This is a genomic window from Sphingobacterium arenae (assembly GCF_014692505.1).
Lineage (GTDB): Bacteria > Bacteroidota > Bacteroidia > Sphingobacteriales > Sphingobacteriaceae > Sphingobacterium > Sphingobacterium arenae.
Map to the genome: position 1 here is coordinate 1 of NZ_JACNYK010000001.1, position 461,373 is coordinate 461,373.

Below are 461,373 nucleotides of genomic sequence, written 5' to 3' on the forward strand. Positions count from 1 at the left end.
TTGTACTGTACGGCCCGGACCGGAATAATTGTAACTTCTTGTTACAGCATTCCCCTATAAAGGGTATCTGCTGCGCTACATGATCATCTATTTAAAGAACTTCTATACCTCCGCTTCGCGCTTTGGCTTCTATATCTGGACCGAATGAACGGCCGGATTATCTTTTTTTAAAACCCCTCGTTCCCGAAGGGACTGCAAAGGTAAGGGAAATTTCCAACAAAACAAAATAAAATTTTCTTTTTTATCGGACCGGAACCTATCTACCGGTATCCCCCGTACCATACCCCCTCGCGGAGTGGTGCAAAGGTAGAAACTTTAACCTTATACTCCAAGGCCCAAAGCAACCTTTTACACCAAAAATATCCTAAAGCACTGAAAGGTTGGAGAATAATTTCACATCGTTTCACATAACTATCCTCCAGTTTTCTGAGCGGCACGATGGAACATGGCAAAAAATGTTAAAAATATATTTTTTATTTGGAATATACGAAACACTTCGTACATTAGCCTACGAAAACATTCGTAGTTACAAAATGAAGCCGACAGAAAGTGAAATGGAGATATTGCAAGTCCTCTGGGAAAAAGGGGAGAGCAGCGTACGACAAGTGCATGAAGAACTGAACAAAAAAGATGTCGGGTACACCGCTACTTTAAAGCTTATGCAAATTATGCTAGACAAGGGGATTGTTTCGCGAGACACTTCAGCAAAGACGCACTTGTATAAAGCTATATTAAGCAAAGAACACACCCAACACACGTTTTTAGATAAAATGATTAATACGGTTTACAATGGGTCTACTGCCCGTTTAGTTATGCAGGCACTTGGTAACAAACGTACAAGCAAGGAAGAAATCGAATTAATCAAAGAATACTTGAATACTCTTTAAATTCTATAAGGCATGGACAGCTTACACCAAAATATCACACAGGCACTCGGATGGAGCATGCTACATTCCCTTTGGCAAGGGGCATTGACATATGGAGCGCTGTGTTTTATTTATCTTCTGTTTCCAAAACTCACCTCTAAAAGTAAATATGCACTTGCTTTAGGGGGACAATTCATGCTCTCTCTAGCATTCGTAATTACGTTTGGTCACTATTTGGATACTGCGTCAACACTTAACGAAGCACCTGTACACTATAAAGGCGCATTAAGCATATCTCTCGAGGCGCCCTCTTCGATCCTAAACGTATTGGATCCCTTGTTGCCTTGGATGAGCTCTATATATGTTTTAGGCCTTTCCTTTCAGCTCGTCATTTTCAGCAGTGGTTTATCGAAACTTCATTATTTGAAAACAAGAGGTTTATCTGTTGTTCCAACGACATGGAATGAATCTCTCCTCGCGATTTGCTCCAAACTACAGATTAAACAAAGAGTCCGATTTCATTTATCCGAAAAAGTATCCGTCCCTATGGTACTAGGGCATTTGAAACCAATCATTCTATTTCCCGTTGCACTTGTGAGTAATCTTGAATTAGCCCAAGTAGAAGCCATATTAACACATGAGCTAGCGCATATCAAAAGACGGGATTATCTATTAAACTTATTGAAGGTCGCTATCGAAACTATACTATTTTTTAATCCTTTTGTCTGGCTTCTTTCACGTCATATAGAAACAGAACGGGAACATGCTTGCGACGATATCGTCATGATGTGGACTCCTTCGCCCATTGCCTACGCTCAAGCACTTATGTCTGTTGAGCTTCTTAAAACCACACCTGTTCCTATGCATGCCATGGCAGCTGTCGGTAAAAAATATCATTTATTACATCGTATGCAAAGAATCACCAATATGGAAAAGAAACGCATTCATGCACGACAACACTTTATAGCTGTCTTGCTTTGTTCATTCGCCCTAACGGCTGTTGCTTGGATCACTCCCAAAGAACAGCCCATTATTGCTGTGGAAAACGCAAATAATCTTCTAATTGTAGAGGCCCCGGTAACAACACATCAGATCCCGCCACCTGTAACTGCACCGGATTACCCTCCTCTTATCCAAGACTCGATAAAATTACGCCGTAAGTCCGAAAAGATGCTAACCGACAACATGAAGAACATGGAGGTCGAAGCGAAAAAGATTGAAGCACACTATAACTCGCCTGAATGGAAAGAAAAGGTCGCTGATATAGAAACACAAGCGAAAAGGGCAGGAGAGTATTTCAACTCGCCCGAGTGGAAAGCGAAAATAGCCGACATCGAAGCAAACGCTCGCAAAATTGAAACATACTACAATTCGTCCGAGTGGAAAGAAAAGGTCGCTGATATAGAAACACAAGCGAAAAGGGCAGGAGAGTATTTCAACTCGCCCGCGTGGAAAGCGAAAATAGCCGACATCGAAGCAAACGCTCGCAAAATTGAAACATACTACAATTCGCCCGAGTGGAAAGAAAAGGTCGCTGATATAGAAATACAAGCGAAAAGGGCAGGAGAATATTTCAACTCGCCTGAGTGGAAAGCGAAAATAGCCGACATCGAAGCAAATGCCAAAGAAATAGCAGAACACTACGTCTCCCCTTGAATAAAAACTGTCGTCATCCTCCGATAATGCACTATCTTTGTACATTACTACATCATTGTCGAGGGATGAACATTATTTATTGCATAGACCTATTAGGCACAACGGTTTTTGCCATATCGGGCGCCATGGCTGCCAACCGTTCGGGTATTGATATCTTTGGAGCGACCTTTACAGGTTTTGTAACAGCCATCGGAGGCGGATCATTACGTGACATTTTTTTGAATCTACGTCCGATATGGGTAGACGACAGTAATTATCTTATCGCCATCTTGGTAGGGGTAATCATTTCTATCATTGCGAACAAGCAACTGTACCGATTGGCGAGAACGTTAACGTTCTTCGATGCTTTGGGAATAGGCTTTTTCTGCGTGGTTGGTGTGCAAAAATCTCTTACATACGAAAGTTCTCAGACTGCTGCAGTCATCCTCGGCGTATTCTCCGCAGTCATGGGAGGGGTGATTCGCGATACGTTGATGAACGAAACACCGTTGATTTTCCGAAAAGAAATATATGCTACTGCTTGCCTTTCAGGCGCAATTATTTATCTGATCTTAGGTGCGCAGGGTGTTGATACCCTTATCAATGCCTTTATATCTACATTAACTGTTTCTACCATCCGTCTCGTGGCTGTGAAATATAAATTATCGCTACCGGGGATAGGTGGTTAGCAAAAGGTAGCGATAGCGTTATCTTCTTTTTTTCGGGTTTGGAAATTTCATTTTGTATCCCACTTCTACCATGCCTTTAGCTATGGTATCTAATTTGCCTTTTAACATCGCTTTTTTGAGCGGACTCAATTTGTCGATAAAAAGTTTGCCTTCAATATGATCGTACTCATGCTGAACAACACGAGCTGCAAGCCCGGAGAGTTCTACCTCATGTTCTTCAAAATTTTCGTCTAGATAATTAATCGTCACATGGGTGGGTCGTAAAACCTCTTCATTGATATCCGGAATACTTAAACAGCCCTCATTAAACCCCCATTTTTCTCCTTTCTCCTCTATAATAATGGGATTTATCAAGACTTTTTTAAAATTCTTCACGGAGGGGTCGCCTTCACCATCTTCATCGTCTTCTGCAAACGGAGAAGCGTCAATCACAAACAAACGAATAGGTAATCCCACTTGTGGTGCAGCAAGCCCCACTCCTCGAGCGGCGTACATAGTCTCAAACATATCGCTGATTAACCCCTTTAAATTAGGGTAATCCTCATCAATTTCTTCTGCTTTTTTTCTCAATATAGGATCGCCGTATGCGACTATCGGTAATTTCATCTAATTAACTTAATATCACACAAAGATATCAATAATAATTTATTCCGCTTTAGATTGTGCTAACTTTGTATACTATGGTGATACCCCCTGAAATAGCAAACTTTATTTCTACACTGCAGAAGGATCTGGGCATCTTCTTTTCTCGAGAAGACTTCGAGCGCGCAATCGTCCTACAAGCGCTTACGCACGATATTGCTTTGGTTATCTATTTCGAAGAAAACGCAGCACGCATCAACATGGGTGAGCGGCGCACTTTTCATATTGATTTAGATCAAATTTTAAACGATCCGTATAAAATCCGCGCCCGCATATGTTCGCTATTGGGGAGAGGTCAAGTGATCTATGGCCGTCAAACGATCGTCGCGCGTATAGATAAAGGTGTCGCCTTAGCTTTTTTAAAAGAGAATCACCTGCAGCCTGCCATTCCCGGAAAATATCGCTACGGGCTATTCGACAAGGGAGAACTCGTGTCCGTTGCTATTTTCAGCGGTGGCCGACGAATGCGGGAGCAGACGACGTCTAATTATAGATCTTTCGAGCTTATACGTTTTTGCCACAAGGCAGGATACCGTGTAGTAGGCGGCTTGTCCAAGCTCCTTAAAGCATTCATAAAAGATTTTCACCCAAATGATATCATGACCTATGTGGACAGGGATTGGGCACAGGTTTCTAACCTCCACACATTGGGTTTTGAAGTACAGGGAAACACTTCGCCCCAAGCGTTCTGGATTGTAGACAAGGAACGACATCATGTAACGGGTGTGGAACATCTCGTTCAACTCCAACAAACTTATTCTACAGGGTATCTTTCCCACAACAGCGGAAGTACAAAATTGGTGCTGCGGCTATGAAATCGATCCCAATTTGTCGAGACAGGCTATCATCGGCCATTTAAAGAAAAATAATTGGACGGAAACTAGTTTGGGTTGTGTATATTTAACACTTAGAAATTTAACTAAACAAAATAATTACATATGAAACGTAAACTACGGATGGGCATGGTTGGTGGCGGAAAAGATGCATTCATTGGTGCCGTACACCGAATCGCTGCCTTTATGGACGGAAAAATCGAGTTAGTATGCGGTGCCTTCAGCATTAATCCTGAAATTTCCCGTCAGTCTGCGGAGGAACTTTTTGTCGCTCCGGACCGCGTATATGCGGATTACGAAGAGATGATAACGAAAGAATCTCAGCTACCAGAAGGGGAGCGTATGGACTTTCTTACGGTAGTTACTCCCAATTTTCTACATTTTGCACCAGCTAAGATGGCTTTAGAAAATGGTTTTGACGTCGTCATAGAAAAACCGATGACAGTTACGCTAGAAGAGGCAAAAGAACTGAAAGCTGTTGTGGAAAAAACAGGAAGAACCCTTTGCCTCACGCATACCTATTCGGGTTATCCCATGGTAAAACAGGCAAAAGCCATGGTAAAGGAGGGACATTTCGGAAAAATCCGGAAGATTGTGGTGGAATACCCGCAAGGCTGGTTAAGCCGTCTATCAGAACGTGAAGGAAATGCCGGTGCTGCTTGGCGTGCTGATCCGAAAAAATCGGGTCTATCGCTTGTAATGGGCGATATTGGAACACATGCTGCGCATTTGGCAGAGTATGTTTCTGGACTAAAAATCACGGAACTTTGTGCCGATCTCAGCACCTTAGTAGAAGGGCGTGTATTAGATGATGACGGATCCGTATTATTACGCTTCGATAATGGCGCTAAAGGTGTTTTGATGGCGTCACAAATTTCTGCTGGCGAGGAAAATGCGGTAAGAATCCGTATTTATGGCGAAAATGGTGGGTTAGAATGGGCCAATGAAGACCCGAATAACCTGATCGTTAAAATGCTGGATCAACCTCGACAACTCTACCGGACAGGCAATGCCTACACTGCTCCTTATACGCTAAGTTCATTTGCTACACACAATACGCGTATACCTGCTGGACATCCGGAGGGATTACTGGAAGCATTTGCAAATATTTACCGCAATTTTGCCGCTACAGCAAGCGCGAAACGCGAGGGAAGGACACCTTCTCCTGAGGAATTGGATTTCCCAACCGTAGACGATGGTGTTCGGGGAATGGCTTTTGTTCAAAATGTTGTTGCCAGCAATGCCAGCAATGAGAAATGGACTAAATTTGAAATGTGAGCACGCCCACAAGCATAAACGAGATCATTCATCAGGCGAAAGAAAAACTTTCGCCTGATTTATTAATCATCATACTCGGACCTACTGCTTCTGGCAAGACCAAACTTGCTATAGAATTAGCCAGACAAACTGACGGTGAAATTATATCGGCGGATTCTCGTCAGGTATATAGAAATATGGATATCGGAACAGGCAAAGATCTGGAAGAATATCGAGGTATACCTTACCATCTTATCAATATCAAAAACCCGGGAGATAAATACAACGTCGATCTTTTTAGGCAGGACTTCTTTAAAGCTTATGATCATATTATAAATGTGCAGAAGCAACCTATACTCTGTGGTGGCTCTGGTTCCTATATACAATCTGTTTTGCAATACCGGCCCTATGCACAAATTCCCAAGGACAGCCGCCTTCAAAAAGAGTTATCTTTGCTGTCTGAAAAAGAACTTCTTACGCAGATTCATACCATTGGCATTCCTCCAGACCTCCAGATAGATTTTCAAAACCATAAACGACTGGTAAGGGCGCTCGAAATCCTTTTATATCTGCAACACCATCCGCAAGCACCGCAGCCACCGCGCATCGTTAAGAATTATCGCATTTTTGGAATTTGTCCCCCATTGGAGAAAAGAAGGGCGTCGATTACGCAAAGGTTACACACGCGTCTAAGACAAGGTCTCCTTGACGAGGTAAAGTTTCTTATTGATAATGGAACTGCCCAAGAGGATTTGATCTATTACGGCCTAGAGTATAAATATGCCACGTGGTACCTGCAAGGTTTGTTGACGTATACTGAATTTATGGAAAAATTGAACACAGAGATACACCGATATGCTAAACGGCAAATGACTTACTTTCGGAAAATGGAAAAAGACGGAATTAAAATACAGTGGTTATAGTATCGCTTTTCGCAAAATTAAAAAGGACGATTCTTGAAGGAATCGTCCTTTTTATAATTTCTTCCAGACTTACAGTTTAATTTCCTCGTCTTTGGAATTGAAGAATCTAAACTGTGTCAAATGATAAGATGATACGGTATTTAATTTAATCCATTTACCGTATTTAAAAAACCATTTGAGTCTAATGGAGAACAAACCAGACTTAATGTAGGCGCCTATATAGGGATGCACACAAAGTGTAACTCCCTTTTCGTTTTGCTCTTGTAAGATGTAACTCAAATTACTTTCGATATCGTCCAGCAATACAATGCTTGAACGAATCTCGCCAGTTCCTCCGCAGGCCGGACATTTCTCATTGGTCACGACACTCATTTCAGGTCTGACGCGTTGTCGCGTTATTTGTACCAATCCAAATTTACTTGGTGGAAGAATGGTATGCTTGGCACGATCGTTTGCCATGCACTCTTTCAAAAACCCGTACAACTCTTTGCGATTGGTTGGTTTATGCATATCGATAAAATCAATAACCACAATTCCACCCATATCACGCAATCGCAATTGCCTTGCGATCTCCTTTGCTGCTTCTTTATTAACCAGCAGCGCATTTTCTTCTTGGTTTTCTTTACTGGCAATCCGGTTACCGCTGTTGACATCCACAACGTGGAGCGCTTCTGTGTGCTCGATAACGAGGTAAGCACCGCCCTGCAGGTTTACCGTTTTGCCGAAAGCCGCCTTAATTTGTTTTTCTACGCCAAAATGGTCGAAAATAGGCTCCTTATGCTTATAAAGCTTGACTATTTTTTCCAGGTCGGGTGAAATTTCCTGCACATACGATTTTACTTCCTCGTATAACGCATAATCATTGACATGAATATGTGCGAATTCATCCGTTAAGATATCGCGCAAAATGGTAGAAGCTCTATCCATCTCGCCCAATACTTTTTGGGCTGGTTCCACACTTTTAAGGCGTCTGGTAAAAAGTTCCCATTTCGAGATTAAATCTAAAAGGTCTTTCTCTAATTCGTCAACACCTTTTCCTTCTGAAACTGTACGGATGATAACGCCAAAGTTCGGTGGTTTGATACTTTCCACGATCTTCTTCAGTCTATTCCGCTCAGCATTGCCTTTTATTCTCTTGGAGATGGAAACTGCGCTCGAAAATGGAACCAATACAACAAATCTACCTGCGATGGATAGGTCCGAACTTAATCGAGGACCTTTAGTCGAGATAGGTTCTTTGGCAATCTGCACTGGTAAAAGTAGGTTCCGACTTAATATGTCCGAAATCTTTCCCGCTTTATCAATGTCCTTTTCAAGCTTCAAACTATTGAGCAGCTTCTCTTGATAGCTGCCATTCTTTACTATTCGTGTTAGCTTGAGCAAAGACTGAACCTGAGGTCCTAAATCCAAATAATGTAAGAACGCATCTTTTTCGTAGCCCACATCTACGAAAGCAGCATTGAGGCCTGGCATGATCTTTTTAATCCGCCCTAGATAAATATCGCCTACGGCAAAATTATTATCGGCCTGCTCCTTGTTCAGCTCAACAAGCTGTTTGTCCTGTAGTAAAGCAATAGTCACTCCCTTGTCGGGAGTTGAATCAATAATTAATTCCTTTACCAACAGCTACTCATTTACGGCTCTATACACATGGTATATAACCTGATGAAACATAAAAACGTATTAATGAAAAAATACAATCTATAGTTTCATCTAAAAAACTATAGATTGTATGACATCTTAAAGGTTTTTACCTAAAAGACCAACAAGTTTTATTTCTTCTTGTGTCTATTCTTTCTTAAACGTTTTTTACGCTTGTGCGTAGCCATTTTGTGTCTTTTTCTTTTTTTTCCGCTTGGCATAGCTTTAATGTTTTTAATGAATAAATTAATATGTTAATTACTTGCTGAGTTCTTCGACACGTCTGTCGATGAACTGAGATAGGGTTGGATCTGCCGCCATCTCCTTACTTTTCTGAAAAGCAGCGATGGCTTCGTTCTTCAATCCAATATTTTCATAACCCGTTGCTAAATAAAAATATGATTCCGCATCGGGGCTTAACTCGACAACCGTTTTGAATCGCTCAATCGCTTTGTCGAATTGTCGAGACTGTAGAGAGAACAGTCCCAATGTCTTATTCGCATTGATGTTTTTTGGTTCCTTCGCAACAACCTCCTGTAACAAGGCAATTCCAGCCATTGGGTTTCCTCCACCTGTTACCATCGCCGCGCCTAATCCTGTTTTTGCGTCCAAATTGTTTTCGTCTAGAGCGGTTGCTTTTTCATACGACCGAATGGCTAATCTGTTCAGTTCTGCTGACATTGCTGTATCTTGCAGATTTGTGTATGCCGTCCGGTAGGCGTCACCAGCTTTCAACAAATACTCAAACTTGGGTGAAATCTCGGCCATCTCCTCGTAGATAAACCCTTGCGGAGCAAACTTTGCTACATCATCCCATTTTTGTACTAATTGTTCCAATAACGCCAGTTTCTCGTCGCCATTGGCTTGAGCAATTTTTTCTTCCAGTGCCGTAATTTCCTGTGCAATACTGGTATTTATCGACTGCTTGGTAATTTCTGAGACACTTTTAAGGTTAAAAGCTGACGAAGCTGCTGCATCCGCCGAATCATTTGCTCCTTTGTTTTCGTCTACCAAACCTTTTATAGGGCGCGCCAAAAGTCCTCCCATTAAGGCGACTATAATAACGATCACTACAATTTGTTTGGTATTCATCTTTGTTCAGTTTTACTTGTTGCCTTGTTTTACTTTCTCCACAAAAACTTTTGCCGGTTTAAAGCTTGGCACATAGTGTGCCGGAATAATAATCGCTGTGTTTTTTGAAATATTACGAGCTGTTTTCTCCGCTCTTTTCTTCACAACAAAACTTCCGAAACCTCTAACGTACACATTCTCTCCGCTAATCATTGCATTTTTTACTACTTTAAAAAACGCTTCTACTGTTTCTTGAACATCCACTTTCTCTAAGCCTGTTTTATTAGAGATTTCCGCAATAATTTCTGCTTTAGTCATATCTGTTTTTACTGTAATTATTTATTTCTCAACCCTTAACGCAACAGCAGTTTGGGGATGCAAAAGTATCTTTTTTTTATGACGATTAAAAATTTATTTTGTTTTTTTACCAAACTCTACCTATTCAAAAACTTTTCTGTATCAACCATTTACTATATTTCAGTTGGGCTAAGCCTAAATATAGGGACACCGTCCTTATCCGCTTCGTCCGTTCTAATACAATTTTAGTGGGATATTCAAGGCTATGGAACCGGTTAGTCCCTTTAGCGACTTAAAATTTTCTTTCGTCCTTATATCGAATCCGTAACCTATTCCCAAATCGATAATGGACAGGACACTAATGCCCACCTTTGGGGTAAGTGTATAGGGCGTGGCCTCTGCTTGTACAAAGGGAAAGATTAAACGATTGCTCAAGTAATAGGTCATACCAAGTTCCGGGATAACGGTTGTTTTGTTTTGCATCCACGTAAAGTTAGCTCCAGCATTAAGCTTTATATATTGATAATTATTCGGTGCAAACAGCCCCCAACCTGATGCTTTCAAGAAGTTTCCACTTTGGTATTGCCACCCGACTGATGGCCCCCATATCCAGCCTAATTTTTGTGGATTTTGTGCTTGTAATATTCCTGTCCAACAACAATAAATGATTATCAATCCCAGTATTATCTTCATATCTCCGAATTTCCGCCTAAATTTAACCATTTTTTTCTATTTCATAGGCTGCGTATTCCCTGGAATAAATTCATCAACAACCAAATTCTTTGATCAACCACGATAAACTTTCTATTGTCTAGTAATAGTGGTTCACAAAAAATTATCATTCGTCTTAACTTTTAAACAGCATGTACTTAAAAAAGCATCCTCACGCTAGAAACCTGCTCTCTTTTACATTTAAAAACAGGGGCTACAAGCGTTTTCCGTTTCATCCGGTTAACTGGTCTTTTTATAGTTATAAATCGCCCATCCGTTAAGGACTACTGCAAAAACCACCATGATCAGAAAATGGGTCTTTATATTCGCGAATTCACTTCCTTTCAAAACAATCATTCGCATCACTTCGATAAAGTAGGTTACAGGGCTAAATTGTGTTATTACATAGGCCCATTTAGGCATACCGTCAATAGGTGTAAATAACCCACTCATCAAAATAAACACCATCATAAAGAAAAATGCTATCGACATTGCCTGCTGTTGAGTTTCTGTATAGGTGGAAATCAATAATCCCAAACCTAATACAGCAATCAAATACACCCCGAGGTAGGCATATAATAAGAATAAATTCCCTAACGGAATAATGCCATAAACGAGCCAGCCGACACCAAATAACCCCATAGTGAATACAACAATACCGATAAACCAAAAAGGCAGGAGTTTTCCCAATATAAATTGATATTTTTTGATAGGCGTAACGTTGATTTGCTCTATCGTTCCCACTTCTTTTTCTTTGACAATATTGAGCGCACACATATATGCCCCTATCATCGTAACCAGCAATGCTAAAATCCCCGGGACCATATAAAACCGATAATTCATCGTCGGGTTAAACCAATTGGACGACGTTATTTCGATCGTTGGGAAGAGGTTGAATCTCGGCATCTGCGCCCATTCCATACGAACATCCGCGTTATAATCGGCAATGATGCGATTTAGATATGCACTTCCCAGATTGGCTTTCACACCATTAATAGCGTTGACGGCTACATAAAGCTGTTCCCCATCAGTCTGTCCGGCAGCCCCATCTTCACGAATAAGATTACGTTCAAAACCTTGTGGTATTTCCAATATTAAGTCGGCGCGGTCTTTTTCGATATCATCAAATGCCTCATTAAATCCTATTACGTAATTCGCCAGCTTGAAATATCCCGAGGCCGTTATTTTTGAAATCAATTTATGCGAATAGGGGGAATGGTCGTGATCAACAATCGTGATGTTGATATTCTTGATTTCGTAGTCGGCAGCCAGAGGGAGAATAAGCAGCTGCATGATGGGCACGACAAATAGCAGGGGTAATAAAGCTTTATTTCGGAATATCTGCTTAAATTCTTTCTGTAATAAAAATTTCAGCGTTCTCATGTCAAACGGATTTTAAATGTTTTGATATTAACGACCAGTAGTAGCATCGTCATTGTCAATAGGACGAGCGTTTCTTTCCATATTGCCGAAAAACCTAATCCTTTGACCATAACGGATTTTACAATAATATAATACCATTTAGCTGGAATAATATGCGACACCAGTTGTAAGGGATACGGCATATTTTCCAGTGGAAACATAAAACCGGTAAATAGAATGGAAGGCACTAACATGCCCATCAGCGAAATCAACATGGCCGACTGCTGCGAGGCGGTACGGTTAGAAATTAATAAGCCTAGTGAGAGAGCGGTGATAATAAACAGTGTACTTACGGCATACAAAAGCAAGATACTGCCGTTAATCGGCATGCCTAGCACCAAAACACTCAGCAACAAAATGATGGTTAAATTAATCAGCGATAAAGCAAGATAGGGCATCGCTTTCGACACAATAATTAAAAAGGGGCTGAACGGCGAAACCAACAATACTTCCATTGTTCCGGTTTCTTTTTCTTTCACGATGGCAACGGAAGTCATCAGCACGCAAACGAGCAATAAAATCAACGACATCACTCCCGGAACAAAATTTACGGCTGCTTTCAGCTCCGGATTATAAAGCATCCTTACTTCGGTATTGATTTGATAGGGCACGCGTTGTAATTGCATCAACTCGTTCTGATAATCCATCACGATTTGATTGGCATACCCGCTGATCGCCGTTGCGGTATTGGGATCGGACGCATCGGTAATCAACTGCACCTGTGCCTTATGCTGATGCAATAAATCACTATTGAAATTAGCAGGAAAGACAACCGCCATTTTTATTTCCCCATCTTTAAACGCTGTTTCAATCTGTTTATGGTTTAATAATATACGTTGGATATCAAATTGTTGGCTTGCTTGCAGCTTTCCTATAATTTGTTGCGAAGCATCATCTTTTGCATAATCACAGACGACGATTTTTGCATTTGTGATTTCGTTGGTCAGCGCAAAACCAAAAAGGATGATCTGCACTATGGGCAACCCAAACAGCATCAACAGTGTCTTTCTGTCTCGAAAAACGTGCAAAAATTCTTTCTTTATGAAGGTCGAAATATTATCCATCATTCACTCCTTTTCGCTCCTCTTGCTAATCTATAAAAAACTTCATCCATAGACGTCACAGCGTATTCTTGTTTCAATTTCGCTGGTGTATCAAGTGCTTTTATTTCACCGTCTACCATCATCGAGATCCGGTTACAATATTCCGCCTCATCCATATAATGTGTGGTCACGAAAACCGTGATACCACTATCCGCTGCTTCGTATATCAGATCCCAAAACTGACGCCTGGTTACGGGATCAACACCACCTGTCGGTTCATCAAGAAAAACAATTTTGGGTTCATGAAGAATGGCTACCGAGAAGGATAGCTTTTGCTTCCAGCCCAAGGGCAATGCACCGACCATCTTTTTAGCTTCACATTCCATACCTAATGTTCCTATCAGCTGCTCACTTTTTTCTTTCAATTGCTTATCCGACAGACCGTATATACCACCAAAAAAACGAATATTTTCTAGGATGGTTAAATCCTCATACAGCGAAAACTTCTGGCTCATATAGCCGATGTTCTTTTTGATTTCTTCGGTTTGCTTATAAATATCGAATCCGGCAATAGTCGCCGTTCCCGACGAGGGTTTAGATAAGCCGCACAACATACGCATCGCCGTTGTTTTTCCGGCACCATTCGCTCCAAGAAAACCAAATATTTCTCCTCGATACACATCAAAGGTGATTTCATTGGCGGCGATAAAATCGCCGAATCGTTTTGTAAGTTTGTCAGTATGTATTACAGTGTCCATTCTTAATCTTCCATTAATTTGATAAAACAATCTTCAATGGTTGGCGTGATTGGCCTTAGCTCTATATTGGTATGTTGTTTTTCTTCCAAAACACGGATGAGCTTCTCATTCATATTCTGATTATTATCTTTGAATGTAACATGATGGTATGCACCAAACGCGTTACAGCTTTTTATGATTCCGGTATTTTTTAAATCCTGCAACAGACTCCCCATATTATCTGACTTCACAGCAAAAAGGCTTTCCGAAAATTTCCCTATAATGTTTTCGGGTGTGTCGATAGACATGATGCGCCCGTCCTGTATCAACGCAATCCGCTCGCAAAGTGTGGCTTCATCCATATAGGGAGTAGAGACCAATATGGTAATACCTTGCTGTTTCAGGCGTTTTAGCATCTCCCAAAATTCTTTTCTAGAAACGACATCCACACCTGTGGTTGGTTCATCTAGAAAGAGAATAGTTGGGCGATGTATCAATGCGCAGCATAATGCTAACTTCTGCTTCATACCACCCGAAAGTTTACCCGCTCTCCGATCCTTAAAAGGCTCTAATTGTATGTATATATCCTTGATAAGGTCGTAGTTTTCTTTTACACTGGTATTAAATATCGACGCAAAAAAGTTCAGGTTTTCCTGTACCGATAAATCCTGATACAAAGAGAATCTACCCGGCATATAACCCACATTTTTACGAATAGTCTTATAATCTTTCACCACATCAAAACCATTTACAGAAGCTGTTCCCCCATTCGGTAAAAGCAAGGTGGTGAGGATTCGAAAAATGCTCGTTTTGCCCGCACCGTCGGGTCCAATCAATCCAAACAATTCACCCTTGTCGACATGAAATGACACAGCATTTACTGCCTGCACAATTCCTTTATTATAGGTCTTCGAAATATTATTTAAAATAACGTCTTTCATTTTCCACTGTTCATTTTTCCCTCTCCATGAAATAAAACCTCCCCATACATACCAATTTTATATGTACCATCATTCGTAACCTTTACCTTTATCGCATAAACCATATTTGCTCGCTCGTCTTTCGTTTGTATAGTTTTTGGGGTAAACTCTGCTTTGTCACTGATCCAGGCTATCATCCCCTTCACTTCCTTATACCCTCCGTTACCATCGTCCGTTCTAACGATCACCTTTTGGTTGAGTTTGATTTGTGGCAACTGATTTCCGGTAATATATGCCCGCAGAATGATATTGGACAGATCAGCGATTTTATACAATGGTTTCCCTATGGTTGCCATCTCATTGGTTTCGGTATATTTTGTTAAGACTGTTCCGGCTATCGGGTTTACAATATGGCATTTGCCCAACCGGTCTTCTAACTGTTCGATCTGTACTTCTAACGGAATAACATCTTTGTTAATGCCTTCGCTAGAAATGCTTAAAGATGATTTTTGCGCTTCAATTTGCTTCTTCAGCACGTCAATTTGTGCGTTCATATCGTCTAACTGCTTGGGTGTAGCGGCATCGCCTTTTACCAGATTGGCTATTCTGACTTTCTCTCTTTCAGACGTCCTTAGCTGTTCCTGCAAAGCAGATAACTGAATCGGAATGTTCGGTTTCTTCCCGGCTAATGCGATTACCTGCGCCTCCAATTGTTTTTTTTGTAGATACAATTGCATACTGTCAATATAACCGATACGTTGCCCGGCTTGTATGGTTTGCCCTTCCTGAATATCAAAAACTTTTAACATTCCTTGGGTTTCTGCTGATATGATCGTCTCTTCGGCTTCAAACAAACCGGAAGCATCAAAAGAATGTCGATTACTATTGCACGCCGATAAAATAACTATTACCATTATCTTAAATAAGACGTATCGATTTTCTGGGGTTGTATTCATGGTTGTCGATTTTAATTCCCTGAAGTTGTTTTAAAATTGTACTGTGCCATCAAAAGCTGAATTTTGTGAACAATCAGATTTTGCTTTGCTTGGTCTTCTGCATGGGTATATGTGAGATAATCGTTTGTGGTAATCGTTCCGTACGCCAACTGATTTTGCGCAGATAACGTTATGTTTTCCCTCAATAGAACGATATCTTGGTCTGTTTGTATCAGTTCTTCTAGTTTAGATATTTCACTATTCTGCTGTTTTAGCGTCAAGTTAGTATTGAATAAGAAGGTTTCTTTTTGCACGTCAAGGGCATTCTGATTTAGATTCAGTATTTGTTTTTCCTGTTTCTGTGTATAGAAGCTGGAAATATTCCATGTGAGACGGACGCCTCCGATATAATACAAATCGAAGTTATTGTTTAGCATATTTAACGCAGGCCTGCCATAACCTCCCTGAAAAAAAAGATTAAAACGAGGGAGCATCTTCGTGTCTATGAGCTTGTTCTGCACATCGAAAGTTTTCTTTTGTATTTCAAACAATTTTAGTTCCGGACGATTGATTTCTGGCGTCAAAGAAGTTATGTATGGTTTTTCCAGTATCGTGTTTTCATCAACGGGTTGATTAACGAATAGGGAAAGCATATCGGCATACCCTTTTCGGATTGCTTTCAACTCGATGGTACGTTGATCGGCTTTTAATAGTTCTGCTTGCAGCACATCTGCACTACTTTTCAAAGCTGTTCCATTAGCAATGGCCACGTCGTTTTTGTTCATTCCGGAACGGATGTCTTTTTTCAAGATTTCAGCTTGGATTAGCTGCGCATCAATCAGTAGGATACCAAAGTAGAATTGGTTGATACGTTCTTTTAATTTGTACAATTCCACTTCTATTTTTTGTTCTTCCACAGCTGTATTCGCATAAATGAGTTCTTTTTGATGTTTAACGGTAAATAAATCGGTGAGCGGTTGTGACACCTCTCCATATAATTTGTATTGATCTTTACTTATAGAAGGAATATCGACGTTGGGGAGAGAGATAGGCACTTGTGTTACATCCGATTGATAACTTACTTGTCCGCTAAGGTTTATTTGTGGCAGATAACCTTTTGCGGCATTAGTCAAGGAATATTCCTTTGTTTTGTCCAGGAGCGCATGTTGTTTAATTAAAGGGTAGTTGCTTTCTGCGAGTTGATAGCAGGCGTCTATGGTTAGCAATTTGGACGACTGCCCATAGATGTTGTAGGCTGTTATGAACCAACAGCTCATGATAACCAGCCCCCTCCTAAATATTATTCTAATCATGATTTTAATTGTTTTGTTTTAATCATTTGATTAACTATAGAATAAAAAAATACCTTATGTTTCTAACATTATTTTTGCCCATTTAGCAATTAGTACCTTTCTTTCTTCCATCTGCATTTTAAACGTGTTATCATCTGCAAATAGAACTTGCTTTGCTATAAAAGGGAAAACCGTCATCCCAAGCAGCGACACGATAAAGTGTACTGGCTCTACATCCGGTTTTCTCTCCCTTAGCTGGCGGACAAAAGAAGAATTTTGTAACAGCTTTCTGACCTGTAGTCTATCTTTAAAGCCCTCCGGATTCGCCTTAATCTCGCCCAGAACAAATAAGGGTAAATCCGGATTGTCAACGAGCAAATTGATATAGTTCTCCACCAGGGTTTCTATCTTTTCATCTAATGTCAAATCATCATTGTTGACTATCGGTAATATCACGCTAAACAATAATTGTAGCTTTTCTGCCATAATCAACTGGAACAACTTTTCTTTACTACGAAAATAGTAATTGAGCAATGCCAGATTAATACCCGCTTCTTCTGCTATATCGCGTGTACGAGTTGCTACATAACCTTTTTGCGTAAACACCTTACTCGCTGCCTGTATAATTTTCTCTTCTGTAGATGTATCTAAATTCTTTGTCCCTTTACTTTTCGCCATGTAATCTATGTCCTTACAGCAACAAAGATAAAGACTATTTTTTTGATTAACCAAATATTTTAATCAAATGATTAAAATATCATGATAAGACCATTTATTCCCTACTTCCGTTAAACAAAAAAGTCATTTCCCTGTAGGGAAATGACTTTTTATATGTGACCCCGGAGAGGCTCGAACTCTCGACCCACTGATTAAGAGTCTGTTGCTCTACCAGCTGAGCTACAAGGTCAAAACGTCGTTTCTGACTTACATAGGCAATATATGAACAAATTTTGGAATCGCAAAATTTTCTTCCGTTACTTATTTGTAACGGTTTTTTAGACAAAATGTCGTCGTTAACATTCAATGGTGCATCATTGTTTCACACCTTCTAAGATTGTGGCAAACCTCTATTCCTATTGGTCCTTTTTTTGTCTTCCGAATCATAACTTTGATTATGATTTTGCCTAATTTCTAAAAGACTGTGGGATGTGTCGGTTCGGAGCAATTCTTTCAATTAATTTCACGGGCGAACATCTATTATCGACAAGATCTTTTCACAACGAAGGCAAATCTTAGAAGCCAATTTGTTAATTTCGGACAATGCTTGAACAAAACAGAATAGGTCTTGGTATGGCTTCCATTGGTAGGCCACGATATATCAATATAAAACAGGATGAATCCAACGAAGTTTTTTCTTTGGAGAATTTTAAAGAAAAAGGAAAGGTAGCCATTGAAAACGCCTATAAAAATGGGATAAGGCATTTTGATACATCGCCGGGTTATGGCATAGCCGAATCATTACTCATCGATTGGCTAAAAGAAAAAAATGATCCTGCGATAACCATATCTACTAAATGGGGATATACCTATGTTGCCGACTTCGACCCCAACGCAACCGAACACGAGGTAAAAGAACATTCCATAGATAAGCTGATCGAACAGTGGATGGTTTCCCGGAAATTATTGCCCTATCTGAAAATCTATCAGATTCATTCAGCGACATTGGAAAGTGGGGTATTGGAAAATTCCGAAGTTCTAAGCCGACTACATTCGATCAAAAAATCACATAAAATCCATATTGGTTTATCAACCACGGGAGATAATCAGGTAGAAGTTTTACAAAAAGCAATGGATATATTCATTGACGGAGAACAACTCTTCCAATCATTTCAATGTACGTTCAACATTTTAGAGCAAAGCATTAAAAAAATTAAAAATAAGCTTGATCATTTAGACGGCCGATTGATAATTAAAGAAGCGATGGCAAACGGAAGATTAATCCCTAATAAACAATATCTTGGGTATAACGTCCTTTACGCTTTTATGAATACTTTGGCAGCAAAATATCATGTAGGCATTGATGCCATTGCGATGCAATATTGTATGGAAAGCTTTCCCACGGCATTGGTCTTAAGCGGGACCAACGATAATAATCATCTGGTGTCAAATTTAAAAGCCAATCAATTTCAGCTATCATCGTCTGAAACGAAGCAATTAAGCGCTTTCGGCATAGAAAGTTCAGCCTATTGGAAAGAAAGAAAGCGATTACAGTGGAACTAAAAAATGGCTTAGCTTATTGGACTATACCTCCATACCGATTCGTTCTAGCCATTTGTTTTTTAACTCGATCCTCTTTTCAATCAATTCACGAACGATAGGATCATTATTTTTGTTAATAATTACCTGTCCCATTCTGGTTTGATTATTCATATTAAATGTGTTAATGATATCGTAGACTATACGCTGACGATTTTCCTCCGTTGGTTCGAGTTTGTAAATTGAATGTTTCAGCTTGTTTAATACTTTTTTGGATGCAATTTCATAAGTTTCAGTAACCTCCGGCAAGTCAGCGCACACCAAATTATCGTTGAACGATTCAGACAAACAACCATCAACTAAAACAGAGAAACAGTCAATGCCTTCATGCCTCAATTCAGCCTGTAATCCTTCCGATAGCGCTATGATACCTATTTTTGACAGCGTTTGAGGTATTAAAAATGGCAATGAAAACAGGGCCGGTCCGCAACAGATATTTAGGATTGTTCCCGATTTATTTTTTCGCATATCCGGCAATACAGCCTGTATCATCCTTATCACATTAAATAGGCCGATGTCAAATATGCTCTTTATTGAGTGATGGAATTAGCTTCAAGCAGCCCCATACTCGCAACTTCCGCATCGTTAATCAATATATCAATTGCACCATATTTATGAATGATTTTCCCGACATTCTCTGCTATAGATTTTTCGCTGTTCAAATCTATATTTATCACCTCTATGTTGGGGGTAGAACGAAGTTCATCGGCCGCTTCCCGGCTCTTATCATCTGTAATTTCCATTGTTGCAATTACTCCATGCCCCTCTTCAGATAAAGCTTTGGCGATTAACTTGCCATAACCTGAACCACTGCCTGTTATCAAAATTGTCTTTGACATAGAATTAGATTTAGAATACCAATCGGTTGCTCGTCCTACTTTGATCCCCAACGGTAGTATGCCCCATATTATAATGGACCTTTTTGGTAGTAATAGGACTCATTTTGTTTAGAACAGCTGTCGTTTCATATTTTGTTTCCAAAGAAAAATCCGGACAAAATCTATTTTAATGACACGTCCGGTTCAAAATCCAAGGAAATAGAGTTCATGCAATACCTTTTATGTGTTGGAGGCGGACCATCATTGAAAATATGTCCCAAATGCGAGTTACAACGACCGCATTCTACCTCTATACGATGCATTCCGAGGGAGTTGTCGTCTTTATAAATGACGGCGTTTTCTCGATCCGGTTCGAAAAAACTTGGCCATCCACAGGTACTTGCAAATTTGGCATCAGAGCGGAACAACCGGTTACCGCACACTGCACAATAATAGGTGCCTTTAGTTTCACTGTCCCAATATTCGCCGGTAAATGCGCGTTCCGTTCCTTGTTCCCTTGCCACAATATAAAGGTCATGTGGCAGTATTTTTTTCCATTCTGCATCATTTACATGGAGGTGTGTCGTGTCCGTACGGGAGTAATAGGGATTATTTGTCTTATTCATAATTGTTTTGTTTTGTTGTGCATTTCCTTGACAACTAATGAGTACGAGAATCAGAACCCATAGGTTCTTAGCTATGTATTCCATTATAATTTATATGTGTTGTGATTGCCGTTCAATACCTATATTTGTTAGAATAGGCATATTTTTAATGCCTCTTGTCCTTGAAAAATTCACCTTATAAATTAGATGATTTCCTTTAAATGCTTATAATTCGATTTTAGCGTTTGCATAGCTTCATCCATTCGACCACTTAACATCATTTTTCCTACTGACAATGTAAAGCCTTTCAATTGCTCCCATTCAATTTTGGGGGGCATCGCCAACGCATGCGGATTTGTCTTGATATCTATGATAACAGGACCGTTATGTTCCAACGCTTCGGAAAGGTCGTCATAAAGGGATTGGTGACTATTAATGGTTACGGATTTAAAACCCATAGCGGTTCCAATTAGCGCAAAGTCAGGATTAACAAGATCAGTTTCATTATCAACGAGGCCCTGAACTTCCATTTCAAGTTTTACCATTCCCAACGACCGATTGTTAAATACAATAATCTTGATAGGCAAATTATATTGTTTGATGGTTACCAGATCACCGAGCAACATAGTCAGTCCGCCGTCACCGCAGAGCGCGATAATCTCCTTTTCCGGTTGTGCCAAAGCAGCGCCAATAGCCATGGGCATCGCATTTGCCATAGAACCATGATTGAATGATCCAAGAAATCTGCGTCCTTTGGCGCCATCAATATACCGGGCTGCCCATACGCAACACATACCCGTGTCCATCGTAAATATAGCTTCATCGGACACCAATTTATTGATTGTATGGGTAGCAAATTCGGGTTGTATGTGATCTGTTGTACCCGGATCTTCCACATAGGTATTCAGGTGTTTTTTTACTTGACCATATAGAACCAATTGTGCACGCAGAAAACTATCATCGGTTTTATCCGTTATGTAGGGCAGCAATGCTATTAATGTATCCTTAACATCTCCTGTCAACCCAAGTTCCAGTTTTGCCCTTCGCCCCAATTTCTCCGGTTTATCATCTATCTGGATCAGCTTGCTTTTGGTTGGCATGAAAGGTGTATAAGGGAAGTCTGTACCCAAGAGTAAAACCACATCCGATTCATGCATGGCATGGTAGGCAGAAGGTAGTCCCAATAGCCCGGTCATGCCAACTTCATAGGGATTGTCAGGCTGTATGCCGGGTTTTGCAGGGAATGTATAACCTACAGGCGCTTTTAAGGCTTTCGCAAGACGTATGATTTCTTCACGCGCATGGACCGCACCAATCCCGCAAAAGATGGAGACTTTTGGACACCTATTCAATAGAGCCGCTGCCTTTTGTAATTCTTCATCAATAGGACGCATTAGCGTAGCGGAGCTGTAATTGTGCATTGAGGTGACACTTTCCTGTGCAGGTTCAGCGGCGATATCACCGGGCAAGCCGATTACGGCTACACCCCGCTGGTGAATGGCATGCTGAATGGCTGCCTGTATCATGCGTGGAGCCTGAGCGGGTGTTTGAATTACCTGGTTATAGCAGCTGCAATCATCAAAAAGTTTTATCGTGTTTGTTTCCTGGTGATAGTCGGTGCCGAATTCACGAGTGTTTATTGTTGCAGCAATCGCTATCACGGAGGCTCCGGAACGATGTGCATCGTAAAGACCGTTAACAAGGTGTACGTGCCCGGGTCCTGAGCTACCGGCACAACAGGCAATTCCGTTAAGCTTTGCCTCTGCGGTTGCAGCGTAAGCACCAGCCTCTTCGTGACGCACATGAATCCATTTTATTTTCCCGTTACGTCGAACAGCATCATTCAGTTCGTTTAGGCTATCTCCGGTAACAGCATATATCCTTTTAATACCATTCTCTACCAACATGTCGACGAGCTGCTCGGCTATCTTTTTACTCATATTTTTAATGCTTTAAACATTTTGATTGAATTTCTACCGATGGTAGTATCGTACAATACAGACACCATCATGTTACTTAATTACCTCTACTCCATTCCAAAATGCGAGATGCCCCTTTATACCTTCTGCTAATGTGGAGGGGTCAGGGTAATACCATGCTGCATCAGTTGCTGTTTCTCCGTTAACCACGACATTATAATAAGATGCTACACCTTTCCAGGCACAGGTCGTATGCGTATTGGATGGTGTTAAAAACTCCTTTTTAACAGAATCTGCTGGAAAATAGTGGTTGCCCTCGACAATAACGGTCTTGTCACTTTCCGCGATCACTTGATCATTGTAAATTGCTTTCATTGATATTGGTCTTTTTAGTGAAATTATATTCTAAATGTTTATTATTCTTCAATTGCAAAGCTGGAATTCAAGGCGATAAGACAGGACGACTACATTGAAATCAATGTTGGGCTATATCCACCAAACCTAACGCTACCAAAAAAGGATACATTGGTGTAGTAAAGCCTTAATCCTGCTTAATAAAGTACTAAAGTAAAGACTCTGCTCTAAGCATACGTTGACAAATGTCACAGATACTGAAACTCTTATATAGTTTTTCAGACTACAACCTAATATTTAGGTTTGGCTTTGTATTTCCTTTGTGGAAAGACTTCTTGAGGAGTTTTAGCTTTGAAATCCGATAGCTGCCTAAAAGTTTCAGAGATCAAGCATATTACTGCGTATCCTTGTTAATGTTTCCCTTGATACCCCGAGGTAGGAAGCGATCATATATATCGGAATACGTTCATGTAGCTTAGGAAAAATTCGGATGAATTCACGGTATCTATCTTCAGCCTGAAGGCTGAGCATCATGAATATCCGGTCGCGGCAGACATCACAGTCATGCGTAATAATCCTATTGTTTAGCTCTTTAAAATTGGGTATATTTTCCAGAAGCGTTTTAAAACTATTCGTCGAGAGCTGTATTACAGTGCTATCTTCCAGCGCATCGATAAACTCATTTGAGGGAGAACCACTTAGCAGGCTAACAGGATCGTTTACCCAATGACCCGCAGTTGAAAGACCTATGATGTGCTCACAACCTTCATCGTCGATCCGATATGATCGAAAACAGCCACTGCATACCAAAGTGTGATATCTGCATACACTGCCTTGACGTAGTAAAAATTGCCTCTTTTTAAGTTGTTTTGGTATTGCCAGGGACTTAATAGTTGCGATTTCCCTGTCAGAGAATAGATCGTAAGTTCTAATATAATTTTCGAAGAAGTTGAATATGTCCTCAGGCATTAATACAAATAATTGATTGATTCAAATAAATAAACCCCGAAGTGCGGTCGCTCGTTCGCGTAAACGAAACCACACACTATATTTCGATTATTATTTAGTTTCATAGAATCTGATTTAAGACCCTAAAATTAATGCATATGGTAAGGCTCGGAAAGGGATAGAAAGGACAAAGTGTTGTAAAAAAAGACCATTGTGGTCAGGTATATCGATTAAGCTTCGAAGCCGGATCTTATCCTTTTTTTCCGGCAACAAAGGAATCAGACGGACTTCCAATTGGGACTTGCACACTTGTGCAAATCCCAATTATTCGGTGTCTTCTCTGACTGATTTACGATATGATTCAGGAGACATATCCATTCGTACTTTGAAGAAACGGCTGAAGTACGATATGTCGTGAAATCCAAGTTCGAAGGCTATTTGCTTTATTGGCTTGTCACTTAGGTATAGTTCATGTTTAGCCTGAGTTATAATACGATCAGAAATCATATCACTCACTGTTTTTCCCAATTGATGTTTGGCCGCACGATTCAATGTTTTAACCGTGATGTTTAATAATTTTGCATAATCCGCCGGACGGTGTTTACGATGAAAATGTTGCTCGATAGCGTTGGTTAATTTTCGAAACGTGTAGTAGACGGTCGATAATGCTTCCGCATATACCACACCTTTTTTCAATTTCATCCGTGAGGCGTAAACCATAAATATTTTTACCCAGGAGACCGTTATATCGTACCGACCTAAGTCATCATTGTGGAGTTCTGAAATAAGATTGTCTAATGGAAGTAGTAGCTGACCCATTTCAGCTTTAGTGATCTTTATAGAAGGTTTTTCGCCGATACCTGTAAATAACACTTGTTTACTCGTTATTTCCATGTCGTATTTGTGGTTCCAAAAAAAGTCTGGATGGAACTGTAACAATATGCCATCAACCGGACCATCGGCCTCGATTCGAAAAGGCTGGTAAATTGGAAATCTAATTAAGCAATTGTCGGAAAATTCATACATCACGTTATCAAACGCTATCTTACCTTTTCCTCTTCTGATCAGGATTACTTTATAACAGTTATAGCTTTCCAGACTTTTAAAGTAGCTGTCATCATTAAGCGTTATCAGCTTAAATGCCAAAATGTTTGTTTCGGGGTTTACTAATTCTATGATCGTTTGTTCAGTCATTGTTTCACCATAGTGTTTCAATTTCATTTGTTTAAAAAGATTTATCCTTTGAAGTTAACAATCCTGAAGATCATTTCTGTCAATAAATAAAAGAAATGGAGTATGCTGATCCCTAAATCTAAGGGTAGATACTCCATTGTTTCTGAATTATTCCAAAGAAGGATAACAATCATCGATGGGTTATTAGCTCCAGCGGATGACCTTTAAGATCGAACGCTAATTATCTTCTTTCCTTTAACCCGATTTGCCGAATTGAAGGTGGCAACAGCATCATCGAGAGCAGATATATTGCCAATGTTTGTCTTCAGACGTCCCTCACGTAACCGTTGTACAATTTCACTCAACTGGTTGGGAACCGCTTCGACCACAAAATCAATTGTCGATCCGTTAACTGGTCGGGCCTCGGTTGGACCCGCGATGGTTACCAGCGTTCCCCCGGGCCGAATCAGGCTCGCGGATTGAGTGGCGATATCTCCGCCGAATATATCAAACACCAAATCGACTTCTTTAACATCCCGTAGTTTTTCGTTCTCAAGATCCACATATTCCTGTGCACCGAAATCAAGCGCTGCCTGACGGCCGTCTGCACGTCCAGTACCGATAACATAGGCACCAGCCGCACGGGCGAGTTGGGTCGCCATTGACCCTACAATGCCAGCGGCACCGTGTACAAGGACGGTCTGTCCAGCCCGGAGATGTCCATGATCAAACAAACCCTGCCATGCCGTAAGCCCAGGCATAACAAGAGCTGCTCCAACCGTAAAGTCTACATCAGCAGGCAGCGGTGCAAGGTTGCGTGCCTCAACGGCCACATATTCTGCGAGTGTACCGTCACGATGCCAATCCGTAAGGCCAAATACGCGCTGACCTACTGACAAGCCAGTTGTTCCGTAGCCTAGCGCAGTAACTACACCGGCCAACTCGTGCCCTGGAATCGAAAACGATCGGTCGTGACCGGCACGATCGGTCCAGGTGGATGGCCACGATAGCTCGTCGCCTGTCATACTCGTTGCGTAAACCTGGACGATAACATCATTAATCGCTGGTTGCGGCTGAGGCCGTTCCATTAGTTTCATGCCAGCTATTCCTGCTGACTGATCAGTTACAATAATCGCTTTCATAATACCCTTCCTTTTTATGATTACTACAGTGTCTTTCGATATGGATATAAAATTAAAGGTAATTTTGGTTACCTTAGTGGGCCAATTTTAAAATAGATTGGGGTCCAATTATGATTAGAAAGCTTCTTCAAATTACGTTTAAAAAAGACGGGCAACACAGTCCTTTGTACCTCCAATTAGAATCAGAAATTATTCAGTTGATTTGTCGAGGCATCTTAAAACCGGGACAAGTGCTTCCGCCTTCACGCGAGCTTGCACAAAGTCTCCGTATCAATCGTAAAACCGTGGTGAAGACCTACGAAGAATTGAACGCGCAAGGTTGGGTGGAGGTCCGCGACAGAAGCGGGGTTTACGTTTCCGGCAACCTGCCCGATACTGCCGCACGTAGGATTAGTCAAAATAGCGAAAAATTGATACGAAGCCGACAACCAGTTTATCCACTGATAAGTCGATCTGCCGATATAGCTATACGGACAAGTACAGACGTGGACATCAATGTGACGGGAATTCCCGCTCCGCTGTATCGAATCGATGATGGTTTTCCTGATCCCAGAATTGCTCCTATTGAAGAATTGATTCGCGAATACAGAAGATATGGAAAGAGCCATTTAGCAAACCATTTGATGATGTATGGTCCGGAGCACGGCTCGTACCACCTTAGGGTTGAACTTGCCAATTTCTTAAACAGAACCAGGGGTATGCAGATTTCTGAAAAAGAAATACTCATCACAAAAGGGACTCAAATGGCTATCTATCTAACAGCACAGGTACTGATCCAGTCCGGAGACAGCGTATTCGTGCCGGAGCCGGGGTACCATGCAGCAAATCAAGTCTTTAATCTATTGGGAGCCCACTTAACATTTATCCCTGTCGATAAAGACGGGATGGATATCGATCGGATCGAGCAATTGTGTCAAATGAAGCAAACGCCGAAACTTGTCTATATTATTCCCCATCACCATCGGCCCACCACGGTTACGCTGTGTGCGGAGCGACGCATGCGACTTATGAACCTTGCCCATAAATATAGATTTGCGCTACTGGAAGATGATTATGATTTCGATTATCATTTTTCAAGCAACCCGTTGCTGCCTTTAGCAAGCCTGGATAGTGGAACGCATATCATTTATGTCGGATCCTTCTGCAAAAGTATCGCACCCGGAATTCGAATCGGCTTTATGGTTGCACCTGAAGTGGTCATAAATGAAGCCGCAGCAATCCGTAAATTAATAGACCGGCAGGGTGAACAGTTATTAGAAGAATCGTTAGCAGAACTTTTACGTACTGGGGATATCTCGCGGCACTTAAAAAAATCGCATAAACTTTATGAGCAGCGTTTGGAAAACTCCTGCCGATTACTTCAGGAGCAACTCGGGCCTTATTTAACGTTTGAGCGGCCCAGTGGGGGATTGGCCATTTGGGCGAAATACAGGAAAGATATTAGTGCCAAAGCGGTTGCCCAAAAAGCGTCAAAGTTAGGATTAAAGATCAGCGATGGCAGTAATTACTTTTTTCAACCAAATATAATCCAGCCCGACAACTTCATACGCATAGGCTATTGTTCTTTAGACGAAACTGAAATGGCAAGTGCTATTGATGTATGGAAACAGGCACTTGTCGCATTCGGTTTAAAATAATAATCATTATTGGATAAATTGAGGTTAAAGGCGCCGCCAGGCCTTCTGCGTGGTTATGATTCCAATATAGTCCATCTTGCCTGTAATTGGACATCGATTACGTCATTTTGGTCCAGCCAAGCTCGAAAGCTTTTCGGGTCTTCAGGATGGTGATTAATAATTTCTCCATTTTCAAGCATAATACTAAAGAAGCCTGATGCTCCACTAAAATACTTCTTTAATTCGTCCGCCGAATACTCAAAACCAGGATATTGATTTGTCAAAACTATAATTTCTTGTCGTGTAAATACTTTTTACCAGAGTAACCCAACTTAAAAAGTAGTTGGGTTACAATCTTGTGCATTTAGATTTTCTAAAAATTGGGCTACTATTTATTTCCAATTAGATAACGATTACTCTTTATCGACCAGTCGAACGACCTTCACTTGCAGTAACCGCCACAACCAGGTATACAACCACTGCGTTGATATAATAATATGCCGCATCCAGACCGACAAAGCCAAAAAGAGAAGGTACGAGCATAAATAGGGTCGCAACCAACAGGTCAAGTGTTAGATGTCCACCGAATGGAATTATTTTAAAGGCCCCATAGCGGTAATTTGTGGCCATACTTACGACAATGACAAGCGCACCTGTAACCACTGATATCCACGGCGCCAACGGATTACTGCTGCCCAGCTGTAATACAAATGGTGAGACAATTAATGCAACCGCAGCAAGGTAGTCAACAATGCCATGATTGGTGGGAGAAAGAAATCTTAACTTCATGTTTTTTAAATTATAGTGGAAGATTGATAGTGTTCAAAACATTACCTACGTCATTCACCTAAGACCTAAATTAAATGCGAACGGAGCATCCAAGCTGTCTTTTCGTGGTATTCGGTCAGGCCAGTTAAATAGTCACTGGTGCCAACGTCCTTCAATTGCTCCGCCAAGCGGTTAATTTGCGTTCTGATATTGATAGTAATACTTTCGTGGTCGCTCAACAATTCCCTTATGAAACCGGTACTGTCGTTTTTCTCCCTTGTCTGTTCTGTGAGGTGCGTTAATTGCAGAATCTGTTTTAAAGTGGCGGGAGCATAATGTCCTAAGGTCCTCATCCGTTCTGCAACGTTATCGATGATGTCAGCCAGCTCATTATATTGTGATTCGAACATGATATGCATAGCATGGAAGTTCGGTCCCTCAATATTCCAATGTGCATTACGTGTTTTGGTATACAATACAAATTCATCCGCAAGGATATGAGAAAGAACTTGACTAATTTCACCAAGATGTTCTTCACTTATTCCGATATTTGGTTTCATAAGATAAAATTAAAATTCATTACTTTCCACAAAACTATGTTCCCTCAGGCGTATACCCAATGACATTTATCACAATATCATTTCCTTATTAAACGTTATGTCGTAGAATGTCCTCGTTCTACCTTGATGTCCTGCAACATAGTGATGATTTTATCCAGTTTATCAGTTTCAATCCTACTAAGTCTTACCTGCAATTCTTCGATTTCCTCTTTTGCTTCAAGGTTGGTCTTGTAATCATCATCTGCCTGAATCCTGTCTCGAGCACTCTGACGATTTTGAGCCATCATAATGATAGGTGCAGCGTATGCTGATTGTACCGAAAAAAGTAGATTAAGAAGAACGAACGGAAAAGGGTCCCAATGTGAGAAAAATGCGATTAAATTAATTCCAGCCCATGTTAGAACGGCTGCAGTCTGAATAATAATAAACTTCCATGAGCCCAGGACGTTTGTCACTTTATCTGCGATGCGATCCCCAGGACTGCAATCGGATTCATGTTGTTCATGCCATGTTTTACTACTTTTCATTAAAGGTATTGCAAGTTTTGGTATGTGATGAAAAATTTTCTGTATTGATGTCGGAAAGCACCTGATCGCAAAAAAAATGTTCCTTGCTTAATTCGAATAAAATTATGTTCGTCTTAGAACTTGTACAATGACATTTATCACAATACATACGTAGTCTTCAACGTTATACCACGGGTTAACGGTTGTAAATTCCAAGTGATTCAACTTTATGCTGTAACACACATATCAGATTCTCCTTAAACCACTCGTTTTTCTTTTGCCATATATTGTTCCGGGGAGATGGGTGTGGCAACGGGATAAAATTTGGCAAGTATGCTTCGTAGTTCTTCACCGTTTCTGTTAAGGTCTCTTTAGCGCTGTTTTTCAAGTAGTATTTCTGGGCATATTGTCCAATTAGTAAGGTCAGTTTTATCCCTGTCATTGATTTTAAAACTTGCTGATGCCATAAGGGCGCACATTCCGGTCTTGGAGGCAGGTCACCTGATTTTCCGGTACCCGGAAAACAAAAGCCCATCGGCATAAGCGCGAAGAATTTTTCATTATAAAATGTTTGCTTATCTACTCCCAGCCATTCCCTTAAATTATTACCGCTGGCATCATCCCACGGAATGCCACTGTCCTGAACCTTTTGACCTGGAGCCTGACCTATTATTACGATTTTTGAAACACTACTCGCCTGAATAATCGGTCGAGGAAGGTTAGGTAAAAACTTTTGGCAAACCGTACAATTTCTAATTTCTGAAAGTATTTTCTCCATTTCATATTATATAAAGCATAGCCTTTAAGTGTTTTCTTTTGCCTGTATAGAAACTATGCTACATGGAACGATGATTCTTGGTCCGCTTTCTCAGGACTTCAAAATTATCAGCAGCAATTTGATCGATTTTTTTGGGCTCTAAAAAATTCAACTTTACTTGTTCTTCCATTTTCTCGCCACCTATGATTACATTAATCTGTTCCTGAATTAAAGCCGCAATAGTCGCTTTTGCTACGTCGTCAGGGCTATCCATTTTGTCTACCACTGCTGTCTTCATCATACCCGTATCAGTTGCTGACGGATAGACCGTCATTACATGTATAGGATATTGATAAAGTTCCCTTCTCATAGCATCGGAGAACTGTGCCACCGCCGCCTTAGTCGCAGCGTATACACTATAAAATGGCATAGCGATGTATCCGTATCCCGAGGATATATTGACGATTGCTCCCTCGCCGCTTTTCTGTAAAAGACTGGTTAATTTCTTTGTCAATAGTACAAGTCCTGTGAAATTGATATTTACCTGACCAATAATATCTTCATCGCTTTGCTCGGTCAACAAACCGGCGCTGACAACACCCGCACTATTAATTAATATGTCCAGCATTCCCCATTCTTGTGATATCGCTGACACCACCTTGTTTAAGTCTTCAGTAACTGAGAGATCAGCTTGTATAGTAACGACGTTAACTGATTTCAACTCAGCTTTTAACATCTCTAAGGGCTTCTTCTTTCTGCCTACAACCGCTATATCCCTTACGCCATGCCGGATAAGTTCTTTGACAATTGCTTTGCCTATTCCGGCACTGCCACCAGTAATTAATATTTTTTTGCTTTTTAGTTCCATAATATCTTTAATACAAGCCTGCTAATTGATACGCTTTGCCAATGGAAATTCATTTGGCACTTGCGTAACGGCATGCAGTATGTTACTGATCGTTCTATCGCCGATATGGACGATCAAATCGATGAGGTTCTCTTTAGTATAACCGGCTTCAAAAAACGCGGTGACCAAGGTGCCGTCGCCGGGGTTCCTTTTTTCCGAAAGTTGTTTGGCGAGCTTTACCAGTGCATCCAGTTTTTTGTCAAAACCTGCACTTCCACCTCTGATTTCAAGCGTCTGCTCTTCGGTAAAGCCGTTTAGTTTGGCAACCATCGTATGGGCACTTAGACAATACACACAATTATTTACTTCGCTCACCACTAGCGTTGCCGCCTCTGCTTCTTTCCGGGTTAGGGAAGTCTTGCTGTTTTCAAGATTCATATAGGCTTCCAGTGCGTTTTCAGAATAAGCCAATGTGGAATACAGATTGGGAACAGCCCCCATTGTTTTTTTCAGCTGGTCGAATATTTGCTGGTTTTTTGAAGAGACTTCTTCTCTTTTCAGGATTTCGAATGTTTTTTCCATTTTACTTTTTTGTCTTTAAATTTTATTTATCAGTTGAAAAATGATATCGCAAAGGTAGGCCGGGATATAGGTTGTCGAAGTGTCAGTTTTTCCCCTTATGTGGTCAAAACTTCCCGAAATACGCTATAATAAGATGCCGCGCCCTCCGAAGGAAAAATGATCGCTTATTGATTATCGATGTATTCACCTAAAGCGATCGCCAGTTTTTCAAAAATTTCATCCTCCACCTGTCCGTCCCGTTGTTCCCAAGCATCGGTACCTTCACCATTTTTTACCATCGTCGTAAAATGTTCGTTGTTTGATACGACAATAAAGACGTCATTACAGGGAATAAACAACAGGTTATAGTACTCGCCGACATCAAAAAGATCCAACTCCAAATGAAATGCTTCTTGTGGCATTTGAGGTTCGTAAAGGTCGAAATCGTCTTCGTTAATCATGATAAAAAATATGTTGGTTTAAAATTAAAATCGCTACAGTTAAAATAGCAATGGACTTATTTCCTTAAGCATGTAGGCAAAATTTATCATGAAATATCGCAGGTCGGTCCGGTGTCAAGCCGCTCCAGGATACTAATGCTCACCTGGTCGCCAACTTCCTTCTCAATTAGCTCCAGAAAATTGCCTTTAAGCGGTAGTTTATGATTGCCGTCACCCAGGGGCATGAACGAACTCTCAAATACTTCCCCTTCGGCTGACGCGCGAACTTTAACACGAGCCCGCGTACCAAAGAAGCTTGCAGACTCTGGCCAAATAACATAAGTCCAGCCACTTTTTTCAGTGCTTTTTTGAAGGATTGCTGTGAAACGGGCCAACGAGTAATTTGGATTCATGGGTACAAAATTTAAACTATTACAATTGCGTTATTCAAAATATGGTGTCTCACCCTGAGCCAGTTTTAAGCGCGTCCATACATTCATATTGATGACCACAGCCGCGATCTCTGCAATTTCCACTTCATTAAAATATTGGGTCATGACCTGGTGAAATTTCTGAAAGCCAACTTTTTTTCCGTCCGTCAGTGCATCACAATACGCCAGTGCCGCTTTTTCTTTTATGGTAAAGAGTTCGCTGTTATACCAGGATGAGATATTGTCAACCTTTTCTTCCCGAATACCGATTTCCCTCGCCGTTTTAGCATGAAGTATAACACAATAGGCGCATTCATTTTTTTGTGCGACCCTTAGGCGAATGAGTTGGGCTAACTTACTGTCTGTTTTTAGGTTTTTTGCCGTATAGCCAAAAGCTTCTGCCATTTGTTTAGCTATGTCCAAAAATGGTGTGCTTTCCGGATTAAAACGTGTGTTTTTAAATTTCACTGAACTCATGTTTTAATTTTTTTTAGACGAAGGATCTATTTTATTATCGGAATTTGACGGTTCCTTAAAATAAACTGTTTCCAGTCTTTCATCGCGTAGAATGCTGGTGACTAACCATACATATTCCTTTAGTTTAGTGTCATATCCCAGCATGGAAAAACTTTGTCCAAACGGACAGGCCGGAAAATCAGGAAAATCCTTTCTCAGTACATAGCGATGAGGATTTTCATTGAATTTTGATTTGTGAACTTTTGGCAGTATGCCGAACTTCAAGTCCGAATTACCGTCTTCATGGGTCAATAATGTGGTCTCTGCTGACCGGATTTTATGGGTGACAAAGTTATCTTCCAGTGAGGATAAGGTGTCATACGCATCGATTAAAATGCCCTTTATCCCTTTTTTCGGGATGGAAATTCCATAAACAAGGGAAGAATCTTCAGCACTATCTGAACTTTCAAGACGATAGGCATGATCTATTTCGAATTGATCGGCATTATACTTAACAGACTTCTCTACCCAAAATAATTTTTCGTCCTTGATTCTGAATTCTTCCGTGTATCCCTGCTCATCCAGTTCATATACAACTTCCACAATATTGTTTTTTCCTTTCATAGTGTCTTTTGATTTTACGTTAAATAAGAATTAAACACGGTACAACGGTAGCTAAGACCGAACATTCCGTTTAATGTGTTTTTAATTTTTGCACCATCTCCGCTGTTAATGGATCGGAATACAAACCATAGGCATCAACTAAGACACCTTGATGTCCGGATTTAGTCTTTAGCGCATAAACAATCGATTCATCTCCCGGGTCTGTATTTCCCTCGAACCGATAGAATGCTACGATTTCGAAGTCTTCGGGTTTAAAAGATTTGCCAAGGGCCTTACAATAGACACTATCACTTTGCATGTTGAAATCTATTGTATAACCTCTTTTATTTAGGCCGTCTAACGCCTCTGAAAGTGTATCGTAAGAACTCATCGTCTATTTTACCTTGTATGTTAATTTACGACCTCGATGGTGAATTTTTTATTATTGAATTCAAAGGTATCTCCTGCTTTTTTTCCCTCTAATTGCCTATAAATAGGTGCATTTACGGAAATGCCCATAAAATGTCTACCATCAATTGTAAAGGGTGATTTTGGTACTGCAATGATCATACAACGGCCATTCACGCTCACTATGGCGCCCGGTTTCACAACCGCTGTCGCTTCGAATGAAATGTTGTTAAGCGCTTCTAAGTGTTCAATATGGACATGGGCCTGATGTTCCAATTGATCCGAAACTTCAATACTTTGCCGATGGTGTGACTGATCATCTTGATCTACAATTTCCTCCCTGTCAAGAAGATTCCCCATTAAGAAATCTTCATATTTCATTTCCGCTTCATCTATATGATGTCTTTCCAATTTAATCAGTGCTTGTTTAATTGCGTTTTTATCCATTTTTCAAATTGTTTTTGTTATGTGCTTTGAGGATACATCGTTAGTCGAGCAGCCATTTAGTTCAGTGCGATACTATTGATGATCACTGCGATCAATTGGGCAGTTCTTACCTCTCTATAGAGTATGTACTTAATTTTTTGGCTTTCCTTCGGGTTCAAGGACGGCTAACAACAGGCTGGCGAAACTGACAACGAAAACCGAATAATTGAATGGTGATCGATATCCGGTAAAGAGCAGCATACTCATTGCGAATATCAAGGTAAGCCCAAAGCTACCATAAGCCGCAAACCTGATCTTATAACCGACAATAAGCAGAACGCCAAATAACGCTTCGCCGATAGTTGCGATTAAGCCAAAGAAGGATGCCATTTTCGAAGGAAGGTAGGGCATCAATGTATTTGTATAGGCCACAAAATTGGCCCAATTTCCCCATGATACATTGGCGCTGCCCGGTGCACCTAAAAAACCAATACGATCCAATACCGGAAGTATAAAGCCTACCCCTAATGCGAATCGTAATAGTATCTGTGCTGTTGGAAACATCTTCTTCATAATGAAATTTATGTTAGAAATTCAAAAGCTTCACGAGTTAAACTGAGTAAAACACCCGATTTTTTACCTATCAAAGTACGTGAGTAATATTCTTTTTATCATTGACATTTATCACAAAAGGAAAAATCGTCATAATACTAAACCAAGCGGTATTTCTTTCTCTAAAAGAGCAGACGCCGTTTCAAATGATTCGATTATGAAAGCTGTAATAGAAGTGCTGCTGGTTTGATTTTCTTCAAATCGAAGCTATTACGTGCCCATCTTCTATTTCTTTTTTTAAGAAATAAGATGAGTTCTGACACACAAAATGTGACAAATGTCCTTGAACCGGAATCTTCATTTCCTTTTTTTTGTATGGTATAAATCAGTTGTAAAAGCTTATTGTAATAAATAGTGGTTATGGCATTAAATGAAAACGATCTTATCCATGTGATTGATGAACTGCGCCTCAAAGGGTATACAGAAACCTTTATCATCAAAGGCAACCTTGTTTATTCGACAAACCTTAATAGGGGATTTAGAGAGGAAGAAGTAATTATTGATGGTGCATATCGATTTGACGTTACCGAAGACGCATTCGATACCCAATATCTATTTGCCGTTTCCTTGCCACAACACCGGATCAGGGGGATGATCATTGATCTTTTAGGGATGTATTTTTACATGGAAGAGCAGTCGGTTACCAAGATATTAAGAGATGCAGACATTGTTAACTACGTTTTTGATGACCAGGACCCTTTTGTAAAATATGGACTCAAAAAAATTACGCCGTCCGATTTTGACGCGGGTAGTAAGCGCTACGTATTGCGCATAGGATTTCCAGATTATCCGGCTTGTCCTGTTGGAACGGATTTTACCATGTTGGGCTTTGATGAACAAACCCAGGAGTATGTCTGGCTTGCCACAAGCATTCTTAAAGATAGCCGTCTTAGAAAGGTAGCGTTCACCAAATATGGTACAGAAAATATCTGGATTTAATCTCGAAATGCTTGAATAAACTCATTGTCAATTTCTTACCTGTTAATTATTCAATATACAAACGAGATGAACTGGTTCTTTAAAACATTCAAAAGCTCAATAGGTAAGAAGTTTACGATGGCATTGACAGGCTTGTTCCTGATCTCTTTCTTGATTGTACACGCAGCTATTAATGCCCTTATATTCTATAATGACGGAGGCGCTACATTTAATAAAGGAGCTCATTTTATGGGCACAAATCCTGTAATCCGGACATTGGAAATCGTTTTAATAGCCGGCTTTCTCTTGCATATTATTCAATCGTACCTTCTCTGGTATTCCAATAGGGCAGCACGGCCGGTAAAATACGCCGTGGTAACCCAACCCAAACAAGTGACCTGGAACAGCAGGAGCATGACCCTGCTCGGCACCTTGATTTTATTGTTTCTAATTATGCACACTTCCTATTTCTGGATTCCGAATCGTATGCACCAAATCCGCTATGGAGAGGAATTACCGCTATATGAAATGATGTTGAATAAATTCAGCAATCCTGTGGTGGTCATTCTATATCTATTAGGAATCTTTTCGCTTTATTGGCACTTGTTACACGGGTTTGCTACCGCTTTCCAGAGCCTGGGTTTGGCCCACAAAAAATATACCCCTATAATAAAAGCCTCCGGCAAAATCTTTTCGATAGTTATCTGTATCGTGTTTGCGCTTATGCCGTTGTCCATTTACTTCAACTGGATCAATTAATTCACGTATTCTCGTAGTATAACTTTTGTAAAAAGTTGATACTTTCCCGTTTCGCTGTCCACCTTTTCTCTTTGATGCGTGGATTTTTCCTGCAGCACTTTTTTAGAAAGAACGATTTCCGTTGGCTGAAATTATCCGCCAGTCAGTGCCGCTCTCACATGAAAGCATGCATCAAAATGTATAACAATTGTTTACTGCTGAATTTTCGGCAAGTAATCAATTTACCAATTGATGTGTGACAAATGTCAATGTTTGAAAGAAGACAAGTTTATAACTTGCCCTCTTTATCCTTTGATAAATTAAGAAATCGGGCAACGTATAGTTTATCTTTTTAAACCCTACTAAATAACATGATATCAACAGACACAGACGAGTGCAGACTTGCGACAAAAAGTAAGGATTTTTATTTGGACGTTATACAGGGTTTACGGGAAACCCCGAAACGGTTATCATCGAAATACTTTTACGATAAAAAGGGTGATAGTCTCTTTGAGGCTATTATGCATTCTCCCGATTATTACCTTACCCGGTGTGAAATGGAGATTTTTATCCGGCAAGCCGAAGAAATTGTTTGTCGCATAGCAGGTCAAAATACAGATTTTGAATTAATCGAATTGGGACCCGGTAACTGCGCCAAGTCAATCCATCTGTTACACGCGCTTACCCAAGTAAATGTAGCTTTTAATTATGTGCCGATTGACATCTCCGAGAATGTTATCAATGAACTCCGGTCATTTCTACCGGTTCATAGTCCGAATCTCCGATTCAATGGAGTGGTGGGTGATTACTTTGATGCATTATCCGTTCATAGCTTATCACCCGGAACACGGAAGGTGGTGATGTGTTTAGGAGGCAATATCGGCAATATGACGGTCGCTGAAAGCAACCGCTTCTGCGCGAAATTACGTAGTTACCTGCAACCCGGCGACCAGTGTATCATCGGGTTTGATCTGGTCAAACATCCCGCGATTATCCAGCGTGCGTATGATGACCGTGCGGGATTGACCCGGGAATTTAACCTGAATTTGCTCACGCGGATTAACCGGGAGTTGGATGCCGATTTCAGGGTTGACCAGTTTGACCATTACTGTAGCTATGATCCGTTGACGGGTGCTGCTAAAAGCTATCTCGTTAGTTTAGATGATATGGTGGTCAGCATATCCGGTGACCTGATCTCATTTGAGAAGGACGAGTGTATATGGACCGAAATATCACAGAAGTATGCTAAAGATCAGATCCACCAAATGGCAGCCGATAACGGTTTTAGCCATACCGCAGAATTTATGGACTCCAAATCATGGTTTATGGATGCGGTTTGGACAGCAGTTTAAATCAGAAAAGAAATGGAAAAATTTGATGCAATCATTATCGGTTCCGGTCAGGCAGGCAATCCCTTGGCCAAGCGGTTGTCCCGCGAGGGCATGCGTGTAGCGGTTGTCGAATCGGCTCATGTTGGTGGCACCTGCATTAACTATGGCTGTACCCCCACAAAGACATTGGTTGGTCTGGCTAAAAATGTCACTCAGGCGCGTGGAGCGTCGAAGTATGGCATCGTACTAAAAAATGAAGTTCCGGATTATAAGCTAATCAGCCAGCGTAAAGATGAGGTAGTAGGCGTTTATCGGAAAGGGCTTGAAAAGCGGCTGTCTGAGGATGCAAATATCACTGTCTTTCATGGGAAAGGCAGCTTTTCGGGATATAAAGAGATTCAGGTAAAATTAGCGGACCTGAACTTTAAGTCCATTACCGCGGATCTGATATTTATTAACACGGGTGCCCGTGCCTATATACCGAATATCGAAGGGTTACAATCCGTAAATTTTCTCACTTCGCAATCCATTCTGGAACTTGACTATCTTCCAAAGGAACTGCTCATCATTGGGGGCGGTTATGTGTCGCTTGAATTTGCACAGCTTTTCCAACGGTTGGGCAGTCAGGTTACCATTGTTGAGCAATCTGTGCGTTTATTGCCCAAGGAAGACGAAGATGTAGGATTGGAAATCACCCAAATTCTTGAAGCAGAAGGCGTGAAAATTATTACCGGGGCTACCACCAGACGCGTGTGGGCAAATTCAATGGAATCTGTTTCCGTTGAGATTTTATCGGAAGGAAAATCACAAACCGTATCGGGAAGCCATCTTTTGGTTGCTACGGGTAGAAGACCGAACACTGACGACTTGAATCTGCCAGAAACGGGAGTCCAGGTTGATGAAAAAGGGTTTATTCCTGTTAATGATTATCTGGAAACCAAGGTAGCCGGTATTTACGCACTTGGCGATGTCAAAGGTGGACCGGCTTTCACGCATGTATCGTATCACGATTATATTGTGTTGACTGAGAATCTTTTTGATAAAAAAAAATCTTCCATTCGCAATCGCCTGATTCCCTACTGTGTTTTTATTGACCCTGAATTAGGGAGAATTGGACTCACAGAAAAAGACGCAAACGAAATGGGTTTGGATTTTTCGGTGGCTAAAATGAAGACGTCTTTCATTGCCCGGGCTGTTGAGGTTGGTGAAACAAGCGGATTTATCAAGGCAATCGTGGACAATAAGACCAGGAAAATTTTGGGTGTCGCTGTGATATGCCCGAATGGCGGTGAATTGATGTCGTTACTTCAGGTTGCCATGATGGGCGGACTGACCTATGATCGGTTACGCGACACGATGTTTGCGCACCCTACCTACGCAGAAGCGGTCAATAATCTTTTCCATCCGGCACATATAAAATCAAAAAGTGAACTATGATCCATGTGGGCAGGGTATATAAGTCTTTTGGAAGCAACACGGCAATTGACAATGTAAGCCTTGATATTGCTGTGGGTGAACACGTTGTTCTGCTTGGGCCGAGCGGAAGCGGTAAGACTACCTTACTACGGATGATCAATGGTCTGATAACACCTTCATCGGGTTCTATACGAATCAACGATGTAGATATCCGCGAGCGCCCACAGAATGAACTGAGACGGCAGATCGGTTATGTATTGCAACGCAATAGCCTATTTCCGCATTATACCGTGGAAGAGAACATCGGTGTGGTGCCCAATCTATTAAAATGGGATAAACGGATGACTGGCAAGAAAATCAGGGAGCTAATGAAAAAGCTGCATTTACCTGAAACGTACTTGTCCCGCATGCCAGACGAATTAAGTGGCGGCGAGGCACAACGGGTAAACATTGCCCGTGCACTTGCGGCAGATCCACCGATATTATTAATGGATGAGCCGTTCAGCGCATTGGACACGCTTACGAGGAAATCAATACGTGAAGAATTTATGCAGCTGGATGAGTTCCGAAGAAAAACCGTCGTCATGGTTACGCATGACATCCAGGAGGCTTTCGAATTGGGCGATACCATTGCTTTGCTCCATCAGGGAAAACTGGTGCAGCACGGAAAACCATTGGAACTATTATACAATCCCGCCGATGATTTTGTAAAAGGTTTTCTCTCCAACGATTATTTAAAGCTTTCGCTGGGGGCTACATCGATTGCGGACCTGTGGAATTATCTGCCGGTAGAAAACTGCGACGAAGAAGGTTTTTTTGCAGAGCCTGTCGGGGATACCACTTTATGGAAAGCAATGGAGTCCTTTCAGGACAAAAATAGAGCAGGCCAGTTCATCGCCATGCGAGATGAACATTCCGGTGAATGGAAGCGCGTTACATGGAGTAATCTCATGCACGCATATCGTTTACTTCAAAACAATAATCGCAGATGAACGACAAAAGCAATCTCTGGGATTTTGTTGCCAGCCATTGGGAGAAGCTGCTTGGGCAAACCGGGCAGCATATCGGGCTTACTTTCATGTCGATTTCCCTCGCGATAATCGTAGGCGTTCCAATGGGCATCCTCATCAGCAGAAAGCGAAATCTGTCACCCCCGATTCTTGGATTTGCAGGAGTACTGCAAACCATCCCGAGTCTTGCATTGCTCGGTCTATTGATTCCGGTATTGGGCATTGGAGCCAAACCAGCGATTGCGGCCCTGTTCTTATACGGCCTACTTCCAATCATCCGCAATACATACACCGGTATTACCAACATTGATCCTGAAATAAAGGAGGCTGCGAGCGGATTGGGCATGAGTTACCGGCAATCATTGCTGAAAGTCGAACTACCGCTGGCAATGCCTGTGATACTTGCCGGCATCCGAATCGCTACGATTGTAAATGTCGGCGTTGCAACGCTCGCTGCTTATATTGCCGCCGGTGGATTGGGTGAATTTATTTTCGGTGGGATTTCCCTGAACAATACAACGATGATGCTTGCCGGAGCAATACCTGCGGCGATACTCGCACTTCTTTTTGACTTTGTGCTTTCCCGTCTTCAAAAGATAAGATTCAGGAAAATTGCAGGTATCTTTTCCATCATGGCGGCAATCGTTTTGCTTTCCGGTTTCTATATCATCCCGTCCTTAGATCGAAGCAAACTATTAGCCGGGTTCACACCTGAATTTATGGGGCGTGCCGACGGTTACGTCGGCCTAAAGCAGATTTATGGTTTGAACATACCGACGGTAGTAATCAACGATGCGGTCATGTACAAGGCTATCTTTGAAAAGAAGCTGGACGTGGTAAGCGGATACGGTACCGATGGACGGATTGACGCATACCAATTGGTTAGTCTGGAGGACGACCGGAAAATATTTCCACCCTACTATGCAGCACCAATTATCAAGGAGCAAACACTCCGGCGGTTCCCTGAGCTGGAACCTGTGCTGAACCTGTTGGCTGGCAGGATCAATGATTCGATAATGACCTTCCTTAATTACCAAGTAGACTATAAGCACCGGGAGCCCGCTGATGTCGCCCGCGAGTTCCTTGAAAAACAAAACCTGTACAAACCGCCCCGCCCCGTGGGGAAAAACACGATCAGGATCGGCTCCAAGGTATTTGATGAACAATATATTCTGGCCAGTCTCTATACACAGCTTATCAGGGGGTATACTGATCTTGATGTTTCGCCAAAAACCGGCCTGGGCGGGACTAAAATATGCTTTGATGCACTGATGAATGACCAGATTGATCTGTACCCCGAATATACCGGAACGGGTTTGACCGTGATGTTGCAGGCTGATAGCGCAACGGTGCGCAGGCTAGGAGCAGATAAAGAGGCGGTGTATGACTATGTACAGACCGCATTTAATGAGCAATATCAGGTTAAATGGCTAAAGCCTGTGGGATTCAATAACACCTACGCCGTCATGATGCGAAAGGAAGACGTTCAGCGGCTGGGAATCCGGACAATCAGTGATTTGTCCGGTTATTTAAACGTACAAAAATGATAGACCTTAAAGACAAATATCGTAGTGTTCGCGAGCGAAGCGAAGATATCTGTGCGACGCTGAAAACAGAAGATTATGTAGTGCAGCCTGTGGTTGATGTAAGTCCGCCCAAATGGCATTTGGGGCATACATCCTGGTTTTTTGAAACCTTTATCCTACAGCACCATCTTACTGGATATTCCATTTTTAATCCGTCTTATCCCTTTGTGTTCAACAGTTATTACGAAAGCCTGGGGGCACGCGTGATACGGACCAACCGGGGGAATTTAAGCCGGCCGACCGTTGAAGAAGTATATGAATACCGCCATCATGTAGATGCTGCAATGGACCACTTGCTCAGTCAGCCAATAAGCGAGGAAGTCCGGAAACTTGCCATTCTCGGACTTAACCATGAGGAACAGCACCAGGAACTATTGGCGACGGACATCAAATATATTTTAGGACACAATCCGCTGTTCCCAACCTATACAGAAATAGCAAATCCGCTGTCAGGGGAAATCTTCACTGAAGAATTTATCACGATAAAAGACGGCATGTACGACATTGGCTACGACAGCGAAGGATTCTGCTTTGACAATGAACTGAATCGTCACACGGTCTTTCTCCCGGCATTTAAAATTGCAAAAGGTCTCATCACGAATGGTCAGTACCTCGAATTTATGAAGGATGGCGGATACCAAAAACATGAGTATTGGCATGCAGAGGGTTTGGATTGGATCAAGACCAACCATATTAATTCGCCATTGTACTGGCATTGGATAAATGGCCGCTGGCATTACTATAGTTCGGCAGGAGTTCAGCCACTGAAATTGGATGAGCCCTTGGCGCACGTGAGTTATTACGAAGCATCCGCCTTCGCCGCATGGAAAGGAATGCGGCTGCCAACGGAATTTGAATGGGAAGTAGCTTCCAGTCGATTTACATGGGGTGAGCGATGGGAATGGACGGGCAGCGCCTATCTTCCTTATCCCGGATACGTCAGAGCAGCCGGTGCTATCGGAGAGTATAATGGCAAGTTCATGGTCAACCAAATGGTACTCCGCGGAGCCTCCATTGTCACGCCACCTGAACACAGCCGACCAAGCTACCGCAATTTCTTCCATCCCCATTTAAGATGGCAGCATACGGGCATCAGACTGGCACAAAACATTAATTAACGGCACACACATATATTGTATACATATTACTCACATTAAAAAAACAAAAAAATGGAAAGCAATCTTCAAGAACTCGTAAAGGAACTGAATGGTATGGTATCAAGTGGTCAGCTGGTTGATGCCGCTGAAAAATTTTATGCACCAAACGTCAAGACCATTGAATATGACGGCTCAGTAACGGACGGAAAACCCGCGACGATGAAAAAGCTCATCGACTTTGTGGCCTCCATTCAAACGGTCAAAAAAATTGAGCTTCTCCGATCGGTGGCCGACGGCAATGCATCCTTTTCAGAATATATTTTAGATTTAGACATGAAGGATGGAAGCAATGTCTACCTGCATGAGATCATCCGTGCACTTTGGGAAGGTGGTAAAGTTGTAGAAGAGCGGTACTTCAAAAGTTAGCGGTATTTTTTTAACCTAAAATCATGCAATGATGCTAAAATGGCTTGATGTTATAAAATTTGCCAATAACGGTAACCCTGTTCCTGACAGAAGAGTCGAAAAGACTAACGAGGAATGGAAAGCACTGCTTACCGACGAGCAATTCCGGATTACCCGGCTTAAGGGCACGGAGCGTGCATTCAGTTCTGACCTTTGTTCGTATTTCGAACCGGGAAGATACGCCTGTATCTGCTGTGGTACGGAACTTTTTGATGCAGACACCAAATTTGAAAGCGGAACCGGATGGCCGTCCTTCACACAGCCAATAAAGGAAAATGCGGTTGCCTACCATAAGGATGGCTCTTTTGGTATGGTGCGTATAGAAGCGCTCTGCAATACGTGCGATGCGCACCTTGGCCACGTCTTTCAGGACGGTCCCATGCCGAGCCGACTCCGTTATTGCATGAACGCCGTCTCTTTAAAAAAATTTGATGTACGTGAGCGAAAGATTGATTTTGGAGGAGGTTGCTTCTGGTGTACCGAGGCGCTTTTCCAACGAATCAAAGGAGTAATAAAAGTGGAGAACGGTTTTAGTGGAGGTACACTCGTGAACCCAACCTACAGGGAGGTTTGCAGCGGGGGAACCGGACATGCTGAAATAGTGGAAATCACCTACAATCCGGATGAGATATCATTCGAAGATCTGTTGCAGATACATCTGGGAACACATAATCCAACAACCGTGAATCAGCTGGATGCGGACCGGGGCTCCCAATACCGAAGTATCATTTTTTACCGAACCGAAGATGAGAAGCAAACTGCGATGAAAATTATCGATGAGGTGCAAAAATCCTATCCGGATCGGGTCGTCACCCAACTGGAAATGTTCGAGCATTTTTATAAAGCAGATGATTATCACCAGAATTATTATAACAATAACCCGGATGAAGGATATTGTCGGGCGTTTATCGATCCCAAACTGGGGAAATTCATGGAACAGTATAAGGATAAACTAAAGCAAGAATAAGACATATCAATCATCAAAAAGGAGACACCATTGAATACAGAACAGAACGAAAGAATAAAATGCCTGATTATCGGGTCAGGGCCATCCGGTTATACAGCTGCCATTTATACAGCCCGGGCAGATTTGAAACCCGTATTATATACGGGCTTGATTATCGGGGGACAGCTCACCAAAACGTCTGATGTTGAGAATTATCCAGGCTACCCAGATGGCATTATGGGGCCCCAAATGATGGAAGGCTTTCACAAACAAGCTGCCAGAATGGGTACAGATCTACGCATCGGATTCGTCAGCGAAGTGGACTTTTCCCAATCGCCTTATAAAGTGACCATCGATGAAAAGAAAGTGGTGTTGGCAGATTCGGTTATTATCGCTACGGGTGCAACGCCGAAGTGGCTGGGGCTTGAATCGGAAGAGCAATATGCCGGTCACGGTGTTTCGGCCTGTGCTACCTGTGACGGATATTTCTTTAAAGGCGAAGACGTGGCCATTGTCGGTGCGGGAGACACAGCTGCCGAAGAGGCGCTGCATCTTTCCAAACTATGCCGAAAAGTGTATATGTTGGTTCGGAAATCGACCTTCAGGGCGTCGAAAACCATGGTACACCGCGTTGAAAACACACCCAATATTGAAGTAAAATTCAACGTGGAAGTAAAGGAAATTCTTGGGGATGGCCTGAAGGTAAATAGCCTACAGTTATTCAATAATATTACCCTCGAAGAAAGCAAATTGGATGTGACAGGCATTTTTTTAGCCATCGGCCATCGTCCAAACACGGAAGTATTTAAGACGTGGATTGACACGGATGAAGTAGGTTACATTCAAACAAAAGATTGTACTACAAAAACCAATGTTCCGGGTGTTTTCTGTTGTGGTGACGCACAGGATGCCCGTTACCGGCAAGCCGTAACAGCTGCGGGAAGTGGCTGCATGGCAGCATTGGATTGCGAACGGTACTTATCCGCCATGGAACACGGCGCTATTGAGTAAACGGCTGACACACATGAATTAATAAACAAACACAAAGGGCAACAGCATGGAAGAGTCATTAAATTTTGTCGAGGAAATCGTTGAGGGAGATATCCGTAATCCGGTTTATAGTGAAGGGGTCGCCACAAGATTTCCTCCGGAACCCAACGGCTACCTGCATCTCGGCCATGCCAAATCCATCTGTTTGAACTTTGGTCTCGCATCAAAATACAACGGAAAAGTCAATCTGCGATTTGACGACACCAACCCGGAACGGGAAAACAGCAGCTATATAGAAGCGATTAAAGAAGATATTCGATGGCTGGGGTATGAATGGCACAATGAATACTATGCTTCCGACTACTTTGAAACCCTTTATGGGTTTGCGGTGGAGCTCATCAAAAGAGGCCTCGCTTACGTGGATGACAGTACTTCCGAAGAGATTGCCGAACAGAAAGGTACGCCACAGGTTCCGGGAACAACCAATCAATACAGAGAACGTTCAGTCGACGATAATTTACGGTTACTCGAAGCGATGAAACTTGGCCGGTTTGGGGATGGCGAGAAAGTATTGCGTGCCAAGATCGATATGGCGGCTTCCAATATGCACATGAGAGACCCCATTATGTACCGCGTCAAACATACTCGCCATCATCGCACCGGAAGCACCTGGTGCATTTACCCGATGTATGATTTTGCGCATGGCCAGTCTGATGCCATCGAACACATCACCCATTCAACCTGTACGCTTGAATTTGTTGCACACCGCCCCCTTTATAACTGGTTCATTCAGGAATTGGGGCTATTTCCCTCCAAACAGATTGAATTTGCGCGACTAAATCTTTCCTATACAATCATGAGTAAGCGCAAGCTGCAACAACTGGTTGACAACGGGCTTGTTGACGGGTGGGATGATCCACGCCTGCCTACGATAGCCGGTCTTCGCCGAAGGGGCTACACACCAAATGCCATCCGCGAGTTTTGTGATCGGATTGGCGTTGCAAAGCGGGATGCGATCACAGATTTCGGTTTACTGGAATTTTGTGTCCGCGAAGACCTGAACCAATCAGCCCAACGAAGGATAGCGGTATTAAAACCGTTGAAGGTTACTATAACGAATTACGATGAAGAAAAGACGGAATATATAAACATGGAAAATTTACCCGGAGACGAAACCCAAGGCACGCGTAAATTGCCGTTTGGTAAAGAACTCTGGATTGAGCAGGACGATTTTATGGAGCACCCTGCAAAGAATTATTTCAGGTTGACTTTGGGAGGGGCGGTTAGGTTAAAAGGAGCATATATTATTTCGTGTGAGCATATTGTGAAAGATGAGCATGGTAATATCATCGAACTCCAATGCAGGTATTTTCCGGAAAGCAAATCGGGTGATGATCAGAGTAACATCAAAGTAAAAAGCACGATCCACTGGTTGAGCATTCCGTTTGCCGTGCCTGTTGAAGTCAGGCTCTACGACAAACTTTTTAGCGTTGAAGATCCCGGACAGACGGGGACTGATTTCCTGAACCATTTTAACAAAGATAGTATTCAGGTAATGCAAAACGCTTATGTGGAAGCTGACTTGGCGGAACGAGATAATGCAGGGATACATTTTCAATTTGTAAGGTTGGGCTACTTTATAAGGGATACGCGTTCAAATGTAGATCACCTAATTTTTAACCGGACGGTAGACCTTAAAGAACGCTGGAAGAAAGCGTAATATTTTGTCGCAATGGCGTTCAAGATTAAACAAATGCAAAATGCCGGTACAGGTCAAAAGTGTATATGAAGCATTCTCCATTAGCGATGGATATCGTGTTTTGGTCGATCGGTTCTGGCCAGGAAGAATAAAAAAGGAAGACGCGCGGATCAATGAATGGTTAAAGGAAGTGGCTCCTTCCCAGACTTTAGGAAAGTGGTTCCGTCATCAACCTGAAAAGTGGGACTCCTTTTATGCGCGTTATCTGGATGAATTGTTCGATTCCGCACCCCTTGCACATTTAATGGATTTAATGGAAAAGCATAATACGCTGACCCTACTGTACTCGGCGAAAGATGAACAGCATAACCATGCAATAGTTATCAGGGACTTTTTGCAACTAACGCCGTGATTTCTAAATGGTAAATACAAAGGCATTTAATTCAAATTATTCAATTATTTAAAATAAAAATCAAAATGGAAAAGATTGAAATACACGAAGGTGAAAAAGGGATCTCTTTTTTTTCGCTCCATGTTGGTGACGAGGAAGTTGGAAGAATGGTGGTCAGTACCACTCCCGGCATATTGGAAGCTGGATACACCAGCGTCGGCTTTGCTCAACGTAAAAATGGATATGGGAAGAAGCTCGTAGACGCGGTAGTCGAATATGCGCGCGAAAACGAACTGAAAGTTATTGCGAAATGTGGTTTTGTGGCGATGATGTTTAACAAGTACCCGGAGACTTACGGAGATATCCGTGCCCATCTGTAAACGAAAAAAATCATCATGTTACGTAAAAAGGAAACGCTTCGTCTGTTCGCAAAGGATATTACTGGCGATATCGTTAAAGACCGTCAGGAGGTTACGGTTAACTGGCGAAAAGGTCAGCTCTTGCTCGATGAACCTGCGTTCAACGGAGGGCAAGATATCGGTCCCGATCCGTTTACAACCGTTCTGTCCGGTTTGATAGGTTGTACACTAACGACCCTTCGTATGTATATCAAACGAAAAGGTTGGGATATTACAGACATACACTGCTCCGTGAATATGGTCCAACAGGCTGAGCCGTCCAGAACGATGATTTACAGGACGCTTTCATTTGGCCAGCCGGTAAGCGATTCACAAAAGGAACGCTTGCTTTGGATTGCCGTAAACTGTCCGGTTGCAAGATTACTCCAAGGGGAGATTAAATTAGATACACATTTGTCTGAAGACCCAACTGTACCTGCGGGTGTGGGCGACTATCCTCCATCGGATGGCGCCTCAGCCGATGTTACAGAAAATTATACGCCCCAATAACGAGAGAGCTATACAGATGAAAAAAATTGGTTTTGGCGGTGGGTGCCATTGGTGTACAGAAGCAATCTTTCAGGCTTTGCATGGCGTTGAACTTGTAGAGCAGGGTTGGATTTCCTCGGTGAGTCCCTATGATACTTTCTCGGAAGCAGTAATTGTCCATTTTGATGAGGATATCGGTCTGGAAGTATTGATTGAAATCCATTTGCTTACACACAGCAGCACAAATGCACATAGCATGCGCGACAAATACCGTTCGGCAGTGTATTATTTTGACGCTAATGATAAGCTTACCATTGAATGCATAATTGGTAAGCTGGCGCTTGAAAATGCTGCCAACTATATTACACAGGTACTGCCCTTTAGGGATTTTAGATTGAATTCGGAAAACTACCTCAACTATTATAGGAAAGATAAGCAGAAGCCTTTTTGCCGGACCAATATAAATCCCAAACTAACGGCGATACGCAAAAAATTCGGACAACAAGTGCGAACTGACTTTTAAAATGGGAAGAATTGCTACTACATGGGGTGAAAACGGTAAGAGAATGGACGTACCGTCATATTACCTTTGTAGAGTAAAATGAACAATCAAAATTTTAGTCATGAGAAAAATAGAAAACACTTCGGAATTTGAAGAGGCAATCCAAAATGGGAAAATTGTTATCGCGGATTTTTATGCCGATTGGTGCGGACCCTGCCAGGTACAACTGCCGATTCTGGAAGACCTATCCAACGATCTGGAAGGACAGGTGGATATTATCAAAATCAATGTTGATCAGCAGCAGGAGCTTGCGCAACGTTTTGGTGTGCGGAGCATCCCAACGTTAGTCTTTTTCAAAAACCAGAACGCGGTGGAAACCTCGGTAGGGCTTTTGAGCAAGGTCGAACTACAAAAAAGAATCTCCGCGCTGGAAATGGTAAATACGTAATAAATTTAAAAATTGATAGCTATGTTAAACTGGAATGACGTCATTAAGTTCGCGAACCACGGTAATCCTGCCCCTCCCCGAAGGGTGGAAAAAACTGATAAGGAATGGAAGGAGCTGTTAAGTCCGGATGTCTATCTTATTACCAGAGAGAAAGGCACTGAACGAGCTCATAGCTCAGAAATGTGCGAGCTATTTGAACCGGGTAGATATGAATGTATCTGTTGTGGGACACCACTATTTGATTCAGCTGAAAAATTCCACAGCAGTTCGGGCTGGCCTTCCTTTACCCAACCCATAGCGATTGAAAATGTCGCACATCATAAGGACAATAGTTATGGCATGATAAGGGTGGAAACAACCTGCAATGTCTGTGACGCGCATCTCGGACATGTGTTCCCGGATGGTCCGGCACCGAGTGGGCTCAGGTATTGTATTAATGCCCTCGCGCTTCAAAAAGTCGATGCCTGACAGATAGTAAACGAAAAAGAATTCAAGCGATAATAAATACAAAATTTATATGGAAAATTTAAAAAAAGCGTATTTGGCTGGTGGGTGTTTCTGGGGTATGGAAGATCTTTTCAGAACACGGCCGGGGGTAATCGATACTGAAGTTGGCTACTTGGGAGGACAGAATGACAACCCGACCTATGAGTATCATCCGGGACACGCCGAGGGGATTGAAATAACTTATGACCCGAGCAAGACATCCTATAAAGAGCTATTGGATTATTTTTTCACAATACATGATCCCAGCACGGTTGATAGACAGGGCAACGACAGAGGTAAAAGTTACCGATCAGCCCTGTTCATTCAGAATGAAGAAGAAGGAAATGAGGCGACAGACATGATTAAATTGGTCGATGATTCGAAACGTTGGCCCGGTAAGGTAGTAACCACATTAGAACCATTTACCAAATTTTGGCCTGCTGAAGACTATCATCAGGACTATCTTGTAAAGAATCCGAACGGGTATACCTGCCATTTTGAGCGCTTTGGAACTTTTCTGTAAAGAAATGAACAAAATAACAGCGGAAATTTATCAGCTGCATCCCGACCGATACATATTGGTCTCCGGAAATGAGGAAGGTGCGCCACGATGCCCTTACGGAAATATCCAACATTGGGTTGGCTATGATAGCCTAAGCAAAAAATATACCCGGTTTACCAAGTCGGTATACAAAAAGCTTGTTGAAGAAATAGAAAATAAAAAACAAAGACAATGAATATAACAGTTTTCTTATCGACCGCACTCAGCTTATTTGCTATGACAGGTTGTAGCAATAGCATGAGTAATCAAGCCGAACGTAACCAGGGCTTGGAAGAAAAAGCAAACGTTACTGAAATGACAAGCAGTAGCGATAGTACAAGCATCATCTATTTTGCCGGAGGATGTTTCTGGGGAACGGAGCATTTTTTTAAACAGGTAGAGGGTGTTATCGCCACGGAGGTAGGCTTTGCCAATGGCCGTACCGACAACCCGACTTATAAGGAGGTGGTACAGAAGAACACGGGCTATGCTGAAACCGTAAAAGTTACCTACGATGCTGAAAAATTGGATTTGAACCTGTTGCTTGATTTGTATTTCCTTACCATTGATCCTACGAGTATAAATAAACAGGGCAACGATATTGGCGATCAATACCGTACAGGGATCTATTATACTTCGGAACAGCAGCTACCGCTTATAAGACAACGGATAGACAAAGAAGCCGCTAAACACACCAGGCCAATAGCAGTCGAAGTAACCCCGCTAAAAAAATATTATAAAGCCGAGGAGTATCATCAGGATTACCTGGATAAGAATCCCGGAGGATATTGCCATATCAATCCGGCACTTTTTAAAGTGGCAGAGGAAGCGAATAAGGCAAAACAATAAATAAAAGCATCATCAAAATGACTATAAAATATTATGAAAAGAGTAGCAATTAACGGATTCGGCCGAATAGGACGGGCAGCATTGAAACTGATTTCTGAAACCGACGATCTTGAAGTGGTCGGCATAAATGATCTGATGTCGATAGAAAACGCTGCATACCTTCTTAAATATGACAGCAACTACGGTAAGTATGCAAAAGATGTGAAATTTGAAGGTGACACCCTGTTTGTGGGTGAGAAAGCTATCAAATATTCCAGTCTGCGCAACATTTCAGAGCTGCCATGGAAAGCGCTGAAAGTAGACGTCGTTATTGAAAGTACCGGAATATTTACCAACAGTGCCGACGCTGAAGGTCATATTTTGGCCGGCGCTAAAGCAGCCGTAATTTCAGGCCCAACAAAAGACACCCCAACCGTGGTTTATGGGGTAAATACCACGGATGATAAGACATTGGTCTTTTCCTGTGCGAGTTGTACGACCAATAATATCAGTCCGATAATCGAAATATTGGGAAGAAGATTAGGTATTAAAAAAGCCATTCTTAATACCATACATGGCTATACGACTTCACAAAGCCTTGTTGATGCTCCTTCGAAAAGAGAGCCACGGATGGGGAGAGCTGCCGGTTTGAATTTGGCCCCCGCTGCTACGGGAGCGGCCATAGCAACTACTAAAGTATTACCTCAGTACGACGGAAAGTTCGACGGCGTCGCCGTTAGGGTTCCCGTTCCTGTTGGTTCCCTTTCGGATATTACTTTTATCGCTGAGCGGCCTACTACAGTTGAGGAAATCAATCAGATTTTGTCAGAAGAAGCGGCTACAGAACGGTATGAAAAAGTGATTGCGGTAACAGGTGAACCCCTTGTATCAACCGACATTATCGGAAGCGCTTTTGCTTCTACAATAGATTTAGAAATGACAAGGGTTGTTGATGGAGACCTGGTGAAAATAATGGCGTGGTATGACAATGAATGGGGTTTTACCAACCAAATGATCAGACAGATTCAATCAATATGGCAGCCGGAATAAGCTGATTTTAACTGCCGTGCCTACATATATTAATTCCATTCCCCTTCTCTTAAAAGGATAGGGGAATTTTTATATCATTCGTTATGGAAATTCTGAATAATCAAATACAACCCTGGCATTTGGAAAGTATCGGGCAGGAAGAGGTACCACGGTACGTTAACTTTAAAGGGAAACCCTTATTGATCCTTTTTTTCTATTTGGGTTGCCCGGGATGCGTAGGAAGGGCTATCCCATTTGCCAATAAAATGGTCTATGAGCACGGGGACAAGATTAACCTATTCGGGATTCACAGTAATTTTGAAGGACCCGAATATACAGATGATGAAATTATTGAAAATTTAGCGCTATTGCATGTTAGGTTTCCTGTCTTCAGGGATGCCGGTATGGCGACCACTTTTCACGATTACCGCGCTGGCGGAACACCTCATTGGGTTTTGGTAAATAAAAATGGGAAGGTCATCCGGTCCATATTTGGTTCAGATCCCAATCGGGCATTGCTATGGTTGGATTATGCCATCGCCGAAGAATTGCAAAATTGAGTGAAATTTTCCTTCTTACTTAAAGACAGAAACGTATTCATATTTGGCAATCCGCATCGACTTCTATACTTGCCAGATTTTTTTAATATTCAATATGCCTACATATAAAGATCATACACTTAAAATATATAACTCCCTTTCGAACCAAAAGGAAATATTCATACCCATTCAAGAAGGTCGTGTCGGGATGTATGTCTGCGGTCCGACGGTGTACAGCAACGTACACCTCGGAAATGTGAGGACGTTTCTGTCATTTGATATCATTTATCGCTATCTGCTGCATTTAGACTACAAAGTCCGTTACGTCCGAAACATCACCGATGTCGGGCACCTGGTTGACGACATGGACAACGGAGAGGATAAGATTGCCAAAAAAGCCCGTTTGGAGCAGCTTGAGCCTATGGAAATTGTTCAACGTTATACTGTTGATTTTCATAATATCCTCCAAAAATTCAATCTAATGCCGCCCAGTATCGAGCCAACCGCGACCGGTCATATGATCGAGCAGATCAATGTCATACAAAATATCATCGATAAGGGTTATGCTTATGAATCGAATGGATCGGTCTATTTCGACGTGGTAAAGTATAATGAGGATCATGATTATGGTGTGCTCAGCCATCGGGATTTAATGCATACGCTGGATAACTCCAGAGCACTTGACGGGCAGTCTGACAAACGGAATGAACAGGATTTTGCCCTCTGGAAGCGTGCCGATCCCCACCATATCATGCGCTGGCCTTCCCCATGGAGTGATGGGTTTCCAGGATGGCATACGGAGTGCACCACAATGAGCACAAAATACCTTGGACAAAGATTTGACATCCACGGCGGAGGTATGGACCTGAAGTTTCCACATCATGAATGTGAGATAGCTCAGGGAGAGGCCTGCACGGGCCATCCGCCGGTCAACTACTGGCTGCACGCAAATATGCTAACGCTGAATGGAAAGAAAATGTCCAAATCAAGTGGGAATAATATTCTGCCGGGAGAAGTTTTAAGTGGTAAAAACCCTGTTCTTAGCAAAGCTTTTTCAGCTTCGGTAACAAGATTTTTCATGCTACAGACGCACTATCGAAGTATTATGGACTTTTCGAATGATGCGATCTTGGCCGCTGAAAAAGGATACGAACGCCTGATGAATGCAATGGATATCTTATCGAAGGTTGAGCCGGGAAATAAATCGACACTTGACATCGCTGGCTGGAAAGCAAAATGCTATGATGCGATGAATGACGATTTTAATACACCAATCCTTATTTCGCATCTTTTTGAAGGCGTCACATTTATTAATCACCTTAAAGACAAGAAGGCGACCCTCTTAGCGGCCGATATAGAACGCTTCCGTAGGTCTATGTCGAGATTTGTTTTTGATGTCCTTGGATTGGAGGCGAAATCGGGCGTACACAATGGCAACGCTGAAAAGCTCGATGGCACGATCAAATTACTTATTGAAATGAGGAATCAAGCTCGGGCAGACAGAAATTTTACCTTGTCAGACCAGATACGCAACCGGCTTACCGAATTAGGTATTAAATTGAACGATAGAAAAGACGAAACTACCTTTAATTATTGATCCGATTTAAAGATTTGCTTTACATCAGATTGCCTTTTTGAAGATTATGCGTATATTTTGATACTATTTACGATTACCCTAATTGAATATTTAAATGATTTATCAAGGACAGCAAAACGAGTACTTTGAGTTGGAATACATCGATGCCAATAATTTCAGAAGCTTCAGACCGATTGTATCTGGGGCCTTACAGCTGCTTTGGTTTCAGTCCGATGGGAACAAACTGATCATTGATGGTATTCAACATACTTTTGATAATAACCAGATTGTTAGCCTTTCGCAATATCATCAGGTTGAATATAAGCAGATTAATGCGATGAAAATGCTTCGGTTCAATTCAGAGTTCTATTGCATAATCAACCACGATAGTGAAGTCGGCTGTAAAGGCGTATTGTACTATACGCCAGCCAAAATACCGGTTGTTACGGTTGACAAGTCCCAATTTGCCGTAATGAACGATGCCTGGAATCTAACCGATACGGAATTGGAAATGAAAGATGAGCTGCAGCTTGAAATGCTTCAAATCGTCCTGAAGCGTATCTTGATACTTTGCACAAGGTTATATAAAATGCAAGGCACTTTATCTTTTATCGATGATAGCCAGCATAACCTGATTAGGGAGTTCAACTTCCTCGTCGAACAAAATTTTAAGGAACAGCATAATGTCTCTTACTATGCGGGATTACTACATAAATCACCAAAGACCATCACCAATACTTTTAAAAAGATTGATGAAAAGTCACCGCTTCAGCTAATCCATGAACGTATTCTATTAGAGGCGAAAAACTTACTACATTATACAAAGCAAGATATTTCTGAAATAGCGTACGAACTCGGCTTTGAAAATGTTCAAGTGTTTAGTAGATTTTTCAAAAGATTGGCGGGAATTTCCCCTACTGAATTTCGGCTTGGTTAAGGAGAAGGAAGTTATTGCATATATTTGGGAGTGGCGGTCATTGTAAAAGACGATACAGCAAATCAAGATGGTATAAAAAAATGAAAGATAAAGCCCAAGAAATAATTGACGGTTTTACAATAAAATATCACGCTAATGGACAGACAATCTGGTCGAAAGGAAAAATTGTCGACGGAAAACCTGAAGGCTATTGGGAGTGGTATAGAATTGATGGGACCATAAAACGTTCAGGCCACTTTAATAGTGGCGAACCTGACGGAGAATGGACAACCTATGATGCCAAAGGACAGCCGTACAAAAAAACGATCAAATGAGAGGTTTTAACCAAAAATTATACAAAGCAGGATATTTCTCAAATAGCCTAAATACCTGGCCCTTCGTCTTTGAATGAATAGTACACCTCAGCTGTCGCAATCCAGTACCTTTCCTAAAAATTTCCACGAACCTTGCATACTAAAAATATTAGTATTAGTTTTGATGTCCCAATTCGGCAGCAATGGAGATGGAAAAGGAAAACAAACGCGAAACGGTGAACCGATTAAAGCAGGAGCTGCTACGGTGGCAGGGTGTAACACGGCCTGAAGTCAATACGACGGAACGAGTTGGCCTCGGGCCGGTCGAGGAAGCATTCCCGAATGCCGTGTTCCCCTCTTTCGGAGTCCACGAATTTATCAGTATGTCCAGAGAGGATAGTGCCGCTACCAGCGGGTTTATTGGCGGGTTAGTCTCCCGGCTCACCGTGGGAGATGGCGTTTGCCTCTGGATAAGTACATCCCGACTGCTGTTCCCGCCCTCGATCCAAGCGTTCGGCGTTGTGCCTGACCGGGTCGTCTTTGTAGACATCGCAAAGGAGCGTGACGTTCTATGGGCTACCGAAGAGGCACTTAAATGCACCGGCCTGACAACCGTCGTAGCCGAATTGCAGGAAATGGATTTCGTACAATCCCGTAGGTTACAACTGGCCGTAGAGAAAAGCCAGGTGACGGGATTGATTCTACGCTGCAACCCCCGCGTGATTGGATCGACGGCCTGCGTCGCACGCTGGCGCATCCGTCCACTGCCGAGCTTGTTGGATGATGGCCTGCCGGGTGTCGGCTTTCCAAGATGGGAGACGGAATTGCTGAAAGTACGCAACGGCAATCCGGGTTGTTGGCAACTGGAATGGTCGCAGGGACGTTTCGTCCCGGTTTTACCGGCCAAACAGTCAAGGGAGTGGTCTACTCAATTAAAGAGAATAAGTTAACCCAATATGGAAAAGCGTTTCGCATCGATCTGGTTTCCCTACCTTACCACAGATCGGCACACGATCCGGCAACCGGAACTGCGTAATATGCCGTTTGTGCTGGCAGCACCCATACATGGCCGAATGGTCATTACGGAAGCAAATGCGGCGGCCGAAGTGCAGGGCGTCTCCCGCGGAATGGTCGTAGCCGACGCCAAGGCCTGTTTGCCGGATTTGGGGGTCGCCGATGCAAGTGCGGGGCTCGCTGAAAGGTTGTTGAAAGTGTTGGGCCTGTGGTGTATCCGTTATACACCTGTCGTTGCCGAGGACCCACCGGACGGGCTTATTCTCGACATCAGTGGCTGCCCTCATCTGTGGCAAAGTGAAGAGCTGTACCTAAAAGAAATTGTGAACAAATTACAGAAGCGGGGATTCCATGCACGTATGGCCATCGCCGGGACGATTGGTACGGCCTGGGCGATGGCCCGTTTCGGTAACGATCTTATTGAGGATAGCGGTCGAGAAACCGACGCGTTGCTATCCCTGCCACCCGCAGCACTGCGGCTGGAGCCGGTGGTGGTGGGCCGGTTACACAAACTCGGCCTGCGCACCGTAGGCAGTTTCATACACATGCCGCCATCCGTATTGCGCCGGCGCTTTGGCGAAGACTTACCGTTGCGTTTACGCCAAGCCCTGGGTCGGGATGATGAACCCATCCTGCCGCTACGGCCAGTACCTCCCTATGTCGAACGGCTGCCGTGCCTCGAACCCGTCCGCACGGCTACGAGCATCGAGATCGCCATCGACAAGCTGCTGGAAGCGCTTTGTAAGCGGCTCTCCGGTGAGGGCAAAGGACTGCGGATTGCTACGCTGAAATGCCACCGCGTGGATGGTAAAACTGTGCAGGTGGGTATTACGACCAGTCGGGCTACAGCCAGCGTACCCCACCTCGCGAAGCTGTTCGGCCTGAAAGTGCCCTACATCGAACCGGCGTTGGGCATTGAGCTGTTCGTGCTGGAAGCAAGTAAAGTAGAGGATTCCGATCCCGTACAGGAAGCACTCTGGGGTGGCGTGCCCGGTTTGGAAGATACGGCGCTTTCTGAACTGATCGACCGGCTGAAGGGCCGCGCGGGTATCAGGGCTATCTATCGCTACCTGCCCGACGAGCATCACTGGCCGGAACGATCATTCAAGGAAGCCTCTTCGATTACCGAAAAACCTTCCACGCTTTGGAAGAGCGACCGGCCGCGGCCCACGCGGCTGCTGGCTTCACCCGAACCGATTGAAGTTACAGCACCCATACCGGACTATCCGCCCATGTTATTCCGGCATAAAGGGGAAACCCATACGATAAAAAAAGCCGACGGACCGGAGCGCATCGAACGTGAATGGTGGATGGACATAGGCGAACACCGGGATTATTATCATGTCGAGGACGACAAGGGCCGCCGGTACTGGCTCTATCGCTCTGGTCATTACGAAGACGATCGCCCACAGCGCTGGTTTTTGCACGGATTTTTCGCTTAACGATAGGTTCAGAAGGATATGGCATACGTGGAATTACAGGTCACGACAAATTTCAGCTTCCTACGTGGGGCGTCCCACCCGGAGGAAATGATGGAGCAGGCGGCAGCATTGGGCTATGAAGCCATCGCCGTCACGGATCGAAACAGCTTTGCCGGTATCGTGCGGGCTCATATGGCCGCAAAGAAGCACAACATCCGGCTCATACCTGCCTGCAGGCTCGATTTGCTCGATGGCCCCAGCCTGCTCGCGTATCCCACCGATCGCGACGCCTACGGCAGACTATCCACCCTGCTTACCGTGGGTAATATTCGCGCCGAGAAAGGCGAGTGCTATCTGAACAGAGCCGATGTGTATAAACATGCCGAGGGTATGGAATTTATCGCCGTACCACCCGATAAATTGACTGATACCTTTGAGGTAGATGCGGATTATGTCCGCCACATCACCGAATACCGCAATACCCTCGGTAGCCACCTGTGTCTGGGTGCCGTACGGACGTACTCAGGCGATGATGCGAAGAAGCTGTTCCGCATTCACCAGTTATGCCAACAGCTCGATATGCCTATGGTGGCACTCAACGACGTTCATTACCACATACCCCATCGCCGCGAATTACAGGATGTGCTGACCTGCATCCGTGAAAAATGCACCATCCAGACCGCTGGCTACCGCCTGCATCCGAATGCCGAACGTTATCTCAAGCAACCTGACGAAATGGACCGGCTGTTCCGGCAATATCCCGAGGCCATCCGCAATGCCACGGCCATTGCTGAAGCCTGTATTTTTTCTCTCGACGAGTTGGAATACGTATACCCAACGGAACTTGTCCCCGATGACCGCACCCCACAGGAAGAACTGACCCGTCTTACTTGGGAAGGTGCAAAGGATCGATTTGGAGAGAACATCCCCGAGAAAGTCCGGAAAACCATCAACATGGAATTGGCATTCATCGAAAAGAAAAACTATGCATCATATTTCCTGACGGTCCATGACTATGTGCGTTTCGCTCGGGAACGCGACATCCTGTGCCAGGGGCGTGGATCGGCAGCCAACTCAACGGTCTGCTTTTGTTTGGGAATTACTTCGGTCAATCCAGCCAAGTTCAGGCTGCTATTTGCACGATTCATGTCCGATGCAAGGGACGAACCGCCCGATATCGACGTGGACTTCGAGCACGAGCGCCGGGAGGAAGTCATCCAATATATCTACGAAAAATATGGCCGTCACCGTGCCGCCATTGTGGCCACGGTTACACAGGTGCGTTCCAAAGGCGCCGTGCGCGACGTGGGCAAGGCCATGGGGCTGTCGCTCGATGCCGTAGGCCGTCTGGCGGGTACCGTCAGCAGCCATTGGGATGATTACATCGACGAACAATTGCTGATTCAGCAGGGGTTCAACGCCGACGACCCCCACTTACGGAAGGTGCTGGAGCTGACTTACCAGTACATGGGCTTCCCCCGACAGCTCGGGCAGCACACCGGCGGCTTTGTCATCACACAGGGCAACCTGCACGAGCTTTGCCCGATCATCAATGCCCGGATGGAAGATCGCACCAATCTCGAATGGAATAAGGACGACCTTGAAGCGCTCGGCTTTTTGAAAGTGGACGTATTGGGCCTGGGCATGTTGACGTGCATCCGCAAGGGGTTCGATCTGGCCAAACAGCATTACGGCCAGGATTGGACATTGGCAAACATTCCCGAGGATGACCCGAAGGTCTATGACATGATCTGTCAGGCCGATACGCTCGGCGTATTCCAGATCGAAAGCCGCGCCCAGATGTCCATGCTGCCACGCCTACGTCCTCGCGAATTCTACGATTTGGTCATCGAGGTGGCTATTGTTCGACCGGGGCCCATTCAGGGCGACATGGTACATCCTTATCTACGGCGGCGCAACGGTGAGGAACCTGAGGACTACCCATCCGAAGAAATCAGGGACATTTTGAAGAAGACCTTAGGCGTGCCTTTGTTTCAGGAGCAGGCGATGGAAATCGCCATCGTGGCCGCGGAATTCACAGACGCGGAGGCCGACGCGCTCCGCCGGAGCATGGCCACATTCAAGGCCAAGGGGCAAGTGTCCGCCTTCCACAAAAAGATGGTGGACGGGATGGTAAAGAAAGGATATACGGAAGAATTTGCCAACCGCGTGTTCAAGCAACTCGAAGGATTCGGGAGTTACGGCTTCCCCGAGAGCCACGCTGCTTCCTTCGCTTTGTTGGTCTACATATCTTCGTGGCTGAAATGTTATTACCCCGATATATTCGCCGCGGCCTTGCTCAACAGCCAGCCTATGGGCTTTTATCAGCCCGCCCAGATTGTCATTGATGCCCGTAAGCACGGCGTAGAGGTGCGGTCCGCGGACGTGAACTGTTCACAGTGGGACCATACGCTGGAAGGCATATTTGGGATGAAACACCATGCGCTCCGGCTCGGATTCCGGCAGATCAAAGGGTTGCGTGAGGACGACATGGATGTGTTGGTCAGCGGGCGCCCTGGAGCGGGATACACTACGGTTACCGCACTGGTCGATGCCGGTGTGCCGTTGGCAGCTATGGAGCGGCTGGCCGACGCCGACGCTTTCCGTTCCATGGGGTTGGACCGCCGACAAGCACTCTGGGAAGTATCGGCTCTGGCCGATAGACCCGTTGCCCTTTTCGAGGGCCAGCCGTCCGAATGCACTAAAGAAGGCCAAATAGAATTACCGCTGATGACTCCTGGTGAACATGTTGTACAGGACTATGCCAGCACAGCGCTGTCCATCAAGGCACATCCCGTTAGCTTTTTGCGCGAAAAACTGGATTTACTGCACGTCACGCCCACGGGGTCGCTGGCAACTATGAAAGATGGCATGTTCGTCAAAGTGTGCGGCATGGTCACCGTTCGGCAACGGCCCGGCACAGCCAAGGGCGTACTGTTCGTCACTATCGAGGACGAAACCGGTTTTGCCAACCTGGTAGTCTGGGGCATGATGTTCGAGAAGTACCGTCGCGAAATTCTGCAATCCCGGCTATTATTGGTTACCGGCAAATTGCAGATCGAAAGAGAGGTCATCCACGTTATCGTACAGCACTGCACCAACCTGAATGGTTGGTTGCGGGGTCTGGCCGCTCCCCAAGCGGACGACACCGCCGGGGTATTTCATAAGGGACGGAATTTCCAGTAACAAAATGCAAAAGCCTGAGACCTTAATGAGTGAATAACAAACAGGTCAAATCACATCCAAGTACATTCTCCATTTTACGAAATCATTCAGATTTTCGGTGCATAACGAGACGTCGCTGGAAAAGCTAATCTGTTAGAAGCAAAAAAACAATATGTAAAGAAAATGTTATTGAACTTATCTGATCTTAAAAGTTAACGCACCAGTACAATATTTAAATATTTAATAACTTCGTGTTATAAATAATTACTATTGATGCAATTAAAGTCCTTCCAGATTAGAGAATTACAGGAAGCCGTTGCTCTTGAAAGGAGCGAAACTGCATATAAGGTACTATTCGTGCAGCTATATCAATCAGCAATCAGTTTTACAACTACGATTACAAAAAATGAAGAAGTAGCTGAAGAATTGTATGCCGACGCAATGATGAAATTGTGGTTTATGGAATCAAAACTAACTGATATTAAAGATCTCAAATTATACATTTTTATTCTTCTAAAAAATTCTGCGCTTAATTATCTGAAAAAAGAAAGAAAACAAAGGTTTGTCTCTATCGACGATATTGACCGAGGGGACGTTCCCCAGACCCGTTCGGTAGAAGAATCTCTCGTTTTTAACGAACTGGAAAACATGTTGGCACAGGTCATTGATAAATTACCTTCGAAATGCCAGATTGTTTATAAACTGATCAAACATGAGGGATTTAGTTATAAACACACCGCGGAAATCTTAGGCCTTTCTGTAAATACGATAGAAGGACATATGAGTAATGCGTTAAAAAAAATAGGGACTTTCCTGAAGAGTCTAAATTTAAAAGACTAACTATTCAAAAAAAAATACTTTCCGACCGGTGGTAACATCATTTTTTATTGTCCTTATAATAATGAGCAATAATACAGGATGTCGGAAGAACGTTTTTATCAACTTATAAGCAGAAAACTTGCCGGTGAGGCTTCAGTCATCGAATTGGATGAATTGGAATGCTATGTGCGTGCCTATCCGGACAAAAAAAAGCTTTACGATCTACTTATACAAGCACCAGTCGATAACGACAAGGGCATCTTGAAAGCCGAGCAGGCCTATGCACTTCATCAGTTGAAGTTACAACTTCAGCAACCTGCCCACAGTAAAATACCGGTTAGCCGCAAACGATTCTGGAATAACCATAAAACAAAAAGTTATATTTTAATTGCCGCAACCATTGTTATGGTTATTGCTGCTTTTCTGACGTTCAAAACGGAACTAATCATTCCAGCTCGTATAGAAGTTGCAGCAACCAAAGGGTCTATAACGAATATCAAACTTCCCGATGGTTCGACCGTTTGGTTGAATTCGGATTCTAAAATTACTTATCGAAATAACTTTGGATATGGTCATAGGGAATTGAGGCTGACTGGTGAGGCTTTTTTCGATGTTAAACATGATCCAAAGACTCCATTTATTATCCACACGGATAAGATTAATATAAAGGTTCTAGGCACCGCTTTCAATGTCAAAAGTTATCCAAGCGATAATTATGTTGAGACTTCGTTAATACGTGGGAAAATAGATGTGAATTTTACCGATCGGCCGAGCGAGCATATTACTCTGCGGCCACGAGAAAAACTCACGGTGAATAAAGACCAGACAAAGGGAACAATAACAAGCCTCTTGTCAGGCGACACCGGCTCCAAGATAAGGCTCGAAAATGTTACCACTCTTTCAAAAGGCGACTCAATAGTTGCAGAAACAGCTTGGCTTCAAAATAAGATTGTTTTTGATAACACTTCATTTAGTGAAATAGCGGGTGTTTTAGAGCGAAGGTTTGATATTAAGGTAAAGTTTAAGAATGAAAAATATAAGTTATACTATTACACCGGCATCTTTCAACAGGAAAGTCTCCGAGAAATTTTAGATTTAATGAAAATTACTAAACCCTTTAATTATGAAATAAACAAAAAGGTAGTAACCATCAATTAGCTGGGAGATAAAAAAGAACCGAGAAATGTTGGAAGCATTCCTCGGCAAGCAGTCAGCCTCTCAGACTAAATTTCCCCACTACGGAAAAAATAATCAATTTATCAACTAACAAAACAAATGTATGAAGAAATACAGACTCTTCAGAATAAATTATAAAGCCTTAACCGTTCGGTTAGTATTCTTACAAATGAAAATTATAGCTCTTTCCCTTTTCCTCGCTATAAATTGTTCAGCAAGCGTTTTTTCACAGGTTACTGTTAGCGTAAGTTTTGAGAAAGTCCCTTTGGCGGATGCTTTGAAGATCATTGAACAAAAAAGCGGGTACCGTTTTATCTATAGTAACAACGTTGTTCCTGTCAAAAGAGAGATAACCCTTTCAGCTCAAAATGAAGATCTTTCCGCGCTATTGACAAAAGTTTTGGAGGGCACCAACATTGAATCCAGGATCATGAGGAACAAGGTCATCACCTTGTCTGAAAAGAAAGCCGAGGAGGTTAAACAGAAGGAATCTGTTCAAAATCTTGCTTTCAGCGGTAAGGTAATAGACAAAACGAATATGCCGCTTCCTGGAGCAACAGTAAGGCTGCTTACCGAAAAAGAACTTGCTGCGGTTACCAATAGAGATGGTGAATTTAGGTTTCCAGATGTTCCCTCTGGCAGATACACGATTAAGATCAACTTTCTCGGATACGAAACTTATCAGACCGAGATCAATATAGCGAACAGTATTGGACAGCAAGTCTTTGTGTTAAAAGCCAATGAACATTCCTTGCAAGAGGTAGTGGTCGTGGGCTATGGTGAAAGTAAAAGAAAAGATCTTATAGGGTCGGTCTCTCGGGTAACAGCTAATGAAATTACAAAACAACCTGTAAACAATCTTTTATCCGCCTTGCAGGGGCTAGTTCCCGGACTCGAAATTTCAAATCAATCTGGGACACCAGGCTCGCCCGTTAGTGTAAGGATTAGAGGAATAAATTCAATCAACGCAGGCTCACCGCTTGTCCTCGTAGACAATGTACCCGCCGATCTAGCTTCAGTAGCTCCTTCGGATGTTGAATCGGTAGAAGTACTCAAAGATGCGTCGTCGACGGCAATTTACGGCGCAAGAGGCTCAAATGGGGTGATATTGGTCACCACCAAACGAGGAAAGACGGGTCGGGGCCAGGTCAGTCTACAGGCATATAGCAGCCTGACTAGCCCGACCAAACTGGCTCCGGTTCTGTCTGCTGACGAGTACCTAATGATTCGTAAGGAAGCTTATAAGAATGATAATATTACTTATACCGCACTGGACGCCCCTGATCTGTTCATGGATAATACGATAAATACGAATTGGGGCGATGAACTTTACAACACAGCGTTGGCACAAGATTATCAGTTGAATTTTTCGGGAGGAAGCAATGAAATAAACTACTTTTTCAGTGGTGGCTTCAGGGACGAAAATTCAACTATTAAAGGTGATTGGTACAATAGACGATACAATCTCAGGACAGGAGTTGATGCAAGATTGTCCAAAAGACTGAAAGCCGGAGGGGGAATCGGCTACACTTACTCCAAGAACAACACCTATAGCGGTGCTATTGCCGCAGTCATATATTACGCATTACCGATAATACCTTTTCAGTCTAGCAATGGAATGGACAACCTTACAGCCTATAGCCCCTATATCAATCCTAATAGACAATTGACAAGCTACAACCGCTCAACAGGTAATCAACTACTTGGGAATGTATATATGGATTACAATATATATGACAAGCTTAATTTCCGGACAGATGTTAGCTTCAACAACAATTCTGGCAAGAATTCGTCCTTTGCACCTTCTACTTCTTCAATTGCAGAAGATGGGAGTAATTCAGGAAGTTATGGATATTCTGATGGTTTGACGATTAATATCGAACCAAAATTAAATTATGAAAAGAACTTTGGGAACCATAATCTTAAGGCATTGCTTGGAGGAACCTATCTAAATACCTCTGGAAGTACCACGAATATCTCTACTAGTACTCCATCCAATGCAATGGATGAATTGAATACGATTGTTGCCGGTACAGTGGGCTTCAGGACCTATTCCGAGGAACCCTATAAATTCGCATCCATCTTTGGACGCATTAATTATAAATTCAATGAGCGCTATCTGTTAGAAGCGGTAGTTAGAAGGGACGGTTCATCCAGGTTTGGCCCGGAAAACAAATTTGGGACATTCTGGTCAATTGGAGGGGCTTACATCCTAACAGAGGAACCTATTTTTAGGTCATTTTTCGGCACAGATGTCTTTATCAAGATTCGGTCCAGTTACGGAACAACGGGAACTGATGGGATAGGATCTTTCAGATATATCGCCACAAGTCCTGTCGCCTTGTCACCTTATATGAACAATCCGACTATTGCCGTTGGTAATCTTGCCAATCCTGCCCTAAAATGGGAAGAAACTAAAAAATTCAATGTAGGCGCAGATATCAACCTCTTTAAGGACCGGGTCAGTATTGTGGCCGATTATTATAAGTCTCAGACAAATGGAATGCTTTATAGCGATTTTCTTTCACTTGTAACCGGTTTTAACAACATTATCAGAAATATGCCGGGCATTGTAGACAATAGCGGGTATGAGCTGAACCTCAACCTGGTACCGTTTATTGATAAAAAGGTTAAATGGACTACTTCTTTCAACATCAGTTTTATCAAAAATAAGTTGGTTAGCCTCCCCGCACTTGAAAATGCCACATTTGGAGCCAAATATTTGTATAAGGAAGGTTCTCCACTTGATCTGATCTGGGGTTTTAATTATCAAGGCGTTGACCCGCAAACGGGTCTTGCCCTATTCGAAGATGTTGACGGAAATGGTGGGATAACAAGCTATACTCCAGACTATCAAGTTATTGGAAAGCGATTACCTGATCTTTTCGGTGGCTGGAACAATACACTAAATTATGAAAATTTTGATCTTACGGTAAATTCGCAGTTCGTAAAAGGCGTACTAAAAAATTATAACATCTATGCCGGAATCGGTGATGTATACAATCTCCCAACGTCTGTACTATCAAGATGGCAGCAGACCGGTGATATTACAGATGTGCCACGTGCTGCTGCTCCGGGTACAGCAGCTGCCATCAACAATAGCAAGATTAACCAGAGTAATTTTGCATTTGATGATGCTTCATATTTCAGGGTAAAGAATATTACCTTGGGTTATACATTTTCTGTTAAAAGATTGGGGCTCAGTAATCTCCGTGCATATGCGACGGGCTACAATCTCTTTACTATCTCCAAGTTCAAGGGGGATGATCCGGAAGGAAACAGTAATGTGGTTCCCATGCTGAAGACTTACACCATGGGGCTGAATCTAACATTCTAATTTGAAAATCATGTCGATATATAAAAAAATAAAACTTCAAGATAAATTTGTCTTGTTCCTGATGTGCCTGGTATTCGTGTCATGCGAAAAATTAATCGAAACCGAGCCGGTTGGGGTCATCAGTACAGATAAAGCCTATGACAATGAAAAGAACATCGAGGCTTCGGTTAACGGCATTTATTATAAATTACAGCAAACTGGAAGTCTTTACAATGGTAATTTTTACTCGATCTATGCAGCGTTAAGCGATGAAGCTAAAGTCCTCACTCCAGCGGTAAATAGTATTGAATTTTCAACAAATCAGATATCTGTAGCCAATATGGCGGTATCAAATTTATGGAACAATGCTTATGATGTTATTTATCAGTGCAATTCACTGATTGAAAACGTGACACCTAAAACGGACCTTAATACGGTCAAGAAGAACCAATTTATAGGAGAAGCTAAATTTCTTCGCGCTTATTCTTATTTTATGCTCGCGCAATATTTTGGAGACGTTCCTCTTGCTCTCAGTTCAGACTACCGTGCGAATAACACATTGTCCAGATCGCCAGTTACGGAGATTAATGATTTTATAACCGAGGAGCTGGAGGAGGCCGAGGTGTTGCTTCCCGATGGTTTCAATATTTATGGAGGTGTCCGGACAAGAATCACAAAGCAGGCCGCACAAGCGTTAAATGCTCGGCAGTATCTATATCGCGAAAACTGGAATAAAGCTATCGAAAAATCATCACTCCTTATCGAAAATAATACTTTTTCATTACCAGAAAACTTTGATGACGTTCTTAAATCGAATTCGCCTGAAAGTATCTTTGAGCTTTGGTTCAGTTCTCAATCTGCGGGAACATATAATTATACTGCGGGATTATTTGTGCCAAATATCTCATTGCCAAATCCGGCAACCCCCGGCTTTCTGCCAAGTGATAAATTGGTTAATGCTTTTGAGACTAACCCCATAACCTTCACACCCGATAAACGTAAGGATGCTTTTATTCGCTTTCAGTCTACGCCTTCCCCTGGATATAATTATCTATTCAAATACCGAGATAGAACAACTAATTCCGATCAGCCCAAATTTTTCCGTTTAGCCGAGCAATATCTGATTAGGGCAGAAGCCCGTGCTCAGCTTAATCTTCCCGGAGCTGCCGATGACATTGATGTTATACGGTTAAGAGCCGGGCTTCCAAAAACTGTTGCGGTTACCCAGTCTCAATTGCTTGACGCTGTAGCGCAAGAACGTTTCGTTGAGCTATGTTTTGAGGGACACCGTTGGCCGGATCTGATCAGAACAGGACAGGCCGATGTGGTTCTGGGAGCTTACAAACCAACAACATGGCAGCCAACGGACAAATTGTTACCGATTCCGGCGACGGAAATAGGTCGGAACTCTAATCTTAATCCTCAAAACCCCGGATATCAAAATCAGTAAATAGATCACATAATGAAAATCAATTTTAAAGTAGTTTTGCCGCTATTAGTGGCTGTACCATGTCTTGTCTTGGGCCAGGAAAAAGATGTATCTGTAAAAAACCCAAGCGACACGGTGAAGAAAGAAACGCCAGGTCCACCTGTTAAAATAAAGCCCTACGAGGAGGTGGTTACAGATGAGGCGGTAAGTTCACCCGGACTTTTTACAGTGCATAAGGTGAAAGAGAAGTACTTTTTTGAATTGCCGGACACCATCATGAACCGTGAAATACTGGCGGTAACCAGATTTGTCAAAACACCGGGCGCAGCCACTTTTTATGGAGGTGAGTTAGCCAATCAACAGACGGTATATTGGGAAAAGGGACCGGATAACAACGTTTTTCTAAGGGCTTCCATTCTGGTGGTTCAAAGCAAAGATTCCACGCAAGCCATAACGCGAGCGGTGAAGGCTTCGAGCCTTGATCCCATAGTTGCCAGTTTTGATATCAGCGCGTTTTCAAAAAGTAAGAATGGCGTCGTTATCGACGTCACCGATTTCTTTAAAGGAGATAATCAGGTAGTTTCTTTGACACCTTATCAAAAAAAAGCAATAAAAATCACCAACATCGCCGCAGACAAATCATATATTTCAGGGATCCGTTCGTTCCCGATTAATACCGAAGTCCATTCGGTAAAAACTTTTACAGTAACACCTACCACGGGACCTTATCGGCCAACTGAAAAGCCAATAGTTGCCGGTATGGAGACAGGTTTTATAACCATGGAATTAAATACTTCTTTTCTTCTCTTACCAAAAACCCCCATGCAACGACGTTACTTCGACAAACGTGTTGGGTATTTTGCAGATGAGCTGACTCGATTTGGCGACGAACAACAGAGTGTCAAGCCGGTATCCCACATCGTAAGGTGGAGACTTGAACCCAAAGATGAAGACATAGAAAAATTCAAAAAGGGTGAACTGGTGGAACCAAAGAAGCCCATCGTCTATTATATAGACCCAGCAACGCCGAAAAAATGGCGGAAATACCTGATTGCCGGGGTAAATGATTGGCAGGTAGCCTTTGAGCAGGCAGGCTTTAAAAACGCTATTTATGCAAAAGAATGGCCTGAAAACGACACTACAATGAGTATGGAAGATGCAAGGTACTCGGTTATTCGTTACCTGGCCTCGCCGGTGAGTAATGCTTACGGCCCTAACGTCCACGATCCGAGAAGCGGAGAGATTCTGGAGAGCCACATAGGTTGGTATCACAATATTATGAAAATCCTGCGGAATTGGTATATGGTACAGGCAGGAGCCATTGATAAACGCGCCAGAAAGATGGAGTTCGATGATGAACTGATGGGGAGTTTGATCCGATTCGTATCTTCGCACGAAGTCGGACATACGCTTGGCCTGCGTCACAACATGGGAAGCAGCAGCCAGACTCCGGTAGAAAAATTAAGGGATAAATCCTGGGTAGAAGCAAACGGACACACCGTTTCAATTATGGACTATGCACGCTTTAATTATGTAGCCCAACCGGAAGATAGCATTGGACCAAAGGGAATATACCCGCGCATTGGGGAATACGATAAATGGGCTATAGAGTGGGGTTACGGTCATGTGCGCGCTAAAGATTATGATGAAGAGCGGAAACTTCTGTTTGGGATGACTACCAAGCGGCTTGCCGATAATCCGAAACTTTGGTTTGGCGGAGAAGGAAGCCTCCAGGATCCCCGTAGCCAAAGTGAAGATCTTGGCGATAATTCCATGAAGGCCAGTGAATATGGGATAAGAAATCTCAAAAGAGTGATGGCTAACTTAGAGGAATGGACCCGGGAAGAGGGAGACACCTATGATAATTTCAACGAATTGTACGGCGAGGTCACTACCCAATATCAGCGCTATATTTACCACGTAATGAAAAATATAGGTGGGGTATACTTTACCAATAAGTCTTCGATGGAGCCGGGAGATCAGGTAGAGATAGTTGAACGCAGTAAGCAAAAAGAAGCTGTGGATTTTCTGATAAAACAGGTTTTCGTTACGCCGGATTGGCTGATCTCTGAAGATGTCTTGGGCAAACTTAACGAATGGCCGGTAAAGAAGATTTCATCGCTACAAGAAGCAGCACTTCGCTGTCTTTCCCCGGGTATGCTTCTAATGATCATAGAAAGTGCGGAAAGATCATCCGACCCTTATACGCTGACCGAGTATTTGAATGATGTGACAGAAGGAATCTGGTCTGAACTTGATACGAAGGAATCAATCACACTTTACAGAAGAAATCTGCAAAAAATGTATATAACGAGCTTAAGTGCTATCATCAAGCCAGAGACCAAACCTGCAACTCCGGGAGCTATGTTTACGATCATTGAACCGACAACGGTTAATAGCGACGTACAGTCTATAGTTCGTCACCTGTTGCATAACTTGAAGAGAAGAATTGAAAAGAAAGCGTCTAAAACCAAAGATGAATTGACGAGATATCATCTTGAAGATGTAACGTTACGAATCACAAATGTTTTAAAAGATAAATAAGCTACGTGTGAAAAGTGTGTTTCTGTATCAGAAACACACTTTTTTTACACTCTCGTTTTAGAATGGAAAGTTTATTGATAAGTTTTCCCAAGTAGTGTCTAAATGCTAAAATTTGGTTCCAATCATATGGTGGAATTATCTTAAACTGACCGGTTAAATTGAGTGGCGATATTCGAGAAATACCGCCGCGAAATCCTACAATCCAGGTTATTATTGGTTACTGGCAAATTGCAGGTCGAAGGTGAGGTCATCCACGTTATCGTACAGCACTGCACCAACCTGAACGGCTGCTTGCGGGGTCTGGCCGCGCCCCAAGCGGATGACGCCGCCGTGGTACTTCATAAGGAGCGGAATTCTCAATGATAAATTTAAAATATAATCAGTTGGTGATTTTGCCCTACCGAATAAATTTTCGGGTGCCAGCTACACATTCAGAATAAATTCTTCTAAAGTCATTATTCTATTAATAACAATTTTACTTTAACAGTCCAAGTTCCCCTAAAATGTCCTTTCTTAACTTACTCAACGGCCTCCTAATCAATTGATCTTCTTCCAAATATACTCCAAATGCAAGACGATAAATTTCTTCAGGTGACAATGGTACCTTAAGAATTGAGCGTAAAGACGAAATATACCCCTCTGAATATGCTTTCTTTAAATATATCAATTCCCTAATTTCTTCGTGATGAACCTCATAAATCTCCCTCATTTTCATTGCGGAAATGCTATCCTCGCTAAATTTATTATGCGCTACGATCTTACTTTCAGCAGATAAGTGATCTTCCAGTGTGTAGGAAAAACTAAAATTCATTCTACGGGAGTCTTCAGCATGTTTAAGATATGGATGAAAAGTATTTTCTAACGCCATTGTTTTCATTCCCTTCAGGCTGCTATTGCATACGTTGCAACTTGGAATTAGATTATAGAAAGACAAGGATAATAATGGAAAAGTAGCTTTGGGGAACCAATGGTCGAATGTTGGCCGTGCGATAAATTCCCTTTTATCGGTTATAATTGTATGGGTATATAATCGATTACAATAAACACAGGTGTTTATTGGCATGTTTTCTGCCAAATGGTAACCATTATAAAATCCAAAAGTTTGGTCCTCGTCCTTAATAATAAAAGCGTCGTATCTGAATAGGTTCTTTACACTATCTTTTTGTTTTTTGGCTGTAAATTTATTTTTTATCTTATCCAGTACATCCGGTGTACCGATCAATACATCTTTAAGATTATTATCATCGTTTAAAAAAGTTCGAACACTGGAATGGATGTTTTTAACTTGGTTGATTTTTCTGCTTAGTCCCTTAGGGTGAGGTTCGGTAAACCATTTGCCTAATAGCTTTTTTTTGATAATATACCGCAAGTTCGTATAATGTTCATCTCTGGCATGGATAAAGCTAGTCGTAGTTTGGTCGATATAGAACATTATATATCCTCCTTTCTTTTTTCTAATCTGCGAATTTCTTCATCAATTAACTGCAATTCAAATTCGCGGCTACCCAAAGCTTCTGCCAACATTTCTGCAAGTTTAAATTTCAAAACTGGTTCATCAATCGCCATGATAGTCCGCTCTATTTCAATCCTTCGATCTGCTGATATTTGGCGATTACGAATATCCCGGATAACGTCGTCAATCACGTGAGCTACAAAATCACCAATCTGGCCGTCCTTGACAAAAAAAGAATCTTTTAAAAGGTCTGCTATATTTGCACCAAACGTCCGTTTTTCGGTTGAATTCCCCAAAACGGTACGGCCATCAATGCGTTCCAGATAGGCGACATTATTTTTAGGTAAATCCGAAAGGGTAAGTGGATCATGCGAAGTGATGATTACTTGTACCTTGAACCCTTGAAAAATTAATGGGAGCAACTCTCTAAGGTATCTTACATATGCCTTTTTCCATTGAGGATGAAAAGCGTTATCACCCTCATCAAGTAAAAGGAGAATATCTTCTTTTATGTCGCTAAGTGAATGAAAGTTATATTCGTCTATCTCAATTCCTGCTTTTATGTTTTCAGCGTGATAATAGAGCGTACTGAAAAGGTTAAGAAAGGATTGTTCTCCTGAACTGACTGCAATGTCCGGCAAAAAGCCAAACATCGGCTTCTCATCAAAATCAAACCATTCGTTATTGAAGGATTTATTGAATTGATCATAAAGCTCAATGATGCGGAGAGCTTCAGATTCATCTATTATAATCTTACGCCAATTGTCTGTAACCCGTTCAGACCCGAGCAAAGACACCATGTAATCGATGAGTTCAAGCATCACCATATGTTGGTTGAACTCGTATTTTTCTTTTCCCCTATAAACTCCTGTGTTTTCGAGAAACCACTTGATACAGCCTCTTACATCTAACTCCGCCAGTCGTTCCTCAAAATCTTCAGGAATAATACCTTCGTCAAGATATTTATTACCAGCACGCTCAAAAATGGAAACGAGTTTTGCGAGTGCAGCCTCATAAAGATCGTATTCAAAGCGAACTGGGAAATACATTTTTTCAATATCCGCGCCGTGTGGATCGTGACCTTCAAGTGCCATTTTTTCTTTCTCGGCCGCCTCATTTTCAATGGTTTTGAGAATACTTTTAATTGCAGGTCTCAGCTGGTATGGGGTTTGGTGAAATCGATCTGGTTGATGGACGGATAGATCAAAATGTTTCAGACTTAAAGTTAGCCTTTCAAATGTCGGAAGAACTACACGTATGTTTTCAAGTTTCCGATAAAAATGGTTAAATTTTATCCAGCGTTTCGTGTTTTCGGAAAAATGTGCTTCCAAAAAATCATTCAAAAGACCGCTGTCCCCATGATTGTCGTTTTTAATTAAACTATTTTTTGAAAGGTCTTTCCCATTTTTACGAACAGAAGAAAAGGCAACATCGTTCAGGTAAGGGGTATAATATACACGATGAAACTGCTCCGGATTTTCCGTAATGCAAAATTCGTTATTATCATTCTCAATTACATACATGCAATGCCAACTGCTGGTGATGAGTTTAAGGAGTGATGTTTTTCCACCTCCATTACTGCCTACAATACACGAAAACAATGAGATGCCATCTTTAAAAATGTCATTTAAATAATAAGGATTGGGTTTAATATCGACGATTTCGCCGTTAGTCACGGCATAGAGGTTAATTCCACCAAAATTCAGAGTTATTTCTGTGTGATTGTCTCCAAATACGTAGGGCAAAACTCCTTCAGGAATATATAAAGCTACTATACGCATAAATTTATTATTCAGGAAATTCTAAAATCGAAAGATAGTCACTTTTTATAAACACATAGGTATCGTTATACATTTCTATGTCTTTTTATTTCAGAAATAAAGAACAAGGTGATGATAAGCAAATGATTTATCTAGTTATTGTCTTAAGTATATGGATAGCAAGGACTGCACAAAGTACTTAATTTAGAAGCCATTTTCTTAACGTGAGTAAAATAATGGTGACAGCTTCCACGATTGGGAGCTTATAAGATGCGTCCACATAGTTTTGTCATGTTGGATAGACGATGACCAAAGTTTCAACAGTTTATATTTTGAGGGATAGCTTATTTGTCTTTAGAAAGTAATCTATTGTAGTGCTTCATTGTTTCTTCGATGTTCGCTTTTCTCCCATAAATAAAGCTCTCCGATTGTTCAATTTGTAATATATTCAATGATAAAGCCAAAGGCATCGAAGCCTGTTCACTGTGTTCTAATCGTAAAATTCGATAAGAATTGGGTTCAACCTCTCTATTATATGGATAGAGGCAGACAATATGACTTCTGTCAATCGGCAATCGAATTATACAATTTGGTGAATACAGGGGTTCGGTGATATGAACGGGACGGTCGCTCGATATTAATCCCAAATCTCCTTTGTACTGAACTATCATGACGTGGTATCCGGATTTCAACTCGGAGATTTGCTTTAGTCTTTTGACACTTTCAAGATTAGCTGCCTGTCTATTTGAACTATTACTTTCCTTAAAGGCTTCTTCAAGGGTTTTACCTTCAAGATCAATGACTTTTCCATCCTCTGAAACTATTTGCTTCTTTGTCCCCAATTGCTCATGTGCTAAAAAAGCATATTCCAGCACACCGTTCATTAACGAATTGAGTGCATTGGGAATTTTGGTAGTCCGTAACTCTTGGGAAATGACATAAGCCAAAATTTTCGTCTTAAATTCTGGAGTCACTATGTCGATAGAAGGATCGGTCAGTTTATCATATATATCGTGATAAACGCTCTCAATATGGTGGGAATAGTATTTTTCCAACCATCTCTTTTCTTTTTCCGGTAGACCATCAAAAGTATAAAATTGATTAATTGAGCATATCGTTGATATTTCTTTCTCGTGGATTTCAGTGCTATTCTTCTTTTTAAACAGAACATCAACATAATGTTGATCACCCCGATTTCTAATAGCAAATTTTTCGAGATAGCAGCGCGGTACGATATGGTGTTTCTTCGGCTCGCTCATTTTTTGTAATTATCCTATTTTACTGATTCTGTATCTTCTTTAAAGAGGGTAACTTTTAGCACCCCGTCTCTTATTTTTCCAGAATGCTTCGATCTTACCTCATATTTTAATTCAAAGTTATTTTCGCTTCTAAAAAACAGTAATCCAGGGAAAGCCATAGTTATATTCGGATTGATAGCTCGAAAATAATATTCCACAACCAAATGAGAATCGGTATTCTCCAACATTTCAAAATCAAGGTAATTTTCCAAACGACTTTTTACGTTTTGTTTTTTTGCGTCACGGACACTATTGCTGTTTGTCAAACTATCCATTACTTCCATATCCCTTGAAACAGGAAAAAATGGTAGAGGCATATATGGATACGCTTCTATTTTTGAATCCTTACCAAGGCAGAAAAATTTCTCAATGATCTTCTGATCGATTAAGAAGTCTAGGGCATCTTCATCTGTTGGTATATCCACTTGATCCGCGGTAATTATGCCCACACCGACAGGAAAAGCCAATTGTACAATTATTTCTTCGTCATGGTGGTTACCTTCATTGGATGCTACCAAAGGTAGGGTGTAACCACTCTCAATAGTGTTGCAAAACTGCTTCAACTGTACAAATGTGCGTAGGTTAAAATACAAATCATTTAATAGTTCCATCTTCTCCCTTTCGTCTTGGGTGCCGTGGTAAGTGTAATTGAATGTTAAATACGTACGCTTCAAATTACCCACAAAAAAGAAATCTCCATCAAGCGATATATCAAAATACAGTGTCAAATATTTCTGTATAAAAGAAGACCGAGATATGCTAAAGTCTGCATCCTCGTATTGATAAAATTGAGGAATTGAAAATCCTGTTAACTGTTTCGTTATCGTATCAGAAGAGCTGTTGTTTCTTTTTGATAACTTTATTTTTTCAGCTTTTTTATAACCGCTAATAATGCTTTCAGATAACATTTCAAAATAATGCGCAAACCCTATATCTACAGTTTGGCTTACAAATGATTTTGCTTTTGTTCTATTGAAAGCATTATAGAAATAAACTTTTATATCGCTTTCAGAATGGACGCTTTTAAGGAGTTTAGGGTAATTTGATTTCGCCCACCCTAATAGTTTTTCTCTGAATTGCTGATGAGAGACTTTTTCTTCAACAATAGAAAATTGGAAAAACTGATATATAAGGGCACCAGTCATGAGCTCAAGGTCACTATGGGTAACGGTGTAACCTTCTTGTGAGAAAAAGCTATGAAGATTGTCCCGAATTCTACTTTCCAGGGTATCTGGGTCAAATGGCCAAAGTGTGATCTTAACGGATATTGGTTCTTCTCCGATTGTTTCTTTCTTAGTGTTAATTTTATTTATATATCCATTTACACGTGAAGATGCTGTCCCTATGAGGACAAGTTCATATTGTTCAGATGACGGGACATCATTTGCCATGCTTACTATCCATTCGATAATATCCGGCTTTTCAAAATTATTTACGGATGATTTGATCTGTTGACAAAGACTTATGCCGTCATCTTTATAGAACAATATATCCACCTTGTCTTTTTCAGTGGCAGGTTCTACTTTACAATAATCCCAAAGTCCCCGATTGAAAGATGCGATGACACTGGTGATTGTTTGGAATATATATCCTCTGATACTATCTCTACCGCTCATTATTAAAAAATTGTATATTTTAAGGCTAATTGTTAGACCTATTAATCGTGAAATATACTCATAATTTTTGTTTGCAGTAGCTACATTTTTCTTCTTCTCCCGATATCATTTTGGTTGTCGTTTTGTTCAGTTTGGGCACCCTGACCCATTTTTTCTTTGACGGGTTTTACATATTGATCAGTTTTCAGTCCGGCCTCTTTCAGGACACCTTCGGGAATATTGGTGTTCAGTATAATATTCCCATCTTTCAGTTTAGGCAGGATTTTATCGGCAATCGTCTTTTTGATCGTCTCCGGCCCTTTGGGGTGGATTATTACCTGGCTGAACGGAATCGAATAAACAATGGCGGCAAAGGATCGACCAGGTATGCCATAGACGATGCCCTTTTCCATCGTCTTATTTAACTTCGCGTTGAATTTTGCCGCTTCTTTTTTCTCAACATATTTGTTCAGCAGGTCGTCGATATAGTTTTCAAGGTTCATGTCAACCGAAAAAGCCTCCATGTACTCGTCTGCCGGGTACTGTATAGGCGGCAGGGTTTTGCAATGTTCCTCCGCTTGGCGTATCAACTCTTTCCCTTTTTCGTTAGTGTGGTAGTAGTTCGTTGGACCTCCATGCCCCTCATTCTCGGCATAACCCGCATGGACACCCTGAATATAGAGCTTGGCGGTGAATGCTTCTGTTTCGCGACTTAATTGTACACTGTGATGAATATTCTTCAACTCGATTTTCATAATGATGGAAATAAATGATGAATTAATAATATTTGTTTTCTTGTGTTTAAAATTTGCGAACACCAAAAACCCCTGACCCATCAGGGATCAGGGGTGTCAAGGAGCCAATTCGGTTAGCCCTTGTCTGTAAAGAATTGATGGAAAGTCTCAAATGGTGCCTTTGGCTTGTGGGTTCTGACACCCGAACGGATGCCCGCTTCTTTCTCAAAACGGTTCAATGAAAATACACCGACCGGAATACAGTACCGCTTTCTATTACAATAGAATTCCCCTTGGTCACCAATAAGGGAGAACCGCGCATTTTTTCCTACTTTCCACATTGCCACCTTGCAGTCGGTCACACGGCCAATTATTCCCGCATCAAATACAGTATGGATTTTGGCATTCGGGAAAAGGAATTTTAGCCGAACAACCTGCTCCTTGGATGGCCGCAATGCCAATGAAGCAAACGCTGCTGAACACGGTACAGCAAGCCAACCTGGATGATAATGGCAAAAGCACAATATATCACTTGCGGAATGACCAATGAAAAGATTGGTGACGGATATGGGCAAACTATCCGCCGCCAACCATATACCGGCAGAAACCGGAACACGGACACGGTTATTGTACCAATGTTCATGATCGATCACACAACTTTCTAACGTGTAGGGAAACGCAACTTTGTCTTTGGATATATTAATATAAGGAGCAAAGAAGTCCTGTACTTCGGGTTTCAGCGAGGAAAACGACATTACCGGGAAGCGGTACGGCCGTACCCTCTACTGTGTTGGGTTTCACGGAGATTTTGTACAAGGTCATGAACGGTTTTCTCATTTCCTCTTTCTTTTTTGTCACTCAACATCATATCGGCCAACGCCTGATTGTAGCCCTTGGAAAAGCCTTCACCCTGTTGCTCAAATCTCCCTTTAAGGTTTTTGATGCCACGGAACACCAAATAAGAAATACCACCGTCCAATAACACGGACAGGATCAGCCGTTTCCGGTCTGAACGGACACCCTTGTTGTCGGTTGCCGAATGCTGGATTTTGGTCCCGTCTTCGAGCTCCACCACATCGCCGTTACGGAAAGCCTCCTGTTGCTTTTCTGAAAGCGTTTCGCCGTTCACTTTAATGGGAGCCTGTACCTGATCAGACTCATACGCAACAAACTCCCTTGTCAAGTCGTCATATTCAATGATGATTTTCTTCTTTTTATTACCGTCGATCTGCTGTTCCTTGCCCACGACTTGCTTTTCTCCGGAAATTAGGGCCTTTTCCTCGTCTTCGGTCAACAACGGGTGCCATTGTGGTTCGCGGTAAATAGGATGTATGTTAAGCTGGACGTTACCGTCCAAATCCCGGCTGATGGATAGCTTTGCATCCAATTGACGGATAGAAAAACCGTCGATGTTCAGACCGGACATACTCAACATATCCGTCCTTCTTCCGGCAAGCAAAGCATCGATGTTCTCCGGGCTGATACTGAACCCGCCGTCTTTGTAAAGCCCCAATTTCTCGAGTTCCTTTAAGGGCATTTCATTTTCTTTGATAGGATATTTCATAATTCAATGATTGTTAAGTTTCAATAATTTCATCTCTTGATACCATAGGCGCTTGTGGTCTGCTGTTCAGCCACTGGATGGTGCAGGTCTACGGCTGCCTTGACGCCATCGGGATGTTGCTTGGCCTGAAGCAGGGAATTATAGAGCCCGTCCGTTCTCGATAGGGAGAAAGTGTTGCCCGTCGAAAGGTCTTCCACACGTACACGTCCACGTTTCAAATTGCCCTGTACCTTGTATATCGTATTGTTATAGGCAATTTCATCCCCCATAGATAGGTCTGACTCTTTCGCGCTACGGGGTTTTGCTTCGGGTTGTTGTTCGACCGGAACGGTGGCAGCTTTGATTTGCCTTTTCCGCTCAAATGCCAACAGGTAGTTTCGGATTTTTTCCGCATCGGCGGCGGCGGCGTGGATTTCAAAGGGTGTGCTTTTCAGTATCCGTATCCAACTATCGACATAGGCCACGTGCTGGCCGGGATCGTGGCCGATTCGTAGTTCCTGACCGATAAGCATCGAGGCGATTTCAGCACGGAGTTCTTCCCGGGCATAGGCTTCCGTGCCGAAATGGTTTATCATACTCCTGTTGAGACGGTCTTTGTGACCTGTCCAGTGGCCGAGTTCATGGAGCAGGGTAGCATAGTATTTATCCGATGCATCAAATTGTTCACGCAAGGGCATGGTAATACTGTCACTTCTCTCGCTATAATAGGCTTGGTCCCCAGATTTGTGCGTGATATCGGCCCCCGAAGCCAGGATGATATTTTCAGCCCTTTGGACAGGATCCCATTGAAGTTCTTTCACATCCGGTTTCACCAAAGGTTTGATGCCATCAACCTGCTGGGCGTTGAACACCCAAGCGGTACTGATGATTGGTTTTTCCAACCTCTTTTCGATTTTTACAAGGTTGCCCTGCTTGTCCAATATGGGAAGGTTATTTTCGTCTTTCTTGGGTAATAGCTCGCGGGTTTTGACAAACTGGATTAGCTTCGCTTTTTCACCCTTTTTAACTTTCCATCCCTTTTCGGAAGCCTGGTTGAAGGTCAGCCAACGAGGGTCCTCCCGGTCGGCCATCAGCAATGAAAGGCTATTTATACCCTTGTAGCGATTACCCGTTACGGCATTATAGGGCAGTTCAAAGGCAGGACTGCCCGCGTTCCACGGTTTCTGCCAAGGCGCGGTACCTTCTTCGAGTTTTTTGATGATCGCCCATGCGACAGATTCGTGCAGGGCCGCTACGTTGCTATTTCTCATGGGAATCCACCTCCGGGGATTCATCTGCTGGCAATTCGTCGGCGTAATCCACGCCATAAATAGCAGCTTCTTCCGGGGTCAGGCCAATGTCTTCACCACTGGCCAGAACACTTAGTTTCTGTTGGAGTGATCTTAAATGGTAGTCCATATCATTCAATGTTTAAAGGTTTATTCGATTGTTCTTTTAGCCTGCGCAGGAATTTCAAGGGGTCAAGGTATCGTCCATTGAACTTTACCGAAAAATGCAGGTGTTCTCCGGTTACCCTGCCTGTGGCCCCGGTGATACCGATAGGTTGCCCTACCGTTACCGTGGCACCCGTGGAAACGAGCAAACGGGAAAGGTGTCCGTAAATGATTTCCACGTCTCCATGAAGGGTCCGTACGTATTTCCCAAGATTGGGGTGGTTACCGGTTTCTATAACAATTCCGTCCAAAACGCTGAAAACCGGATCGGAACGGGCGGCAAGGTCAACGCCATTGTGGTTATTAGGTCTGCCCGTCACCGGATGCACACGTGGGCCAAATGGGGACGTTACACTTAGACGTGCCAACGGTATCGAAACTGAACGTTGTGCCGTTGCTGGTAGAGGGATGGAATACGGCAACGATATAATCAGTATTTGGATAATGAATTTTTTCCTGCGGATCATCTTCCCCTCCCTGTTTCCCGGCCTCCGCTGTCGGGATTCCGTTCCATGGAGAGCCGTAACTTTTCCTGTAAAGAGACGGTACTCATTGTCAAAAGCATTTGATTGCTTACCGCAATTTCAAGTGCCCGCGCAAGCGCGTTTATCGAGCCATTTCTCAAATGGTCGTCGATGTCCATCAGCGTGACGAAATCCCTTTCATCCAGTTTCATGAAACTGCTCTTGATAAGCCCGTACAGTTCTTCCTGCGGCTTCAATACCAATAGCGCATCCGTAGCATAAAGGCTCTTTTGACCATCTCCAAAGGTGACGGTGATTTCATCTTTTTTTAGCCTTGTATCGGTAACGACTCCTATCTGACCACGCCGTAGATAAGGATCGTGTGGTAGCTCTGGATTCACCAAAACCAGTTGGCCTTGCAATTCTTGCATAGTTTTATGTTTTTGATTAAATAATAGGGTGTTTAAACCTGTCGGCTTATTTCCTGAATGTTGGCTTCATGGTGCCTTTGGGTTGGGGAGCCGGGCCTGAATCCTGATGCGGTACCAATGCATTCACCATTTCCTGTACTTCCTTGTTGATACGGAAGAAATTGGCCAATAGGATTTCCTCTTTCCGCCCTTTGAAGTCGTAATAGGTAGGCAGTTCCCGATAACCCGCTTCTTCCATTTTTATGGCTTCCATATCCAGATTGATACGGCAGTTTACCGCCGAGGTCTCGTATTTACCCGTGTAGGTTTCCGCCGTATCGCGGGCAACAATACCGACAATTTCCCCGGCCTTTAGCGATGCTATCTTTCCGGCGGGAATCAACGGTTCGAGTTTTTCATTCAGGGATCGCGAGGTTCTTGTACGGTCGATGCTTAGGCTTTCGCCCGTCTGTTTCACCTTGCCGAACAGACGCTCTAACCATTCCAAAGTTTCTTTGCTTCTGACCGAACCGGAAAGCACATTCCCCATGATGGACGTAATGACTTCCGCTGTTTCCTTGCCGTATTGTTGGCGTAACATAGGCAACTCCTGAAGCCCCAGGACCACCGCAGAAAAATTGGATCTGCTTTGTGCCACGAGTAGGTCCACTCGGTGGATATACAAGCTGGGCGCCTCATCCACCACCAATCCTATGGGCAGGTTCCCCCTTGTATTAATCAATTTGGTAACCCGATTAAGTACCACAGACAAACAGGCGGAATTGATGCTTTGGGTGCTCGGGTCATTGGCCAGTACTAAAATACCGGGATGCTTGGGGTTGCTCACCTGGAGCTCAAAATCATCGGCTCCGAAAACCCAAAATGTTTCCTTTGTGGCGAGGCGGCTGATAAAGATTTTCAGGGTGCCCACCTGACCTTCGAGTTGGTCAAATGCCTTTGCCGTGTACGCTGACATGAAGGGCGATAGCAGGGAACCAAGCTCTTGGTTTGTAAAAAGCGCGGTAAATATCTGTTCATACGGCAGGTTAAGAAATGCCAGTACGTGCGGCAGGCTGGAATAGCGGCCATCTTCGTATCTGCTGAAAAAGAAGATACAGGCGGCAAGGAAGTTCACGGCCGACTGCGTGAAAAACTGGTCGCTACCACCGCTTTTGTCTCCCTTTTTTAAGGCTTCAACGAGTGCCTCCGCCGTTTCGGAAGCATCGGCGAGCGTGTTCAGGTAAGCCCTTTTCAAGGGATTGACCCTTCTGCTTTTCTCGGGATCGTTCAGGTTGATGACGTGAAAGCGGTAATCCATGCACCGACCGTCCCGCTTGGCAAGTAGATAATGATAATAGGCTATCTTACCAAGATCGGGATATTTCAGATCATAAAGTGCCAACGTGAACGAATTGGCCAACATTTGGCGGATGATTGGCGCAATGACCCCAAACGATTTTCCGCTTCCCGGAACTCCACAGACCAAACACCCCCTGAATAAATTTTCCAGCGGGATATACCCCTTTCGGACTTTACGTTTATAATAAAACAAAGTCGGGATGTTCACCGAGTACGGGGTTATCACGGGTTTGGTAGGTTGCATAAAGGATTCTTCCTCGATGTTCCAGCGATCCTTTCCCAGATTGGAACTAATGATCTTGGACACATTGTCCATGGCCATATGCACGAGAATGGCGCCCACAAAAGCGCTCGCAACATAAGCAAGGTCGTACCAGTTGACTTTCTGCCATATTGGATCGCTTACACGCCCATGTAACCACACGCCTGAAAAAAGAATAAGCATCCCCAATGCCAAAGGATATACGATCTGGTTTTTGGGATTGAGGTCTTTTTTCTTTCGGCTTAACGTTCCGATGGAAACCAGACAGATCAGCACAAGCGTAAAGAGCTTGCTGTTTATCAGCCCGTCATAGAATGGTACCCTCGAAAGCCTTTCGGCAAATAGTACCAAGCTGCTATCGCTTGTTCCTGTCAATAGGAATCGATCGACGTAGAAAAACAGAAAGACTTCGAGCACAACGGACAGGTATATGCCAAATTGCAGGGAACGGTAAAGCCCCTGCTGCTCTTTGGTTTCTTCCATAAATTATTGGTTTTTTATCGGTTGGAACGAGGGTTTCGCCGCTCTTCCATGATGACATTTAAAAGGTGTCCGCTTTCAGGATATCCCTGTACTTTATCTTTAGGTTCACCGTCCGGCCGGAAATCTGTTTTTCGGCAAGGTTCACCCGAAGTACCTTACTGCCTGGAAAGGTTGCTTTTTTCAGCACGAACACATTTCGATGCTTTTTCTTAAACTCCCCCAAAGGCTGGTATTGCCACACGGGTTTAATTTCCACGGTCTGTACATTTGTGGCTTTGGTGATTTTTTTGTCTTCAATGAAAAACCGCAGCTCATCCACGTCGTATGATAGGTTTGAGGTATTGGTAAACGACACATCAAGAAAGATATAATCGCCCAATGCGCTGATACCGTTCAGGGTGATGCCCAATCCGTAATCTTTTGCACTTCTTACCGGATGGTGAACGGTTTTCGTCAGTAGACCCAAAGCGAGGGATTTCATCTGGCTACGGCTCAATCCGACCCCGGAAACTTCAAGGGGGCGGGTATGTTCCGGCCTGATTTCAAGCAAGGCCGGAATGTTCCGGCCATTCGTCCAGGACGGCGCGGTTAGGCGGTATTGTGCCATGAAGTTGTCGCCGACTATAGTGATCGCCCCCAGTTCATAATCGAGCTGTTCCATTTGTGTGCTGTCCCCCTTCAACTTGATGCGAAGCACATTTTCAAGGGGCAGGTCAGCCGATACATGGCTTGATGCGATGTCAACGTATTGGATCGGTTCGGGTGAAAGGATATGAACCGTATGACCGCGGTACAATGTGAGTTCGGGAAGCCCGCCCAACCGGGCATCGGGGGTTTGCTGGCAATGGGCCGAATACCCGATAAAGCAAAAAAGGGCGAGGATAAGAAAATGATGTTTCTTCATGATGAGATCTTAAATGGTTTTACTTTTCGTAATTCTGTTGGGTTTGGCGGAGCGTCTGCGGGTCTATGAGGTAGACCAGTGTATTGTATTTCAATTTCGCCCTGTTCTTCCGTATCTGCTTTGAAACGGCAGTGGTAGTGGATTGGAACATGCGCTGGATGGCACTCATGACCATCTGGCTGTTATTTTCAGCCTGTTGTTGCAGGGTAATGCCCTGTGTTGTATTTCCACCGAGCTCGCGGCTGAATTCCCTGAATGCCGAAGCTGGCACATACAGTCCGGGCGAGCCGTCATTGTCGTATATCTCCAGCCGAACGGGCAATATGTTATTTCCCTGCATGATGGAAGTGATGGTAAGCAGCACACGCTGTCCCGAAAACCCGGTGATCCTGGCAAAAACATGGGTGCCTTTTTTAACGACGTGCCGGCCGACCAAGAGGTCATCCATCAGCCGTATGCGCAGGCGTGAATCCGCATATCCCGTTATGTTTTCATCTACGATGGCCTGGATAAATGTCTCGTCCCTTTCGGGGCGAACGGTATTGAACGCATCCTGCGCCAGACCGTATTTGGAGACTGACAACCGGGGTTGGCTTTCAAGCTCCCTTTTCATCTCTTCCATGCGTTCACGTTGCTCGCGGGCTGCTCGTTCGTCCGGGTCGTTTGCCCTTGCCATACTATCCGCGAAGGCCATCTGGCGACGGAAAAGTTCCATCGGGTCGTTTTTTTCGGGTGCTTCTTCGGTGGGTTCGGGCTTTCGCCTCAACGATGAGAGAGCTTGCTCCAAAGCGTGATCTCCGCCATCGTCGACCAGGGAATCATTGCTGGAAAACGGTCGCCTGTTTTTGAGGGCGTTCTCGATGGAATCGAGCTTTCGCTTTTCTTCTTCGTTGTAGAGTTCATCAAAGCGGTACTGTTCAGCCTGTTCCTCCTGCAACTGGCCTATCGCCGTATAACCGTCTCCACGACGGTACTGTTCACGGTAGGCGGCCAGTTTGTCCGAAAGCGAGCTGTTCTTTACCTCTTCCGATACTTCGGCAATCTGTCCCTGCAAAGGATCGCCGGCCTGTTGGGGCGTCTCATCAGTTGCAAAACCTGTCCTGTACACGTAAAAGAACAGGCATAGAAAGGGTAACGCTATGATCGGGAGAACATAGCGCGGTTGTCTGAAATTGATCTTCATTTTACTGGATGGTATTAAGGTGAATTATGGTGTCCGTTGGCCTCGGCCAACTGCTTTTCGAGTATGCGTACCCTGTCAATGGCTTGCTCCATGAGCAGGCTATCCGAGCTGTCCAAGCTGTCTTTTTCCAGCAGCCCGTCAAGGATGGCATTGATTTCCAGCAGTTCCTTCAACGTGGAAACGGTGGAGACAATACCGTTCATCCCGCCAACCATAGGTTGTTGTATAGAAATGCGGGTATCGTCTTCCAGCGGTTTTTTCTTCGGGATAAAGAGAAAGCATCCAACGGAAACAAGGATGCTGATGACCATTGCAAGGAATACTGCAAGCGGCCGGGATTCCAGAAACCGTCTGATACGGACGGAAAACCCGTCGATATACTTGCCAAACTCTCTGTAAACGGCTGTCCACAATGTCGTGCCGGGCGGGCGGTTAGAAGTTATTTTTCTGAACATAGCTGATGTCTTTGTTTTCCAATGTTTTCCATCTGGTTATAAGTACACCGTGGCCATTGTTGTCCGTACGCACTTCAAGGTCCCGGAGATAGCCCTCCGTCACCAGTGTCCGCACCACCGTTGAGCTTCTGCGATCTATGGTCTGTTTGCCGTAATACCGAAAATACTTTTTGATGGGGTCAACATGGATCGAATCCGTCTGGATGGTCAGTACTGCGCTGGAAGAAAGTATGGAATTGAAAAATCCTTTCTCTCGCAGGTTGTTGTACTGCAATGCCCCTGATTCATCGATCAGGTACATGGCTTTTTTCATCTGGTATTCTATGAATTTATCGTCCGGTGCAAGTGTGAAAAACAATGAATGGAATAGGTTGACGTGGGTACGGTACTCGATGGGCCTGTTCACCTCGACATCGGTCTGTCGCGCCGATACGGGCACGTTGTTCGCGTCGAGGATGTACACGGATTTCCGCGCATTGCCGACCTGCTTATAGGCAAAAAAGGATACCGCCACTACCATGAGCAGGGCGGTGGCCAGGCTGGCCCCGGCAATAAATGTCGCCAGCCTGATCTTGGTCTCGATATTCTTTATTATCATGAAATAAGGGGTTAAAGGGTTTTAGATTTTGGCGATCAGCCTCCGCATATTCCTGCCCATGTTGGAAGCTCCGCGCCCCATTGTACTGGCGGCGGAAGTGATACCGCTTGTCGAAACAATCCATGTACTGATGCTTGGTACGGTGAGCATGGAAAGCCCGCCGATCAGGAACGCAACGATAACAATGCCGAAACTTAACAGTCCGTTGCCCGCAAACCATGCCATTTTCTCCATTGTACTGCCCGTACTGTCAAGCAACTGCTGGTAGCGGGTAATTTCGGCTTCCATCGCATATTGCTGGAACAGGCTTGCCACGTGCATGACAAGGTAGGCGACACCCGAATACAGATTAACGCTGATAAACCGGGCTATCCACGTTCCAAAGGAGTCCCTGAAAGCCGGCAGGATGCTTACCGCAACGGAAAAAGGCCCCAATATGACAAGGATGGTCGAGTAGATGATCTGGATAATGAATATGATGTAAACGCAGATGCGCAATATCCAGACCGCCAATGTTTCCAGAGCGTAGGTCGCCATTAACTGCAAACCGATCTTCATTCTGTTCCTGATTTGGGTCACGGTGTTCCAAACCGTCGAAAAGCCCTCCTTTACGCTTGATGACACGGCGTCCCAGGCCTCCCCGTACCATGTCTCCGCCTCTTTTTCGGCGATTTCGGTTTCGGCCTGTATCGTCGTCAGCTGATCGGCAACGTCGATCATAAGCTTCGCACGTTGGAGACGCAGGTTGTTCACTTCGATCTGGCCGCTGTCGAACAGGCTTTCCGTCTTGGCGGCCACGATGTCCGTGGGATAAGCGAGTACGCGGGTAAATGTACCCCACCAGATGATAACCATCACCAAGCCGAACGGACGGAGCAGTGGCATGATTTCCATTTTCTTGTCTCCGGCCATCATTTCATAGGATTTGATGGCAAAGAATATGAGCATGAAAATGGCGGCAAGTGCCTGTGCGTCGGCGATAAAGGTGTCAAAATGTGTCCATATCGTATTCTTCATGCCTTTTAAGAAGTGCATGACACCCTCTTCATAGACACCGTTTCCCTGTAGGAAATTGAATGTTTCCTTAAAGGCATCCGGCACGTCCACGGGATTGGCCTGTAATAAAAAACGGGGCATTGCCCCACTTACGTTGATAAAATCCATATAGTAGTTTTCTTGTGGTTATCGGGTTCTTTTCAGGATGTCTTCCGCTATCTCCACATCGGAACGGCCGCCTTCAAATTCCGGCAAACCGGGACTGTCGCTTTGCAAGCCGTCAAGGCTACTGGATAAGGACAGGAATTTGGCGGCATAGCTCTTTTTGGCTTCCCATGTGGCAAGCAGTTTCCGGTGTTCCATCAGCATGCGGTGGTATGCCAGTATCCGGCTGCCCCGGTCGAGGGTCGTCCGTCGGGCGGCTTCCAACCGCTCTTTTAGTTCCAGTCGCTCATTGGTGTACCATTCATAAACCCCCTTTTGTTGCAGGTAATCTTTTATTTCCGGGGCAATTCCCTGCATGGCGTCGGTTTCCGTGCTTTCAAGCAGTGGGTTAAATTCTTTTCGATAGTACAGAAACCACAGGGGGTCGGCATCTGTGAGCAGACCGGAATAATTCGCGGCCTCGGTGACGGCCACGTTCCTGAGTGTATCCGCGTGTTTTTTATATGCCTCGTCCGTCTGTTGCATGGCCAGTACCATGCCCATCCGTAGGGTCTGTGGGCCTGGACCGCTCAACGGCCGTCTGTCGGTCTTCGGATAATTGGGATGCAATGCCCAAGTGATCCAATATTGGTAGTTGAGACTAAGAAAACCTTTGGTAGGAGTGAATTTCTTGCGATCCCATTGTTTATGGACCATGCGTTCCTGCTGGTGCACGATATGTTTGTCGGTCTGGCGCTTTACGTTCTGCCCCAATGTTTCCGCGATCGGACACAGGCACAGCAGCCAAATGATAGCGTGTGTTTTCATGTTCAGTCTTCGATTAGGTAATAGTAACGTATGATTTCGTCCGCTTTGCGTTTGTCCATATTGATAAAATTGCGGTATGGGTTTGCCGTTTTGAGTGCCCCGTTTATCTTTGCCCAATACATCGACCTTTCCATGCTGAATACGAGCGCGCGTATCACTTTCAATTCCAGAATGATTTTCCGCATGAGCTGGTCCCTTTTCTCGTAGTCCATCAGAACGTTCTTTCCCTCTTGCAGAACGAAACCGGAGACATCTGCCGCAAGTTGCATCCCCCTGTTTTTAAGTTGCAGGGCAACGTCCTCGGCAAAGAGCAACAACCAGGGTTCTCCTTTGGCAGTTTCCAGCATCTTCGCGCTGTGCGAGCCGATGTCCTGGACAAGTCTTGCGATATGGAGTGCGGAACGGCCTGATTTCAATGCCTCGTCCACTTCCGTCAGTGCTCGGTGTATCATTTGCTGAACCAGCACCACGGAAGAAAGGTTGACGTTGATGTCGTCGATCCGTCCGCGGATATTGCCGAGCATATTGTTGTGCGCCTGCTCCGAAACCAGCCTTACCGCACCGTTTTCGTTCACGATGGCGAGATGCTTGGCGTCGTAGATAATGGTCACGTAGCTTTGCCCAAAGGCGAGGGTTGAAAGACAGATAAAGACCGTCGTTATGAGTTGGGTTTTCATGGCTTAAATTCCTCCAATTGCCTTAAGATGTTATCGACTATGCGCTTATCTTCGTTGATGAAATCCGCAAAGGGGTTCAGGGATTCCAGCATTTTTTTTCGCGTGGAATAATACATCGTGTTGGCAAGGCCGCGGGATGCACCGGCTATCAACCTAAGTTCCTGTAGGACGTGGCCGTACAATATCCTGCGGTCGCTGGCTTTCATCTGGTTCAGGTCTCCGATACTGATAAACAGTCCGGTAAGGTAGCGAGCCAACTGTATGGCTTTTCCCGCCATATCCCTTTCGGCATCGATGGCGAGCGGCAGAAATTCGGGATGCGCGGAAACAATATCCACGATCCTGTTCTGTTGGTTGATGATCTCGGTGACGACCGGTGCGGATTCAATCCCTATGCTAAGGCTTTGAAGGGCCATGCCCAGGGTCTGGAAACGGCTGTGCAATTGCCGGTAACGGTCTTTGAGCCTTGAGGTTTCCCCGCGGTTCACCGTCTCATTTGCCGTAGTGACGGCCTGGCGGTTCCGTGCAGTGACCTGGCGGTCGTATTCGTCTTTGCTGTGTTCCACCAATTGATGGAGCAGTTCCACGTTGAGCTGTGCATTTGCCTGGGCCAGGATGATGACCAATGGCAATAGGGTCAGGACAATATACTTCATCGTTTGACCAGTCTTGAATTGCGGATGACGTCGTCGGCAATCCGCTTATCGATGTTGATAAATCCGGCGTATGGATTGAGGGAATTGAGGATACCGCGCTGCTTTGCCCAATACATGCTTCTGTGCATGCCGTAGGCCACACCGCGCAGGATCGTTAATTCCGTATGTATACGGTTCAGCAGCTTTGCCCTTTCGCCCGAATCCATCAGGTTATCCTTTCCGCCTTTTAGCACAAAAGCGCTGACTTCGGTTGCCAGATTGGTTGCCCTCGTCTTAAATTCCCGTGCGCCCGCTTCGGCAAAAAGCAGGAGCGCGGGGTTTCCACTGGCGATATTCATCGCCTTTTCCACGTCGCTGATGATATCAAGGGAGATATCGGCTATGTCTTTTACCGTCAGCAGGGACCGGACTACCGCGGAGACTTCGCTCAACCCTTTGTAAATCTTATCCTGCAAGTCGTTTACGATCAGGAGTTGGCCGGTGACGGCCATCTGCCCACGCTGGATAAGCGTGAGGTTGTCGTTCACGTTATTGAGCTGGCTGTTCATTATCCCAGCATGTACGCCCGTGGCTGCCGCAACGGCGGGATCGACATAAATCTGCCCCCTGGCAAAGCAGGAAGTTAGGGACAGGATCGATATGATGATAATTCGTTTCATGTAAAGTCTGGTTTAAAGTATTCCTTCGATGAATTGGCGGGAGCACTGTCCTCGTTCACCCGCTGTACAAAATCGCCCAACGCAAGACCGCTTTTTTCCATGTCGGATACGAATGCGGTCAGTGCAGCCTGGTAGCCTCCGTAATGTTTGGCATAAATCTCAACAGCACTTTTTTCGGGTTTTTCAGTCGTGAAAGCCAGATGGTGGTAAATGCTGACTTCCACGCCGTACACTTCACCTCTATTTCCACGCCGGATATAGAACTCGTTGAACCGGGCGCGGCCGTCTTTGTTGTCCAGTCGGTTGATCGTGAAAATCTTCTTTTGCTCCGCTTCATCGATGGACAGCAATTCAGCAACCTTCCTAAAATCAGCTTCGTTCTGTTGCAACAGGATGATGGTATCCGAGTTGTTGATGATACTGTCCTTGATAATGGGGTTACCGATGATGTCGTTGATCTCTTGTGTCACCTCGATGATCTCACCCCAGAACTTCCGTACGGTTTTGTTCAGGTAGAGCAGGAAATTTGCCATCATGGGTGATGAAATGGCCCGCCAGGCTTCTTCCAGTATGAGCGTCTTTCTGCGGTTTTTGCGGTGGCGCATTTTTTGGATGAACAGATCCATGATGATGAGCGTCACGATGGGTAGCAGCGTTTTGTTACTCTGGATATTGTCTATTTCGTAAACTATAAAACGTTCGCTGAACAGCGATTGGTCGGCAGCCTCATTCAGAATGGCTTCATATTCGCCCCCTTTGTAAAATTTCTTTAATACAAAGCGGAACTCTTCCACATCAAAGGATATACTTTCCTCATTCCTTATATCGGGGATTTTCCGAATGGCAAATTCATAAAAGGAATTAAAGTCCAGTTTGGGAATGTGGTTTTCATCGTAAACGGTTCTGGCAGCATCAGTAGCAGCAGCGATTTCGGCCTCGTATTTTTCATGGAAAATGTCTGGATACACCTTTTTGACACCCGGTCTGTGGTATTTGGTTGTTAGATGACCATCGATAGGAACGGTGTCTTTCGATGTTTCATTTATTGTCGATAAAGAATCCGTTTCCTTTCCAAATTCATCTGCGTCGATAACGCTGATGCGCAATATTTCCCTCACCTTTCTTTCAATGGCTTGTCTTTCCTTTTCGGAAAGTCCAGTAAAACCTTTATCTGAAAAGTACTGACTGTAGTAAGCTGATATTACATTGGAAATTACATCGCGCTCCACGGTAGTAACGGTACCCTCGGAACCTTTCCAGAGCAGGGACACCAGCGTAACCAAAAAATCCTTTTTCTCGATATTGTATTCGTCTTCGCTGATGGCAAAGGGATTCATGGTGATTGGCTTTTCCTCCGAATAGGTGATGTATTTGCCTCCATAGGTACTGCAAAGGCCGGAATAGGAATGCCCTACGTCAACGATCACCACATCCATGTTATATTGCAGGTATTGCTGGACGATGGTATTGATGGCATAGCTCTTGCCCGTTCCCGATGCGCCCAACACAAACCGATTGCGATTCTTTATGCGCCCCGTACGCATAACAAGGTCCGATGGGTCAATGGCCACGGGCACCCCTTGACGGTCGGTAAATCTTAGCAGAAAGTCGGATGGTTCGTCGGTCGGCAGCCGCTCTTTGAAAAAGAAGCAAAGGGCGGCATCGGCGGTGGTCAGGAACCAGTCGTATTTTTTCAGTTCCACGCCATTTCCGGGCAGGGCGCAACGGAACAACTCCAATTGATTGTAGGCATTGCGTGAGGGTATGATGCCCTGTTGGAAAAGTGCGGCTTCGATAAAGTTGGCCGTTTTGTCTATCCTGTCCGTATCCGTGGATACGATCATGGAATAATGGGCGTTCACTAACAGCTGGTTGTCGCGGGCCACGTCCACAAGCAAGCGGTCGATGTCCTCTACGCACATCAGATTGGCAGGATCGGGTACGCTCGAATGCCTTTTGCGCTTCACTTCGAGTTTGCCCAATGTGACCTGCTGGTTCGGTATCTCCAACAGCTGGTTATAGATAATGGCACGATAACCGGGGACATGGTGCAGGAAAAACAGGTTGTCCACCGGAAAATCGCGCATACCGTTTGTTTCCGTCCGGGAAGTGAACGCGCCGACCTTTTCCGGCAGATCGACGGAATCCGTATTGACCATGCTGATGCAACGGATGGCCCTGTCGCCTATGTGCAATCCGCGGTCTACGCAACGGAGATTGTCCAGTGAAATATGGGGCTGCTCGAATTCCATTCCGAGCACCCTGTTTACAAAGCGGTTTATTTCCGCTTCCGTAAGGTATGATGGGCCCAGAGCGGCTCCCGAAAGCAGGTCATGGACTTTGGCCATGTTTTGGCCGAAAGTGACCAGCACCTTTTTGTCATACGTATAGAACGTTCCCCTTTTTACCTGACGGGTAACGGTCAGGTAGGTCCTGATCTCCGTGTATTCCCGACCTTCGAAATGTTCCTGGTATTTCTGCTGCAAAAATTCGGATGCTGGTTCGGGCCTGTATTTCCATCTGATGAATACATCCTGTTTCTGGATGATATGCCCCTCGCCGAGTATCTTTATCGCATTGAGCAGTACCTGCTGGAAAACGGTGTAGGCTTCGGGTTCGGCGCCGTACTGCAATACGGGATTGGTCAGCCGGATGACGACTGAAAAATCACCACGGTTGCCGTACAGAATCGGCATTCCCTGATAATGGTCGATGCCCGCGTACGGCATCTCAAAAGCTGTCTTTCTCTCTGTTCTCATAGCTGATCGATAAATTGGCGGGATGGATGAATGCGCCGCGGTGGCGGGTCTTGTCGTGCAGGCCGTCTTTCTGCCTCATGAATGTATAGGCAAGTCCTGCACCCATGAAGGTAATGGTCGCGAAGCTTCCGAGGAACATATTGGTCAGTGCGCCGATAAGGCCGCCAGCGGCCAGACCACCGATAAGGGAGCCTATGCCCCAATAGATAAACTTGCCCTTAAAACCGCGGTAAATAAGGGGCTTTTGCAGCCCCTTATAGATTGGATAACGCCCGCGGGTCATACGCCGAAAAACGCTTTGATGACCACCGACACGAGTACCAAGAACAGGCAGGAACCTCCCCACGACATCAGCTCTTTGTTGATATCCTGATCTCCGCTGTTCCACTTGATGTATACCCGTATTCCGCCTATGAGCCCGACCACGGCGCCGATTGCGAGAATGAGGGTGGAAATCGGATCGACATAGCTGGTGAGCGAGGATGTGGCGGCATCGATACCCACGGTACCGCCCTGTGCGAAAGTTGATTTGGCCGCGAAAAGCGATAGCGCGGCCGCAGTGAGCAGTTTTTTGGTGCTTACAGTCATAGAAATAAAGAATTAAGGGTGAATGGAAAAATGATGGGTCTGTCAATGTACCCCGTAAAGGGCTTTGAGTGCGGCACCGACAAGGGAAAGGAACAGGCATGAGAAGAACCATCCCATGACCTGCGCGTCGATGTGGTGCTTGCCGGATTGCCAATTATTGTATACCCTCAACCCGCCCAACAGCCCGCAGACAGCACCGATGACCAGGGCAAGGTCGGAGAAGCTGAAATACCAGTCGTTGACTTCTTTGGTTACCTTCTCAAACTCGTCAAGGCCGGGCTGTGCGGAAACGGAGAGGGTGAAGAACAGGAAAATTGGCACGATTAGAAATCGAATTGGTTGCATGCTGGATTCAATAAGGTATGGCTTTGGTAAATTCGATCACGTCATTCTGGGCGAGTGACAGCAGTGTTTTTAAGTTTACCCCGCCGGTGGATTGCAGGGGACCGGATGAGATAACGGGATTTTCAGTACCAGCCATAGGTTCCCTTTCGGCTATGGGTGGGTTGGGGACGACCGCTTCGGGTAGGCTGTCATCGGAAAATACCAATTCGTTCCCGTCATCGATTTTGACCGGGGCGCGGCGTCCGATAAACAGGTCAAACAATAGGTTCAGGGCATAATAGATGCCATAGATGGCGGTGATGCCGATCAGGAATTGTGTCCAGTTCATAGATCAAGTGTTTTGAGATGTTCTTTAATGTATCGGGTAAGTTCGGGGTGCTCCTTTAGGAACACGTGCAGGCTGTAGGAGATGATCTTATTCATATCGATGCCTTTGGTTACTTTTAGTTGTTTGAGCAAGAAAACGGTCTTGTCGTCCAGGCGGATCAGTAGCTTTTCCCTTCCGGTCAGTTCATGGCTCAGGATGTTTTCAAACAGGTGTTTCAGTGGTTCTTCCGTTTTTTTCTTCGCGGTACGGTTTTTATCCTGTGCGGTTGCTTTGTCCGGTGTACCCGACTGTTTGTCTTTCCTGATGGAATCGCGCAGCTCGTCGGCCAGGCTCTTTATTCCGCTCATGACGGATCCTCCTTGGTGATGTATTGCTCATAGAGCTGATCGAGCAGGGGAATCACGACAGGATACAGGATGATCGGTGTCTGGAACGTGTTGATCCGCTGGAAGTCTATGCGGTCCGGCAGGCCGTTAGCTACCGCGCCGAAGGCCCGCAATACCTTTTCGATTTCCGTGCGGGTTTCGTACTTGACGGTATTCTTTATGCGGTTCGGCACAAAGATGAGCGGGGCCCACTGGTTGATCTTGCCGAGCACCATGGCAAACAGCAGTGTCGAGTCCACGGAAAATTCATCAAATGAGAACGGGCAGAGTACCATGTCGGCAGCGGCAAACACGGGGATCAGCCCGTCGTCGTCCATCTTGCCCGGCAGGTCCACGAGTACGATTTCATTGCGTACTTTTCCTAATTTCCGTTGCATCGCCGGGAAATGACCGAGGTCGGCAGGCACGATTTCGTACAGCGGGTCATTTTCGAGAATTTTTGCTTTTTCAGCTTTTGCCGACAGCGACTGTTGGTAGTCCATGTCCAACACGGTCACCTGCCGTCCACGTTCTCCGGCAAGGTAGTTGGCAAGCAGCAGGGTGAGCGTACTCTTTCCTGCACCGCCTTTTTGGTTTCCAATAAGTATGAGCATAATGCGTTGGGTTTTGTGTAGTTGTTGGGATTGTCAACGGGTATTGGTCCGGGCCTTGCGCTTGCGCCTCCGGTTACGGCCGTGGATGGCCTCGTCATCGATGTCGTCGGAAATATCGATCTGGATACCGGGTGCCCATTGGGTTGTTGAGTACGTATGGCCGGCATCCGGGACGGTCTTTTCGGATGGATGCGTTTGCCCTTGTGTAGTAGGATCGGTCCCTTCCGTTTCGAGTGATATTTCGGGGGTGTCGTCGGGTGGTCCGATAAATTCCGCCAATGGCATGAGGTCTTTGCCTTTATAAACCATCTTTCTCGAATGGTCTATCAGGGTATAACCGTATGGTGGCTTGCCGTCCTTACCGTGGAATATGACCTGGACACCGAATTTTTCAGATAACATTTGTGCCATGCCGGAGGTGTAGCCGGAAAAAGCAACTGTTTTACCGCCTGGATGCGGGGCGGATATCGGAACGGCCGCCAGATCGTACTGGTTACGGTATTTGGCAAAGATGGCGCGGAGTTGTGCCAGCCGATTGATGTCCCTGTTGAAAAGACCGATTCGGGCATCCACTTTTTCGAGCGGAACAACGCCCTGTTGCTTGCCATAACGGCTTACAAGATAGTTGCCATCGGATAGCTTAAGGTTATACCCTTGTGCTTCAAGAATCATCATAAACTGCGCCCTGGTGTAGAAACTATAGGCGAGCGCTTTTTCAATATCCTTATCCGCCTGTTGCTTTTCGTCCAGTCCCATGATCCGGTTCAGCACTTCATAAGCACGTAGTTTCTCGTAGCTGTCGTTTATCTTTTTGCCGTTTTTGTCCACCCGTGTGGTTACCATGTGGATATGGTTGTTTGCCGTATCCTTATGGAATACCAAGAGGTAGGGCTGCCCACCGTACCCCATGCCGTCTAGCCATTTTTCGGCGATGGTGGTCAGCTCTTCCTTGCTATGTGACTGCCCCTTGCACGAAATGACGGCATGAAGCTGCGGGTATTTCGTCCGGCTACTGGCTGCTGATTGGGCCTCCAGGTAATTGACGTAATCCGCCGGGCGGAGATGTTGGAGGGCCTGCAAGGCCCCGAATCCCGACACCTTAATCAATTCGCCCTTGTCCTTGTCCACTTTGTCCGTATTGTAGCGCACCCCTCCAAAAGTTGCGGACTTTTCCAATATCTTGACGATCATGTTTGTCCCCTTATCAAGCGGATAAGCTGCCGAAAGGTCTTTTCCAACTCCCGTTGTACCCTGATGTACTCGCCGAGCAAGGGCGTGAGGTCATGGATCAGGGCAGGGGTCAGTACCCCTTGCCGCTGCAAGATGTTGGCGTGCCTTGCCAATTGGTTGATGTTGTTTCCCGATCGGCCGAGTTCCGTTCCGATGCTGTCCAGTAGTTTCATCATTTCCGTCGCGTTGAGAAGCATCCGTTTGGAATGGTGGAGCACCCGGACACGGACAATATCTGCACGGCTTATACCGAGCGCTTTTTCAAGTTCCAGAAACTGCCCACGCTCCGCTTCGCTCAACCGAAGCTCAAAGCGCCGGGTACGCTGTTCATTGGATAGCGGCTTGCTCTTCCCGATTCTGTTCCTCATGGTGCTTTTGGGTTTGGCGTAACGGATTGTATTGCCTTGAATATTTCATGGGCTACCTCTGGAACAATGGCGTTGCCGTAGGCTTTTATGCTTTCGGCGCGCCATGTCGGAAAGGTAATTCCGTCCAGTCTTTCGGGAAGCCCATCATCTCGGCCACAAAACGGGGATTCAGTTGGCCAGCCCGTCCAGCCGGGAATTTTGTACCTTTGATCTGTTCCGTTGTCGGCAATACCCGGAGCTGCCGTTTTTGGATCGGGCTTGGCATCGTTTCCTCCATCTCCTGCGGTGCCGTCGATAGCGCTAGCAAGGTATGGTAGACCAGAAAATCCGTCAGGGATACCTGTCCGCCGTTGCCGTTCTCTTTCTTCCTGTCTTTCAGCAGCCGTCCGTCCTTTACCTGCTGCACGGTCAATTTTTGATTGCTTATTTCCGTGGCGGTCGGCGTGGGCAACAAACCATACCCGATCCCGTTGGTGTGGAGCACCAACGGCAGCAGCCGGAATACACAGAATGACTGGTGTGCCATCTTCAAGTCTCGGAAGTACATATCCTGCTGCCCCGATTTCTGAAATGATGCTTCCGATAACCCGTCGCTGGAGTCTGATGATGGTGCTTGTTGCAGGCTGTTCACTGTCCTGACAAAAAAGCTCAATCGCTTTGATCTCCATTTCAGATAGACTATCGGGTTCGAGAATGGTGAACAGGCCAGTAACGTTTTCAAGAACGATCCACTCCGGCCTCGTTTCCTTAATAATTCGGCAAGTCTCCGGGAAGAGGTAGCGGTCATCTTCAGAGCCCTTTCTCCGTCCGGCCTGGCTGAATGGCTGGCAGGGAAATCCTCCGCTGATGATGTCGACGTGTCCCCGAAAGTGAGTTGCCCGAAATGCGTATATGTCTTCATAGTGTTTTGTGTTGGGCCAATAGTGGTTAAGGACGGTCTGACAGAACGGGTCTTTCTCGCACGAGAATACGTTCTGCCACCCCATCCATGAGGCGGCGATGTCAAACCCGCCAATGCCACTGAAAAGGCTGCCGTGTCTTAACATGGTGATGGTTTTTAAGGTTTATGGGTTTTTTTTACCGCTTGCGGTTGTTGTGGGCGCCATGCCGGAGAAAAAGGGAGTTGCGACCTTTTTCCTTCCCCGGTACAGACCCGCTCCACCGGAGCCGGGCTGTTTCGGGGCAAGTTGGTTTTTGTGGGTACGGCCGAGGTACGAGGTCTGTACGTACAAAAACACAACTTGCACATTACAAAACAAAAAAGCGGGGCTATACCGTAGGGCATTGAACAGGGGGTTGGCGGGCCGCAAACAGCCTGTCTGGGTCGGTATGTACAGATACCTGTTTAGGTACATAGGTGTGGATATGGTTATACGGCTATCGGTATGGCTATCTGCCTTTATAGTTATATTTCGGCATAGCCGTCTACTAGTCTGTGTGCATGTATGGATAGGTATCCATACGGATAGACCGTACCGTATATAGACCTATATGCATATAGCTATCTGCTCCGATATGTGCATATAGGTATTGACTGCTATCGGCATATAGGATTATCCATATAATCAGCGGTTTGAATAGCTGATTATGGGGATAGCTGTATATACATTTATGGGGATATGTGGTTAATCATTTAACGGTATATCCGTCAAAGGCCATCACCGTTTTGGACCCGCACGTTCATGATGGATTTCATGTTCCATCCGGTTCATCAACTTATCGTTGTAGTCCTTGTAACCGTGGTATTCATCGGACCTGTCCCTGGCATAAGGAAATGTTTCCATGAGCCGCTTGGTACAGCCACGCCCGGGTTCATCATTGTCGAAATAAACATCGATGACGGGGACGTCCTTTATCCGTTCCATGGCGGTACGCAATTGGACAATGGAATTCAGTACGATGGCTGTGGGAACCGGAACGGGGCGCTTTATTTTGAGCCAGCTGAGGTAGTCCATGTAACCCTCAAAAAGGGCTGTGTGATGGGGATTGCCGGGGATGACCGAGATTCCCTTCGCGCCGATACTGCTCTTGAACCCCTTGGCGTTGGCAAATTCCCAATTGCTAAGCTCGTTTTTCCAGCCGATGGCATAAAACGGACGTTCGTTGTCTGTTTGATGGCGGTTCCTGTAATAGATTTCATTGAGGTGTCCATCTGCTACATCAAGTATCCCCCTTGATTCAAGGTATTTGGTCAGCACAAAGTTTTTGCCGATCGGTTGTGCCCGGACGAGCTCAAAGGTATAGCCCTTGGGTTGGGATTCCGTAGGGTATTGGACGGGTTTATATGCCGGTATCATGGAAACGTGCATATCGCATGTTTCCTTTATTTTGTTCAATACCTCGACAAAGGAGAGCTGGGGCCAGTACGCAAGACCGAGCTGGACGATGCCACCACCATGTATGCCTGTAGCATTTGGCCCGCCGCGGTCAAGCCACATTCCGCCCTCATCCCAGACTGTCAGTGATGGTGTGGCACGCTTGGTCTCCCGTAACATGCTGTGGTAGAAAAGCTCCTTACCCGATTTCCTGACCGGGTGGTGGCCGAGACGGGCGAGGAAGTCCGCAATTGACAACTCGCGGAGATCGTCCACGTTTACGAATTTCGACATAACGAAGGTAGTTCACGGGTGAATGGAAATAACGGTTGTATGCGGTAACTCATCGCGGAACGTTTGCGCCAGCGCTTCGTAGCCCTCCCTGCTGTCATCAGCATAGAGCAGCACCTTTTCAAAGTAGCGCGCACGTCTCGTCGATGCGGAAAGGAAGTCGGGGTAATTCAATATCAGCACCGATGCATAAGGCAACCGATTGTCGTTACGCGTTTTGAGATAGTCTACATATTCAGGAAAAATGGCCAGCACATTCGGACTATGTGAAAGAAAGGTCATCCCTTTTGGACCGATACAGCTCTCAAAGTGTTGGGCCCGTACTTCCCATCCACCGTTTTCGTTCCGCCAGCCCGCGGCATGGAAGTCTTTGCGTTTGCCTTTTTGGTCGGTTACAAAATAATGGACCTCCTGCATGTTCAGGTCGGCCAGTTCCCACAGGCCACTTTCCATAAGGAAGTCGGTGACCTCAGTATTGTAACCTAAGGGATTCGTCCGGTCGATCTGATAATGAGGTATTTTGATCGCTTTGCGTTTGCGCCTGGGCTTGTCTTTCGGTATCGTCATCGTGGCGACCGCGGCATGGATATCCTGTAGCTTTGACCTGATTTCCTCTGGGGATAGGTCCGGCCAGTAGGCGCGGGCGAAATCCAAGAGATTTCCGCCTCCGCCAAGTGACCTGTCAAACCATAGGTTCAGCCGGTGGTTGACCTCCATCACGATGCGGTTGTTCGTTGCACTTCCGAATACATTTGGATAAAAGGATTCTTCGTCTGTAATGGAGACCGGGGCATGGCCCAGTGCCCTAAGCAGGGAAGTGATGGGCAGTGTCTCATAGGAAGACTTGTGGTCATTGTTTTTATTCGATGTCATTTGTGGTAAGTGTTGGGTGATTTGGGATAATTCATAGGTAGCGCAGGGCTTCACGGGATTTGCTCACGGCGTCGATTTCCATCCGGTCAATCCGCCAGGCGGCGGAATGGTCGCCGTCCTTTCGGGGGGTTACCATGCCGAGCGCGATCCAATGCTCCACGTTCTTCCGTCCGTAACGGCGGAACGCCTCGGATTTTTTTAAGTAAGGCCGGATGTGGCCAGTTTTTGCCAACGCCGATTTTGCGCCCATTTCGGCAGCATAGCAAAGGAGTGTCTGCAATTGCAGCGGTGTCAATAATATGTTCATTGTTTTTGGGTTTGATGGTTTATAGATAAAAGGGAGTTTGGGGATTTTCCCATTGGAACCGACAACGGGTAACGAGCCCGGAATGATCCACTCTTGTCGGTTATGTTGGTTTCGGGACTACTCACGTCGGTCCGTACAGACCGGGTCTTCACCTGCCAATGCGCTTTCGGTATGTTGGTGCTCACCGCTGGTCGGCTAACCTCACCTTCGCAGAATTTCCCGTTCTCACGGGATAATGCTTCGTCCCTAAATGTCAAAGACCGTCTTTGCATCGCCATCGCGGCGGATGCGGCTACCTGTCCGTCACGGGCAGGTAAGTGATCCGGTTGCTCGAAGCCGCGATGGTTTCGAGTTCCGGTCTGTCAAGAAAAATCTGGGAAGTATTGGTAGGTTGTAATGGGGAGATAAGCCCCTCACGGAGCCACCTGTCCACATTGCTACGACCGTACAGGCGGTAGGCTTCGGCTTTGGTCAGCCGGTCGGGAATAGGGTGTTCTTCTTCGATTGCTTTTGCTGTTCCCTGTTCGGCTGCATTTTTTAAGAGCATTGCCAGTTCCTTGTACTTCATACTTCCCGATGGGGTTATTTTCCCATCCGAGTACAAAGCACGAAAACAGCATAGGGCGAAAACAGGGAAAGGGGGTGAAACAAACCGTTCACCCCCATGTCAAAATCGGGGATTAAATAAAATAAAAGGTGTTTTTTTTAGAAATTTGGGAATGGATTTTTAGCGGAGAGATTCCGAATCCATCAAAAAGGAGAGTGTTACATCGAGCCCGTTGGCTATGGCATACAGGGTACTCAGACCGGGGTCGGTTTGGCCTAATTCAATGTAGGAAAGCTGGCGGTAGTCGATGCCGGAAAGTTCGGCCAGCTTTTCCATCGTCAGCTTTCTTTCAGACCTTAGGTTCCTAACCCGTTGTCCAAGAGCTTTAATCAAATCATCATTTCGTATATTTTTCACATAACGAAATTCCGACATAATTACGCCCTATGTTATGAAGTGTATTTCATATTTTGGATTAGGTTTACTAAGTTTGTGATCATGCCAATATTTATAGTTAATTTTCGCGCCGAAATCCAAGTCAACAGATGACATTCCAGGACATATCTCTTACAAAGCTAAAGGTCGATAAAGATTTTATTCGACGGGCCAAACACATGGGGCTGGAAACGCTCGGAGACATTATGGATACCAAACTGCCTACTTTACGCAGCAATAATTACTTTAATTATATCTGGTATTCAACCCTTTTGGAAATATTGGAAAAGCAAGGGTTGCTCGAAGAGTTCCAGCGTAGGCAACTATGATTCCCCGTGGTTGGTTGTATTATAGTGTTTGTTGAGCCAATTGACCATCCCGATCAGATGACCCTTCATTTTTTTTGCCGTGGTGAATTCGACGTCGGTTGATTTCTTTTGAAGGCTTTCTGCCGAAATAAATGATGTTTTCGGCGTACGGAAATGCTTCGCATAGTAGGCAAAGGTCTTGCCTACATCTTCTTTCTGCAATAATCCTTTTTCCATGAACAGACGTATAAAAAGCCCAAACTGCGCTACCGGAAGATTGACCTGCAGACGTTCTGCTTCCTCGCCAAGTTCCCGGTCTCGGATTTCGGACCTACGCAACCTGATCCGTTGCTGGATGTAAGATTTCTTTTCCCGATAGAATATCCTTAACTGTTTGCGGATGGACTCGTCCTCCTTCAACCATCTGGATTTCGTTCTCGCCGGAAGCCCGTTTATCCTGTCTTCCAAACCGATCAATACCTCCAATTGTTCGTGCAATCCCGATGCGTCAAGCATTGATTTATTGCAGCATTTCGCACAATAGTTGAATAATGCAGGGGTATTGAAATCGTATTGGTACAGTAGGTTCTCTATCTCAAACGTAGAGAAAGGCTCCAAGCTATTCAGTTGTTCCAATATGTCAGATGCGTATTCTGAATCCGACCTGTTTATTGCCTGCCTGCCAATTAGCAACTGAAGGCCGGAAAGTAATAGTCCGCCTAATTCGCTTTCGATATCCGACGCTTTTATTTTACTACGCAGTATAGATAACTGCTTCCTCAACCCAACCCTTATATTGGGTATGGAGTAGGTGGTTAAACTAAGTTCGGAAAGGATATTATTATCGATTTTCGCACACTCGTCCAATAGAGATTCGAGAATGGTCAGTGTTTGCCGGTAATATTGCTGAATTTCATCAGCGAGTATGTTTTCATTCCGTGACCGGGTTATCGTAGTCAAATAATCGTGGATAGTATCGCTCATCATAATTATTTGCATCAATGATGATTTAGCTTGTTTCCGCGAACGGCCTAACACATCAATGAAATAACAACGAAACGTTATCGCCTCGTCCGCAAAATTTCTTTTTAGCGTTTGGAGACCAGCGCCGGCTAAGAGCGAGCTGTTTAATTTTTGTGGATTGATCCTATCCTCAATCCAGTTCAATAGGATAACTGGTACCTCATTCATAGTCAGTTATTTAATAGAATGATCGGTTTACAAAAAATTAGAACGTAAAAATCAATACACGAAATGTTGTATAAAATACGTGAATAGGAGATTCTACTAAGTAAATTAACTTAGCGTGATTAGTTTTCGGCAGGTTTCATACTTCAAAAATGCCAAATTCCAATTTACGCAACAATTCGAGACGACTGTGGGTGTCTGTTTTGGCCATCATATTCTGGATGTGGGTGGTTACCGTTCGTTCCGCTATATGTAGCCGTTCGGCAATTTCCCCGGTATTGTAGCCTTTATGCAATAGTGTGATGACCTCGGTTTCCCTCGGCGTAAACTGAAAACGGATACAGTTTTCCATGAACTGTTCCGGCCTGATGCCATTGGTGGAAATATACCTCAACCTGCTGATCGCGTTTCGGTCCTGGCGGACGGATTTAAAGATGAACATTCCGGTAACCGCCAGGAACCCTAAGTTGGTAAAGAGCGCTTCGGTCAGCTGACTAAATTCAAAATAGGCGATAACGGTCATTAATGCCCAGGGAGCAACGGCAGCATAAACGGCGATTTCCTCTACGTAATAATTCTTCTGCCTGTTTTCTTTATAAGCAACTCGGATTGCCCGTAATATAGCCCATAACAGCACAATTGAATAAAAAAAGGGTACGATAATGCCGTATTGTATTGTGAAATTCAGATCCTCATGTATTGAGTACGAGATTACAAAGAAAAGAAGGTACGGCAACAACAGGAACAACGGCACCCCATACAGTGCATGGAAACGGAGCAGCTTCAGGTTGAATGCTGTATAGAAATAGAAAGGAAAATAAGAGGCTACAAGGAAACCACTGCCGTAAGCAATAATGTTCTGAACATACACTGGAATCGGATATTCAGTGTTAGGCAACAATCCACCCGTAACGTTGTACAGGATCAGTAACAATAAAAGGATCAGGTACCAGAAACGCGGCTTATCATCCGGCCGACTCAAATAACCTGGAAGCAGGAAAATAAACATCAATGTTTCCAGCGACGAAAACAAGAATGTTATAATGTGCATTTCCGTTCCGAACACATTCATAACCCACGTTATTTAGCTGGTTCATGTTTCAGGAAATGCAAGACATAGCTCAGTACCAGCTTATCGTATATTCTGAAACCGAAGCGCTGGTACCAAGGGAGATTCTTCTGCGTCGATGTTTCCAAGTAAACCGGCAGGCCATTCTTCGTGGCGTTCGCCAGCACTTCTTTGAGCAGGTTGCTACCTATACCCAAATGTTGATATAGGGGATTGACACCGATAAACCAGAGGTAGGCCATCTTTTCTTTAGGCTGCTTTTTCTTGATCATTGCCTCCCTTTTTATGGCTTTGCCGATGCCGGAAATACCAATAGCCGAGAGTGCCAGTTTCACGTCAAGGTATATCGTTGCGAATGTGGTCTTCTTTTTATGAGGGTAAAGGACTAAGGCGCAGGCTTTTTTATCATTGGACAGCCAGATTTCGCCAAATAGGGAACACATCTTGATAGAATATTCCATTAAGACGCGAAGGCGATGCGCTTTTTTTTCGTCTTGTCGGATAATGTAGTTAACGCTTAAATTTTTCTCAAATGATTTGGCTAATAGTTCAGTTATTAATGTTTTATCGTTAGGGTCCGCTTTTATCATTGGTAAATTGTAAATTTTATTAAATCAAGCCCCAGAAAATATCAAAAAGTCAATCGAAAATGGTCGACTTCCTTTTACAACAATCACTAATAGCATACACAGCAGCATGATAAAATACTCAATACTTTCGCCCTTCTTTTTGCCGCTCCAACTCATTGCCCATTCATCTAACCTATGAACGAAAAGATGCTCCGCGCTTATTCCAATATTTGGCTTTATGATATAAGATTGTGATTTATTTAATTTTATAAAATTATGCTTCTATTGGCGTGGGTGCAATGACATTTATCACAAAGTTTGCTTGAATTTTTACCCAATATTCTTCCATTGAATGGCGTCTTTTTCTTTATGATCTTGCGAGTGAATCGGCCATTTTCTTTAATCAATTCTCAAGCAGAAAGCTGACGGCAAAAAATTTGGCTAATATTCAGCGTTGTACATTACAGGGCAACGCAGTGTAAAAGCAAGGCTGGATCGAGTAGGAATTGCCTCGACAATCTCGGTATGGCTTTGTATGCATGGTCGGAACACATGCTCATCTTTAATGTCTTAATAACGCCTCTTGGGCTTCGTTGTCTTCCACATAAAAATCAACCACACCCCAAAAGCAACAGCAAACCCCGGCCAGGGATTTTCCATGCTCAGAGCCGCAAAAAATCCAAATGTTGCGATGATACAAGTGATAAAAAACCAGATAACAGTTTTCATAGTCAGTCAAATTTACATTTCTTATTTATAAATCAAAACGTTGCATGGGATACAACCCCATGCAACATGCCAGTATTTTTAGGCAGCAATCTTCTCGGCACCCTTTTTTATTTGCGCTTTCTTTAATACCTTGGTTTCGGTTTTTCTAAGTTGCGCGATGACTTTCCGCTGGACATCATCCACAATCTTCCAGTCCTTAGCGATATAAATATCTGTCGTGCGGTTGCCTTCATCGACGTGGTTTAGTGCAAGAGCCACGTCGTCTTTGCTTACACGGCAATCGTTGCGCGCTACAGTTGCGAAGGTATGCCTTGCCCAATAAAACGTTACGCCCGACAAATTCGTCAACCGGCATAGCTGATCCATGCCCTTGCTCAATGCTTTGTTGAAACCACCGATGCTGGAATAACGACGTTTCAGATTACCGATGTATTTTTCTAATAGCGGTTTAGCTTCATCAATTACCTTGATGCTGATAAAAGCGTTGTCCTTTCTTTTTCCTTTGGTTTTAGAGCGATTGTAGTCAACTCTGCCGTTTCGTATGTCTTGTGGGTTTAGCTGATAGAGGTCTACCGCATTCATACCACATAGAAAAAAAGAAAGCATGTATAATTCCTTGGCAAGTTCCGCGCGACTTCCGGGAGTAGTGACGCAGTTACTTATTACCAATACTTCTTCAAGTGTATTGTTCCGATTCCTGGTAGAAGGTGCGGACCCGACCTTGTATTTCTTGAACGGATAGTGTTTGATTCGGAACAAGCCCATATCTTCATTATTATAATGGTCCCTCGCCGCATTGAACAAGGTGCGTAGGTCCCGCATATAGTTATGGATTGCGGCATCACTAACACCTTTTACTGTTTTTGTTACCGGTCTTCCGAATTGATTAATGCGTGTCATCGTTCGTTCAGATCTTAGGTATCGTTCATACACCAGGAGCATGTTGACGTGAATTTCATTTATAGAGAAAGATTCCCTATTAAAAAAATCAATCAAGCTATTGCGTACAACTCTGTGGTTGTCTGCGCTTCTTGTTCTCCCTTCTTGCCTAAGTCGCGAAATGTGATTGTCGCAAAATTTAACAAAGTCGATATCCTCATCTTTGTCTCTCAAAAAATCTCTCAGTGATTCAGCCGTGAAGTAAATAAGCCGGTCATCCAGTTCGCTTATGACTTTGCGATACTCCCTTAATTGACGGTCTACTTTTTCGACAACAAAGGGATCCTTGATCTTGAAATCTTTGGTCAGCTGCTTTTTGACAACATAATGGTTGGTGTCAATAAATTTTCTCTCGCTTTTGTGATGGACACAGATTTTTACGTTGTAGGTGCCATCGGTTTTTTTGTGGTGCTCATAAACTTTTGCGCTTACGGTTGCCATAATTTTTCAGTTAGCACGCAAAAATTTCCGTTACCTATTTGTTACGGTTTTGCGTGAAGTTCAACAAAAAACTATGTAAATCCCACCGTTTCGGGGTATCCGAAACGGCTTGAGCAGATGTCTCTAATCTGCCCTTAGAAACGCAAAAAGCCCGTTTTTCGATACGAAAAAACGACTTTTTGATGTGGTGACCCCGGAGAGGCTCGAACTCTCGACCCACTGATTAAGAGTCAGTTGCTCTACCAACTGAGCTACGAAGTCCGTTGACACAAATGTAAGAGCTCTCCTATAAAATAGCAAGTATTTCTTGATTTCTTTAACCCATTTTATCCGATTTGTCTTCTTATAATCTTCCCTATGTTCCCGTTATTTAATGCGTAGAATTTAGTGTACTTTTGTTCCCATATCAGGAAGTACCATGGACTCGTCAACAACAAGCACAAAAAACACGGCAGTGTATGGAAATAAACAAAGGATACGTTTAGCCGTTTCGCTATTCTATTTCGGACAGGGACTGGCTTTTGCCAGTTGGGCAAGCCGAATTCCCGTCATCAAATCAGCATTACAACTTACAGAAGCAGAGTTGGGCACTGTTTTGCTCGCGCTTCCAATCGGCCAATTAATGACGATGCCTATTTCGGGAAAACTTGTCAGCAAATATGGGAGTCATCGTATTATGCCCATCGCCGCGATTATCTATTTGATGGTATTATGCTCCATAGCCTACGCGTCCAATGCCTGGCAACTCGGCGGGACCCTCCTACTCTTCGGGATCACCGGCAACATCTGTAACATCTCCGTCAATACCCAAGGCGTATTAGCCGAGCGCCTCTATAAGAAATCCATTATGTCTTCCTTTCATGGTTCATGGAGTATAGCCGGTTTTACCGGCGCTATCATTGGTTTAGTTTCTCTCAATATTGATCTATCTACGCAAACGCATTTCTATATCGTTATGGGATTGATGCTTATAAATATTTTTTTAAACCGGGCTTATCTCCTTCAGGACGACTCCAATCTATCAGAGAAAAAATCATTTTCTTTTAAACCCGATCGTGTGTTGATATCACTAGGTGTGATCGGTTTTTGCAGTATGGCTACCGAAGGTGCCATGTTTGATTGGAGCGGCGTATATTTTCACGATATTGTGCAAGCACCAGAAAAGTGGACCACCCTCGGATATGCCTCGTTTATGATTATGATGGCATTGGGTCGGTTTATCGGTGATGCTATCATCAGCCGTATTGGTCGCAAACGAACGTTACAGATCAGCGGAATATTAATGTTTATAGGCATGATGGGTGCCGTTATGTTCCCCCAACTTATCTTATGTACACTTGCTTTTATGCTCGTCGGATTAGGCGTTGCCTGTAATATACCTTCGGTATACTCGGTTGCGGGAAAGCACAAAACCATCTCTTCTGGGGTGGCATTAGCCATGGTTTCCAGTGTCAGCTATTTGGGTTTTTTAATGGGACCTCCACTTATTGGGTACATCGCCGAAATATTCAATTTACGTTATTCTTTTGGCGTATTCGCTTGCTTTGGTTTGTTGATGTTTGCCTTGACGAGTCGTCTTACCGTATTCAATAAAAATTAACGTGAAGTTCTTGGTGCTATTAAAGTAGTCGGAAACACAATGGTTTCAAATTCTTCTATCGGATGTTTGGATTCGATTTGTTGAATCAATAATTCTGCAGCTTTTTCTCCCATTTCAAACGCTGGTTGGCGTACGGCGGTAAGTGGAGGGGAGAAGAGATTTACGACCTTGGAGTTCGTAAAACCGGTTACTTCAATTTGCGTTAAATCGGCTTCGGGACGCTCTTTCATCGCCTGTAAATAACCCATACTCAACTTATCTCCCGAGATAAAAATCGCATCGTATTCTTCTTGAAGGAGTTCGGTGACTACCTGTTCTATTTCGTCTTGATGAAGCCCTCCATATTCACAGTGTTTTACAAGCTCAGGAATATATGGAAGTCCGTTGGCTTCGAGTCCCATTTTATAACCTTCTAGCCGTTCTCTTGTAATAGAAAGCTTTTTTGTCCCTGTAAGATGTGCAATCTTTCTTTTTCCCTTCCCTACAAGATACTGAATAGCGTCGAAGCCCCCTTGACGATTGTCTGCAATAACCTTATGGCATGCGGCAAGATTAGGCACGCGATCAAAGAATACGATCGGAAATCCCTTACCGATCAAATGCTCCAAATAGGATAGATCGGTCGTTTCGGAGGAAAGCGCAATCAACAGACCATCTGTCGAACGCGAGTAAAGGTGTTCCACATTAAGTCGTTCTCGTACAGAAGATTCGCGCATTTGAGAAATAACGACTTGATAGTTTTTGCTATAAGCTACTGACTCTATTCCATCGATCACCTGCGAGAAAAAATTATTGGCGATCTCCGTTACGATTACACCGATACTATAACTCCTTCTTTCTTTTAAGCTACGTGCAATGGGATTTGCACGGTAATTTATCTTTTCCGCATATTCTAAAACGACCTTCTTTGTATCAGCACTTATTTCATAGCTGTCACGTAAAGCTCTGGAAACAGTTGAAGTGGAAAGGTTTAAGGCCTTTGCAATATCTTTTATTGTATAGTTCTCAAACGCCATAACAGGAATTATGTTGTAATAATACCTAAAATAGCCGATATATTAAAATGGGTAGGCTTTTTGCCTACCCACTCTCTTCTAAAAAATATACTGTGTACTGAGGAAATTGGAGCTGTGGTCGCTTACTATTTCGTTCAGTATTTTTTTGTTTTTATCGGTGTTTTTCGTCGCCACAAGTGACCGAATGGAGAACGACCGAAGCGCATCCACGACAGACAATGTTCCCTCGGCGCTATCTTTCCTTCCGGTAAAAGGGAAGGTATCTGGACCTCGCTGACATTGGCAATTGATATTGACACGGCTTACCTGATTGACTAAAGGATCGATCAATGAAGAAATAACTGCGTGATTATTACTAAAGATACTAACCTGCTGTCCGTGCGAGGATTCGATTAAATACTCAATAGGTTCTTCTAAATCATCAAATGGAATGACCGGTATAACCGGGCCAAATTGTTCTTCCCTATACAGCTTCATCTGAGCATTCACCGGATAGACGATAGCTGGATAGAAGAACGATTCACATACTTCTCCCCCATGTTCGTTGATCACTTTAGCTCCTTTTGCTTTCGCATCTTCCAGACATTCCGTTAGATAAGTCGGCTTATTGACCTCCGGCAAAGGTGTCAATGCTACACCCTTTTCCCAAGGCATACCATATTTCAGCTTGCCGACTTGTGCAGCCAGTTTTTTCAAAAACTCCTGTGCAATACTGCGGTGTACATATACAATCTTCAGCGCTGTGCATCGCTGTCCATTAAAGGATAGCGAACCTAACACTGTTTCAGAAACAGCTAAATCAAGGTCTGCATCTTTAGTGACAATGGCCGCATTCTTCGCATCCAATCCCAATATAGCGCGCAACCTGTTCACGCGGGGATGCAGTTTCTTCAACTCATCCGCCACACGGCTAGAACCGATCAGTGTCAACACATTAATCTTACCTGACTGCATCAGCTGCGGCACGATTTTATTGCCGCGGCCATAGATCGTGTTTACAACACCTTTTGGAAAACTGGCACGAAATGCTTCCAATAAGGGATAATGCAATAACGTCCCATGCTTTGGCGGTTTAAATAACAACGTATTCCCCATAATTAACGCCGGAATAAGTGTTGTAAACGTTTCGTTCAATGGATAGTTGAATGGCCCCATACACAACACTACACCCAACGGCGAACGACGAATCTGGGCGATAATCCCCTGTTCTATCTGAAAACGGGAGGAATCTCTATCCACATCCTTTAGCGCGTCGATTGTGGCATAAATATATTCTACTGTACGGTCAAATTCCTTAACCGAGTCAGCGTAAGATTTTCCGATTTCCCACATAATGAGCTTCACTACGATGTCTTTCTTTTCCAACATCTTTTCAGTGAAGCGCTCTACACAGGCAATCCGGTCGGCCACGCTCATCGTTGGCCACTCGCCGCGGCCGTTATCATACGCCTTTACAGCGGCTTCCAGCGCCACCATAGATTCTTTTTCGGTACATACCGGATAACTTCCTATACGCTTTCGCTCCAGACCCTTTTCTGTTTTTACGCAAATGGGCGAAAATACCTCACTGGTTTGACCTGTCCAGGTTAGCATCTCACCATTCGACAGGAATTCTCGTTGATCAATCTGTCCCTCCAAAGCAAATTCTACAGGAATGTCTTCCTCGCTATAGAAAATGCTTTCTAAATCTAAATCCATTTTTAAAAATTTTGTCTAGGTTGATTAAAATATTTATTTTATTCTTTAATTATTTCCATTTTTGGCACCAAAGTTTTCATTACTCCCCAAGCGATTAGATAAGCTATCGCACAGAACGAGAAAACGATAAAATAACCTGCTTCTTCGCCTTGAAAGCCCATGAACACCATTTGCGTTTGCGCAGCATGATCAAACAGCTGTCCAGATCCGTAGTTGATAAACGTAGACCCTACACCTCCGGCGAGTCCGCCTATACCCGTAACGGTCGCAATCGCACTTCGTGGAAACATATCCCCCACGGTCGAGAAAATGTTCGCGGACCACGCTTGATGGGCCGCACCGGCAAATCCTATAAATATCACCGGTACCCAATATGAAAGATGGCCAAGCGGTTGCGCTAACAATACAACCAGTGGTACGAAAGCAAATAACAACATCGCCTTCATGCGCCCGTCATACGGATTTAATCCTTTTTTATCAACAAAATAGGTAGGTAACCATCCGCCGATAATAGACAACAATGTTATCAAGTATAATACGAACAAAGCCAATTGTCCTTCCGTGTCGGATGATTTAATGTCGTAAACTGAAGAGAGATAAGCCGGCATCCAGAATAAGAAGAACCACCATACCCCATCGGTCATAAATTTACCAAACGCAAAGGCCCAAGTCTGTTTGTATTTAAAGCAATCTGCGAAGGACATTTTCTTTTTCTCAGCTGGAGCCACCCCCACAACGTCTTCCGGTTCAATATGATGATCACCATCTTGCATAATGTATTCTAATTCGGCTTTGTTTATCTTCGGATGCTTATGCGGCTTCTTATACATAAAAACCCAAAAGCCCATCCAAACAAAACCTAGAGCACCGATTATGATAAAAGACATCTCCCATCCCCAATGAGCGGCAATCACCGGAATGGTAAGTGGCGCTGCCAACGCACCAATAGTAGCTCCGGCGTTGAAAATACTGGTAGAAAGGGCTCTATCCTTTTTAGGAAAGAACTCGGCCGTAGCCTTAATCGCTGCCGGAAAGTTTCCGGCTTCCCCTACGGCTAGCACAAAGCGCGCAAAAATAAAGAGTGTGACACTCACATTGACAACAAGTGCGACATCGTTTACGCGACTGATTGCTTCCTTAGCTCCCTCAAATCCAACAAACCATTCTCCCGCGACGATTCCCGACGTAGCAATACCACAAAATGCATGCAATACAGCTCCGACAGACCAGATACCAATTGCCCAAAGAAAGCCTTTTTTAGTATCCATCCAATCCACAAATCGCCCGGCAAATAGCATACTTACAGCATAAAATATAGAGAATAATGCTGTGATCAATCCGTAATCACTATTTGTCCAATGAAACTCTGGCGCAATAAAATCTTTCCATGTGAGCGACAGTACCTGTCTGTCCAAATAGTTAATCGTTGTTGCAAAAAATAGCAGGCCACATATCGTCCACCTATAATTGCTTTTCTTTTCCATGTTCATTGGTATAGTTTTTTTGTTTTTAATTCTTGTTTCTCGCTATAATAAACTTATCCCTCACTTTCCGCGCGAGCCCGCGCGATGAGTTGCAATGCTTGTTGTGTCTTTTCTGCTAGTCCATTTACCTGCTTGGGATTGATTAATTTACTACCCATTCCCACGGCGCAAACACCGGCCTTAAACCATGATTTTAAATTCTCGATCTCTATATCTACTCCCCCGGTGGGAATAAACAGTTGCCCTTTAAACAGCTCCCTAATAGCAGACACAAAACCTGGCCCTAGGACATTCGCAGGAAAAAGCTTGATCACACCAGCTTTATTTTGTTGCGCCAAAGCTATTTCTGTAGGAGTCATACAGCCCGGAATCCATAATAAATCGTGACTATGTGCTAAATCTCCTACGCTGGGCGTAACGATAGGAGCGACGATAAAGTCTGCACCCAGACTAATAAATTTTTCTGCTTCGGCATTCGTTTTTATCGTACCTATACCGAGCTGAAGCTCCGGCATTTCCTCATTTCGGGCGTTTATGAGTGCTTTGAAAACTCTTTTCGCTTCTTCTCCGCGATTGGTAAATTCAAAAACACGTATTCCCGAGGCATATAATGTCTTTACAATAGCTATACTTTCCTGCTCGTCTGTATGGAAAAACAAAGGCAGCATTCCTTGTTTTAAAATTGCATCTAAAACTTCTTTTCTCTTACTCATTATAATGTAAATTTGTTCTTTTTAAAGATTTTCCTTAACATCTTTTCGCTGACGGGTTTAGGTGTCGCTAGAATATTTCGGAAAGATAGCCATTTGCATGCAGAAATCCATAAAATGATTACTACAAGGATTTCGTTGATTACCTGTCATTTCATAGAGATGATAAATTGGTAATCAACGAAATTCTCTGCTTGCGATTAGAAATTAAAATATTCTTTCGCGTTGTGATAACTGATGTCGCCTACGATTTTTCCGATCCACTCGATATCATTCGGCAATTCGCCCTTTTCTACATCTTCTCCAAAAATATCACATACCAATCGTCTGAAATATTCGTGCCTTGGGAACGACAAGAAGCTTCGAGAATCTGTCAGCATCCCAACTAAGCGGCTCAATAATCCCATATTCGACAAAGCATTTATCTGTTTGGTCATGCCATCTTTTTGATCAAGAAACCACCAGGCCGATCCAAATTGAATTTTTCCCTTAATGGAGCCGTCGTTAAAGTTCCCGATCATCGTAGCGATCAACTCATTATCTGCCGGATTAAGGTTATATAAAATCGTTTTCGTCAACTTATCTTCGTTATCCAATCGATTGAGGAATTTGGAAAGTGCTTTCGCCTGGCTAAAATCACCGATGGAGTCCCAGCCTGTATCCGGACCGTTTACACGTAGCATACGCGCGTTATTATTACGCAACGCTCCTAAATGATACTGTTGAACCCAGCCTTTTTCGTGATCCCATTCGGCAAACTGCACCAACATGGCTGATTTAAATTTCAAATTTTCGCTATGTGTTAGCGTTTGATTTGCTCTTATTTTTTCGAAAATAGCCCCGATTTCCTGATCTGTATAATCTTCGGCATAAATCTGCTCCAATCCGTGGTCGGATACGGAACAGCCGTTGTCAGCGAAGAAATCATGTCTCGCCTTCAATGCGTCTAAGTAAGCCGAAAAACTTCCAATAGATGTATTTGTTACCGCCTCTACTTGATCAATATAAGCATTCAGTGCCTCCACATCATCACTGTTCATAGCCTTATCCGGACGAAACGCCGGAAGCATCTTAAAGCTCTCCTGTTCTTTTGCAAACTGCTGGTGAAAATTCAAGGAATCGATCGGATCATCCGTGGTACACACGACCTCTACATTCATCATCTTCAACAACCCCCGAACAGAATAGCTCGGTTCTGCTAATTTAGCTGCCGTTTCCTCGTAGATCTTTTCTGCCGTTTTGGGTGATAGCAAATCCTGGATTCCAAAATAACGCTGAAGTTCTAGATGCGTCCAGTGGTACAACGGGTTACGTAGCGTATAGGGAACAGTCTCCGCCCATTTCAAAAACTTATCTTTATCAGAGGCATCGCCCGTAATATATTTTTCGTCCACCCCATTGGCACGCATAGCCCGCCATTTATAGTGGTCACCATTCAGCCAAACTTGACTTATGTTTTGGAATTGGCTATCGTTCACAATTTGTTCCGGTATCAAATGATTGTGGTAATCGATAATCGGCAAATTCTTGGAGAATTGGTGATATAACGTTTCTGCTGTTTTACTATTTAATAAGAAATTGTCGTCTAAAAATGTTTTCATGATCATGATTGTTTATAAACTAACCCCTCTCTTCCAGGGTATAAAGTCGTCTTGGTTTAATTGAACTGCTTTTGGTATAATCTCGCCACTGGCTGCTTTGATACAATATTCGAGAATATCTTCTCCCATTTCCTCAATAGTTTTATCACCATCAATAATAGGCCCCGTATTGATATCAATAATATCTGCCATCCGTTGCGCCAGTGTATTATTCGTGGCGACCTTAATAACGGGACAAATAGGGTTCCCTGTGGGCGTGCCCAACCCCGTTGTAAACAAAATTAACGTAGCGCCCGACGCAGCTTTTCCGGTCGTTGCTTCCACATCGTTTCCAGGGGTACATACAAGATTTAATCCCGGTTTTGTGGCTTCTTCTGTATAGTCCAGTACGTCAACCACAGGCGATGTTCCTCCTTTTTTTGCAGCTCCGGTACTCTTTATTGCATCCGTAATCAAACCATCCCGAATGTTTCCGGGAGACGGATTCATGTGAAACCCCGAGCCCACATTTTCCGCTGCCTGGCTGTAAGCTCCCATTAATCGGATGAATTTATGGGCCGCCTCCGGTTCTATCGTCCTATCAATTAGGTTTTGCTCGGCTCCACACAATTCCGGAAATTCAGCCAGCAATACTTTCCCCCCCAAAGCGACGAGCAAATCAGAGGTATAACCTACCGCGGGATTTGCCGATATTCCACTGAAACCGTCGCTACCGCCACATTTCACGCCCAAGGTCAATTTGCTTAGCGGTGCGGGTTGCCGTTCTAATTTATTAATCTCGATCAGGTCGATGAAAGTCTTCTGTATAGCTTCTTTAATAAGCTGCTCTTCGCTTTTCGACTGCTGCTGTTCAAAAACGTGAATAGGCTTGTTAAAGTTCGGATTCCGTTCTTTTATATCCGTCAGTAAATCGCTTAGTTGTAAATTCTGGCAGCCAAGGCTCAAAACGGTAACACCTGCTACATTAGGGTGATCGGCATACGCCGCCAATAGTTTCCCTAAAACGGCCGCATCCTGCCGGATACCGCCACAACCTCCTTGGTGATTTAAGAACTTTATACCATCTACATTCTTAAATACCCTATTCTTTTGATGAGAAGCTACACTTAATTGTTCAGGCGACAACGCACTGATGTCCTGTCCAGCTTCATACGCGGCTAATAGTTCGTGGGTGAAAGCACGATATTTTCCGGTCACGGAATACCCCAATTCGTTGTGAAGTGCTTCTTTGATAACGTCCAGGTTTCTATTTTCACAGAATACCGTTGGTACAAATAACCAATAATTAGCTGTCCCGACTCGACCGTCCGCCCGCACATAGCCATTAAAGGTTCTCCCTTCAAAACGGGAGACATCCGGAGCCTCCCAAGTGTATTCATAAGGTCGAAATGTATAGGGATCCGCGGCATGCTTGGTATTGTCCGTATTCATAATACCACCCAGCGGCACGGTATATTGTGTTTTCCCTACCAATACCCCATACATGTATATCTCATCCCCTTGGTGCATTTCCTGCATAAAAAACTTATGCTTTGCCGGCACATCTTGTGGCAAAGTATAAACGACACCGTTAAATTCAATCTGCTCTCCCATTGACAAATCTTGCAATGCCACCAAGACGTTATCCTTCGGGTGGATTCTTAATATTCTACTTGCCATTCTGCATTTAAATTTTCATTTAATAATTATCTATGAGTGTTAAATCTCAATTGTATAGATGAGCTCGTTACACTCGGTTTTTTTCTTTAAGGCAATGAAGCTTGCATGGACCTGTTTAGTCCATGCAGGTTTCAATTGTTTTTAATACGCCATTGGCGTTTATTTCATCCAAATATTGCTTCACTGCCTGTTCAAACTCGGGATACGTCGTCAAATCTTTTCCCCATAGGCTATCATCGTGCAATACATTGTGTACGACCGTCTGCGGGTTCTTCCAATAATCGAATAACACAGGCGCGAATTCATCTTGCAATGCAATCTCTTGTCCGTTTATTTCCTGTACATATTGCCCGTTTTGCGCTTTGGTATTCATGAATTTAATATACGCTGCAAAACCTAATGCCATATGTGGCGGGGGAACTAAGTTCTTTTTATACCATTTCTCCAACAGCGCAATGTTACGCATGTTCATTTTGGACGTGTAATTTAAGGCTATACTTTCCCACCGATGTTCTAAGAACGGGTTGCTAAACCGATCAATTACACGGTTGGAAAAATCTTCGGCGTCTTGTGTTTCAATATGTTGATCTACAATTGCTTTGCTGATTTCATTTTTCATCAAGCCCTTTACAAAGGCATTAAAAACGTTGTTTTGCATCGCTTCTTTTACCGTTGTAAAACCACTCCACAAAGCCGCAGCACAACTCAATGTATGTGTCCCGTTAAGCAAACGTAATTTGATCTCTTTAAATTTATCAATAGATGGAACAAGGACGACGCCACTGTCCACCTCCGCAAAAGAAAGAATTTGCTTTACCCGCTGCGAATCGGTTTCAATAGCCCATAAGCGGAAAGGCTCAGCCATAATCATGAGTTGATCCTGGTATCCCAGTTCCTGCTCAGTCTGTTGCTGTTCTTCTTTCGGTAAACGACCAGGTACAATACGATCTACTAAAGTGTTACAAAAGTCATTCGCTTCATCAAGCCATACCAAGAAGTCTTTGTCTAAGTTGTTTTGTACCGCTAAACTGTGTAAGATTTTTTTCAGTTTAGTCGCGTTATCAGAAATCAATTCCGTCGGTAGAATAACCAGCCCCTTTGTGGTATCAGCATGGAAGTAGCGATAGCGCTCATAGAGGAAAGACAACAATTTTCCCGGAAACGACGCGGGTGGATTGTCGGTTATCTGGTCGTTACTCAATACGATCCCTACTTCGGTGGTATTCGAAAATACGACCTGCATATCAGGATTGCGTGCAGCCTCCAAAATCGCTTCCCAATCTTTCGAAGCAGATAGTACCCGTGAAATCGCATTATTGATGCTATACCTCACCACTTCCTGCCCTTCTTCTATTCCTTTTATGCATAAGGTATACAACCCACTCTGCTCTGCAAATTCATCTGTACCCGATGATGATGTCGACTTAACGACTAAAACACGACCATTAAATACACCCGCTTTATTTGCTTTATCCACAAAATAATCGGGTAACCCTCTCAACAACACACCTGTGCCAAACTGCAATACGCGTTCCGGCAATTCAAAGGAGCTACCTTCTGGTAACTCAACCTTGCTTACATCTATTTTTTCTATATTCTCTCTTGAAAGTAACATGCTTTTACTTTTTTATCACTTTATTTTCCTTCCACTTGGGGTATTCTTTTTCCAATAATTTGATTGGCCAGTTGCCAAACCAAGCATACCCATTTTTTCGTTCATCGGATATTTCCGAAAAATCGTAGGTTACGCTATTATCCCGATCGCCAAACAACGGCTTGTTATTCTCGATATCATAAAATCTCGACCATATTACAGATGTATTGTCGGGTACTAAATCCCGAACTATTTGCCCCGTTTTCGAATTTGTCGTTTTATCAAACCGATAACCTTCTAGATCATGTACTTCGAACCAACGAACAGCGGATTCTATGGCCTTTTCTATCTCCGGTGTTACGGGCTGTTTCATCAAAAAACGAACAATATTGACCGATTCTGATGTACTTAACGAAACCGGCTCAAACGCTCTTGCCTGGTCGGGTTGAAGTGTTTTCTCATCGTATTGCGCTGCCCAAATGGTCAAGGAATCTCCTTGTATAACTTGTGTTCTCAAGATGCAGTCTATGCCTCTGGTCACCGCATCCATCGCACACTCTTTTAATCGATTGTCCGCTAGAGCGACAAAATCCTTCTTCTCTTTTGCCAGGTTATCCAATACCGTCAGTACGTTGATCATCGCATTATCGTTGTACGTGATTTGTCCCCGATATAGGGATTTATTGGGATAGTATTGCGGAAAACCACCATTTTCATATTGTGCTTCCAACAGGTATTCTATTCCTCGGCGAGCCGCCTTTAGATAATTCGTATGCTGTGTTTTGGTATAGGCCTCGATCAAGATGTTAATTTCTCGCGTTGTTGCACCATTGTCTATGGTGGCGTATTTTTCGTCTGTCGCGTTGATTTTTTGAAGCAACTCTTTTGTTAACGGCAAAGCATAGTTAACCGCTTTTTTATCCACCAACTGTTTTCCCCATGCACCATTCGGAAGTTGGTACACGAGCACCTTCTCTGCTAAGCTATCCTTTTCTTGCGCGAAAGCCAAAAAAGATAATCCGAACAAACAGCACCATATGGATAATCTAATATGCCACATCTTTTTTATTTAGCTTTTTTTAGTAACCATTGCACCAGTTCATGCGCCGCATCAAAGTTCTGGTATTCTGCAGGTAGTTTACGCCCGTCTACATATTCATTATACAACCACGGATCGCCAATAGCGAAAACAGTTCCTTTACCGTATTTTGCGGTCGCAATGATAATATCCCCTTGTTCCTGCACAAGTGGTTTCGCTGGTTTTACCGCATTTATCGTCGATATTTCTTTCACATAAATCTTTTGAGTCTTTTTGAATATCCCCGTTTTGGCAGGGATAACGACCGCACCGTCCGCATAATTGCTTCCCTTCACCATATTGCGGTTATCCTCATTAAAAGTAATCCCAAATTTCTGTGACAGCGTATTAAATTTCGCTATTTCACAATTTCCCGCGTCATTCGCCAATAAAACCAACACGCCTCCTCCACGAACCCACTGGGCAATTTCATTCGCCTCGGCCTCATTCATAAAATTAGGGCTTGTCGTTTCCTTTTCGGTATCTGGATCTACAATAATATAGACATTACTATTCGCCAATTTCTGTTGTGTCGGCGCTTCCCGCAATGTATTCAAAACCCCTCCATACTGTTCAAAGATACGTCCTAACAAAAAGAAACCATTGTTATCCTGACCGTCCCAAAGGTAATGATAAGGTTTCATTTGACCGTCCGGTGCTTTCTTGTACTCGTTATTATAATAATTATCTAACGTAACATGAACTTTCTTTTTACTTTTTGCCGACCGCGCAAATTCTATCTCCGACGCAGCTGAAATAAATGGCCCTACCCCTTTGGGGTCGTTTGGTTTCACGGGTTCACTCATATAATATTCAAAACTACCGTCGCGATAGTTTTTCGATCCCCCCAAGCCAGAAACCGTGACCACATGGTTGATATTCACTCGGTCCGGTCCATCTGGGGTGATAAATTGTTTTACCAAGCCCGCATACCCTTTATCAATATGCTTTTGAAAATCCGTCTTCGGAACATATCCTTTTCGCACCGCTTTCGCCATAGCATATACAAACATGCTCGATGCCGAAGCTTCGACATAATTCCCCTTACGCGTACCTAAATCCACGATATCATACCATACCGATGTCTTTGGATCTTGATACTTCGCGACAGCCGTTAATGTCCGGTGTAGGATTTGCACCAACTTTTCCCTTCCCGGATGTTCCGTTGGAAAATAATCCAGCACATCGACTAAAGCCATCGCGTACCATCCCATACCACGTGCCCAAAAATGTTTGGAAAGACCTGTTTCTGGATTTGCCCATCTTTCGTTACGGGATTCATCCCAACCGTGGTATAACAATCCGGTCTTTTCATCACGTGCATGATTCTCCATATAGGTGAATTGATTCACGACGTCATCGTATATACTGTCAATTCCCATCAAATCGGCATATTCCGTATAAAATGGTTGAGCCATATACAAGCCATCTAGCCACATTTGATAAGGATATACTTTCTTATGCCAAAATCCTCCCTCCTTGGTCCGGGGGTGCGTCAAAAGCTGATTATAGACTTTTTCGCTAGCCTTTAGATATTTCGGTTTTCCGGTAACTTTATACAGAAACAACAACGACCGCCCATTTTTGACGTGATCTATATTGTACTCTTCTGGTCTATAGTTACGGATATCGCCATCTTCGGTTACAAACTGATCCATCCAACCCTGTACATAATCAAAATAGGTTTTATCACCTGTATTCCGCCAAACATCAACCATCCCTTCTAATACCACACCCATATCGTACGTCCACTGCGGTCCTTTTTCTTTGTTCGTAAAACGGGCATCTTTATACAGCGAATCCATCGCCGTAATAGCCATTTTTTCAGACAACGCTTTTTCTTGTCCGAAACCAAGTTGTATAAATAGCAATAAGCAACTAATTATACCTATCTGTATCCTCATCTCTTTATTATCGTTAATTTTTAATTTTTCGCTGCATTACTGTACCGTTAACGCCTTTTCCGATGCGCTATGTATAAATGCACTTACATCCCCAACCCGACATCAGCAGTATAGTAGTATTTATTATCTTGATATATTGTTTCTTTTGTCTCATTTTACCTCTTGCGTGTTTATTTTTGGTTGCTTTCTCAAGCAAGTCTACATCCTTTGGATAGAAAAAGAAAGAAAAAACTATGCAATCGTTACCGGAGAATCATACGTTGTTCGCATCTTGACGTAGATAGTTTCTCTATCCTTTTGTAAGGCATTGCCTCTTTTTGACACGACTTTGTGACAAAGCCCCGTCCAAAGGTCAATAAACAAGATCAAAATTAAATGTAGGGATTAATAATCAGTTTAACAGTGAGTTAGCCTAAAATTAAAAACGCAAACGTTATCGGTAACGTTTGCGAAAGAAATACATGTGCTCTATACCTGAAAAGCTAATCAAACTCTATGACTGTCTTGATACCCGAAAGCAAGGGTTTGTCAGGATTGTTGAATAATTCTGGTACATCCATAAAATTTACGCGTCTAGTAATAAACTGTGCCGCGTCTAATGATTTATCCCTCAGTCTTTCCATAACATATGCAAAGTCACTCGCTAGAGCGTTTCGGCTACTCATCAATGTTCCTTCCCGCTTATGAAACTCGGGATGGCTAAAATGTATCTCTTCTTTTTGCAATCCCACAAGGACATAACGTGCGCCATGCGCCATATACTGAAAAGCATTGTTGATAGCGCCGGTATTGCCGGTTGCATCAAATAGGAGTGTAGCCATATCTCCATCCGTTATGCTCGCCAATTGTGCATGCACATCTGCATCGAGCGCGGAAACCGTGTAAGAAGCGCCTAATTCCTTCGCATAAGCTAAACGGTTATCGTCAACATCTAACGCGATGACCTTTGCACCGGCAATATTTGCCAAGGCAATAATCCCTAAACCGATTGGACCTGCACCGATTACAAGTACAAATTCGTCAGAGATGATCGCTCCCCGCTGTATACCATGTGCTCCGATGGACAAGGGTTCTACAAGTACCAGATCATCATAATCCAATCCTTCTTCCTTACGCAAAGCGTGTGAGGGCACGACGACGTATTCTGCCATCGCCCCGTCGACATGAACGCCTAGTACACGCATATCATTCGTACAATTGGGTTTTCCCATCCGCGACGCAATATCTTTGCCTTCCGTGAAATAAGGAATAACCGTTACTTTATCGCCCGGCGCAAATCCTACTGCATCTCCTTCTACATAATCAGCAGCAACCTCGTGCCCCAATACGCGTGGGTAAGTAAAAAAAGGCTGTCGACCCGCAAAAGCATGGATATCTGTTCCACATATTCCAATTTTACGGATACGCAATAAGGACTCTCCTTTTGCGGGAATAGGAATATCTGCCTCTTCAAACGCAAATCTCCCTGGCTCCATGCAAACTAATTTCTTCATCTATTATCTCTTTTTTAAATCGTTCATTAAGGGTATACTTTGTTCTTTTATAGCTTGAACAACGAGATTGGCAATGGTTTCTGCGCCATGTTCGTTCAAATGTGTATTATCTACCGCTCCCTTCGGGTAGTTTGGATAGCCTTCCGGAAGATGCAAAAATAAACTTATTGATCCCTTTTCTCCTAATTCTGTCAAGAGATTGGAGGTCTGTGTCGTGAGATCGATAAGGGGTACACCTAAACTGTCCGCCACTTCTCTCACCGCGTCGGGATACTCACCATGCGTGTCAACGAGTTTTCCGCCCTCAAAAGCACGGCGGGCAATAGGTGTTAGCAAGATAGGTTCGCCTTTTTTTGAGCGTGTCTCGGTGACAAAAAATGATAGATTTGCTTTATACTCCTCTATCGTTGTTCCCGTATTCGGCTTATGCACTTTCTCATCATTGTGACCAAATTGAATAAAAACATAGTCACCCGGCTGAATGCCTTCATATACTTTTGTCCAAATACCCTCCTTTATACAAGATTTTGTGCTTCTGCCGTTTCTTGCTTCATTTTGCACTTCTGCATATGCCTTAAATTTTGTCGCAAACGCCACTCCCCAACCTGTCTCCGGAAATTTGTCTGGTGCTTTGATAGCCATCGTCGAATCCCCGATCATCCATATATTCTTTTTGCTAGGCCGCATCATAAAGCTGCAGAGAAGCCCCAAAATAAGTATACCACTTAACGGCCGCAAAATATTTTTTTTTCGCATATCTATTGGTTTATTAATTTTAACATCGCTTTATCCTTCGGGATGTCAATTTCCACATTTTTTCAGAATTAACCATAAAATTAAACGCAATCGTTGCCGGTAACGATTGCACATTTACTTGTTGTCATCTTTCAAAGAAATGTGTATTCTTGTGATTACCAATATGTAAATCAAAAACAGGACTATGAACAAATTTTCTATACTTTCACTTGCTTTTGTGCTATCATCCGGCTTAGCAGCTTTCGCACAGAGCCCTTATGTTTCATCTGTATGGGTTGCCGATTTAGGAGATGGACGATACCAAAACCCCATTTTACATGCCGATTACTCCGACCCCGATGCCATCCGTGTAGGAGACGATTTTTACATGACGGCTTCTAGCTTCAATCACGCCCCAGGACTTCCTGTTCTTCATTCCAAAGATTTGGTGAATTGGAAAATCGTATCACACGCTCTACCTCGACAAATACCGGAAGATGTTTTCCGTGCGGTACAACATGGAAATGGTGTGTGGGCACCCGCTATTCGCTATCACGAAAACGAATTCTATATCTACTGGGGTGATCCCGATTTCGGGATCTATATGGTCAAGACAGAAAACCCATCCGGAGATTGGTCAGAGCCCGTTTTGGTGTTTGAGGGCAAAGGTCTGATTGACCCCTGTCCTTTTTGGGACGAGGATGGCAACAATTATCTGTCTTTCGCTTATGCTGGGAGTCGTGCTGGACTAAAGAGTGTCGTGGCTATTGCGCGACTGAATGCAACCGGTAGCAAGGTACTGGATCGAGGCGTTATCGTATACGACGGACATGAAGATGACCCTACCATTGAAGGAACCAAGATGCATAAACGTAATGGCTATTATTATCTGTTTGCCCCCGCCGGAGGTGTTGCTACTGGATGGCAGCTCGTTTTACGTTCCAAGAATATATATGGCCCATACGAACGGCATGTTGCCATGCATCAGGGAAGCGCAGCCACCAATGGTCCACATCAAGGGGCGTGGATAGATACGCAAACAGGGGAAGACTGGTTTATACATTTCCAAGACAAGGATGCTTATGGTCGTATCGTCCATCTGCAACCGATGAAATGGGTTAACGACTGGCCTGTTATAGGTGTCGAGAATGATATCAAGGGTACTGGCGAACCTGTCTTAACATATAAAAAGCCGAATGTAGGAAAAACTCATCCTGTAGAAACACCTGCTGAATCGGATGAGTTCGATACGCCGTTACTTGGGAAGCAATGGCAATGGCAGGCCAACCCAGATGGCACCTGGCTTATGCCGAGTAAGCATGGACATTTGACCTTATATACACAGCAGGTCCCGGAAACCTACAAAAATTTGTTAGACATCTCTAATGTGTTGACACAGAAGTTTCCTGCAGAGGAATTTATGGCAACCACCAAAATGCGGCTTATCGGTAACGAAAAGGTAGAGAATGAACGCGCAGGTTTTGCGGTAGTGGGAGAAGACTACAGCCAACTTTACGTTAAACAGGGAAAAGGCAAACAGACACTACACTATGCCCGTTGTGAAAAAGGGTTAACTTCGGGCAAAGAGTCTGTCACAGATGTTATCGATTTACAAGAAGGGGACTATATATATCTCCGCGTAAAAGTAAACAAGGGGGCAATCTGCCAATGGTCTTATAGTCTGGATGGCAAAAAATATACCTCGGTAGGAGAAGCATTTACAGCACAACCCGGTAAATGGATTGGTGCTACGCTGGGCTTGTATGCCATACGGGATAATAACATCAACGATAGCGGCTACGCTGAGTTTGATTGGTTTCGGGTAGAACCGCTAAAATAAAAAGACAAACCGAGCGTAGCGAACTCGTGAAATAATTATATACATATAAAATATGAACGTACGCAGCATATTATTACTATTTTGTGCCGCCTTCATCGCGATAGCGGGTAGGGGACAAACCATCGATAATCGATTTGAGCTAACCGTGGCTCAAGATGGATCCGGTGATTTTACGACGGTACAAGCAGCCGTTAATCAGGTGAGGGATCATGCTGAAAAACGGGTAGTCATCCATATCAAGGCGGGTACCTATAACGAAAAAATCGTCATTCCCTCGTTTAAACGTAACATTACCCTGAAGGGTGAGGGGGCCGCGAAAACGATTATCCAATTTGATGATTATTCGGGCAAGCCTTTTCGCGGAATTGACGTCACAGGGGATTCCAAATTCAGCACGTATACCTCTTATACGGTATTAGTCGACGCCAACGATTGCACGCTGGAGAATTTAACGATCGCCAATGTCGCTGGACGGGTAGGGCAGGCGGTAGCCTTGCACACAGCAGGGGATCGGCTGGTTGTTCGAAATTGTCATATTTTAGGTAATCAAGACACGCTTTATTTAGCGAAAGCAGGTACCCGTAACTTTTTTGAAAACTGCTTTATCAACGGTACGACCGATTTTATCTTCGGTGCTGCGACGGCGTATTTCCTACATTGTCACATAGAGAGTTTATCAAATTCCTATATCACGGCCGCATCCACAACGACTGAAGATCGCTATGGTTTTGTCTTTGAGTCCTGCAGATTAACGGCCAAGGACGAGCAAGTGAATAAGGTTTACCTTGGCAGACCATGGCGCCCATTTGCCAAAACCGTCTTCCTGAATACGGAAATGGGTATACATATTACACCAGAAGGGTGGCATCCTTGGCCGGGCGATAAAAACTTTCCCGATAAAGAGAAAACAGCTTTTTATGCCGAATACAGTAGTCGTGGACCAGGTGCAAAAGACCTGTCAAAAAGAGTAGATTGGTCGCATCAGTTAAAGAAATCAGATCTCAAAAAATATAGTCAAGAAAAGGTTCTAAACGGATGGAATCCCTTATAAACAGAAAACTTTATGAATAGATATAAACTCGCGGTATTTACCCTGGTATTCTGTATCTTACTTACTTCTTTCTCGTATCAAAAGGTAACGACCATCTATCTCATTGGTGACTCCACAGTCGCCGACTATTCATTGGAAGACGATTACGACAGCAAGCGCTATCCGTTAGTCGGCTGGGGACAGGTTTTTCAACCTTTCTTTGTCACAGATAGTTTAAAACACGTGGAACATCTTCTTGGCAAAATAGATCGAGTAAAAATAGACGATCGCGCCAAAGGCGGACGAAGTACACGTACCTTTTTTCAGGAAGGGCGTTGGGCGGCAATATACAAAAACCTTCAAAAGGGAGATGTGGTAATGATGCAATTTGGACACAATGACGGCGCGGTGAATAAGCCTGAGCGGTACGTGAATACCCTAGGGTACAAAGAGTTCCTTCGTCTATTTATTAATCAGACTCGCGAGCGAGGAGCGCTTCCGATTTTACTTACACCGGTAGCGCGAAACTATCCATGGAAGGAGGGGAGGCTCCACAACGTACATGGTGAATATCCCCAGGCTATGAAGGACGTGGCCATCGAAATGGATGTCAAGTTAATTGATCTAAACGAACTGTCGATGGCTCATTTCTCAGAAAAAGGACAAGATTATGTCACCAAAAGTTATTTTATGAATTTTCCTGCCGGACAATTTCGGGCCTATCCCGACGGGCAGAAGGATAATACCCATTTCCAAGTGGCGGGAGGTAAAGCTGTTGCTCAGTTGGTTTTCGACGCAATGAAAGGATTATAGTTATGCAACCGATGTTACAAATAGCTCGTTCGCAAGACGAATGACAACGTTGCCGGCAACGTTTGCGTAACTTTTTTGAAACATTCGCGTTGTGTTAATTTAGTAAATACCCTATCATTGTAATAACATAATTAATAAACCAAATGCACTTTTTAGGAGAGCGTTGTGTTTCAAAGGAGTGATAATCCAACGGATAAACGTTTTAATAGGTATCATTTTAAAAAAGCAAATTTAAACTAGTCGAACGCTAGGGATAGATGGCAAATGAATCGATTTGTTTTGGTAAAAATCAAACAACCGGTTGCAATACGTTCTATCATCCGTAAAATGCCGATTTAAACAAGTAATTAAATAAACCTTATACTATTATGAAAAGAATGAATTTAATGCGAAGAAAGGGCTTTCTTCTTATCTTCATCCCGATTCTATTGCTGTGCGGAAGGAATTTGGCGCAGACTGCAACCCAGAGAGGTATAGTTGTCGACCAGTCCGGGGCACCCATTATGGGCGCGAGCGTGAAGATAAAAGGAACGACAATCGAAACCGCGACAGACAATAACGGTGTTTTTACTTTACCGGGCATATCGAATGGAAACAGCATTATCGTCAGTTATACAGGATATAATACACAAGAAACCTTAGCAAATCAAGACACGACCCTATCTATCACATTGCTCCAAGATGACGTAGCACTCGATGAAGTCGTTGTTATCGGTTATCAAACGGTCCGCCGTCGTGATCTTACCGGTTCCGTGGCGTCTGTTAGTGGAAAGGATTTAGCAACTGCTCCGGTAATTAATGTCGCGCAGGCATTGCAAGGGAAAATGCCGGGAGTGAATGTAATATCGCAAGACGGTCGTCCCGATGGTGATGTTTCGATCCGCATCCGCGGCGGTGGATCCATCTCGCAGAGCAACGAACCGTTGGTGCTTATCGACGGAATTCCGGGTAACATTTCAGATATACCGAGCGATATGGTGGAAAGTGTCGACGTGCTGAAAGATGCGTCTTCTACCGCAATCTATGGTGCACGTGGTGCCAACGGTGTTGTGCTTGTTACGACAAAAAGAGCCAAAGAAGGTCGAAGCTCGGTAACCTATACCGGTTATAGCAAATTCAACCGACCTACCGGTTATATGGAAGCGTTAAACCCCTATGATTACCTCGCGTTTAAATGGGCCATGTTAGATGCATATGAAGACATCGACTATGTAACCCCTTTTACCCAGCTATTTGCCTTGGGCGAAAACAGAGGCAGCAACACCGCGGGTATCGACGCATACCGAGATGTCCCAACCTATAATCTCCAAAAAAGCCTTTACAACAGTTCCTTCTCCCATAACCACGATCTTTCAATCGCTGGAGGAAACGATAAAACAAAAGTACTATTTGCTGCAAACTATATGGACGAGCAGGGAATGAAATTAATGTCGTATGCAAAACGAGCTTCGGCCATATTCAAAATAGACCAGAAGCTACATAAAAACCTGAATTTTAATGTGGACCTTCGTTATACCGATAGGCGATCGCTTGGTAGCGAGGGAACCACCAATGGTGCGGGTTCTATCCTCTCTTCGTCCTATCGATTTCGGCCCATCGCAATCACAGATATCAAAGGGGATCTGTCTTACCTGACGCACTCTAGTTTAGGCGAAGAAAATACCGTAATGTACGATGTAACAAACGGGGTAAACAGGACTTTGGATAACGATAACCTGGCCTTGGAACAATCTTTACTAGGTACTGCTGGCCTAAACTGGAATATTCTGAACAACTTAACGTACCGCACGGAACTAACTCTATCACGGTCCTATACGACCAATAAAAACTGGGAAGGACCCACCATAGATCCGAATTACTATATCGCTACAGGTACGATGGAAAGCATCGATAAAATCATATATGCAGGTAACGCCGACTTGAGAAAGAGAGACTCTTGGGGACTCCGTTGGACAAACACCTTAAACTATGACATCCTACAGAATGATACGCATAGACTTAACTTATTAGCTGGCCAAGAAGTCACTAACGCCGGCGGAAGTGATATGCGTATTGACGCAATGCGTTTTCCGGCCAACTTCACGAAAGACAATGCTTTCGCGATGATCAACCAGTATGATACCAGCGTTTCTACTAACCTTATCGTTTCCAGTAGTGTTACGACTCCATCGAGAATACTCTCCTATTTTGCACGGGGTAACTACGCACTATTAGACCGATACATGCTGACCGTAACCATGCGAGCAGATGGCTCGTCAAATTTCTCTCCCGAACACCGTTGGGGATACTTCCCCGCTGTGGCTGCCGCGTGGCGCCTTTCTAACGAGTCTTTCTTAAAGAATCAAAGCTGGATAGACGATCTAAAGCTCCGGGCCTCGTACGGAGAAGTTGGTAACGATGCCGTCGATCCAAACCAGTGGTCCCAATTGTGGGAAGCAGAGAGCGACGCTCGTTACCAACAAGCCTTGGGTAACATCATCCTGCCGGGTTACGACTTAGCTTCCGCGCAGATGGCCAATCGCAATTTGAAATGGGAAACTACGATTACCCGAAACCTTGGGCTTGATTTCACATTATGGAACAATAGAATCTGGGGAACGTTGGATGTATACCAGAACACGACCAAAGACTTACTAATGCTGACCGATATTCCATCCATCACAGGGTTTAATACCAGCTACGCCAATGTGGGAAAAACCAGCAATAGAGGCGTGGAGTTATCGCTATCAGGCACTGTATTCCGTAATGAAGACTGGAACATTACAGCAGGGGGTAATATAAACTTCAATAAAAATCGAATCGAGGAACTTGCAGAAGGCGTACAAAGTGCTTACGGCACCACGTTCTTGCAGTCGGGCATTCCAGGCAACGATTATATCTTGCAAGAAGGGAAACCATTGGGTATCGTCATGGGCTATCAAACCGCAGGTAAGGGGTATTACGAAACCAGCGATTTTAACTACGATGCCGCCACCCAAATGTATACCCTTAAAGACGGTGTTCCAGACCTTGCAGCAGCTTTCGTTGCACACCACAAAGGAGTTGTGCCTTCTGGTCAGCAAGCTTATCCCGGTATACCTAAATTTATTGATACCGATGGTGATGGTATAATCGACACCAAAGACTACGTAGAAATCGGAAACATGACGCCAAAACACACCGGCGGGATCAGTATAACGGCGAACTATAAAAACATCGACCTAGGGGCTTATTTCAACTGGAGTTATGGGAACCAAATTTACAACGCCAACAAATTGGCTAGCCTTTACAACGGGAACAAAGGAGGCGGATTATACGGCAACAAATTGGATATCGTAAACGATAGTTATAAAATCTACGACATCGACGCCGATGGAAACCTCCAACGGATAACGAATCCTACTGCTTTAGATGCATTAAACCAGAACGCTACGTTACCACTCACCTACCTACATCAAGGCTATGTGAGTAATATTGGTATCGAGAATGGATCATACCTGCGTCTGAACACCTTAACATTAGGTTATAGCATGACGAAATCGCTAACGAGCAAAATTGGACTTAATAAGTTACGTATTTATGGTACGATCTATAATGTAGCCACATTAACCGGATACTCCGGAATTGACCCCGAAGTGAATGCGAACCCAAATATCAATAACTCGCGCTATCCTACGCCAGGCTTCGATTGGGGCACTTATCCCCGTCCACGTCAGTTTGTGATCGGATTAAGTGCCACTTTTTAAACCGTATGATTGATTAAAAAATTAAACAAAAGAATCATGAAAAGAATAGCTTTATATATATACTTGGCGTTAACATCTACGATGTTTCTCCAATGTAAAGACTATCTAGACGTCACCAACCCAGGACAAAGTGACAACGAGTTTGTTATGTCGAGTCCAGAGGAAGCCGCAAAAACCTTATCGTGGGCTTACGGCGAATACCGCACAAACGTGGCTGCTGGTGGCAACTACAACTGGCAAGATCCATTGGGATCCGATGCCGAATACATGAGTGAATATCCCACCGGGAATAATGTGATCGCACGACTACAGCCGGAAGCCTCTGCCGTGGGCAATGCTGCCACACAGTTTAATAGTTTGAATATTATTTTGGCGCGCGCCTCTCGAATCGCAGCGATCATCCAAGACAAAGGCGTTCTGGAAACCAACGAAGCCACGGAATGGAAACAGCTCTATGGTGAAGCAAAAACGATGTGGGCGCTCTGTGGCTGGGAGTTGGTGCGTCACTTTGGAGATGTGCCATTCGGTTATGAGAACACCTATGTACAAGACTACGAATTGAAATCACGCTTTGCGATCATGGACACCCTGATTGCCGAATTAAAGTCAGTAGAAGGTTTGATGTATAAAGTAGGCGAAGGCGGTGTCACGGCAGAACGTCTCAACCGCTCCTATGCAAACGCCCTTATTGGTGAAATTGCTTTGCATGCTGGTGGTTGGCAAACTATCCGTACGGATGTACCAGGTTTATATGGTGACATACAGTTTGATTACAAGGGAACAGACGACGGGACCTGTGTCTATGCCCGACGAAAAGACTACATGGATTATATCCGGGTGGCAGAGCAATATCTTAACCTTGCTGTCAACACGCATAATGGAACCGCTAGACTTATTACCACAGATAGCAGAGCTGTAAATAACCCGTTTCAAGTACACTGGCAAGAAATCAACTCCAGACGTGTCAGTCCAGAGTCCTTATACGAAGTCGCTTGTGCGCCAGGCTTCGGAGGGGAGCATCCATATTCACAGGGACGTCCCGGTTCGAATAACGGAGCTGTTTCGGTACTCAATACTTTTGCTGCTATCCGCATCGTGCCATCCTTCTTTTACAATGGCTACGAAGATGGAGACAGACGACGCGATGTCAGCATGGTGGTAACCGGTAGCGATGCGGCAACCGGAAGAGAAACTTTGATGCCGATGGGCGCCGGAACACGTATCGGCGGCGGAGGTCCCGCTATCAATAAATGGGATCAAAACCGAGGGGACAATCCATTAATCCCAAATAATGCCTTCCGTAACTCCGGCATGAATTATACGGTCATGCGTATGGCGGATGCCATGTTGATGTTAGCCGAGGCAAAGGCCATTCTCGGCACCGATAATGGTGGTGCCGTAAACCTTGTCAATCAAATCCGCGCTCGGGCATTTGGCCATACTAGTGCCAATATTCCTGCGCTAAGTGGAGAAGCACTCCTCGACGCGGTCTACGAAGAGCGTAAATTGGAATTACTTGGTGAAGGAGATGTTCGCTGGGATATGATACGTTCGGGAAAATTCAACGAAAGAGCTATTCAAGTTCGTCAGGAAATGGAAAACATGTTGGCTGGATTGGCTAGCAACGGTTATTATACCTTTCCAAGTGGCCGAACGATTTCTAATTATATCTGGACGAAGCATGTCCAACTAACTCCGGGCAGCTCAGCGGCCGTGGTTACACAGGAAAGCACCGATCCAAACGATCCGGCACGCTTCCCAGGATGGCGAGGAATCTTCAACTGGAATGCGGCTGCTCACGCTAGCATTACTGCTAAAAACCTAGCCGTCCAAGGTCTGTACAGTTACATCAACCCGAGTGGAGCAGAAGCTATAGCACTAGAAGCTAATGGCTACGTAAAGACTGACTGGGCGGTCAAAATGTTGCAGGGGACCAACCCGGCTATGTATAGAGCCGCTATTCTAGATGGCGTTGTGGGTAGAGAAAATTTGGCTCCTCGCTACTTTCATCCTATGCCATTGACGGTAATCGATCAATCGAAAGGCAAAGTAAGAAACGGTTACGGGCTACCCAACAATTAAATTATCGGATAATTGCGTACACTTTGTATTATATTACTTTTTATCTTACCGCTTGTGGGCTCTCCACAAGCGGTCGGTCATTTAACGACATATACCAAGGAAAATGGTCCTTCCCACCGTACGGTGTCGTGTATCACGAAAGATAAAGATGGTTTTCTATGGTTAGGCACCTGGAATGGCATCAATCGCTATGACGGAACAACGTTTAAAACATTTGATGTTGTTCAAGAACACGGCAACAGCCTATCTCTACAAACGCGTAGAATTATACAAATTTTAGATGACGACGATTATCTATGGGTATTGACATACGATCACCAAGTCTATTGGTTTAACAAAAAGACAGAAAGGTTTCACGCCTTATCCTCGTTGATAAAGCAATCCCTGGGACGCACCTATCTTTTTAATAAGATATTCCTCTTAACCGATGATTATGTCTGGCTTGGCACAGAAGAACAGGGCATCGTGGCCATACCTCGTAGAGACAGGTCAGCCAACATCTTACATTTTAGCCCGAAAAGCGCAACACCTTATCGCATTTCCTCGGATACCATTAATATTGTTCATCAGGATAAAAGGGGGCATATCTGGATAGCAACCAACAAGGGGCTTGACCATCTCTCGCCGTTAGATAAAGAATACCAATCCATGGGTAGTGTATATACAGAAGGGCCGGTTGTCAAATTTGCTCATGGAAAATGGGGCTCTGCATTCATAGCTCATAATTCCGATATATTATTATTAAAAGATGGTCAACATCAAGTGGAAAAGATAAAAATCGGTGGAGATATTGTCCACGCTATCCTTTTCTCAAATTATGGGGATTTCCTATATGCCACACGTCATGACGGTTGTCTATTTAGAGTCAACCTTTCGACAAAGGCTGTGGATAAACTCCTCGAAGGACATCAATCCCTCTATGGTATGTACGAAGATAGTAAGGGAAATCTTTGGATAGAACAGGAGGGCGGTGTGCTCTATTTAGATCGGCGGAGCAGTTTGTCACGCATTTTTGAACCGTTATATGCGAAACAGAATACAAAGACACCGTTTTTTTGCTTTGAAGATGTCAACAAACGCGTATGGATCAGCATTAGAGGAGGTGGTTTCGGCTACTTTGATGAAAATGCACAGGAAGTCAGATTTTCGATGAGCGACATTGGATCGCAAGCCACGGTTTTGCCTCAATATAACTATCTTTTTTTCTATGATCATAGCGGAGCTTTATGGTTTACCTCTGAGGAGAAAGGATTTGTCAAACTTGTTTTTTCCGATGTTGCTTTTCACCATCATGATCTGTTCATCGACAAGCACGATGCTTTAAACGATGAGGTTAGAAGTTTGATGTTGGATGCAACTGCAAAATTATGGGTGGGAACAAAAGCGGGAAACCTCTACATTCGACAGGACGAAAAGGCGATTTCTCTTTTTAATCCTACCATTTTTAAAGCGTCTGATGGTATCTACAGTTTGTTGGAAGATCATTCCGGTAATATCTGGATTGGGACAAAAGCATTAGGATTGTTTAAGGCAGCGGCCAAAGGTGATGGCGGGTATACATTAAGTCGGATTACGAGCGAACAGCATGGATTGGACGCCGACCAAATATATACATTGGCCCAAGATCAGAAACAGCGTATCTGGGTAGGTACTTTCGATAATGGATTATATAAATTGGAACATGGGTTTGGAAAGGTTGACGTGAAAAAGATCACCTGGACAAGCCATGCGACACAAAACAGATTGTTTAACAAAATCCGCCACATCACTTTTGATCCGCATGGAAACTTGTGGATTGCAACGACAGAAGGACTGGTCATACATGCCCCGCATGGGGAGACCCGCTTTTTCTTTGACACCCCACATCATCCTATAAAACTGGGCGACAATGATATACAATATATTTTTTCGGACGCACAAGGGGCAATGTACTTATGTACGTCTGGCGGCGGGCTTACCAAAGTAGAAGGCAATCCTTTTAGAGAATTGACGTTCACGAATTTCGGACGGCAGCAAGGACTTTACAATAGTTTTATTTTAGGCGGCACCGCCGATTCTAAAGGCAATCTATGGCTTTCCACCGAAGGTGGGTTAATCAAGTATGACCAACATCGTAAACAATTTATGAACATGGACGCCGGAGATCGACTTAATAGTCTGTCTTTTTCGGAGAAAACAGTGTCTGGGACAGCGGAAAACTGTCTTTTCTTCGGAACGAACAAGGGCTTCCTCACGGTAAGTCCTACGAAGATGCAAGCAAAACCAAAAGCGGTCACAATGGCGCTGACAGGATTGTGGGTCAATAATGAGGAACGAAATTTAATAGGAGATAAGGAAAAAGTGAATATTCAGTATATCGATAACCTAATTCTTCCCCACGACGAAAACAATATCAGTATCGATTTTACTTTAACAGATTTCTGCACAGGCAATCCTAACTTTTCATACAGGTTATTGGGATTAGATAGTATCTGGCAGCAGAACGGCTCGTTAAATCGGGCGACATTCACGAATCTAAAACCTGGTCATTACATATTCGAAGTGAAAGGGGAATATGATCTCTATACAGCTGGACCTTTCCGAAGGCTTTCCATCGTCATATCGTCTCCTTGGTGGGCAACATGGTGGGCTTATGTCCTTTATTTATGCCTCACTATAATCATACTGGCATTCGTCCGCTATTTCGTTAAATCAATATGGCTTTTAAAGCAACGCGTCTTTATTGAGCAAAAGATGGCAGAAGTCAAAATGCGTTTTTTTACAAATATTTCGCACGAATTAAGAACACCTTTAACGCTGATTATCAGTCCGGCAGAACAACTGCTCAAGAGTAAACAGCTAAATGAAGAAAATCGTCAGTATACGCAATTAATCAACTTGAATGCAAAACGCATGCAACGTTTTGTAGATCAACTGCTAGAATTGAGGCAGATACAGGAGAACAGCTACAAATTGCATAAAATCCCCACTGATTTTATTTCGCTTGTGCATCATGTGCTGAATGGTTTTCAAGTGGTCGCAAAAGAGAAAAATATTCGTCTACGACACAACCTCCCCGACGCACCCTTATCTTTGACAATAGACCCGGATAATATGGAAATCGTCCTGTACAATTTGTTATCCAATGCCTTAAAATATACATACCCAAATACGGAAGTTACCGTAGCCTTTAACGTAAATACAGCAGAAGGTTCTGTAACTCTATCGGTAATTGATCAGGGACCTGGTGTCCATGAAGAGGCTTTGAACGAAATTTTTGAACTCTTTCATATAGAATCGACGCCCTTCCTCCAATCGGAAAAAAGTTCGGGCATAGGATTATCTCTTGCGAAAGAACTCATACAGCTACACGGTGGTAAAATATGGGCAAAAAATCGCGAAGGTGGAGGCCTAGAGGTTACTTTTTCCTTAATGTTAGATCAAGAAAAATGTGCCGAACCTAAGTTTATTCCTGTTGTACAAGAAAATATCGGCACCTATCTAGACCATGATACTGACGGGTGGCAAGAAGAAGCCGCAGCATCAAAAGAAGAACAAGTCCTTCTTGTCGAAGATAATGAAGAACTCCGTGCCTTTTTAGTTTCGCAGCTACGGAAATACTACCAAGTAATAGAAGCTGGACAGGGAGATGACGGATTATCTGCGGCCATAAAAAACCAACCAGACATTATCGTCAGCGACGTAATGATGCCTGGTATGAATGGAATAGACCTGGTGAAGCAATTAAGAAAACATACCGAAACAAGTCATATCCCTATTATTCTGCTGAGTGCGAAGCACGCCATAGAAACACAGATACAGGGTCTTCAATATGGTGCAGACTATTATATCACCAAACCTTTCCATTTGGATTTTCTATTGGCTTCTCTACAGCGTCTTTTAAAACAACGTAAGCTTCTTTTTGAACATATGGTAAATCAACGCGAGCTGTTGATATGCACGGATGATATCATTATCACAGACCATGACCGGGAGTTTCTTCGGAATGTTATTTCCATCGTGGAGGAGAGAATGGAATGTCCTACGTTAAGTATTGATCAAATAGCGGATTCGCTCAATTTGGGTCGGAATACGTTCTATAAAAAATTCAAAAGTCTGACCGATACCGCTCCGGTGGAGTTTGTGCGGGACATGCGGCTTCAAAAAGCCAAAATATTGTTGGATCAAGGATTGGATAATATTGCAGAAATCGCCTATCAAGTCGGTTTTAGTAACCCGAAGTATTTCAGTACTTGTTTTCGGGAAAAGTTTGGTATGTCGCCTAAGACATATTTCCAACAAAAAAAGTCGCCCGAGCGAAATACTTTCTAAAATTTGCCTCTCCACACAGGTGGATTTAAAATTTAAACCTTATTAATCAAAATTTGAACCTCGAAAACGGCTCTGTCTCTTATACTTGTGGTGCCTTTTGTTGCAATCGGTTGCATGCAAAGGAGGCTAAAACTATAAACCAAAGTAATATGAAACTAAATTTAATCACATCATTTTTCTTGATCAGTATGGCCTGTTATAGCTACATGGCCCATGCATCGGGATTGGATCCAGATCGGTTGTTTGAAACCGCGGCTGTCCAAAAGCTGATTGACGTCACGGGACGGGTTAATGATACCGATGGCAATCCCATAGGAGGGGTAACGGTAAGCGTCAAAGGGGGAAATAAAGTTACCTCTACCGATAACGCCGGTCAATATGCATTACGAGACATCGAAGAGAACACCATTCTTGTTTTTATGTATATGGGCAAGCAATCGCAGGAGGTCTCTATATCCGCACGCACCCGCGTTAATGTTGTTTTGGAGGGAAGTTCTTCGACTATAGAAGAGGTTGTTGCCATTGGATATGGAACAGCGAGGCGTAAAGATCTAACCGGCTCTGTCGCATCGATTAATGCAGAGCAGCTAAAAGATTTACCTACTGTCTCGGTGCTTCAAGCCATACAAGGGAGAATGCCAGGGGTCCATGTAACTATCACAGAAGGATCTCCGGATGCTGATATAAAGGTTCGTGTGCGTGGGGGAAACTCCATCACGCAAGATAACTCTCCGCTATATATCGTAGACGGCTTCCGGGTTGCCAATATCAACGATATTCCCATGACCGATATCGAGAACATCGACGTTCTGAAAGACGCCGCATCAACGGCTATCTATGGGTCAGAGGGAGCCAACGGTGTCGTTTTGATCACGACTAAGTCTGGTAAAGGCGGTTCGCCTAAAATCGCATTTAGTTCGTATTTGGGTGTCAGTAACGTCTACAACTTGACAGAAGTATTATCTCCTTATGAATACGTCTATTGGCAACGGGAGCTTGATCCGTCAACTTCCGCCAATAATAGTTTCAATTCCATGTATGGGCTGTGGGAAGACCTGGATATCTACAAATCCAAAGCAGGTATCAACTGGCAAGACCGGCTTTACGGCAATACCGGTATACAGCAGAATTACAATGTTGGACTCAGTGGGGGCGACCAAGATGGCAGCTTAACCTATAACATCAATTATACCCGGGACGATGAAGATTATATTATGCTAAACTCTGCCTATCAGCGTGATTATGTCAGCGCCAAACTTAATAAGAAAATCAGCCCTAAACTGTCTTTCGAGTTTAATTCGCGTATGTCTGCAACGGAAATACAGGGTCCCAGTATATCGGATGGACGAAAGCTCCGGGAGGCTGTTAAATATGCCCCGGTACGGAGTTTAGCCTCCTTGACCGAGGATGCCCTTGGCGGTGCAGAAGATATCACTTCACCAGAAGCGCTAAGTTCCTTGCGCGATCCTGTCGTGAATGTCGAAAATGAATATAAAGATCAAAATCGTTTTAACCTCACCTTTAATGCCGGCTTCAACTGGAAAATTATCGATGGGCTGCGCTTTAGCACCAAAGGATCCTTTGGGTATAACAAAGATTTTACGGATAATATATGGGTGCGTGGCACGGGGCAGTCAAGCTCTAATGGCGGACAGCCCGTAGCTCGTAGAGAAGATAGAAAAGGAACCTTGTATTCTATACAAAACGTCCTGACGTATGATTTCAATTTGCAAGAAGATAAACACCGCTTTACCATCGTGGGTGGGCAGGAGATCACAAACAGTCAACGGAACGATATGTTAATGGAGTCCAAGTTCTATCCCGAAGATTTCACTCCGCAGGATGTATTAGCGATGTGGAATTACGGCACGCCACAACCTACTTATACTACGATCGGCGAGCCATCCAGAACTTCGTCCTACTTTTCTCGGGTCAATTATACCCTCAGCGATCGGTATATATTGACCCTGACCGGAAGAGTAGATGGCAAGAACGTTTTTGCACCCGGCAACCGGTGGGGCTTCTTTCCTGGTGCTGCTTTCGCCTGGCGTTTCTCTGACGAAACCTTTATGGAGAATACGCGTAGTTGGCTATCTGATGCAAAATTACGCTTAAGCCGTGGAGCGGTGGGCAACGCTAGAGTAGGTTCTTATTGGCGACAGGAATATGGGTTCGTCACTGGAGGTAATCAGCTGTATTACATCGGTGAAACGCCCCAGAGTGCATTACGTACAAAAAACACACTCAAAAATGAAAACCTAACCTGGGAAAGTACAGTCTCTACCAATATAGGTCTAGACTTAAGCTTCTTGAACAGCCGGTTCAATGTCACGATCGATGCCTATAATAATATTACAAACGACCTGATTCTTCAAGTTCCTCTTCCTTCCAGTTCTGGCTATGCAAATCAATACCAGAACATCGGTAGCACCTCCAATAAGGGATTAGAGTTTTCCGCCTCGGCTGTGGTAATAGAGAAAAAAGATTTTCGGTTATCAGCTGACTTCAATATCTCGTTCAACCGAAATAAAATCCGAGCGCTTCTTGATGGATTGGACGAGATGAATACGCCTGCCTCTGCATGGTTGGATTTCGGGCGGGATGATTTCCGAGCTATAGTAGGCCAATCTGTGGGGCTGATGTACGGATTTCTTTCCGATGGCTATTATACTTTTGATGATTTCCATTTTGATGGGGATCAAAATAAGTGGATTTTAAACGATGGTGTGGTAGACGCTTCCCACGTCATGTCCCGCTCGGGTAATTATTTTGGACCAGGTCATATCAAACTAAAAAAAGTAGGAGGAGAGGGAACCGTTGTCAATCCAGACGATGACCGGGTGGTTATTGGTAGGGCACAGCCTAAACATACGGGCGGTTTTATGTTGAATAGCAGTTACAAAAATTTTGACCTGGCGGCGATGTTTAACTGGTCTTACGGAAACAACATCTATAATGCCGACAAAATTGATTTCAACGCCTATGAGGGTTCGAAACGCTACCAAAACTTGAGTGCAGATATGCGCCTATCGGAGCGTTTCACCACCATCGACCCCGCTACGGGATACAACATCATGTTTGGAAACGAAGCGAATCCCGAGATGTTCCGGGCATTAAACGAAGGAAAGACCATGTGGAATCCCATGGCAGCCAATGCGCGTATCTTGACAGATTGGGCTATCGAAGACGGTTCGTTTTTACGGCTGAGCAATCTAACCCTTGGTTACACCTTGCCTTCACATATCGCTAACCGTTTGCTCATGCAAAACCTACGGGTATACGTTGCGGGATATAACCTACATGTGTGGACAAAATACACCGGACAGGATCCCGAAGTAGATACCCAACGGAATGCATTAACCCCAGGAGTAGGGTATTCCGCATATCCGAAATCTAAAAAAGTGTTGTTTGGATTAAATGTTACATTTTAAGAGATGATGAAAATGAAAAAGATAATAGGAATAATTTCTGTCGTGTTCGTCACGTTTTTCACCGCTTGTGAAAAGTATTTAGAAACAGAGTCGCCTTCTTCGTTGAGCCCGGAGACCGTATTCAACACCAGCTCCATGGCAAAAGCGGCCGTTATGGGGCTTTATGGACGGATGACAGACGCGTATATATACGGTCAGAAGCTTGCCGTCAACTGGCAAGGCGTGTCGGATACGGAATCCAATGGCAGCTTTAGCGAGACCAACTATGTCCAACCGACCAGTGATTACGGTGCCGGCAACTTTTTTGGTGATGCCAACAATCAAACCACCCGTTGGCAGCGTCTATATGAATTTGCCGAGATGTCCACGGCTGTCGTAGATGGCATCCGTAACTCCCCCATATTAGAAAGCGATGCAGCAACCATGAAACCACTATTGGGAGAAGCACTTACGCTCAAATCATTGGCCTTTTTTGAAATTGCGCGATATTGGGGTGATGCACCTTATAAAAAAGAAGCTTCTAAATCCGATCTTTCCAACGTATATTCCGGAAAGTCAGACAAAGATACCATTTACCACTATCTCGTGCAGGATCTAAACGAAGCACAGTCATACCTACCCTATAAAGGTGCTACGGGCGAATACGGTACCGTAGAGCGTATCACCAAAGGCTTTGCGAAAGGTCTGTTGGCAAGGGTAGCGTTATTTGCCGGAGGCTGGTCGTTAAGGGACGCGAGTCTATTCCCCAACTCCACGGCGGAAAAACACCCAACCATTCCCGAAACCAACGGTTACTACGTAGGACGTCCGAAAAACTGGCGCGATTACTATGAGATTGCTGCCCAGCATACGGCAGAGCTGATTGGCTCGCCCGACAACCCACACGCCTTAGATCCGAGCTTTCAACATATATGGGAAACCATATGTGGTGGTCAGTTGAACAGCTTCAATGAAAATCTTTTCGAAGTTGCGTTCGGTATGGGGCAGAACGGTGATATCGGCTCGTTAATGGGCTACGCGGTCGCAGGCGGATCTAAATACGGATCGAGGGGCTTCGGCGGTAGCTATGTAACCTCTACCGCATACTATTTTTACTCGTTCGACCGCGAAGATCAGCGTCGCGATGTAACCTTGACCTGGATTGGATACGGTGGCGATAATAAGGAAAATGTGAGCACCAACCCCTATGATGTTAAATTTGGAAAATGGCGGATATATTGGATGTCTGATGCCTATTTGGCGATGCATAAAACCGCTAGCGGAAGGATTGCTACCGGTGTGAACTGGATTTTGATGCGTTATTCGGACGTGTACCTGATGTATGCCGAAGCGTTGAGCCAATTAGAAAACCCAGACGCCGTACACGAAGCGGCCGGGATATCCGCACGCCAAGCCCTAGAAAAGGTACGTGAAAGAGCTTTCGGCACCGGGTCGGCAAAGATAACCCAATATGATCCCAATTTCTTGGACGCGGTCATCAACGAGCGTGCATGGGAGTTTGGAGGAGAATCAATCCGCAAACAAGATCTAGTCCGTTGGGGATTGCTATACGAGAAAATCGAAGACATGAAGAAAGCACTTTGTCTCATGTACGATAATACGCGACCCGTGACCATATTTGACAAAACCTATCAACCTTCGGATTTTCCCAAAACCGTCTACTACAGGTTCCGGAATGCAGAATACATAGATCAAAGCTCGTTAAATTATTATGGCGATCTTCCCGCTAATCCAGGAGGAGATTGGCTGTCTGTCTCTTGGTTTACAACGGCAGCCGAAAAACCGGCCACTGTAGAGCCGGGCCGTACCTACAACTATACCATGTGGCCCGTGAGAACGCTTCTGGCAGGAACAGGTCTGATGGCTTCATACGACTATTCGGAATTTCTATCTACCCTGACCTATGGAACGGAAATCCAAAATTTACTGCGACAATATAAAATGGGGAACGGCGTATGTAATTATCGCTATCCGTTTGCCATCTATGTGGACGATATCCGTGAGTCAAGAGGTTATTTAGAAAATTCATATGGATATTAATGCATTAGGGGAAACAATCATGAGAAAGATTTTAATAAATATGATCATGCTAGTTGCAACGGCACTAGCTATGTCAAGCTGCGAGAAGAAAGTAAACGATTGGGCGGTTGATCCATCGCACGAACGGCTTTTCCGCTCTTTAACTTTTGGACCTACCTTAACAGGAGATACGAATGTAGAAATTGGCTATACGCAAGTGGTATCGGCCGATCGCTATATCTTTGAATTTAGTAAAGATAGCTTAGAGTTTAACGAAATTGTCAAAACGGTAGAAATCCTAGCGGATACCTTAACGCCTTTTGCACCTTCTACCACACCGACGAGGGTACTATATCAAACAATATTTGAAGGCCTGGATGGCCTATCGCAGTATTCCGTAAGGATGAAGGGAATCAGTGATGAAACAGGGCTCGAATCGGACTATGTACAATTTGCATTTAGGACGGCAGCCGAACAATTGTTTACGGCTCCGGAGATTGCCGTGAACAGTATAACACTGCGTTGGCCTAAAAATTCGGAAGTGACCCATGTTTTTTTCGGTGATACCTTGGCGAATCGTACGGATACTGGTATTAAGGTCGAACGCATTGATCTGTCTGCAGAAAACAAAGCGGATGGTTCTATTACATTACGTGATTTGAAAGCAGGTACAGTATACACGGTTTCGATTTATAAGGATGACGTACAACGTGGACATATGTTCATCCGCACGGCCGGAATCGCCGGCGGAGAGGTGATTGCCGTAAAACCGGGAGATAATATAACCAGTCTGGCGGAGAACGCTGTCGCTGCCGGAAATTCGGATATTACCTTTGTATTTGCTGGTGGAAGCACTTATGATCTTGGAACTGTTACAATCCCTGCGGGAGTAACTAACGTCAGTATGACCGGCGAAATGACGCCAACCAGAACAAAACCTAAGGTAACGATCAATTCATTTAAGCTCGTAAATACACAATTCGGTCGGGTGATTTTTGAAAATCTTGACATATACGCCGCTAGTGGCGCTTCTTTCCTAATTACACAAGAACAGAATGGTGCCAATGTAGCGCATTACTCTTTTATCAATTGTTATATCGAACGGTTCGGAAATGGTGTGGTACGGTTGAACAACGCAGTCACTGTGGGTGGTGTTACCTTTGATAATTGTCAGATCGACCGAAACGGAGGCTGGGGTGTTGTAAATGTGGGGGGAAGTGAGGCTGTTGTAGATTCCATCAAGTTTACCAACAGTACGCTAACAGATCTTGCTACACAGCTCATGGATGTACGGGTTGCGGTTAAGAAGATCGCCGTAGAAAATTGCACATTCTACAACCAGCATGCTAGCATGGCTCAATTACTGCGCTTCGATACCAACCGGTTGCCGTTAGCATTTGTTGGAAGCAATAATATTATTGCTGGCACAAACAGCGGGGCGAAGCTGAATGCAACCAGCTATGACCATGCAAACTTCAGTCTTCCGGTATCCTTTGCAGGTAGCTATCGGACGAATGAGTTTGAGATAGAAAGGGATTCTCGTGGATTTGCGGATATTACCCTCTTCAGCGGTAGCGCTGCCGATCTTTTTGTAGATCCGGATGCCGGCGATTTTAGGATTAAACCAGGAAATGGTTTTGGCGGTCGTGGGACAGCTGGCGATCCGCGCTGGTTCGAATAAAAATAACCCGATATGCCCACAGGGAATAAGCTCCCTGTGGGCATATATAAATTACATATTGTTATGAACATACAGAAAATATACAATACGCTTTTTATCCCGTTGACTATCTTATCCTTAATAATATTTACCTTTTGTAGTAAGGGTAACGGTGTCACCGAGAATGACAGCGGTAACGACGATGACGATGGCCCAACGCCCGTTGTTGAAGAGGCATTAGCTTTTCCGGGGGCAGAGGGTTTCGGACAAAAAGTGACTGGAGGCCGCGGGGGGAAGGTTATTAAAGTAACCAATCTAAATGATGCCGGAGAGGGTAGCTTGCGCGCTGCAATCAGTGCATCTGGTGCTCGTATTATCGTATTCGACGTATCGGGTACCATTGAACTGCAATCACAACTAAACATCCGAAATCCCCATATTACGCTTGCTGGGCAGACGGCTCCCGGCGATGGCATTACCATCAAGAATTATCCGGTGGTGGTTTCCACGGAAAATGTCATTATACGCTATATGCGTTTCCGAATGGGCGATGAAAAAAATGTAGAGGCCGATGCTTTAGGTGGTTTCGAACAAAAGGATATTATCATCGATCATTGTTCGATGAGTTGGTCCACCGATGAGTGCGTATCTTTTTATAGCAATGAAAACTTCACCATGCAATGGTGCATTATCTCGGAGAGTTTACGGGTTTCTGCGCATGATAAAGGCGCACACGGTTATGGCGGAATATTTGGTGGAATAAAGGCTAGCTTTCACCATAATCTACTCGCACATCACGATAGCCGTAATCCGCGCTTTGGAGAGCGTGGCGGAACAGATATTGCCAAGCGTTCTCTAGTGGATTATAGAAATAATGTAATCTATAATTGGGCGGGGAACAGTGCCTATGGTGGTGAGGGAATGCACATCAATTTGGTCAATAATTATTATAAGCCAGGTCCCGCCACACGCGCGAAAACGCGTATTTATTCTATTGATAAAAGCAAAAACCCGGATGAGCCGATGTATGATATATGGGGGAAATATTATATTGCCGGAAATTTTTTTGAAGGCGAGCCGCAGGTGACAGAAGATAACTGGACTTATGGTGTTTATAACCAGTTTCATCACAGCTATGGTGACGTATCGGAGGCAGACAAGATCGCGATGCAAATCGGGACACCCCATGATAATGAAGGCAATGTCGAAACGCAGACGGCGCAAGATGCTTATGAAAAAGTTTTAGCGCATGTGGGTGCTAGCTTAAAAAGAGACGCCGTTGACCTGCGGATTATAGACGATGTACGCAATAAAACGTATACTGCTCATGGTTCCAGCGGTGATCAAAATAGCCGATTTGGCATTATTGACAGTCCGCAGGATGTAGGCGGTTGGCCCGAGTTACAATCGAACACCGCCCCGAAGGATTCGGATGGAGACGGCATGCCCGACGACTGGGAAGTTGCCCACACCCTCGATCCTCATAAGCCAAACGCCAATGGACGGGATCTCAGCACGGCGTATGATAATATTGAGGTGTACATGAATAGTCTAGTGAACATTAAATAACGATAGTATGATTTCAATATTGAAAATAAAAAATTGCATGCCAGGTATCTCTGTGCTTTGCTCTATCCTACTAATAGCCGTTTATCCCATCTTGATATCGTGTTCTAAAAGTTCGGAAACATCGGATGAAACTACGCCAATAGAAGGAGAGGATAAAACAATCAAAGCAAATGCTGTTGTAGCCGCAGATGGTACGGGGGATTTCACATCCCTTCAAGACGCGATTAATGCCGCACCAAATAATAGAACGGAATATTACTACATCTATATCAAAAAAGGCACGTATAAAGAGGTCATTACCGTGCCGAAGAATAAAGACTATATATACGTGGTCGGAGAAAACGAAGCAACCACCGTTTTAACGTATGATAATTATGCCAGCCGACGTAAACCGGATGGTTCTGAATATGGAACGAGTGGTTCGGCTTCTTTTTTCGTATATGGAAATAATTTCGTGGCCGAAAACATCACGTTTGAGAATACCGCTGGAATGACCGCGGGACAGGCGCTGGCGATCAATATTGGTGGTGCACGTTCCTCTTTTCGAAACTGTCGATTTTTAGGACACCAAGACACTTGGTATGCTGGCAATGGAACTTATCAATATTTGAAAGATTGCTTTATAGAAGGCTCAGTTGATTTTATTTTCGGCGGTTCGACAGCTTATTTTGACAACTGCCAATTGAAAAGCACACGCAACGGATACATTACGGCAGCATCTACACCAGAAAATCAGGCCTACGGCTATGTGTTTCAACACTGCAAGGTAACCGCCTATCCCACGGTAGCAGAAAGTTCCGTCTACCTCGGTAGGCCCTGGCGCCCGAATGCAAAGGTTATATTCATCGAATGCGCTATGGATGAGCACATACAACAACCCGGGTGGCATAATTGGGGGAATCCCGATAATGAAAAAACAGCTTTTTATGCCGAGTACAAATCTACCGGTATAGGCGCTAGCATAGATACCCGCGTTTCATGGTCTAGGCAGTTAACCGATGAACAGGCGGCCAGCTTCAGCTATGATAAGGTGATCGGCGGTAAGCATCCAGATTTTAAATCCGATGAAGTGAACATAACAATAGAATGAAGACCCTTTTCCCAAAAACGAAATACCAGACTGTAATTTTTAAAGAAAAAATATGATTTTTAACCGCACAAAGAAGATTTTGCTCAGCGCCACCGTTTTATGTATATTAAACAATATCCATCACGTGCAGGCGCAGTCCTCTACAAGTCCCTATCATTGGGACAACCTGCCGCAAATTACACAACCGGAATTTCCGAAAGACACTATCGACATCCGACAATTTGGAGCTAAGGGAGACGGGCGCACGCTCAATACCCACAGTATCCAAGAAGCACTTATCGCCTCGAGCAAAAAAGGCGGTGGTGTAGTTTTAATCCCTGCTGGATATTGGCTTTCCGGACCACTGGAATTGCAGAGCAACGTGAACCTGCATTTAGACGACAACGCCTTCTTACAGTTCACGACCGACTTTGATCAATATAAGATCGTAGAAGGAAACTATGAAGGCAAGCCATCTGCCCGAAACCAGTCTCCCATTAGCGGTAAAAGCTTAAAAAATATTGCCATTACCGGCAAGGGCACAATCGATGGTAACGGCGATGCCTGGCGCATGGTTGGAAAAGGAGCACTAACGGAAAGAGAGTGGCGCGATAAGGTTGCCTCTGGTGGACTGGTCAGCGAGGACGGCAAAACGTGGTTCCCTTCCGAAAAAACGAAACGGGCTCACGAGGAAAAACGTTCCGTTTTATTGGGCAAAGGGAAAACCTTGGCAGATTTTGAAGATATTAAGGACTACCTACGCCCCAACTTACTTGTTTTAACGCAATGTGAAAATGTACTACTAGAAGGTGTCACCTTACAGAACTCACCCGCATGGAACCTCCATCCGCTCATGAGCCAACATATCACGATCCGGGACGTCAAGATCAAAAATCCCGACTATGCCCAAAACGGAGACGGCATCGATATTGAATCTTGCTCTTATGTGCTCGTTGAAGATTGTATTTTAGATGTGGGTGATGATGCTATTTGTATCAAGTCGGGCAAAGACGAGGAAGGACGCAAAAGAGGTATAGCCACGGAAAAAGTAATCATCCGCCGTAATAAAGTATATTTAGGACACGGTGGATTCGTCGTAGGCAGTGAGATGTCGGGAGGTGCGCGAGATATTTTCGTCGAAGATTGTACGTTTATGGGCACGGACAAAGGGATACGTTTCAAGACCACACGTGGTCGCGGTGGTATCGTAGAGAATATTCATATCCGTGATATAAACATGTCACATATTGTTGACGAAGCCATTTTCTTTGATATGTACTACTGGACCAAACCACCAGAAGCAAACGAAGTACAGGAAATTCCTCCGGTAACGGTAGAGACACCACGAATTAGAAACGTATTTATCGAAAACATCCATTGCAACGGCGCTAAGGTAGGTGTCTTCGTGCGTGGGTTGCCGGAAATGCCAGTACAACATATCCATATGAAGAATTTAAACCTGACCGTGAATAAAGGAATTGAAATAAAAGATGCACAGCATATTACGATAGAAAATGCGCTATTAAATACCCAGACAGAAGCTCCTTTATTGTATATCGAAAGTGCAAAAGACCTTGCATTTAAAGGGTTGCAATTCGATCAGAAACAACCACAGGTTGTGGAAGTACATGGCTCCAATTCGTCGAATATTATCATTAAAAACACCCCGATTGATAAGGGTAATATGAGCTTCCATCATGGAGCAAGCAAAGAAGCAGTAACACTGAACTAAAACAGAAACAATGAGGAATAAAAATAGGTTAAAGAGGATTTTATTGGCGGCCACGGTACTATTCGCTCCGTGGGTGCTGTTACGCGCACAACAAGAGCTAAAACTGAAATATGATAAACCTGCCACCGATTGGAACGAAGCGCTGCCGCTTGGCAACAGCCGGCTAGGTGCCATGGTTTTTGGAAACCCAGCGAAAGAACAAATACAGTTGAACGAAGAAACGATATGGGCGGGCGAACCGGGCAATAACGTTCCCAAAAACACATACGACAAGATTGTAGCGATCCGAAAACTATTGGCAGAAGGCAAGGCCAAGGAGGCTCAGGACCTGTCGAATGCGACCTTCCCGCGACAAGCACCCGATGGTTTAGATTATGGGATGCCTTATCAAACCTTTGGAAGTCTTTGGTTAAATTTCCCAGGGCACGAGACATTCAGCGATTTTTATCGCGAGCTCGACATCCAAGATGCGGTAGCACGCACATCGTATAAGGTGGACGGCGTTCAATATAATCGAGAAGTGTTTGCTTCTTTTACGGACGATGTTGTCATCGTTCGTTTAACTTCCTCCAAGAAAAATGCCCTTTCGTTTTCCATGGGGCTCAGCACTCCCCATAAGATACACGCGCTAACCGCAACAGAAAAACAGTTGAGCCTGTCGGGTACCAGCGGATCAGCGGATCGCAAAACGGGGAAAGTAAATTTTGAAGGTACCGTGCAGCCGCTCCTAAAGGGAGGACAGCTGACCGTAAACGGGAATAGCTTTGACATCAAAAATGCGGACGAGGTGATCTTGTATATTTCTATTGGCACCAATTTCAATCGGTATAACGATTTAAGTGGAAACCCGTCCAAACGGGCACAAACGATATTGGACAAGGCATTACGTATAAAATATGATAAGGCACTGGCTAACCATAGCCAAAAATACCAACATTTTTTTAACCGAGTACAGCTGGATCTGGGCACCTCGGCACAGGCTAATAAGACAACCGATGTACGGGTACAAGAGTTTGCAACTGCACACGACCCTGCTTTGGTTTCTTTGTATTTTCAATTTGGGCGATACCTGCTAATCAGTTCCTCGCAGCCCGGTGGTCAGCCAGCGAACCTACAGGGTATATGGAATGAAAAGTTATCTCCGCCATGGGACAGTAAGTATACCGTTAACATTAACACCGAGATGAATTATTGGCCCGCCGAGGTGACTAATCTATCGGAAATGCACGAGCCCCTATTTTCGATGTTGGAAGATCTTTCGGTAACCGGACAGGAAAGCGCACGGGAAATGTACCATGCCCGTGGATGGAATATGCATCATAATACGGATCTGTGGCGCATTACAGGTGTTGTGGATGGTGGTTATTACGGCATGTGGCCGATGGGAGGCGCTTGGTTAAGCCAACATCTATGGCAGCATTACCTCTACAATGGACAAACATCCTTTTTGCAGAAATATTATAATATACTGAAAGGGAAAGCACTGTTCTACCTCGATATTCTGCACGAAGACCGTTCTGGAAAATGGCTGGTCGTCAGTCCTTCGATGTCGCCGGAAAACTCGTATCTGCCGGGTAGTGTTGGCGTGTCAGCCGGTACCACCATGGATAATCAATTGATCTTTGATGTGTTCCACAACTTTATCGATGCTGCAAAAATATTGGATGTAGATACACCGTTGGCGGACTCCGTAAAAGCTGCATTGGATCGTTTGCCTCCTATGCAGATTGGACAGCATACGCAGTTACAAGAATGGTTAGCGGACCTGGATAAAACGACTGACCAGCACCGGCACATCTCTCACTTGTATGGGTTATATCCGGCCGGGCAGATATCGCCTTTCCGTAATCCAGATTTGACAGAAGCAGCCGTCAATTCGTTGATCTACCGCGGCGATAAGTCGACCGGATGGTCCATGGGCTGGAAAGTGAACTGGTGGGCTCGCCTATTGGATGGTAACCAAACGTATAAACTCATTCAGGAGCAGTTGAGTCCACCTGTGGGCGATAAAGGACAGGGAGGAGGTACCTATCCAAATTTATTGGATGCGCATCCCCCTTTCCAAATTGACGGGAATTTCGGCTGTACGTCTGGTATCGCGGAAATGCTGGTACAGTCTTATGACGGGAATGTTTTTATCCTGCCAGCCTTACCCGACGCCTTACCTCATGGCAGCGTCAGTGGTTTGAAAGTCCGTGGCGGATTTGAAATTGACATGACTTGGGCAGATAGCAAACTAAAGACATTGACCATTAAATCAACATTAGGCGGAAACTGTCGCCTTCGTCTAGCGCAGGAAACAAATTTGAAAGGTAATCTCATGATGGACATCGCAGAGGGAGAAAACCCGAATCCATTCTATCGGGTGCATCCGATCAAAGATCCGCTGATATCCGCTAAAGCAAATTTGAAAGGTTTTAAACTTCCAGAGACAAAGCTAATGGAGTTTGATACGAAGGCCGGTAAGACGTATACGTTTGTTAATCAGCAGTAGAGCGGAAATGTGTAGCGTCAAAGCTTATTACCTGAACCATGTTAGGTTGTTCGGGTAATAAGCCAAACTATGCATGTCCCAAATGTGAAGATTCATTTTTTAGGAAGGTACGCTGGCGTCTTTCATCGTGTCTTTGTACATGTACATGTGAATGCCTGCACGGTACTTTTCTGCTTTGTACAAGAACAAAGCCAACATGTCACGTGAGTTACGGATTATGTTCCGTGACTTTGCGGTCAACTACAAGTACATCGTCGTTCACGCACGTGACATCTTTGACAAGTACCGTGCAGTCATCGACCATCAAAAGGACATTGTCGTTATGTCAGGCAACAAGTACGTTTTGACACGGAACAAAGCCGACAACTACAGTGACTTAATGATTAAGTCACTGTACATAGCCACTAAGTACATGCGCAACGGCACGATGTACATGCACAATGGAACGATGTACATGCACAATGGAACGATGTACATGTACAAAAAGCGTGCTTTTGTCTCTTCTTGACATAGTATCATAATTATTTGGCGTTCTATCTTCGTAAATTAACTTATTTTTTCTATTTTAATGAAAAAATCGACATACATAGATTACATGGATATGAAGCTCCTGATAACCGATTCTTATAAATTCGCATTGTTCTTATTGTGCCTCTTTTCAGCTCCCCTATCAAGAGCGCAGGAAACGATTGTATCCTATGTTACCAAAAACGGTGGTCGTACCGTACACAAGGATTCAGCAGAATATACCAGCATACTACGCATAAAACCAAACGAGCAAGGGCTGTATGAACTTAACGACTATTATCAAAACGGCAACTTGAAACGCCATGGTTGGGTAAAGACACTTGACCCTATGCGACTCCGCCTAGAAGGCATGGTAGAGACCTACTATGATAGCGGATCGCTGGAGGCAACTACCTATTATTCCGACAATAAGCGGATTGATACGGCCCATCGCTATTACGAAAGCGGCATTTTAAAAGAAATAAAGGTTTATTTAAAACCGCAAGAAGGACAAAAGCGACCAGCATGGGACGGGACAAACAAACGCTTGCTCTACTACGCAGACTCCGTAGGTCGAATACAAGTGCAGGGAGGGAGCGGTAACATCGTGCTTCCGCACGACAACGGTATCGATGTCGAACAAGGGGTGTACAGGGAAGGCTTACGCGAAGGCCGTTGGGAGGGATCCTTTCGAAAAGGAAAATACCACTTTGAGGAATGGTACCAGGAAGGAATAGTTACGCGAGGCGTTAGCACCGATAGTACAGGAACAAAGCATCCTTATACGGAAAGAGATGTTCAGCCGGAATATCCAGGCGGCGTACAAAATCTTAGGCGGTTTGCGGCACAGCATTATCGCTATCCAAAAGGAGCTGTTCGGGCCCGTGTAAAAGGGCAAGTCATCCTCCGCTTTGTGGTTGATACAGCGGGTAACCCAACAGATTTTGAAATCGTGAACGATTTGGGATACGGCACCGCGGCAGCCGGCATTGAAATGCTCAAAAAGTCAGAAAAATGGTCGCCGGGCTATCAACGGGGTGTTCCAGTCCGTGTGGCCTATACGTTGCCAATTTCATTAAATATCGGTCCTCGTCGTCAACCATAAAAGTACTAATTTAGATTTCGCTCCACGAGCGGCTTACCATCTGTTTCAATACATCTTGCATCCGCTTATGGTAATGCTTTTTCGGTCTATACAGCTCAACCGCACGCCGCTGTGCAGCTTCTGCTTCTGCATAAAAACCGACTTGATACAGCAATTTTGCAAGGATATGGTGTGATTGTCCGCGATCGGGGAGTAGCACCACAGATTTATGCATCCAGCGGATGCCGTCGAATAATATTTCCGGATCATCTTTTCCGAAGGCCAAGAGTTGGTTCGCCCCATAATTCAAGCGATCCACCTGCTCTTTTACGTAGTGTGGGCGCTGCTTTTCCAACCAGCTCTGGAAACGTAGATTTTCGAGGCTGTCCAAAGCAAACCCTCTTCTCGGAATATGCACATTTTTGTTGTTGGCATAATCCAACTTCGCTAAGGAATCTTGGTCTAGCTGATAGAAATAAGTATTATAATAATTCCTTGCATAGGAGCAGTACCGTGCTGTATCTCCGGAAAGCTGCAAATACTTCATTGGATAGAAACTTCGGGCCATATTACCTCGCAAGTGATGTGATTGCCAAGTATTCGCAACGCGGTTTCCTAAGTTTTGAGCCAAAGCAAAGTTCTTTTTATCCAATGCTTCCCGAAAGGTTTGACGCTGTATACGTCCGTTTATCTCTTTGCGGGTGGGGAGCGGCAAGGTCGCGTATAGACTATCCACCATTTTGCGGTTGGTATAAGCTAATCGATAGGTCGGGCTATCATATATCGGTCCGCAACGTAGCAGAAACACCACCGTTTCAAAATTATTCAGCTCCTGTACCGTAAGGCCAGAAACATAATCATTCAATACTTGCTGATCCGTATACTGATCAAAAATTTGGTATTGTTTCAGCAACTTTCGTAATAACAATTGGTTGCGAAAGCCTTTTTTATATTGTGCGGCTAATTTACCCAATGTTTCACCTCTCGCTATAGTTCTTACCGAGTCAATCAACTTCAACAAGGTGTCTTCCTGCATAATATGTTTATTATAGCGAAGTAGTGGATACCCCGCTGTATCCATAAAGAAATAAGTAGGGTTGGTAAGATGATAGGCTTTTAAAACCGGATGGAGAAAATCTGCTGGGTCAATCCGCACCATACCCGAAACAAACTCTTCCTTGAGAATATCTTTCGTCCGTTTTGATATAGACAGGCTATCAAAAGGAGAAAAATGCTCATTTCGTTGATGTACAAGGAAGAAGATGAGCTTACCCTGCTGTTTGGCATTATTTAACAAGCTGCTGTACGCCACATTCTGCGAATAATCCGATTGGGCCACCGACACATGAGCAGTAAAAAAATGGAGGAATAATACGATTAAAATTTTATGATCAATCATAATAGGACTATAAGCTTCGTTACGTCCCATAAAGATATAGAATTGTACGAAATATACCTTACCTCACCGTAGATAAATTGATGTATTTTTTCGTCCAATCGTTCAAATAACAACCGATGTTATTGTCACGGCAATATTACTGAAAATGAGGCTATTTCGTCAATTATTCGTCGCCGTAAGGCAAAAATAAGTCGATCTAATTCGTAACTTTAACAGCTATAAACCTCGCTATATACTTATGATTAGAAACTACTTTTGTATACTGGTTCTGTTGTCCGCATCGGCGATCGTCATGGGCCAAGACAGGCATAATCCTACACCCCAAAATTACCTCAGCATGAGGTGGACAACGGTTGCGACCGGAATGCCGTCGGCGTGGTATAGCACCGATGAAGCTAAGCGGGTCGCAGAAAACGTATTGATCAGTCAAAAGGATATCGGTGGCTGGGTAAAAAACCAACCTTATCACCATGTCTTTTCCGACTCCCTTAGCGCTTATTATAAAAGTACTAAAAAGGATGTCGGAGGTACGTTTGATAACGGGTCTACCATCAGTGAGTTAAGATTTTTAGCCAAGGTATATACGCATTTTAAAGACGAAAGGTACAAAGAAGCCTTTAATAAAGGGTTGAATTACATTTTCTTGGCCCAGTACGATAATGGCGGTTGGCCTCAGTTCTATCCCGTCAGGGATGCTGGAGAGGAGAGACGTACGGACAGGACCGTACCTTATTCCATGCATATCACCTATAACGATAACGCCATGGTGAACATCATGAACTTTCTTAAGGATATTTATGCTGATGTTCCGGAATTTGTCTCCCTAAAAATTGCCCCGAATACAAAAGACAAAGCACGAAAAGCGTTCGATAAGGGTGTAGACTGCGTGCTTAAAACGCAGATCAACGTTAATTCTAAACCGACAGTGTGGTGTGCGCAGCATCATTACAAAACACTTGCTCCGGTTAAAGCCAGGTCTTACGAACTGGAGTCTTTTAGCGGATCAGAGTCCGTGGGTATTGTCGCGTTGCTTATGGATATAGATCATCCTTCTGCAGCCGTTATCGCCGCAGTCGACGGTGCGTGTACTTGGTTCGAGCAGAATAAAATTGAGGGGATACGCGTGGAGCGGCAGATGGATTCACAGGGCAACCGCAACACCGTCGTAGTCGCCGACAAGGAGGCACTGCCGATATGGGCCCGGTTCTACGATTTGGAAACCGCTAAGCCCTATTTTTGTGATCGTGATGGTATAAAGAAGTATGCGCTGGACGAAATTGGAGCGGAGCGCCGCAATGGCTACAGTTGGTATACGAATGCGCCACAACGCGTGCTCGATGCCCAGTCCGACTGGCATAAAAAATGGGGAGTGGATTAAAAAAATCAGCGGTTGGCCCTTTTTATTCCTGCACGTCAATTATTACCCTTTTATATCGGGTAAGTCGAGGTGTTCCATGATCCGTAACTGCCAGAATGATATGCATGGTACCCGTTCCTGGAGGCATTACCCGACTGGTTTTTACATCCAACCACGCCTGTGGCTGATCAAAAGCATAAATAGCATGCTTAACACCGGTGGCGGAGTTGGACATTCGTCTTGTACCTGGCTCTTCATAACAAAACCATTCAAAAGAAAGCGCATCGCCGTCTGGATCGATCGTGCTTGTGGCGCTAAGCTTCACACGCTCCCCAGGTTTGGCTTTGATGTATTCCGGATGATCAAGCTTCACAATAGGTGGATGATTTGTCTTATCATAAGGCTTAATTGTCCAATCCATTCGAGCCGCAAAGTCATTTTGATAGGCGGAACGCCAACGCCAGATGGTCGCGTGGTTGGTCGTATGCCATTCTCCATCTATTCCTAAAACCTCATCCTGGACATTGGTCCATATAGGACGTGTTTCGGGTTCCAAAAACCATTTCTCGGTTTTGGGAGTGTATAGTTCATACCTGCCGCCCCAGCCGCCCCAATCGGGGCGATCCGGATGACTAAGACCATTGTTGATCAAGTGAAAAAACGAGGGGGTATCGCCTTCCATCATAAATTCCCAGCGGGGATATAGTTCTCCCAAGGGCCCTTTCTCCCGGATGTTCTTATCCAACCATTCATTGGTAACCAGCGAAAAATCGGCACCGCCAAATCTGCCATGAAATTTGTCTCCTCCAATGGCAATCCAGGTCGCATGGTGAAATCCACCACCTGCATTCACACCGGGAGTGACGATGTAAAATAGGTCGGGAAATTCTTTACGTATCCAGGGACCGCTGTTGTCCTGATCGGAAATGGCGTACACACGAAGTTTCGCCACAAACTCCGCCAGCTCTTCCGGCGATCTTGTCTTTCGGACTTTCCATAGTGCTTGTGCCAGCACGTTGGGTCCACCCCATACGGTAACCCATAAGGGTCTTTGGTCTTCGTTATCAACGGATTGTATTAATCGTTCAGAGCCTGGTGAGTCCTTTCCTTCACCCACTGCATCCATTCCGTCCCGTTCGATGCCCTGTGCTATTTGTTCCTTCAGGTAAGCCGCAGTGGGATAGCCGGGTTCATGTAATTCCAGGTTATCCCTCACTTTACCATAGGCGGTCACGATGCGGTCTATATATTCCGGTTCCACACGATAATCTGGCCCATGAGGTGTTGCTATTAATCCTTCAATGTCGAAATGATTGGCATAGGTCATTAAACGTACCATGGACATTTGATCGTCGGGATCTCCGCCTATATCCGTAAGTACGATTAAACGATTCTTTTGCTGTGCATTTACAGCGGGTAAAGTACACCATACCATCAACCAAAATAGAAGGTTTAGTTTGTTAATAGAAGTTTTTCGCATCACTACCAGCTTTTTAACGTTAATTTTTTATCGTGGCTTATTTTTGAGGATTTTCACTGTTTTGTTTCTGTGTAATCTCTTCTACTAAACTGTTCAGATACACTTCCAGGTTTGTATATCCGGTTTTGCTCCATGTTACAGTATTGCCGTCGGAGGCATCATTCGGATTCAATTTGTTTGAATTTTCCCACCAATCGGGCATACCGTCGCCGTCAGAATCTTTCAGCAATTCGGGGTTAACACCACTGTCGCTCAAATCGGGCCACGCACTTTTTGCGTTCGAAGACTTTACATCATGAGGAACGTCTATGAGTCCGGGATAATTTTTAGCGTCAGAAGAAACGCTGCCAAAATAAGTCGCTGTACCGTTTTTTGTTTCTTCAACGATGCGTGCATCAATGATGTCGCGCTGTTTTGAACATCCTGCATGTTGCAAAACTAAATGATACGCTTCCTGAGCCGTGTGGGTGGTCATGACGTCGGTTTCCAACGGCGAGTAAAGGTGCATCTCTTTTTTTACTTGTTCTGTAAACGTGTTATCATTGTTATCCGCAATTTGCGCATAGATTCCTTTTGGCCAGTTATTTTTTGTTGTTTCCGGATCTCCTTCTACCACATTTCCGTCTACATAAAAACGCCCCCAAACATGCTCCATGGGTTTCCATGCGTTGGGTTGACCATTCTTTCCGGTTACATATTCGGAAGTACGGACGCCGATCGCAGCAATACGGTAGCGGACGCGACTGTTCTTCGGCGTCGCCGGACCGGGCTTGTAATAATTGTTTACAATGTTTACGTGCATTCCTTCCCCACCGTAACATCCGGCTCCCGCCCAGTTATAAAATACATTGTTGCGCATATCCACATATTCCCGTTCCTGCGTCGAAACATGAGGACCCAAACGCGGCATACGGCTTTCGTGATGCGCCATCAGATTATGATGAAAGGAAGACCGGTGTCCGCCGACAATGGCTCCATAACCATGTTTTCCCTTCGCATGTCCGGCTGTACGAAGGCTTTCCGAAATCAGGCACCATTGCACCGTTACGTTTTCGCCGCCATAGAAAGTACAGGTTTCATCAACCGACCAGCTGATGGAACAATGGTCGATGATGATATTCCGGTTTTTTGAACCTCCTAATCCGTCCGGCTCTCCATCCCCCTCATTACCCACGCGAAAACGCATGTAACGAATAATTACATTATCTGCGTTAACGGATACCGGATAGCGCGCAATACAGATCCCCTGTCCGGGCGCTGTCTGTCCGGCAATGGTCAAGTTGCCGTTGACGATAGGCAGCCGGCTGTTCAGAAAAATAGTTCCGGCCACATCAAATACCACCGTACGTGTGCCCTTCTGAGAGACAGCATGACGAAAGGTACCCGGCTCGTTGCCGTCTTCCAGCGTGGTTACGTGATATACCGTTCCTCCGCGTCCACCGGTAGTGTAGCGTCCAAAACCCTCGGCTCCCGGAAAAGCTGCAATGTCATGCTGTGCAGATCCGTATAGAGCAGAAAAGACAGACAGTAAAAAAATAAAAAGACTTTTCATATGGTTACAATTTTTAGCATTCCTCGACTAAAACATTTTTATCAAAATGGATCATATAACAAAGATAGAATTGCAAAGAAAAGGCAAGTACCAAAAATTGATAAAAGAATACTAAAAATTGATAAAAAGTAGGATTGTTTCTCCACATTATTTTACGTCAAAAACACCATCCAAAAAAGTGACGGTATAATCCATCATCGGTTGAAACCAAGGGTTGAAGAACCAAAATGGATGAGGTGTATCGGGAAATTCTCGGATTTCCCAATAAATACCATACCGATCAAGCTTTTTAACCATATCGTCTCGCCCCGCATGAAATCTTGGAATAGAACTATTTAAAAATATAATCGGAGCCGAATTTTGAGAAGTATGATTTAGCGGAGCCGCGGATTCCCAGTTTGTTGGATTCTGTTCATAGGTGCCATCCAACCAATTGGATGCGGCCGTGCCCTCGGAAGACTCTGGGTGTCGGAACGCAAGCGTTCCGTCAATATTAATAACTGCTTGGACATCGGATAGCTGCTCGGCACTTCCTCGACCCGGTCCCTCAAAATCAGGATTCCCATTCGTGACCCCCAATAGACTAGCCAATTGTCCTCCTGCAGAGGTTCCCAAACTGGCTATGTGCTTCGTATCCAACTGGATTTTATCTGCATTGGCCCGCATCCATCGGACAGCCGATTTAAGATCGTATACCGCCTCCGGATATTTTGCTTCTAAAGACAAACGATATTCTACCGCAACGGCTACGTAACCCTTAGCCGCCAAAGCTTTGCCGATCGTGTGCATTTGGGATTTATCGCCCGATTGCCACCCTCCTCCATGAATCAACAGCACACCCGGATAGCGCTTCGACGTATTCCCTTCAGGACGGAACACATCTAAAAACAAAGGCCTATCCCCGACCCTATCATATTCTTGATCTAAAGACGATAACACCGGCGTTTTTGATTCCGCAATACGGATATACGGTCGGTATTTTCGCTCCTTCAAGTAAGTGGCATGCAAGGTGAAAGAGGTGTCTCGGGGAACAGATACAGTTGGTTCTAACCATGCCCATCGCTTCGCCCAATCGTTCAGATAATCTGTCCGATGAATGGAGAGGGTACGTGCGCCTTGTTGACCATCCAAAAAAAACTTTTCATCCGGCAAATCACCAAACCAATTCTCACCCAGCTTATAATCCCCCGACTGTTCGTTCCCCGGCCAAGGAGCCGTACTGATAAAGCCACCTGTTAATCCATCTAACTCTTTAATTGTACTGCTTGTTTTATAGGTTACTTCTTCCGGTTTTTTGGAAGAATAGCGGATCGCATAGGTTCCATTTCCAATGTAATATCCTGGCCATACTTGTCCTAGAGCCTCCATGGTAAAGCATACAGAATCCGGTGCGATAGGCTCCTCTGGGCCTGAAAATTGCCACTCCACCACGCCGTAGGCCGGAACGCTATCACGAAAACTGCTATTCCCTTGGAAAACCGTCTTCGAGCTGTGCGCAATCCGGGTATATACCCCTCCCCAGCTTTCGCGTCCAGGATCGTCTGGGTTTCCGTGTAGGAGATAACCTAACGACGGCGTATCCCCCATTTTAATATGACCTGCGTAATAATGGATAAAATCAGCACCCATGGCTCCTCGCCCTCTAATATAATTGTCGTAGTAAGCAATTCCATGCATGTCTTTTGGTGCATCCTCGTCTTCCATAAACCAACCTCTATACGTCGCGTTGGATTCGATAAACCAAAGATCAGCGTGATTCTGCGCAATATAATGATAGGCGTTGATACTCCATTTTTTATTGGGACCCCCGATCCAGAATACACGTATGTTGGATTTAATTTCGGGGGCGTCATAGAGCGCTTGGGCCAGATCTTCCAATCCGCCCCAAACCAATATCCAAAGTGGTTGTTCACTCTTTTTTTGGGCACACGAAACAATCCAGTCGGAGCCTTCTGTTGACTCCGAATATCCGCGGTAAGGTGCTTCGGCGATTACCCCTTGCTTGGATATGCTCCGTAATTCTTCAGGAGATCGAAGCGCAGGGTTCTTTTTGCTTAATATCGGGTAGTCCTTTTCGTATAGATCTATCATTTCGAGAATGTCCTTTTTTCTGCCTTTACCGAAGGGGGAGGAAATTAACCCCTCGATTTCGAAGCGGTCGGAATACATCAATAGATGGATCATGGATTGATTATCATCGGGATCTGTTCCTCCGATATCTGTACTAACGATTATTCGAGGCTTCCCATTGTTCTGTGCCCATACAGATGTGGTAGCCAGCAGTCCTATAAAAAAAAACGAAAGGTATATTCTGAACATCATTATTTTTTACCGGTCCAATAAAACACTTGTCATGATGAAAGGCCCTATAGCCTTGGGATCATTATCCCGGATCGGTTCGGAAATATAATAAGCAAAACTTCCGTCTCTATAATTCTTTTCGCCCCCCAACCCCGCTACGGAACAACAATCGGTTATAGATAAGGAACCGTCTGCTTCCGTCTTCACGAACCGTTTTAGATACTGGTCATAAGCTTGCTCTCCTTTGTTCAAATAACCTTTATCCAAATAGCCTTTTTGGGCGCCTTTGATCCATGTGTAAATAAACATAATAGATCCTGTCGATTCCAGATAATTCCCTTCTCTATCTCCTAAGTCGGTAACTTGGTACCACATGCCTGTTGCCGGGTCTCTATATTTTTCAATCGAAGCGGACAGTTCTTGTAAGATGTTGATAATTGCAGGCCGGTCTTTATGGTCTTCAGGTAAAAAATCCAAGACATCAACGATGGCCATCATATACCAGCCTATACTGCGCGACCAAAAATGTGGGGAAAGCCCTGTTTTGGGATCTGCCCAACGCTGTTGCCTGCTTTCATCCCACCCATGGAAATACAGACCGGTTTGCGGATCATACAAGTGTTTCCGGACATCCACAATCTGCAACGCAACATCATCAAATAGCGCTGCTTCGTTATTTTCCTTTGCATATTGTGCTAAAAAAGGTCCTGCCATGTACAACCCATCCAGCCATACTTGATGCGGATAGACTTTTTTATGCCAGAAGCTCCCGTCTTTTGTACGAGGATGTGTGCGCATTTGCTCCCGCTGATGATCCAGTGCTATCTTGAACCGCTCCTCTTTCGTTTTTGCCAAAATAGGGAAGAGAATTTTGCCGGTATTGACACGATCTATGTTATACTCCAAAGGCTTATACGTCTTGATCGTTCCGTCAGCATTTACCATCGTGTCTGCGTAATCATACACATAGCTATAATATTTCGGGTCGTTCGTTTTATTAGAAACTTGTAGGATAGACTGCATCACCAAACCATGACAGTAGTTCCATTTCAATGCTTTTGAAAAATCAATCATCCATGCTTCTGGGTTCCGTTTCATATCCGAGTCAGCCATCTGCACATAGTTTTTTTGCCCAAAAGCTTGTACAACAATAAAAACGGACATTACCAATAGGATCAACTGTTTCATACGAAAGGGTTTACATTTATATTCGGTTTATTAATTATGCTTTTACAACTATAGGTATTTCGTCCGTGAATACACACAAAATCACATAAAAAAACAGTGCAAACGTTGCCGGTAACGTTTGCACTGCTTTACAACCCGCATGGGGGAATATTTTGTTTGTAAAAGCTAGTTCGCGCTGTCGCGTAAAGCTTTGATCTTATCGTGCGAGGTTCTAATCTGCGCGGCTTGGTCAAGTACGGTTTCCAATGCTTGTCCTGTCACTTCACCACTATCCATGACCTTTTTATAAGCAGCCTTGATAGCGTCCTCACCCCGTTCCGCCTCTTCCAGAATGCTTTTCCGATCTTTACCGCCAAATAGGGCTTTTACATCGATCCAAGCGCGATGAATAGCTCCCGCTACGCTTTCATCATTATCATCCACTTCCGCACCATGTTGTTCTACTAGCGTCGTAAGTTCCTGGGAAAAACGTTCACTTTCTGCTGCCGCTGTTGTAAAAATAACCTGAAGATCTGCATTTATAGGCTCTAGGTCTTCTAATGCTTTTTTAAAGCCTAATGTACGGTCATTATTGATTTCAATTAAATTCTTTAGATGTCTTATCGCTTTCATAACATTTTTGTTTTTGTGACTCTATGATATGAACGGTTTAGCATCACAATAGTTTCTGCATATTTATTTTTAATACAGGTCTTCTACCAAACTATTGAAATACATCTCTATATTATCATAAACGCCACTTAAGTCTCTTCCATTGGCATTTGGCGTGTTCGGATCAAGGTTGTTCGCCGTTTCCCACGCGTCGGGCATACCGTCTCCATCAGTATCGATGGGCATTGTTGTCTGTTCCAAAGTAGGCCAACCCCCAACATCCGTTTGTGAATCGATAATGCCTGGATATCCTGTTTTTGACCCCCTATAAGTAGCTGTCCCGTTTTTTACTTCTTGTACCACACGTTGATCTACCGCATCGCGTTTATAGGATGCCCCTGCTTTTTCCAAGACCTGTTCGTAAGCCTGTTCGGCTGTATGTTGCGCGCTAAAGGCTTCAAAAGGAAACGGTGTCGTTCTTTGGGCTTGTGCTACAGAAACGCCCGCGTCGAAATCAACACCTCCTGCCCAATTGTTCATCGTAACATTCGCATTGCCAAATACATAATTTCCCTCAATAAAGAACACACCATGTCCCGGGCTATAACGCGCATCCTTTTCTTTGGACACTTGCATAATACGTTTGTTCTTGCTCGATGGTGTTGCCGGCCCTGGCTTGTAATAATTATTCACCATATTGTATTCTCCGTTTTCTCCACCATAAGCCGAATTGCCACGCCAGTTGTAGATCACATTATTACGATAATCCACTTTATCAGCACCCACGGGGCTTAATCCTCCAGTGCCCGGACGGTTTCCGCCATCAAAGCGGGGGTTTCGGCTGTTATGGTGTGCTAACAGGTTATGATGGAAAGAAGCTTGATGACCACCCCATATTCCACCGTAGCCGTGATCGTCTTTCTCGTGGAACGATTTGTTTAAGCTCTCCGCCAGGATACACCATTGCATCGTAAAATCTTTATTGGCATAGAACGAAGAGCATTCGTCAATAGACCAACTCATGGAGCAGTGATCGATGATAATATTTTTCTGATGGCGCCCCCACAAAGCGTCCTGTTCATTCTGGGTCAGGTCGCCCATCCGAAAGCGGACAAACCGGAGAATGACGTTGTCCGCTGCGATGACCATCTCCTGATCTTGGATACAAATACCGTCACCAGGAGCGGTTTGCCCAGCAATGGTGATGTCTCCGTCTTTTATATGGAGACGTTTTTTTAATTTAATATTTCCAGATACTTCGAATACGATAATCCGAGGGCCCGATTGATCAATGGCCGCCCGGAGACTTCCTGTACCGGCATCGTTTAAATTGGTCACTTTAATAACCTTACCGCCACGGCCACCTGTTGTCATCTTGCCGTAACCCTCAGCGCCCGGAAATGCCATAGCGGACTCCGTCTGTTCCCGCGGCGGGGTTTCTTCCTCTTCTTCTTTTGTTATGACGGGCTCCTCCGCTTTGGGGGTCTCTTTTCCACAACCTATAGTTGCCCACAGTAGACATATTCCAATCCAAGGAAATACGATGTCTTTTATTCGAAAAGCTATATTGTTTCTCATCTATATACTATTATAGTTTATCCAAACCGGCTATTTCTGACGGCATAGAGCAGGTTCATGCATATTTAAAAAGCCGCATCAATCGATGATGCGGCTCTCTCCATCTTCGATCAGTTAACGCCATCTAGCCGCGCCGATTCCGTTTAATTTCAGATCTAGATTATTGACCGTGAAGTCGCCATTCTCTGGATCTGTAAACTCAGGATTTAGGGACGTATAGTTCCCACTATCGTTCTGTGCATTTGATTGTGTGCTTGCCGTGAAGTTCGGCGCATTATGATAGTTATTGCCCGAAAGCTCCGTAATGGTTGTTGCACCTTGATTGGTATAATAGCCTTCGCTCTCGACGATTAAATTCTTGGTAAAAGAGATGCTGTGATTAGCCAAGCGAATATACAAATACCGTTTCCCGTTATTGCTCACTGCTTTGTAGAAGGTATTGCTACTAATCGTAATTTTACTTTCCACGGAACCAAAGTTGTCGGAACCACCAGCGTCCATCCGGAACAAATCGCGTGCAGCTGCACTATTATAAACGGTATTATCCACAAAGATAAATTCGTCGGCAATACCTTTTCGGAAATCTATAAAATCCCCCTCATTGCACTCAATATCATGAATGAGGTTATTTGTAAACGTTACAGATGGTATCCTCGCCTTTTTATTTACATAAAATATGCCTTTCACATACTTTTTCACTTCACAATTCTGCATCAAGAAAGCACCATATGGGCTGTCAAGATCTTCATTGTAAACGACAGTCTGATCCGATCCTCCTCCTGTGCCATCGAGAGATAAGTCTCGAAGCGTTAACGCGGCATTTTTCGTAACACGAAAGATAGCGCCTTGAATAACCGGCTTTTTGTGCGGCTTATATCCCCGAACGGATATGTTTTTATTGATCTCTATCTTGTCATTGATTACATACGTACCTGGCTCTATGGCGAATACCGCTCCATCGGCTGCAGCAGCGATCACTGCCGCAAGATTGTCACTTGTCGTGACCTTTGTCACCCCTGGACCACCCAGCAAGGTGGTGAAAACCATCACGCCCCGCCGTTTATCTTCATTCATTAAGGTCGCGGTGTAGGTCACATCGCTCTCCAGACCAACGATTGTCGTGGTACCTGCTTCCGCATCGGCTGAAGACACTCTATGTTCGATTTCGCCCGGCATCAACACCACTGAGGTCACCAATTCCCCTTCGGGCCAACTCAGTGTGACAGATTCTTCTGTTAACGTTTCGGGGTCCAGCTCGTTAAAAATATGTTCAATACCCGTCTCGAAAGTCGTCGTAATCCAGGTTGAATTTCCCAAACCTTCGCCGACCGCCCCCACACGAACGCCATAAATCGTCTCACCAAAAAGACCCTCAACCGTATAAGGAAGCTCTTCAAACTTTACACCTTCAATCGACCTTGTTGCGGTACCAGAAAATTCTGCATTATCAAATATTTCAATGACGTAAGAGTCCGCATTGCTTACACGTCTCCAATTCAACCGAACATTTGTGCGGTCTACCACCTGTGCTGTCAACTCCGTAGGCGACAACGCCCGATCGAGATTTAGCTCTGTTATTTCCTCTAAAAGGTTTTCTTTACAGGAGGATAAGCCCAATCCTACCATCATTGCGGAAAACCATATTATATATTTATATTTCATGATTTCAACGTCTTAAAGGTTAATTTAAATGATCGTTATTCAATAAACCGTTCGAGTTCTCGATAAAAAACTGCCATATCGGCCAATACTGCTGTTTATTCGGATCTTTACCGGGATAAACCAATGCATCCCATAACGTGTTTGCATCACTGCTACCGACCATTGTCCAGGTTTTGCTTTCTGCGTAATTCAACGCAGCGCCCGCGGCATCTGTATCACCGAAGTTCAACCCATAAATGGTAATGGTTTCGTCATCTTCATTGGTTTGGTAATAAATCTTTTCTGGAAGGTTCGCATATTTTCCTGTCCGGTTTTCCAATTGCTCCAGTTTTTCCTTCGCTTCGGCCAGTTTGGTACCGAGCAGATTCCAACGGATAAGGTCTCCTTTACGCAACATCTCTCCCGTAAACTCCAGCGCCCGTTGATCTACAATCGCATTAAAGAATGCCGTTTTGGAGACGATTGCTTCCGCTAAAAGATCCGCAGCTTTGGTCATATTTGTAGGGAAAGCGCGATCCAGTATCATTTCCAAATAAGGTGCTGCCGCTTGTGGACCATCTAATTCGTTAATAGACTCTGCTGCCATCAACACCACATCGGCATAACGCATATACATCCAGTTTAGTCCGTCGTCATTGGTCGAGGTAACGCGTCTCCCCATCCATTCGTATCGATACTTACCAAAATATAGCCGACCTAATGAGGAAGGCACCTGAAATGCGCCGGCATCGGCCACGTCACCCGCACGATCCCACTCATAGGGAACGACAGATACAAAACGTCGTGCATCCTCTTTATCAAACTCGTACAGCATAATGGGATTGGGTCCTACGGTACCTCCACGGTTTTGTCCCGTATATTGACTCGTCTTTAAATGTCTGACACCTAAATCAAAAATGACACGGCCCCGTCCTTCACTGAAAGGGATTTCCCACATCGATTCGCCACCCGCCGCTAGATTTTCCTGATTAAAACGACGGAAAACTTCTTCAAACCCGAGTAAACGTTGTGTATTGCTGTTGATAATATCCAAGCATTCTTGTTTAGCTAGCGCATACATCTTCTCTCTCGAAAGATCTGGATCCTGGCTCAGCCGCACCGTACCGTCTAAACGTTGTGCATAGCCCCCGGCTGCTAATGCGAGGCGGGCACGTAATCCCTTGGCAAACGCTTTACTTGCATGTTCGACAGAGGAAGTTTTTGACGATTCATTTGCCCAAGGCAATAAATTGGCAGCTTCTTCTAAATCTGCCAATAACTGCTTATAGATCTCGTCCCGATCCGCTCGCGGCAAATACGTCGTCGCGGTGTTAATGGGTTCAAAACGTGCTGGTACATCGCCCCAGCCCTTGATCAAGTCGCTGTATAATACCGCCCGGAGAACCAGTACTTCGCCCAGAATCTGCGCCATTTGTGCATTTGTTTCTACGTCGCCATAGGTACGTAAACCCCGTATGGCCATATTTGCACGCTCAATTCCCTCATAGAATTTTGCATAGGCATTATTGTCCGTATTCATTTGTCCGTTATCGAAATTGGTATTGTAATTACCCAATCTCGACTTATCATCGTCTATCGCCTTAAGGGAATTATGGATTTCTACGTCGGTATTGGTACCGTAATAAACGAGATACCTCCCCCGATAGGAGTTTGTCTCCCCAAAGGATTGAATAATTCCCGGAATAACCCCTTCCGCCAAGCTCGGGGAAGAGAAAATAACCGATTCATCTAAGGAAGACTTCGTCGGTGCTTCCAATACATCTTTACAGGCGGTTACCGATAAAACTGTTGCGGCCAGCACGGCTATGTTTATAATTTGCTTCATTGCTTTCAAATTAAAAATTCACATTCAAACCAAATACAAAGGATCTACTTTTCGGATAAGCAGAATAATCTACCCCTGGTGTTAGCGACGTTTTCCGACGGGTCGAGACCTCCGGATCAAACCCGCTATAGTTTGTAAACAGCAGCAGATTATAACCCGAAGCATAAATCCGTAGGTTTTGCATTTTCAGTTTAGAGGTAATGGATTGCGGAAGAGTGTAGCCGATAGTAGCAGTAGAAAGCCGCAGGAACGAACCATCTTCCACGGCCCAGTCGGTAAATGTAAACGAACGCGTATATGGTGACCACATGGTGGTATTCGCATTCATAGCTTCCAGCTCCGCTGGATCGTTGCTGATGGTACCATCGGGGCGAAGATTTGTCCAGCGCGAACCGCTTGCCACTTCTCCGATCATGTTGCGGGAATTATACTGGCTGGTCGATGTATACTCAATTTTGTTGGCGTTGTATATATCGTTGCCATAACTCCAAGTAAAATAAGTTGCCAGATCAAAATTATAAATCCGCGAGGTGATCGAAAAACCGCCGGTATGCAAAGCGTTTGCATTTCCTATAATAGTTCGGTCTGCCACGCTAACTTTACCATCACCATCCAAGTCCATTATTTTCATCGAACCTGGACGAATTAAGCCAACGAGTTCGCTACCATCTACTACGCCTTCTTTCAAAATCCATTGGTTGGACGCTGCATCATACCGCTCAAAATCGGATACTTCGTATCGGCCACCGCTTTGATACCCATACATTTGTCCAATAGGCGCCCCGACTTCTACCATATAATCTGTTCCGATAGCCGTAGATGCCCAACCTGAGGTTCCCGGGATACTTTCAATCGCACCCAAGCCCAATACTTTATTACGATTAAAGGCTATATTAGCATTGACAGAGAGGTCGAAATTTGTTTTCTGAACCACTTTTCCATTCAGGGTGAATTCTAATCCTTTATTTTGTGTATCGCCTAGATTACGGTATTGCACATCGTAACCTGTTCCGGCAACAGGAAAAGCAATAAGCAGGTCTTTCGTTTTATTGAGATAGGCATCCACCGTTCCACTTAAACGACCATTCCACAGTGTAAAATCCAAACCGATATTACGGGTCACCGTTGTTTCCCATTTTAAGTTGGGATTTGCCATCGTCTTGGATGCCGCCCAATAGTTGTCATAACCATTCACCCAGCTCGTTGTCGAGTTATTAAAAGTTTGTACTAATAGACCGGCAGGAATACGATCATTCCCCGCCGATCCATAGCTCGCCCGAAGCTTCAGGTCTGTCATCCAACTTTTTGCATCCGATAGGAACTCTTCGTCAGACAAACGCCAAGCACCTGATACGGAAGGAAAATAACCCCACCAGTTATCCTCCGAAAATTTCGACGAACCGTCGGCACGGAAAGTCGCACTCAACAAATATTTTCCCTTAAAATCATAGTTCGCCCGTCCGAAGAACGACAAAAGCTTGTTGTCGGGACTGAAATTATTATCCACAGAATAAGGAATCCCTTGTGTTGTCAATTTCCGCGCATCGTCAAAAGAGAAGGACTCGGGAAAATTGTGAATAGCATTGGTCAACACCTGATTTTCAGTAAATATATATTCTTGGCCAACCATGACATTCAACTTGTGGTCCTCGCCAATCATATCATCCAAGGTATAGGTGGCCGTATTCGTATTCCGCCAACTATTGCGATTTGTATTGGTTAAGATAAGCGCTGGTTTGCCTTGATAATCTGCTGCCGGCACATTCCGCACATAGTAAGTCGTTGCCCCATAGAACCGATCTTGGTCGTTTCGATAGTTGTCATAGCCAAATTCGGAACGCAGACGGAGATTTGGCAGCACTTGATAAGAGAGTGCCGCGTTTAGGTTGATCGTTTTCCGTCTGTAATATTGATCATTATCAGAAATGGCAACAATCGGACTATACAGGTTAAAATCGTCGTCTGTTTCGGTGGATGTCGTTAAACCTGCAACCGTAAAAGGAGGGTATAACATCGCGTACTTCAACCGAGAATCGGCCGAAGAAACCTCGTTCTGCTCATTCATCCCACCACCATTTACTTGTGTATCCGAATAACGTGCGCCAATATCCAATGTTAAACCATCGTACAACTTATGATTCAGTTTAAAATTTGCATTGTGGCGCTGAAAATCCGACATCTGCATAATCGCCCTATCTTTCACAAAGCTATGGCTCACACTAAAACGTGTTTTCTCTCCACCACCACTAAGGTTTAAGTTTTGATTATATGTCGTTCCTGTTCTTCCAAATATAATCTCCTGCCAATCATTCGGCTCGACATCCGCATAGAGGTCGATATCTTGGTAATTTCCAAAATATCGGGTGTAGTTTTCAGGCTTGTTAGCCAAAAGCGAATGTTCGTATTGCCAAGTGACATAGTCTAGCGGAGACAACACATCTTGCTTGTTGGCTAGGTTCCGGGAGCCGGTAAACACATTAAAGCTGATAGCAGTCTTACCGGATTTACCCCCTTTGGTGGTAACGAGAATTACCCCGTTCGCGCCGCGAGCACCGTATATGGCGGTGGAGGAAGCGTCTTTTAAGATATCAATAGACTCAATGTCCTGCGGCGCAATGTCGGCGATGGAATTAACCGGGAATCCGTCAACGATATATAAGGGTGCGTTATCCTGTGTGATAGACCCTCCTCCACGCACCCGGACGGTCAATTCTGCATCGGGCGATCCTTCTGTCGTATTGATGTTCAGACCCGCAACACGCCCCTGTATTGCCTCCAGTGCGGAGGAAACAGGAGCTGCTGTAATTGTCTTCGCATCCACGGAGGCGACCGCTCCGGTCAGGTCCTTCCGCTTCACGGTGCCATAACCGATAACGACGACTTCATCTAAGCCTGCTGCATCGACTTGCATCGTAACGGAAATTTTGGTATTTCCTTGAATAGCGTGCTCCTGCTCCAAATATCCTATAGAGGTAAATACGAGTACATCAGTTACCGACGGAACAGCGATCGTATAATAGCCATTGGCGTCTGTACTGGTTTGTTGACTTGCGCCCCTCACTTTTACCGTGACCCCTGGCATCGGTTTTCTTTCTTCATCATACACCGTACCGGTAATGGTTCGCTCCTGAGCAAAAACACACGGAACGAAGAAGAGCATCAGCATTAAAGCTTTAAATATCCTCATGATAATTGTTAATAAATGATTAAACTGGTTACATAATTATAAAAGAACGATAATCTCCATGGAGACTATAAACAAGTTGTATTTCTTTTGGACTTAAACAGATTCAATTGGTCTAAACATCGGGTCTTCTATCGAACAACTTATGTTTATATCATGTTAGCGTTAATATCCTATCACAATTATAAGGTAATACAGGTAGTAAACAGCAATAAATAGAAATAAAAACCACGCAAACGTTGCCGGTAACGTTTGCAGGACAGTACAGGACGGCTGTTCGTAACAATTTTACCGTTACGACAACCTTTTAAAATGTTTCATAGCTACGCCTACTGGTTTAAGTAGCTCCTTAAAACATAATGAAGAATACCCCCGTGTTTGAAGTATTCGACATCAATATCTGAATCTAACCGGGCCCTGGCTTCAAATTCAACCGTCTCACCAGATAATTTTACCGCACGTACTTTTACCATCTTAAACGGTTTCAAATCATTGGTCAATCCGGTTATATTAAACTCTTCTTCACCTGTTAAACCCAGTGAAGCTGCGCTTTCGCCCGGTGGGAATTCTATGGGGAGTATTCCCATACCCACCAGATTACTTCTATGGATCCGCTCAAAACTTTCGGCAATTACAGCACGAATACCCAATAGGCGCGAACCTTTCGCGGCCCAGTCTCTGGAGGAACCGCTTCCGTAGTCTTTGCCCGCGAGCACGACCAAAGGTGTGTTGTCTGATTGATATTTCATCGCCGTATCGAACACGGTCAGGGTTTCCTTCGTCGGAAAATATACCGAATACCCCCCTTCTTGATCGGTAATCTTGTTTCGAATACGTACGTTCGCAAAAGTTCCCCGCATCATGACCTCGTGATTCCCCCTCCGTGACCCATATGAATTAAAATCTTTCCTTTCGATCCCTTTACCCAAAAGATATTTCCCAGCAGCGCTCTTTTCGTTGAAAGAACCGGCTGGCGAAATATGGTCGGTTGTAACGGAGTCGCCTAAATATAGAAGAACACGCGCATGCTCAATTTCTGTTAGGGGTGATGGTTCGGTAGGCATATCCTTAAAGAAAGGAACTTCCCGAATATAAGTAGAGTCTTTGTCCCAAAAAAACTCTCCTCCCTCTGGAGCTTCGAGTTTTTTCCACTCTTCATCGCCGTCAAAAATAACATCGTATACGTCTTTAAAGTCTTCTTTCCGCATCGCTTCTTTGATCGTCTGATTAATTTCATCTTGTGTAGGCCAGATATCTTTTAGATAAATCGGATTGCCGTTCGGATCATAGGATAATGGGTCTTCCATCAGATTTACGTCAACACGACCGATAAGGGCATAGGCGACAACCAACATAGGGGACATCAAAAAGTTCATTTTCACCTGTGGGTGTACCCGTGCCTCGAAATTCCTATTTCCAGAAAGCACGGATGCCACGACCATTTCACTGTTATCGATCGCGTCTGCAATATGCGACGGCAACGGCCCACTATTACCTATACACGAGGTGCATCCGTACCCCACCGTATGGAATCGCAAGGCTTCCAAATCCGTGGATAAACCCGAGCGTTCTAAATATCGCGTGACGACCTTAGATCCCGGTGCCAAGCTTGTTTTCACCCACGATCTTGTACGAAGCCCTTTTTCCACAGCTTTCTTTGCAACTAAGCCCGCGCCTATCATAACACTTGGGTTCGATGTATTGGTACAACTGGTAATGGCGGCGATCACAATACTCCCATCGCTTAAGCGGTATTCACCATTTTTTAATTTAACTTTTACGCTCCGCAAATCTGTGGCTTCTATCGCTAAGGTTTCTTTCTGTTCATCCGTTTCTTCTTGAACGAACTGGGTCCCCGACCCTCCTTCATTTAACCAAGCATGCTCTCTGCGATCATCAAATGCGACGTAATTCCGCTGGAAATCCTTATCAAGGATCGTTCTAAAAGTTGCATCAAGATCTTTAACAAGAATTTTATCTTGTGGTCTTTTAGGTCCTGCAACGGTCGGCTCCAAGGTATGGAGATCCAATTCCACGATGCTGGAATACGCAATCTCTTCGTTGCCCGTGCGCCAAAGCATATTCTCTTGACAATATTCCCGTACTAAATTAATTTGCTCTGGTGATCGGTTCGTGCGTTCCATGTAGTCGAGCGTCTGATCATCAATCGGAAAATACGTTACCGTACATCCAAATTCTGGAGACATATTGGATATTGTTGCCCGGTCGGTCACCGTCAATTTATCTAAGCCATCACCAAATACTTCGACGAATTTACCGACTACGCCGGTATCCCTCAATATTTTGGTGATGGACAAAACCATATCCGTCGCGGTACATCCCGCCGGAATTTCGCCGTTGAGCTTTAGCCCGATAACCTGTGGACATGTAAAATACACGGGCTGACCGAGCATAGCAGCTTCCGCCTCTATACCGCCAACACCCCAGCCGAGTACACCGATCCCATTGACCATAGGGGTATGCGAGTCCGTGCCGACCAGCGTATCAGGAAACGCCCAACCGTCCCGCTCGACAATACCTTTGGCCAAATACTCCAGATTGACCTGATGACAGATCCCCATTCCGGGTGGAACTACCGTCAGGCTAGCTAATCCTTGTTGAGCCCATTTCAATAGTTGGTATCGTTCCGCATTTCGTTCATATTCCAATTTCACGTTTTCCTGATAAGAATAATCTGTCCCAAAATAATCTACCTGTACAGAATGGTCAATAACAAGATCAACAGGAATAGCTGGATTAATCTTAATACCATCTCCTCCTCTTCGGACAAACTCTGCCCGGATAGAGGTAATATCAACCACCGCGGGTACACCTGTAAAATCTTGCATCAATACCCTCGCCGGTTTAAAAGGGATATCCTTATCCGTCCCAGAAGCATCCCAATTAACGAGTGTATCGAGATGGTCATCCGTAACAGCGAAGCCGTCATGATTCCGTAAAACGTTTTCTAGGAGTATTCGTATTGAAAATGGAAGCCTATGGATATTTTGACCATTTTCCTGGAGATTTTTAAGCGATGCTATTTTGTGTTTCATGATGTATGGGGTATTTCTCTCTTATGGGATAAAACCCAATTTAACAAATATTGTTTACACCTTTCTTTTGTAACGTAATGGTTTTATTCTGATTACCCCCTAATAAAACGGGAAAGATGATAGGACATGTCCTATCATCTTTCCCGTTTTGTAGCCCCGAGCAGAATCGAACTGCTATCAAATGTTTAGGAAACATCTATTCTATCCGTTGAACTACGGGGCCAATCCCAATGGCTACAAAAATACTTTTTTTCTCTAACTTATTATATAATCATTAATTATACCACCCCTAGACAATTTATAGATTTTGACAATAACACATAGAGATTTGTGATGTATTATTGACAATAAAAAAGCTACTTTTGTAATGCAAAAAAGAACAAAATATAATTATTATGAGTTTTACAGGTAAAAATTTTCCAAATATTGCAGTTGATGCAATTGACTATCTAGGAGACAACTTCACGATCAACGTATTTGAAAAAGCAAAAGCAGAAAACAAAAAGGTATTGTTGTTCTGGTATCCAAAAGATTTTACTTTTGTCTGCCCGACAGAATTACACGCTTTCCAAGAACTTGCAGAAGAATTTGCGAAAAGAAATACAATTGTAGTAGGTGCTTCCTGCGACTCTGCGGAGGTGCACTTTGCCTGGTTAAACACAGCAAAAGACAACGGCGGTATCGAAGGTGTAGAATACCCGCTTATTGCGGATACCAACCGCAACTTATCAAGTGTATTGGGCATCTTGGAAATGAAAGAAGTAGAACACCCTGAATACGGTACCTTGGTAGAAGGTTCAGCTGTTTCTTACCGAGCAACTTATCTTATCGACGAGACCGGTAAAGTATTCCACGAATCTGTAAATGATATGCCATTGGGCCGCAACGTAAAGGAGTATATCCGTTTGATTGACGCGTATACACACGTCCAAACACACGGAGAAGTTTGTCCAGCGAACTGGGAAGAGGGTAAGGATGCCATGAACGCTACACGCGAAGGTGTCGCTACTTACCTATCTGCAAACTAGTCAACACAGTATGAAGAAACACGAAAGGAGAGGTTCTCTCTCCTTTCTTAAAATCAAATTTTTATGTTACAGGAATTAGAAAAAGACGCACTACAAGAAATTGTAGATAGCAACGATACCGTAATGGTTCAGTTTTCAGCATCTTGGTGTGGAAATTGCCGGATCATGAAACCAAAGTTCAAAAAACTAGCTTCGGAAAACGACAACGTTTCTTTCGTAATTGTTGATGCAGAGAAGTTTCCGGAATCTAGAAAACTTGCAAATGTTAATAACTTGCCTACTTTTGCATCCTATAAAAACGGGAAGCTAGTAAATCAAGTACAGACAAATAAAATTGACGGATTAATAGATTTATTAAATGAAGTTACCAGTAATTAAACACCTTATTGAGTTCATTGAACAAAACGACGCAGATTTCGTATTGGAAACCATCGAAACGCTAGAAGCGTTGACAGAGGTTTCTTCTCTCAAAGATGAAGAACTTGATGTAATTGGTGAATTGATATCTAATATGTACGGGGCCGTAGAGGTGAATAAACTGATACAAGAAGGAACTCCTAAAAAAGAGGCATTAAACGGTTTCATGCAGCGAGTCCTTGGCGCTATTGATAAATAGAACAGACCGCTTTGTTTATAACTTCATTCATGTGGAAAAGTTTTTTGCCAGCAGGGGATCGAATCCTATTTATTAATCCTACTTTTACTACATAAGGTTAGTATTTTAAAACTATCGACTGTTCCCGTTTGTTTCTAAAATTCGTTGGGCGAATTGGAAGTTTTAGACAAAAGATTTTTAATTGTTGGTAAAAGGAATCAGAAAATCATCTGGTTCCTTTTATTTTTTTCTGAAAGAGCCTGATCTGAACCTTCATGAGAATCTCATTACGGTGGGTAATTTTTCATTTGACTATCCATGTTTGTGCAAATATTTCCTATTTTTAGGGATTATGAGACAACATATCATCTGCACTTTTCTTTTATTCTTTTTTGCTGTTCATTTTTCGCTAGCTCAACAAACTATATTCCCAAACAGCTCCTCGGCTATTCAATTGCAGATGGAACGACTAAACGTTTTAGGATCTGCCTTATATTTTGCTGCACACCCTGATGACGAGAACACAAAACTCATATCCTATCTCGCTTCGGAGCGAAAGGTTCGCACAGCTTATCTTTCGCTGACTCGTGGGGATGGCGGTCAGAACTTAATTGGTACCGAACAGGGGATCGAACTCGGGTTAATACGTACACAAGAGCTTTTACAAGCACGAAAAATCGATGGGGGCGAACAATATTTTTCATCAGCATTTGATTTTGGCTTTTCCAAAACATACGATGAAACCTTTAATTTTTGGCAAAAACAAGAAGTTTTGCGGGAAGCCGTTTGGCTTATCCGAAAACTTCAGCCCGATGTAATTATTACGCGCTTTCCGCCAGATGAACGTGGCGGGCATGGCCATCACCAAGCTTCCGCTATACTTGCGCATGAGGCTTTTGTAGCTGCAGCTGATCCCAAAATTTTTCCAGAGCAATTAAATGAAGTAGAACCGTGGCAGGCCAAGCGCTTGCTCTGGAATACGGCCAGTTTTATGCGTCTCCAGGGAGATGACTCGAATCGGCTTCGCATTGATATCGGTCAGTATAATCCATTACTAGGTAAATCATACGGGGAACTGTCCGCCATCAGTCGCTCACAGCACAAAAGCCAAGGCTTCGGCTCAGCAAGTAGCAATGGCATATCCCTTGAAACATTTGAAAACGTGGCGGGTACTAAAGCCACTGAAGATCTTTTCGACGACATTGACCTGTCCTGGAACCGAATTCCTCAAAGTGAAACCGTCCAATTGACCATCCAAAAACTCTTGTCCTCTTTCGATGCCAACAAACCACAGCGCTCTATTCCGCAGCTTGTCACCATATGGCATGAAATCCAAAAACTGGAAGATGGCTACTGGAAAGAAAGAAAGCGCAAAGAGGTAGAAAATATTATGCTCGCTTGTGCTGGGATAAAAGTCGAAAGTCTTACACCCAGGTTACGCTGGGTCGAGCAAGAACCGATCAACTTTCAAACGGAAATCATCGTGCGCAATCCTGATGTCCACGTGGAACTTTTGGGCATCAACGAAAATAAAATTGGACAAACACTCCCGACAAATGAAACGACAACCTTTGAGCAGGTTCTCCCACCGACAAACATCACCCAACCGTACTGGTTACGCAAACCCTACACGCAGGGTAGATTTGACGTCGATCCGGAAAACTTTGGCTATCCAATGAGCCGTGATTTACCCGTCGCTCATATTCACGTTAATCTGGCTGGCATTCCCATTCATATAAAAACACCTATACAATACCGCTATGTCGACCCGGTGAGGGGAGAGGTACACGAATATGTGGAAATCGCTCCAGCGGTTACAGCCACCATCGACGTCAATAATCTGCTTGTTCAACAAGGGGAGCGAAAAACGTTGCAGGTCACGTTCCAAAAGCATGGTAATACCCATGCAGAAACACAGGTCGATATACACCTGTCTTCTACGGGATGGAAGATCTCTCCCGAAAAATTGACTTTATCATTTCCCAATGAGCAGAATATCCTTTCGAAAACTATCGAGATAACGAATGTAGATGCCGGACAAAAAGAGGGAATATTAAGCTTCACGGCCAACGGGAAAAGGCTGAAAGACGTCCGCGAAATTACATACAACCACATTCCACGACAAACCTGGTTCCCCGACGCGGTGACGAAACTAAGCCCCATTAGCTTGGTTAATCCGGTAAAAAGAGTCGGGTATATTATGGGAGCAGGGGACCTTATTCCGGAAGCTTTGCGAAACATCGGAACTGCAGTCGATCTACTCGATGTAGCCAAAATCAATTCAAGCGTACTTCAGCAGTACGATGCGGTCGTATTTGGAATTCGCGCTTTAAATGTCCGCACAAATATTACGCAGAAGCTCCCTTTGATTTACGACTACATACGGGAAGGCGGCGTGGTATTGATGCAATACAACGTAAATTCCAGATTACAAGAAGAACACTTTTCACCTAAACCCGCACCATTCACCATCACCCGCACCAGAGTAACGGAAGAAGATGCAAATGTTAAATTTACGGACCCCATAGATCCCGTATTGAATTATCCCAATAAGATCACGCACGAAGATTTTGACGGTTGGGTGCAGGAGCGGGGGCTTTATTTTGCAGAAAATATAGACCCGAATTATAGAACACCGCTGGCTATGGGCGATAAAAATGAACCGCAACACAACGGCGCTTTACTCCTATATCGAATGGGAAAAGGTAAATTTGTCTATACTTCTTTATCTTTTTTCAGACAATTGCCTGCTGGAGTTCCCGGAGCTAATAGATTATTTGTAAATTTGTTAGCAAAAGAAAAATAGAAACAATATCGTATAATGGAAAATCAAGTAGAAAACAACGAGAACATAAATGTAAAAGGTATCATCCTATTGTCCGGCATCATATTTGGCGGCTTAATCTCCATCATTGCATGTGGGACATTTCTAGGCTTTATATCCGGCGTAGTTATTGGGTTAATTTTTGCTATATTTTTCATCAGCGTATTTCTCCCACATAAGCCAAGTGACAGATAAGGGCCTTCCACCGTTTGTAAAAAGCTGGCGACAGTTCTATGCACTTGTTTGTATATGGCTCGCGGTATGCATTTTACTTATGTATTGGTTTACTAAATATTATTCATGAGTACTATTGACTGGATAGTACTTTTTTTTACGCTTCTGCTCATCGTTGTTTATGGTATCTACAAGAGCAGAGGAATCAAAAATATCGATGGGTACATCGTTGGTGACCGCGAACTCCCGTGGTACAACGTCGGATTTTCTGTTATGGCGACGCAGGCCAGCGCTATCACATTTTTGTCCGCTCCAGGCCTTGCTTATTCCTCTGGAATGAGTTTTGCTCAGTTCTATTTTGGTCTGCCATTGGCCATGATTGTGCTATGCATTACTTTTGTACCTATCTTTCATCGCTTAAGAGTATATACCGCCTACGAGTTTCTGGAAAGGCGATTTGACGTGAACACGCGCGTACTCACTGCGTTGCTCTTTCTTGTCCAACGGGGAGTATCCACAGGTATTACCATATTCGCTCCATCTATCATCCTTTCCAGTATTTTGCATCTTGATGTCACGTATACCACGCTGATTATCGGAACGATGGTCATATTCTACACCGTTTGGGGTGGAACGAAAGCAGTCTCCTACTCGCAATTACTGCAGATGGCTATCATCTTTGTTGCATTATTAGCCGCGGGTGTTATGGTTGTACACTACCTACCGGCAGATATTGGGTTTAAGGAGGCCCTACATATTGCTGGAAAATCCGGAAAGACAAACGCTATAGACTGGAGCTTCGATCTCGACAATCAATATACGGTGTGGACGGGGCTTATTGGTGGTTTTTTTCTGCAGCTTTCTTATTTTGGGACTGATCAAAGCCAAGTTGGTCGATACCTGACCGGATCCTCTATCCGAGACTCTAGGTTAGGGCTTCTCATGAACGGCCTATTAAAAGTACCCATGCAATTTTGTATCTTATTGATTGGTATCCTCGTGTTTGCTTACTACCAGTTCCATACGCCTCCTTTATTTTTCAATAATGTGGAAATCGCTAAAATAGAAAACAGTCGGTATAATGATGAATATACATCTATAATGCAGCGCCACGAAGCCATAGGCCAAGAGAAAAAAGAATGGGTAGAGACGTTGGTCTCAGCAATTAAAGCGGATGATTCCAAAATGATCGATGCGTCCCGCAAGGCCCTTCAGGAAAAAAGCGGGCAGGATCAATTATTGCGAAAAGAAGTAGAAGCGCTCTTACAAAAAAACAATCCCGATGTGGAACTTAATGATAACAACTATATTTTCCTTTCATTCGTAACAAGTACCTTTCCAACTGGGCTTATCGGATTATTGATTGCCATCATCTTCCTGGCCTCTATGGGAGCAACCGCAAGTGCTATAAATTCATTATCATCAACTACCGTAGTTGATATCTATAAACGCTTTATAAACAAAAAAGGATCGGATAGGGGATATCTCAATGCGTCCAGGTTCTTCACAATGGTTTGGGGCATCATTACCCTTGCTGTAGCGCTATACGCCAGCCAGCTTGGTAATCTTTTAGAAGCTGTTAATATTTTAGGTTCGCTTTTCTACGGCACCATTCTGGGTATTTTTCTGGTCGCTTTTTATGTGAAGCGTATCGGCGGAAAAGCTGTATTTTGGGCGGCTATACTTTCAGAAGCGATTGTTTTTGGCATCTGGAACGCCGATATCATGGCCTATCTCTGGCTCAATCTGGTCGGTTGTGTCTGTGTTATTGCCTTCGGGTTAATTTTACAGCAGATCTTCAAATCAAAAGTACCGTCGGTATAAATTATATAGAACCCGTCTATCATAATCTGTCAATTCTTTACTTACGTCAGTAACTATAAATTTTTGCTTGAATGCAACGATCGTTGCATTCAGATTGCTGACATCGTAACCAATAATACGGAGAGCGTCGACATAGTTAAAGTTGTTCGGAGGAGGAACGAGATTCCTTTCATCATACCATACACCAAAGCCACGTTCTGCTAATCTCTTCCAGGGGAAAAATGTACTCGGGTCATTCTTACGTCCCGGTGCAACATCAGCATGCCCCAGAAAATTGGTAAATGGTATTCGATATTTAGTTTTTAAGGTATCCAATAACGTCATGAGTGCATTTACCTGAGCTTCCGGGAAGGGTTCTCTTCCATTATTGTCTAATTCGATTCCTAAAGATACGGAATTCATATCCGTAACATTTCCCCATTTGGATCTCCCTGCGTGCCAAGAACGTAAATAGTCGTTCAACATCTGTACAACGCGCCCGTCTTTACCAATTACATAATGAGCGGATACCTTGGTATGCTCCAATTGAAATGTCCTTATTGTTTGTGCTAAGCTATGTTGTGCCGTATGGTGGATAATAACAAAATTAGGCTTCCTGATATCATAATGAATGGCTTCGGCCCAATCGGCATTCTTATTAATTCCTTCCCGCCACTGCGTATCAAATTTATGTTCCGTTGTGAGGACAGGTAGCGCTACCGCTTGCTCTTCAGCAAGCAACTCCGATATAGATGGGGATTTTACCGAATCTGTATTTATTTTAACGACATCTAAATGAAGTACAGGTGTATTTCCATTACGCAATACCCGTTGTTTAGGTGTACCACAAGAGGTAAATAGCCAAAAAACTAAAACGAAATAACAAAACCCTCTCACACGCAACAGTTCTTTCTCACTTAATTTCAATACTATTATCTGGGTAACGTATACGTCAAACCTAATGCCAAAGCCTGGCTATACTGTATTTTATCTGCCTCATCCGAATTGTAGACCACAATACCACTTAAGGAAACGTTCACCAAATTGGTTACTTTAGCCGTAAGCGTCGCATCCAAACGGTGGTCTGGATCACTGAGTTCTTTATAATCCGCAAACATATTATACCGGGCTTTCAGATTCAGATTTTTTGACAGATTCCTGTCCAAATTTGCTGTTATCTGAAAGGCCAGATCATTTCTAAAATTTTCGCCTGGGTGTAATCCAAATTTTTCTTGATCTTTCGTAATAGGCTTATTTTCTGGATACCGCAAGGCATATTCATCTATTGTGAGAGGTTTCACCCTGTCATCCAAAACCAATGTTTGTCGAGCAGTACCTGTACCCAATCGCAAAGAGAACGTATTGTCCGGTTTATACTCCAAACCGAAAGATTCCGTAAAATATCCAGGCCCCATAAAACTTGAAGTATATTCATATATACGCTCTACTCCGTCTTCCGTTTTATAATTATATCCTAAATCAAACTGAGACTCAAAGGTTACCGAAAAATAAAGTGCCCACGCGGGGGATAACTTATACGCTATTTTGTGATCCCAAAAAATACGGTCGTTATTCTTTTTCGCCAATTGCTCCTTATTTTTAATCTTTCCGTATTTCAAATCTATTTCCGTTGTATACTGAAAGTTATTTTTATTATATTCCGATTTATGCCATCCAAGCAATCCTACCGCAATGGAATTGACCCCCCCAGCACTCCAGTTTTCACTGAAAGAAGCTTGGTTCATATTAATTCCGAACTTCGTCCAGTGTTTCCAATAATTGACCTCCAAATCCAGCTTTGGAATGGGTACCGTTACCTGTTGCAGATTAGTCACAGGTGCCTGCGGTTTTTCTACGATATTGGTATCGGGTTTCGCCCTTAATCCTTTAAGGTCAACCTGCGCAATACTTACCTGGCCAATAAGGAGAAAAGAAACAACCAACAAAAGGTTTATTTTTTTAAGCATGACGTTTTAATTATTTACTTCTAAATCAATTTCTGGCAATCTCGGTAAAAAGCGCAAGTTAGGATTTAATTTAAATATTTCATACTTGCTTCTGATATATGTTGCCAATTCATAGGGTGTAGCCACCGTAACAAAATAATAGGTTGGTCTATAATTACTCATAAAAATAGTGAGACGCTCTCCCACTAAACCGGTAACATTGCTCACGAGATCCCGTGTAAATTTAGCATCAATCACGTCTTCTTCATATTCTCGCTGAATAAATCGCGTCAAACGTCGTGCATTTTTTCCCTCCCGGCTTAACATATTATATATAGACCCGATACTAAGTCCAGCACCCGTCGGGCCCACACTAAATATGGAACCAGGATCTGCAAGCTTATACGCTTTATTAAATTCTTCTCTACGTTGTTGTAAAACTTCGTCCGGAGAACGGCGCGCCACCACCCTAACTTCGGGAATATAAATAGATGTCTTGTCTAAATAAACCATCAAAACCTGTTGTCCCGTATATTTAATAGTATCTGTTAAATAACCCTCTTTGGATGTAATAATCAGATCGCCTAACGAAACCCTGATCTCAAATTCTCCACGGGCGTTATTAAATGTGTTTTCTTTCGTATTATCATTCTTGATAAAGCCCTTTCCTATACGCTGATTCGTACCTTTATCCAACACGATGCCTTGCACGGTTTTGGTTTGCGCTATCACAAAAATAGGGACATATAAAAATAAACAAAACAAGAATATATACTTTAGGGTCTCCACGCTATAAAACTAAGGGAAAAGAAGCTTACAATGCGAATTTTTAACATTTTTTAGTCCTAGCAGATTCAAGGTCCAGTCTGCTATTACGTCATTTCGAAATAACCAATAATTGGCCGACTGACAGTTCATCGGAGTCCAATCCATTTAGTTGTTTAATTTGGTCTATACTTACGCCATGACGTTGGCTAATATGATAAAGTGTATCCGTGGATTTTACTTCATAAATAATCATAGCGACTGCATTTTTCAAATCCTCGGAATTTGTTATTATCGCAGGTTCTTCAAACTCTTTCTCTTGAATAATTTCCTCTACCTCTTCTTCGCGCTGCTCCTTCTTCACATACGAAACTTCCGGACGATCGTATTGGTAAAGCTGGTATCGCTCTATCAAATTAACAAGCAATTCGGGATAACGTGGGTTTGTCGCGTAGCCGGCGTCTTTCAGTCCTTTTGCCCATCCCTTATAGTCATTCTTATCCAGCGCAAATAATTTTTCATAACGTTTTCGCAACAGAAACTGACTATGGTCTCGAAATGACTGCTGTGGATCATTATAAACGCGAAAACAATCCCTTATATGATCGTCTGGGCGCACAACTGATTTTCCTTGCCATACACCCCCACATTTTATCCCGAAATGGTTATTCGCTTCTCGTGCTAAATAACTATTTCCGTTTCCGGATTCCAATAAGGCTTGTGCCAATTTTATGCTGGCAGGAATCCCATATTGATTCATTTCTGCTATAGCAATATCCTTATAGCGTTCGATATAGGCATGTCCCGATATAGACGTAGTACCCGAACCCTGTCCTGTTGTATTTTTTCCATATTTCGGATGTTGCAGCGTTGTTCTGCGGGATGCACATGAACCGAACACCAGTATGGAAGAAACAAACAATAGAAATAACACGCTGTTTTTCATTAGAACGACCTATTTTTCCCGAAGTTCTTAATTTTTGATTATAACAGCAAGCGCTGCCCAATAGATAGTTTGGAAGATTGTAAATTGTTTCGTCTCTTCAGTGCTTCTACCGATGTATTATAGCGTGTTGCTAGTTCCGAAAGTGTATCTCCCTTGGACACCACATGGGTTTCCCCGGTGGTTGTAAAGTCTGCAGATGTGTCATTAGCCTCGATAGAACGCAATAATATATCCTGTTGAATTTTTGTCGTCCCACTTTTTGCTAACATTCCTTTTGTCTCGGGCGATTGTTGTATTTGATCGTATTTATCCAAATTATAGCGTCTGATCGTCGCCAGTACTTTAGGTGTCCAGCTGCTTAAGCTGGTATAGCCTGCTCGAAAAATACCTTTAACCCAACCCTCATAATCGTCCGAATCATATTTATCAAATAGTACCCGGTTTGCCTTTCGTCGTTGCATCAGCCCCACAAAATCGCGATAAGATTCCTCGGCAGAACCGTATCCCTTGTAGGCCGATCGAATGACTTTGCTGTTGTTTTTTCCTTTGATTCCAAAATGATTATTAAGGTGTTTCGCTACGCGGCTATTACCATAAGCACTTTCGTGAAAAGCTACCGCTAAAATAACAGAAGCGGGTACTCCTGTTTCGATCATCAATTGCTGCGCTAAATTTTTATGCTCCGCAATATAACTACTTGGTGAAAATTTTTGTGCAGTGGTCGTCGTGACCGTAAACACAAACATTAGTAGTATCGTTACATACTTACCAATACTTGTTTTTTGCATATCATTTATTTTTGTTCAACCATTACTTTTTGCGTAGTACAAAAAGTCCATCTCTAATGGGCAAAATCAGCTTTTCTACACGGCTGTCTTTCGCCAAGGTTTCATTTAGTTCAATTACCTTTTTTGTTTGGTTATCCGGATTATCCATTAAAACCTTTCCTTTCCAAAGTACATTATCTATCAAGATCAGTCCCCCACTGGAAACACGGTCGATAAGTGCCTCAAAATAGTAGAGATTCCTCCTTTTATCCGCATCAATAAATACCAAATCAAAATTCCCTGCTATTGTCGGAATGATTTCGGCGGCGTCTCCAATATGATACCTTATTTGTTCCCGAAAAGGGGAAGCGTCAAAATAACCTTTTACACGTTCTTCCAGCTCTTCATTAATATCGATCGTGTGTAACATCCCTTCTCTATCAAGCCCCTCCGCTAAACACAATGTGGCATATCCTGTAAACGTGCCTATCTCTAATACGCTCTTTGGCTTCACGAGTTTTGCTAACATAGCCAATACTCTCCCTTGAAAATGACCCGATAACATGTGTGGCATCGTCTCACGTAAATAAGTCTCCCTATTTATCCGTTTTAAAAGTTCACTTTCTGTATCAGAAGTTTTCTCTAAATACGCGTTTAACGGCTCTTCATGTTCAAGCATAGTCGCAAAACTAACAAGTAACACGCTATTACAAAAAAATTTAACATAAATTAAAGTGCTCAAGCACAGCGTCTATAATTGAAAAAAGCCCTTCTTGAGATCAAGAAGGGCTTTTTTTAAGGTGTATTTAACTAATCCAGCGAAGCTGTAATAAGTCTCAGAAATTCCGATCGTGTAACATCGTTTTGGAAAGCTCCGGTAAAAGCAGAAGTGGTTGTAACCGAATTTTGCTTCTGTACACCACGCATAGCCATACACATATGTTTACATTCCATCACCACCGCCACACCGGCAGGCTTTAAGGTTTGCTGTATACAATCCCGTATTTCATTCGTCAATCGTTCCTGCACCTGTAGTCGTCTGGCAAATGCATCTACCACACGCGGAATCTTGCTCAGTCCCACAATATGCCCATTGGGAATATAAGCAATATGTGCCTTTCCAAAAAAAGGAAGCATATGGTGTTCGCACAACGAATAAATCTCGATATCTTTTACCACAACCATCTGGCTATATTCTTCTTCAAACATAGCACTTCGCAACACTTCCGCTGCATCGACATCATATCCGTGGGTCAAAAACTGCAAAGCCTTAGCCACGCGTTCGGGCGTCTTGATCAATCCTTCCCTTTCTGGATTTTCACCGATTGCACGTATAATAGCGGGATAATGAGCGGCAATTTCTTCTACTTGTTTTTGATTGTACTGATCGATTTTGATATAACCGTTTTGTTCTTCGCTCTCGAAGGATGTTAGATTACTCATTTGTTTAAATTAAATATGGCATTTTATTTATTCGCCAAAATATTCGACAAAATTATTCTCTGTTTCGTATAGCTTGACCACATGCAATTGCACATTTTCCTGATCAAAATACGGCTTCAACACCCGAAATATCTCCATAGCAATGACTTCCGTAGATGCTTTTTTCCCTTTCATAAAGTCTACGTCAAGGTTCACATTTTTGTGATCCAACTTACTAATTACATATTTCAGGATAATACTTTTCATTTTCTTTAGGTCGATTACAAATCCTGTTTCGGGATTTACTTCTCCTTTTACCGTCACAAAAAGCTCATAGTTGTGACCATGCCAATTCGGATTGGAACAATTGCCAAATACGGCCTCATTTTGTTCCTGAGACCAATCTTCGCGGTAGAGCTTATGAGCCGCGCTGAACCGTTCTCGTCTTGTGATATAGATCATAAAAACAAAGATAGGGGATAAAAACTATATTCTTAGTATCTTACACCTTGTAAAGCGTTTTGTTTGATATGAAAATTTTAGTTATTGCCGCCACACTCGAAGAAATACAACCCGCTCTTCCTTTTCTAGAAGAGAAGCATATAAAGTATCTCATTACGGGCGTAGGTATGGTTTCCACAACCTATGCTTTGACCAGGTATTTGCAACAACACAAAATAGACTTATTACTACATATTGGAATCGGTGGGATACTAGATCCATCTGCATGCTTAGGAGGGGTTTACCAGATATATGCAGATGAAATATTTGCGCTAGGAGCTGACGACAATGGATCATTTATATCCATTGAAGAACTCGGCTTTGGTAAACGGATATATACAGAAAAACCTCCTGTCCATATCCGGCTCCCTGAAGTCAGCAAAGCACAAGGTATCACGGTCAATAACGTACATGGTACGACCGAGAGCATCAATTGGCTACAACAGCGATATCAAAAGCCCCTCATTGAATCTATGGAGGGTGCCGCGGTTTTTTTTGTTGCTGAGCAGGAAGGAATTTACTGCTTGCAATTTCGGGCTACTTCTAATTACATCGAACCGAGGAACCGAGATGCTTGGAAGATCGGGTTGGCCATACAGAACCTAAATGATTTTATACAGACACTTATATCGCGCTGTTTTATTTAAAAGAAGAAGAGTGAGCGGAGGCAACACGGCAGCACAAGTATATCGCCTCTATTTTTTACACACGATCTGCTACGAAATATCAATTAATTATAGTAGTTTTGCGATATTTAAATAAGATACAATTTTACAACTGATGAGAGAAATACAATTCAGAGAAGCGCTTCGCGAAGCCTTAAGCGAAGAAATGCGCAAAGATGATAAAATATTCTTAATGGGCGAGGAAGTCGCCGAATACAACGGAGCATACAAAGTTAGCCAAGGTATGCTAGACGAGTTTGGTGCAAAACGTGTTATCGATACCCCGATTGCAGAACTTGGTTTTGCAGGGATAGGTGTTGGTGCAGCAATGAACGGCCTAAAACCCATTATCGAATTTATGACTTTCAATTTCTCCTTGGTCGCCATCGACCAAGTCATCAATTCAGCGGCAAAATTACATCAAATGAGTGGGGGGCAGTTCTCTTGTCCTATTGTCTTCCGTGGACCAACAGGTAATGCAGGACAATTGGGGGCGCAACACTCACAAAACTTCGAAAATTGGTATGCAAACACGCCCGGTTTAAAAGTTGTTATCCCTTCTAATCCATATGATGCGAAAGGATTATTGAAAACGTCTATTCTGGACCCAGATCCCGTCATTTTTATGGAGTCCGAGGTCATGTATGGCGATAAAGGTCAAGTTCCGGAAGAAGAGTATTATTTACCTATCGGCAAAGCAAATATTATACAAGAAGGTACAGATGTAACTGTCGTATCTTTTGGTAAAATGGTTCCACGTGTTGTCATCCCTGCCGTAGAGGAATTAACAAAAGAAGGTATTCGTGTAGAATTGATCGATTTACGGTCTGTCCGTCCTATAGATTATACGGCCATCATCGAATCGGTTAAAAAGACGAACCGCTTAGTGGTTGTAGAGGAGGCTTGGCCGCTGGCTTCTATTTCTGGCGAAATCGCATTCAAGGTTCAGAAAGATGCTTTTGACTATCTGGACGCACCTGTTATTCGTGTAACATCTGCAGATGTACCCCTTGGTTATGCCCCTACATTAGTAGAAGCAAGTTTACCGAACATTGCTAAAGTGGTAAAAGCCGTAAAAGAAGTATCTTATATTACCAAGTAATTTATTCCTCTTTTTGAGGAACCAAATAATGGAGAGGTCTTCTGTATTGTACGGAAGACCTTTTTATTTCTTTACCTTATCCAATTTTCCTATATTCACGTTACATTAATATACATCGATGAAAACAATCCTTATTACATGCTTGAGCGTATGCTTAACCTTTACAGTGCTGGCGCAAAAAGCCGTCAATTTTAAATTAAACCCTGAAATTGGAAAGCCTCTTCACTTCAATATGTTTATGAAAACAGATATAGATGGCCCACAGAGTGTCATTATGGACATGAAGATGAAGATGGAAATGCTTCCGGCAAAAAAAGAAAACGAAAACTTTACCATCGAAAATGTAATCAAAGCAATTAAAGCCGATATCGACGCGGGCATGATGACAGTGTCCTATAATTCCGAAGAAGAGCCTATAGATGAAACGGCAAAAATGCTGGGCGAGCAGTTCTCTACCATCATTGATAAACAGATCTCTTCCACTATTACAGAAAAAGGGGAAACAATAGCTGTAGATTTGCCTACGAGTTTCGCTTCGCAGGGTTTTGATGCAAGTTCTTTTTCGAAAATGTCTCCTTCTTTTCCAGATAAAGCAGTGACCCCCGGAGAATCTTGGGAAAGCTCTTCTGACGTAGCAGAAAATCCATTGTTCTCCAAAATAGAAATGACTTCGACTTTCCGTGAAGAAAGTGCTGACGGCTACATTATTGATATTGTGGGTATAATGCTACAAGAGACAGGCGGCGAAATTGGAAGAATGTCCGGCAGTTATACCTTAGATAAGCAAACGCACTTCACCAAGACTAGTGCTATAAAAACAACAATAGAGACACAAGGGGCTACTATAGTCAGCGACGTGGAAATGACCGTGGAATAGCTATGAAAACCGTTACACAAGAAAGTCAATGGGGATAAACAAATAAAGCCAATTCTTCCTTGGAATTGGCTTTATTTGTTTAATGTCTATCTAAAAAATTATTATGCGTCTATTTCTGCTTGATATCCCTCCGCTGATAATAGCGCATCTACATCTGCAGCATTGTTCAATTTTACCCGGATAATCCAACCTTCACCGTATGGGTCTGTATTAACCAACTCAGGCGAAGCATCAATACCTTCGTTCACTTCTAATACCGTCGCTGTTACAGGCATAAATAAGTCCGACACTGTTTTAACGGCTTCAACTGTCCCGAAGACTTCATTTGCTGTAACTTCTTCACCTACCGTATTTATATCAACAAAAACAATGTCGCCCAATTCGCGCTGTGCGAAATCAGTAATTCCAATAACCGCTTCGTCACCTTCGACACGAACCCATTCGTGATCCTTCGTGTATTTTAATTCTGCTGGAAAATTCATATGTAAATAATTATTTATGAGTGTAAATATTCATTTATATAAATGAGCTCGTTACACTCGGTTTGTCTTTTAATAGCCATATGGAATACCCAGATTATTTTCATCGGTGTTTGTGTTTCCTAAAAGTGGGTATTTCATACATATAATATTTGCTCAAAAATATAATTATCCACCGACATAACCAAAAATTCCTTCCTATCTTCACCTTATGAATCTACAAATTGAAAAACTGTACAGAATCGCGCAACAAACGGAACGTCGGATCATCGGGTTGATGTCCGGAACATCATTAGATGGTTTAGATATCGCATTATGTCGTATAAACAATAGCGGTCAAGAGACGACATTATTTCTTGAAAATTTTATCACGATTCCCTATAACACTGCTTTCCGTCAACATATTCGAGCAATATTTGCCAAACGTCAAATAGATCAACAGATGCTATCAGGACTACACGCTTACGTTGGAAGAATACACGGTGAATTCATTAATAACGCCTTAGAACGATGGGAAATTTCTTCGGCAGACGTAGATTTAATTGCTAGTCATGGGCAAACCGTTTACCATGCTCCTCAACATCTAACCGGAGAAACAAATTTTCCCAACAGCACATTACAAATCGGAGATGGCGATCATATTGCCCATACGACGGGGATCATCACGCTATCGGATTTTAGACAAAAACACGTTGCGGCTGGGGGAGAAGGTGCACCTTTAGCGGTCTATGGTGATTTTCTACTTTTTACCTCCGAAGCGGAAAACAGGTGTCTGCTGAATATCGGTGGTATCTCTAATTTTACATTCCTTCCAAAACGAGAAAGTAACCTAGAAGCCTACGCCACAGATCTTGGTCCAGGAAATACGATGATGAATCAATTTGTTTATGAACAATTTGGGTTAGAAATGGACGAAAACGCACATATTGCCGAAAAAGGCGCTATAAATACAGATCTTCTGGATGCTTTGTTGGCATCCTCTTTCTTGCGCGACGATTTTCCAAAAACGACGGGACCGGAACTATTCAATTTAGCCTATTTGAAAAATGCCCAATTCGTTTCTGGCACATCTACCCTGAATCCCGAAGACGTTTTGGCTACGCTAAACAAGTTTGCTGCACAAACTATAACGGAAGGTATTAAACGTGTATCGAAAGATCTTAAAAATCTGCATGTTTATGTGAGTGGGGGAGGGTTACACAATCCTTTGTTAATGAAAAATATTGTGAAGGCTATTCCATCAATTTCCGTATCTTCCTTCAGCGATTTGGGTTTAAATCCTGATGCAAAAGAGGCCTGTCTCTTTGCTGTTCTCGCTAATGAGACAGTAGCCGGTTCGTCGTCTCATGTCCAACAAATTAAAGACTCGCCTGCGATATGTATGGGTAAAATAAGTTTCCCTTATTGATCTAAAGCCTGATGAATAAAGCGTTTAAACGGCAAAATTCGTTTGGCAGTATCGACAATCTTCTGTAACGATTTGGAATCCGTTATTTCCGAATCAGTAAAGGGTTGGTACAAGATATAACTTTTTAGTTTCAATACTTCAATATGGGGGTCTTCTTCGCTATAGCCAGCGGGAGCTCTCTTCAATTTATCTTCCGTCGATAAATCTTCAACTGTCCAGCCTCCTTGTGCCAGCGCATCGGCCATTTCCTGATAGCTGTAATCTATTTCCTGCCTGATAGCATTCAAATGATGTTTCTCCGGACGCCAATATCCCGCCGCGAGAAAATGCTTACCCGGCTCGATATGCAAGTAATATTCAGGGCCATCCAGTTTCCGTCCATCGATAGAAATCCCGGCTGCAAACCATGTTTTATAGGGCGTTTTGTCTTTAGAAAATCGGGTGTCACGATATATTCTAAACAAACAGCGCGAAGCTTGTATGTCGGTATTAATATGTGGATCAAAATCCGATAACGCGGCTATAAGCTGCGTAATGTAATCTTTTACGTTTGTCAGCGCTGTTTCATATATCACTTTGTTTTCCTGAAACCATTCTCGGTTATTGTTTTCTCTGAGCTGATTCAAGAAACCCAATGTTTGCTTGTCTATTTTCATTTAATTTATCTTGATGAGTGAAGTTTTTCTAGGTGTCAGTGAGCACATATTTGCCCGTTTCATCCTATTAAAAAGCATTTTTCAAAAACAAATATACCAATGGGGCGGCCATTAACAACCCGTCAAATCTATCCAGCAGACCACCATGTCCAGGCAGTATATTTCCAGAATCTTTAACCCCGATATTACGCTTAAGCATAGATTCCACTAGATCACCGAAAGTACCGAATACACCGATAATCAATGCGATACAGACCCAACCCCATAGCGGAAAAATCCCAAAATAACGGGAAAGGACAATCCCTGCTACGACAGCCATGAAGACACCGCCAATAAACCCCTCCCAAGTTTTATTCGGTGAAATACGTTCAAATAACTTACGACGTCCCAAACTTTTTCCCACTAAATAAGCCCCCGTATCGTTTGTCCACAGAAGGATCAAAAAACCAAGAGGGATATAGGCGTTATAGGTATCTTCTACAAAGCCTAATTCCATAAAAAAAATAAACGGTATTGCTGCATACATCAAGCCAAAGATCGAATACGCGACATCTTGGATAGGATGAACTGTTTTGCGAAAAAGTGCCGTGATATAGAGCAACAAAATACCTACAATACCAAATTGGAAAACGGAATAGGGCAGTATATCTACAAGACTAAAACCAACCAAAGCTAATCCAACCGCGGCAGCTCCTACACCCATAAAAAGCAATGGCTGTGTATCCTCCGTATACACCATACGATAAAATTCATACACACAACAAACTGCTATCAACGAAAAAAGAGGAACAAATGTAAAAGGGCCAACTAATACAGCACCTATCAAAATCACAATAAAAAAAAATCCAGTTATCGCCCTCGTTTTCATCTACCTATTTTTTGTTTTGAATGCTTGATATAAATAACATGGATATACATTAGAATGATATTTACATCTTCGTTCCATTTTTTTCTGATTCGCTTTCTTGTATTAGTCTTTGGGCTTGTCCAACATCTTTTTCGTTGACGAAAAGATCTATTTTCCCAAACATAAAGGATGAATCCTGTTTGTTCAGAAGAACTGCAGGAATGCCGTTTTCTTCTAACATCTGTTTATCTATTTCTCCCCGAATGGCATCGGTATACGTCTGTATTTTAATCCACCCTTTTTCCATATAGGTTTATTCTCCTTATATATTGATAAAATATGAAAGCAATAATAATGCTGAAAATGAAGCTAGCAAGATACACAATTATTGGATAAGAATCGCTTTCCATAAGCGCTGCATAGCTCTTGCCCTGCGTTGCATAATAAAACGCTAATATAACCACCATGCTGTTATTAACAAAGTGTGCGAAGACAGCTGTCCAGATATTTCTTGTCCAGATGACGAGGTAACCAAAAAATACGCCAAGCAATAAACGAGGGAAAAAACCGTAAAATTGTATATGTATAGCACTAAAAATAAGCGCAACGACCCAAACGGCAATATATTCATTTTTAAAAATCCGAGTTCCAATCTGCTGTAATGCTCCCCTAAAAAATAATTCCTCGCCTATAGCGGGTAAAACTGCTATAACGACAATGTTTAGTAATAATTTATCCCAAGCGGTCGTCATAACGATGCGCTCGGTTAACAAAGCCATTTCGTCTTCTTTCATCCGCATCCATTCCTGCAAATTACTCCAAGACTCCGAAAATTGCATATGGGCATTCCAATCCGCAATCAGGGACATACACGGTGCAAAAGCGAAAAGGAAAAGTATGCTTAATGCATAGGTTTTCCAATCGGTGAGATTTTGCCGTGGAAACAGATCTTCCTCATTATTCCTTCGTTGAAAAATGTAGGCTGGTGCAATAAAGGTAGCAGCAGAACTAACGCCCAATGCCATGTAGGTGTAATAATTTTGTGCCTGACCAGCTCCAGAGAACTCCGCAAAAAAATCAATGTCTCCAAAAAGAACATATCCCATTCCGAGGAAAACCAAAGAAACCGCGAAAACGCAGACAAATGTCATCATGATTAAAAAAAGCAAATCCGTCCACGGACTCTTTTGTTGCATATTGGTTGTATTCATTCCGTTAAAAATAAGTATTTTAACGGTTGAAAACGTGAAAAGGAGTGAAATTCACTCCTTTTCACGTTTTGTTACCTTACCCGAATAGGATCTTTGGGATCTTTTAATTCCTTGTAGGGATAAGTTTTCATTTCTTCTAGCAAAATATGGATTGTTTTCTCCAACTGGGGATCTCTTCCCTCCAACAAATCTTTTGGCATTTGTTCTACAAAAAGATCCGGTGCTACACCTTCATTTTCGATAATATAATTACTCTCCAAATCAAATATTCCAAAATTTGGCGAGGTAATACGTCCCCCATCCAATAATGGCGGATATCCGGAGATACCGACTAAAATACCCATGGTTGTTCTTCCAACAAGTTTTCCGAGTCCTTTAAAGCGGAACATATACGGCATCATATCTCCCCCCGAACCCGCGTTTTCGTTAATAATCATTGCTTTTGGACCGTAAATTCCATTTCCTGGTGTAGTAAAGCTCTTTCCATCGCGAATCCGCCAGCCCGATATCAGCTCTCTAGACAATAAGTCAATGACGTAATCAGCGACCCAACCACCACCATTGTTACGCTCGTCCAATAAAAGCGCTTTCTTATCCATTTGGGAAAAATAATAGCGGTTAAAATACGTATATCCTTCAGGACCGGTATTGGGCATATAAACATAGGCAATTTGCCCTTTACTAAGTTCGTCTACTTTTTTCCGATTAGATTCCACCCAATCCATTCTGCGTAAACTGGTTTCTCCTCCAAAAGAAACAGGTTTTACGACGACCTCCCGCGCGCCTTTCCATGATGCCACGTTATTGATTTTCAAAGTAACTTGTTTGTCTACGGTATTTTCCAATAACTGGAAAATGTTGGTTGTCTTATTTAAAGCTACTCCATTTACGGCTACGATATATTCTCCTTCGTTAATATTTAGTCCCGGTTCGGCCAATGGTGCACGGAGAGATGGGTTCCAGTCTAAAGTCGTATATATTTTGTTGATTTTATATCCATTTTCTACCACCTCAAAATCCGCCCCTAGTGTTCCCGTGTTCACGGAGGGGGTCGATGGTTCGTCACCCGGATAAATATAATTATGCCCAACGACCATCTCACCCATCATTTCATTCAATAAGTACCCTAAATCTGATCGATGTCCTACATACGGTAAGAATTTTTCATATTTTGTCTTCATCGCGTTCCAGTCCACACCATGCATATTCTCCACATAGAAAAATTCTTTTTGCATTCTCCATACTTCATAGAAAATTTGTTTCCATTCCGCTTCGGGATCTACCAACTGTTTGACATTCTTAATTTCTATTTTACCATCACCAGGAGCCGGCTTTTTCCCGGTGTCTACAATGAAAAAATCTCGATTGCCTCGGTATATCATTTTCTTTCCATTCGCACTAATATCAAAACCCGAAGCATGTTCTACAAGCGTCTTGTCTTCTAACTTCTTTAAGTCATAGATACCGATCGTGTTTCCTCGCATATAGGTCAATTTGTTTTCCGTTGATCCGTTTAACAAATAACGGCCGGATGGGAGAGGCAAAGCCACAATACGGCGGTTTATTTCATCCAAATCAACCGCTGTTTCGGATTTATCAGACTTTTTATCCGGAGATTTTCCCTTGTTCTTATCGTTCAATCTCTCTTCTTCTTTTTTGCTGACCTCTTTTTTCCCGTCCACAACTTCTTCTTCGTCACTTTCGTTTTTAAATATGGACGGCGTATCTTTTGAAAGAATAAAAGCATAAACGTTATAGTTTACATTCCTTTCATAAGCCGTCATATGCAATCCGGAATTTGTTAACCCCGTATTGGTGCTTGCTGAAAAGAACAGATATTTGCCGTCACGACTAAAAGTCGGTTGATTGACTGCGCTCATACCGTCCGTAACTTGTGTCGAGTGCTTCGTTTTCAAGTTATACATAAAAAGTGTACGGACGCCATTTCCTAAACTTTTTATATACGCTATCCAATTGGAATCATAAGACCATGACGGTTGGAAATGATTGGATACTCTGCCCGTTGTTGAGCTAAGACGATCGTTGTCTACCAACGTTACTTTCTTCGTTTCTATATCTACATAATAAAGGTTGAGATGGGCATCGTTATAGAAAAGCTTTTTGCTATCGGGAGACCAGGTCGGCTGGTAATAAAACGGTGTTTGCCCTAAAGAAATGTAAACTGGTTCATCTTTCGCCATTTGATCACGTAACACCAATTCATATTTTCCATTTTTATCCGAAATAAAGGAAATCCATTTACCATTAGGTGACCAAGCTGGAAAACGTTCGTGCGAGCCGGGCGCAAGGGAAATATTTCGGGCGTCACCTTTTTCTTTAGGTACAGTGAATATTTCGCCCCGATTCTCTAATAGCATTCGCTGTCCTGTTGGAGAAATAGTATAGGAACGAATATCCGCTCCCACAGCAATATAATGTTGTCGTTTATACATGGCATCAGCATGCACGTTGATCGCCAGATTATTTACTTTTTTAGTCGCAGTATGAAGGATATGTAAACGACCGGCGTACTCAAATGTCAATTCGTTTCCTTTTCCACTCAATGTACGCACATCATAGTCTTTATAGTTTGTCAGCTTTTCTAGGTCTTTCGTTTTCGTGTCATAACTGAAAATATTGACTATTTTGTCGCGATCGGAAAGAAAATAAACTTTATCCCCCAGCCAAACCGGCTTCACATCGTTACTTCTTTCTCCTGGAATGATTTCCACTTCTTTGGTTTGTGTATCAAATATCCAAATCGAAGACATACCACCACCACGATAGCGTTTGAATGCCACACGATCTCTTTCTGTTGGGTCTGTGTTTTTAATATATGCCCAATAACGCCCCTCAGGAGACGGGCTTCCTTGATAGGCTTCCGGCATCAACAAAGGGGAGGCTAGTTCTCCCTTTAACGATGTTTTATATAAACGGGAACCTAAAGAGTACGTGAATTCCCGTGTGCTTGTGAAATAAACTTCGTTATTGTTTAGCCAACCCCGAAGCATATCCGCAGTAGGATGAAAAGTCACACGCTTAGGAGTTCCACCGTATATAGAAACAATGTAAACATCCGTATTTCCATCGTAATTACCTGTAAACGCGATCTGTTGTCCGTCCGGCGAAAACATGGGGTTTTGTTCTACTCCGGGGTTTACCGTTAAACGACGTGGATTCTCTCCGCTTTTGTCAGCTATCCACACATCTCCGGCATAGACAAAGGTGATGTGTTGGTCACTGATATCGGGATTTCGTAAAAGTAGAGTTTCCTCTTGCGCTTGCGCTTTTGAAAAAAGAAAAACAGAAAGAATGAGTATCTGTATAGTCCTTAATAAACTATTTTTCAAACGGATTGTTGGGTGATTCATATTCAAAAATAATGGAATTTATTTTTTAAGCCGGATTCATATCAGAGATGTTGCAATTCTTCGTATTCTTTTTCCATAAAAACCTCATCACTTCGGATATTTGACGGGGAGGATAGTAATAAGACATTTAAGCTCAAAGAGAGCCCATACACTCGCTGCAAATGTCGATTGCTTTATTAATTAATAAAAAAGAAAGCCCTACATTTGGATGTAGGGCTTTCTTTTATCTAAAATAAGACTAAGCATGTTCTTCGTCGAAAACGATACCTTCGTCTACAATAATTCTCCCGCAGTGTTCACAAATAATAATTTTTTTACGCTGACGGATTTCAGATTGTAATTGCGGCGGAATTTTATTGTAACATCCGGAACAACTGTCTCGCTCGATAGAAACTACGGATAAGCCGTTTCTAAACGTTCCTCTGAGTTTATTGTAAACCTTTAACAGGCGGTCCTCGATATTTTTTTCAGCCTTTGCTGCTTTATCCAGTAATGCATCTTCTTCTTTTTGCGTTTCACCGGTAATGGTCTCTAGCTCTTGCTTCTTTACATCTAATTCACCTTTACTGTATTCTTGACTCTGCTGTGTGCTTTCGTAAAGTTCTGTTTTGTTTTTTATATCAAATTCCGCTTCCCGAATACGCTTTTCACATACTTGGATTTCTAGACCCTGAATTTCAATTTCTTTAGAAATGGCATCGTATTCGCGGTTATTCTTTACTTCATTCAGTTGCCCCTCATACTTTTTTATCGCTGCCTGCGCATCTTTGATCATGTTTCTGCGATTCACAATGGAATCTTCTAGATCATCCAGATCCGTTCTGATTTTCTCGATTCGAGTATTAAGACCCGCGATCTCATCTTCCAGATCTGCAACCTCAATGGGCAATTCTCCACGTACTTGGTGAATCTTATCTATTTTTGTATGGATGGACTGTAGCGTCCATAATGCTTTTAACTTTTGTTCTACGGATTGTTCCATTATCAAACGTAATATTTAATAGGATTTGTCTCTATTCCTGTTAATCGGACAGCAAAGTTAACAAATTTTTTCTGAATAATTTCCAATAATAATTCCTGCGTAAATTGTTCACTTTCAAAATGTCCTATGTCTGCGATAACAATGGCTCCTTCTGCATCAAAGAACTCGTGGTATTTATAGTCGGCCGAAACAAAGATATCTGCCCCAGAACGTTTTGCATCATCCAATAAGAACCCTCCCGCGCCTCCGCAAACGGCAACTCTCGAAATATCTTTTTTTCGCAATTTGGTATGCCGGATAACCTCTACATTCAATCGGTCTTTCAGGTATTTTAAGAATGCTTTTTCTTCCATCGGTTGGGGTAAATTACCGATAACCCCAGAACCGACGGTTTGCAACGTGTTTTCTAAAATAAAAATATCGTGCGCAACTTCTTCATACGGATGTGCTGCATACATCGCTACCAACAGGGCTCGCTCTCTATGTGCTGGATAGATAACTTCTATTTTAGTCTCCTCGATACGTTCGTGCTCGTTAATTTTACCCATCGTGGGATTGGCGCCCTCTAAGGGCCGAAATGTTCCATATCCTAATGTATTATAGCTACATTCTTCATAATCGCCGATAGCGCCGGCTCCTGCTTCGAACAATGCCCCCCGAACGGATTCCACATGGGTGCGCGGCACAAAAACAGCCAATTTTCGGAGCAAACTTGGCTTCGGTCGTAAAATCGCAGGTGATGTTAATGCTAACTTTTCGGCTATTTTTCCGCTTACCCCACCGAAGACGTTGTCTAGATTGGTATGAATGGCATAAAGCGCAATACCGTGACGTATAGCTTGAATGACTACCCGTTCCACATAATTCTTACCATTTAGTTTTTTCAGTCCTTTAAATACAATAGGGTGGTGAGCTATAATGATGTCACAACCATTTTGTATAGCTTCATCAACGACTTCCTCGGTACAATCCAACGTAATCAATGCCTGATGTATTTCGTCCTCCGGATGGCCAACGATTAATCCTGAATTATCATACGATTCTTGATAAGCTAGTGGAGCAATTTGTTCCAAATATTGAGTAAGTTCTTTAATTTTCATCCTATTTATATCTCGGTTTTCTCTTTTTTATCAGCTATATAATCTTCCCCATAATGTTCTATGTGTATTCGCAACAACGTTTTATATTCATTTACTTTGACCCAATAGGTAATAAAATACACAAAATGTAATATGCCGATAATCGTTAATACAAATAACGGCAATGGAATATTACTTAACAAAAATGTCCACGCGAATATAAGACCCCATTTTTGTGTTGGTTTCTCTTCCACTTCCACTTTTCGATCATAAAACTCGTTATTTAGAGAATCTGCGACGCGCTTTGCCACTTCAAAATTCCAGTAGATGTTAAATATAGGTACCGCTACAAACCACGCTTGGCTAGGTAGTATACATAAATTCTCCTTTTTTACGAGTTTTAGGGTGCGATAAAGAGTTAAGGCAAAAAAAATCCAGATTATAATTCGGATTATTCCCCCGATGAGCATATACAATGCCATGTCACCGGTTATATTATCAGGCAGTATATCTAACATGATATAAACTCTTTAATTTTGAACATACATCAAAAATATCGTGGGCTTCTTATGGAGATCTATCTTTTGGTTTTTCCATTCGGAAACCGACAACGTCAACACCCATTCTTCGGAAGCAGTCAAATTACACGCTACACAAATTCTTGTTTTCGGTTTGCAATTTTTAATTAAATCGTCAAACAAACTGTTATTACGGAAGGGTGTTTCAATAAATAGCTGCGTTTGTTGCTCTTTTTGCGACTGAAACTCCAAATCCTTAATTTTCTTTGTCCGCTCACTTTTGTCTATAGGAAGATAACCATGAAAAGCAAATTTTTGTCCGTTAAATCCCGAAGCCATTAATGCCAATAAAATAGAGCTAGGACCAACCAAAGGAACTACTTTTATTCCTCTTCTATGCGCTTCAGAAACAATGTCCGCACCGGGGTCTGCCACGCCGGGACATCCTGCTTCAGACATCAGTCCCAAATCCTTTCCTTCCATAATCGACTTAAAAATTCGATTATAATCTATTTTTTCACGCTTATGTTTGCCATAATCATGAATTTTCAAATCACTTTGCGGTATTTTCAATCCCGCTTGTTTTAGAAATCGTCGTGCGGTTTTTTCATTTTCGACAATATATTCGTCAATTTGATTGATAAGTTCCTGATGGAACAAAGTGTATGATTGTCCTTCCGCGTTTTCAGCCAGCGGAACCGGCATAAGGTATAAAATTCCTATCGACATTATCCAAACCTAAATAAAATGCTTTGCATTCACGAACCGTATTTTAAATAAATTCGTACATGCCTTAAAAATAAACAAAAATAGGAAATACAATAACATAAAAAATCCTTAAGAGGAATCACTATAGTGGTTCTCATCCTTAGAAAAAAGAAAAATGAAACCTAAATAAATTTGAAGTTTTAGAAGATAATTGATAATTTGCCCCAAGATTAAAAGATCTAGAACAAATAGATTCTGAGAAGTATTCGATACGCAGTAAAAAAAGCAATTAATAAATGAATACGCAAATAACATCCGGCGTAAAAGTATCTGTAAGCGTCGTTTATCAACCCGAATATTCTAATCCGGCGAAGACGCACTTTATGTTCTCCTACCAAATCACCATAGAGAATTTAGGCGATGTTACCATACAGCTCATGAACAGACATTGGGATATTTTCGATTCCGTTGGTGACTTTAAACAAGTAGAAGGAGAAGGTGTAGTCGGCGAACAGCCCATACTGGCTTCAGGGGCTGTCTATCAGTACGTTTCAGGGTGTAATTTAAAAAGTGAGATGGGATACATGGAAGGTCACTACGAAATGACCAAGATCGTAGATGGTAGCGTATTCCACGTAGAAATACCTCGATTCAATTTAATTGCTTCATTTAAGTTGAATTAGAAATCCAATCCTTTTGTAATTTATCTCCCCTTATCTTTTGTAATCACGCTTTTACAGCAATATTTACTTATTTTTGCACTTGAATTTTTGTAATATTTAAGAATAGATTTTAATGGCGTCCCAAAACAAACGTTATGCTGGTCATTCAATCTTTTCGGTCAGTATCATATCGGGGAATAAGATTTTCTGAGTAAAAAAAAGTAAATATTTAATTTTCAACACCTTATATAAGTGAGTATTTTAGCAACAGAACAAGTCAGTCATTCCTTTCATGACAAATGGTTATTTTCCGGTTTACATTTTGGTTTACAAAAAGGTGATAGGGTAGCCCTAGTGGGTGTTAACGGAACAGGCAAATCTACTTTACTTAAAATACTGGCCGAACAAATCCTTCCAACAGCAGGAAAGGTAGTCAAAGAAAGAGGTTTAAAGATAGGATTTTTATCGCAGGAACCTACTTTTAAGCAAATGGAAACCATTAACGATTTTATATATAGTGCAGATAATGAACAGCAGCAACTTATAAAAAGCTATGAAAATTTATTGAATAGCGATAAAATAGATCAGAAACTACTCGCCGAACTTACAGATCAACTGTCAGCCATGGAGGCTTGGGAGTATGAACACAATATAAAAAGTATTTTAAATCGTCTACAGATTTCTGATTTTGATCAAACTATTGATAGTCTATCCGGCGGACAAAAGAAACGCTTATCGTTGGCTAAATTATTGATAGATGAACCCGACGTATATATCTTGGACGAACCAACCAACCACTTGGATATAGAAACGATAGAATGGCTTGAAAAACTACTGACTACAGGAAATAAAACTGTTCTTCTAGTTACCCATGATAGATATTTTCTAGATAATATTTGTACTGAAATAAGAGAATTAGATAGCGGAAATTTACATACTTACAAAGGAAATTATACATACTTTTTAGAAAAAAAAGCCGAGCGAGAGGCTATAGATTCGGTAGTCGTTGAAAAGTCAAGAAATCTTCTTAAACGCGAACTAGAATGGATGCGTCGTCAACCCCAAGCGAGAGGAACAAAATCAAAATCCCGAATTGAAGCTTTCTATGATTTGGAAGAGAAATCGAAAGGGGCACAGAAAAGGGATAACGTTCAACTGTCCGTAAAGGTAAGCAGACAAGGCTCTAAAATATTAGAACTAGATGGGGTTTCAAAGTCTTTCTCTAGAAAAAAAATAATTGACAACTTTTCTTATATATTTAAAAAGGGCGACCGAATAGGATTGGCAGGGAAAAACGGCAGTGGAAAATCCACCTTTTTAAATTTGATCACCCAAAATATTTTTCCAGATCAAGGTAAGATTAGCATAGGGGAAACCACAAAATTTGGATATTATAAACAAGAAGGATTGCTTTTTAAAGATGACGACCGTGTATTGGACATCGTAAAAAATGTGGCGGATTATATTGAAATGGCCAACGGTGATATCATTACAGCATCACAGCTATTGACACTTTTTTTATTTCCCCCAGAAAAGCAATACAATTTAGTAAGTCGATTGAGTGGGGGAGAAAAGAAACGTCTGCAATTAATGCGCGTGTTGATGGCTAATCCAAATTTTTTAATACTAGATGAGCCTTCTAATGACTTGGATATTGATACACTAAATGTCTTAGAAGAGTTTTTACAAAACTATACAGGTATACTGATTTTGGTTTCGCACGACCGCTACCTGATAGATAAATTATCTGACCAACTATTTATTTTTGAGGATACAGGTAATTTAAAAATATACAATGGAAATTATGCAGATTATAAATTAGAAGAAGAACAGACATCACGCACGGAAAAAGAAAGGGAAAGAAGCAAACAAATAGAAAAATCTTATCCGACAGTCCAAACAGAAAAGAAAAAGCTATCGTATAAAGAACAGTTAGAATATGAATCTTTAGAAAATGAGATAACGGAAATAGAGAATACAATCATAAAAAAAACAGAAACACTAAACATCATATCCGATCATCAGGAGATAACAGCAATAGCTTTGGATATAGAAAAATTACAAATAAAACTTGATACTAAATCAGAGCGTTGGTTAGAATTGTCTGAATTTATGTAATCAGTTCCACGTGAAACATATTTTAAAATTTCACGTGGAACATTAGCAAATAAACAATGTTTAATAAATATAATGTTATAGTAGTTGGTGCCGGACATGCAGGTTGTGAAGCAGCGGCAGCAGCGGCAAACCTAGGGTCATCCGTGTTATTAATCACGATGAATATGGGTGTAATTGCACAAATGAGCTGCAATCCTGCAATAGGCGGCGTAGCAAAAGGACAAATAGTAAGAGAAATCGATGCAATGGGCGGCTATACCGGTATAATTGCAGATAAGTCTACCTTACAATTTAGAATGCTTAACCTTTCAAAGGGGCCAGCAATGTGGAGCCCTCGCTCGCAGAATGATCGTATGCGTTTCGCAGAAGAATGGCGTCTAACACTTGAATCATTACCCAATGTAGATATGTGGCAAGACACCGTTAAAGAAGTAATTGTGGAAAATGGTCGCGCTGCCGGGGTCGTTACTTCGCTTGGTATTCGTATAAAATCCGACGCTGTTATTCTCACAAACGGAACTTTTTTAAACGGTTTAATACATATTGGTGAAAAGAAAATAGGAGGGGGGCGAACCGGAGAAAAAGCGGCTACTGGTTTAACAGAACAATTGATCCATTTAGGATTCGAGTCAGGAAGAATGAAAACGGGAACTCCACCTCGAGTTGATGGTAGATCACTCAACTATTCCTTGATGGAAGAACAATGGGGGGATAACAAAAGAGGCAAATTTTCTTTTACAAAAGTCGACATGCCAAAAGAGCAACGTTGTTGCTGGATTACTTATACCAACGATAAAGTTCACGAAGTTCTAAAAACAGGCTTCGAAAAATCTCCCATGTTTACTGGTCGTATAAAGGGACTAGGTCCCCGATATTGTCCTTCTATCGAAGACAAAATAAATCGCTTTGCAGAACGCGACAGACATCAAATTTTTGTCGAACCAGAAGGTTTTAAAACAGTAGAAATATATGTGAATGGTTTCTCCACCTCACTCCCAGAAGACATCCAGTTAAAGGCACTCCGATTAATTCCGGGGTTTGAAAATGCAAAAATGTACCGTCCTGGATATGCTATTGAGTACGACTATTTTCCGCCCATGCAATTAGATCTGACTTTGGAAACATTAAAGGTTAAACATCTTTTCTTCGCTGGGCAGATTAATGGAACGACTGGTTATGAAGAAGCGGGGGCACAGGGATTCGTTGCAGGTGTCAATGCCCATCAACGAATTAATGATCTGCATGAGTTAATATTAAAGCGTTCCGAATCATATATAGGTGTCCTTATCGACGACTTAGTAACCAAAGGAACAGAAGAACCCTACCGTATGTTTACTTCAAGGGCAGAACACAGACTGCTCTTACGTCAGGACAACGCGGATATACGTCTTACACCAATTGCACATAAATTAGGTCTTGTGGATGATAAACGTTTAGAAAAAGTTAATAAAAAAATAGAGGATTCAGAATACTTGGTAGAATACATGAAACAAAATAGCGTTGCACCTGAAGAGATGAATACTGTTTTGGAACAAGTAGGTTCCAATCCCCTTAATCAAAAACAACGAATATTTAATATATTAAGTAGACCTCAAATCAATATCGGTCATATTGCAAAAGCAAACGCAAAATTTAGTATCTTGCTGAAACAATATGATGAGGAAACTATTGAACAAACAGAGATAAAGGTGAAGTATGATAGCTACTTTGCAAAAGAAATGGAGATTGTGAATAGAATGAAAAAAATGGAAGATAGAGAAATAAATCCAGATTTCGATTACAACTCGCTTACGTCCCTTTCTATCGAAGCGCGTGAAAAATTACTAAAAGTAAAACCGCGCACATTGGGACAAGCATCACGAATTTCAGGTGTTTCGCCCTCTGATATCAGTGTTTTAATGGTTCACATGAGTTAACAAACTGATTTTCAATACATTAATTATAAATATATTAGGCTTTAAATAACGAGGTATACGGGATTATTTTTAATTTTATGAGTCATATATCCAAAAGAGATAAAAATGTATCAAACAGCTTTAAAATCGCAAAATCAAAACATATAGCTATTTATGGCTTTATCCTATTGATGCTGTTCAGTGTGACAAGATGTGCTAATATGCAACGTCCTACAGGTGGACCAAAAGACTCTATCCCACCGAAATTGTTGGAAGTATCCATACCCAACTTCAGTACCAATTTCACGGAAAAAAGAATTGTGTTACGATTTGATGAATTCATTAAATTAAATAACCAATACAAAGAATTCAGTATAAGTCCAGACGTGGAAGATATTGTAGATTATCGGGTGAGAAAAAAGGATTTAGTGATCACCTTACCTGATTCATTAGACGAAAATACCACCTATACAATAAATTTCGGTAACGGACTAGTAGATTACAACGAGAGTAATCCCTTTGTTGATTACAACTATGTATTTGGAACAGGGGATGAATTGGACTCTCTTTCTGTCAGTGGCTCGGTTATCAATGGTTTTACAGGAGAATTTGATCAAAAGAAAGATGAAAACATAAAAATTCTTCTCATTCCCACATCACAAGACTCCATATTTGGAAAAAGAAAAGCCAATATATTTGCTAACGTAGACACCTCCGGTAATTTCAAATTCAATAATTTAAGAGAAGATACTTATCGTATTTACGCATTAAAAGAGCAGAATAATGACCGCATTTTTAATGGAAACGACGAATGGATAGGCTTTCTGGAAGATAGTATACGTTTAAATAAGGATATAGCCGACATAAAACTTGAAATAACAAAAGCATATCCTAAGGACTTTCGTACATTGGAAAAGAAATTTGAGCCAACTGGCCATATCTTATTAACCTTTACAAAACCACTCGAACAACCAGAGACGAAAATTTTGTTCCCCGCAGAATTAAATGATAACAAAATAGAACAATACAGTTTTACTAATGACTCTGTTAAAATCTACATACCAAAAATAGAACTTGATTCCATAAAAATCGAATTAAATAATGGTAGTGAGCCCATGGATACCATCCTTATCAGAACAAATAAAAACGCAAAATTCGATAGGGAAGTAAAACCGATACTCAGCATCACAAACAAAGTAGATCGTGTACGCCATATCACGTTAACAAGTACAAGCCCCCTGGCTAATGTTGATAAATCAAAAATCCTTATTCATGAAGACTCCGTCTCCAGAAGAAACTTCCAATTACAACAGGATACCATAAATAGAAATCTATATCATATACGTTACAACTGGCGTCCTAAACGAGACTATGAGTTGGTTATTCAAGAAGGAGCTATGCGTACACCATTTGATGACATCAATTTAGAATCGAAGACGAGATTTACTTTAGATGAGTCCGATAACTATGGTAATATCCATTTCACAGTCACTGGATTGGATTCTACAATGAATTACATCGTAGAACTGATCGATGAATCTAAAGAAAAAGTATTTGATAGGAAACCCCTTATTGCTTCTAATCCAAAAATAAGTTATACCAATTATCCGGGAGGAAAATATTCTCTGCGGATTATTTATGATGCAAACAATAATGGTCGGTGGGATCCCGCTGACGTTTACGCAAAAAAACAAGCGGAAAATATCTGGTATCTAAATAAAACGTTTACCATTCGAGCAAACTGGGATCAAAATGAAACGATTAATTTAAAATAGCTATGCAGGTGTAACGCTAGTTAATCAAACCAAGAACTATATAATACGTAGTTATGAGGCAATCGCTGCAACAGCGCCAATTGCTCCGCTGTTAACAATTTTATCTTTCTCGCAGGAATCCCCGCATACAGATAACCCGACTCGCAAATCATATCTTCCAACACAACTGCTCCCGCTGCAATAATTACATTTGATTCCACAACTGCTCTATCCATAACGATAGCCCCCATACCTATCAATACATAATCATGCACCGCGCAACCGTGTACGATAGCATTATGCCCTATGTTTACATAGCTGCCTATGTCGGTTCCATTTCTCTGATAGGTACAATGGATAACTACGCCATCTTGGATATTGGTATAATCTCCAACACGGATATAATTTACATCGCCTCTAACAACCGCATTAAACCAAACAGAACAATGCTTACCGATGATGACATCACCAATAATAGTCGCATTATCGGCTACAAAAACAGATTCATCAATCTGCGGAAATTTATTTTTTACGGGTAAAATAGTAGGCATTTCTCTTAAAATTGAATATTCTCACTCCCTATTATAAAACGGTATCTTCCAATTCATCTGATTTACGAGGAAAATCAGTGGTATAATGTAATCCTCTGCTTTCTTTCCGTTGCATAGCAGACTTCACAATTAAATAAGAAACTTGTATCACGTTACGCAATTCACATAGCTTTACCGATAACTTCGTATTTTTATAAAAATCCTCTGTTTCTTCATATAAAAATCCCAAACGTCTGATGGCTCTATCCAAACGAAAATCGGATCGCACTATACCTACATAATCACTCATTAATTTCTGCGTTTCACGTAGATTATGCGTCACTAATATCTCTTCATTCATCAACTGTGCCTTCGATTCATCCCAACCAGGTATATCAATTGCATAATCCAATTTTCCTATCATTGGTAAAGCGTCTTCAAAAATACGGTGCGCATATACAACGGCTTCTAATAATGAATTGGAAGCCAAACGATTAGCACCATGTAGACCTGTCGAAGAGCATTCTCCGCACGCATACAAATTTTCAATGGAAGTCCTGCCATTCTCGTCGACCATAATACCACCACATAAATAGTGTGCTGCGGGTGTCACCGGTATATAATCCTTTGTCATATCTAACCCAATCGAAAGACATTTCTCGAAAATATTTGGAAAATGTGCAATGATATCTGCTTTCTTACGATGCGTTATATCCAAATAAACAAAATCCAGTCCTGACTTCTTCATTTCATTGTCTATGGCTCTTGCGACAATGTCCCGGGGGGCCAAGGATGCACGCTCGTCATATTCCTCCATAAATGATTCCCCTGTCACTCTTCTTAATATACCGCCAAAACCACGTACTGCTTCAGAAATAAGGAAAGATGGTGATTCTTTTGGATTATACAGCGAGGTCGGGTGAAACTGTATAAATTCCATGTTCCTTACCTTTCCTTTGGCCCTATACACCATAGCGATACCATCACCAGTGGCAATAGTTGGATTTGTAGTACTCGCATATACATGTCCGGCTCCACCGGATGCCATCAATGTTACTTTGCTAAGAAATGTTTCTATGGTATTATTTTTCGTATTCAAAGCATAGATACCAAAACAACGGATGTCTGTCGTACTTTTATCCACATGAATACCTTGATGATGTTGTGTAATCAAATCAACGGCAAAATAATGTGTTAATATTTCAATATTAGGATGCTGATGCACTTTCTCCAATAACGCCCGCTCTATTTCATAACCTGTAATATCTTTGTAATGAAGAATACGATGATTAGAATGTCCACCCTCGCGAGCAAGATCATAATGCTCCTCATCGACCTTATCGAAATTAGTACCATAATCAATAAGCTCTTTAATCCGTTCTGGAGCTTCTTTAACAACGTTTTCCACAATATTCACATGGCACAAACCATCTCCAGCAATCTGTGTATCAATAATATGCTTTTCGAAACTGTCTGATTTATCCACAACAGCTGCCACTCCTCCCTGCGCATATTTCGTATTCGATTCATCCTCATTGGACTTGGTGACTATCAATACCTTGCCCCGTTCTGCTGCTTTAAGTGCAAAACTCAATCCAGCAATACCAGAACCTATTACTAAAAAATCTACGTGTCTATGTATCATAACGTGTACAAAGCGGACCACCGCTAAATTATATAATGAACAAATTAACAAAATATGTGGAAAACCTGTATAAAAAGGGTGAACTAAAAATGAAAACTTTAAAACTTTCCACAAACTTCAATCTATTCCCACAAAAGAGATGTAAAAGTTAAGGTAAAATCAACCTAATATTAACAAATTGTAAACACTAAACATTCAACAAAAAATTATGGAAAGAGAAAAGCTAAAAAAACCACATTCCTGAAAATCAAACAATAACATATTCTAAAATGTGGACAATATGTGGATAACAAAAGAATAAAGTTTTTTCAAAATATATATTCATGCACTTATCCCCATTTTCCACAGGCTAATAAACAATAAGATTCTTTCTTTAAAAAAAGATTATTATTTATTGGAAAAGGGGAATGTGGATTTCGTTTGATTTTCTTTCTTTACTTTTGTATTGTTGTCTAGTCAAACTGAGGAAGCTAAATAGAGAGGGAACTAATGAATACTATTTTTGAAAGGGATTTGGAAGCTAAGGGGTTCATCGATGAACCTATCGACCCTACAATAGATATTGTTACTGAAATTCAGCAATTAAAAAAAGAAAAGAATGCGGTTATTCTAGCGCATTATTATCAAGAATCTGAAATTCAGGATATTGCAGATTACATTGGAGATAGTTTGGGACTATCCCAACAAGCAGCTAAAACAGATGCAGATATAATTGTTTTTGCGGGTGTGCATTTTATGGCTGAAACGGCAAAAATTTTATCACCTTCGAAGAAAGTGTTGTTACCGGATTTAAAAGCTGGTTGTTCTTTATCGGACAGCTGTCCACCGCATTTGTTTGCGAAGTTTAAAGAGCAATATCCAGATCATATGGTTATTACGTATGTAAACTGTACGGCGGAGTTAAAAGCCTTATCGGATATCGTGTGTACATCAAGCAATGCAGTACAGATTGTAGAGAGCTTGCCGAAAGAACAGAAGATTATCTTCGGTCCTGACCGCAACCTTGGAGAATATGTGAAAAAGAAAACAGGACGTGATTTAGTGTTATGGAATGGTGCCTGTATGGTGCACGAGATTTTTTCACAGGATAAGATTGTTGATTTAAGAGCACAGTTTCCTCATGCGAAATTCATAGCACATCCAGAATGTGAAGATCACATTTTGGCGCAAGCTGATTACATTGGCTCTACATCCGGTATGCTGAAGTTTACGATTGAAGACAATGCACAACAATATATTGTTGCCACAGAATCTGGTATCTTGCACCAGATGCAGAAAGCTAGTCCTATGAAGACTTTCATTCCTGCTCCGCCAAATAACATCTGTGCCTGTAACGATTGTCCACATATGAAACTAAATACATTGGAAAAGCTTTACAATTGTTTATATTATGAACTTCCGGAGGTAGATTTGCCCATGGATATCGTTGAACGCGCTAAAAAACCAATCGAACGGATGCTAGAAATATCCGAAAAATTAGGATTGTAGTATAGTATCCTGGTATATAAAGAGATATGTTTGATAATAAAGATAGAACAGAAATAAATGAGCTAGGCGAATTTGGTTTGATTGCGCATCTAACCGAAGCGGTAGAGATTACAGAACCATCTACTATAAAAGGAATTGGAGATGACGCGGCTGTATTGGACTTTTCTAATAAAAAAACGCTGATATCTACAGATTTGCTACTTGAAGGCATTCATTTTGATTTACGTTATGTTCCGCTAAAACATCTGGGATATAAAGCAGTACAAGTCAATTTGAGTGATATTTATGCCATGAATGGCAAAGCGTCACAGATTACTTTTTCTATAGGCTTATCTTCTAAATTTCCGTTGGAAGCGGTAGAAGAAATCTATGAAGGAGCGCTGATAGCTTGTAAAAAATATAATGTAGACCTTATAGGAGGTGATACATCTGCATCCGCACAAGGTTTAGTTATTTCTGTTACAAGTATTGGTTATGCAGAAGCCGATAAAATAGCATATCGTTCAGGTGCGAAAGAAGGTGATTTGCTTTGTATAAGTGGCGATCTAGGCGGTGCTTATGTGGGTTTACAGCTTTTGGAACGTGAAAAGCAGATTTTTTTAGAGAATCCACAGATTCAGCCGGATTTGGAAGGAAAAGATTATATTGTGGAGCGGCAACTGAAACCGGAAGCACGTAAGGATGTGGTGGAATTATTTGAAACTTACAGTATACAACCACATGCGATGATTGATGTGTCTGATGGTTTAGCTTCGGAGATACTGCACATCTGTAATGCTTCCAAGGTGGGCTGTAAGTTATATGAAGATAAAATACCAATAGATCCCATGACATACGATACCGCTCGTGAATTCGGGTTGGATCCTACTGTATGTGCATTAAATGGCGGCGAAGATTACGAGTTGCTATTTACTGTTCCACAAGAGCAATACGATAAAGTGAAGAACCAGTTGGATATTACGATTATTGGTTATATAACAGAGGAAGCAGCCGGCTGCGAAATGATTTCCAAATCAGGAAATGTACATCCTATTAAAGCACAAGGCTGGAATGCTTTTAAAGCAGGCAAATAAATACCTTAAATAGAAAGAGACAGATTTAGAGAAATTCCTAAATCTGTCTCTTTTTCTATAATAAAGTTTGTTTAATACGCTAATACTTTGATTTCGGTTCTTCTGTTTTCTTGATGTTGCTGTTCCGAACAATTAACGCCGTTACGGCAATCGTTTAGCAATTTAGTTTCGCCGTATCCTCGAGCGACTAGACGATTTCTGGCGATACCATTTGCTACCAGATAATCTACAGCCGAATCTGCTCTACGCTGAGACAACTTTAGGTTGTAGTTATCATTTCCTCTACTATCCGTGTGCGAAGAAAGTTCGATACGCAATGTCGGATTTTGTTTCATAACGGCAACGACGTTGTCAAGTATAGTCACCGCATCTTGACGGATATCACTCCTATCAAAATCATAATGAATATTCTTCAAGACCCATTCTCCGTTTTCAACTAGTTCGCAAACGCCTAATTTTAAGGTTACATATAATGTTTGGCTGCGGTCCAATCCTTTAGTAGAAACGATCTCGGTTTGCGAATATCTACCCTGTTGATTAGCGACCACCGTGAAATCACTTTGACCATCGAGTTGATAAATAAATTTACCTTCCGCATCTGACGTCTGGCTAGCATTCACTTTAGAGCCAGTATGTGTCAGCACCGTATTAATGCCTGCTAAGTTTTGAGCTGTCGCACAGTCAAATGTCTCACCGATAAGTGTAAACCTCGGATCATCGTGATAGATTTCTTTAAAGATAACCGAACTTGAGGTCTGGAAATCCGTTTCGGTCAAAGTCAGTATCGGTGTTTTGATACCATTTTTCTCTCCAACGATCTGATATTGTCCTGGTTTAATGGAGGATACTTTAGAAGCCTGTCCGCTGGCATCGGTAACAGACCTATCATGGATGTCCGTACCTTCGATGGATACCGTAACACCACTAAGTGCCAAATTGGTCTGCTTATCTTTGACAACGATTTGAAGATCTTTTAATGCTATTTTTTTCACCTCTTCGTCGTATTTAGGACTATTATCTTCTTTTACTGTAGGAGATTCTTTACGGCCAAAAATATATTTTAAACCGATACCTGCCTGCATGGTTTTATGTGGTGTTTGCTTTGTTTCCCGAACATCGCCATAGTGATCCCAAACAGTTTTTACATGCGTTGTTTCTGTTATCGGATTAGTTTCTTCTACGCGTTCTATTGCAAATCGACTGGCTTTACTTCCAAATTTTTCACCAAAAGTCTGTACGTAATCCACATGACCGAAGAGGGAAAAATGTTTGTTCAACATGTAATTAAAACGGAGTCCACCTATCCCCGCCCAACTGTTTGCCCGATTAGAAGCATCATTGACTGTGCTCATGATATCTTGGGAATGTATTAGAGAGCCACCTGTTGGATCACGTTCTTCGTAGGTGACAGATCGTATATATTCTGGAAAATATTGCATCATCAATCCTCCTCGAATATATGCCTCTACATGGAATCGGTCGACTGCATACTTATAACTGGGACCAAAAGTAAATAAGTAATCTTGAAACCTACTTTTATTAATATAGTCTGTGGAAATATATCCGTTTTCAAAATGGAATGTGTCCTGGAGATTGATACTATTATAGATATATCGTGCATCTACCCCCAAACCAAATTTATTTCCCGAAAAATATTTATCAAGAAAGAATCCGGAATAATACCCAATCTTCGTTTCTCCCATCGATTTGTAAGTGCTGATAGGCAAACTCGCCCCACCTTGGATGCCTATCTGTAAATCGCCTTTTTCTTTCTGTTGTGCGATGGCTAAAATTGTAATGCTTAGTAACATTAATGCAAGTAAAAATCGTTTCATAGTAATTATATTTGATTGATAAAATTTGTCTGATCTGCTCTTGATCCAGACTTCTTATTCTTTTATCAAGTATGATTTCGAATTGTTACCCCTTTGTAAGAAAATTTGGAGGTTTTTATTATCTTTAACACTGTTAATCAGTTGTAAGCGCAATGAAAAAACCCCTCTGGACGCCGTCTGAGCAGTATATTAAATCATCCGTTCTTTATGGTTTTCAACAGTTTGTGGAGCTGCACTATAATCGGTGTTTTCTGGATTATGCAGCTTTTTATCTGTGGTCAATAGAACAACCGGAAAGTTTTTGGGAAGCTATTTTATTGTATTTTAAAATAGATTATACGGGAAAATACAACCGAGTGCTAGCATGGGAGCATACAGGTACCGATTTTATTGGTGCAAGATGGTTGGAGGGTATTTCCTTGAGCTATGCAGAACATATCTTTCGCGAAAAAAAAGATGCTGATCCGGCTATAAAATATACAGATGAGACTGGAAATTACCGAGATATTACGTGGTATGAGTTGCGTGAAAAAGTATCTGGGATACAGCAATTTTTAAAAGAAAAAGGTATTCAAAAAGGAGATAGGGTAGTCGGTATATTAAATAATACCATAGATACGGTCGCTATTTTTCTGGCCGCAAATTCTTTGGGAGCCATTTGGTCTTGTTGCTCACCGGATTTTGGAGATAAAAGCATTACCGAACGTTTTATACAAATAGCACCTAAAGTATTATTTATAGAGCTGGATTATCAATATAACGGCAAAACATTCTCTAAAAGAGAGACATTGGCTTATATACAAGACCATATCCCGTCTATTGAAACAATAATTGCTGTTTATGGAGACGATTGGCAAGCTATATTTACCAACTATCCTCCACAGGAATTACATTTTTTGCGCGTGCCTTTTTCCCATCCGATATGGATTCTGTATTCTTCCGGTACGACAGGCAAACCGAAAGCTATTACACACGGTACGGGGGGAAATTTGTTGGAACACTATAAAGTGCTGGCTATTCATCAAAATGTACAAAAAGGAGAGAATTTCCTCTGGTATTCTACCACGGGATGGATGATGTGGAATTATGCTTTGTCCTCTTTGCTTTGTGACGCTACCCTTTGTTTGTTTAATGGGGCTATCCATTATAATGACCACCAGGCATTTTGGCAATTTGTAAAACAGGCAAGCGTGGATCATTTAGGAGGAGGGGCGGCATATTTTTCAGCTATTCATGATCTGAAAATAGAGAATTATAAACCAAAGGTAATAGGTTCGACCGGTTCGCCTCTACCTGTAGTTACTTTTGAAAACCTTCAGAAAAAATTTCCAGATACACCTATTATATCGTTAAGCGGTGGAACAGATGTATGTAGTGCCTTTTTATCTGGATGTGCATATTTACCTGTGTACGCGGGGGAGATTCAATGCCGAACATTGGGTTCAGATATCGTAGCCGTAAATGATCACGGTGAGGAAGTCTATAACGAAGTTGGCGAATTAGTTATCAAAAAACCGATGCCATCGATGCCTATTTATTTTTGGGAAGACAATGATAATGAAAAATATAGAGAAAGTTATTTTGCAGAGCGAAAAGGTGTATGGAGTCACGGCGATTGGATTTCCATTATGGATCATGGTGGTATTGTGATGTATGGGCGTTCAGATGCTACATTAAATCGAGGTGGAATACGTATCGGCACAGCGGAAATATATAATGTGGTAAATGAAGTACAGGGGGCAAGGGATAGTTTGGTTATTGCGACGGACAATGAAAAGGGTGAGTCCAATATGTTATTGTTTATTCAATTGTATGAAGGATCCGTGTTAGAAGCTATTGTTCCTGTTATCAAAAGTGAACTCCGTAAACAGTATAGTGCACGACATGTACCCGATTTCTTTTACGCTGTAAACGATATTCCTTATACATTAAGCGGTAAAAAACTGGAAATACCAATTAAGAAGATCTTCTCGGGGTATCCGCTGGAAAAAGCTGTTTCAAAAGATGTGATGCGTAACCCCAAATGTATGGAAGAATATATGCAGATATACTTGCACATTCACTAATAAACATTTGTTCTGCTTCTACTCACATTAACCCTTAAATGATATTTTGCAGGGATATTATAGGGGGTTAGTAGGGGTTTAACCCCTACTAACCCCCTGTTATCCCCCTATAAACCCTCTACTAATACACTGTTAATATATAAGAAATATATAATAAGAGGGCAACAGGAGGGCATGCGTATCTAGTTATGGAGTTTATACCTGTATCATGCCTACATTATACCGGTCCATAATTGGATTATGGTTAGCCGCTTCTATTCCCATGGAAATAATTTTCCGCGTATCTTTTGGATCGATAACGCCGTCCACCCAAAGACGTGCAGCAGCGTAATAAGGACTAAGTTGTTGATTATATTGCTGTTCTATTTTGGAAAGCAGATTTTTCTTTTCTTCTTCTGATAGAGCTACTCCTTTTGCTTTGAGTGTTGCTTCTTGTATCTGCAGCAATGTTTTTCCAGCAGAAGCACCACTCATGACCGCCATTTGAGCAGTAGGCCAGGCGTATATTAGACGAGGATCATAGGCTTTTCCACACATGGCGTAATTTCCTGCGCCATAGCTGTTGCCCACGATAAAAGTGAATTTAGGTATGACTGAATTGGCCATCGCGTTAACCATTTTTGCTCCATCTTTGATTATTCCTCCATGTTCTGACCGGGAACCGACCATAAATCCGGTGACATCCTGGAAAAATACTAACGGGATTTTTTGTTGGTTACAGTTCATAATAAATCGTGCAGCCTTATCGGCCGAATCCGAATAGATAACACCACCCATTTGCATTTCCGTAGCATTGCCCGGCTTCTTTGCTTTTACCGTTTCACGTTGATTGGCTACAATACCTACTGCCCAGCCATCAATGCGCGCTAAAGCGCAAATTAATGTCTTACCATAATCTTTTTTATATTCTTCTAATGAATCTCTGTCTACAATGGCTTTCAAGATTTCCAGCATGTTGTAGGGTTTCAGACGATCTTCCGGAAGATTTTTGTAAATATGGGTGGCCGGAAATTCAGGCTGTCTGCTGGCAATACGCGAGAATTGATTTTTATTATTTTCACCAAATTTGTCCAGCATATTTTTAATGGCGTCGAGACAACTTTTATCGTCAGGATATTTATTATCGGTTACGCCAGATATTTCGCAATGCGTAGCAGCGCCGCCTAAAGTCTCATTATCAATGACCTCACCAATGGAAGATTTTACCAAATAGGAACCCGCTAAAAAAACAGAACCTGTACCCTCTACGATCAATGCATAATCGGACATGATAGGTAAATATGCCCCCCCAGCCACACAGGAACCCATGATGGCTGAAATTTGAGGAATACCCATCGAAGATATTTTAGCGTTGTTTCGGAAGATTCGACCAAAATGTTCTTTATCCGGAAAGATTTCGTCCTGCAGGGGCAGATATACACCCGCAGAATCCACCAAGTAAATAATAGGAAGATGGTTTTCCATAGCAATTTCCTGGGCCCGTAGGTTTTTTTTTCCGGTAATAGGGAACCACGCACCAGCTTTTACGGTGGCATCGTTGGATACGATGATACACAACCTGTTTTTTACATACCCCATGACGACGACAACTCCACCATTGGGGCATCCTCCATGTTCTTCATACATACCATCCCCTGCAAAGGAACCTATTTCTACATAAGGACAATCGTCATCTAAAAGATAAATGATCCTTTCCCAAGCGGTCATTTTTCCTTTTTGCTTGTGTTTTTCTATCTTGTCTAATCCACCTCCAAGAAGAAGTTTTTCATATTTGCTTTTGAGTATGTTTAGTAGGTTTTCCATAAAATTCTTTATCTCCCTTTTCTCAAAGATAATAAACCTTGCCTTTGCTAAAGTACGGTATTTAAAACTTTTTAATAATAGACTTGTTTTTATAATGAAAAATATAAATATTTTAAAATATAGCTTATTTTTTATATTTTTAACAAATAAGGGTATAAGCTTCTAAAATATGATATCGCAAAAACAACAAAATGAACAATTAGCTTTGGTTCGAAATAGCGCTCAACAATTTGCCAAGGAATTTATTAAACCTTACATGATGGAGTGGGATGAGAAACAATATTTTCCGGTGGAATTATTCAAAAAAATGGGCGAATATGGTTTTATGGGTGTATTGGTTCCCGAGAAATATAATGGGGCAGGTTTAGGGTATCAAGAATATATCACTATTCTTGATGAAATATCAAAAGTATGTGGTTCTATTGGGCTGTCTTTAGCCGCACATAATTCCTTGTGTACGAATCATATTTTATCATTTGCAAACGAAAAGCAGAAAGAAAAATATCTCCCCAGATTAGCTACCGCAGAATGGATCGGTGCCTGGGGACTTACCGAAACGGGATCTGGTTCTGATGCTGGAGGTTTGGCAACAACCGGGGTACAGGACGGGGACTATTTTGTTATCAATGGTTCTAAAACCTTTATTACACATGCTATTAATGGAGATGTAGCTGTTGTGATGGTGAGGACAGGAGAAAAAGGAGATAAACATGGCGTTACCGCATTTATTATTGAAAAAGGTACACCGGGCTTTACAGCCGGTAAAAAAATAGATAAATTAGGCATGCGCGCTTCAGAAACGGCAAGTTTGTTTTTCGACAATTGTCGCGTACATAAAAGTCAGATCATTGGCGAAGTAGGCGATGGATTTGTTCAAGCGTTAAAGCTGTTGGATGGTGGACGTATTTCCATTGCTGCCCTTTCACTGGGGATTGCTCGTGGAGCTTACGAATGCGCATTGCAGTATGCGAATGAGCGAGAGCAGTTTAATCAGAAGATATTTGATTTTCAAGATGTAGGTTTTACCATAGCAGACATGGCTACAAAAATCGATGCAGCGGAATTATTGATACGAAGAGCCGGTCATTTAAAAGATACAGATCAAAAAGTTACAAAAGAAAGCGCCATGGCGAAATATTATGCTTCGGAAGTGGCGGTAGAAGTATCCAATCATAGTGTACAAGTACATGGTGGTTATGGTTTCACAAAAGATTATCCGGCAGAAAAATACTTTAGAGATGCCAAATTATGTACGATCGGAGAGGGGACCAGCGCCATACAAAAGATGGTTATAGCAAGAGAAATTAAAAAAGATGTCCAATAAGGAAAGAATACAATTGATAGAGTCTCCTCGAGATGCTATTCAGGGAATCAAACATTTTATTTACACAGATAAAAAAATAAACTATATCAATCAATTGATTGATAGTAACCTATTCTATTGTATTGATTTCGGGAGTTTTGTGTCGCCTAAGGCTGTTCCGCAACTGCAAGATACCATACAGGTTCTAGAGGGATTAGAAAAGAATAACGATACAAAGATATTGGCAATTATTGCGAATGAAAAAGGTGCTGAAATAGCGAAACCTCTGGATAAAATTGATTTCTTGGGTTATCCGTTTTCAATCTCGGAGACGTTTCAGCAACGAAATGTCAATTCGACGATAGCGCAATCCTATCAGCGGATAGAACATATTAAGAATATAATGGCATCGGGTAAACAAGAGCTGGTAGTCTACATTTCCATGGCTTTCGGCAACCCCTATAGCGACCTCTGGAACACCGATTTGGTATTGGAATGGATAGAAAAACTTTCTGCATTGGGAATATCTCGCTTTTCCATTGCTGATACGACATCAGAAGCATCACCGGAAAGTATTAAAATGTTATTTACTTTGATAAAGCATACTTTTCCTAGGTCAGAATTCAGCATTCATCTGCATAGTCGAGCAGAAAATGCACTTTTGAAAATTGAAGCGGCACATGAAGCTGGTTGTCGGATTTTTGAAGGCGCTGTCATGGGATATGGTGGTTGTCCTTTTGCACAAGATGAGTTGGTAGGCAATATTCCGATGGAAATGCTGATACATCGATTTAGAAATCCAAATGAAGATAAAATACAGGATTTGTTGTCGGGATTTCAAAAATTGATCGCAATAAAAAAATAAAGAAAAAGCGATATCTTTATATAATATGCAGGCAATAACATATCAATACATTAGGATAAAAAAGACAGATTTCCGTATGGAAGTCACGCTTGCGCGGCCCGAGAAACGGAACGCATTTACACCAACGATGGTGAATGAAATAGCACATGCTTTTCAGGATGCAAACCAAGATGACAGTATTAAAGTGGTTATGTTAAAAGCCGAAGGGCCCGTGTTCTGTGCAGGAATGGATTTGAAAGCTTTTCAGAATGCCGATTTAGATATTCCGAATCCACACATCGAAAATAAAGATATCTCTTTAGGAGAAGTGTTTGCCAATTTGCATAAGCCATCTATAGCTATCGTCAGAGGAAATGTTATTGCCGGCGCTTTTTTGATGATTGCTGGATGTACGTATGTGTTCTGTTCAGAAAATGTACAGTTTCGTTTGCCGGAGTTAAACTTAGGAATCTTCCCTTTCCAGGTTATGGCAAGTTTGATGAGGGTAATGTCGGAAAAGAAAATGTTGCAACTTTGTTTGCATACCGACTATTTTTCTGCTAGGAAAGCACAGGAATATGGATTGGTAGATGGTTTTTTGGAAGAGGTAGATGTAGAATTTTTTTTGACAGGATTTAAAGATATCAGTTCTTCTGCGGTTGTTGCCGGTTTTAAAGCGGCAAGAGAACTCCCCTCTGTTGCCAGTGAAAAACGATACAGCTTTTTGTTAAAAAAGCTGTATGAATTGAAATCTTCCGAAGACGTGAAAAAACGAATATTCGAAAAAGGATAAATTTTAGTACCTTAAAACAGCACAAGGTTCTTCTTCTGTCGCTATTATTACGAAAGCGACGTTGGTTATGGGGCGAGTAGTCATTGGCTTGGTTTTTCATTATATTTGGTCTTCTAAGTTAATTCTGACCATGTTACATATTCTTATTGCACCAAATGCTTTCAAACATAGCTTGGATGCCCGTCGTGCCGCAGAAGCATTACACAAAGGTTTTTCGCAGAGTCGTCTAGATTGTCGTACAACACTGTTCCCCATTGGCGACGGAGGCGATGGTACGTGTAAACTTCTGCATGAAAAATTAGCGGGCAAGTTGGTTACGATTACTGTTTCAGGACCGTTGGGAAAACCTGTTGAAGCTTCATTTAGCTTAGTAGAAGATGGAAAAACAGCTCTAATCGAAATGGCTGATGCATCGGGTATCCGTTTAATAAAAAAAGAAGAACAAAATCCTCTTCAAGCGAATAGCAGAGGTACAGGCGAATTAATTCTACATGCGTTGGAGCAATATAAGGTCGAGCAAATTATTTTAGGGATGGGCGGTTCGGCTACGGTCGATGGTGGGTGTGGTATGCTTCATGCGCTTGGTGTACGTTTTTTTGATCAGAGAGGAAAGGAGCTTGAGCCAATTCCCGAACGTTTGCAATATGTAGAACGTATTGATTCGAGTGAGCTGAACAAAAGCGTATTAAATAGTAACATCAAGATTCTTTGTGATGTAGAAAATCTTCTTTTAGGAGAAGAAGGGGCTGCGCACGTTTTTGGACCTCAAAAGGGGGCATCTCCGGCTCAAGTAAAAATTTTGGATAAATTTCTACGTCAGTTAAGTGATGTTGTTTTAAAAGTGACAAGAAAGAATATGGCGGATGTCGCTTTCGGAGGTACGGCAGGGGGAGCCGCCGCCGGTATGTATGCCTTAGCAGGTGCCCAATTGGTTAATGGGATAGCTTATTTCTTGCAAAAGACCGGCTTTGAAGAGGTCATAAAGACGACTGATTGGCTCATCACGGGTGAGGGGAGCATCGATGAGCAAACGCTCTCGGGAAAGGCTCCGGCAGGTGTGGCTTGGTTGGCTAAACAATATGGAATTCCATGTATAGGGATAGCCGGAAAGGTACCATTAGAGCCTTCATCCGCGATATTAGATATCTTTGATGTGCTGTTGCCCATTAATCATGGGAACATGTCGCTGGCGGAAGCACTCGTAAACACAGAACAGAACCTTCTTCGTACGGCACAAGCTCTAGGGAATGTACTGGCATATAACAATAAAAATAACTAGGCCACATATTCAGATTCGTAGCAAAGCTCTCTTTTTTTTCCGATGGAGAAATTATTGAACCCGATCCCAACTTCTATTTCTAATAGACGTTGTTGGAGCATCTCTAGAATCGCCAAGAAATTGAATACGAGTTGTACTTTGTTCTCGGAATTTTTGATAATTTGTTGGAAATCCAACTTTTTATTCATCTCTATTAATTGTGCAATTGCTTTTTTCTGCTGTTCGATCGTATAGGGAAATTTTACCACCGTATGGGTGGCTTCTTGAACACGATGGGTAAAATTAAACATTAATTTCTCGTATACCATTAAGAGTTTATATAGGTCAAAAGAAGATAATTCTTCCTCCGTGGTATTGGTGTATCTAGCGAGCATATTGTCTTTGACTATATTCCCTCGGGCGTGTAGCCGTGTTCGATTTTCTTCTAATATACGTAACTCTTCACAGATCTCCTTGAATTGCTTATAAAGAAGTAGTTTTTGCGTTAGTTCCCTCTTGAGGTCTATCTCATTTTCTGCGTCATCCAGCTCGGGCCGGGGCAAGAGCATTTTTGCCTTGATACGCATCAAGGTGGAGGCTACAAATATAAATTCACTGGCAAGCTCTATATTCAAGGACTGCATTTTCTGAATATAGTCTAAAAAATCATCGGTTATTTTAGAAATAGGAATGTCATGTATATTCAATTCATCCCTTTCTATAAAAAAAAGTAAGAGATCGAAAGGACCTTCAAATTGCTCGAGTTTGATTTCGTAACCTGCTGTTTGCATAGCTTGCTCAAAAATAAAAAATTGTACGGTAAAGCTGCCCGATATTTATCCACAATTTGGATTCTATTAACAGTTTCTTGGAACAATGCAAGGCCATTATACGCCGCATTACCGCGAAGCGGTATTGATCGACTTTATTTACGATCTGTACTATCCTCTCCTTAACCTTAAAGCTCGCATCCGGATATTTGAAGTTTGTAGGAATTCATTCTCTGCACTACACATTATTTCAAATATCCGAAGCGAGGAGGTTTATGGACAATGTGTTTATTTTAGTGTTCATGAGCTCCCGTTGGTCGGTTTGGTCCTTTTTACGGGAAAAAGGACGAATAGAAACTTTTATTTGCTTTTATTGTTCTGTAGATTAGGGAATAAGTTATTAAGTTTGTAACTTATTTTATATAATTGAAATATGCAAGTAGAGGCCGGTCCACTATTACAACAAATAAATTACCCATCCGATCTAAGGAAACTTAATCCAAATGAATTGGAAGAGGTCTGTCGGGAGCTGAGGCAATTCATTGTTGATATTGTCTCCGTAAATGGTGGACATTTTGCAGCTAGTTTGGGTGTTGTTGAATTGACGGTTGCGCTACATTATGTATTGAATACGCCGCATGATCAGGTGATTTTTGATGTGGGGCATCAAGCATACGGACATAAGATATTAACAGGTAGGCGGAAAATGTTCCACACCAATCGAATTTTGGGTGGAATATCAGGTTTTCCAAAAAGAAGCGAAAGCGAATATGATGCTTTCGGTGTAGGGCATTCCTCTACGTCGATTTCAGCCGCGCTGGGGATGGCAGTAGCCTCGGAATATAAAGGCGAGCAGGATAGACAACATGTGGCGGTAATTGGTGACGGTGCGTTAACTGGCGGAATGGCGTTCGAAGCCTTAAATCATGCGGGGATTGAAAAATCCAATTTGTTGGTTATACTTAACGATAATTGTATGTCTATTGACCCCAATGTAGGGGCTATGAAAGAGTATCTGACCAGTATTACCACATCTAGGAGCTATAATAAATTTCGAGATGACCTGATTGCTGTATTAGCTAAAATTTCGAAGAATGGACCGGATGCCTATGGATGGGCAAAGAAATTGGAGCAAAGCATTAAAGGGACATTACTGAAGAATGCCAATTTATTTGAATCGTTGAATTTCCGTTATTTTGGTCCAGTAGACGGGCATGATGTGACGAAATTGACAAAAACTATCGAAGATCTTAAACATATTCCCGGACCAAAGTTATTGCATGCGGTAACCGTGAAAGGTAAAGGATATGCCTTAGCAGAGAAGGATCAAACGACATGGCATGCGCCAGGTTTATTTGATAAAATCACAGGAGAGATTAAGAAATCAGTTTTAGACAAACCTCAACCACCGAAATATCAAGATGTTTTTGGACATACGTTGGTAGAATTGGCAGAAGCCAATGATAAAATTATGGGTATTACGCCAGCAATGCCTTCTGGATCATCGTTAAATATTATGATGAAAGCCATGCCTGATCGGGCGTTTGATGTAGGCATAGCGGAGCAGCACGCGGTAACCTTTAGTGCCGGGCTAGCTACACAAGGTTTAGTTCCTTTTTGTAATATTTACTCGTCGTTTATGCAGCGGGCTTATGATCAGGTTATTCATGATGTAGCATTGCAGAAATTGAATGTCGTCTTTTGTTTGGACCGTGCGGGATTAGTCGGTGCAGATGGACCTACACATCACGGGGCATACGATATCGTATATATGCGCTGTGTTCCTAATTTAGTAGTTTCTGCTCCTATGAACGAAGAAGAACTTCGAAACCTGATGTATACCGCACAATTACCGAACATGGGGCCATTTGTGATCCGGTATCCACGGGGTGCTGGAGTAATGGTCGATTGGAAGCGTCCGTTTGTTAAGCTTGGAATAGGAAAAGGCCGGAAATTGCATGATGGAGAAGAGGTGGCGATTTTGACTTTTGGCGCAATCGGAAACGAAGCTGCAAAAGCTGTTCAAATATTAAATGAGGAAGGTATTTACCCTGCTCATTATGATCTGCGGTTTGCGAAACCGCTTGATGAAGAGTTATTACACGAGGTATTTAAAAAGTTCCGTAAAGTAATTACAGTCGAAGATGGCTGCATTATGGGCGGGGTGGGAACTGCAGTTTTAGAATTTATGGCCGATCATGGATACGGGGCAAATCTGGTTCGCCTAGGTATCCCCGATGATGTTGTTGAACATGGAGAGCAGGCTGAGCTTTGGAAAATATGCGGATATGATGCCTCTTCTATCGTTATACAGGTAAAAAAATTGACCGCGGGAATAAAGACAGATACCATGGTGTCTTAGTAGAATGATAGAGAAAGACTTAAAGCAGGATTTAACAAATTCTGCTTTTTTTTGTGTTTAAAAATTTCCTATATTTATAAACGAAGTAAGCCTAATAGTTTTCCACATTAGCGTAGATTATACAGTGTTTTAATCTGGAAAAAGCGGTATTTAAAAGTCAAAATTTTGTATGTTGAAAAAATAGTTTTGACGGTGTTTTTTGGCTATAAAAATTAAAAAAAAATTATGTAATAATCTATGTGTTAGATTGTTGTGTTTTTTTTAACATTTTAGTTTTTTTGATCAATTTTTTTTGTCATCTTCGTCTTAAGGGAAAGTTTTAAACAACTTTTTTGTCAAATATTGGTTTTCAAGTTATTAACAATTTAGGAATGGAAAAAACGTGTACAAGTGTTTGGAATAGCTGTCTTCAGATCATCAAAGACAATATACCTGCACAGAGTTTCAAGACTTGGTTTGAGCCTGTTAAAGCAGTGGGTTTAAATGGTAACGTTTTAACTATTCAAGTACCTTCCGTATTTTTTTACGAATGGTTAGAAGAACACTATGTAGGTATTCTGCGTAAGACGATTAAGAAGTTTTTGGGAGAACAGGGACGTCTTGAATACAATATTATCGTAGATAAATCTTCTGCGAACACACCCTACACGACCAACATTCCTTCTAATGGAAATGGTGCAGAAGGCAAAAAACAATCTATTCCCGTTCCTGTAGCTTTAAATAAGAATATCAAAAATCCTTTCGTTATTCCGGGGTTAAAAAAATTACAGGTGGATCCGCAACTAAATACACATTATACATTTGATAATTTTATTGAAGGAGAATGTAATCGGTTAGCGCGTTCGGCGGGTTTTGCCGTTGCAAACAAGCCGGGGGGAACCTCGTTCAATCCGTTGATGCTGTATGGTGATGTCGGTTTAGGAAAAACGCATTTGGCGCAGGCAATTGGTAATGAAATCAAGAAAAATTTACCCGATAAATTGGTCATCTATGTATCCTGCGAAAAATTTTGCCAACAATTTGTAGATTCGCTAAAAAACAACACAATCAACGATTTTGTGAATTTTTATCAGGCAATGGATGTCATTATTATGGATGATGTCCATAATTTTTCGGGTAAAGAAAAAACCCAAGACATTTTCTTTCATATTTTCAACCATTTGCATCAATCTGGCAAGCAGATTATCTTGACATCGGATAAGGCACCTAAAGATTTATCAGGCTTAGAGGAACGTTTACTGAGTCGGTTCAAATGGGGATTGTCGGCAGATATTCAGATTCCGGATTTAGAGACGCGGATGGCCATCTTGAAGAAAAAAATGTATTCTGATGGTATCGAATTGCCGGAAAATGTTGTCGAATTTGTGGCGACACAGATTGATAATAGTGTTCGCGAACTAGAGGGCGCAATGGTTTCCCTTTTGGCCCAATCAACCCTAAATAAAAAAGAAATTGATCTCAGCCTAGCGAAATCTATGTTAAAGAACTTTGTGAAAAACACACACAAAGAGATTTCTATGGAGTATATTCAGAAACTGGTTTGTGAGTATTTTGAGGTGCCGGTAGAAATGGTAAAATCTAAGGTTAGAAAAAGGGAGATTGTGCAGGCCCGTCAAATCTCTATGTATTTAGCTAAGAATCATACAAAATCGTCGTTAAAAACTATTGGAAATTTTTTTGGGGGACGCGACCATTCTACGGTCATTTACGCTTGCCAAACGGTAGAAGATTTAATTGAAACGGATAAGAAGTTTAAAACATATGTTCAGGATATCCAAAAAAAGTTGAAGTCTTCTTAGTAAAAAAACGTCATTATTTAAGTTTAATTTTTGAATGTAAAATGCGAAACCAGCTAAGGTTTCGCATTTTTTATGAAAATATGAACTTTTTTTCTTTACTCACCGCTGGGTTGTCCGGGCTCCATGGGTTGCTCCGGCTGCATCGGTGGAGTAACCGGTGTCGTAGGAGCTGGTGTTTCTTTTTGCGGACGTTCAGCAATTATTCTGTCGTATAAGGTTTTTTGCTCATCAGATAGTTTTTCCTTAATCTGAGCATCTGTGGTTTCTTGCAGTCTGGTTTTTGCCTCCGCTAATGCTTCTGGAGATTGCGATGCGTCTGCTTTTAATGCTTGTTTTGCTTTTGCGTGTTCCAAGACGATGTCATAGATAGAAGTTTGCTGCTCATCTGTCAAGGTTAATTTTTCTGTTAATTTCGTTACTTTTTCTTTTGCTTTGTCTTCCGGATTTGCATCTTGTGCAAATGTTAATGTCAACGCGAATAGTAAACTGATTCCTGTTAAAAATAATTTTTTCATGACCTTTTATTTTAATTGTTTAACCACTACTAATGTTTTCTAGGTATATAACTCCTTTGGCAAAAGATTGTTGCGACAAATGTATCAAAAGTGTTACATTTTAACATTTCTTAACGGCATTTCCGTATAAATACCGGTACGACCGCGTGCTAATACCGATAAGTTTGCGTTAAATCTGCCGGATGCTTATCGAAATTTGATAAAATTCTTCGAAGGATAAGTCTGCCTACGGAAAGCTTGTCTGAAGACGAAGATTGTCTATTGTAAAACAAATGCCCGTTTCACCATGGCGTCAAATGTATTTGCCTGGTCAAATAAAAATGATTGTTCGATAGGAAGAAAATAGAGGGGGTGTTGGGTAATAAAGGAGGGAGGAAGTCGCTGTATATCTTTTTCTGTTGTGATTATGATTTTTTTTGAAGCATCAATATCTTGAAAGGTTTGACTGATTTTCTGAAGATCGGCCAGTGAAAAAGAATGATGATCTGGATATGCTAAAGAAATGATTTTTTTGAATCGTGGCTTTAGATAGGATAATAGGGGTTGCGGCTTTGCTATCCCCGTTACAATTAGAGCAACCGTTTTTTTTAGATCGATATCGTCCAATATTGTCCCGTTCGTTTTTTGTAGCTTTTGGTAGGCTATTTTGGAATAAAACAACGGCGCTGTTGTATATGCACGTAATTTAGACTCTATCGTGAATCTTCCTTCCGCAGGAATTTCATCCGGACATTTGGTAACTACAACAATATTCGCACGCTTACAGGCAGGTAACATTTCTCGGAAATCGCCTGTAGGTAACGGAATAACAGGCTGCTGCAATGATTCATAGTCTAACAGCAATATCGAAAAGCTTGGACGTAGTTTTCGATGTTGGTAGGCATCATCCAAAAGCACAGCATCAACATGGTTTTGAATCTGTTGAATACCAAACACCCGATCTTCACAAACGGTTACCGTCGAATCTGGAAATTTACGTTTTATCTGAAGAGGTTCGTCTCCGACGAGTTTAGCAGAATCATGCACCTCCACATACCGGAAGCCTTTGGTTTTTCTTCCATATCCTCGACTAAGAACGGCCACATTTAGGTAGGGCTTAACTAACCGAAGAATATATTCTGTCATTGGACTTTTGCCCGTGCCGCCAACGGACAGGTTTCCGATAACTACGACCGGAAAACGAAAGGAAGTACTTTTTAAAATCTGGTTATCGTAAGCCCAGTTTCGAATGAGTACAATCCCTGCATATAAAGCGGTAACCGGAAAAAGTAACCAACGAATAAATCTTACCATTAGTCTATGACAATTTTTAAACCAATATCTGTTACATTCCGTATCGGGTTTTCTTGCATGTTTTGCTCGATCTCAAAAATATACGTGCCTGTATCGGGGAAAATATAATTTTCCTTCAAAAGAAATTTATTTTCATAAAGATTGCCTGCACCTTTTCCCGTCCAGCGCCCATCAGAAGTGGCTAGCCTAAGTTCATGTTTATAAGATGTGTTCTTTAGCCCTGGTCCCGTTTCGTGGGACAGAAAAGATAAATTAGCAAAGTTGTATTCACTTGTATGTCTTAGATATACCCACACATCATACGGTGTACTGTTTTCGCTTATGTGTACTTGAAATACTTGTTTCTCGTGACGATGCCACTGTCTATTTTCTATCGATTGGTAAACGTCGTAAAAAGGGCGGTTAGTACAAGCTAGCATAAAAAATAGCAGACTAAACCCGACAACCTTTTTACGTAGTATCATATTTGTTATTCTTCTATTGACGAATAAAGTCTTTTAGCTATCGCCTTTATTATTATTTGGTGTTTTGTTCCTGTTTCTATTTTTATTCCGATGGAGCCGTTTTTTTGGTTTGTCGCCGTTGGCAGATTCCGTTGTTGGAGAAGCTACCTTTTTTTCATTTGATACAATTTTCTTTAACGATTCAATTTTGTTCCCTCCCGCGGATGTTTCTTGTTTATTTTTGGGTTTCTTTTTTCTTCTTTTTTTATTCTTTTCATCTAGCCGTGTTAACGAGTCTTGTCCTACCACATTTTCGTAGTCATAGGAGATCGGTTTTTCTATTTCTTCAACAGGTTCTTGGTGAATTTTTAGGTCTTGTGATTTGCGGCCTTCTTTGTTCATTTCCGCATATTCACGTACTTTATATACTTCCAACGGGATCCAGCTTTCGGCTCCCGGATAAGCGTACCACATGACTTTTTTGAATATATCTGTCTTCTGCAAAAATGCTGTTCCCGCTTCTGTGTCTAATCGATCGACGTTGGTGGGGATATCCCTTAAGGCATCCATATAGCTATCCAATTCGTAATTAAGGCAGCACTTCAATTTACCACATTGCCCCGCTAGCTTAAGGGTATTCAATGAAAGATTTTGATACCTCGCTGCCGATGTAGAAACCGTTTTAAAATCTGTCAACCAAGTGGAACAGCAAAGCTCCCGACCACAGGAACCCAGTCCACCCAACCGACTTGCTTCTTGGCGCATCCCAATCTGTCGCATTTCGATGCGGATACGAAACGCCTCAGCCATACGTTTGATTAACTCCCGAAAATCAACCCGCCCCTCCGCAGTATAATAGAAGGTTGCCTTGGTTTTATCACCCTGATAATCCACATCCGAAATTTTCATGGATAAGCCTAGATCCAAAGCAAGCTTTCTCGCACGATGCATGGTTTCCCACTCCAGTTCTTTGGCGGCGTTATATTTTTGTACGTCCGCTTCCGTGGGTTTCCGATATATCTTTTTAGCGACCGTTTCCGGCTTTACATTATTTTTCTTCAACTGTAAACGAACCAATTCACCGGTTAATGACACATGTCCAACATCATATCCTCCTGTGGAGGGCTCGACGACAACCATTTCGCCCATTTCAAGATAAAGGTTGTCCGTGTTGATGTAGAAATCCTTGCGCGAACCTTTAAATCGTACTTCTACAATATTGAATGGTTTATAGTTTGCCGGCAAATCCATGTCGGAAAGCCAGTCGTATACATCTAGTTTATTACATCCGCTGGTCATGCAAGAGCCATTATTTTGACAACCTGCTGGTGTTTTCCCGGTAGAACCACTACCGCACCCACCACCGGATGAGCAATTACCACATCCCATATTCTTTCCTTTTATATATATTGAGTCCCTTGTGGGAACGTTTGATATTTAAATATTAAAACTAATTGCAAAGATAAATCTAAAAATAAAATTTTCGGATTAGCATTGCGCTCTACCTTATAATGTGTTTTTTCCAGCAGTCCTACAGCAAGTTCCAATTGCTCTTTTTTAAAGTTTTCGCTGAACTTCTGGACAAAATCCAACTCTTTTCCGTTTAAAAGTACTAATTGCGAAAGCCTTGTTTGCATTAATAGCACTTGACGGAACACATTAATGGTGTAAAGTAAATAATTTTTTTGGTTTTCTCGTCCTAACCGAGGAAAATCCTCTTCGCAAAAACGGATAATATTCAATCCGGAATCGGTTACAACGAATCTTAACCAGCTAATGAGCAAATCAAAATAAGGGTGTGTGTCTTCTTCAAGGAGGTTTACTGCCGTTTGTAAGTTGCCGTCGGCTATGAAGGCAATTTCATTTGCTCGATCTTCGGAAATCGCTTTATCCGTTATGAGATACTGTTTAGTATCATCGGAGGAAAGCTTCGGAATTTTTACAAGCTGCGTACGCGATATGATGGTATTTAATATGCCGTCTTGATTTTCCGACACGAGTAGAAAAAGTGTTTTCTCGGGCGGTTCCTCAATCAACTTTAATAAAGCGTTTCCTTGTGTTTGGAGATATTCGGGAAGCCACAACACTAATACCTTGTATTCACTTTCAAACGCTTTTAGGCTAAGCTTTTTTATAATATCGTGGGCTTCTGCGATATTGATGTTTGCCTGTTTGTTGCCCGCTTCTAGCTGATGACGCCAATAATCCAGGCCCATATAGGGATTGCCCAGAAAAGCCGTGCGCCACGCGTCCATATAAACGGTGGCGACATCTTTTTCTCCACTCGCAAAAAACGGATAAGAAAAATGGAGGTCGGGATGGATCAGTTTTTGATATTTCCGACAGGAGCTACAAGTGCCACAGCTATCGTTTTCCGATGGGTTTTCGCAGTTGATGTATTGCGCGTAAGCAACAGCTAAAGCCAAACTTCCCGAACCCTCGGGGCCGAGAAACAACTGTGCATGGCTTACCCGGTTTTCTCTTACGGTTTGAACCAGATGCCTCTTAATCGTATGCTGACCTATAATATCCTTGAACTGCATGTCTATATAACCCTACAAAGGTACTAATTAATTAATTCGCTATAAGAATTAACACGTATTCAGTGTATAAAATATAGATTCTTTTGTGTAATATTGCATATAAAAAATCTATAAAATTCAGGAAATGAGATTTATTGTATCCACGTCAATTTTATTAAAACAACTACAATCAATTAGCGGAGCTTCAAGTAGCAGTACAGTGCTACCTATTCTTGAAAATTTTTTGTTTGAAATTAAAGATAATTTATTGACCATTTCGGCAACGGATTTACAGACGAGTATGGTTACTTCTTTGCAAATAGAAGCAAAGGAAGAAGGACGAGTGGCTATGCCCTCTAAAATTTTGATAGAAACATTAAAAACGCTTCCTGATCAGCCTGTGGCATTTTCTGTGGATACCAATACATTGGCTATTGAGATTAGTGCTGGTGATGGTAAGTATAAATTAAGCGGAGAAAATGCGGATGATTTTCCAAAAATTCCGGTAGTTGACGATGTTTCTACGGTGGAACTAAATGCACCTATTCTTTCAGAAGCCATTACCAAAACGCTCTTTGCCGTGAGCAACGATGAATTGCGTCCGGCGATGTCCGGGGTGTTAGTTCAGTTGACCGAACAAAACATCACGTTTGTGTCTACGGATGCCCATAAATTAGTTCGCTATCGTCGTACCGATGTACGATCGGAAAAGCCAACGTCTTTTATTTTGCCAAAGAAGGCGCTAACACTATTAAAATCTTCGCTTCCGTCTGATGATGCCACTGTTTCCATTGAATATAATAACACCAATGCGTTTTTCCAATTCGGAAATATCCATTTGATATGCCGGCTTATTGATGAGCGCTATCCAGACTACGAAGCGGTTATCCCTCAAGTTAATCCGAACAAGTTAACGGTAGACCGATTGTTGTTTTTGAATACGTTGCGCCGCGTGGTTATCTTTGCGAATAAGACGACCCACCAGGTAAGATTGAAGATTTCCGGCAGCGAATTACATATCTCCGCAGAAGATCTCGATTTCTCGAACGAAGCACACGAACGTTTAAATTGCCAATTTGAGGGTGAGGATATGGAAATCGGATTTAATGCGAAATTTTTGGTCGAAATGTTAAGCAATTTGAATTCAAGCGAGGTCGTTATTGAAATGAGTACACCAAATAGAGCCGGGTTATTGATTCCTGCTATAAAAGAAGACAACGAAGATATTTTGATGTTGGTGATGCCGGTTATGTTGAATAATATATAAACTTGTCATTTTGGAAGTAGTATATTCTTTAATAGATTTTGTGCTCCATATCGATAAGCACCTTGTGGAGATTGTGAATGATTATCAGACTTGGACATACCTTATCCTGTTCTTGATTATTTTTATAGAAACTGGCGTTGTCGTCATGCCTTTTTTACCGGGAGACTCCCTTTTGTTTGCTGCCGGTATGTTGGCCGCACAGCCCAATGAATTGAATGTATGGATTCTGATAGCCCTTCTCTTGGTTGCCGCTATTGCAGGAGATTCAATGAATTATTCTATCGGGAGGCGCTTTGGTATGCAGATAACGAAGTTTAAGTTGTTTGGAAAACGCGTAGTAAAAGACGAACAGATCGAAAAAACGCATTCTTTTTATGAAAAATATGGCAGCAAAACAATTGTTATTGCTCGTTTTGTGCCCATTGTACGAACCTTAGCGCCATTTGTGGGGGGAATCGGGAGAATGCATTATGGCACATTTTTAACGTATAATGTCGTTGGGGGCTTTTTATGGGTCGTAGGTATCACGTTGGCTGGGTATTTTTTAGGTAATATTCCTATAATTCGGGACAACTTTTCGAAAGTAGTGTTACTCATTATTTTCCTTTCTGTTCTACCGATTATTTTTGAGGTAGTCAAAGAAAAGATAAGCAGCAAAAAACTAAAAAAGGAACCATAAGGCTTCCTTTTTTCACTGAAAATAGTTCCAAAATGCTCTCACCAGACGAAGACCTTTCTCTCCTTCGCCAGGATCAAGATTAGATCATTGCAGAAACTTTGTGCCGAAAAACCCAGCTTTATTAATGAGACGATTGATTATCTGGGAGAGAATTGATGAATTTCATATATTGTAGTACATATTAACAAAAAATAGCCTATTTTTGGAGAATTATTAAGTTATGGCTGTAGACGATTTAACTAAAGACCTCGCTCCAATTGCGTCAAATACGATGGCAGATATTGTTGAGGTCAGATTAAGAGAATACCTAAAAAAGAAATCCTTCGTTCCTGGCGACGCATTACCAAAGGAAATAGAACTTGCTGAAGCTTTGGGTGTAAGTAGAAATGTATTGCGGGAAGCGCTGAGCAGATTGCGTATGCTGGGCATGATAGAAACCAAGAAAAAACGGGGAATGGTGTTGGCTAGACCAGATATACTAGGAACTTTCGAACGGGTATTGGATCCCCTTATTATAGATAAAGAAACACTTCAGGATATTTTTGAGCTTCGACTGGTATTGGAAACGGGTCTTGCTGATTTGATCTATATTAGAAAAACCGATAAAGATATTATTGAATTAGAAAATATAGCGAAGAAAGAAATTAACCACGATAATTCTTTCAGAATTAAAAATGAAATTGCATTTCATGGCAAGCTTTATGAAATGTCGGGAAATGATACGTTAAAAAGGTTTCAGATTATGTTGCTACCCATTTTCGATTATGTGGTTACGCTTGAAAAGAAGCCGACGATAGGAAAAATAAACCATATGGATCTCGTTCAGATTTTAAAAACGGGAACGATCGAAGAGTTTAAAAGCGGGATGCAAGCTCATTTACAACCGCATTTCGATAGACTTAAGAAAGTCTGATTGATTTACGATCTATTAATTACTAAAAGCTTGCAATTTGCAGGCTTTTTTGTTTAGCTAAGCGTACAAAAAACAACTCTGAAAATATCTGGATATATAAAAGATACTTCCCTCTTTTTATATTGTGTTATATAACCACTAGAAACCAATCAATTTTAAATCCAAACACGAAGATTTCAGATGGTGGTAAATAGCTATTTATTAACGCTATAGGCATTGTTTTTAAATTTTATTTCAGGGTCCGAAAGAGGATGAAAAACCGTCTGAATGATAGCTGGAAAAATAAAAAATTATGAAACATTTGGATTTATAAATATTAACTTATACATTTGACATGTAGTACATAACTACTTAACTAAGATTAAACCTTTTCGTTATAAACTATGAACGCAAAAATTATTAATAAGCCGATAATCTTCGGAACATATTACTGTCCATTATTAATAAGCCAGCCATGAAACAAATAGATAAATATTTCATACTGTCATACGTCTTTCTGACCATACTTGGAGTATCCTGTTCAAAGAAGTTTGATGAACATTATAATCCCATAGCAAGGGTCGATAAAAACATTGTTGAGACGCTAGGTGAAGATCCGGAATTGTTAGACTTTGTCAAAATTATTGATAAAATAGGGCTTAGAAAAGCATTAGGAGAGGCTGCAATATATACGTGTTTGGCACCAACTAATGAACACGTTCAAGTTTTTGTTGAAGCAAATGGTTTTCGAACAATAGATGAAGTTCCGGAATCACTGCTTCGGCAATATGTAAATGCTCATTTTATAAACGGAATGTATTATAAGTATGATATCGAGAAGCGGTATAGTAATGCCGCGGAGGGGAGCCTGGCCGCAACCAAAGCAACGTATTATACCACGCGGGCAGAAGGTGTTCTGGTGAACCCTAAATCAGTCCGGATTTTCACGCAGCCGTTTTTTAATGTGCAGGCAGATGACTATAAAGCTATCTATAATATTGATGGCGGTGGATTTACAATAGAATCAGCTAAAGTGCACGAAATCAAATATGATATCAGTGCGGCAAATGGCGTAATTCATGTACTTACATCACCATTGCCAGAGTTGCCGATAACCGATGCCGCAGCTGCCCTGGATGGAGAAATATCGACATTTAGTAAATGGCTGGAAGGGCATGTTAGTTATATTCTAGGCCCGAGAGATCAATTCGGATGGGTGGATACAACCTTGATTAGAGCCTATTCGAGTGTCCGGAATGTTGCTGACGAATCAGTACTTTCGACCGTATTTGCTCCCACAGACGAAGCGATGCTTGCATATTTTACACCTTATTCACAGCATTTTGGTGGCACGCCTGGCACGCTTGATTCAGTTCCTGAATTTGTAAGAACACAAGTGATTAGAACTGCTCTTCTCGCAGAGCCATGGTTTAAAAGTGATGTTGTAAGAGATAATCCGAAGATCAGAGTGGGAGGTTTCCCTCAGGAAGTGAGTAAAATTGCTCCAACAATAGTAGGTTCTGTTTTATCGAGCAATAGTGTTATTTATAAAGTGAATAAAGTAGTTGAGTCCCCCATATTACACAGTGTCGAGGGTGGAGTCTATATGAGGGAGAAGTTTTACAATCAGTGGGTACAGATGTTTAGAAGCACTAATCTGGAAGATGGGCTGACAGATGGGCTATATTATCAGCATGCTGATAAAACAATCCTTGTCCAACCAGATGAATTTTGGACAGGACCTGCTGCGGAAGATTTGGCAGCTGCCGACCGTGAAATAAGACGAACGGAATGTAGAACCGGAATTTTTAATATTGATGTCAGAAAGGATGGAGGATTTAGAAAACGATATTATCCAACAGAATTTGGCTGGATATTGTTTGACAATAACAAGTTTTTCGATTATACCGGAAACTCAGTTTCGTTGTTGTCAGCCAACCCCGTGTGGGAAAAAGGCAATGGAGCTATTTTTGAAATTGATGGTTTTTTAAATCCCATGGATCCGGCGGATTTAACCCGGACTGTTTTTGCTTTAATTGCTGCAGATCCGGAATATGCTCAGTTTAAAAACGCAATTATCAAGGCGGGGCTTGAGTCGGAATTAAATTTAACCGGCTTCTTTACCTATACTATTTTTGCGCCAACCAATACAGCAATGCAAGCTGCAGGAATTAATGTAGCCACCTCGACACCCGAGCAAATGCGCGCTTTTGTTGGTAATTATGTAATTCCTAACCGATACGTGTTTACAGACGGCGTAACACAAGGTGGGCTTATTCCTAACAAGAATGGCGGGATGGTATCTTTTTCCGGTGCCTGGGAAAGTTTTAGTATGACCTATTCGCAAAAAGCAATAAAACCTACGCCACTTACAGCTGCTAATGTACAAGGGAGCAATGGCGTTGTCCACAAAGTTAACGAGACTTTTTAACGCAGAAATAATTAAGAAATGAACAAAATACTACGAAATATTTGCATTCTTACTGGGTTATTTTACCATTTAAGTCAAGATGTTTTTGCACAAACAGATGTAATAACAGGTATCGTTTATAACGAAACCAAGGATGTTGTGTTTCCGGAAGCAACAGTAATGCTGGTAAATCGGAATGATCTAGTATTAAATGCGGTAAGAACCGATGCATCGGGTAAGTTTCAGATTAAAAAACATGCGGATGCCGCAAAAATAAAATTCACTTTTATCGGATATAATCCGCAGGAATTTACAATAAGCAGCCGGAATCGCTTCGAAGTGGTTCTGCTACCCTCAAGTAGCGAATTAGAGGAGGTCGTTATTATGGCTAGGGAAAATGAAGGGGCCGACATGGGCATGCTATCGATAAATAAAAAGGAGCTCAGCAGTGCTGTTGCAAGTATAGATCTAACTGATTTGCGCAATGCTCCTGTAACGAATATAGAACAACTCATTCAGGGTAATGCCGCTGGTTTGCAAATTACGGCGGCGAGTGGTGATCCCGGAGCCGCGGGTACGGTGCGTATTCGGGGAGTTTCGAGTATTTCCGGTATAAATGATCCGTTATGGATTGTTGATGGAAGAGAAGTGATTGGTAATGACTTCAATGTTTCGAGTATAGCAGACTTTGGTTTTAGTCCGATTGGCGATATCGACCCCTCTGATATAGAGCATATTGACATATTAAAGGATGCCTCTGCTACAGCTTTATACGGGTCAAGGGGGTCAAATGGAGTAATTGTGATTAAAACGAAGCGAGGTAAGCAGGGCAAACCGATTTTTAGTTTATCATCAAAATTTACGACCACGCAGGTGCCAAATACAATTCCGATGATGTCCGGAGATGAACAGCGTCTTTTTTCTCTTGAAAGTTACAGATCGGGTGTTGATGACGGAAGTTTTCTGCGGGAGCTGCGCGGTGATCTTACCAGGGATGATGCATGGAAATATAATAATAATACCGATTGGATGGACGTGATTACCAGGACCGGTTATAATCAGCAATACAACGCCAATTTAAGTGGCGGGGGGGAGCGTGTAAGATACTATTGGGGACTGGGCTATACCAATCAATACGGAACGACAAAAGGGACAGGATACGACAGGTTCAATAACGTTTTTAATATTGATTATAGAGTTTCTAATAAGTTAAAGATTACGGCAGATCTATCATATACAAATTCATTAACCGATAAAAGAGGGCAGAGGCACCCGATAAATGAAAGCGGCGTAATAGAGGCAGGAAATAGTACCAATATAAATTCTGAAATTTCACCGATCACTTATGCACGGGAGATGGCTGCATTTTTTCCCGTTTATTCGCGAAATGGATTAGATTATTTTGTCGAGAGAGCCGCCTCCGCCTCTTACACATCTCGTTATAACCCGTTAGCGATAATTGATTACTCTACTAATCTTACAAAAGCAAATCGATTTCAAGCTTCTACCGCAATAGACTATAATATTATTAAGAACCTTGATTTTCGCTCACAGATAGCCGTGGATTTCCGCGAATCTTCTGACGAATATTTCCTGCCCGGATATGCAACAGCTGCATTACCAGGAGAAGTTTTGTATAATGCGGGCTTGCATGGTGAGGGAGGACAGCTGTTACTGAACAATACAAACAGATTATCATGGGCCGCTCTTAATAAAACCAATCACCGATTGTTGATGACCGGTATTTTTAAAGTGAGAGCTGAAACATTTAATTCAACCTTATTGAGTTATAATAACGGATCATCGCCTCATTTGCGATCTTCGGATGCTTCGGCTTTAATTGCTTCGGCTGAAGGTAAATTCGGGGATGAAAGAGAGGTAGGGTTTATATTACACGGGCATTATGGATGGCGTGATAGGGTTTTCATAACGACTTCCGCAAACCTTGAGGCCAATTCCAGACAGGGAAAGGATAACCCCTATATTATTTATCCGACATTGGGATTGGCATGGGATATGGCTAAAGAGGAGTTCCTTGCTTTACCAAAATGGATCGATCATTTAAAGCCCCGTTTTTCTTTCGGGGTGTCGGGTAACCTTCCAAGAAGACTCGTTAATTTGACAGATGTTGCCTATTCTACCGGAACAGGTTATTTAGGCGATCCCTATACCTATCCGTCTAAAATGGCCTACGATAAGATTAAACCGGAAACCAGTACGGAATTTAACTATGGTTTGGATTTCCACCTGTTTAAGAACAGAATTGAAGCATCGGTTGATTATTATAATAAGACTACGGATGATTTGCTATTAGAAGAGACACTCTCTTCGACGTTGGGATTTACCAAACAATGGATTAATTTTGGTTCCGTTCGCAATTCCGGACTAGAGTTCGGTATAACTGGGGTAATTAAAGAGCGAACTGCAACCGGTATTAGCTGGCGGACGCAATTCAATATCGCCACCAACCGGAATAGAATCCTGAGCCTTCCCGACAACCTTGATGCAGCTTCATGGCAAAGCACAAGAGATGGTTTTGTATCAAAGCTACAAGCCGGTGATGTGATTGGGGCATTTTACGGCCATCGTGCGCGGGGAGTTTACGCGAGAGACGATGATGCTATTTTAAGGGACAACAACGGAGAAATCATTTTTCAAGCAGATGGGGTTACACCTAAACAGATGCGTTTCGGATCCAATTCAGGTCACCAGTTTAGAGGTGGAGATATGATATATGATGATATTAACGGGGATGGTATTATTAATGAGTTGGATAAGGTTCAAATAGGAAACAGCAGCCCTCTATTTTTCGGAGGCTGGAACAATACCTTTGATTATCGAAATCTGCAGTTATTAGTGCAATTTGAATACAAGTATGGTCATGATGTAATAAACTTGAGTCGCAAAAACGTAGAGAAGATGCATGATTCGAGAAATCAAGCGCAGTCCGTTACAGCCCGCTGGAGAACACAGGGTGATATAAGTGATATGCCCCGCGCGGAGAGGTTAGCGGAATGGAACCAGGCAGCATCTACCAGATGGGTAGAAGACGCTTCTTACCTGCGCTTAAAATCCGTCTCAGTATCTTATAATTTTGATCGGAGATCGGTGATGAGGCTGGGTCTTAAGAATGCAAGCGTATTCTTAACAACCTACAATCTCTATACATGGACTAAATACCTTGGTGTTGACCCAGAAGTTCCCATTAATGGAAACATTACCATGCCAGGGGTAGATAATAATACCACAGCACCTCCGAGACAATTTACAATCGGATTGAGAGCAACACTTTAATTTTAACATGAAGACAATGAAAATATCGAATAAGATTAAATGCGGGTTGTTAGGGTTGATTCTTTTTATATCTGCCTGCGATAAGTTTTTAGAGGTAGGACAGCCTGACAACTTGGTTAAAGATGAATTTTGGCAGAACAGGGATCAGGTTCAATCCTCATTAAATGGATTATATACGTCATTTAACAACTGTGTTAATTTGTTCCAGGCCTGGGGGGATATCCGGTCCAGTTTATACGCGCCGGGTAGTCAGGCCACTTCGACTCATACGCAATTCATATCGCATGATATATATACTGAAAACTCATTGCTGAATTGGGGAAATATATACAGATCAATAGGATGGATAAATGCATTTATTAAAAATGCCCCTGCTGCGCTCCAACATGACCCTACTTTTAAAAAAGAAGAATTAGACAATATGCTGGGTGAAGCACATGCATTACGTGCGCTATACTATTTCTATCTGGTACGTGCTTTTAAGGAGGTTCCGATTATAAAAGAGCCGTATGAATCGGATACGCAAAATATGAGTGTTGCAGCTTCATCTGAAAATGAGGTTCTTGATTTCATTGAAGAAGATTTGAGCTTTGCCTTAGATGCAGCCCCCCAAACATTTACAAATAATTTTCACCGATTTGGCCGTGTAACGAAGAATGCTGTATTGGCCATGATGGCGGATGTTAAACTTTGGCGAAATGAGTATGATGCATGTATTGATCTTTGCGAGATGCTCGATGCGTCCTACGCAGATAAATTGGTAGAGCCGTCTGCCTGGTATACTATTTTCAGTCCTGGAAACTCTCCTGAGTCTATTTTTGAATTTCAATATATGGAGAACGGACCATCATCCCCATTATACGGTTGGTTTGCCTATCACGATAATACCAGGGATATTTATCTTGCCAATAGAACTAATATACTAATAAATGCAGGGGAACTTCTTTATTCCGCCGCCATACCTGAACATTTTTCCGCTGATACGATCCGGTTAAAAAACTATAGTGCATTTACGCTTACCGAAGCTTCTAACGGGTATAGACCGGCATATGAAGTTTACAAATTTCTTGGACAGGCGCCTTATCAGCGGTCATACAGGAATCAAAGTGATCGTGTTGCGCATTATATCTTCTATCGTTATCGCGAAATCATGTTTATGAAAGCAGAAGCATACGCCATGAATAATGAATATGAAAAAGCAGAAGCTATCATAAATATAATCCGTAAACACTGCGACCTGCCTGACCTTACTCCGGGAGAAGCCGGACAGGGAATTGAATTCTTTTCCTGGCTTTTGATGGAGAGAGAATTTGAGTTAGGGTTTGAAGGCAAAGAGTGGTTTGCAGCTGTGCGTATATCCCGGAGGCCCGGATATGAGAATATCCTTATTGAAAAAGCAGCCACAAATCATGCTATGGGGCGAAGCTATCAGGTAATTCGTGCCAGACTATTGGATACTGAAAGCTGGTTCCTACCTTATCACCGAACAGAAGTGGAGAGGAACCAATTGCTTCAACAAAAAGATTTTTATAAAAATAAATAATTATAGACTGTATTAAACGCACGAAGATGAAACAGTACTTATATTACTTTTTAAGCGAAAAAATAATAGGCGGTTGTTTGATGCCGCTCGCTTTTATCATATTATTTGTAGCCACTGGTTGCGAAAAGAGATTCTCAGACGCGAGGTATGATGATACGGATGAACTCCAGATAATGGATTTTGTCGACCAAGAGGCAGAACTCACTACCTTCAAAGAATTAATTGATTATGTAAACCGGAGGGGCCTCTTAAAAACCGCAGGAGCCTATACACTTTTTGCGCCGACCAATCAGGCTTTTGACAAATTGTTTGCCAGATTGTCGGCAGAGGGTGACCAGGTGACTTCTATCAAAGATAAATCTCCTGAATTCTGGTTAAATTATTTTTCATATCATTTATTAGACAGAAAAATAAACACGAATGTTTTTATACCGGGCCCGCTCCCTGCTCCCACAGTTTTAAATAATAAATATTTAATTGCCGATATCAGGGATTCATATAGTTCTGTCAAGTTGAACAATTTTGTAACCATTACACAGTCAAATATTGAAATGACTAATGGGTATATAAATATAACGGATGAGGTGCTTTCACCACCTGTAGAAAGTATTTATGACGTGCTGCAAAAAACGGGAAAGTATACGATCATGCTGGGCATCTTTGAAGAGACCGGATTAATCAAGTATTTAAAAGATAGTACCATTACATTAATTATTGAGCGTGATGAGGTCTTATTGAATAATAATTTTGATAAAAGCGCCATTCCAGACTTAGATGACTGGGCCGGTTATCATATTATTCCAGATTCGGGATATTTCTTAAATCAATTAACAAATGATGGACGGTTCTATCCCGCATATAAAAAAGAATCGCTGAGCTTCCGGGTGGATGATATGGATAACTATTTCATGAATGAAACATTCCAATTTAACCAATCACTAGAGTACGGTATTGATCGGGTCTGTTCCAATGGAATCTATCATTCAATAGATACTGTTGTGGAAATTGTGGAGGCACTGCCATCATTTATCCGATATAACCTATATCCGCCCGGAAGTCCGTACGGTGCGCAGAATGTATTTACTGAATCGCCGGCGAGAATAGTGATGAATGACGGAACACAAAGCTATCATCAAAATAAGGAAGGAAGGATCGTTGCATTTGATGCACAACAGGTAGGGGATCATTTCTACCTCACCATTCCTGAAGTACCGGCAGGAAAGTATAACATCAGATTAGTACATCGTAACGGAACACGCGGTAAGTTTATTACTATTTACGATGAAAAAATAATTAAAGCGGATATTGATTTGGCGGTGAAAGATGGCGACTGGGAAGTATGGAATTATTATATCGTTAACAATTGTGGAGAAATTGACGTTCAAAACCGGTCTGATGTGACAATAACGTTCGCATTTACAGGTTTTGCCACCGGCAAGCTAGGTAATTATTGTTGCGATATATTAATGGATGCAATTGAATTAATACCAGTAGTAAACTAAAAGGATATATGAAAAAAAGATTTAAAACCAAAGGCTTGTTCCTTGCTTTGAATATTATAGGTATGTCTGCATTTGCACAAGAGACTAGCGACGCTGCTGTAGATTCCGTTATAACCGTTAATGTTAAAACTGCCGCTCCAACATTCAGCGAACTCTTAGTTAAAGAACCGGCAGTTCAGGTTATACAGTCTGGAACCGTTGGTAACGCATCTCAGTTAATGATTCGTGGTTTGAGTTCAATTAATATGAATGCCTCGCCGTTTGTATATGTAGATGGTATCCCTGTTAGATATACCCGTTCGCTACCATCGTTCTTATCCGTTTTTCAGCCGTCACGTTTTAATTTTATCAATCCTTATGATATCCGGGATATAAAAGTGGTTAAAGAAGGAAAGGAACTTTCAGAAATTGGAGGAAGAGGTGCTAATGGAGCCATATATATAGAAACGGATAGGGGCGAATTAGGAGGAACTAAAATCGATTTCTCTGCAAAGTTCGGTGTGGCGAGTGCTGATTACAATATCGACCGAATGGATGCCAGTCAGTTTAAAAATTATCTCGGTAATTATTTACTTGAAAACGGGAGTACCCAAGAAGAACTAGATCAGAATCCAATTTTCGACACAAGCTCCCCGCTATATAACCACAATACAGATTGGCTGGGTATGATCACAAGGAATGCAAGGATATCCGATTATCATATAAAGCTTAAAGGTGGAGATGGCGATACACGTTATATGTTTAGTGTAGGTTATGCCGATAGAGAAGGAACCATTAAAGGGTCTGATATGAATCAGGCTAATTTAAGGTTCAATATAGACTATAAGCTTTCACCAAAAATTGAGATAGCAAACCATCTCGCATATACGTATGCAAAAGTACATTATGCTGAACAAGGATTTAATTACAGCATACATCCCTTGTTTAATGCTGTAACCAAAGCCCCATTTATGAGCCCTTATTTATTCTCAGAATCAGGAGAGATATCAAATCGATTGGCCGATGTGGATGTTTTGGGAAAAAGTAATCCGATTTCGCTGGTTGAAAATATGTATAACAACAATGAAGATAACCGGGTAGATGGAAATATTGTTGCCAGCTGGCTAATGCAACCTGGGACCTATTTACGCTCATCGTTTGTATTCAATTACATGAACCTGACGGAAAAACAATACCGTCCCGCATATGGAATAGTTCCGGATTTGAATAGAACCAGACAAAATTTAAAACGAAACTCCAGTGAAGCTACCATTTTATGGAATACCTGGTTTGAGAAAAACGGATCATTTGGGAAGGTAAACAAGTATTTTGGAAAAGCAGGGTTGTCTGTAGAATCGTATGAAGAAAAAGCCGTTTTCGCGCGTAAAATTAACGCAGGTACCGATGACTATGAAACGTTGGACCAGGGGATATTAGATTCCGCTTCTAATTCGAAATATAACTCAAGATTGGCAATATTATATTTGCGGGGAAACGTGGATTTTTTAAACAAAATAAACATAGGTGCAAATTTGAATATCGAAGGTTCATCTAATTTTGGTAAAGAAGGAAGGTGGGGAATTTATCCGGGAGTAAATACAGAAATAGATTTATTAGACAGGAGCAAACATAATCAGTTGGCACTTCGCGCCGGCTGGGGTAGAACAGGAAATAATGATTTGCGAGGCTATTATCATTACAATCTTTATTCAGCTGCTAATTATTATGGCTATGGCGGTGCATATTTAGGAAACATTGCAAACGAATCGATCAAACCTGAAGTTACCGATATGTATGATGCAGGAATAACGCTGGGTTTATTTGACAGAAAACTTGTACTTAATGGAGGATATTACTACAAATCAACATCCGATCTTATTACACAACGTACGTTGCCAATTGAACTGGGACTTGACCCGCAGTTTGAGAACAATGGAAAGATGGCCTCTCAAGGTATTGAAATAAATTTGAATGCGACGTTAATTAATCAGACAGCGTTATCTTGGTCCGTTTTTGGAAGTTTTTCAACCTTGAAGAACAAAGTAAAAGAACTTAGAAATGAAGATATCGTTAAATCAATAGGAGGAGTTAGCACAATAGCCAGCGTAAATGAATCCATAGGAGCTTTTTATGGCTATAAGGTGCTGGGTGTTTTTGCTTCAGATGAGGCAGTAAATCTGCAAAAGTCCGACGGTACTAATTTTAAGGCCGGAGACTATATTATCCAAGACATAAATAATGATTCGAAAATTAATGATCTCGACCGCCAGGTAATTGGTTCTGCTCTCCCAGAGGTATTTGGAAATTTCGGGACTTTTCTAAATTATAAACAAGTATCGTTAAACGCCCTATTTACCTATGCTGTAGGAAACGACATTTATAATAGTTTTAATCAGCAAATGCATCTAATGGCTGATTATTCTAATCAGTCTCCTGATGTTGCAGGCCGCTATATTTCGCCATCCAGCCCCGGAACCGGATTAAGCAGAGCGGCATTGGATGATCCTTCATCTAATGGAGTTACATCCGATCTATGGGTGGAAGATGGCAGTTATCTGCGATTGAAAAATATTACAGTTAGTTATGAGGTACCAATCGCCACGAGAATGGCATTCTTCCGGGCTCTTAATGTATATGTAACAGCAGAGAACCTGATGACTTTTACAAAGTACAGCGGTTTAGATCCGGAAGTTGTAACAACGCCAGACCCAATGCTCCGGGGAATTGATTTTGGAGCATCACCGCTCTCTCGATCATATATAGTCGGGCTGAAGATGTCGTTCTAATTAAATTTGAAGAAAATGAAGATGAAACCAATAAAATTAATGATCACAGCGGCACTGCTGAGTATTTGTATCATATCATGCTCGGATTTTTTTGAAGTTACCCCAGAGAGTTCAATTCAAGAGGATGACTTTTATAAAACCGAGGCAGATTTAAATGCATCAGCAATTGGAATGTATGAATCACTTGCAAAGGAAGCACATAAATTTTTGTTGTGGGGAGATGCCAGAGCGGATTTGGTAACAACGGGTCAGCTTGAACCCGATCCATATATAAATGAATTTGTGGTTAATAATGTAAGTACTAATAACCCCTATACGAGCTATGCCGGAATATACAGGACAATTGCGAGGTGTAATCGCCAGATGGAGAAAGTGTATGATGTCCATAAGTTAGATAAGAATATAACGGATAGGGATGCAGGGGCTTTTTATGCCGAAGCCTTACTCTTAAGAGCTATTTGCTATTATCAATTAGTGCGTACCTTTGACGAATTCCCGCTCATTACTTCGGATTATGCAGAACAGATAAGGTATGTTAATGCTGTAGGAGATACGATTACCGAATCCACATTAAGCTTAACTCCCGGACAAATCGAAAGTATATTGAGCATGCCTGCTGATAAACAAGAGGTATGGACGCTCATATTTAGTGATGCGCAAACGGCATTAGGATTACTTCCCATTAATTATCGGTGGAATGGTGGAACATCGCTCTCTTCTAAAGAACGGTATGGAAGAGTTTCTCAAGTTCTGGCAGCCCTGTTTGCGGGAGAAATAGCTTTATGGTTGGGGGATTATCAAAGTGCATCGTCTTTTTGTGATCTTCCAATCAGAAACACCGCATACTCTTTAGGTGTTTCGGGTACCTGGATGAATCAATTTACAAGTACTAGTGCCGCTAATCATTCCATGTTCTTGCTGGGATATGAATACAATCAAGGATTTGAAACAAACAGGCTGCAGGAGTTCACATCATCCGCGCGCAGCGACGGAGGCAAGTATTATTTAAAACCGGCAACCGCCATAGTTGATGCCTTATATACAGATAATTATTCGGATACTGATGCTGATATAAGAGAACAATTCAGCTATAAAGTACTGGATGGGGATACTGTGATCTGGAAATACATCGGGCTGGATAATGTTTCATCCAGACGACCACCTTATCAAAGCAATGCAAACTGGCCTATACTACGAAGTGCAGATGCTTATTTAATAAAAGCGTTGGCAGATTTGAGGTTAAATAATTATTCATCTGCTTTTAATTTCGTCAATCAGGTAAGGGAGGCCCGGGGTTTGGTAAAGCTGGATAATTTAACGTTTCCTTATACCGATAAGGAACTGATGGAAGACATGATTTTTGCAGAACGGGCACGCGAGTTTGCCTTCGAAGGAAGACGTTGGTATGATTTAATGCTGCGATCGCAAATGAATGGAAGAAATATGCTTGCAAATGTGGTTGCGGAAAAGTACCCATTGGAAGAAAGGGCGACCATTAAGGAGCGGTTAGAAAATGAGGCCAACTGGTATATTCCGATTGATCCAAAATTGTGGAGATAGATTTTTCTATTGAAAGCATATATTAATGAATAACCGAGCTTGCGAGCTCACGAAGTAATTATATACATATGAAAACTAATAAAATGAAGACCTGTATCTTTTTTATCGGAATAATTAGTTTCCTGCTATCAGGCTGTTATAGGGAGGAGCACTTCGACTTCCCTGGTCCATTTCCGGAAGAGCAGAGAATTCCCGATCCACTTCCGTTTCCATTTGATGTAAATAAACAAGCCGGAGAATGGTTAATTAAAGATGGCGTTCCGGATGACAGCAAAGTGTTGATTAAAGGATATACGGACTATGTAGCAAAAGGAGACACGATTTCCTGGACAAGAAATGTGGGTGCGTTGGAAGTGTTCCCCCATTATAATTTTTACCCTTTGTCTAATGCGGATCATTTCAACGGAGATAATACTGCTTCGCAAAAAAACCGGATATTCTCAAAATATTTTATGCCGATGGGTCAGGGTAAGACCTTTTATTTGTATACCAAAATTACGCTCGGAACATTAAACGCTACTGCAGCTGGTATTCCTTTAGGCATGAATAATGAAACTGGTAACTTGTTAATATGGGGGCTTGACGGTGGAAATGCGGGTCAACCTACGTTTTTCGTTAATTACTTTGGAACAGTTGTAAATGTAAACCCTAATGATGGCTGGCCTACAATAAATGAGGTCATGAGTCCAGGAGTTCCGGCGGAATTAGAGGTCGTAATTGCAGAAGGAATATTTTATTTGAGAGTTAATAATACGCTGGTTTTTCAATTTAATATTCTGCCCGGTCAATTAAGTTATTTTACTCCTTTTCTCAGACCTCACCGTAACTTTATTAAAGTTCATGATTTGTATATTGAAAGCAACGATATGTACATTTTAAACTATGCAATGCATGAATATGAACAAGGATATACCAAAATACAATCTCCTGCTTTGGCAAAAGCTAATAATGGTGACTTGTTGCTTTTTGCCGAAGGACGTTCCAATCCGGGATCAGCCATTGAGAGAGTTGCGCAAAATACTATTGCGGTTGGTAACACCGATATTATCATGAAACGCTCATCGGATGGTGGTACCTCCTGGAGTGATCAATTGGTAGTATTAGCGGGTGAAAATAGTAGTTCAACGTATTGTTTTCCTCAGGTAGTAAGTCTGGGAAATGGAAAGATTATACTGCATTACACGAAGATTGAAGGTTTATTTGATGTGACGGATACGTATACTTATAATGGGAATACGCAACAGATTTTTCAAATTGAATCAACGGATAACGGCCAAACCTGGAGTTCGCCTGTAGAGATTTCTACCCCGTTGAAAGTTGCTAATACTTATGTGCGAAATGGCTCGGGGCATGGAATAGAATTAAAATCAACGACGTATAATAATCGGATAATCATGCCACTTTCATACAGCAATAACACCGTTAGGGTAGCTATTTCTGACGATGGGGGGCAAACCTGGAATCTTAGTAATCAGTTGAATGGCTCTACCTATAAATATCCATCCGTTGTGGAGTTGGCTGATGGAAGACTAATGATAGTTATGGGGCACACAGCTACCACACCTAGAAATAGAAGAAGATCTTATAGTAGTGATGGCGGCCAAACCTGGAGTACTGTAAACAATATTAGCTCGACTTTTGTGAATGTTGGTCAATTTGGACATCAATATGCAGGCGTTTCCGTGAAAGGGAAAGATGGAGAAATCATATTAATCACACCAACCGATAGAGAAACAGATGCTGATACGAAAAACACGATTCCCTATCCAACTAGCCCCGTTGCTTATAAGAGTACAGATAATGGTGATAGCTACACTTCAATAGGCGAATTACATACCAAAACCACCTATTTTGGTTATAAATTGCCCTATGGATTTATGGATGCGGTAGTGTTAGACGACGGTACTGTTGTTATTGTCGGCGAAGGGGGGATAGAAAGTCCTACGGAAGGAATTGTGATTTATAAAAAATAAGAAATTTAACCTGGCGAAAGGAAGCTGTGATACGGTAGTATGATAATTGCTTTCTTGCTAATAACGAATAAAACACATGAGAAATAAAATTATAAATCTTTTGTTGCTTACGGCAGCCATCTGTTTATCTTCTAAAAGCAATACCTATTCAAAAAGTGCTGCCGAAAATTGGTTCGAGGAGATGCTTAATGCGAGCAGCGGGGCGGATAGTGCTAGCTGGGTGAATTCTATACGCGTAGAGACATGGTATGAACTACGTGACCGTTATAATGACCCGATGTCGTTAATGGAAATGACTTGGGAAGAACGCGACAAGATATGGCAACGTGCGCTACCTGAAGATGCAGACAAATACAGTGTTTTAGCAAGAAGGTATTGGCGTTCTTATTTGGTTTCTTGTAATGAGCGGGGAATTAAACCGGTTAAATTTGATACCATTTCAACTAGTTTAAAAGAAGTACAGAAAGTAAGGCAGGTCTACCTGGAATCACGGAAAGCAGAATATGTCATCCTAACCCCCAAACCGTCTAAACAGCCACAGATAAATAGTGTTGGTGCATATGGAGTACGTCCGGGAAGTGAAATCATATACCGGATTGCCGCCACAGGAGATCGGCCGATGAAGTACACGGTGTCGGATTTGCCGGATGGTTGTGAGTTTGATGCGGAACTGGGAGTTATAAGAGGCGCTATTGAAAGAGAAGGACAATATAATCTACTTATAACAGCTCAGAATAAATATGGGAAATCTGAAAAAAAAGTGACTATAATTGTGGGACAGCATATAGCGCTTACACCACCAATGGGATGGAACAGCTGGAATTCTTTTGCTTGTAATGTAACAGCTGAAGATATAAAAAGTACTGCAGATCAGTTAATAAAAACCGGGCTTGCGGAGTATGGCTGGACCTATATCAATATAGATGACTGCTGGATGAAAGTACCTGATGTAGAGCATATGGAGGCAAAAGAAAAGGCTTTACTGGAGCCATACTACAAAGCAAATGTTGATTTCCGTATCAAAACAAAAAAGGTTCGCTTCAATGAGCAGGAATTGATTGGAGACACGCGTGACACAGGAGGAAATATTTTATCTAATAAAGATTTTCCAGATATGAAATTGTTGACAGATTATTTGCATAAGTATGGGTTTAAGGCAGGGTTGTATACTTCACCAGGACCCCTAACTTGCCAGCGCTATGAAGGTAGTTATAAGCATGAATATGCCGACGCAAAGCAATTCGCAGAATGGGGTTTTGACTATTTGAAATATGATTGGTGTGGCTATCGTGCAGTTGTTTCGGAACCAAGCCTAGAAGAAGTGCAACACCCATATCGGCTAATGGGACAGGCACTAAAAGATGTCGATAGAGATATCGTTTACAGTCTTTGTCAGTACGGGATGAAAGAAGTATGGAAATGGGGGGCATCCATTGGCGGAAATGTATGGCGTACTACAGGTGATATCCGGGATAATTGGGAAAGCATGTCACGAATTGGCTTTAATCAGGCGGGCTTAGAATCTTATGCTGGGCCAGGGCACTGGAACGATCCGGACATGCTCGTCGTGGGGTATGTAGGATGGAGTAAAAATTTGCGTCCGACTTATCTTTCGCCAAACGAACAATATACGCATATCTCCTTATGGAGTTTGTTGGCCGCTCCCCTGTTAATAGGCTGTGATCTGACGCGCTTGGATGATTTTACATATGGATTGCTTTCTAATGCTGAGGTTATTGCAGTAAATCAGGATATTCTTGGTAAACAAGCTTCAAGAATAATTAATGAAAACAATATTCAGGTATGGGCCAAACCATTATCAGATGGTTCTATGGCGGTTGGTGTGTTCAATCTGGGGGAAACTCCTGTGAACTATCAATTATCACTTGCTTCATTAGACTTGCCGGGGAAACATACATTACGCGACATCTGGAAACAAGAAGATATGGGAAACATCGAAACGTCGTTTTCTGTAAGGATAAACAGACATGGGGTTAAATTATTCAAAATTAAATAACGCTGTTGTCCACTAACATTAAAATCCTTTAAACAAGTAAAAAAATGATAAAGCACATGTTGACATTTAGTCTTTGTGGTCTTTTAACGGCGACATGTGGCCAAATTATGGCGCAAAAAAAAGCTTCGAAACCTAATATAGTTTTTCTGTTTGTTGATGATTTAGGTTATGCTGATGTAGGTTTTAACGGCTCTATATATTATGAAACTCCTGCAATGGATAAATTGGCAAGAGAAAGCTTGGTGTTAGAAAACTCTTATACCTATCCTACTTGCTCGCCATCAAGAGCAGCTTTGCTAACTGGACAGCAATCTTTCAGGACTGGGGTTTATACGGTTCCTGTTTTAGAAAAGGGGGATAATACAGAAAATATTTTTTCCAGATGGACCATAGACAAAAGCTATCCTCTTTACGCAGAGCCGTTGGCGGCGGCGGGATATAAGGCTATACATCTAGGAAAGTGGCATATTGTAGGCCCAGACCCTATAAATGAACTACAGAAACCTTATCCCTTTAAGGAGAAATTGAAACAGCCTAATGCTGGAAATTTCGATTGGGTGGCTTTGGCAAAATCTAAAGGAGTACAACAGTTCTATCCAGAGGGACGGGGCTTTGTAAAAAATGTTGGCGGTACTTTTAGAGGCGACCCAGCCTTTGAATTTGGCGGATATGAAAGCACAACTAAAGGGTATAGAGCACCTTTTAGTAATCCTTTTATCAGTCCAAAACCTAATGATGAATGGCTAACCGATAGATTAACAAACGAGGCTATAGAATTTATGGATGAGAATAAAGATGGACCTTTTTTCGTTAATCTACATTTTTACGCGGTACATCGTCCAACAACAGCTAGAAGTAAAGCATTAGTTAAGCATTTTTTATCTAAGCCTGGAGATTCTGTTTTAGGTCAGGGTGTTGGAAAAAAAAGGGAAGAAATGGCAAACTATGCTACTATGATCGCTTCTTTAGACCAAAATATACAACGTATTGTGGACTACTTGGATAAAAATGGATTAAGAGAGAATACCATGCTTATTTTATCTTCGGATAATGGCTATAATGATGGAACAAGTAGCAACAACCTCATGCGAGATGCGAAAGGTTACATCTATGAAGGAGGAATAAGAGTGCCCACTATTATAAATTGGCCAGATAAAATTACGCCCCGAAGAAGCGAAGCTCCAGTTTCATTATTAGATTATTTTCCAACATTTTTAGATGTTGCCGGGATAAAAAATTATAAAGGTAAACTGGATGGAAACTCCATGACCGCTTTGTTTAAAGAAGATTCTAAAATTTTTACGGAACGCCCAATATTCTGGCAAGTCTCCAGCCAGTATAAGCATGGCACATGTTCGGCAATAAGATATAAGGAATATAAGCTTATTCAGTTTTTGGCAAATGGTACAATAGAGCTTTACAATTTAGAGAATGACCCCAAAGAAGAACATAATCTAGCAAGCCAAGAGCTGGAAGTAGTGCATCAGTTGTTAACAAGCTTAGTAAACTGGAGAGAAGCAAATCATGTGCCTTTACCTTCCAATGCTGTAGTGAAATGATAATGATTAGTATAGATTATGACCACAATACAATATCACCTAAAAACATTTTTATGGGTAACAATCAACTTGGTGTCCCTTCATCCGATCATGGCACAGACCCGTAAAAGACCAAATATTATTTTCATCTTCTCTGATGATCATGCCTTTCAGGCGATTAGTGCATATAACGGTCCTCTGGCAAAACTAGCGCCTACCCCAAATATTGACAGGATAGGCAGTGAAGGAATGCGTTTTGATAAATGCTATGTAACTAATTCCTTGTGCACACCGTCACGAGCATCCGTGCTTACGGGCACCCACAGTCACATCAACGGAGTAAAAATACTTAGTGACGGGCTGAATAACAGCAAAATCACTTTCCCTATGATTATGAAATGTTTGGGTTATCAAACAGCTCTCGTTGGGAAATGGCACCTTAAATCGAAGCCTCAGGGTTTTAACTACTGGGAAGTGCTCAATAATCAGGGAGAATACTACAACCCTGATTTTATTACCAGCTCAAGTACGGCAAGGGTAGCGGGTTATGCAACAGATATCATTACTGACAAGGCGCTCAACTGGCTGCAGAACGGCCGCGATAAAGCCGAACCATTCTTACTAATGATCCACCACAAAGCACCACACAGATCATTTGAGAAAGGGCCTGATCATCTGCGCACCTTTGAGGGTGTCATCTTCCCGGAACCACCTACCCTGTTTGACGATTATGTCGGACGTGGCACATCTGCCAAAACGCAGGAAATGATGATCGGAAAAGACTTGCGTTTAGGAAAAGATTTTAAAATAGCACCCAAAGAAGATGAGTCTTCTGTGAATGGACGCATGACCGAGCAACAGCGCCAGGCCTGGAATCAAGTGTACGACTCGGTTTCAACCGATTTCCAATCCAAAAATCTGAGTGGGAAAGATCTCCTTAAATGGAAGTACCAGCGATATATGAAAGACTATCTAGCTACCGTGTGCTCCGTTGATGACAATGTTGGCCGTGTACTCGATTATCTTGATAAAAATGGATTAGCAGAAAACACTCTCGTCGTGTATTCCTCCGATCAGGGCTTTTACTTAGGTGAACATGGCTGGTTTGACAAACGCTTTATGTATGAAGAATCTTTTCGAACACCACTATTGATGAGGTGGCCAGAAACCATCAAAAAAGGAGCAATCAATACCGATCTCGTTTCCAATCTGGATTTTGCGCAAACTTTTATCGAATTGGCAGGGGGTAAATCACCAGAAGTGATGCAAGGGCTAAGCCTCGTGCCCGTCATGAAAAGTCAAACACCGAACGACTGGCGCACAAGTCTGTATTATCACTATTACGACTTCCATGGGCACAAGGTACAAAGACATGAAGGAGTAGCCAATAAAAACTATAAACTCATTCATTTCTATGACATCAACGAGTGGGAGTTGTATGATCTTAGGAAAGATCCGCAGGAATTAACTAACCAATATGACAATCCGGCTTATCCGGCAATTGTAAAAGCTATGAAGGCAGAACTCCAGAAGCTAAAGAAACAGTATGAGGTCGAATCTGTACAGACGAGCGATTCATCTGACTTAGCAATTGACCGATGAAAAGCGTATCGGTACTTTTAGAGAAACGGAGTAAATATTTTCAGGCAATTAGTCTTAGCGATTTTTGTTTTTATATGTTCTACATCAATATTGAGTGACAGTCGATATTTATGAACAAATTGATTATCCACCAAGAAAATAGAAATCAATTAATAAGCCTGCTATGAATCAAACTAAAATGCTTCTTTTATAACCAAATTAAACAGATTAAATTTTTAGAATTTAGAAGGAAAGGGCTATTCCATGTTCGCCCCCGTTCCCAAAGGCCGTATTTATAATGTTTTTGAGCTTCGGCTGGTCTTGGAAATGGGGCTTGCGGATCCAGTTCAAATTTTAAAAACGACAACAATAGCGAAGTTTAAAAGCTGCAAGCTCATTTACTACCACATTTCGATAGACTCAAGAAAGTCTGATTGTATATTTTTCCTACCCTAAATCTCTATTGAATACATAGCTATTGGTTAGCTGTAACATGTACGTTTTTAAATTTTATCCATTCCAGGGGAGGAAATGGGGTGAAAAGCCAAGTCTAAATGATAGCAGGAAAAATAAAAGATAAAAAATAACCAAACATTTGGATTTGTAAATGTTAACTTATACATTTGACATGTAGTACATAACTACTTAACTAAGGTTAAACCTTTTCGTTATAAACTATGAAAGCAACTTTCGAAGTGTTCAATTTAGATCTATTGCCAAAGTACAGGCAATGGAAATGGATTTGGGCAGTTGTATTATTTATGTTCTTGCAGGATCCCGTATATTTATTTGGCCAGGATGAGGTAATCATATCAGGGGTAGTACGATCTCAAATTGATGGAAAGACACTTCCCGGAGTAAGTATACGCGTAACGGGTGCGTCAACGGGCGTAATAACCGATAAAGATGGCCGCTATATTATAAAAGTTCCAGAGGGAGGAAATACTTTACAATTCAGTTATACCGGTTACAAAGAGTTGGAGATTATTACCAATAATAGATCTGTTATCGATATTTCGTTAGAAGCAGAACAGCATAGTTTGGACGAAGTGGTAGTAATCGGTTACGGCAAGCAATCGAGAAGGGAAGTAACAAGCGCAGTTTCAAAATTAGGTGGAAGCGCTATCGCGGATTTGCCTACGCCGACTATAAGTTCAGTTCTGCAGGGCAAAATAGCTGGTGTCCGAATTGCTCAAAACAGTGCGTCGCCCGGTTCTGAATCCGTTATCCGCATTCGCGGAGGGTCTTCTATTAATAAAAGTAACGTTCCTTTGTATATTGTAGATGGGTTTCCTCGTCCTTTTAATGATCTTGATCCCAGAGATATAGAGTCAATCGAGGTATTAAAAGATGCTGCGGCCGCTGCTATTTATGGTGCGCGGGCTTCCAATGGTGTAATCATCATCACTACAAAACGTGGTAAAAAAGGATCTTCTAATATCAGTTTTGACGCAGGCCTTGGGTATCAAGAGTTCTTCCGCCGGATCGAGACCTTATCTGCCGAACAAGCTTTGCAGATAATGAGACCCGCAATAGTGCAATCAAGATTTAAAGAAGAGAGAGACTTTAATGGCAATACCGGCTATGGTACCGGGAACGATGAAAATAGTACATGGACTACGCGCTTTCTGCAATCTGGCGAAGTGGTATCTCCAGGCTGGAAAACTATGGAGGACCCCGTAACCGGAAAAATGCTGGTATTCCAGGACAACGATTTACAAGATATTTTGTATCGACAATCGCCACAGCAGAATTATAATTTAACAGCCTCAGGCGGAACAGATAAAATTCAATATTACGGCACTACCAGTTATTTAAATCAGGAAGGAGTTGCAATTGGTTCCTTTTACAATAGATTTAATGTCAGAAGTAATGTTGATTTTAAGATAAATGATAAAATAAACATAAAAAGTAATACCAATTACTCATATGGGAGAACTAATCAATTTATTAATGAAGCTAATATCTTCTCGAGAGGAGTATTTAATGCGCGAACAATCAGAGACCATCTTCCAGACGGCACTCCTGGATGGGGATCCAATGCCTCGTTAGCTAATCCCTTGTGGGTTGTGAAAACGAGAGACAATGACGCTACGAACAGTCAAACCTCGATTGGACTAAAGGGAGACTGGGAGCCAGTTAGTAACTTACATTTCAGACCAAGTTTCGATTATCTTACCTTCTATTCCACCACGGATTATTTCGAGCGAGCGCACTTTTTTAACTCAAGGCGCACGGCGGAATTTACAAGGAATCGGCAACAAAACACACAGTACGAAATGACCTTAAGCTATGACTTCTCCTTTTTAAACAGACATCATTTTAATACCCTTTTAGGATATACCGATCTGTCGTTTAAAAGCGATGACGCAGGTGCCGAAGCTTACGGGGCTGGTACAGATAACATTCCTACGTTAAATGTATCACCTTTAATAGATGGAGCATCGTCGAGTCGCGCTGAAGAGCGGCTGATAAGTAATTTTTCCAGAATAAATTATAATTATGAAAATAAGTATCTATTATCGGCTACACTTAGAAGGGATGGTTCTTCAAAATTTGGTAGCGAGAATATCTTTGGCTATTTCCCAAGCTTTTCGGCAGGTTGGGTGCTGTCAGATGAATCCTTTGCTAAACCACTGTCAAATGTCATTAGTTTCTTTAAATTAAGAGGCAGCTACGGTGAAACGGGGAATAACGATGTTGGTCGTTATACCTGGCAGGGTGCTTATAGTGCGGCACTGCAATATGGAGGTAATGCAGCCATAAGCTCAACCGATATGCCAAACAGAATTTTGGGATGGGAGCGGACAGCTCAAACGGATATTGGATTTGATTTAAGCCTATTTAAAAACCGAAGGATTGATGTGCTTTTTGACTATTATATAAAAAAAAGTAAGGATCTGTTGTTTTCGGTGCAGCTGCCTAGGGAGACAGGTTATAATACGATCGAATCAAACGTGGGTATAGTAGAATTTAGGGGTTATGAGGTTGCATTATCTTCAAGAAATATTGCGAATAAAATATTCTCTTGGTCAAGTGATTTTAATATCGCTTATAATACCAATAAAGTGATTTCGTTACCTGAACGACAAGGAATCGAGAAGAATAGGATCAACGGGATTGTTTTTGCTGATGGAACCGGTTTTGGCGGAATTGCGGAGGGCGAGCGAACTGATAGTTTTTTCGGCTATAAAGTTGACAAGATTCTAGATAACGTTGAGGAAGCTACCAATGCTCGTTATGATCAACTGGCTTACGGATACAATCCGGCAACTGGTACCAGAGTTCAGGGATCAAAGCAACCCGGCGATTTTGAGTGGGTAGACCGCGACGGCGATGGGAAGATCACCGAATATGATCAGTTTATTTTAGGATATAGCACCCCGACCACGACGGGAGGATTAAAGAATACATTTAATTACAAAGGACTAGAATTGGGTGTCTTTGTCGACTTCGCTGTGGGTGGCTCAAGAATGGATGCGGACAGAGGATGGTTAAATGGAACGGGTGCAAAAAGCCAGACTCCGACAACGGATGTTCTTCGTTCATGGCAAAAACCAGGTGACGCCTCCATTACTGATATGCCCCGGTTGTCTTATAACGATTCAAATCACAACAGAAACACCACCAGGCACAGCGATTTTTTAACTTACAAATCCGATTATCTCTGTCTGCGAGATGTTACCATTACCTATAATTTGCCTCATAAATGGCTGAATCAAACAGGAATAAATAATGTAAAAGTACGTCTGACAGCGAATAACCTGCATTACTTTACCAAGTATCCGGGCTTAAATCCTGAGCAGGAAAGAGGAATCGTAGACCACACCCATGGTACGTATCCTCCCTACCGGACTATTTTATTTGGGTTAACAGTTGAACTATAAAAGATATCATGAAAAAGCTATTTATAATTATATCGTTTATTGCATATTTTAGCAGTTCCTGCCAGAAGCAACTTGAACTTTCGCCAATCAGTTCCATTTCGGCCAACTCGTTCTGGAAAACAGAAAATGATGCAAGAGGTGCGATGTTTGGTTTATATAACTGTATGAGATCTGCTCTTGGAAATTATAACTACCTGTTTTGGGGCGAGTTCAGAAATGGCTACTGGGAGAGTGGTTCGGCGGGCGCTATAACCGAATGGGTCAATATATGGGATAATAACCTAGATCCCATTACAGCAGGCACCAACTGGTCAGGGCTATACCAGGTGATCAATGATGCTAATTTAATTTTAAAGTATGTACCGAACATCCCATTTACTAATGAGCAGGAACGAGCTGAAATATTAGGGCATGCTTATTTTATGCGTGCTTTTTCTTATTTCTATGTGGTTCGGATTTGGGGTGACGCGCCAATTTCTACCACGCCCTTTGAATCAGCCGACCAGGATCTTTACCTATCACGGAGACCGGTTACAGAAATATATCAATTGCTAAAAGCTGATATTGACAAGGCTGGTGATATGCTACCTTCTGCCTCTGCTAACTTTTTAGCTAACAAATCCACGGCTAATATACTTAAGGCAGATATTTATGTATGGCTTGCTAAAATAGGAGGTGGTGGTGAAGCAGAACTACAGGTAGCAAACCAGGCTTTGAATAATGTATTATCTGCAGAGTATCAGTTTTCTGACAGTTATCTAGATGTATTCAGGAACAACGATAATAAAGAAATTATCTTCTCTATTTTCTACAACGAAATAGAAGGCGGTACGAATTATTCAGATACATTTATACCAACTACTACCGATGTGCCTGCAACGCTTAGAGATATAGTGCCATATAAGCCGTCGCCGAACCGTGCGCGATTTAACCAAGAATTTGTTACCCAGACATTGAACCAGGCTCCCGGTGATAGCAGGACAGCAGTTATCTGGCAGGAGATACCTCTTGCTAATGGTCTTGCTCTTAAATGGATTAATAAGTATATTGGCAAAGACGTAGCCGGCGTCCGCATGCTAGTTGATAACGTCCGGATATACCGGCTGGCAGATGTAATATTATTTAAGGCCGAAGTTGAAAACGCACTTCATCATCCCACCGAAGCGATCAACTGGATCAATAAAATTGCAAGGCGGGCATATGGCCAGGATAATTACTACCCGACATCTCTTAATGAAGATCAGGTTAACACGGCGATCTTAAAGGAAAGAATGATTGAATTTGCCGCCGAGGGTAAAACCTGGTTTGACATTGTCAGGTTCGGAAAAGCATTCACATTGATCCCCTCATTACAGGGCCGTGAAAACGAACATGAAGGCCATATCCTTTATTTTCCCGTTGCTCAGGATGTAATAAGCAGGAACGTGAATATTAAGCAAACAAAGGGTTATTAAACCTTCAGACTATGAGTAGTCTATTTGACCATAGTTCCCTCCATCTAAGTGCGTCCTAAATCCCGCATTGGAATTGAAAATATTTTTTGTTAATAACGAATAAAATACATGAGAAAAACAATTATTTATCTTTTAGAAGAAACACAGACCGTACAAGAAGATGTAGGAAACACCGAAACATCGTTTTCTGTAAGGATAAACAGACATGGGGTTAAATTATTCAAAATTAAATAATAGAATATGGTAACAATAAAAAAATATCTGCTTTTATTGCTTGTAAATCTGATCATCACTACTTCATTTGCTAAAATATCACTGCCATCAATTTTCAGTGACAACATGGTATTGCAACAAAATTCAAATGTTTCTATTTGGGGTAAAGCCAAGGCCCATGTTAACGTGATTGTACACACGTCCTGGAATAATCAGAAATATACGACGAGGTCTGATGCTAATGGATCATGGAAGCTATCCGTCGTATCTATAAAGGCTGGCGGGCCTTATCAAATTAAAATTAGTGACGGAGAAGAAATGATCTTGGATAATGTATTATTGGGCGAAGTATGGTTATGTTCGGGCCAGTCTAATATGGAAATGCCGGTTAAGGGGTTTCGGAATCAGCCAACACTTCATTCTGCAGATATTCTGTTAGACGCCGACAATCCTCAAATACGTCTTATTAGATATGATAAGACGCTTTCAAGAACGCCACAATATGATGCGAAGTCAACTTCATGGCAAATTTCTGATGCGCAAAGCGCAAAGGAATTTAGTGCTGTAGGATACCAGTTTGCGCAAGAACTTCAGCGTAAATTAAACGTTCCAATAGGAATGATTATGTCGACTTGGGGCGGTACAAAGATTGAAGCATGGATGCCAGAAAAGGCGCTTAAATCGTTTCCTGATATTAAAATCCCGGACATTGCTGACACAGCAAAAATTACCAAAAATGACCCATCGGTTTTATACAATGCGATGGTAAACCCTTTTCTTGGATACGGAATCAAGGGAGTGCTTTGGTATCAAGGTGAAGCAAACCGTTCAAATTATAAGCAATATGATGAGTTGATGGAGACAATGGTTAAAAGTTGGCGTAAAGCTTGGGATATTGGTGAATGGCCATTCTATTATGTTCAAATAGCTCCGTTTAAATACGATAGCACAGATGAATCGGCTTTTTTAAGAGAAGCACAATGGAAGGCAAGTACACAAATTCCTAATGCTGGAATGGTCGTGAGTATAGATGTTGGCGCAGAAAATTTTATTCATCCGCCGGATAAAACGACCATAAGTAAAAGGTTGGTGTATTGGGCGATGGGTAATACCTATGGGATGAAAGGCTTGGCATTCGCGACTCCTGTATACAAATCGCATAAAATAAACAAAGATGCTGTAACCATTTCTTTTTCTCATGCGGAGAATGGTCTTACTTCTTTTGGAAAAAATCTGTCTGCCTTTGAAATAGCAGGAGAGGATAAAGTGTTTCATCCCGCAAAGGCCAAGATTACCGGAGCAGGCGTTGTTGTACAAAGCGAAAACGTAAAAATGCCTGTTGCGGTTCGCTACGCATTTAAAGATTGGGTGGTGGGAGATTTGTTTAATAATGAAGGATTGCCCGTATCTTCCTTTAGAACAGATAATTGGTGATTTGGTGACCGGAATTAGATAATTAAAGAATGAAGATATCCAGAAGAAATTTTGTCAGAATTGGTGCCTTAACACCTTTAGTGTACGGCTTTCCTTTTTCAACAAAAAGACGGAATGCTGCGGAAGATTCTGTATCCGACTTATATAAAAATTTTCAAAATCCACCCGATGCAGCGAGACCCTTTGTCCGCTGGTGGTGGAATGGTGGAAGAGTTGTGGAAAAGGAACTGATACGTGAACTGGATGTCCTTAAAGAAATGGGAATTTCCGGTGTTGAAATTAATACCATTGCTTTTCCTAAATGGAATAGTCCGATGGATTATAAGGCCCTTCATTGGCTGACAGAAGAATGGCTGGAAGCATTAAGGACAACATTAATTGCTGCTAAAGACCGCGGAATAGCCTGTGATATTATCGTAGGTTCGGGCTGGCCTTTTGGTGGCGAATTCCTTAAAGAGGATGAGCAGTTACAGTTACTTGCTCTCGGAACAAAGCATTTAAAGGGACCGCAGCAACTTATAATAAAGAAAGAAGAGCTATTAGCTGAAACAGCTTTTCTAATGAAACGTAAAACCGGATCCATGGAACTTTTTGGATTGAGGCTTTCAGCGGCACATCTCGACTCTTTTAGTCCGGGAATTAACCTCAATTCGCAAATAAAGAACTCGGATATCATTATTGATGTACCGGCTGGAGATCATATACTTTACGCTGTTGCAAAATTAACAGGTTATTCATCTGTACAATACGGAGCACCTGGAGCATCGGGACCTGTTCTTAATCACTACAATAAAGCGGCCGTCCAACGTTACCTGGATAGAATGTCTGATGCGATCACCACCAGAATTGGTAATATAGGCGATCACTTCCGATCCATATTTGTAGATAGTCTGGAACTGCGTGGTTCAAATTGGTGTGATGATATGCTGGAGCAATTTAAGCAACGAAGAGGATATTCGCTGGAGCCTTATTTGCCTTTTATTCTATTTAAATTAAGCACAAAAAACACGCATACCGGCACGCAATCTATGGAGGACATCCTCTCCCTTTCTTCTCCAGCACAGGACGAAATTAACCGGGTGAGATACGATTTCGAAACAACACGTCTAGAACTCTTTAATGAACGGTTTTTTCAGACCTTTATAGACTGGTGCAAGAAAAATAAGGTTAAATCAAGAGTGCAGGCATATGGCCGCGAATATTACACGTTAGAATCAGCTATGCTGGTCGATATACCCGAATGTGAGACTTGGATTCGTGATGATGTAGGTGCCGATATGCCAGAGAACACCTTTAAAACCGGGAGAGCATATCGTCCTGTTAATAAGTTCGTTTCTTCTGCGGCAAGACTAACCGGAAAACGTGTGATAAGTTGCGAGGAGATTACCAATACGGATCTCGTTTTTAACGACACATTGGAAAGGATAAAAATAGTGGGCGATCAAAGCAATCTTTCGGGAGTTACGCATTCCATTTTGCACGGGTTCAATTATAGCCCTCCGGAAGCTCCTTTCCCGGGCTGGGTACGTTATGGGTCATTTTTTAGCGAAAAGAATACCTGGTGGCCATACTTGAAGACATGGCTCAACTACAAAGCTAGGTTATCTGCCGTTTTTCAAAACTCGGAAATGCAATCAGATATAGCCATCATGTTTCCATTAGCAGACATGTGGTCGGAAGTCGGTCTTCAATACCAGCAAGTTCCTCAAATGGTATACCCAGAATATGCGAACAACATATGGGAATCTATCCATCAAAATGGGAGTGGGTGTGACTACATAAACGAAAACATTTTGCAAAAGTGCAGCTTTTCGGGCGGCGGACTTCATTACAATACAAGAAGCTATAAAACGCTATTAATGGCTGAGATGGAATCGATAGCCCCAGAAACCCCGACATTGCTTAGGAAATTTGTAGCGGCAGGAGGGCAATTAATTTTTATCGGAAAAGAGCCTGTTAAGTCATTCGGGAAGCTGAATGCCAAAGATAGAGATCAAAAGGTGTATCTCGAAATTCAGTCTTTGAAAAAAGATTTCCCTCGTCATGTTACGTTCTATCCGGCTCCAAATGAAAAAATCATAGACTGGTATGCAAAGCTTCAGGCTAAATATAATCTCATACCTTTTGTTAAATTCGACAGACCTGTTTCTCATGTAAGTCAGGTACACTATAAAACCGATGAGGTAGATATTTTTTTTATTTGTAACTATCACCTGGAAAAGGCACATAAATTTACCGCGACCTTTAATGTTAGAAATAAAACGGCCTGGCTTTGGAATCCTGAGACAGGTGAAAAATATCTATATCCGTATAATGACGCGAAGAATGTCCTTGAAATCAGTCTTGATCCTGCACAGTCCATTTTAATCGTTTTTTCCAATGATACCACGGGCGAGGAGTATTCTCTCCCACGAGTTGCAGACATGCAAGCCTACACCATTGAAGGGCCTTGGTATCTAACGCTCGAAAAAGTGTATGAACCACCCGTTAAAACAGAGTTCCAGAAGTTAATCGATTTTAAAGAAGAGCCGAAGCTCCAGTCGTTCGGCGGTGTTATTTTTTATGAAAAACAAATCCATATTGATAACCCGGAGAATTACAAGTCGCTCGACCTTGGAAAGGTATTTGGCATATCGGAACTGGAGGTAAATGGCCAGCCGCTCGGATTCAGATGGTATGGAAAGCATTTTTACGATTTAAAAGAGGTGTTAAAATCAGGCAACAATACAATTAAAATAAAGGTTACTACGGTCTTGGGAAATTACGCTAAATCGTTGAAAGAGAATGCTGTTGCTCAACAATGGACGAATATCAAGCCACAGCCACTGTATTCTCTGGGACTTGTTGGACCTGTCAATCTGATGTAAATACGATGTGCTTAAAACAATGAGATTAATTAAAATCAATTATATGTTAAAACGAAATAACCATGTTATGGGGATAAAATTAAACTATTTTCGTATGCTACCGGTTTGTATAGCGATCTTGTTTTTAGCAGTCTCTTGTAAAAGCAATGACGTTGACGATCCGAATAGCCCTATACCCCCTTCTGTAACATCCTTAACACCTTCTATAACATCGTTGTCCCCGAATGCCGGGACGGAAGGAACAGAGGTGCTTATTCTTGGGGAAAATTTCGGTAACAATGGCGATAAGGTGGATGTTATTTTTGGTTTAAAGGTTGCAGAAATAACCAAAAGATCAAGCACTGAGCTCACCGCTAAAGCCCCTTCGGGCTTCAATAATGTTGCCCTAAACGTGGTTGTATCCGTTAATAATAAGCGTTCGAATATAGAAACGTTTACATATAACGATACTGCACCTCCCTTAATAACCACTACGACCACGACCTGTTTTTATGGTTCTACAGTTGTCATTAACGGGAATGACTTTAGCCCAAATATAGAAGATAATATTGTTAAGTTTGGAACGATAGAGGCAACGGTTATGGTGGCGACGAAGACCTCCTTAACAGTGACTGCTCCTGATTTAGGTAGCGCGGCTACCGCAGATGTTACGGTTACTAAGTTCGATATGGTCTCGAATGCCAAGCGTATTGCTGTCGATATCGACCAAAATAAGATCGCAACCTATAACTGGATCACACATACGATAAAACCGGGGCTAACTTACAAAACAGGTGAGTTCGATTTGTTTGGAGCAACCCTGCGAAGGGTATATATATTGGATGTTACACTTAGTGAGGCCAATACCTTAGGGATCGGTTTCTCACCAACCGAGATCAATACGGTGACCATGTGTAATAACGACAATGCTGTAGCCGGGGTGAATGCGGGGTATTTTCCATATGGCAATTCAACCAACAAGGACCCCTATATTAGGATTGATGGTACTACCGTTCAGAATGGACACTTGGATGTCAGCCAACTCTATACAAATTCAGCGCTTCTCATACATAACAATGTGGCTACGGTGAAGAAATTTACGGAGAGCGGTAAGGATCTGAATTTAGTGGCTGCGGCCATCCCTGTTTCGGAGGCGGAGAACATCATGGTGTGTGGCCCGATGCTGATTACTTCTGGTGTCATAGAAGCACTGGATATGTCGACTGGGCATAATAATTCGCAGACTGCAAGGACAGGGGTGGGCGTAACGGCAGATGGTAAACGTGTTTTTATGGTGGTTGTAGATACAGGGGGAGGTGTTACGGGTGTGACTACGCTACAGTTGGCGAAAATCTTGCAGGCCTTGGGTGCTATTAATGCCATGAACTTAGATGGTGGTGGTTCATCGACGATGTTTGTTAAGAATCAGGGAGACAATGGTCGTGTCAACTATCCTACTGGCGGCACATGGCAAAGACCCGTCAGGAGCGTGATTTATGTGAAGTAATGAAATCCACGAATACATAAAGAAATGAATGAAAATTAATTTGTATTAATTAAAATAACGAAGCACATAACTACTAAAAGAACAATCAATGAATCTTCTAAAAATTCCGTGCAGAACTCTGCTTTTTACTTTACTCATAGTCGTGTCCGTATTAAGTGCAAAACCAGATCAAAATCGCTACAGCTCGAACCCTGATCCGGATTCCATTGATTCAAATTTTCATCTGTATCTACTTATTGGTCAGTCAAATATGGCCGGTCGTGGTCTCTTGGATGTCGATTATAAGAACCTTTCTGATCCCAAGGTACTTATGCTCAATAAGGACAACGAATGGGTGATTGCGTCCCACCCGTTACATTTCGACAAGCCTAAAATGGCTGCAGTAGGTCCCGGACTTACCTTTGGGATTGAAATGGCGAAAGCAAATCCGTCGGTTAAAATCGGTTTGATTCCCTGCGCTGTGGGTGGTACCGCTATAACGTCTTGGGTGCCCTCAGCAATGGATCCTGTGACAAAAAAACATCCCTACGATGACGCCGTCACCCGGTTAAATACAGCAATGAAGAGCGGGGTAATAAAAGGAATCATCTGGCATCAGGGAGAAGCGAACAGTTCCCCTGAAAGGTCTTCCGATTATCTGGACAAGCTTGAATCGCTCATCGGACGCTTGCGAATAGTTGCCGGGGATGAGAATTTGCCTTTCGTAGCAGGCGAGCTCGGACGCTATCGCGACAATTATAAATTAGTAAATGATAAGTTACAACTATTGCCCGGGATAGTCCCGAATACCGCGTTGGCCAGTTCTGATGGGCTGACACATAAAGGGGATAACACACATTTTGATGCAGCTTCGGCAACGGAACTTGGTAAACGATTTGCGGCTCAAATGATCCACCTGCAACAAAATAAATAAGAGAAGAAAATTATTTTAGTAAACATAGAGGGATGAAAAATCATAAATATATTATTTTGATTGTTTCCACAATGGCATTAGCCATAGGTGGTTGCACCGTAAACAAGAAGTTGAGCGAACATAAACAGAAACCCAATATCCTCTTTATCGCGGTAGACGATTTGCGCCCCGAGTTGGGCTGTTACGGTCATGAAACTGTGCAGAGCCCCAATATAGATAAACTGGCAAAAACAGGCGCTTTATTCAACCGGGCCTACTGCCAACAAGCTGTATGTTCCCCTTCACGGACTTCTTTAATGACCGGAAGAAGACCGAATACAACAAAGGTTTGGGACTTAAGGACGCATTTTCGCAACACTATTCCAGATGTAGTTACTCTGCCTCAATATTTTAAAAATAATGGTTATCATACGCAAAGTATTGGCAAAATATATCACGATCCTGCATCAGCACAGGATTCTCTTTCTTGGTCTGTACCAGAAATACTCGCCGTCACCACGAAACAAGGAAAATATCTTCTGCCTTCAAATCTTCAGAAAAAGTCGGCTAAAGCAGCAGCATCAGAGATTGCAGACGTGCCTGATAATGCTTACGTTGATGGGCAGGTCGCAAATCAAGCTTTAGAGGTTTTAAGAAAAATTAAAGATAAGCCCTTCTTTTTGGCGGTAGGATTCCGCCGCCCACATTTACCTTTTAGTGCACCAAAAAAGTATTGGGATATATATGATCGTGACAATATCACCTTGCCTGTTGAGAAAAATACGCCAAGAAATATACCCTCCTATGCCAGACATAAAAATCAGGAACTTAGAGGTTACACCGACATAGGCGTCGATAATGTAATTACAGACGATAAAACGAGGGAATTATTACACGGTTATTATGCTGCAATTAGCTATACTGATGCCCAAATTGGAAAGGTGCTGGACGAGTTAGATCGTTTGAATTTAACAAAAAATACCATTATCGTATTGTGGAGTGATCATGGATTTCATTTGGGAGAGAAGGGGCTATGGGCAAAGTCAACAAATTATGAACTAGACACCAGAGTTCCCTTAGTAATCGCTGCTCCTGGGAAAAAGCAAGGTATAATGTCTAACGGCCTAGTTGAATTGGTGGATTTATATCCAACTTTGGCTGATCTGGCCGGCTTCCAAATTCCAGATAATCTTGAAGGAACTAGTTTAGTCCCTTTACTAACCAATCCCGACCAATCTTGGAAAAGTGCTGTATTTAGCCAGTTCCCCAGACCCTGGATATACAAAGGAATCCCGAATTTAATGGGTTATGCGATGAGAACAGATCGTTATCGTTACGTAGAATGGCGTGATTTTAAAACAGATGAAATTAGCGCAATCGAACTATATGATCACCAAGTAGACCCTTCAGAACTAAATAATATAGCGGATCTGCCTTCGAATGCTATTTTGATTAACGAACTAAAACAAAAACTCCACGACGGCTGGTCTAAAGCTAAACCAAGCACGATTGCTCATAAGCACTGATTAAATATAAAAATATAATTTTCTAGGAATATCACATTTTTTTATTACTTTTATATGTACTACATAAGTACTAGTTTTTAATGATTTATTTATAAACCTATTTCTAATTTTAATGAAAGTTTTTAGAATATTAGCTGTTGCACTTTTTTTGTCGATGTGGACATTAGTAAGTACTGCACAAATCCAACTAGCGGTAAAAAACTATTGTCTTCCCATATTAGCCGATCAAGAAATTAATGTGGTCAAAAGATTCCGAATTGATAATAAAACAAAATCGGTATTATCAAAAGGTGAGATTGTTCTGGAGTTGGATAAAAGGGCATCTGAAGTTATTGAAGAAATTGGTGTATGGTACACTGCCGATGATTCCACATTATTAAAGCAGAACAATGTAAGGAACTACACGGCTTTAACAAAAGTGAAAGCCGAATCAGGTAAGAATAGCCTGTCTTTTCTTACCAAATTAGGAAAAGGTACAAATTTCCTTTGGATAACGGTAAAGGTAAGACCAATCAAGCATATAGAACTCCCCTTTATGCTTGAACTTGAGAAATTTCAAATAGACAAGCAACAATTGACGAATATAGATAGCATGAAGTCGTCCGTACATCGCTTGGGTGTAGCGGTGAGAAGACACAAGCAGGAGGGCGTGCATACGAGTCGCATCCCGGGGATTCTTACAGCCAAAGATGGCTCCTTGATTTCTGTATATGATGCCCGTTACGAATCCGGAAGGGATTTGCAGGGTCATATGGATATCGGTGTTTCAAGAAGTGAAGACAAAGGAAATACCTGGTTACCTATAGAAATTGCTATTGACATGGGTGAATATGGAGGGTTGCCCCAAAAGTTCAACGGCGTCTCTGATCCCAATATTCTGTTGGACGAGAAAACCGGAGATATTTACGTAGCCGGATTATGGATGCATGGCGTAATTGATGAAACTGGGACTTGGTATCCGGGTAAAAAAAATGATAAAGAAATTTGGAACCACCAATGGAAAACCAAGGGATCACAGCCTGGATTTGATATCAAGCAAACTTCCCAATTCTTGATGGTAAAAAGCCATGATAATGGTAAAACTTGGTCGCAGCCAGTTAATCTGACAACGATGTGTAAAAAAGAGGAATGGTGGTTATGGGCTCCTGCTCCAGGTAGCGGTTTTACGATGAAGGACGGCACCCTCGTAATGCCAACGCAAGGAAGAGATAAGACCGGAAAGGCGTTTTCTAATATTACCTATAGCAACGATCAGGGCAAGACGTGGACAACATCTAATCCGGCGCTGCCCCGCTCGACAACGGAATGTATGGCGGTAGAATTAGAAGACGGACACATTATGCTAAATATGCGCTCTAATTTCAACGCGACCAATAAAGGACCAGATAATGGGCGAGCCATAGCGACGACAGTCGATATGGGCAAAACATGGATTGAGCACCCCACTTCGCATGGTGCACTGATTGAGCCAACATGCATGGCTAGTATTCACAAACATCATTATACAGAGAACGGAACGTCTAAATCGATAATCGTTTTTTGTAATCCGGATTCCAAATATGACCGCATCAATATCACGCTAAAAGTGAGCAAGGACAATGCCGAGACATGGGAAAGGAAACTGTTGCTCGACGAAGGAAAAGGTAGGGGATACTCCTGCATTACTTCTGTCGACGAATATACTGTTGGTGTTCTCTACGAAAGTAGTCAAGCTGACTTGGTATTTCAGCGTATCGCGTTAAAAGATTTGTTATAAATTATAAAACATAAAAATGAATAAAATTAAAGGATTAATTGCGGCGACTTTTGCTGCTTATAAAAAAGATGGAAGTATCGATCTGGATGCCATTTCTCCTTATGTGGAATACTTGATTGAACAGCAGGTCAGTGGCGTATTTGTCTGTGGAACGAACGGTGAAGGACCGAATTTAACTGTGGAAGAACGGATGGCAATTACCGAGAAATATATAGCCTGCGTGGCAGGTAGAATACTTGTCTTCGTACATGTAGGGCATAGTTCCATCACAGAGGCTAAACGTCTGGCGGCACATGCACAAGAACACGGTGCGGATTATATATCATCTGTTTCTGCTTTTTACTTTAAACCAAGTTCGGTAGCCAATTTGGTCGATTGTATGGCTGAGATAGCATCAGCGGCACCTAAATTACCCTTCTTTTATTACCATATTCCTGCGTTGACGGGTATACAGGTCGATATGATTCAGTTTTTGCAACTGGCAGAACAAAGAATACCCAATCTGGCGGGTATCAAGTATACGGCAGCGACGATGCAGGAATACCAGGCTTGTCTACACTATAAATCGGGTAAATTTGATATTTTATTTGGTTACGACGAGCTTCTTCTGCCCGCCCTTGCCGTGGGAGCGAAAGGCGCTATCGGCAGTACATACAATTATGCAGCCAAGCTATATGCGCAAGTTGTAGCTTATTTTGAAGAAGGAAAACTGGATGAAGCCGAAAAGCTTCATTTTGAGGCTGTACAAATGGTACAATTACTGGTAAAGTATGGACCTATCCCGACACAACGTGCAATTATGAAAAAGGTAGGACTGGATCTAGGTATACCAAGACTGCCATTGGCGGCCCTTAGTAAAGAGCAGGAACAAAACCTGTATGCAGATCTGTCTGATACTGCCTTTCTTTCCCTTGTGAAGTCTTGTTCCCTTGTAAAGTCTTGTTAATGGGCGGACAATGAATATAAAACATTTTATCTTTATACTATTTATGCTAAGCTCAATTCTTTTACCTGCACAGACAGCTGCAACAAAAACGAAATGGAACGTGCTAACTCCAATTCCGGATACAATGGGATTTGCAGGAGCATATATTGCGACAACCGATGATTTCCTGCTGGTCATGGGCGGAGCGAATTTTCCGGACGGAAGAGCACCCTGGGATGGTGGTAAGAAAACATGGACGAATAAGATATTTGCACTTACAGATAAGCAAGGAAACTGGACCTCGCTTGGACACTTGCCTATTCCAATGGGATACGGAGCAGTAACCTCCTTTCAGAACAGTGTGTTTATTGCTGGCGGTAGCAATGAGGAGGGACATCTTTCTTCAGCATTTAAACTCACATGGCAAGAAAACCGATGGCATATCGAAGATTTGCCAAAATTACCTTTTCAATTAGCAAATTGTTCGAGTGTCAGGATAGGCAGTTTATGGTATATCGTTGGGGGTATAAAGTTCCCAGATTCGCCAACGGCAGAATCAGTATGTTGGCGCATGGATCTAACCGCAACGGATAAAGGATGGGAAGTCTGTCCACCCATTCCCGGTGAAGGCCGTATGCTATCTGTAGTCGCAGAGGGGAAAGGGAACTTAGTGGTACTATCTGGTGTAAGTTTGCAGGATGGCAAAAGACAATATCTGCAGGATGCCTATGTATTGGACGATAATATGCGATGGTCAAGGATCGCTGACCTGCCCGAATCGGTAGCGGCGGCTCCAAGTCCAGCTTGGTTTGATTGCAAATCCAACGACCTTTTTGTCTTCGGAGGCGATAATGGCGCTCTGGCCAATCAAGACTTAAAGCATAATCACCCTGGTTTTTCTAATCGCATACTAACCTATGATTTTGGGATGGATTTGTGGCATTATAGCGCGGATAAGATCATTATTTCAGAAAAACAACAGCACGAAAAAACCTGGGTTCCTGTGACGACAGGCACAGCATATTGGGCTGGTGGAATAATATTACCCTCGGGAGAGATCAGACCGGGAATCCGTACGCCTCAGGTATTATGGGGCACTATGAAGCAAGACTAAATCTTATGAATACGAAAACAAAAGGTTATGCGTGGCTACTCGTCGCATTATTATGGGTGGTTGCTTTCCTAAATTATTTTGATAGAATACTAATTACATCGATGCGCGATCCTATTGTAGCAGATTTTGATCTGACGGATGCGCAATTTGGTTTGTTGACGTCCGTATTTTTATGGTCTTATGGTTTTGTAAGTCCTTTTGGCGGCTTTTTGGCCGATAAATATTCGCGAAAAAAAGTGATTGTTCTGTCTGTCGCCATTTGGTCGTTGGTAACCTTGTGGACCGGCTATGCATCCACATTTCCGGAGATGTTGGCTACGCGATTACTGATGGGTGTAAGTGAAGCCTGCTATATACCTGCAGCGCTCGCTTTGATCACCGATTATCACACCGGAAAAACAAGATCATTGGCCACTGGTCTACACATGTGTGGTTTGTATACCGGGTTAGCGCTTGGGGGCTTGGGCGGATTTATTGCGGAGTACTGGGGATGGCGATCCGGATTCCATGTTTTTGGCCTGTTTGGAATTATTTATTCTTTTGTATTGATTTATTTTTTGAAAGATGTAAAAAAAGAAGAAGAGGAGCCGAAACGTATTTCGCAGCCCATAACAGAGGTTTCTTCTTCCTACTCGATCAGAGAGGTGCTTTCTTCTTTGTTTAGACTAGCTTCTTTCTACATTATATTGATTTATTTCGCAATATTGGGTATGGCCAATTGGTTGGTCAACGGTTGGTTGCCGACGTTTTTGAAAGATCAATTCAATTTGGATTTAGGAACTGCAGGAATTTCTGCTACAGGCTATATACAGATAGGATCTTTTGTCGGCGTGATAGTGGGTGGAATTATTGCCGATCGATGGGTGCAAAAGAACCCAAAAGGTAGATTAAACGTGATGATAATCGGCTTCTGTGTCGGAGCACCATTTTTGTTTATCATGGCTTCGACGAATCTCTTTTTACTGGCGATAGTTGCTATGATTGTGTTTGGATTGGCGAGAGGTTTTAATGACGCTAATTTAATGCCTATGCTTAGGCAAGTGGTTGACCAGCGGTATATTGCCACAGCATATGGCTTCTTAAACTTCTTAAGTACCATAGTGGGCGGGCTAATGGTATATATAGGAGGGGCGTTGAAAGATGCAAATGTAAATCTTTCGATAACTTATAAAACCATAGCAGTAGGGTTGTTGTTGGTTTCGCTGACGTTATTGTTTGTAAAAATTAAACAAAAGAATTAAAAAGTCTATTGCATCATAAAGATCATTTGTTTTCAGATAGAAAAATAGGCGATAGCCAAAAATGTCAAAAGCTACTTATCTATAGATAAGGGCTTTTTTTTTACCTTTGCGTATGATAAAATCTATGACAGGGTACGGTATCGGCAGCCATGAAAATGGAAAGGTCAAATATACCGTGGAATTGAAATCCCTCAATTCCAAATTTCTTGAGCTTAGTTTGCGTTTACCTAAAATTGTATCCGATCGCGAACTGATACTCCGCACGGAGGCCAGTAAATTGATAGAACGAGGTAAAGTTAATATTACCGTATCGGTTGAATATGTTGACCAAACAGCGAAAGCGTCGACGATCAATGCCGCGCTTTTAAAGCAATATTATGCACAATTGCAGGAAATAGCCCAAAATCTGGGAGAAACCAACGCGTCCCTATTTGAAATGGCACTCAGCATGCCGGAGGTTGTCAGTGCAAACGAAGATACAGTAGATGAAGAAGAGGGAAAAGTGCTGATGGAAGCTTTTTATGCTGCAATAGCGCATTTTACGAAGTTTCGAGCGGATGAAGGCGACGTTTTAAAGAAAGATCTGGAAAGCCGTGTGCATTTAATTCTATCCTACCTCTCGCAAGTGGAAGAAGTAGCGGAAAACCGTATTCCGTTAATACGAGAGCGCTTGAGCCATTATTTAGATGAAGCTGTCGGAAAGGAGAATGTGGATATGAATCGTTTCGAACAGGAGATTATCTATTATATTGACAAACTGGATATTACCGAAGAAAAAGTGCGTTTAAAAAGTCATTGTAATTACTTTATCCAAGGATTAAACGCACATGATTCCAATGGGAAGAAATTAGGTTTTATTTCACAGGAAATGGGCAGGGAGATCAACACCTTGGGGTCGAAAGCCAATGACGCTAATATTCAGCAGATTGTGGTTCGGATGAAAGAGGAACTGGAAAAAATAAAAGAACAGCTACTTAATGTATTATAAAGATGAGCGGAAAACTGATCATATTCTCAGCTCCTTCAGGCGCAGGAAAAACGACTATTGTTAGACGGCTGTTGTCCAATCATGGAGACAAGATTGCATTCTCTATTTCTGCTAGTACACGGGAGCCGCGGACAGGAGAGGTTGACGGAAAAGACTACTATTTTATCTCGAAGGAGGATTTTCTGCATAAAGTTGCAAAACACGAATTTATAGAATTTGAAGAAGTCTATGCAGGAACCTTTTACGGAACGTTGAGAAAAGAGGTGGAGCGTATCTGGTCGCTTGGAAAATCGGTTATCTTCGATATTGATGTGGTAGGCGGCCTTCGTCTGAAATCTAAATTTCCGGAAGAAGCATTAGCCATCTTCGTGAACCCACCTTCTTTGGATGTATTGAAAGAAAGATTGAGAGGCCGTGGAACAGATGCGGAGGAAAAGTTGCAGGAACGCTTTGCGAAAGCAGCATTGGAATTGACCTATGCGAATAAATTTGATGTGGTGTTAAACAATTTTGATTTGGAAACCGCTTCTAAAGAGGCTGAAGCACTTGTGCTGGATTTTTTGAATAAATAATGGCAAATAAAAAAATTGGTTTATTCTTTGGCTCGTTTAATCCAATACATGTCGGGCATTTGATTATCGCCAATTATATGGCTAATTATACCGAACTTGATGAAGTATGGTTTGTGGTCTCGCCCCAAAACCCATTTAAGGACAAGAAGAACCTCGGAAATATGTATGATCGCCTCGAAATGGTCAATCTGGCTATTGAGGGTGCCGAAAAGTTACGGGTCTCTGACATAGAGTTTTCGTTGCCCCAACCATCCTACACGATTGATACCTTGATCCATCTTGCTGAAAAATATCCGACAAGAGATTTTTCTATCATTATGGGGGAAGATAACCTGACGAGCTTTCCGAAGTGGAAAAACGCCGATGTTATTCTTCGGGATTACCATATAGTCGTTTATCCGAGACCAGGCTATGATGGCGGAACACTTAAAACGCACCCATCTGTTACCATCACGGAAACCCCTGTGATGGAACTATCATCTACCTTTGTGCGCCAGGCTGTAAAAGAGGGAAAGAACCTTCAGTTTTATGTACCGGAAAATGTTATTGATTTCATCGAAAAGAAAGGACTTTATCTACGTCAGTGAGTTTCTTCATAAAAGAAGCATATAAAAATACGAATGATAAGTTGATTGATTTTTCGCAAAGTAGACTGGTAAGAGATATCGTTCTGGTAATAATATATTTTTGTTATACTTGTTTGTGACAAGGATGAAAAAAATAGTTGTTTTGACCGGAGCTGGAATCAGTGCTGAAAGTGGGATTTCTACTTTTAGGGACGCGAATGGTTTGTGGGATAATCACGATATTATGGAGGTTGCTTCGCCCCATGGATGGGCAAACAATCCCGAATTGGTTTTAAATTTTTATAATCAGCGAAGACGACAACTTAAAGAAGTGGCGCCGAATGCAGCACATCTCTACTTAAAAAAGTTAGAGGAAATATACGAAGTAGTCATTATTACGCAAAATGTAGACGATTTACACGAACGAGCAGGTTCGTCGAACATTATTCATTTACATGGTGAGTTAAGAAAGGTTCGGAGCGAACGAAATGAAGATTTGATCTATGAGTGGGATAAAGATGTGAATTTGGGTGATTTGGCTGAAGACCGTGCCCAACTTCGTCCTTACATCGTCTGGTTTGGCGAAATGGTTCCTCTCTTGGATAAAGCTGCGGAAGAAGTAATGGGGGCGGATATATTGTTGGTTATCGGAACGTCTCTGCAGGTATATCCGGCTGCTTCATTGATTCACTATATCGCCGAAGGAAAGCCGGTGTACATCATCGATCCTAATTCAGTACCTGTTCCCAAAAAACCACACATCCAAGTTATTCGGAAAAACGCGACGGAAGGTGTGAAAGAATTAAATTTCTTTTCCAGCATCTGAAAACGCTGGAAAAGCTAATCAAATTCTACCGACCCATCCAGCCGCCGTCAACGGTCAGAATTGTCCCGTGTACATAATCCGAGGCCTTGGAAGCCAAGAATACAGCCGGTCCTTTAAAGTCTTCGGGTTCACCCCAGCGCCCGGCAGGGATACGCCCGAGGATAGAAGCGGAACGCTCTGGGTCGTCACGCAAAGCTTCTGTATTATCTGTCGCAATATAACCCGGAGCGATCGCATTTACATTCACACCTTTAGACGCCCATTCATTGGCAAAAGCTTTAGTCAATGAGCCGATAGCACCTTTAGATGCCGCGTATCCCGGCACATTGATACCGCCCTGGAAGGTCAATAGCGATGCGGTGAAAACAATTTTTCCGGAACCGCGTGCAATCATCTCCTTCCCAATTTCACGGGTCAACACAAATTGGGCATTTTGGTTAATCTCAATGATTTCGTCCCAGTATTCATCAGGGTGTTCCGCAGCAGGTTTGCGCAAGATATTGCCGGCATTATTAAACAAAATGTCTATAACCGGATGATCTTTCTTAACCTGGTGGATAAATTGATAAAGAGATTCGCGATTAGAAAAATCGCATTGATAAGCATAAAATTTGCGTCCAATAGCTTCTACAGATTGGGCGACTTTTGAGTTTTCTAACTCCAATGTGGCAGAAACACCTATAATATCGGCACCTGCTTCAGCCAGTGCCTCTGCTAAAGCTTTTCCAATTCCGCGTTTGCATCCGGTCACTAAGGCTACTTTTCCGGATAGATCAAATGTATTTAAGATAGACATTTCTAATGTTTTTATTTTAATTTTACCACTAAAGGATTCTTTATTTTTTTTACCTGTTTTTCGACAAAACTTTTCCACTCGTCGGCAGAAGTCACCTGACCCGCTTTGTTCCAGGCAGCACCATTGTAATATACGAAGGGCTTATTCTGCTGAACTTCTGTGCCCAGTAAAAACTGTGCATTATCGCCATCCATAAACGTGGGTTTGTTTTCAGGTAATATTAATGCTGTTCCGGTTTGGCCATGCCCTTGGATATCTGGCTCCCAATAAGCCAAGCTACCGTTTGATTCGTTAAAGTCGTACTGCGGTTCGCTTTCTCCTCGTCTTGCTAGCCCAACGACTACGGGCGTGCTTTCCGATTGTTGGTTTTTCAGGTCGACGACAACTTTATTAAAGTGTTGATCCGCATCGAGCGATATGGTTTTGGTCAGGGAGATCATTTGCCCGTTTAGTTCTTCCGGTTCAAAAACAAGTTGGAATGTGGTTCGAAGCGGACCATTGTCTAGGATTTGGTATTCTCGATAGTGTTTGGTGAAATGCACTTTACCTTCAAAATAAGGCATCATGTCGCCCGCACCAACTGTCTGTCCCACCGAATAATAATCTAGACCTTCACCATGGTCGGTATGATAGTCATTCTCTTTATACCATTTGTCGATCACCAATTCTTCTGTCCGCTTTGCCCATACATCCATGCCCTGTGCATCGTCTGCTCGACCCTCTAGTGCTTTGCCGTACATCCGAAAAGCCAGTACATTGTTCTCCCAGGCGAAATCATCGAAACGCTCCGGTACAAAGCGAGCAAAGGTTTGTACTTTGAACGCCGGTTTGGTCTCCTGTTTTGTTACAGATAGAGTAACTTCGCCTTTCGCCTCTACAGGTATCCAAATCAGTACGTTTTCAGGGTTGGTATTTCCTCGTTTTTCCAGTTGATAGGGGAGCTCGGTCTTGGAGTCCGCTAGTTTAACCGAAAAAGTAGAGTCTATATTAAAATGTGTTGTAAACTCGTCATATGGAATACTGATAAGTTCCTGGCGCGCAAGATCCGTCGGATTGCTTACCACAATACTTTTCTGTTGCTCTGCACAGCTTACACTTAACAAGGCACAAACAAGGATCGAGCAAATCGTTTTTTGCATGATTGCCTCTATTTTAAATCGGTGATTGCACATTTATCCATATCATCGTAGTCGAGGTTTTCACCGGCCATTCCCCAGATAAACGTATAGTTACTCGTTCCTGCACCCGAGTGAATCGACCATGGTGGAGAAATAATAGCTTGCTCGTTTTTCATCCAAATGTGGCGGGTTTCATCAGTTGGTCCCATAAAGTGAGAAACAGCTTGATCTTTTGGCAGGTCGAAATAGAAGTATACTTCCATACGTCGATCGTGCGTGTGAGACGGCATGGTGTTCCAAACGGAACCTGGTTGAAGCTCTGTCATTCCCATTTGCAATTGGCAGGTATCCAAGACCTTGTGCAGTAGCATCTGGTTGATAACGCGGTGGTTTGCTGTTTCCATTGCACCGAGTTCTATTTTATTTGCTTCGGCTTTGGTCACACGTTTTGTTGGATAACTGTGATGTGCCGGCGTTGAGTTCAGATAAAATTTCGCAGGATTAGCGGCATCGTTGCTGCTGAAAAAGACCTCTTTTGCGCCTTTCCCTACATATAAAGCTTCCTTGTGACCGATTTCATAGACCGTACCATCTACTTCTACTTTTCCGTCTCCACCTACGTTGATAACGCCTAACTCCCGGCGGGAAAGAAAATAAGGCTCTTTTAAGAGTTCGTCTATCGTCTCCAGTTGCAAGCGTCCGTCGACGGGCATTGCGCCGCCGGCCATATAACGGTCGTAGTGGGTATATACAAAATGGATTTTATTCGGTGCGAAAACCGTTTCAATCAGAAAGTTTTCACGAAGTCCCTTGGTGTCCAACGATTTCGTTTCATTGGGCCCAATCGCATATCGACTTTCGAAGACAGTGTGCTTTGCCATAATATGATAATGATTAAACTGATAAATGCTCTAAGATAAGAGTTATAACGTGTTTAAAGGAATGTATCTTCGGAAACGTTTACAATAACGGTAACATTGTTAATCCTTGCTGTTTTATCATCTTAAGTATCCGAAATGACCACATCCCTCACTTCCACTTTTGTCCAATATTTACTGTATTGTTCCGCTGCAGCAAGATGTGTAGGGTGTGTTTCGTAGGTGTTAATATCGTCCATGTTCTGGAAGGTAACCAGCAAGTTGTATTGAAAGGAATTGTTAACAACTGGCCGTGGATTGGTAGGTGCTGGTTTTCCATACTGCAAGGTGTGCACACCAGGCACGTTGCGGAGTTCTTCGAAAAAATTTAAAAAGTCTTGTTCTTCCTCCTCGGAGATATCCTCTTTTAACCAAAAATATACACTATGTAAAATGGTGCCCTTTGCGATTATGTTAGCAGACTTTGCACCATCTTCTAACGAGGAGGCACAGGATGTAAGCAACGTGCCGGTTAAACTGGCGGCAGTCACTGATTTTAAAAAGTTTCTTCTTTCCATGGTCATGATTTTTAACGAAAGATACGGGTTTATATTTAAAAAATGCGCTGAGGAAACCCCCAGCGCATGAAATGAAAAATCTAAACAAATATTTTAAACTTATACGTCGTACGTTGTGGAAGACGTCTCCCCACCACGACCTGTCCAGTTGGTATGGAAAAACTCCCCACGTGGCTTGTCGAGGCGCTCGTAAGTATGTGCACCGAAATAGTCACGCTGCGCTTGCAACAGGTTTGCCGGCAAGCGCTCGCAACGATAGCCGTCGTAGTAGATCAATCCGGCACTGAGGCAAGGAACCGGAATACCGTTGGTAACCGCCGTAGCAACTACCCGACGCCAGCCATGTTGAGCTGTTTGAATTTTATCTTTGAAGAAATCATCCAGAATCAAGTTCTGCAATGCCGGATTTTTATCAAAGGCTTCTTTGATTTTGCTTAAGAAAGCAGAACGAATGATACATCCCTCGCGCCACATAAGCGCAATGCTACCGTAATTCAGTTCCCAGCCAAATTCCTTGGCAGCTGCAGCCATCATTTGATATCCCTGTGCGTAGGAGATAACTTTCGCCGCATATAACGCGTCGCGTAGATCGTTGATGAACGCCCCGCGATCGCCATCGAAAGATGGTTTAGGTCCCTGTAACACCTTAGAGGCTGCTACGCGTTCATCTTTCAATGCCGATAAACAACGTGCAAATACCGATTCAGCAATAAGTGTAAGCGGTATACCCAAATCAAGCGCTACCGTTCCTGTCCATTTACCGGTACCTTTTTGTCCGGCGGTATCAAGAATCTTGTCCACTAGGGGCTCGCCGTCTTCATCCTTAAATGCTAAGATGTCACGGGTAATCTCAATCAGGTAACTATCCAGCTCACCCTCATTCCACTCCTTGAACACCTCATGCATCTCGTCGGCGTTCATACCCAGCACATCTTTCATAATGTGGTAGGTTTCGTTGATCAACTGCATATCGCCATACTCGATGCCGTTGTGTACCATTTTCACAAAATGTCCTGCGCCGCCGGAACCTACCCAGTCGCAACATGGAGAACCATCGGCAACTTTTGCAGCAATTGACTGAAAAATTGGCTTTACAGCAGGCCATGCTGCCGAAGAGCCGCCCGGCATGATCGATGGGCCCAATAATGCACCTTCTTCACCGCCCGATACACCGGTTCCGATGTAATACAGACCTTTGCTTTCTACATATTCGGTTCGCCGTTCGGTATCTGGAAAATGGGAGTTCCCCCCGTCGATAATGATATCGCCTTCATCCAGATGTGGAATCAACAACTCGATGAAGTCATCAACAGGTTTACCGGCTTTTACCATTAACATCACCTTCCGCGGACTTTTTAACGACTGTAATAAATCCTCAATGGAAGTAGCTCCATATATGTTTTTACCCTTTGCGCGACCGTTAACGAAACGCTCTACCTTGTCGACCGTACGATTGTAAGCAGACACATGAAAGCCTTTGCTTTCCATATTTAAGATAAGGTTTTCCCCCATAACGGCGATACCAATGACGCCTATATCTGATTTTTGTTGCATATCTGTTTTAATTGACTTCCAAAGTTATACTTTACGTATACAAGAACAAATAGAAAAATAACGAATTTTTTATAAACTAAGCAAAAAAAAGAACATAAACCTTATTTTAGCCCTATGGCAAAAAAGAAACCGACGATTTTAGTCGTCAACGACGATGGCATTACCGCTCCCGGTATCAAGGTGTTGCTGGAAGAAATGCAAAAAATAGGCCATGTGGTGGTGGTAGCTCCCGACAGTCCGCAATCCGGAATGGGACACGCCATCACGATTGGAAAGCCGCTCCGCTTGGATAAAATCGATCTGTATGAAGGTGTGGAGATGTATAAATGCTCCGGAACACCTGTTGACTGTGTCAAACTCGCAGTAAATAAAATTTTTAAAGGCAAAAAGCCGGATTTATGTGTATCGGGCGTTAACCATGGATTGAATTATTCCATCAATGTTTTATATTCGGGAACGATGTCTGCTGCCGTAGAAGGAGCCATAGAGGATATCCCATCGATTGGATTCTCCTTGGATGACTTTTCCCATCATGCTGATTTTTCCCATTGTCGGCCGTATGTACGGGCCATAGCACAACAAGTGCTGGATCACGGATTACAAAAAGCAACCTTACTGAATGTTAACTTCCCGCATATCAGCAAAGAATTGAAGGGGATAAAAATATGCAGACAGGCTACCGCTAAATGGTTTGAAGAATTTGATGAGCGCTTAGATCCCTATAATAGAGAATATTTTTGGATGACGGGCAAATTTCAATTGCTGGACAGAGGAGAGGATACGGATGCTTATGCCTTGAGTAATGGCTATGTTTCTGTGGTGCCGACACAGTTTGATATGACCGCACATCATACGATTACGGAATTAAACTCCTGGAGTTTTGAGGTGTAATAGAAAAAAGAAATTGGGAGGCGTAGAAAGTGAAAAATAACTTTGTACTAGGAACAGCATTGGGCGTTATTTTTCCTCTTTTGGCCCATGTGGCAACTACCTTTACGAACATTCAAACATTTTTATTCACGCACAAGCCTATCGCTTCGTATGTCATTGCTGCTACCATAAATCTTATCGCAGTGCGCTTCTTGTATCGTAATGAAAAAGAAGCTACAGCTAATGGCGTTGTGCTAGCTACATTTTTAGCGATGATTGTCTTGATCGTGTTTATGCGGGAGATGGTGTTTTCCTATGCTTGATGTTTTTTATGCTGTTGCCGTTTGTATTCCGAAGGGGTTACTTTATACAATTCTTTAAAGCTCTCCCGGAAATACTTTAGATCATTAAAACCTACTTCGTAGGCCACTTGTGATACATTCATCTGTGTTTGGGTAATCAGTGTACTTGCCTTCTTAAGCCGAATGAGCCGTATAAAGGTAGAAAGATTTTGGCCGGTAAGTGCTTTGAGTTTCGTATAGATAACCGTGCGGCTCATATTCATCTGATCGATGAATGCGCTAACGTTGAAGTCTGGATTGTTTATATGCTGTTCAACAATGGAAATGGCTTTTTCTAAAAAGAGTTCGTCGGGGGATGATATCGTTAACTTTTTGGGCTCTAAGATGGTATCTTGTTTAAATTTGCGGACTAAATTGGCTCTTGTTTTTAATAAATTATCAACCCTAAGCGCCAAAATTTCTGCGTTAAAAGGTTTGGTAATATAGGCGTCTGCTCCCGTACGATAGCCTTTTTCTTGATGGACCGGAGATGTTTTCGCCGTTAACAATATCACCGGAATATGACTGCAGATGAGCGTTGTTTTGATGTGTCGGCAGAGTTCAAAACCGTCCATAATCGGCATCTGCACATCGCTGACAATCAGATCAATGGTCTCTTGATGAGCGATCGCAAGGGCATCTTCTCCGTTTTTGGCGGTGAAAACACCGTATCTGTCCGTAAATATTTCTTGGATGAACTTTTGAAGATCGATGTTGTCCTCTACGATCAAGAGTTGTTGCTGGGCATCTTCCAATGGCTCTTCCGGTAAGTCTTCCACTTCTTGTGCTTCTGCTATAGCGTGCAGATCGCTGCCCGTATCTACGTAGTGGAAGTTATCTTCATCAATTGCTGCACGGTCGGTTTCGGTTATACGTTCATTTTTTTCCAGATGCTCGTTCCCGAGCCTTAACAGAATACTGAAGCGGGTGCCCTTATTTTCGGAACTGTTTACGACAATCTTGCCGTGATGCAAGTCGACGAGCCTTTTGCTCAGGGAAAGCCCAATGCCGGATCCCAGGTTCTGTTGCTTATAGGGCAGTTGATAAAACTGTTCAAAGATAAGGTTGAGGTTTTCCTTGGAAATTATCGGACCAAAGTTGAGGATACTGACTTTGACATAATTTACCAATTTGTTTTTTACCCTTTTTGACGTTGTTGATACATATATCGTAATATCGTTGTTATCCTCACTAAACTTAAAAGCATTGGATAATAGGTTAAACAGGATATTTTTCAGCTTGGGCCGATCAAACCATACGAGAATATGGTCATTGCGGGTGATGAGCCGATACTGTATGTTTTTTTTCTCCGCAAGTGCGTCGAAGGAGCTTTTAACCTCTTGTATAAACGGAATAATATCGTTTTTTGTGGCTTGTAAGGTTAACTTCCCGGATTCGCTCTTTCTGAAGTCCAATATCTGATTGACCAACTGCAATAACATTTTCGCATTTTTCAGCATAATATTGTGTTGCTTTTTGATGTAACTGTCACCGAGTTGTCGCAAGACCATCTTTTCAAGCGGGCCGATGATCAGCGTCAGCGGCGTGCGGAAATCGTGGGAGATATCGGTGAACAGCTGTAGCTTGAGCTGGTTGATCTCTTCGGCCCGTTCTTTTTCTTTGCGCTCCTTTACACGAAGGAGGATCAGTTTCCGGATATATAAAAACAGGCCGGTGCATAGCACGGCATAAATTAAATATGCCCACCAGGTTTGCCATGGCGCGGGTAGCACACGTATGTGCAGCGTATCCCCATGTTCGTTCCATATACCGTCATTGTTTGCGCCGATTACCTTAAAGGTATAATTACCTGGTTTGATATTGGTGTACACGGCCCTGCGCTGGTTGCCGATGTAATTCCAGTTTTCGTCATTTCCTTCCAGTTTGTAAGCGAACTCATTTTTCTCGGGTCTCATATAGCTCAGCGATGTGAAGTCTATACTGACGTTGTTTTCGTTATAGGCCAGGTCGATGCTGGTCACCGAGTCAGAAACTGTCGTAAAAAATGCATTGTTTACATCAATATGGGTGATATCGATCGGCGGGACGAAGGTATTTTGTCGCAGGTCGTTCGGGTTGAAGAAAGTTAGCCCGTTAGTACCACCGAAAAACAGTTCTTTTTTTCTGCTTTTGAAAAAAGAACCGTAATTGAACTCGTTTCCCTGAAGACCATCGGATTGGCTATAGTTCTTAATCGTGTTGGAGGTTGTTTCTATCTGGCTGAGACCGTTGTTGGTACTTATCCAGATTCTGCCACTACCATCTGAAAGAATGCCATAGATAATATCATTAGGAAGTCCGTCTTTTGTGCTGTAAGACTTCGTCGTTTTATCTTTCGGATTATAGATATGGAGCCCCTGACCTTCTGTTCCTATCCAAAAACGATCGGACCGATCGACGAATATACAGTTGATATAGAGTGGAGCTGCGTTCTCATCCAGTTCTTTGATCGGTACGGAACGCAGTTGTTTGGTTTGGATATGGACCGTTTCCAGGCCGTTATTTCCGCCAACTAACAACAGGTTCGGATCATCTGTCTGGGTGATGCTCATCACGGTCTTGATCTCCTTGTCGACTTTTGAAAGCATCTTTCGCTGTGTATCGTAGAAGATCAGTCCACCGGTTAATGTGCCGATCCAGATATTACCGTTACGGTCCTCAAATAGGGTAAGCACCTTATAGGCTTTCAGCGAAATATTCTGATCGGGGGCGAAATCAATGTGCTGAAATTTAAGCGGACTTTGCCGGAGATTTAAAAAATCAAGCCCACCATCGTGCATACCGACCCAGATGTTACCGTTGCGGTCGGTGATAACCGATTTTATATTATTGGCACTAAGGCTGCTAAGGTTTTGAGGGTTGTGCTTATGGTAAGTGAACTTTTTGGTATGCCGGTTATAGACGTTCAGCCCGCCCCCTTCGGTGCCGATCCAGAGGTTTCCGTCCGCATCTTCTGTTATACCGCTGACGACCTTGTAGTTCAGCTTGTTGTCAATATTGCCGGAGTAGATGTTCTTAAAGGTATTGTTGCCTTGGTTGTAGTAATTAACGCCGTCTGCCCAAGTGCCTATCCACATGTCGCCACGGGAGTCCCGTATGATTCTATAAATAGAGTTCTGACTTAAACTGCTGGTGTTTTCAGGATCGTGTACGATATGTTTGAGTTCTTGACGATCCGCACTCAGGATGTAAAGACCAGCATAGCTGCCTATCCACAGGTTGCCGACACGGTCTTCGCAAAGGGTACGCGTGGACGTGGTGATTGCCTTTTTTTGTTCGAACTCGAAATCTACAAAACGTCCGGTGGTACGGTCGTAACGTGCCAGCCCTAATTCGTAGCCCAGCCACAACGTATGCTTTTGGTCCATAAAGAGTGTCGGCAATCCATTGAGATGTATATGGCTATTACCCGCTCTTTGTGGGTAATCAAGACGTCTGAACGTTCCGCTTTTTAGGTTATAAACATCGATGTATCTGGCGTTGCAGATCCAGATATTACCCGCTTTGTCCTTAAAGAACGATCGCAGGTTATTATCGCTCAACGTATTCGGCTGTCTGGGTCGATGTTGGATTTTCTCAATTTTATCGGTACGAAGATCGATCTGGATAATCCCGTTTTCGGTGGCAACCCATAGTAGCCGGTCGCTTATCTGGATGATACCCCGCACCAGATTGTCCGAAACAGCATGGGGGGAATCGGAAAATAAGTAACGGGTAAAGCGATCTGTTACCGGATCATATTTATTCAAACCTCTCTCGGTACCGACCCAAAGTCCGCCATCGCGGTCTTCGTATATGGCGTGTATATTGCTGTTACTTAAGCTGTGGAGGTTGGTCGTGGTATGCCGATAGACCACAAACTTTTGCCCGTCGAATTTATTTAAACCGTCCCTCGTTCCGAACCAAATATACCCCTTCCTGTCTTGGATGATGTCTGCCACGGACCGCTGCGACAGCCCGTTGACAGAATTGAAATGTTGGAAGACAAGGTCTTTAGGCAAGCCTCCTGGGCGCTGGCTAAAAGCAATAGCGTGGAACCCGACGAGAAAACAGACGATGGCAAAGTAGTAAATTCTCATTGGCGAGGAGGTTTACTGCGAATGTAATAAAAACTTCTTAATTCCAGTTGTCTGTTCTAAAGGAAGAAGCCGGTAGACCAAAAACGTTGAAAAGGGAGCCATCTGCATAGCTTTTCCAAGCGTATCTGACCGCCACAGGCTTGGATACGACCTCACTATAAACAGTCAAACTTCCTTTTTGTATGTTTGCTACAGCGGGGTGGAAAACTTGATCTTCGCCCGCAATTTCGAAATGCTTGAGTTCTTTGTTGAAGCTGCAGACACCGCCCGGAGCATAATCAAAATGAATCTTCGCTTTATTCCCAACGACGTCCATCGATTTGTAGATGGGACCGCTATATTGAATGCCCTTATAACCATAGGTATCAGCCAGCGCCCAATAGGCCAGACGTTGACTTACTTCCTGTTTATGGGCCGGATGGATGCAGTTTTCTTCTCCGATATCCATGGTTACGGCCATGCCGGTGTTAGGTGTGTTTTGCCATGTTTTTAGCTGTGCTTCCCGTAAGAAAGCCGCGTTGACACCGTTACCGTAGTTGAAAGGCGCAATTTGGACGAAGTAAAATGGAAAATCCCCTTGTCTCCACTCCTTACGCCAGCTGCTGATCATCGCTTGAAAATAGGTTTGGTATAGTTCAGCTTTGTTTCTATTGGATTCTCCCTGGTACCAGATCGCCCCTTTTATCCCATAAGGAATCAACGGATGAATCATCGCATTGAATAAAGCCGAAGGTGAGTTTACGGTGATGTTAGCAGGTTCCTTAATAGAAGCATAGTCAAATCCGTTGGAAGTTAAGGTTTCCTTGTTTGTCCAGGCTTCTACACGCGTGCCGCCAACACTGCTGCAGATAATACCGACGGGAATTTTAAGCTTCTCCTGTAATATTTTGCCGTACATATACGCTACGGCACTGAATTTGGCCACATTGCCTGGATCGGCGTTCTTCCATATACCTGTACAGGTATCTAAAGGAATGGCGCTGCTATTTCGTTTTACATGAAATAAGCGTAGGTTTTCGTTTTCGCTGTTTAGGATGAGTTCATTGGCGCCGATAACGGGTTGCCCGGCGAAGCCTGCCAAGGGCATTTCCATATTCGATTGCCCCGAACAAAGCCAAACCTCACCTAATAAGACATCTTTTAAGCTTATGGAACGGCTTCCTTGAACCTGTAGGGTATAAGGACCGCCCCCCGCAATCGTTTTGATCGTCGTTTTCCAGGTGCCATCTGCATTTGTGGTGACGCTGGCCTGTTCTCCCCAACTCGCCTCAATCTTTATTGCTGTATGAGGTTTGTCGGTGCCCCATATCGCAACATCGGCGTGCTGTTGGAGTACCATGTGGTCGCCGAATAACGAATTAAGTTTGGTCTGTGCACGAAGGTTCTGGAAACCGTTCAAGGACAATACCAAAAGAAACAAGAGTATACTTTTTGGGCTTTTCATCGCTGCATGTTTTATAACGTTCTACAACCCTCTTTCTTTTAATCGGGATAGCGCCTCAATATAGTAATAATCCGCATAATTCAGCGGTACATCGATTTCATTGCCATGCGGAATACTTCCCACGCTATGCTTTAAAATAAAATTACCGTTCTCTCCGGTCTTTGCGGTATAGGTGTCGCTTGCCAGAGAGTCGAGAATATGCTGCGCAGAAGCTAAGTATTTATCATCGGTATAGGAACTTAATTCCAATAGGGCAGACGCAAGAATAGCACCCGAGGAGGCGTCCCGGATTTCGTTCGGAATATTGGGTGCGTCGAAATCCCAATAAGGAACACCGTCTTCCGGGTAGTTCGGATGGTTGAGTATAAAAGCTGCTATTTTTTCTGCGAAGTTGAGGTATTTTTTGTCCTTGGTATAGCGATAGCACATGGTGTAGCCGTATAGGGCCCAAGCCTGCCCGCGTGCCCACGCGCTTTCATCGGAATAACCTTGCGCGGTTACCTGATGGGCCACTTTTCCCGTCTCGGGGTCATAGTCCACTACGTGAAACGAACTGCCATCAGGCCTGAAATGGTTTGCCATGGTGGTATTGGCGTGTGCAACAGCGATTTTTCGATAGCTGCTGTCCGTGGTGATATCGCTGGCTTCAAAGAGCATCTCCAGATTCATCATGTTATCGATAATGACCGGGAACTTCCAACCCCGCTCAGCTTGCCATCCGTGATCAACATCCCAGCTCTGGATGCAGCCCACCGTATCGTTAAATCGTGTAGACAAGGCTCGTGCTGCGTCAAGCAATACCTGTTTGTATCGTTCTTCTTTTGTTATTCGGTATGCTTTGCCGTAAGAGTTGTTAAAAATGAAACCCAGATCATGATCGGTTGTTAAATCCTTATGGGGCTCGAACAATTGCTGCGAAGCTTCGGCGGCCTCTTTCCATTTTTTATCGTTGGTATGCTCATACAACATCCAACAGGTCCCTGGCCAAAATCCTTCCGTCCAATCATAAGAAGATTGTATCCAATGGATATGGCCATCTTTGGTTAAAGTCCGAGGGTTTTTATGCTCGTTCAGCGCGGCTGTACGCAGCATAGAAAGCTGCTTTTCACTTTTCTCCAATAAAGATTTACTGCTGTCGTCTGTATGACAGCTAGAAAATGCTAAGGAACATAAAAGCAAGGTTGACGTGATTATCTTCATTCTGATGTCTAGTTATTTTAAAGTGATGTGTTTGTTGTCAATCAATTAGTGATTCTTGTTTTTTGCCGCTCTTCGAGCAAGCCGTTTAAAAGTGATTCCAGACGGCGTACCTCGGCCTCGTATTTCTTGGATTTAGCTAAATTTTTCGTATCGATCCGACTTTCGGTATGATCATACAGTTCCCTTTCGATAACATGTTTGGGGTTTTTATGATACTGCCAACGGGTAAAGCGGTAGCGGCCATCGGTAATGGAATAGCCCATAATTTCCCGGCTTGGCGGTGTTCCCGGGTACGTTTTTCCTTTTGGCCACTGACTCATGGCGACTTCTTTTACCCGGGTGCCTGGGTCGTTTAGTATCGGAACAAGACTTTTTCCTTGCAGGTGATCTGGTGCTTGAATGCCTGTTAGTTCGCAGAGTGTGGGATAAATGTCGAGCAATTCGACTACAGAGGGGCTTTTGCGTTCACTTGAGTAATCCGGATCACGGATGATCAAGGGTGCGCGGGTATCCAGCTCCGCGTTTGAGTGCTTGCACCACATGCCATATTCGCCGAGCTTATAACCGTGGTCTCCCCACAGTACCACAATTGTATTTTCGCGTAAACCGTTCTTTTCGAGGGCGTCTAATAGTTTGCCAACCTGGGCATCGACGAAGCTGACGGAAGCGTAATATCCTTGGATGAGATTCCGGGCGATACTGTCTGGAAGTGTGCCTTTTTCTTTAAATGGAGCAATACCATGGTATGCTGCTAATTCTCCTGACCATTTTATAAAAGCTTGGTTATACATGCCGCTCGGCTCTTGCTGGCTCGGAATAGCGATATCCAATGGGTCATATAGGTCCCAATAGCTGGACGGAGCAACAAAAGGTAAATGGGTCGCGGTGAAACCTACGCCCAAGAAGAAGGGTTGATCCTGATCTTTTAGCGCTTCGATACGTTCCGCTGCGATGGCGGCTACCCGGCCATCGGATAAATCTTCATCCGGGGCATTTGAACGATAGTAGGGAAGCATTTTTCCATTGAGTTTTGGAAGGCTAGACTCTAGGTCCGTCGTATCGCCATGATTTATTTTGGGAAGCACGTCGAGCTCATCCCGATAATTCCATACCGTTGTCCACGACTGCAGATCGTTCTTATTGCCATGTCCGACATGGTATATTTTACCGACGTTTTCGGCGATATAGCCGTTTTCTTTAAACAGTTGCGGTAGCGTTACGACATCGGGTACGGTTGTTCTGAAAAAGGTTCCGAGATCGTATATTTGCATCGCATCGGGGCGGAGTCCGGTCAGTACACTATTTCTGGACGGTGCACAAACAGCTTGTTGACAATAGGCGTTTTCGAAAAGATTTCCTTGCTGGGCTAATTTGTCGATATGGGGTGTTTTTACCTGTGTCATACCATAGCAAGCTAGTTCTGGCCGGAGGTCATCGATGGCGATAAATAAAATATTTTTCTTTTTATGGGATATGTTTCTGTTTTGTTGGGCGTTTGCGCAAGGTGTAGCATATACACACGCTAAAACAAGCAAAGGCCGGATAAAAAAGTCTATGATATGGTTTCTTTTCATGTACTTAACGTTTGTTAGCAACGAAACAAATAAAAAAAAAAAGCTGGACGCATGGGGGGGGGTAAATGTCGGAATGTAAGGTGTTAAATGTCGGCGGCATTTTAACGATCAACGTACGCAGCAAGTAATTTATTGCTAAATCGATGTTCTTTTTGAAGAAGAGCAGGAGGATAAAATACCCCCTCAATTTAGACGCTTTACCCCCGCTGTGATGCATATTGTTTTTTGATATTTGTAAACAGACAGTTATTAAAACCATCAATTAAATTAAGAAACAATTATAAAACTACGGGAAGCATGTGGTATATATGCAACCTTTTATAAACGAATCGATCATGAAAAATAAGACACGGCTTTTATTCCTGCTATGCTGTTGGGTGATAGTCTCCTTCTCTTGTAAGGAAGATTTAAGAACCAACCCACCAGGAGCTCCCTACGATCTACGGTATGTAAGTGTTGGTAACGCCCGGGAGGGTGGTCAGATTGTGACGGCTCCACCGACGGTACAGACCGGCGGGCTGACGCCAAAGTTTGAGTTGGTTGATATCTCGCTGAGCGACGGCTCTTGTTTGGACGATACCTATCAGCAATATGTACGTATCGGCGAGAGCCATGTGGTAGATATTCCCATTAACCCAAATGAAGGTTATGTGGATGAATACGGAAACCCGCTTACTTTTTTTGCTTCGGAGAACACAGCCAGCAATGGTATTATTACGATAGCTGCCGGGCATACTTTTACCGCCGGCGACTACTATTTTGATATTAAGGTAACAACACAGGATGGTGCTACCAAGTACGAAACGGTATTTAAGAAAGCATTTCATTTGAACGTCGGCCCGCTATTGCCGACAAATCTTGTTTATACACCGAAAAACCAAAATTTGGTGTATGGTCAAACGGATAGTAAGACCTCGGCTCCGCTTCTGCCGAGCGCTAATCCGGATGTAACCTACGAGCTGGCAACAGAAGAAGATAAGTTGGTCATTGATGGTAAGACAGGAAAGGTTTCCCTTTCCCCAAACTATGTCTATACAGATTACGATACGTTGACGCCTGTCGTGCGTGTTGTCAGCAATATTACTGGCGAGGAGGTTTTGTTCGACGGGAAATTGACCACCATCATTACCGACCGACCAGAAGTTATGCCACGAGAAACGATTTATTTCTTTTATCCTACCCTGCGGACTTCCGGATCATATCCTACCGGAGGTGACGGTTTCACGGTGCAGGTTATCCAACCCGGGGTTGGTGATGATATCTGGGGTGAAATTGACAATAGCTCAGGTCGGGCGTTTATAGCACCACCTGAACGACCGCAGCAGAACACCACGCAGACGATACTTGAAAATCAACTACATAACGGTTCGGGGGTCACCACACCGACGACAAGCTGGATGGTTACAACCACGCAGGACTTAACACCTTTTGAATATGGCTACGACTTATCCTTTGACTATTATTATATGCCGCACTTTCAAACCTATATGGCAGACGGACGGGCGCCTGCAGACATGGAAGTGTATATTTCGACAGACTATACCGGAGGCACCATTCAGGACGCCAATGGCAACTGGTTGAACGGTACCTGGACACAGGTTAACGACGTGATGCGTTGCCAACGTTCCGAGGGTATGGCGGGCAGTAATTCCGCCGGAGCGCCTTGGGGGCCAGCGTTTATCGGCACACCTTATCCGGGCAACCAAGCAGGGGCCGATCCGGATGATCGTAAACGACCGGAGCTGGGTACCTTCTACGGTAAGTGGGTGAAATGTACTTATGCTATTCCGGTCGAACAGATTTCTACAACCTTTACGGTGGCCTTTAAAATTGCTTCGTGTTTCGAAGGAGAATTGCTGAACAACGCATCTGCAATGGGACGAGGGGGGATTTTCTTCTTTTCAGATTTCCATTACAGAGCGGTAGAACCAGAAAACTAAGTTATTGGATATACTAATTAAGAAAATATGAGGGGTAACGTATATATTATATTAATTATCAGTGTCCTTTTCGCTTTCTCCGCACAGGCGCAGCAAAGTGTAAAAGGGACAGTAAGAGAGGCAAATGGAACACCGATTGGAGGCGTCAGTGTCTCTATAAAAGGAAAAACAGGCGGATCAACCACGACAGAGCAGGGAACGTATGTCATTAATAACGTGCCATCCGATGCGGTGTTGATTTTTTCTTCCCTCGGATTTCGCCGAGAAGAACAGGCTGTCCTCGATCGGCAGCAGATCGACATGGTGTTGGAGGTAGAAGATGTGAAGCTAGAGGAAGTTGTGATCGGTTACGATGTGGTCCGAAAGGAGGATCTAACGGGTTCGGTGGCCAGTGTCAACACCAAGCAACTTGCGGAAGCTCCTGCGGCTAATTTCGATCAGGCGTTGGCCGGTCGGGTGGCGGGTGTACAGGTGACTTCACAGGACGGAACGCCCGGGGCACCTTTGCAGATTGTGATCCGGGGCGGAAACTCCATAACCGGTGACAATTCTCCGCTTTATGTGGTGGACGGCGTACCATTGGAAGGGTTTGATCCGGGTACTATCAATACGCGGGATATTAGGAGTTTTGATATCCTGAAAGACGCTTCAGCTACTGCTATCTACGGCTCGCGGGGTGCAAATGGGGTCGTGGTGATCAATACCTACGGCGGGAATAACGACGGTCGTACGGATGTCGACATCCGGTCTTCGGCTTGGTTTGAGCATGTCCCCACTCGTCTGGATGTGATGAACCCTTACGAGTATGTGATCTATCAGCAAAAAATGGCGTATGCCAATGACAACTATGTGCCAGGGACCAACGTAGAGTTTTTTAACCGACGATATGTAGATCCGGAATTGTATCGGGGTGTAGAGGGGATCAATTGGCAAGACGAGATATTCCGTTCGACCAACTCGACGAACCAGTCGCTTTCTTTGCGCGGAGGCAATAGCAAAACGACGTTCTTGTATAGCGGAAACTTCGTGAATCAACAAGGAACATTGATTGAGACGAATTTCCGGAAAATCAACAACCGATTGAAATTCACACACAAAATCGCGCCTAATTTCGAGGCAAATGTGCAGTTCGAGTATAGTCGGAACAACCACGATGGACAGATAGCGTCTGGAAATTCAAGGCACAGTATCATCCGTGATGCGATATCCTTCCGCCCCTTGACACCAATCAACTGGACAGACAGCGACGAGGCCGGCGTAGAAGATACTGACCCTTATCTTCTGAATCCCGTTCGCAGAATGCAGAGTACAGATCGCTTTCGGCTCGACGATGTATTAGGGGGTACGCTTGGTTTCAATTATAATGTAACGAAAAAATTGACGCTGAGCATGATGGGTAATTATCGAGCGAGTCTCCGGGAAACGACGACTTTCCACAAACGGGACTCTTATGAAGCAACCCGTACCAGTCGGGGAATCAACGGTTCGTTGACGAACAATCGCTGGGATGTGTTGTCAACCTCCAATACATTGCGATATAAAGACCAAATTGGTAAACACAATTATGGCGTATTGGCTGGACTCGAGGCACAGTATAATACATCAAAGTTCAATAGCCTACAGAACACCAATCTTCCTACCGATGAGTTTGGTATATATAATCTTGGGATTGCTACCGCGTCGACCATTGCCAGTACGGACTATTCCAGAAATTCATTGTTTTCGGTATTTGGAAGGGTAAATTATACGTACGACAACAAATATTTACTGACTGCAACGATGCGTACAGACGGCTCTTCTAAGTTTCGTACAGCCAACCGCTGGGGCTATTTTCCCTCATTTTCCCTCGCATGGCGGCTTTCGGAAGAACCTTTCATCAAACCGATTGAAGCAATCACGGATCTAAAGCTTCGCGGTGGATGGGGAGCTACGGGAAATAACCGTGTAGGGGATTTCGTGGCATACAACCTTTTTAGTGTCAACTCGAATAGTGGCTATATACTGGGTGCCAACCAGGGCTATGTTCCAGGAGCCTTTCAAAGCAATATGGCGGTGCCAGACCTGCGCTGGGAAAAAACGGAACAAACCAATATTGGTCTAGACTTACAGCTCCTCCGAAGGTATAATTTGACGGTAGATGTTTACCAGAAGAATACGGTAGATTTGTTGCTGGCGGCCGATATGGCGCCAAGTACTGGCTTTGCCCGTGTTCAACAAAACGTCGGCGAAGTTTCCAATAGAGGGATCGAATTCACATTAGAGTCTCAAAACATTCGGAATGCCAATTTCACTTGGAGCACCAATTTTAATATTGCCTTCAACCGGACCAAAACGATACAGTTGAACAGTGGTCAGAATGAGATTCGCACCGATCCACAATGGGATGTGCAGTTCATGCAGACGGAGTATCAGTATATTACTGAAGTCGGCCAGCCGGTAGGTATGATGTACGGCTTCGTATTCGATGGACTTTACCAAATGGACGATTTCAGTTTCCAAAATGGAACATATACCCTTAAAGAGGGAATCCCGACGCATATGAGTGTCACTAAGCCGGGAATGGTACGGTTTAAGGATGGGAATGGTGACGGAATGATTAGTCAGGAAGACCGGACGATTATCGGTAACCCACATCCAAAACATACGGGTGGGTTGTTCAATAGTTTCCAGTATAAATCTTTTGATTTTCAGTTTCTATTGCAATGGGCTTATGGATTCGACCTGTTGAATGGAAACCAGTCGGAATATGGAAATATATACCAGACTAGCAGAAATGGACTGAAGTCACTAACGAATTTCTGGACGCCGACAAATCCGGACACGGAAATTGGTGGAATGCGCTTCGATGGCACGAATTTGTTGACCCCTTTTGGATACAAACTGGATTCAAGGCATATACAGGATGGTTCCTACCTCAAGCTAAAGACGGTTTCCTTCGGTTATAATCTTCCCGAGGACTTGATATCGCGCGTACGTATGAAGCGATGTAGGGTATCGCTCTCCGCGCAGAACTTACTAACCTTGACAAAGTATGAGGGTTATGACCCCGATGTTTCTGTAGGTAGATTTGGGGCATTAACCCCCGGCTTGGATTACTCTGCTTATCCGCAGAGCATGACGATATCGGCCGGACTGGAACTTTCTTTTTAATCGATTATAAAACGGTATAAAATTAGGAAATGATGAATACAAAAAGATTTCGAGTGGTTGTAGCCATAATGGCTTTGCTGATAGCATGTATAAGCGCCGGATGCAAGAAATTCCTTGACTTAGACCCGCTATCGACTTGGCGGGACGAGACATTCTATTCTTCCGCATCGGAAGTGGAAATGGCACTTGCCGGGATTTACAGCGGCATGGCCAACGATGATATGTATGGCTATAAGTTTAATGTGGTGTTGGAGAGCGGTACGGACGAGATGTATACGAACTCTTCTGCTGCCAACTGGGGAGCAGCCCGATATGCGTATACCTCTTCCAGTGATGAGGTGCAGAATATATGGCTACACTTCTACAGCATGATCAACTTGGTGAACCAGCTGGAAAAGAACTTAGATCCGGAGATGTTTTCCGAGGAACAAACCAACCGCTATCTAGCGAAAGCACGTTTTATGCGCGCATTCGCTTATTTTAACTTGGCGAATTGGTTTGGTCCTGTGCCTATCCGCTTAAAGCCCAGTTCTAATCAGGATGACAATCACGTGGCTCCTTCTGCCGTGTTGGAGGTTTACCAACAGGTGGAACGCGATTATCTATTTGCTGCGGAGCATCTGCTTCATGCCAATAGTCCCGACTATGTTCCGGGCGAACCCAATAAAATGGCGGCGCACGGTATGCTAGCACGCTTGTATCTACGCATGGGTGGCTTTCAGCCCTACCTGGCAGAAAATGAAGCAGATTGTTATTTTGACAATCCACAACAATATTTTGAGAAAGCCAGGCAACAATGTGAGATCATCATCCAAGACGGCTGGCACCATATCGTGCCTTACGCTACCGATCCCCAGAGCTATCGTAACCATTTCATGAATTACCTGCAAAATCGGTACGATTTGCGCGAATCACTTTATGAGGTGTCCTTTGGCAACTTGATCGAAATGGGATTGAATGTACACGGACGGATGGGTAATATCAATGGTGTAGAATTTGTCGGGACATCCGATATTCCCCGAGGTTTTGCCAATGTGAATGCGTCGGTCGCACTATATAATCGCTACGCGAGTGAGGATACCCGATTGGCTTGGAATATTGCCGGGTACCGCAATAATTACTCTTCAGGCAATCAACGTTATACAATGAGCTATATTTTTGACCGTCCGCTGCATCAAGAGTTTGCGATCGGCAAGTATAGGAGGTGGGAACCCACGGATATGGAGGCGTTGCGTACACAGCGGAGCATTGTAGACGCTCCCTATACTATTCTGAACAATGTAACGGGATCGGCTACTGATCCAAACTATACCAGTATCAATTTTCCACTATTGCGCTATTCGGACATATTGCTGATGCATGCGGAGGCCATTATCGGTGGTCGTTTCGGAACAGCAGATGCATCGCCGGAAGCGGTGAATAGTTTAAATATCGTGCGGGAGCGGGCAGGGTTGGAACCTTATATTGGAAATACACAGCATGATGCGTTCTTTAATGAGCTGGTCGATGAACGCCTTCGGGAGCTGTGCTTTGAGGGGTTACGCAAGCAGGATTTGGTGCGCTGGAATTTGGTAAGAGAAAAACTCGACCAACTCGACGAAGCGATCCGCTTTAATTCGTTCTATGTGGAGACTGATGCCTTTCACCAGACCTACCGTGAACCAGGACTTACGTTTGATCGTAACCGGCACATGTTGTTGCCCTACCCATTGCAGGAAGTAACGATTAATACGGAGCTGGATCAACGTTTTCCATGGTAACAAAAATTGATTTATCATAAACCAGAAGTTGGAAAAGATGGATAAAAAGATAAAAAAATCAGTATTAAACGGCGTGGGATCCTTATTTATCGCGCTGCTGTTTTTGGGCTGTTCTGACAAAAAGATAGATGACTTGAGCGTTGGTGACAGCAGTAAACCTGGAGTAAGGGCGGTGGTTCCGCGAACGGCACTCCCCGGTAATCATGTGATCATCTCCGGTGTAAACTTTGGGGATGACCGCTCGAAGATCAAGGTCATGTTTGGCGACCAAGCCGCAGAGATTGTAAATTATTCCGCAGGCAAGATTGAGGCGATCGTCCCTGCGCAAACGGAGGCTGGTTATGCAAAGATACACTTGGAGATTGGCGAAGAACAATCCAACCAATACTATTTCACGTTTGGCTTTACGAAACCATCTATTGACTCACTAACCCGTGCCTATATCGGAGATCCAGTCGATATCATGGGCTCGGGATTCGGGAATTCGGAGGAAAATATTACTGTGACCTTTGATGGTGATACAGCAGATCTTCTTTTGGTGACGGATACACTGGTTCGGGTGTTGTCACCGCAGCTCAGCGAAAGCATCGCCATGGACGTGCGCGTGGATGTCGGCCCTAATCAATCGAATGTTAGACGTTTCTCCTATCTGGATAACCTGTATAGCAATCCGGTGGTGGCGCAGAGTCTACCCGATCCGACGCTGATTAAAGCGGAAGATGGACTCTTTTATTTATATGCAACGGAGGATATTCGCAATACCCCGATCATGAAGTCCAGTGATTTAGTCAATTGGGAGCTGGTAGGTACAGCATTTACAGATGCTACTCGCCCTACTTTTGAACCGAATGGTGGCCTTTGGGCGCCCGATGCCCGATACATCAACGGAAAGTATGTACTATATTACTCCATGTCTGTATGGGGTGGCGAGTGGAGCTGCGGCATTGGTGTGGCCACAGCGAGCAATCCGACAGGTCCGTTTACCGATCATGGACCGTTATTCCGAAGCAATGAGATTGGTGTGCAAAACTCCATCGACCCCTGCTTTATTGAAGATAATGGGCGGAACTACATGATGTGGGGAAGCTTCCGTGGCATTTACTTGATTGAAATGAGCGAGGATGGTCTTTCGGTAAAAGAGGGTGCGGAAAAAAGACAGGTTGCCGGCACTTATTTCGAAGGCGTGTATGTCCACAAGAAAAATGGCTACTACTATATGTTTGCTTCTATCGGTTCTTGCTGCGCCGGTATCAACAGTACCTATCAGTTGGTGGTGGGACGCTCCACTAGCCTCGCAGGTCCCTATTATAATAGAAGCGGCTTTGATATGATGAACAATGGACGAACTTTAGTTATTGATCGGAATGATTCCTTCGTGGGCAATGGACATTGTTCGCAGATCGTTCAAGATGACGCAGGTAACGATTGGATATTGTATCATGGTGTGCGCACCAGCGATCCTTCCGGTCGGGTCCTGATGCTTGATCAAATAAAATGGGGTCAGGATGGTTGGCCTTATGTAGAAGTAGGAACCCCTTCTCGCGCGACGCATGCGCCCGTGTTCAACGCCAGACTTAACTAAAGAACTGTATATTGCAAAAAATACCATAAATCTATGTTTCATACCCTAAAATGTCTTTTGATAACTTGTCTTTTGACCTGCTCTTTATGGAGTTGTGCACACGATAAAACAAATTTATCATACGATTATGACAAGATAGCTGATCATCCAAGGCTTTTGCTGAAACAAGGAGAGGAAGTAGCTATCCGTGCTTCCTTGCAGCGAAATCCTGAATTTCAACGAATCGATGCGTACATTCGACAGGTTTGTGATGAGTTGCTTGATGAACCGACGCTTGTATTCAAAAAACAAGGAAAACGTCTGCTAGCCGTATCGCGCCTTGCACTTTCCCGTTTGTACTACTTATCGTATAGTTACCGGATGACTGGCAATACCCGCTATCTCCGGCGGGCAGAGGAAGAACTCAAAGCGGTGTCTGCCTTCGAATCTTGGAATCCATCCCATTTTCTCGATGTTGGGGAGATGGCTATGGGCGTAGCCATCGCGTATGATTGGCTTTATGATGACTTGCAAGACGATACACGTAAGTTGGTTCGACAAGCCATTGTAGAGAAAGCTTTTAAGCCATCCTATGTATCTGGGGATAATTCGTTTTTAACGCGACATAATAACTGGAATCCGGTGTGTAACGGCGGGCTGGTGTACGCTGCATTGGCTATTTTTGAAGATGAAAAAGAACAGGCTACGGCGATTATCGAACGGGCGCTGGAATCTACCAAGTTGCCGTTGGAAACATACGCACCGGATGGAAACTATCCCGAAGGTCCGGGTTACTGGAATTATGGGACCACCTTTCAAGTGATGTTTTTTTCGGCATTGGAAAGCGCCTTAGGGTCAGACTTGGGGCTATCCGAAGCGCCCGGCTTTATGGCCTCCGCACATTATATGCTCTACGCTGTTGGTCCCTCCGGCTATTATTTCAACTACTACGACGGTGGTCGCGCCGTAGCGCCGTCCTCTGCTTTGTTCTGGTTTGCGGAAAAGGAACAAGATCCGGCTTTAATTTATCAAGAAATACCACTGATCAGAAAAGGTGGATACACCAAAAAAATCAATTCGGACGAACACCGCTTCTTGCCTAATGCGTTAGTGTTTGGGAAAAATTTAACGTTGTCGGAAATTAAGCCACCTGATGGAAATACCTATGCGGGGCATGGCATGACGCCTATATCGATTGTTCGCACGAACTGGCAGGATGGCCAAGGGAAGTATCTTGGCATTAAGGGGGGGAAAGCCGGTGATCCCCATGGACACATGGACCAAGGTACCTTTGTGTATGATGTGGGGAACCTTCGTTGGGCAATGGATTTTGGTTTGCAGAGCTACATCACGTTGGAGTCTGAGGGTGTGGACCTCTGGAACATGAGTCAAAACTCGCAACGTTGGGATATTTTTAGGTATAATAATTTAAATCACAATACGCTGACCATTAATAATCAACGACATAATGTTGAGGGTAAATCCGAAATTGTTGACACGTACGATAAGGGCCGCGAGCTCGGTGCTATGGTGGATTTGACACCCGCATTAAACTTGAACAATGAGCTGAAGAGGGCAACCAGAAGGGCGGTTATCGTAGAGGAGTCATTTCTAAAAATAGAAGATTTTATAGAAACGAGCGCCGACCCTGTCGATTTGAGATGGAATATGGTGACGCCGGCATCCGCGGAAATCATAAACAAAAATACGATAAGACTTTCCCAGCAGGGGAAAGATATGATCCTAACGGTCGATTCGGAAGTGCCTTTTAAACTCACCATAAGACCTTCTGAAAACCCAAGAGAATATAAAAGTGAATTTGGGAACTATAAATACGGAGATTACAATCAACAAAATAAGGGAACGGTTATGGTAGGTTTTGATACTACTGTACCGGCGAATACGACCGTAAAGTATACGGTGACGCTGATAGAATCGCTATAATTTATAACGAGGACAGGCGCTTCGTTTAATTATTTTAAAATGAGCGGATCAAGTTTAAAGATAATAGTTGTATTTTTCTTTATAGGCTACATTTTGGTTGGTAGGGCCTATGCGCAGCCATGGAAAGCAAAATGGACAGGTGATGCGGTTCTGGAAAGTGAGGAAGCGTTCTATGCCCTGACACCTTCGTCTCACGCGCTGGGGAAAAATGGCTTTATGAACTAATCGGCTGGCAAAAAGAAGATGGAACGTTATTTTCCCCTATTCCTGCGGGGAACTGGGATAGCGAAATTGCTGATCAATCACTGGCGAGTATTGGTTTCTACGGGATCTGGACATATTATATGCATACGGGCGATAAACAGTTGCTTATAGACCTTTTTCCTGCCATACAAAAATATCTTCAGCTGTGGGAAAAGGATAGCGATGGTCTTGTCAGGGTAAGAGAAGGTGGATGGCTATGGGGAGACTGGGGAGATCATAAAGATATGCTGCTCATTCATAACCTATGGTACTATCTGGCTATAAAAGGTAATCAGTTAATAGCAAACGAGCTGCGCTATGATGAGCAGGCGAAAGAATATAGGCTTGAGATGGAGAAGTTTAAGACAAAATTCAACGAAAGATTTTGGAATGGTCAATCGTATAGAGATCCTAAGTATACAGGCGAAACGGATGAGCGGGTACATATGCGCTAGCCTTTCTGGCAGATATTGCGGACGAACAATATTACGACCAAATTTTAAAAGTGTTTTTGGAAGAAGAACATGCAGGTCCCTATATGGAAAAGTATGTGTTCGAGGCTATGTATAAAATGCGTGAGCCGGCCAAAGCGAATGCTCGACACCGAAAGCGTTTTTCCGGAATGGTCAATAATGGCTATTTCACCACACTGTTCGAAGGCTGGGGAGTTGGTCGTGAGGGTTTTGGAGGAGGAACTGTAAACCATGCGTGGAGCGGTGGCGGATTGACTGTGTTATCCAGTAGGCTTTGTGGAATAAGATCGCTCACGCCTGGATATAAAACGTTTCTAGTGGCGCCTCAACCGGGTGATGTTCGGGAGGCATCGGCAAAGGTGGCAAGCGTAAGGGGAGATATCTTTGCTGGTTATAAGATGATAGACTCTATCTCGATGTTGTTGTGCCTAATGGGACCACCGCACATGTGAAACTGCCTATCGGATATCGAAAAATAAAACGTAATGGACGAAAAAGTACGGCACCAATTGAGCTTCAACCGGAAACATGGGAAATAATAGCTAGGAGATAGAAGCAAATTCTTATTTTTGCTTAAAAAACAGCAAAGACATGAAACTTACCCTTGGCTTTTCGCCCTGTCCCAACGATACGTTTATTTTTGATGCGTTGATCCATCATAAAATTGACACGGGAGGACTGGAATTTGACGTACAATACCAAGATGTGGAGACCTTGAACCAAAAAGCGTTTCTGGGAGAACTAGATATCACCAAGCTGAGTTACCATGCTTTTGCATATGCCGTAAACGACTACGAATTGCTAGACGCTGGAAGTGCACTAGGTTCTGGTGTAGGGCCATTGCTCATTACGAAAGACCCAGCGTTAGCTGCACGGTTAAAGAACGTGCTGGAAAACAAGGAGGAGCTGAATACAGCGGAAAACGGATTGAAAATCGGTATTCCAGGAAAATATACAACGGCCAATTTTCTATTGGGGATGGCTTTTCCAAGCTTACAAAACAAGGAGGAGTTGGTTTTTTCTGATATCGAACAATCGTTGTTAGATGGTACGATTGATCTGGGTTTAATTATCCATGAAAACAGATTTACTTATCAAGCGAAAGGATTGTACAAGGTCGTGGATCTGGGGGATTTTTGGGAACAAACAACCAACAGTCCAATACCCTTGGGAGGGATTGTAGTGAAACGGGGCTTAGACAAAGAACTCAAGGTTAAAATCAACCGATTAGTTCGAGAAAGTGTACAATTTGCCTTTGAAAACCCGAAATCAGGATTGGATTATATCCGTTCCCATGCACAAGAAATGGAGGAAGAGGTGATGTATAAACATATTGACCTCTATGTGAACAAATATTCGGAGCACCTGGGGAAGGAGGGACGTATGGCAATCCAGCAAATGTTTGATAAAGCCCAAGACCTAAAGCTTATTCCCACTTCTCGTAAAAGTTTGTTTTTGATGACTTAAACATCACTATGATAAAGAGGTGGATGGGCAGCTTCTGTGCAAAAACAAGGCGTCGCTCCAGTCGCAAATAGAACAACATAGGTTTTACAAAAAAATAAACTGGAATCCTGTTAGTTATCACATGTAATAATTAAATTTGCCCGGTAGTGCCAAAATGTCTGCAAAATAGTATTGGATTCATTATTGCACGCGGTATACGGAGATAATAAAATATTATGTTAAAATTTTTAAGTAAATTATTTGGCAGCAAGTCAGAGCGAGATATCAAATCCGTTCAGTCCATTGTAGATAAAATCAAAGAGGAATATGAGAAGCTATCTTCGTTAAGCCATGATGAATTACGGGCGAAAACAGCCGATTTTAAAAACCGAATCAAAGCCTATTTAGCGGATATAGACCAAGAAATTACATCCTTAAAAGCAGAAGCAGACAAGGATGATGTGGATATGGGCGAAAAGACGGCCCTTTATGAGAAAGTAGACAAGCTATCGAAGGATAGAGACAAAAAATTAGAAGAAGTGCTGTTGGAAATCTTGCCAGAAGCTTTTGCTGTGGTGAAAGATACAGCACGCCGCTTAACAGAAAATAAAGAAATTGAGGTTACCGCAACTGATTTTGACCGGGAATTGGCAGCAAACAAACCGAATGTCGTAGTGGAAGGCGATAAAGCGGTATGGAAAAACTCTTGGACAGCGGCTGGTACAGAAGTTACCTGGAATATGGTACACTATGATGTGCAGCTCATTGGGGGTATCGTTTTGCACCAAGGTAAAATTGCGGAAATGTCTACCGGAGAGGGTAAAACTTTAGTCGGTACGTTGCCGACATACCTAAACGCATTATCTGGGCAGGGTGTACATATTGTAACCGTAAATGATTACTTAGCGCGTCGTGACTCCGAATGGAACGGGCCGTTATTTGAGTTCCATGGATTGAGTGTAGACTGTATCGACAAACACCAACCCAACTCGCCGCAGCGTAGAAAAGCTTATCTATCAGATATTGTATACGGAACAAATAATGAATTTGGTTTCGATTATTTGCGCGACAATATGACACAGACACCAGACTCTATGGTGCAGCGAAAATTGCATTATGCCATGATTGATGAGGTGGATTCTGTTTTGATTGATGATGCGCGGACGCCATTGATTATCTCCGGGCCTATTCCACGGGGTGATCAGCATGAGTTTTATCAACTGAAACCGCGGATTGAAAGATTGGTAAATGCCCAAAAAGCCTATGTAAATACCGTTTTTAACGAAGCGAAGAAATCCATTGCCAAAGGCGACTCTGATGTAGAGGGTGGGGGAATGGCGTTGTTGCGTGCTTACCGCGGCTTGCCTAAAAATAAGGCTTTGATTAAGTTCCTGTCCGAAGGAAACCACAGACAGCTATTGCAGAAGGTTGAAAACCATTATATGGCTGAGCAAAGCCGCAATATGCCCAAGGTGGATGCAGAGCTTTTCTTTGTGATTGATGAAAAAAATAATCAAGTAGAGCTGAGTGAAAAAGGGATCGAATTGATTACGGCTTCCGGCGAAGACCCTAACTTTTTCATTATGCCCGACGTCGGGTCTGAGATAGCTGATATCGAAAAATCAGATATTTCATTAGAAGAAAAAGCACAAAAAAAGGAAGAGCTTTTGCGCGATTACTCTATCAAGTCAGAGCGTATCCATTCTATAAATCAATTGCTTAAAGCCTACACCTTATTTGAGATTGACGATCAGTATATCGTGGATGAAGGTAAGGTAAAGATCGTTGATGAACAAACGGGACGTATCATGGAAGGACGCCGTTATTCTGATGGTCTGCATCAAGCAATTGAAGCGAAAGAAAATGTAAAGGTGGAAGATGCGACGCAAACATATGCAACGATTACCTTACAGAATTATTTCCGGATGTATCACAAGCTTGCTGGGATGACGGGTACGGCATCCACAGAAGCGGGGGAACTTTGGCAGATTTATAAGCTGGATGTGGTGGAAATCCCGACAAACAGACCAATTCAACGGGATGATCGACAGGATTTGATTTATCGTACAGCGAGAGAAAAATACAACGCTGTAGCACAAGAAATTCAAGCTTTGACCGAAGCCGGAAGACCGGTACTCGTGGGTACTACCTCTGTCGAGATTTCGGAATTACTTAGCCGGATGTTAAAATTACGTGGTATCAAGCATAATGTATTGAACGCGAAACTTCACCAAAAGGAAGCCGATATTGTTGCAGAGGCAGGGCGTCCTGGTCAAGTAACCATTGCAACCAACATGGCGGGACGTGGTACGGATATTAAGTTGACGCAGGAAGTAATTAATGCAGGAGGTTTGGCCATTATTGGTACAGAAAGACATGAATCGCGTCGTGTCGACCGCCAGTTACGCGGACGGGCTGGTCGCCAGGGGGATCCTGGTTCATCGCAATTCTTCGTGTCACTGGAGGATAATTTGATGCGATTGTTTGCTTCTGAACGGATTTCCAACATCATGGTGAAAATGGGTGTGGAAGACGGAGAAGTGATGCAACACAGTATGTTGACAAAATCAATCGAAAGAGCGCAGCGAAAAGTGGAGGAGAATAACTTTGGTATTCGGAAGCGTTTGCTGGAATACGACGACGTAATGAACTCTCAACGTACAGTAATCTATTCCAAGCGTAAGAACGCGTTGTTTGGTGAGCGTCTGGACGTCGATTTGAACAACACCATTTACGATGTGGTCGAAGATATCGTAACCGAGGCAAAAGAGGGAGGAACTTACGAAGAATTCCAAATTGAAGTTATTCGTTTGTTTGCTATTAACCCCGAAATAGAGGAAGAAGAGTTTACGCAAAGTGGTTTAACGGCCGTAACAGATAAACTGTTTCAGCAGATTCTCACGCATTATCAAAATAAGGAGAAACAAATTGCGGAACAGACGCTTCCAGTGCTAACAAATGTTTTGGCGGAACGTGGCGCCATGATAGAAAATGTGGTGATACCGTTTACGGATGGTATTCGTGGCATACAAGTTGCGACCAATTTGCAAAAAGCAGTAGAATCTAGTGGGAAGGAAGTTTTCAGATCGTTTGAAAAAGGCATAGTTTTGGCGTTGATTGATGAGGCTTGGAAGGAACACTTACGAGAAATGGATGACTTGAAGCAATCTGTGCAGAACGCAGTATATGAGCAAAAAGATCCCATTATTATTTATAAGATGGAAGCATACAATCTTTTCAAAAGTATGTTGGCTTCCATGAATAAAGAGATTGTAAGTTTCTTGTTCAAAGGCGAAATACCGGGTCAACAGCAAGAACCGCAAAATGTTCGGGAAGCACGTCCAGTACAGCCTCAACCCGTTCAGGTTAAAGCAACCAAGGCGGAACTAGCTTCCCCCACGGGTGTGTCTGACGAAGATCGCGATACGCGTGAACAACAAGTCACACAACCTATACGTAAGACACAAACGGTGGGTAGAAATGATGAATGTCCTTGTGGTTCTGGAAAGAAATATAAAAACTGTCACGGAAAAAACGCGTAAAAAATTTACGGAAAATGTTATATAAAGGATTGATATTTGGTTTTGTACTCCTTGGATTCGCACAGCTTGGTAAAGCACAATCGGGAATCGTCGAAGTAGAAAAGGATTCGCTGATTAGCCTTTTGCAAGAATTCAGAGCGGAAAACGATATCAATCCAACAACTGCCCGTATGATTAGTCTTGGATCGAAAGTGGTTGATAAGAAGAGTGGAAAACGGGTTAAAGTACGTGGTTTTCGTGTTCAGGTATTTTCTGGAGGAAACCGGAGTGACGCGTACGCAGTACAAGCTAGGTTTCAGCGATCTTATAAGGATATCGGAGCTTATGTGACCTATGAGGAACCAAATTATAGAGTAAAGGTAGGCGATTTCAGAAGCCGGTCAGAAGCGACGAATTTTATGCGAGAATTACGCTCGCAATACACCAACGTATTTGTTTTCACGGAAGATGTTTGGGCGTACGAATAAATAGAAAAATTATGTCCATGCTGAAAGAAAAAATAAAACAACTCGCTGACGATTTCTTTGAGGAGACGATTAAATTTAGACGCCATTTACATCAATATCCCGAATTATCGTTTGAAGAATATGAGACATCTGCTTTTGTTAAAGAACAACTAGATCGTCTGGGGGTACCTTATGAGAGCATGGCAAACACGGGTGTGGTCGGGCTGATCTATGGAGAGAAGCCGTCGACAAAGGTATTGGCTCTCCGTGCGGATATGGATGCCCTTCCTATACAGGAGGTAGACGGCCGTAGTTATGGGTCACAAAATTTGGGCGTTATGCATGCTTGTGGGCACGATGTGCATACCTCTTCGCTGCTCGGTGTGGCGGCCATATTACAATCTTTGAAAAGCGAATTCGGAGGTACCATAAAACTTATATTCCAACCTGGTGAAGAGCGCCTACCGGGTGGAGCCTCCATCATGATTAAAGAAGGCGTACTCGAAAACCCAGTGCCTACAGGTATCATCGGACAGCATGTGATGCCCTTTATTGAAACGGGCAAAGTAGGTTTTCGTGTAGGAAAATATATGGCTTCTTGTGACGAGCTTTTTATGACAGTGAAAGGTCAGGGTGGACACGGTGCGCATCCACATCAAAACATAGATCCCATCGCCATTACGGCGCAGATTATTACCGCTCTTCAGCAAGTTGTGAGTCGAAATGCAGATCCGAGGATACCAACAGTTTTGTCCTGGGGGAAGATAGTGGGAAATGGTGCCACCAATATTATTCCTGATGAAGTATATTTGGAAGGAACGTTTCGTACGTTTGATGAAAAGTGGCGGGCCGAGGCCCATGAGCGTATGGTCAAGATGGCAACAGGTATCGCGGAGAGTATGGGAGCAACCTGTGATTTTGAAGTACGAAAAGGTTATCCATTCCTCATTAACGAGGAGAGATTAACAACCGCATCCCGTAATTTTGCTGTGGAATATTTGGGAGAGGAAAATGTTGTTGAGTTGGATATATGGCCAGCGGCGGAAGATTTCTCTTATTATTCGCAAGAAACAAACGCCTGCTTCTATCGGTTGGGAACGGGAAATAAAGCCGCGGGTATTTCATCAGCTGTACACACCCCGACTTTTGATGTTGATGAAAACGCGCTGAAAGTGAGTATTGGCTTGATGTCGTATATCACGTTGCGACAACTGACAACTAGCGCGTAACCTTTATTGCTATCTAGCATGTCTTCACATCATATTGTTAGAGAGAACCAGGAGCCCGCTATGATTGTCGCCTCCTATGATGCGCTCGATGAAGAACATATGGGCCAACTGCTAGAATGGAGTCCAACGGTAATAGCGAACGACGACACGATAGATTTCTTTTTAGCAGCAGATATCAAAGTAGATGCTGTATTCAGTACAAAAGAAGAAACATATCAGCAAGAGCAAATTAAAAATCTCCCAATACAACAAGAGTTCCTACCAGACGCCCTGAATTATCTTATCCGAAACAACCACAAAGCCGTTAATATCGTGTGCAATGCACTGGATGAAGTGCTGGAAGCCTATTGTACTTTAATTAATATTGTCGTATTGTCTCATGGGAGACGGTATGTGTATGTCCGTCATCGCTACGAAAAATGGAAAGAAGTTGGCGCGCGCGTTTTCGTTTCCGAAAGCCGACTCAAATCTCTGGTCGGACTTAAACGTATCAGCTCACATGAATTCCTGACCGAACAAGATGGTTTTATTTATCTGGAATTTAATACCAATGAATATGTTTGTATAGGCGAAGAAATTTAAAATGTACACTATTCGAAAAATAAGCAAGAAAGAGGCTGCGGTAATCCATCATTTAGGGACGGAAGTATACCACACAACATATACGACGATTCTAAGTCGCGCACAAATAGATTTCATGCTGCGTAAAAATTATAGCCCGGAAGCCATTCAGCAATCTATGATAGACGGACAAGATTTTTATCTTATCTTTCAACAACAGGAAAAACCTTTAGGCTTTATCGCTCTTCAAAAGAAGAGTGAAGATATTTTGCGAATAGAAAAACTATACCTTTTAGCGAACAGTCAGGGACGAGGGTTGGGCAAAAAATTAATTGATTTCGCGATAGAAAAAGCAAAAGAATGCGATTGCTCGATACTAGAGCTTAATGTCAATAGAGGAAATAGGGCATATTACTTCTATCTCAAGCAGGGGTTTCAAGTTATGAAGGAAGTGGACATACCTTATTATGGTTATATCCTCGATGATTACGTCATGCAGAAACTAGTCCGTTAACTTTTCTACACGTGTCGGCGTTTGTTCTCCCGTCACAATCCCGACAGCACCTTTGGCAATGGCTTCTATGCTAGACTTTATATTCCGGATATCTAACGTCGAAACCTCGTCCTTTACCGTATGGTAGTATGCGTCTTTATCAATCTGCGAAGTGGAAAATGTATGCGCTGGAACACCTAGCGCTGCCAAAACAGCATTATCACTTCTATAGAATAGATTTTGTGTTGGGTATGGATCGGGATGGAACGTAAACGCTGTTCCTTTTAGGTTATCTTGCATCAATTCCGCCAAATTGGAATGATGGTAGCCTGTGATATATAGGGTATTTGGTCCAAATTTAGAATCCTTGCCGATCATTTCTATATTAATCATCGCAACGACCTTATCGGCATCAATATTATTGGAGAAGTATTTAGAGCCAAACATGCCGATCTCTTCTGCTGTGAAGGCGACAAAAATCAAGGTACGCTCGTTGATGCCCTCCTTTTTGAAATGTTTAGCCAAGGCAATCATGGCGGTCGTGCCGGAAGCATCGTCATCCGCGCCATTGGCTATGGAGTCTTTTCCCTCTGGTTCAAGGATACCGATGTGATCGTAATGTGCAGAGAAAACAACAAATTCATCTGATTTAGATTTTCCTGGGATGACAGCAGCCACATTGAACAACGGAAAATCTTCGTGTATGGTGTTGGCGACTATTTCAAAAATTCTGGTGTCTTTTTTCTTAATGGCGAACACTTTACTTGGACCGTTGGTTGCACCAGCTTGTTTTGGAATAACATTTTCACGTGAAAATATTTTTTTGAAACGTGCAAGCATAGGGGCAAAAGACGGGTCTATCCATACGATGTTATTGTTCGGATTGTTTCGCACGATATCGCGGAATCGTTCCGAGAAATCATCTCCAGCGCTGATTTCCATAACTTCTATTTCCGAATCTTGATTCCAAGAAAGGATGGGATTACTATTTAGTATGATAAACTCATCGGTTTTCAATGCCGCTCCATTGATCTTGATGGATTCATTTTTCGTAGAAACTTTCGTTACCTCAAACGTCTGTCGGTAGTTTTCCTCGGCATAAGGGTGTAAATCCACTTGCCGGAATTCCTCTGCAATAAAATCTGCTGCACGGGCAATATCGGGGCTTAATGCTGCCCTTCCGCGCATATCGTCGGCGGCAAGTGTTGAGATAATACGTTCCACGTCCGCCGTTTCCACTGTTTGAGCAGTTACAGCTGATAGACAGGCAGCAAATTGGAAAAAGACAAAAAAATAGCCATGTAAAACTTTTTCTTTCATAATAAGACTCCACTATGTGTGCCTAAAAATAGTATATTTCCTTTATAAATAGTGCTTGATGGCTGAGGAGAATTTATGTAAGTTTGATACAAGAAAATATAAAAAACATGAAAGAAGTTACAGTTGAAGAGCTACAAGGAATGATAGATCGTAATGAAGATTTCCAACTTATCGATGTTCGTGAGCCTTTTGAATACGAAGTTTCTAATCTAGACGGCGTCAACATTCCCTTAGCAGGAATCGTAATCGAGGCGGATAAGGTTTCGAAAGATAAGCCGGTTATCATACATTGTCGTAGTGGTAAACGTAGTGCACAGGCGGTGATGTTATTGGAACAACAAGGGTTTGACAATTTATCCAACTTAGCGGGAGGTATATTGGCCTGGAAGGAAGAAATTGATCCAGATATGGATGTATACTAGTTTGTGAAAAACTTAATCAAAAGCTCTGTTATTTATTAAATCGCTATGAAAAAGGGATTTAAACATGAATACTTATAAATGTTTGCTATATTGCGCGATTTTGGAACAATAAGTTCCATTTAATCTTGAAATATATTAATAATGGGAGCAGAAAATTCAGAAAATGATACTTTTTTTGAAAGTGTCCAGCGCAACTTTGATAAAGCAGCGAAGTTGACGCGCTTTGATCACGGAATTTTAGAACAGATTAAGGCTTGTAACTCTATCCTTCGGGTGCGTTTTCCGGTAAAAATCGGAAATGACATTGAGGTTATCGAAGCATATAGAGTTCAGCATTCACATCACAAGTTACCTTGTAAAGGAGGTATTCGCTTTAGCTTGGAGGTTAATCAGGAAGAGGTAATGGCTCTAGCCTCTTTAATGACTTACAAGTGCGCTATTGTAAACGTTCCCTTTGGGGGCGCTAAGGGTGGAATAAAAATTAACTCGCGTAAATACACCGATTTTGAATTGGAAAATATTACACGTCGCTATACATCGGAGTTAGTCAAAAAGAATTTTATAGGTCCCGGTATTGATGTTCCTGCGCCAGATTATGGTACGAGCGCACGAGAGATGAGTTGGATCATGGATACATATACTTCTCTTAATCCAAATGATATCGACGCCGAAGCATGTGTCACGGGTAAACCAGTCTCACAGGGTGGCGTTCGTGGTAGGGCGGAAGCAACGGGTCTAGGTGTATTCTTCGGTGTTCGCGAGGCGTGTTCTTTTCAGGAGGATATGGAGAAAATCGGACTCACTGCAGGTATTGCAGGCAAACGGATTATTGTTCAGGGATTAGGAAACGTGGGGTATCACGCTGCGAAATATTTTCAGGCGGCGGGAGCGAAACTTGTTGGTTTGATTGAATACGATGGAGCGATCTATGACGAAAACGGGTTGGATGTGGATTTAGTACAAGCTCATAGAAAGACGACAGGAAGTATTCTTAATTTCCCCGGCGCTATTAATATTTCAGACCCCGCAGAAGGGTTGGAACAACCATGCGATATCCTTATTCCCGCAGCGTTGGAGAGTGTTATCCATAAGGACAATGCGGATCGTATTCAGGCCAAAATTGTGGGAGAAGCGGCTAACGGACCATTAACGGCGGATGCAGATGAGATCTTGAATAAAAAAGGTGTCCTGGTTATCCCCGATATTTATCTTAACGCAGGCGGCGTAACCGTTTCGTATTTTGAGTGGTTGAAGAATCTTAGTCATGTGCGTTATGGACGTTTAGAAAAGCGTTTCAGTGAAAATATGTATAAAGAGCTCATTGATATTATTGAGTCCACCACAGGAAAACGTGTATCGGATCTGGAGCGGAAAACTATTTTACGCGGGCCGGATGAAATAGATTTAGTGCATTCGGGATTGGAAGATACGATGATAGGTTCGTATCGTGAGATTCGGGATATTTATACCGGCCGAGAAGATGTAGAGAATTTACGCACAGCTGCGTTCCTCTGTGCTATCGAGAAGATCGGCGTAGCTTATGAAGAATTGGGAATTTTCCCTTAAATAATAACAGGTTGTTCGATGACAAAATATTTCATCTTAAATATTGTTTTAAATCTTGCTATTGCATTTTTAGTGTATAGTGGTATTATGTCTTTCCAATCCGGAAATCATCTTTTTTTATTTATCTCTATAGCCTTGTTAGTGGTGCTGATTTACCTAAAGGTGGTGTTATTGAAGATTGTGAAGAAGAGTGTCCGGGAGGGTACGAAACAACAACCGAAGAAAAAAAAATAGAGACGCAAGAATTGCGTCTCTATAATATTATAGCACGAGCTCTATTTGACAAAAGGTGGTTTTTTAACGACGGCTTTTACCGTTTGATTTCGAATGGATATATATATATCCGTTCCCTCTTTAGAAAAGGCTTTGTCTACGTATCCCAACCCGATTGATTTTTTCAGCGTTGGCGATTGCGTACCAGAGGTTACGCGCCCAATTTTATTGCCTTCGGCATCAACAATTTCATAGTCATGGCGCGGAATACCACGTTCCAGCATTTCGAAACCAACCAATTTCTGAGAACCCCCATTTTCTTTTTCAGCTTTTAAGTTGTCACTGTTTACAAAATCGTTGGTGAATTTTGTTACCCAGCCAAGACCAGCGGCGAATGGGGAGGTGTTTTCGTCAATGTCATTACCATAAAGACAAAAGCCCATTTCCAAACGTAATGTATCACGAGCCCCTAAGCCGATCGGTTTGATGCCATATGCTTCGCCCGCTTGGAAGATCGCATCCCATATCTTTTTCGCGTTTTCATTCGCTACATAAATTTCAAATCCTCCGGCACCCGTATAGCCCGTGGCAGATATCAATACGTTGTCAACGCCCGCGAATGTACCTTTTTTAAAAGTATAATATTCCATCTTCGCTAATTCAATATCAGTAAGTCCCTCTAAGGCTTCGGCAGCTTTCGGACCTTGAACCGCAAACAAGGAGGTTTTGTCAGAAATGTCCTGCATCTCCACATCATAGTCGTTGTAATTGCTGATCCATTTCCAATCTTTTTCTATGTTGGATGCATTAACGACTAATAGGTAGGTCTGTGCGTCAATACGATAAGTTAAAAAATCGTCAACGATTCCACCTGTTTCATTGGGTATATAGGCGTATTGTATCTTGCCATCATACAATTTGGAAACGTCATTGGAAGATATCTTTTGGATTAAATCCATCGCTTTTTCCCCTTTTAGGATAAACTCGCCCATATGGCTGACGTCGAATACGCCGACCGCAGTGCGAACGGTTTCGTGTTCGTCGTTAATTCCGGAATATTGGACGGGCATGTTAAACCCCGCAAAAGGCACCATTTTAGCCCCTAGAGCGACATGATGCTCGGCTAACGCTATGTTTTTGATCATGATATCTAAATTTTTTCAAACCTAACTAAAATGCTTTGCATTCACGAACCGAATTTTAAATGAGCTCATGCATGCTTCTAAAAGTAAATAAAAATGCATAATTCCTAAAAATATAAAATTATCCGGCATAATTTATTTCGTCCGCATTATAAACAAATAGGCCATGTTACAAGCCTGATATTTGTCGTACGCGCATAAATTCGGGAAGCGGAGGCGCTTCGATGTTAATTTCTTGCAGCGTCCGTGGATGCTTAAATGTTAGACCCCGTGCATGGAGCATCATCGTCTCCATAGCAAATTGTTCTTTCCAAAGCTTGTTTTGTTTATTGCAACCGTGCGGCCTATCTGCAATGATGGGATGGAAAATGTGGGCAAGGTGTTTACGAATTTGGTGCATCCTACCGGTCTGAGGCTTTACCTCTACGAACGAATAACGGGAAGTAGCGTGCTTTCCAAAAGGAATATTAATTTCCGTACGGGATATGGTTCGATAATGTGTCACAGCGTCTTGTAAGACACCATTCTCTTTGCGAAGGGGGTAATCAATAGTTCCTTCGTCATCGGTATAACCCCGCACAATAGCCCAATATATTTTTGATATTTGGTTATTAGCAAAGAGTTGTTGGGTGAGCGAGTCCATTTCCCTGTTTCTGGAGAAGAGTAGGACGCCCCCTGTTTTGCGATCTAGACGATGTGCTGGAAATACGATCTGCTGTATCTGATCACGCAAGAGTTGTAAGGCAAATTCAGAGACGTTGGCTGCTATAGACGACCGATGTACCAATAATCCATGTGGTTTATTAATAGCGATCAGGTCATCATCTTCATAGAGAATATCCAGCATTAGAGGCCCTCTTTTATCAATTTGGCTATCTCAGCTGCTTTTTCATCTATTTTAGGGCTGAGCCAGATGGTGCCAAACGCTCCCCCGCCGATGGTATTTTCCTGGTGACCCACATGTATTTTGGTGAGCGAAAAGAGGTAGTAGTTTTCTACCATAACATGGTTTCGCATGAATTGGTCGATTAAGGTATTTCCAAAAAGCTGTATACCAAAATCTATAGCCTGTTCGTTTTGTTCCCCCGCCTCTTGTTTAAGAAGCACTATGGCTTTTTCTCTAACTATCTTTTCGTGCTGCTCCTGTTTCGGATTGCTGAAAAAAGCGATAAGCATGAGTACAATCATACTTAGAGCGAATATTCTTGTTTTGCTCATATACTGCAAAAATAGCGATTAGTGTGCAATGATTCCTATTATCCATTCGCCGAAGATCCATAGCAGGTAAATAAAGAACATACATAAGGCAAGCAAAAAGACAAATAATGCGGTTAATATTCCTTTGGCGCTTCCCTCGTGTTTACCTTCATTATAGTGCTCCTTTAATATTTTGACGTTTCGTTGATTGGCTTTAAAAAAGAAATCGACAATATTTCCTAGAATAGGGATAGAGCCTAAAATAGCATCGAATATACTATTTAACAACATTTTGGTTGCTGCTTTAGAACTTACGCCGTTTCGAAACATCACTAGAACTAACAAAACGGATGTCGCAAAGGTGATGGTTTGTCCAAGAACGGGAAAGAAGTTTAATAGAGGATCAAGTCCGAAACGGAACCCGCCGATTTTGAACTTGTTATCCAATAGGGTGGAGACGCGCTCCACCCATCTTAGTTCTCGTATTCTTTTTTCTTTTTCAAAAGAAAGATTGTTTTTCATCCGGAGATATAAAACAGTTCTACTTTAAAAGAACTATAAAAAACTACAATAACTCAAAAACACCATCGATGTTACAGGTGAGCTTGATCGGGCGCACGTTGATATCGAGGTCTCCTCCCTCCGAGGATGCATCGGCTCCCATTTCTGCTTTTGCAGACATGGCGTACATGCGTGGAGTCGGCGAGATATCGTTCCAACCAAACGAACTGTTGTCGTTAATAACGAGTACTTTTCCGATTTTATCTCCGGTAGCCGTAGCGATAATCTCTGCATTGGTACGGGCGTCCTGTACTGCTGCTACTTTTAATTCTTTCTCAATCTGACGCTTTTGAGAGTGATCGTAGCCGTTTATCGAAGTGTTTTGTACCCCTTTGGGATCCACTTGATCCAACATGCTATTCAATCCGTTGAGATTAGACACTTTTATTCTATATTGTTTCGCTTGTAGTAACTGTTTGTTTTCCTTTTTCTTCGAACTGTCATAGTTGTAACTGTAAATGTTTTGGATGTTGAAATCCTCTTTTTTAACCCCGATAGCTAATGCAGCATCATAAAGTTGCTTTTCCAGTGTTTCGATATCGACTTTCTTTTTAACGTTGCCATCTACAAAGTATTCCCGTAAGGAAATGGAAATGTAAACGATATCAGGTGTGACCTCTTTTTCAGCATATCCTCTAGTGGATACTCTTCTACTGGATTCGAAATTATTGGTTTGTGCGTTGGACATGGATACCATACAGACTGCTAAAATTAAACCGATTATTTTTTTCATATTTTTTATCTTAATTGTTACTTAATACAAAATTGCATGCGTATTGTTTGACGATACTAGTTGCTTTTCGTTTAAAAGTGAAAATAAATAAAGAGACATTAGAAATTAATTTATACCTTTAGAAATAATACATAATAATACATTACAATAATGCAAGAAGGCGTAGTAAAATTTTTTAATGAAACCAAAGGTTTCGGTTTCATTATCCCTAACTCTGGCGAGAGTGAAATTTTTGTTCATGTGTCAGGATTAGTAGACAAAGTTCGTGAGAATGATCATGTATCTTACGAAGTAGAACAAGGCCGTAAAGGTCTTAATGCGGTAAATGTAAAGCTTATCTAATTTAGATTTCAAATATATTTATTGTGAAGGGCTGTTTTTCAAAGAGGAAAAACAGCTTCTTTTTTTAGAGATTTATTAAGAAAGCCAGACATTTTACTGTCTGGCTTTGCATTTATACGTTAGGGTTGTTCGTAAATGGGTTGTTTCCCGGAGTCGGCGGGAAGTTGCCAAATGGGTTGGGATCATCACCGCTTGCTTTTGGATCAGGGCCAAACTCGTTTGGTCCCTTGTCACCTTCTTTGATCATCAGATAAAGGAAATATAGGTTGACAATCGGAATAAAAGAGAAAATAATGTACCATGTGGGGCAACCCGTATCATGTAACCTACGTACGCCTACCGCTAGTGTAGGAATAAGTAGCGCAAGAGAGACCAACCCCAAAATACCATATACTAACCCGCCCAAAATAGAGCTGATATAGGAGAGTATACCTCCGACGATGCTGATAGCAACATAGATTAGCCAAACAAATAAAACGAACATCCAGAATTCTTTTCTGCGTGCCCGGCCGTCGAAATTAGCATAGTTTTCTTTTAGTGTTTTCAGAAACCAGTCCATAACAGTAGATTTTAAATAAAGTAAGTAAACGATTTTTGCCAGTTTAAAAATAGCAATAAAAATGTTACATCAAAATATTTAGTTAAATATTTCTTCTAGGATGTACATTGAGTTTACTTGACCGAAGTTTTCCGTATGAAGCCGGTAAAATTCGAGCACTTTTTCGAGGAGATACTTGCGATCGTTCTTATTTATTTTGATACCGTTTGATTTTTCGAAATCCGTTTGTAGCAAATGGTAAAAAATTGCGGTGTGTGGCTCTTGCAATACATGGGTATGTGCAGGGAGCCTATCGGTAAATACACCCTCTACTAAATTAAAATAAGCGTATTGTTGTTTATGATGATGTAGGGGTAAGAAGCCGAGGAAGCGGCTTAGCTTAATGAGGAAGATCAAGTGGAAATTTGACAGAGGCTTATCTGTCTTATCCAGCCATATAATAGACTGTTGCACGAAGTTAAAAAGAAAAGCATCCGGAGATTGATGACGGAGCACCTTATATAATATTTCGTTTAGGAATAAGGCTAATGATCCTTTTACGATGTCTAAGGGTATGTCGATTAGCAGCGGGCGTGGATAAGCTTCCTTTATACGCTGTAATCCGCTGCTCTCTTTATTATAAACCACGAGGTCCAGGAGATGTAAAGGCTGAAAGATATTCGCTGGAATACGTGCTTTCGGTTTTCTCGCCCCGTTGATGAGGTAAGACTGCATAGCGAACGTTTCTGTGAAAATATGGACAACAATACTGTTGTCGGTATAGTTGGTTGTTTTGAGCGCAATTCCTGGCGTTTTGTGAAGCATGTCAGATTAAAAAAACAAATATACGAAAGCGAAAATTATCTCGCGTTAGAAAACGCGATGTGGATTGTGGAAAACTTTTAAAAAAAACATTTCATTGCTTGCAATTCACAAATTAAATATGGATATTTGCAAACTCTTTGTGAAAAGAGCGATTTGGAGAAACAACATTAAAAATCAAATATCATGTCAAGAATTTGTGATTTAACAGGCAAGGCGGCATTAACAGGGAATAGCGTTTCACACTCAAACGTTAAAACGAAACGTAGGTTTTATCCTAATTTACAAACAAAACGTTTTTATATTCCAGAAGAAGACCGTTGGATTACGCTGAAAGTATCAACTTCGGCGATCAAAACGATTAACAAAAAAGGAATTTCAGCAGTAATCGATAAATTTATCAAAAAAGGATCTATTTAATCGTTACCGCCTGTTATCAAAATATTCATGAAATCTGTCCGTTTTTTTAACGGACAAAATAAAGTAAAATAATGGCAAAAAAGGGAAATAGGGTACAAGTAATCTTAGAGTGTACTGAGCACAAAGAAAGTGGTCTTCCGGGAATGTCTCGCTATATCACCACAAAGAACAAGAAAAATACAACAGAGCGTTTAGAGTTGAAAAAATTCAATCCGGTGCTTAGAAAAGTAACTGTTCATAAAGAAATTAAGTAATTAACTGTAGCGCGTTGACGCTCTTAAAAATATAAGATAATGGCAAAGAAATCGGTTGCATCATTACAAAAAGGAGGTGGTAAAGAGTTTACCAAGGTTGTCGTAACTACTAAGTCTGCCAAAACGGGAGCTTATACTTTCAAAGAAGGTATGGTTCACAACGACAAAGTGAAAGAGTTTGTAGCAGAAGCTGCAAAATAAGTTGCGCAGCAGCTGTACCTTTTTAAAGTTTTCTTTAAAAGACAAGAGAAGCCGTTTTGGTATGTACCGAAAGGGCTTTTTTAGTATATTTACCTATTACTTTTTTTTATTCCATGGGATTATTTGATTTTTTTAAAAAGAAGCAGGAAACAGTAGAGGCACAAGAAGCTTTAGATAAGGGTTTGGAAAAAACCAAAGAAGGGTTTTTCTCCAAGATAACCAAAGCCGTCGTCGGTAAATCGACCATCGATGATGAAGTTTTAGATAATCTCGAAGAGGTGCTCGTGATGTCGGATGTGGGCGTAACGACAACCCTGAAGATTGTCGATCGTATCCAACAACGTGTTGCGCGCGATAAATACGTGGGCACTGACGACTTAAATCGCCTACTAAAAGAAGAGATACAGGCACTGTTAGCGGAAAATAATAGTAATGACTTCGAAACGTTCGAATATGGTGTGCACAAACCTTATGTGATTATGGTTGTGGGCGTAAACGGCGTAGGAAAGACCACCACTATCGGTAAGCTTGCCCACCAGCTGAAAGAAGCGGGAAATAAAGTCGTATTAGGCGCTGCTGATACCTTCCGTGCTGCTGCTGTAGATCAGATTAAATTATGGGGTGAACGTGTTGATGTACGTGTTGTAGCCCAGCCGATGGGTTCGGATCCAGCTTCGGTTGCATACGATACGGTTAAATCGGCTGTAGCGAATGGCGATGATGTAGCCATTATTGATACAGCTGGACGCTTGCACAACAAAGTTGGTCTGATGAATGAGCTGACCAAAATCAAGAATGTGATGCAAAAGGTTGTGCCGGATGCTCCGCATGAAATCTTATTGGTACTAGATGCTTCAACCGGGCAAAATGCCATTGAGCAAGCCACTCAATTTACACAGGCGACCGATGTGAATGCGCTGGCGCTAACAAAATTGGATGGTACGGCAAAAGGGGGCGTAGTCATCGGTATTTCAGACCAGTTCAAGATTCCGGTAAAATATATTGGTGTGGGGGAGAAAATTGGCGATTTGCAATTATTTAATAAAAAGGATTTCGTCGATTCGTTGTTTAAGTAATTCCCTCTATAGGACCATCTTGATGGCAGAGGAGAGCAAAATAAGCTCATTTTATATGGTCGATTATATGGTATATAAAAATGAACTTTATTTAGGTTTGATTGCATAGAAGCACTATGCACCTGTGTAATCATAATGAATAGAAATGAGAACAAAAAATAGAAAGGTTGCTCCGCAAGTGAGCCGGCCGAGGGTGAATGTCGTGACGTTAGGATGCTCCAAGAATACGCACGATTCTGAAGTGTTAATGGGCCAACTGAAGGGCAACCAAATGGAAGTCGTTCACGAATCTTCCCATCTACAGACAAACGATATAGTCGTCATTAATACCTGCGGTTTTATTGATAATGCGAAACAGGAATCTATTGATACCATTTTACAATATTCCGCACTAAAGGAAGAAGGGAAGATAAATAAGGTTATCGTCACGGGTTGTTTATCTGAGCGCTACAAACCGGAGCTTCAATCTGAAATAACGAATGTCGACGCATATTTTGGAACAAATGACCTTCCGGAGTTGCTGACAACAATCGGTGCAGATTATCGCCATGAATTATTAGGAGAGCGCCTGTTGTCCACACCGGCTCACTATTCTTATTTTAAAATAGCAGAAGGTTGTAACCGTCCTTGTTCCTTTTGCGCTATCCCGTTGATGCGTGGCAAACACGTATCTAAATCCATAGACGACTTAGTGAAGGAGGCGAAGTTTTTGGCATCCAATGGAACGAAGGAATTGATCCTTATTGCGCAGGACCTTACCTATTACGGTTTGGATATTTACGGCAAACGTAACCTCGCAGATTTGTTGCGCTATCTATCTGATGTCGATGGAATCGAATGGATTCGTCTGCAATATGCTTATCCGTCAGGATTCCCTATGGATATCTTAGATGCGATAAATGAGCGATCGAATATCTGCAATTATTTGGATATGCCTTTACAGCATATTTCGGATGCTATGTTGAAGTCAATGCGTCGTGGAACAACCAAGCAAAAGCAGGTTGATCTCGTTAACCAAATACGGAATAAAGTACCTGATATTGCCTTACGCACAACCTTAATATGCGGTTATCCCGGAGAAACGGAACAAGACTTCCATGAAATGTTGGAATGGGTGGAAGAAACGCGGTTTGACCGTTTAGGTTGTTTTACCTATTCGCACGAAGAAAAAACACATGCCCATACCTTAGTAGACAATGTGCCGCAAGAGGAGAAAGAGTCACGTGTAGAGCAAGTCATGGAGATACAGCAGGGTATTTCGTACGAAATTAATCAACAAAAGATCGGACAGACATTTAAGGTTCTTGTGGATCGTGTGGACGGTGATTACTTTATCGGTCGCACAGAATACGATTCGCCGGAAGTGGATAACGAAGTGATGTTGGATGCGACAATGGACTATGTTCGTATTGGTGACTTTGTGGAGGTAAAAGTGGAACGGGCAGAGGATTTTGATCTATACGGGAAAGTGATTAAATAGGGTTTCGTCAAACGTTTGCTATAATTTCTGTATCCTCGCGGTAGCTTCGTGTAAAAATATGTAAATTGGTCGCTCAATCCGTAGATATTACGATACGAAAAGAGTTAGATGAAAGCAACATACATTGATTACAGTGATACCGGTAGTTTTTCGCAAACACTATTAGCCTATCTTGCCAACGATGAACAGTTAATGCCTTTTTTCGGGCAGCAGCCAACCTTAGCGGGATTCAAAAAACAGATAGTTGAGAAGAAGACCTTCCCGCACAGGAAATTATTAACCACCGTACTTCGTGAGCAATATGGGTCCCTTTTAGCGCAATCCCCAGAAGTGGAAGCTAACATTACCATGTTGGAGGATAAAAAGACGTTTACTGTCACCACAGGGCACCAACTCAACATATTCACCGGTCCGCTTTATTTTATTTTTAAGATTGTAACGGCTATACGGTTGGCTAAAGATCTAAAAGAAGCCTATCCGGAGTATTCATTTGTACCGGTCTATTGGATGGCTACCGAAGATCATGATTTTGCAGAAATCAATAACACGAAGGTATTTGGTAAGAAAATTATATGGGATACACCTGCCGTATCCGCTACGGGTCGGATGTCGACGCAGAATATTGCCGACACCGTGAAACAATATTGTGGCACGTTTGGATTATCCGCGAACGCGGATAAATTAAAAACGATTGTGGAGCATGCTTACCTTCAAAACCAGTCTCTTGCAGCGGCCACTAGGTATATGGTAAATGAGTTGTTCAAACCGTATGGATTGGTCATTATGGATGCAGATGCCAAAGCGTTAAAAAAGGTTTTTGCGCCAATAATCGCTTCCGATATTTTTGAAGAGAATAGTTTTAAAGCTATTGAAGACACATCTGGACAGCTAGAGAAGTTAGGCTATCACACCCAAGTGCAGGCAAGGGAAATCAATTTCTTTTACCTAACAGATGAATTTCGCGAGCGCATCGTGCGAACAGAAGATGGCCGATTTGAAGTATTGCACCGTGATCTTTATTTTTCGAAAGAGGAGTTAAGGGCAGAGATAGCACAACATCCTGAACGATTTAGTCCGAATGTCGTGATGCGACCCTTGTACCAGGAGCTTATCTTGCCAAATTTGGCATATATTGGTGGCGGGGCCGAGATCGTGTATTGGTTGCAATTGAAAGCTAACTTTGATTACTATCAAATTCCCTTTCCGATTCTCGTTCCGCGAAACTCCGCCATGATTACGGACGACAATGTAGCAGGAAAAATTTTTCGCTTGGATTTGACGTTCAAAAGTATATTTAAACCAACAAATGTGTTAAAGAATGAATTTGTTCGTCGCCAGACAAAACATCGGTTGAATTTGCGCGATGAATGGATGGAGTTTAATGCTATCTTCGGGAAAATTAAACTGCGGGCGCATAAAATTGATCCTAGTCTCGGTCCAAGTACGGAAGCGGTGAAAGCACGGTTAAAAAAAGCGATTAATAATTTAGAGAAAAAATTATTGAAAGCCGACAAGCATAATCATGAAGATGCACTGATACAGATCGAGCGCGTGAAAGATAAGCTATTTCCTGGCGACGGGTTACAGGAGCGCACAGAAAACTTTGCTTCTTTATATTTAAGACATGGGGATGATCTTATTCGAGATCTCGATAAATACTTCAACCCGCTGGATTTTAAATTTACGATTTTATATTAATAGCGTTTATGGAGTTCAATTGGAGAGAAAGTAATTTTTACAAATACTATACAGAGAAAGCCGAGCTCACCGAAGAGGTTTTTGAAGAATTAGAACCCTACTTTTCGTTTAAGGAAGTGGCTCACCATCATTATCTACTTCGGGAAGGAGAAGTGAGCCGTTACACGTTTTTTGTAGAATCGGGCCTGTTGCAGTCTTTTTCTTTGGATGAAAAAGGGGGCGAACATATCCTGCAGTTTGCGCCAGAAAACTGGATCGTATCAGATCGTGCAGGTCAATATTTTAACAAGCCCTCTGATTTTTATATTAAAGCAATAGAACCGTCCATTGTTGTCTTTATCCAGCAGGAGTTTATGGAAAAAGCATCTAAGCAAAGTAATGCATTTGCCTGCTTTATGGAAAGCTCGCTACAGCGGAATATTTACATGCAACAGCAACGCATAAATTCGTTATTGGCGATGACGGCAAAAGAACGCTATCTCCTGTTTATGGATATGTACCCGAGCTTGTTACAACGTGTCCCACAGTGGATGATTGCGTCTTATCTGGGTATTACGCCCGAAAGTCTGAGCCGTGTACGCCGTGAATTATTAATGGAGTCGGGGCGTAAGAAAGGAGATTAATAAAACACTTCTGCCAGCATACACCGCGCACTACCACCACCACCTCTTTCAATGGTGTCCAACGGGCTGTGTATAATCTGTCCCCAAGAATATAACAGGTTTAGCTGTTCCGTTGTAAAGTTGCGATATGCCTGCGAGCTCATCACAATACAGGGATCACCCGCGGTAGACTGTACTTCCAGTATATTTCCTGCAAAAGAGCCAACCTGCTCCTCCGATATATCGACAATCGTCTTTCCGCTTTCTTCTAACCGTTTAATCAAATTCCTTTTTTCATATTTATTATCGATGCTGTCCGTACACACGACAGCAAATTGTGTCCCTATGGACATCATCACATTGGTATGGTAGATGGGTTTACGCAGGCCGTCTACGGTTTGGTTCGCTTCAAAAATAAAGATTTCATACCCCATGTCAAGACAAAATTGATGAGCAATTCCTGCGTCAGCGCGTGGCGATAAAGCACAGTAAGCAATTCGGTTTACATGGTCCAGAACCAGGCTGCCTGTTCCCTCTAAAAAACGATTCTCTTTCTCAAAATCCGTATAGTCAATAATACTTTCAAACGTAAATCCTTGCTGTTGCAGTGCATGCACGTAATTCAACGTACGTTCCCGCCGTCTGTTTTCAGCAAACATCGGATAGAGAACTGCGGTTCGTTTATGAAATGAAACACAGTTGTTTGGAAAAATACTATCGGGCATATCATATTTTCCTTCATCTTGTATGACAAGCGTATTTATGTTATTTGTGTTGAGTGCATGTACAAAATTATCAAACTCCTTTTGAGCCTGTTGAGCAGATAGAGATGACAGTAAATCTTCTTGAAAATAATTGTTGATAGCTGTCTCTTCATTTTTTCGAAACTGGTAGGGCCGGACTAAAAGTAATGTATCTGTTGTTTGTAACATAGTGCCATAGCTTAATCACGATATAGCGGAAGCGTCGAACACCGCAAAAGTCCTTCCTGTTTGCCAATTTCATGATAAGGCACTTCCTCTACATGGAATCCTTGATCTCTAAGCCAATAATTAAGTCGATCGAATCGTCGCTCGGAGACGATTACTTTCTCTGAAATAGAAAATATGTTACTGTACATTTCATACATTTCGTCTGCTGTTATGGTAAATATGTTTTCGCCTCCGAAAAGTTTACGGATATCAAGGTAGTCCGTTGGATTCCGAAATCCACCGGGATAAATGATAGCCTTATCCTTGCCCACAGGTTGAAAGCAGCAATCCAGATGGAGAGCATTTTCCCTCGGGTTGGTCATCGATTTGATCAGATCGAATTCTTTCACCATTTTGTTGGGAAACATATCCCTTAGAAATTGTACCCCTCTCATATTCGTTCTCGCAGTATTTAAAGTCGAATAATCGTCACCTTTGTACGTACCTACAAAAAGATATTCATTCCATAGGATGACATCGCCACCCTCAATGTGCACCTCTTCTGGTGCTTCTATTAAATCGTGCGGGGCGATTTGTTTGATAATATGTTCAATTGCCCGCCATTCTTCTGCGCGATCCGGAAGGATATTCGCTTTTATGAAGTAATGATCTACGACAAAGCCAATGTCTCGCGAAAATATTTGATTTAAATCAGGTATTAACTCGGGACGATATACTTTTACACCATATCGTTCCAATACATCGTGAAAAGCAGATGTCTCGAAAATCATATCCGACTCTACGGGATAAGTGCCTGCTAATATATGTTCCAGAGACTTTGGATCGTAAGCCTCTTCTGCTTTCGGGGCCGGCCCGTTTTGGTTCGCAATACCTAATACGACAGCCCTTAATCTTCCCGTTTCATTTGTCACCTGGAGTTTTATCATAAGGGTCCTTTTTATTTACTACTGTCCTAAAGTTAAGCAATTTACGCAGTGCGGGCTAATTTTTATATCGAAATACATTATTGATAAGATTCTTGTAGAAAGGTTAATAATAATAAAAAGAAGGTAATCTTATTTTGATTTTCTTTTAAAAATGATGGTGTATTTAAAAAATCCCGCAAACGTATGTTATGCATATAGCACGATATCCAGGTTTCGGTTCCTATTAATTTCGATGATTAAATCGTATCTTTGCGGTCTCAAAATCATATGAACGTATCGCTCTAAAAAGTTCTAAATAAGATGGTTCAGGACGACGATACGGAAAAGTTAAGCGCAACATGAGCAACATATTTTATCAAGAAAAATTTCAGGATCGCCACAACGGCCCAAGGGCGAAAGAGGCACAAGAGATGTTAAGCTATTTGGGGATGCAGTCCTTGGATGAACTTATCGAGCAAGCAGTTCCAGGCCCGATTAGGTTGAAAAAATCGCTTTCCCTACCAGCGGCATTGAGCGAAAAGGCATATTTAGCCAAAATTCAGCGGATTGCAGATAAAAATAAGGTGTTCAAATCCTATATCGGACAAGGATATTCCGATGTGACGGTACCCGCGGTTATTCAACGCAATGTGCTGGAAAATCCGGGCTGGTATACGCAATATACACCTTATCAAGCAGAGATTGCTCAGGGGCGCTTACAAGCCCTGTTAAATTTTCAAACAGCAATTGCTGATCTGACTGGTCTTGAAATTGCGAATGCTTCCTTGTTAGACGAAGCTACGGCGGCTGCTGAAGCCATGTTTATGCTATACAGTGCATGTAAGAATAAAACCGCAAATGTATTTCTAGTGACGCCTAACATCTATCCGCAGACGTTGGACGTACTGCAAACGAGGGCGGTTCCGTTTGGCGTGGAGATACGGGTCGCTGATCTCGAGGAAAAAAACTTGACCGATAACGTATTTGCGACGCTTATCCAATATCCAGCAGCGGATGGTACGATTTTGGATTATGCCGCTTTTACTGCAGCAGCTCACGATAAGAATATCACGGTATGTGCCATTGCCGACTTGATGTCCTTGGCGTTATTAACTCCTCCGGGAGAATGGGGTGCCGATGTTGTTGTTGGAAACTCACAGCGTTTTGGTGTACCGATGGGATTCGGTGGACCACATGCCGCATTTTTTGCGACAAAAGAAGCGTACAAACGGAATATCCCAGGACGTATTATTGGCGTGACTTCTGATTCTAGCGGTAACTATGCGCTACGCATGGCATTGCAGACAAGGGAGCAGCATATCCGCCGTGATAAGGCTTCTTCAAATATCTGCACTGCGCAAGCCTTATTGGCGATTATGGCATCTTTTTACGCGGTGTATCATGGTCCGCAAGGGATAAAAAATATCGCAACACGGATCAATGATTTAACCAAGCTATTGGATAAGGCCTTGCAGGAACTTGGTTACGAGCAAGTCAACGAAACCTATTTTGATACCTTACGTATCGCAGTTGGTAATCATGTTGGTGCTTTGAAAGCGGAAGCTCTCAACAACGAACTGAATTTCTTTTACCATGAAGGAATAGTAGGTATTTCCCTTGATGAAACCACAACTTTTGAAGACGTGGAAACCATTGTAAAAGTTTTTGCTAAAATTAAAGGAAAATCTCGGAATGACATTGATTTACGTAGTCTGGCCGATCAATTAACGTCGTCTATTCCAGTGGAAGTCTTACGTATCTCTCCGTTTCTTACCCATTCTATTTTTAATAGTTATCATTCGGAGAGTGAAATGCTTCGGTATATCAAATCATTAGAATCCAAAGATCTATCGTTGTGCCATTCCATGATTCCATTGGGTTCTTGTACCATGAAGCTCAACGCGACGACCGAGATGTTACCGTTGACATGGGCACATTTTGGAGGACTACACCCGTTTGCTCCTGCCGACCAGACATCCGGCTATATGCAGCTTATCAACGAATTAAACGATTGGCTATCTGAAATCACCGGATTTGCAAAAATGTCTTTTCAACCAAATTCCGGTGCGCAAGGTGAATACGCTGGCCTAATGGTTATACGGGCTTATCATGAAAGTCGTGATGAAGGACATCGGAATGTGTGTTTGATCCCTGCTTCAGCGCATGGAACAAATCCTGCTTCTGCATCGATGGCCGGGCTGAAGGTGGTCGTGGTTAAATGCGATGATCATGGTAATATCGATGTAATGGATCTTCGGGCAAAAGCAGAAGAGCACGCTACAAACTTAAATTCCTTGATGGTAACTTATCCTTCAACCCATGGGGTTTTCGAGGAATCCATCATCGAAATATGTGAAATTATTCACCAAAACGGCGGACAGGTATATATGGATGGTGCGAATATGAATGCACAGGTAGGGTTGACCAGCCCCGGTTTTATCGGAGCAGATGTATGCCACTTAAACTTGCATAAGACCTTCTGTATTCCGCATGGCGGCGGCGGACCAGGTATGGGCCCAATTGGCGTAGCCGCACACTTAGTGCCGTTTTTACCTAACCATGAAGTCGTAGAAATATCCGGCGACCAAGGTATTTCTGCTGTATCAGCGGCCCCTTTTGGATCTGCATCTATCCTGACCATTTCGTATGCCTATATTGCGATGATGGGTGGCGACGGATTAACCGATGCGACAAAGATTGCGATCTTAAATGCGAATTACATCAAAGCGCGCTTGGAAAACCATTACCCTGTACTATATGTCGGCGCGAATGGTCGTTGTGCACATGAAATGATATTGGATTGTCGTGCATTTAAGAACGTAGGCATTGAAGTAGGTGATATCGCCAAGCGTTTAATGGACTATGGTTTCCATGCACCAACGGTTTCTTTTCCAGTAGCAGGGACACTGATGGTGGAGCCTACCGAATCGGAGTCCAAGGTAGAGTTGGATCGCTTTTGTGACGCGTTGATAGCCATCCGTTCTGAAATTGCTGCAATAGAAACTGGTGAGGTCGACCAAAAGGACAATGTGTTGAAACATGCACCGCATACGGCAGAGGTTGTTACTGCTGATGAATGGGGTCGACCATATAGCCGCCAAACGGCAGCTTATCCACTTCCATACGTAAAAGCGAATAAATTTTGGCCATCAGTAGGCCGGGTAAACGATTCACAAGGCGATAGAACATTGATTTGTTCATGTCCTTCTATCGAAGAATACGCCGAGGCATAGAACGAACTGCTATACTAGGAAACTTACACGCCACTCCTGCGATTTTATAATTGCAGGAGTTTTTTTATTTTAGATAAAATTTAACTCATGTATTATGCGTATTCCTAAAGTCCTGGCTTTTATTGGCTTGTTTGTTATATACGGTGGATTAACTTCTAAAGCACAAGGAATTCTTTTTGAGTTTGGGGAACGGAAGAATTTCAGTACCATGATAAACGACGTGTCGGAAGCCGAGACGTTAAAATGGATTGACGTGAATACCACCGATACGACTTGGTATCGCGATGGGGATATGCTCGTGTGCAAAGGATTACCAATTGGTGTGGTGCGCTCGGAAAAGATGTATCAAAATTTTATTATGCATGTAGAGTGGCGTCACATGGAGAAAGGAGGAAACTCAGGAATCTTTGTGTGGTGTGATGCACAACCGGAGAAACACAATAGGCTACCGAGTGGGGTAGAGGTGCAGATGTTGGAGCTGGATTGGGTAAATCAACATAAGCGTAATGGAGAAACGCCACCTGTTGCTTACGTACACGGTGAACTTTTTGGGGCAGGAAAAGTGACTACGGTGCCGGATAACCCCAGAGGGGTGCGGAGCAAATCGATGGAGAACAGGTGTTTGGGTGTTGGTGAATGGAACAAATATACGGTAGTTTGTGTTGACGGAACGATTAAACTTGCTGTTAACGGAAAATTTGTAAACGGTATACGCGAATCTTCTAAAAGAAAGGGATATTTATGCCTCGAATCGGAAGGAGCTCAAATAGCGTTTAGGAATCTACAGGTTATCGAATTGGACAATGGATACATCCTACCAGAGCACATCGTAGAGGAGCTTTAGGAATTGGAGCATTTATTGCTTTGTAGTGATGTAGAATGTAGGAGGCTCTGTTCACTAAAATATATTGATAAATAATGAAAAACATCTATATCTTGCTATTTGGCGGCGCCATTTTGCTGTCGTCCTGCGGCGGTGGAAAATATGCGGTAACAGAAAAAATTTATAAGGAGAAAGCAAAGGAATTTGCGGAATTATACCAAGAAGCGCCCGTTACAGGCCAGCTAGAAAAAGCGGCTGTTTCGGAAAAAGAATGGATAGCTTCGGTTAATTTTGGTGTTCGAAAACCGAATTACGTTGTTCTTCACCATACCGCGCAAAATTCTATTGAACAGACCGTCCGAACTTTTCATAACCAGAAAGTAGGGGTCAGTTCACATTATGTGATCGGGCGTGATGGGAAGGTGATACAGATGGTGAATGATTTGTATAGAGGACATCACGCGGGCGTAAGCAGGTGGGGAAACGATACGGATCTCAACTCCTCCTCCATTGGTATTGAATTGGACAATAACGGAACAACCGACCCTTGGCCGGATATTCAAATTAATGCATTGATTGGTTTACTACGCTATCTGAAAGAAACCTACAAAATTCCACAAGCCAATTTTATCGGACATATGGATGTTTCGCCTGGACGGAAGATCGACCCCTCCCGTTTTCCTTGGAAAACGTTGGCGGATCAAGGTTTTGGATATTGGTATGATGATCATCTGGAAACGCCACCGGAAAGCTTTGATCCTAAATTGGCATTACGGATTATAGGATATAATGTAAATAATCTGGACGCAGCTATCAAAGCATTTAAAACCCATTATATCCAAAAGGACACCACTACGGCTGTTCTAAATGCCGAAGAATTGAAAATTCTGTATGCTATCTTTAAAAAATATCTGTAGCGCTTCTTTGTTATACTGTTTTTACAAATTTTTCGTCGTAGTTTTCAATGTCAACGATATAATTGTTCTGTACCAGAAAGTCGAAAAGAGGCTTGGCCTCGTCGGCTACAGGCATGTTCTGCGAGGTAATAATCTGATTTGTTTTCTTATCTAGATAAGGATAAGCGTATAATTTTACATCTTTGCTGAACATTCCCGAAATATAAGAAAGCAACTCGTTGGTATACAATTCTTTATTGTAGTTGTGTGTGTTGAAAATATTCTTCAAGTTGGCGGTATTGGTCGCGATACCGACATGTTTGGGGTTGAAGGTCTGTATAAACTCTGCTAAGTGATTGTTGCGTCGGAAATTGGAAACCATGATGTTGTTTCCGGTTGAGCATAAATATTCCGCTCTTTCTGCGAAATAAGTAAGGTCTTCATTTGTGATCCGGTTTTCCTCATCCAGAACATTCCCCATCAGTACTTCAATTAAAACCACGGTATCCTCCGCGGTTGCTCCGGTATTTTTTTTGAACTGCTCTACGGCCAAGTTGAAAAGATCGAAGTTTGGGTTAGATTTCTGCCGGTACTTGGTACGTAGAATAATGATATTCTTTTTATATAGGTAATCCTTAATTTGTGCCGCATGGGCATCAGGTTTGAAAATAGCCGCTTGTGCAAACCCCTTGGCAATGAGATAAAGATTGAGTAATCTTTCGTTGGCTTGTTCAAACACAGGACCTGAAACTTTGACAAGATCGATTTCTACAGAACCGATAGATAGATTGTCGACCAAGGACTCAATCATGGTCTGTGGATCGTCGGCATAATAATATGCGGCAAAGATAAGATTGACGCCTAAAATACCCAGCACCTTACTTTGTAGGCGAGCGTCACTATCCAACAAACGGACGTGGATAACGATATCGTTAACTGGCCCATCTATTTCGTGCTGAAAGCGTATGCCGATCCAGCCATGCGGATCATTCGTTTTGGTGAAATTAAGTGTCGTAACGGTATTGGCAAAAGCAAAGAATTTTTTCGAGCTGTATTTTTCACTTTGTAAACGCTCCGTCAATAGATTAAATTCATGGGTGAGCATCTTCTTAACACGTGTACGACTCACGTAACGTCCCGATTCCTCTACGCCGTAAATGGCATCACTAAATGCCATGTCGTATGCGGACATTGTTTTTGCAATCGTTCCCGAAGCCGCTCCGGCACCAAAAAAATTACGAGCAACTTCTTGCCCTGCGCCGATTTCAGCAAAAGTGCCATAAATATCGGAATTGAGGTTAATTTTTAGCGCTTTCCGCTTCGTTTCAAAGATCTCTCTTGCCATAAAGCAAAGATACAAAATCTTGTTTGTTATTCGGTCTGGAAGGTTGTCCTAGAAATAAAATTGGGTTTTGCTAAAGCATATCCAATTTTTGAAAAGAATAAAACAAGGCAGAAGCGTGCAGGGCTTGACCTATTTTATTGTCAAAAAGAAACTGTTTAGCCTCTTCTATTTCCATAATCACAACTTCAATATCTTCCGAACTGTCCAGCTGTTGCTCTTGGATTTTCGTTCCCCCCCGGAGCGCATACGTGTATGTTAAATTTCCGCTCGTTGCCGGATTAGCATATAGCTTGCAGATGTATTCAATAGATGTAAAGGTATAACCCGTTTCTTCCAAAAGCTCCCGCCGGGCGGCTTCTATTGGCTCTTCTCCATCTTCGACAACCCCGGCTGGAAGTTCTACCATAATTTCGTTCGCTCCGTGCCGGTACTGACGGACAAATAACAACTGGCCGTCTTCGGTAAAGGCAACCATATTGACCCAAATAGGGTACTCTAACACATAATACTCGTCTTTAATATTCCCATTGGGCAGTTGTAGCTTATCAACACGTAACGTCGCCCAAGGACGTCGGATGATATATTTAGAATCTAATAAAGTCCATTTCTCCATCATCAATCTTTTATGATGTCGACCATAATACGCTTTACTTTATCCTCTAGTTTTGCGAGTACCTGTTCGTAAGCGTCTCTAGACACTAGATTCTCTTTGACAGAGCAGTAAAATTTAATTTTAGGCTCGGTACCCGATGGTCTTGCAGAGATGACATCGCCGTCCACGGTGATGAATTGAAGTACATCTGATTTCGGTAAATCTATTGCTATTTTTGCGCCATCGGCCAGTATATGTGCGGTACTTGTGGAATAGTCACGGATTTCTTTAACCTTTATACCACCTAATGATTGTGGCGGATTGGCGCGTAGATCTGCCATCATTTGCTTGATTTCATCAGCACCTGTTTTTCCTTTTTTGGTCAGTGATATCAGTTTTTCTTGATAGAAACCATAGTTCTCATAAAGCTCCAACAACACGTCGAATACTGTTTTGCTTTGTGTTTTGAAGTACGCGGCCATCTCCGCGATAAAAGCACAGGCATTTACGGCGTCTTTGTCCCGAACTAAATCGCCAACGAGGAAACCGTAACTTTCTTCACCACCAACCAAATAGTTTTCTTTTCCCTCCAGTTTCGTCATCACCTCGCCAATGAATTTAAAACCGGTCAGCGTTTCATAGTGATTCACACCGAAGCTATTGCCGATGTCGGTCATGAGGTTGGATGTGACGATGGTTTTCACGATAAAATCGTTATCCTGCAGATCGCCTTTTTCTTTTTTAGACGATAGCACATAATAAATGAGTAAGCTGCCAATCTGATTTCCATTTAATAACTGCATCTCACCTTTATGGTTCTTTACCGCTAAACCAACGCGGTCCGCGTCGGGATCGGTTGCCATGACAATGTCTGCATCCAGGGCTTGTCCCTTTTGTTTCGCCATCGTCATTGCCTCTTCCTCTTCAGGGTTGGGGTAAACGACCGTTGGGAAATTTCCGTCCGATTTGATTTGCTCTTCGACAACTTGTACATTCTTGAAACCCCATGCAGAAAGCATCTTGGGGACGATGATGCCGGTTCCATGAATAGGAGAAAAGACTATTTTTAGGTCTTTTTGAGCGGATACGGCTTCTGGATGTATACTTAGTTTTATGTTCTCGTTAATGTAGATTTTATCAAAATCTTCATCCACGAGGGTAATATGATTGTTGTCGCGTTCAAACTTAATATCATTTACGGATTGTATGGCGTTGACCTCATTGATTACGTTTTTATCATGAGGAGCCACCAGTTGTCCACCATCATTCCAGTATGCCTTGTATCCGTTGTACTCCTTTGGATTGTGTGAGGCCGTCAACATAACCCCACCCTGACAATTGAAATGTCGAACGGCAAAAGAAAGCATAGGGGTAGGACGGAGCTCTTTAAATAGATATACGTGGATACCATTTGCGGAGAACACATCGGCAACAAGATGACCCAATTCTTGCGAATTATTTCGACAATCATAACTTACCGCCACGCTGATTGTTTGATTTGGAAATTGTTTCTTCAGATAATTGGAGAGACCTTGTGTCGCTTTTCCGATAGTATATTTGTTAACTCGGTTTGACCCCACCCCCATAATGCCACGTAAGCCTCCTGTCCCGAATTCCAACTCCTTATAAAAAGCATCTAAAAGCTCTGTTTCTTGTTTGTTGTCAACAAGTTTCTGTACCTGTTCAATCGTATCGACGTCGTATTCTGTACTGAGCCATTGTTGAATACGGTTTGTTGTTTCGGAGTCTATATTATTCATTTTGTAAAATTATTCAAAACTTAAGATTTTTGTGTAAAAAAATTATTTAGGCATCACATCCCGCATACGCTCGGTCGAGCACAACGACATACCATTGATTCATATATTTCTTAACGTGAAAAATTAGATGCTCGTCTTTGGTTAAGATGATGCGGAACGTATCGCTTTCTAGTTGTTTGATTACGGCTAAGTCGGTATCACGCACACCGTTAAATTCTTGATCAAAAGTTGCGATTGTGGTTAGTTGGTGCGCCTGGGAAGTCGTATCGCAGAAAAAGCCCAACTTATCCCATTTTTCTTCTCCACAATCAAAAGCAGGAAGTTTTTCAAACGTTAGGACATAGTCATTTTCAAAGGTTGTATAGGGAAAATATTCAGGAACTGGTCTATTGAAATCGATACTGTCTACTTTCTGATAGGTATCAGCGACCCCTGGCCGGTAAATAATGTATAAACCTAGATCGGGGTGGATGAGCGCATTTGCTTTTTCCTGATCCTGCGTTAGATAGGCTCTTGCAAAACGGGTGATGACCTCGCTGATTCCACGCGTATCTTCTGGGAAAATCACTGTTGTCGACTTTATCGTGTCTTTGGTGTCTTCGTTTTTGTTATTTGAAGAGGTACAGGATGCCATTAAAACGACATAGCAGCATATAAAAATTAAACTATTTCTCATCGTTATATTTTATTCAAATGTGTAACCCACCCGTTAGTAGCGTGTTTTTACTTCTTTTTAGTAAGATTCTCAATAATCGTTTTCAATATTTGTCTAGTAGACGGATTCCTCCATTGTGCCAACATCTGTTGCACCGCATCTGTTTTACTTTCTCTGATGTCCTGTAGCAAACGTTGACGCATATTCAATTTTGTCGTTCCCCAAGCTTGCCGTTCAAATTGTGTCCATGATTTTGCTTTTCGCGTAGCAGCGGTTTGGATACGGTCTGCGGAGACAACTTCATCAATAAGACCGCTTTGTAGCCCCTCGGCAGGCGAAAAGAGTTTTCCATCAAGAAGATATCGATAGGCTTGGGCTTGGCCTAACCATAGACCGTAGAGATCAAAGATACTGGGCGGCACGATGAGACCGATGGGCACTTCATTTAACCCGATAACAAATGCACCTTCTGCCATGATACGATAATCGCAGCAAATGGCCAAAACGCAACCACCCGCAGGGGCATGTCCTGTAATGGAGGCAATGGTTGGTTTAGGAAAAGAAGCAAGCGTATATATTAAATCGATGAATGTTTCCCACAAATTTTCTATCTGTTCGTCATTGTATTCATATAACGTAATGAGATCAAGGCCCGCAGAGAAGAATCCTTCTTTACCGTGAAGAACAATGGCTTCCACTGCCGGGTCGTCCTGAGCGCGCCTTAATTCTCCTATTAATTCTTGCATCATTTCTAAGTGCATCGCATTGGATTTCCCCCGGTCAAGCCCCACGTATGTGATATGTTCGTTTGTCTGTGCTTTGATAAATTCGCCCATAACATTCTTTTATGCTATTTTATGGAAAATTACGTAAAAAACCATCAATATTATAAATAACCAAGTCAAACTTTTTAAAATAGCACATTATGGCAGAATTAACAAACGATCAAAAAGGGGGAGGTCCGAAAGAACGCAGGCGTATTCGAAACAGACCCATGCCTAAAGTAGATTTGACAGCAATGGTTGATTTAGCGTTCCTCTTGATTACCTTTTTTATGCTCACTACCTCGCTGAATACACCCAATGAACTGGATATCGCTATGCCGGATAAAGGCCCTATAACGGAGCCGATTTTGTTGAGCGAAGATCGCGTGTTGAACCTCCTGTTAGGCGAAAATAATGAGTTAACGTATTACCGGGGTACGGCCGACTCGCCGAAGTCTAGTCCACAAAAAGTGGCATATGGAAAATTGGGTTTAGGAGAGTTGCTGGCGAAGACGACTGTTGACGTGAAACAAGCGACAAACGGACAAGATATTATTGTCCTGATTAAGCCTAGCGAAGGATCCATAGCACGAAATCTTGTGGATGCAGTAGATGCGGTACAGCGCGCAGCGATTGGACGCTATATGATCACGAAGATTAACGAGGTGGAGAAACGGATGATGTGACAATAGCGATCTGCAATAAGAACACATATTTATTACAGATCGTTATCGTGTTATTTTTATTTGACATCAACGGTTAGCGTTTGTCGCCCTAATCGTCCGTTAAAGTCTAGTCCTTCGATTGTTATAAGATATTTACCAGCTTCATCGGAAGTATAAAAATCAAAAGCCGCTTTACCATCCTCGTCTGTTACAATATTAGGTTCCCAATGAATGGTTGTTCGTAGATCCTGATTAAGTGTGGTTTCAGAATCGGGTTCATAAACGGGCTTGTAAAATGTTTTATGCATATGGAACCCTTGTGGTTGCACTGTCACGATACCTTTGGGCGTATAGTTACTTCGCATAGCATCAGCTCCTGATTTTGAAGTAATGATGATTAGGCCGTTCCCTCCGTAAGAGCCATAGATGGCGGTATAATTTATGTTGCGCAATACCTCGACGCTTTGCACATCCATTGGATTGATCATCGATAACATATCGTTTTCAACATACATTCCATCTAATATAACTTGCATTTCACCGCCCCCGCGTGTGGTGTATGGAATGCCATTTCGGAACATGACGCCCATTAAACGGCCGTTTAAACACATTTCTAAAGTCGTGCACGTTTCCAAGTCTTCCGCCCCAATCACCTGATCAGCATTGCCGGGACCATTCAGGTTTGCAGAACGCTCCGAAGCTTTATGTCGAGGGCTTCGGGCCGTCACGACAACCTCTTGAATAGCAATAGATTTTTCCATAAGGCCCTGTGCCTCCAATCCTGAAAAATATTTCTTGCTGTGAAGAAGCTGATCGACGAAAGTGGTATTTATATTGTTTTGTTCCCCAGGCGCATTTTTGTTAGGGTCTATGGCAGGCGGTGTTTCTGAGGGAATAATAATATCGATGTTATTTTTTCCTTTCTTGTCTTTTGCTGTTATCAAAAATTTAATGCTGTCAGGGAAGAATAGATTATCAAATTCGAAATAGCCGTCTTCATTCGCAACTGTATCAATGAATTCCATAAAATTATGTGTTGGGACTAACACCAACTTGGCATTGGGAACTGGCGCTTTTCTTCCAAGTTTTCGGGCCTGTCCTTTAATGGATATGCTTTTTTCCGGAGAAAAAATGGGCTCTTTGACCTCAAAAAAAGGTGTTATGTTTATTTTCCGCCAACCCTGCGTCAATAGCAGGTTATCTATATCATCTATTTTTATTTTGCCATCAAAATAATAACCAGGATTCTCTATGTATCCCTTTATATCGGTACTTAAAAGCAGTGAGGAAAGTATATTAGGGGTGATTTTTGAATGGTCTTTTAATTTATCCGTGTTGATGACGGAAGCCGATAAGACGGCGGTACGTATGCTATCTGATGGGGCTCCCGTTTCAAGCGACACGGTAATCTTATTTCGTTTATTGCTTGTTGGCGCGTCGATATTAGCGGTTAAAGGCAATACATTTTTCGCCTTGTAAACAAAGACAGGCCTTTCTATTAGAGGCTCTAAGTTGTGATTTAGAATGCTGACGGTTAACACGCCGTTGGGTAGGTCGGCTTTGGGTACTGAAAAGATGAGCTCTGGTCTGGATGCGGGCTGCTTTGATGCATAGTACACATTACCCATATATTGCGCTACGAAATATATTTCACTTCCGTCTTGTTTGTCGGGGCTTAGACACACCTGCGCAAACAATTTATCGCTGTTTCCATTGTTCACCTGGATATTATAGCCGGATGAAACTGGTTGGGGAAGTTCGGATTTTATCGTGGTGCCATCGTCGAACGTTGTATACGCGATCATGGGTTGTGTACCCTGGATAAATAGAGGGGCTGAACCCATACCCAAAATGTTCGTTTTGATTGTTGCTGCGGTATCGCCGGTCGTTGTAAGTATATGCGTTTGACTTTCGGCGCCGAGGCCGTCAGGTTTGAGCGTTTTGATCGCAATTTTATTGATGTTTCCGATCAATAAGTTCCCGCCTTCTGGAAAAAACTGTATGCTGTTTTTTAAAACAGTAGCTTCCGGTAGCTTAAATATTTTTTTTACTTGCGCTTCGGCTCTATTCGAAAAACTGATAAAAAGTTTGGACTTTGCATAATCGTCCTTGAAGGGAATGGACAGCTGTCCCTGATCGTCTGTTTTAAGACGCCCTCGTTTTAGGTTTTTACCTATCGGAGAGATAATTTCGTATCGTACGGACTCCTCGGCTAACGGAATACCCTCCATATCCTGTAATTGAATGTTGTAATTGCTATTGTCGAGATAAGAATGGGAAAGAACGTTATCTAATCGACCATTGCTGACTTGAATATTCTCGTTAAAGAAATAAATGGAGCTATCATTACGCATCCAGTTGGTATAGGCACGGACACGGTATGTTCCTTCAACGAGTGTATCGGCTAACGGAATATCACCTACACCTAGACCTGTTACTATCGGGATTCGTATGTTTGATACCACTTCTTCCTTTGGGCTGATAAGTTCTATGTACGCGATATGGCTAATATTGGATAAAAAATTTTCTATTCCCACCGTAGTATATGCTTTGAACCAAACCGTCTCTCCCGCAGTATAGGCGTGTTTGTCCATATGGAGATAGAGCTTTTCAATGGGATGAACGTCTTGATATGCATTGATTTTAACGAGAAGACTTTGTAAATCTTGTGCTCTTATACTGGCAGCGGACAGCGTAAGAAAGCATAATAAAATAAGCCTCTTTATATTCATAACAGGTGAAATTTGGACTTAAATTACGAAAAAAATCAGGATACTATATTAATTTTTTGTTGATTATTAGTCAACATCGGTATCTTTGCCCATATGAATATCTTAATTATTGGTTCCGGCGGCAGGGAATCTGCCTTTGCGTACAAATTATCGAAAAGTCCAAAATTGAATCAACTGTTTATCGCTCCAGGGAATGCGGGGACGAGCCAATACGGACAAAATGTAAACCTGAAAGTTACGGATTTTGATGGAATAGCATCTTTCGCAGTTGAAAACGAGATCGACATGGTTTTAGTGGGGCCGGAGGAACCCTTAGTGAAAGGTATTCACGATTATTTTTTACATCGCCAAGATGTTAAGCATATACCGGTCATCGGTCCTCAACAAAAGGGGGCGCAGCTCGAAGGGTCTAAAGATTTTTCAAAGGAATTCATGTTGCGTCATCAGATTCCGACAGCAGCGTATAAATCTTTTAATAAATCTAATCTGGAAGAAGGACTGTCCTATTTAGAGACGCAGAAATTGCCTATCGTTTTGAAAGCCGATGGCTTGGCTGCAGGAAAAGGCGTTCTAATTTGTGAAACGCTGGAAGAAGCTAAAACAGAACTAACGGCGATGATTGCGGATGCAAAATTTGGCGATGCAAGTTCGGTGGTGGTTATTGAGGAGTTTTTAAAAGGCATAGAACTTTCCGTTTTTGTACTTACTGACGGCGATTCTTACAAAGTATTGCCTTCCGCGAAGGATTATAAACGTATCGGCGAAGGTGATACAGGGTTGAATACGGGCGGTATGGGGTCGATATCTCCTGTTCCTTTTGCAGACCAAACTTTTCTTTCAAAAGTGGAGGAGCGCATCATTAAACCGACAATTGAAGGATTGAAGAAAGACGAGATCCTGTATAAAGGGTTTATTTTTATTGGTTTGATGAACGTCGATGGAGAGCCGTATGTTATCGAATACAATGTCCGGATGGGAGATCCCGAAACAGAATCTGTATTGCCAAGGATTGAGTCTGATTTGGTTGATTTATTAGAAGGAGTAGCCAAAGGAGATCTAGGTTCTCGAAGTTATACGGTAAATCCTAAGACAGCGGTAACGGTCGTGTTGGTTTCGGGAGGCTATCCGGGGGAATATGATGCCGGGATGGAGATTATGAATATAGAGAATGTAGAAGACTCTATCGTGTTTCACGCTGGAACGAAAGAAATAGATGGTAAGGTTGTCACTGCGGGAGGACGCGTGCTAGCTGTAACAACACTGCAAGATAACCTGTTCGATGCCCTCCAACAAGCTACGGCCGACGCCGGAAGGATATTTTTTGAGCGTATGTATTTTCGAAAAGATATTGGTTTCGACTTGTTATAAAAAATAATCTTTTCAGCTTCAATGTATTATAAAATAGGGCGTGAAAATGTTTTGGTGATTTGAATAATGCTCTTATATTTGCATCACCAAAAAACAATGGCCCGTTCGTCTAGGGGTTAGGACGCCAGATTTTCATTCTGGAAACAGGGGTTCGATTCCCCTACGGGCTACACACTTAAAAGTAAAAACAAAAACGCTTGCAAATCAATGTTTGCAAGCGTTTCTGTTTTATTTCCATCGACGATGCGTCCACAGCCACCAGCTGGGATCCCGTTGTATGCTTTCTTCCAGCATGTGGGCAAATGTTCTCGTTATCTGACCATCGGTTGTATCGGCAGCATGTTCGCAGATTATTTTAATATTTATCTCCCACCGTTGTTTATGGAGAGGTTTTAATTCTACGTATCCCACATAAGCATCTATCCGTTTTGCCAATTGTTCCGCGCCGGCGAACATGAAAGTACGCTGTTGTAGAAAATTGACGGCAATACCGTTATCATGTCCCGGAAATTGATCTGCAATAAAAAAAGTGATAGATGGGGTCTGTTTCTCCCGTAAAAGTATACGTAACGCTTGCGTAGCTGGCAACAAGCGCGCCCCATAGCGTGTCCTTTTTTTATAAACAAAAGAATTAAACAAGTTGTTTTTTAAAGGTTTATATAGCGCTTGTACAGGCATGTCGGTATGTTCAGGTAGCTTACTAAGGACCTCCCAATTACCATAATGGCCCAATAAAAAGATGGTTTGACGCTGTTGCTTAGTGACCCAGTTGATGGTTTCCAATGCGGAATCTGCCAATTGTAGTTTTATACGATTGGGATAGAAATTCTCCCATAGGATACGCCCGAAATTTTTATAAAAATTACGTCTATGTCGGGAAATATCCCGATAAGATAAGTTGGGAAACGCACGAGCGAGGTTTTGTATACACACGCTTAAGCGATACTTATAGATATGTCCAATGAAATAACCTAACATGATGATCCTTTTTTATATTTGACAATCATAAGTTTTCTTACCCTTGTTTTTTTGTAAAGTTTAACGTTAAGCATAAAAAACAAGCCCTGAAGCGGGTTGCCGCAAACGTCGATGAGTCGTCTCTGTGGACTATGCTGCGGGCAGTCTTATCTGGTTGGTAGAAGGATAACGACATTGCCCACTTTCTGCCCTGATTCGACGTAACGGTGAGCTTCGACGATCTGATCAAAGGGATAGGTCCGATCGATCACTGCCCTAAAAGTGCCACGTTGGACAAGATCCCTAAGGAGGAGGATATCACCTTGCTGCATGGTTGGAATAGGAAACAGAACTTTCTTGCCCCTTCGTAGCGAAGTAATCATTGCTAGAAAGATATTTTCTGAGCGCTTCCCTAATTCGGTAGAAATGTATATCCCTTTGGGTTTAAGCAAAGCTCGGCATTGTCCGAAGGAACTCTTGCCAACCGCATCGAAAACAAAATCAAATGTGCGTGAAGTCTTGGTGAAGTCTTGGGTTTGATAGTCAATAACCTCATCAGCACCTAGCGATTTCACCAATTCTATATGGGCGGTTCCTCCTACAGCGACGACATATGCTCCAAAATGCTTCAACAGCTGCACGGCAGCAGAACCAATGGCTCCAGTAGCTCCATAAACCAGTACCCGATCTCCAGTATTGACCTTTGCCGCTCGAATATTGCTTAGGGCATAATGGCTGCCCTCCGTCAGTGGAGCAGACTGTTCAAAGGTAAGGCCGTCGGGCAATAGTGCCACGGCGCCCGTTTGAGCAATCACCTTGTATTCCGCATGGCACCCAAATCCACTATCGTCGTATCCGAATACGCAATCGCCAATCTTAAAAGATGTAACATCTTCCCCGAGTGCTTCCACAACACCAGCAAACTCGCAGCCCAGCACCTTATTCTTTGGACGGAGAAGTCCACTGAATAGCCTCGAGACAAAGTAGTGGGCACTTCGAAAGCCTGTATCTGTGCGGTTCACCGTACTCGCGTGTACGCTGACCATTATTTCATTCCGTTTCAGGACAGGCTTTGCTATTTCTGTAACCTTTACCACCTCCGGAGGGCCGTAATAGGTATAGATAGCTGCTTTCATTATCGGACGAGAAAAATCCGTGTTTATGTCTGGGGCATTCATATCCATATGATATAAATATAACGTATAAAAGCCAGTATTAACGATTGTAGATGATAAAATAACCTTTTCTCAACCTTTCTTTAATATATCGTTGGCGAACGGCGTATACCTCTTTACGGCAGAAAATAGTATCCAAGAGATGCTGTTTTAAGTATCGGAATTTTCGTTTTTATTTCGGCGTAATCCGCTGTTTATCCAAAAAAATCAGAGAAATCACGGAAGATATATTTTGGGAAGATAAAGAGAACGAAAAATCTTATATTTAGACCCGAAAGACCATTTGTTTATGGATATCGTTAAATTAAATAAGGCATTTTCCCTTTTCGATGCGTATAATCGTCGTGACCCGACTGTTTTTAAAATAGATGGACACGTTGAACCATCGACGTATTTCTACACTGTAAAGCTGTACGATTGGGTTAAAAAACTGGATCCTGAAGCCAGTGAAGCTTTATTGCTAGCCTCACGATCCCAGCATATTGGGCGGTGGGAAGTCCCTCGTTCGACGTACCCTGAAGGAAGGGTGGGGTACCTCCAATGGCGAAGTGATTTGTCCAAATTTCATGCACAGAAGGCAGCCGACATACTGAATATTGTAGGTTATGACGAGGATACCATCGATCGTGTTCAAATGATTATTTTGAAGAGAAAACTGAAAATTGATGCCGAGGTGCAAACCATGGAGGATGCTCTTTGCTTAGTTTTTTTAGAGTTTCAATACGATGAGCTCATCGCGAAACATGCAGATGAGAAGATTATCCATATTCTGAGAAAAACATGGAACAAAATGACTGATCGGGGAAGAAAAGCAGCATTAACGCTTGATTTTAGTGAGAAAGGGCTATTTTTGTTGGGCAAAGCATTGGATAATTCTTCCCATTAGTTTCGTTTCTGTAATTCGTTGTCATCTTCCTTCTTTTAACAGTAGTTTTCGCTTTTTGGATGCTTAACCGCCATATCCTAGACGTTTTCATTATGCGTAAACATTCGTATATTTGCAGATATAAATTTAAACAGACTCTTAATAAGACGAAATGTAAAAAATAATTCTTTCAGGTAAATCAAGAACGACAGCGGCTGACGGCCATGTCATATTGTTTAATTTTAATGGAAGGATTTATGTTAAGCTTACAAAACATTTCATATACACACCCCAATAAAGACATACTGTTTAATCATATCAACTTAACAGTAAATAATCAGGACAAGGTTGCTATAATAGGTAACAATGGGATTGGAAAAACCACGTTGCTGAAAATCATTGCAAAAGAATTGCTTCCGTCAAGCGGACAATTAGACGTTGAATCCGATCCGTATTATATCCCGCAAATTTTCGGACAATACAATCATTTAACGATTGCCCAAGCACTGCGAATTGCAGATAAACTGCATGCTTTAAAGGAAATCTTGGAAGGTAGTATCAGGGAAGAGAATTTTAATTTACTGAACGATGATTGGACAATAGAAGATCGTTGCGACGAAACATTAGACTATTGGCAATTAAAGGGATTGGACCTATCGCAAAAAATGGGAACGCTTAGCGGTGGGCAGAAAACAAAAGTTTTCCTTGCCGCTATTTTCATTCATAAACCCCAACTGATTCTATTGGATGAGCCTAGCAATCACTTAGACACCTCAAGTCGACAGCTTTTGTATGACTTTATGGAGTCTACTAAAAGTACCTTACTGCTGGTGAGTCACGACAGGAAGTTGTTAAATTTGTCGGGTACAATTGGCGAATTAGGTCAACATGGGATTAGGATTTATGGCGGTAACTACGACTTTTACGAGGAGCAGAAGCAGATCGAACACCATGCGTTAAATCAAAGTATTCAAAATAATGAAAAAGCATTGCGGAAAGCGGAAGGAAGAGAACGCGAAACGTTGGAGCGGCAACAAAAGCTGGATACTCGAGGAAAGCGCAAACAGGAAAAATCCGGTGTTGCTCGAATAATGATGAATACATTACGGAACAATGCTGAAAACAGTACATCAAAACTCAAAAGTGTACACGCGGAAAAGATAGACGGCATGACGCAAGAATTGCAAGACTTACGAACCGCGTTACCCGATCTGGATAAAATGAAATTTGGTATTGATCACTCGCAATTGCATAAAGGCAAAATTTTGTTTGTCGCAACAAATATCAATTTTGCCTATAACACTACGCGGCTTTGGAGAGAAAACTTGAGTTTTCAAATTGTCAGCGGTGAACGGATTGCACTAAAAGGGCAAAATGGTTCGGGAAAGACAACATTGATCAAATTGATTTCCGGAGATCTAGAACCACAAACAGGCGCTGTCCACCGCGCAAAAAATAAATCAGTTTATATTGATCAGGATTACTCTTTATTAGATAACAAACAGAAAGTTTATGAGCAAGCCCAGCAATTCAATAATTCCAGATGGCAAGAACACGAAATAAAAACACGGCTTAATCGTTTTTTGTTTGCCAGAGATGATTGGGACAAACCGTGTAGTGTATTGAGTGGAGGAGAAAGAATGCGCTTAATGCTTTGTTGTCTGACCATCGACAGGAAATCGCCAGACATTCTTATATTGGATGAACCGACAAACAATCTAGACATGCAGAACGTTGAAATGCTGACGGAAGCAATAAATGAATATCGAGGAACAGTCATCGTGGTTTCACACGATGAAGCTTTTTTGGAGCGGATAAACATCGAACGGACCATTGAACTTAGCCGTGAAGATCAGTTAACTTTGAGAAGTTAGCAGCATCATTCTGTTTAAAAGGCTATTTTTTTGCGTATATTAGTCCTGCGGCTATATAAAGCTCAGATTTTGAGGATTTATATGTTGCGGTATAGACACAATTATAAGCAACCGTTTAGTGTAATTATTGCGGCTAATAGCTATTTTAATAAAAGTAAAATGACAACACTATGCAAGAGAAAAAATCAAAGCTAACAAGGCAGACAGGCGCGCCTGTTCCAGACAATCAAAACGCGCAGACAGCGGGCCCGAGAGGACCGTTATTAATGCAGGATTTCTGGTTTTTGGAGAAAATGGCCAATTTCGATCGAGAAGTTATTCCCGAGAGGCGAATGCATGCCAAGGGATCTGGAGCATTTGGAACCTTTACGGTTACCCATGATATAACCCCATACAGCAAAGCGGATATTTTTAGTGAAATTGGAAAGCAGACGGAAATGTTTGCTCGGTTTTCAACCGTTGCTGGCGAAAGAGGGGCCGCAGACGCGGAGAGGGACATTCGAGGGTTTGCGCTTAAATTTTATACCGATGAAGGTATCTGGGATTTAGTTGGAAATAATACCCCTGTCTTTTTCTTCCGTGATCCGATGAAATTTCCCGATTTGAACCACGCTGTTAAACGAGACCCAAAAACCAATCTAAGGAGTCCGAATAACAACTGGGATTTTTGGACGTTACTTCCCGAATCACTCCACCAAGTTACGATTGTAATGAGTGATCGTGGTATTCCTAAAGGATATAGGCATATGCACGGATTTGGCAGCCATACCTACAGCTTTATCAATAAAGATAACGTAAGGCATTGGGTGAAATTCCATTTTAGAACCCAGCAGGGAATAGAAAATCTATCCGATGAGGATGCTGCAAATATTGTGGGCTATGACCGGGAATCGTCTCAAAGAGATCTTTTTGACGCCATCGAGAAAAAGGATTTTCCCAAATGGAAATTGTTTATACAGATCATGACGGAAGAACAGGCTAAAACGTATCGCTTCCACCCTTTTGACCTTACCAAAGTATGGTCGAAGAAAGATTTTCCGTTGATTCCCGTTGGTGAATTTGAACTGAATAGAAATCCGGACAACTACTTTCAGGATGTGGAGCAGGCGGCCTTCAACCCAACCAATATTGTTCCGGGCATCGGCTTTTCTCCAGATAAGATGCTTCAGGGTCGATTATTCTCCTATGGTGATGCACAACGTTATAGATTAGGTGTAAACCACTATCAGATTCCCGTCAACAAACCGCGTTGTCCCTATCATGCATACCATCGTGATGGCGCGATGCGTGTAGATGGTAATTATGGAGACGCAATACATTACAATCCGAATAGCTACGGAGAATGGCAGGAACAGCCGGAAAGTCAAGAACCACCCCTTGAGTTGGAAGGAACGGCCTATGCGCATAATTTTAGAGATGATGACGAAGACTACTACACACAACCGGGTGATCTTTTCCGCATCATCAAAGCAGATGGAAAAGCCGACGTACTCTTTCGGAATACTGCAGCACAGGTGGGGGGTGCGGAGAAATTTATACAGATCCGCCACATCCGCAACTGCTATAAGGCAGACCCTCAATACGGTGAAGGTGTAGCCGCAGCCCTAGGCTTAAGTATGGAGGACGTTAACAGTTTTGATCTGTCACCTTATGATAGATGGGCTCCAAAGCCCACCGGCAGATAAGCGTAACGACAGAATAGACGGCCAAAAATTAGAACCCCGATAGGATATATTGGGGTTTTTAAGGTTTTGATAACAAAAACTTAATATGCACATAGCGGCTTATTCATATATAATTCCTTAATTTACAATAAGGATATAAATTGGTTCTGTTATGAAAGCGATTGTCTATTTCTTCCAAAAAATGTTCACGCGGCTATTTCTAACCCAATTCTCTTCATTTTATTCACCCATGCGGTCGTCTAAATTGTGATAACTATAAAAAGAGAAAGGTTGGATGTTGTTGAATAAGGATGCCTTTGGCGAAGATTTCGTTTGGGGCGTATCTACTGCTGCGTATCAGATTGAAGGAGCGCATAGCCACGATGGCAAAGGACCGTCGATCTGGGATGTCTTCGTAAAAAAGAAGAATAAAATATTTCAAAATCATCATGGGGATATCGCTTGCGATTTTTACAATCGCTACATAGACGATCTCTATTTGATGCATAGTCTCCATATTCCCAATTACCGATTTTCGATTTCATGGAGCCGTATTCTTCCAAATGGTATCGGCGAGGTGAACCGAAAAGGAATCGATTTCTATAACCAGCTTATTGACCTTTCTCTAGAGCTTGGTATAACGCCTTGGGTAACCCTCTACCACTGGGATCTTCCCGATACATTGGAGTTAAAAGGCGGGTGGGTAAACCGCGATATCAGGGATTGGTTTGGCGAATACGTCGCGATCTGTGTTCAGTATTTTGGCGATCGGGTAAAAAACTGGATGGTTTTAAATGAACCTGTCGTATTTACCGGGGCGGGGTACTTCTTTGGCGTGCATGCGCCAGGCAGGAAAGGCTTGGATAGCTTTTTAGCTGCTGCACACCATGCCGCGTTGGCACAGGCATATGGCGGAAAAATTATAAAATCCATACAGCGTGACAGCCATGTCGGAACAACATTTTCCTGTTCGCATATCGAACCCTATCGGATGCGCGAAAAAGATATAACAGCCGCCAAAAAAGCGGATGCCTTGCTCAATCGCCTGTTTATTGAGCCCCTGCTGGGGATGGGATACCCAACAGACAGTCTAAAAATATTGCATAGAATAGAAAAATACATGCAGCAAGGTGATGAGCGGGACTTAAAGTTTGATATGGATTTTATCGGCATACAAAACTATACCCGTGAGGTAATTCGATACGCACGTTTTGTCCCGATGCTACAAGCAAAGATTGTTAGTGCGGCCAAGCGTAAAGTTGAGATGACTGCAATGAAATGGGAGGTCTATCCCGAGTCCATGTATCATATATTGAAGAAATTCAGTGGCTATGAAAATATGCCGCCCCTTATCATTACCGAAAATGGGGCCGCTTTTCCCGATGAGGTACGAAACAATCGGGTAGACGATCCGAAAAGGACGAAATATCTACAAGATACCATTGCGCAGGTATGGCGGGCGAAACAAGAGGGGGTCAAGGTAAATGGATATTTCGTATGGACCTTTCTCGATAATTTTGAATGGGCAGAAGGTTATCACCCTCGATTTGGGTTGGTATATGTTGATTTCCAGACCCAGCAGCGCATTGTAAAATCCTCTGGACATTGGTATACCAGCTTTCTATCCTCGCGTCAAGAATTAACACATGATTTCGCTTCATTCGACACAAAAAATAAGCCCCAACGAGGAGAAGGGGCTTAAACTAACTAACCAAATTATAAACTGAACGATATGTGTTGCAGAGGAAGGATTCGAACCTTCGGAACGCCACCGGCTGACGCTCTGCTGTTGGTCAATGCTGCTGACCGCTACAAATATAAAGGCTATTTTTAGATCCGTCGAATCGAATATATCATTTAATGTTCCCGTAACAAATCGTTTATATATTCCCGGTTTTAAAAATTTCCACAGCAATGATTATAATAGCCATAAACAAACAAAAGTTTTTTTATTTGGAAAAAAAATATAAGTTTGCTTTTCGTTAACATCAAATAAATTTAGCGTTTGGATTATAAACCTTCAATATACCCAGACTTCATCATCATATTTGGTTCACGATAAAGGTTGCCGAGTATACGGGAATGAATAGAAAAGAGCATGGATATAAGTTATCTTTTCTTAATATAGAGGTAATATTGAAATTGTATGTTTGCGATATCATAGCGCATTATGAGTTGAAAGCACGTTGAAGATAGTCGGCTAATAGCACGTTGCGTATGATCAAAATCTATAGTTGGGGATAGAAAATGAAAACAAGAGTCGGATTGTATGTTGATTTGTCAGAGATCGCCTTACTAGACTTGGTAAAGCAAAGTGATCAACATGCGTTTCAGGAACTGTATAACCGATATAGCAGTAAGCTCTATGGAAATATACTGCGCATGACTAAATCCAACGATTCCGCTGACGATATCTTGCAGGTGGTGTTTGTTAGAATCTGGGAAAACCGTCTTACCATAAATACCGATCGGTCATTCAAATCTTACATTTATCAAATAACACAAAACGCGGTCTTCGATAGTTTTAGAAAAAAAGCACGCGACCGCGCGCTCCTTTCTGTTACAGCACGGGAACGTGAAGAACGAGAAACGCGCGAATCGCCGACAGAACAATGGCTTAGCGAGAAGGACGATAAGGCGGTTTTGAAAAAAGCAGTAGATCAGCTTCCACCTAGGAGAAGAGAAATATACCAGCTATGTAAGTTAGAAGGATACAGTTATGACCAAGTGAGTGAATTGCTCGGTATTTCTACTTCCACTGTCAATGACCATATTGTTAAAGCCTCCAAGACGCTGAAAGAATATTTGCAGTATACCCACTACTATATACCTGCGCTATTTTTCTTATTCTTTTAAGTAAATCTTTAACTGCACAAAGATAAAAACGAGCAGTAATCTAATCAAGCGCTATCTATTTATACCGTCCTTTAATCTTAATAAAAATATTGTCGGCGGAGCAGATGAAAGTTTCTTTTCAAACGTAATAGAAGAAAAGAAGATTGGAAAAGCACCCCCATACGATTGCCCAACTGTTCCAGAAATTTATACAGAATCGCTGTACAGCAGAGGAGTTAGATCGTCTTTATCGTTATTTTGATACCGATGAAGATGAAGACGTGCTGAAGGAAATAATTCTAGCAGAACTCGAGCGAGAAATCGAACCCGAAGAAGTAGCGAAACAACAACCCCATTTATCCGATCTTTTCGACCAAATAAGTGAAAAAGTTTTAGTAGAGCCAAATAGGCCGTCCTTATATAGAAAAATGTTGGCGGGACGATGGGCTCGGGTTGCGGCCTTATTTGTTATAGCGGGGTTTGCCAGTTTTATGTCTTATCTGTATATACATAACAGACCTGCTACGGATAAGGTTGTACAATCGGATATGGTTTACCCGCAGCCCGGAACTGAAAAAGCCGTGCTTACGTTATTTAACGGAAAGGAAGTTGTATTAAATGATGCCAACGAAGGCCAGCTTATTCAAGAATCGGGAATAACGGTATCCAATAATCCGGAGGGGCTGGTCACCTATCAGATTGATCCATCTGTTGCTATAGTGCAGAAAGCCCTTACGCATATCAATACCATCCGTACACCGAGAGGTGGCCAGTACCAAATTATTCTTGCTGACGGAACAAAAGTTTGGCTGAACGCCTCCTCCTCTCTAGACTTCCCTAGCCATTTTTCTGGCGATAGCCGGAAGGTAAAACTCTCGGGGGAAGCCTACTTCGAAGTGGCACATGATACCATGAAACCGTTTTTTGTACAAACTGCAGAAAGTGAAGTAGAGGTCTTAGGGACGAGTTTCAATGTGATGGCTTATCCCGATGAGCAGCATAGCCAAATCACGCTATTGACCGGTGCAGTCAAAGTAAATCGAGACGAAGAAACAATACGTCTACTTCCGGGACAGCAGGCCGAAATAAAACGAAATAGCGATGTGGTCCATATCCATACAGTGAATACGGAAGCTATTGTAGCTTGGAAAAATGGCATATTTCTTTTTGATCAATCCGAATTGTCCCAGGCTATGCGCCAAGTAGGACGATGGTATAGCGCCGATATTGAATATATGGACAAAGTGCCTGCTGTGAAGCTGACCGGTATGGTGTCTCGAAAAGATTCATTATCAGTTCTCCTCGATATTTTAGAGCATGCAGGTGGGCTAGAGATAGATGTTCAAGGTAATAAAATCATGGTCAAACAATCAAAATAAAGTCTATGTGAGTACAAAAAAAGCATTATGAATTAAAAATCCTTCCCGGCGGCAACCGAGAAGGAGAATAACGTTCGATCAAATTAACCGCTGCCAAGCCTGTCAGCATAACTTTTTATTAATCCGATAATCAAACATCCAAATGTATGAAAGAAGTATTACATTTTAAACTCCTACGGCCTAAAAATCTGGTCGTTAACGTAAAAAGAACTAACGTTTCCTCCACATTTCGACGAACATTCTTAATTATGAAGTTTACCGGCATTCTCTTATTTCTATTCAGTATGCACGTTAGTGCACATAGTGTTGCTCAACAAGTTACCTTAAAAATCCGAAACAGTAGTTTAAAGGAGGTCTTCCGGGAGCTGAACAAACAGACTGGATATTACTTTATCTATAATGAAAACACCGTAAAAAGTACAACACCGCTTACGGTCGATCTAAAAAACGTACCGTTAACGGCGGCGCTGAATGATATCCTAGACGATCTGCAATTATCTTATACGATGAAAGGTAAGACGATTATTTTGGAGAAAAGTCCCCGAAGCTTTGCCGTAAAAGCACCAGCAAAAGCACAACAGGATACAGTGACCGTCAATGGTGTGGTATATGATACCCAAGAGCCGCCCATGTCGTTGGCAGGCGTAAATGTACGCGTGAAGGGAACGGTGCAAAGCACCTTCACCGATGCATCCGGATTTTTCTCTGTAAAGGCAAACAAAGGCGATATACTCGTTTTTTCGATGGTTGGTTTTTTTTCTCAAGAGCACCGCGTGACTAAAAATGAACGAAGTCTACCCATTTCCTTACGCAGTGACGTCTCCGCGTTGGAAGAGGTCGTCGTTGTAGGGATGAACGAGCAACAGAAAAAACACATTGCGAGTTCGCTGTCGACACTACCGATAGAAAGCAATATCGCCGGAAAGCCCATTACCAATCTCTCACAAGCGCTGCAAGGCGGGGTAACGGGTATTCAGGTCAGCCAAGGGTCCGGTCTTCCAGGTGGTGATGCGGCCACCGTATATATCCGCGGTATCACCACGTTGAACAACGCTAATCCTTTGGTGTTGGTGGATGGGATCCCGATGGATATGAACCATATCGATCCCGTTACGGTAGAAAGTGTAACCGTTCTGAAAGATGCCGCTGCGGCATCCATTTACGGCTCACGTGCGGCGAATGGTGTAATCGTTGTGACGACAAAAAGAGGGACGGCCGGAAAGGCTAGGTTGGATTACAACGGCTATTTTGGTTACCAAACGCCCACAGCATTACCCCAAACAGTAGATGCCGTCCGCTATATGCAAATGGATAATGAGGCGCGGACGACGGCGGGACAACCCACGTTGTACCCCGAACTGGTCATTGAACAAACACGTAAAGGAACAGATCCGCTCTTGTACCCGAATACCAACTGGGTAGACCTTATGCTAGATAAGACAGCCCCGATTACAAGCCATAGTTTGTCCCTCAGTGGAGGAAACAGCTTAGCTCGTTTTGCCGTGACGGGGAACTACATGGATCAAGGGAGTATGCTTCCACATTCGCATGTCAAGCGCTTTAATATCCGGGCGAATACAACGGTCACGTTAGCGGAGAATTTTTTAGTCAATCTGGATTTTACCGCTATTAAGCGGAATCGCCAGTTGGTAAACCGGGTGACGACGAGTGGTACGTTTCGCTTTTTAGAAGACCTCTATCGCGTAGCACCCAATATATTGCCCCGCTATCCTGATCGAGACGGGCAGCGTTTTTATGGTCAATTTGCAGATATCGTGAATCCATTGGCCTATGCTGAAGTAGGTGGCCTGCGCAAGAATGAGTATATGGAATCCTTAATAAACTTCCGGCCAAAATGGACCGTGCTCCCGGGTCTGAATGTCAACGGACAGTTTAGCTTCCGGCTAAATAGCGATGCACACCACAACGTACGGGAGAATTTCACACATTTTGATTACTATACGGGCGTATTGTTAAGAAATTGGGATTTATTGCGAGACGCTAGCCAATCACGTTCATCCTATTATTTTATAGGTTTAAATGCGGATTATACCTACAGAAGCGAAGAACATTCCCTTTACGGGATCCTCGGTTACTCGCAGGAACAGAAAAATTCGGGAGATTGGACGGTACATGCGCTCCGCTCCGCTTTCGCTAAAATGAACTATTCCTTTGACGATCGTTTTTTATTGGAAGGAACCGTGCGTATGGATGGATCCTCGCGATTTGGCCCAGGCAAGAAATATGGCTTTTTTCCATCGGTTGCTGTGGGTTGGAACTTACATAATGAATCGTTTTTGCGGGAGTCAGCGTTGGTCAACAACCTGAAGTTACGGGCTTCCTATGGAAGCTTGGGGAACGAAAATATTGCCAATTACCTCTATCAATCTTTGATCAACCCAAGTACCGCGCTAGAGGTAACGCATGGAAACCCCGATATTTCCTGGGAGAAAGTGAACATGTTGGATATCGGTTTCGACCTGGGCTTATTTTCTTCCAACAAAATCGAGCTGACGGTCGATTTCTACGACAAACGAACCAACGGTATCATCCTCCAGCCACAATTGCCGCTAACAGGGGGCTTTCAAGCAAAAGTACCGGTTAATGCCGGTGAAGTGCAAAATAAAGGCTGGGAAGCCGCGTTGACATATAACGAAAGACTGGAGAGCGGCTTTGGTTTTTCCATCCGTCCCGGGTTTACCTACAATAAGAATGAAATCTTGAGTTTAGAAGGTGGTCCTTACGGAAATGATGCAGAGATTCGTAATCAGGTAGGTTCGAGCATTGGAAGCTTGTTTGGCTATAGAACCGATGGTCTATTACAAGCCGAAGATTTTTATGATAACGGTAAACCGCGAATAAGCGTGCGAAGTATAGAATCCGCTCCCGGCGATATCAAATACATTGATCTCAACCAAGATGGGAAGATAGATGAGGCGGATAAAACGATTATTGGCGATCCTATGCCGCGTGTCAACTTCTTCTCCAACTTCCGGTTTGATTACAAAAATTTCGATTTCGAATTTTTACTTCAGGGAACCGGAAAAAGTGACGCCATGCTGACTGGGATGTTTGCGTTACCATTAGACATGAGTGCTGATGGCGGGGTTCCTACGACCTATTATGCAAACAACTATTGGTCGCCAGAGCGTACCGATGCAAGGTTTCCAAGGCTGAATGCCAGTCCGGGAGACAACCGTCAGGCTTCTGATTTTTGGTTTCAGAATGGCGCCTATGTCCGGTTGAAATTCATTCAATTGGGATACAGCTTAAGCCCGCAATTAGCAAACAGATTAAAGCTCTCTGGACTGCGTGTATTTCTGAATGCGCAAAACCCTTTAACGTTTACAAGCATGAAGCTGATTGATCCCGAAAGTCGGGGAGACCAATGGAAGCACAGTATCATGGCAACATATTCAATAGGCACTAGCATAAGATTTTAAAGAGATGAACAAACGATATATTTATACGATATGTTTAGCAGGTTGTTTGCTTTTAACCACCAGCTGCGAAAAATTTTTAGTACAAGACCACCCTACGAGCGTGTATGATGAACTCTGGTGGAATACCTCTGCAGACGCAGAGTTAGGGCTATATAGGGGATATGTTGGTATCCCTGACGGTCTGTCCGGACGGCAAATCATGTTCTTGGATGCTTTGAGTGATCAACTCGTGGCACGACAAAGTACACGTGGCGAATATGAAGCATACGTCAGAGGGATACAGGCGTCGGATTGGGATAAGGCGAACCACATTTACATGGACAATTATAAGACCATTAGACGGGTGAACCGTCTGCTCGAAAATATTGACCGGGTGTATATGGACGAATGGCTCAGAGAACGGTATATTCTAGAGGCAAGAGCTCTGCGTGCCTATTATCACATGGAGTTGTTGATGTTGTTTGGAGGCGTGCCGATCGTAAAGACAGCGCTCAGCCCTGATAATAGCAAAATGCAGCGAAACACAGAAGAGGAAGTGTATGCATTCGCGATGTCGGAGTTCAGGGATTGTGCAGAAAAACTTCCGGCAAAATATGATTTTGCAGACCGCACCCGTATTACGTCTGGCATCGTCCTTTCATTAATGACCCGGCTCGCCTTGTTTTTCCACGACTATGAGGCTGCAAAAGATGCCTCGTTAAAAGTGATTGAGGGCGGAGAATATCAACTTTATCGCAGTGCGAATCCAGCCAATAGTTATGCAGATCTATTCCGTTATGCAGGTGAAGAGAATAACGAACGAATCTTTTTCAAGGATAAGGGAAATAGCGGTGCATTTAAAGCTATCGGCATGCCGAGTGAAGGAGGACAAAGTGTATTGTCCCCGACTGCGGCTATTGTCGATGCCTACCAGCTTAAAGACGGACGCAACCTGAGTGAGTTGCCGGCAGACTCGGTTGCACTTTTCCATCGCGATCCTAACCATAAAGATATGCGCGATCCGCGATTAAAAGCTTCGATATTGCTCGTTGGCGATACATTTTTGAGCTCTACGCTGAACCCGTTTGATAATTCCGGTATTAACGCAAATCGGTTAGGAAATCAGTATGCTACCGTTACCGGTTACTGGGTTAAAAAGTATCTTGATGAACGTGATAAAGAGAGTACAGCGAGCACGCGAATTCTTGATTTTATGATTATCCGTTATGCAGAAGTGTTGTTAAGTTATGCAGAAGCCCTCGTCGAACTTGGTGAGTGGGATCATCCTGACGTGCTCTATTATGTCAATATGGTCCGGAATAGAGCGTCAATGCCGAACATCACGCTCGAAAAATACGACTCGCAGGAAAAAATGCGTCAACTGATACGCCAGGAGCGTACCGTAGAACTGGCTTTCGAAGGGGTTCATTATTATGATATCCGTAGATGGGGGACGTGGAAAGATGTCATGAATGGCACGGTATACGGCGCCGTCGACCCCGAAACCGGCCAGAAAATCGAAGTGGAAACCCGGACAACGAATGGGAATCGCTCCTATTGGTGGCCAATCCCTGAGGTCGAGATGTTATCCAATCCCAATATGGAGCAAAACCCTGGTTATTAATTATTGAATACAATATTATCAAAGATATATGTTATGAAAACTTCATTGAGTTTCTTGTTTATATGCCTGATGGTCTTTTCTTCCTGTGGTAAGGCACCCTGGGAAGATTACGCGGCTCCAGTAGACCCAAACCCACCCACGCCGGGCGCAACAAATCCCGACGATGATAATGAAGAAGAAGAAAAAGACCCGAACAACATCCGTATTATCTCCATTGGTATAAATAATAGAAATGCGGAATATGATTATCTTACAGAGTTAATCAACAACGAAGAGGCGGATTTAGTGGTTTTGCGGGAAGTGGACAAAAACAATACCCGTACAGGTATTGACATCAATCAAGCGGAGCTCATCGCGAGTCGTGTTGGTATGCAATATGTGTTTGCTCCACAGCTGGATAATTACAACCAAGGACAGTTTGGATTGGCTGTATTATCGAAGCTCCCCATAGAAGAATCATCGATCATGAAGTTGCCGGTTGATCCTACTGAGAAAGGCGATGAGCGTCCCTTGGCTTACCTAAAAGTCAATTTTAACAGAGATATAGCCTTTGCATTTATCGGCGTACACCTAGATGACTCTGGCGGAGCGAGCCGGAGAGCGGCCAATCGCCCATTACAGTCGGGCGCCATCGTAGATTTCATTAAGGACATGGACATCCCGGTTTTTGTGGCGGGTAATTTCTTTTTTCAAAATGAGGGTGCCGAGAGTTTACCTGCTGTGTTGATAGAGGAATTGACACCGGGCTGCCGCCCCTGCGAAGCTACGGTAACCCAACATGGTGGAGAGTTTATTGCGGATCATATTCTGTTTAAGAATATCGATCCACAGCAATTGGTCGATTACCGATTAGGCCCCTCTATCAGCAGCCGAAGACCCGCAATAGCAGAGTTTAAAATCATCAAAGGCGAATAATGACCTCTTAAATATGAAAAAGCACTTGCATATATATCTTTTTGTCGTTTTAGCATGGATGGCTGCCTCCTGTAGTAAAAGTGAAACCGGCGGGCCAGCGGACGAAGACGATGCCCAACAGGGAGAACCGACCTTTGTTGTCGCTAGCTATAACATTCTGCACGATACACAAGATATACCAGACCATTTTAAATGGACGAAGCGGAAAGACTTGCTAACCAAACAGGTTATCGATAATCAGGTAGATATCTTATGTATTCAAGAGGATCAGGCCAATCAGGCGACGGATATCCAACGGGCTACTGGCTTGCAGATTGCAGGTACCTCCAAACGGATACTCTATAATGGGAAACGTTTTCTGATGCGTAGCCAAGGGCAGTTCTATCTGTCGGAGACACCAGAAAAAAGCTCCTACGGATGGGATGCGGCCGCGATTCGATTGTGTAACTGGGTATTATTCAATGACAGCCATACAGGCCGGGACTTCTTTGTTTTCAACGCGCATTTTGATCATATCGGGCCGGTGGCGCGTGAACAATCCGCGCTCCTGATGAAACAACGAATAGACTTCATGACCAATGGGCAGCCTGTTATTATGACCGGCGATATGAACGCCCGGCCCGGAGAGCGGCCAATCATTACCCTGACGAGCTTCCTGAACGACAGCCGTACGATAAGCGAAACGGTACCTAAAGGGCCAATGGGGACGTATAATGGTAGGAGTACACAGGGGGAATTTACCGCACGTATAGATTATGTTTTTGCAAGTAATCATATACGGGTAAAGGAATATGCAGTGTTGCAGGACGAAACGGATGGAATTTTCCCGTCCGACCACTTTCCGGTGGTTACCAAATTGGAGTTGAAATAATTTGAAACCTATTATTTAGGAGATAAAAGAAACATGAAAAGATATAGAAATTTTATCTGGATACTGCTGCTGTTAAGCACGGTTTTCGGCTTCGCAGCTTGCGAAAAGGCAACCGAATCGAAAACCGACATATTAGAGCAATTTGTCGCCTTGGGCGATACGTCTTATACACTCGCACCGGGCGAGGAACTCATTCTGGCGCCACAATTCGACAAACATCCCCTTCGTGAATATACATGGACGGTAGATCATTCAGAGGTGGTCTCCCTGCGGGAAAATACGGATGGCTCCATGACGGTTATCGGTATACGCAATGGAACGTCCATCGTAACCCTATCGTCCACAGACGCCGCCGTTGTAGCCGCTTGTACCATTATCGTCGACGACGGTTCGGCAGCGGCAGATGACGGCGTGATCAAGATTTTGGCGATCGGAAATAGTTTCTCCGAAGACGCGTTGGAAAATTACCTCTACGAACTGGCCGCAGCAGCGGATGTACCGATTGTAATCGGCAACCTTTACATTGGTGGAGCGCCTTTAGATTTACACTGGGAAAATGCAGCAGGCAACAAGGCGGCTTATCAATACCGCAAAATTGCACAAAATGGAACAAAAACAAACACAGCAAGCACGAGTATCGCTACTGCCATCGCTGACGACGATTGGGATTATATCAGCCTTCAACAAGCTAGTCCTAATTCTGGGCAATACAATACCTTTGTTACCCCATTGCCATTACTAGCAGAGTATGTGAAAGAAACGGCCACCAATTCAAAGGTGAAGTTAATCCTGCACCAGACTTGGGCTTATGCGCAAAATTCCACCCATCAGGGCTTTGCAAACTACAATAACGACCAAAAGACAATGTATGACGCGATCGTAGATGCAACGGGACGTGCGGCAGATCTTATTCAAGCAGATATGCTCGTTCCGACCGGCACGGCCATCCAAAATGGACGTACCAGCCTTATTGGCGACAATTTTACGCGGGACGGTTATCACTTGGACCTAACGATAGGTCGATATACAGCGGCCTGTACCTGGTTTGAGATGTTGACAGGCAAAAGTGTCGTCGGCAATCTATTTAAACCCGAGGCGTTGAACGATTATGAAACGGAGATTGCGCAGTACGCGGCACATTATGCCGTATCACAACCGGCCGAAGTGACAGAATTGACAGCGTATCAAGATGGGGGAGGGACAGGCGTTTTAACAAAACCTGTATTTGTTGGTTTTGGATTTAACGATGCCATAGCCGGATGGAATGGCTTTATGGGCGCGAATAGCTACCTTGCAGGAGAATCCCTTGCCAACCTGAAGGATGAGGAAGGAAATTATACCGGTGTTTCCATCACGATTGTGGAAGGATTTAATGGGCGAAACGCGAATGGGGAGAAAAATACAACAACTGACATGAACATTCCCTCCGAAGTTTCTTCGTATTCATACTTTGGTAACAGCAAAAAAGTTTTCAGCGGCAAGACAATCGTACAAAGTACGCTTCGTTTATCGGGACTGAACAAGACCAAGAAATATAATTTCTGTTTCTTCGGTACCCGATCCGACGTAGGTGCTGGAGACAATCGCGAAGCGAAATACATTGTAAAAGGAGAAAATGAAGTTGTATCTTATCTGGATGCATCCAATAATATGACAAAAACGGCTTGCTCGAATGCTGTTCAACCCGATAATAAAGGTGAAATTACGATAACAATTACGTCCGGAGAAAATAATACGAATACGACAGGATTTTTCTATATCAATGCCATAAGGATCGCTACGGCTGACTGATACATATCCTCACTCACAGATCCTTGATCCGGTTTACCGGGTCAAGGATTTTAAAGTTCCGCCGGCTATAACTATCCTAACAAATATTTTTCTAATATTCTTTTAAACATCTGAAAATTGGCATTATACTATTTACTTTTGTACGCATAAAAGTAGACGACAACATGTACAGCTTTAAAAATGATTACGCAGAAGGTGCACATCCCCATATTCTCCAAAAACTCATAGAGACAAATCTTGTACAGCAAAGCGGTTACGGTGAAGATGCGTATTCTATCAAGGCAAAGGAAATATTGAAGCAAAAGATCGACAATCCAGATGCGATCATTTATTTTGTTTCCGGGGGTACCCAAACCAATCTAATTGTTATATCTTCTCTGTTGAGACCACATGAAGCAGTTATTAGCGCTAAGACAGGACATATTTATGCGAATGAGGCGGGGGCAATAGAGGCTACGGGGCATCGGGTCATCACCATTGATTCCGAAGATGGTAAATTAAAGCCAGCCGATATTGAAAATGTATTACAAGCTTATTCCCTTAGGCCTCATGTCGTAAAACCGAAATTGGTATATATATCCAATTCGACCGAAATAGGTACTATCTATACAAAATCGGAACTTGAACAGTTATCTTCCTTCTGCCGATCAAAAGCGTTATACCTGTTTTTGGATGGCGCAAGATTAGGACATGCACTAACTGCCAAGAATAATGACCTGACTTTATCCGATATTGCCGCTCACACAGATGTCTTTTATATAGGAGGCACGAAAAATGGGGCATTATTAGGTGAAGCCATTATCTTTAATAAACCTCACCTAGCAAAGGACTTCGACTATATGTTAAAGCAAAAAGGAGCATTATTGGCCAAAGGACGTTTATTAGGGGTCCAATTCCTCGAACTATTCAGGAATGATTTATATTTCTCATTGGCAAGGCATGCCAATGAAATGGCGACAAAAATAGCAGATGCAATGGAAGCACAAGGTTATCCGTTTCTTACACCACCTTGTACAAACCAGATTTTCCCTATTCTTCCAAAACCTGTGATTGATGAACTCATGCGCGAATATGATTTTTATGAATGGAAAGTCGCTGATGAACAGCGGTCTGCCGTTCGCATTATGACATCGTGGGCTACAGACGAAAGCGTAGTGGATGCGTTTATTGACCGTTTGAAAGGAATAATGAATTAATCTACTAAAACTTTCTCAAAAGCTTTTCTGGGGGTTCCCCGGAAGACGACCTCTCCACAATAGGTATAGCCCAATTTCCGGAATATGTTAAGCATACCGGCATTGTCAAAATTTGTATCCGCTTTCACACTGCGGATCATATGTTGTCGGGCAAAATCTTCGATATACAGCAACATCTTTTGCGCTAAGCCTTTACCTAAATGACTTTCGGCAACAACTACCCGATGGTATACGACAAAATCTCCTTCTGTTAACCATTTCCCATTCAATTTAGCGTACGCCGGTTCGTTATTTATCCATATCGCGCAATAACCTGCGATGGTATGGCCGTCGACCAATACGTATCCTTGGCCCTTTTCTATATCACCGTCAACAACGGCAGGATTCGGATAACCATCTTGCCATTGGTTGCTCCCGTCTTCCTTTCTCCGTTGTATGGCGCGTGCTAAGATTTCCCATATTTGGGGTGCGTCTACTTGTTGCGCTTGTCTAAAAGAATATTCCATTTTTATGGTACGAATTTACACTATTTATTACAAACAGATAACATGGCCTCCTTTAATAATTGCTAAGTTTGGGATAACAACTTAGTACGAAAGGCGCATAGCCTGGGAAGAAGTTTGATACGTTCTTTCATCAAAAGTTTTAACGAATGAATGTAAACAATATAAATATGGATAGAGTAACAATTAAAAACACCGATTTAGAAATAGCGCCCATCAATTTTGGCGGTAATGTCTTAGGTTGGACATTAGATGAGCGCGCATCTTTTGATATATTGGATAAATTTATAGCCGCCGGTTTTAACTTTATCGATACAGCGGATACATATGCTTGGTGGGTAAACGGAACGGGAGGGCAATCCGAGGAAATAATTGGTAAATGGCTGAAAAGTCGTGGCAATCGAAACCAGATGGTGATCGCTACGAAAGTAGGATCGGAAACCAAGGAACACGGCTTTGACATCAGCAAAAAACACATCTTAAAGTCGGCGGATGAGTCGTTGCGTCGGCTAGGAGTGGATTGTATTGATTTATATTATACACATTTTGATGATAATAGCACGCCAATAGAAGAAACCCTGTCTGCTTATGATGAATTAATGAAAGCAGGCAAAGTCCGTTACATTGCGGCGTCCAACCTTTCTCCAGCCCGGCTTACCGAGAGTTTTGCGGTGGCAGATAAAAATGGTTTACCGAAGTATGTCGCTTTGCAACCGCATTATAATCTGGTAGAACGTACAACCTTTGAGACTGATTATGCAGCCATAGTGGAACAGTATAATTTAAGTGTTTTTCCATATTGGTCGCTGGCCGCGGGATTTCTGACAGGGAAATACAGATCAGACGAGGACTTCCATAAAACGATTAGAGGCGGTAGTGTTAAAAAGTACTTCGATGATAGAGGAAAGGCCGTTTTGAAAGCACTGGATACCGTCGCCGAAAAACATACAACAAAGCAAGCTACCGTAGCTTTAGCTTGGTTATTAGCAAATCCGCTAGTTACCGCACCTATCGTCAGTGCGACCAGTGAAGGCCAGCTGCAAACGTTGTTTGCTGCACCTGAGCTGAAATTGGATGGAGAGGATTTAGCGCTATTGAATGAGGCCAGTAAATAGCGTTAACCTCCGTGTTTGTCGGTGATATATATTTCAGTTAAACCATCATCGGATTTAAAACGTATATTATAGCCTGTCTGCTCGGTGAGCTTCACAGGCGGCAGGCTTTTTGATTCGAAACTTGTGCTGTTCATCTCCTCTTTTGGTCTGTGCGCCCTATTCATCTCGGTTGATTTCGCGATATGATAAATATCGCCATCTACTTTGAGGATTTTAAACCAACCAAAACGGCCTTCCATGCCCAGCGGATTTCCTTTCTCTTTATATATTTCGTACCGACCAAAGTAGACGTCGCCTCCCACAGGAGCCTGTTCCATGGCCACATATTCAGCAGGTTTTGGTAAAGGAGGTTTCACCTCGTTATAAACGATCATGCCCAATACACCCATCATTAGAAGGGCAAATATCCATCCAATAATAGTCATTTTGAAGATATAGGGAGGCTTGGGAGCTTCTAACGCCTTCTCCCTATAGAAAACCTTCATCTCCGGTGTCCATAGACGTTTTGGAATCTTTTTGTTGTGTACTTTATCCCAATATTCACCATAGGTTTTTTTGGTGTTTACGATATAAAGCGCGGTGCGTATTTTATTACGATAAATTCCTAATACCATGGTGTTGCCCGGATTCTTAGGATTTTGCAACATATCTGTATGATGTGCACTTTGTTCTATTTTGTCAATTGCAAAAAACATAATTTCTAATCGTTAAATTACTTGTTAAACTTTTCGATCTTTACGTAATATCAGGGCTTAAACGTACGATAAATAAACCATTTTAGGATTTATCAAGAAACGAAAATCGATTTTCAAACAACTTGCCGATTAAAGGCAAGGGCTTTTGTACTTCATTGGCGGCATTGATAATACCGAATATCATCAAAACTAAGAATACAACACTTACCAAACTAAGCGGAGTACCTAATGTGGGAACAAGCATAATCGTGACACTTAGCATCACATTTGCGAGAATCGCGACGACCAAAAGACCTAATCCTTGGCGCAGATGATAAATACTTAATGTGTCTCTTTTTCCTTTGCTGCCAAAATAAGCGATCAGCCATAAAACACCCAAATAAGCGAGAATAGATTGCGTTTTCGGATTCATGATAAATAAGTTTAAAAAATAATAAAGCGAAGTTCTGTATAAATCGATAAACCCAAAGCATACATGAATGCACAAAGCGTCTACGGGTTCTTTTTCTGTATATACAAACTATATACATTATTTCTATCTTGTTGTTATTTAGTTGTTTGTGTATCGTGTCTGATGTGTCGTTTTTTAAATACAATGCGGCTTGGATTCATTATTAATGTATTTTTGTATATAGCAATTTTACATAGGATACATTGTTTTATTTAAAGACGTTTATTGCCATGGATTTGAAAAAAGCATTGTTTTATATGGCTCTGTTATTCTCCTGTTGCCTTTGCCGGGCACAGTATATCTTTTCTTCAACACAACAGGTGCTGGATAGGGTAGAGCAGCTGCAATTGCGAAACAAAGGGCAAGAAGTGCTGCCCGTACTGGATGATGCGATTCATTCTACGCAATCGCCGGCCGATCTTGCTTATTTGTATGCATATAAAAGTAGTTGGTATGTTTCACAGGACAGTCTTCTGCAAGGCAAAAGATTCTTGGACCTGAGTCTGGAAAATGCGGCCCAATCTGGAAGAAATACATCAAAGGCAATAGCTTACCGAGCAAAAGCCTTTCTAAACAACGCGCTTGGCCAGCCGGATGCCGTGATAGAAGATGCGCTCGCTGGGTTGAAGTTGTTGGACGGAACTGATGACGATCCGGTCACAAAATATGCGCTTAACTATTTACTTTACGGCGCGTACAGCAAGTGGGATGATAGTAAACGAATGGAAAGATATATTCGTGCCAGTGCGACGTACGCTGTGCAGGCAAAAAATAGGAGCCTACAGGCAAATGTGAGTAATGGTATTTCCAGCATGTATCAAGCCCGCTACCGAAAGACACAGGAACAGCATCTTCTGGATAGTTCTTTTCATTATTTGAGCAAATCTTTTGCTTTGAACGAGCAGCATCCGGGAAAAGTAAGCGGTAATACCTTCGTTATTACCTGTATCAACTTGGCCAACTATTATTTGAGTTTTTCCACAGAAGATGCGGCTACAAAAAAGAGGGAGGCATTTCGATATTTGGATCTGGCCGAAGAAAAATTGCAAAAAAGGGAAGCATCGGCCGATATGCTGGTCAATGTCTACGGTATAAAAAGCAGTTTTGCCCAGCAAGAAGGCGACTTGCAGTTGGCCGAACAGTATCTGCTACAAGGGCTTAATCTGTTGATGGGGGAGAAGGGCAATCATTATAAACTGGAATATGCTATCCATGAAGATCTGACGAAAATTGCCGAAAAGAAAGACGATCTAAAAGCTGCCCTAACCTACCAAAAACGATCGGAAGTATTGTTGAAGAAACTTTTTGACGAACAGCAGGTATTAAATGCGCAAAAGTTGGAAGTCCAGTACGAAACCGAGAAAAAAGATCAGCAACTAAAACTACTGGAAGAGCGTGCGGCATTTCGTAAGACACAAAATTATCTCTACGGCGGTATTGCTGCAGCGCTCCTCTTCGGCCTTATCTTTATGTTCGCATCCTATCATTTCAAACTAAAATATGCTATTGAAAGGGAAAAGAAGCTCGCTAAAGAAAAGGAAGATGCGGAAGATCAAGCAGCATGGGAATTGAAGATTGAGAAAGAGGAACAAGCTAGATTAAAAGCCGAACAGGAACTATTGCATTTAAAACGCCAACAGCTGGAAAAAGAAGCATTAGCAAATTCACTGATTATTGAGCATAAAAATGACATGCTTAAACAAATTCAAGGTAAGATTCAGGATGGGGCGGCTGGTGATATACAGAAGTTGTTGAAGGAAGAGATGCTCATGCGCGCAGATTTCGAAGATATCAAAATGCAAATACAGGAACTGCATCCGACGTTCTTTAACCAGCTAAGTGATAAGGCTGTTCAGAAACTGACGGCTTTGGATCTGAGGTATTGTGCTTATATATACCTACAGATGAACACAAAGCAAATAGCGCAGGTACTTCACGTAGAGCCGCAGAGTGTGCGGATGTTCAAATACCGGTTGAAACAAAAATTCGGACTGCGAAAAGATGTGGATCTAGAAGTCTTTTTACGAGGTCCAAAGCCGCGCTAAGGGCTGAATGGGTTTATTCCCAGGAAGAGCCTTCGCCAAGATCAGGTTCCTTTGGAGGCAAAGAATGGCGAGAAATGGGTGCATTTCGCAACAGCTTTCCGTTACGCAGGTGAAAAACCTCCATGATATCTGTTGCATTATAGAGGGCACGGCCGGAAACACGCTCCTCTGTGCCTGCCCGCTTGAAAAGGTGGTATCGTGCAACACCGATGATAAGGATCAAGCTGTCCGTAAATAAGTCCTGTTGAAGGGAGGTACGCAGGCTTCTGTCTTTGTCATCGGGACTGACGAACACGGGCTTTGTGTGCACTGTTCTCTCTTTTTCCTTGGGCTGTTCCAGATTGAGAACGATGGTATGAAAGATAATTTCAATTCGGCTTATGTAGCAAAAGTAAGTCGGGCTAAGTCCACCAAAGTCCGTTAAAGTCCGCTTAAGTCCCCATTTGCTTCGTCCCTCGCTCACTCCTAGCTCGCCCCATCTTCGCCCCTACTCCGACCGGTTATCGGGTAATGTTCGAGTGGGTACTGGTCAATGATCGGGTGTCTGCCGAGCCGTCCCGGCAAATAGACAATAAAAGACCGAAAGACAGCCGAAGAAGTTTCGAACGAGATCCGAATAAAAGGCGAAGATGGTATGAAACCGCCTCGAAGAACGATCGAACTTGAGATAGCTAAACCAATCCTTTTCGGTATTCGGTTGGGGTAGTTCTTTTAAAATTTTTAAAATGTCTATAAAAATTAGATGTGTTTTCGAAACCGCTTTCTATGGCAATATGCTGCATCGTCAGATCCGAATCAATAATAAGCCTGCAGGCATGGTTTAATCTCACTTCGGTCAAGAAATCAAAGTAAGATTTGTTCGTGATCATCTTGAAATATCGACAGAAGGAAGTTGGGCTTAAATTGCATAAGGTGGCTACATCTTCGATGGCAATTTTTTCTTTGAATTTTTTTAAGGTGTGCGAGAATACTTTATCCATCCGACTCTCGTCGATCTTGTTCAGCTTGCTATAGGCAAAGCTGTTGGATAGACAGTCGTATTCTTCACTGGTAACAAGTACCCGGAATATCGCAAAAAGATAAACTAGTTTTTCCAGACCATTGGTATGCTGTATTGCGGCCATCAATTCCTTGATTTGCGCTTTCGTATCGCCGTGGATGACCAGCCCATTTTTCGATAGCTGCAACAGTTTTAATATTTCCTGTGTCTCCGAAACCGTCAAAAACTCTTTGCCAAAACATTCCGGATGGAAATGTAGCACGAGCGCTTCCACATGGGTTTCTCTTTGATTTATCTCATTGCATTTCCATGTGTGTGGGAGGTTGGAACCTAATAAAACCATATCGTCTTGGCGAAAATGATCGATATGATCACCAATAAACCGCACGCCCTCGCCCTTAATAAGGTAGTGTAATTCTATTTCGGGGTGATAGTGCCATATCGTACCAAAATGCGGTAAGATATCATGCCTTATGCTAAAGGCATCGTTGAGTGGCTTCGGTACCTGATGAAACTTTGCTTTCATAGTTTTTATAAAAGGTGTCATCTAATTTAACTAAAACCACCCATTCCTGCAAAATGGTGATAAAATGTTGGATATTTTGGGAAAATTATGCTATTAAATTATTCATTTTCCAATGCATCTTTGTAATACCAAATGTAAATCACATGACAGCAATGAATAATAATCAAGCTTATTTAGTATGTAGTGGAGACCTGAGGCCTTCTGCGAATATCAAGTGTTGGCCGATGCAGCAACAGATGGAAGAAAAACTTCATCAAGCATTGCAAAATTTAGGTTGGGGTATCAAACGAGCGCATGGATACGACGAAGAAAAGGGACACGGTTTTATAGACTACCAACATATAGGGGTGAAAATTTTTAGAGAGATTGATAAAAAAGCACCCCTTATTGTGGCGGAAAGTGTGTGGCAATATAGCCATCACGTCTTAGCAGGATTGATTTCCCACGAAGGACCTATCTTGGTCGTAACCAATTGGGACGGAACCTATCCAGGCTTGGTCGGCGCTTTAAACCTAACGGGGTCTTTGACCAAAGCGAACGTGAACTATAGTTTTCTTTGGAGTGAAGATTTCAGCGATGACTTTTTTACAAGCAAGATACAGGAATGGTTAAGTACAGGAACGGTAACGCATGATTACGCTCACGTGCGGGCATTTGCATCACAGACAATGACGACTGAAGACCGTACGCTGGCCGAAGGATTAGCCTCGAAAATACAAGATGATAAAGTTATTATGGGTGTTTTTGACGAAGGCTGTATGGGTATGTTCAATGCTATTGTGCCCGATGCATTAATCCATCAACTGGGTATTTTCAAGGAACGACTCAGCCAGTCGACTTTATATGCGAAAATGTTGACAGTAACTGATGAGGAGGCCCAGACCATTTTAGACTGGCTGCTAAAAAAAGGCATGAAGTTCGACTGGGGTACAGATCCCGTGAATGCGTTAACCAAGGAACAGACACTGGAGCAGTGTAAAATGTATATCGCGGCACTCCGACTAGCTGACGAATTTGGATGCGATACCATCGGTATACAATACCAACAGGGCTTGAAAGACTTAGTGGCGGCGAGTGATTTGGTAGAAGGGCTTTTGAACAATACAGAGAGACCTCCTGTTTATGATGAGAAAGGAAAGGAATTGTATCCAGGCGAGGCTCTACCGCATTTCAATGAGGTTGATGAATGCGCAGGTATCGACGGTTATCTTACGTATCACCTGTGGAAGCAGTTAGGTTTGAATGGCGACAACACCCTGCATGACCTGCGTTATGGAGAGGATTTTACGATTGATGGAAAAGAGGAATTCGTTTGGGTGTTTTTAATCTCGGGGGCGGTGCCAGCCTCTCATTTTGCGAGAGGGTATGCGGATGCCAGCAGTATGCGCCAACCGCCGATGTTCTTCAAAAAAGGAGGCGGAACACTTCGCGGTGTCAGTCGTCCGGGCAAAATAGTGTGGAGCAGAATATATATGGAGCAGGATGAACTGTGGTGTGATATAGGTACCGGACGGGCCGTGGAGTTGCCGAAAGAGGAAACAGAAAGACGATGGGCACTCACGGATCCGCAATGGCCGATTATGCATGGTGTATTGGATGGCGTAAGTAGAGACCAGATGATGGCAAAGCATAAGGCCAACCACATACAGGTGGTTTATGTGGACGGTGACTTTGATGTGAGAAGAGCAGCAGAAATTAAAGCGGCAACAATTCAGGCCTTGGGAATTAAAGTGAATTTTTGCGGTATATAGGTTAGGTCCTTTTTATCCACAACTATTTGTTTTTTTTAATGGAATGGATGAGCACTTCGTGATTTTAAAAAAAAGAACGAAAAATCGTCGCTTCGGATGTTTGAGAGGGATGGATAGTACGAAGGATGAGTTTCTACAGACCTCAAACATCCGGATGCGACGTTAAAGATTAAGGAAGGGATAATGCAGTGCGTAAATAAAAGATTAGACGATGAATAATACTTTGGTTATAGGGATGGACTTTGGGACTGATTCCGCGAGAGGAATACTGGCAAACCCGCATACTGGAGAAATTCTCTCTAAGTCTGTTTCTTATTTCAAGCGGTGGGAGCAGGGGTTGTATTGCGACCCTGCGAAAGACCAATATCGTCAACATCCCTTGGATTACATAGAGTCTATCGACGACGTTTTTGCTGAGCTTTTGGCGGATCTTACCGCAGAAGACCGTAAGCGTATTGTCGCCATCGGTACCAATACTACAGGTTCTACGCCGGTGGCGGTAGATAAGAGTGGCAAACCCCTGTCTTTAGAAGAGGAATTTCAAGATAATCCGCACGCGATGTTTATCCTGTGGAAAGATCATACTGCAGTTAAGGAAGCAGAGGAAATCAACGCGTTAGCAAAGCAATGGCCGGTTGACTTCACGGCATACAGCGGGGGAATTTATTCTTCTGAGTGGTTTTGGTCAAAAATACTGTATACGAATCGTCGTGATAAACGCGTGCTTGAAGTTGCATACAGTTGGATGGAACAGTCCGACTGGATTCCGGCTTACTTAGTCGGGACGGACAGGTTGGAGGCTGTTAAGCGGAACCGTTGTGCTGCCGGACACAAGGCCATGTGGGCAAAAGAGCATGGCGGACTTCCGTCTGCGGAGTTTTTATGTTCTTTAGACCCCACGTTTTATCATCTGGTGAATAAAATGTATCGGGAAACGTTTACCTCTGACGAGGTTCTGGGCAGCATTTCGCCGTATTTTGTGAACAAATTTGGACTTTCTGAAGACACCGTAGTCGCGGTGGGAGGAATTGATGCGCATCATGGGGCGGTGGGCGCCGGAATTAAACCTTCCACATTTGTCAAGGTAATCGGTACTTCTACATGCGACATGTATACCTTGCCCAAACAAGCAGATATTCCATTAATACAGGGAATTTGTGGTCAAGTGGATGGCTCTATCGTGCCCGGTACGATGGGTTTTGAAGCAGGACAGTCTGCTTTTGGTGACATTTATCATTGGTTTAAAAAGCTATTGCTCGGGCCAACAATGTCGATCTTGGGAAAAGAGCTATCGGGTGAACAACAAAAACTTTTGAATAACGAACTGCTGGATTATCTGTCTCGGGAGGCTGAAAAGCTACCTTTAAAGGAAGACGACCTTATTTTTACGGATTATCATAACGGTAGGCGTACGCCTGATGCAGATTTTACAGTACGGGCTACGGCACAAGGCTTTAGCTTGTCAACGACTGCGGCCGATGTTTTTAAAGCTTTAGTCGAGTCGACCGCATTTGGCTCCAAAGCTATAATGGGCCGTTTCCAAGAATATAACATGCCCATTCAGCGCGTTTTGGCGACAGGTGGGATCGCCACGAAGTCCCCATATGTTATACAAGTATTGGCAGACGTATTGAATACACCGATAGATGTGGTCGATAATGACCAGACGTGTGCGTTGGGTGCTGTCATTTTTGCGGCGGTGGCTGCGGGCGTTTATCCGGACGTTCTTGAGGCGCAAAAGCAACTTGCAGCGGATGTTGCCCACACCTATGTACCTGTGGAGGAGCGTGTGCGGATATATGAAAAGAGATATCAAAAATATCAATACTTAACCAAAAATAATCTTCATGATGAACAACTTCCCTTTAATTGATCTAGGCATTATTGTAATCTACCTGATTGCCATGGTGCTGGTAGGTGTCTATTTCTCGAAGAAGAATACCTCGTCTGAAGCGTATACCAAGGCAGCGGGAACGATTCCCAGTTGGGCTATAGGCATTTCGCTTTATGCTACGTTTTTGAGTTCGAATACCTTTCTTGGTGTACCGGGGAAGGCGTATGGTACCAATTGGAATGCGTTTGCCTTCAGTTTGTCGATGCCTCTTGCGGCATTTATTGCGGCAAAATATTTTGTGCCCTTTTATAGAAAACATACAACCGTATCTGCCTATACGAATTTGGAAAACCGTTTTGGTACATGGGCCAGAAGCTATGCTGTGATATGCTTTTTACTGACGCAGGTTGCCAGAATGGGCTCTATATTTTTTGGTATTTCACTCACATTGCAAGCCTTGACCGGACTAGATATGTCGTTGATTATGTTGGTTACGGGCATTTGTATTGTCATTTATACCATCTTAGGAGGGATCGAAGCGGTAATATGGACGGAGGTGTTTCAAGGAATATTGCTGACCGTCGGCGCATTGATCGTTATCGGAACGTTAGTTTACAATATTCCCGGAGGAACCCATACGATTATGGATATCGGTTTACGGGACGATAAATTTAGTTTGGGCTCGTTTTCGCTGACTGATTTTTCGACTTCTACTTTTTGGGTAATCCTGCTGTATGGTTTTTTTATGAACCTGACAAATTTCGGGATGGACCAGAACTATGTGCAACGTTATCATACGGCGCCGAACGCCAAAGAGGCTGCTAAGTCGGTATGGTTATGCACTTGGTTGTATATCCCCATTTCATTGCTATTCTTCGTTATAGGTGTCTGTTTATATGCCTATTACGATGTTAATCCAGATTTGTTATCAACGATAAAAGAGCAGACGGCTATGGAACGGATCGGTTCGGGCGACGCCAACCTCGCTGCGATCATGGGAAGCTTGACACCGGCAGATTATGGCGATAAAGTATTACCACATTACATGGTCAACCACATCCCGACAGGAATCTTAGGTTTGATTGTCTCTGCTATATTAGCGGCGGCTATGAGTACCATCAGCTCAGGAATGAATGCTTCGGCTACTGTTTTTACCGAAGATATCTATAAGCGTTATATCAACCCGAATGTTTCCGACAAAGGTAATTTACGCGTTCTTTTAATCGGGACGGGTGTATTTGGTGCTATTGGCATGTTTGCCGGTATCGCTATGATCGGTGTACAGAGCATTTTGGATGTATGGTGGACGTTGTCAGGCATTTTTGCAGGTGGAATGCTTGGATTGTTTTTGCTGGGAATTACGAATAAAAAAGTCGGTAACAGTGATGCTATGCTCGCGACAATTTTTGGAATCGTGGTCATTTTATGGATGACATTTTCGTATCTGCTTCCCGAAGAATATGGCTTCCTGCGGAACATGCTCCATGCAAATATGATTATAGTGGTCGGTACCATCGCGATTTTGTTGGTGGGGAATATCAGTCAGCGATTAAGGAGAGCGACGAGTAATAAGTGATAAGCATATTAATAAATTAAAATGAATAACAGCAAAAAATTTGTGCCGGTGATGTTGATGCCGTTTAAAGAAGATTTATCTATTGATTATGATGCATTGGGTCAGCTGGTTGACTTTTATTTGGAAGGTGGAGCAGGAGGACTTTTTGCAAACTGCCTATCCAGTGAAATGTATCAACTATCGGTGGAGGAAATGGTAGAATCAGTCTGTTATATTGTACAACGTGTTAACGGGCGGGTACCTATTGTAGCAACAGGTTCTTTTGGCGAAACGATAGTGGAACAGGCGGAAAACGTAAAGAGAATATATGAAACAGGCGTTTCTGCGATTATTTTAATATCCGGTCTATTGGCGAAAGAGGAGGACTCGGACGAGGTGTTCCGTAAAAATGTTCATCAATTATTGGACTTAACTGGAGACATTCCGGTCGGATTTTACGAGTGCCCCGTGCCGTACAAGCGTATTATATCTCCTGAATTGCTAGGGGAATTGGTCAGCACAGGACGTGTAAAATACCATAAAGATACCTGCTTGGATATTGTAAATGTGCGCCGGAAGATAGCTGCGACCAAATCGGAACCTGCTTTTGGACTGTATGATGCTTATATGGTGCATGCCGTGGAATCGCTAAAAGCTGGATCCGCAGGTCTATCCTGTATTCAAGGAAACTATTTTCCAGAGTTGGTGGTATGGCTGTGCGACAATTACGCGAACACGGAAAAACAAGCCGAAGTAACCAAAGTACAGGAATTTTTCGCAACGAATATGGATGTCATGCATGACACCTATCCGGCTAGCGCAAAATACATCCTGGGACAACGGGGGCTGGATATAAGGTTGTTTTGTAGAAATGGGAGTGTGCTGCCTGATGAGGAAACAAAGAAACAGTTGGAGTTATTGTTGCAGGAGTTTGCGTACTTATCCGGTGAAATAGACTTGAAGCAAGCTAAATAGTAATACAATTTTTATTTTTCTCTAAAAACAGATACATTTAATTTTATAAACTTGGATTATATTGAATGCGTCAGTTACAGATAAAGAGCTTTTTGATTTGCTGAAAACCGGCGACCAATCAGCATTAGAACAAATCTACAACAGATATCATGGGATATTATATAGCCATGCATATCGTAGATTGCCGGATAGAGAGGAGGTAAGGGATATCGTGCATGAACTGTTTATCTATCTTTGGAAGAACAGGGAAACGCTAACCATTACCTCCAGCTTGTCGGCTTATTTGTATACCGCCGTCCGAAGCCGGGTACTCAACGTTTTCCGAAACAAGAAAGTCCAAGATGTATACATGCAATCTTTACAAGATTTTATGGTCTCGGGACAGGATCTTGTGGAAGAAAGGATACGGGAAAAGGAATTGATTCAGCTGATAGAGAAAGAAGTGGCTTCATTACCACCACAAATGCGCCTAATTTTTGAAATGAGTAGGTTTCAAGAAAAATCCCATAAGGAAATAGCGCAGGAACTAAACATAAGTCCACAAACTGTCCGCACCCAAGTTCGAAATGCACTGCGAATACTTAGAGTGAAATTAGGGACCAATATTTTTATGCTGTTTTTTTAAAATATTATACCCCCTCCCCTCTACTTCCGTGTCTTAACTATAAACAGCAATAGTTTTAACCAGACATAAACTTTAATGAAAAGAGCGGAAGAACTACTGGAGAAATATAATTTGGGTACTGCCACACCAGAAGAAAAAGCGATTGTGGAGAGTTGGTATCTTAAATACAAAACATCTCCATCTGATCTGAAACCAACGGATTTGCTTGAAGAGCACAGACTGGGTTTGGAAAAACTTCGACGTTCTTTACGAGAGAACAAAACCAAAAGGCTGTGGTTGCCCATTTCTATAGCTGCTTGTTTCCTGTTGTTTATGGGGCTAGGTTGGTTTGTTCTAAACTCCGAAGAAAAAGCTACGAGAAAAGAGATCTTGGTGTCGAACCTATTGCCAGAAACCAATTCGGCTATTTTGACCTTGGCCGATGGTAAGAAAATTGTCCTATCAGAGGACAATATCGGAGAGATAGTCGATAATGGTAACGTTAGCATAAGCCAAACGGCCGATGGACAGCTTATTTATACGGTTATCGATGACGGGAAGGGAAAAGTATCAGCAAACGATACCTATAACACCATTGAAACGCCTAGAGGAAATCAATATAAGGTTGTACTGCCCGATGGTAGCCTCGTTTTCTTAAGTTCCGCTTCGAAACTCCGTTATCCTGTACGCTTTTCGGAAAAAGACAGGAGAGTTGAACTTATCGGACAAGCTCATTTTGAAATTGTTCCTGCTTATTCATCATCAAAAGGAACACACTTGTCTAAACGACATAAATTGCCTTTTATCGTGAAATCAGGAAATCAGGAAGTGGAAGTACTCGGCACACAGTTTAGTGTAAATGCTTACCAAGATAATGAGTTCATTGAAACAGCGCTGATAGAAGGTGAAGTAAAGGTGAGGATAGTCGGAACGGGTGCAGAAATGCTGTTAAAACCCGGACAAAAGGCAATAAACGGTGTGCATACAGCGAAATTGAAGATAGAAGAGTTTGACGTGACCGATTTGCAGGCTTGGAAAGAAGGCTACTTTATTTTCAATAATGAAAACATAAAAGACATTATGAAGAAACTTGCCAGATGGTACGGTTTTGAGGTGGAATACGTGGGCGATATGCGTGATGTGGCATTTCAGGGAAACTACCTGCGTACGCGGGATGTAAAGCACTTATTAAAAACAATGGAAATGGCGAATAGCCTGCAATTTAAGATTATCGATAAAAACGGGGAAAGGAGGATCATCGTTCAGAGAAAGAACCAGTAGTAAATCTAAAAATAAACCTTTAGATGAAGAAACAGAAGTGTTGCGAGCACTCCTGTTTCCATACAAGCAAATGCTTAGAAAGGATTAATTAACAAGAATCAATAAAGTCAAAAAATCCGAATTCAAATGTATAAAAAAACAACCGTATGGCAATGCGGTCTGCCGCATTGTGTTCTAAAAAAACTAATCATTATGAAGCTCAGCTTTATTCTTTTGATAGTGACCTTCTTTCAGGCAAATGCCACGACATTTGCACAGGAAGTAAGTCTGAAAGTAGCGAAAGCCCCTCTTAACACGGTGTTTTACGAGCTTTCCAAGCAGACGGGCTATAATTTTGTGGCTGATGCCAACTTGTCAAAAAAGATTCGTGTCGTATCATTGGACCTGCATGATGCAGGACTTAAAGATGCCATTGAAAAGTGTTTTACCGGAATCGCCGTTGAAGTCGTGTTTAATGAAGCGTATAAAACAGTATTCATTAGGGAGATACCGGAAACGAAACCAGAAAATAGACAGGAGAACCAAAAAGAAATACAACAAACCGTTGTTGGGACGGTACGCTCGCCCGACAATCAACCGATGCAGGGCGTCAGCATTGCGACGCGAAACAAATTGACCAGTACCTCTACGGATGCGCAAGGGAATTATAACATATCTGTCAGCCCAGGGGATACGCTTTCTTATTCTTATGTTGGCTATGTGACACAATCGCATCCAGTCCGAAATCGGGAGCATGTAGATGTCGTGTTGCAACCTATGGAGGAAGCTATTGATGATGTGGTGGTTGTGGGGTACGGTACCCAATCTAAACGGAAGGTGACCGGGGCGGTTAGTAGCTTAGATATGTCTGTTATGGAAGAGAGTCCTGCCGTCAATACCGGACAGGCATTGCGTGGTCGGGTAGCCGGGGTTCAAGTTTTAGATAACGGAAGACCAGGAGAAGATCCGAGTATTTTGATACGTGGCCCCCGATCGCTTAGCGCTACCAATTCTCCGCTTATCGTACTTGACGGTATAATTTTCGGTGGAACATTGGGCGACATCAACCCGAATGATATCCTTTCACTAGATATATTAAAAGATGCGAGTGCGACTGCGATTTACGGGTCGAAAGCTGCAAATGGGGTTATTTTAATCACATCTAAAAAAGCAACAGAAGAAGGGGTGGTTATTTCAGCTAATATGCATGTATCCAAATATGCCTATGGAAAGAAAATACCGTTATTTTCGCCTGATCGTTATATTCAAAGTAAGCTCGATTTCAGGCAGCAATCGGGGCTAGATGCAGACCCGGAACAGATCCTGTCCTATCTCAACAAGACGGAAGCTGACAACTACGCGCAGGGATTGGTTTCTGATCCATATGATATGGCTTCTCAAGATGCAGGGCTACTCAATTACGATGTAAGCATTGCGGGAAGGACTTCTTCAACCAATTATTTTCTTTCTAATTCCTTTTCACGGGAAAGAGGCTTGTTGATGAATGATAATTTCAAAAGATATACCTTTCGTGCAAATGTAGAGACGCAGATCAACACCCATCTTAAATTAGGTCTCACATCTACTTTCGGCCAGCGAGACCAGTCGGGCGTACCGGCAGAGATAAGCCGCATCTATACAGGAAGCCCTTATGGGACATGGTATCATCCAGATAGTTCTCCCACCAAATATATTGTTGAGGAAGATCAGGTTTCTTATAGCCCTATATATAACTCCTTGATGACGGACAACAACAAAGTCTATAATAATCTGTTGAGTAATTTTTATATAGATTTTAATATTCCGAGAATTGAGGGGCTAAATTTTCGGGTTAACTATTCCCCAAATTTAAGATGGCACCACGATTATTTATTTTTTAAGCAAGACCCCCACCTGCCCAATAACACGACGAGTGCAAGTAAATTGAATAGAAACGGATTCGACTGGGTTTGGGAAAACATCGTGACGTATAAAAAGGATTTTGATCAACACCATATGGATGTGACGCTGTTGTTCGGAAAAAACTATCAACAACAAGAGGAAACTATAGCATACGCTAATCAATTGAGCTCGGATGCACTCGGCTATCACGATCTCAGCTTGGGAAGTGTATTAACCAATGAATCTTCAGCTTACGAGATTAAAGGAATATCCTCAATGGCCCGCATCAATTATGATTACGCAGGGAAGTATATGGTTACTTTTACTACCAGACGAGACGGAAGTAGCGTATTTGCTACGAATAACAAGTATGCCATATTTCCTTCTGTAGCCCTAGCTTGGAATATGGGTAGTGAATCCTTTATGCAAAACCAGAACGTAATCAACAGCCTCAAATGGCGTATTTCTTATGGTGCTGTAGGAAATCAGGGTATTGATCCCTATCAATCACTTAGTTTATCCCGTGTGACGCAATATGTATATGGAAATGGTGGAAGCATGGCGAATGGTGCTTACCCAAGCAATATGGGAAACGATGATCTGCGGTGGGAAACGACATATACGGGAAATATCGGCGTTGATTTTGGACTGTTTTCGGATCGGATAGGTGGGACGATTGAGCTGTATCATGCGAAAACAAGAGACCTTCTTGTCGAACGCTCCATACCTGCGATGAATGGATATTTGAACGTATTGACCAATATTGGAGAAGTACAAAACAAAGGAGTAGAGGTTTCTCTGCGTACACAGAACATCAGCAGAGCACATTTTTCTTGGAGTACAGGTTTTAATTTTTCTTTCAATGCGAATAAGATAACAAAGCTATATGGACAGGATTTGAACAACGATGGTATCGAGGATGATGATCTGAGCAATAATTGGTTTATCGGGCATCCCATAACGACGTATTACGATTATGTTTTTGATGGAATCTATCAAGTTGGGGATGATATGCCATCAGGATATCAACCGGGATATGTACGCTTGAAAGATCTCAATGAGGATGGAAGGATTGATGCAAATGACCGGACGATTATAGGATACGGTGGGCAGCCCCGGTTTAAGTTTGGTCTTAGTAACGACTTCCATATTGGTCAATTCACGCTGTCTACATTTATCAATATGATGACCGGGTGGAAGAGTGACTTTCCGCTTTTGAATACGGCAGTGAGTCCGAATGCACCAGGAAGGGGTTTGAACCAACTCGATGCTGGTTATTGGACCGAGGAAAATGGCTCGTTAACGCGGCCTTCCTTATTGTATACCAATCCACAGGGACATGGATGGTATGTTAGCCGGAATTTTGTACGTCTTCAGGATGTATCTTTATCTTATAATTTCTCGCCTGACGTTTTAGAGCGTATGCATTTAAAGGCTTTAAAGGTCTTTTTCAATGCTAAAAACCTAGCGACGTGGAGTGATTGGCCGGGAACGGATCCCGAAATCGGTGGAAATACCAGCGAAACGCTTTATTCCTTGCCTCGGGTGTACAATATGGGGATAGGGTTTAGTTTTTAACAATCAAAGTTTTGAAATATGAAACGCGTATTATTTATATTTATCGTACTAACCTTTTTTGGTTGTAAAGATGATCACTTAAAAGAGGATCCACTTTCTAATTTAAGTGCGGATAAAATATTAACAACGCCAGCAGGTTTTCAAATGTACCTGACAGGACTGTATGATGCAGCAAGGGAAGAGATGTCTATGGGGGATAATACTTACTTTGCGTTGAATTTTGCCGCCACCGATATCGGAGCAGATGCTGGGGTAGAATATATCGGACTGAGAAATTATGAGACTAATATAACCCCTACCAACAATAATCTACGGATATTATGGACCTGGGCATATACGTCCATGATTCTACGGGCTAATACGATTATTGTATATGCCCAAAATGTGGAGAAACAAAATATTTGGTCATCAGAAAAAGAAAAGAATCAGGTGATCGCCGAAGCCAAATTTTTTAGAGCATATACTTACAATTTATTGGTAAATTCTTTTGGAGACGTGCCTATTGTGGATACGATCTATAATACGCCGAGAAATGATTATGGAAAAGTGCGTAAGCAAGATGTTTTGGCGTTTTCCAAGACGGATTTGGAATTTGCTATTCAGTGGTTGCCTTCGGCTCGAGAATCAACGGATGGACGGATAACGAAGGGGGCAGCACAACATTTGCTTGTCGAAGTTAACTTGGGCTTGGAGAAAAATCAGGAAGCCGTAGATGTCGCCAGCGAATTGATATCATCCGGAGATTATCAGATCATGACAGCGCGGTTTGGCTCTAGGGCGAATCAACCGGGAGATGTGTTTTCAGATTTGTTTTTAGATGGAAATCATAATAGATCGTCTGGTAACTTAGAGTCCATCTACGTTTGGCAATTTGAAAATTTTACACAGGGTGGAGGAAGCAGCCTGAATGGGAATGTGCAAATCAGAAACTGGGCGCCATTTTTAAGTAAGATAAGAGACCCGAATGGTGTCGCGATGCTAGTTGTCGATAGTTTAGGCAGAGGAGTCGGTCGTGTACGAGGCACAAATTACTTTCTTTACGACATCTGGACGGATCATACAGATGATATGCGAAACTCTCCTTACAATATGAGAAGACAGTTCTATTACAACAATCCCGCTTCAAAATATTTTAATAAACTCGTTGAGCCGAAAACAGTTTATGATGATACGATGCGTAATATTTATCCTTATTCTAGGAAAATAGAAGGTACACCTTGGGAAAATAATGCTACCTCGGGAAGGACAGCGAAAGATGTCACGGTATATCGTTTGGCCGAGACCTATTTACTAAGGGCGGAGGCATACTTAAAGTTGGGCAAAATGGAGCTTGCCGCCACCGATATCAATGTTATACGGAGTCGGGCAAATATTCCTTCGATTGGTGCACAGGATATAACAATTGATTTTATCTTAGATGAAAGGGCGCGCGAGCTAACCGTAGAGGAACCGCGTCGACGGACGTTAGTTCGAATGGGTAAATTAGTCGAACGGGTACGACAATATAATTTACTGGAAGAAACAAAAAACTCCATTCAGGATTACCACATCTATTTTCCGATTCCGCAATCTGTTATTGATGCTAACTACGGAAATGAAATTCCACAAAACACAGGTTATTAAACAATAAATAAAAGATATCATGAAAAATTATTTTAAAAAATTGACATTGCTATTTGTAATTGGCTGTGCGCTTGGCTCCGCAGGCTCCGCACAAGAATTCAATATCCCAGAACTGGCGACTGTTGGTCAAAATGGGGTTGTCAGCGCGCAGTTTATTTATGAATTGGACGAAAAACCTACAGCGCAATGTCACGCATCTACGATTATAGAAACAAGTCACGGATTAATGTGTGCCTTCTTTGCAGGAACGCATGAAAAGAATAACGACGTGGGCATCCGTGTTTCTCATTTTAACGATGGAAAATGGAGTTGGCCAGTGGAGGTTACCAATGGTTTTTTATCTGACTCGGTGAAGCACCCGGCATGGAACCCTGTGCTATTTAGGCCCAAAAACGGGCCGATTATCTTGTTTTATAAAGTTGGACCTGATGTTGATAATTGGTGGGGAGTATACACAACAAGTACGGATGAAGGGCGAACTTGGACAAAGCCAATGACAATGGGTAAGAATGAAATTGTGGGGGATTTGTTGGGGCCAGTTAAAAACAAAGCCGTACAGCTTGCCGATGGTACGATTATATCGCCTACCAGTTTGGAGCGAAGAGGCACTCCTAATGGGAGAGACTGGCGGATATATTTTGAAATCAGTTACGATAATGGGAAAAGCTGGAAGGTGATTCCGCCCATCAACGATGGCATAACATATGATGCTATACAACCAAGCGTTTTAATCCATAAAAATGGTGATTTGCAGATTATCGCACGGACTATGCAAGACGTCTTGGTCACGAGTTGGTCAAAGGACAGCGGAAAGACTTGGTCGAAATTAGAAGACACCGGATTGCCCAATCCTAATTCGGGAACGGATGCTGTTACGTTGCACGATGGAAGACATTTGTTAGTGTATAATCATACCACCAAAAAGGGAGAAGAACCCAAAGGTCGAAACATGCTTAACGTCGCCATATCAAAAGATGGGCATGCTTGGGATGTGGTAACCACACTGGAAAATAAACCTTTGCAGGATGGCTACTCCTATCCCGCAGTTATACAGACTTCGGACGGGAAAGTGCACATTACCTATACGTATGGAAGAAGATCGATTAAACATGTCGAGATGGATCCTACTGAAATATGATATGCGCTGGCTATGAGCCAATAACCGATCACAGCATCTCGTCTGAGCAAAACTGAAAAACAGGTAGGGATGTTAAAACAAATAGACGAATAAGAAGCATGTTAAGGGACTCGGTCATCGTCCTTTACCTATGCTGTTTACAAAGTTGTATGAATACTAAAAATCAAGTAAAAGAAAACGAAACCGTTGTCAATATTACTGATTCGCCAAAAGGATACACACTACATCATAATAGTGTCTTTTCCAAAGGTGGCCAATGGATTGTGTTTGACGGAAGAAACGACGATACGAAAATTGGTGAAACCGCTATCATAGGACTGGTGAATGTAGAGACGGGTGAAGAACGGATTGTTTATCAAACAAACAATCAAACAATATATGGTCCGGGGGTAGGAGCAGCGTCTTTTAGTCCGGCTCGAGATCGGCTCGCTTTTATTCATGGATTACCCAATGCCGATCAGGAAAAACCGTACGATATAACACGTCGTACGGGGGTTGCTGTAGATTTGGATAAACCCATGACCCCGGTTTTTTTGGATGCGAGAGATATGACTACTCCTTATACGCCCGGTTCTCTGCGAGGAGGTACCCATTCTCACTGTTGGAGTGGAGACGGTGCTATGCTCAGTTTTACTTATAATGATGAGTTGGTAGAGCCACAGCTTCGGGGGGTGGGTGTGATGTTGCCACATGACGGTAAGGTTGAAGTAGATGAAGTTGCAGGAAATAACCACGGAGAGATGTATGCAGTGATTGTTTCGGATGTGGTTGCTGAGCCTCGTCCCGGATCGGACGAAATTAATAAAGCCTTTGACGAGTGCTGGATCGGGAGAAAGGGCTACCGGACTTCTGATAACCGGGAAGTGCGGTACGCAGTTGCCTTTCAGGGAAATGTGGTGAATGAACAGGGGAAGACAGTTACGGAGATATTTATCGTCGATATTGACGAGGAGAAGATAAAGGAGGATGTGAGTGCCGTAGGAAATGTGGGAGAGCGCCCAAAAGTTCCGAAAGGCATTCGGCAGAGACGGTTAACCTACGGAGCTAATCTATCTGATTTCCGACATTGGCTTCGCGCAAGTGAAGATGGGCAATATATCTATGCTTTGGCAAAAGATGAGAACGGGAATAACCAAGTGATAAGATGTGCGGTAAACAGAGGAGAGTTATCTTTCGTGACGAATAATCCGTTTTCCATATCTTCCCCGTTTAATCTCTGTAGGGACGGCAAGAAGATAACCTTCGTGGCTGAAAATAATGTGTTTGTTTATGATATGGATCGGAATGAGAGTATTCAACTTACCCGAAACGATTTAAAAGACCAGCGTGTGGTGGGCACGCCGTCTTTTTCACCCAATGGAGATTTTGTAGTCTACAATCAATATCAACGTATGAGAGATAAGGAATATCTACAAATAAAACGAGCGATTATAACCGATAACACGTTGTGATGTAATATATATCTTCATAATTCCTTATCTTGAGCCGTCAAAAAATAATATAAATCAATTATGAATAGAATCAACTTTATCAAGTTCTTAACAGCGATAACCTGCTATCTTTTTGTTTCACTTGCAGGGTTTTCTCAATCGCGATCAACGCATCCTATCCAGGTGCTTGTTTCGCCGGACAAGCCGGACTGGACATATGAGCCCAACCAAGAGGCTACGTTTAGGATACAGGTTTTACAGCATCAGGTTCCGCTTAGCGATATAGAGATTAACTATGCAGTTGGTCCGGAAAAGATGCCTCCGACAGATCAGGGAAAACTGAAATTAAAAAATGGTTCAGGAATCATAAAAGGAAAATTGTCGGCACCGGGCTTTCTACGTTGTGAAGCTAATGTGTCCATCAATGGCAATACGTATCGTGGTGTTGCTACGGCAGGATATGCCCCGTTGGATATCCAGCCTACACAAAAGTTGCCCGACGACTTTCAAGACTTTTGGAATACAGCAAAGACCAATGCGGCAAAAATCCCGATGGATGCAAAGTTGACCTTATTGCCAGAACGCTGTACGGAAACAGTAGATGTGTTTCAAGTCAATATTCAAAATGCTATGGTAGGAAATCGCCTATATGGTATATTGGCTAAACCAAAGAAGGAAGGAAGATATCCCGCTGTGTTATCGGTTCCGGGGGCAGGCGTTCGCCCATATGCCGGTATCATCGATCTAGCTGAAAAGGGAATCATTACACTACAAATCGGGATACATGGTATCCCCGTGACGTACGAAGCGGGATTGTATACAGATCTAGGTAGTGGAGCATTGCGAGGATATCCCTTTTTTAACCTCGATAATCGCGATAGCTATTACTATAATAAAGTATATCTAGGATGCGTACGGGCAGTAGATTTTTTACATTCATTATCTGATTTTGATAAAGATAATCTGTTAGTATGGGGAGGAAGTCAAGGGGGAGCACTGGCAATTATTACCGCGTCTCTGGACGATCGCATAAAAGGGCTCGTGTCTATTTACCCCGCGCTGAGCGACGTAACAGGATACTTGCATCATCGCGCAGGCGGATGGCCGCACATGTTTAATGCGGCTAATGCCCCGCAGATGGCGACGGAAGACAAGATCAAGGTGTCTGCTTATTATGACGTTGTTAATTTTGCCCGGAACCTGAAAGTCCCTGGATTCTATACTTGGGGATATAATGACGACACTTGTCCGCCTACATCTTACTATGCCGCCTATAATGTTATCGATGCACCGAAAGAATTGTATTTAGTGCAGGAGACTGGGCATTGGACGTATCCGGAGCAACAACAACAGATTAAAGAGTGGATATTAAAGCAATTAGGGAAACACTTTTGATTTAGGTATTTTGGCACCATACTTGGTTAATCCCTTTTTGTAATTTTAAAGTTTATATCAATAATGAAAGGATGGACATTGACATATAGGAGCTGGGTGCTCTTATTTGTTGGGATGATTTTGGTAGGACTATCGTCCTGTAGTAAAGAGACAGTGGATAATATAGGCCGGGATACTGCTTTGAATATTATTCGTTCAAACAAGTGGTTTGATGTCGTAAAAACGACTTCAAAAACGGATGAAGACCCGGTGCGGGAAGTATTGGTCGGAGAGGGAGAAACGATGGAGTTCAAATCAAACGGATATGCATACGTATATAAAGGTGCAGGAGAAACAGGCTCCTATACTTATAGTATGCCTACCAGTAAAAAAATGATCTTTGCTGGTGTGGAGTACGACATTCCGGAAAGTCTGGTTCAAACGGTAGCTAAATTTACTTTGGTAAATATAACGGGCGATATCACTACAAAAATAGAATTTAGAAGGAGATAACTTTCAAGAAGTAAATTCCTTATTTTAGTCCGATGAAAACAATACTTTTCATCGGACTAGTTTGGCCGGAGCCCCAATCATCCGCTGCAGGAATACGTATCCTACAATTAGTTCGGATGTTCCGACGTGTGGGTTACGAAGTGGTTTTCGCTTCGGCTGCGGTCAAATCCCCCTATAGCCATCCGCTTTATCAAGAGGGTATTCACGAAGAAGATATTCAGCTCAATAATAGTGGGTTTGATGCGTTTATTGCTTCGTTAAAACCCGATATTGTTGTTTTCGACCGCTTTATCAGCGAGGAACAATATGGGTGGCGGGTAAGAGAACATTGTCCATCTGCGCTAACGATATTGGATACAGAAGATTTGCATTTTCTACGACGAGCGCGACAAGATGCGGTAAAGCGTGGTACAGCAATAGATTATTATAATGATACGGCCACGCGGGAGATTGCCGCTATACTGCGTTGTGATCTTTCACTGATTATTTCGAAGAACGAACTGGAATTGCTTTTGGAAACATTTCATTTGCCCGCCGAGCTGTTATATTATTTACCTTTTTTAGAATCGAATATAGAAGAATCAACGCGCGATAGTTGGCTTCCGTTTGAGGAAAGAAAAGATTTTGTATTTATAGGGAATTTTCTGCACGAACCTAACTGGCACACGGTTCGGATATTGAAAGCAGAAATATGGCCGAAAATAAGGAACTGTTTACCAACCGCAGAATTACATATCTACGGTGCGTATGCCAGTGAAAAGGTTTATCAGCTCCATCAGCCCAAAGAAAATTTTTTGATAAAAGGACGAGCAGAGGACGCTCGAAAAACACTGGAAGCCTATAAGGTGCTTGTTGCTCCGATTCTATTTGGAGCAGGGGTCAAAGGCAAGTTTATTGATGCGATGCAGGCGGGTACTCCGTCGGTTACTACCGTTATCGGTGCAGAATCGATGTCGGTCGAAGGCATTTGGGGCGGGTATATGGAAGATGACTTGGATTGCTTTTCCCAGAAAGCGGTCGGGCTGTATCGAGATAGGAGGATATGGTACGAGGCACAGGAAAAGGGAATTTATATTCTGCATAAGACGAGTAGTAAAGAACAGTTTGAGGAACCATTTCTCACGCATATCAACGCGCTGAATAGTGGTTTAAGCCTGCATCGCCAGCGAAACTTTATGGGCCAGATCTTACGGAATCAGCAGCATAGTGCTAACAAATACATGTCTCTCTGGATTGAGGAGAAAAACAAATACCTTCGGTAATAAATATGATAACATTCTTTCTGAATAGGTTTTTTTTTTACTTTAGTTCCGGCTAAACTAAAATGACGTATTTATGCGATCAGAAGAAGAGAAGGTATAGTTAATTCTTCTGGTGCTTAAATTTAAAAGAGAGAGAAATAACTATATGGTTGACTATCAAATAAAAGAAAGTCCAGAAATTTACGATGCTATTGTTGTCGGCTCCGGAGCAGGTGGAGGTATGGCAGGCTATATTTTGGCCCAAGCAGGACTGAACGTGCTGATGTTGGAGGCAGGGCCTTTTTTTGACCCGGCAAAAGATGCCTTACAGTTGCGATGGCCTTGGGAATCGCCTCGTAGGGGTGCGGGAACAACTCGTCCGTTTGGAGATTTTGATGCGGCTTATGGAGGCTGGCAATTAGACGGGGAACCTTATACTACCGTAAATGGGACAGAGTTTGAATGGTTTCGCGCGCGCATGCTAGGTGGTCGAACGAATCACTGGGGACGTATTTCTTTACGGATGGGTCCTGATGATTTTAAACCGACTGATGGCATTACCGACGAGTGGCCCATCACGTACGAAGAAGTGAAACCGTTTTATGATCGTGTAGACCGGATGATCGGTATCTACGGGACAGTAGAAGGGATACGAAATGAGCCGGATGGGATTTTTATGAAACCACCAAAACCTCGTTTGGGAGAACTCTATATAGCCCGAGGGGCAAAAAAAGCAGGTGTACCGGTTATTCCGGGGCGAGGAGCTGTTTTGACAGAATCTTCTCCAGAGATCAAAGGTCGCGGAACGTGTTTTTATTGCGGGCAGTGTGGAAGATCCTGTAAGGTATATGGAGATTTTTCGTCCTCGTCTTGTCTGGTTATGCCGGCTATGAAAACGGGAAACCTCAAAGTGATCGATAATGCTATGGTTCGCGAAGTACTCACAAACGACGAAGGACTCGCAACGGGTGTTTCTTATGTGGATACGAAGAGCCTGCAAGAATATGCCGTAAGAGGAAAGACCGTTATACTTGGTGCGAGTGCTTGTGAGAGCGCACGTATTATGTTGAATTCCAAATCATCGACTCACCCGGGAGGCTTAGCAAACAGTACAGGTTTGGTTGGACGATATTTACATGACTCTACGGGGTCAAGTGCTTGGGGTTTCTTACCGCAATTATTAGATAGAAAACGTTATAATGAAGATGGTGTCGGTAGTGTGCATATTTATTCTCCGTGGTGGGAAGACAATAAAAAGCTGACATTCCCAAGGGGCTACCATATAGAATATGGTAGTGGTTTGAATATGCCGGGGTATGGGTTTTTGAACTGGGTTCCTGGCGCTGTTGGAATGGTGGCTGGCAACGGCGGAGAAAAGCGGGACAGCGGGGGATATGGAGCATTGCTTAAACAAGACTATCGTCGTTTCTATGGCGCATCTATCGGGATGGCCGGGCGGGGTACTGCTTTAGCGAGAAAAGATAATTACTGCGAGATTGACCCAACACGTGTGGATAAATATGGTATTCCTGTTTTGCGCTTTCACTACAAATGGGCCAACGAGGAAGTGGAACAGGCCAAACACATGCAGGAGACATTTAAGGCTGTCATGCATGAAATGGGTGCCGTCGTCCTTTCACCTGAATATGGCGCAGACACAAAGTATGGTTTGGAAGCGCCGGGTGTAATTATCCACGAAGGGGGAACAACTCGGATGGGTAACGATCCCAAGCAATCGGTATTGAACAAATGGGGGCAAGCACATGATTGCAAGAACTTATATGTGGTAGATGCAGGTCCTTTTGTGCAGCAAGGGGATAAAAACCTGACTTGGACCATCTTAGCCATGTCCATGCGGACTGCGGAATATATATTGGAAGAGAAGAAAAAGTTAAACGGCTGATCGAAAAAGATATGAACAGAAGAGAATCCCTTAAAGCATTAGGTTTACTTGCGGCAGGAGCCGGTGTGTTAGCTACAGCTTGTAATGGCGAGAGTGCGAAGGAAGCAAGGATAGCCAGCGAGACTTCTGATAAACTACCAGGCGTAGAGGATTGGGAGCATGAACGCACACAGAAGCTGTTGGAAGAAACTTTTTTCACCGAGCATGAAATGGCGACGATTACGGTGTTAGCGGACATTATTATTCCAAAGGATGATACATCCGGAAGTGCCTCAGAAGCAGGTGTGCCCGACTTTATCGAATTTATAGTGAAGGATCTTCCCTCTAATAAGATTCCTATGCGCGGTGGGTTGAAGTGGATGGACGTACAATGCCAAAAACGATATGGCCAAGCTTTTATAAAATGTACGGAAGAGCAACAAATTCAACTTATCGATGATATTGCTTACCCTGATAAAGCGAAGCCAGAGATGCGTCAAGGGGTTGCCTTTTTCTCCTTAATGCGTAATCTGACATCGTCGGGGTTCTATACAACGGAAATGGGGGTGAAAGATATTGGTTATGTAGGAAATAGACCGGGCGTATGGAATGGTGTTCCGGAAGACGTTTTAAAAGCACACGGGTTTGATCCCGAGAAATTTTTTGGATAGTTTACGGTGGAGATGCAGGCTGTTGCGTCGCAATTATTAATATATCAAAATATGTTAGGATTAAAGTTATTGACAGACCCGCGTTGGGCAAATATTGCGGAATCTAATCTCGATGAAATTTTGACCGATCATGCTTGGTGTGAGCAAAAAGCGGCATCCAATGCGATCACTTTGATTACGCAAAATCCAGAACACGAGGATCTTGTTCACGAATTGACCGCTATTGCTATCGAAGAAATGGAACATTTTCAGATGGTGATTGATATTATTAAAACCCGTGGATATACGCTAGGAAGGGAAAGGAAGGATGACTATGTCGGACAGCTGATGAAATTTTCCAAGAAAGATGGATCTCGTAATCAAGCGTTTATCGATCGCCTACTCTTTGCAGCAATGATCGAGGCGCGTAGTTGCGAACGCTTTCGCGTACTTTCTAAAAATATAGACGACCAAGAGTTAGCAAAATTCTACCATGATTTGATGGTTTCGGAAGCCAATCATTATACTACTTTTCTCCATTTTGCACGTAAATATACGACTGATGTCGATGTCGATAAAAGATGGCAAGAATGGTTAGACTTTGAAGGAGAGCTTATACAAAGTTACGGTAAGAAGGAATATATTCATGGTTAGTTCGTACTTTTTTCCCGTAAAAAAGAAACAAAAAACTCGTCGCTTCGGATTCTTGAGAGGAATGGTTGGTGCTTAGGATGAATTTCTACATACCTCAACAATCCGTATGCGACCTTTAATGTTAATAGGGGGATGGTGCAATTGTATATTCCTAATTAAAGTGTCCCTATTTTTGATGTTTTGGGTTATGGACGGCACTAAGGATAGATTCCTATAAACCTCAAACTTCCGTATGTGACCCTTTATGTTAATAAGGGGATAGTACAAATGTATTTTTCTTTTTTCCCGTAAAAAAGAAACAAAAAACTCGTCGCTAAAAAACTTTTGGCATTATGGGGTAGTACAAAAATGAAATTTTTACAGTTGCCAAAGATTTTAAGGCGACATTTTATGTTAATTGAGGGTAGTACAATTTGTATAGTCTGTTAATTTCCGTTTCTACGGTATTTAATAAACAAGAATAAAGGAATAAAAAGGATGTAGACACCCACGCACGCGGCACGCGGGCCAAAACGGCCTAGCATTTTTCCGCGGTCAGCTTTACGCCGGCTGTTCCGTTAAAAACAGCATGCTGTTTGACCGAAGGGAGTTTCATTCTGTTTAGGAATAGACAAGGAAAGGTAGCGGAACAATGCAAGCCTTGACTTTTTGTTTCTTTTTCGTCAAGGAAAAAGAAATACTTCTTGATATACATCAATGCCAACCCTAAAAACCATCCCTATCTTTGTTGTAGAAAGGAAAAAAGCTATGATTGAATTAGGAATAGGCATGTTTGGGGATGTGCATATAGATCCCTCTACAGGCAAAATGCAAGCTGCGGCACAGCGTACGCAGGAGATAATAGAAGAAATTAAATTGATGGATGAGGTCGGGGTAGATTTTTTTGGAATGGGTGAACACCATCGTATCGATTATGCCGTCTCTTCCCCTGAAATTATATTAGCGGCAGCTGCTACGGTAACGAAGAATATAAAATTAGGGAGTGCAGTATCTGTAATAAGTTCGGCGGATCCGGTAAAACTATTTCAAGACTTTTCGACGGTGGATTTGTTGTCAGACGGACGTGCAGAGATCATGGCTGGTCGGGGATCTTTTATTGAGTCCTTCCCACTGTTCGGTTATGATCTGAAAGACTACGCTGAACTGTTTGAGGAAAAATTAGAGTTACTCTTACGGCTTAACAAGCAAGATACCGTTACTTGGTCGGGTAAGTTTCGGAAACCATTGATAAATCAGGAAGTATTTCCGCGTCCCGTTAAGGGTTCCTTGCCTATTTGGGTAGCTGTTGGAGGAACTACTTCGTCTGTCATCCGGGCAGGTAAGCTGGGGCTTCCGGTCATGTTTGCGATTATAGGTGGTGCGATTGAGAACTTTAAGCCGTTGTTTGAAGTGTATCGGCAAGCTTGGGAAGATAATGGACACGCCATGGACGACTTTCAGGTAGGGGTGCATATGCATGCCTTCTTTGGAGAGAATGGACAAGAAGTGTCCGATCAGTACTATCCGCTTTATGCTGCACAGATGAATAGAATAGGTGCTTCAAGAGGGTGGCCGTCTTATCAACGTTCGCAATACGATTTCGGACGTTCTATTCATGGACATCTGGTGGTAGGTGATGTAAATCAGTCAGTTGATAAAATCCTGCATGTTATCGACATGTTTGGCTTAACGCGCTTCTCCGCCCACATGGATGTAGGAAGTCCACATCATAAGGATATGATGAAAGCTATTGAGCTGTATGGTACACATATCATACCGAAGGTAAAAGAAGCATTAAAAAAGTAAAAACATGACATCATGGCGATGCGCGGTCTCACTGACCAAGTATCGCCGTGATTTTTTAAAAGATTAGCTATTATCGGATGCAGTCGGGTTTTTATAAACGACATCGAGAATAACCGCGATTGCCCCATCCCCCGTGACATTGCAGGCCGTGCCGAAACTGTCCATGGCGATATAGAGTGAAATCATCAAAGCCTGATCTTCCAAACTAAAGCCCAACATCGAAGAAATAATACCTATGGCTGCCATAATAGCTCCCCCTGGGACTCCCGGCGCGGCAACCATGGTAACCCCGAGCATACAAATGAATCCTGCCATTTGGAAAAAATCAATCGGCATGCCTTGCAATAACATCAGCGCGACAAGGCAGGAAACGATTTTAAGCGTGCTTCCTGCTAAGTGTATAGTCGCACAAAGTGGTATAACAAAACTGGCGACGCTCCCCTGTACCCCCGCTTTCTTAGTCTGTTCAAGTGTTACGGGGATGGTCGCGGCCGAAGATTGTGTTCCTAGCGCGGTGAAATAAGCAGGGATCATGGTCTTTAATAAACGAAAGGGATTTCTGCCTGAAATAGCACCGGCGATGATAAACTGCAATAAAAGCCAGACGATGTGCATCAAAAAGATAACGCCGATAACTTTTAAAAACACGTTAAAAATGATGGCTATCTTTCCCGAATAGGTCATGTCCAGAAAAATACCGAATATGAATAAGGGTAACAATGGAATAATGAGTTTCTCGATAAGGATCGAGACCACCTTTTCAAAATCCTCGGCCACATTTAATAAGCTGGATTGCTTTATCTGTGTTAAGCCTAATCCGAATAGAAATGCGAATATGAGCGCCGGCATAACGTCGAAAAAAGGAGGGAACTCCACTTGGAAAAACGGAGAAAGGCCCTTCGCGTTTTCCATCGCTGGTGCTGCTATTTGATTTTCCAACAGATTAGGGAAGATAGTGATGCTGGTCAGGTAAGATGAAAAGCCTGCTGCTAATGTCGATCCGTATGCGAGTAGCACCGTGTATAAAAGTAACCTTCCTGCCGATTGGCCCAGTTTGGCAATGGCGGGGATAATAAGACCAACTATAATAAGTGGGATTAGAAATTTTAGAAGTTCATCAAACAAGCTATTGAAAGTGGCGAAGATACGTCCGATCCATGTTGGTACAACAAGACCCAGTGCCATACCCAATACGATAGCAACGACAACCCTGAACAGTAAGTTCCCGGCGATTTTTTTCATGCGCTAAAATACATTTTATTTTTGCAAAAATTTATTTCCCTATCTTTGCATGGTGGTACAGCAAAGCAAATTAATAGATATCAGAAGCTTAAGCTTGTCGGATTTAAAAGATCAGCTTACGGCAATGGGCGAGCAGGGGTTCCGGGCGAAACAGGTTTATGAATGGTTGTGGGTTAAGTCGTGTACAGATTTCGACCAGATGACAAACTTGAGTAAGGCCCTGCGAGAGACGCTGAAAAGTAACTTCGAGATACGTGCTGTTACTATCCGTGCGTCTCAGGTGAGTTCGGACAAGACCATTAAGAGTAGCTTTACGCTGTACGACGGAAATGTGATTGAAGGTGTTCTGATTCCTACACCAGGCCGGATGACAGCTTGTGTAAGTTCGCAGGTGGGGTGTAGTTTGACCTGTAAATTTTGTGCCACAGGGTATATGGATCGTAAGCGAAACCTGCAAGCCGATGAAATCTACGACCAGGTTGTACTGATTGCTAATCAAGCAGAAGAAAAGTATAATCAGCCACTCACCAATATTGTCTATATGGGTATGGGTGAGCCGTTGCTTAACTACAGCAATATGATGAAATCCATAGAGCGTATTACCGCTCCTGATGGATTAAATATGGCGGCAAAGCGTATTACCGTGTCCACTGCAGGGATTGCAAAGATGATCAAAAAATTAGGAGATGACGAAGTTCGCTTTAATTTAGCCTTGTCTTTACACGCGGCAAATGATGAAAAGCGAAACCAGATCATGCCGATTAACGAGCAGAATTCTTTGCAAGCATTGGCCGACGCGTTAAAATATTACTACGCTAAAACGAAGAGCCCCGTAACATTTGAATACATTGTGTTCCATAACTTCAATGACGAGCTGCAAGATGCAAAAGAACTTGCTCGGTTTTGTAAGCATGTACCGTGTAAGGTAAATATCATTGAATATAACCCGATCACATTAGCTGATTTTGTAAATGCAGAGGCGGACAAAATAGATCAATTTGCCAATTATTTGCGCAGTCAAGATATTGTGACCAACGTCCGTCGGAGCCGGGGGAAAGATATCGATGCCGCCTGTGGCCAGCTTGCCATCAAAGAAGAAACCGCAGTATAGAAGGCAAAGAATAAGAATAGAAGGCGACGAGATCTACCATGCCCTACGAAAACCTGACAGCTGAGTCTTTGAAAACAGAAAAGCAGTTATTACGAGATGTTCTATCCCCCATGAACTCACTTTGTTCGGTTTTGCTTCTTTTTTCCCGTAAAAAAGAAGTAACTTCGTAGTTACCAATTTTAACAGTATGAAAATCAAATCGTATTGGGAAAGTTTCGTATCTATCTTGTTCCCGCCGTTGTGTGTTTCTTGCGAAAATGTTCTTCTGTACCAAGAGGAATTTATTTGTACAACATGCCGATTCCATTTACCTATAAACGATCACTATCTTTTCAAACAAAACGAAATCACCCAACGTCTGTTAGGTAAAGCGCCTATCGATGCGGGCGCAGCTTACCTTTCATTTTCAAAATCCTCCTTAGTGCAAGTTATGATTCATAAATTGAAATACAGCAAGGATCACCGGGTGGGCATATATCTAGGAAATTGCTTTGGCAAGGAATTGCTTACTTCTCCATTTTATACAAACATTGATGTGGTAGTTCCCGTGCCGCTCCATCGAAAGAAACAACGTATTCGCGGCTATAATCAGAGTGAATATATTGCACAGGGAATTGCGCAGACTATGATGTTACCCGTGAATCAGGTTGATTTTATAAGGGTAATCGATACGGAAACACAAACAAAAAAAAGCCGTATAGAACGCCATGATAATGTTGAAAAGGCTTTTTCCTGTAGGAAACCCTCCGCGTTTGAACATAAGCATGTATTATTAGTGGACGATGTTTTCACGACCGGCGCTACCATTGCTTCTGCTATACAAACACTTGTTGAGCAGTGCCATTGTAAGGTTTCTGTGGCTGTATTAGCTATCGCGTAAGTGGCTTTCTCATTGTAGGGCTCGTCTCTGATAAAACAAAATATAGCTAAAAAGTGCCATACCTATGCCAACATAGTCTGCAAAAATATCCCACCAATCCGCTTGACGTCCGGTGGATAGGTAATATTGAATAGCTTCTGTAGCAAAGGCAAAAATACTGGCGGCAAAGAAAGCGATGATCACTGTTTTTATTTTGGATGGTGCGTCTGCACTTCGTGAGATGGAACCCCATAGCAACAGTGCCGTAAAAACAAAAAAGAAGCCGCAATGTGCCATTTTATCAAATCCTTCAAAATAGTTAGAGCTCGGTAGATCATCGGAAGGCAACCCCACTAATAATAACATGATTACTCCCCAGATAATAGCCCAAATGTATTTAAATATCGTTCTCCACATGGGAGGTAAAAGTCGTATTAATTCAGGAGCTTTCAAAGCAATTTAGTATTAAAAAAAGCGATGAATAAACGAAATAAGTCCTATCAAATAATTTTTCATTTTTAATTTATAAAAAATAATATCGCTGATTTACAGTGTTTTATGAATTTGTTTTTGTTTTTTATAGTACTATGTATTGCATAGTACAGTATAAAACATATAACTTTGTATTGTTATGATAGCAGAAAACACACAGACCCAGATGCGGAAAGGGATATTGGAATACTGTATCCTTTCGATCATTTCCCGAGGGGAGATTTATGCTTCAGATATTATCGCAGAGCTAAAGAAAGCCCAACTTCTGGTGGTGGAAGGGACACTATATCCCTTACTAACGCGTCTAAAGAACAACGGGTTGTTAAGTTATACATGGAAGGAATCAAGTTCTGGCCCACCGCGCAAATATTATCAGATTACCGCGGAAGGGCAGGCCGTATTATCTCGACTGGACATCACGTGGAAGGAGCTTGTTTTCGCGGTGGAAATATCAATGCAGGGAAGAAAGGACTAATAGAATGCATCTACATATAATTAAACAGGGTTATGAATAAGACAATTATTATAAATATCAACAGTATCGTTTTCCATATTGAGGAAGATGCATACGACACATTGCGGTCTTATATGATTGATATCAAAAAGCATTTCGGGAATACGGCTGAAAGCAAAGAGATATTAGAAGATATTGAGAACCGCATCGCCGAGATGTTTAATGAACGTATCCAAACAGGTCGTAAAGAGGTCATTAATTTGGAGGATGTTCAGCAAGTCATTCAGCAGATGGGACGTGTGAGCGATTTTGAAGAAAGTGAAGGAGCAGCTGGAGGGGAAGATTTCCACCATGAGCGGCAAGCCGGGCAGGCACCTCATATAGAATATGTCGGTAAAAAGCTAATGCGTGATCCGGATGATAAAATGGTCGGCGGTGTCTGTAGCGGTTTGGCGCATTATTTTGGTATGGAGCCTATCTGGACACGTGTTTTATTAGTTGTTTTCGTTTTACTCGGGGGATCCGGTGTGTTGGTATATATCATCCTTTGGATTGTTATGCCTGCCGCAGAGACCCGTGCTGATAAGATGGCTATGCGCGGGGAAGCGCCGAACTTGCAAAACTTTAAAAGGTCCTTTGATGAAGAGGCGAAGAACCTTTCCGAAACTTTTTCCGGAACAGGAGAACACATCAGTCGCAGTGCACGCACGGCGGGGAATGTATTGAGCGGTTGCCTGGGACTGATTGGGAAAATGATAGCATGGATTATGCTTATATTCGCCGGCCTAAACTTATTGGGACTGTTTATCTTCTATGTATTTAATATGATGAACTTCTTTGGGTTGGAGAATCCCATGTTTTTCCCACCATTGAAAGGATTATCGACGAATGACGGAATCATTGCGCTCACTTTTGGATTTCTGGCGATTGCCATACCATTTTTTGCGCTGTTTTTCTGGCTTACCCGCATATTATTTAAAACAGATAAACTAAACAGTTACTTATCGTTGACGATGTTTGCTGCTTGGATTGTGTCCATCGTTGGTATTATCTATTATTGTATAGCCACCGCGCAAGATTTTCGGGAAAAGAGCACGATCAATGTGCAAAAAGATATACAGCCACAAGCAATCTACAATTTTGCAGAGAAAGATATCCGCGTGCTCGACGCCAGCGAACAAGACTCCTTACAATCTAAATTTAATGTCCAGCTGGATGGACAGGACTTGCGGAACTATCTACATCGCGATATCAGCATCTATTTTGAAAGTATCGATTCACTGAGCCAGCCTTATATACAGTACAGTTATTCCGCTAAGGGGAGAACTTATCAGTTGGCTTCTGAACGTGCGCATAATATTGCTTATGAAGCTATCCAGGAAAGTTCGACATTCCTATTCCCCAGCCATTTTTTACTGATGAAGAATGCACTGGACAGAGATCAGCAGGTACGGGTGACGGTTTACCTTCCAAGAGGTGCAAGGGTAAGACTTCAACGTAGTATAGAGCCTAAAGTCCGTGATATTTCGTATTGGGAATGTTTGAATAATTACCCCGAGGAGGCACGACAACAACAAAAGTATACCGAGTGGACGATGTCGGGAGCCGGTTTAGTATGTATACAAAAGCCACAACCTACACCAAAAGAGGAAGAGGAGGAAGCTGTTGAATCTAAAATGAAGGCTTTATTAAATGAAATAAAAGATAGGAAAGATTCTGTTATCCGGATTGGAGATTCGGATGTGACAATTGAAGTAAAAGATAACAGTGTTAGAATCAATACTAAAAAGCAAGAGAAAAACTAATCCATGCGTATTATTTTAAGTTTTTGTATTCTCCTCGTTGCTGTATTCACGGCACAGGCACAACAAGGAGAAGTAAGCGGTCGTGTCTTTAATGAACAGCAAGAACCGTTGGTAAATGTATCCATCTATTTATTGACGGCCAAAGTAGGTGCACTCCTGAAAACGGAGGTAACCGATGAGCATGGGCGTTATGTTATAAAAAATGTACCTCCTGGTGAATTTGCAGTGCAGGCCTCTTCTGTGGGATATGAAACCAGTAAGACTACTTTATTTAAGGTAACAGGACAATCGGTTCTACTGGACGACATGGTATTAAAAGCCGAGTCGCAAACAATCGACGCGGTGACGGTGGAAGGGCAGGTACCACTTGTTCAGCAACGGGATGGAAAGTTGATTTTGAACGTAGAAAACTCGACGCTCGCAGCAGGCAATAATGCACTTGAGGTCGTGCAGCGTGCCCCGGGCGTAAGCGTTGACAAGGATGAAAATCTTCAGTTAATGGGGCAACAGGGCGTAAATGTAACGATAGATGGTAGACAGACGTATATGAGCGGGGAGCAGCTTGCGGGATTCCTTAAAACCATGAATGGTGATCAGATTCAACGCATAGAAGTCAGTACGACCCGAAGTGCAAAGGAAGATGCGGAGGGAACGGTTGGTACGATTAATATTGTTTTGAAGAAAAATAGACTGGAAGGCTTCAACGGTTCGTTTTTGGCAAGTGCCGCACATGGTAAACATGCTCGGGGAAACTCTTCGCTGAATCTGAACTATAAGAAAAATAACACGACTCTTTTTGGATCCTATGGCTACACCTATAATAAACGGCAATTTGATTTAGGTATGGAAAGAGTGATTCCTTCTGATGAAGCGGATAGGGTATTTGATCAGGAGGCAGCACTTATTGAAACGAATAAAACCCATAACTATCGGGTTGGGATAGAACAAAAAACGTCCGATCGGAATACCATGGTGTTACAGTTTTCAGGTGTTAATGACGACGAGACTTTTGATAATATAAGTTTGACAAATATTGGGCCACGCATAGGTATCATTGATTCTGTATTACATGCTTCTTCCAAAGCCATAAAGCCCTACAATCGATATACCGTGAATTTTAACAATGAGTTCCACTTGGATACATTGGGGACGAAGTTGGTGTTCGATTTAGATTGGAGCGCTTTTCGTGATAACGCTACCATCAATTATGATTACCGGACGACGGATCCGGCGGGCAATCTGTTATATGATCCAGAACTCGAACGTAGCCGCATGCCCGTAGATATTGATATTTACGTTGGAAAAATAGATTTTGCAAAAACCCTAAGGCAAGGTGGCAAGCTGGAAACGGGATTGAAGTATAGCCATGTCCGTTCGGATAATGACCTGCAGTTTGAGCATTTTGTAGGTAACCGATGGCAAGATTATGCTGGTCGTCCTAACCATTTTGTATATACAGAACAGGTCGCGGCGGCATATGTTGATTACAGTCGCGGGTTTGGATCTTGGTCTATGAAGTTAGGGCTTAGAAGCGAATATACGGTCTCCGATGGGAACTCCATCACGTTGGCGAAACGTGTGAAACGCGATTATTTGGACTGGTTCCCTTCAGGAAATTTATCCTATACGCTTAATGAAAACAATATCTTTTCATTAAGTTATGCACGAAAGATAGCACGACCTAACTATCGATATTTGAATCCCTTTGAAGAGTATATAGATAAGTTCACCTCCATGCGTGGGAATCCATATGTCAACCCGCAGTATACCAACGGTTTTACGTTGAATTATACGCTATACAAAATGTTTAATTTTACATTGGGAACGGATATAACCAACGACGCTATGGTGGAGAGTCTAGGACAGGATTCGGTAACGGGTCAAGCGTGGATTACGCGCGAAAACTTAGCTAAAACGATTACATCTTATTTGAATATTAATGCGCCCGTAAGAATAAGTAAGTTTTGGTCGATGAACAATAACTTGACAACTATTTACATGCACTTTAAAGGTCCTATCGCCGGAGAATACGCAGATTTAGGGTCTACTTTCTTTCAAGGGCGTAGCACGAATAATTTTAAGTTGAACAAAGCGTTTTCGGCAGAACTGTCTGTTAATTATAATAGTACGTTCTTATACAATGTTTATAAAATTCACGCCCGCTGGGGAACAGATATCGGCGTCAACTATAATTTCAAAGACGAGCGAAGCTCTTTGAAACTGGCCGGAACAGATATTTTTCGTACGCAACAAAATAATGTTTCTACCGATTTTGGACAATTCAACTCCATGATCCGTCAGTATAATGATAATCAAAGTATTCGGTTGACTTACACTTATAAATTCGGTAATTTGAGACAGCAGATTAGAAAAAAGGACACGGACTCTGAAGAAGCTAGTCGTGCCAGATAGGTTGTAAACCAAACTCCTAAAAAATTGTTATCTTGTCGATGTTTAAACAAACAAGACTATTATGAAACAATTATTTCTTTTTGCAGTAACAGCTGTCGGAGCTACATTGTTGACTACAGCATGCGGTCAAAGACAGCAACAACAGGAGCAAGAACAGACGGAGCAACAATTACAATTGACGGAACAGTGGGAAACAAAAAACCTACCTACTCCTGAATCTGTACTGTATCATGCCGGAGACGATGCTTTATATGTTTCTTTGATTGACGGCGACGGTGCAGAAAAAGATGGAAAAGGCGGCGTTGCTATATTGAATCTGGATGGAAGTGTCAAGAATCAAGATTGGGTGACTGGAATGAACGCTCCGAAAGGGATGGCAGTACATGAAAACTTATTATATGTGGCCGATATTACAGCAGTAGCGGTCATCGATATGGAAACCGGCGAAGTACGCCATGAAATTGAATTTCCAGAGGCTGTCTTTTTGAATGATGTAACGGTAGATAACGATGGCGTAATCTATGTTTCAGACACGCGTACCGGTACAATTTATCAAATGCAAAATAACGAACCTACCGTATTTTTAGAAAACGCACCGAATGCAAACGGATTAAAATTTGTCAACGGTAGTCTTTATGCGTTGGTTGGGCCAGAGTTATGGAAGATAGATGCCAATAAAGAGCATACCGTTATCGCCAAAGGTTTCGCGTTGGGGGGAGATGGGTTGGAACCCGTAGGTAATAGTGGAGACTTTCTGGTTACTTGTTGGGGCGGTTTGGTATATTATGTGCACGCGGATGGCAGTTTCGAAAAATTAATGGATGTACAAGGAGAAATGAATACGGCAGATTTGGGCATACATCCCGAAAGCAATACGATATACATTCCGACATTCAACAGCAATAGTGTGAAGGCATTCAAGTTGGAAAAATAAATAAAAGAGAGGAGGAAACTCCTCTTCTTTTTTGGAGGATAACTATCTTTGTCGACGATGAACAGCATGACGACAGAACAATTATATCAACGCTATACAGAAAGTGGAACTGTATCTACGGATACCCGAAATATCATACCCAACAGTATATTTTTTGCCTTAAAAGGGGAGCGGTTCAATGCCAACGAATTTGCCGCGCAAGCGTTGGAAAGCGGGGCTAAATGGGCTGTTGTCGACGAAGTAAAATATGTAGCGGATGAACGTTATGTGCTCGTGGAAGATGTGTTGACTACGTTGCAGGAATTGGCTCGACATCATCGTCGCCAACTGCATATCCCCGTTATAGGGATAACCGGAACGAATGGTAAAACCACGACCAAAGAATTATTGTATGCCGTACTTTCACAACGCTTTAAAACGTATGCCACAAAAGGAAATCTTAATAACCATATAGGTGTTCCTCTAACGCTACTTTCCATAGATCACAGTATCGAAATGGCGGTTATTGAAATGGGCGCAAATCATCAGCAAGAGATTGCTTTCCTGTGCGGTATCACTGCACCGACACACGGCCTCATCACGAATGTAGGAAAGGCACATTTGGAAGGTTTCGGCTCATTTGAAGGGGTAAAAAAAGCTAAGGGTGAGCTATATGATTTTCTCAAAATGCACGATGGGGTATTGTTTCTCCAAGGGGATAATGCGTACTTGCGGGAAATGGAAATGCAGCGGGCCATTTCAAAGGTTGTACGTTATGGCTTCTCGTCTACAAACGATATCGTGGGGCAACTTAAATATGCTAACCCCTTACTTTCCGTTTCTTGGAAAACACGGGAGAGCACGACGGATCATCTTATACAAACGCAGTTGACGGGCTCCTATAACACCGAAAATATATTAGCGGCGATTGCGGTAGGGCATTTTTTCGGGGTAGATGATACGCGAATCAATCAAGGAATTGCGGATTATACACCTGCCAATAACCGTTCGCAAATTACAAAAACGGTACATAATACGGTTATCGCTGATTATTATAATGCGAACGTCAGCAGCATGGAAGCTGCTTTGGCGAATATGAAAGTGATTGATGCGGATCGTAAGGTAATCGTATTGGGTGATATGTTTGAACTGGGGGAGGACACGTGGAAAGAACATCGATGCATGATCGACCGTGCGCTGGCTCTGGGGGCGGAACGGACTATTTTTGTGGGAGAAGCATTCTATGCCCACCAGCATGTCAATGGCGAATTTTATGAATCTATCGAGAAAGCTAAAGAAGCTCTCAGAGAACAGCCTGTTGTTAACAGTACGGTTCTATTGAAAGCTTCCCGTGGAATGGCATTTGAAACACTGATGGACGTGTTATAAGTTATTTAACTTTTTCCACCACAAATACAATAGTTTTATAATCATCCTTTTCATAAAGAACACCGATTTGGTTTTTTTTCACCATAACAATATCGGAATACGCTGTAAAAGCACCCTTATAACCCGCTGGTGCTTTGGCAATGACTTTGTTGAAATACCAGGTTTTTCCTTTGTCTTTAGATAGACGTAAGGTAAGATTATCTCTGCTTTTTTCATCAGCTGCATTGCAGACAGCCAATATATATTTATTGCCTTTTTTCCAAGATAGTGTGCTGCCCTGATTGACCGGATCAGGGAGATTACGATCATAGTAGGTTGTATCCCAAGTCACGCCACCATCGCTTGAATAACTGACTATACGACTCCGTACATTGCCTTGCTGGTTACGGGTGTTCATGTACAGTTCGGTGTCCGAGATTTGTGCAGCCATGGTTTCGTTACCACCTTCAAAGGTAATTTTGTCGGCTAGTTGAAACGTCTTACCGTGATCGTCTGAGTAATAAGCGTGTGCAAAATAGTCTTTGCCTTTTTCCTTAGGTTCTCCGACCGAGTGGTTGGCGGGAATATATAAGCGTCCTTTATATTTGCCGGAATCAAATTGCAGTGCGTGCCCAGGTGTATTCGCATATGCTCGCCAATCTTCTTGGAAGGTATATGCCGGATTAGAAGACGGCTGGTTGGGGCGGTGTGCTTGTGTGGTGATGTTTACAGGTTCCGACCATGTGTTAGCTCCGTCGGTAGAGGTAATATACCATAGCTCGCGGAGGCCATTACCCTTCCTTACTTCGCCTTCATGATTGTTCCCCGTATTATAGAATAAAAAGATGCGGCCATTTGGATACTGGGGATCCAACAGATCTACTACGGGTGCCGCATTACCGGCTTGTAGTTTGTCATAGTCCGCAGCCACTTGCAATGCCCCCCAAGTCTTGCCGCCATCTTGGCTGATTTTGTAAACAATGTCTACATTTCCGTAATCTCCCGAATGGTCTACACGCCCTTCGGAAAACGCAATCAATTCACCTGTTTTGTTTTTAATAATGGCCGGAATCCGATAGCTAGCGTAGCCATCGTCGCCAGATTTGAAAACGGTAACTTCCTGTGCACGTGCGAATAACGAACAGGTTACCACGCAAAAAGTTAATAATAGCTTTCTCATGTTGTTATATTTATCGTTTTTAATTTTCATTAGCATCAATTATCTATTTTAAGCTCTCGATGGTTTCATCTATTTTGTAAGGTGTAAAAGTAAACATCCATTTGACAGGATTTTGCCAATCCACACCTTTAAACGAAGCGACAGGCAATTTAACCAGCACGTCGTTCCATCCTTTTTTTAGTGCAATCATAGTCGGTTCACGAAAAGAATACCCTTCATCTATAAGCGGAACTTCTAGCCCACCTTTTTGCCCCGCCTGTTTCCATACAGGTGGTTCTATAGGGGCATTGTTTACCCAAACCTTACTTTGTCGGTTGTCCCAGGTGCCTATTGCTGGCGAGTCGCTTGCGTAGGAACGAGAAAGATTATCAAACCCAATCCAAAAAGGTTTTGATCCGGATTCATCACTCCAGATTTTTGTTCGGGCATACCAGGTTGTATTGGGTTGGGGGTTATCGATCACTCCTGGTATAATATCCGCCCACCAATGCCTCAAGATTACGGTACCCCCCACGACCTTTTTTGTAGGTGCTACGGCTTTGACCAGCGGATTATTTTCTATATCGAACGAACTTGATAGGTTCCCTTTGTTATCGAATGGGCCGATCAATTCCCATTGCAGATCTGTTTGCTTGACATACGGGAACGGTTTGTCTGCAAGGAAACGTTGTTGATGAACAAGTAACTTTTCTTCAAATTCTTGAAAAGAAACATAGTCTTCGGTACCAGCTGGCGGAATATTGGCAACCCACCCCGATTTACCTCCACCTTGCCAAATCCGTTCTGCAAAGGTTAATAGGGAAGGATAAATGGCACTTTGATAAAACATGTCTTCGGGAGCGGCGACCGCACGATCTGGCCAAGAACATAATATAGCTCCCTTCAGGTTAGGATGTTCTGCATCCTGTTCACCGATCCGGCGGAAAAAAAGTGTGGTTACCGTTTCTAGAGGATCCATGTGGTTAATATAGAGGTGCTTCGAGTCGATATAGACCATTTCTCCTTCCGCCGCTACGGCTTCCGGGCCGCCCATCCAAAGTTGGCGGATGGTTTGGGACATTAAGTTGCTGCCCGGGTCCCAGCCCACTGTCTTATAACCCAACTCCTCTACATATTTTGTGATCTCCGGCATAAAGCTTTTATTCGTGATTTTCACCTCATCGCCACCAATATGGAAATAGGGGAGCCCGGGGAAGGTCGTTGCAAACTCTTCCAAAAGCTCCTTAATATAGGTGATGCCGCTGTCTGATTGCATGTCTACACCGAAATAGCGTGTAAAAGCTGCACTATGGCCAGGCATGTCAATCTCGGGCAACAATAAGATATGACGTTCGGAGCAATACGCCATCAGTTCGCGGAATTCGGCCTCTGTGTAAAAATCACCAGCCCACCGGGTCATGTATTCCGCATCGGTGAGCTTTGGATATTTCTTGCTGGCTAAGCGCCAGGCGATATCTTCGGTGAAATGGAAATGCAGCACATTCAGCTTATACCGTGCCATGACGTCAATCTGCTCTTTGAGCATAGATAGGGGTTGGTAGTTACGACCCACATCTACTAAGAATCCCCGCCAAGAAAAGGCAGGTTCATCCTGTATCTCACACACCGCGAGTTTATAGTTTTGTAATGTAAACTGCCTTAGGGTCTGCAGACCATAAAATATTCCAACCGTTGACGGAGCAGTAATTTTTATTCCTTCTTTATGAACGTGGAGATGATACGACTCGTCTGCTGTGTTCGCGGTAGTCCCCCCGGCAAGTACCAACTGTAGGGTTGGCAACTTCTCTGAGGCCTTGTCCTGAACCACGATATGCCATTCTTCAAAAATAGTCTGGGCAAGTTGATGCTCCTTTGCCAACAAAGCGGAAGATTCTTCGAGCCGGATACCCGCTGTTAAGTCTAAGAAACCCGATCCCTGTTCGAGATGAATCGGCTGGGGGATTAATTTCTCTTGTGCAGATGTAGTCGTCCTGCATAAGGTTATGAAGCACGCGAAGATAAAAACGATATATCTCATATTGGCTGATTAATAACATTCTCTAAACTGGACCAGCAATACCATTCTTGGCGAGGCAGGTGGAAAGGACCTTTAAAGAGGTTCCCTTTTGCGGTTTGCGCAATCGTTCCGTCGCGGTGCAGATAGCCAAACCATTCTCCGTGTTCCCTGTCGTGGAAATGGGCGTATGCGTAGTTATGGATCTGCTCGTGCATTTTTGCATATTTTTCGTTTCCGGTCACGAGATATGCTAATAGGGTTGCGATAATCGTTTCATTCTGTGGCCACCAGAACTTCATATCCTGCCAGTATTCTTGTACCGGTTTATCATATACATCGCGGAAATACAGGATACCACCGTGTTCCTTATCCCAGCCCCGTTCCCACATGTAATCTAACATCCGGCAGCCGAGGTCAACCAGTTTAGGATCGTTGTCGCGGTAGCGTGCTTCGTGTAAAATAAACCAGGCACCCTCGATAGCGTGGCCCGGATTGAGTGTTCTCCCATCGATATGATCGATGATACTTCCGTCTGGCGCAACCTGTTCCATCACACAGCGGATATCGTCTTTGACAAAATATGTTTCTATTTCTGTTATCCACTCGGCTATTGCCTGATCACAACGCGGATCTCCTATGGTATCGCGCAGTTGTTGTGCTGTATTGATCATAATCATGGGAATACCAATACCCTTTGCCGGGCGTGTTGATTCAAACTTCGGTTCGATAGGACGTATTCCTTGTGCATATTCTAGGCATATGCCGAACATTTTACGTGCAAAATCCGCCGCTTCTGGATCTCCCGACGCCTTAGCATAGGCTGCAGCGGCGATGACGGCAAATGTTTCTGAAAAGAAATAGCGGCGCATCCGAATAGGGTCGCCGGTACGGTCGACATGGAAATACATTTTACCCTCCGTATTAAAACACTTCTCGCGTAGGAACGTATAGCCGAGTTTAGCGCCTTCTAGCCATTCTGCTCGAGGTTCGATCGTGTTGTATAAGGTTGCCAAAAGCCAACATGCCCTACCTTGTATCCACACTGCTTTGTCGGTATCCATTAAACTGCCGTCTGCATCTCGCATCAGTAGATATCCGCCATGCTCCATATCGAAAGATCGCGGAAACCAAAACGGAACGGTATCTTCTAAGAGTTGTTTTTTATAAAAATCGCGAAGCGATAAAAGATGTTTCTTGTCCATTTGTTGTATTCTTGTTATCAACGTATTATATATTGTTCAGTTCGATTCGAAAAGTACTCGCTGGCAACTCGACTCGATTAATAAGGTTTCCGTCGCTGACAGGTTTCCATCCATAGACGAGTGCCGTTACAGACACATTAGTTGGTCGTTTGATGTATACTTTTTCGTCTCGAATAGTAGCATTGGCATGGATGGAGCGTCCGTCCCGTGTTTGAAACGCAAACCCCTTCGGGGCTTGACCATCCGCTGTCGCGATGCCGTCAGCGTAATCAAAATGGATGATAATATGATCTTTATCCACTGAAAAATCTTTTAATAAGGGGCCTGATGGAATGTTGTTCAAGCCATATTCGTGGTGTATGGCCCATTGTGCCAGGCGTTTTCCCACCGTAATTTTCTCTGTTGGGTGGACGTCCTTCGGATCACCGATATCGCTGGTTACGGCCATCCCTGTTTTGGGTATCTTGGTCAGCAATTTTCGTTGCTGGTCTCGGAAATACGGCCATGAGGGACGCTCCATACTGGATAATTGCACATAGTAAAAAGAAAATTCGTCTCGCCATTGATGGCGCCATTGCTGCACAAAATAGGGGAATAGCTTGCTGTATAGTTCGGCGTTTTCGGCATCGCTTTCTCCTTGGTACCAAATCACGCCACGTAATGCGAAAGGAACCAATGGTGCAATACCGGCTTCAAATATATAGGAGGGGGCATACGGATGCTGTTGAAAAGTGGAAGGGGATAGCGATACATTTTTGCTGGCACGCTCCCGGCACCACCTCATTAAATAATCGGTTGTTCGCCACGGGTGTAGTGAACCGACAAAACGTGTGTCGGACTCCAGGGATAATCTCGGTAACCAAGCCAGTTGCGGAGAGCCCCCTACGGATAGGTTGATAATACCGACGGGAATATCTTGAGATAGGGCTATTTCCTGTGCGAATGTGTACGCAACTGCGGAAAAATGCAGTGCATTTTCTTTGTTATTTAGTGTCCATTCGCCGTGAAAGAAATCGAGTTCATTTGCTTTTTGTAATGTGGTCGTATCCCAACTGGCGTCGTTCGTCTGGGCGTAGCTGTCAAATTGTAGTAGCCGGATGGCAGTATGTTGTTGAGCACGTGTAGCCAGACTGTCTCCCCCTAGGGCCTGACGTAGTCTAAATTCCATATTGGATTGCCCTGCGGCTAACCATACATCTCCTACGAGAACTTGATCATAAACCAATTCGTTTTCCCCATTTTTAATGCGGAGTGTTTGGGGTTTTCTATTTAAGGTGGGGGCCGGAAAAGTCAGCTCCCAACGGCCATCTGTTCCAACCACTACGTGTTGGCTCTTGTGGTTCCATTCCACCTCGACAGTCGTTCTGGCATTTGCTCTTCCCCAAATTTGAAACGGCTTATCACGTTGAACAACCATGTACTTCCCAAAAACAGGTGGAAGCTGCAGTCCGCCAAAATTGCCGGTAATATGCTGTTGCACAATTTTTGCAATTTGTGCTGCTCCCTGCCTATTCGGATGAAGAGTCGATTTATCTGTAAAGAGATCTGGGCGAGCATGAAGTTCGCTATAAAAATCGATAAGCGGTGATTGTGTTGCTTCTGCTACCTGTGTAATCTTTTCCTGGATCAAATGATACCAATCAAAGGTACTCGACGTAAAACGCGGATGACCGGTAAATATCGGTGACATTTTACAAATAAAAATTTTTAGATCCGGGTTATTCGCCTGCAAGGTATCGATTAGCCAAAGGTAATCGGCTATAAACTGATCCCGGTAGTGTGGGAAATTTCTCGGATCCGTGTCGTTCAGCCCTAAGTGGATAACAGCAATATCTGCCTGAAATGCAAGCGCGTCCTGCAATTGCTTCGTTGCGGCGTAGGGGTTATGCCCGCGGCGGAGTAAAGTCGCGCCGCTATGCCCAAAATTTTTTACCGCGTATGCATCACCCAGCAAGCGTTGCAGCACAGCCGGGTAGGCGGTGGAGTCGGGGTTTTGCAAACCGAGACCTTCGGTAACAGAGTCGCCGATAGCCGCTACCCGAATCGGTGTTTTAGACCATACGTTGCTGGTACAGAGAAGGAGTACGAAAAGATAAAAAACTTTATGCATATAATTTTTCATCCGAATAAATTATTTTTTAAAGGTGATGAAGTTACCATGTTTCTTTATCCCCTTACGTGGTTTCCTCTATATAATCGACTGTTTTCGGACGTAATGTGAGCACCTGTAAGAGTAAGGCTGCTGCAACGATGGCGGCGAGCATGGCAAAGCCTCCGCCAAAATGACCCTCATCTTTGAATTTACCCAATACTTGTGTTATGGCTGCACCGGCAAATACGCCCATCATGTTCATGAAACCGTAGGCTGTAGCTCGAAGCCGTGGTGGTACGAATTGGCATAAGATCGGCATATTATTGGCATCGAAAATACCGAAGCCTAGACCAAAGAGTACGGCCGCACCGACAATAGCAATGAATGTATCGCCCATACCTAATAAAACGAGGGATGGAATGGTGAGCCCCAAACCGATAGCACTTGTAAAGACCCGACCGCGTACGTTTTTCTGTACCCAACGGTCGCTCCAAATACCGCCTACAATCACACCCACAAAAGAGGAAGCAGCAATCGTAATGGTGGATAAGGGACCTGCCTGCGCCATAGGGATCCCTAAGTTATCCGCAAAGAGTGTCGGCAGCCAGTTCTTCGTGGCCCAACCCGGCAGGCTAGGCGCTGCAAAATAAAACAAGATGACCCAAAACGCGGTCATAGAGAACAAAGTGGAAAGACTTTTGAGAAAAGAAAGCTTGATCGGAGCCGTCGTGCTGCTGACCGTTTCGGACTTTTTCTCGTGAAGAAGCAGACTCAGAATCACGGCGTAAATAATCCCCACGATACCAAACCAGTGAAAAGCACTATGCCAGCCATAACTCGCCGCGACAGTGGCACCGAACCCTCCAAGCGCTTGCCCCATGTAGAGCCCGGTCATGTGGATACCAATAGCCAGCGAACGTGTGCGTCCGGTATGATAATCGGCTATAAGGGCCAATCCTGCCGGAATATATAAGGCTTCGCTGACACCCATGATGGCACGTAATACAAGCAACTGGTTGTAGTTATTGGCCATGCCCATGCCGTAGGTGACAGCCGACCACACAAAAAGGCTAATTACGATTAGCCATTTACGGTTTACCCGGTCGGCGATTACACCCGCTACTGGACTCATAAAACCGTAGATATACAGAAAGATGGCCATTAACACCCCAAAGGCTTCTGCTTTCTGCAGCTCGATAATATCGATTTGCATCGATTCGCGCATGGTCGAAAGCATTTGGCGATCGAGATAATTAAGTAAGGCCACGACCCATAAGAGACCGACAACTATCCACGGATAGAATTTACTATTTTTCATCATGCTCCTTGTTTTTCATGTGACCTACTAGGATTTGATCTGTTCTTACCCCGGCACGAATCTCTCCACTGGGAATGATAACGCTGTTCTGATGCCGCAATGCGGTTGTCGTCACGGGGCTTTCGCCGATGATATCATCCTGTTTTTTCCACTTTTTTTGGACTACATTAAAAGACCATGTATGCGAAGAAAACCCAGGATGTTGGCGTTGCAATACGGCCTTTTCTTCGATTAATGTGTTTCTCCATGACGCATCTGTCGTTTGGTTAATCTGGGCAATTAAAGCTTCTACCCGATGAAAGGTTTCGGCATGATCACCGCCGAATAAAAGTATATGGCCGTCATCGTCCCAAATGCCGGTTCCCGCTGCCGTGGGTTGGGGAAGATCTGTTATTTTGTTGATTGATCCCGATGGTAAGTCGACCTCAAAAAGCTGGTTATAAATCGTGCTCAGGCTATCGGTGTTGCGCATTCTACCGCCTGCGATATACAGTTTGTTTTTCTTGTCCGAAACGACTACTGCGTTTGATACAGGGTGTGCTAAGGTAAATGCTTCTTCCCATACCATGTTTTCAGCGGATAAGTCCAGACGATATATCTTGTCTGAGACCAGCTGCTGATTCTCGCCACCTACAAAATAGAGCTTGTTCGAAGCAAACACCAAGCTACCGTTGGTCAAAGCCAGCGGTAGGTCGGGAAGTGATTCTTCTTGAAGCGTATTCCCTTTCAGGGAAAACTTTTTCACCGATTTAACGGCGCCGCTTTCGTTTTCGCCTCCAGCAACATAAAGGATTTGTCCTACCGAGCAATTGCCGGGATAGGCGATTGCCTCTTTTAGTTCTGATTGCGTTAGAAAAGTTAACACACCATTCTCCAGCTGATAGATATAGGTTTCTGTCGCGTATTGTTTAGCACCCCCATCCCAAGGCATTTTCCCTGGGAAGTTTGCCCCGCCAGCTATCAACAACTTATCGCCCATCATGCCTGCTACAGGGCCCGCTAGTCCTAAATGGGAAGAACCGTCGGCGTTGGCAGGTAGCTTTGTTTGATTATTCCAAACGATCGTCTTCGATTTCTCTGCTGATGAACAGGAACTTAAAACAACGGTCAGGAGGAGAATGGAGGTTGTTAGTTTCATGCTTGTTTTGATTTAAACGATTCAAAGCCCACCGCAGCAACATCAGCTTTAAATGCTTCAAATTGCTCTCCGCTCATATTTTTGCCCGGCAAGCGGAAGGTTCCACAATCCAAATCTATCAATTTCATGTAAGCTTTGCCGGTCGCAATGCCGCCATATTTCCCTAACAAGGTAATCATATCGATGGATTTTTGTTGCAGGGTGTTTGCCTCTTCGAATTCGCCACGTTCAAACGCTGCAATTAAATCATGATATAGAGGCGCTGCATAGTTATATGTACTGCCTACAGCACCTTTCGAGCCGAGTACCAGTGCGGATAGCATATTTTCATCCCGGCCCCATAACATATCGTATTTACGGTTGTTAAAATTCATACAGGACAAGAAATCCATGAAGTCTTCATGTGTATATTTAATTCCCGCGAATGTAGGTGCTAATGTATCGACCTCTCGGAGTAGGTCGATCATTGCATAGTTTCCGCCCGTCAGCACGGGGATATGGTAATAATAAAATGCGGTGTTCGGCGCTGCGGAAGCCACTTCTGCGCAGCATTGCGCGAGTTGCTGAACGTTAGCCGGCTTAAAATAGAAAGGAGAAGTGAACGAAATCGCATCCACCGCTGCGTTTTCTGCTAACGTCGCCAACTGTTTGCATTCCTTGATATTTGTCCCACCTAAAAACATCATGAGACTAAAGTCTGCATCGTCTTTTGTTAATGTGGCCCACTTTTCCATCACCGCCACCTTCTCCTCAAAGGTTAATGATACGCCTTCTCCTGTAGATCCGCAGATAAATGCCCCCGTTACGTTATTGGCCTTAAGTAACGCATAGTACGATGGGATCAGATCAAGATTTAGCTCCCCGTTACTATGAAAAGGTGTAAAGGGAGCGGCTATTAAGCCTTCAATGTGTTTCATATAATAATATTATTTAGTATGTCGTTTTTTTAGCATGCTGTAGTGCAGCGAAAAATCGACCTCACTACAGCATGCATTATGATTCAGATTATGGTTTCGTGGTTTCATATCCCGGTGTTTGATCAACCAATGGGTCATTCGTCCACACATCCCGGCCGATTGGCCAAAGCACTTTGTATCCTTCCGTACTTTGATTTAAGACGCCATACGGATGATTGGAAGAGCGGAAAACCAGTGGTGTAGTACCGTATTTCATTCGACGGATATCGTACCAACGTTTTCCTTCCCAAACGAATTCTTTCATACGTTCTTCGAAAATCGCAATTTCGTTTGCGTCCCGACTGCCATTCACAAAGGGTGTCGGATCGTTTCCGTTAAACGCTCGGTCGCGGACAGGTTGTATGAACGCTTGTGGACTGGTACCTTCGGCATTGGCAATTTCTGCCAACATCAATAAGCGATCTGCTTCCCGGTAAACAGGCCAATCGTCGGTATAATTACGAATGTTGTTGTTGATAGTACCCAAAAATTTGGTCAAAACAATATTGCGAACCGTAACGCGTTGTGGAACAACCGTGCGATCCAATGCATAGAAGTCATAAAACGTAGCATCACGACGTTGGTCCCCGGTTTGGTATGATTGGAACAAATCATATTTATAACCATAACGCTGTATGGTTTGAGAAGTCGTTTGTTCTAAAGTTAGCGGGTCTATGAGCGCAGGAGCGTCGACATCGACCGTGTCTTTGTAGTAGCGACCACTGAAAGAAGGTATGTCATATAGGAAAAATGATGATGATGACAACTCTGCTTCGTTGAACATGAAGGGTAAGGTAAAAATAATCTCTTCGTTACGCTTGGTCTTAATAACGTTTGCAAAATTTGATACGAGACTATAGCCGGTAACAGCATTTAATGCTGCCTTTGCTTCCGTGAGATCAGCCGTAGTGCCATATACCTTTGCTGACCATAAATAAACTTCACCTTTTAACATGCGTGTGGCATTCAGACTCCAATAGGCTTTGTTAGCTCCTTGTTCAGACCCGAAATGTTCTAGCGATTTCGCGATATCGTTCTTCACTGCCGTCAATACCTCCGCTTCGGGTGAACGTGCTAGACGCAATGAAACCTGGTCAGGCCGACTATTCAACACATCCGCTGATAGGCGTATTGGTACACCGCCATAGGTGCGTAACAAATGGAAGTAATAGAATGCTCGTAAGCCATGTGCCTGACCTAAAAGGGTGTTTTTTTTAGTTTCCGACAGAAAGGAAAGATTACTTATTCGCTCGATGAAGAGATTGATCTGGAGAATGGAATTCATAAAACCAGCCCAAGCAGTCAAGCCCGGAGATACCTCGGTCATATTATGCTCAATCAAGGACAATTCATTCAATGAAACGGGAAACTTTGCAACATTTATTAAGCCGCCACCACGCATTTCTCCCAAACGGAAAAGCTGAAACTGCTGTCCACGTAATTGACTATGGATACCTGTCATGAAGTTATCTACTTGTGCTTCATTTTGCCAGTAGTTTCCATCTGCGAAGTAATCTTCGGGTGCCAGATCTAGATGGGTATTACAGGCGGTCATCCCCAATAATGCAAAGATGACGGCCATTATTTTTATATGTTTTTTCATTGCTTTATATCAATTAAATTTAGAATGTAATCTTTCCGCCGAAAATCAGCATGGTTGGAATAGTATAAGCGCTGTTTTGGAAGCCCGTACGTTCAGGGAGCGAATTCAACTTATTCGAAATATACCCTAAATTTTGCCCCGTGGCGGTTAGTGTCAGTCCGGCAATTTTCGCCCGACTAATCCATTCTTTCGGTACAGAATAACTCAATGATACTTCTCTGAATGCCAAATAATTCGAATTTACATAGAACAGGTTGCTCGGGCGATCGAAGTTTTTCATGTTTAACTGATCTGCCCATACGTATCTTGGATATTTCGCATTTGGATTCTCTGGTGTCCAGGTATCTTTGACGATATCTCCGGCATTGAACTCTCCTTGCATATAACCCAGAGACCATGCGTTCTGGCGATCCATTTGGATATGACCTAGTGCGAAATCAAGCCTGGTAAATAAAGAGAAACCTTTGTAACCGAATGTGGTGTTAAACCCACCCGTCCACCTCGGTAGCGTGTTTCCCAGTTTGACACGGTCATCTTGATTGATGACACCGTCTCCGTTGATGTCGTCCCACATCGCATCGCCCAGTTGAGTGGGTAAGTAGCCAGACAACCCCTGCTCATCGATGACGCGCTGGCTAGCGACACGTCGGCCAGCCGAACCTCCAATACTATAAGTCTCTCCGGCGGCGTCATCCCGAACGTTGTAATTTGCTAAGTCTTCTTCGTTTCTAATGATTCCCGTCATCCGGAAACCGTAGATTTCACCCCATTCCATACCTTCCTGAAGCCCTTCTACCCATATTAATGATCCGCTCGCAGGGTCATATACTTGCGTTCCTCCCTGTCTGTTCCGCTCGTTGCCATTAAAAGGCAACGTCAAGATTTTGTTACGTACATAAGCAGCATTCGCATTTACGGACCAAGTGAAATCGTCGTTTTGTAATATACGATAGCCTGCTTCGAATTCGACGCCACGGTTACGCATGGTACCATTGTTTGTACGGATGGAGGCGATGCCTGCCGAAGTTGGAAGTGCAATATAGGCCAATTTATCAGAGGTAATTCTGTTGTAATAGGCTACAGAAAGATTGAGTCTGTTGTTTAATAAACCGATATCAGCACCTACTTCCGTCGTATTGGTTTTTTCCCAAGTCAACTCAGGTAAAGTAGGATCTGAAAAAAGGAAGCCTCTAGTTTGGTCATATGGCTCGGTAACGCCGTAACCACCCTGTACTTGATAGATACCTATTGGGTCATTTGTTCCAATACCGATATTACCATTTTTACCCCAGCTGGCGCGAAGTTTCAAGAAGTTTAGCCAAGGAGCACTGTCTCTCAAGAAATCCTCTTGTGTTGCTACCCATCCGATAGAAGCTGCAGGGAAAAAGCCCCATCTGTTATCCCTGTGCAATCGGGATATACCATCTTGACGGAAGGTAAACGAAGCAAGATATTTGTCATCGAAATCATAGTTTGCACGTGCGAACTGTGAAATAATGCGATCATTACTGTGTGAAGAGGAAGCTCCTCGCGTCGGGTCTTTCGATGTATTGGTAGTAAGGCCTAATGCCATAAAATCGTCCGTTGGAGCTAAGGCTCCCGAAGCTCCTAAAGAGCGGTAATATGCATCGTAGAACTCGGCCCCTGCTAAGGCATTTATATTGTGCTGGCCAAAGGACTTATCATAGTTCAGAACCGCGTTATATGTTTGGTTTATACGACGCCAGAAACTGGCAGAACTGCTACGTTGCCTGTTCCATCCGGCATCTGGATTGGTTGTGCTCAAGAAGCCCGTTCTGAAATCCTTGTTGAAAGATTCGTGGTATTCCTCTTCATAATATAAAATCCCTTTTAGACGTAGTGTCAATTCGGGTAAGAAACTAACAACCAGCCCTTGGTTTAACGTAAATTTATCATTTTGTGAACGGCGTATATATTTGTCGATGTTGACCAAAGGGTTTCCATCGCTGGCGTCTCTACCTAAGATCCAGTCGCCGGTTATTGGACTTCTACTGCGCAAGGTAGGAGGAGCAGATAGCATCCGACCCCAGTAATTCGCTTCACCATTGGTCAACGATTGATCTCGCCAGTTGGCGCGGGTCCAGTTCACGCGTGACTCCGAGGTAATCCAGTCTTTTATCTTGTAATCGGCATTTACCGCGAAATTATAACGTTTATAGAACGTATTCAATGATAAACCTTGCTCATCATAGAGGCCAAGCGTGCTATGATAGGAAGCCTTGTCATTTCCTCCAGAAAAGGAGAGATTATAATCTTGTGAGGGAGCTGGCGTCCGAAACGCTAGGTTGCCATAGTTAAAATCCTCGTAGATCAGGTCATAATATTCGCCATTGGGATCATAATGACCAGCTGTATTGGTGGGAACGGCGTCTCTCATGGTTTTCCAACCTTGATCCAATAAGAAGCGGTTTTGATCGGTTAGACGCATCAGGCTCCATCGGCCTTCGTTAACGTAGTTGCCATCCAGTGGCGTTGTGCCATCAGCAGCAAAGTACGCATTGCCTGTTCCGCGAGGCCCAGGATTCCCTAAGGTGTTGTTTGCTAAAGTTCCAATCTTAATTGCTTCCACCGCGCCTAAACGACTCCATTTGATATAATCTTCTGAACTTAGGTAATCGTATGGCACGTTCAGGTAATTAATACCACGGTTTACCTTCAAATCAAGAGATGATCTACCGTTTTTTCCGCTCTTGGTGGTAATGATAATTACGCCATTACTGGCCCGGGCGCCATATATTGCCGTAGCGGCGGCGTCTTTCTGCACGTCGATCCGTTCAATTTCTTCGGGGTTGATATCGGAAAGACTGCCACGAACTTGGCCGTCTACTAAGATTAACGGACTACCTGAACCATCGAAATGCGTTCCTCCACGAAGTACAATACTAGGCATTGCACCCGGTCGACCAGAACCTGTTGCTACACGGACACCCGGAATTGTTCCCGCCAAGGCTTGTGCCGGATTGGCACGCATCCCGGTTTCTAGCACCTTATTGTCTAAAGTGGAAACCGAAGCCGTTACTTTCGTACGCTTTACTGTACCATATCCCATCACAACGACTTCCTCCAGGGAAGTATCGTCCACCTGTAAGGAAATTTGAAGCTTACTCAGGTTGTTTACCGTAACGTTTTTAGCTTGATAACCTACCGACGTAAAAATCAGGATATTCCCAATGCTGGCCCGTATGGAAAAATTACCGTTTTCGTCGCTTACTGTCGCGACATTTTGCGTCGAGTTATGGACACTTACACCGGTTAGTGGGGCTTCGTCTTCCCCTTTCACCTGTCCGTTTAGCATAGACTGGGCAAAAAGGTTTCCTTGAATTAAGAGAAGGAAAATTAATAAGACGAGGCTTTTTGCAATTGTAAAATCTGTTCTTATCATAATTTTGTTTTTAAAATTGACTTATGTTATACATAATCAGAAGCAAATGTATGACATAATGTTTTACAAATCAAAATTTTTTTGATATTATTGTCGTAGAAAAAATATTTATATATAAGAGAAAGTAGCATGGCCGATATAGATGATTCCGTGGAAAAACTAGGAGGGATAGATACCTCCAGCTTAGTCGATAAGGTAGAAGAACGGATTATCTACTTTATCCAAAAGAAAAAGCTGAAAGTAGGCGATGTGTTGCCCAAAGAGCTTGACCTTGCAGAAAGCTTCGGCGTGAGTCGCACGGTGATACGTGAAGCGCTATTACGCTTGAAGACCATTGGCCTTATTGAATCGAAAAAACATAAGGGAGCTGTATTAAAGAACCCGGATGTATTAGGATCGCTGCGTAAAGTCTTCCATCCTTCGATTTTGGATACCGAGACATTAAAAGATATATTTGAGATGCGCTTAGCTTTAGAGGTGGGGATGGCCGATTTTATTGTGAGCAAGGTTACGGACGAGGACATCCGAGAATTGGAAGAAATTGCCGAAGTCGTCGTTTCTGGCGACACTGCTCACCCGTGGCAGGTTGACGATGAGATTGAGTTTCACGGGCGACTATATAAAATATCTGACAATAAAATCCTGATGGAGTTGCAGGAGTTATTGTTTCCTATTTTTCAATATGTACACCATAGTGGCTTGTTGGAAAGGCCCATTGTTGCCGGTGATTTCGTGTCTCATAAAGAATTGGTACAAGTTCTTAAAAATAGAGATGCTGATGCATATCGCGTAGCGATCCGACAGCACTTGAACAATCATTTTGCTCGTATTCTTGATGTATTATAGTGGATACGATCTTTTAATTTTCTTTCATAGTCCCTAGGTATCTAGGGACAGATGCTTTTCCTTATTGATAAGTTGGGCTACACTTGTATCGTTCAAAATTTGTAACATCGCGTTTCGTACCTCAACAAAGGTGTCCCGAATCCCACAGGCATGCTCTTCCACACATTCTTCGCACGAACGGTAAAAATTAAGGCTGACACAGGGTAATAGGGCAATCGGTCCGTCAATTAACCGCATAACCTGGGAAAGATAAATGTCTTCCGGGGCTTTGTTTAAGCTGTAACCTCCGCCGGCGCCTTTTTTAGAGTACAATATGCCTGCATTACGCATTTCGAGAAGAATTTGTTCCAAGAATTTTTTCGGAATACGCTCCTCTTCAGCAATCTTTATAATCTGCATGGGTTCTTTTCCGTAGTTACGTCCCAACACCATAAGCGCCTTGATGGCGTATTTTGTTTTCTTAGAAAGCATACGTTCCCTTTTTATGGATCAATAATAACCGCAAAGATACGCAAAAAATAATATGCCCTCACGTTATTGCCCCAACACCTCAATAATAGGCTTTCCGATGTTGCCGTTCGGTTCCATGATATGCAGTAGCGAAGCAAGTGTCGGAGCGATATCGACAACATGTACTTCTTTATTACTTACGCCGTGCTTTATACCCCAACCCATGAATATCAACGGAATGTGTGAATCATAGGGCGACCAAACACCATGAGTGGTTCCTGGACTGCGTGGTGTGCCCGCATACCATTGAGGGTCTGCAATAATTTGGATGGCCCCACTGTGCCGACGGTTATATCCATTGATGATTTTTTCCCGAAGCGGGGCAGGTATAAACATATTTTGATTCCCTTCCATATCAATGACATACGTTATGCCTTCTTCCTTCTTAAGCGAATTGATAATTGTTTCCTTTACATCGTTAAGGTTGAGCTGGAGGGAATCGATAAGTGCGTAATTTAGATGCACCTGATAGTTCATCAAGCTTCGCACGATGTTTTCACTGCCGAATTTTTCCTGTAACTCGCTATTCAGATTACGCTGAATCTGTCTGGTAAATAAATAGCCGCCATTTCCTTTATGATCCGTGTAGTACATAGGATTATAGGAAGCAGCATGGTCTGCGGTAAGAAAAAAAGTATAGTTACCCTTGCCAACATGTTTATCGAGGTACGCTAAAAAATCCGCAATGTCTTGGTCAAGTCGTAGATAGGTGTCCTCAATCTCTACAGCTGATAACGAGTAACGGTGACCGACATAGTCTGTTGCCGATAAGCTCACGCATAAAAAGTCTGTCTGACCTGTTGGATTACTCCCCAGGCGTTCCTTTTCCAGTGCTGCTTTGGCGAAATCTAATGTCAGTGTATTTCCTTGGGGGGTTGTTTTAATAAGTTCATATCCCACGTCTTTCATCAATTCGGACGTTTTCCGAGGGAGTGTGGGATTCTCTTCACCTGGCCACTTACCTTCGTAAGGTGTGTTATCTGCCGTACTGTTTGTATATGTTTCGATTGGATATAGTGTGTTCCAGTCTTGTTTTAGGTATTTGTCCGCCAGTTTCTGCTTGTTAAAATCTTCCACCCAATGCGGCAACTTTTCCATATAAAATGTACTGGAAATCCAGTTTCCCGACTTTCCTTCCAACCAGTAGGCTGCGTCTGCAAGGTGGCCTGCTGGCAAGATACCGCCCCTGTCTTTCATAGAGATGCCGATAACCTTAGATTGAAAATTGGTCGCCAGTTTCAGTTGATCGGTGATTGTGGAGGACAATAAATTTCTAGGTGATTGTTGACCTTCCTTTTCCTGTGTTCCGACTCCTTGTACGTTATCATCTTGTGTGCAATACATGGATTGCCCCGTCGCTTGAATGATCCAATCATTCCCTGCAATTCCATGGATAGAAGGAACAGAACCTGTGTAGACTGAAGTATGGCCAATAGCCGTTACTGTAGGGACATAGTTAAGCAAGGTATTTTCACACGAAAATCCGTCATTTAGCATACGCTTGAAACCATTGTCACCATATCTGTCCGCAAATCGGTAAAGATAATCCCACCGCATTTGGTCTACCATCAATCCGACCACTAGTTTTGGGCGAGCAGGCTGTGCATGTCCTTGGATAGCTATAGTTACGATGAAAAGACCTGCAAAGAAAAATTTCCACATAATCGTTTAGTTTACTGAGAAAGAGTCGATAAAGGTAGATGATTTTTTAGATACTTCCCAGTATAAGATTCGTTACATTCAACAAGATCCTCCGGTGTACCTTCAAAAACAACCTCTCCGCCTTTATTTCCGCCTTCTGCTCCGATATCGATAACCCAATCGGCCATTTTTATCATCTCCATATTGTGTTCAATGACCAAAATACTGTTGCCTAGTGCAATCAGTGCATCAAACGATTTAAGAAGTTTGTGGATATCGTGGAAATGCAAACCGGTTGTCGGTTCGTCGAAAATGAAAAGTGTCTTTTTGCTGTTGTTCCCTTTGATTAAAAAAGAAGCGAGCTTGATACGTTGCGCTTCACCGCCCGACAACGTACTCGATGGCTGGCCAAGTTTCACGTAACCCAATCCTACGTCCTGTAAAGGTTTGATTTTCCCAATAACTTTAGGTATGTCGCTAAAGAATTCCATGGCTTCATCTACACTGAGGTCTAAGACGTCAGCTACTGATTTACCTTTATATTCCACATCGAGCACATGTTGCTTGAATCGCTTACCGCTACAAGCTTCGCAAGGGAGTACGATGTCTGCCATGAATTGCATCTCGATCTTGACCTCGCCATCCCCTTGGCAAACGTCACAGCGACCACCCTCGACATTGAAAGAGAAAGCCGATGGCTTCAGTCCTGCTGCCTTGGCTGCGGGCAAGTTAGCGTAAACTGACCGTACTTCATCCCAACCTTTGACATACGTTACGGGGTTGGAACGGGAGGACCTGCCGATCGGGTTCTGATCGATCATCTCGATTTGTTCGATGCTGGTTATATCGCCTTCCAGGGCATCGAATATACCGGTTTGCTCTCCGCTGTAATTACCGATGGCTTTTTGCAAGGCTGGGTATAGAATACGTTTGATAAGGGAGGTTTTCCCCGACCCCGATACACCGGTTACGACGGTAAATACGTTTAACGGAAAGGTGACGTTAATTCCTTTTAAATTGTTTTCCCGAGCCCCTTTTACGATAAGGGAATCACGCCACTTGCGTCGTGTTTTAGGTGTGGGGATGCTCAATTGGCCATTTAGGTACTTTCCTGTTAGGCTGTCTTTATCTTGGAGAATTTCCGGATAAGTTCCGGCGAAAACCAGTTGACCACCATTTATTCCAGCTTCGGGGCCAATGTCGACAAGGTAATCCGCGGCTTCCATCATTTCTTGCTCGTGTTCTACGACAATCACCGTATTGCCTACATCGCGCAACGATTTCAGTACGCCGATTAACCGCTGGGTGTCGCGCGGGTGCAGCCCGATACTAGGCTCGTCTAAGACGTAGATAGAGCCCACTAACGAACTGCCCAAGGATGTCGCTAAATTGATACGTTGCGATTCGCCACCCGAAAGTGTATTGCTTAAACGGTTTAAAGTAAGATAACTTAATCCCACATCACACAAAAATTGAAGCCGGTTGGTGATCTCGGCGAGCAATCTCTTCGCAATGAGCTGTTCGTGTTCCGTTAACTTAAGCTCTTTAAAGAATTGCAGGGCCTCTTCTAACGGTAACAAAACAATATCCGTAATCGATCGTCCGGCAATCTTAACATAGGTGGCGTCCTTGCGCAAACGCGATCCCTTACAGTCGGGACAATCCGTTTTTCCACGATAACGTGATAACATAACCCGGTATTGTATTTTATAAGTCTGCTGTTCCAGCTCTTCAAAAAACTGGTTCAATCCACCGAAATATTTATTTCCCGTCCATAATAGCTCTTGTTGAGCTGATGTAAGGTCACTATAGGAACGATGTATAGGGAAGTCAAATTTGAGGGCATTACGCACCAGACGATTTAGCCATTCGCCCATTTTTTCTCCACGCCACGGTGCAATCGCGCCATCATAGACAGAGCGGCTTTTATCGGGAATAACTAAATCGGCGTCTATGCCGATGACTTTACCATACCCCTCACAACGTTTGCATGCACCATAAGGATTGTTGAAACTAAAGAAGTTCGGTGTAGGTTCTTCGAATAGGATGCCGTCCAGTTCGAATTTATCGGAATAATGTTTTCTAACACCATCGATGTCGACATAACATTCGCCTTTCCCTTCAAAAAAAGCGGTCTGAAGCGAATCTGCAAGGCGACTATTTGTTTCATCTTGTTTATCTAGCCGAATACGGTCTACTACAATCTGGATTTCTCCCGTTTTGAAATCTTCATTTGGTATACGCGTGTCTCCGATAACAGCTTCTATCTTCTGTATCTTGTCCTGAAAAAGCACCCGAACGAATCCTTTTTGAAGGAGTAACGATAACTCTTCTTTTAACTTTCGTTGATTGATCGGTATGAGTTCAGCAAAGATAGTAATGGTTGTGTCTTCCGGATAGGTCATCAATTCATCGATAATAGACGATATCGTGTCTCTCGTGACCTGTTTCCCCGATATGGGGGAAAAGGTCTTGCCAATCCGTGCATAAAGAAGTTTAAGATAATCATATATTTCGGTAGAGGTACCCACGGTAGAGCGTGGATTGGACGTGATCACTCTTTGTTCGATCGCAATCGCCGGGGCGATTCCTCTTATATAGTCCACTTCCGGTTTATGCATCCGCCCCATAAACTGTCGGGCATAGGAAGATAGGCTTTCTACATAACGTCGTTGTCCTTCAGCGTAGAGGGTATCAAAAGCAAGGGAAGATTTTCCTGAACCCGACATTCCCGTAATCACAACGAGTTTATTTTTAGGGATATCGACATCGATGTTTTTCAGATTGTTGACCCGCGCACCAGCAATTTGGATAAACGACTTCGCGTTTTGTTCCGATTTTTTTGACATAACCCACAAAGGTAAGGATTTTGTCTGAATTGCCTGGCCTAGGTACTGGAAATAAGGAAATCATAGTCATATATTAATTTATAAAAGCAGGATAGTACAGGACAGTTGTTGGTTTACATTTTGATATTTTTGAATGGCTAGTTGTATCAGGCAATATAGATTCATTGTCACGGTACATTTTATGATATAAACCTGCAGGAATACGATGCAATCTTTTGGTAATGGCCCAAATTGTAAATACGATATCGGACGTTGAATTTGCGGATTTCAAGATCGGAGACCATAAGGCCTTCCGCAAAGTTTTTGATGCTTATCACAAATCAATTTATAACTACGCCTATAAGTTTAGTAAAAATCATGAGGAAGCGGAAGAACTCGTCCAGGAGGTGTTTGTTTCCCTGTTTCTAAACCGTGACAAAATAGAAAATTCCGAGAGCCTTTATCCTTATTTATTTGTCATCACGAAACGGATAACGATTTCCATTTTCAGAAAAAAGGTGGTGAAATCCAAATTTGACCATCATTTGAAGTGTAGCTGGAAAGAAGACTGTAAAAGCACAGAACACACGCTAGATACGATTGAGTTAAACAACGTGTGGACGAGTGCCATTGAGCGTCTCCCTGAAAGGCAGCGGGAAGTCTATGAGCTAAATAAAATCAATGGGTTATCTTACGAGGAGATTGCGGAAAAGATTGGCGTGTCTAAGTATACCGTTAAAAACCAATTGATTACGGCGTCAAAGACAGTAAAGTTAATCGTGAGAAATATTTATCTCCTGCTTTTTTTATTAAAAATTTTATTTTGATGTAGTCCTTTTTTCTTGCTAACTCGTTTATATAGGTAACCAGTCATTATAAACGTTGGAAAAAGGACAACTCATTCATCTCCTACAGCAGTATATGGACAATTCCATATCTGCCGATAATCTTATTTTGCTCAAAAACATTTTAGAGCAGAAAACAGATGAAGATCTCCTATGGATCTGGGATATCCTCATGGAATCGTCGCCGGACACAAAAGGATATGTTCCGGATGCTGAACATTTATTCCAACGGATTATTTTGGATGAGCGGCTTCAGTCGAATTTTTCGAAAGGCACCAAAAAGATTAAAATAATTAGACGTTTAGTCACGCTAGTGGCTGCGGCATGTATACTTGTGTTTCTAAAATTTACAATAGATTTTATAAATAGGCCAGACCCAACGGAGGCAAAGCTCAGCGCTGCAGATACAATTTCGACTATTAAGCCGGGAGGAAATAAAGCCCGGATTGTTTTGGCCGATGGAACTCAATTAGACTTGGAAGCGTTGAAAAATGATACGATAATCCAGTTGGAGGGCTATTCGGTACATAAGACAGCAGATGGATCTATTACTTACTTAGTAACTGGTGAACAAAGGGTGAAAGGCAGCCTATATAACACCATTATTACCCCAAGGGGTGGAGAGTATAATTTAACGCTATCGGATGGGACAAAAGTAGCGATGAACGCTTCTTCCACACTTCGTTATCCGATCAATTTTCGGGAAGATATCCGTCGTGTTGAATTGAAAGGAGAGGCATATTTCGATGTGAGTAAACAATATAGGGATGATAAACGGATCCCCTTCATAGTGGAAACAGATCAGCAAACGCTAGAAGTATTAGGCACTTCTTTTAACGTGAACAGCTATGGTAAGACGATTGAAACAACGTTGGTAGAAGGGTCTGTAAAGATCTCTTTTGACAACGGACAAAGTCATGTTCTAGTGCCTAATCAACAAGCAGTTTATAGACGAGAATCAAAAAGCACGGCTATTACTACCGTGGACCCGTTTTACGTCACCGCCTGGAAAAATGGATCGTTTGCATTCGAAGACGCCTCGATCAATGAGGTTATGGAAAGTGTTGCCAGATGGTATGATGTGGATGTCGTGTTGAAAGATGATTTAAAAGATAAGCAGTTTTCGGGTATGATCTCCAGGTTTGAGGATATTGATAAATTGTTGAAAACGGTCGAGTTAACAGGAGCGGTAAGATTCGAAGTCAATGGAAGGAGGATTTTGGTTATGAAATAAAAATCAGAAAATTGGAATAACATAACAATCAGGAGCGTTGCGACCGCCCCTGATTAACCAAGTCCTACGGGCTTGTCGATTGATGTCTTAGCATATAACAGTAAACAACCAATCTTAAATACAAATGTATAAAAAATATGATATACTTACGCTGTTTTGCAGGCGTTTGAAACCTAGATTGTTAGTCATGAAATTATCCTTGATCTTAATGCTTGTAAGCACGCTGCAGGTTAGCGCATTTACGTTTGGTCAAAAAGTGACGCTTAGCCGGAAAAATGTGAAACTAACTGCTGTTTTGAAGGATATCCAGAAACAAAGCGGATATAATATTTTTTACGATAAATCTATCGTTCCGGCAAATGCGTTGGTGGACTTACAGGTGAACGACACCCATGTCGAGAAAGTTCTCACCGGACTGCTGGAGCCGTTTCATATAGGATATAAACTGGTGGACAAGAACATCATATTGATGCGAAAGGAAAATTCTTCGATAGTAGTTACGAACAATCAGAGGCCAACCCAAGAAAAAATAGTGAAGGGTAACGTGACGAACCGCGGAGGTGAACCGCTTGCGGGAGTTACAGTTTTGGAAAGAGGGAAAACGAACAGTACGATGACGGATGAAAGAGGCAATTATATCCTCCGTATAGAAGGCGACGCCGCGATGCTGCAGTTTTCGTTTGTCGGGTATGAAGATCAGGAAATAAATCTTGGAAACAGAACGGTGGTCGATGTGGTATTAATAGATCGAACGGATGAACTTGATGAAGTTGTTGTGGTAGGGTATGGGACAGTACGGAAGGCGGATTTGACCGGAGCCGTAGCGCAGGTAAAGGCTCGAGAGGTAAATGCCTTTCCGAATGCCAGCGCATTGCAGGCCCTCTCGGGCCGAGCTCCCGGGGTACATATACGCCAGAGTTCGGGCGCCCCTGGTCCCGGTATATCTGTTCGTGTTCGCGGAGGAAATTCCATTCAGGGAAGTAATGAACCGCTGTATGTTATTGACGGATTTCCCATAGCCGGTTCTAATCCCTCCATCGTTAATACCGCTGATATAGAAAGTATCGAGATTCTCAAGGATGCATCGGCTACGGCGATATATGGTTCACGTGGTGCCAATGGTGTCGTGATCATTACAACAAAAAAGGGAAAAGAAGGACGTACAGATGTGTCGTTTGAAACCAGTTACAGTTCGCAGCAACTCATCCGTAAGCTCGATCTCATGAATGCGCAGGAGTATGCCAGATTCTACAACGAACAGGCGACGAACGATAATGTGACACCTTATTTTAACGAAGAAGAGATAAGCGGATTTGGGGAAGGTTTTGACTGGCAGGATTTTGTCTTTAGGAAGGCCCCGATGACGACGGCTGCGCTTGGGATAGTTGGCGGAAATGAGAAAACGCGGTTTTCCATCAACGGTAGCTTTTTCGGGCAAGATGGTATCATTCAAGGAAGCAATTACAATCGTTATTCGTTGCAAAGCAGTATTGATCATAAAATCAACGATAAGATTTCCGTCGAATTGAATACGATCCTCTCGCGTCTGACGACCGAAAGACGAGACAGCGAAGGAGGCAATCGAGGCAACTCCATGATTGCTGCTGCCATTTCTGCTCCACCGATTCTGACACCCTATAACGAAGATGGTTCTTATCGGATACTGCATACAGCTTATCCATTTTTGGCAACAGATCTGCGCAATCCTATTAACTGGATTAATGAAAGTACAGCACAAACCAAAGCAAACGTAGCATTGATCAATACGGCTGTATCCTATCGGATTACCCCCGAACTTATCTTTAAAGTGGCTGGAGGGTTGGAGAACCGCGATGACCGTTCGGATAATTATACGACGACCAAATTTTTTGATAGCCCGGGAATCGCTAATGTATCTTCCACACAGCAGACCAGCCTGTTGAACGAAAATACATTGAACTATAATAAAACGTTTAATGACAAACATAGTTTCGCTGCGGTAGCGGGACTGACCTACCAGAATTTTATGACCACGGCTGTAAATGCCGGAGGGACGGACTTTCTTTCGGATATCTATGAGACCTACAACTTGGGCGCAGCTGGTACGCCAGGTGTACCCGGGTCAGCGTATACAAAGTCGGTGTTAATTTCGCTCTTGGGGCGCGTCAATTATAGTTACGACGACCGTTATCTCGCGACGATAAGTTTTCGCCGTGACGGATCGTCGCGCTACTCGCCGGGAAGTAAATGGGGTAATTTTCCCTCAGCAGCGCTCGCGTGGCGTATTTCAAACGAAAATTTTATGAATAATGTTTCTGCCTTTTCGGATCTCAAGTTGCGGGCCAGTTGGGGGCTTACTGGTAGCCAGGCCATTGATCCGTATACTACCCTTAATTTACTGTCCGCAGGTAAGACGATATTTGGTAATGAATATTTCAATACGGTCAGTCCCTTAACAAGGTTGCCGAACGACTTAACCTGGGAAACTACCGAGCAGTTCGATATTGGAGCAGATGTTGGCGTCCTGAATAATAGGGTCTTATTAACTGCCGACTATTATGTAAAGAATACGCGTGATTTGCTGAGTGATGTACGGTTGCCAGCTTCCATGGGCTATACGACAACGATCCGAAATGTCGGCAAGGTACAAAACAGGGGCGTTGAGTTAGGTGTCGAAGCAAGGCCTTTTGAAGGCAGTTTTACGTGGAATATAAATGCCAATATAGCCTTTAACAAAAATAAAGTAATCAGTCTATACAACGGTGAAGATGTTCTACGGGATAATATCGGTATGGTCATCGTGAGCGATGCTACCAGCATATTGAGGGAGGGGCGACCTGTCGGACAGTTTTGGGGTTACATAGAGGATGGTTACGACGAGAAGGGAGACATTATTTATCGAGATGTCAATCAGGACGGTAGCATCACATCTGCTGATAAAACATATATTGGAGACGCCAACCCTGATTTTACATATGGCTTTAATTCCGTGATGAATTATAAGAATTTCGAATTTTCGTTTTTTCTCCAAGGAACGTATGGAAATGATATATTCAATGCGAGCTCTATTACGAATACCATGGACTATGGCTTTGGTCTGAATATGCCCAAAACAGTGTATGAGAATCATTGGACGATCAATAATACCGATGCTGACTACCCGCGGATCAGTAGATCGACGCCCGTAAAGGTGTCGGATCGATTTATAGAGGACGGTTCATTTTTACGACTCAAAAACATATCCTTGGCTTACAACCTGCCGCTGCAAGCGTGGAATACGAACAAATTACAGCGGCTGCAGGTCTATGTGAGCGGACAAAATCTGCTTACGTTCACCAATTATTCCTGGTGGGATCCGGAAGTGAATTTTCGACTCGACCATAATAGCTACCCGTCTGCGAAATCGGTCACCTTCGGTATCCGTGCCGGTTTCTAACTTTTTACAGTTCATAGGATGAAGAAATTGAATTTAAATACGATGAAGAGATTAATTTGCATGTGGGGTATAGTTGCACTTTTTGTAGCGTGCGAAAAGACCCTAGAAGAAGCACCTAAGCAGATCTCGGAGGAGAATTTCTATAATACGGCAGAAGAAGTGGAAGCCGCGGTGAATGCGATCTATAGCCCATTGCGTAAAGACCTTATGCCGAATTATATTGCTGCGCTGGAGTGTCAATCAGACTGGATGTATGGTCGTGGCAGTTGGACCCCCCTGAGCAACTACCAGGGGCTGGACGACGCGAACATAACGCGCGTCCAAGGTTTTTGGAATGGTTTCTATCTGGCCATCAGGAACGCAAATCTGGTTGTCTTGAATGTGGTAGAGGGCGAAGCGTTTGCGGAATACGTTGCCGAAGCAAGGTTTCTGCGTGCTTTTTCCTATTTTCAGTTGGTCAGGAATTGGGGTGGTGTGCCGTTGCGTACCGAAGAAACAATGGACGTAAAGGATCTTCCCCGCAGTACAGAAGAAGAAGTCTACCAGTTAATTCTGGATGATTTGGCAACAGCGACGATATCGCTGTCAGAAACTGCCGCGGTTAGTGGCCGTCCTACTAAATGGGCCGCTAAAACCCTACTGGCTGATGTGTACTTGCAATTGGAACGCTATAACGAAGCAGCTGAACTAGCCAACGAAGTTGCCCAAGCAGGTTTTAGTTTAGTAAGCGTGAGTGGCCCCGAAGACTATCAATATAAAATTTTCGGACCGGATATCACCACAAGCACCGAGGAGATTTTTGCACTGAAGTACGCACGTCTTCCTGCTCAGGGCAATTACATTTTGTGGATATCCAACCATCCAAGTACCAAACTGCTTACAGCAGGAGGTACAGGCGCTTATGCCGTTCATGGCGATGCGACCAACGCGAATTATATCGCGTGGAATAGCGATGATATCCGCAAGCAGCTCTGGGACCAGATTAACTTTGGTTTGGGGCCAAATACGCTGGTTAGTTCAAAGTATGTGGATCCAGATGCGCTTGATGCGAATACGGCAGGAAATGACCTCCCCATATATCGGTTATCAGATGCTTTGTTGATCTTTGCGGAGGCATCTGCAAAAGCTGAAAATACGGTCAGCATAATGGCAATGGAAGCACTGAACAAGGTGCACCGGAGGGCTTACGGATATGCACCGAATGAACCAGCGCCGGTCGATTACGCCCCTGCCGACTATGACACTGACACCTTTGTGGATCTCGTTGTACAAGAACGAGGGTACGAATTCATATATGAAGGGAAGCGTTGGTTCGAATTGAAGCGAACCGGAAAATTGGACGAGCGCATTCAACAAGGCAAAGGAAAATTGGTCGTTCAAAAGCATTTACTTTGGCCGATTCCCCTTTCCGAGACAAATTATAACAATGCAATTGACCCGGTGACTGATCAAAACCCCGGATATTGATAACAATCTAGAACCCTTTAAAGGAATGGATAAAATGAAAAGAAGGTCAGCGATAGCCACATTGGGCGCAATCTCCTTAGGATTGACTACACCTCGGTTACTCAAAGGAGAGGTGCTACAAGGGCCACGTATAATAAAAAAGGAAAAGCTCACTACCGATATCCTGGTGATCGGTGGCGGAACAGCAGGCGTCGTAGCTGCGGTACAAGCAGGAAGGGCGGGAAAGAAAACTATTTTGGTTGAAAACGGAAGTATGTTAGGCGGTACTACCACGACCGGTGGAGTCGCGTTTCCCGGTATTTTTTTCGCATGGGGCAAGCAGGTTATTGGCGGCATCGGTTGGGAAATGGTGCAGGAAGCCGTCGGATTCAATGATGACAAATTACCTGACTTTTCCGTTCCTCACGGTCGCCAACATTGGCATCATCAAGTGCGTCTAAATGGTCCACTTTATGCGATGATGATCGAAGATAAATGTGTGGAGGCAGGCGTAAACCTAAGGTTTTACGAAACACCGGTAGAGGTCGTGCAACATAAGGAAGGTTGGAAAGTAACGACGATCGGAAAAGGAACAAAAACGGAGATTGTCTGCAATCAATTAATTGATTGCACTGGAAACGCGTTTGCGGTTTCGCTGGCAGGATTTAACTTGCTGCGGGAGAAAGAGACACAGCCGGGAACGTTGATGTTCCGTATTGGTGGATATTCCATGGATCAACTCGATATGAACCGAATTAAGGATGAATTTAACGCCGCGGTAAATCGTGGTGACCTGATTAAAGGAGAGTTTCTACATGTTGAATCTTTGCTTCGTAACGCCGGTGATAATGTGCAACACATCGCGGGCGCTGATGCCACCACGTCTGTATCGCACACTATTGCAAACATCAACGGGCGGGCATCGCTGTTTAGAACACTGAAGTTTCTTCGAACGCTGCCAGGTTTAACGGGTTTAAAGGTGTTGGATATGCAGAACGAAACGGCCGTCCGGGAGACCTATCGCATTGATAGTATTTACCAGGTTACACATGAAGATTACGTTATGGGGAGAATTTTTGAAGATGCAGTTTGCTATTCTTACTATCCAATAGACCTTCACGACGAACAGGGGGTTATTCCCAAGCACCTAGAAGAGGGGCGGGTTGCATCCGTGCCGTTAAGGGCCCTTATACCAAAAGGTAGCCGGAACTTGATCGTTGCGGGTCGTTGTCTCGGGAGTGACCGTTTGGCAAATTCAGCTTTACGTGTCCAGGCTTCCTGTATGGGCATGGGGCAAGCTGCAGCTGCCGCCGCCGTATTGGCGCACACACAAGGTAAAACACCTGCGGAGGTTGCGATATCGGATCTGAAGAAATTATTGACGGAACACGGCGCTATCGTGCCGGAAGGATAGGTAGAAAGATAAGATTTGGACATGAGATTTTTAAAACCCATTTTTATTATGCTCCTTGTTTTCTATGGGGTTACTTCGACTTTTAGCCAGCAGCGCCAGGAAGACACCATTCGTTATTTCACCACACCCACGTTGCCGCAAAATGTTGCTGATGTCAATAGTATGCTCATCGATACGGGAGGGGTTTCAGCCCCAAAAGACACCCTTTTTCAATTATTGACTGCACGGGGCGATCCGATATCGTATTATCGGAAGATAAGCACAGAAGTCTGCTTTGACGGGTCTTGTCGGTTGCTTAGGGTAGACCTCTATTGGAACGTGACGGGTCGATACCTTGGATTTGAATTGCCTCCAAAGGGATTTTTAAGCAAAGCGGAGCATGAACCTTTCAATGAACAGGAGTACCAGCAACTGCACGCTATATTGGCCGATAGTCTTTCGCCTATAGGCAATTTCAATTACCAAAATTTAATTCCGCAGAGCAGCGCGGCTGAAGGCGTGGATGCTGTAACCCGTCCGACATCCAAAGATGTACTGCCATATGTCGTAAAAGGAGCGGTCTTTACTACCCACAAGATGTGGAACCTCGTTTATGGGCAGGTGCAGCGGGATGTTGAACACGCAACTGAAGCTGCGCTGAATCCTGAGTTTCTACTGGATATGCTGAATAGCGATGATATCTGGGATAGGTATTGGGCACTGGATCGAATGCATATGTTGTCAGACCACCCACTTCAAGTGAAAGATAAGGTCGTTGGCTTTTTATGCGATAGTTCATACAACCTTGTATTACATGCCCTAACTGTTTTACCAAAGGATTGGGGTGAAGATTCCTCTTTCCAGCAGAAATTATGGTTGGCATTTGACTGCGTTCCGCCGGCGCTGAAACCCAAGTTGATGGAGAAACTTGGTACATACGAAAAACTAGACAGATCCATTATATTGGACATTACCGACCGCTTGCCAACAATGTATGGTCCCGTATTGACTGCTGCACTGCAGTGTCTACGAAATTATCTCCCGAAAGAGCCGGAAATTCTGCGGCGTGTAACCGCGTTGCTGGATCATAATAATCCATATATAGCTAAGCAAATTAAGAAATTCCTTCAAGAAGTTCCAACGATTGATTAATTTGCGAAGGATCAAAGTGAGGAACCAAAAGCAATTAAAATAGTCCGAAATAAACCTGATAAAGAAAACGTAGTATGAAGACGAGCCGAATGTGGTTACTAACATTTTTTTCTATTGTCTTATTTTCTAACCAGATTGCGGCCCAACAATGGAAAGGTAAGTGGATTGGATTAGCGTCTCAAGATACCAATTTGACCAACATCTGGGCCGGTTTTCGGAAAGATTTTAACATAGACAGATTGCCCAAACAAGCTATAGCAAAGATTGCGGTAGATAGTAAATACTGGCTTTATGTCAATGATGAGCTGGTCGTGTTCGAGGGTGGACTAAAAAGAGGGCCTAATCCGAGCGATACCTACTACGACGAAGTGGATATTAGCAAACATCTAAAAAAAGGCAGCAATACCATAGCAATTAAGGTCTGGTACTTTGGAAAACATGGTTTTTCACACAATAGTAGTGGTAAGCTGGGACTTTTGTTTGATCTGCAAAGCGAAAAGTTTGAACTTTACAGTGACAACAGCTGGCTTGTCAAACGGTTGGTGGAATACCAGTCGGCTCCAGGAAAGGAACCTAATTTCAGGCTGCCTGAGTCCAATATTCTTTACGATGCCCGCTTGGGGGATCAGGGTTGGTATAGCGGCGAAGGAAAGTTGACTTCTTTTGAACCGGCAATAGAGCACGGTGCTTTCGGATCTGCCCCTTGGAATAAACTCGTTAAACGACCGATTCCACTATGGAAGGATTTTGGTCTTAAAACATTTCGTTCTCAGGACATCCGCCGAAAGGGAGATACGATCATCTGCAAACTGCCATACAATATGCAGTTTACCCCCTATTTTGATATCGAGGCCAATGCAGGAGACTCGATCCACATCGTTACCGACAACTATCTATATTATAACGGTTCAGCCGAAAATTTACGCGCAGCGTATATCGCCAAAAATGGCCGCCAGCAGTACGAAAGTCTGGGGTGGATCAATGGGCATATGCTGTACTTAATCGTTCCCGAACATGTCAAGATCAATCAGCTCATGTATCGCGAAACGGGCTACGACACGGAATTCACCGGATTTTTCGAATGCTCCGATCCTTTTTTCAACAAGCTTTGGCAAAAGGCTGCCCGTACACTCTACATAACCATGCGTGACACCTATATGGATTGTCCCGACCGAGAACGAGCGCAATGGACAGGGGATGTGGTACTTGAAGCGCAGGAAGCTTTTTATGCGTTAAGTCCTTCTTCTCACGCGTTGGCAAAAAAGTGGCTGTATGAGCTGATTGGTTGGCAAAAAGCAGACGGCGTACTGTTTTCTCCTGTTCCTGCTGGCAACTGGGATAAAGAACTCCCTGATCAAGCGCTTGCGAGTATTGGTTATTATGGGATTTGGATGTATTATATGCATACAGGCGATAAGCAGGTCCTTGTGGATCTCTATCCAGCTATACAAAAGTACATTTCGCTCTGGGAGAAGGATAAAGATGGTTTGGTTCTGTTGCGAGAAGGGGGGTGGCAATGGGGTGACTGGGGGGAGCATAAAGATATGTTGCTGCTCTATAACCTCTGGTATTATTTAGCTTTGAAAGGAAGTTATTTGATGGCTGATGAAATGGGCTATAAGGAGGACATGCTCCGGACCGGGGAAGAAATGAAACAATTTAAACAGACCTTCAACCAGCGATTCTGGAATGGGGCAGCATACCGCGATCCATCCTATAGCGGAAAGACAGATGATAGGGTGCATGCTTTGGCCGTTCTCGCTGATATTGCTGATAAAGATAAATATGATGTCATTCTTGATGTCTTTTCGAAGCAGGAGCATGCGAGTCCTTATATGGAGAAATATGTCTTCGAGGCGATGTATAAGATGAAGCAACCTGTTTTAGCTAATGCCCGTCATAAAAAACGTTTTGCCGAAATGGTTGACAACCCTAACTTTACTACCCTGTTCGAAGGTTGGGGTATCGGTAAGGATGGGTATGGTGGAGGTACCATAAACCATGCTTGGAGTGGTGGAGGGCTTACCATCATGTCGAGTGAGGCTTGTGGCATAAAGCCATTAGAACCGGGGTATAAAACATTCGTGGTAACGCCCCAATTAGGTGATCTGTCGTATGCCAAAACCAAGATTCCATCGATCATGGGCGAGATAGAGAGTTCTATTACCCGCTCTGCTGATCAAATGACGGTAAAGTTCAATGTTCCTAAGGGTACAACAGCTCTTTTCGAACTTCCTTTCGAGAAGTATAAATCTATTTTTATTAACGGGATTCCTGTGGACAACCTCATAAAAAAAGGAAAAATAGCTGTACGAAATTCAGACGGGCAATGGATCATTCCAGAGGGAAAATGGGAAATTAAAATAGGTACCTAGTTCATAATCCTTATCTTTGCCAAAAACTAAATAACAAGGAATGAATAAATTAAAATTCTTACCATTTTGTGTCGTTGTTGCTACGGTAATCGTGGGTTGTGAGGGAGTGGCCAATACCCAGGACGAAAACAATCCGTTATTGACGACCTATGACACCCCGTTTCAAGTACCGCCATTCGACAAAATTAAAGATGAGCATTTTCGTCCTGCATTCAAAGCTGCTTTGGAACAGCATAATCAAGAAATCGACGTTATTGTAAACGATCCAGAAGAAGCTACTTTTGAAAACACGATCGTTGCGTTGGAGAATGCGGGGAGCACGTTAGGAAATATTTCACGCGTATTCTTTAACCTTAATTCAGCGAATACAAATGATTCCATTCAAGCGATAGCTAAAGATATGGCGCCTGTACTTTCGGCACACGGCGATGAAATTTCCTTGAATGAGAAGCTTTTTGAGCGTGTGAAAAAGGTGTATGATAACCGTAATTCTTTACAGTTGAGTGCAGAGGACGCAAAATTACTAGAAGAAACCTATAAAGGATTTGTCCGCGCGGGTGCAAACCTTTCTGAAAGTGATAAAGAGAAGCTGAAGAAGATCAATTCTGAATTATCCGTGCTGACGAATGATTTTGGGCAAAATCTGTTGGCAGAAACAAATGCTTATGAATTGGTTGTGGATAAGGAAGAGGATCTAGCTGGACTTCCGACCGCTTTAAAGCAGGCAGCTGCTGATGCCGCTAAAGCCAAAGGCAAAGAAGGGAAATGGGTGTTTACGCTTCAGAACCCATCGGTGATGCCTTTTCTACAGTATGCGGATAACAGAGAATTACGTCAGGACATTTGGAACGCCTATCAAATGCGCGGAAATAATGGCAACGACAACGATAATAAAGAAAATCTGCTTAAAACAGCGAATCTTCGTTTAGAGAAAGCAAAATTATTGGGTTATAATTCGCATGCTGCCTACGTATTGGAAGAAGCGATGGCAGAAAATCCGACAAATGTATATGCCTTGCTCAATAAAATATGGGCACCTGCATTAGAGAAAGCAAAAGCGGAAGCGGCTGACATTCAAAAGGAAATCGATGCCGCCGGCGGAGATTTTGAAGTAGCACCGTACGACTGGAGGTATTATCAGGAAAAAATCCGCAAAGCAAAGTATGCCTTGAATGAAGAGGAAATCAAGCCTTATTTCAGCTTGGCGGCAGTGCGGCAAGGTGCTTTTGATACGGCGAACAAACTGTACGGACTAAGTTTTGTTGCATTGAGCAATGTGCCCACTTACCACGAAGAAGTGGAAGTGTATGAAGTAAAAGACAACGACGGGGAACATCTAGGGTTGCTTTATGCTGATTTCTTCCCAAGAGAATCGAAAAGGGGCGGTGCTTGGATGACATCTTATCGTACACAGAGCACAGGAGAAGCAGGACGTATTGCCCCAGTGATTTCTATCGTGTGCAACTTTACGAAACCTGTGGGAGACGAACCTGCGTTACTGACATTTGATGAGGCGAATACCTTGTTCCACGAATTTGGCCACGCGTTGCATGGTCTGTTGTCAGACGTCAAATACCGCAGTTTAGCGGGTACGTCTGTATCGCGCGATTTCGTCGAGTTACCGTCGCAAGTGATGGAAAATTGGGCTGCTGACCCAGAAGTGTTGAAAACCTATGCAAAACATTACCAAACCGGCGAAGCTATTCCAGACGCATTAATTGAAAAAATGGAACAGGCGGGAACGTTTGACCAAGGATTTGCCACAGTGGAATATGTAGCAGCTTCTTTGTTGGATCTAGATTATCACGCGGCTACAAAGCCTATCGAGGGCGATGTGAATGCATTTGAAGCAGCCGGTATGCAAAAAATTGGATTAATTGATGCGATTATTCCGCGTTACAGAAGTACATACTTCCAGCATATTTTCTCTGGTGGATATTCTGCAGGTTACTATGCTTATATTTGGGCAGAAGTATTGGATTCAGACGCATTCGCTGCATTTAAAGAGAAAGGTCTTTTTGATCAAACCACAGCTACTTCTTTCCGAGAACATATCTTAGAAAAAGGTGGAACGGGTAATCCGGCGGAGATGTACAGACAGTTTAGAGGAAAAGACCCAGATCCGGTGTATCTGATGAAAAAACGTGGGTTGAATTAAATCATGAAATTCATGTTCCTAGCGTAGAGTAGACTTATATTTCGAGAAAAGCAACCGTATTTTTTGTGCGGTTGCTTTTTTGGTTTTGCCTTTTTGCTTAATTTATTGACTATTTCTTTACAATAGTCAATAAACAAACCTATGGTTCTTTAATATATTTGCATAATGTTACATCGTTCGACCGTTTTGTCTGCTTTATGTGTGCTTCTGTGTTTGCTTATTGGGAATAGTGCTTTTTCGCAAGTTGGGGTAGGGGTTAAATTAGGCGGAAATTTATCGGGTGCTGACGCAGTTTCTTTTCGTTCGTCGAAACGCTTGGGCTTTCAGGTTGGAGCGGTTGTAAATTATCATTTTCGTTCGAATATGGCCATTCAAGCAGAACCGACGTTTAACCTGACCCGCGTGCGGGCAAATTCAGAAACGGTCGATGAGACCAAGGGTGTTACGAAAGGAAACAAAGCGCTTCATTTTTTTGATTTACCTGTGTTATTCAGGTTGGATGTTACACCTCGGTTCGCGTTACTGGGAGGAGTCGAGTTCAACTCGCTTTTAAATGAAGACAAGTATCGTTTGAACGACGGTGGACAGGCTTTTGAAGCAGGTATCAAGCTGGGATATACTGTCGGATTGGAACTGGGCAAATTCTATTTCCGGTATCGGGGTTTTGAGCGGTCGACAAACATACATCGTAGCTGGACTACTGCAATTCAGCAATATCAAGTCGGTGTAAGATGGAATATTTTCTGATTATATCCCTAAAGAGTTAAATTGTAAATCGTAAAGTTTTTTGTAATAACCATCCTCAATCCTGAGTAACTCCCTGTGGGTGCCGATTTCCTTAATTTCTCCTTTATCAAATACGATTATTTTATCGGCTTTTTGAATCGTTGACAGGCGGTGTGCGATGACGATGGCTGTTCTGCCTACCATCATATTATCGATTGCGGTTTGAATCAGCAATTCCGTCTCGGTATCGATAGAAGATGTCGCTTCGTCCAGTATCAATATAGCGGGGTCGTGTACCAATGCCCGGATAAAGGAAATTAATTGTGCTTGGCCAGAAGAGAGCGTAGCCCCGCGCTCCTGTACTTGATAGTCGAATCCTCCCGGCAACCGCATAATAAAATCGTACGCCCCTACTTTTTTTGCAGCTTCTATAACTTCTTTCTCGGTAATAGCCGGGTTATAGAGGGTGATGTTATTGAAAACGGTGTCTGAAAATAAAAAAACATCTTGTAGAACAGTAGCAATATGCTGACGGAGCGAATCGAGTTTATATTGCCGTATATCTCTCCCATCTAACAAAATCCGTCCTTGCTGTACCTCGTAAAAACGACTAAGTATATTAATGGTAGATGATTTCCCTGCCCCAGTAGCACCTACTAAAGCTAGTGTTTCTCCGGGTTCGACGTGGAAGCTAACGTTTTTCAATACCCATTTTACATTGGAAAGGACTGCCTTTTCATCGGCCGCGGCGTTATCTGTGTCTCGACGGATGGTTTCTTCGTTATAAGCAAACCACACTTGATCAAATTCGATTTCCCCCACTATGCTATCAGGAGAGAATGTTCCGTTGTCCGGCGTAAATTCTTTTGTATCTAATACATCAAATACGCGCTCTGCGGAAACCATTCCCATTTGTAAGGTGTTAAATTTATCGATTAGTTCCCGGATAGGGCGAAAAATCATATTGATGTACATCAGAAACGCAACCACTACTCCTGGAGAGATTGCATTTGCCAGAATCTGTTTTGAGCCGTACCATACGAGAAGACCAATCGCAATGGCGAGGATAATTTCCAGAACGGGGAAGAAGATCGAAAAATACCAATTAGCACGAATATGTGCGTCGCGGTGTTTGCTATTCGCGTTCTTAAACTTCGCCATTTCCTGTTTCTCGCGAGCGAAATACTGGATAATGGCCATGCCGCTAATATGTTCTTGCAAAAACGTGTTGAGGTTAGAAACCCAAGTGCGTACATCCACGAAAGCCGATTTCATTGATTCTTTAAATATGTAGGTCGCCCATATCAAGATGGGCATAGGAATGAGGACAATAAGGGTCAGTTGCCAGTCGGTATAAAACATAACCCCGAAAATGACAACAAGCTGTAACAAATCGCCAATAATCTGGATCAGTCCTTGGGAGAAAATATTGGATATGGTCTCCAGATCGGAGATGGTGCGTGTAATTAATTTTCCGATAGGTGTGTTATCAAAATATTTTAATCGTAAATTGATGATGTGGTTAAAAACTTGTATCCGGATATCACGAATGACATTTTGGCCTAATACGTTTGTTGCTAGTGTATGATAATAACGGATTACCGTTTGTATGATAAGTAACGCTATCATCGCGATAAGCATCCAAGTAAGCCCCGTCGCATGAGGTTTTAGAATATATTTGTCGAGGGTATACTCCACCAGCATCGGAAGAGCAGGAGCGACTGCAGCTAATAAAATTGTTAGTATGACAGAAGCCCAAAATATACCCTTGTAGGGGTTCATGTAGCGAGCCATTCGCTGGAGAAGTCTCGTGTCGTAGGTCTTGCCCGTTATTTTTTGTTCGCTCAAAATGCAGTGTCGATGTAAGGGTAAACAATTTTTGTTAAGTACAGGCCGTGCGCTGGTACGGAGAAACCGGCTTTTGATCGGTCCATACTGCTAATGATGTCCATTATAGATTCTGGCGTTTTCTTCTGCAGACCGATATCCAATAAAGTTCCCACAATTGCCCGAACCATGTTGCGAAGAAACCGGTTGGCAGTAATATGAAATACAAGGCCGTTATCGGTTTTTTGCCAGTATGCTTGTGTTACCGTACAGATATTGGTATATACTTGTGTATGGCTTTTCGAAAAACATGCAAAATCTTGCGTGCCTATCAGAAATGTTGCGGCATTATTCATAATCGCCACATCGGGGAGTTCTCTTAGTTGCCAGGATTTGTGTATTAAGAATGGGTTTTTCCGAAAGTGGATATGATATTCGTAAGCCCTTTCCGTGGCGTCAAACCGAGCGTGGGCTTCATTGTCAACAGAAAATATACGATTTGCGGCGATGTCGGGTGGAAGTAGCGAATTTAGGGAGTGCAAGAAGCGACTCTCATCTTGTATTCTACCTTTCGGGATATCCAAATGAACAAACAACTGTCTAGCGTGTACACCGGTGTCTGTCCTTCCTGCACCTATGGTTTCGATCGGATAACGCAAAATCTGATGAAGTGCTTCATTCAGTTTTTGTTGGACCGAAACAGCATTATCCTGTACCTGCCAGCCATGGTAGCCTGTACCGTCATACGCAATTTCCAGAAAAAAACGTTGTAATGTATCTTCCACTTCACAAAGTTACTTCTTTTCTTTTTACTTTTTTTCCCTCAAAAAAAGTAACAAAAAAACTCGTCGCTGAAAAATTTGATGCGTCCCGAAGCCCCGCACGTCTCCCGCATCGAGAATAGTTTTGATTGGATGGGGTATTGCAAAATTAATATTTCTACAGTTATCAAAATTTTTGATGCGACCTTTTATGTTAATAAGGGGATAGTACAATGCGTAGATAAAGCGGTCAATAAAGCTCCGCTGTTATGCGGGATAGAACGACCTTGCGTTTTTTCGCGGCCATCTTTATGCAGGCTATTCCGTTAAAAACAGAATGTTGTCTGAAGGAGGGGACATTGCTTTCTTTGCACCATCCCTTCTTTAGCCTATATAGTGGCATCCGGATTTTGAGGTATGTAGAAACTTGTTCTGGCACTATCCACTATCTCAAATATCCGAAGCCACGAGGTTTTTGGTTCTTTTTCACGGGGAAAAAGAACATAAAAAAACTATCTTTGTTAAACAAGAATAAAGTATAGTTATGATCCAACGTATTCAAACACTATGGCTGTTGGCAGCCGCTGTTATTTTATTAGGGCTTTTTGTTTTTCCTTATGTGAGCTTTATTGACTTGGTAGGGCTTGGCAAGCAGATTTATGTTACCGGAATATATTCTTCGAATAATAACGAAGCTGTACGGGAGTCTGCCTCTATTGCCTTAGCAATTTATGCCGGAATCGTAACGATCGTACCCTTATTGATTGTTTTTCAATATAAAAACAGAAAGCGACAGGTTCTTTTTATTATAGTGGAAATTGTACTCGTTGTACTGTTGGGTATATGGATGTGGAGTGCCGCACACACGACCTTAGATGTTATTAGCCAAAAGCTGCAGGCCGGTAATATTGGCGTAGGTTTTTTCCTTTTGCCCGTAGCCATCATTTTCTTAGGAATGGCTATCGGTGGTATCCGTAGAGACGAAAAATTGATAAAATCAGCAGACCGTTTGCGATGAGAAACTGGGTATATTTCTTGTTTTTAACGTTAGGTATTTTCCTTTCGGGCGATCTTCTGGCGCAGGAACAGGACGAAGATAGCGCAGAAAATATAAAAGATGACATCCAAGTAGATGTGAAATCAGTGAGGACTATAGCTAATGGTGATACACTTTCTATTGAGCTGTTTCTCATTTCTTACCAAATGGATCCGCGGGAATTTAAACTAAATACGTTTGCTACACAAATTGTAGATGGTGAAGGCCATAAGCATCTGTTTGCAACGATGAAGATGGGGCGCGTTTTGGTGCAATTAACAGATAGACAAAATTATTTACACTATTTGTTGAAAGAAGATGTGCCTGTGCCTTTAACTATAAAAGTGGGTGACTGGAAAGGAACGAAAGCTTCCAAAGTGTTATTGGTCTTCGAAGACAGTATGGAGGAGGGAAGATATATAACACAAGAGGTTGACCTATAGCCAACCTCTTTTTTATCTGGAATATCTGAATTGTTGTTTGTCCATCAGGCCCATTTGACCTTTCATCATTTTAATCTGATCGGCCAGTAGTTTGTTTTTATCGGCCTTTTTAGCTTCCGCTAAATATTTTTCTGCTTCTCGTTTATTGCGTTTTGCCATGGCTACACCTGCCAAACTTAATTTTGCCAAAGCGATATTATGGCTCATGTGTAATCCCAGCGACAAAGCTTTCTTAAAGAACTTTTCCGATTGGAGGGGTGCGCGTTGCGATTCTAGGATACCTAATAGCATATGATAATATCCGTGCTGTGCACTGATCAGTTGTTTTTCATAACTTTTGATGTTTTGTAACCACTGTTCGGCTTTAACCATGTTCTCTTTTCTGAGATACCATTGTGCGATAAGCATATTCTCATTGAAGAACACCGTAACCCAAGCCAGAATAGTCATGAAGATCCCCAAAATTCCCCATCCCCAATGACCGAACCAAAACAGAGCTACTGTTCCGATTAAAAGAAAACTACTAAGGACAATACGAACTATATTCGACATATATTTATTGCATAAATTAAACTTCCCGCAAATATCCGGTTATTTTGGAGTTTATCCAACTTGTTTACGTGATAAAATTGTAAAATTTATTTAGGTTTGTATTATGGCAGGACGTTACGATCCCAGTTGGGAACCTATTTTAAAGCCCCTATTCAAGCAAGACTACATGCGTAATCTTTCGAACTTTGTACAGCAAGAGCGGCAACAAACATTGATTTTCCCTCCCGAAAGCCTCGTGTTAAACGCTTTCAGACTGACCCCATTTGATGAAGTGAAAGTTGTGATATTGGGACAGGATCCGTATCATAATGATGGACAAGCTCATGGACTGTCTTTTTCCGTGCCAAGAGGGATAGCACTACCGCCATCACTAAAAAATATTTATACTGAACTGCAGTCTGATATACCGGGCTTCCAGTACCCGGCTTCTGGAGATTTGACGAAATGGGCGAAGGAAGGGGTGTTATTGTTGAATGCTACACTGACCGTACGAGCGCATCAAGCAGCTTCCCATCAGCGAAGGGGCTGGGAAGAATTTACCGATCAGATTATCCATTTGATATCACAAAAATTGGAAAATGTAGTTTTTATACTGTGGGGAAGCTATGCGCAAAAAAAGACGATGCTGATTGACGCGCAGAAGCATTTGATACTAAGGTCCGTGCATCCGTCACCGTTATCTGCACACCGCGGATTCTTTGGGTGTAAGCATTTTTCTCAAGCCAACGCTTATTTACAGTCCAAGGGGAGAAAACCTATCGATTGGCAGATCTGACAAAGCCACGAAATATGCTGCCGGATGAAACGCTTTAAGCAAATAATTCTTTCAGGTGCTTAAATTGGTAGTCTTCATTTGGAAGCCGCTGTATATGATTGATACGGATCTTTCTACCATGCTGTTTAATATGGGTGAAAAGTAGATGGCTGTCATAGGTAACTTCAAAGGATTGCAAGAGGTTGATAGGTTCCATGGTTTCGCCTAAAATCACATATTCTAACTCCCCTTTTGAGGTAAACCGCCTAACGATAACCCTGTTTTCTGACGCTGGTTGGATACAGAACCATGCTCCATCCCCGACCCCTCCGAGATATTGAGCATCTTTTGGTATGGAAATCGGTTTGGAAGAGAAGCTCATACAGCCGATGATAATATCGTCTGGCAAAAGATCTGCTTTCTTTTGTGTTACATTGTCGCCCAGTTTCTTCAACAAAAAGCCAAAAGATTGCCATCGATTCATTTTAAAATGTTTTAAGCCCTGTAAGGGTGTGAACGAGTACACCATGCGATCTGGAGCGACGTTCACGACATTACTGATGGGGCTGGCTTTAATCGTTTCTGGAAAATTGATGCTATGCCGCCAGCTATAGCGCTTGGAAGCACGTATGAGCATGCGGGTGATAAACCGAGAACAATTGTTGTTATTGCGGGCAACGGCACCGTAGGGGTAGGTACCTTGATGGACACAATCATCGCCGTAAGCCTTGGCCAATTCAAAATTGATATCATGTGCCAACGAGAAATAAAGGATGCCTTCTCCATACATGGCGGGTTTCAGCGTTTCGAACTGTTGTACAATTTCTTCTAGGTTGGCAATTTTGTTGTTTTCAAATTTGGCGTTGAGTTTTATCTCTAAACGTGGATCTGAAAATTTGGAGCGTGCGCGACCATACCCTCGTGGTGCAATATAGCGCCCAAAATCGTAAAAGAGCATTTCGCCTGTTTCGCGCTTAACTAGCACAATGCCCGTGTGACCCACTTTGAAATTCAAGTTTTTTACGATACCGATTTTCTTAAAAAACATCATCCACTTTTCGTCTCCGCGGATGGTGGCATCAGGCCATGTTAAAATAAGGGCTATATCATTATACGTTATACTTGATTGCATGAAATTCCTTTTTAATTTAATATTCTAAAGGGATGATAGGCTCTTTTTTGCTAGTCGACATGATCATCATCGTCTGGAAAGTTTTAACAAAAGGGATTTTTGCGATTTTTTCCATAATGACAGCCTCATATGCTTTGATGTCCTTTACGTATACTTTTAGCATAAAGTCGCAATTGCCTGTAACATGATGACATTCGGTTACTTCAGGGATGGTTTTGACGGCTTCCACAAATTCGGGAATAGCGTTATGCGTATGAAAATCTAATGATATTTGTATGAATGACTTTATCCCCAATCCTAATTTCTCTTCGTCGACAAAAGCATGGTAGCTTTTGATAAAGCCCGAGTTTTCTAATTTGCGTACACGCTCCAGTGTCGGGGCAGGAGAAAGCCCGATATTGGAGGCTAATTGCAAGTTGGTTATCCTTCCATTTTCCTGTAAAAGTTTCAGGATTTTTAAATCTGTCTTATCCGGTTGATATGGCATTTCTACAATCAGCTAATGTGAATATTATATTTTATAAAAGGTAAATATACGGAATATTATTTGGTGTACAAAAAACATCGTAGCCGCATATTTGTTATAGATAAAATTTATTTTGTTCCTAATTATAAATTGTTAATATTTATTTCGAATCATCGTAATGTCAAAAATAGGAAGGCGATAGGCGTTTAAGGGCAGTGGAGCGGCCTTTGTTGTTTTTTTTGCGAAAAAGTACGTTAGAAAGGGTGTTAGGCTAGGGTATGTCGTCTTTTAATCCTATCTTTGTAGTCCAAAATAAGGTAGAAATCGCCGAATAAAAAAAGGGGGTAGAGAAATGAGCACCAAAGACGATGAATTACTAAAAGAGCTTGAGCTCGAAGAATATAAATACGGGTTCACCACGGATATTGAGATGGAAATAGCCGCTAAAGGGCTAAGTGAAGATACTGTACGTTTCATTTCCACGAAGAAAAATGAACCCGAGTGGTTGTTAGAATGGCGTCTAAAGGCATTTCGTCATTTTTTGACGATGAAGATGCCTACTTGGCAAAACTTCGAAAACCCGGACGTGGATTTTCAAGATATTTCCTATTACGCCGCACCAAAACCAAAAAAACAACTAGAAAGCCTTGACGAGGTAGATCCAGAGTTGCTTTTGACATTCGAAAAGCTTGGGATTCCTTTGGATGAGCAGAAAGTGTTGGCTGGCGTCGTCGCTGTGGATGCGGTGTTTGATTCCGTATCTGTCAAGACGACATTTCGGGAAAAGCTGAAAGAACAAGGGGTGATCTTCTGCTCCTTTGGTGAAGCTGTCCAAGATTATCCAGATTTAGTGAAAAAATACCTCGGCACGGTTGTACCTCAAACCGATAATATCTATGCGGCGTTAAATTCTGCTGTATTTTCCGACGGTTCTTTTGTATATGTCCCAAAAGGTGTAAGGTGTCCGATGGAGCTTTCTACTTATTTTCGGATAAATGCGGAGAACACTGGTCAGTTTGAACGTACATTGATTGTTGCAGAAGAGGGTTCGTACGTATCCTATTTGGAGGGTTGTACGGCTCCGATGCGTGATGAAAATCAAATGCACGCGGCTGTGGTGGAACTGATTGCTGAGCGAGATGCAGAAATTAAATATTCGACCGTGCAAAACTGGTATCCCGGTGATAAGGATGGCAAGGGAGGTATCTATAACTTTGTGACGAAGCGTGGTATTTGTAAAGGAGACAATGCGAAGATTTCGTGGACACAAGTAGAAACTGGTTCGGCTATTACCTGGAAATATCCAAGTGTTATTTTGAAGGGTGATAATTCGGTAGGGGAATTTTATTCCGTAGCGATGACACGCAACAGGCAGATTGCCGATACGGGAACGAAAATGGTGCATCTAGGAAAGAATACACGCTCTAAGATTGTGTCGAAGGGTATTTCCGCCGGTCTGAGCCATAACAGTTACCGGGGACTGGTGAGAATAGGTCCGAATGCCGATAAAGCAAGAAACTTTACCCAATGCGATTCGTTGTTGATCGGAGACCGTTGCGGAGCGCACACCTTCCCCTATATAGAAAGTAGAAATCGTACGGCGATGTTGGAGCACGAAGCCACCACGTCTAAGATTGGTGAAGATCAGGTTTTCTATCTAAATCAAAGAGGGATTGATCCTGAAAAAGCGGTTGGTTTGATTGTTAATGGATACGCCAAAGAGGTATTAAACCAATTGCCAATGGAGTTCGCTGTAGAAGCACAAAAACTATTGGCCATTTCTCTGGAGGGATCAGTAGGGTAGTTTTAAATTTCCAAATAAAAAAAAATGTTATCAGTTAAGAATTTACATGCGTCTATAGACGGTAAGCAAATACTAAAAGGATTAGAGTTAGAAGTCAAGGCAGGCGAAATTCATGCCATTATGGGCCCCAACGGAGCGGGTAAAAGTACATTAGGTAATGTCTTGGCGGGTCGTGATGTTTATGAGGTAACCGAAGGGTCTGCATTTTTAGATGGTGTTGATTTACTGGATTTAGCTCCCGAAGATCGTGCCCGGGAAGGTCTTTTTCTTGCCTTTCAATATCCGGTAGAGATTCCTGGTGTATCCAACATCAATTTCCTGAAGACAGCTGTAAATGACATTCGGGAATATAAGGGCTTGCCGCCAATGGAAGCAAAAGATTTTTTGCAATTGGTGAAAGATAAGCAAAAACTAGTGGATTTTTCCACAAACCTGGCCAATCGTTCTTTAAATGAAGGGTTTTCGGGAGGTGAAAAGAAACGTAACGAGATATTTCAACTGGCGATGCTAAATCCAAAATTAGCCATCCTTGACGAGACAGATTCGGGGCTTGATATTGATGCCTTGCGGGTGGTTGCGGATGGTGTAAATCAATTGCGTTCAGAAAACAACGCGTTTGTGGTTATTACACACTATCAGCGTTTGTTAGATTATATCATTCCAGATTTTGTTCACGTATTGTATGATGGACGTATAGTGAAAACTGGCCCAAAAGAGTTAGCGCTGGAATTGGAGGAAAAAGGTTACGATTGGCTAAAAGATTACGACACGCAAACCGCATAACAAAATTTATCCATGGATAATGTAGATAGCGGATTGATAAAAAAGAACATGAGTACAATAGTTGCAGATTCATTATATCAACAGTTGGTTTCAACTTTTCAAGAGCTCGACTTGCAAGGGCCGTCACATTTGGCGAACTTGCGTCAAGAAGCTTTTGAACGGTTTCAACAAGAGGGTTTTCCAACCGTCAAGAACGAAGAGTGGAAATATACCAATATACACCCTTTAATCAATTCAACCTATGCGTTGAATACACCGATAGATGTGGACACTGTGGATACGCAAAAAGCGGATATTCCTGGTTTGGATGCCCATCGGATAGTATTGGTTAATGGCGAGTATGTTTTGGCTTTTTCTTCTCTTGAAGATGAAATTGGTTTGGTAGTCAAGCCCATTAACGAGGCGTATACAGAAGCTAATTTCGAAAAACATTACGCGCAGCATGCCGATAAAGCGGATAATGTCATGGTGCACTTAAACACGGCACTCAGCACGACAGGCGTATACTTGTCGGTTGCGAGAGGCAAAGTGATTTCCAAACCTATCCATATCGTACATGTAGCGACGGGGGACGAAGCGTTTTTTGCGCAGACACGCAACCTTATTGTGGTTGAATCTCAAGCAGAGGTAGAGGTGATAGAGTCTTTTGTGACAACGGATGGTGCGGCAAGCAATGTCCACAACAAAGTGACTGAAATTGTCGTCGAGGAAGATGCAAAAATGCAGCATTACTATCTGCAAGTGGCTGACGCAGCAAGCCATTATATCATGCATACAGAAGTCTATCAAGAACAACATAGTTTGTATAATAACTATAACTGTAACTTACCAGGAGCGTCTTTTGTACGGCATAATATTAATGTGCGATTAGATGCTGAACAGGTGGAGTCACATTTATACGGTATTAACTTAACGGCTAACAAACAATTGATCGATAACCATACCATTGTGGATCATATGAAGCCACATTGTGAATCTTATGAATGGTATAAGAATATTCCGCAGGATGAGTCCACTGCGGTGTTCAACGGGAAGATTTTCGTTCGTGAAGACGCCCAAAAAACAAATGCCTTTCAGCAAAACAACAATATGCTTATAGGCGATAAGTCTGCTGTATATACAAAACCACAGTTAGAAATTTTTGCTGATGACGTGAAATGTTCGCATGGTTGTACTATGGGGCAGTTTGACGACGATGCTTTGTTCTATTTACGTGCTCGTGGTATAGGTGAAGAAGCTGCCCGAGTATTATTGGTGCATGCGTTTGCCTTTGACGTTACCTCCCGTTTCTCTAACGAGAAGGTTCGTCAATATATAGAGCACTTGGTAGAAAAGGGATTAGAAACAAGTAAGTAGTTTTTTATTATAATATAACGAAGGCGTCAGAATCGAATTCTGACGCCTTTATTTATTTTCATTCGAATAAATATTTTTCTTCATCTCCTTGTATGGTTCGAAGAAACCATGATGGTTTCCTATAGAAAGGAAATACGGTGGTTAATAACTTCTATACTGTATTCCTTATCGCTATCTTCACCCTTAAGTGTGGCTCTCATGGTACAAGCCTTACAGGTCGATTCACAGATAAGGTAGGAGCCATAATTGCGTTTTCTACACCAACCCGTGTTACCCTCCGTGCAATCGCATACATAGTAAGCGGAGGAGACGGTGGATAGTCCATAGGCTTCCGGTACTTCGAGCATGACGACATAACCATAGAGGATGACGGGTGCAATTTTGGTGCTTTCACTGCTGTAACGTGTTGCTTCTTTCTCGATTTTTTCAATTTCATTTTGGATGATATCCATTTTCGCGAATTGCGGAGGAAGCATGATTTTGCCCTTTAGATCTTCAACACTTATCACTTTTTTTATGGGCGTACTCATGTCGAGGATAACAACCTCTTCGAGCATCACATCTAATCCGGAAGTTCGTGTAGAACGTTTTAGATCGCAGCTTTCGCAAGTCGTCATTAAGCAACCAGATGACTCGCCCGCCGTCGTGGGACTACAGCCACCGTCTCCGCTTTTGCAGGTGCAGGTGATGCTTCCGTTCTGGAAGCTAATGAAATTTCCCTTCTCGTCCACACCGTAACCAGTGTATCCATCCGGTAAAGCATAGCTGATTTGGTTACCGGAGGTTTCAACGTTTGTGTTTTCAGGAAATATGAACGGAGCGAGCTTGATTACTGGGATCGGCTCTTCTTTGTGATTGTCCACTTTTGAACAGCTGCTGACAAAAGACAACATGATCGTTGCTGTCACTAGACACAATACAAGGTAGTTTGACTTTTTCATAACTTTTATTTTTAAATGAATATATAACAAGCCATCGCATTGTCGATGGATTACCTTAATATCCACGGTAAAAAGCTTTTGTTACCCCCTCTGCTAAAAAAATGAAAATTTACGTTTTCCTTGGTTTTGCTATACAAAGAGAAAAGCCTCTGAATTTTTCCAGAGGCTTTTCTCTTGAGCGAAAGACGAGATTCGAACTCGCGACCCCAACCTTGGCAAGGTTGTGCTCTACCAACTGAGCTACTTTCGCTTATCGTGGTACAAAGATAGTGATTCGGATTATATCTGTCAATAGGTTTTATCGAATTTTTGATGTTGACTATGGGATAGCATCTACACAGTTAATCCCGTCGATGGCTGCCGATACAATTCCTCCAGCATAACCAGCACCCTCCCCACAAGGATAAAGACCCGAAATTTCTGGATGTTGTAATGTTTCTTTATGACGAGGAATCCGGATGGGAGAGGACGTGCGTGATTCTACACCAACCAAGATAGCTTCGTTGGTATAATACCCTTTCATTTTTTTTCCGAAGAGCGGCAGTGCGCCTCGCAATGCTTGATGTACAAATGATGGCAATACCTCATCCAAATCGACGCTTTTTGTTCCAGGTTTATAGGAATTTGTAGGAAGTGTTGACGATACCTTCTGCTGTACAAAGTCCACCATGCGTTGTGCAGGAGCAACTAAATTTCCCCCACCCATTTGAAATGCCTGTTGTTCTACTGCCTGTTGAAAGTGTAATAGCGCGAATGGGTCTGATAGCGAATTTGGAACATCTTCCAGATTAATTTGAATTACGGTTCCCGAATTGGCGTGCGGATTATTCCGTTTGGAAGGCGACCATCCGTTAACAACAATTTCTTGGTCTTCCGTAGAGCAGGGTGCGATAATCCCGCCCGGGCACATACAAAATGAAAACACGCCCCGTCGATTGACCTGTTCTACCAAACTATAGTAGGCCGGTGGAAGATTTTCCGGCCGTATCGAACAATGGTATTGTGCTTGATCGATAATTTCTTGCGGGTGCTCTATTCGAACGCCTAATGCAAAGGGTTTCGCTTCTATCAGCCATCCTTTTTGCTGAAAAAGATGGAAAATGTCACGTGCTGAATGGCCCGTGGCAACAATGACATGGTTGGATTTTATGATTTCTCCGTTAGAGATGCGCACGCCTTTAACCTGTCCGAAGTCGGCAAGAATATCGTCGACGCGGCAATCAAATAGAATTTCGCCGCCAAATTCCAAGATGGTATGACGCATATCTTCGATGATATGCGGTAAGATATTGGTTCCAATATGCGGACGTGCATCGACAAGAATATCGGACGGAGCGCCATGTTGGACAAAAATTTGCAACACTTTTTCCACATCGCCGCGCTTGTTGGAGCGCGTATATAGTTTGCCGTCCGAATAGGTGCCTGCCCCACCTTCGCCAAAACAATAGTTAGACTCGGGGTTTACGAGCCCCTCTCGGTTTATTTTAGCCAAATCCCGTCGTCGTTCCTTAACCGGCTTTCCACGCTCTAGAACGATTGGCTTCAACCCACGCTCCAGACAACGGTATGCGGCAAATAAACCTGCCGGACCGGCACCTATAATGATAACCGACGGAGCATCATGCACTTGTTTGATAGAAGCTGAAAAGACTTCGAGAGAACGGGGCTCATCAATATAGAAAATAACCCGAAGACGATACACTACTTTGCGTCCTCGGGCGTCAATAGAGCGTTTGCGGACGTGATGCCCCTGTATGCGCGAGTGTTCTACCTTTAGTTGTTCCGCGCCGAGGGCGATAAGGATGTCGGTATCGTGGATTTGATTCGGCGATACGGTAATTTCAATTTCTTTCTGCATAAAATATGGGCTGGGTTTTTATCCCAAAACATTACAAAGGTAATTTCTTTTCTTTTTTCCTTGACGAAAAAAGAAACAAAAACCGAACGAAGTGAGCTCATGGATGCTAAAATAAACACGAATCCATAAATCAAGGCTTGCAAGGTTCCGCTACCTTTACTTGTCTATTCCTAAACAGAAAGGAACTCGCTGACGCTCGGACAACTTTCTGTTTTTAACGGAATAGTCTGCGTAAAGCTTGTCGCGGAACAATGCTAGGCCGTAAGCTCGCATAACCACGGAGTCTTATTGATAGCTTTTATTTACGCATTTTGCACCATCCCCCTCCTTAACCTGAATGGTCGCATCCGAATTTTTGAGGTATGTAGAAACTCATCCTTAGTACTATCCCTCTTCTCAAAGATTCGACGCGACGAGTTTTTTGGTTCTTTTTTACGGGAAAAAAGAACGATAATTAGTATTTTTATAAAAATTTGAATAAAACTTCACAGATGAAAAGATTAGTTATTGCAATCGTAGGTTTGTTTACAGCGCTGTCATTCAGCTCCTGTGGGTATAACACCATGGTCTCTAAAGATGAGAATGTAAAAGGAAAATGGGCACAGGTAGAAAATGCCTATCAACGCCGAGCAGACTTGATTCCTAATTTGGTAGCGACGGTAAAAGGTGCCGCCGAACATGAAGAAGGTACATTGACCGCAGTTGTCGAGGCAAGGGCAAAAGCTACCTCTGTAACAGTTGACCCTTCTAATCTGTCAGAAGAGGCCATCGCCAACTATCAACAAACGCAGGATGCGTTGTCCCAGTCGATCGGAAGATTGTTGGTCAGTGTGGAAGCCTATCCGGATTTGAAAGCAAATTCGAATTTTCAAGAATTACAAGTACAATTAGAAGGCACGGAAAACCGTATTTCCGTAGAACGCCGTTCATACAATGAAGCCGTGCAGGATTATAATACTACGGTAAGGAGCTTTCCAAATAATATTATGGCTGGAATCTTTGGCTTTAAACCGAAAGGAACCTTTCAAGCGGCAGAGGGAGCTGACAGAGCGCCTACGGTTGAGTTTTAGATTATAATAACGGAAAGATGAATAGGAGGGCTTGATATGGACATATTTTCAACAGAAGAGCAAGATCGTATTGTTCAGGCCATTAGTGTGGCAGAAGCAAAAACGTCGGGAGAGATTCGACTCGTAATCGATAAAAAATTAAAGGGAACTTCTGCGATGGACGCAGCCGTTTCCTATTTCCAAGAGCTGGAAATGCATAAAACGGGACTCCGCAATGGCGTTCTTATTTATATGGCCATCGATGATCACGAATTTGCTATTATAGGCGACCGTGGCCTAGATACAAAAGTAGAAGCCAATTTTTGGGATGAAACGAAAGAACTGATGGTTTCTTTCTTTCGCCGCGGTGATATCGTGCAAGGACTAATTGAAGGGATACATGATGTGGGAGAGCAGCTGCAGAAGTATTTTCCCCGCGGTGTTGATGATGTGAATGAGCTTCCAGATGACATCTATTTTGGAAAAAATTAAAGATCCAATGCTAATATATATATCGTTTAAGCCGATCGTCAAGTGGATTGGAAGTATATTTTTTGTGCTTTTAGGTTCGCTCTTTTCACTTTATGCGCAGAATCTACCAGAAGCTCCGAACCATTTGGTTACAGACTATACGGGCACGTTAAGCCGTACCGAAATACAGACACTGGAGCAAAAATTATTGGCGTTTGAAGATTCAACATCAACGCAGATTGCGGTCGTATTGATTCGCACTACAGACGGCTATGATATTGCCGATTATGCGGTTCGATTAGGACAGAAATGGGGCGTTGGCGGAAAAAAATACAACAATGGAGTTCTTTTATTAGCAGCCTTGGAGGATCGGACGGTGACTATCCAAACAGGTTACGGCTTGGAAGGGGTATTACCGGATATCATAGCACATCGGATTATACAGAACGAAATAAGGCCTAACTTCAGTCAGCAGAACTACTATCAAGGATTTGATGCGGCTACAAATGCCATTATTGCCTATACCAAAGGCGAATATAAAGCAGACCCCCGTGAAAGAGAAGAAGGTGGGGGAGGTGTTCCTGTTATCTTGATTGTTATCATAGCGATTGTGATCATCACCTTATTTTCTAGAGGCGGCGGTGGAGGCGGTGGACGTGGCGGGCGCGTCATGACAGGTAAAGGAGCCTCTGATATTTTTTGGTGGACCCTACTGAGTGGTATGGGAAGAGGTGGAAGTGGCGGTGGCTTCGGAGGAAGTGGGGGCTTCGGTGGCGGAGGAGGAGGTTTCGGCGGATTCGGCGGCGGTGGATTTGGTGGCGGTGGTGCAAGCGGACGTTGGTAACAATTCCTATATGTTGTAACAAATTATTGTGCATTCACGTTATTATTGCATGAGAAAAGGATTATTAGTGCTATTGGGCGTAGTTCCCTTAATGGTATTTTCCCAAGAAGATTTTACATTAAAGGGAAAAATAAAGCGGCTCCCGGAAGGAGCCAAGGTGTTTATTCAATATCGGGATCAAGGACAAACAATTTTAGACTCCGCGGTGGTTAAGAAAAATAAATTCACCTACCATGGATCGGTATCAGAACCGGCTCCCGCACGGCTAATTTTAGCAAGCAATGGCGAAACCATGGAGGCGCTACAAAAAGAAAAAGAAGAACCAGCGACGAACTCCATCTATTTAGCCAGAGGTGTTATTAAATTTGAAGGGGCAGATTTTATCACTGCCAAAGGAAAAGGAAACGCTATTAATAATGTTTATAGCAAGTATAAAACGCAGTCGGAGGTAATGTATCGTGGTTTTGCAGATTTAGATGCGGAATACGAGGCCGCGTCCGACGAACAAAAGCAAAGCGAGGCTTTTCTCCGGGAATTGGAAACCAAAGCGGAATCGCTCTATGAAAAGCAGCAGCACCTTGACGAAGAGTTTGTGAAATCAAACCCCAACAATTACATATCGTTGGCAATCTTGGATGAAATAGTCTCTGCCGAGAACTTAATCGGCTTGGTAAAGCCGGAATATGAACGCATGTCAAGTAATTTAAAAGCAACGGAATTAGGAAAGCGGTTGAAGGAGAAAATAGCAACCATGGGAAGATTGGCTGTAGGTGCGGTGGCGCCCGATTTTACGCTGCCGGATACCGTGGGTAATGATCTTGCTCTTTCTTCTTTGCGCGGCAAGTATGTATTAGTAGACTTCTGGGCGAGTTGGTGCGCACCTTGTCGTCAAGAAAATCCGACCGTAGTTGCCGCTTTTGAACGATTTAAAGATAAAAATTTCACGGTTCTGGGGGTATCACTGGATCGTCCAGGAAAAAAGGCTGATTGGATGAAGGCGATCCAAGATGATAAATTGGAACAATGGCCACATGTATCGGATTTGCAATTTTGGGATTCACCCGTTGTGCAACTATATTCCATTCGGGGTATTCCACAGAACTATTTGCTTGATCCCGACGGCAGAATTGTTGCCTCGAATCTACGAGGATCTGCTTTAGAAGAGAAACTGAACGAAATATTAAATTAAACAAGCAGGGGCAAAATTACTTTGCCCCTGCTTGTTTTCATGATCATTATCGCCAAGTTTTATACTGGTTGATCAAGCCGTTGGTAGAGACGTCGTGCGCGTATACGGGTGCATCGTCTTCTAGTTCCGGAAGAATTTTATTCGCTAATTGCTTGCCCAGTTCCACGCCCCATTGGTCAAAACTGAATATATTCCAGATAACGCCTTGAACAAAGATCTTATGCTCATATATGGCGATCAGACAACCTAACGTATAGGGTGTGATTTTCTTTACGAGGAAGGAGTTGGTCGGGCGGTTACCTTCAAATACCTTGAAATTTTTTAACGTTGCAATTTCTGCTTCTGTTTTACCTGCTTTCCGTAGTTCGCTTACCACCTCTTCTTCGGTTTTTCCATTCATCAAGGCTTCCGTCTGTGCGAAGAAATTGGAGAGCAAAAGCTGATGGTGATTCCCAATAGGATTATGTGAAACAGCCGGTGCAATAAAATCACAAGGAATTAATTTCGTGCCCTGATGGATAAGTTGATAAAATGCATGTTGTCCATTTGTACCTGGTTCTCCCCATATAATTGGCCCAGTTTGATAGTCTACTCGGTTTCCGGTTCTATCGATATATTTTCCGTTGCTTTCCATATCTCCTTGTTGGAAATAGGCCGCAAAGCGATGCATATACTGGTCATAAGGTAAAATAGCATGACTTTCTGCATCAAAAAAATTGTTGTACCACACCCCTAATAAAGCGAGGATAACCGGAATATTCTGTTCGAATTCCGTTTCTTTAAAATGAAGGTCAGCCGTGTGTGCACCTGCAAGAAGTTGTTCAAAATTATCATAGCCAATGCTTAAGGCGATGGATAGGCCGATTGCCGACCATAAAGAGTATCGACCACCTACCCAATCCCAAAATTCAAACATGTTCTTGGTGTCGATCCCGAAAGCAGCCACACCTTTTTCATTGGTGCTTAGTGCTGCGAAATGCTTAGCGACATCGCTTTCATCAGCGCCCGCTTTCAAGAACCAATCTTTCGCAGATGTAGCGTTTGCCATGGTCTCTTGCGTTGTAAACGTTTTGGAGGCGATCAGGAATAATGTCGTTTCTGGATTCAAGCCTTTTAATGTCTCTGCGATATGCGTTCCATCGACATTTGATACAAAATGCATGTTCAACCGCGTTTTGTAAGGTTTCAATGCTTCTGTTGCCATTACAGGACCCAAATCCGACCCACCAATGCCGATATTGACAACATCGGTTATTTCGTTGCCCGTGAAGCCTTTCCATTCACCTGAAAGAATCCTGTTGGTGAAATCTTTCATTTGCGCCTGTACGGCCCTTACTTTCGGCATTACATCTTCCCCGTCGACGATAACAGGCGTGCCGGATTGATTACGTAACGCTGTGTGTAAAACCTCTCGACCCTCTGTTTGATTAATCTTTTCACCGGAGAACATGGCTTTAATGGCTTCTTCCAGTTGACATTCTTTTGCAAGCTGTATCAGCAGGGCCAAAGTCTCATCGTTTATTCGGTTCTTTGAGAAGTCTACCAAGATATCCTCTAATTGTAAGGAGAATTTCTCGAAGCGCTCCTGGTCTTCGGCGAATAGCTGTTTTAGGGATTTCTCATTAATAGAAATATAGTGATCTGCCAAATATTTGTAGGCTTGAGTTGTTGTAAAATCGACGTTTGGAAACATATAAGTAATGATTTGTTTGTTAATAGACCAAAGATAGCTTTTTTTGTGTTTTTTTCATTGTTAGGAATTACGACGGTTTTCTTTTATCAATTTTTCATGTTCTTTTTCCCCGTGAAAAAGAACCAAAAACCTCGTCGCTTCAAATGTTTTACAATGGGGATAGTGCTAAAAATGAGGTTGTACAGTCGTAAAACATTTGGATGCGACAATTAAAGTTAAGACGGGTTCATGCAATTGTATTATCCCTTATTTAACATCTAATGCCACATATAAAATTTTGAATATGTAGAAATATTATGAGTGCACTTCACATTCCATCAAAATTTTAAAGTGGCGATTTTTTATGGATTCGTGTTTATTTGGGTATCCATGAGCTCGGTTTTGCATACTTTTTTTGAGGTAAAAAAAGTATGAGCCACGTCACGGCTTGAGCGACATTAAAAATCTATAATTTTAATATTCGCTAATATTAACGTTCGCTAAAAATAATTTTTTTACTTTTGAACATGACCAAAGAACAGATACAAGACTTGAGGGACAGAGTAGGGTCCTTGAGGAGGCATCTTTGACATTGATGCCAAAAAATCCGAAATAGCGGACAAGACAGAAATTACCCTACAGCCTGATTTTTGGGATGATCCAAAGGCTGCTGAGAAAATCATGCTCGAAATCAAGAATATCAAAGTATGGACCGAGCATTTCGACGATGTATCGGCGGTAGTCGATGATGTCGGTGTGATGTATGAATTTTTTCAATCCGGTGATGCGAGCGAACAAGAAGTAAACGAGCAATACGAGCTCGCGCTTGAGCAAATGGAAGAGCTGGAATTTAAGAATATGCTCAGTTCGGAGGAAGATCAGCTCGACGCTATTTTACAAATAACGGCCGGAGCTGGCGGTACAGAGTCGTGTGATTGGGCTTCGATGTTGATGCGCATGTATATCATGTGGGGCGAAAAGCATGGCTGTAAAGTCGTTGAACAGGATTATCAAGAAGGTGAAGTTGCTGGTATAAAAACAGTGACATTACAGTTTTCTGGAAATTTTGCCTACGGTTATTTAAAGGGGGAAAATGGTGTACACCGTTTAGTACGAATCTCTCCATTTGATTCGAATGCGAAAAGACATACGTCCTTCGCCTCCGTATATGTATATCCTTTGGTGGATGACGATATTGAGATTGAGGTGAAAGACGCCGATATCGAATGGGATACTTTTCGATCGGGTGGTGCTGGAGGGCAGAACGTGAACAAAGTCGAGACAGCTGTCCGCCTACACCACAAGCCGACAGGTATCATTATTAAAAATCAGGAATCGCGTTCGCAGCTTCAAAATAAGGACAACGCTATGCGTTTGTTGAAGTCCCAGCTTTATGAGATCGAGATGCGTAAGCGGCAGGAAGCGACGGCGGTTATCGAGGGTTCCAAGAAAAAAATAGAATGGGGTTCCCAGATTCGTAACTATGTATTGCATCCTTATAAATTGGTCAAAGATCTCCGTACGAATTTGGAAACATCCAACACGCAAGCGGTGCTGGATGGCGATCTGGATGCCTTTTTGAAGGCTTATTTAATGGAGTTTTAAAAAGGAAGTTGCGCGCAGCTTCCCTTTTAAAATGCGTTTTTCCACATCATGCTCTCTACAGGGCGGATAGTCTTGTTGTTGTACTTGGCATTCCCCTTTGTGTTATAGAAGGTTTCTATATCGCCATCAACGACAAAATAAATTAACTGCCCGACAGGCATGCCGGCGTAAACCCGTACAGGCTGTGCTACGGAAATTTCCAACGTCCATGTATTGCAGAAGCCCACATCTCCTTTGCCGGCCGTTGCGTGGATATCAATTCCCAAGCGACCTGTGCTGGATTTTCCTTCCAAAAAAGGTACGTGTCCGTGTGTTTCTGTGTATTCGAGTGTAACCCCGAGATAGAGTGTACCCGGCTCAAGGACAAAGCCTTCTTCAGGTATTTCGAAATGTTCTATTTCGTTATGCTTCTTTGCATCGAGCACGCCGTCTTTATATGTGGCGAGGTACTTACCCAGATGCACATCGTAGGAGTTTGTCCCTAAGCATTTTCTATCAAAAGGTTCGATAACGATGGTACCGTTATCTATTTCTTCTAAAATTCTTTTATCGGATAATATCATTGTTTTTCATCTATTTATTTTTTCTTGTGGTCGATGAGAGCTCCTATAAATAACCAAGCTTGGAAGCTCATCGCAGATAATCATTACCCATTGTGTGAATGATTATTTACATCTCGGTTTGCATTACATTTTCAGTCCAATCTCCCGTAAGCGCTCATCCAAATACTGTCCTGCAGTGTAGTCTCTGTAGATCTTTGGATAATCTTCCGAGATACAGGAGTCCAGACTAGCTAAGCTCATCGTCGCCTTTGGGTGCAGGAAAAACGGTACTGAGTAGCGAGAAGTTGTCATCAATTCTCTGGGGGGATTAATCACACGGTGGGTGGTGGACTTAAGTTTATTATTTGTCAATCGTTGCAACATATCGCCCACATTCACAACAATATCTTCCCCCCGGGCTTTGATAGGATACCAAGCCCCGTCTTTGGTCCATACTTCCAAGCCATCTGCGCTAGCGCCTATCAGTAAGGTAATCAAATTGATGTCTTCATGGGCACCGGCACGAACGGCATCAGCGGGGATCGTGTCCGGATTGTCGATCGGGAAATAGTGGATCGCCCGCAAAATGGAGTTGCCGTTGATGACAAATTTTTCGAAATAATCTTCTTCCAAATCTAAATACGAAGCTATGGCTTTCAGCAAAGCACGTCCGGCATCTTCCAATTTTTTGTACACTTCGGCTGTCACCTCGTTGAATCGAGACAATTCTTCCACGATAATGTTATCTGGAAAATCCGTTTTCGAGTAATCTTCGTCCACGATAGTTTGTCCGCGCTGCCAAAATTCTTTTAAGTCTGGCGTATGGGCATCTTTTGCTTTCTCTTTCCCCTTGGAGGTATATCCACGTTGTCCGGCTAGTTCTGGAAACTCGTATTTCCGTTTGACGGCGTCGGGGAGATCAAAAAAAGCTTTGACGACAGTATAGAGTTCGTCTATCAATTCCTGGCTCAGACCGTGGTTAGCGATGGTTACGAACCCCGTTTCGTTAAATGCTTTTCCTATATTTTGTACAAATTGTTTCCGTTCATCTGCGCTACCCCGCGTGTATTGAAGCAAATCCAATCGGGGGATATTTACTAATGGCATGTTGTTTTTTTTCTGTAAAGATAAGAAAATTATACCTTTGCCTGACAGAAATGACTATTTTGAACCAATACTTATTTGAAGGCCTAGTAGCGATATGATAAAAAGAAGAGAACAATTTTATGAGGAATCGGGATTGACAGAATCAATGAGCATTCCCGTGCGCTTTAGCGAGGTTGACTCCTTAGGTATCGTATGGCATGGGCATTATATTCTATATTTTGAGCAGGGGCGGGAAGCCTTTGGTAAAACCTATGGTATTGATTATATGACCATACAAAAAGCGGGGTATACTACGCCTATTGTGAAATCTACTTGTGAACATAAATTACCGTTACGCTATGGGGATACGGCGCGTATTGTTACTTCATATGTCGATACGCCCGCTGCAAAAATGATTTTCCGATTTAAGATTTATAATAGTAAAGGCCAATTGGTCTGCCAGGGGGAAACGGTACAGGTGTTTTTGGACGACGCGGAAAATCTCGTATTAAGCATTCCTGCTTTTGTGTTGGATTGGAAAAGAAAGGTAGGTTTGCTGTAGTGGTATTTGAACCTGTATATATACACGACAAGAACTGCGTTACACCGTTGGGTTTTGATTACCTGTCGAACTGGAACGGGTTATTGCGAGGGATTAGTAGCATCGCCAGGAATGATATTGGTCGGGGAGAGTTTATCCCTGTGTCGAAATTTACCCTCGAGCAAGCTAGGAGGTTGTTAACACCTGCAGAGGATAGTACATTATTGGAACGGATGTTATTTACCGCCGCGAAGCCAATTGCGGAGAAACACGTACCTACCGCACGGACGGCGCTGGTGTTGGGGACGACAAAAGGAAACGTATCGTTTTTGAAAGAGAGGAGAACCGCAGATGCGCGGCTTCCGGTATTAGCGAGGAAGATGGCAAAAGCGCTTGATTTCCGGACCGAACCTATTATTGTGTCGCAGGCCTGTGTATCCGGTTTGCTCGCTTTATCAGTTGCTAAACGGCTGATCCAGAGCGGACAGTATGACGACGCGGTGGTTTTGGCAGGAGATGTCGTCAGTGAATTTGTTGTCTCTGGTTTTCAAGCATTCCAAGCGATGAGCTTAGATCCTTGTAGACCATATGATAAAGACCGAGCGGGCCTTTCTCTCGGCGAAGCCGCAGCTTGTATCTATGTTTCTAAAGTTCCGGGCGAGTTTAAGATATTAGGCGAGGCAGCGATCAGCGATGCGAATCATATTTCGGGGCCATCTCGAACTGGCGAGGGGCTTGTGCAAAGTGTTTTGCGCGCCGGAAAAGAAGCGAACATCGATATAAAAGATATCGATTTCATATCGGCCCATGGAACTGCGACGCAATATAACGATGAGATGGAGGCGATTGCCTTTAACCGGTTGGGGCTTCAGGACGTTCCGCTCCATAGTCTGAAAGGATATTTCGGGCATACATTAGGGACTGCTGGATTGCTTGAAACGATCATTGGGCTGATGT

General features: G+C 42.7%; 385 protein-coding genes and 5 tRNA genes (1 of these 390 only partly in view). 204 read left to right on the forward strand and 186 right to left on the reverse strand.

From position 1 onward, the window contains the following. Positions 1-455: 455 nt before the first annotated feature. The 3 genes from H8B17_RS00005 (at position 456) to H8B17_RS00015 (ending at position 3,190) form a co-directional block, all read left to right on the forward strand. Positions 456-887 (forward strand): BlaI/MecI/CopY family transcriptional regulator, encoded by a 432-nt coding sequence (locus H8B17_RS00005; protein WP_223816258.1) that lies wholly within the window; start codon positions 456-458, stop codon positions 885-887. A gap of 12 nt (positions 888-899) precedes the next feature. Next, a complete protein-coding gene (locus H8B17_RS00010; protein WP_190307143.1) occupies positions 900-2,522 on the forward strand; it encodes a M56 family metallopeptidase in 1,623 nt (540 codons plus the stop codon). Between the two features lie 65 nt (positions 2,523-2,587). Next, positions 2,588-3,190, forward strand: coding sequence for a trimeric intracellular cation channel family protein (locus H8B17_RS00015; RefSeq protein WP_190307144.1), 603 nt, complete (start codon positions 2,588-2,590; stop codon positions 3,188-3,190). Between the two features lie 18 nt (positions 3,191-3,208). On the opposite strand, the gene def is transcribed toward H8B17_RS00015, so the two are convergent. Further along, positions 3,209-3,796, reverse strand: a complete 588-nt coding sequence (gene def / locus H8B17_RS00020) for a peptide deformylase (RefSeq protein WP_190307145.1) — start codon at positions 3,794-3,796, stop codon at positions 3,209-3,211. Between the two features lie 74 nt (positions 3,797-3,870). On the opposite strand from def, the gene H8B17_RS00025 reads away from it, so the two are divergent. The 3 genes from H8B17_RS00025 to miaA all read left to right on the forward strand — a co-directional run bounded on the left by H8B17_RS00025 (position 3,871) and on the right by miaA (position 6,845). Then, complete coding sequence (locus H8B17_RS00025) at positions 3,871-4,647, forward strand: hypothetical protein (protein ID WP_190307146.1); 777 nt, start codon at positions 3,871-3,873, stop codon at positions 4,645-4,647. Between the two features lie 123 nt (positions 4,648-4,770). After that, positions 4,771-5,943, forward strand: a complete 1,173-nt coding sequence (locus H8B17_RS00030) for a Gfo/Idh/MocA family protein (RefSeq protein ID WP_190307147.1) — start codon at positions 4,771-4,773, stop codon at positions 5,941-5,943. Further along, positions 5,940-6,845, forward strand: a complete 906-nt coding sequence (gene miaA, locus H8B17_RS00035) for a tRNA (adenosine(37)-N6)-dimethylallyltransferase MiaA (protein WP_317170975.1) — start codon at positions 5,940-5,942, stop codon at positions 6,843-6,845. The genes H8B17_RS00030 and miaA overlap by 4 nt, the downstream gene beginning before the upstream one ends. A 69-nt stretch (positions 6,846-6,914) precedes the next feature. Here the strand turns inward: miaA and H8B17_RS00040 are convergent, their stop codons facing one another. From H8B17_RS00040 to H8B17_RS00095, 12 genes are all read right to left on the reverse strand, one after another. Further along, entirely contained in the window at positions 6,915-8,468 is a 1,554-nt protein-coding gene (locus H8B17_RS00040) for an Rne/Rng family ribonuclease (protein ID WP_190307148.1), read from the reverse strand. Positions 8,469-8,744: 276 nt separating this feature from the next. After that, on the reverse strand, positions 8,745-9,578 hold the full coding sequence (locus H8B17_RS00045) for a tetratricopeptide repeat protein (protein ID WP_190307149.1): 834 nt from the start codon (positions 9,576-9,578) through the stop codon (positions 8,745-8,747). Between the two features lie 12 nt (positions 9,579-9,590). Next, on the reverse strand, positions 9,591-9,875 hold the full coding sequence (locus H8B17_RS00050; RefSeq protein WP_093364748.1) for an HU family DNA-binding protein: 285 nt from the start codon (positions 9,873-9,875) through the stop codon (positions 9,591-9,593). A 213-nt stretch (positions 9,876-10,088) separates the two neighbouring features. Next, positions 10,089-10,547, reverse strand: coding sequence for a hypothetical protein (locus H8B17_RS00055; protein ID WP_223816259.1), 459 nt, complete (start codon positions 10,545-10,547; stop codon positions 10,089-10,091). A gap of 258 nt (positions 10,548-10,805) precedes the next feature. Then, complete coding sequence (locus H8B17_RS00060; RefSeq protein WP_190307150.1) at positions 10,806-11,948, reverse strand: ABC transporter permease; 1,143 nt, start codon at positions 11,946-11,948, stop codon at positions 10,806-10,808. Further along, the gene (locus H8B17_RS00065) at positions 11,945-13,054 is read right to left on the reverse strand and encodes an ABC transporter permease (protein WP_223816260.1); all 1,110 of its coding nucleotides are present in this window, start codon (positions 13,052-13,054) and stop codon (positions 11,945-11,947) included. Before H8B17_RS00065 ends, H8B17_RS00060 begins: the two co-directional genes overlap by 4 nt. Then, positions 13,051-13,788, reverse strand: coding sequence for an ABC transporter ATP-binding protein (locus H8B17_RS00070; protein WP_190307151.1), 738 nt, complete (start codon positions 13,786-13,788; stop codon positions 13,051-13,053). Before H8B17_RS00070 ends, H8B17_RS00065 begins: the two co-directional genes overlap by 4 nt. Before the next feature lie 2 nt (positions 13,789-13,790). Next, positions 13,791-14,708: an ABC transporter ATP-binding protein gene (locus H8B17_RS00075; RefSeq protein WP_190307152.1), complete on the reverse strand. Its 918-nt coding sequence runs from the start codon at positions 14,706-14,708 to the stop codon at positions 13,791-13,793. Next, positions 14,705-15,643, reverse strand: a complete 939-nt coding sequence (locus H8B17_RS00080) for an HlyD family secretion protein (RefSeq protein WP_190307153.1) — start codon at positions 15,641-15,643, stop codon at positions 14,705-14,707. Before H8B17_RS00080 ends, H8B17_RS00075 begins: the two co-directional genes overlap by 4 nt. Before the next feature lie 11 nt (positions 15,644-15,654). Then, entirely contained in the window at positions 15,655-16,935 is a 1,281-nt protein-coding gene (locus H8B17_RS00085; protein WP_190307154.1) for a TolC family protein, read from the reverse strand. A gap of 54 nt (positions 16,936-16,989) precedes the next feature. After that, positions 16,990-17,592, reverse strand: a complete 603-nt coding sequence (locus H8B17_RS00090) for a TetR/AcrR family transcriptional regulator (protein WP_190307155.1) — start codon at positions 17,590-17,592, stop codon at positions 16,990-16,992. 156 nt (positions 17,593-17,748) lie between these two features. Continuing rightward, a tRNA-Lys gene (locus H8B17_RS00095) sits at positions 17,749-17,821 on the reverse strand. 353 nt (positions 17,822-18,174) lie between these two features. Here H8B17_RS00095 and H8B17_RS00100 point away from each other — a divergent pair. Continuing rightward, positions 18,175-19,134 carry an aldo/keto reductase gene (locus H8B17_RS00100; RefSeq protein WP_190307156.1) on the forward strand — a complete coding sequence of 320 codons (960 nt, stop codon included), beginning with the start codon at positions 18,175-18,177 and terminating at the stop codon, positions 19,132-19,134. Positions 19,135-19,155: 21 nt separating this feature from the next. Here H8B17_RS00100 and H8B17_RS20730 read toward each other — a convergent pair whose 3' ends face one another. The 8 genes from H8B17_RS20730 to H8B17_RS00140 all read right to left on the reverse strand — a co-directional run bounded on the left by H8B17_RS20730 (position 19,156) and on the right by H8B17_RS00140 (position 26,129). Next, positions 19,156-19,662, reverse strand: a complete 507-nt coding sequence (locus tag H8B17_RS20730; RefSeq protein WP_262891634.1) for an SDR family NAD(P)-dependent oxidoreductase — start codon at positions 19,660-19,662, stop codon at positions 19,156-19,158. A 38-nt stretch (positions 19,663-19,700) separates the two neighbouring features. Further along, positions 19,701-20,009, reverse strand: coding sequence for an SDR family NAD(P)-dependent oxidoreductase (locus H8B17_RS20735; RefSeq protein WP_190307158.1), 309 nt, complete (start codon positions 20,007-20,009; stop codon positions 19,701-19,703). Positions 20,010-20,170: 161 nt separating this feature from the next. Further along, the gene (gene msrB, locus H8B17_RS00115) at positions 20,171-20,614 is read right to left on the reverse strand and encodes a peptide-methionine (R)-S-oxide reductase MsrB (protein WP_223816261.1); all 444 of its coding nucleotides are present in this window, start codon (positions 20,612-20,614) and stop codon (positions 20,171-20,173) included. Between the two features lie 182 nt (positions 20,615-20,796). Next, complete coding sequence (locus H8B17_RS00120; protein ID WP_190307160.1) at positions 20,797-22,533, reverse strand: thiamine pyrophosphate-dependent enzyme; 1,737 nt, start codon at positions 22,531-22,533, stop codon at positions 20,797-20,799. Between the two features lie 72 nt (positions 22,534-22,605). Then, positions 22,606-22,887, reverse strand: coding sequence for a DUF427 domain-containing protein (locus tag H8B17_RS00125; protein ID WP_190307161.1), 282 nt, complete (start codon positions 22,885-22,887; stop codon positions 22,606-22,608). A 357-nt stretch (positions 22,888-23,244) separates the two neighbouring features. Continuing rightward, the gene (locus H8B17_RS20860; protein ID WP_190307162.1) at positions 23,245-23,835 is read right to left on the reverse strand and encodes a Crp/Fnr family transcriptional regulator; all 591 of its coding nucleotides are present in this window, start codon (positions 23,833-23,835) and stop codon (positions 23,245-23,247) included. Between the two features lie 303 nt (positions 23,836-24,138). Next, entirely contained in the window at positions 24,139-25,035 is an 897-nt protein-coding gene (locus tag H8B17_RS00135; RefSeq protein WP_190307163.1) for a helix-turn-helix domain-containing protein, read from the reverse strand. A 176-nt stretch (positions 25,036-25,211) separates the two neighbouring features. Beyond that, complete coding sequence (locus H8B17_RS00140; RefSeq protein WP_190307164.1) at positions 25,212-26,129, reverse strand: NADP-dependent oxidoreductase; 918 nt, start codon at positions 26,127-26,129, stop codon at positions 25,212-25,214. A 110-nt stretch (positions 26,130-26,239) separates the two neighbouring features. Here H8B17_RS00140 and pdxR point away from each other — a divergent pair, with 110 nt between their 5' ends. Then, positions 26,240-27,766, forward strand: coding sequence for a MocR-like pyridoxine biosynthesis transcription factor PdxR (pdxR, locus tag H8B17_RS00145; RefSeq protein ID WP_190307165.1), 1,527 nt, complete (start codon positions 26,240-26,242; stop codon positions 27,764-27,766). A 53-nt stretch (positions 27,767-27,819) separates the two neighbouring features. Here the strand turns inward: pdxR and H8B17_RS00150 are convergent, their stop codons facing one another. From H8B17_RS00150 to H8B17_RS00215, 14 genes are all read right to left on the reverse strand, one after another. Beyond that, a complete protein-coding gene (locus H8B17_RS00150; protein WP_223816262.1) occupies positions 27,820-28,029 on the reverse strand; it encodes a hypothetical protein in 210 nt (69 codons plus the stop codon). A 136-nt stretch (positions 28,030-28,165) separates the two neighbouring features. After that, a complete protein-coding gene (locus tag H8B17_RS00155; RefSeq protein WP_190307166.1) occupies positions 28,166-28,534 on the reverse strand; it encodes an SPW repeat domain-containing protein in 369 nt (122 codons plus the stop codon). Between the two features lie 65 nt (positions 28,535-28,599). Continuing rightward, positions 28,600-29,073 carry a Dps family protein gene (locus H8B17_RS00160; RefSeq protein ID WP_190307167.1) on the reverse strand — a complete coding sequence of 158 codons (474 nt, stop codon included), beginning with the start codon at positions 29,071-29,073 and terminating at the stop codon, positions 28,600-28,602. A 95-nt stretch (positions 29,074-29,168) separates the two neighbouring features. Further along, positions 29,169-29,600, reverse strand: coding sequence for a DUF1003 domain-containing protein (locus H8B17_RS00165; RefSeq protein WP_190307168.1), 432 nt, complete (start codon positions 29,598-29,600; stop codon positions 29,169-29,171). Between the two features lie 175 nt (positions 29,601-29,775). Continuing rightward, entirely contained in the window at positions 29,776-30,357 is a 582-nt protein-coding gene (locus H8B17_RS00170) for a uracil-DNA glycosylase family protein (RefSeq protein ID WP_190307169.1), read from the reverse strand. 58 nt (positions 30,358-30,415) lie between these two features. Further along, a complete protein-coding gene (locus H8B17_RS00175; RefSeq protein ID WP_190307170.1) occupies positions 30,416-31,204 on the reverse strand; it encodes an SDR family NAD(P)-dependent oxidoreductase in 789 nt (262 codons plus the stop codon). A gap of 21 nt (positions 31,205-31,225) precedes the next feature. Beyond that, the gene (locus H8B17_RS00180) at positions 31,226-31,765 is read right to left on the reverse strand and encodes a carboxymuconolactone decarboxylase family protein (protein ID WP_190307171.1); all 540 of its coding nucleotides are present in this window, start codon (positions 31,763-31,765) and stop codon (positions 31,226-31,228) included. Between the two features lie 164 nt (positions 31,766-31,929). After that, positions 31,930-32,205 (reverse strand): hypothetical protein, encoded by a 276-nt coding sequence (locus H8B17_RS00185; RefSeq protein WP_190307172.1) that lies wholly within the window; start codon positions 32,203-32,205, stop codon positions 31,930-31,932. Between the two features lie 86 nt (positions 32,206-32,291). Beyond that, the gene (locus tag H8B17_RS00190) at positions 32,292-32,597 is read right to left on the reverse strand and encodes a DUF1905 domain-containing protein (RefSeq protein WP_190307173.1); all 306 of its coding nucleotides are present in this window, start codon (positions 32,595-32,597) and stop codon (positions 32,292-32,294) included. A 30-nt stretch (positions 32,598-32,627) separates the two neighbouring features. Continuing rightward, positions 32,628-33,092 carry a carboxymuconolactone decarboxylase family protein gene (locus H8B17_RS00195; protein WP_190307174.1) on the reverse strand — a complete coding sequence of 155 codons (465 nt, stop codon included), beginning with the start codon at positions 33,090-33,092 and terminating at the stop codon, positions 32,628-32,630. A gap of 3 nt (positions 33,093-33,095) precedes the next feature. Next, positions 33,096-33,695 (reverse strand): hypothetical protein, encoded by a 600-nt coding sequence (locus H8B17_RS00200; protein ID WP_190307175.1) that lies wholly within the window; start codon positions 33,693-33,695, stop codon positions 33,096-33,098. 70 nt (positions 33,696-33,765) lie between these two features. Next, positions 33,766-34,065, reverse strand: a complete 300-nt coding sequence (locus H8B17_RS00205) for a phosphoribosylpyrophosphate synthetase (protein ID WP_190307176.1) — start codon at positions 34,063-34,065, stop codon at positions 33,766-33,768. Between the two features lie 20 nt (positions 34,066-34,085). After that, positions 34,086-34,529, reverse strand: a complete 444-nt coding sequence (locus H8B17_RS00210) for a hypothetical protein (protein WP_190307177.1) — start codon at positions 34,527-34,529, stop codon at positions 34,086-34,088. Between the two features lie 129 nt (positions 34,530-34,658). Further along, positions 34,659-35,081, reverse strand: a complete 423-nt coding sequence (locus H8B17_RS00215) for a DoxX family membrane protein (RefSeq protein WP_190307178.1) — start codon at positions 35,079-35,081, stop codon at positions 34,659-34,661. Positions 35,082-35,480: 399 nt separating this feature from the next. Between H8B17_RS00215 and H8B17_RS00220 the strand changes: the two genes are divergently transcribed. The 25 genes from H8B17_RS00220 (at position 35,481) to H8B17_RS00340 (ending at position 55,794) form a co-directional block, all read left to right on the forward strand. Then, a complete protein-coding gene (locus tag H8B17_RS00220; RefSeq protein WP_190307179.1) occupies positions 35,481-36,059 on the forward strand; it encodes a hypothetical protein in 579 nt (192 codons plus the stop codon). Positions 36,060-36,125: 66 nt separating this feature from the next. Further along, positions 36,126-36,797: a succinate dehydrogenase cytochrome b subunit gene (locus tag H8B17_RS00225; RefSeq protein ID WP_190307180.1), complete on the forward strand. Its 672-nt coding sequence runs from the start codon at positions 36,126-36,128 to the stop codon at positions 36,795-36,797. Between the two features lie 350 nt (positions 36,798-37,147). Then, entirely contained in the window at positions 37,148-38,128 is a 981-nt protein-coding gene (locus tag H8B17_RS00230; protein ID WP_190307181.1) for an L-histidine N(alpha)-methyltransferase, read from the forward strand. A 12-nt stretch (positions 38,129-38,140) separates the two neighbouring features. Next, entirely contained in the window at positions 38,141-39,544 is a 1,404-nt protein-coding gene (locus tag H8B17_RS00235) for a mercuric reductase (protein ID WP_190307182.1), read from the forward strand. After that, complete coding sequence (locus H8B17_RS00240) at positions 39,541-40,515, forward strand: ABC transporter ATP-binding protein (RefSeq protein ID WP_190307183.1); 975 nt, start codon at positions 39,541-39,543, stop codon at positions 40,513-40,515. The genes H8B17_RS00235 and H8B17_RS00240 overlap by 4 nt, the downstream gene beginning before the upstream one ends. Continuing rightward, complete coding sequence (locus H8B17_RS00245) at positions 40,512-42,080, forward strand: ABC transporter permease/substrate-binding protein (RefSeq protein WP_190307184.1); 1,569 nt, start codon at positions 40,512-40,514, stop codon at positions 42,078-42,080. The genes H8B17_RS00240 and H8B17_RS00245 overlap by 4 nt, the downstream gene beginning before the upstream one ends. Next, entirely contained in the window at positions 42,077-43,237 is a 1,161-nt protein-coding gene (gene egtB, locus H8B17_RS00250) for an ergothioneine biosynthesis protein EgtB (protein ID WP_190307185.1), read from the forward strand. The genes H8B17_RS00245 and egtB overlap by 4 nt, the downstream gene beginning before the upstream one ends. Positions 43,238-43,288: 51 nt before the next feature. Beyond that, positions 43,289-43,642, forward strand: a complete 354-nt coding sequence (locus tag H8B17_RS00255; protein WP_190307186.1) for a SnoaL-like domain-containing protein — start codon at positions 43,289-43,291, stop codon at positions 43,640-43,642. 28 nt (positions 43,643-43,670) lie between these two features. Continuing rightward, complete coding sequence (gene msrA, locus H8B17_RS00260) at positions 43,671-44,648, forward strand: peptide-methionine (S)-S-oxide reductase MsrA (RefSeq protein WP_223816263.1); 978 nt, start codon at positions 43,671-43,673, stop codon at positions 44,646-44,648. 30 nt (positions 44,649-44,678) lie between these two features. Then, on the forward strand, positions 44,679-45,638 hold the full coding sequence (gene trxB / locus H8B17_RS00265) for a thioredoxin-disulfide reductase (RefSeq protein ID WP_223816264.1): 960 nt from the start codon (positions 44,679-44,681) through the stop codon (positions 45,636-45,638). A gap of 46 nt (positions 45,639-45,684) precedes the next feature. After that, complete coding sequence (locus tag H8B17_RS00270) at positions 45,685-47,337, forward strand: glutamine--tRNA ligase/YqeY domain fusion protein (RefSeq protein ID WP_190307187.1); 1,653 nt, start codon at positions 45,685-45,687, stop codon at positions 47,335-47,337. A 40-nt stretch (positions 47,338-47,377) separates the two neighbouring features. Next, complete coding sequence (locus H8B17_RS00275; protein ID WP_190307188.1) at positions 47,378-47,728, forward strand: DUF488 domain-containing protein; 351 nt, start codon at positions 47,378-47,380, stop codon at positions 47,726-47,728. 65 nt (positions 47,729-47,793) lie between these two features. Further along, positions 47,794-48,087 carry a GNAT family N-acetyltransferase gene (locus H8B17_RS00280; protein ID WP_190307189.1) on the forward strand — a complete coding sequence of 98 codons (294 nt, stop codon included), beginning with the start codon at positions 47,794-47,796 and terminating at the stop codon, positions 48,085-48,087. A gap of 15 nt (positions 48,088-48,102) precedes the next feature. Next, positions 48,103-48,615: an OsmC family protein gene (locus tag H8B17_RS00285; RefSeq protein ID WP_190307190.1), complete on the forward strand. Its 513-nt coding sequence runs from the start codon at positions 48,103-48,105 to the stop codon at positions 48,613-48,615. Positions 48,616-48,631: 16 nt separating this feature from the next. Continuing rightward, complete coding sequence (locus tag H8B17_RS00290) at positions 48,632-49,117, forward strand: peptide-methionine (S)-S-oxide reductase (RefSeq protein WP_190307191.1); 486 nt, start codon at positions 48,632-48,634, stop codon at positions 49,115-49,117. 100 nt (positions 49,118-49,217) lie between these two features. After that, complete coding sequence (gene trxA, locus H8B17_RS00295) at positions 49,218-49,544, forward strand: thioredoxin (protein WP_190307192.1); 327 nt, start codon at positions 49,218-49,220, stop codon at positions 49,542-49,544. 21 nt (positions 49,545-49,565) lie between these two features. After that, on the forward strand, positions 49,566-50,012 hold the full coding sequence (gene msrB / locus H8B17_RS00300; protein ID WP_190307193.1) for a peptide-methionine (R)-S-oxide reductase MsrB: 447 nt from the start codon (positions 49,566-49,568) through the stop codon (positions 50,010-50,012). A 49-nt stretch (positions 50,013-50,061) separates the two neighbouring features. After that, positions 50,062-50,553 (forward strand): peptide-methionine (S)-S-oxide reductase MsrA, encoded by a 492-nt coding sequence (gene msrA, locus H8B17_RS00305; protein ID WP_190307194.1) that lies wholly within the window; start codon positions 50,062-50,064, stop codon positions 50,551-50,553. Positions 50,554-50,557: 4 nt separating this feature from the next. Further along, on the forward strand, positions 50,558-50,767 hold the full coding sequence (locus H8B17_RS00310) for a hypothetical protein (protein WP_190307195.1): 210 nt from the start codon (positions 50,558-50,560) through the stop codon (positions 50,765-50,767). Next, positions 50,764-51,420 (forward strand): peptide-methionine (S)-S-oxide reductase MsrA, encoded by a 657-nt coding sequence (gene msrA, locus H8B17_RS00315; protein ID WP_223816265.1) that lies wholly within the window; start codon positions 50,764-50,766, stop codon positions 51,418-51,420. Before H8B17_RS00310 ends, msrA (H8B17_RS00315) begins: the two co-directional genes overlap by 4 nt. Before the next feature lie 33 nt (positions 51,421-51,453). Next, positions 51,454-52,449 carry a type I glyceraldehyde-3-phosphate dehydrogenase gene (locus tag H8B17_RS00320; RefSeq protein WP_190307196.1) on the forward strand — a complete coding sequence of 332 codons (996 nt, stop codon included), beginning with the start codon at positions 51,454-51,456 and terminating at the stop codon, positions 52,447-52,449. A gap of 83 nt (positions 52,450-52,532) precedes the next feature. Further along, entirely contained in the window at positions 52,533-52,988 is a 456-nt protein-coding gene (locus tag H8B17_RS00325) for a TlpA family protein disulfide reductase (protein WP_190307197.1), read from the forward strand. Positions 52,989-53,082: 94 nt separating this feature from the next. Next, positions 53,083-54,564, forward strand: a complete 1,482-nt coding sequence (gene cysS, locus H8B17_RS00330; protein ID WP_190307198.1) for a cysteine--tRNA ligase — start codon at positions 53,083-53,085, stop codon at positions 54,562-54,564. 94 nt (positions 54,565-54,658) lie between these two features. Then, positions 54,659-55,480, forward strand: coding sequence for a helix-turn-helix domain-containing protein (locus tag H8B17_RS00335; protein WP_090632407.1), 822 nt, complete (start codon positions 54,659-54,661; stop codon positions 55,478-55,480). A gap of 80 nt (positions 55,481-55,560) precedes the next feature. Then, a complete protein-coding gene (locus H8B17_RS00340) occupies positions 55,561-55,794 on the forward strand; it encodes a toxin-antitoxin system YwqK family antitoxin (protein ID WP_190307199.1) in 234 nt (77 codons plus the stop codon). Positions 55,795-55,948: 154 nt separating this feature from the next. Here the strand turns inward: H8B17_RS00340 and H8B17_RS00345 are convergent, their stop codons facing one another. Next, positions 55,949-56,680: a hypothetical protein gene (locus H8B17_RS00345; RefSeq protein ID WP_190307200.1), complete on the reverse strand. Its 732-nt coding sequence runs from the start codon at positions 56,678-56,680 to the stop codon at positions 55,949-55,951. A 49-nt stretch (positions 56,681-56,729) separates the two neighbouring features. Between H8B17_RS00345 and H8B17_RS00350 the strand changes: the two genes are divergently transcribed. The 7 genes from H8B17_RS00350 (at position 56,730) to H8B17_RS00380 (ending at position 70,657) form a co-directional block, all read left to right on the forward strand. Beyond that, complete coding sequence (locus H8B17_RS00350) at positions 56,730-58,229, forward strand: Y-family DNA polymerase (protein WP_190307201.1); 1,500 nt, start codon at positions 56,730-56,732, stop codon at positions 58,227-58,229. An 18-nt stretch (positions 58,230-58,247) separates the two neighbouring features. Beyond that, complete coding sequence (locus H8B17_RS00355) at positions 58,248-61,394, forward strand: error-prone DNA polymerase (protein ID WP_190307202.1); 3,147 nt, start codon at positions 58,248-58,250, stop codon at positions 61,392-61,394. A 252-nt stretch (positions 61,395-61,646) separates the two neighbouring features. Next, positions 61,647-62,213 carry a sigma-70 family RNA polymerase sigma factor gene (locus H8B17_RS00360; RefSeq protein WP_190307203.1) on the forward strand — a complete coding sequence of 189 codons (567 nt, stop codon included), beginning with the start codon at positions 61,647-61,649 and terminating at the stop codon, positions 62,211-62,213. Between the two features lie 78 nt (positions 62,214-62,291). Further along, on the forward strand, positions 62,292-63,350 hold the full coding sequence (locus tag H8B17_RS00365) for a FecR family protein (protein WP_190307204.1): 1,059 nt from the start codon (positions 62,292-62,294) through the stop codon (positions 63,348-63,350). A 121-nt stretch (positions 63,351-63,471) separates the two neighbouring features. Beyond that, complete coding sequence (locus H8B17_RS00370; RefSeq protein WP_190307205.1) at positions 63,472-66,705, forward strand: TonB-dependent receptor; 3,234 nt, start codon at positions 63,472-63,474, stop codon at positions 66,703-66,705. Between the two features lie 10 nt (positions 66,706-66,715). Then, positions 66,716-68,134: a RagB/SusD family nutrient uptake outer membrane protein gene (locus tag H8B17_RS00375; protein ID WP_190307206.1), complete on the forward strand. Its 1,419-nt coding sequence runs from the start codon at positions 66,716-66,718 to the stop codon at positions 68,132-68,134. A 12-nt stretch (positions 68,135-68,146) separates the two neighbouring features. Further along, positions 68,147-70,657 (forward strand): zinc-dependent metalloprotease, encoded by a 2,511-nt coding sequence (locus tag H8B17_RS00380; RefSeq protein ID WP_190307207.1) that lies wholly within the window; start codon positions 68,147-68,149, stop codon positions 70,655-70,657. Between the two features lie 210 nt (positions 70,658-70,867). Here H8B17_RS00380 and H8B17_RS20740 read toward each other — a convergent pair whose 3' ends face one another. From H8B17_RS20740 to traM, 15 genes are all read right to left on the reverse strand, one after another. Next, a complete protein-coding gene (locus tag H8B17_RS20740; protein ID WP_262891635.1) occupies positions 70,868-70,999 on the reverse strand; it encodes a hypothetical protein in 132 nt (43 codons plus the stop codon). A gap of 133 nt (positions 71,000-71,132) precedes the next feature. Further along, on the reverse strand, positions 71,133-72,089 hold the full coding sequence (locus H8B17_RS00385; RefSeq protein WP_190307208.1) for a hypothetical protein: 957 nt from the start codon (positions 72,087-72,089) through the stop codon (positions 71,133-71,135). After that, entirely contained in the window at positions 72,089-73,891 is a 1,803-nt protein-coding gene (locus H8B17_RS00390; protein WP_190307209.1) for an AAA family ATPase, read from the reverse strand. Before H8B17_RS00390 ends, H8B17_RS00385 begins: the two co-directional genes overlap by 1 nt. A gap of 323 nt (positions 73,892-74,214) precedes the next feature. Next, the gene (locus tag H8B17_RS00395) at positions 74,215-75,129 is read right to left on the reverse strand and encodes a DUF4238 domain-containing protein (protein WP_190307210.1); all 915 of its coding nucleotides are present in this window, start codon (positions 75,127-75,129) and stop codon (positions 74,215-74,217) included. A gap of 14 nt (positions 75,130-75,143) precedes the next feature. Then, positions 75,144-76,784 (reverse strand): hypothetical protein, encoded by a 1,641-nt coding sequence (locus H8B17_RS00400; RefSeq protein ID WP_190307211.1) that lies wholly within the window; start codon positions 76,782-76,784, stop codon positions 75,144-75,146. A gap of 80 nt (positions 76,785-76,864) precedes the next feature. Continuing rightward, positions 76,865-77,599 (reverse strand): hypothetical protein, encoded by a 735-nt coding sequence (locus H8B17_RS00405; protein WP_190307212.1) that lies wholly within the window; start codon positions 77,597-77,599, stop codon positions 76,865-76,867. A 32-nt stretch (positions 77,600-77,631) separates the two neighbouring features. Next, entirely contained in the window at positions 77,632-78,252 is a 621-nt protein-coding gene (locus H8B17_RS00410) for a hypothetical protein (protein WP_190307213.1), read from the reverse strand. After that, positions 78,252-79,061 (reverse strand): DUF4099 domain-containing protein, encoded by an 810-nt coding sequence (locus H8B17_RS00415; RefSeq protein WP_190307214.1) that lies wholly within the window; start codon positions 79,059-79,061, stop codon positions 78,252-78,254. Before H8B17_RS00415 ends, H8B17_RS00410 begins: the two co-directional genes overlap by 1 nt. A gap of 29 nt (positions 79,062-79,090) precedes the next feature. After that, a complete protein-coding gene (locus tag H8B17_RS00420) occupies positions 79,091-80,311 on the reverse strand; it encodes an ArdC family protein (protein ID WP_190307215.1) in 1,221 nt (406 codons plus the stop codon). After that, the gene (locus H8B17_RS00425; RefSeq protein WP_190307216.1) at positions 80,301-80,459 is read right to left on the reverse strand and encodes a hypothetical protein; all 159 of its coding nucleotides are present in this window, start codon (positions 80,457-80,459) and stop codon (positions 80,301-80,303) included. Before H8B17_RS00425 ends, H8B17_RS00420 begins: the two co-directional genes overlap by 11 nt. A gap of 1 nt (position 80,460) precedes the next feature. Beyond that, positions 80,461-80,961: a M23 family metallopeptidase gene (locus H8B17_RS00430; protein WP_190307217.1), complete on the reverse strand. Its 501-nt coding sequence runs from the start codon at positions 80,959-80,961 to the stop codon at positions 80,461-80,463. Further along, positions 80,958-81,389: a hypothetical protein gene (locus tag H8B17_RS00435; protein ID WP_190307218.1), complete on the reverse strand. Its 432-nt coding sequence runs from the start codon at positions 81,387-81,389 to the stop codon at positions 80,958-80,960. The genes H8B17_RS00430 and H8B17_RS00435 overlap by 4 nt, the downstream gene beginning before the upstream one ends. A gap of 46 nt (positions 81,390-81,435) precedes the next feature. Continuing rightward, entirely contained in the window at positions 81,436-83,472 is a 2,037-nt protein-coding gene (locus H8B17_RS00440; RefSeq protein WP_190307219.1) for a type IV secretion system DNA-binding domain-containing protein, read from the reverse strand. 58 nt (positions 83,473-83,530) lie between these two features. Next, positions 83,531-84,376 (reverse strand): conjugative transposon protein TraN, encoded by an 846-nt coding sequence (traN, locus tag H8B17_RS00445; protein ID WP_190307220.1) that lies wholly within the window; start codon positions 84,374-84,376, stop codon positions 83,531-83,533. A 19-nt stretch (positions 84,377-84,395) separates the two neighbouring features. After that, entirely contained in the window at positions 84,396-85,559 is a 1,164-nt protein-coding gene (traM, locus tag H8B17_RS00450; RefSeq protein ID WP_190307221.1) for a conjugative transposon protein TraM, read from the reverse strand. A gap of 26 nt (positions 85,560-85,585) precedes the next feature. Between traM and H8B17_RS00455 the strand changes: the two genes are divergently transcribed. Next, positions 85,586-86,020 (forward strand): hypothetical protein, encoded by a 435-nt coding sequence (locus H8B17_RS00455; RefSeq protein WP_190307222.1) that lies wholly within the window; start codon positions 85,586-85,588, stop codon positions 86,018-86,020. Here H8B17_RS00455 and traK read toward each other — a convergent pair. Genes traK through H8B17_RS00535 form a run of 16 tightly spaced genes read right to left on the reverse strand, consistent with a single transcriptional unit; the run spans position 85,992 to position 98,215 of the window. Beyond that, positions 85,992-86,612 (reverse strand): conjugative transposon protein TraK, encoded by a 621-nt coding sequence (traK, locus tag H8B17_RS00460; RefSeq protein WP_190307223.1) that lies wholly within the window; start codon positions 86,610-86,612, stop codon positions 85,992-85,994. The genes H8B17_RS00455 and traK overlap by 29 nt on opposite strands. A gap of 21 nt (positions 86,613-86,633) precedes the next feature. Next, positions 86,634-87,776 (reverse strand): plasmid transfer protein, encoded by a 1,143-nt coding sequence (locus H8B17_RS00465; RefSeq protein WP_223816266.1) that lies wholly within the window; start codon positions 87,774-87,776, stop codon positions 86,634-86,636. An 18-nt stretch (positions 87,777-87,794) separates the two neighbouring features. Continuing rightward, entirely contained in the window at positions 87,795-88,580 is a 786-nt protein-coding gene (locus H8B17_RS00470; RefSeq protein WP_190307224.1) for a hypothetical protein, read from the reverse strand. 2 nt (positions 88,581-88,582) lie between these two features. Beyond that, entirely contained in the window at positions 88,583-89,257 is a 675-nt protein-coding gene (locus H8B17_RS00475; RefSeq protein WP_190307225.1) for a hypothetical protein, read from the reverse strand. Then, entirely contained in the window at positions 89,254-89,913 is a 660-nt protein-coding gene (locus H8B17_RS00480; RefSeq protein ID WP_190307226.1) for a hypothetical protein, read from the reverse strand. Before H8B17_RS00480 ends, H8B17_RS00475 begins: the two co-directional genes overlap by 4 nt. After that, positions 89,910-90,572, reverse strand: a complete 663-nt coding sequence (locus tag H8B17_RS00485; protein WP_190307227.1) for a hypothetical protein — start codon at positions 90,570-90,572, stop codon at positions 89,910-89,912. The genes H8B17_RS00480 and H8B17_RS00485 overlap by 4 nt, the downstream gene beginning before the upstream one ends. Next, complete coding sequence (locus H8B17_RS20550; RefSeq protein ID WP_223816267.1) at positions 90,569-93,331, reverse strand: TraG/VirB4 family ATPase; 2,763 nt, start codon at positions 93,329-93,331, stop codon at positions 90,569-90,571. Before H8B17_RS20550 ends, H8B17_RS00485 begins: the two co-directional genes overlap by 4 nt. After that, positions 93,303-93,614 (reverse strand): DUF4133 domain-containing protein, encoded by a 312-nt coding sequence (locus H8B17_RS00495; RefSeq protein WP_190307228.1) that lies wholly within the window; start codon positions 93,612-93,614, stop codon positions 93,303-93,305. Before H8B17_RS00495 ends, H8B17_RS20550 begins: the two co-directional genes overlap by 29 nt. Continuing rightward, on the reverse strand, positions 93,611-93,919 hold the full coding sequence (locus H8B17_RS00500) for a DUF4134 domain-containing protein (protein ID WP_190307229.1): 309 nt from the start codon (positions 93,917-93,919) through the stop codon (positions 93,611-93,613). The genes H8B17_RS00495 and H8B17_RS00500 overlap by 4 nt, the downstream gene beginning before the upstream one ends. 42 nt (positions 93,920-93,961) lie before the next feature. After that, on the reverse strand, positions 93,962-94,264 hold the full coding sequence (locus tag H8B17_RS00505; RefSeq protein WP_190307230.1) for a DUF4134 domain-containing protein: 303 nt from the start codon (positions 94,262-94,264) through the stop codon (positions 93,962-93,964). Between the two features lie 7 nt (positions 94,265-94,271). After that, positions 94,272-94,592, reverse strand: a complete 321-nt coding sequence (locus H8B17_RS00510; protein ID WP_190307231.1) for a hypothetical protein — start codon at positions 94,590-94,592, stop codon at positions 94,272-94,274. Continuing rightward, a complete protein-coding gene (locus tag H8B17_RS00515; protein ID WP_190307232.1) occupies positions 94,589-94,939 on the reverse strand; it encodes a hypothetical protein in 351 nt (116 codons plus the stop codon). Before H8B17_RS00515 ends, H8B17_RS00510 begins: the two co-directional genes overlap by 4 nt. Next, positions 94,936-95,571, reverse strand: a complete 636-nt coding sequence (locus tag H8B17_RS00520) for a ParA family protein (protein ID WP_190307233.1) — start codon at positions 95,569-95,571, stop codon at positions 94,936-94,938. Before H8B17_RS00520 ends, H8B17_RS00515 begins: the two co-directional genes overlap by 4 nt. Before the next feature lie 33 nt (positions 95,572-95,604). Next, positions 95,605-96,762, reverse strand: coding sequence for a relaxase/mobilization nuclease domain-containing protein (locus tag H8B17_RS00525; RefSeq protein ID WP_190307234.1), 1,158 nt, complete (start codon positions 96,760-96,762; stop codon positions 95,605-95,607). Beyond that, on the reverse strand, positions 96,759-97,169 hold the full coding sequence (locus tag H8B17_RS00530) for a ribbon-helix-helix domain-containing protein (RefSeq protein WP_190307235.1): 411 nt from the start codon (positions 97,167-97,169) through the stop codon (positions 96,759-96,761). Before H8B17_RS00530 ends, H8B17_RS00525 begins: the two co-directional genes overlap by 4 nt. After that, positions 97,166-98,215 (reverse strand): DNA cytosine methyltransferase, encoded by a 1,050-nt coding sequence (locus H8B17_RS00535; RefSeq protein ID WP_190307236.1) that lies wholly within the window; start codon positions 98,213-98,215, stop codon positions 97,166-97,168. Before H8B17_RS00535 ends, H8B17_RS00530 begins: the two co-directional genes overlap by 4 nt. On the opposite strand from H8B17_RS00535, the gene H8B17_RS00540 reads away from it, so the two are divergent. Next, positions 98,214-98,654 (forward strand): hypothetical protein, encoded by a 441-nt coding sequence (locus H8B17_RS00540; protein WP_190307237.1) that lies wholly within the window; start codon positions 98,214-98,216, stop codon positions 98,652-98,654. The two genes, H8B17_RS00535 and H8B17_RS00540, sit on opposite strands and share 2 nt — an antisense overlap. 173 nt (positions 98,655-98,827) lie before the next feature. On the opposite strand, the gene H8B17_RS00545 is transcribed toward H8B17_RS00540, so the two are convergent. From H8B17_RS00545 to H8B17_RS00570, 6 genes are all read right to left on the reverse strand, one after another. Continuing rightward, positions 98,828-99,478: a toprim domain-containing protein gene (locus H8B17_RS00545; RefSeq protein WP_190307238.1), complete on the reverse strand. Its 651-nt coding sequence runs from the start codon at positions 99,476-99,478 to the stop codon at positions 98,828-98,830. Positions 99,479-99,790: 312 nt separating this feature from the next. Then, entirely contained in the window at positions 99,791-100,648 is an 858-nt protein-coding gene (locus H8B17_RS00550; protein WP_190307239.1) for a hypothetical protein, read from the reverse strand. 31 nt (positions 100,649-100,679) lie between these two features. Next, positions 100,680-100,955, reverse strand: a complete 276-nt coding sequence (locus H8B17_RS00555; protein ID WP_190307240.1) for a hypothetical protein — start codon at positions 100,953-100,955, stop codon at positions 100,680-100,682. Next, complete coding sequence (locus H8B17_RS00560; RefSeq protein WP_190307241.1) at positions 100,952-101,227, reverse strand: hypothetical protein; 276 nt, start codon at positions 101,225-101,227, stop codon at positions 100,952-100,954. The genes H8B17_RS00555 and H8B17_RS00560 overlap by 4 nt, the downstream gene beginning before the upstream one ends. A 20-nt stretch (positions 101,228-101,247) precedes the next feature. Next, complete coding sequence (locus H8B17_RS00565) at positions 101,248-101,523, reverse strand: hypothetical protein (RefSeq protein WP_190307242.1); 276 nt, start codon at positions 101,521-101,523, stop codon at positions 101,248-101,250. Between the two features lie 159 nt (positions 101,524-101,682). Next, positions 101,683-101,937: a helix-turn-helix domain-containing protein gene (locus H8B17_RS00570; RefSeq protein ID WP_190307243.1), complete on the reverse strand. Its 255-nt coding sequence runs from the start codon at positions 101,935-101,937 to the stop codon at positions 101,683-101,685. A 110-nt stretch (positions 101,938-102,047) separates the two neighbouring features. Between H8B17_RS00570 and H8B17_RS00575 the strand changes: the two genes are divergently transcribed. Then, a complete protein-coding gene (locus H8B17_RS00575; protein ID WP_190307244.1) occupies positions 102,048-102,266 on the forward strand; it encodes a hypothetical protein in 219 nt (72 codons plus the stop codon). Here H8B17_RS00575 and H8B17_RS00580 read toward each other — a convergent pair. The 5 genes from H8B17_RS00580 to H8B17_RS00600 form a co-directional block, all read right to left on the reverse strand. Continuing rightward, positions 102,261-103,436: a hypothetical protein gene (locus tag H8B17_RS00580; protein WP_190307245.1), complete on the reverse strand. Its 1,176-nt coding sequence runs from the start codon at positions 103,434-103,436 to the stop codon at positions 102,261-102,263. The genes H8B17_RS00575 and H8B17_RS00580 overlap by 6 nt on opposite strands. 136 nt (positions 103,437-103,572) lie before the next feature. Continuing rightward, a complete protein-coding gene (locus H8B17_RS00585) occupies positions 103,573-104,505 on the reverse strand; it encodes a helix-turn-helix transcriptional regulator (RefSeq protein ID WP_190307246.1) in 933 nt (310 codons plus the stop codon). A gap of 8 nt (positions 104,506-104,513) precedes the next feature. Continuing rightward, positions 104,514-105,092 carry a GNAT family N-acetyltransferase gene (locus tag H8B17_RS00590; RefSeq protein WP_190307247.1) on the reverse strand — a complete coding sequence of 193 codons (579 nt, stop codon included), beginning with the start codon at positions 105,090-105,092 and terminating at the stop codon, positions 104,514-104,516. Positions 105,093-105,878: 786 nt separating this feature from the next. After that, a complete protein-coding gene (locus H8B17_RS00595; RefSeq protein WP_190307248.1) occupies positions 105,879-107,180 on the reverse strand; it encodes a site-specific integrase in 1,302 nt (433 codons plus the stop codon). A 185-nt stretch (positions 107,181-107,365) separates the two neighbouring features. Beyond that, positions 107,366-107,441 (reverse strand) — tRNA-Lys (locus H8B17_RS00600). 157 nt (positions 107,442-107,598) lie between these two features. Here H8B17_RS00600 and H8B17_RS00605 point away from each other — a divergent pair. Then, positions 107,599-108,780: an MFS transporter gene (locus tag H8B17_RS00605; protein WP_190307249.1), complete on the forward strand. Its 1,182-nt coding sequence runs from the start codon at positions 107,599-107,601 to the stop codon at positions 108,778-108,780. Here H8B17_RS00605 and H8B17_RS00610 read toward each other — a convergent pair. The 11 genes from H8B17_RS00610 to H8B17_RS00660 all read right to left on the reverse strand — a co-directional run bounded on the left by H8B17_RS00610 (position 108,777) and on the right by H8B17_RS00660 (position 123,773). Continuing rightward, complete coding sequence (locus H8B17_RS00610; protein WP_190307250.1) at positions 108,777-109,796, reverse strand: LacI family DNA-binding transcriptional regulator; 1,020 nt, start codon at positions 109,794-109,796, stop codon at positions 108,777-108,779. The two genes, H8B17_RS00605 and H8B17_RS00610, sit on opposite strands and share 4 nt — an antisense overlap. Positions 109,797-109,874: 78 nt before the next feature. Beyond that, complete coding sequence (locus tag H8B17_RS00615) at positions 109,875-111,494, reverse strand: NADP-dependent glyceraldehyde-3-phosphate dehydrogenase (RefSeq protein ID WP_190307251.1); 1,620 nt, start codon at positions 111,492-111,494, stop codon at positions 109,875-109,877. A gap of 38 nt (positions 111,495-111,532) precedes the next feature. Next, positions 111,533-112,984, reverse strand: a complete 1,452-nt coding sequence (locus H8B17_RS00620) for an MFS transporter (protein ID WP_190307252.1) — start codon at positions 112,982-112,984, stop codon at positions 111,533-111,535. A gap of 47 nt (positions 112,985-113,031) precedes the next feature. After that, the gene (locus tag H8B17_RS00625) at positions 113,032-113,691 is read right to left on the reverse strand and encodes a beta/alpha barrel domain-containing protein (protein WP_190307253.1); all 660 of its coding nucleotides are present in this window, start codon (positions 113,689-113,691) and stop codon (positions 113,032-113,034) included. A gap of 197 nt (positions 113,692-113,888) precedes the next feature. Then, positions 113,889-115,289 (reverse strand): glucuronate isomerase, encoded by a 1,401-nt coding sequence (gene uxaC / locus H8B17_RS00630; protein ID WP_190307254.1) that lies wholly within the window; start codon positions 115,287-115,289, stop codon positions 113,889-113,891. Positions 115,290-115,301: 12 nt separating this feature from the next. Continuing rightward, positions 115,302-116,948 carry a UxaA family hydrolase gene (locus H8B17_RS00635; protein ID WP_190307255.1) on the reverse strand — a complete coding sequence of 549 codons (1,647 nt, stop codon included), beginning with the start codon at positions 116,946-116,948 and terminating at the stop codon, positions 115,302-115,304. A gap of 115 nt (positions 116,949-117,063) precedes the next feature. Further along, complete coding sequence (locus H8B17_RS00640; protein WP_190307256.1) at positions 117,064-118,563, reverse strand: tagaturonate reductase; 1,500 nt, start codon at positions 118,561-118,563, stop codon at positions 117,064-117,066. A 4-nt stretch (positions 118,564-118,567) separates the two neighbouring features. Then, positions 118,568-119,602, reverse strand: coding sequence for a pectate lyase (gene pelA / locus H8B17_RS00645; protein ID WP_190307257.1), 1,035 nt, complete (start codon positions 119,600-119,602; stop codon positions 118,568-118,570). A gap of 5 nt (positions 119,603-119,607) precedes the next feature. After that, positions 119,608-121,524, reverse strand: coding sequence for a glycoside hydrolase family 88/105 protein (locus H8B17_RS00650; RefSeq protein WP_190307258.1), 1,917 nt, complete (start codon positions 121,522-121,524; stop codon positions 119,608-119,610). Positions 121,525-122,006: 482 nt separating this feature from the next. Beyond that, on the reverse strand, positions 122,007-123,017 hold the full coding sequence (locus H8B17_RS00655; protein ID WP_190307259.1) for a zinc-binding alcohol dehydrogenase family protein: 1,011 nt from the start codon (positions 123,015-123,017) through the stop codon (positions 122,007-122,009). 3 nt (positions 123,018-123,020) lie between these two features. Continuing rightward, positions 123,021-123,773 (reverse strand): rhamnogalacturonan acetylesterase, encoded by a 753-nt coding sequence (locus tag H8B17_RS00660; protein ID WP_190307260.1) that lies wholly within the window; start codon positions 123,771-123,773, stop codon positions 123,021-123,023. Positions 123,774-123,957: 184 nt separating this feature from the next. On the opposite strand from H8B17_RS00660, the gene H8B17_RS00665 reads away from it, so the two are divergent. The 15 genes from H8B17_RS00665 (at position 123,958) to H8B17_RS00735 (ending at position 153,139) form a co-directional block, all read left to right on the forward strand. After that, positions 123,958-125,592: a glycoside hydrolase family 43 protein gene (locus tag H8B17_RS00665; protein ID WP_190307261.1), complete on the forward strand. Its 1,635-nt coding sequence runs from the start codon at positions 123,958-123,960 to the stop codon at positions 125,590-125,592. A 52-nt stretch (positions 125,593-125,644) separates the two neighbouring features. Then, complete coding sequence (locus H8B17_RS00670) at positions 125,645-126,643, forward strand: pectinesterase family protein (RefSeq protein ID WP_190307262.1); 999 nt, start codon at positions 125,645-125,647, stop codon at positions 126,641-126,643. Between the two features lie 12 nt (positions 126,644-126,655). Continuing rightward, positions 126,656-127,435: a rhamnogalacturonan acetylesterase gene (locus H8B17_RS00675; protein ID WP_190307263.1), complete on the forward strand. Its 780-nt coding sequence runs from the start codon at positions 126,656-126,658 to the stop codon at positions 127,433-127,435. 368 nt (positions 127,436-127,803) lie between these two features. Then, positions 127,804-131,160, forward strand: coding sequence for a SusC/RagA family TonB-linked outer membrane protein (locus tag H8B17_RS00680; protein ID WP_223816268.1), 3,357 nt, complete (start codon positions 127,804-127,806; stop codon positions 131,158-131,160). 36 nt (positions 131,161-131,196) lie between these two features. Next, complete coding sequence (locus tag H8B17_RS00685; protein WP_190307264.1) at positions 131,197-133,242, forward strand: RagB/SusD family nutrient uptake outer membrane protein; 2,046 nt, start codon at positions 131,197-131,199, stop codon at positions 133,240-133,242. A 12-nt stretch (positions 133,243-133,254) separates the two neighbouring features. Then, a complete protein-coding gene (locus tag H8B17_RS00690; RefSeq protein ID WP_190307265.1) occupies positions 133,255-137,553 on the forward strand; it encodes a hybrid sensor histidine kinase/response regulator transcription factor in 4,299 nt (1,432 codons plus the stop codon). A 149-nt stretch (positions 137,554-137,702) separates the two neighbouring features. After that, positions 137,703-140,984 (forward strand): SusC/RagA family TonB-linked outer membrane protein, encoded by a 3,282-nt coding sequence (locus H8B17_RS00695; protein WP_190307266.1) that lies wholly within the window; start codon positions 137,703-137,705, stop codon positions 140,982-140,984. A 12-nt stretch (positions 140,985-140,996) separates the two neighbouring features. Then, positions 140,997-143,024 carry a RagB/SusD family nutrient uptake outer membrane protein gene (locus H8B17_RS00700; protein ID WP_223816269.1) on the forward strand — a complete coding sequence of 676 codons (2,028 nt, stop codon included), beginning with the start codon at positions 140,997-140,999 and terminating at the stop codon, positions 143,022-143,024. Positions 143,025-143,043: 19 nt separating this feature from the next. Next, positions 143,044-144,684: a DUF5123 domain-containing protein gene (locus H8B17_RS00705; protein WP_190307267.1), complete on the forward strand. Its 1,641-nt coding sequence runs from the start codon at positions 143,044-143,046 to the stop codon at positions 144,682-144,684. Positions 144,685-144,747: 63 nt separating this feature from the next. Beyond that, entirely contained in the window at positions 144,748-146,232 is a 1,485-nt protein-coding gene (locus H8B17_RS00710; RefSeq protein ID WP_190307268.1) for a pectate lyase, read from the forward strand. A 7-nt stretch (positions 146,233-146,239) separates the two neighbouring features. Next, positions 146,240-147,322, forward strand: a complete 1,083-nt coding sequence (locus H8B17_RS00715) for a pectinesterase family protein (RefSeq protein WP_223816270.1) — start codon at positions 146,240-146,242, stop codon at positions 147,320-147,322. Positions 147,323-147,374: 52 nt separating this feature from the next. Then, positions 147,375-149,033, forward strand: a complete 1,659-nt coding sequence (locus tag H8B17_RS00720) for a glycoside hydrolase family 28 protein (RefSeq protein WP_190307270.1) — start codon at positions 147,375-147,377, stop codon at positions 149,031-149,033. Between the two features lie 10 nt (positions 149,034-149,043). Continuing rightward, entirely contained in the window at positions 149,044-151,527 is a 2,484-nt protein-coding gene (locus H8B17_RS00725; RefSeq protein WP_190307271.1) for a glycoside hydrolase family 95 protein, read from the forward strand. A 196-nt stretch (positions 151,528-151,723) separates the two neighbouring features. Then, positions 151,724-152,035, forward strand: a complete 312-nt coding sequence (locus H8B17_RS00730; RefSeq protein WP_190307272.1) for a hypothetical protein — start codon at positions 151,724-151,726, stop codon at positions 152,033-152,035. 93 nt (positions 152,036-152,128) lie between these two features. Beyond that, positions 152,129-153,139, forward strand: coding sequence for an energy transducer TonB (locus H8B17_RS00735; RefSeq protein WP_223816271.1), 1,011 nt, complete (start codon positions 152,129-152,131; stop codon positions 153,137-153,139). Positions 153,140-153,149: 10 nt separating this feature from the next. Here the strand turns inward: H8B17_RS00735 and H8B17_RS00740 are convergent, their stop codons facing one another. Beyond that, positions 153,150-154,547: a hypothetical protein gene (locus H8B17_RS00740; protein ID WP_190307274.1), complete on the reverse strand. Its 1,398-nt coding sequence runs from the start codon at positions 154,545-154,547 to the stop codon at positions 153,150-153,152. Between the two features lie 208 nt (positions 154,548-154,755). On the opposite strand from H8B17_RS00740, the gene pelA (H8B17_RS00745) reads away from it, so the two are divergent. Further along, a complete protein-coding gene (gene pelA, locus H8B17_RS00745) occupies positions 154,756-155,895 on the forward strand; it encodes a pectate lyase (RefSeq protein WP_190307275.1) in 1,140 nt (379 codons plus the stop codon). A gap of 22 nt (positions 155,896-155,917) precedes the next feature. Here pelA (H8B17_RS00745) and H8B17_RS00750 read toward each other — a convergent pair whose 3' ends face one another. The 11 genes from H8B17_RS00750 to H8B17_RS00800 form a co-directional block, all read right to left on the reverse strand. Next, positions 155,918-157,354 (reverse strand): DUF1593 domain-containing protein, encoded by a 1,437-nt coding sequence (locus H8B17_RS00750; RefSeq protein ID WP_223816272.1) that lies wholly within the window; start codon positions 157,352-157,354, stop codon positions 155,918-155,920. 37 nt (positions 157,355-157,391) lie between these two features. After that, positions 157,392-158,906 (reverse strand): pectate lyase family protein, encoded by a 1,515-nt coding sequence (locus tag H8B17_RS00755; RefSeq protein WP_223816273.1) that lies wholly within the window; start codon positions 158,904-158,906, stop codon positions 157,392-157,394. Positions 158,907-159,053: 147 nt separating this feature from the next. After that, on the reverse strand, positions 159,054-161,228 hold the full coding sequence (locus H8B17_RS00760) for a nucleoside hydrolase-like domain-containing protein (protein ID WP_190307276.1): 2,175 nt from the start codon (positions 161,226-161,228) through the stop codon (positions 159,054-159,056). Between the two features lie 6 nt (positions 161,229-161,234). After that, on the reverse strand, positions 161,235-162,395 hold the full coding sequence (locus H8B17_RS00765; protein ID WP_190307277.1) for a glycoside hydrolase family 88/105 protein: 1,161 nt from the start codon (positions 162,393-162,395) through the stop codon (positions 161,235-161,237). A 165-nt stretch (positions 162,396-162,560) separates the two neighbouring features. Further along, positions 162,561-163,007, reverse strand: coding sequence for a PA2169 family four-helix-bundle protein (locus H8B17_RS00770; RefSeq protein ID WP_190307278.1), 447 nt, complete (start codon positions 163,005-163,007; stop codon positions 162,561-162,563). Positions 163,008-163,076: 69 nt separating this feature from the next. Further along, positions 163,077-164,564 (reverse strand): pectate lyase, encoded by a 1,488-nt coding sequence (locus H8B17_RS00775; protein ID WP_190307279.1) that lies wholly within the window; start codon positions 164,562-164,564, stop codon positions 163,077-163,079. Between the two features lie 114 nt (positions 164,565-164,678). Then, the gene (locus tag H8B17_RS00780; RefSeq protein WP_190307280.1) at positions 164,679-166,226 is read right to left on the reverse strand and encodes a DUF4957 domain-containing protein; all 1,548 of its coding nucleotides are present in this window, start codon (positions 166,224-166,226) and stop codon (positions 164,679-164,681) included. A 19-nt stretch (positions 166,227-166,245) separates the two neighbouring features. After that, a complete protein-coding gene (locus H8B17_RS00785) occupies positions 166,246-168,051 on the reverse strand; it encodes a RagB/SusD family nutrient uptake outer membrane protein (RefSeq protein WP_190307281.1) in 1,806 nt (601 codons plus the stop codon). Positions 168,052-168,061: 10 nt separating this feature from the next. Then, positions 168,062-171,238 carry a SusC/RagA family TonB-linked outer membrane protein gene (locus tag H8B17_RS00790; protein ID WP_190307282.1) on the reverse strand — a complete coding sequence of 1,059 codons (3,177 nt, stop codon included), beginning with the start codon at positions 171,236-171,238 and terminating at the stop codon, positions 168,062-168,064. A 326-nt stretch (positions 171,239-171,564) separates the two neighbouring features. Then, positions 171,565-174,291 (reverse strand): aconitate hydratase AcnA, encoded by a 2,727-nt coding sequence (gene acnA / locus H8B17_RS00795; protein ID WP_190307283.1) that lies wholly within the window; start codon positions 174,289-174,291, stop codon positions 171,565-171,567. A gap of 151 nt (positions 174,292-174,442) precedes the next feature. After that, positions 174,443-174,514 (reverse strand) — tRNA-Arg (locus tag H8B17_RS00800). A 172-nt stretch (positions 174,515-174,686) separates the two neighbouring features. Between H8B17_RS00800 and H8B17_RS00805 the strand changes: the two genes are divergently transcribed. From H8B17_RS00805 to H8B17_RS00825, 5 genes are all read left to right on the forward strand, one after another. Continuing rightward, positions 174,687-175,319: a peroxiredoxin gene (locus H8B17_RS00805; protein ID WP_190307284.1), complete on the forward strand. Its 633-nt coding sequence runs from the start codon at positions 174,687-174,689 to the stop codon at positions 175,317-175,319. Between the two features lie 63 nt (positions 175,320-175,382). Continuing rightward, the gene (locus H8B17_RS00810; RefSeq protein ID WP_190307285.1) at positions 175,383-175,697 is read left to right on the forward strand and encodes a thioredoxin family protein; all 315 of its coding nucleotides are present in this window, start codon (positions 175,383-175,385) and stop codon (positions 175,695-175,697) included. Further along, complete coding sequence (locus H8B17_RS00815) at positions 175,678-175,935, forward strand: DUF6952 family protein (RefSeq protein WP_190307286.1); 258 nt, start codon at positions 175,678-175,680, stop codon at positions 175,933-175,935. The genes H8B17_RS00810 and H8B17_RS00815 overlap by 20 nt, the downstream gene beginning before the upstream one ends. 439 nt (positions 175,936-176,374) lie before the next feature. Next, complete coding sequence (locus H8B17_RS00820; RefSeq protein ID WP_223816274.1) at positions 176,375-178,720, forward strand: PIG-L family deacetylase; 2,346 nt, start codon at positions 176,375-176,377, stop codon at positions 178,718-178,720. A 318-nt stretch (positions 178,721-179,038) separates the two neighbouring features. After that, positions 179,039-180,736 (forward strand): sodium:solute symporter, encoded by a 1,698-nt coding sequence (locus H8B17_RS00825; RefSeq protein WP_190307288.1) that lies wholly within the window; start codon positions 179,039-179,041, stop codon positions 180,734-180,736. Here the strand turns inward: H8B17_RS00825 and H8B17_RS00830 are convergent. The 8 genes from H8B17_RS00830 to H8B17_RS00865 all read right to left on the reverse strand — a co-directional run bounded on the left by H8B17_RS00830 (position 180,716) and on the right by H8B17_RS00865 (position 187,023). Then, positions 180,716-181,642 carry an N-acetylmuramoyl-L-alanine amidase gene (locus H8B17_RS00830; protein ID WP_223816275.1) on the reverse strand — a complete coding sequence of 309 codons (927 nt, stop codon included), beginning with the start codon at positions 181,640-181,642 and terminating at the stop codon, positions 180,716-180,718. The two genes, H8B17_RS00825 and H8B17_RS00830, sit on opposite strands and share 21 nt — an antisense overlap. 5 nt (positions 181,643-181,647) lie before the next feature. After that, entirely contained in the window at positions 181,648-182,682 is a 1,035-nt protein-coding gene (locus tag H8B17_RS00835) for a DUF3078 domain-containing protein (protein ID WP_190307289.1), read from the reverse strand. 6 nt (positions 182,683-182,688) lie between these two features. Further along, a complete protein-coding gene (locus H8B17_RS00840; RefSeq protein WP_223816276.1) occupies positions 182,689-183,393 on the reverse strand; it encodes a hypothetical protein in 705 nt (234 codons plus the stop codon). 145 nt (positions 183,394-183,538) lie between these two features. Beyond that, complete coding sequence (locus tag H8B17_RS00845; protein WP_190307291.1) at positions 183,539-184,372, reverse strand: glucosaminidase domain-containing protein; 834 nt, start codon at positions 184,370-184,372, stop codon at positions 183,539-183,541. 38 nt (positions 184,373-184,410) lie between these two features. Beyond that, positions 184,411-185,160: a glucosaminidase domain-containing protein gene (locus tag H8B17_RS00850; RefSeq protein WP_190307292.1), complete on the reverse strand. Its 750-nt coding sequence runs from the start codon at positions 185,158-185,160 to the stop codon at positions 184,411-184,413. A 22-nt stretch (positions 185,161-185,182) separates the two neighbouring features. After that, positions 185,183-185,818, reverse strand: coding sequence for an O-methyltransferase (locus H8B17_RS00855; protein ID WP_190307293.1), 636 nt, complete (start codon positions 185,816-185,818; stop codon positions 185,183-185,185). Positions 185,819-185,949: 131 nt separating this feature from the next. Next, on the reverse strand, positions 185,950-186,582 hold the full coding sequence (folE, locus tag H8B17_RS00860) for a GTP cyclohydrolase I FolE (RefSeq protein WP_190307294.1): 633 nt from the start codon (positions 186,580-186,582) through the stop codon (positions 185,950-185,952). A 27-nt stretch (positions 186,583-186,609) separates the two neighbouring features. Next, a complete protein-coding gene (locus H8B17_RS00865) occupies positions 186,610-187,023 on the reverse strand; it encodes a 6-pyruvoyl trahydropterin synthase family protein (protein WP_190307295.1) in 414 nt (137 codons plus the stop codon). A gap of 68 nt (positions 187,024-187,091) precedes the next feature. On the opposite strand from H8B17_RS00865, the gene mqnB reads away from it, so the two are divergent. The 3 genes from mqnB (at position 187,092) to H8B17_RS00880 (ending at position 189,706) form a co-directional block, all read left to right on the forward strand. Beyond that, complete coding sequence (gene mqnB, locus H8B17_RS00870) at positions 187,092-187,709, forward strand: futalosine hydrolase (protein ID WP_190307296.1); 618 nt, start codon at positions 187,092-187,094, stop codon at positions 187,707-187,709. 133 nt (positions 187,710-187,842) lie between these two features. After that, positions 187,843-188,829: a pyruvate dehydrogenase complex E1 component subunit beta gene (locus tag H8B17_RS00875; RefSeq protein ID WP_190307297.1), complete on the forward strand. Its 987-nt coding sequence runs from the start codon at positions 187,843-187,845 to the stop codon at positions 188,827-188,829. A 118-nt stretch (positions 188,830-188,947) separates the two neighbouring features. Beyond that, positions 188,948-189,706 (forward strand): hypothetical protein, encoded by a 759-nt coding sequence (locus H8B17_RS00880; RefSeq protein WP_190307298.1) that lies wholly within the window; start codon positions 188,948-188,950, stop codon positions 189,704-189,706. A 101-nt stretch (positions 189,707-189,807) separates the two neighbouring features. On the opposite strand, the gene gcvH is transcribed toward H8B17_RS00880, so the two are convergent. Beyond that, on the reverse strand, positions 189,808-190,188 hold the full coding sequence (gene gcvH / locus H8B17_RS00885; protein WP_190307299.1) for a glycine cleavage system protein GcvH: 381 nt from the start codon (positions 190,186-190,188) through the stop codon (positions 189,808-189,810). Between the two features lie 208 nt (positions 190,189-190,396). Between gcvH and H8B17_RS00890 the strand changes: the two genes are divergently transcribed. Continuing rightward, positions 190,397-191,593 (forward strand): anhydro-N-acetylmuramic acid kinase, encoded by a 1,197-nt coding sequence (locus H8B17_RS00890; protein WP_190307300.1) that lies wholly within the window; start codon positions 190,397-190,399, stop codon positions 191,591-191,593. Here the strand turns inward: H8B17_RS00890 and H8B17_RS00895 are convergent. The 9 genes from H8B17_RS00895 to H8B17_RS00935 form a co-directional block, all read right to left on the reverse strand. Then, entirely contained in the window at positions 191,587-192,249 is a 663-nt protein-coding gene (locus tag H8B17_RS00895) for a DUF2461 domain-containing protein (protein ID WP_190307301.1), read from the reverse strand. The two genes, H8B17_RS00890 and H8B17_RS00895, sit on opposite strands and share 7 nt — an antisense overlap. A gap of 67 nt (positions 192,250-192,316) precedes the next feature. After that, positions 192,317-193,117, reverse strand: a complete 801-nt coding sequence (locus tag H8B17_RS00900) for a phosphatidate cytidylyltransferase (RefSeq protein WP_190307302.1) — start codon at positions 193,115-193,117, stop codon at positions 192,317-192,319. 61 nt (positions 193,118-193,178) lie between these two features. Further along, positions 193,179-193,403 carry a putative signal transducing protein gene (locus tag H8B17_RS00905; protein WP_190307303.1) on the reverse strand — a complete coding sequence of 75 codons (225 nt, stop codon included), beginning with the start codon at positions 193,401-193,403 and terminating at the stop codon, positions 193,179-193,181. Next, a complete protein-coding gene (locus tag H8B17_RS00910) occupies positions 193,384-194,307 on the reverse strand; it encodes a CPBP family intramembrane glutamic endopeptidase (RefSeq protein ID WP_190307304.1) in 924 nt (307 codons plus the stop codon). The genes H8B17_RS00905 and H8B17_RS00910 overlap by 20 nt, the downstream gene beginning before the upstream one ends. A 71-nt stretch (positions 194,308-194,378) precedes the next feature. Continuing rightward, a complete protein-coding gene (locus H8B17_RS00915) occupies positions 194,379-197,678 on the reverse strand; it encodes a S41 family peptidase (RefSeq protein WP_190307305.1) in 3,300 nt (1,099 codons plus the stop codon). Positions 197,679-197,916: 238 nt separating this feature from the next. Beyond that, on the reverse strand, positions 197,917-198,660 hold the full coding sequence (locus tag H8B17_RS00920) for a zinc ribbon domain-containing protein (RefSeq protein ID WP_190307306.1): 744 nt from the start codon (positions 198,658-198,660) through the stop codon (positions 197,917-197,919). A gap of 2 nt (positions 198,661-198,662) precedes the next feature. Next, on the reverse strand, positions 198,663-199,760 hold the full coding sequence (locus H8B17_RS00925) for a Nif3-like dinuclear metal center hexameric protein (protein WP_190307307.1): 1,098 nt from the start codon (positions 199,758-199,760) through the stop codon (positions 198,663-198,665). A 5-nt stretch (positions 199,761-199,765) separates the two neighbouring features. Continuing rightward, positions 199,766-200,257, reverse strand: a complete 492-nt coding sequence (locus H8B17_RS00930) for a hypothetical protein (protein WP_190307308.1) — start codon at positions 200,255-200,257, stop codon at positions 199,766-199,768. Positions 200,258-200,269: 12 nt separating this feature from the next. After that, positions 200,270-200,986: an SAM-dependent methyltransferase gene (locus H8B17_RS00935; RefSeq protein ID WP_190307309.1), complete on the reverse strand. Its 717-nt coding sequence runs from the start codon at positions 200,984-200,986 to the stop codon at positions 200,270-200,272. 275 nt (positions 200,987-201,261) lie between these two features. Here H8B17_RS00935 and apaG point away from each other — a divergent pair, with 275 nt between their 5' ends. From apaG to H8B17_RS00955, 4 genes are all read left to right on the forward strand, one after another. Beyond that, a complete protein-coding gene (apaG, locus tag H8B17_RS00940) occupies positions 201,262-201,648 on the forward strand; it encodes a Co2+/Mg2+ efflux protein ApaG (RefSeq protein WP_190307310.1) in 387 nt (128 codons plus the stop codon). A gap of 231 nt (positions 201,649-201,879) precedes the next feature. Further along, positions 201,880-203,745, forward strand: coding sequence for an ABC-F family ATP-binding cassette domain-containing protein (locus H8B17_RS00945; RefSeq protein ID WP_190307311.1), 1,866 nt, complete (start codon positions 201,880-201,882; stop codon positions 203,743-203,745). 56 nt (positions 203,746-203,801) lie between these two features. Further along, positions 203,802-205,661 (forward strand): tRNA uridine-5-carboxymethylaminomethyl(34) synthesis enzyme MnmG, encoded by a 1,860-nt coding sequence (gene mnmG / locus H8B17_RS00950; RefSeq protein WP_190307312.1) that lies wholly within the window; start codon positions 203,802-203,804, stop codon positions 205,659-205,661. 77 nt (positions 205,662-205,738) lie between these two features. Further along, on the forward strand, positions 205,739-207,415 hold the full coding sequence (locus H8B17_RS00955; RefSeq protein ID WP_190307313.1) for an Ig-like domain-containing protein: 1,677 nt from the start codon (positions 205,739-205,741) through the stop codon (positions 207,413-207,415). A 20-nt stretch (positions 207,416-207,435) separates the two neighbouring features. Here H8B17_RS00955 and H8B17_RS00960 read toward each other — a convergent pair whose 3' ends face one another. Both H8B17_RS00960 and nadB read right to left on the reverse strand, forming a co-directional pair. Next, positions 207,436-207,945 carry a gamma carbonic anhydrase family protein gene (locus H8B17_RS00960; protein ID WP_190307314.1) on the reverse strand — a complete coding sequence of 170 codons (510 nt, stop codon included), beginning with the start codon at positions 207,943-207,945 and terminating at the stop codon, positions 207,436-207,438. A 31-nt stretch (positions 207,946-207,976) separates the two neighbouring features. Then, positions 207,977-209,569, reverse strand: a complete 1,593-nt coding sequence (gene nadB, locus H8B17_RS00965) for an L-aspartate oxidase (RefSeq protein WP_190307315.1) — start codon at positions 209,567-209,569, stop codon at positions 207,977-207,979. 489 nt (positions 209,570-210,058) lie between these two features. Between nadB and nadA the strand changes: the two genes are divergently transcribed. Beyond that, entirely contained in the window at positions 210,059-211,057 is a 999-nt protein-coding gene (gene nadA, locus H8B17_RS00970) for a quinolinate synthase NadA (protein WP_190307316.1), read from the forward strand. 26 nt (positions 211,058-211,083) lie between these two features. Beyond that, positions 211,084-212,130, forward strand: a complete 1,047-nt coding sequence (gene thiL / locus H8B17_RS00975; RefSeq protein WP_190307317.1) for a thiamine-phosphate kinase — start codon at positions 211,084-211,086, stop codon at positions 212,128-212,130. A 71-nt stretch (positions 212,131-212,201) separates the two neighbouring features. Here thiL and H8B17_RS00980 read toward each other — a convergent pair whose 3' ends face one another. Then, the gene (locus tag H8B17_RS00980) at positions 212,202-213,965 is read right to left on the reverse strand and encodes an OmpA family protein (RefSeq protein ID WP_223816277.1); all 1,764 of its coding nucleotides are present in this window, start codon (positions 213,963-213,965) and stop codon (positions 212,202-212,204) included. Between the two features lie 152 nt (positions 213,966-214,117). On the opposite strand from H8B17_RS00980, the gene H8B17_RS00985 reads away from it, so the two are divergent. Then, positions 214,118-216,031, forward strand: a complete 1,914-nt coding sequence (locus H8B17_RS00985; protein ID WP_190307318.1) for an acetoacetate--CoA ligase — start codon at positions 214,118-214,120, stop codon at positions 216,029-216,031. Positions 216,032-216,226: 195 nt separating this feature from the next. Here H8B17_RS00985 and H8B17_RS00990 read toward each other — a convergent pair whose 3' ends face one another. Further along, on the reverse strand, positions 216,227-217,834 hold the full coding sequence (locus H8B17_RS00990) for an acyl-CoA carboxylase subunit beta (RefSeq protein WP_190307319.1): 1,608 nt from the start codon (positions 217,832-217,834) through the stop codon (positions 216,227-216,229). 169 nt (positions 217,835-218,003) lie between these two features. Here H8B17_RS00990 and H8B17_RS00995 point away from each other — a divergent pair, with 169 nt between their 5' ends. From H8B17_RS00995 to H8B17_RS01010, 4 genes are all read left to right on the forward strand, one after another. Next, entirely contained in the window at positions 218,004-219,158 is a 1,155-nt protein-coding gene (locus H8B17_RS00995; RefSeq protein ID WP_190307320.1) for an acyl-CoA dehydrogenase family protein, read from the forward strand. Continuing rightward, complete coding sequence (locus H8B17_RS01000) at positions 219,148-220,002, forward strand: beta/alpha barrel domain-containing protein (RefSeq protein ID WP_190307321.1); 855 nt, start codon at positions 219,148-219,150, stop codon at positions 220,000-220,002. The genes H8B17_RS00995 and H8B17_RS01000 overlap by 11 nt, the downstream gene beginning before the upstream one ends. Positions 220,003-220,027: 25 nt before the next feature. Beyond that, positions 220,028-220,774, forward strand: a complete 747-nt coding sequence (locus H8B17_RS01005; RefSeq protein WP_190307322.1) for an enoyl-CoA hydratase/isomerase family protein — start codon at positions 220,028-220,030, stop codon at positions 220,772-220,774. Positions 220,775-220,841: 67 nt separating this feature from the next. Beyond that, positions 220,842-222,053 carry a glycerate kinase gene (locus H8B17_RS01010; protein WP_223816278.1) on the forward strand — a complete coding sequence of 404 codons (1,212 nt, stop codon included), beginning with the start codon at positions 220,842-220,844 and terminating at the stop codon, positions 222,051-222,053. Here the strand turns inward: H8B17_RS01010 and H8B17_RS01015 are convergent. After that, on the reverse strand, positions 222,050-222,823 hold the full coding sequence (locus H8B17_RS01015) for a segregation and condensation protein A (protein ID WP_190307323.1): 774 nt from the start codon (positions 222,821-222,823) through the stop codon (positions 222,050-222,052). The two genes, H8B17_RS01010 and H8B17_RS01015, sit on opposite strands and share 4 nt — an antisense overlap. Positions 222,824-223,235: 412 nt before the next feature. Here H8B17_RS01015 and dxs point away from each other — a divergent pair, with 412 nt between their 5' ends. After that, complete coding sequence (dxs, locus tag H8B17_RS01020; protein ID WP_190307324.1) at positions 223,236-225,164, forward strand: 1-deoxy-D-xylulose-5-phosphate synthase; 1,929 nt, start codon at positions 223,236-223,238, stop codon at positions 225,162-225,164. A gap of 371 nt (positions 225,165-225,535) precedes the next feature. After that, a complete protein-coding gene (gene dnaA / locus H8B17_RS01025) occupies positions 225,536-226,963 on the forward strand; it encodes a chromosomal replication initiator protein DnaA (RefSeq protein WP_190307325.1) in 1,428 nt (475 codons plus the stop codon). 95 nt (positions 226,964-227,058) lie between these two features. Here the strand turns inward: dnaA and H8B17_RS01030 are convergent, their stop codons facing one another. From H8B17_RS01030 to H8B17_RS01050, 5 genes are all read right to left on the reverse strand, one after another. Continuing rightward, a complete protein-coding gene (locus H8B17_RS01030) occupies positions 227,059-227,478 on the reverse strand; it encodes a hypothetical protein (RefSeq protein WP_190307326.1) in 420 nt (139 codons plus the stop codon). 258 nt (positions 227,479-227,736) lie between these two features. After that, on the reverse strand, positions 227,737-228,771 hold the full coding sequence (gene lpxK, locus H8B17_RS01035) for a tetraacyldisaccharide 4'-kinase (protein ID WP_190307327.1): 1,035 nt from the start codon (positions 228,769-228,771) through the stop codon (positions 227,737-227,739). Continuing rightward, positions 228,771-229,235 (reverse strand): gliding motility lipoprotein GldH, encoded by a 465-nt coding sequence (locus tag H8B17_RS01040; protein WP_190307328.1) that lies wholly within the window; start codon positions 229,233-229,235, stop codon positions 228,771-228,773. The genes lpxK and H8B17_RS01040 overlap by 1 nt, the downstream gene beginning before the upstream one ends. Positions 229,236-229,268: 33 nt before the next feature. Then, positions 229,269-230,603: a PSP1 domain-containing protein gene (locus H8B17_RS01045; RefSeq protein ID WP_190307329.1), complete on the reverse strand. Its 1,335-nt coding sequence runs from the start codon at positions 230,601-230,603 to the stop codon at positions 229,269-229,271. An 11-nt stretch (positions 230,604-230,614) separates the two neighbouring features. Next, complete coding sequence (locus H8B17_RS01050) at positions 230,615-231,757, reverse strand: DNA polymerase III subunit (protein WP_190307330.1); 1,143 nt, start codon at positions 231,755-231,757, stop codon at positions 230,615-230,617. Between the two features lie 124 nt (positions 231,758-231,881). Here H8B17_RS01050 and dnaN point away from each other — a divergent pair, with 124 nt between their 5' ends. From dnaN to H8B17_RS01190, 28 genes are all read left to right on the forward strand, one after another. Further along, positions 231,882-233,003 carry a DNA polymerase III subunit beta gene (gene dnaN, locus H8B17_RS01055; protein ID WP_190307331.1) on the forward strand — a complete coding sequence of 374 codons (1,122 nt, stop codon included), beginning with the start codon at positions 231,882-231,884 and terminating at the stop codon, positions 233,001-233,003. A 10-nt stretch (positions 233,004-233,013) separates the two neighbouring features. After that, entirely contained in the window at positions 233,014-233,682 is a 669-nt protein-coding gene (locus tag H8B17_RS01060; RefSeq protein ID WP_190307332.1) for a DedA family protein, read from the forward strand. Positions 233,683-233,902: 220 nt separating this feature from the next. Next, positions 233,903-234,595 (forward strand): FadR/GntR family transcriptional regulator, encoded by a 693-nt coding sequence (locus H8B17_RS01065; protein ID WP_148918060.1) that lies wholly within the window; start codon positions 233,903-233,905, stop codon positions 234,593-234,595. Between the two features lie 454 nt (positions 234,596-235,049). Beyond that, positions 235,050-237,005, forward strand: a complete 1,956-nt coding sequence (locus tag H8B17_RS01070; RefSeq protein WP_148918061.1) for a fasciclin domain-containing protein — start codon at positions 235,050-235,052, stop codon at positions 237,003-237,005. A gap of 18 nt (positions 237,006-237,023) precedes the next feature. After that, on the forward strand, positions 237,024-240,278 hold the full coding sequence (locus H8B17_RS01075; RefSeq protein WP_190307333.1) for a SusC/RagA family TonB-linked outer membrane protein: 3,255 nt from the start codon (positions 237,024-237,026) through the stop codon (positions 240,276-240,278). A 16-nt stretch (positions 240,279-240,294) separates the two neighbouring features. Beyond that, positions 240,295-241,821 (forward strand): RagB/SusD family nutrient uptake outer membrane protein, encoded by a 1,527-nt coding sequence (locus tag H8B17_RS01080; protein WP_190307334.1) that lies wholly within the window; start codon positions 240,295-240,297, stop codon positions 241,819-241,821. Positions 241,822-241,847: 26 nt separating this feature from the next. Next, positions 241,848-243,323, forward strand: coding sequence for a fasciclin domain-containing protein (locus H8B17_RS01085; RefSeq protein WP_223816279.1), 1,476 nt, complete (start codon positions 241,848-241,850; stop codon positions 243,321-243,323). Positions 243,324-243,331: 8 nt separating this feature from the next. Then, on the forward strand, positions 243,332-246,088 hold the full coding sequence (locus H8B17_RS01090; RefSeq protein WP_190307335.1) for a SusC/RagA family TonB-linked outer membrane protein: 2,757 nt from the start codon (positions 243,332-243,334) through the stop codon (positions 246,086-246,088). Between the two features lie 15 nt (positions 246,089-246,103). After that, positions 246,104-247,648 (forward strand): RagB/SusD family nutrient uptake outer membrane protein, encoded by a 1,545-nt coding sequence (locus H8B17_RS01095; RefSeq protein WP_190307336.1) that lies wholly within the window; start codon positions 246,104-246,106, stop codon positions 247,646-247,648. 68 nt (positions 247,649-247,716) lie between these two features. Then, positions 247,717-249,621 (forward strand): sialidase family protein, encoded by a 1,905-nt coding sequence (locus H8B17_RS01100; protein WP_190307337.1) that lies wholly within the window; start codon positions 247,717-247,719, stop codon positions 249,619-249,621. Positions 249,622-249,697: 76 nt separating this feature from the next. Continuing rightward, on the forward strand, positions 249,698-251,638 hold the full coding sequence (locus H8B17_RS01105; RefSeq protein WP_190307338.1) for a glycoside hydrolase family 27 protein: 1,941 nt from the start codon (positions 249,698-249,700) through the stop codon (positions 251,636-251,638). 44 nt (positions 251,639-251,682) lie between these two features. Next, on the forward strand, positions 251,683-253,197 hold the full coding sequence (locus tag H8B17_RS01110) for a sulfatase (RefSeq protein ID WP_190307339.1): 1,515 nt from the start codon (positions 251,683-251,685) through the stop codon (positions 253,195-253,197). Between the two features lie 18 nt (positions 253,198-253,215). Beyond that, a complete protein-coding gene (locus tag H8B17_RS01115) occupies positions 253,216-254,778 on the forward strand; it encodes a sulfatase family protein (RefSeq protein WP_190307340.1) in 1,563 nt (520 codons plus the stop codon). 656 nt (positions 254,779-255,434) lie between these two features. Then, positions 255,435-258,644, forward strand: coding sequence for a SusC/RagA family TonB-linked outer membrane protein (locus H8B17_RS01120; protein WP_190307341.1), 3,210 nt, complete (start codon positions 255,435-255,437; stop codon positions 258,642-258,644). Between the two features lie 8 nt (positions 258,645-258,652). Further along, positions 258,653-260,098 carry a RagB/SusD family nutrient uptake outer membrane protein gene (locus tag H8B17_RS01125; protein ID WP_190307342.1) on the forward strand — a complete coding sequence of 482 codons (1,446 nt, stop codon included), beginning with the start codon at positions 258,653-258,655 and terminating at the stop codon, positions 260,096-260,098. A 240-nt stretch (positions 260,099-260,338) separates the two neighbouring features. Then, complete coding sequence (locus tag H8B17_RS01130; protein ID WP_190307343.1) at positions 260,339-261,745, forward strand: sialate O-acetylesterase; 1,407 nt, start codon at positions 260,339-260,341, stop codon at positions 261,743-261,745. 29 nt (positions 261,746-261,774) lie between these two features. Continuing rightward, positions 261,775-264,612, forward strand: a complete 2,838-nt coding sequence (locus tag H8B17_RS01135; RefSeq protein WP_190307344.1) for a glycosyl hydrolase — start codon at positions 261,775-261,777, stop codon at positions 264,610-264,612. Between the two features lie 19 nt (positions 264,613-264,631). Then, complete coding sequence (locus tag H8B17_RS01140; RefSeq protein ID WP_148918070.1) at positions 264,632-266,098, forward strand: phosphodiester glycosidase family protein; 1,467 nt, start codon at positions 264,632-264,634, stop codon at positions 266,096-266,098. 142 nt (positions 266,099-266,240) lie between these two features. After that, positions 266,241-267,011, forward strand: a complete 771-nt coding sequence (locus H8B17_RS01145) for a sialate O-acetylesterase (RefSeq protein ID WP_190307345.1) — start codon at positions 266,241-266,243, stop codon at positions 267,009-267,011. Between the two features lie 32 nt (positions 267,012-267,043). Continuing rightward, complete coding sequence (locus H8B17_RS01150; RefSeq protein WP_222867709.1) at positions 267,044-268,516, forward strand: sulfatase; 1,473 nt, start codon at positions 267,044-267,046, stop codon at positions 268,514-268,516. A gap of 112 nt (positions 268,517-268,628) precedes the next feature. Continuing rightward, positions 268,629-270,272, forward strand: coding sequence for a sialidase family protein (locus H8B17_RS01155; protein ID WP_223816281.1), 1,644 nt, complete (start codon positions 268,629-268,631; stop codon positions 270,270-270,272). 16 nt (positions 270,273-270,288) lie between these two features. Beyond that, positions 270,289-271,218, forward strand: coding sequence for a dihydrodipicolinate synthase family protein (locus tag H8B17_RS01160; protein WP_190307346.1), 930 nt, complete (start codon positions 270,289-270,291; stop codon positions 271,216-271,218). A gap of 43 nt (positions 271,219-271,261) precedes the next feature. Beyond that, positions 271,262-272,311, forward strand: a complete 1,050-nt coding sequence (locus H8B17_RS01165) for a galactose oxidase (RefSeq protein WP_190307347.1) — start codon at positions 271,262-271,264, stop codon at positions 272,309-272,311. A 5-nt stretch (positions 272,312-272,316) separates the two neighbouring features. Continuing rightward, the gene (locus H8B17_RS01170; RefSeq protein WP_190307348.1) at positions 272,317-273,552 is read left to right on the forward strand and encodes an MFS transporter; all 1,236 of its coding nucleotides are present in this window, start codon (positions 272,317-272,319) and stop codon (positions 273,550-273,552) included. 112 nt (positions 273,553-273,664) lie between these two features. Beyond that, positions 273,665-274,540, forward strand: coding sequence for a YicC/YloC family endoribonuclease (locus H8B17_RS01175; RefSeq protein WP_190307349.1), 876 nt, complete (start codon positions 273,665-273,667; stop codon positions 274,538-274,540). Positions 274,541-274,542: 2 nt separating this feature from the next. Continuing rightward, a complete protein-coding gene (gmk, locus tag H8B17_RS01180; protein ID WP_190307350.1) occupies positions 274,543-275,112 on the forward strand; it encodes a guanylate kinase in 570 nt (189 codons plus the stop codon). Beyond that, on the forward strand, positions 275,112-275,699 hold the full coding sequence (nadD, locus tag H8B17_RS01185; protein WP_190307351.1) for a nicotinate (nicotinamide) nucleotide adenylyltransferase: 588 nt from the start codon (positions 275,112-275,114) through the stop codon (positions 275,697-275,699). Before gmk ends, nadD begins: the two co-directional genes overlap by 1 nt. A gap of 124 nt (positions 275,700-275,823) precedes the next feature. Next, positions 275,824-276,504 (forward strand): SIR2 family NAD-dependent protein deacylase, encoded by a 681-nt coding sequence (locus H8B17_RS01190; RefSeq protein ID WP_190307352.1) that lies wholly within the window; start codon positions 275,824-275,826, stop codon positions 276,502-276,504. Positions 276,505-276,529: 25 nt separating this feature from the next. On the opposite strand, the gene H8B17_RS01195 is transcribed toward H8B17_RS01190, so the two are convergent. From H8B17_RS01195 to gnd, 5 genes are all read right to left on the reverse strand, one after another. Continuing rightward, positions 276,530-277,294, reverse strand: coding sequence for an SDR family oxidoreductase (locus H8B17_RS01195; RefSeq protein WP_190308292.1), 765 nt, complete (start codon positions 277,292-277,294; stop codon positions 276,530-276,532). 17 nt (positions 277,295-277,311) lie between these two features. Next, a complete protein-coding gene (locus H8B17_RS01200; protein ID WP_190307353.1) occupies positions 277,312-278,439 on the reverse strand; it encodes a DUF4861 family protein in 1,128 nt (375 codons plus the stop codon). A gap of 8 nt (positions 278,440-278,447) precedes the next feature. Then, on the reverse strand, positions 278,448-279,299 hold the full coding sequence (kduI, locus tag H8B17_RS01205; RefSeq protein ID WP_190307354.1) for a 5-dehydro-4-deoxy-D-glucuronate isomerase: 852 nt from the start codon (positions 279,297-279,299) through the stop codon (positions 278,448-278,450). Between the two features lie 122 nt (positions 279,300-279,421). Further along, entirely contained in the window at positions 279,422-279,853 is a 432-nt protein-coding gene (locus H8B17_RS01210) for a Dabb family protein (protein ID WP_190307355.1), read from the reverse strand. Positions 279,854-279,952: 99 nt separating this feature from the next. Then, positions 279,953-281,407 carry a decarboxylating NADP(+)-dependent phosphogluconate dehydrogenase gene (gene gnd, locus H8B17_RS01215; RefSeq protein WP_190307356.1) on the reverse strand — a complete coding sequence of 485 codons (1,455 nt, stop codon included), beginning with the start codon at positions 281,405-281,407 and terminating at the stop codon, positions 279,953-279,955. 114 nt (positions 281,408-281,521) lie between these two features. On the opposite strand from gnd, the gene surE reads away from it, so the two are divergent. Both surE and H8B17_RS01225 read left to right on the forward strand, forming a co-directional pair. Next, complete coding sequence (surE, locus tag H8B17_RS01220) at positions 281,522-282,298, forward strand: 5'/3'-nucleotidase SurE (protein WP_190307357.1); 777 nt, start codon at positions 281,522-281,524, stop codon at positions 282,296-282,298. A 29-nt stretch (positions 282,299-282,327) separates the two neighbouring features. After that, entirely contained in the window at positions 282,328-282,600 is a 273-nt protein-coding gene (locus tag H8B17_RS01225) for a hypothetical protein (protein WP_190307358.1), read from the forward strand. Here the strand turns inward: H8B17_RS01225 and H8B17_RS01230 are convergent. From H8B17_RS01230 to H8B17_RS01245, 4 genes are read right to left on the reverse strand one after another with little or no spacing between them, the layout of a single operon-like run. Next, positions 282,591-286,697, reverse strand: a complete 4,107-nt coding sequence (locus tag H8B17_RS01230) for a hybrid sensor histidine kinase/response regulator transcription factor (protein WP_190307359.1) — start codon at positions 286,695-286,697, stop codon at positions 282,591-282,593. The genes H8B17_RS01225 and H8B17_RS01230 overlap by 10 nt on opposite strands. 37 nt (positions 286,698-286,734) lie before the next feature. Then, a complete protein-coding gene (locus tag H8B17_RS01235) occupies positions 286,735-288,141 on the reverse strand; it encodes a sialate O-acetylesterase (protein ID WP_190307360.1) in 1,407 nt (468 codons plus the stop codon). 21 nt (positions 288,142-288,162) lie between these two features. Next, positions 288,163-289,341 (reverse strand): glycoside hydrolase family 88 protein, encoded by a 1,179-nt coding sequence (locus H8B17_RS01240; RefSeq protein WP_190307361.1) that lies wholly within the window; start codon positions 289,339-289,341, stop codon positions 288,163-288,165. Between the two features lie 41 nt (positions 289,342-289,382). Then, complete coding sequence (locus H8B17_RS01245) at positions 289,383-290,915, reverse strand: sulfatase (protein ID WP_190307362.1); 1,533 nt, start codon at positions 290,913-290,915, stop codon at positions 289,383-289,385. 335 nt (positions 290,916-291,250) lie between these two features. Between H8B17_RS01245 and H8B17_RS01250 the strand changes: the two genes are divergently transcribed. The 14 genes from H8B17_RS01250 to H8B17_RS01315 all read left to right on the forward strand — a co-directional run bounded on the left by H8B17_RS01250 (position 291,251) and on the right by H8B17_RS01315 (position 309,724). Then, the gene (locus H8B17_RS01250) at positions 291,251-292,855 is read left to right on the forward strand and encodes a hypothetical protein (RefSeq protein ID WP_190307363.1); all 1,605 of its coding nucleotides are present in this window, start codon (positions 291,251-291,253) and stop codon (positions 292,853-292,855) included. 27 nt (positions 292,856-292,882) lie between these two features. Continuing rightward, positions 292,883-296,005, forward strand: a complete 3,123-nt coding sequence (locus H8B17_RS01255) for a SusC/RagA family TonB-linked outer membrane protein (protein ID WP_190307364.1) — start codon at positions 292,883-292,885, stop codon at positions 296,003-296,005. A gap of 29 nt (positions 296,006-296,034) precedes the next feature. Beyond that, a complete protein-coding gene (locus H8B17_RS01260; RefSeq protein WP_190307365.1) occupies positions 296,035-297,765 on the forward strand; it encodes a RagB/SusD family nutrient uptake outer membrane protein in 1,731 nt (576 codons plus the stop codon). A gap of 37 nt (positions 297,766-297,802) precedes the next feature. Then, on the forward strand, positions 297,803-299,347 hold the full coding sequence (locus tag H8B17_RS01265) for a family 43 glycosylhydrolase (protein WP_190307366.1): 1,545 nt from the start codon (positions 297,803-297,805) through the stop codon (positions 299,345-299,347). A 156-nt stretch (positions 299,348-299,503) separates the two neighbouring features. Then, complete coding sequence (locus H8B17_RS01270; protein ID WP_223816283.1) at positions 299,504-301,270, forward strand: heparinase II/III domain-containing protein; 1,767 nt, start codon at positions 299,504-299,506, stop codon at positions 301,268-301,270. A 39-nt stretch (positions 301,271-301,309) separates the two neighbouring features. Next, on the forward strand, positions 301,310-301,495 hold the full coding sequence (locus H8B17_RS01275; RefSeq protein ID WP_190307368.1) for a hypothetical protein: 186 nt from the start codon (positions 301,310-301,312) through the stop codon (positions 301,493-301,495). After that, complete coding sequence (locus H8B17_RS01280) at positions 301,495-301,968, forward strand: alpha-L-rhamnosidase-related protein (protein WP_190308293.1); 474 nt, start codon at positions 301,495-301,497, stop codon at positions 301,966-301,968. The genes H8B17_RS01275 and H8B17_RS01280 overlap by 1 nt, the downstream gene beginning before the upstream one ends. Before the next feature lie 56 nt (positions 301,969-302,024). Further along, positions 302,025-302,438 carry an alpha-L-rhamnosidase C-terminal domain-containing protein gene (locus H8B17_RS01285; protein ID WP_190307369.1) on the forward strand — a complete coding sequence of 138 codons (414 nt, stop codon included), beginning with the start codon at positions 302,025-302,027 and terminating at the stop codon, positions 302,436-302,438. Positions 302,439-302,577: 139 nt separating this feature from the next. Further along, positions 302,578-303,453 (forward strand): menaquinone biosynthesis family protein, encoded by an 876-nt coding sequence (locus H8B17_RS01290; RefSeq protein ID WP_190307370.1) that lies wholly within the window; start codon positions 302,578-302,580, stop codon positions 303,451-303,453. A 215-nt stretch (positions 303,454-303,668) separates the two neighbouring features. Beyond that, on the forward strand, positions 303,669-306,974 hold the full coding sequence (gene secA, locus H8B17_RS01295) for a preprotein translocase subunit SecA (protein ID WP_190307371.1): 3,306 nt from the start codon (positions 303,669-303,671) through the stop codon (positions 306,972-306,974). Positions 306,975-306,988: 14 nt separating this feature from the next. Then, entirely contained in the window at positions 306,989-307,441 is a 453-nt protein-coding gene (locus tag H8B17_RS01300; RefSeq protein WP_190307372.1) for an SPOR domain-containing protein, read from the forward strand. 17 nt (positions 307,442-307,458) lie between these two features. After that, entirely contained in the window at positions 307,459-308,649 is a 1,191-nt protein-coding gene (locus H8B17_RS01305; RefSeq protein ID WP_190307373.1) for a M20 metallopeptidase family protein, read from the forward strand. A gap of 18 nt (positions 308,650-308,667) precedes the next feature. Beyond that, positions 308,668-309,231 (forward strand): thiamine diphosphokinase, encoded by a 564-nt coding sequence (locus tag H8B17_RS01310; protein WP_190307374.1) that lies wholly within the window; start codon positions 308,668-308,670, stop codon positions 309,229-309,231. A gap of 1 nt (position 309,232) precedes the next feature. After that, the gene (locus H8B17_RS01315) at positions 309,233-309,724 is read left to right on the forward strand and encodes a GNAT family N-acetyltransferase (RefSeq protein ID WP_190307375.1); all 492 of its coding nucleotides are present in this window, start codon (positions 309,233-309,235) and stop codon (positions 309,722-309,724) included. Here the strand turns inward: H8B17_RS01315 and H8B17_RS01320 are convergent. Beyond that, positions 309,713-311,023: a M20/M25/M40 family metallo-hydrolase gene (locus tag H8B17_RS01320; protein ID WP_190307376.1), complete on the reverse strand. Its 1,311-nt coding sequence runs from the start codon at positions 311,021-311,023 to the stop codon at positions 309,713-309,715. The genes H8B17_RS01315 and H8B17_RS01320 overlap by 12 nt on opposite strands. Positions 311,024-311,130: 107 nt before the next feature. Between H8B17_RS01320 and H8B17_RS01325 the strand changes: the two genes are divergently transcribed. The 3 genes from H8B17_RS01325 (at position 311,131) to H8B17_RS01335 (ending at position 313,245) form a co-directional block, all read left to right on the forward strand. Continuing rightward, entirely contained in the window at positions 311,131-311,445 is a 315-nt protein-coding gene (locus H8B17_RS01325; RefSeq protein WP_190307377.1) for a rhodanese-like domain-containing protein, read from the forward strand. 141 nt (positions 311,446-311,586) lie between these two features. After that, a complete protein-coding gene (locus H8B17_RS01330; protein WP_190307378.1) occupies positions 311,587-313,011 on the forward strand; it encodes a Glu/Leu/Phe/Val family dehydrogenase in 1,425 nt (474 codons plus the stop codon). Between the two features lie 18 nt (positions 313,012-313,029). Then, on the forward strand, positions 313,030-313,245 hold the full coding sequence (locus tag H8B17_RS01335; RefSeq protein WP_190307379.1) for a DUF6358 family protein: 216 nt from the start codon (positions 313,030-313,032) through the stop codon (positions 313,243-313,245). 41 nt (positions 313,246-313,286) lie between these two features. On the opposite strand, the gene gcvT is transcribed toward H8B17_RS01335, so the two are convergent. The 5 genes from gcvT to H8B17_RS01360 all read right to left on the reverse strand — a co-directional run bounded on the left by gcvT (position 313,287) and on the right by H8B17_RS01360 (position 316,857). Next, on the reverse strand, positions 313,287-314,366 hold the full coding sequence (gcvT, locus tag H8B17_RS01340) for a glycine cleavage system aminomethyltransferase GcvT (RefSeq protein WP_190308294.1): 1,080 nt from the start codon (positions 314,364-314,366) through the stop codon (positions 313,287-313,289). Positions 314,367-314,535: 169 nt separating this feature from the next. Continuing rightward, positions 314,536-315,213: a pseudouridine synthase gene (locus H8B17_RS01345; RefSeq protein WP_190307380.1), complete on the reverse strand. Its 678-nt coding sequence runs from the start codon at positions 315,211-315,213 to the stop codon at positions 314,536-314,538. Continuing rightward, positions 315,213-315,584, reverse strand: a complete 372-nt coding sequence (locus tag H8B17_RS01350) for a DUF4359 domain-containing protein (protein ID WP_190307381.1) — start codon at positions 315,582-315,584, stop codon at positions 315,213-315,215. Before H8B17_RS01350 ends, H8B17_RS01345 begins: the two co-directional genes overlap by 1 nt. An 18-nt stretch (positions 315,585-315,602) precedes the next feature. Then, a complete protein-coding gene (locus H8B17_RS01355) occupies positions 315,603-316,085 on the reverse strand; it encodes a DUF4112 domain-containing protein (RefSeq protein WP_190307382.1) in 483 nt (160 codons plus the stop codon). 43 nt (positions 316,086-316,128) lie between these two features. Beyond that, positions 316,129-316,857, reverse strand: a complete 729-nt coding sequence (locus H8B17_RS01360; RefSeq protein WP_190307383.1) for an SIMPL domain-containing protein — start codon at positions 316,855-316,857, stop codon at positions 316,129-316,131. Between the two features lie 150 nt (positions 316,858-317,007). Here H8B17_RS01360 and H8B17_RS01365 point away from each other — a divergent pair, with 150 nt between their 5' ends. After that, the gene (locus H8B17_RS01365; RefSeq protein ID WP_093364840.1) at positions 317,008-317,199 is read left to right on the forward strand and encodes a cold-shock protein; all 192 of its coding nucleotides are present in this window, start codon (positions 317,008-317,010) and stop codon (positions 317,197-317,199) included. Between the two features lie 112 nt (positions 317,200-317,311). Here the strand turns inward: H8B17_RS01365 and H8B17_RS01370 are convergent, their stop codons facing one another. Together H8B17_RS01370 and recO are read right to left on the reverse strand one after the other, a co-directional pair. Next, positions 317,312-317,758: a DUF805 domain-containing protein gene (locus H8B17_RS01370; protein WP_190307384.1), complete on the reverse strand. Its 447-nt coding sequence runs from the start codon at positions 317,756-317,758 to the stop codon at positions 317,312-317,314. Positions 317,759-317,836: 78 nt separating this feature from the next. After that, positions 317,837-318,562, reverse strand: coding sequence for a DNA repair protein RecO (gene recO / locus H8B17_RS01375; protein ID WP_190307385.1), 726 nt, complete (start codon positions 318,560-318,562; stop codon positions 317,837-317,839). Positions 318,563-318,745: 183 nt separating this feature from the next. Here recO and rpmB point away from each other — a divergent pair, with 183 nt between their 5' ends. The 7 genes from rpmB (at position 318,746) to H8B17_RS01410 (ending at position 324,311) form a co-directional block, all read left to right on the forward strand. Next, positions 318,746-318,979, forward strand: coding sequence for a 50S ribosomal protein L28 (gene rpmB / locus H8B17_RS01380; protein ID WP_190307386.1), 234 nt, complete (start codon positions 318,746-318,748; stop codon positions 318,977-318,979). Positions 318,980-319,050: 71 nt separating this feature from the next. Beyond that, positions 319,051-319,233, forward strand: a complete 183-nt coding sequence (rpmG, locus tag H8B17_RS01385; protein ID WP_002998409.1) for a 50S ribosomal protein L33 — start codon at positions 319,051-319,053, stop codon at positions 319,231-319,233. A 39-nt stretch (positions 319,234-319,272) separates the two neighbouring features. Next, entirely contained in the window at positions 319,273-319,434 is a 162-nt protein-coding gene (locus H8B17_RS01390; protein WP_130142179.1) for a DUF4295 domain-containing protein, read from the forward strand. 113 nt (positions 319,435-319,547) lie between these two features. Next, on the forward strand, positions 319,548-320,510 hold the full coding sequence (ftsY, locus tag H8B17_RS01395) for a signal recognition particle-docking protein FtsY (RefSeq protein ID WP_190307387.1): 963 nt from the start codon (positions 319,548-319,550) through the stop codon (positions 320,508-320,510). Between the two features lie 145 nt (positions 320,511-320,655). Further along, complete coding sequence (rimO, locus tag H8B17_RS01400; protein WP_190307388.1) at positions 320,656-321,990, forward strand: 30S ribosomal protein S12 methylthiotransferase RimO; 1,335 nt, start codon at positions 320,656-320,658, stop codon at positions 321,988-321,990. 108 nt (positions 321,991-322,098) lie between these two features. Beyond that, entirely contained in the window at positions 322,099-323,688 is a 1,590-nt protein-coding gene (gene bshC, locus H8B17_RS01405; RefSeq protein WP_190307389.1) for a bacillithiol biosynthesis cysteine-adding enzyme BshC, read from the forward strand. Positions 323,689-323,696: 8 nt separating this feature from the next. Beyond that, complete coding sequence (locus H8B17_RS01410; protein WP_190307390.1) at positions 323,697-324,311, forward strand: Crp/Fnr family transcriptional regulator; 615 nt, start codon at positions 323,697-323,699, stop codon at positions 324,309-324,311. On the opposite strand, the gene ctlX is transcribed toward H8B17_RS01410, so the two are convergent. Then, positions 324,308-325,222 carry a citrulline utilization hydrolase CtlX gene (gene ctlX, locus H8B17_RS01415; protein ID WP_190307391.1) on the reverse strand — a complete coding sequence of 305 codons (915 nt, stop codon included), beginning with the start codon at positions 325,220-325,222 and terminating at the stop codon, positions 324,308-324,310. The two genes, H8B17_RS01410 and ctlX, sit on opposite strands and share 4 nt — an antisense overlap. Before the next feature lie 11 nt (positions 325,223-325,233). Then, positions 325,234-326,148, reverse strand: a complete 915-nt coding sequence (locus H8B17_RS01420) for a dimethylarginine dimethylaminohydrolase family protein (RefSeq protein WP_190307392.1) — start codon at positions 326,146-326,148, stop codon at positions 325,234-325,236. Positions 326,149-326,486: 338 nt separating this feature from the next. Between H8B17_RS01420 and gcvP the strand changes: the two genes are divergently transcribed. The 3 genes from gcvP to H8B17_RS01435 all read left to right on the forward strand — a co-directional run bounded on the left by gcvP (position 326,487) and on the right by H8B17_RS01435 (position 331,100). After that, the gene (gene gcvP, locus H8B17_RS01425) at positions 326,487-329,360 is read left to right on the forward strand and encodes an aminomethyl-transferring glycine dehydrogenase (protein WP_190307393.1); all 2,874 of its coding nucleotides are present in this window, start codon (positions 326,487-326,489) and stop codon (positions 329,358-329,360) included. 94 nt (positions 329,361-329,454) lie between these two features. After that, a complete protein-coding gene (locus H8B17_RS01430; protein WP_190307394.1) occupies positions 329,455-330,204 on the forward strand; it encodes a 3-keto-disaccharide hydrolase in 750 nt (249 codons plus the stop codon). Positions 330,205-330,278: 74 nt separating this feature from the next. Beyond that, a complete protein-coding gene (locus H8B17_RS01435) occupies positions 330,279-331,100 on the forward strand; it encodes an N-acetylmuramoyl-L-alanine amidase (protein WP_190307395.1) in 822 nt (273 codons plus the stop codon). A gap of 10 nt (positions 331,101-331,110) precedes the next feature. Here H8B17_RS01435 and H8B17_RS01440 read toward each other — a convergent pair whose 3' ends face one another. The 5 genes from H8B17_RS01440 to H8B17_RS01460 form a co-directional block, all read right to left on the reverse strand. Continuing rightward, a complete protein-coding gene (locus H8B17_RS01440) occupies positions 331,111-332,424 on the reverse strand; it encodes a nicotinamide mononucleotide adenylyltransferase (protein WP_190307396.1) in 1,314 nt (437 codons plus the stop codon). Between the two features lie 70 nt (positions 332,425-332,494). Next, entirely contained in the window at positions 332,495-333,037 is a 543-nt protein-coding gene (locus H8B17_RS01445; RefSeq protein ID WP_190308295.1) for an NUDIX hydrolase, read from the reverse strand. Positions 333,038-333,039: 2 nt separating this feature from the next. Beyond that, entirely contained in the window at positions 333,040-334,776 is a 1,737-nt protein-coding gene (locus H8B17_RS01450; protein ID WP_190307397.1) for a phospho-sugar mutase, read from the reverse strand. Positions 334,777-334,822: 46 nt separating this feature from the next. Next, the gene (locus tag H8B17_RS01455; protein WP_190307398.1) at positions 334,823-335,452 is read right to left on the reverse strand and encodes a hypothetical protein; all 630 of its coding nucleotides are present in this window, start codon (positions 335,450-335,452) and stop codon (positions 334,823-334,825) included. 47 nt (positions 335,453-335,499) lie between these two features. Continuing rightward, positions 335,500-336,267: an enoyl-CoA hydratase/isomerase family protein gene (locus H8B17_RS01460; RefSeq protein ID WP_190307399.1), complete on the reverse strand. Its 768-nt coding sequence runs from the start codon at positions 336,265-336,267 to the stop codon at positions 335,500-335,502. Positions 336,268-336,356: 89 nt separating this feature from the next. On the opposite strand from H8B17_RS01460, the gene H8B17_RS01465 reads away from it, so the two are divergent. Beyond that, on the forward strand, positions 336,357-336,881 hold the full coding sequence (locus H8B17_RS01465) for an ExbD/TolR family protein (protein ID WP_190307400.1): 525 nt from the start codon (positions 336,357-336,359) through the stop codon (positions 336,879-336,881). Between the two features lie 56 nt (positions 336,882-336,937). Here H8B17_RS01465 and H8B17_RS01470 read toward each other — a convergent pair whose 3' ends face one another. Next, entirely contained in the window at positions 336,938-339,592 is a 2,655-nt protein-coding gene (locus H8B17_RS01470) for a TonB-dependent receptor plug domain-containing protein (RefSeq protein ID WP_190307401.1), read from the reverse strand. Positions 339,593-339,685: 93 nt separating this feature from the next. Between H8B17_RS01470 and purD the strand changes: the two genes are divergently transcribed. Then, positions 339,686-340,960 (forward strand): phosphoribosylamine--glycine ligase, encoded by a 1,275-nt coding sequence (gene purD, locus H8B17_RS01475; protein WP_190307402.1) that lies wholly within the window; start codon positions 339,686-339,688, stop codon positions 340,958-340,960. A 98-nt stretch (positions 340,961-341,058) separates the two neighbouring features. Further along, positions 341,059-341,130: transfer RNA gene (locus H8B17_RS01480), tRNA-Glu, on the forward strand. A gap of 58 nt (positions 341,131-341,188) precedes the next feature. Here the strand turns inward: H8B17_RS01480 and H8B17_RS01485 are convergent. Further along, positions 341,189-341,938 (reverse strand): lysophospholipid acyltransferase family protein, encoded by a 750-nt coding sequence (locus H8B17_RS01485; RefSeq protein ID WP_190307403.1) that lies wholly within the window; start codon positions 341,936-341,938, stop codon positions 341,189-341,191. 146 nt (positions 341,939-342,084) lie between these two features. Then, positions 342,085-343,101 (reverse strand): NAD(P)-dependent alcohol dehydrogenase, encoded by a 1,017-nt coding sequence (locus H8B17_RS01490; RefSeq protein ID WP_223816285.1) that lies wholly within the window; start codon positions 343,099-343,101, stop codon positions 342,085-342,087. 280 nt (positions 343,102-343,381) lie between these two features. Here H8B17_RS01490 and H8B17_RS01495 point away from each other — a divergent pair, with 280 nt between their 5' ends. The 12 genes from H8B17_RS01495 (at position 343,382) to H8B17_RS01550 (ending at position 361,528) form a co-directional block, all read left to right on the forward strand. Then, positions 343,382-343,978 carry a DUF4202 domain-containing protein gene (locus H8B17_RS01495; RefSeq protein ID WP_223816286.1) on the forward strand — a complete coding sequence of 199 codons (597 nt, stop codon included), beginning with the start codon at positions 343,382-343,384 and terminating at the stop codon, positions 343,976-343,978. A 236-nt stretch (positions 343,979-344,214) separates the two neighbouring features. Continuing rightward, positions 344,215-345,831 carry a ribosomal protection-like ABC-F family protein gene (gene abc-f, locus H8B17_RS01500; RefSeq protein ID WP_190307404.1) on the forward strand — a complete coding sequence of 539 codons (1,617 nt, stop codon included), beginning with the start codon at positions 344,215-344,217 and terminating at the stop codon, positions 345,829-345,831. 170 nt (positions 345,832-346,001) lie between these two features. Then, positions 346,002-347,516 (forward strand): catalase, encoded by a 1,515-nt coding sequence (locus H8B17_RS01505; RefSeq protein WP_190307405.1) that lies wholly within the window; start codon positions 346,002-346,004, stop codon positions 347,514-347,516. Positions 347,517-347,790: 274 nt separating this feature from the next. Next, positions 347,791-349,197, forward strand: coding sequence for a GH1 family beta-glucosidase (locus H8B17_RS01510; RefSeq protein WP_190307406.1), 1,407 nt, complete (start codon positions 347,791-347,793; stop codon positions 349,195-349,197). A 545-nt stretch (positions 349,198-349,742) separates the two neighbouring features. Beyond that, positions 349,743-350,351, forward strand: coding sequence for an RNA polymerase sigma factor (locus H8B17_RS01515; protein ID WP_190307407.1), 609 nt, complete (start codon positions 349,743-349,745; stop codon positions 350,349-350,351). A gap of 143 nt (positions 350,352-350,494) precedes the next feature. After that, positions 350,495-351,709 carry a FecR family protein gene (locus tag H8B17_RS01520; protein ID WP_190307408.1) on the forward strand — a complete coding sequence of 405 codons (1,215 nt, stop codon included), beginning with the start codon at positions 350,495-350,497 and terminating at the stop codon, positions 351,707-351,709. Positions 351,710-351,855: 146 nt separating this feature from the next. Beyond that, positions 351,856-355,152 carry a TonB-dependent receptor gene (locus H8B17_RS01525; RefSeq protein ID WP_190307409.1) on the forward strand — a complete coding sequence of 1,099 codons (3,297 nt, stop codon included), beginning with the start codon at positions 351,856-351,858 and terminating at the stop codon, positions 355,150-355,152. Positions 355,153-355,156: 4 nt separating this feature from the next. Next, positions 355,157-356,755, forward strand: coding sequence for a RagB/SusD family nutrient uptake outer membrane protein (locus tag H8B17_RS01530; protein WP_190307410.1), 1,599 nt, complete (start codon positions 355,157-355,159; stop codon positions 356,753-356,755). A gap of 33 nt (positions 356,756-356,788) precedes the next feature. Beyond that, complete coding sequence (locus H8B17_RS01535; protein ID WP_190307411.1) at positions 356,789-357,670, forward strand: endonuclease/exonuclease/phosphatase family protein; 882 nt, start codon at positions 356,789-356,791, stop codon at positions 357,668-357,670. Between the two features lie 13 nt (positions 357,671-357,683). Next, positions 357,684-358,541 (forward strand): endonuclease/exonuclease/phosphatase family protein, encoded by an 858-nt coding sequence (locus H8B17_RS01540; protein ID WP_190307412.1) that lies wholly within the window; start codon positions 357,684-357,686, stop codon positions 358,539-358,541. Positions 358,542-358,574: 33 nt separating this feature from the next. Then, the gene (locus tag H8B17_RS01545; protein ID WP_190307413.1) at positions 358,575-360,332 is read left to right on the forward strand and encodes a DUF4886 domain-containing protein; all 1,758 of its coding nucleotides are present in this window, start codon (positions 358,575-358,577) and stop codon (positions 360,330-360,332) included. Between the two features lie 164 nt (positions 360,333-360,496). Continuing rightward, entirely contained in the window at positions 360,497-361,528 is a 1,032-nt protein-coding gene (locus tag H8B17_RS01550; RefSeq protein WP_190307414.1) for a threonine aldolase family protein, read from the forward strand. On the opposite strand, the gene H8B17_RS01555 is transcribed toward H8B17_RS01550, so the two are convergent. Next, the gene (locus H8B17_RS01555; protein WP_190307415.1) at positions 361,525-362,034 is read right to left on the reverse strand and encodes a GNAT family N-acetyltransferase; all 510 of its coding nucleotides are present in this window, start codon (positions 362,032-362,034) and stop codon (positions 361,525-361,527) included. The genes H8B17_RS01550 and H8B17_RS01555 overlap by 4 nt on opposite strands. 167 nt (positions 362,035-362,201) lie before the next feature. Here H8B17_RS01555 and H8B17_RS01560 point away from each other — a divergent pair, with 167 nt between their 5' ends. Then, entirely contained in the window at positions 362,202-363,146 is a 945-nt protein-coding gene (locus H8B17_RS01560) for an aldo/keto reductase (protein ID WP_190307416.1), read from the forward strand. Positions 363,147-363,148: 2 nt separating this feature from the next. Here the strand turns inward: H8B17_RS01560 and H8B17_RS01565 are convergent, their stop codons facing one another. Then, complete coding sequence (locus tag H8B17_RS01565; RefSeq protein WP_190307417.1) at positions 363,149-363,841, reverse strand: hypothetical protein; 693 nt, start codon at positions 363,839-363,841, stop codon at positions 363,149-363,151. An 82-nt stretch (positions 363,842-363,923) separates the two neighbouring features. Beyond that, entirely contained in the window at positions 363,924-364,253 is a 330-nt protein-coding gene (locus H8B17_RS01570) for a DUF4870 domain-containing protein (protein ID WP_190307418.1), read from the reverse strand. 296 nt (positions 364,254-364,549) lie between these two features. Here H8B17_RS01570 and H8B17_RS01575 point away from each other — a divergent pair, with 296 nt between their 5' ends. Beyond that, complete coding sequence (locus tag H8B17_RS01575) at positions 364,550-366,337, forward strand: hypothetical protein (protein ID WP_223816287.1); 1,788 nt, start codon at positions 364,550-364,552, stop codon at positions 366,335-366,337. Between the two features lie 13 nt (positions 366,338-366,350). Here the strand turns inward: H8B17_RS01575 and H8B17_RS01580 are convergent, their stop codons facing one another. Continuing rightward, positions 366,351-366,800: a hypothetical protein gene (locus tag H8B17_RS01580; RefSeq protein WP_190307420.1), complete on the reverse strand. Its 450-nt coding sequence runs from the start codon at positions 366,798-366,800 to the stop codon at positions 366,351-366,353. Positions 366,801-367,008: 208 nt separating this feature from the next. Then, positions 367,009-367,863, reverse strand: coding sequence for an AraC family transcriptional regulator (locus H8B17_RS01585; protein WP_190307421.1), 855 nt, complete (start codon positions 367,861-367,863; stop codon positions 367,009-367,011). Positions 367,864-368,015: 152 nt separating this feature from the next. Between H8B17_RS01585 and H8B17_RS01590 the strand changes: the two genes are divergently transcribed. The 17 genes from H8B17_RS01590 to H8B17_RS01670 all read left to right on the forward strand — a co-directional run bounded on the left by H8B17_RS01590 (position 368,016) and on the right by H8B17_RS01670 (position 391,591). After that, entirely contained in the window at positions 368,016-369,614 is a 1,599-nt protein-coding gene (locus tag H8B17_RS01590) for a fucose isomerase (RefSeq protein ID WP_223816288.1), read from the forward strand. 211 nt (positions 369,615-369,825) lie between these two features. Next, positions 369,826-371,487: a ribulokinase gene (locus H8B17_RS01595; protein ID WP_190307423.1), complete on the forward strand. Its 1,662-nt coding sequence runs from the start codon at positions 369,826-369,828 to the stop codon at positions 371,485-371,487. Beyond that, positions 371,462-373,024, forward strand: coding sequence for a sodium:solute symporter (locus H8B17_RS01600; protein ID WP_223816289.1), 1,563 nt, complete (start codon positions 371,462-371,464; stop codon positions 373,022-373,024). Before H8B17_RS01595 ends, H8B17_RS01600 begins: the two co-directional genes overlap by 26 nt. A gap of 21 nt (positions 373,025-373,045) precedes the next feature. Further along, complete coding sequence (locus tag H8B17_RS01605; protein WP_190307424.1) at positions 373,046-373,978, forward strand: dihydrodipicolinate synthase family protein; 933 nt, start codon at positions 373,046-373,048, stop codon at positions 373,976-373,978. A 61-nt stretch (positions 373,979-374,039) separates the two neighbouring features. Further along, entirely contained in the window at positions 374,040-374,603 is a 564-nt protein-coding gene (locus H8B17_RS01610; RefSeq protein ID WP_223816290.1) for an RNA polymerase sigma-70 factor, read from the forward strand. Between the two features lie 75 nt (positions 374,604-374,678). Continuing rightward, on the forward strand, positions 374,679-375,863 hold the full coding sequence (locus H8B17_RS01615) for a FecR family protein (RefSeq protein WP_190307425.1): 1,185 nt from the start codon (positions 374,679-374,681) through the stop codon (positions 375,861-375,863). 192 nt (positions 375,864-376,055) lie between these two features. After that, positions 376,056-379,301 (forward strand): SusC/RagA family TonB-linked outer membrane protein, encoded by a 3,246-nt coding sequence (locus H8B17_RS01620; RefSeq protein ID WP_190307426.1) that lies wholly within the window; start codon positions 376,056-376,058, stop codon positions 379,299-379,301. Between the two features lie 18 nt (positions 379,302-379,319). Further along, on the forward strand, positions 379,320-380,924 hold the full coding sequence (locus tag H8B17_RS01625; protein ID WP_190307427.1) for a RagB/SusD family nutrient uptake outer membrane protein: 1,605 nt from the start codon (positions 379,320-379,322) through the stop codon (positions 380,922-380,924). Between the two features lie 19 nt (positions 380,925-380,943). After that, positions 380,944-382,062: a sialidase family protein gene (locus H8B17_RS01630; protein WP_190307428.1), complete on the forward strand. Its 1,119-nt coding sequence runs from the start codon at positions 380,944-380,946 to the stop codon at positions 382,060-382,062. Positions 382,063-382,211: 149 nt separating this feature from the next. Beyond that, complete coding sequence (locus H8B17_RS01635) at positions 382,212-383,513, forward strand: DUF3748 domain-containing protein (RefSeq protein ID WP_190307429.1); 1,302 nt, start codon at positions 382,212-382,214, stop codon at positions 383,511-383,513. 60 nt (positions 383,514-383,573) lie between these two features. Continuing rightward, entirely contained in the window at positions 383,574-384,887 is a 1,314-nt protein-coding gene (locus H8B17_RS01640; RefSeq protein WP_190307430.1) for an acetylxylan esterase, read from the forward strand. A 63-nt stretch (positions 384,888-384,950) separates the two neighbouring features. Next, complete coding sequence (locus tag H8B17_RS01645) at positions 384,951-385,379, forward strand: hypothetical protein (RefSeq protein WP_190307431.1); 429 nt, start codon at positions 384,951-384,953, stop codon at positions 385,377-385,379. 32 nt (positions 385,380-385,411) lie between these two features. After that, positions 385,412-386,641: a glycosyltransferase gene (locus H8B17_RS01650; RefSeq protein WP_190307432.1), complete on the forward strand. Its 1,230-nt coding sequence runs from the start codon at positions 385,412-385,414 to the stop codon at positions 386,639-386,641. 145 nt (positions 386,642-386,786) lie between these two features. After that, positions 386,787-388,523: a GMC oxidoreductase gene (locus H8B17_RS01655; RefSeq protein ID WP_190307433.1), complete on the forward strand. Its 1,737-nt coding sequence runs from the start codon at positions 386,787-386,789 to the stop codon at positions 388,521-388,523. An 11-nt stretch (positions 388,524-388,534) separates the two neighbouring features. Beyond that, positions 388,535-389,173 (forward strand): gluconate 2-dehydrogenase subunit 3 family protein, encoded by a 639-nt coding sequence (locus tag H8B17_RS01660; RefSeq protein WP_190307434.1) that lies wholly within the window; start codon positions 388,535-388,537, stop codon positions 389,171-389,173. Between the two features lie 51 nt (positions 389,174-389,224). Further along, the gene (miaE, locus tag H8B17_RS01665; protein ID WP_190307435.1) at positions 389,225-389,806 is read left to right on the forward strand and encodes a tRNA-(ms[2]io[6]A)-hydroxylase; all 582 of its coding nucleotides are present in this window, start codon (positions 389,225-389,227) and stop codon (positions 389,804-389,806) included. A gap of 747 nt (positions 389,807-390,553) precedes the next feature. Continuing rightward, positions 390,554-391,591, forward strand: a complete 1,038-nt coding sequence (locus tag H8B17_RS01670) for an Atu2307/SP_0267 family LLM class monooxygenase (RefSeq protein WP_223816291.1) — start codon at positions 390,554-390,556, stop codon at positions 391,589-391,591. 63 nt (positions 391,592-391,654) lie between these two features. On the opposite strand, the gene H8B17_RS01675 is transcribed toward H8B17_RS01670, so the two are convergent. Beyond that, complete coding sequence (locus H8B17_RS01675) at positions 391,655-392,833, reverse strand: dicarboxylate/amino acid:cation symporter (RefSeq protein ID WP_190307436.1); 1,179 nt, start codon at positions 392,831-392,833, stop codon at positions 391,655-391,657. Between the two features lie 49 nt (positions 392,834-392,882). On the opposite strand from H8B17_RS01675, the gene rlmN reads away from it, so the two are divergent. Next, the gene (gene rlmN / locus H8B17_RS01680) at positions 392,883-393,944 is read left to right on the forward strand and encodes a 23S rRNA (adenine(2503)-C(2))-methyltransferase RlmN (RefSeq protein WP_190307437.1); all 1,062 of its coding nucleotides are present in this window, start codon (positions 392,883-392,885) and stop codon (positions 393,942-393,944) included. Between the two features lie 187 nt (positions 393,945-394,131). Further along, the gene (locus H8B17_RS01685) at positions 394,132-394,824 is read left to right on the forward strand and encodes a ComF family protein (RefSeq protein ID WP_190307438.1); all 693 of its coding nucleotides are present in this window, start codon (positions 394,132-394,134) and stop codon (positions 394,822-394,824) included. 9 nt (positions 394,825-394,833) lie between these two features. On the opposite strand, the gene H8B17_RS01690 is transcribed toward H8B17_RS01685, so the two are convergent. Beyond that, positions 394,834-395,220 carry a VanZ family protein gene (locus H8B17_RS01690; RefSeq protein WP_190307439.1) on the reverse strand — a complete coding sequence of 129 codons (387 nt, stop codon included), beginning with the start codon at positions 395,218-395,220 and terminating at the stop codon, positions 394,834-394,836. Positions 395,221-395,434: 214 nt separating this feature from the next. On the opposite strand from H8B17_RS01690, the gene H8B17_RS01695 reads away from it, so the two are divergent. From H8B17_RS01695 to H8B17_RS01715, 5 genes are all read left to right on the forward strand, one after another. Then, entirely contained in the window at positions 395,435-395,770 is a 336-nt protein-coding gene (locus H8B17_RS01695; RefSeq protein ID WP_190307440.1) for a PadR family transcriptional regulator, read from the forward strand. Positions 395,771-395,802: 32 nt separating this feature from the next. Continuing rightward, a complete protein-coding gene (locus H8B17_RS01700) occupies positions 395,803-397,554 on the forward strand; it encodes a PspC domain-containing protein (protein WP_190307441.1) in 1,752 nt (583 codons plus the stop codon). A 3-nt stretch (positions 397,555-397,557) separates the two neighbouring features. After that, the gene (locus tag H8B17_RS01705) at positions 397,558-399,966 is read left to right on the forward strand and encodes a TonB-dependent receptor domain-containing protein (protein ID WP_190307442.1); all 2,409 of its coding nucleotides are present in this window, start codon (positions 397,558-397,560) and stop codon (positions 399,964-399,966) included. A 61-nt stretch (positions 399,967-400,027) separates the two neighbouring features. After that, positions 400,028-400,900 carry an SMP-30/gluconolactonase/LRE family protein gene (locus H8B17_RS01710; protein WP_223816292.1) on the forward strand — a complete coding sequence of 291 codons (873 nt, stop codon included), beginning with the start codon at positions 400,028-400,030 and terminating at the stop codon, positions 400,898-400,900. A 66-nt stretch (positions 400,901-400,966) separates the two neighbouring features. Next, the gene (locus tag H8B17_RS01715) at positions 400,967-402,268 is read left to right on the forward strand and encodes a UDP-N-acetylmuramoyl-tripeptide--D-alanyl-D-alanine ligase (RefSeq protein ID WP_190307443.1); all 1,302 of its coding nucleotides are present in this window, start codon (positions 400,967-400,969) and stop codon (positions 402,266-402,268) included. Between the two features lies 1 nt (position 402,269). Here the strand turns inward: H8B17_RS01715 and H8B17_RS01720 are convergent, their stop codons facing one another. The 9 genes from H8B17_RS01720 to H8B17_RS01760 all read right to left on the reverse strand — a co-directional run bounded on the left by H8B17_RS01720 (position 402,270) and on the right by H8B17_RS01760 (position 417,135). Then, a complete protein-coding gene (locus tag H8B17_RS01720; protein WP_190307444.1) occupies positions 402,270-403,427 on the reverse strand; it encodes a sialidase family protein in 1,158 nt (385 codons plus the stop codon). 43 nt (positions 403,428-403,470) lie between these two features. After that, a complete protein-coding gene (locus H8B17_RS01725; RefSeq protein WP_190307445.1) occupies positions 403,471-405,444 on the reverse strand; it encodes a family 20 glycosylhydrolase in 1,974 nt (657 codons plus the stop codon). Then, positions 405,441-406,625, reverse strand: coding sequence for an AGE family epimerase/isomerase (locus tag H8B17_RS01730; protein WP_190307446.1), 1,185 nt, complete (start codon positions 406,623-406,625; stop codon positions 405,441-405,443). The genes H8B17_RS01725 and H8B17_RS01730 overlap by 4 nt, the downstream gene beginning before the upstream one ends. 25 nt (positions 406,626-406,650) lie before the next feature. After that, positions 406,651-408,747 carry a GDSL-type esterase/lipase family protein gene (locus H8B17_RS01735; RefSeq protein ID WP_223816293.1) on the reverse strand — a complete coding sequence of 699 codons (2,097 nt, stop codon included), beginning with the start codon at positions 408,745-408,747 and terminating at the stop codon, positions 406,651-406,653. A 52-nt stretch (positions 408,748-408,799) separates the two neighbouring features. Next, entirely contained in the window at positions 408,800-410,038 is a 1,239-nt protein-coding gene (locus H8B17_RS01740) for an MFS transporter (protein WP_223816294.1), read from the reverse strand. Then, positions 410,025-411,173: a hypothetical protein gene (locus H8B17_RS01745; protein WP_190307448.1), complete on the reverse strand. Its 1,149-nt coding sequence runs from the start codon at positions 411,171-411,173 to the stop codon at positions 410,025-410,027. Before H8B17_RS01745 ends, H8B17_RS01740 begins: the two co-directional genes overlap by 14 nt. After that, entirely contained in the window at positions 411,170-412,090 is a 921-nt protein-coding gene (locus tag H8B17_RS01750; protein WP_190307449.1) for a dihydrodipicolinate synthase family protein, read from the reverse strand. Before H8B17_RS01750 ends, H8B17_RS01745 begins: the two co-directional genes overlap by 4 nt. Positions 412,091-412,178: 88 nt before the next feature. Then, the gene (locus H8B17_RS01755; RefSeq protein ID WP_190307450.1) at positions 412,179-413,732 is read right to left on the reverse strand and encodes a RagB/SusD family nutrient uptake outer membrane protein; all 1,554 of its coding nucleotides are present in this window, start codon (positions 413,730-413,732) and stop codon (positions 412,179-412,181) included. A gap of 19 nt (positions 413,733-413,751) precedes the next feature. Then, positions 413,752-417,135, reverse strand: coding sequence for a SusC/RagA family TonB-linked outer membrane protein (locus H8B17_RS01760; protein ID WP_190307451.1), 3,384 nt, complete (start codon positions 417,133-417,135; stop codon positions 413,752-413,754). Positions 417,136-417,264: 129 nt separating this feature from the next. Here H8B17_RS01760 and H8B17_RS01765 point away from each other — a divergent pair, with 129 nt between their 5' ends. Further along, complete coding sequence (locus H8B17_RS01765) at positions 417,265-417,981, forward strand: FadR/GntR family transcriptional regulator (protein WP_190307452.1); 717 nt, start codon at positions 417,265-417,267, stop codon at positions 417,979-417,981. Positions 417,982-418,014: 33 nt separating this feature from the next. Here H8B17_RS01765 and H8B17_RS01770 read toward each other — a convergent pair whose 3' ends face one another. The 3 genes from H8B17_RS01770 to uvrA all read right to left on the reverse strand — a co-directional run bounded on the left by H8B17_RS01770 (position 418,015) and on the right by uvrA (position 422,981). Then, positions 418,015-418,452: an RrF2 family transcriptional regulator gene (locus tag H8B17_RS01770; RefSeq protein ID WP_190307453.1), complete on the reverse strand. Its 438-nt coding sequence runs from the start codon at positions 418,450-418,452 to the stop codon at positions 418,015-418,017. 63 nt (positions 418,453-418,515) lie between these two features. Then, complete coding sequence (gene pafA, locus H8B17_RS01775; RefSeq protein WP_190307454.1) at positions 418,516-420,153, reverse strand: alkaline phosphatase PafA; 1,638 nt, start codon at positions 420,151-420,153, stop codon at positions 418,516-418,518. An 11-nt stretch (positions 420,154-420,164) separates the two neighbouring features. Continuing rightward, positions 420,165-422,981, reverse strand: coding sequence for an excinuclease ABC subunit UvrA (gene uvrA, locus H8B17_RS01780; RefSeq protein WP_190307455.1), 2,817 nt, complete (start codon positions 422,979-422,981; stop codon positions 420,165-420,167). A gap of 221 nt (positions 422,982-423,202) precedes the next feature. Here uvrA and H8B17_RS01785 point away from each other — a divergent pair, with 221 nt between their 5' ends. The 9 genes from H8B17_RS01785 to H8B17_RS01825 all read left to right on the forward strand — a co-directional run bounded on the left by H8B17_RS01785 (position 423,203) and on the right by H8B17_RS01825 (position 437,725). Beyond that, complete coding sequence (locus H8B17_RS01785) at positions 423,203-423,787, forward strand: RNA polymerase sigma factor (RefSeq protein ID WP_190307456.1); 585 nt, start codon at positions 423,203-423,205, stop codon at positions 423,785-423,787. Between the two features lie 55 nt (positions 423,788-423,842). Then, positions 423,843-425,039, forward strand: coding sequence for a FecR family protein (locus tag H8B17_RS01790; protein WP_190307457.1), 1,197 nt, complete (start codon positions 423,843-423,845; stop codon positions 425,037-425,039). 187 nt (positions 425,040-425,226) lie between these two features. Next, a complete protein-coding gene (locus H8B17_RS01795; protein ID WP_190307458.1) occupies positions 425,227-428,454 on the forward strand; it encodes a SusC/RagA family TonB-linked outer membrane protein in 3,228 nt (1,075 codons plus the stop codon). A gap of 42 nt (positions 428,455-428,496) precedes the next feature. Then, the gene (locus H8B17_RS01800) at positions 428,497-429,921 is read left to right on the forward strand and encodes a RagB/SusD family nutrient uptake outer membrane protein (RefSeq protein WP_223816295.1); all 1,425 of its coding nucleotides are present in this window, start codon (positions 428,497-428,499) and stop codon (positions 429,919-429,921) included. Positions 429,922-429,955: 34 nt separating this feature from the next. Beyond that, positions 429,956-431,314, forward strand: a complete 1,359-nt coding sequence (locus H8B17_RS01805) for an FAD-dependent oxidoreductase (RefSeq protein ID WP_190307460.1) — start codon at positions 429,956-429,958, stop codon at positions 431,312-431,314. 21 nt (positions 431,315-431,335) lie between these two features. Next, on the forward strand, positions 431,336-432,445 hold the full coding sequence (locus H8B17_RS01810) for a hypothetical protein (RefSeq protein WP_190307461.1): 1,110 nt from the start codon (positions 431,336-431,338) through the stop codon (positions 432,443-432,445). Between the two features lie 74 nt (positions 432,446-432,519). Beyond that, on the forward strand, positions 432,520-434,820 hold the full coding sequence (locus tag H8B17_RS01815) for an alpha-L-rhamnosidase-related protein (protein WP_223816296.1): 2,301 nt from the start codon (positions 432,520-432,522) through the stop codon (positions 434,818-434,820). Between the two features lie 40 nt (positions 434,821-434,860). Continuing rightward, positions 434,861-436,978, forward strand: a complete 2,118-nt coding sequence (locus H8B17_RS01820) for a M3 family metallopeptidase (protein ID WP_190307462.1) — start codon at positions 434,861-434,863, stop codon at positions 436,976-436,978. A 165-nt stretch (positions 436,979-437,143) separates the two neighbouring features. Continuing rightward, a complete protein-coding gene (locus H8B17_RS01825; RefSeq protein WP_190307463.1) occupies positions 437,144-437,725 on the forward strand; it encodes a porin family protein in 582 nt (193 codons plus the stop codon). On the opposite strand, the gene H8B17_RS01830 is transcribed toward H8B17_RS01825, so the two are convergent. Both H8B17_RS01830 and truA read right to left on the reverse strand, forming a co-directional pair. Further along, positions 437,726-439,552, reverse strand: a complete 1,827-nt coding sequence (locus H8B17_RS01830) for an ABC transporter ATP-binding protein (protein ID WP_223816297.1) — start codon at positions 439,550-439,552, stop codon at positions 437,726-437,728. It abuts the gene before it with no gap. Further along, a complete protein-coding gene (gene truA, locus H8B17_RS01835; RefSeq protein WP_190307464.1) occupies positions 439,549-440,316 on the reverse strand; it encodes a tRNA pseudouridine(38-40) synthase TruA in 768 nt (255 codons plus the stop codon). Before truA ends, H8B17_RS01830 begins: the two co-directional genes overlap by 4 nt. A gap of 520 nt (positions 440,317-440,836) precedes the next feature. Between truA and H8B17_RS01840 the strand changes: the two genes are divergently transcribed. Together H8B17_RS01840 and H8B17_RS01845 are read left to right on the forward strand one after the other, a co-directional pair. Further along, positions 440,837-441,310: a DUF4293 domain-containing protein gene (locus H8B17_RS01840; protein ID WP_190307465.1), complete on the forward strand. Its 474-nt coding sequence runs from the start codon at positions 440,837-440,839 to the stop codon at positions 441,308-441,310. After that, on the forward strand, positions 441,307-441,771 hold the full coding sequence (locus H8B17_RS01845) for a hypothetical protein (protein ID WP_190307466.1): 465 nt from the start codon (positions 441,307-441,309) through the stop codon (positions 441,769-441,771). Before H8B17_RS01840 ends, H8B17_RS01845 begins: the two co-directional genes overlap by 4 nt. Before the next feature lie 12 nt (positions 441,772-441,783). Here H8B17_RS01845 and H8B17_RS01850 read toward each other — a convergent pair whose 3' ends face one another. After that, positions 441,784-442,323 (reverse strand): tetratricopeptide repeat protein, encoded by a 540-nt coding sequence (locus H8B17_RS01850; RefSeq protein WP_190307467.1) that lies wholly within the window; start codon positions 442,321-442,323, stop codon positions 441,784-441,786. A 103-nt stretch (positions 442,324-442,426) separates the two neighbouring features. Here H8B17_RS01850 and ung point away from each other — a divergent pair, with 103 nt between their 5' ends. Next, entirely contained in the window at positions 442,427-443,098 is a 672-nt protein-coding gene (gene ung / locus H8B17_RS01855; protein ID WP_190307468.1) for a uracil-DNA glycosylase, read from the forward strand. 34 nt (positions 443,099-443,132) lie between these two features. Here the strand turns inward: ung and H8B17_RS01860 are convergent, their stop codons facing one another. Next, entirely contained in the window at positions 443,133-444,209 is a 1,077-nt protein-coding gene (locus H8B17_RS01860) for a DUF6695 family protein (RefSeq protein WP_190307469.1), read from the reverse strand. Between the two features lie 16 nt (positions 444,210-444,225). Continuing rightward, positions 444,226-444,696: an Lrp/AsnC family transcriptional regulator gene (locus H8B17_RS01865; RefSeq protein ID WP_130142091.1), complete on the reverse strand. Its 471-nt coding sequence runs from the start codon at positions 444,694-444,696 to the stop codon at positions 444,226-444,228. A gap of 331 nt (positions 444,697-445,027) precedes the next feature. On the opposite strand from H8B17_RS01865, the gene sufB reads away from it, so the two are divergent. From sufB to sufD, 3 genes are read left to right on the forward strand one after another with little or no spacing between them, the layout of a single operon-like run. Continuing rightward, positions 445,028-446,479, forward strand: a complete 1,452-nt coding sequence (sufB, locus tag H8B17_RS01870; protein ID WP_190307470.1) for a Fe-S cluster assembly protein SufB — start codon at positions 445,028-445,030, stop codon at positions 446,477-446,479. 24 nt (positions 446,480-446,503) lie between these two features. Further along, complete coding sequence (gene sufC / locus H8B17_RS01875; RefSeq protein ID WP_190307471.1) at positions 446,504-447,262, forward strand: Fe-S cluster assembly ATPase SufC; 759 nt, start codon at positions 446,504-446,506, stop codon at positions 447,260-447,262. Between the two features lie 48 nt (positions 447,263-447,310). Beyond that, positions 447,311-448,618 carry a Fe-S cluster assembly protein SufD gene (gene sufD, locus H8B17_RS01880; RefSeq protein WP_223816298.1) on the forward strand — a complete coding sequence of 436 codons (1,308 nt, stop codon included), beginning with the start codon at positions 447,311-447,313 and terminating at the stop codon, positions 448,616-448,618. Between the two features lie 119 nt (positions 448,619-448,737). On the opposite strand, the gene H8B17_RS01885 is transcribed toward sufD, so the two are convergent. The 3 genes from H8B17_RS01885 to H8B17_RS01895 all read right to left on the reverse strand — a co-directional run bounded on the left by H8B17_RS01885 (position 448,738) and on the right by H8B17_RS01895 (position 451,417). After that, positions 448,738-449,559 (reverse strand): hypothetical protein, encoded by an 822-nt coding sequence (locus H8B17_RS01885; protein WP_190307473.1) that lies wholly within the window; start codon positions 449,557-449,559, stop codon positions 448,738-448,740. A 177-nt stretch (positions 449,560-449,736) separates the two neighbouring features. Continuing rightward, positions 449,737-449,809: transfer RNA gene (locus tag H8B17_RS01890), tRNA-Gly, on the reverse strand. A 69-nt stretch (positions 449,810-449,878) separates the two neighbouring features. After that, entirely contained in the window at positions 449,879-451,417 is a 1,539-nt protein-coding gene (locus H8B17_RS01895; protein WP_190307474.1) for an NAD(P)/FAD-dependent oxidoreductase, read from the reverse strand. 491 nt (positions 451,418-451,908) lie between these two features. Between H8B17_RS01895 and H8B17_RS01900 the strand changes: the two genes are divergently transcribed. From H8B17_RS01900 to H8B17_RS01915, 4 genes are read left to right on the forward strand one after another with little or no spacing between them, the layout of a single operon-like run. Beyond that, positions 451,909-452,487, forward strand: coding sequence for a LemA family protein (locus tag H8B17_RS01900; protein ID WP_190307475.1), 579 nt, complete (start codon positions 451,909-451,911; stop codon positions 452,485-452,487). A 36-nt stretch (positions 452,488-452,523) separates the two neighbouring features. Then, a complete protein-coding gene (locus H8B17_RS01905) occupies positions 452,524-452,958 on the forward strand; it encodes a TPM domain-containing protein (protein ID WP_190307476.1) in 435 nt (144 codons plus the stop codon). Between the two features lie 7 nt (positions 452,959-452,965). Next, a complete protein-coding gene (locus tag H8B17_RS01910) occupies positions 452,966-453,781 on the forward strand; it encodes a TPM domain-containing protein (RefSeq protein ID WP_190307477.1) in 816 nt (271 codons plus the stop codon). A 49-nt stretch (positions 453,782-453,830) separates the two neighbouring features. Further along, a complete protein-coding gene (locus tag H8B17_RS01915) occupies positions 453,831-454,970 on the forward strand; it encodes a TlpA disulfide reductase family protein (RefSeq protein WP_190307478.1) in 1,140 nt (379 codons plus the stop codon). A 46-nt stretch (positions 454,971-455,016) separates the two neighbouring features. On the opposite strand, the gene pgi is transcribed toward H8B17_RS01915, so the two are convergent. Beyond that, positions 455,017-456,663, reverse strand: a complete 1,647-nt coding sequence (pgi, locus tag H8B17_RS01920; RefSeq protein ID WP_190307479.1) for a glucose-6-phosphate isomerase — start codon at positions 456,661-456,663, stop codon at positions 455,017-455,019. Between the two features lie 506 nt (positions 456,664-457,169). On the opposite strand from pgi, the gene prfB reads away from it, so the two are divergent. Continuing rightward, a protein-coding gene (gene prfB, locus H8B17_RS01925) for a peptide chain release factor 2 (protein WP_190307480.1) occupies positions 457,170-458,247 on the forward strand; the annotation gives its coding sequence in 2 pieces (ribosomal slippage) (positions 457,170-457,229 and positions 457,231-458,247; 1,077 coding nt in all). Positions 458,248-458,273: 26 nt separating this feature from the next. Here the strand turns inward: prfB and dcd are convergent. Then, entirely contained in the window at positions 458,274-458,810 is a 537-nt protein-coding gene (gene dcd, locus H8B17_RS01930) for a dCTP deaminase (protein ID WP_190307481.1), read from the reverse strand. A 123-nt stretch (positions 458,811-458,933) separates the two neighbouring features. Continuing rightward, positions 458,934-459,896 (reverse strand): isopenicillin N synthase family dioxygenase, encoded by a 963-nt coding sequence (locus tag H8B17_RS01935; RefSeq protein ID WP_190307482.1) that lies wholly within the window; start codon positions 459,894-459,896, stop codon positions 458,934-458,936. 94 nt (positions 459,897-459,990) lie between these two features. Between H8B17_RS01935 and H8B17_RS01940 the strand changes: the two genes are divergently transcribed. Together H8B17_RS01940 and H8B17_RS01945 are read left to right on the forward strand one after the other, a co-directional pair. Beyond that, positions 459,991-460,437 carry an acyl-CoA thioesterase gene (locus tag H8B17_RS01940; protein WP_190307483.1) on the forward strand — a complete coding sequence of 149 codons (447 nt, stop codon included), beginning with the start codon at positions 459,991-459,993 and terminating at the stop codon, positions 460,435-460,437. Next, positions 460,410-461,373, forward strand: partial view of a beta-ketoacyl-[acyl-carrier-protein] synthase family protein gene (locus H8B17_RS01945; RefSeq protein WP_190307484.1) — the 5' portion only. It continues 194 nt past the right edge of the window; 964 of the gene's 1,158 nt are visible here — the first part of the coding sequence; the start codon lies at positions 460,410-460,412; its stop codon lies beyond the right edge, outside the window. Before H8B17_RS01940 ends, H8B17_RS01945 begins: the two co-directional genes overlap by 28 nt.

Coding starts and splice junctions, on each gene's coding strand:
- H8B17_RS00005 (WP_223816258.1), top strand. CDS start 456: ATGTTAAAAATATATTTTTTATTTGGAATATACGAAACACTTCGTACA.
- H8B17_RS00010 (WP_190307143.1), top strand. CDS start 900: ATGGACAGCTTACACCAAAATATCACACAGGCACTCGGATGGAGCATG.
- H8B17_RS00015 (WP_190307144.1), top strand. CDS start 2,588: ATGAACATTATTTATTGCATAGACCTATTAGGCACAACGGTTTTTGCC.
- def (WP_190307145.1), bottom strand. CDS start 3,796: ATGAAATTACCGATAGTCGCATACGGCGATCCTATATTGAGAAAAAAA.
- H8B17_RS00025 (WP_190307146.1), top strand. CDS start 3,871: ATGGTGATACCCCCTGAAATAGCAAACTTTATTTCTACACTGCAGAAG.
- H8B17_RS00030 (WP_190307147.1), top strand. CDS start 4,771: ATGAAACGTAAACTACGGATGGGCATGGTTGGTGGCGGAAAAGATGCA.
- H8B17_RS00045 (WP_190307149.1), bottom strand. CDS start 9,578: ATGAATACCAAACAAATTGTAGTGATCGTTATTATAGTCGCCTTAATG.
- H8B17_RS00050 (WP_093364748.1), bottom strand. CDS start 9,875: ATGACTAAAGCAGAAATTATTGCGGAAATCTCTAATAAAACAGGCTTA.
- H8B17_RS00055 (WP_223816259.1), bottom strand. CDS start 10,547: ATGAAGATAATACTGGGATTGATAATCATTTATTGTTGTTGGACAGGA.
- H8B17_RS00060 (WP_190307150.1), bottom strand. CDS start 11,948: ATGAGAACGCTGAAATTTTTATTACAGAAAGAATTTAAGCAGATATTC.
- H8B17_RS00065 (WP_223816260.1), bottom strand. CDS start 13,054: ATGATGGATAATATTTCGACCTTCATAAAGAAAGAATTTTTGCACGTT.
- H8B17_RS00070 (WP_190307151.1), bottom strand. CDS start 13,788: ATGGACACTGTAATACATACTGACAAACTTACAAAACGATTCGGCGAT.
- H8B17_RS00075 (WP_190307152.1), bottom strand. CDS start 14,708: ATGAAAGACGTTATTTTAAATAATATTTCGAAGACCTATAATAAAGGA.
- H8B17_RS00080 (WP_190307153.1), bottom strand. CDS start 15,643: ATGAATACAACCCCAGAAAATCGATACGTCTTATTTAAGATAATGGTA.
- H8B17_RS00085 (WP_190307154.1), bottom strand. CDS start 16,935: ATGATTAGAATAATATTTAGGAGGGGGCTGGTTATCATGAGCTGTTGG.
- H8B17_RS00090 (WP_190307155.1), bottom strand. CDS start 17,592: ATGGCGAAAAGTAAAGGGACAAAGAATTTAGATACATCTACAGAAGAG.
- H8B17_RS00100 (WP_190307156.1), top strand. CDS start 18,175: ATGCTTGAACAAAACAGAATAGGTCTTGGTATGGCTTCCATTGGTAGG.
- H8B17_RS20730 (WP_262891634.1), bottom strand. CDS start 19,662: ATGATACAGGCTGTATTGCCGGATATGCGAAAAAATAAATCGGGAACA.
- H8B17_RS20735 (WP_190307158.1), bottom strand. CDS start 20,009: ATGTCAAAGACAATTTTGATAACAGGCAGTGGTTCAGGTTATGGCAAG.
- msrB (WP_223816261.1), bottom strand. CDS start 20,614: ATGAATAAGACAAATAATCCCTATTACTCCCGTACGGACACGACACAC.
- H8B17_RS00120 (WP_190307160.1), bottom strand. CDS start 22,533: ATGAGTAAAAAGATAGCCGAGCAGCTCGTCGACATGTTGGTAGAGAAT.
- H8B17_RS00125 (WP_190307161.1), bottom strand. CDS start 22,887: ATGAAAGCAATTTACAATGATCAAGTGATCGCGGAAAGTGACAAGACC.
- H8B17_RS20860 (WP_190307162.1), bottom strand. CDS start 23,835: ATGCCTGAGGACATATTCAACTTCTTCGAAAATTATATTAGAACTTAC.
- H8B17_RS00135 (WP_190307163.1), bottom strand. CDS start 25,035: ATGAAATTGAAACACTATGGTGAAACAATGACTGAACAAACGATCATA.
- H8B17_RS00140 (WP_190307164.1), bottom strand. CDS start 26,129: ATGAAAGCGATTATTGTAACTGATCAGTCAGCAGGAATAGCTGGCATG.
- pdxR (WP_190307165.1), top strand. CDS start 26,240: ATGATTAGAAAGCTTCTTCAAATTACGTTTAAAAAAGACGGGCAACAC.
- H8B17_RS00155 (WP_190307166.1), bottom strand. CDS start 28,534: ATGAAGTTAAGATTTCTTTCTCCCACCAATCATGGCATTGTTGACTAC.
- H8B17_RS00160 (WP_190307167.1), bottom strand. CDS start 29,073: ATGAAACCAAATATCGGAATAAGTGAAGAACATCTTGGTGAAATTAGT.
- H8B17_RS00165 (WP_190307168.1), bottom strand. CDS start 29,600: ATGAAAAGTAGTAAAACATGGCATGAACAACATGAATCCGATTGCAGT.
- H8B17_RS00170 (WP_190307169.1), bottom strand. CDS start 30,357: ATGGAGAAAATACTTTCAGAAATTAGAAATTGTACGGTTTGCCAAAAG.
- H8B17_RS00175 (WP_190307170.1), bottom strand. CDS start 31,204: ATGGAACTAAAAAGCAAAAAAATATTAATTACTGGTGGCAGTGCCGGA.
- H8B17_RS00180 (WP_190307171.1), bottom strand. CDS start 31,765: ATGGAAAAAACATTCGAAATCCTGAAAAGAGAAGAAGTCTCTTCAAAA.
- H8B17_RS00185 (WP_190307172.1), bottom strand. CDS start 32,205: ATGATTAACGAAGACGATTTCGACCTTTACGAACCTCAAATGCCACAA.
- H8B17_RS00190 (WP_190307173.1), bottom strand. CDS start 32,597: ATGAATCCAAATTACTCGTTGGCCCGTTTCACAGCAATCCTTCAAAAA.
- H8B17_RS00195 (WP_190307174.1), bottom strand. CDS start 33,092: ATGAGTTCAGTGAAATTTAAAAACACACGTTTTAATCCGGAAAGCACA.
- H8B17_RS00200 (WP_190307175.1), bottom strand. CDS start 33,695: ATGAAAGGAAAAAACAATATTGTGGAAGTTGTATATGAACTGGATGAG.
- H8B17_RS00205 (WP_190307176.1), bottom strand. CDS start 34,065: ATGAGTTCTTACGATACACTTTCAGAGGCGTTAGACGGCCTAAATAAA.
- H8B17_RS00210 (WP_190307177.1), bottom strand. CDS start 34,529: ATGGATAAAAACGCAATTAAACAAGCACTGATTAAATTGGAAAGACAT.
- H8B17_RS00215 (WP_190307178.1), bottom strand. CDS start 35,081: ATGAAGAAGATGTTTCCAACAGCACAGATACTATTACGATTCGCATTA.
- H8B17_RS00220 (WP_190307179.1), top strand. CDS start 35,481: ATGGCATTAAATGAAAACGATCTTATCCATGTGATTGATGAACTGCGC.
- H8B17_RS00225 (WP_190307180.1), top strand. CDS start 36,126: ATGAACTGGTTCTTTAAAACATTCAAAAGCTCAATAGGTAAGAAGTTT.
- H8B17_RS00230 (WP_190307181.1), top strand. CDS start 37,148: ATGATATCAACAGACACAGACGAGTGCAGACTTGCGACAAAAAGTAAG.
- H8B17_RS00235 (WP_190307182.1), top strand. CDS start 38,141: ATGGAAAAATTTGATGCAATCATTATCGGTTCCGGTCAGGCAGGCAAT.
- H8B17_RS00240 (WP_190307183.1), top strand. CDS start 39,541: ATGATCCATGTGGGCAGGGTATATAAGTCTTTTGGAAGCAACACGGCA.
- H8B17_RS00245 (WP_190307184.1), top strand. CDS start 40,512: ATGAACGACAAAAGCAATCTCTGGGATTTTGTTGCCAGCCATTGGGAG.
- egtB (WP_190307185.1), top strand. CDS start 42,077: ATGATAGACCTTAAAGACAAATATCGTAGTGTTCGCGAGCGAAGCGAA.
- H8B17_RS00255 (WP_190307186.1), top strand. CDS start 43,289: ATGGAAAGCAATCTTCAAGAACTCGTAAAGGAACTGAATGGTATGGTA.
- msrA (WP_223816263.1), top strand. CDS start 43,671: ATGATGCTAAAATGGCTTGATGTTATAAAATTTGCCAATAACGGTAAC.
- H8B17_RS00270 (WP_190307187.1), top strand. CDS start 45,685: ATGGAAGAGTCATTAAATTTTGTCGAGGAAATCGTTGAGGGAGATATC.
- H8B17_RS00275 (WP_190307188.1), top strand. CDS start 47,378: ATGCCGGTACAGGTCAAAAGTGTATATGAAGCATTCTCCATTAGCGAT.
- H8B17_RS00280 (WP_190307189.1), top strand. CDS start 47,794: ATGGAAAAGATTGAAATACACGAAGGTGAAAAAGGGATCTCTTTTTTT.
- H8B17_RS00285 (WP_190307190.1), top strand. CDS start 48,103: ATGTTACGTAAAAAGGAAACGCTTCGTCTGTTCGCAAAGGATATTACT.
- H8B17_RS00290 (WP_190307191.1), top strand. CDS start 48,632: ATGAAAAAAATTGGTTTTGGCGGTGGGTGCCATTGGTGTACAGAAGCA.
- trxA (WP_190307192.1), top strand. CDS start 49,218: ATGAGAAAAATAGAAAACACTTCGGAATTTGAAGAGGCAATCCAAAAT.
- msrB (WP_190307193.1), top strand. CDS start 49,566: ATGTTAAACTGGAATGACGTCATTAAGTTCGCGAACCACGGTAATCCT.
- msrA (WP_190307194.1), top strand. CDS start 50,062: ATGGAAAATTTAAAAAAAGCGTATTTGGCTGGTGGGTGTTTCTGGGGT.
- H8B17_RS00310 (WP_190307195.1), top strand. CDS start 50,558: ATGAACAAAATAACAGCGGAAATTTATCAGCTGCATCCCGACCGATAC.
- msrA (WP_223816265.1), top strand. CDS start 50,764: ATGAATATAACAGTTTTCTTATCGACCGCACTCAGCTTATTTGCTATG.
- H8B17_RS00320 (WP_190307196.1), top strand. CDS start 51,454: ATGAAAAGAGTAGCAATTAACGGATTCGGCCGAATAGGACGGGCAGCA.
- H8B17_RS00325 (WP_190307197.1), top strand. CDS start 52,533: ATGGAAATTCTGAATAATCAAATACAACCCTGGCATTTGGAAAGTATC.
- cysS (WP_190307198.1), top strand. CDS start 53,083: ATGCCTACATATAAAGATCATACACTTAAAATATATAACTCCCTTTCG.
- H8B17_RS00335 (WP_090632407.1), top strand. CDS start 54,659: ATGATTTATCAAGGACAGCAAAACGAGTACTTTGAGTTGGAATACATC.
- H8B17_RS00340 (WP_190307199.1), top strand. CDS start 55,561: ATGAAAGATAAAGCCCAAGAAATAATTGACGGTTTTACAATAAAATAT.
- H8B17_RS00350 (WP_190307201.1), top strand. CDS start 56,730: ATGGAAAAGCGTTTCGCATCGATCTGGTTTCCCTACCTTACCACAGAT.
- H8B17_RS00355 (WP_190307202.1), top strand. CDS start 58,248: ATGGCATACGTGGAATTACAGGTCACGACAAATTTCAGCTTCCTACGT.
- H8B17_RS00360 (WP_190307203.1), top strand. CDS start 61,647: ATGCAATTAAAGTCCTTCCAGATTAGAGAATTACAGGAAGCCGTTGCT.
- H8B17_RS00365 (WP_190307204.1), top strand. CDS start 62,292: ATGTCGGAAGAACGTTTTTATCAACTTATAAGCAGAAAACTTGCCGGT.
- H8B17_RS00370 (WP_190307205.1), top strand. CDS start 63,472: ATGAAGAAATACAGACTCTTCAGAATAAATTATAAAGCCTTAACCGTT.
- H8B17_RS00375 (WP_190307206.1), top strand. CDS start 66,716: ATGTCGATATATAAAAAAATAAAACTTCAAGATAAATTTGTCTTGTTC.
- H8B17_RS00380 (WP_190307207.1), top strand. CDS start 68,147: ATGAAAATCAATTTTAAAGTAGTTTTGCCGCTATTAGTGGCTGTACCA.
- H8B17_RS20740 (WP_262891635.1), bottom strand. CDS start 70,999: ATGAAGTACCACGGCGGCGTCATCCGCTTGGGGCGCGGCCAGACCCCG.
- H8B17_RS00385 (WP_190307208.1), bottom strand. CDS start 72,089: ATGTTCTATATCGACCAAACTACGACTAGCTTTATCCATGCCAGAGAT.
- H8B17_RS00390 (WP_190307209.1), bottom strand. CDS start 73,891: ATGCGTATAGTAGCTTTATATATTCCTGAAGGAGTTTTGCCCTACGTA.
- H8B17_RS00395 (WP_190307210.1), bottom strand. CDS start 75,129: ATGAGCGAGCCGAAGAAACACCATATCGTACCGCGCTGCTATCTCGAA.
- H8B17_RS00400 (WP_190307211.1), bottom strand. CDS start 76,784: ATGAGCGGTAGAGATAGTATCAGAGGATATATATTCCAAACAATCACC.
- H8B17_RS00405 (WP_190307212.1), bottom strand. CDS start 77,599: ATGGGTCAGGGGTTTTTGGTGTTCGCAAATTTTAAACACAAGAAAACA.
- H8B17_RS00410 (WP_190307213.1), bottom strand. CDS start 78,252: ATGTCGTTTTCCTCGCTGAAACCCGAAGTACAGGACTTCTTTGCTCCT.
- H8B17_RS00415 (WP_190307214.1), bottom strand. CDS start 79,061: ATGAAATATCCTATCAAAGAAAATGAAATGCCCTTAAAGGAACTCGAG.
- H8B17_RS00420 (WP_190307215.1), bottom strand. CDS start 80,311: ATGAGAAATAGCAACGTAGCGGCCCTGCACGAATCTGTCGCATGGGCG.
- H8B17_RS00425 (WP_190307216.1), bottom strand. CDS start 80,459: ATGGACTACCATTTAAGATCACTCCAACAGAAACTAAGTGTTCTGGCC.
- H8B17_RS00430 (WP_190307217.1), bottom strand. CDS start 80,961: ATGATCCGCAGGAAAAAATTCATTATCCAAATACTGATTATATCGTTG.
- H8B17_RS00435 (WP_190307218.1), bottom strand. CDS start 81,389: ATGCAAGAATTGCAAGGCCAACTGGTTTTGGTGAATCCAGAGCTACCA.
- H8B17_RS00440 (WP_190307219.1), bottom strand. CDS start 83,472: ATGGAAGAAACCAAAGAGCAGCAGGGGCTTTACCGTTCCCTGCAATTT.
- traN (WP_190307220.1), bottom strand. CDS start 84,376: ATGAAGAAACATCATTTTCTTATCCTCGCCCTTTTTTGCTTTATCGGG.
- traM (WP_190307221.1), bottom strand. CDS start 85,559: ATGAAGATCAATTTCAGACAACCGCGCTATGTTCTCCCGATCATAGCG.
- H8B17_RS00455 (WP_190307222.1), top strand. CDS start 85,586: ATGGTGTCCGTTGGCCTCGGCCAACTGCTTTTCGAGTATGCGTACCCT.
- traK (WP_190307223.1), bottom strand. CDS start 86,612: ATGATAATAAAGAATATCGAGACCAAGATCAGGCTGGCGACATTTATT.
- H8B17_RS00465 (WP_223816266.1), bottom strand. CDS start 87,776: ATGGATTTTATCAACGTAAGTGGGGCAATGCCCCGTTTTTTATTACAG.
- H8B17_RS00470 (WP_190307224.1), bottom strand. CDS start 88,580: ATGAAAACACACGCTATCATTTGGCTGCTGTGCCTGTGTCCGATCGCG.
- H8B17_RS00475 (WP_190307225.1), bottom strand. CDS start 89,257: ATGAAAACCCAACTCATAACGACGGTCTTTATCTGTCTTTCAACCCTC.
- H8B17_RS00480 (WP_190307226.1), bottom strand. CDS start 89,913: ATGAAGTATATTGTCCTGACCCTATTGCCATTGGTCATCATCCTGGCC.
- H8B17_RS00485 (WP_190307227.1), bottom strand. CDS start 90,572: ATGAAACGAATTATCATCATATCGATCCTGTCCCTAACTTCCTGCTTT.
- H8B17_RS20550 (WP_223816267.1), bottom strand. CDS start 93,331: ATGAGAACAGAGAGAAAGACAGCTTTTGAGATGCCGTACGCGGGCATC.
- H8B17_RS00495 (WP_190307228.1), bottom strand. CDS start 93,614: ATGACCCGCGGGCGTTATCCAATCTATAAGGGGCTGCAAAAGCCCCTT.
- H8B17_RS00500 (WP_190307229.1), bottom strand. CDS start 93,919: ATGACTGTAAGCACCAAAAAACTGCTCACTGCGGCCGCGCTATCGCTT.
- H8B17_RS00505 (WP_190307230.1), bottom strand. CDS start 94,264: ATGCAACCAATTCGATTTCTAATCGTGCCAATTTTCCTGTTCTTCACC.
- H8B17_RS00510 (WP_190307231.1), bottom strand. CDS start 94,592: ATGAACTGGACACAATTCCTGATCGGCATCACCGCCATCTATGGCATC.
- H8B17_RS00515 (WP_190307232.1), bottom strand. CDS start 94,939: ATGAGCGGAATAAAGAGCCTGGCCGACGAGCTGCGCGATTCCATCAGG.
- H8B17_RS00520 (WP_190307233.1), bottom strand. CDS start 95,571: ATGCTCATACTTATTGGAAACCAAAAAGGCGGTGCAGGAAAGAGTACG.
- H8B17_RS00525 (WP_190307234.1), bottom strand. CDS start 96,762: ATGATCGTCAAGATATTGGAAAAGTCCGCAACTTTTGGAGGGGTGCGC.
- H8B17_RS00530 (WP_190307235.1), bottom strand. CDS start 97,169: ATGAGGAACAGAATCGGGAAGAGCAAGCCGCTATCCAATGAACAGCGT.
- H8B17_RS00540 (WP_190307237.1), top strand. CDS start 98,214: ATGGTGATGGTTTTTAAGGTTTATGGGTTTTTTTTACCGCTTGCGGTT.
- H8B17_RS00535 (WP_190307236.1), bottom strand. CDS start 98,215: ATGTTAAGACACGGCAGCCTTTTCAGTGGCATTGGCGGGTTTGACATC.
- H8B17_RS00545 (WP_190307238.1), bottom strand. CDS start 99,478: ATGCACGTTTCCATGATACCGGCATATAAACCCGTCCAATACCCTACG.
- H8B17_RS00550 (WP_190307239.1), bottom strand. CDS start 100,648: ATGACATCGAATAAAAACAATGACCACAAGTCTTCCTATGAGACACTG.
- H8B17_RS00555 (WP_190307240.1), bottom strand. CDS start 100,955: ATGAACATATTATTGACACCGCTGCAATTGCAGACACTCCTTTGCTAT.
- H8B17_RS00560 (WP_190307241.1), bottom strand. CDS start 101,227: ATGCAAAGACGGTCTTTGACATTTAGGGACGAAGCATTATCCCGTGAG.
- H8B17_RS00565 (WP_190307242.1), bottom strand. CDS start 101,523: ATGAAGTACAAGGAACTGGCAATGCTCTTAAAAAATGCAGCCGAACAG.
- H8B17_RS00570 (WP_190307243.1), bottom strand. CDS start 101,937: ATGTCGGAATTTCGTTATGTGAAAAATATACGAAATGATGATTTGATT.
- H8B17_RS00575 (WP_190307244.1), top strand. CDS start 102,048: ATGACATTCCAGGACATATCTCTTACAAAGCTAAAGGTCGATAAAGAT.
- H8B17_RS00580 (WP_190307245.1), bottom strand. CDS start 103,436: ATGAATGAGGTACCAGTTATCCTATTGAACTGGATTGAGGATAGGATC.
- H8B17_RS00585 (WP_190307246.1), bottom strand. CDS start 104,505: ATGAATGTGTTCGGAACGGAAATGCACATTATAACATTCTTGTTTTCG.
- H8B17_RS00590 (WP_190307247.1), bottom strand. CDS start 105,092: ATGATAAAAGCGGACCCTAACGATAAAACATTAATAACTGAACTATTA.
- H8B17_RS00595 (WP_190307248.1), bottom strand. CDS start 107,180: ATGGCAACCGTAAGCGCAAAAGTTTATGAGCACCACAAAAAAACCGAT.
- H8B17_RS00605 (WP_190307249.1), top strand. CDS start 107,599: ATGGACTCGTCAACAACAAGCACAAAAAACACGGCAGTGTATGGAAAT.
- H8B17_RS00610 (WP_190307250.1), bottom strand. CDS start 109,796: ATGGCGTTTGAGAACTATACAATAAAAGATATTGCAAAGGCCTTAAAC.
- H8B17_RS00615 (WP_190307251.1), bottom strand. CDS start 111,494: ATGGATTTAGATTTAGAAAGCATTTTCTATAGCGAGGAAGACATTCCT.
- H8B17_RS00620 (WP_190307252.1), bottom strand. CDS start 112,984: ATGAACATGGAAAAGAAAAGCAATTATAGGTGGACGATATGTGGCCTG.
- H8B17_RS00625 (WP_190307253.1), bottom strand. CDS start 113,691: ATGAGTAAGAGAAAAGAAGTTTTAGATGCAATTTTAAAACAAGGAATG.
- uxaC (WP_190307254.1), bottom strand. CDS start 115,289: ATGAAAACATTTTTAGACGACAATTTCTTATTAAATAGTAAAACAGCA.
- H8B17_RS00635 (WP_190307255.1), bottom strand. CDS start 116,948: ATGGCAAGTAGAATATTAAGAATCCACCCGAAGGATAACGTCTTGGTG.
- H8B17_RS00640 (WP_190307256.1), bottom strand. CDS start 118,563: ATGTTACTTTCAAGAGAGAATATAGAAAAAATAGATGTAAGCAAGGTT.
- pelA (WP_190307257.1), bottom strand. CDS start 119,602: ATGTGGCATATTAGATTATCCATATGGTGCTGTTTGTTCGGATTATCT.
- H8B17_RS00650 (WP_190307258.1), bottom strand. CDS start 121,524: ATGAGGATACAGATAGGTATAATTAGTTGCTTATTGCTATTTATACAA.
- H8B17_RS00655 (WP_190307259.1), bottom strand. CDS start 123,017: ATGAAGAAATTAGTTTGCATGGAGCCAGGGAGATTTGCGTTTGAAGAG.
- H8B17_RS00660 (WP_190307260.1), bottom strand. CDS start 123,773: ATGCGAAAAAAAAATATTTTGCGGCCGTTAAGTGGTATACTTATTTTG.
- H8B17_RS00665 (WP_190307261.1), top strand. CDS start 123,958: ATGAACAAATTTTCTATACTTTCACTTGCTTTTGTGCTATCATCCGGC.
- H8B17_RS00670 (WP_190307262.1), top strand. CDS start 125,645: ATGAACGTACGCAGCATATTATTACTATTTTGTGCCGCCTTCATCGCG.
- H8B17_RS00675 (WP_190307263.1), top strand. CDS start 126,656: ATGAATAGATATAAACTCGCGGTATTTACCCTGGTATTCTGTATCTTA.
- H8B17_RS00680 (WP_223816268.1), top strand. CDS start 127,804: ATGAAAAGAATGAATTTAATGCGAAGAAAGGGCTTTCTTCTTATCTTC.
- H8B17_RS00685 (WP_190307264.1), top strand. CDS start 131,197: ATGAAAAGAATAGCTTTATATATATACTTGGCGTTAACATCTACGATG.
- H8B17_RS00695 (WP_190307266.1), top strand. CDS start 137,703: ATGAAACTAAATTTAATCACATCATTTTTCTTGATCAGTATGGCCTGT.
- H8B17_RS00700 (WP_223816269.1), top strand. CDS start 140,997: ATGAAAAAGATAATAGGAATAATTTCTGTCGTGTTCGTCACGTTTTTC.
- H8B17_RS00705 (WP_190307267.1), top strand. CDS start 143,044: ATGAGAAAGATTTTAATAAATATGATCATGCTAGTTGCAACGGCACTA.
- H8B17_RS00710 (WP_190307268.1), top strand. CDS start 144,748: ATGAACATACAGAAAATATACAATACGCTTTTTATCCCGTTGACTATC.
- H8B17_RS00715 (WP_223816270.1), top strand. CDS start 146,240: ATGATTTCAATATTGAAAATAAAAAATTGCATGCCAGGTATCTCTGTG.
- H8B17_RS00720 (WP_190307270.1), top strand. CDS start 147,375: ATGATTTTTAACCGCACAAAGAAGATTTTGCTCAGCGCCACCGTTTTA.
- H8B17_RS00725 (WP_190307271.1), top strand. CDS start 149,044: ATGAGGAATAAAAATAGGTTAAAGAGGATTTTATTGGCGGCCACGGTA.
- H8B17_RS00730 (WP_190307272.1), top strand. CDS start 151,724: ATGTCACGTGAGTTACGGATTATGTTCCGTGACTTTGCGGTCAACTAC.
- H8B17_RS00735 (WP_223816271.1), top strand. CDS start 152,129: ATGAAGCTCCTGATAACCGATTCTTATAAATTCGCATTGTTCTTATTG.
- H8B17_RS00740 (WP_190307274.1), bottom strand. CDS start 154,547: ATGGGACGTAACGAAGCTTATAGTCCTATTATGATTGATCATAAAATT.
- pelA (WP_190307275.1), top strand. CDS start 154,756: ATGATTAGAAACTACTTTTGTATACTGGTTCTGTTGTCCGCATCGGCG.
- H8B17_RS00750 (WP_223816272.1), bottom strand. CDS start 157,354: ATGCGAAAAACTTCTATTAACAAACTAAACCTTCTATTTTGGTTGATG.
- H8B17_RS00755 (WP_223816273.1), bottom strand. CDS start 158,906: ATGAAAAGTCTTTTTATTTTTTTACTGTCTGTCTTTTCTGCTCTATAC.
- H8B17_RS00760 (WP_190307276.1), bottom strand. CDS start 161,228: ATGATGTTCAGAATATACCTTTCGTTTTTTTTTATAGGACTGCTGGCT.
- H8B17_RS00765 (WP_190307277.1), bottom strand. CDS start 162,395: ATGAAACAGTTGATCCTATTGGTAATGTCCGTTTTTATTGTTGTACAA.
- H8B17_RS00770 (WP_190307278.1), bottom strand. CDS start 163,007: ATGAAAGCGATAAGACATCTAAAGAATTTAATTGAAATCAATAATGAC.
- H8B17_RS00775 (WP_190307279.1), bottom strand. CDS start 164,564: ATGAGAAACAATATAGCTTTTCGAATAAAAGACATCGTATTTCCTTGG.
- H8B17_RS00780 (WP_190307280.1), bottom strand. CDS start 166,226: ATGAAATATAAATATATAATATGGTTTTCCGCAATGATGGTAGGATTG.
- H8B17_RS00785 (WP_190307281.1), bottom strand. CDS start 168,051: ATGAAGCAAATTATAAACATAGCCGTGCTGGCCGCAACAGTTTTATCG.
- H8B17_RS00790 (WP_190307282.1), bottom strand. CDS start 171,238: ATGAGGATATTTAAAGCTTTAATGCTGATGCTCTTCTTCGTTCCGTGT.
- acnA (WP_190307283.1), bottom strand. CDS start 174,291: ATGAAACACAAAATAGCATCGCTTAAAAATCTCCAGGAAAATGGTCAA.
- H8B17_RS00805 (WP_190307284.1), top strand. CDS start 174,687: ATGAGTTTTACAGGTAAAAATTTTCCAAATATTGCAGTTGATGCAATT.
- H8B17_RS00810 (WP_190307285.1), top strand. CDS start 175,383: ATGTTACAGGAATTAGAAAAAGACGCACTACAAGAAATTGTAGATAGC.
- H8B17_RS00815 (WP_190307286.1), top strand. CDS start 175,678: ATGAAGTTACCAGTAATTAAACACCTTATTGAGTTCATTGAACAAAAC.
- H8B17_RS00820 (WP_223816274.1), top strand. CDS start 176,375: ATGGAACGACTAAACGTTTTAGGATCTGCCTTATATTTTGCTGCACAC.
- H8B17_RS00825 (WP_190307288.1), top strand. CDS start 179,039: ATGAGTACTATTGACTGGATAGTACTTTTTTTTACGCTTCTGCTCATC.
- H8B17_RS00835 (WP_190307289.1), bottom strand. CDS start 182,682: ATGCTTAAAAAAATAAACCTTTTGTTGGTTGTTTCTTTTCTCCTTATT.
- H8B17_RS00845 (WP_190307291.1), bottom strand. CDS start 184,372: ATGAAAAACAGCGTGTTATTTCTATTGTTTGTTTCTTCCATACTGGTG.
- H8B17_RS00850 (WP_190307292.1), bottom strand. CDS start 185,160: ATGCAAAAAACAAGTATTGGTAAGTATGTAACGATACTACTAATGTTT.
- H8B17_RS00855 (WP_190307293.1), bottom strand. CDS start 185,818: ATGCTTGAACATGAAGAGCCGTTAAACGCGTATTTAGAGAAAACTTCT.
- folE (WP_190307294.1), bottom strand. CDS start 186,582: ATGAGTAATCTAACATCCTTCGAGAGCGAAGAACAAAACGGTTATATC.
- H8B17_RS00865 (WP_190307295.1), bottom strand. CDS start 187,023: ATGATCTATATCACAAGACGAGAACGGTTCAGCGCGGCTCATAAGCTC.
- mqnB (WP_190307296.1), top strand. CDS start 187,092: ATGAAAATTTTAGTTATTGCCGCCACACTCGAAGAAATACAACCCGCT.
- H8B17_RS00875 (WP_190307297.1), top strand. CDS start 187,843: ATGAGAGAAATACAATTCAGAGAAGCGCTTCGCGAAGCCTTAAGCGAA.
- H8B17_RS00880 (WP_190307298.1), top strand. CDS start 188,948: ATGAAAACAATCCTTATTACATGCTTGAGCGTATGCTTAACCTTTACA.
- gcvH (WP_190307299.1), bottom strand. CDS start 190,188: ATGAATTTTCCAGCAGAATTAAAATACACGAAGGATCACGAATGGGTT.
- H8B17_RS00890 (WP_190307300.1), top strand. CDS start 190,397: ATGAATCTACAAATTGAAAAACTGTACAGAATCGCGCAACAAACGGAA.
- H8B17_RS00895 (WP_190307301.1), bottom strand. CDS start 192,249: ATGAAAATAGACAAGCAAACATTGGGTTTCTTGAATCAGCTCAGAGAA.
- H8B17_RS00900 (WP_190307302.1), bottom strand. CDS start 193,117: ATGAAAACGAGGGCGATAACTGGATTTTTTTTTATTGTGATTTTGATA.
- H8B17_RS00905 (WP_190307303.1), bottom strand. CDS start 193,403: ATGGAAAAAGGGTGGATTAAAATACAGACGTATACCGATGCCATTCGG.
- H8B17_RS00910 (WP_190307304.1), bottom strand. CDS start 194,307: ATGAATACAACCAATATGCAACAAAAGAGTCCGTGGACGGATTTGCTT.
- H8B17_RS00915 (WP_190307305.1), bottom strand. CDS start 197,678: ATGAATCACCCAACAATCCGTTTGAAAAATAGTTTATTAAGGACTATA.
- H8B17_RS00920 (WP_190307306.1), bottom strand. CDS start 198,660: ATGGAACAATCCGTAGAACAAAAGTTAAAAGCATTATGGACGCTACAG.
- H8B17_RS00925 (WP_190307307.1), bottom strand. CDS start 199,760: ATGAAAATTAAAGAACTTACTCAATATTTGGAACAAATTGCTCCACTA.
- H8B17_RS00930 (WP_190307308.1), bottom strand. CDS start 200,257: ATGTTAGATATACTGCCTGATAATATAACCGGTGACATGGCATTGTAT.
- H8B17_RS00935 (WP_190307309.1), bottom strand. CDS start 200,986: ATGTCGATAGGAATTTTATACCTTATGCCGGTTCCGCTGGCTGAAAAC.
- apaG (WP_190307310.1), top strand. CDS start 201,262: ATGAATACGCAAATAACATCCGGCGTAAAAGTATCTGTAAGCGTCGTT.
- mnmG (WP_190307312.1), top strand. CDS start 203,802: ATGTTTAATAAATATAATGTTATAGTAGTTGGTGCCGGACATGCAGGT.
- H8B17_RS00955 (WP_190307313.1), top strand. CDS start 205,739: ATGAGTCATATATCCAAAAGAGATAAAAATGTATCAAACAGCTTTAAA.
- H8B17_RS00960 (WP_190307314.1), bottom strand. CDS start 207,945: ATGCCTACTATTTTACCCGTAAAAAATAAATTTCCGCAGATTGATGAA.
- nadB (WP_190307315.1), bottom strand. CDS start 209,569: ATGATACATAGACACGTAGATTTTTTAGTAATAGGTTCTGGTATTGCT.
- nadA (WP_190307316.1), top strand. CDS start 210,059: ATGAATACTATTTTTGAAAGGGATTTGGAAGCTAAGGGGTTCATCGAT.
- thiL (WP_190307317.1), top strand. CDS start 211,084: ATGTTTGATAATAAAGATAGAACAGAAATAAATGAGCTAGGCGAATTT.
- H8B17_RS00980 (WP_223816277.1), bottom strand. CDS start 213,965: ATGAAACGATTTTTACTTGCATTAATGTTACTAAGCATTACAATTTTA.
- H8B17_RS00985 (WP_190307318.1), top strand. CDS start 214,118: ATGAAAAAACCCCTCTGGACGCCGTCTGAGCAGTATATTAAATCATCC.
- H8B17_RS00990 (WP_190307319.1), bottom strand. CDS start 217,834: ATGGAAAACCTACTAAACATACTCAAAAGCAAATATGAAAAACTTCTT.
- H8B17_RS00995 (WP_190307320.1), top strand. CDS start 218,004: ATGATATCGCAAAAACAACAAAATGAACAATTAGCTTTGGTTCGAAAT.
- H8B17_RS01000 (WP_190307321.1), top strand. CDS start 219,148: ATGTCCAATAAGGAAAGAATACAATTGATAGAGTCTCCTCGAGATGCT.
- H8B17_RS01005 (WP_190307322.1), top strand. CDS start 220,028: ATGCAGGCAATAACATATCAATACATTAGGATAAAAAAGACAGATTTC.
- H8B17_RS01010 (WP_223816278.1), top strand. CDS start 220,842: ATGGGGCGAGTAGTCATTGGCTTGGTTTTTCATTATATTTGGTCTTCT.
- H8B17_RS01015 (WP_190307323.1), bottom strand. CDS start 222,823: ATGCAAACAGCAGGTTACGAAATCAAACTCGAGCAATTTGAAGGTCCT.
- dxs (WP_190307324.1), top strand. CDS start 223,236: ATGCAAGTAGAGGCCGGTCCACTATTACAACAAATAAATTACCCATCC.
- dnaA (WP_190307325.1), top strand. CDS start 225,536: ATGGAAAAAACGTGTACAAGTGTTTGGAATAGCTGTCTTCAGATCATC.
- H8B17_RS01030 (WP_190307326.1), bottom strand. CDS start 227,478: ATGAAAAAATTATTTTTAACAGGAATCAGTTTACTATTCGCGTTGACA.
- lpxK (WP_190307327.1), bottom strand. CDS start 228,771: ATGGTAAGATTTATTCGTTGGTTACTTTTTCCGGTTACCGCTTTATAT.
- H8B17_RS01040 (WP_190307328.1), bottom strand. CDS start 229,235: ATGATACTACGTAAAAAGGTTGTCGGGTTTAGTCTGCTATTTTTTATG.
- H8B17_RS01045 (WP_190307329.1), bottom strand. CDS start 230,603: ATGGGATGTGGTAATTGCTCATCCGGTGGTGGGTGCGGTAGTGGTTCT.
- H8B17_RS01050 (WP_190307330.1), bottom strand. CDS start 231,757: ATGCAGTTCAAGGATATTATAGGTCAGCATACGATTAAGAGGCATCTG.
- dnaN (WP_190307331.1), top strand. CDS start 231,882: ATGAGATTTATTGTATCCACGTCAATTTTATTAAAACAACTACAATCA.
- H8B17_RS01065 (WP_148918060.1), top strand. CDS start 233,903: ATGGCTGTAGACGATTTAACTAAAGACCTCGCTCCAATTGCGTCAAAT.
- H8B17_RS01070 (WP_148918061.1), top strand. CDS start 235,050: ATGAAACAAATAGATAAATATTTCATACTGTCATACGTCTTTCTGACC.
- H8B17_RS01075 (WP_190307333.1), top strand. CDS start 237,024: ATGAACAAAATACTACGAAATATTTGCATTCTTACTGGGTTATTTTAC.
- H8B17_RS01080 (WP_190307334.1), top strand. CDS start 240,295: ATGAAAATATCGAATAAGATTAAATGCGGGTTGTTAGGGTTGATTCTT.
- H8B17_RS01085 (WP_223816279.1), top strand. CDS start 241,848: ATGAAACAGTACTTATATTACTTTTTAAGCGAAAAAATAATAGGCGGT.
- H8B17_RS01090 (WP_190307335.1), top strand. CDS start 243,332: ATGAAAAAAAGATTTAAAACCAAAGGCTTGTTCCTTGCTTTGAATATT.
- H8B17_RS01095 (WP_190307336.1), top strand. CDS start 246,104: ATGAAGATGAAACCAATAAAATTAATGATCACAGCGGCACTGCTGAGT.
- H8B17_RS01100 (WP_190307337.1), top strand. CDS start 247,717: ATGAAAACTAATAAAATGAAGACCTGTATCTTTTTTATCGGAATAATT.
- H8B17_RS01105 (WP_190307338.1), top strand. CDS start 249,698: ATGAGAAATAAAATTATAAATCTTTTGTTGCTTACGGCAGCCATCTGT.
- H8B17_RS01110 (WP_190307339.1), top strand. CDS start 251,683: ATGATAAAGCACATGTTGACATTTAGTCTTTGTGGTCTTTTAACGGCG.
- H8B17_RS01115 (WP_190307340.1), top strand. CDS start 253,216: ATGACCACAATACAATATCACCTAAAAACATTTTTATGGGTAACAATC.
- H8B17_RS01120 (WP_190307341.1), top strand. CDS start 255,435: ATGAAAGCAACTTTCGAAGTGTTCAATTTAGATCTATTGCCAAAGTAC.
- H8B17_RS01125 (WP_190307342.1), top strand. CDS start 258,653: ATGAAAAAGCTATTTATAATTATATCGTTTATTGCATATTTTAGCAGT.
- H8B17_RS01130 (WP_190307343.1), top strand. CDS start 260,339: ATGGTAACAATAAAAAAATATCTGCTTTTATTGCTTGTAAATCTGATC.
- H8B17_RS01135 (WP_190307344.1), top strand. CDS start 261,775: ATGAAGATATCCAGAAGAAATTTTGTCAGAATTGGTGCCTTAACACCT.
- H8B17_RS01140 (WP_148918070.1), top strand. CDS start 264,632: ATGAGATTAATTAAAATCAATTATATGTTAAAACGAAATAACCATGTT.
- H8B17_RS01150 (WP_222867709.1), top strand. CDS start 267,044: ATGAAAAATCATAAATATATTATTTTGATTGTTTCCACAATGGCATTA.
- H8B17_RS01155 (WP_223816281.1), top strand. CDS start 268,629: ATGAAAGTTTTTAGAATATTAGCTGTTGCACTTTTTTTGTCGATGTGG.
- H8B17_RS01160 (WP_190307346.1), top strand. CDS start 270,289: ATGAATAAAATTAAAGGATTAATTGCGGCGACTTTTGCTGCTTATAAA.
- H8B17_RS01165 (WP_190307347.1), top strand. CDS start 271,262: ATGCTAAGCTCAATTCTTTTACCTGCACAGACAGCTGCAACAAAAACG.
- H8B17_RS01170 (WP_190307348.1), top strand. CDS start 272,317: ATGAATACGAAAACAAAAGGTTATGCGTGGCTACTCGTCGCATTATTA.
- H8B17_RS01175 (WP_190307349.1), top strand. CDS start 273,665: ATGATAAAATCTATGACAGGGTACGGTATCGGCAGCCATGAAAATGGA.
- gmk (WP_190307350.1), top strand. CDS start 274,543: ATGAGCGGAAAACTGATCATATTCTCAGCTCCTTCAGGCGCAGGAAAA.
- nadD (WP_190307351.1), top strand. CDS start 275,112: ATGGCAAATAAAAAAATTGGTTTATTCTTTGGCTCGTTTAATCCAATA.
- H8B17_RS01190 (WP_190307352.1), top strand. CDS start 275,824: ATGAAAAAAATAGTTGTTTTGACCGGAGCTGGAATCAGTGCTGAAAGT.
- H8B17_RS01200 (WP_190307353.1), bottom strand. CDS start 278,439: ATGCAAAAAACGATTTGCTCGATCCTTGTTTGTGCCTTGTTAAGTGTA.
- kduI (WP_190307354.1), bottom strand. CDS start 279,299: ATGGCAAAGCACACTGTCTTCGAAAGTCGATATGCGATTGGGCCCAAT.
- H8B17_RS01210 (WP_190307355.1), bottom strand. CDS start 279,853: ATGGAAAGAAGAAACTTTTTAAAATCAGTGACTGCCGCCAGTTTAACC.
- gnd (WP_190307356.1), bottom strand. CDS start 281,407: ATGCAACAAAAATCAGATATAGGCGTCATTGGTATCGCCGTTATGGGG.
- surE (WP_190307357.1), top strand. CDS start 281,522: ATGGCAAAAAAGAAACCGACGATTTTAGTCGTCAACGACGATGGCATT.
- H8B17_RS01230 (WP_190307359.1), bottom strand. CDS start 286,697: ATGAGAATTTACTACTTTGCCATCGTCTGTTTTCTCGTCGGGTTCCAC.
- H8B17_RS01235 (WP_190307360.1), bottom strand. CDS start 288,141: ATGAAAAGCCCAAAAAGTATACTCTTGTTTCTTTTGGTATTGTCCTTG.
- H8B17_RS01240 (WP_190307361.1), bottom strand. CDS start 289,341: ATGAAGATAATCACGTCAACCTTGCTTTTATGTTCCTTAGCATTTTCT.
- H8B17_RS01245 (WP_190307362.1), bottom strand. CDS start 290,915: ATGAAAAGAAACCATATCATAGACTTTTTTATCCGGCCTTTGCTTGTT.
- H8B17_RS01250 (WP_190307363.1), top strand. CDS start 291,251: ATGAAAAATAAGACACGGCTTTTATTCCTGCTATGCTGTTGGGTGATA.
- H8B17_RS01255 (WP_190307364.1), top strand. CDS start 292,883: ATGAGGGGTAACGTATATATTATATTAATTATCAGTGTCCTTTTCGCT.
- H8B17_RS01260 (WP_190307365.1), top strand. CDS start 296,035: ATGATGAATACAAAAAGATTTCGAGTGGTTGTAGCCATAATGGCTTTG.
- H8B17_RS01265 (WP_190307366.1), top strand. CDS start 297,803: ATGGATAAAAAGATAAAAAAATCAGTATTAAACGGCGTGGGATCCTTA.
- H8B17_RS01275 (WP_190307368.1), top strand. CDS start 301,310: ATGAGCGGATCAAGTTTAAAGATAATAGTTGTATTTTTCTTTATAGGC.
- H8B17_RS01290 (WP_190307370.1), top strand. CDS start 302,578: ATGAAACTTACCCTTGGCTTTTCGCCCTGTCCCAACGATACGTTTATT.
- secA (WP_190307371.1), top strand. CDS start 303,669: ATGTTAAAATTTTTAAGTAAATTATTTGGCAGCAAGTCAGAGCGAGAT.
- H8B17_RS01300 (WP_190307372.1), top strand. CDS start 306,989: ATGTTATATAAAGGATTGATATTTGGTTTTGTACTCCTTGGATTCGCA.
- H8B17_RS01305 (WP_190307373.1), top strand. CDS start 307,459: ATGCTGAAAGAAAAAATAAAACAACTCGCTGACGATTTCTTTGAGGAG.
- H8B17_RS01310 (WP_190307374.1), top strand. CDS start 308,668: ATGTCTTCACATCATATTGTTAGAGAGAACCAGGAGCCCGCTATGATT.
- H8B17_RS01315 (WP_190307375.1), top strand. CDS start 309,233: ATGTACACTATTCGAAAAATAAGCAAGAAAGAGGCTGCGGTAATCCAT.
- H8B17_RS01320 (WP_190307376.1), bottom strand. CDS start 311,023: ATGAAAGAAAAAGTTTTACATGGCTATTTTTTTGTCTTTTTCCAATTT.
- H8B17_RS01325 (WP_190307377.1), top strand. CDS start 311,131: ATGAAAGAAGTTACAGTTGAAGAGCTACAAGGAATGATAGATCGTAAT.
- H8B17_RS01330 (WP_190307378.1), top strand. CDS start 311,587: ATGGGAGCAGAAAATTCAGAAAATGATACTTTTTTTGAAAGTGTCCAG.
- H8B17_RS01335 (WP_190307379.1), top strand. CDS start 313,030: ATGACAAAATATTTCATCTTAAATATTGTTTTAAATCTTGCTATTGCA.
- H8B17_RS01345 (WP_190307380.1), bottom strand. CDS start 315,213: ATGCTGGATATTCTCTATGAAGATGATGACCTGATCGCTATTAATAAA.
- H8B17_RS01350 (WP_190307381.1), bottom strand. CDS start 315,584: ATGAGCAAAACAAGAATATTCGCTCTAAGTATGATTGTACTCATGCTT.
- H8B17_RS01355 (WP_190307382.1), bottom strand. CDS start 316,085: ATGAAAAACAATCTTTCTTTTGAAAAAGAAAAAAGAATACGAGAACTA.
- H8B17_RS01360 (WP_190307383.1), bottom strand. CDS start 316,857: ATGAAAAAAATAATCGGTTTAATTTTAGCAGTCTGTATGGTATCCATG.
- H8B17_RS01365 (WP_093364840.1), top strand. CDS start 317,008: ATGCAAGAAGGCGTAGTAAAATTTTTTAATGAAACCAAAGGTTTCGGT.
- H8B17_RS01370 (WP_190307384.1), bottom strand. CDS start 317,758: ATGGACTGGTTTCTGAAAACACTAAAAGAAAACTATGCTAATTTCGAC.
- recO (WP_190307385.1), bottom strand. CDS start 318,562: ATGCTTCACAAAACGCCAGGAATTGCGCTCAAAACAACCAACTATACC.
- rpmB (WP_190307386.1), top strand. CDS start 318,746: ATGTCAAGAATTTGTGATTTAACAGGCAAGGCGGCATTAACAGGGAAT.
- rpmG (WP_002998409.1), top strand. CDS start 319,051: ATGGCAAAAAAGGGAAATAGGGTACAAGTAATCTTAGAGTGTACTGAG.
- H8B17_RS01390 (WP_130142179.1), top strand. CDS start 319,273: ATGGCAAAGAAATCGGTTGCATCATTACAAAAAGGAGGTGGTAAAGAG.
- ftsY (WP_190307387.1), top strand. CDS start 319,548: ATGGGATTATTTGATTTTTTTAAAAAGAAGCAGGAAACAGTAGAGGCA.
- rimO (WP_190307388.1), top strand. CDS start 320,656: ATGAGAACAAAAAATAGAAAGGTTGCTCCGCAAGTGAGCCGGCCGAGG.
- bshC (WP_190307389.1), top strand. CDS start 322,099: ATGAAAGCAACATACATTGATTACAGTGATACCGGTAGTTTTTCGCAA.
- H8B17_RS01410 (WP_190307390.1), top strand. CDS start 323,697: ATGGAGTTCAATTGGAGAGAAAGTAATTTTTACAAATACTATACAGAG.
- ctlX (WP_190307391.1), bottom strand. CDS start 325,222: ATGTTACAAACAACAGATACATTACTTTTAGTCCGGCCCTACCAGTTT.
- H8B17_RS01420 (WP_190307392.1), bottom strand. CDS start 326,148: ATGATAAAACTCCAGGTGACAAATGAAACGGGAAGATTAAGGGCTGTC.
- gcvP (WP_190307393.1), top strand. CDS start 326,487: ATGAGCAACATATTTTATCAAGAAAAATTTCAGGATCGCCACAACGGC.
- H8B17_RS01430 (WP_190307394.1), top strand. CDS start 329,455: ATGCGTATTCCTAAAGTCCTGGCTTTTATTGGCTTGTTTGTTATATAC.
- H8B17_RS01435 (WP_190307395.1), top strand. CDS start 330,279: ATGAAAAACATCTATATCTTGCTATTTGGCGGCGCCATTTTGCTGTCG.
- H8B17_RS01440 (WP_190307396.1), bottom strand. CDS start 332,424: ATGGCAAGAGAGATCTTTGAAACGAAGCGGAAAGCGCTAAAAATTAAC.
- H8B17_RS01445 (WP_190308295.1), bottom strand. CDS start 333,037: ATGGAGAAATGGACTTTATTAGATTCTAAATATATCATCCGACGTCCT.
- H8B17_RS01450 (WP_190307397.1), bottom strand. CDS start 334,776: ATGAATAATATAGACTCCGAAACAACAAACCGTATTCAACAATGGCTC.
- H8B17_RS01455 (WP_190307398.1), bottom strand. CDS start 335,452: ATGAGAAATAGTTTAATTTTTATATGCTGCTATGTCGTTTTAATGGCA.
- H8B17_RS01460 (WP_190307399.1), bottom strand. CDS start 336,267: ATGGGCGAATTTATCAAAGCACAGACAAACGAACATATCACATACGTG.
- H8B17_RS01465 (WP_190307400.1), top strand. CDS start 336,357: ATGGCAGAATTAACAAACGATCAAAAAGGGGGAGGTCCGAAAGAACGC.
- H8B17_RS01470 (WP_190307401.1), bottom strand. CDS start 339,592: ATGAATATAAAGAGGCTTATTTTATTATGCTTTCTTACGCTGTCCGCT.
- purD (WP_190307402.1), top strand. CDS start 339,686: ATGAATATCTTAATTATTGGTTCCGGCGGCAGGGAATCTGCCTTTGCG.
- H8B17_RS01485 (WP_190307403.1), bottom strand. CDS start 341,938: ATGTTAGGTTATTTCATTGGACATATCTATAAGTATCGCTTAAGCGTG.
- H8B17_RS01490 (WP_223816285.1), bottom strand. CDS start 343,101: ATGGATATGAATGCCCCAGACATAAACACGGATTTTTCTCGTCCGATA.
- H8B17_RS01495 (WP_223816286.1), top strand. CDS start 343,382: ATGGATATCGTTAAATTAAATAAGGCATTTTCCCTTTTCGATGCGTAT.
- abc-f (WP_190307404.1), top strand. CDS start 344,215: ATGTTAAGCTTACAAAACATTTCATATACACACCCCAATAAAGACATA.
- H8B17_RS01505 (WP_190307405.1), top strand. CDS start 346,002: ATGCAAGAGAAAAAATCAAAGCTAACAAGGCAGACAGGCGCGCCTGTT.
- H8B17_RS01510 (WP_190307406.1), top strand. CDS start 347,791: ATGTTGTTGAATAAGGATGCCTTTGGCGAAGATTTCGTTTGGGGCGTA.
- H8B17_RS01515 (WP_190307407.1), top strand. CDS start 349,743: ATGAAAACAAGAGTCGGATTGTATGTTGATTTGTCAGAGATCGCCTTA.
- H8B17_RS01525 (WP_190307409.1), top strand. CDS start 351,856: ATGAAAGAAGTATTACATTTTAAACTCCTACGGCCTAAAAATCTGGTC.
- H8B17_RS01530 (WP_190307410.1), top strand. CDS start 355,157: ATGAACAAACGATATATTTATACGATATGTTTAGCAGGTTGTTTGCTT.
- H8B17_RS01535 (WP_190307411.1), top strand. CDS start 356,789: ATGAAAACTTCATTGAGTTTCTTGTTTATATGCCTGATGGTCTTTTCT.
- H8B17_RS01540 (WP_190307412.1), top strand. CDS start 357,684: ATGAAAAAGCACTTGCATATATATCTTTTTGTCGTTTTAGCATGGATG.
- H8B17_RS01545 (WP_190307413.1), top strand. CDS start 358,575: ATGAAAAGATATAGAAATTTTATCTGGATACTGCTGCTGTTAAGCACG.
- H8B17_RS01550 (WP_190307414.1), top strand. CDS start 360,497: ATGTACAGCTTTAAAAATGATTACGCAGAAGGTGCACATCCCCATATT.
- H8B17_RS01555 (WP_190307415.1), bottom strand. CDS start 362,034: ATGGAATATTCTTTTAGACAAGCGCAACAAGTAGACGCACCCCAAATA.
- H8B17_RS01560 (WP_190307416.1), top strand. CDS start 362,202: ATGGATAGAGTAACAATTAAAAACACCGATTTAGAAATAGCGCCCATC.
- H8B17_RS01565 (WP_190307417.1), bottom strand. CDS start 363,841: ATGTTTTTTGCAATTGACAAAATAGAACAAAGTGCACATCATACAGAT.
- H8B17_RS01570 (WP_190307418.1), bottom strand. CDS start 364,253: ATGAATCCGAAAACGCAATCTATTCTCGCTTATTTGGGTGTTTTATGG.
- H8B17_RS01575 (WP_223816287.1), top strand. CDS start 364,550: ATGGCTCTGTTATTCTCCTGTTGCCTTTGCCGGGCACAGTATATCTTT.
- H8B17_RS01585 (WP_190307421.1), bottom strand. CDS start 367,863: ATGAAAGCAAAGTTTCATCAGGTACCGAAGCCACTCAACGATGCCTTT.
- H8B17_RS01590 (WP_223816288.1), top strand. CDS start 368,016: ATGAATAATAATCAAGCTTATTTAGTATGTAGTGGAGACCTGAGGCCT.
- H8B17_RS01595 (WP_190307423.1), top strand. CDS start 369,826: ATGAATAATACTTTGGTTATAGGGATGGACTTTGGGACTGATTCCGCG.
- H8B17_RS01600 (WP_223816289.1), top strand. CDS start 371,462: ATGATGAACAACTTCCCTTTAATTGATCTAGGCATTATTGTAATCTAC.
- H8B17_RS01605 (WP_190307424.1), top strand. CDS start 373,046: ATGAATAACAGCAAAAAATTTGTGCCGGTGATGTTGATGCCGTTTAAA.
- H8B17_RS01615 (WP_190307425.1), top strand. CDS start 374,679: ATGAAAAGAGCGGAAGAACTACTGGAGAAATATAATTTGGGTACTGCC.
- H8B17_RS01620 (WP_190307426.1), top strand. CDS start 376,056: ATGAAGCTCAGCTTTATTCTTTTGATAGTGACCTTCTTTCAGGCAAAT.
- H8B17_RS01625 (WP_190307427.1), top strand. CDS start 379,320: ATGAAACGCGTATTATTTATATTTATCGTACTAACCTTTTTTGGTTGT.
- H8B17_RS01630 (WP_190307428.1), top strand. CDS start 380,944: ATGAAAAATTATTTTAAAAAATTGACATTGCTATTTGTAATTGGCTGT.
- H8B17_RS01635 (WP_190307429.1), top strand. CDS start 382,212: ATGAATACTAAAAATCAAGTAAAAGAAAACGAAACCGTTGTCAATATT.
- H8B17_RS01640 (WP_190307430.1), top strand. CDS start 383,574: ATGAATAGAATCAACTTTATCAAGTTCTTAACAGCGATAACCTGCTAT.
- H8B17_RS01645 (WP_190307431.1), top strand. CDS start 384,951: ATGAAAGGATGGACATTGACATATAGGAGCTGGGTGCTCTTATTTGTT.
- H8B17_RS01650 (WP_190307432.1), top strand. CDS start 385,412: ATGAAAACAATACTTTTCATCGGACTAGTTTGGCCGGAGCCCCAATCA.
- H8B17_RS01655 (WP_190307433.1), top strand. CDS start 386,787: ATGGTTGACTATCAAATAAAAGAAAGTCCAGAAATTTACGATGCTATT.
- H8B17_RS01660 (WP_190307434.1), top strand. CDS start 388,535: ATGAACAGAAGAGAATCCCTTAAAGCATTAGGTTTACTTGCGGCAGGA.
- miaE (WP_190307435.1), top strand. CDS start 389,225: ATGTTAGGATTAAAGTTATTGACAGACCCGCGTTGGGCAAATATTGCG.
- H8B17_RS01670 (WP_223816291.1), top strand. CDS start 390,554: ATGATTGAATTAGGAATAGGCATGTTTGGGGATGTGCATATAGATCCC.
- H8B17_RS01675 (WP_190307436.1), bottom strand. CDS start 392,833: ATGAAAAAAATCGCCGGGAACTTACTGTTCAGGGTTGTCGTTGCTATC.
- rlmN (WP_190307437.1), top strand. CDS start 392,883: ATGGTGGTACAGCAAAGCAAATTAATAGATATCAGAAGCTTAAGCTTG.
- H8B17_RS01685 (WP_190307438.1), top strand. CDS start 394,132: ATGAAAATCAAATCGTATTGGGAAAGTTTCGTATCTATCTTGTTCCCG.
- H8B17_RS01690 (WP_190307439.1), bottom strand. CDS start 395,220: ATGTGGAGAACGATATTTAAATACATTTGGGCTATTATCTGGGGAGTA.
- H8B17_RS01695 (WP_190307440.1), top strand. CDS start 395,435: ATGATAGCAGAAAACACACAGACCCAGATGCGGAAAGGGATATTGGAA.
- H8B17_RS01700 (WP_190307441.1), top strand. CDS start 395,803: ATGAATAAGACAATTATTATAAATATCAACAGTATCGTTTTCCATATT.
- H8B17_RS01705 (WP_190307442.1), top strand. CDS start 397,558: ATGCGTATTATTTTAAGTTTTTGTATTCTCCTCGTTGCTGTATTCACG.
- H8B17_RS01710 (WP_223816292.1), top strand. CDS start 400,028: ATGAAACAATTATTTCTTTTTGCAGTAACAGCTGTCGGAGCTACATTG.
- H8B17_RS01715 (WP_190307443.1), top strand. CDS start 400,967: ATGACGACAGAACAATTATATCAACGCTATACAGAAAGTGGAACTGTA.
- H8B17_RS01720 (WP_190307444.1), bottom strand. CDS start 403,427: ATGAGAAAGCTATTATTAACTTTTTGCGTGGTAACCTGTTCGTTATTC.
- H8B17_RS01725 (WP_190307445.1), bottom strand. CDS start 405,444: ATGAGATATATCGTTTTTATCTTCGCGTGCTTCATAACCTTATGCAGG.
- H8B17_RS01730 (WP_190307446.1), bottom strand. CDS start 406,625: ATGGACAAGAAACATCTTTTATCGCTTCGCGATTTTTATAAAAAACAA.
- H8B17_RS01735 (WP_223816293.1), bottom strand. CDS start 408,747: ATGAAAAATTATATGCATAAAGTTTTTTATCTTTTCGTACTCCTTCTC.
- H8B17_RS01740 (WP_223816294.1), bottom strand. CDS start 410,038: ATGATGAAAAATAGTAAATTCTATCCGTGGATAGTTGTCGGTCTCTTA.
- H8B17_RS01745 (WP_190307448.1), bottom strand. CDS start 411,173: ATGAAACTAACAACCTCCATTCTCCTCCTGACCGTTGTTTTAAGTTCC.
- H8B17_RS01750 (WP_190307449.1), bottom strand. CDS start 412,090: ATGAAACACATTGAAGGCTTAATAGCCGCTCCCTTTACACCTTTTCAT.
- H8B17_RS01755 (WP_190307450.1), bottom strand. CDS start 413,732: ATGAAAAAACATATAAAAATAATGGCCGTCATCTTTGCATTATTGGGG.
- H8B17_RS01760 (WP_190307451.1), bottom strand. CDS start 417,135: ATGATAAGAACAGATTTTACAATTGCAAAAAGCCTCGTCTTATTAATT.
- H8B17_RS01765 (WP_190307452.1), top strand. CDS start 417,265: ATGGCCGATATAGATGATTCCGTGGAAAAACTAGGAGGGATAGATACC.
- H8B17_RS01770 (WP_190307453.1), bottom strand. CDS start 418,452: ATGCTTTCTAAGAAAACAAAATACGCCATCAAGGCGCTTATGGTGTTG.
- pafA (WP_190307454.1), bottom strand. CDS start 420,153: ATGTGGAAATTTTTCTTTGCAGGTCTTTTCATCGTAACTATAGCTATC.
- uvrA (WP_190307455.1), bottom strand. CDS start 422,981: ATGTCAAAAAAATCGGAACAAAACGCGAAGTCGTTTATCCAAATTGCT.
- H8B17_RS01785 (WP_190307456.1), top strand. CDS start 423,203: ATGGCCCAAATTGTAAATACGATATCGGACGTTGAATTTGCGGATTTC.
- H8B17_RS01795 (WP_190307458.1), top strand. CDS start 425,227: ATGAAATTATCCTTGATCTTAATGCTTGTAAGCACGCTGCAGGTTAGC.
- H8B17_RS01800 (WP_223816295.1), top strand. CDS start 428,497: ATGAAGAGATTAATTTGCATGTGGGGTATAGTTGCACTTTTTGTAGCG.
- H8B17_RS01805 (WP_190307460.1), top strand. CDS start 429,956: ATGAAAAGAAGGTCAGCGATAGCCACATTGGGCGCAATCTCCTTAGGA.
- H8B17_RS01810 (WP_190307461.1), top strand. CDS start 431,336: ATGAGATTTTTAAAACCCATTTTTATTATGCTCCTTGTTTTCTATGGG.
- H8B17_RS01815 (WP_223816296.1), top strand. CDS start 432,520: ATGAAGACGAGCCGAATGTGGTTACTAACATTTTTTTCTATTGTCTTA.
- H8B17_RS01820 (WP_190307462.1), top strand. CDS start 434,861: ATGAATAAATTAAAATTCTTACCATTTTGTGTCGTTGTTGCTACGGTA.
- H8B17_RS01825 (WP_190307463.1), top strand. CDS start 437,144: ATGTTACATCGTTCGACCGTTTTGTCTGCTTTATGTGTGCTTCTGTGT.
- H8B17_RS01840 (WP_190307465.1), top strand. CDS start 440,837: ATGATCCAACGTATTCAAACACTATGGCTGTTGGCAGCCGCTGTTATT.
- H8B17_RS01845 (WP_190307466.1), top strand. CDS start 441,307: ATGAGAAACTGGGTATATTTCTTGTTTTTAACGTTAGGTATTTTCCTT.
- H8B17_RS01850 (WP_190307467.1), bottom strand. CDS start 442,323: ATGTCGAATATAGTTCGTATTGTCCTTAGTAGTTTTCTTTTAATCGGA.
- ung (WP_190307468.1), top strand. CDS start 442,427: ATGGCAGGACGTTACGATCCCAGTTGGGAACCTATTTTAAAGCCCCTA.
- H8B17_RS01860 (WP_190307469.1), bottom strand. CDS start 444,209: ATGCAATCAAGTATAACGTATAATGATATAGCCCTTATTTTAACATGG.
- H8B17_RS01865 (WP_130142091.1), bottom strand. CDS start 444,696: ATGCCATATCAACCGGATAAGACAGATTTAAAAATCCTGAAACTTTTA.
- sufB (WP_190307470.1), top strand. CDS start 445,028: ATGAGCACCAAAGACGATGAATTACTAAAAGAGCTTGAGCTCGAAGAA.
- sufC (WP_190307471.1), top strand. CDS start 446,504: ATGTTATCAGTTAAGAATTTACATGCGTCTATAGACGGTAAGCAAATA.
- sufD (WP_223816298.1), top strand. CDS start 447,311: ATGAGTACAATAGTTGCAGATTCATTATATCAACAGTTGGTTTCAACT.
- H8B17_RS01885 (WP_190307473.1), bottom strand. CDS start 449,559: ATGAAAAAGTCAAACTACCTTGTATTGTGTCTAGTGACAGCAACGATC.
- H8B17_RS01895 (WP_190307474.1), bottom strand. CDS start 451,417: ATGCAGAAAGAAATTGAAATTACCGTATCGCCGAATCAAATCCACGAT.
- H8B17_RS01900 (WP_190307475.1), top strand. CDS start 451,909: ATGAAAAGATTAGTTATTGCAATCGTAGGTTTGTTTACAGCGCTGTCA.
- H8B17_RS01905 (WP_190307476.1), top strand. CDS start 452,524: ATGGACATATTTTCAACAGAAGAGCAAGATCGTATTGTTCAGGCCATT.
- H8B17_RS01910 (WP_190307477.1), top strand. CDS start 452,966: ATGCTAATATATATATCGTTTAAGCCGATCGTCAAGTGGATTGGAAGT.
- H8B17_RS01915 (WP_190307478.1), top strand. CDS start 453,831: ATGAGAAAAGGATTATTAGTGCTATTGGGCGTAGTTCCCTTAATGGTA.
- pgi (WP_190307479.1), bottom strand. CDS start 456,663: ATGTTTCCAAACGTCGATTTTACAACAACTCAAGCCTACAAATATTTG.
- dcd (WP_190307481.1), bottom strand. CDS start 458,810: ATGATATTATCCGATAAAAGAATTTTAGAAGAAATAGATAACGGTACC.
- H8B17_RS01935 (WP_190307482.1), bottom strand. CDS start 459,896: ATGCCATTAGTAAATATCCCCCGATTGGATTTGCTTCAATACACGCGG.
- H8B17_RS01940 (WP_190307483.1), top strand. CDS start 459,991: ATGATAAAAAGAAGAGAACAATTTTATGAGGAATCGGGATTGACAGAA.